Origin of the sequence: Pseudomonas tritici (assembly GCF_014268275.3) — a bacterium.
GTDB classification, from domain to species: Bacteria; Pseudomonadota; Gammaproteobacteria; order Pseudomonadales; family Pseudomonadaceae; genus Aquipseudomonas; species Aquipseudomonas tritici.
Genome location: NZ_CP077084.1, coordinates 287061 through 748433 on the forward strand (window position 1 = coordinate 287061; position 461373 = coordinate 748433).

The window sequence follows — 461373 nt, forward strand, 5'->3', positions numbered from 1 at the left end:
GGCGGTCCGATGCGGTGATGAGATCAAATGCCATGTTGTACTCCGGGGAGCCAAAGATGACTTCTGATGCGAATAACTTAACGACCGAGAGGCAAGAAATACGTGGCTTGCAGAGGTGGTTAGACGGCAATAGGCATGAAGTGGGTTAAGAGGGGAACGGTGTGTTCCCCTCCAAGCCTAGCGGAAGAAATGCAGCTGTCGCGTGGTCAGTTCAACACGCCATCCAGGATTTCATAAACGACGCCCGTGCCCACGGCGATCAGCACCACATCCGGCCCGGAGCGGCGCCATTCGTAACCCGGGTACACCGGCAGGCGTGCCAGGGCACGGCCGTCAAGGCGTTCGCCGTAGTAGCCACGCGGCAACGGCTGGCCACGCACCAGGCGCACATTCGGCGGTGGCGGTGCGCCACGGGAGAACTGGCCGTGATTGTCGTGGATGATCTGCCGCACCGGGCCGAAATCCTGGGGTGGGCCGCCGCGACGGTTGTCCTGCGGGCCGCGATGCTCGTCGCCACGTTGTTCGTGCTGGCCTGGTGGACCGCCACGGTCAGGGCCGCCTTGGTCGTACGGCGCGGCCTGCACCAGGGCGCTGGCGCCGAGCACCAGCACGCCAAGGCCTGCAATCACGGATTTGGGCATTTTCATCGGGTATTCCTCAGGGCACACACACAAAAAAGGGATCTCGAACGAGGTTCGAAATCCCTTGGTCTTGCTGTTTAGGCTGTGCCCGAGCGGGTTGATTCCTCTGTATCAGGAACTTTACCTACTGGTTACGGGGCCTTTACTTACGGGCGTTACGTACGCCTTCCGACAGCGCCGCGCAGAGGCTCAACACGCCGTCGATGGCTTGTTGGTCATTGCTGGCATTGGCGATGTGATCGATCAGCGCCGAACCCACCACCACACCGTCCGCCAAGCGCGCGATCGCTGCGGCTTGTTCCGGGGTGCGGATACCGAAACCAATGCTGATCGGCAGGTCGGTATGCCGACGCAGGCGAGTCACGGCTTCTTCGACGTGCTCCAGGGTAGCGGCGCCAGCACCGGTCACACCGGCTACCGACACGTAGTACACAAAGCCGGAGCTGCCGTTGAGGACGGTCGGCAGGCGCACGTCATCGGTGGTCGGCGTGGTCAGGCGGATAAAGTCGATACCGGCGGCCTGGGCCGGGTCGCAGAGTTCGCCGTTATGCTCAGGCGGCATGTCGACCACGATCAGGCCATCCACACCGGCTTCCTTGGCGTCGGCGATGAACTGCGGCACACCGTATTTGTGGATCGGGTTGAAGTAGCCCATCAACACCAGCGGCGTGTCATTGTTGTCCTTGCGGAACTCGCGGACCATTTGCAGGGTTTTCACCAGGTTCTGCTTGGCTTCCAGCGCACGGATGTTAGCCAACTGGATCGCCGGGCCGTCGGCCATCGGGTCGGTGAAGGGCATGCCCAGCTCGATCACGTCGGCGCCAGCGGCGGGCAAACCTTTGAGGATGGCCAGCGAGGTGTCATAGCCTGGGTCGCCGGCGGTAACGAAGGTCACCAGGGCGGCGCGGTTTTGTTCTTTGAGTTGGGCAAAGCGAGTTTGCAGGCGGCTCATCAGTGTTTCTCCTGCTTGGCTGGCTCTTGTAGAGAGTTTTCCATATGGTGCATGACGGTCTGCATGTCTTTGTCGCCACGGCCGGACAGGTTGACCACCATCAGGTGATCCTTCGGCAGGGTCGGTGCGCGTTTGAACACTTCGGCCAGGGCGTGGGCGCTTTCCAGTGCAGGAATGATCCCTTCCAGGCGGCAGCATTTGTGGAACGCATCGAGGGCTTCATCGTCGGTCACCGAGGTGTACTGGACGCGGCCGATATCGTGCAACCAGGCGTGTTCAGGGCCGATGCCAGGGTAGTCCAGGCCGGCTGAGATCGAGTGGGCGTCGATGATCTGGCCGTCGTCGTCCTGCAACAGGAAGGTGCGGTTGCCGTGCAGCACGCCCGGCACGCCGCCGTTGAGGCTGGCGGCATGCTTGCCGGTTTCGATGCCGTGGCCGGCGGCTTCCACGCCGATGATTTCGACGCTGGTGTCATTCAGGAACGGGTGGAACAGGCCCATGGCGTTGGAGCCACCGCCGATGCATGCGACCAGGCTGTCCGGCAGGCGGCCTTCCTGGGCTTGCAGCTGGGTACGGGTTTCCTTGCCGATCACGGCCTGGAAGTCGCGCACCATCGCCGGGTACGGGTGTGGGCCGGCCACGGTGCCGATCAGGTAGAAAGTGTCTTCAACGTTGGTCACCCAGTCACGCAGGGCTTCGTTCATTGCGTCTTTCAGGGTGCCGGTACCGGCCACCACCGGGATCACTTCAGCGCCCAGCAGCTTCATGCGGAACACGTTGGCCTGTTGGCGCTCAATGTCGGTGGTGCCCATGTAGATCACGCATTGCAGGCCAAAACGCGCGGCTACGGTGGCAGTGGCCACGCCGTGCATGCCGGCGCCGGTCTCGGCGATGATGCGTTTTTTACCCATGCGCCGCGCCAGGAGGATCTGGCCAATGCAGTTGTTGATCTTGTGCGCGCCGGTGTGGTTCAGCTCTTCGCGCTTGAGGTAGATCTTGGCGCCGCCGCAGAACTCGGTCAGGCGTTCGGCGAAATACAGTGGGCTCGGGCGCCCGACGTAGTCGCGCTGGAAGTAAGCCAATTCCTCATTGAATGCCGGATCAATCTTGGCCGCTTCGTATTCGCGGGCCAGGTCGAGGATCAACGGCATCAGGGTTTCAGCAACGTAACGGCCGCCGAACGCGCCAAACAGGCCGTTGGCGTCAGGGCCGTTGCGTAGATCGGTCTGGGACTGAGTCATGGGACGCTCCAGGAAAGAATCGGTATGAGAAACAATGAGGGCCACTCTACCCCTGACGGCCTATGCTGAAAACCGATAAGATCGCCGTAACCTGTCAGGAAAACTCACAGATGAGCCGAGACCTTCCACCCCTCAATGCCCTTCGCGCGTTTGAAGCCACCGCGCGGCTGAACAGCGTCAGCCAAGCAGCCGAACAATTACACGTGACCCACGGCGCCGTCAGTCGGCAGTTGAAGGTGTTGGAGGAACACCTGGGTGTCAGCTTGTTCGTCAAGGATGGGCGCGGCCTTAAACTCACAGATTCCGGCGTGCGGCTACGGGATGCCAGCGCCGAAGCCTTTGAGCGATTAAGGGATGCATGTGCAGAGCTGACCCAGGCCAGCGCTGACGCGCCCTTCGTGCTTGGCTGTTCAGGCAGCCTGCTGGCGCGTTGGTTGATCCCGCGCCTGGGTCGCTTGAATGCGGACTTGCCGGATCTGCGCCTGCACCTGTCGGCAGGTGACGGTGATCTTGATCCTCGCCGCCCCGGCCTGGATGCGCTGCTGGTGTTCGCCGAACCGCCTTGGCCGGCGGATATGCAGGTGTATGAACTGGCCAGCGAACGCATCGGCCCGGTGATGAGCCCGCGTTTTGCCGGTTACGAGCGGTTGCGCGAGGCACCCGCCGCTGCGTTGTGCGATGAAGCGTTGCTGCACACCACATCGCGCCCGCAAGCCTGGCCCAGCTGGGCGCAGCAACACGGCATCAAGCCGGGCGCGTTGAAGCACGGCCAGGGTTTTGAGCATTTATATTATTTGCTGGAGGCGGCGGTGGCAGGGCTGGGTGTGGCGATTGCGCCGGAACCGCTGGTAGCAGAGGATTTGCGGGCGGGTCGCCTGGTGGCGCCGTGGGGGTTCAGTGAAACCCCGGCGCACCTGGCGTTGTGGCTACCCAAGCGCGCCGCAGACGGGCGCGCCGGGCAACTGGCGCAGTGGCTCAAGGTTGAGCTGTTGCGACAGGCTGATTAGCGGGTAAAAAATCAGTCACCACGTTTGCACAGCAGATAGGCTGCCAGCAGACCCAGTGCGCCGACAGCAACGCCGGCTGTGGTCCATGGGTGCTCTTGCGCGTAGTCACGGGTAGCAACGCTGGTTTCGCGGATTTTGACTTTGCTTTCTTCGTAGGCATCGCTGATCAGATGACGGGAGTGCTTGAGGGCATTCTCGGCATTGCTTTTCAGGGCCTTCAACGTTTTGCGCGACTCGTCGGACGCATCGTCCTTGAGGCTCTCAAGGGACTTGAGCAGGCTCGAAATCTCGGCTTCCATGCTTTCCAGTGACGCTTTGCGTAAAGAAGTGTTGGCCATGTGGACATCTCCTGAAGTGATTGAGTGGCGTGTGTAGATACCGACTGCGGCCTATTCAAAAAGTGCAGTAAATCTGAACTTTCGAGGACGAATCGTCGCCAGAAGCAGTAGGAACATTGACTGCTACGCTCACTAGAGACCTCAGGAGAAACGCCATGTCTGATCATCACACGTACAAGAAAGTCGAATTGGTGGGTTCGTCCACCACCAGCATCGAAGACGCCATCAACAACGCGGTGGCTGAAGCCAACAAGAGCATCAAGCACCTGGAATGGTTTGAGGTGACTGAAACCCGCGGCCATATCGAGAATGGCAAGGTTGCGCACTATCAGGTCACGCTCAAGGTAGGGTTCCGAATTGCCAGCAGTTGATCCTGTGAGTTGAACTTGCTGACTGGCCGATTGCCATAACCTGCGCTACAACGTTGGGGTGCCGATGCGACAGCGTCGGCACGTTCTATTCGATCAGCGTAAGGAAGTAACGGATGAAGAAGTTTCTGTTAGCAGTCGGTTTGTTGAGCATTGCAGGTACAGCCCTGGCGGCGGGCAAGCCATGCGAAGAGCTGAAAAGCGAAATCGCAGCGAAAATCGACGCCAAGGGCGCTTCAGGTTATTCGCTCGAAGTGGTGGATAAAGGCGCTTCTACCGACGCTCAAGTGGTCGGCAGCTGCGAAGGTGGTACCAAGGAAATCGTCTACAAGCGCGGTTAATCTCGTGCTCCAGACATAAAAAACCGACGCGAGTGCGTCGGTTTTTTTTCGCTTCGGGTTTAGCCTTTCATGACTTGCGCGAGCAGCTCGTAGGAATGAATCCGGTCAGCATGTTCGTACAGGTCGCTGGTGAAAATCAGCTCATCGGCGCCGGTCTGCTCGATCAACACCTCCAGCTTGGCGCGAATCTTCGCCGGGCCGCCGACCATCGCCAGGCCCAGGAAGCTGCCGACCGCGTCTTTTTCATGGGGCAGCCACAGGCCGTCCATGCTGTCCACCGGTGGGCGCTGCACCAGGCTTTGGCCGCGCATCAGCGCGAGGATGCGTTGGTACACCGAAGTGGCCAGGTAGTCGGCCTGCTCATCAGTGTCTGCGGCGACCAGCGGAATGCCGAGCATCACGTAGGGTTTGTCCAGCACGGCTGAAGGCTTGAAGTGGTTGCGGTAGACGCGAATCGCTTCATGCATCAAACGCGGTGCGAAATGCGAGGCGAATGCGTAGGGCAAACCGCGTTCGCCCGCTAGTTGTGCGCTGAACAAGCTGGAACCGAGCAGCCAGACCGGCACATTGGTACCGCTGCCGGGCACCGCAATAACCCGTTGGTCAGGCGTGCGTGGGCCCAGGTAGGCCATCAGTTCGGCCACATCGTCCGGAAAATCATCCGCGCTGCCGGAACGCTCACGGCGCAGGGCGCGGGCGGTCATTTGGTCGGAGCCGGGTGCGCGGCCCAGGCCCAGGTCGATACGGCCGGGGTAGAGGCTTTCCAGGGTGCCGAACTGTTCAGCGATCACCAACGGCGCGTGGTTGGGCAGCATGACACCGCCGGAACCGACGCGGATGGTCGAGGTGCCGCCGGCCAGGTAACCCAGCAATACCGAGGTGGCAGAGCTGGCGATGCCGTCCATGTTGTGGTGTTCGGCCACCCAGAAACGGTTATAGCCAAACTTTTCCACATGCTGGGCCAGGTCCAGGGAATTACGCAGCGCCTGCGCCGGGCTGCCGTTGGCGCGCACGGGCACGAGGTCAAGGGTCGAGAATTTTACGTCGGACAGCGATTTCATAAGCCTGCTTCTCCAATGGGGGCGCAGGCTTCTTAGACGAACCAAAACCTGCCGCTTCATGTGCATGGTCTATGCAATGAGGGCATATACCCGAGATTCAATAGCGGAATGGAAATTTCCTACTAAATTGCTAGGTTTCTCCGACAAGATGAACTTTGCCACGCCAACTATCCTCAGAACCCTTACTGAAGCAAAACCACCGTTCGAGGAGACCGCTATGAGTATCGTTAAAAAAGCATCCGCGCATTGGGAAGGTGACCTGAAGACTGGCCTGGGTTCCATTTCTACGGAGACCGGCGTATTGCGTGAAGCACCTTACGGCTTCAAGGCCCGTTTCGAAGGCGGCAAAGGCACCAACCCTGAAGAATTGATTGGCGCGGCCCACGCTGGCTGTTTCTCCATGGCGTTTTCCATGATTCTCGGCGACGCCGGGCTCAAGGCTGACAGCATCGACACCCAGGCTGACGTCACGCTGGATCAGGTCGAGGGTGGTTTTGCGATCACCGCCGTGCACTTGACCCTCAAGGCCAAGATCCCAGGCGCGAGCCAGGCGCAGTTCGATGAGCTGAGCAAGAAGGCCAAGGAAGGATGCCCGGTGTCCAAGGTGTTGAATGCGACCATCACCCTGGATGGCACGCTGGTTAACTGACACAGCAGATCCAATGTGGGAGCTGGCGTGTGTGGGAGCCAGCTCCCACACTTAGTTATGCGTTAAATCAGAACTCGTGTTTCACAAATGTGGTCCTATAGCCATTGCAGCCTTAGCCGCACACTCGTGCGCAATGCATTCAGGGAGCTTCACACATGAAACGTTTTGCCTTGGCGATCATCTGCGGTGTATTGGCCACATCGGCTGTGGCCGCTCCGAAAGATTGTGAAGAGCTCAGGAAAGAGATCGAGGTAAAGATCCAGGCCAAGGCTATTCCCTCCTACACCCTGGAAATCATTACCGCCGAAGAAGCCAAGAATCACGACAGCGCCATGCTTGTCGGTTCGTGCGAAAACGGTACCAAGCGTATCGTCTACCAGAAGAACAACGACTGATCAGATGCAGTTGACGCTGCGTTCTTCCGCGAGCAACTGACGTGCCGAGTCATACAGCCGGATATTAGGTGTGAAGGCCAGCGAGCGCCCTTCCAGCACATAGCGCTGGCCAGCCTGGAAGTGGTCGTATTGCAGGGTCATGAAGCAGGTGCGATACATCATCGAGCTGAGTCCGCCCAGGCCACCGCCTGCGGGCACTTCAAAATCGAAGCGCACCATTAATTCGTGACTGCCGGGCGGCATTTGGAAGTAACGCCCATCATTCAGGTTCTTACCGTCCAAACGCTGTGCCATCACCAGCCTGGACCCCGGCGTCGGCGTCGTGAAATCGACCCAGGCCTGTTGCGGGTCTGCCGGTGGCACAGGGGTTGTGGTGCAGGCACTGAGGAACAGGGCGGCGACGGGAAGCAAGAGCTGACGCATGGCAGGCACTCAACGGGATGAGAGAATTAAGCCTGGCGCCGACGGCAACAGACTCCCTATGAGTATAAACACGTCATGCCATGAAAAAATTCCACGCAGGCGCGATAGTCTGGCGGGCAGATTTCCCAGGAGCGGTCGGGGCATGGTCAGGCGTTTTCTTCCAGGGCTGATGGTGGTGGTGCTCAGCGGCTGCTCGAGCGTGAGCTATTACAGCCAATTGGCGAGTGGCCAGTGGCAATTGCTGCGGGCCCGGGAGCCAGTGGCGCAGGTTATCGCCGACCCTTTCCGCCCACCGCTGCTGCGCGAGCACCTGGCGCAATCACAAAAAGCGCGAACGTTCGCCAGTGAACATCTGCGCCTGCCTGACAACCAGAGTTACCGGCTGTACGCCGATATCGGCCGGCCTTATGTGGTCTGGAATGTCTTCGCCACGCAAGAATTTTCCCTTTCACCTGAAACCCATTGCTTCCCCATTGCCGGTTGCGTGGCCTATCGCGGCTACTACAACCAGGGCGCGGCGCGGGGCGAGGCGGCGTTGTTGAAGCAGCGGGGCATGGATGTGTCGATTGGCGGCGTCGAGGCTTACTCCACGCTGGGTTGGTTCAACGACCCGATCATGAATTCGATGATGAATTGGGGCGATGAACGCCTGGCCACGCTGATTTTTCATGAGCTGGCGCACCAGCGCTTCTATGTGAAGGACGACACCGAGTTCAATGAGTCGTTTGCCACGTTCGTTGAGCAGGAAGGCACTCGCCAATGGCGAGCCGCGCGAGGTTTGGCACCGCTTAGCAACGCATCACTGCAGCAGCGCGACCAATTTATCCGCCTGATTCTCGACACCCGTAAACGCCTGGAAGCGCTCTACGCCAAGCCCTTGGCGGCCGACGTGATGCGCCAGGCCAAGGCCGCGCAGTTCGAGCGCTTGCGCAGTGATTACCGACAATTGCGCGATAGCCAGTGGGGCGGTGATAAGCGGTATGACGCCTGGATCAACCAGCCGATGAACAATGCGCGGCTGTTGCCGTTTGGGTTGTATGACAGGTGGGTACCGGCGTTTGCGGCGTTGTTTGCGCAGGAGGGTGGGGATTGGGTGAGGTTTTATGCGGCGGTGGAGAAGATGGGCGGGTTGCCGGTGGAGCAGCGTAGAGCAGCGTTGAAACAGTTGGAAGGTGTTGGGCTTTAGGGCCTCATCGCAGGCAAGCCAGCTCCCACAATAGACCGATTTCCAGCATGAGAATGCGGTCGAATGTGGGAGCGGGCTTGCTCGCGAAGGCTATTTCAGCTGCGCGGCATAAACGCCTGATGCATCTCGGCCAATGTCTCAAAATGCCAAGTCGGCGCCTCGGCATTCAACTCCTCGAAACTGCCAAACCCATACCCCACCGCCGCCGAATCCAGCCCGTTGCTGCGCGCGCCGACCAGGTCATGCTTGCGATCACCAATCATCAAGGTGGTGGCCGGGTCCAGGCCTTCCTCACTGATCAGGTGGGCGATTAACTCGACCTTATTGGTGCGCGTGCCGTCCAGCTCGCTGCCGTAAATCACTTTAAAATGCCTGGCAAAATCGAAGTGCCGGGCGATCTCGCGGGCAAACACCCAAGGCTTGGACGTCGCCACATACAGTTGGCGGCCCTGGCTATTCAAGTCCTCCAACAGTGGCATCACGCCGTCAAACACGCGGTTTTCGTATAAGCCGGTGACTTTGAAACGCTCGCGATAGAAATTCACTGCCTCCCAGGCCTTGGCTTCATCGAAGTCGTAGAACTGCATAAAGGCTTGCAGCAACGGCGGGCCGATAAAATGTTCCAGCTTTGTCAGGTCTGGCTCGTCGATACCCAGCTTGCCGAGGGCGTATTGGATCGAACGGGTGATGCCCTCGCGCGGGTCGGTGAGGGTGCCGTCCAGGTCAAACAGGACGGTTTGGTAGGGCAGGCTCATCGGTCGAATCCTTCAGCCAGGTGCAGGTCTTTGAGCTTCACGTAGTTCGCGGCGCTGTAGGTGAAAAAGGCGCGCTCCTTGTCAGTCAACGCGCGGACTTGTTTAACCGGGCTGCCAACATACAAAAAACCGCTTTCGAGCTTCTTGCCCGGTGGCACCAGGCTGCCGGCGCCGATGATCACGTCATCTTCCACCACCGCGCCGTCCATCACGATGCTGCCCATGCCGATCAGGATGCGGTTGCCCACGGTGCAACCGTGCAACATGACTTTGTGGGCGATGGTCACATCGTCGCCGATCAACAACGGGAAACCGTCCGGGTTGAACGGCCCGGCGTGAGTGATGTGCAATACGCAGCCATCCTGCACGCTGGTGCGTACACCGATCCGGATGCGGTGCATGTCGCCGCGAATCACCGTCAGTGGCCAAACCGAGCTGTCGGTGCCGATTTCGACATCGCCGATCACCACCGCCGAAATATCGACAAAAGCCCCGGCGCCCAGGGTTGGCGTGTGGTTCTGATAGGTGCGAAGGGTCACGATAGCCTCTCTCTCTTCTGCTGATAGCTGCGGTGGGTGTTGATTGTAATTAAGATGGCCCCATCTTTGTCTTATCAGTTTCTTCAGCCAAGGTGCCAACCGTGAGCGCGAACAACCCTCTTCTGCAGTCCTACGACCTGCCGCCGTTCTCGGCGATCCGTGCCGAGCACGTCCAGCCGGCCATCGAACAGATCCTTGCCGATAACCGTGTTGCCATCGAAGGCATCCTGCAAAGCCAGGGGAAAAATCCGACGTGGGCCGGCCTGGTCCTGGCGATGGATGAATTGAACGACCGCCTGGGCGCCGCCTGGAGCCCGGTCAGCCACCTCAACGCCGTGTGCAACAGCGCTGAACTGCGCGAAGCCTATGAGGGCTGCCTGCCCGCGTTGAGCGCCTATTCCACCGAGATGGGCCAGAACCGCGCGCTGTTCCAGGCTTTTGAAGCCCTCGCCAATAGCCCGGAAGCTGCCGGTTTCGACGTGGCGCAAAAAACCATCCTGGAACACGCCCTGCGTGATTTCCGCCTGTCGGGCATCGATTTGCCGCCGGAACAGCAAAAGCGCTACGCCGAAGTGCAAAGCAAGCTGTCCGAGCTGGGCAGCAAGTTCTCCAACCAGTTGCTCGATGCTACCCAGGCCTGGACCAAGCACGTTACCGAGGAAGCCACGCTCGCCGGCCTGACCGACTCGGCCAAGGCGCAAATGGCTGCCGCTGCCCAGGCCAAGGGCCTCGACGGTTGGTTGATCACCCTCGAATTCCCCAGCTACTACGCGGTAATGACCTACGCCCAGGATCGCGCGCTGCGTGAAGAAGTCTACGCGGCGTACTGCACCCGCGCGTCGGACCAAGGCCCGAATGCCTGTCAGAACGATAACGGCCCGGTGATGGAACAGATCCTCGACTTGCGTCAGGAGCTTGCCCAATTGCTGGGCTACGCGTCCTTCTCGGAGTTGAGCCTGGCCACCAAAATGGCCGAGTCCAGCGACCAGGTGCTCAGCTTCCTGCGTGACCTGGCCAAGCGCAGCAAACCGTTTGCCGCCCAAGACCTGCAACAGCTCAAGGCTTATGCCGCCGAACAAGGCTGCGCCGACCTGCAAAGCTGGGACAGCGGTTTCTACGGCGAGAAGCTGCGTGAGCAGCGTTACAGCGTGTCCCAGGAAGCCCTGCGCGCCTACTTCCCCATCGACAAAGTGCTCGGCGGCCTGTTCGCGATCGTCCAGCGTCTGTACGGCATCGAGATCGCCGAGCAAAAAGGCTTCGACACCTGGCACCCGGATGTCCGCCTGTTTGAAATCAAGGAAAACGGCCAGCACGTCGGCCGCTTCTTCTTCGACCTGTACGCCCGCGCCAACAAGCGTGGCGGTGCCTGGATGGACGGCGCGCGCGACCGTCGCCGCACCGTAGACGGTGTACTGCAAAGCCCGGTGGCCAACCTGGTGTGCAACTTCACCCCGGCCGACAGCGGCAAGCCTGCCCTGCTGACCCATGATGAAGTCACCACGCTGTTCCACGAATTCGGCCACGGCCTGCATCACTTGCTGACCCGCGTCGAGCATGCCGGTGTGTCCGGCATCAACGGCGTGGCCTGGGATGCGGTGGAGTTGCCGAGCCAGTTCATGGAGAACTGGTGCTGGGAGCCGGAAGGCCTGGCGCTGATCTCTGGCCATTACGAAACCGGCGAGCCGCTGCCCCAGGACCTGCTGGAAAAAATGCTCGCGGCGAAGAACTTCCAGTCCGGCCTGATGATGGTGCGCCAGCTGGAATTCTCGCTGTTCGACTTCGAACTGCATGCCACCCACGGGGATGGCCGCAGCGTGGCGCAAGTGCTGGAAGGCGTGCGCGATGAAGTCTCGGTGATGCGTCCGCCGGCCTACAACCGCTTCCCCAACAGCTTTGCGCACATCTTCGCCGGGGGTTATGCGGCGGGTTACTACAGCTACAAATGGGCTGAAGTGCTCTCGGCGGATGCCTTCTCCAAGTTTGAAGAAGACGGCGTACTCAATGCCGAAACCGGCCGTGCTTTTCGCGAGGCGATCCTGGCTCGTGGCGGTTCCCAGGCGCCGATGGTGCTGTTCGTCGACTTCCGCGGACGTGCGCCGTCGATTGACGCACTCTTGCGCCACAGCGGCCTGAGTGAGGACGCGGCAGCATGAGCGAAGGGCCTGTGATTACCAAAAAGCAATTCATCGCCGGGGCGGTCTGCCCGGCGTGCAGCGAGCCGGACAAGTTGAAAATGTGGACCGAGGACAACGTGCCGCATCGCGAGTGCGTGGCCTGCGGTTATACCGACACACTGAATGACCAGGGTCTGTCGGTGCCCAAGGAATTGGGTACGCGGGTCAACACCTCAGCGTTGAAAGCGCCGGCTGATCCTAAAATTCAAGCCGTACAGTTTTTCCCCAACCCGAAGCTGAAAAAAGAGTAGGCGTCATACGCTGATCTAATGTGGGAGCAGCTTGTGTGGGCGCTGGCTTGCCTGCGATAGCATCACCTCGGTCTGATAGGACGACTAAGGTGTTTGCATCGCAGGCAAATCAGCTCCCACACAAGCTGCTCCCACTTTTTTTGCCTGCATTTATTCGACTTAGGTCGCTGAATCGATTCCCCTTATCCTTAGCCTGCTATCATTTGTAACTATTGATTGCCAAAAAGCTCACTAGAAGCTGATAACCCGTGACCAAATGATGAGGTGCCACCATGTCTGATCAAGATCAAGACAACCCCCGGCGTGACTTTTTGCGCAAATCCTTGACCTTGATCCCGGTGGTCACGGTTGCCAGCACCGGCCTCGGCGGCTCGATGCTGATGGCTACGCCAGAGCCAGCGCAGGCCGCGCCCGCGAAGCCTGCGGCCAGCGACAACGCCTATGAGCCTACGTATTTCACCGCCGAGGAATGGGCGTTTATCAATGCCGCCGTCGAGCGCCTGATTCCCGCCGATGCCCAAGGCCCAGGTGCCCTGGAAGCGGGTGCACCGGAATACATCGACCGCCAGATGAATACGCCTTACGCCAGTGGTGCCCTGTGGTTCATGCAAGGCCCCTTCAACGCTGACGCACCGCCCGAGATGGGCTGGCAGAGCAAATTGGTACCCAAAGAGATCTATCGTCTGGGCATTGCCGCGACGGATGCATGGTCGAAGGCGTTCAACGGTAAAGCTTTTGCTGCGCAAGACAGCGCTACCCGAGACGATATGCTGCGCCGCCTCGAGGCTGGCGGTAGCGAAGTTGCTGCGCATTTCGAGACGGTGCCGCCGAAGATGTTCTTCAACTTGCTGCTGCAAAATACCAAGGAAGGCTTCTTCTGCGACCCGATCCACGGCGGTAACAAAGGCATGGTCGGCTGGACCATGATTGGTTTCCCCGGCGCTCGCGCCGACTTCATGGACTGGGTTGAACGCAACGAGCAATACCCCTTCCCGGCAGTTTCTATCCGCGGTGAGAGGGCATAAACGTGGCGACCATCATGAAGAAAGTAGATGCAGTGATCGTCGGCTTCGGCTGGACCGGCGCGATCATGGCCAAGGAGCTGACGGAAGCGGGCCTCAACGTGGTCGCGCTGGAACGCGGGCCTATGCAGGACACTTACCCGGACGGCAACTATCCGCAGGTCATCGACGAATTGACTTACAGCGTGCGTAAAAAACTCTTCCAGGACATTTCCAAAGAGACGGTGACCATTCGCCATAGCGTGAATGATGTGGCGCTGCCTAACCGTCAGTTGGGTGCGTTCTTGCCGGGCAACGGCGTCGGCGGTGCGGGCCTGCACTGGTCGGGCGTGCATTTTCGCGTCGACCCGATCGAGTTGCGCATCCGCACCCATTACGAGGAGCGCTATGGCAAAAACTTCATCCCCAAGGACATGACGATCCAGGACTTCGGCGTGAGCTATGAAGAGCTGGAGCCGTTTTTCGACTACGCGGAAAAAGTCTTCGGCACCTCCGGCCAGGCCTGGACGGTGAAAGGCCAACTCGTCGGTGAAGGCCGTGGCGGCAACCCCTATGCGCCTGACCGTTCCAATCCGTTCCCGTTGGAATCACAGAAAAACACCGTCTCCGCACAACTGTTTCAGAAAGCGGCTAGCGATGTGGGTTACAAACCCTACAACCTGCCGTCGGCCAATACCTCGGGGCCGTACACCAACCCCTATGGTGCGCAGATGGGCCCGTGCAACTTCTGTGGTTTCTGCAGTGGCTATGTTTGCTACATGTACTCCAAAGCCTCGCCGAACGTGAACATCCTGCCAGCTTTGCGCCAGGTACCGAATTTCGAACTGCGGCCTAATTCCCACGTGCTCAAGGTCAACCTCGACAGCACCAAGCGCAAGGCCACCGGTGTGACGTACATCGACGCCCAGGGCCGGGAATGCGAGCAGCCGGCAGACCTGGTGATCCTCGGCGCATTCCAGTTCCACAACGTGCGTTTGATGCTGCTGTCCGGAATCGGCAAGCCTTACGACCCGATCACCAATGAAGGTGTGGTGGGCAGGAATTTCGCCTACCAGAACATGGCGACCATCAAGGCGTTCTTCGACAAGGACACCCACACCAACAACTTCATCGGTGCGGGCGGCAATGGCGTGGCCATTGATGACTTCAACGCCGACAACTTCGATCACGGGCCTCACGGCTTTGTGGGCGGCTCGCCGATGTGGGTCAACCAGGCCGGTAGCCGACCGATTGCCGGTACGTCCAACCCGCCGGGAACCCCGGCCTGGGGCAGCGCGTGGAAGCGCGCGACCGCCGATTACTACACCCACCAAGTGTCGATGGATGCCCACGGCGCCCATCAATCCTACCGGGGCAACTACCTGGATCTGGACCCGGTTTATCGGGATGCCTACGGCTTGCCGCTGCTGCGGATGACGTTCGATTGGCAAGAAAACGACATCAAGATGAACCGCTTCATGGTCGAGAAAATGGGCAAAGTCGCCGAAGCGATGAACCCCAAGGCGATTGCCGTGCTGGGCAAAAAGGTCGGTGAGCACTTCAACACCGCGTCGTACCAGACCACCCACCTCAACGGCGGCGCAATCATGGGCACCGACCCGAAAACCAGTGCCTTGAACCGTTACCTGCAGTGCTGGGATGTACACAACGTGTTTGTGCCAGGCGCATCCGCTTTCCCACAAGGTTTGGGCTACAACCCTACCGGCCTGGTGGCGGCGCTGACCTATTGGTCGGCCCGGGCGATCCGCGAGCAGTACCTGAAAAACCCCGGCCCACTGGTTCAGGCATAAGGAGCGATGACCATGAAAGCACTTGTTATCGCGACGTTTGCCCTATTCAGCAGCTGCTCGGTAAGCGCGGCTGAGACCGATCTGGTCAAGCAGGGCGAATACCTGGCCCGCGCCGGTGACTGCGTGGCCTGCCACACCGCCAAGGGCGGTAAACCGTTCGCCGGCGGCCTGCCGATGGAAACCCCCATCGGCGTGATCTATTCCACCAACATCACGCCGGACAAGACCGGCCTGGGCGACTACAGCTTTGAAGACTTCGACAAGGCCGTGCGCCATGGCGTCGCCAAGAGCGGTAGTACGCTTTACCCGGCGATGCCCTACCCGTCTTACGCACGTGTCAGCCAAAGCGATATGCACGCGTTGTATGCGTATTTCATGAAGGGTGTTGAACCGGTCGCCCAGGAGAACAAGGACAGCGATATTCCCTGGCCACTGAGCATGCGCTGGCCGTTGGCGGCGTGGCGCTGGATGTTTGCGCCCGAGGTGGCGGACTACCAGGCGCCCGCCAATGCTGACCCGGTGATCAGCCGTGGTGCTTATTTGGTGGAAGGCCTTGGCCACTGTGGCGCGTGCCATACGCCACGGGCTTTGACCATGCAGGAAAAAGCCCTGAGTGCCACTGATGGCAACGCGTTCCTGTCTGGCAGTGCGCCGTTGGAGGGCTGGATCGCCAAGAGCCTGCGCGGCGACCACAAGGACGGCCTCGGCAGTTGGAGCGAGGAGCAGCTGGTGCAATTCCTCAAGACCGGCCGCAGTGATCGCAGTGCGGTGTTTGGTGGCATGAGCGATGTTGTGGTCCACAGCATGCAGCACATGTCGGAAAATGACCTGACGGCTATCGCCCGTTACCTCAAGAGCCTGCCGGCGGTAGACCCCAAGGACCAGCCGCACCAGTACGACAAGCAGGTGGCTGATGCCCTGTGGAAAGGTGATGACAGCAAGCGAGGTGCGTCGGTGTACATCGACAACTGTGCGGCCTGCCACCGTACTGACGGCCATGGCTACACGCGGGTGTTCCCGGCGCTGGCGGGCAACCCGGTATTACAGACGGCGGATGCCACGTCGTTGATCAACATCGTGTTGAACGGCGGCACGTTGCCGGCTACGCACGCGGCGCCGTCGACCTTCACCATGCCAGCATTTGCCTGGCGCCTGTCGGACCAGGAAGTGGCGGATGTGGTCAGTTTCATTCGTGGCAGCTGGGGCAACCAAGGCGCGCCGGTGAAAGCCAGCGAAGTGGCGGACCTGCGCAAGAACGATATGCGCACCACCCCGGGTGACGACCTGGGACAGGTCACTCAAAAGCACTGACCGCCAAACGGCACTGGTCAGAAACCTTGTGCCTCGATACTGTATATAAAAACAGTATCGAGGCGTTTTCATGTCTACTCCGCTGCCGCCCCGTGGTCGGGGCACGGCCACCAACCTGCACAACCGCTTTGCGCCCACCGTCAGCGTGGTCGAGGACGACGGCTGGTATCAGGAAGTGCCGCCGACCCAGGGCACCGAAGTGCGTATCGAAACGGCCAAGACCATCATCACCCGCAACAACTCGCCGGACTTGCCGTTTGATCGTTCGATCAACCCTTATCGTGGCTGCGAGCATGGGTGTATCTACTGCTATGCGCGGCCCAGCCATGCCTATTGGGACATGTCGCCGGGGCTGGATTTCGAAACCAGGCTCATCGCCAAGACCAACGCCGCGGATGTGCTGGAGCAGCAACTGTCGAAGCCCGGCTACGTGTGCGCGCCGATCAATCTCGGTTCCAATACCGACCCTTACCAACCTATCGAGCGCGAGTACCGAATCACGCGGCAAACCCTTGAAGTGCTGCTGCGCTATCGGCACCCGGTGACCATCATCACCAAGGGGTCACTGATTCTGCGCGATCTCGACCTGCTCACCGAGCTGGCCCGGCAGCGTTTGGTGGCCGTGATGATCAGCCTCACCAGCCTGGACGACGAGCTCAAGCGCATCCTGGAGCCACGCACGGCGGCGCCCAAGGCGCGGTTGCGGGCGATTCGGGTGATGCGCGAGGCCGGGATCCCGGTGGGGGTGCTGTGCTCGCCAATGATCCCGATGATCAACGACAGCGAATTGGAAAGCCTGCTCACCGAAGCCCACGCGGCGGGCGCACAGAGCGCGGCGTACATGATGCTGCGCCTGCCGCTTGAGGTGGCGCCGTTGTTTGAAGAGTGGCTGGCGGCGCATTACCCGCAACGTGCGGCCCATGTGATGAGCCTGGTGCGCCAGGTGCGCGGCGGCGAGGTGTATGACAGCCGCTTTGGTGTACGCATGCGCGGCGAAGGGCCATTTGCCGATCTGCTGGCCCAGCGGTTCAACAAGGCGATCAAGCGGCTGGGGCTCGACCGTCGGGAAGGGTTCAATCTTGATTGCACAGCCTTCTGCCCACCGGGCAGGCAGATGGCATTGTTGTAGACTGACGTGTAAGGCGGCATCCGCCTTGTAGGAATAATCGCCTTTTGACATCACTGAAAGCCGCGTTCTAGAGCGGTTCATTCAGTTTGAGTTAAGTTTCGACGGTTACCTTGTTCAGCGAGTGACTGATGAGTCGGCACTCTGACCGTTGGGCGGTTTACAACTTTTCCAGTGGCCTGGCGTCGAACTGACCTGAAAACTCCCCTGCATTAATCAAGAGGATGAATCATGAGTGACAAGGATAAACAGCCGTTGGCTGCGTCGGCTTCAGCCCCTCAGGTGGCGGAAACCGCCGATGCAGCGCTAAAGCATATCGTTGACGGCTTTTTGCATTTCCATCACGACGTCTTCCCCCAACAGGAAGAACTCTTCAAGAAACTCGCCACGGCCCAGAGCCCACGGGCGATGTTCATTACCTGCGCTGACTCGCGCATCGTGCCCGAGCTGATCACACAAAGCTCCCCTGGCGACCTGTTCGTGACGCGTAACGTCGGCAACGTAGTGCCGCCGTACGGGCAGATGAACGGTGGCGTTTCCACCGCTATTGAGTACGCCGTACTGGCCTTGGGCGTGCAGCACATCATTGTCTGCGGGCACTCGGATTGTGGCGCCATGCGTGCGGTGCTCAACCCCGCCAGCCTGGAGAAGATGCCGACCGTAAGGGCCTGGTTGCGACATGCCGAGGTCGCCAAATCCATGGTCGAGGACAACTGCGACTGCGCCAACGAAGGCGAGAGCATGAAGGTGCTGACTGAAGAAAACGTCATCGCCCAGCTGCAACATTTGCGCACCCACCCTTCCGTGGCTTCGCGCATGGCCAATGGTCAATTGTTCATCCATGGTTGGATCTACAACATCGAGACCAGCGAAATCCGCGCCTACGATGCGGATCAATCGACGTTCCTGCCGTTGGGCGGCGATGGGCCGATTCCTTCCGCGACGCCTAAAGCGCGCTTCTAAAACACTTCCCTGTCGGGTAAAGCGGTGGCTGCCATGGATGCAGCCAGGTTTTACCGCGCCCGGCCAATGCCTCGGGAGAGTCATCATGCGTGCTGCTCAATTGAAAGCTGTATTGCCACGAGAGCTGCTCGCCTCGGTGGTTGTTTTTCTGGTTGCCCTGCCCCTGTGCATGGGCATTGCTATTGCGTCCGGCATGCCGCCGGCCAAAGGGCTTATCACGGGGATCATCGGTGGTTTGGTCGTGGGTTGGCTGGCAGGGTCGCCGCTGCAAGTCAGTGGGCCCGCCGCAGGTTTGGCTGTGCTGGTCTTCGAGCTGGTGCGCCAGCACGGGATGATGATGCTCGGGCCGATCCTGTTGCTGGCGGGCTTTCTGCAACTGGTCGCCGGGCGTTTGCGTCTGGGCTGCTGGTTCCGTGTCACGGCGCCGGCGGTGGTGTATGGCATGCTGGCAGGGATTGGCGTGCTGATCGTGCTGTCGCAGATCCACGTGATGCTCGACGGCGCGCCCAAACCTTCGGGGCTGGATAACCTGGCAGGCTTCCCTGCGGCGTTGGCTGAAGCGATCCCGACCCTGGGCGGCGGCCTTGGCTGGCAGGCGGGATTGCTCGGTTTATCGACAATGCTGGTGATGTACACCTGGGACAAATTACGCCCGCAACGCCTGCGCTTTGTGCCGGGCGCCTTGTTGGGCGTTGGCCTGACCACCGTTGTCAGTTTGGTGCTGGCGTTGCAGGTCAAGCGTGTGGAGGTGCCGGAAAATCTCGCCGATGCCATCGACTGGCTGCGTCCCAGCGACTTGCTGAACCTCGCTGATCCGCAACTGTTGATCGCCGCGTTCGCCGTGGCGTTTATCGCGAGTGCCGAAACCCTGCTCTCCGCTGCGGCGGTCGACCGCATGCACAGCGGTCAGCGTTCTGATTTTGACAGGGAATTGTCTGCGCAAGGTGTAGGCAACATGCTGTGTGGCCTGGTCGGTGCCCTGCCGATGACCGGTGTGATCGTACGCAGTTCGGCCAACGTACAGGCCGGTGCCACGACGCGCTTGTCGGCGATGTTCCACGGTGTGTGGCTGTTGGGTTTCGTATTGCTGCTGTCGAGCGTGCTGCAAAGCATTCCAGTGGCGAGCCTGGCGGGTGTGCTGGTGTATACCGGGATCAAGCTGGTGGACATCAAGGCGTTCAAGGCGCTGGGGCGCTATGGGCGGATGCCGATGTTTACCTATGCGGCCACGGCGCTGGCGATCATCTTTACCGACCTGCTGACCGGCGTGCTGGTGGGCTTTGGGTTGACGTTGGTCAAACTGGCGTTCAAGGCCTCACGGCTTAAGGTCAGCCTGATCGACTTGCCCCAGGTCGATGAGATGGAGCTGCGCCTGACGGGGGCGGCGACCTTCCTGAAAGTGCCGGCGTTGACTCAAGTGCTGGCAACAGTGCCCGCTGGGACGACCTTGCACGTACCGCTGAACAACCTGAATTACATTGACCATTCTTGCCTGGAGTTACTGGAGGAATGGGGGCGTGCCAATGCGGCGAAGGGTTCGACACTGGTGATCGAGGCGCGTGGGTTGAAGCGCCGGTTGGAAGGGCGGGTGCGAATGACAACGGGGATAGGTTCGGCGCCATCTGTAAGCTGACGAAACCGGATCAAAATGTGTGCGGGCTTGCTCGCGAAGGCGGAGTGTCAGTCACCGGAAGTGTTGACTGAACCATAGCATTCGCGAGCAAGCCCGCTCCCACATGGGTTTTGCATTGGATCTAAGATCTAGGCCGGCTGATCCAACGCCAACTCAACCCCCAACTGCCGCGACAGGCACGGCCAGCGCTTCCACGCGGCCTCGGTGTTCGGGCTCTTGAGCGTTTCGCGGTAAGCCTCCACCGACTCCAGCGCAAAGCTCTCTTCGTTGAGCATTTCATCCACTGCGTGATGCACCGCCTCATCCAGTTGATTAGCGAATGTTTCGCCAATCAGTTGGTGGGCAATCACGTTAGCCACAGTGGTATCCGCCGGAATCAACGGCTGACCGAAATGCTTGATATACAGATCGTTGACTTCTTCCACCAGGCGATGGGCCAGGTAAGCCTCATCCAGCAGGCCGTCGAGCCCCTCGTGGCCCGCCAGGATCGCAGGCGGCTGCAGGAAGAAATGCTCGGCGATCTTCAGCACCGGTTTGATCTGGCTTTCGATACCGGCCTCGCGGGCCACGTCGTTGGCAGCGTCCAGCAAATCCGGGACGAGGTCGATGTAGGCGGTGACAAAGCGGCTCATGACAATGTTGCGATCACCGTCAGCCAGGGAAATGGCCGAATGCAGGTGCGGCAATTGTTTTTCCAGTTGCTGGGCAAGCTGGCCCGTGCTGGTTTCGTGTTGGTGGGCACGGGAAATCTGCTCGCGCAATGCGGCGGTGTTCATGAAGGCTCCAGTGATGCAGGCGTAGGAAAAGGGAGAGGATAAGGTAGCTCGTTTATACGAGCGCCTCAGACGCATTTGTCATAATTATTTCATGGTTATGCGCAGGCGTTATATCGAATCGCGATAGCGCAGCGCATAAACGATTCCGCAGCCTGTTTCATTAGGCCCAAATGCCTCATTTCAGCTCATTTACCCCTACACATTGCGGGGTTGCAGAGCCTGTCTATACTCGGATTTGTACGCGATTAGCTGATGACGCCAGACTGCATAAGCAGGCAAGGCTAAGCGGTTGTAAGCAGTATGGAAGCCGCTCCCTTCGACGCAGGTGCAAACCGGCGGGATAACAAGAACGATAAGGGGAACCCGCAATGATGCGACATCCACATGTTTGGATGGGCCTCCTGTTGTGGTCAGTATTCGGCCAGGCACATGCCGCCTGGACAACGAATATGGCGCCAGGGGCGACAGAAGTCAGTCACGCTGTGTTCGACCTGCACATGACCATTTTCTGGATTTGTGTGGTGATCGGCATCATCGTGTTTGGCGCGATGTTCTGGTCGATGATCGTTCATCGCCGGTCCACGGGCCAGGTCGCGGCGAAGTTCCACGAGAGCACGACCGTGGAGATCCTCTGGACCGTAGTGCCCTTGCTGATCCTGATCGCGATGGCCATTCCGGCGACCAAGACCCTGATCAATATCTACGACAGCAGTGAATCGGATATCGATATCCAGGTCACCGGCTACCAGTGGAAATGGCATTACAAATACCTGGGCCAGGACGTGGAGTTCTTCAGCAACCTGGCCACGCCCGCCGAACAGATTCACAACCAGGCGACCAAGGGCGAACACTACCTGCTGGAAGTCGACCAGCCGCTGGTGTTGCCAGTGGGGGCCAAAGTGCGCTTCCTGGTGACGGCCGCCGACGTGATCCACTCGTGGTGGGTGCCGGCTTTTGCGGTCAAGCGTGACGCCATCCCCGGCTTCGTCAACGAGGCCTGGACGCGTGTCGAGAAGCCCGGCATCTACCGTGGCCAGTGCGCCGAACTGTGCGGCAAGGACCACGGCTTCATGCCCATCGTGGTCGAGGTCAAGTCCAAGGCCGATTACGAAACCTGGCTCGGCGAGCGCAAGGCAGAGGCCGCCAAGCTCAAGGAGCTGACCTCCAAGGAGTGGACCCTGGAAGAGCTGGTGGCGCGTGGCGACAAGGTCTACCACACCACCTGCGTGGCGTGTCACCAGGCTGAAGGCCAGGGCCTGCCGCCGATGTTCCCTGCACTCAAGGGCTCGAAGATCGCCACCGGCCCGAAAGAAGGCCACCTGAGCATCGTCTATCACGGCAAGCCCGGCACCGCGATGGCCGCCTTCGGCAAGCAGCTCTCGGAAGTGGATATCGCCGCCGTGGTGACCTACGAGCGCAACGCGTGGGGCAACAACAAAGGCGACATGGTCACGCCTAAAGACGTGCTGGCCATCAAGCAGGCGGAAAGCAAATGACCTCTTTCATGGCGTTTACCTCGACCCGCCCTGCCCACTTGCTCTCAGGAGAACGGCCATGAGCGCTGTGATCGATGACCATGGTCACGCTGACCATGCCCACGGCCCCGCCAAGGGTTTGATGCGTTGGGTGCTGACCACCAACCATAAAGACATTGGCACCCTGTACCTGTGGTTCGCCTTCACCATGTTCCTGCTCGGCGGTTCGTTCGCCATGGTGATTCGTGCCGAATTGTTCCAGCCCGGCTTGCAGATCGTCGAGCCGGCGTTTTTCAACCAGATGACCACCATGCACGGGCTGATCATGGTGTTCGGCGCGGTCATGCCGGCGTTTGTCGGCCTGGCCAATTGGATGATTCCGCTGATGATCGGCGCACCCGACATGGCCCTGCCGCGCATGAACAACTTCAGCTTCTGGCTGCTGCCGGCGGCGTTCCTGCTGCTGGTATCGACCCTGTTCGCCCCCGGTGGTGGGCCGAATTTCGGCTGGACCTTCTACGCGCCGCTCTCCACCACCTATGCACCGGAAAGCGTGACGTTCTTTATCTTCGCCATTCACCTGATGGGCATCAGTTCGATCATGGGCGCCATCAACGTGGTCGCGACCATCCTCAATCTGCGTGCCCCCGGCATGACGTTGATGAAAATGCCGCTGTTCGTCTGGACCTGGCTGATCACCGCGTTCCTGTTGATCGCAGTCATGCCGGTGTTGGCCGGCTGCGTGACCATGATGCTGATGGATATCCACTTCGGCACCAGCTTCTTCAGTGCGGCCGGTGGCGGTGACCCCGTGCTGTTCCAGCATGTGTTCTGGTTCTTCGGCCATCCCGAGGTGTACATCATGATCCTGCCGGCCTTTGGCGCCGTCAGTTCGATCATCCCGACCTTCTCGCGCAAGCCGTTGTTCGGCTACACCTCAATGGTCTACGCCACGGCGAGCATTGCGTTCCTGTCGTTCATCGTCTGGGCGCACCACATGTTCGTGGTCGGTATTCCGTTGGTGGGCGAGCTGTTCTTCATGTACGCCACCCTGCTGATCGCCGTGCCCACCGGGGTGAAGGTGTTCAACTGGGTCAGCACCATGTGGCAAGGCTCGCTGACGTTTGAGACGCCGATGCTGTTTGCGGTGGCCTTCGTGATTCTGTTCACCATCGGCGGGTTCTCCGGCTTGATGCTCGCGATTGCCCCGGCGGACTTCCAGTACCACGACACCTACTTCGTGGTGGCGCACTTCCATTACGTGCTGGTGCCCGGCGCGATTTTCGGCATCTTCGCCTCGGCCTACTACTGGCTGCCGAAATGGACTGGCCACATGTACGACGAAACCCTGGGCAAGCTGCACTTCTGGCTGTCCTTCGTGGGCATGAACCTGGCGTTTTTCCCGATGCACTTCGTCGGGCTGGCCGGGATGCCGCGCCGGGTGCCGGACTACAACCTGCAGTTCGCTGACTTCAACATGGTTTCGTCGATTGGCGCATTCATGTTCGGGGCCACGCAGATTTTCTTCCTGTTTATCGTGATCAAGTGCATCCGTGGCGGTACACCGGCGCCGGCTAAACCGTGGGATGGCGCCGAGGGCCTGGAATGGAGCATTCCTTCGCCCGCGCCGTATCACACCTTCACTACGCCGCCGGAGGTCAAGTGAGCACATTGGTGGCTACTACTCCCAGCTCCCACAGAAAGTCAAAAGCGGGGGTGGTGTGATGGCTGAGTCCGTTCCGCTCAAACGCCTCGTCACCCGCCTGCTGATCCTGGTGGTGGCGATGTTCGCCTTCGGCTTTGCGCTGGTGCCGATCTATGACGTGATGTGCAAAGCGTTCGGCATCAACGGCAAGACCGCCGGGCAGTACGAGGGCTCGCAGGTGGTGGACCCCTCACGCCAGGTGCGCGTGCAGTTCTTGTCCACCAATGCCATCGATATGGTCTGGGATTTTTATGCCAAGGCTGACGAAGTGGTGGTCAATCCGGGCGCGGTGACCGAGATGCTGTTCGTGGCCTACAACCCCACTGACAAACCGATGACGGCCCAAGCCGTGCCGAGCATTTCCCCGGCCGAAGCGGCGATGTACTTCCACAAGACCGAGTGCTTTTGCTTCACCCAGCAAGTGCTGCAGCCAGGCCAGCGCATTGAGATGCCGGTGCGCTTCATTGTCGACCGCGACATGCCCAAGGATGTGAAAAATCTGACCCTGGCGTACACGCTGTTTGATATCACCGCGCGCCAACCGCCCGTGGCTGTCCATACCGGTGGCTAGCTACTGTTTGCCCGCTCAATCAGGAGAGCGAATACATGTCGACTCATGATACGTACTACGTACCGGCGCAAAGCAAATGGCCGATAATTGCCACGTTTGGCTTGTTGATCACCGTGTATGGCCTGGGTCTGTGGTTCAACGACTTGAAGGCGGCGCGCCCGGAATCCCACGGCCCGTGGATCTTTTTCGTGGGTGGCTTGCTGCTGGCCTACATGATGTTTGGCTGGTTCGGCGCGGTGATCAAGGAAAGCCGCGCCGGTTTGTACAGTTCGCAGATGGACCGCTCGTTCCGCTGGGGCATGACCTGGTTCATCTTTTCCGAAGTGATGTTCTTTATCGCGTTCTTTGGTGCGCTGTTTTATGTGCGGCACATGTCGGCGCCGTGGTTGGCTGGCGAAGGCTCAAAAGGCATTGCGCATATGCTGTGGCCAAACTTCGAGTTTGCCTGGCCGTTGCTTAACAACCCTGATCCGAAACTGTATCCCGCGCCGGAGGGGACCATCAGTCCGTGGGGCCTGCCGCTGGTCAATACCATCTTGCTGGTGAGTTCCAGCGTGACCATTACTATCGCCCACCATGCCCTGCGCAAAGGCCATCGCGGCGCGCTGAAGATTTGGCTGGCGATCACCGTGCTGCTGGGTCTGGCATTTCTTGGGTTCCAGGCCGAGGAATATATCCACGCTTATAAAGAGTTGGGGCTCACGCTCGGCTCGGGCGTGTACGGCGCGACCTTCTTCATGCTCACCGGCTTTCATGGGGCGCACGTCACCATCGGCACCATCATTCTGTTCGTGATGCTGATGCGCATCCTGAAGGGGCATTTCAATGCCGAGCACCAGTTCGGCTTCGAAGCAGCGAGTTGGTATTGGCACTTTGTGGACGTGGTGTGGATCGGGCTGTTTTTCTTCGTCTATGTGCTGTGAGGCGCCTTACCACGGCGCATGAGAAACCAGCTGGCCGCTGAAAAAGCCCCAGGCGATCAGCGCCACGGTGATCACGGCCAGTACCACGCGCACGGTCAAGGCGGTGACGAGGCGGTTGGAGTTGCCCTCGTCCTTGACCAGAAAGAACAAGCCACTGAACAGGCTCACAACAGTCGCGATCAGCATCAGGGCAATAGCGGCTTTGAGCATGGTCTGGCTCCAATTGGATGGGCGGGCAATGAAAACAAGTATAGCCAGCGCCATGAAAAGCTTTCGCCCCGGGATTGCGCCGACGCTGGTGGTGTTGGTGCTGCTGCCGTTGATGGTGGGCCTGGGGTTCTGGCAATTGTCCCGCGGCCATGAAAAACAGCTGATGGTGGACAATTATGCCGAGCGGCGCGCGGCTGATCCGATCAGCAGTGCACAGCTCAACGAGCTGGCTGACCCGGCTTTTCGTCGTGTGCGCCTGCGCGGGCAATTCGACGCTGAACACAGTGTGTTTCTCGATAACCGCCTGCGTGACGGCAAGGCCGGCGTAGAGCTGCTGCAACCCTTCCACGACCAGGCCAGCGGCCTGTGGCTCTTGCTCAATCGCGGCTGGCTGCCTTGGCCGGATCGGCGCACGCCGCCCGTCTTTGCCACCCCTGAGCAGCCCTTGAACCTGGATGCCTGGGTGTACGTCGCCCCCGGCGAAACCTTCCAACTGCATGCCGACCCGGCGAGCGCGCAATGGCCGCGCTTGCTGACCGCCCTGCATCCGGCCGCGCTGTGGGCTGAACTGGGGCGCAGCGGTTTCGCCTACGAGCTACGGGCCGAAGCAGGCCCCGGCACCTACGAAACCACCTGGCCCATCGTGGCCATGGGGCCGGAAAAACACCTGGCGTATGCCGTGCAGTGGTTCGCCATGTCGCTGGCCCTGCTGGCGCTTTACCTCTACCTCGGATGGCACAACAAAAAGGAGAAGCCCCATGGGAGCGGCCATGAATCCACTCAACATGTCTGACGTGCCTGATCGGCGCAAAGGCCGTTGGCAGCTGTTGCTGATCCTGATGATGGTGATCGGCCCGATGGCGCTGGCGACCTTCATGTACAAATTGCAGTTCTGGGTGCCGGAAAGCCGCAGCTACCATGGCGAGATGATCGGCAACGGCCAGACCCGCGCCGATATTGGCGTGCAAGCCGATGAACAGCGTTGGCAACTGCTGGTCACCGCGCCCGCTGCCTGTGCCGCGGATTGCCAGCAACTGGTGTACCTCGCGCGCCAATTGCAGATCGGTCTCGGCCGCGACGCCTCCCGTGCCAGCCACGCCTTGGCCAGTGCGCAGCCGGTCACCACCGACTACGAGGCCAAGCTCAAGGCTGAATACCCGCAACTGCAGCGTTACCCGCTGGACCTGGCGACCTTCACCAAGGACGCCGGCGCGCCGGGCGATGCACAGCTGTGGATCGTCGATCCCCACGGCAACCTGGTGCTGCGCTACGACGCTAAGGTCAAGGGCAAGGACTTGCTCAACGATCTGCGCCATCTGCTGAAACTGTCGAATATCGGATAAGGGCATCGTCATGGCCAAACCTGGATTTCGCCTCGCGTTGTTTGCCACCTTGCTGGCGCTGATCGTCGTGCTGCTGGGGGCTTATACCCGCCTGACCCATGCTGGACTGGGGTGCCCGGACTGGCCTGGCTGCTACGGTTTTATCAGCGTGCCGCAGAGCGAAACTCAGCTGGCCCATGCCGAACTGCATTTCCCCGATACACCGGTTGAGGCGGACAAGGGCTGGAGCGAAATGATTCACCGCTACTTCGCAGGTACGTTGGGCCTGCTGATCTTGCTGCTGGCGGCGCGCTCGTGGAGCCATCGGCGTGATCCCGGTCAGCCGGTGAAATTGCCGCTGTTTCTATTGGCGGTAGTGTTTGCACAGGCGGCGTTTGGCATGTGGACGGTCACGTTGAAGCTGTGGCCGCAGGTGGTGACGGGGCATTTGCTCGGCGGCTTTGCGACCCTGAGCCTGTTGTTTCTGTTGACCCTGCGCTTGTCGGGCGTGCTGCCTGCGTTGATCGTGCCCAAGCGCCTGCAGTATTGGGCGACGGCAGGCTTGGTGCTGGTGATCGGGCAGATTGCGCTGGGCGGCTGGGTCAGCTCCAACTACGCGGCGGTGGCCTGCGTTGATTTGCCAACGTGCCATGGCGAATGGTGGCCGGCGGCGGATTTTGCCAACGGCTTTCATCTTACCCAGCACATCGGCCCCAATTACCTGGGCGGGCAGCTGGACAGCGAAGCGCGCACGGCCATTCACCTGACCCACCGCATCGGTGCTGTCATCGTCAGCCTGGTACTGCTCGGCCTGGCCTGGCAACTGCGCGCCGTGGGCATGACGCGGTTGGCGGGCTTGCTGCTGATCGCCCTGGCTGCGCAAATCTGCCTGGGCCTGAGCAATGTGGCGTTCGGGCTGCCGCTGGCAGTGGCTGTAGGCCATAACGCTGGGGGCGTTGCGTTGTTGCTGAGTCTGGTGCTGGTCAATTACCACGCTCGCACCAGCCTGGTTCGGGTGCGTAATCAACGGCCGTTCGGCTGGCGTTTCAGCCCGCGCAAACACGTATCGGGCCTCATCACCCTTAAAGGAGAGATGCCATGGCGACCTTGATCGGCGCGCGTCACGGCCAGGCGATCTGGCGTGACTACCTGGAGCTGACCAAGCCGAAAGTGGTGGTGTTGATGCTCATCACCTCGCTGGTGGGGATGTTTCTCGCAACGCGCGCGGGTGTGCCGTGGACAGTGCTGGTGTTTGGCAACCTGGGCATTGCACTGTGTGCCGGTGGCGCGGCGGTGGTGAACCACGTGGTGGACCGGCGGATTGATGCGGTGATGGCGCGCACTCATAAGCGGCCGTTGGCGCAGGGGCGTGTGTCGCCGTTGGCTGCGTTGGCCTTTGCATTGTTTCTGGCTGTTGCGGGATTGGCGCTGTTGCTGGCGTTCACCAACCCATTGGCAGCATGGCTGACCCTGGCTTCGCTGCTGGGGTACGCAGTGATCTACACCGGTTTCCTGAAGCGTGCGACGCCGCAAAATATCGTCATCGGCGGCCTCGCCGGTGCCGCGCCGCCATTATTGGGCTGGGTCGCCGTCACCGGCCATGTCAGTGCCGAACCCCTGCTGCTGGTGCTGATCATCTTCGCCTGGACCCCGCCGCACTTCTGGGCCCTGGCCATCCACCGCAAGGAGGAATACGCCAAGGCCGATATCCCGATGCTGCCGGTCACCCATGGCGAGCACTACACCAAGGTGCATATCCTGCTCTACACCTTCGCCTTGCTGGCGGTGAGCCTGATGCCGTATGTGATCCATATGAGTGGCCTGTTGTACCTTGCGTGCGCGCTGGTATTGGGCGGGCGCTTTCTGCAATGGGCCTGGGTGTTGTACCGTGGCGCTCGGCCGCACGCGGCGATCAACACCTTCAAGTATTCTATCTGGTACTTGTTGCTGCTGTTTATCGCCCTGCTCGTAGACCACTACTTACTGTTGAACCTATGACTCGAACTCAAAAAACTGTCTTCATCCTGGTGGCCCTGGTGGCATTGATCATGGGCCTGACCGTCAACAAAGTGCTCTCGGGCAAAGGCCAGGGCAACCCTACTGCCTTGATCGACGCCGGCATCATCCTGCTGCCGCAAAGCCGTCAGCTACCGCCGGTGACCATGACTAATCAGGACGGCCAGCCAGTGCTGGTCAATGAGTTGAAAGGCAAGTGGAGTCTGCTGTTCTTCGGCTACACCTTTTGCCCGGACATCTGCCCGACGACCCTCGCCCAACTGCGCCAGATCAAGAGCGAGCTGCCCAAGGACGTTGTGGATAAGTTGCAGGTGATCCTGGTCAGCGTCGACCCGCACCGCGACACGCCGACTCAGCTCAAGCAGTACCTGGGCTACTTCGACCCGCAGTTCCAGGGCCTGACCGGCGCGAATGTGGAGGATGTGCAGAAGGTCTCGAATGCCGTGAGCATTCCGTTCATTCCGGCGGATACCAGCAAGCCGAACTACACCGTCGACCACAGCGGCAACCTGGCGCTGATCGGGCCGGATGGGACGCAGCGTGGGTTTATCCGGGCGCCGTTGAACAATCAGAAGCTGGTGGTGCAACTGCCGGTGTTGCTACAGCGTAAATAAGCCGGACGCCAATTCAGCCTACACCACAAAACAAATGTGGGAGCTGGCTTGCCTGCGATAGCGGTGGGCCAGTCAACATATTCGGTGACTGACGCTCCGCCATCGCGGGCAAGCCCGCTCCCACATTTTTTGATCTCCAGTGTCTGGGAGATCGAGTTGGATCAGAACGCCGGCTTGATCGCGCCTTTGTACTTCTCTTCGATGAATTTCTTCACTTCCGGCGTGTGCAGGGCTGCGACCAGCTTCTTCACAGCGTCCGAGTCTTTGTTGTCTTCGCGGGTGACCAGGATGTTCACGTAAGGCGAGTCGCTGCCTTCGATGACCAGGGCGTCCTTGGACGGGTCCAGCTTGGCTTCCAGCGCGTAGTTGGTGTTGATCAGCGCCAGGTCAACCTGGGTCAGCACGCGCGGCAGGGTGGCGGCTTCGAGTTCGCGGAACTTCAGGTTTTTCGGATTGGCGGTGATGTCCTTGATGGTCGATAGGATGTCTGTCGGATCCTTCAGGGTGATCAGGTTGTGCTTGGCCAGCAGCAACAGCGCGCGGCCGCCGTTGGTGGCGTCGTTCGGGATCACCACGTTGGCGCCATCAGGCAGCTCAGCGAGGGTTTTGTATTTGCTGGAGTAAGCGCCCAGGGGTTCCAGGTGCACACCGGCTACGCTCACCAGGTGAGTGCCCTTGGTTTTGTTGAACTCATCCAGGTACGGCTGATGCTGGAAGAAGTTGGCGTCCAGGCGCTTTTCAGCGACCTGTACGTTCGGCTGCACGTAGTCGGTGAAGACTTTGACCTGCAGGTCCACGCCTTCTTTGGCGAGGGCAGGTTTCACGAATTCCAGGATTTCCGCGTGCGGGACCGGCGAAGCGGCGACCGTAATGGTCTCGGCGTGGGCGGAAAACGCGGCAACGGCGGCGAAAGCAACCAGTAGTTTTTTCATCCAGCAAACTCCTTGTTCGGGCATGGCCGGCGGGGGCCGGCAATGGCCGTTATTTTCGAGAATAGTGCGTCACCAGCTTATCGCCGATGGTCTGCAGAATTTGTACCAGCACGATCAACATCACCACGGTGACGACCATGACGTCGTCCTGAAAACGCTGGTATCCATAACGAATGGCCAGGTCACCCAAGCCTCCGGCGCCCACTACACCCGCCATCGCGGTGTAGCCTACCAGTGCGATCGCAGTGACTGTGATTGCAGCAATGATACCGGGCTTAGCCTCCGGCAAAAGCGCCTTGATGATGATCTGCCGGGTGGTGGCGCCCATTGCTTGAGTCGCCTCGATGATGCCGCGATCCACTTCGCGTAGGGCGGTTTCCACCAGCCGTGCGAAGAACGTCGAAGCACCTACCACCAGCGGTGGAATCGCGCCGGCCACGCCAAGCGACGTGCCTGTGATAAAGATCGTCGTAGGGATCATCACAATCAGCAGAATGATAAATGGCAGAGAGCGTATGGCGTTGACCACGAATGCCAGTACTGCGTAGGTGGTCTTCTGCTCCAGCAACTGTCGGGGGCTGAAGAGAAACAGCAGAACACCCAGCGGCAGGCCCACCAGCACGGTGAACAGCAGCGAGGTACTGAGCATCAGCATGGTGTCGCCGGTGGCAACCCAGATGTCAGCCCAGTCAACTTTGTCGAAGTAATGCAGTAAAACGTCCATTAACGCAGGACCTCCATGTGCACATCGGCTGCGGTAAAGCGGGCGAAGGCCGCTTCCATGTCACCGCCGGTGATGGCCAGGGTCAATTGCCCGTAGGGGATGTCTTTGATGCGGTCGATACGACCGGCAAGGATGCTGTAGTCCACACCCGTTTCACGGGCGACGGTACCCAGCAAAGGCGCGTAGGTCGATTCACCCTGGAACGTCAGGCGCACGATGCGGCCTGGGACGTGGGCGAAATCATCGCGTTGCTCTCCTTCATCGACCTGCTCGGATTCTTGTACGAAGCGCTTGGTGGTCGGGTGCTTGGGGTGCAGGAACACATCGGCGACCGAGCCTTGCTCGACGATCACGCCGGCGTCCATCACCGCCACCTGGTCGCAGACGCGGCGGATCACGTCCATTTCATGGGTGATCAGCACGATGGTCAGCTTCAACTCGCGGTTGATCTCGGCCAGCAGTTGCAACACCGAAGCGGTGGTTTGCGGGTCGAGGGCGCTGGTGGCTTCGTCGCACAGCAGGATCTTTGGCTTGGTCGCCAAGGCACGCGCGATGCCGACGCGTTGCTTCTGGCCGCCGGACAACTGCGCCGGGTACTTCTTGGCGTGGTCCGACAGGCCGACACGGGCGAGTAACTCGGCGACGCGCAGGTCGATTTCCTTGCGCGACAATTCGCCGGCCAAGGTCAGTGGCAGTGCCACGTTGTCGGCAACGGTCTTGGACGCGAGCAGGTTGAAGTGCTGGAAGATCATCCCGACCTGCTGGCGGAAACGGCGCAGGCCGTTGGCGTCCAGGGCAGTGACTTCTTCGCCATCAACGGTGATTTGGCCGCCACTTGGTTCTTCGAGGCGGTTGATCAGGCGCAGCAGGGTGCTTTTGCCTGCACCGGAGTGGCCAATCAGGCCGAACACCTGGCCGTTTTCGACACTCAGGCTGGTGGCATGCAGCGCGGGAATATCCTTACCGGCGACGCGGTAAGTTTTATGGACGTTATGAAACTCGATCACGTAGCGAACCTTGTGGGGCGCATGGAAAAGGGATCAGCGGTTAGCCGGGCGCGCATTTTAGCCTGTCCGTATAGCGTTTCTTAGCATTTATTTCGCATTCAACCAGCGATTTGGCAATAACGCGATCAAAGGTCATAAAAAAGGAACGGCCCAAAACCTCATCAGTCACTACTTAAGCAACGCGATATCCCAGGTGCCGTGCCTGGGGTTTTTGCTCAAACGAGCCGGGGATCGCTCTGGCCACTTTGAATAAGGAGTTTTGTCTGATGAGTACCAAGAAGCCAGCCACCCCGTCGAAGAGTGAACTCGCGGGCACCGATACCCTGGACCGTGGCAACACCAACGCCAAGCTGCAGGCCCTGGAGGAATTCCGTTCCGATGCGACCGGCCAGGCCCTGCGTACCAACCAAGGCGTCAAGATTTCCGATAACCAGAACACGTTGAAAGTCGGCTCCCGTGGCCCGTCGCTGCTGGAAGACTTCATCATGCGTGAAAAAATCACGCACTTTGACCATGAGCGCATCCCGGAGCGCATCGTGCATGCCCGTGGTACGGGCGCTCATGGCTTTTTTGAAACCTATGCAGACCACTCGGCGCTGACCAAGGCCGGCTTTCTGCGCAATCCCGGGCAGAAAACCCCGGTATTTACGCGCTTTTCTACCGTGCAGGGCCCTCGCGGCTCAGGCGACACGGTGCGCGATGTACGCGGTTTCGCAGTGAAATTTTTCACCGACGAAGGCAACTTCGACCTGGTTGGCAACAACATGCCAGTGTTCTTCATTCAGGACGCGATCAAGTTTCCCGACTTTGTTCACGCCGTGAAACCTGAACCCCACAACGAAATTCCTACTGGCGGTTCGGCCCACGACACGTTCTGGGATTTTGTTTCGCTGGTGCCGGAGTCGGCGCACATGGTGGTGTGGGCAATGTCCGACCGCGCCATTCCCAAAAGCCTGCGTGCCATGCAGGGCTTTGGCGTACACACGTTTCGCCTGATTAATACCGAGGGCAAGTCCAGCTTCGTGAAATTCCACTGGCGTCCAAAAGTGGGCACCTGCTCGCTGGTGTGGGACGAAGCGCAGAAGCTGGCCGGTAAAGACACCGATTACCACCGCCGCGACCTGTGGGAGTCGATTGAAACCGGCGATTACCCTGAGTGGGAACTGGGTGTGCAGATCGTTGCAGAAGAGGACGAGCATAAGTTCGACTTCGACCTGCTCGACCCGACCAAGATCATTCCCGAAGAACTGGTGCCGATCACGCCGCTGGGCCGGATGGTGCTGAACCGCAACCCGGACAACTTCTTCGCTGAAGTCGAGCAGGTCGCCTTCTGCCCAGGCCATATCGTGCCGGGTATCGACTTTACCAATGACCCGTTGCTGCAAGGCCGTCTGTTTTCCTACACGGACACCCAGATCAGCCGCCTCGGTGGTCCGAACTTCCATGAGATCCCGATCAACCGCCCGGTCGCGCCGAACCATAACTGCCAGCGCGATGCCCTGCATCGCACTGTGATTGATAAGGGTCGTGCTGCTTACGAGCCGAACTCCATCGACGGCGGTTGGCCGAAAGAAACGCCTGCCGGCCCGACCGACGGCGGTTTCGAGACCCACTACGAGCGTGTCGATGCGAACAAGGTGCGTGAGCGCAGTGAATCGTTCGGCGACCATTTCTCCCAGGCCACGCTGTTTTTCAACAGCATGAGCCACCACGAGAAAGAGCACATCATCGCCGCCTACAGCTTTGAATTGGGCAAGGTCGAGCGCGAGCATATTCGTGCGCGTCAGGTGAATGAAATCCTCGCCAATATCGACCTGGAGCTGGCCAAGCGCGTTGCGCAGAACCTGGGTCTGCCGGCGCCGAGCAAAGGCACAGTAGCGCCACGTGAGACTTCGGTTAAAGAGTCCCCGGCGTTGAGCCAGGTGAACTTGCTGTCGGGCGATATCAAGACCCGCAAGGTGGCGATCCTGGCAGCAAACGGGGTTGATGGTGCTGCCATCGACGCAATGAAAAAAGCGCTCGCAGCAGAAGGCGCGCATGCCAAGTTGCTGGGGCCAACCTCGGCACCGGTCACCACGGCGGATGGCAAATCCCTGCCGGTGGATGCGTCCATGGAAGGCATGCCGTCGATTGCGTTTGATGCGGTATTCGTACCGGGCGGCGCGGACTCTGTGAAAGCGCTGAGTGGCGACGGTGTTGCACTGCATTACGTGCTGGAGGCCTACAAACACCTGAAGGCAATTACGTTGGCCGGTGAGGCCAAGCAGTTGCTGGACGTGCTCAAGCTTGAGGCGGATGCAGGCTTGATCGTGGGCGGGGATGCCAAGGCGTTCAAGGCGTTCTTCGCGGCGATCGCGCAGCATCGGGTTTGGGATCGTGAGCCTAAGGCCAAGGCGATTCCGGCTTAAGTCATTGGTTGTTTGTTAGATCGTCATCGCGGGCAAGTCCGCTCCCACAGTTCAAATGTGGGAGCGGGCTTGCCCGCGATGCTTTTAGTCCGCCTTGCGCGGAATCAGCACAACCTGCGCCGGAATGTGTTTCAAAATCTGCCGGTGAATCTTCAGGTCATACCCCGAATCAATCCGCTTCACCCGTTTGGTCAGTAACGTGGCCAGCCACGGGTAATCCTCGGTGCGCGGCGCCTGGATGCTCACGTCGCACTGGTAATTCACGACGTCGGTGGCGATTGCATCCAGCTGATGGCGCAGTGCTTCGATGTCGGTGAGGTTCAGTGCCACGGTGGTGCTTGGCGCTGCCGGGTCGATGACCTTGGCGGCGGGCTTGGTTTCAGCGGCTTTCAGGGCGGCTTCGGCTTTATCCAGCTCGGCTTTGCGGGCGTGGCTGATGGCGCTGTTAACGCCGCCAGTAAGTGCCGGTGCCTTTGGCATCAGCGCACGCGCACGGCTTAGCGCGGTGGCAGCTGCGTTAACGTCACCTTTTTGCAACACGATCTGGCTGCGCTGCAGGTAGGCCTCGGCCAATTGGCGTTGGTAGCCCTCAAGCGTCGGGTCGTTGGGCGACTGGGCTTGCAGGGTAGTCAACTGATCTTCGGCGGTAGCCAGCTCGCTGCTGGCCAGGTTTTGCTCCAGCTGCGCGATGGCCACAGCGCGTGCGTCCGGTGCCTGTTGGGCGGCGGGCGGTGTGCTTTGACAGGCGCCCAGCAGCAGGGAAAATGCGGCAAGGAGCAGATAACGTGCGGTGAACGGCTTCATTCCTGCGACTCTCTATTTGCGCAAAAAGCGAGCAAGTCTACACCCCTCGACGGGGCAGGACAAAACTCAGCAGAAACAGGGCGGCGGCCGTGACCACAATCGATGGCCCGGCAGGCGTGTCCTTGAACCAGGACAGCGCCAAGCCCCCGCACACTGCAAACATCCCCAACAGGCTGGCGCCGATCGCCATTTGCTCCGGTGAACGGGCATGGCGCTGAGCGGCGGCGGCGGGAATGATCAGCAGCGACGTGATCAACAATACGCCGACAATCTTCATCGCGACAGCAATCACCACGGCGATCAACAACATCAGGGCCATGCGCAGGGCCGGCACGGGCAAGCCCTCTACCGTGGCCAGCTCTTCATGCACGGTGATCGCCAGCAGTGGGCGCCACAGGGCTACCAGCAACACCAGCACGGTCGCGCTGCCGCCGAGGATCCAGGCCAAGTCAGTGGGGCTGATCGCCAGCAGATCGCCGAACAGGTAGGCCATCAGGTCGATACGCACTTCGTGCATAAAGCTCAGCACCACCAGGCCCAAAGACAGGGTGCTTGGCGCCAGGATGCCCAGCAGGGTATCGGAAGCCAGTGGCTGGCGCTGTTGCAGGGTTACCAGCAGCACCGCCAAGAGCAGGCAACCCACGGTCACGGCGATGGTCGGGCTTACATCGAGCAAAAAGCCCATGGCCACGCCTAACAACGCGGCATGCGACAAGGTGTCGCCGAAATACGCCATGCGCCGCCAGACCACGAACGAGCCCAACGGACCCGCAACCAGTGCCAAAGCCAAGCCTGCCAGCAGGGCGTAGAGCAGAAAATCAGCCATGCTTGCAGCTATCTCCATGAACGTGAGGGGTAGAAGGATCCTCCACGACCGCGCCATGCAGGTCATGCGCGTGGTCGTGGTGGTGGTGATAGATCGCCAGGCTCTGCGCGTTTTTGCCGAACAGCTCGACGAACGCGGGGTCGCCACTGACCTGTTCCGGGTGGCCGGAGCAGCACACGTGTCGATTGAGGCAGACCACTTGGTCGGTGGTGCTCATCACCAAGTGCAAGTCGTGGGACACCATCAGCACGCCGCAGCCATGCCGGTCGCGCAGGCGCGTGATCAGGCTGTACAGCTCGGCCTGTCCGGCGACGTCGACGCCCTGCACGGGTTCATCCAGTACCAGCAGTTCCGGCTCGCGCAACAAGGCGCGGGCCAGCAGCACGCGCTGCATTTCGCCGCCGGAGATGCTTTGCACCGGGCTGTCGATCACCTGTTCGGCGCCGACTTCCTTGAGCGCAGCCTGCGCGCGGGTGCGGTCCACGCCCGGCACCAGGCGCAGGAATCGCAACACCGAGAGTGGCAGCGTGGGGTCGACGTGCAGCTTCTGCGGCATGTAGCCGACGCGTAGCTTGGGCTTGCGCCAGACGCTGCCGGTGTCGGGCTTGAGCAGGCCGAGCACGGCGCGCACCAGTGTGGTCTTGCCGGCGCCGTTAGGGCCGATCAGGGTGACGATCTGCCCGGGTTCGACGCTCAGTGCGATGTTATCCAGCACGTTTTGCCCGGCGAACGTGACCCCGACTTGTTCCAGGCGGATTAACGCATTGCTCATCAAGCCCCCTGGCAGCCCGAGCACAGGCCGACTACTTCGACCGTTTGCCCTTCGACCGTAAAGCCGACATCGGCAGCGCTGCTGATAATGGCGTCGCTGATGCTTTTTTGTTCAAGTTCGATGGCGGCATGGCACGCGCGGCAGATCAGGAATTGACCTTGATGCGCGTGTTCCGGGTGGTTGCAGCCGACAAAAGCGTTGAGCGAGGCAATGCGGTGCACCAGGCCGTTTTCCAGCAGGAAATCCAGCGCACGGTAGACCGTGGGTGGCGCTGCGCGGCGGCCGTCCTGCTCGCTGAGCACCCCGAGAATGTCGTAGGCGCCCAGTGGCTTGTGGCTCTGCCACACCAGTTCCAGTACACGCCGACGCAAGGCGGTCAGGCGCAAACCCTTCTGTGCACAGAGGGTATCGGCCTCCGACAGCGCGGTATGCACGCAGTGGGAGTGGTCGTGGGGACGGCTGGCAAGCGGTGTAATAGGCATGAGCGGCGACAGACATTTGATAGAGACGTTATTATGTTACCCGTTCCTACGCCATCGAGTGGTCATCGTGTCCCGACTTTTTCCCGTTTTTGTCGTATTTGTCACCAGTTTGTTCATCAATGGCGCCGCTCAGGCCGAGGTCAAGGTGCTGACCAGCATCAAGCCTTTGCAGTTGATTGCTGCGGCTGTGCAGGACGGCGTGGCGGTTCCGGAGGTGTTGCTGCCGCCGGGTGCATCGCCGCATAACTACGCGCTGCGTCCATCCGACGTACGGCGCGTGCAGGCGGTGGACCTGCTGTACTGGATCGGTCCGGATATGGAGAGTTTCCTGCCGCGCGTGCTGAAAGGTCGTACGGCAACAACGGTAGCGGTGCAGGATCTTCCGGGTATGAAGCTGCGGCGGTTTGCCGAAGATAGCCACTCTCACGCCGACGATGCCGACGAACATGATCATGATCACCGCCCAGGCAGCCTGGATTCGCACTTGTGGCTGTCGACCGTGAATGCTCGCGTGATTGCGGCGCGTATGGCTGCTGATCTGGCGGCCGCTGACCCGGCCAATGCCGTGCGTTATCAGAGCAATGCGAAAGCCTTTGATGGGCGCCTGGATGTTCTGGATGCCCGTCTGAAAGCTCGTCTGGCGCCGATTGGCGGCAAGCCTTACTTCGTGTTTCATGAGGCCTTCGATTACTTCGAAGAGGCTTATGGGCTCAAGCACGCCGGTGTGTTCAGCGTTGCCGCTGAAGTACAGCCGGGCGCCCAGCACGTGGCGGCGATGCGTACGCGTTTGCAGGAAGTGGGCAAGACCTGCGTGTTCAGCGAGCCGCCGTTGCGTCCGCGTTTGGCTGAAACCCTGGTGGCGGGTTTGCCGGTGAAGCTGGCGGAGTTGGATGCGCTGGGCGGGTATACCCCGGCTACGGCTCAGGGTTATGAGCAGGTGTTGGAAAAGTTGGGGAATGACTTGGCTGGGTGCCTGGAATCGTTGTAACAGACGGCGCAGGTCAAATGTGGGAGCTGGCTTGCCTGCGATTGCGGTGGGCCTGCGACGAAATTGCTGGCTGACCTGACGCTATCGCAGGCAAGCCAGCTCCCACATTGACCGAGTTGGGGCTTTAGAGGGCGAACGGCAGTTGGATTGTGACCTGCTGGCGTTGTGCCAAGCGGTGCTCGAACTCTGCCGGGTCATGGATCAACACATCCTGCCCTGCAAACGACTCGGCGGCGATCAGGCGTGACAGCCAGAACCGCACACACGCCACCCGCAACATCGTCGGCCACAGTTCGGCTTCCTTGGCGGTGAACGGTCGCAGGCCGGCATAGGCGCCGAGCAGCGCACGGGCGCGTTGTCCGTCAATCACGCCATCGGCATCCGAACACCAGTCATTCAGGGCGATCGCCACGTCGTACAGCATCGGCCCGGAGCAGGCGTTGTAGAAGTCGATCAGGCCTGTGAGGTGCGTGCCTTCGAACATCGCATTGTCGCGGAACAGGTCGGCGTGGACGTTGGCGCGCGGCAGGGCGAGGATCTGGGCCTTGTGAGCGTCGATTTCCGTCAGTGCAGCTTGCAGCAGGCGCTGCTGTGCGTCGTTCAGGTGCGAAATCAGTTGCGTGCCTTCAGCCAGCATCCACTCCAGGCCGCGGTCGGTCTTGCGTTCCAGCACCTTTTCGCCTTGTGTCGCCAGGTGCAGGTGGCCAAGCAGGTCGCCGACCTGGGTACAGTGCTGGGCGTTGGCGTCCTTGATGTGCTTGCCGGCCAGGCGCGGTTGCAACAGTGCGGGTTTACCTTTTAGCTCGCGAAGAGCCACTCCATCGGTGGTGCGCAGGGCGTAAGGCACCGGCAGGTCGGCGTCGTGGAGCACGTCGAGCAGTTCGATGAAGAACGGCATTTCTGCGACCGGGCCGCGCTCAACCAGGGTCAGGACGAACTCGCCCTGCTCCAGGCTGATAAAGAAATTGGTGTTTTCGCTACCGGCGGCAATCCCCTGGAAGTCGAGCAGGCGGCCGAGCCCGTAAGGGGCGAGAAAGGTTTCCAGCTCGGGCCGAGCCAGGGGGGTGAACACAGACATGGTTAAAACTGCCAGTACGGGCGCCGCTGTGCGCGGCGCCAATTTAAGTTAAGAAATCATTTCCATTCGAAGATCTTCCATGACGGGATCAGCATATCCGGCTGGTCAGAGCGGATGAAGTTCGCATCGGTTCCGTCCGCGCGCACCAGGAAATACGGAGGCGCCCCTTTCGGAGTGACCTTGATTGCGTACAGGAACCCGTTCTGACGGTATTCCTGGATGGTCTTGTCGCCTTCCGTGCGAATGGTCACTTCCGGATCACCCCCAGGCGCATCGTCTGCCGCCATGGCAGCCAACGGAGCGAGTGCAATCAAGCCGGTCAACAGCAGGCGATTGAATGTGCGCATGATAACCTTGTCCCTTTGTCGTCATTGGTCCGGCTATTCTAGCGCCTGACCCGCCGAAAAGGTTGATTCTGCTCATGAGCCAAGCACCCCTCGTCCTGGTGGACGGTTCTTCTTATCTGTACCGCGCTTTTCATGCGCTGCCACCGCTGACCACCTCCAAAGGCCTGCCGACCGGTGCGGTCAAGGGCGTGTTGAACATGCTCAAAAGCCTGCGCAGGCAGTACCCGGACAGCCCGTTCGCGGTGGTGTTCGACGCCAAGGGTGGGACCTTTCGCGATGACATGTACGCCGAATACAAGGCCAATCGCCCAAGCATGCCCGATGACATGCGCCTGCAAATCGAGCCATTGCATCAAAGCGTAATCGCGCTGGGCTTCCCGCTGCTATGCGTCGAAGGCGTCGAGGCCGATGATGTGATCGGCACCCTGGCCCGCAGCAGCGCCGCCGCTGACCGCCCGGTGGTGATTTCGACCGGTGACAAGGACATGGCGCAACTGGTGGACGGCCACATTACCTTGGTCAATACCATGACCGGTAGTGCGATGGACATTGAGGGCGTAAAGGAGAAATTCGGCGTCGCTCCGGAGCAGATCATCGACTATCTGGCGTTGATGGGCGATTCGTCCGACAACATTCCGGGTGTTCCGGGTATTGGTCCTAAGACCGCGTCCGGCTTACTTGTAGGTGTGAACGGCGGCCTAAAAGAGCTTTATGAACAGCTGGATATCGTGCCGACCCTGCCTATCCGTGGCGCGAAGACGCTGTCGGCCAAGCTGGAAGAGCATCGGGAGATGGCGTTCCTTTCCTACCAGCTGGCGACGATCAAGATTGATGTGCCGCTGGATGTGGGCCTGGATGATCTGCACCTGATCGAACCGAACCGTGAAAAACTGCTGGAGCTGTATACGCTGCTGGAGTTCAAGAGCTGGATTGACGAGATCCAGCGTGACGCCAAGCGTGTCGAACTCAAGGCTGCTCCTGTCGTTGAAGCAGTCGTTGAAACCGTGGCGCCAGCGCAGACCACCTACACCACCATCCTCGACCAGGCGACGTTTGATGTCTGGTTGAAGAAGCTCAACGAGGCGAAGTTGTTCGCCTTCGACACAGAAACCACTGGCATCGACGCCCAACAGGCACAGTTGGTCGGTGTTTCCTTCGCCGTGCAGCCCCATGAAGCCGCCTACATCCCGCTGACCCACGCCTACATCGGCGTGCCGGAGCAGTTGGACCGTGACACCGTGCTGCTGGCCCTGAAGCCACTGTTGGAAGACCCGACCAAACTCAAGGTTGGCCAGCACGCCAAGTTCGACATGAACATCCTGGCCAACTGCGCCATCGGCGGCGACCCTGCACACGGCATTACCGTGCGGGGCATCGCGTTTGACACCATGCTCGAATCCTATGTGTTGAACGCCACCGCAACCCGGCATGACATGGACAGCCTGGCGAAGAAGTACCTGGATTACGACACCGTCAGTTTCCAGGATATCGCCGGCAGGGGCGCCAAGCAGCTCACCTTCGACCAGATCGCATTGGAGCAGGCCGGCCCTTATGCGGCTGAAGATGCCGATGTGACCTTGCGTCTGCATCAGGCGCTGTTCGCGCAACTTTCAGCCATCCCGAGCCTGGTGAGCGTGCTCACGGATATCGAGATTCCGTTGGTACCGGTGCTGGCCCGTATCGAGCGCCAGGGTGCGCTGGTGGACAAGGCGCTGCTGGGCATCCAGAGCATCGAGCTGGGCAACAAGATGGTCGAACTGGAGCGCCAGGCGTTCGAGATCGCCGGTGAGGAATTCAACTTGGGTTCGCCCAAGCAGCTCGGCGCGATTCTTTACGAAAAGCTCGGCCTGCCGGTGCTGAAAAAAACCGGCAAGGGCCAGGCGTCGACGGCCGAAGAAGTGCTGGCCAAGCTGGCTGAAGATGACTATACGCTGCCCAAGGTGCTGATGCAGTACCGCAGCATGAGCAAGCTGAAAAGCACTTACACCGATCGCTTGCCGGAACAGATCAACCCGCGCACCGGGCGGATCCACACGTCCTATCACCAGGCGGTGGCGGCTACCGGGCGCTTGTCCTCGAGTGACCCGAACCTGCAGAACATCCCGGTGCGCACCGCCGAAGGGCGGCGGATTCGCCAGGCGTTTGTTGCGCCGAAGGGCTACAAACTGCTGGCGGCGGACTATTCGCAGATCGAGCTGCGGATCATGGCGCACCTGTCGAAGGACGAAGGGTTGATGAACGCCTTCCGTCACAACCTCGACGTGCACACGGCGACGGCCGCCGAAGTGTTCAAGGTTGAGCTGGGTGAGGTTACGTCTGACCAGCGCCGCAGCGCGAAGGCGATCAACTTCGGTTTGATCTATGGCATGGGCGCGCAGAAGCTTGGCAAGGACATCGGCGTCGATACCAAGACGGCCAAGGCGTACATCGACGTGTACTTCGCCCGTTATCCCGGGGTTCGCGAGTACATGGAGCGCACCCGCGCCCAGGCTTCCGACCAGGGCTACGTCGAAACTTTCTTCGGGCGCCGGCTGTATTTGCCGGATATCCATTCCAACAAGCCCCAGGAGCGCGCAGCGGCAGAACGCACTGCGATCAACGCGCCAATGCAGGGCACGGCGGCGGACATCATCAAGAAAGCCATGGTGCTGGTGGACAATTGGCTGACCGATTCGGGCCTGGATGCCAAGGTCATCCTGCAGGTGCACGATGAATTGGTGCTGGAAGTGCGTGAGGACTTGGTGGCCGAAGTCAGCGAGAGGATCCGTGAGCACATGAGTGCGGCTGCTCAGCTGGATGTGCCGCTGCTGGTGGAGGTAGGTGTGGGTGATAACTGGGACGAAGCGCACTGATTACGGGGCTTTGCCACCACCTTGCGTGGTGGCAGAGTGCTTTAGTCCGGAAGTCACCGTCAGTTATTTCCAATAGTTTTTTGAGCCTGCCGGAACTTAACCCGTGAACTGCCACTCAGAGTTACTGAATGGGTGGTGAAGCCCTTCAATGCTCCTATGTTGTGTTAAGTGTTGGCAGATATCTGGACCCCGCCCTAGCGGTCCGGAACTTGAACCCCGAACTTCCCCTCCCCATACGAAGTCCGGGGTTTTTTTTGCCTGCAGAAAAGTTACTCCGCGATTTCCGCGCCCTTGTCGGCCAATTCCATCCAGCCGGCCAGCACGGTGTAGGCGTCTTCCAGGCCCAAGCGCTTCGGCGCCGAGAACAGCTGGATAGTGATCGCGTCACCCCAGCCTTTACGGATTTCGGCCTGCACTTTGAGCAGGGTGTTCTTGGCGGCGCCGTAGGTCAGTTTGTCGGCCTTGGTCAGTAGGATATGCATCGGCATACCGCTGGCAACAGCCCAATCGAGCATCAGCAGGTCGAAATCGGTCATCGGATGGCGGATGTCCATCATCAAAATCAAACCCTTCAAACTCTCGCGACCACCCAGATAAGCCTCGAGGTGACGCTGCCAGTGCAGCTTCAGCGGGATGGGTACTTTTGCGTAACCGTAGCCCGGAAGGTCGACCAGACGCCGATCATCGTCTAGCTTGAAGAAGTTGAGGAGTTGCGTGCGACCCGGGGTTTTCGAGGTGCGTGCCAGGCTGGCGTGAGTCAGGGTGTTCAGTGCGCTGGACTTACCGGCGTTGGAACGACCGGCAAAGGCGACTTCAAAGCCTTCGTCATCGGGGCATTGGTCAACTTTGGCGGCGCTGAGCATGAATGTGGACTGTTGGCACAGGCCGAGGATGGGATTCTTGAGTTGCATGAGATTTCCGATGTGGGCGATGCCGAGAAAGGGTGCGGCAAGCGGTGTCGTTTCCGTTTCAGTAGCGCCAGTATATAATGCCGCAGATTTTGTGTGTGCTTTGTCCCAGCGAAGGACGAGGTTCACGGGAGCGAAAGACCTTTATTGCGCATTAGAACGCAAAACGCTCTCAAACCCTGAAATGGTCGACGTATGACCAAGTGGTTGCGCGCTGTCGGTGTCCTGGTCCCGCTTTAATGGTGCTCAGGCTACACAGGATCCTGAAGCGGTGTACAACCGAGTTTGCGTGGTCACGCTGGTGCAACACGTGACCCAGGGTTTCAAGGCAATGCCGCCGCGTGGTTTGTGCATGGACTGCAGTACTGAGGATTACCAGGCCATCATTGAGTTGATGGTGAGTAAACCCGGTTGATAACTCTTAAACCCTTAGCCGTAGTTGGATTAGCTGATGAACAAACTGATCGTGAGTCTGCTGTTGACCTTGGGCATCACCGGTGTTGCCCATGCTGCAGGCGACGCTACAGCGGGCCAGGCGAAAGCCGCCGTATGTGGTGCTTGCCATGGACCGGATGGTAACAGCCCGGCGCCGAACTTCCCCAAACTGGCCGGCCAGGGAGAGCGCTACCTGACCAAACAGATGCAGGATATCAAGTCTGGCAAGCGCACGGTCCTGGAAATGACCGGCTTGCTGACCAACCTCAGCGATCAGGACCTGGCAGACATCGCCGCGTATTTTGCCAGCCAGAAAGGCAGTGTGGGAGCTGCCGATCCGAAACTGGTGGCCCGTGGTGAGAAACTGTTCCGCGGCGGTGACCTGGAAAAAGGTCTTCCTGCCTGCACCGGCTGCCACTCGCCAAATGGCGCTGGTATAGCAGCCGCTGGCTTCCCGCACTTGAGTGGCCAGCACGCAATCTACATCGCCAAACAGTTGACCGATTTCCGTAAGGAAGAGGCCGGGCGAAGCAACGACGGCGATGCGATGATCATGCGCACAATCGCTCGCAAGCTGAGTGATGAAGACATTGCGGCGGTCTCCAGCTACATCCAGGGCCTGCACTGAGGCGCGCACGACGTTAACGCTCGATTAATCCATCGATGCAAGCATAAAAAGGGTGGCTTAGGCTGCCCTTTTTTGTGGCCGCTACCGTTACACTAACGAACTCATGCCCGCGTAGACCTGTCACAACAAAGGTCGCGTGAGGCGACTTTATTTGTCCAGGAGTAAAGCATGCGTAATCTGATCCTCAGCGCCGCTCTCGTCACTGCCAGCCTCTTCGGCATGACCGCACAAGCTGCCGATGTGCCGCTTGAAGCCGGGAAAACCTATGTTGAATTGGCCAACCCGGTTCCGGTTTCGGTGCCAGGCAAGATCGAAGTGGTGGAGCTGTTCTGGTATGGCTGCCCGCATTGCTACGCTTTTGAGCCGACGATCAACCCATGGGTTGAGAAACTGCCTAAGGATGTGAACTTCAAACGTATTCCAGCCATGTTTGGCGGCCCATGGGATGCTCACGGCCAACTGTTCCTGACCCTGGAAGCCATGGGTGTGGAACACAAGGTCCATAACGCTGTATTCGAAGCTATCCAAAAACAAGGCAAGCGCCTGACCAAACCAGACGAAATGGCTGACTTCGTTGCCACCCAAGGTGTCGACAAAGACAAGTTCCTGGCTACCTTCAACTCCTTCGCGATCCAGGGCCAGATCAAACAGGCCAAGGAACTCGCGCAGAAGTATGGCGTGCAAGGTGTACCGACGCTGATCGTCAACGGCAAATACCGTTTTGACCTGGGTACTGCTGGCGGCCCGGAAGCTGTGCTTAATGTTGCCGACCAACTGATCGCCAAAGAGCGCGCAGCCAAGTAAGGGGCCCGTCATGCGCCGCTGGGGTACCGAACGTGTGGTTGGCCTGCATGATCCGCAGGTCAACGAACATCACCTGGAAACCACGGGTTTGCCGCCGGACAGTCGTCTGCGGCTGCTGAGCTTCAATATCCAGGTGGGCATCAGTACCGAGAAGTATCGGCATTACCTCACCCGTGGCTGGCAACACCTGTTGCCCCACAATGGGCGTGCCGGCAACCTGCAAAAGATCGGCAACCTGTTGAATGACTTTGACCTGGTTGCCCTGCAGGAAGCCGATGGCGGCAGCATGCGCTCCGGCTATATCAATCAGGTGGAGCACTTGGCCCAGCTGGGTGCCTTCCCTTATTGGTACCAGCAGCTCAATCGCAACCTCGGGCGTCTGGCGCAGCACAGCAATGGCGTGCTCAGCCGCTTGAAGCCTTCTGCCATCGAAGACCACCCGCTACCAGGCCCCAAGGGCCGGGGCGCTATCCTTGTGCGTTTTGGCGAGGGGCCAGAGGCTTTGGTCGTGGTGATGATGCACCTGGCGCTGGGTGCGCGCACCCGGACCATGCAATTGGCCTACATCCGAGAGCTGATTGGCAATTACAAACACCAGGTGCTGATGGGGGACATGAACACCCACGCCAGCGACCTGCTGCTGAATTCCCCGTTGCGCGACCTTGGGCTACTGGCACCGCAAGCCGAAGCCACGTTTCCCAGCTGGCGCCCGCAACGCTGTCTTGACCATATCCTACTAAGCCCGACCCTCACACTCGAGAGTGTGCAGGTGCTGGCGCAGCCCATCTCCGATCACCTGCCGGTCGCGGTAGAGATTCGCCTGCCGGGTTCGCTCACGGCCGATGCATTCCCCGCGCTGAGTCCCGGCCCTCGCGGACCCCTTGCATGAGCGACGACGCCCAGCGCTGGAAAGAGAAGTACCTTAAAAGCATCGAGCAACAGGAAAAGCTCGAACGTCGCTGGGCCGCCCGCCTTGACCTGCTGCGCCGTGGGCTCGTACGCAGTACGTTGGCGGCTGAGGGCACCGATCGCGCGGTTGATCAATGCATGAAGGAAATGCGCGACGTTGTCCGCACGGATGACATGGACGCGGCCCTCGCCGCGTTGCTGCCGCGCCTGGAAAAGGCCGTTCTGGATTCAGAGCAGCGCCGCGAAACCCGGGTCGACCAGATCAGCACCGCGCTGACCTCCCTGGTCACGCAACTGCAAAAGCTGCCATTACCGCGTGAGGTCGCCCGGCCGCTGAAAACATTCGCCAAGCAGTTGGACGGACGCGTCGGCCAGGCACGTGAGATCCCGTTGTTGCTGAGCGAGTTGAGTGGCCTGCAAAGCCAGGCGCTGAATAACCTGGAGCCGGACAGCGAAACTATGCGCTCAGGGCCTGGGCTCTTGCAGCGCCTGTTTGGTTCCAAGGATTTTGCGAACGAGACGGTAGCGGACGAGCCGGTCCCCAGCCCGGCGGCGCCCCTCCCTGTGGCCAAGCCTGTCGCCGAACCTCAGCAGCCCGAGCAGTCCGAGGAACTGACGCAAGCCTTGCGCGCCTTTTCGCCACAGCCTCGAGCACCGGTTGCCCCTGCAGTTGAACCAGATGCTCCGGCAAAAGTTGCCGAGGCCTCCAGTGAAACGTTCGTCTACGAGGCCCCTGCTCAAGCCGCTCCAGTTGACGAGCTCGTAGCGCCCTTGGCACGTGTGGAACCCGAGCCCGAGCCCGAACTTCAGGCAGAACAGCCGGCACCGGAAAGCGCCCTTGCCGCCTTCATTGAAACATCCGAACTTCAGGTCGAAACCCCGGATAAGACTGTCATCGGCAGCCTGTCGCTGCCGCCTGTGCTGGAGGTCGAAGAGTCCGACCCCGACGAGCTGCAATCGGATGGCGTGTATTCCTTGCCCGACTCGCCGGAGCCGTCCTACAGCTCCGTGGCCAAGCACATTGAAGACACCCTGCTCGGCCTGCTGGAGGAGCTGGCATTGCCCGAGCGCCATCAGCCCCAGGCCGAAGCCATGCGTGAGCGTCTGGCCCACGGCCTGAACTGGTACGAACTGCTGCCTATCCTCGACGACCTGGCAGTCTTGATGCTGGCGATCACCGACAGTGGCCAGCATGAGTTCGAGGCTTACCTCAAGCAGCTCAACGAGCGCCTCGAAGCGTTCCAGGGGCATTTGCAGGTCGCCAGCGACGGCCACGCCGATAGCCGTTCCGCCGCCCGGGAGCTGGACACGCAGATCCGCGAACAGGTCGACGGCCTGCAAAGCAGCGTGCAGGAAGCCGCCGACCTGGACAGCCTCAAGCACGTATTGGAAAGCCATCTCGAAGGCCTGCTAGGCACCATGGATGAGCACCAGCAGCAGCGCGATCAACGTGAGCAGGAAACGGCTGCACGTCTGAAGGGCCTGGCCGAGCGGGTTGCCAATATGGAGCAGGAAGCCCAAGGCTATCGCGAGCACCTGGAGGTTCAACGCCAGAAGGCCCTGATCGATCCACTCACCGGCTTGCCCAATCGCGCAGCGTGGAGTGAGCGCCTGGATCAGGAGGTCAACACTTGGCACCAGCGCGGCAACAACCTTTCGCTGGCGATGCTGGACCTGGATCACTTCAAGCGCATCAACGATGGCTACGGCCACCTGGCTGGCGACAAGGTGCTGAAGATCATCGCCAATGTGCTGCGCAACCGCCTGCGACCGACTGACTTTATCGCGCGCTTTGGCGGTGAAGAGTTTGTCTTGCTGATGCCTGACTCATCCTTGACGGATGCCCTGGCGGCGGGCGAGGTGTTGCGCGCAGCGATTGAAGCGTGCCCGTTTCATTTCAAGGGCGAGCCGGTGACGATCACGGTGTCCATGGGCGTGGCGCAGTTCCAGCCGGGAGAGCGCAGTGACCTGGCGCTCAAGCGCGCCGATGCGGCGCTATACCGGGCAAAGGCGGCGGGACGGAATCAGGTGCAGGCAGCCTAAAAAATGTTCCATTTTGTAATTTGACCGCCGGGCCACAATCGGTACGTTACACTGTTGCATTATCGTCTTCAGTGTAATGCCTTCCGCCATGAAATCCTTGTACTTTGCTTTTGTGCTCCTTCTGCTTGCGGGCTGCGCCAGCGGCCCTCGCCTGGACACCAACCACCCCTCGGTGAATCACGATAACCGCGTGCAATTCGTGGTCGTCCATTACACTTCCACCAACCTTGAACGCTCCCTGGCATTGCTCACCCACGGCCAGGTCAGCAGCCACTACCTGATCGGCGACGATGCCTCCGCCACCATTTACAAGCTGGTGGATGAGAGCCAGCGCGCCTGGCATGCAGGGGAAAGCGAGTGGATGGGGCGCACCTGGCTTAACTCCAGCTCCATCGGGATCGAGATCGTGAACCCTGGCTACAAGGACACGCCGACTGGCCGACTCTGGTACCCCTACTCTGAGGCGCAGGTGCAATCCCTGGTGGTCTTGCTCAAAGACATCAGTAAGCGCAACGGCATCGACCCCAAAAACATTATTGGTCACAGCGATATCGCACCGCTGCGCAAGTTGGACCCGGGCCCGCTATTTCCTTGGAAGCGCCTGGCTGCTGAAGGGCTGGGCGTATGGCCAGATGCCCAGGCTGTCGCGCGCTACCGGGTGCAATACGCCACCGAGCTGCCGAGCATTACGTGGTTTCAGGAAGAGTTGGCGCGTCTGGGCTACCAGACACCCCAGACCGGGGAGCTGGATGTAGCCACGCGTCACGTGATCGCCGCGTTCCAGATGCATTTCCGGCCATCGCTGTTTGATGGCGCGCCGGATGCGGAGAGTGCAGCGATCCTGCGAGCGTTGAACCACCGTTAAAGCGGCAACGCCATATAGAACTGAGTGCCTTGCCCCGGCCGCGAATACACGCCCATGCGGCCGCCGTGCAATTGTACGATCTCCTTGCACAGCGCCAGCCCCAGGCCAGCGCCGCCTTTCTTGCGACCCACCTGAACAAAGGGCTCGAAGATCCGCCCCTGTTGCCCGTAAGCGATGCCTTCGCCGTTATCTTCGACGCTGATAATCACCCGCTCGCCATGCCGGCGCGCCTGCAGGCGAATCTGTCCGCCCGTGGCGGTATGGCGCAGGGCGTTACCCAGCAGGTTGTCGAGCACCCGCTCCAGTTGTGCCTGGTCTGCATACAATCTGGGCAGGTCGGATTGAGTTTCTACCAGCAGTTCGACGTTTTGCGCGTTGGCCGGCTCGACGAAGCGCGCCCGGGCGTGTTCCAGCAGGTCAGTCACATCGCACGGCCCCAGCGTGAGTTTCTGCAGGCCGTTCTGGTAGCGCGAGAAATTGAGCAGGTCGTTGATCAACTGCATCAGGCGCTGCATCTCTTCATTGACCGTGTCCAGCAGGTCCGCTTCACGGGACTCTGCGGGAAACTTCGCGCGTTCGCGGAACAACCCGAATGCCATGTGCATGCCCGTCACCGGCGTACGCAGTTCATGGGAGGCGCGTAGGACGAACTCGCTGCGCACCCGCTCGAATGCCCGTTGTTCGGTGACGTCATGCAGCACCATCACCGCGCCGAGGATGTGCCCCTCGGTATGGCTCACAGGGGTCAAGCTGTAGGTCAGCAGGCGCAGTTCGCCTTCGACTTCCACTTCCAGATCATCCGGCGCCCGCTCCAGGTTGCCGCCTCGCAGTACCAGTTGCAGTTGCTCGTCCAGTTCCGGACGCACCAACGCCTCGCCCAGGCCTTGGCCGAGGCGTTCCTCGTCCCAACCTAATTGCCGCTGGGCGACAGGGTTGAGATGCTCCAGGCGGCCTTGGCGGTCGATCATCAGCAAGCCATCGTCAATGCTGTCGAGCACCGCTTGCAGGCGCTGCTGGCCCGCCAGCAGTTCATCGACGTTGGTCGCCTGATGCTGGCGCAACGCTTCGGCCATGATGCCGAAGCGCCGGGTCAACAGGTTCATTTCCGCGGCAGAGGAGATGGGCAGCGTCACTTCGAAATCGCCCTGCCCGATCTTGTCCGCCGCCTTGGCCAGGGCTTCGATCGGCCCGCCAAAACGCCGGGCAATGCCATGAGCCGTAATGAATCCGATGATCAGCACCGCGAGCCCCACCAATCCCAGAAGGCCGGCAATCAGCAAGGCGCGCGCGCGGGACTTGTGTTCGGTGGAGCTGATGTTTTCCAAGGCGTGCTTGTGTTCGGCGATCAGGCCGTTACGCAGCACGTTGAACGTTTCGTGGAGTTTTTCCTTGCTGCCCGGCGGCGGCGAAGCCTGCTGAGACTCATCGAAAGCCTTTAGGAAACTCAAGTAGTCCGTCTTGGCCTCGCTGAAGCCGCTTCCGGTGTGCGCTTGCCGCTCATGGGCAATCCCCTGATCGAGCAAATCAAAGTAGCGTCCTTTCGAGGCTTCCAGGGCGCCCGGATCAGGGCGCGCCTCCAGCATCATCATCAACTGGTCGCCCAGGCTCTGACGCAGCTTGAGCCCCAGGTCGAGGGTAACGAAGTTGCTGCGAATTGAAGACTCCTGGGTCTTGGCCATTTGCATGACGCTGACCAGGCCCAGGATCAAACCCAGCAGGGCAACGGTGATCAGCGCGGAGATGCTCAGGAATAACCGAGTGCGCAGTTTCATCGCTAACTTCATAGGGTACAGCTCACAGGTTGTACTGTTTACGTTTGCGGTACAGGGTCGACGCGTCGATACCCAGGGTGCGAGCCGCCTGGTCCAGTGTGTCGCTGGTAGCGAGAACGGCGCCGATGTGTGCCTTCTCCAGCTCGTCGAGGCTCAGCGCCGCACCGATACGCGGCGCATTGTTGGTCGGCTGCTCAGACATCCCAAGGTGACTGATTTCGACCTTCTCCTGGGGACAAATGATGCTGGCGCGCTCCACCACGTTGCGCAGCTCACGGATATTCCCCGGCCAGCGATAGTTGAGCAACGCTTCGCGTGCTTCATCGCTGAAGCCGCGTGCAGGTCGGGCGTATTCCTTGACGAAGCGCGCCAGGAAACGGTCGGCCAGGGTCAGGATGTCTTCACTTCGCTCGCGCAGCGGCGGCAGGTGCAAGGTGATCACGTTGAGGCGATACAGCAAGTCCTCGCGGAAACGGCCGTCGCGCACCATGTCTTCCAGATTCAGGTTGGTGGCCGCGAGGATACGTACGTCGGCACGACGGGTGACCGGATCGCCCACACGCTCGTATTCCTTGTCCTGGATGAATCGCAGCAATTTAGGTTGCAAGGTGAGTGGAAAGTCGCCGATCTCGTCGAGAAACAGCGTGCCGCCATCGGCTTGGTTGACACGGCCCAAGGTGCTTTCACTGGCACCGGTAAAGGCCCCACGGCTATGGCCGAACAACTCACTTTCCATCAGCTCTGCGGTCAGCGATGGGCAGTTAATGGTCACACAGGATTTCTTTGAGCGCTTGCTCCAGCCGTGAATGGCTCGTGCCAGCTCACCTTTACCGGTACCGGATTCACCCAGGATCAAAATGTTGGCGTCTGTCCCGGCCACCTGGCGTGCGGTTTCCAGCACCACCATCATCGACGGGCTGTGGGAGTCGAGGCCATCTTTCGGTTGGCGCACTTCGCCCTCGAGGGCCTCGAGGCGCGCAGAGAGTTGACGCACTTCCAGTTGCTTGGCGGTGGCGAGGCGCAGTTGGTCGGGGCTGCACGGCTTCACCAAGTAGTCGGCGGCGCCAGCCTGGATCGCGTCAACAGCGGTGTCGACCGCCGAATGGGCGGTCACAATCACCACGCGCATCCAAGGCGCCTGGATGCGCATCTGCGCCAGCACATCCAGACCGTTGTCTTCGCCCAGGCGCAAATCTAGGAAGCACAGGTCGAACACCTGGCGCTGCATCAAGGTATCGGCCTGGGCAGCGCTGTTCGCGGTAGCCACTGTGTAGCCTTCATCTTCCAGGCAATAACGGAAGGTGCGGAGGATCGCGGATTCGTCATCCACTAAAAGAATGCGGCCTTGAAGTTCCTTGGCTGATTCCATCTGTCCCGCGCTCCCTAAAAGTATGAATGATGGTGTTTAGTCCCGGAATAATCGGGCAAGTTGCATGGTTTATTCTGATCGATAAATGACGACCTCGTGCAGGTATCTGCAGTCCTGTCTACAAACCCCCGTCTGATGGCGTTTTCATGCCGTCTTGCCAGTTCGGCAACACACCTTCCGCTTTCTATCCCTTGATCCGACCGCTGGCCGTCGTGCATTTCGCACGGCGCCAAGTGGGGGATCGTGCAGGATGCTGGGCTCATGGTTATTCATGAATAGATAAGTTATTGATTTAATTAGGTTTTATTTTGTAAAAAAACTGGCATGCGCTCTGCAATATCCCTCTCAACAAATAATCAAAATGTGGGAGACCAGCAGCATGACTCGCCAAAGCCTTAGCCAATTGCGTGTATCGCCACTGCGCTTGCAGCAAGGGCTGTTTGCCAGCTTGGCGCTGATGGTCACGTTGATTGGTGGTCAGCAGTTGCAACATTGGCAGCAGAGTCAGCAGCAGGTTCCTCAGTTTGAGCGTCCGGCCATGACCCAGACCCATTTCCGTTCCGTTGGCAGCGTTGCTCCCAGCGCAACAGCCCCGCAATTGCGGATGGTTGACCAGGCGTCTTCCCTGAGTGAACTGCCATCCCAAGAGCGTTGGGTGTTCTAGGCAACAAAAAGGCCACTTGTGTTGAGTGGCTGTACGGCACCACAGCTGTTACCTCTTAAAGAACGATAAGGAGAATCACCATGTTGAGTTGGGCAATCACATTTCTGATCATCGCCATTGTGGCTGCAGTCTTGGGCTTCGGTGGTATCGCGGGCACCGCCACGGGTATCGCAAAAATCCTGTTTGTGGTCTTCCTGGTGATGTTCATCGCTTCTTTCTTCTTTGGTCGTCGCGGCCGAGGCTGAAAATGACCACTCTGTCCTTCAAAGCCATTACTGCCGCCCTGCTTCTGGGCGGTAGCGGCTTGGTGATGGCCGCCAATGACGGCCAATCCCGAGCCAACGAATTGCTCAGCGCGGACCCGCAATACCGTGAAACCTGGCAAGGCGTGGTGAAGAAAGAAGAGCGTCTGCCGGAATGGGTATTGAACCTGTCGGGCACGGCCGAGCAAATGAATGCCGTGGAAGAAGACGGTGATAAGTATTTGGTTGGGCCGCTCTGCGAAACCGCTGACACGTGCCTGAACAAGCGCTTGATCGTTGCCTTCAGCCTCGACAAGGAAGATGCCTACGCCATGTTGGTGGAAGTCCCGGCCGGCCTGCCGGCGGACAAGTCACCCACGCGGCACGCCGACTACCGTTTTATCGGCAAGCCGGACGAGGGCATGCAGAAGCTCCTGATGGAGCAACTCAAGAAAGATCCGAATTGGTACTAGGTTCCGTTTGACGCGATTGTCGTCTGCGGAACTAGCGTCCATGGAAAGAAGCCCCCTCGCTTCTTTCTATCTGCACAGCACGCCAAGTGCTGTGCATGACCAAGGGGCCGGGTTGTGCTGATCAATCGCGATCGGCGTGACCTACGGGTACAGGGAGTACCTGCGAAAGGGCCGGGTCAGGCGAAAGGCTGCGACGCAGGTTCACAAGCTTATGGCTTGCTGAACTTGCGGCGCGCTTATGACGTAAACCCTCTGCCTCGTTGTCCCTCTTCATATACCTGCCTGTACCTCCCTTAGTCGCAAATTTCCGTTCTGCTTGTTCCCAACCATTTCTTAGTGTGTCGGCTCGACCATCTATCGATAAAATTGGTCTGGGCCTATAGGGCATTTCTGACACTAAACAGCGGAGTTCCCAAGCATTTCTAGCAATGCTCGCGACACGCGCTGAATCTCTGCGCGAGCCGGGTTTGGCAGGTTCACGGCATGTTTGTCGGACAAAATGTCACATTTGAACTGACCGTTCGGACAGTTATTATGAAAAAAGACCATGCCGATTCGGCATAGGGTAGGCGTTTACGGCATTAGACGTCGCTCCCTTGCATGGGAATAGTTGCGCCTTTTTTCGCCTGCCAGTAAGCCATTTCGGCCACGCTGCGGTGACCTTCCATGGAGGCAGATGCACACACTTTTTCGCCCTCGGGCGTTGCAGCTGGCGCGTTTGCCTTAAGTTCACTTGAAGTAAGGGTAATGACATGAAGAAGGCAAAGCTAAGCCTCGCCTGGCAGATCCTCATCGGTTTGGTGCTGGGGATCGCAATCGGTGCTGTGCTCAACCATTTCAGCGCTGAAAAGGCCTGGTGGATCAGCAATGTGTTGCAGCCAGCGGGCGATATCTTTATCCGCCTGATCAAGATGATCGTGATCCCGATTGTGATCTCCTCGCTGATCGTCGGCATTGCCGGTGTCGGTGACGCGAAAAAACTCGGGCGTATCGGCGTCAAAACCATCCTTTACTTCGAAATCGTCACCACCATCGCCATCGTGGTCGGCCTGCTGCTGGCCAACCTGTTCCACCCGGGTGCTGGCATCGACATGAGTACCCTGGGTACCGTCGATATCTCCAAATACCAGGCGACTGCCGCCGAAGTGCAGCATGAGCATGCGTTCATCGAGACCATCCTCAACCTGATCCCATCGAACATCTTCGCCGCCGTGGCCCGTGGCGAAATGCTGCCGATCATCTTCTTCTCCGTGCTGTTCGGCCTGGGGTTGTCGAGCCTCAAGCCTGATCTGCGTGAGCCGCTGGTGACCATGTTCCAGGGCGTGTCCGAGAGCATGTTCAAAGTCACCCACATGATCATGAAGTACGCCCCGATCGGCGTATTCGCACTGATCGCCGTGACCGTCGCCAACTTCGGCTTCGCCTCCTTGCTGCCGCTGGCCAAGCTGGTGATTCTGGTTTACGTCGCCATCTTGTTCTTCGCTTTCGTGATTCTTGGCCTGATCGCCCGCCTGTTCGGCTTCTCGGTGATCAAGCTGATGCGCATCTTCAAGGATGAGCTGGTACTGGCCTACTCCACCGCCAGCTCCGAAACCGTGCTGCCGCGCGTGATCGAGAAGATGGAAGCCTACGGCGCGCCGAAGGCCATCTGCAGCTTTGTGGTACCGACGGGTTACTCGTTCAACCTCGACGGTTCGACCCTGTACCAGAGCATCGCGGCGATCTTCATTGCCCAGCTGTACGGCATCGACCTGTCGATTGGCCAGCAGCTGATGCTGGTGCTGACCTTGATAGTCACCTCCAAAGGTATCGCCGGTGTACCGGGCGTGTCCTTCGTGGTACTGCTGGCTACCCTGGGCAGCGTGGGCATTCCGCTGGAAGGCCTGGCGTTCATCGCCGGCGTCGACCGCATCATGGACATGGCGCGTACTGCGCTCAACGTGATCGGCAACGCCCTGGCCGTACTGGTCATCTCCCGTTGGGAAGGCATGTACGACGACGCCAAGGGCGAGCGCTACTGGAACTCCCTGCCGCACTGGCGCAGCAAGCAAGCGCGGCCGGTCGGCCAAGCCACGCGCAGCTGATAGCACGACGGCTCTGAAACAAACCCCGGAAAATTCCGGGGTTTGTCGTTTCTGCCAGCCCCGTTATCATTCGCCCCATTCTTTGGGGGATTCAACTGATGCTCAATGGCCTGTGGCTTGGCTTCTTTGTCGTGGCAATGGTGTCAGCACTGGCGCAATGGCTGATTGGCGGTAATGCCGGGATTTTTGCGGTAATGGTCGAAAGCATTTTCGCCATGGCCAAACTGTCGGTGGAAGTGATGGTGCTGCTGTTCGGCACCCTGACGCTGTGGCTGGGTTTTTTGCGCATCGCCGAAAAAGCCGGGATCGTCGATTGGCTGGCCAAGGCGCTGGGCCCATTGTTTCGCCGCCTGATGCCTGAAGTGCCCGCCGGCCACCCTGCCATTGGCTTGATCACCCTCAATTTTGCAGCCAACGGCCTGGGCCTGGATAACGCGGCAACGCCCATCGGCTTGAAAGCGATGAAGGCATTGCAGGAACTCAACCCCATCCCCAACACGGCGAGTAACGCGCAGATCCTGTTCCTGGTGCTCAACGCGTCTTCGTTGACGCTGTTGCCGGTGACCATCTTCATGTACCGCGCGCAGCAAGGTGCTGCGGACCCGACGCTGGTGTTTTTGCCGATCCTGCTGGCGACCAGTGCGTCTACCTTGGTGGGTCTGTTGTCGGTGGCGATCATGCAGCGCCTGCGGCTGTGGGATCCGGTGGTGCTGGCCTATCTGATTCCGGGTGCGTTGGTGCTGGGCGGCTTCATGGCGTTGCTGGCGACGCTGTCCGCCACCGCACTGGCTGGCTTGTCGTCGATCCTCGGCAACCTCACGCTGTTCGGCCTGATCATGCTGTTCCTGGTGATTGGCGCGCTGCGTAAGGTGAAGGTGTACGAGGCGTTCGTCGAAGGCGCCAAAGAAGGCTTCGATGTGGCCAAGAATCTGCTGCCGTACCTGGTGGCGATGCTGTGTGCCGTCGGCGTGCTGCGAGCATCCGGCGCGCTGGACTTTGGTCTGGAAGGTATTCGCCACGTCGTGGCCTGGACCGGCATGGACACGCGGTTTGTGGATGCCTTGCCCACTGCCATGGTCAAGCCGTTCTCCGGCAGTGCCGCGCGGGCGATGCTGATCGAGACCATGCAAACCCAAGGTGTGGACAGCTTCCCGGCGCTGGTGGCGGCGACGATCCAGGGCAGTACCGAGACCACCTTTTACGTGTTGGCGGTTTATTTTGGTTCGGTGGGGATCCAGCGGGCGCGGCATGCGGTGGGATGTGCGTTGCTGGCGGAGTTTGCCGGCGTCGTGGCGGCGATTGCGGTGTGCTACTGGTTCTTTGGCTGAGGCTTAAAACCCTATCATAGGTATCTACACATCTTGAGCGAGCCCTCTGCGTAGCAGCTGTCGAGCCCTGGCGAGGCTGCGTCAGCGGTGTGTCAGACAGACCGCAAACGCAGCCTCGCCAGGGCTCGACAGCTGCTACGCACTATCACATCTAAAATGTGTAGATACCTATGCCTATCGCAGGCAAGCCAGCTCCCACATTTGACTGTATTCACACATCAAAATGTGGGAGCTGGCTTGCCTGCGAAGAGGCCCTCAGCGTTTCGGTGCACTATTGCCCTGCGCAACCACCCAATCCACCACCTGCTTATTCAACTGATCCCCCGCCAGCCCGAACCCAGCCACCACGGCCGGCACTTTGGTGTCATTCACCGGCTGTCTCACCTCAAATCGCCGGCTGGCAATAATCCGCTGATCACTCCCCCGCACCAGCCGCGCATCCAGGCGAATCACCACCTCCACCGCACTGCCTCGGTACTCACTCTGGAATGCCTGCAATTGCCCGCCCAGCTCATAGTCGGCCTGCAGATTGGTCTCGTCGGTGCTCAATAACGTTACCCGCCCATCGCGCTGAAACCCGTCCAGCAGGCGATTACGCAACAGCACCGGGGTGGGATCGCTCCAGCGCGAGTTCGCATAACTGCTGATCAGGTCGCCATTGGGCACCACGGCAATGCGCGGGCTGTCTAGAAATTCGCTGGTCTGCGGCTTGGTCACGCGCAGCGACCAGGCGACCGGGGTGCCCTGTGTGGTGGTCTGGGCCGAGGCCAGGCGATACACATCCGAAGGGTCGGCCTTGGGCAGGATCGAGCACGCGCTGACGAGCGCCAGGGCCACAGGGGCGATCATTTGGTAAGCACGCTTCATGGCGTGAACTCCTTGTTCTGGTCGCTGCCCAGCAGGTAACCGCTGGGGTTGGCTTCCAGGCGGCGAGAGATAGCGCGCAGCGAGCCGAGGGTTTCGCGCAGTTCGCGCACGGCCGGTGCCAGTTCATTGAGGCCTTGCATGCCGCTGTTTACCGAACTCTTGTTGTCTGTCAGCAAGGTGTTGATGGTGGCGGTGCTCTGTTCAAGAGACTTCATGGCTTTTTCTGCGCTGCCAAAGGCTTGTTTGCCTTGATCGTTGAGCAAACCGTTGGCATTGCGCATCAGCACCGTGGTTTGCTCCAAGGCGGCAGTGGCCTGCTTACTCACTTGCATCAGTTGCTGCATCACCACCTTGATGTCGCCACGCTGGTCGGCGATGGACCCCGTGGTTTTTTCCAAGTGGTCCAATGTGTTGCTCAGGCGCTCGACATTCTGCGCGGAGAACATGTCGTTGGCGTTGTGCAGCAGCAGGTTGATGCTGGTCATCAAGTCGTTACTGTTATTGAGCAGGCGCGCGATGGGCGAAGGCGAAGCGATGATTTCCGGCAGGTTGCCGTCTTTGCCTTTGAGTTCGGGGCTTTGGGGCGTGCCGCCGCTGAGCTGGATGATCGAGGTGCCCGTGATACCGGTCAGTGCCAGTTTGGCCTGGGTGTCTTCCTTGATCGGCGTCTGGCCGGCCAGGCGGATGCGTGCGAGGACGCGGCGCGGGTCCTTGGGGTCCAGGCGCAGGCTGATAACGTCACCCACTTTGATGCCGCTGTACTGCACCGAACTGCCCTGGGAAAGCCCGCTGACGGCTTCGTTGAAGACCACTTCGTAATCCTGGAAAGCGCTGTCGATGCTGGACTTGGCCAGCCACAGGCCGAACAGCAGCGCGCCGACCACCACGATCACGCTGAACAGACCGATCATCACATGATGGGCTCGGGTTTCCATGTCATACCTCGTTAAGCGATTGAGCGGCATCCAATGCCGCGCGGCCCCGGGGGCCGTGGAAATATTCGTGAATCCACGCGTCGTCCGTTTCCGAGACGACGTCGATGGCACCGGCGACCAGCACTTTCTTCTGTGCCAGCACCGCCACGCGGTCGGTGATGGTGTACAGCGTATCCAGGTCGTGAGTGACCAGGAACACACTCAGGCCCAGCGCATCGCGCAGGGTCAGGATCAGTTGGTCGAACTGCGCCGCACCAATCGGGTCGAGGCCGGCGGTGGGTTCGTCGAGAAACAGGATGTCCGGGTCCAGCGCCAGCGCACGGGCCAGGGCCGCGCGCTTGATCATGCCGCCCGACAACGAAGCCGGGTATTTGTCGGCCGCCGACAGCGGCAGCCCGGCCAGGGCCAGCTTGACCGCAGCCAAGTGCTCGGCGTCGCGGCGGCTGAGGCCGGCGTGTTCAATCAGTGGCAGCGCGACGTTTTCGGTGACGGTCAGCGAGGAAAACAGTGCGCCCTTCTGGAACAGCACGCCGAAGCGTCGTTCCACCAGCGAGCGTTCGTGTTCCGAAAGATTGGGCAGGTTTTTACCGAACACCCGCACTTCACCTTCGCTGGGCCGGCGCAGGCCAACAATGCTGCGCAACAGCACCGACTTACCGCTGCCGGACCCGCCGACGACCGCGAGGATCTCGCCTTTGTACAAATCCAGGTCGAGGTTCTCGTGCACGCTCTGCCTGCCAAAACGATTGCACAGCCCGCGCACTTCAATCACCGCCTCACTGGGCGCTCGGTGTAGACGACTCACCAGCCCATCTCCATGAAGAACAGCGCAGCCACCGCATCCAGCACGATCACCACGAAAATCGACTGCACCACGCTGGAGGTGGTGTGAGCGCCGACCGACTCGGCACTGCCACTGACCTTGAAGCCTTCCAGGCAACCAATGGCAGCAATCAAAAAGGCGAAGATCGGCGCTTTCACCATGCCCACCAGGAAATGCTGCACACCAATGTCCGATTGCAGCAACGAGAGAAACATTGCCGGGGAAATATCCAACGCCACGGCGCAGACCACGCCGCCGCCGACAATCCCGGAGAGCATTGCCAGAAAGGTCAGCATTGGCAATGACACCAGCAACGCCAGCACGCGCGGCAATACCAACAGTTCCATCGGGTCGAGGCCCAGCGTGCGGATGGCGTCGATTTCTTCATTGGCCTTCATTGAGCCGATCTGCGCGGTAAAGGCACTGGCGGTGCGGCCGGCGATCAAGATGGCGGTAAGCAACACGCCGAACTCGCGTAGGAAAGAGAAGGCCACCAGGTCCACGGTAAAAATCGTCGCGCCAAAGCTCTTGAGCACCGTGGCGCCCAGGAACGCTACGACGGCGCCGACCAGAAAGGTCAGCAGGGCCACAATAGGCGCAGCGTCGAGGCCGGTTTGTTCGATGTGCGCGACCATCGGCGTGATGCGCCAGCGCTTGGGGCGGAAAATACCGCGAGCAAAGGTTTCGAGAATCAGGCCGATAAAGCCCAGCAGTTTTTTGCTGTCCTGCCAGACGGTGTCCACCGCCCTGCCGATGCGCGCCAGCACCTGAATGCCGGTGGCTTCTTCCGGTGCTTTCTCCGGCACGCAAAAATCATTCAGGGAGCGGTAGACGGTCTTCAGCAGCGCGCGGTCGGCGGCTGACAGGCTGCAATCGGTCTGTTCGGCGGATTGCTCGATACGGGTCGGCCCCAGCAACTCCACCAGCAGCGAGGCGCCGGCAGTATCCAGCGCGCCGAGGCCGTTGAGGTCGATGCGCGCGCCGGCGTCGTATTGGCCGTCAAGTTTGTCCGACAGCTTCTTCAGGCCGGCATAGTGGGCAAGCGTCCAGTCCCCCGTAATCCTCAGCTGTGGCGGGGTGGTGGACGTATCAAGGTGAGCTGCGCCGGCGGTCGTACGGGTGGTCATAAGCTCCGAGCTTGTTTGGCTATCCACAATTCCTACGTAATAGCACGATACGTCCTACTTTGGATTGTCCGTTTGTGCTGTGTCGGTGACTTTGAACCGCAGTACGCCGATCACCTGCCCGTCTTCTGTCAAAACCTGCACTTGCCAGCGGCCTACCGAGTCGCCTGGGAAATTCTGCTTGTGGGTCCAGGCGCGATAGCCCTCTTTGCGCCCGCCGTGGATATCCAGGGCGATGCGGTCGACCTCTTTGCCGTTGAATTTCCACACGTGGTAGATCCGTTCATCCAGCCCGCGCGGGGCGTTGATCGCGGTGTAGGCGTACAGCCCGCTGCTTCGCAGCTGCGCGGCGTTGACTTCCTTGAGGTCATCGCCGGGGGTGCGGTCTTGCAGTTGGGTACTGATGGCGACTTCAGTCATCCACAACGTGGCTGGCGGTACCCAGCTGCGTAGAAACCAACCGGCACAGCCTATGGCGGCAGTGACCCCGAGCAGCATCGCCCAGCCTTTGAGGCTGCGCAGCGGCAGGCTCACCGCCAGGCTCGGAATCGACAAGACCATGGCTACGCCGAGGGCGAGCTTGTAACTCTGGGCCGTGGTCAGGTGCATGATGATCGGCAGTGCGGTGAGCAATGCGGCGAACAGTGTCAGGGTATGCAGCGCCAGAAACAGCGAGCGCTTGGGCGCCAGCCACTTGTAGTACAGCGGGTCGATGATCGACACCAGCGCCGCCGCCCCAAGCAGCCCGGTGAAAATCGATTGGCCGCTGTTCCAGGCGGTGGTGACAAAAAAGAACGGCAGCACAAAAAACAGACTTTCCTGGTGGATCATCTGGGTCGCGTAGCGCAACAGGGGTTCGGGAATTTCGCGCTTGAAGACTTTGGTGAACAGCTGGGTAAAGCTGTTTTCCAGCATCAGCCATAGCCAGCTCACCAGCATGATCACGGCGATCCAGCTCGCCATGCCTTGCTGGCGATCCACCAGGATGAAACTGCACACACCCGAGATAAAACCGCCGAGTGCAATCACCCCTGGGTAGCGCTTCATCAGCTCGAGGATGCGGGTGATTATGCGGGTCAGGTTTGGCATTCGGCGGTTCGCAGTCTTTGTAGGGAAAAATCCGAGACAGAATAGCGTCTTAGCCCGTCGTCCGGTGCCTCATTACGCGATCCGTTTGCGATAAACCCGCACGCCGATCAGCATAATGGCGATCAGCCCGAGTACGCCGGCGCCGATCCAACTGAGGGCGTCATAGCTCAGCAGCGGTTTCTCGATGCGCCAGTAGCCGGGCTGCTTGAACACTTGGCGCATGGCTTGGTTGGTCTGGTCCAGGCTCACCGCCTTGATGCGCTTGGCCGGGTCGCTGAAGCGGCCTTTGTTGTAATCGCTGGATGCACTCCAATAGTAGTCGGCCAACGCGCTGTTACCTTGAACGGCCCAGGCCTGGCGCGCGATTGCAGCCTGTTGCAGGCGCGCGAATACCGCAGGGTCGAGGCCATCCTTGAGCAGTTGCGCCTTGAGGTCCTGGAGTACCTGTTCGGCTACGGGGAGGTTTTCCCGCTCAAGGTCGGCGTTCAGGCTGAGGAAGCCGACGCCGCCGAGTACTTCGCGTTCGCTCCAGGGGCCGTAGGACAAGCCGTGCTTGAGGCGTAGTTGGCGGTACAGCGCCCAGTCGAGGTAGTCCTTGAGCAAGTCGTAGGTTTCGTCGTGCTGTTCGTCCAGCACCGGCTCGGGAAACAGCCAGTGCAGCTTGGCGCTGTCGCCTACCCAGCCGTGAATCAGTTCACGATGACTGGCGGCGGCGTGCTGGATGTCAGGCAGCGCGGGGTGTTCAGTCGGCTCGACCGGGTCGAGTTGGCCATAGGTGCGTTCCAGATAAGCCGGCAGCAGTTTGTCGAGGTCGCCGACGATGATCAGCGTCATGTTGTTAGGCGCGTACCAGTTTTTGCGCAGCTTCTCCAATTGGTCGCGGGTCAGGTGATCGACCTCCGCACGTTCAGCACACTTGAGGCCAAGCTCGACGGCCAGTTGATTGCTGGCAGTGTGGCCCAGGTCCTGGCGGTCCAGTAGGCGTTGCAGGTGTGAATAGTGGCCGCCGTCTTCGCGCTCGACCACTTGTTTGGCGGCGTTGATGTTGGCGTCGGTCAGTTCGGTACGGGTGATGATCGCCAGCAGCAGGTCGAGCACCTTGCGCTGGTTTTGCGCGGGCGCTTCGATCACAAAGGTGGTGTCGGCATTGCTGGTGTACGCGTTCCACTCCCCGCCCAAGGCTTGCATGCGGTCTTCCAGTTCGCCTTCGCCGCCGCCGTCGATGCCGCTGAACAGCAAGTGTTCCAGCAAGTGCGGCAGCTCTTTGTCCTCGCAACTGAAGTCATCCAGCCCTACGCCCACCACCAGGCGAATCGCCACGTGCCCGCGCTCAGTGCCCGGTTTGAGCAGCAATTGCAGGCCGTTGGGCAAGGTGTAGCCCTCGACTTGCAGGCGGTCAAAGGCAAAGGCGTGGGCACAGCTCATGAGCAGGCAAGCGAATAACAGGCGACGCATAACAAGCTTCCTGGCGAGTGAGGTCAGCTTTAACTGACTTCACGGGCCATCATCCGTTCAGGGCGAGTGTGTGATGTCGGCAATATCTTCGGCGGAGAGCGCGCCGGTGTCGGACGTTTCCAACACTACATAAGCACTGCTGCAAAACAACGAGTTCAGGCGTTTCATGTCGGCAATCAGTTCCAGATGCAGGGAACTGGTCTCCAGGCTCTGTACGATTTTGCGCTGCAGGCGGCTGACATGGGCGTGGGCCAGACGGCGTTCCTGGGCGCGGAAACGGCGCTTCTCGCGCAGCAATTGGCGAGCGCTTTCCGGGTCCGCGCTGAGGAATACCGACAAGCCGAGGCGCAGGTTGGCGATCAGTTGGCCGTGCAGGCCGGTCAGTTCTTCCAGGCCCACTTCGGAGAACTGGCGGCGCTGGGAGGTTTTCTGCTGCTGGACTTTGCGCAGCATGCGCTCGATCAGGTCGCCGGCCAGTTTCAGGTTGATCGACAACTCAATGATCTCGGCCCAACGGCGGCTGTCCTGTTCGCTGAGGTCTTCGCGGGGCATTTGCGCCAGGTAGAGTTTGATCGCGCTGTAGAGCGCTTCGACATCGTCACTGAGGCTGCGCATTTCCTGGGTGATAGCGGTCTGTTTGCCGCGCAGTACCTCCTGCATGGCGGTGAGCATGTTGTCGATGAGGTCGCCCAGGCGCAGGGTTTCGCGGGCGGCGTTGGCCAGTGCCAGGCTCGGCGTGGTCAGCGCGGTAGGATCCAGATGGCGCGGTTTGGCCTTGCCGTTGACCTCTTCACGCTCAGGCAGCAGCCAGGCGCACAGCCGTGCCATCGGGCCGATGGTGGGCAACAGGATCAGGCAACGACTGACGTTGTAGAGCAGGTGGAAGGTGATGACCATGCCTTGGGCGCTGTAGTCCAGGCCGTCCATCCACAGCACCAGCGGGTCGAGTACCGGGATGATCAGCAGCAGGCCGATCAGTTTGTACAGCAAGCTGCCCAAGGCCACTTGGCGGCCGGCGGCGTTCTGCATGCTGGTGCTGAGGAAGGCCAGCACGCCGCTGCCGATGTTGGCGCCGATCACCAGGCCGATGGCCACGTGCAGGCCGATCACGCCGGCGCCGGCCAGGGTGGCGGTCAGCAGCACGGCAGCCAGGCTTGAGTAGGAAATCATCGCGAACAAGGCACCGACCAGGGCGTCGAGCAGGATGTCGCCGGTTAATGAAGCGAACAGCACTTTCACGCCCTGTGCGTGGGTGATCGGCCCGGCGGCTTCGACGATCAGTTGCAGCGCGAGGATGATCAGCCCGAGGCCAATGCCGACCCGGCCCAACTGCCCTGCCCGCGTCTGCTTGCGCGACAGGAAGAAAATCACCCCGAGAAAAATCAGCAGCGGCGACAGCCAGGACAAGTCAAAGGTCAACACGCGCGCCATCAGCGCGGTACCGACGTCGGCGCCCAGCATGGTCGCCAGGGCGGGCATCAGTCCCATCAGGCCCTGGCCAACAAAGGACGTCACCAGCATCGCCGTGGCGTTGCTGCTCTGCACCATGGCGGTCACCAGGATACCGGCGACAAACGCCAGCCAGCGCTTGGACATGTTCTGCCCGATGACTTGGCGCAAGTTGGAGCCGTAGACCCGCAGGATGCCGGTACGGACGATGTGCGTGCCCCAGATAAGCAGGGTCACGGCGGAAAGCAGATTGAGCAAGGTCAGCATGCTCGGCCCCCCGTGTGGGTGTGCGCCAATCGACGCAAGTGAGAATTGCCGCTGCCGTTCTACGTCTTGTGATTAAGCTGTAGTTGGCGAATGGGTTCTGCGCCAGCATCGCATAGCTAAAGTGGGGATTGAAACAAAACTGTCATGAAATCAGCTTTTTGCAGACGAGAAAAAAGGGCTCGAAAGCCCCTTTTTCAGCAGCGAGTCAGTTTTATTGACCCGGAATATCTTTGCGCAGTTTCACAGGATCCTGCTGTTTGCGCTTTTTCGCGATGGCGGTACGCATCTTGATGTTCACCGCTTCCACTGCCAGCGAGAACGCCATGGCGAAGTAGACGTAGCCTTTTGGCACGTGCACATCGAACGATTCGGCGATCAGCACGGTACCCACGACCAGCAGGAACGACAGCGCGAGCATCTTCAGCGACGGGTGCTTGTCGATGAATTCGCTGATGGTGCCGGCCGCCAGCATCATCACCAGCACTGCCACGACAATCGCCGCAACCATGACCGGCACATGGGAAACCATGCCGACAGCGGTGATCACCGAGTCCAGGGAGAACACGATGTCGATGATCGCGATCTGGATGATGGTGTAGATGAACTTGCCACCTTTGCCGCCCGGTTCTTCGTGGGTTTCGTCTTCACCTTCGAGCGCGTGGTACATCTCCTGGGAGCTTTTCCACAGCAGGAACAGGCCACCGAAGAACAGGATCAGGTCGCGACCGGAAATGCCTTGGCCGAAGACCACGAACAGGTCGTTGGTCAGTTGCATGACCCACGTGATCGACAGCAGCAACAGAATGCGCGTGACCATGGCCAGCGCCAGGCCGAAGATCCGGGTGCGCGCCTGCATATGCTTGGGCATGCGGCTGACCAGGATCGAAATCATGATGATGTTATCGATACCCAGAACGATCTCGAGGGCCGTCAGCGTGAAGAAGGCAATCCAGATTTCCGGATTGGTCAGCCATTCCATGTGTATTCCTTTGAGCAAGTGTTAGACCGCGCAAGCTGCAGCGCCGCGCGGTGAGTGAGTCGGTACGATTATAGAGTGCTGAACAGCGGAAAAATCCCCATCAGCAATGCGGCGAACATTATGCACAGGCATACCAGCACTGCCCACTTCAGCGTGAAGCGCTGGTGATCGCCAAATTCGATACCGGCCAGGGCTACCAGCAAGTAGGTCGAAGGTACCAGCGGGCTGAGCAAGTGCACAGGCTGGCCAACAATAGACGCGCGGGCCATCTCGACGGCGGTGATGCCGTAGTGGCTGGCGGCTTCGGCGAGTACGGGCAGTACGCCATAGTAGAACGCGTCGTTGGACATGAAGAAGGTGAAGGGCATGCTGACCAGCGCGGTGATTACCGCCAGGTACGGGCCCATCGCTTCCGGGATGACCGCCAGCAGGCTCTTGGACATGGCGTCGACCATGCCGGTACCGGACAGAATGCCGGTGAAGATACCCGCGGCGAAGATCAGTCCCACCACCGCCAAGACGCTGCCGGCGTGGGCGGCGACGCGGTCTTTCTGCTGTTGCAGGCACGGGTAGTTGACGATCATTGCGATACTGAACGCCACCATGAACAGCACCGGCAGTGGCAACAGACCGGCGATCAGGGTGCACATCAGCGCCAGGGTCAGCGCGCCGTTGAACCAGATCAGCTTCGGACGGCGGGCATCCGGGAATTGCGACACGCTGATTTCACTGTGGTCGATCTCGTCACCTTGCAGGTGCAGTTCACCCAAGCGCGCACGTTCGCGCTTGCCGTACATGTAGGCGATCACCAGGATCGCGACCACGCCGGCGGCCATGGCCGGGATCATCGGCACGAAAATATCCGAGGGGTCCACATGCAGCGCACTGGCGGCGCGGGCGGTCGGGCCGCCCCAAGGGGTCATGTTCATCACGCCACCGGCGAGAATGATCAAGCCGGCCATGATCCGCGGGCTCATGCCGATGCGCTGGTACAGCGGCAACATGGCGGCCACGCAGATCATGTAGGTGGTGGCCCCGTCACCGTCGAGGGACACGACCAGGGCCAGCACAGCGGTGCCGACGGAGACTTTGAGCGGATCACCCTTGACCATCTTGAGGATCTTGCGCACGGCCGGGTCGAATAGGCCGGAGTCGATCATCAGGGCAAAGTAGAGAATGGCGAACATCAGCATCACGCCGGTCGGCGCGAGCTTGGTGATGCCTTCGAGCATCATCGGGCCGATCTTCGGGGCGAAACCGCCGAACAGCGCAAACAGGATCGGCACGATGATCAGGGCGATCAGCGCGGACAGGCGCTTGGTCATGATCAAGAACATGAACGTGATGACCATGGCAAAGCCAAGGAAAGTCAGCATAGGAATACTCCAGGCGTAGCGCGGCTAGGGAATGGCGAACCGGTGGGGGTCAGCGCAGAACGAAAGGCACGAGGCGTACGGGTGGAGTTGGGGCGAACAGGCGGGTACGGGCGGACATCGGGAATCACCATTGTTGTTGTGTACAGCCGGTCTGTTGCCGGCAGTTGGAGGTGATCCTAGTCGCGAAAGCTTTCAGCCAGCTTTCGCTGGCAAAACAGGTGATGAGAGGTGCAATAAGTTGTCGTAGCAGCTGTCGAGCGCCAGCGAGGCTGCGTTGCGGTGCGTCAGGCAGTCCGCCGACGCAGACTCGCTGGCGCTCGACAGCTGCTACGGGAGTTGCGGGTGTCTATGGGAGCTCCAGACCGCCGGCGGCCTTATGCAATGCCCGCAAATGCTCGCCCACCTGCTTGAGGTTGGCTTCGCACGCAGCAATTTCGGCGGAGCGGGAAGGCTCCAGCAGCGCCCTCACCTCTTTATCCAGTTCGCCGGTCAGCGATTGCAGCTGCTTCTGGCGTTCGGCGCTTTCCGATTCCAGGCGTTTGGATTCCGACGGTTGCGGCAGCCCGTAGCCACCGCTGCCCAGCAGCTCCGCCGGGCGGCTGAGGAAGCCGCTGTTGGCGAGGATCTGTTGCAACGTGGCGTTGGCTTTCTCCATGCCACCGTTTTTCAGCTCGCGAGCGCCGAGGTAGCGTTGTTTGACCTCGTCCTGGGCCAGCATCAACTGTTTACGAAAGCTCGCCTGCTCCAGCAGCAGCAACGCGGCGCTGGTGCGCAGGTCGGCCTGGCCGAACCACTGGCGGCGTTCCTCTGCGCTGAGAGACAGCCAGTCTTCGACCTGGGTTTGTTTGATCGGCAGGTGTTTTCGCAGCACATCGAACATCGCTTGGTAACGCTCGCGGAAGGAGTCGAAGTGATAGCCCAGGCGCAAGGCCTTGCGCTTGTCGTCCAGCACACTTGTGTCGGCCAGGCCGCGGGCGCTCAGAACCTCCAGCAAACCATTGGGGGTGATGTTATCCAGGCCGGTCAGTTGTGGGTTGGCGCTGCCGCTGCGTAACAGCTTGAGGCTTTCCACTGCGCAGTTGTTGGAAATGAAGAAGTAGTTGCCGTCATAGCTCCAGTGCATTTCGGCGGCATGTTCGACGGTGTCGTTGATTTCCTGGCGGGTCAGTTTCAACGGTACAGAGGCCAAGCCGCGCAACTCGGTCTTGGTGTACTCGTCGATCACTTGCGCCAGCGGCAGTACAAACAGTCGCGATGGGTACTTGCCAACCAGGCCATCCCAGCTCGACAGCTGTACGTCACCGACAAACGCGCGGTAGGACAACACTAGATGCTGGTCCAGGTCCAGCCGACAATCCGGCCCTCGCGGGCGCCCCGGCGCACAGATCACCAGGCGCAACATGCTGTGGCCCCAGCGGCTGACCAGGTTCTGGTTGGCTTCGGCCAGCAGGTAGTCAATTTCGTAGACGCGCTCCGGGTCGACATGGCCCAGCGGTGTCTTGGCGAAATCGTTGCCGGCATTCAGGAATGCGTAGCTCTTGGCGCAAGTGTCTTGTTCGGGCGGGGCCCAGCCGAAGTGTTCCTTGTAATAGCGGAACAGTGAGGGACGGCGGCAGGCGTAGCTCGGGTCGAGGAGGAAGTACTCCATATTGACCGCGACAAATTCCAGCGGGCTGGTGGTTTCGTAGATGTCCGGGCTGCGGGCGACCTGGTGATTGTTCTGCTCACGCTCGCCGCGCCGACCAACGTATTGCGGCCAGCCGGCAAGGTCCAGCAGGCGAGGGTCATCGCTTAGGGTAAAGCGTCGGCCGTTCTGGCCACGGCATTGATCAGGCAGACCGATGAGGCCGGTGAGGCTGTTCTGGCGGCTGCAACGATTGATCAGCGCACGGTCTTCTTTGGACCACAGGCGCGCACGGTCATAGATATGGGTCAGTTCATGCAGCACCGTGGCAAGCATTTCCCGGCGCACAGTGCCGTGGGGGCGATTGGTTTTCTGAGTAGCGGCGCTGCCATCGGTGAGGCTGGCGAGCAGGTTGCGGTTGAGGTCCAGCTCGGACACCAGGGAGGCTTGACCGTAGGCGTTTTCGGGCATCTTGTCGGTCCAGCCGACATCGATGCGTCGGTCCAACTGCTCGATAAAGCGCGGCGGCAAAGAGCGCATCGCTTCGTCGAGCAACGCCTGGCTGGCCTGTTGTTCAGCCGGGCTCAAGCCCTCGGTCTTGAGCCGCAGTTGCAGGCTGGCCTGGGCCGCGCTGGCACACAGCAGCACGGCCCCGGCCAGGAGCCAGGCGGCAATTCGCCTCACAGTGCGAGGATAGCTTCAGCGAGCGTCTGGTCACTGGCGTCACGGGCTTCGGGCAAGCGTGTGCGCAGGGTGTCGAAGGCTGCTTCCAATCGCGCGCCACGGATCTCGCCGTTGGTAGCTACGAAGCTGGCGGCGTCATCGTGGGCTTCGCGCACCACTTTGGAATCGCGGATGGAAGTGGTGGTGTCCGAGGTGAAATCAATGGTGCGGCCAGAGGCGCGAACAATGATGTTACTGGTGGCAACCAAGGTATGCGCCTGGGCAACGTCGGCCAACAACAGCAGGCCAAGGGTGGCGGCGATCAGCGGGCTACGCATGGAATAACTCCAAATACAAAGATGGAAATACAAAGATGATTATTGGACGAGAATTGCTTGCGCCAGTTCAAGGTCGCTGGCGTTAAGTTTTGGTTGGTTACGGCGCAGGTAATCCAGCGCCGACTCCAGCTGTGCACCCCGCCATTGGCCGTCAGTGGCGATAAATGCAGCAGCGTCGTCCTGGGCGGCCATTATCACTTTTTTGTCGAAGGGTGCGGAGGTCACTTTACTGGTGGCGTACGCGCTGACGACGGTGCTCTGAGTGGTCAGGTCAAAGGCCGAAGACAGTGGCGACCAGCCGGCGGAAAATATCAAAGGGACTATTAAAAGGCGGTATGAAAAAGCCATAGGACTCGACTATTGAAAGCGAGCGCCAAGGCTAGCGCAATGCCCGGGCGAGAGCCAGCGCCCAGGCATCCGTCCTGTCGTCAGATCGCCAGGATGGCCTGGGCCAGTTGGGCGTCAGTCGCAGTGTTCAGTTGCGGAGCCTGTTGGCGAATCTGCGCCAGGGCGCTTTCCAGTTTTACTCCACGAATGGCGCCTTCGCTGGCGACAAAGCTGGCGGCGTCGTCACGAGCGGCGCGCACGACCTTATTGTCACGCAGGGACGAAGTGGCATCGGAGCTGGCGTCGGAAGTGGCCTTCAGCGCGCCGACGATGGAGTCGGTGGTCACGATGAAGCTGGTCGCATTGGCATTGGCAGCCAGGGCCAACAGGGCTGCAGCACTCAGCAGGCGAAGACGGGACATGGGGTGACTCCTGTAGATGAACGGATAAGGTGGCGCAGGGCAACCATTCGGATCAGACGCCCGTGCTACGCGGTTCGCCACGTGTTGAGTGGATATTAAGCCGACACTTATCCATTCGGGAAGCGCCTCGACTGCCTAGTCACGCCAGAACGGCTTGGACAGTTCAGCCATTTGGTCCCCATGGCTGATACCGAGATCCGACAGCTCCCGGCCATCAAGCCGCGACAGCTGGCGTCGTTCATAGGCGCGGCGCATCCATTTAGCGAGGATGGAGGTCGTCTGGTGCAAAAACCGCTTATAAGGAGGGGATGGCATATCCATGGCGGTTACCTTTCATGAGGTCTTGGAACACCATGTTGAGCGAGCCCGTGTGACCGGTACAGATACACCAATGCTAAATTGTACTGCTTAACTGTTGTATTTTTTAAACTGTACCTGTCGCTATGAAAGACTTCTGTTTTCCCGTTCAAAACCACCATCCCGGAAACAACAAAGCCCGCCTCCGGTTTCCCGGGGCGGGCTTTGTTTTGAAGAATCAGTGCTGGCAGTGGACCCGGTGGGTCAGGGCCAGCGAGCGCTAAGTTAGCGCCAGAACGGCTTGCTCAGCTCTTCGTAACGTTGAGCTTCGCTGATACCTGCGTCAGCCAGCAGACGCGAATCCAGGCGAGCCAGTTGGTGACGGCTGGAGATGCGGCGCTGCCACAACATCAGGTTGGCCAGAACGCGCAGAGGCATTGCGGCTTGGTTGTTTACAGCTTTTTCAGAGAACAGATCGGAACTGAGTGTACGTTCCATGATGACATCCTTCCGCTTGTGGCGGGATTAGGTAGTGGTTTAACTGATGCCAATGATCCTCTTCCGACGCAAGACTCTCTAGATACAGTTCACTTGTATTGTGAGAGGGCAGTTAACTGTTTAAGGGTGCTGTACTGTACGAAAACGGGGCAACTGTACCTGTCCGCACTAAATAAGTGCGAAATAGGCATTTTTGGCGAGGTATGTGGGATATTTAGGTAGGAAATGACCAGTACAGCAGTACAGTTTTTTCATTAAAAGGCCAGGAGGGTGCCGAGCTGATGAAACTGTATTTGCATCAGCTCGAATCTGTATCAATCACGCCTTGAGCATGTGCCCCGTTTCTTCCAGGTTAATGTGCCAGCTCAGTGCTTCACGCAGGATGTGTGGGGTATGCCCACCGAGGGCACAAGCAGCATTGAAGTAAGTGTTCAGCGCATCGCGGTAGGCCGGGTGCACACAATTGTCGATGATCACCCGTGCCCGCTCCCTCGGCGCCAGGCCGCGCAGGTCGGCCAATCCGACTTCTGTCACCAGGATGTCGACATCATGCTCGGTGTGGTCCACATGGCTGACCATTGGCACCACACTGGAAATTGCACCGCCTTTGGCAATCGACTTGGTGACGAAGATCGCCAAATGCGCGTTGCGCGCGAAATCGCCGGAGCCGCCAATGCCGTTCATCATCCGGGTGCCGCAGATATGAGTGGAGTTGACGTTGCCGTAGATGTCGAACTCCAACGCGGTATTGATGCCGATGATGCCCAGGCGACGCACCACTTCAGGATGGTTGGAGATCTCCTGCGGGCGCAATACCAGCTTGTCCTTATAGTGTTCGAGGTTGCCGAACACATCGGCATTGCGTCGTTCTGACAAGGTGATCGAGCTGCCCGAAGCGAAGCTCAGCTTGCCTGCGTCGATGAGGTCGAAGGTCGAATCCTGCAACACTTCAGAATACATGGTGAGGTCTTCGAACGGCGAATCGATCAACCCGCACATCACTGCGTTGGCAATGTTGCCGATCCCGGCCTGCAGCGGGCCGAGCTTGTTGGTCATGCGGCCAGCGTCGACTTCCTGCTTGAGGAAGTTGATCAGGTGATTGGCGATGCCCTGGGTGTCGTTGTCAGGCGGCGTCACGGTAGAGGCCGAGTCGGCCTGGTTGGTGATAACGATGGCGACGATCTTTTCCGGTGGAATCGGGATCGCGGTGCTGCCAATGCGATCGTCAACGTTGACCAGTGGGATTGGCGTACGTGTTGGCCGATAGGTGGGGATATAGATGTCGTGCAACCCTTCCAGATTTGGGTTGTGCGCCATGTTGATCTCGATGATCACCTGCTTGGCAAAAATGGCGAAGCTGGCCGAGTTGCCCACGGAGGTGGTGGGCACGATATGTCCTTGCTCGGTGATGGCGACGGCTTCGATCACGGCGATGTCCGGCAGCTTGAGCTGGTTGTTGCGCAGTTGCTCCACGGTCTCCGACAAGTGCTGATCGATAAACATCACTTCGCCGGCGTTGATCGCCTTGCGCAATGTGCTGTCGACTTGGAATGGCATGCGTCGTGACAGTACGCCGGCTTCGGTCAGTTGTTTATCCAGGTCATTGCCCAGGCTCGCGCCGGTCATCAGGGTGATCTTCAGTGGGGAAGTCTTGGCGCGTTCGGCCAGGGCGTGGGGGACGGCCTTGGCTTCACCGGCACGGGTGAAGCCGCTCATGCCGACGGTCATGCCGTCCTCGATCAGTGCGGCGGCATCTGCCGCGCTCATGACCTTGTTCAACAACGAAGGCAAGCGGATACGATCACGGTACATGGATTGTTATCTCGGGCTACGGAGGCAAGGTGCGCAGTTTAGTGATTTCAAAAAAATTCGGCCCGCTACCATGGTCGAATGCCGGGCAGCGATTTAGAGCCTTTGGTCGGGTTTCATGCAGTCATAAAAAACCCCAGCCTACAGCAGGCCGGGGTTTCGAGTATTGCGCTGAAGCATTGTTACTCGACGGCTTTGACCATGTCTTCGATGACCTTCTTGGCGTCACCGAAGACCATCATGGTCTTGTCCAGGTAGAACAGCTCGTTATCCAGGCCAGCATAACCGCTGGCCATCGAGCGCTTGTTGACGATGATGGTCTTGGCCTTGAACGCTTCGAGGATCGGCATGCCAGCAATCGGCGAGTTCGGGTCATTCTTGGCGGCCGGGTTGACCACGTCGTTTGCGCCCAACACCAGCACCACGTCGGCCTGGCCGAACTCGGAGTTGATGTCTTCCATTTCGAACACTTGGTCGTAAGGCACTTCTGCCTCAGCGAGTAGGACGTTCATGTGCCCAGGCATACGCCCCGCCACCGGGTGGATCGCGTACTTCACGGTAACGCCGCGGTGAGTCAGCTTTTCGGTCAGCTCTTTGAGCGCATGTTGCGCCCGAGCGACTGCCAGGCCGTAGCCCGGGACGATGATCACGGTGTCGGCGTTGGTCAGCAGGAAGGTGGCGTCGTCGGCCGAGCCGGATTTTACCGGGCGTGCTTCCTTCGAACCTGCCGCAGCACCGGCGTCCGGCGCATTGCCGAAACCGCCGAGCAGCACATTAAAGAAGGAGCGGTTCATCGCCTTGCACATGATGTACGACAGGATCGCGCCGCTCGAGCCCACCAGGGAGCCGGCGATGATCAGCATCGAGTTATTCAGCGAGAAGCCAATACCCGCCGCCGCCCAGCCGGAGTAACTGTTGAGCATCGACACCACCACTGGCATGTCGGCGCCGCCGATTGGGATGATAATCAGCACGCCAAGCACGAAGGCCAGGGCCAGCATCAGCGAGAACGCGGTGAGGTTGCCGGTGAACATGAACGCCAGGCCCAGGCCGAGCGTTGCGAGGCCGAGCACCAGATTAAGCTTGTGCTGACCGCCGAACTGAACGGGTGCGCCCTGGAACAGGCGGAACTTGTACTTGCCCGACAGTTTGCCGAAGGCGATCACCGAACCGGAGAACGTGATGGCGCCGATGGCTGCACCGAGGAACAGCTCCAGGCGGTTACCCGCAGGAATCGCGTCGCCCAGGTGTTTGACGATGCCCAGGGATTGCGGCTCCACCACCGCCGCGATGGCGATAAATACCGCGGCCAGGCCGATCATGCTGTGCATGAAGGCGACCAGCTCCGGCATCTTGGTCATTTCTACGCGCTTGGCCATGACCGAACCGGCAGTGCCGCCGACCAGCAGGCCGACAATCACGTAGCCGATGCCGGCAGTGGCGAGCTCAGCGCCGAGCTTATAGATGAGGCCCACGGTGGTGAGTACCGCCAGCGCCATGCCGAGCATGCCGAACAGGTTGCCGCGCCGCGAGGTGGTCGGGTGCGACAGGCCTTTGAGGGCCTGGATGAAACAGATCGACGCGATCAGATACAGCGTCGTGACCAGATTCATACTCATTATTTCTGCACCTCTTCTTTAACTTTGGGCGCTTTCTTCTTGAACATCTCAAGCATCCTGCGGGTGACCAGGAAGCCGCCAAACACGTTGACTGCCGCCAGTGCCACGGCAAGTGTGCCCATGGTTTTGCCCAGCGGTGTCACGGTGAGCGCCGCAGCCAACATGGCGCCGACGATTACGATCGCCGAAATGGCGTTGGTCACCGCCATCAACGGCGTGTGCAGCGCGGGGGTAACGTTCCAGACCACGTGGTAACCGACATAAATCGCCAGCACAAAGATGATCAGGTTGTAGATACCGGGGGAGATAAGCTCTTCCATCGTCTGAATCCCTGCTTAGGCGTTTTTGCGGATGACTTGGCCGTCGCGGCACATCAGGCACGCGGCGACGATGTCGTCTTCGAGGTTGAGTTCAAACTGCCCTTCCTTGTTGAAGACCAGCTTCAGGAAGTCCAGCAGGTTGCGTGCATATAAAGCCGACGCATCGGCGGCTACGGCACCGGCCAGATTAGTCGGGCCGCAAATGATCACGCCGTTCTCCACCACCACTTGATCGGCGATGGTCAGCGGGCAGTTGCCGCCCTGGGCTGCGGCGAGGTCGATGACCACCGAGCCAGGCTTCATTTGCGCAACGGTCTCGGCGCTCAGCAGCGTCGGTGCCTTGCGGCCAGGAATCAACGCAGTGGTGATGACGATGTCGGCCTGCTTGGCGCGCTCGTGCACGGCCAGGGCCTGACGCTGCATCCAGCTGGTTGGCATTGGACGGGCGTAACCACCGACACCGACGGCGCATTCGCGCTCTTCATCGGTTTCGTAGGGCACGTCGACGAACTTCGCGCCGAGGGACTCAATCTGCTCCTTCACGGCCGGGCGTACGTCAGACGCTTCGATCACCGCACCCAGGCGTTTCGCCGTGGCGATGGCCTGCAAGCCTGCCACGCCAGCACCGAGGATCAGCACGCGCGCCGCTTTCACGGTGCCTGCGGCGGTCATCAGCATCGGCATGAAGCGCGGATAGTGATGAGCGGCGAGCAGCACAGCTTTATAGCCGGCGATGTTGGCCTGGGAAGACAGCACGTCTAGGCTCTGGGCCCGCGAGGTGCGCGGCGCGGCTTCGAGTGCGAAGGCGGTGATGCCGCGCTCGGCAAGCTTGGCGATAGTTTCGTTGCTGAACGGATTGAGCATGCCCACCAACACGGTGCCGCTTTTGATCAGCGCAAGTTCGCTGTCGCTGGGCGCAACCACCTTGAGAATAAGCTCCGCGCCAAACGCATCGCTGGCACTGCCAATGGTTGCGCCTGCCGTTTCATAGGCACTGTCGGGGACGCTGGCGTTAATGCCTGCTCCGCTTTGAACAGTGACCTTATGGCCCTGGCCGATCAGCTTCTTGATGGTTTCCGGGGTGGCAGCCACCCGCGTTTCACCGGTCTGGGTTTCGAGAGGAACACCAATGTGCACGTCAAATCTCCTGCATGATCTTTTTGCTTTTGATCTTTTTGTAAAAAGGCCAGTGCACCGCGAGTGGCGCAGCTGGGGCGGCCGATCAGCACGATCCCGCTGAAATGACAGCGGGGCGCGGCATTTTGCAGGCGAACTTTACGGCCTTCAAGGGATTATGACGCGTGACGAAAAATTAACTACAAGTCACCCTGTGACTGATTGTCGCAACAAGCCGAAATAAACGCTTCTAATACATGGAGTTAAAGCGCTTCAGGCGTTTTTGCGGTGTTTTGCAATGGTTTGTGTGAATAGTCGCCTATTGGCTTGTAATAGTCGCTACAAGCCATGTAGGTCATGGCTTTTAGCCTGATTTTTGATTGACAGATACAGTCTGTTGAAATGCGACATATATGTACATCTGTAGGCTCGAAAATTAATTGACTACAGAGTCAGCAATTCAGCTTTAGCCTTTAGATACTAGGGCTGTAGCGCTGTGATTGGTCGATTAACCAGTCTCTGAATGCGTGCAGGGAGGCAGATTCTACTTTTCTCTCAGGAATCATCAGGTAGTAAGCCTTTGAGCTGGTCAGTGTCTCGGGGTTTGCAATCACCAGGTGGCCCTCCTCCAGCTCGCGCTGGATGAGGAACGGCGGGATCAGCGCGATTCCCATGTCATGCATGGCTGCCTGGGACAACATCGAGAATAGCTCGTAACGGGGGCCTGTCATGTCGCGGGGGATGTTCAGCTGTTGGGCACTGAACCACTGGCGCCACGCGTAGGGTCGAGTGGTCTGCTGCAGGAGCGGCAGCTCTGCAATCTCCTGAGCGCTGAGCTGCGTGCGGCTAGCCAAAAGTCGTGGGCTGCACACGGGGACAGGGTTCTCACCCATCAGTCGATGGGATTCAGTGCCGGACCAGTCGGCATCGCCGAAGTAGATGGCGGCGTCGAATTCGGTATCGGCAAACAGAAAGGGACGCGTGCGGTTGGTCAGGTTGACGGTGACTTCCGGGTGCTGGCGTTGAAAGTCCTTAAGGCGAGGTATTAACCATTGAGTGCCAAACGTCGGGACCACGGCCAGCTCGATGACGTTGGCGCCCTGCTGTCCCATTACCGAAAGCGTATCGCGCTCCACTGCGTCTAACTGTGTGGCAACGCGACGGCTGTAGGAAAGCCCTGCTTCCGTCAGCTTGACCCCGCGCCGTGAGCGCCGAAACAGCTCGACACTCAAAAACTCCTCAAGGCTGGCGATCTGTCGACAGATGGCGCCTTGAGTGATCGAAAGCTCGTGCGCGGCCTTGGTGAAGCTTTCGTGGCGGGCTGCTGCTTCAAAACTGACCAAGGCGGTGGTGCTGGGAATTTTTCTGCGCATATACCGTGTCCTCACTCATAAAGCGCTGATGGGCCGTTCTTAACCGTTACGAAGTGAGAAATTAGCACAACCCTATGCGGAAACCTCGTTTGCCCTGTGCGCCTGGCGGGCCTAGGCTCATTCCACGACTTCCGATTTTCTCCGCGAGGACTTATTCATGGCTGGTAAGGCAAGCTTCAACTGGATTGATCCACTGCTGCTGGATCAACAGCTCACCGAAGAAGAGCGCATGGTGCGCGACAGTGCTGAGCAATTCGCCCAGGACAAGTTGGCACCGCGTGTGCTCGAAGCCTTTCGCCATGAAAAGACCGATACGGCGATTTTTCGCGAGATGGGTGAGACCGGGCTGCTCGGCGCAATGATTCCGGAGCAGTACGGTGGCAGCGGTTTGAACTACGTCTGCTATGGGTTGATTGCGCGTGAGGTGGAGCGTGTCGACTCGGGCTACCGTTCGATGATGAGTGTGCAGTCGTCACTGGTGATGGTGCCTATCAACGAGTTTGGCACTGAGGCGCAGAAACAAAAGTACCTGCCGAAGTTGGCCTCTGGCGAATGGATTGGCTGTTTTGGCCTGACAGAGCCTGACCATGGTTCCGACCCGGGCGCGATGATTACCCGTGCGCGCAAGGTAGAGGGCGGCTACAGCCTGACCGGCGCGAAGATGTGGATCACCAATAGCCCGATCGCGGATGTATTTGTGGTCTGGGGCAAGGACGATGCCGGTGATATCCGTGGTTTTGTCTTGGAGAAAGGCTGGAAAGGTCTGAGCGCCCCGGCGATTCACGGCAAGGTCGGGCTGCGCGCCTCCATTACGGGTGAAATCGTCATGGATAACGTATTCGTGCCCGAAGAGAACATTTTCCCGGATGTGCGTGGCTTGAAGGGGCCTTTCACCTGCCTCAACTCTGCACGTTATGGCATCTCCTGGGGGGCTTTGGGCGCCGCAGAATTCTGCTGGCACACCGCTCGCCAATACACTCTGGATCGTCAGCAGTTCGGTCGTCCATTGGCGGCGACTCAATTGATCCAGAAGAAACTGGCCGATATGCAGACCGAGATCACTCTAGCCCTGCAAGGCTGCCTGCGTTTGGGTCGTATGAAGGATGAAGGCACTGCAGCGGTCGAGATTACTTCAATCATGAAGCGCAACTCGTGTGGCAAGTCCCTGGATATCGCGCGTATGGCGCGGGATATGTTAGGTGGCAACGGTATTTCCGATGAGTTCGGGGTGGCGCGCCATTTGGTCAACCTCGAGGTGGTGAACACCTACGAAGGCACCCATGACGTGCATGCCCTGATCTTGGGGCGTGCGCAAACCGGTCTTCAGGCGTTCTATTAACAGGAGCACGGCATGGGCGCGCTTTCGCATCTGCGGGTACTGGATTTATCGCGAGTACTGGCGGGTCCCTGGTCCGGGCAAATCCTGGCGGACCTTGGGGCAGAGGTAATTAAGGTCGAACGGCCTGGCAATGGCGACGACACGCGTGCGTGGGGACCGCCCTTCCTTAAAGATGCCTATGGCGAGAACACCAGTGAGGCGGCGTATTACCTGTCGGCCAATCGCAATAAGCAGTCCGTGACTATCGACTTCACGCGGCCGGAGGGCCAGGCACTGGTGCGCGACTTGGCGGCCAAGTCGGACATCCTCATCGAGAACTTCAAGGTGGGTGGTCTTGCGGCGTATGGGCTGGATTATGAGTCGCTCAAGGAGATCAATCCGGAGTTGATCTACTGCTCGATTACCGGCTTTGGTCAGACGGGGCCTTATGCGGCGCGTGCTGGCTATGACTTCATGATCCAGGGGTTGGGCGGGCTTATGAGTCTGACCGGCAGGCCGGAGGGTGATGACGGGGCTGGGCCGGTGAAGGTGGGCGTGGCACTGACTGACATTCTTACGGGGCTTTATTCGACCGTAGCGATACTGGCGGCGCTGGCGCATCGGGGGCATGACGGTGGCGGGCAACATATTGATATGGCGTTGCTGGATGTGCAGGTGGCTTGCCTGGCTAACCAGGCGATGAATTACCTGACAACTGGGGAGGCGCCTAAGCGCTTGGGCAATGCTCACCCGAATATTGTGCCTTATCAGGATTTTCCCACGGCCGATGGTGACTTTATCCTGACGGTGGGTAATGACGGACAGTTTCGTAAGTTTGCTGAGGTGGCTGGGCAGCCTCAGTGGGCGGATGATCCGCGTTTCTCTACTAATAAGGTGCGAGTGGCCAATCGCGCGGAGCTGATTCCGTTGATTCGCCAAGCTACGGTGTTTAAGACGACGGCTGAGTGGGTGTCACAGTTGGAGCAGGTGGGTGTGCCTTGCGGGCCTATCAATGACCTGGCCCAAGTGTTTGCCGATCCACAGGTCAAGGCGCGCGGGTTGGCGATAGCGTTGCCCCATGCGCTGGCGGGGATGGTGCCCCAGGTTGCCAGTCCGATACGGTTGTCCAAGACCCCTGTGGAGTACCGGAGTGCGCCTCCTCTATTAGGGGAGCATACGGCGAAAGTGCTGCAGGATGTGCTGGGATTGGGTGTGGCCAACGTAGCTGTCTTGAAAGGGTTGGGTGTTATCTGAGTCTTCTCTTCTATATAGAGGGCGTTATCGTAGCTTTTCTGGTGGTTTTTTAATCAATCCTAACTAATTGATATAAAAAGCAAAATTAAGGGTTGACGGCAGATCCTAGAAGTCTATAATTCGCCCCACTTCCGGCGCAGTCGAAACGGAAAACTCCTTGGTAAACAAAGAGTTATGCGAGATTCGACAGCGAGTTGCTTCAGTTGATCGAAGCCCAGAAGGAGTTGGTAGAGCAGCGTTGTTTGGCTCTATTAACGTTTCGATCCTCTCGGTCGAAAGCGGAGAAAAAGAGGTGTTGACAGCAGCGTTTAACGCTGTAGAATTCGCCTCCCGCTAACGAGAGATCGGAAGCGCAAGTGGTTGAAGTTGTTGAAGAATTCTTCGAAAACTTCTGAAAATAATCACTTGACAGCAAATGAGGCTGCTGTAGAATGCGCGCCTCGGTTGAGACGAAAGATCTTAACCAACCGCTCTTTAACAACTGAATCAAGCAATTCGTGTGGGTGCTTGTGGAGTCAGACTGATAGTCAACAAGATTATCAGCATCACAAGTTACTCCGCGAGAAATCAAAGATGTAACCAACGATTGCTGAGCCAAGTTTAGGGTTTCTTAAAAACCCAAAGATGTTTGAACTGAAGAGTTTGATCATGGCTCAGATTGAACGCTGGCGGCAGGCCTAACACATGCAAGTCGAGCGGTAGAGAGAAGCTTGCTTCTCTTGAGAGCGGCGGACGGGTGAGTAATGCCTAGGAATCTGCCTGGTAGTGGGGGATAACGTTCGGAAACGGACGCTAATACCGCATACGTCCTACGGGAGAAAGCAGGGGACCTTCGGGCCTTGCGCTATCAGATGAGCCTAGGTCGGATTAGCTAGTTGGTGAGGTAATGGCTCACCAAGGCGACGATCCGTAACTGGTCTGAGAGGATGATCAGTCACACTGGAACTGAGACACGGTCCAGACTCCTACGGGAGGCAGCAGTGGGGAATATTGGACAATGGGCGAAAGCCTGATCCAGCCATGCCGCGTGTGTGAAGAAGGTCTTCGGATTGTAAAGCACTTTAAGTTGGGAGGAAGGGCAGTTACCTAATACGTGATTGTTTTGACGTTACCGACAGAATAAGCACCGGCTAACTCTGTGCCAGCAGCCGCGGTAATACAGAGGGTGCAAGCGTTAATCGGAATTACTGGGCGTAAAGCGCGCGTAGGTGGTTTGTTAAGTTGGATGTGAAATCCCCGGGCTCAACCTGGGAACTGCATTCAAAACTGACTGACTAGAGTATGGTAGAGGGTGGTGGAATTTCCTGTGTAGCGGTGAAATGCGTAGATATAGGAAGGAACACCAGTGGCGAAGGCGACCACCTGGACTAATACTGACACTGAGGTGCGAAAGCGTGGGGAGCAAACAGGATTAGATACCCTGGTAGTCCACGCCGTAAACGATGTCAACTAGCCGTTGGAAGCCTTGAGCTTTTAGTGGCGCAGCTAACGCATTAAGTTGACCGCCTGGGGAGTACGGCCGCAAGGTTAAAACTCAAATGAATTGACGGGGGCCCGCACAAGCGGTGGAGCATGTGGTTTAATTCGAAGCAACGCGAAGAACCTTACCAGGCCTTGACATCCAATGAACTTTCTAGAGATAGATTGGTGCCTTCGGGAACATTGAGACAGGTGCTGCATGGCTGTCGTCAGCTCGTGTCGTGAGATGTTGGGTTAAGTCCCGTAACGAGCGCAACCCTTGTCCTTAGTTACCAGCACGTCATGGTGGGCACTCTAAGGAGACTGCCGGTGACAAACCGGAGGAAGGTGGGGATGACGTCAAGTCATCATGGCCCTTACGGCCTGGGCTACACACGTGCTACAATGGTCGGTACAGAGGGTTGCCAAGCCGCGAGGTGGAGCTAATCCCAGAAAACCGATCGTAGTCCGGATCGCAGTCTGCAACTCGACTGCGTGAAGTCGGAATCGCTAGTAATCGCGAATCAGAATGTCGCGGTGAATACGTTCCCGGGCCTTGTACACACCGCCCGTCACACCATGGGAGTGGGTTGCACCAGAAGTAGCTAGTCTAACCTTCGGGAGGACGGTTACCACGGTGTGATTCATGACTGGGGTGAAGTCGTAACAAGGTAGCCGTAGGGGAACCTGCGGCTGGATCACCTCCTTAATCGACGACATCAGCTGCTCCATAAGTTCCCACACGAATTGCTTGATTCATTGAAGAAGACGATAAGAAGCAGCCCGAAATTGGGTCTGTAGCTCAGTTGGTTAGAGCGCACCCCTGATAAGGGTGAGGTCGGCAGTTCGAATCTGCCCAGACCCACCAATTTTGTGTGGGAAACGCCTGTAGAAATACGGGGCCATAGCTCAGCTGGGAGAGCGCCTGCCTTGCACGCAGGAGGTCAACGGTTCGATCCCGTTTGGCTCCACCACTACTGCTTCTACGTTATGAAAGCTTAGAAATGAGCATTCCATCGTTATGATGGTGAATGTTGATTTCTAGTCTTTGATTAGATCGTTCTTTAAAAATTTGGGTATGTGATAGAAAGATAGACTGAACGTTACTTTCACTGGTAACGGATCAGGCTAAGGTAAAATTTGTGAGTTACTCAGTTTTGAGTATTATCGAATTTTCGGCGAATGTTGTCTTCACAGTATAACCAGATTGCTTGGGGTTATATGGTCAAGTGAAGAAGCGCATACGGTGGATGCCTTGGCAGTCAGAGGCGATGAAAGACGTGGTAGCCTGCGAAAAGCTTCGGGGAGTCGGCAAACAGACTTTGATCCGGAGATGTCTGAATGGGGGAACCCAGCCATCATAAGATGGTTACCTTACACTGAATACATAGGTGTATGGAGCGAACCAGGGGAACTGAAACATCTAAGTACCCTGAGGAAAAGAAATCAACCGAGATTCCCTTAGTAGTGGCGAGCGAACGGGGACTAGCCCTTAAGTGGCTTTGAGATTAGCGGAACGCTCTGGAAAGTGCGGCCATAGTGGGTGATAGCCCTGTACGCGAAAATCTCTTAGTCATGAAATCGAGTAGGACGGAGCACGAGAAACTTTGTCTGAATATGGGGGGACCATCCTCCAAGGCTAAATACTACTGACTGACCGATAGTGAACTAGTACCGTGAGGGAAAGGCGAAAAGAACCCCGGAGAGGGGAGTGAAATAGATCCTGAAACCGTATGCGTACAAGCAGTGGGAGCCCACTTTGTTGGGTGACTGCGTACCTTTTGTATAATGGGTCAGCGACTTATTTTCAGTGGCGAGCTTAACCGAATAGGGGAGGCGTAGCGAAAGCGAGTCTTAATAGGGCGTCTAGTCGCTGGGAATAGACCCGAAACCGGGCGATCTATCCATGGGCAGGTTGAAGGTTGGGTAACACTAACTGGAGGACCGAACCGACTACCGTTGAAAAGTTAGCGGATGACCTGTGGATCGGAGTGAAAGGCTAATCAAGCTCGGAGATAGCTGGTTCTCCTCGAAAGCTATTTAGGTAGCGCCTCATGTATCACTGTAGGGGGTAGAGCACTGTTTCGGCTAGGGGGTCATCCCGACTTACCAAACCGATGCAAACTCCGAATACCTACAAGTGCCGAGCATGGGAGACACACGGCGGGTGCTAACGTCCGTCGTGAAAAGGGAAACAACCCAGACCGTCAGCTAAGGTCCCAAAGTTATGGTTAAGTGGGAAACGATGTGGGAAGGCTTAGACAGCTAGGAGGTTGGCTTAGAAGCAGCCACCCTTTAAAGAAAGCGTAATAGCTCACTAGTCGAGTCGGCCTGCGCGGAAGATGTAACGGGGCTCAAACCATACACCGAAGCTACGGGTATCACGTAAGTGATGCGGTAGAGGAGCGTTCTGTAAGCCTGTGAAGGTGAGTTGAGAAGCTTGCTGGAGGTATCAGAAGTGCGAATGCTGACATGAGTAACGACAATGGGTGTGAAAAACACCCACGCCGAAAGACCAAGGTTTCCTGCGCAACGTTAATCGACGCAGGGTTAGTCGGTCCCTAAGGCGAGGCTGAAAAGCGTAGTCGATGGAAAACAGGTTAATATTCCTGTACTTCTGGTTATTGCGATGGAGGGACGGAGAAGGCTAGGCCAGCTTGGCGTTGGTTGTCCAAGTTTAAGGTGGTAGGCTGAGATCTTAGGTAAATCCGGGATCTTAAGGCCGAGAGCTGATGACGAGCTAACTTTTAGTTAGCGAAGTGGTTGATGCCATGCTTCCAAGAAAAGCTTCTAAGCTTCAGGTAACCAGGAACCGTACCCCAAACCGACACAGGTGGTTGGGTAGAGAATACCAAGGCGCTTGAGAGAACTCGGGTGAAGGAACTAGGCAAAATGGCACCGTAACTTCGGGAGAAGGTGCGCCGGTGAGGGTGAAGGACTTGCTCCGTAAGCTCATGCCGGTCGAAGATACCAGGCCGCTGCGACTGTTTATTAAAAACACAGCACTCTGCAAACACGAAAGTGGACGTATAGGGTGTGACGCCTGCCCGGTGCCGGAAGGTTAATTGATGGGGTTAGCTAACGCGAAGCTCTTGATCGAAGCCCCGGTAAACGGCGGCCGTAACTATAACGGTCCTAAGGTAGCGAAATTCCTTGTCGGGTAAGTTCCGACCTGCACGAATGGCGTAACGATGGCGGCGCTGTCTCCACCCGAGACTCAGTGAAATTGAAATCGCTGTGAAGATGCAGTGTATCCGCGGCTAGACGGAAAGACCCCGTGAACCTTTACTATAGCTTTGCACTGGACTTTGAATTTGCTTGTGTAGGATAGGTGGGAGGCTTTGAAGCGTGGACGCCAGTCTGCGTGGAGCCAACCTTGAAATACCACCCTGGCAACTTTGAGGTTCTAACTCAGGTCCGTTATCCGGATCGAGGACAGTGTATGGTGGGTAGTTTGACTGGGGCGGTCTCCTCCTAAAGAGTAACGGAGGAGTACGAAGGTGCGCTCAGACCGGTCGGAAATCGGTCGTAGAGTATAAAGGCAAAAGCGCGCTTGACTGCGAGACAGACACGTCGAGCAGGTACGAAAGTAGGTCTTAGTGATCCGGTGGTTCTGTATGGAAGGGCCATCGCTCAACGGATAAAAGGTACTCCGGGGATAACAGGCTGATACCGCCCAAGAGTTCATATCGACGGCGGTGTTTGGCACCTCGATGTCGGCTCATCACATCCTGGGGCTGAAGCCGGTCCCAAGGGTATGGCTGTTCGCCATTTAAAGTGGTACGCGAGCTGGGTTTAGAACGTCGTGAGACAGTTCGGTCCCTATCTGCCGTGGACGTTTGAGATTTGAGAGGGGCTGCTCCTAGTACGAGAGGACCGGAGTGGACGAACCTCTGGTGTTCCGGTTGTCACGCCAGTGGCATTGCCGGGTAGCTATGTTCGGAATAGATAACCGCTGAAAGCATCTAAGCGGGAAACTAGCCTCAAGATGAGATCTCACTGGGACCTTGAGTCCCCTGAAGGGCCGTCGAAGACTACGACGTTGATAGGTTGGGTGTGTAAGCGCTGTGAGGCGTTGAGCTAACCAATACTAATTGCCCGTGAGGCTTGACCATATAACACCCAAGCAATTTGACTACTCGAAAGAGCATCAGATTGCGGTGTGTGAAGACGATAGAACCGAAAGTTCGATCTCACGAAAACACCGAAAGCTGTCACATACCCAATTTGCTGAAGCGAGGCCATCTGGTCACGACTCAGTACCCGAATTTCTTGACGACCATAGAGCATTGGAACCACCTGATCCCATCCCGAACTCAGTAGTGAAACGATGCATCGCCGATGGTAGTGTGGGGTTTCCCCATGTGAGAGTAGGTCATCGTCAAGATTAAATTCCAAAACCCCTGTTTGCTAACGCGAACAGGGGTTTTGTTTATGTAGAAGTCCATGAATTTCACTGGTACGTTGCTAACACAACGGTCTGGTACACAGAATTTCTTGACGACCATAGAGCATTGGAACCACCTGATCCCATCCCGAACTCAGCAGTGAAACGATGCATCGCCGATGGTAGTGTGGGGTTTCCCCATGTGAGAGTAGGTCATCGTCAAGATTGAATTCCGAAACCCCTGTCTGTTAACGCAGACAGGGGTTTTGTCGTTTAGATCAGCAATTTTGTATTGCTGACAGACCTGATTGATCACCCGGGCATCCAGCCCGTAACTCGCTGCATTATTGGTTGGTTTCATTTTCTATCGCAGGACCTAGACCAAGGTGCCTAAGCGCTCAAAGCGTTCGTTATCCAATCCTCGTACGACAACCACCGGTCGGTTTCCTACGAAAAATGGCGATCCGTCTTACATTTTCCTAAGTTTTGCCTCGGCTTGGCCGAAAGCCTGACGAGCCATGCGTGCACCGAAATAGAGCGGCCCAAGAGTCCGCCTATAACGTTACATGGAATGTTCCACTCGGCACGCTAACCCCCCTTTGGCAAAAGAAGTCGATGAAATGAATCTCAAGTTCAGTCATAAAATTCTGTTGGCCGCGTCAGGCGTTGTGGTTCTGGCCTTCGCGTTATTTACCCTCTACAACGACTACCTGCAGCGCAGTACCATCAAGCAGAACCTAGAGTCGTCCATCGAGCAATCAGGTGAGCTCACCGCCAGCAGTGTGCAGAACTGGCTTAGCGGACGAATACTGGTGCTCGAAAGCCTCACGCAAAACGTCGCCCATCAAGGCGGTGCTGCCGACCTCCCTGGTCTGGTCGATCAACCGGCGTTCACCTCAAACTTCCAGTTCACCTATGTTGGCCAAACCAACGGCGTGTTTACGCAACGTCCGGACGCGAAAATGCCCGACGGCTACGACCCCCGTCAGCGCCCTTGGTACAAACAGGCAGTGGCTGCGGACAAGCCCATGCTTACACCACCGTATATGGCCGCAGTGGGTGGGCAGATCGTGACCATCGCGATGCCGGTGAAAAAGAACGGTGAATTGCTCGGCGTAGTCGGCGGTGACCTGAGCCTGCAGACCTTGGTGAAAATCATCAACTCGGTAGACTTCGGCGGCATCGGCCATGCGTTCCTAGTCAGCGGCGACGGCCAAGTCATCGTCAGTCCTGATCAAGGGCAGGTGATGAAAAACCTCAAAGACATCTACCCCGGCACTCAGTTACGCATCGAGAAGGTCAGTCAGGAGGTCGTTCTCAACGGCCAGGACCGCATCCTGTCATTTACCCCGATCAGCGGCTTGCCCGGCGCAGATTGGTATATCGGTCTGTCGATTGATAAAGACAAAGCCTACGCAGCATTGGGTAAGTTCCGTACTTCCGCGCTGATTGCCATGTTGATCGCCGTGGTTGCGATTGCCGTGCTCCTGAGTGTGCTCATCCAAGTGCTGCTGCGGCCTCTGACCACCATGGGGGTGGCGATGCAGGACATTGCGCAGGGCGAAGGTGACCTGACCCGTCGCCTGGCTGTCACCAGCAAGGACGAGTTCGGCGAAGTCGGCAGCGCGTTCAATCAATTCGTAGAACGCATCCACGCATCGATTTCGGAAGTGTCTTCGGCAACGCGCCAGGTGCACGACTTGTCCCAGCGTGTGATGGCCTCGTCCAATGCCTCTATCATCGGTTCCGACGAGCAAAGCGCGCGCACCAACAGCGTGGCCGCTGCGATCAACGAACTGGGCGCCGCCACCCAGGAAATCGCGCGTAACGCCGCCGATGCCTCGCAGCACGCCAGCGGAGCCAGTGAGCAGGCCGATGATGGGCGCAAAGTGGTGGAGCAAACCATCCTTGCAATGTCGGCACTGTCGCAGAAGATCAGCCTGTCCTGCACACAGATCGAAACCCTGAACGCCAGTACTGACAACATTGGTCACATCCTTGATGTGATCAAGGGGATTTCTCAGCAAACCAACCTGCTCGCACTCAACGCCGCCATTGAAGCGGCACGTGCCGGTGAGGCTGGTCGAGGTTTTGCGGTGGTCGCTGACGAGGTGCGCAACCTGGCTCACCGCACCCAGGAGTCCGCCGAAGAGATCCACAAAATGATCACCTCACTGCAAGTGGGCTCGCGTGAAGCGGTTACCACTATGAATGCCAGCCAGGCCTCCAGTGAAGAAAGCGTCGAGGTCGCCAACCAGGCGGGTGAGCGCCTGGTCAGCGTGACGCAGCGGATCGTCGAGATCGACGGCATGAACCAGTCCGTCGCCGCCGCTACCGAAGAGCAGACAGCCGTGGTGGAAACGCTCAACGTCGACATCAACCAGATCAACCTGCTGAATCAGCAGGGCGTGGCCAATCTCAATGAGACCCTGAAGGATTGCGATGCACTGTCGCAGCAGGCCAATCGATTGAAGCAACTGGTCGATAGTTTCAAGATCTGACCTGCTGATTGATCGGGCAGGGGCGAGTAGCCTCGCTCCTGCCGCTCAGCCAAGCAACCGACGGACATTGTCCAGGGCGCTGTTGGCGAAGTCCTGCACAAACTGTTCAAACCCTGCGTTTGCCTCATCCATGGGCTGCGCAATAATCGTCCATGTCACCCTGGAACACTCCACTCCTAGTGCTTCAACGCCGATCGCCGCCCATAACCTGGCCACGCCCAAGGTGTTATAGATTGTGGTCCAGGTCATATGCATGGTCTGCTCGTCCCGGCTATTGAGCTGCTCCACCACACAGTTGCCATCGCGGAAAAATTTTGTACGCAAGGCGCCTACACCTGTGCCTGTCATTTCGATATGCGTCAGGTCAGGAATGAACACATCGAAGCCTGAAAAATTCCCGACCATGTTCCACAGACGGGAGGCATGGCAGTCGACCACGACCGACGCGACTATCGGCAGGCCGTCCGGGTTGCGAATTAACGTATCGGGTTGCAGTGGTTTCATGAGGTTGTCCTGAGGCGTTCAAAGAAAGCCAATGGCCTTGAGGTAATTGCAGCCTTTGCTCAACAGCGCCGAATCTTTGTCGGGGTAGTGTGCCCCCATCTGCTGGACGCCCTGTCGCGCGTTGTCGTGGCGGATCATTGAGGTGTCGCCGATGTCTTCGTCGAGGCGCTCGAGATAAAAACCAAGCACGCCAAACAGTGCGTTGTCCTGGCTGACCGTTCGTATCTCCTGTTGCCAATGTGCAATGCTCACCCGCCTGAACCGGTGACCCGCTCGGCTGAAAGCATCCAGGTAATGCGCCCAGCTCAACGGTTGTGGGTTGTGCAGGTTGAACACACTGCGATTGGCTTGAAAGCCGGCGCAGTGGAATGCAATGAAACGAGCCAGGAAGTCCACCGGCATCAGGTCGAAATTCAACGCCAGCCGCGGTACCAGGCCAAGTTGAAGTGAGCCCTTGAGCATCAGCATCAGCCGATTTTTCTGCGGCTGGCAGGCCCCCGTGCGGCTGTGGAAACTGATATTGCCGGGGCGATGGATGTTCACCCAGGCTCCGCGCTCCACCGCACGTCCCAGTTGCCGCTCGGCGACCCATTTGGACAGGTTATAGCCATTCTTGATGTACAGCGGCAGCGTGGTCGCGGCGGGTGCCTCAAGGACATAGCCCTGGGTGTCCAAGCTGCTTGAGGCTGACAGCGTCGAGATAAAGTTAAAGACCTTCTTGCAGTGCGTCTCGCACAGGCGCAAGCATTCGAAGATGGGGTCAACGTTGTCCCTGGCCAGTGATGCGTAGTCCATCACGTGGTTGACCCGTGCCGCGTTGTGCACCAGCACACCGAAGTCCCGAGTGAGCGTGTCGTAAGCGTCGTTGGCCAACCCCAATCGAGGCAGGCTGATATCGGCGGCGAATACCTGCACCCGGCTCAGGTCCAGATGATCCAGGCGGTACTCGCGCAACGCTTGGGTAAACCGCATCATCGCCGAATGCCCCGGCTCCTCACGCACCAGGCATGCCACCTGGGTTGCATGACCGGCCAGCAACGCCTCGACGATATGCACACCAACAAAGCTGTTGGCCCCTGTCACGATCACTTTGTGCGGGTCGCCTGCGCGGTTCTCGGGAAGGATGTTGAGTGACCACTCCTGTTGTGCGTCGCGAACCGCCTGACTAGAGGGCGCATCGGGTCCTTCCCCGTCCTCCACCCATGTTGCGAGGGTACGAATAGTCGGCGCCTCAATGAAGTGGCTCAACGAGAAGCTGCGGCCGAATTGTTCGCGAAAACGCAATAAGAGTGTCGACAGCAAAATCGAATGGCCGCCGAGTTCAAAGAAACTCTCATCGATGGACAATTCATCCACGGGCAACGCCAGCAGCTCGATCCACAAGCGGGTCAATCGAATCTGAAGTGGGGTTTGCGCCGCGTTGCTGGGAGTCTGCAAAACGGATTGAGCCGGTAATGCGAGCAATGCTGCCCGGTCGACCTTGCCGTTGCTGGAACATGGCATGTGCGGCAACAGGCTCCAGAAACCGGGGTGCATGTAATCCGGCAGCCACTGTCGCGCGTGTTGCTGCAGGGCCGCCAAGGTGGCCCCCGGTTCGGGTTGAGCGACAAAGCTACGGATCCTGCGGTCATGGTCGATCACCACTGCGACCTGGCGATACAGCCGGCGGTTACGCAAGCACTGCTCTATCTCTTGGGGCTCGACCCGAAAGCCGCGGATTTTCACCTGATCATCACGGCGCCCCCCCAGCACAATCCCATCGGCGGTCCACTGTGCCAGATCACCGCTGCGGTAAGCCCTCAGCGACTGGCCCCCTGGCACCGCCAGTTCCACGAAAGGGCTGGCAAGCTGTTGCAGTGCGTTCACATACCCCAGGCTCACCCCAGGGCCGATGATATAGACCTCGCCTATGACCTGTTCATCTACCGGCTGCAGGTTCTCGTCAAGGATCAGCACCTGGCTGTTGGCGATGGGGCTTCCGACGTTGCGGTTGCTATCACCGGGGAGCAGCGTGCGATGGGTGACCAGCACCGTGGCCTCCGTGGGCCCATAGAGGTTGTGAAACTGGCAGTGCCCCGCGAGGCGTTCGATCACATGGGGCTCGCACACATCGCCGCCGGTAAGCAGGTGCGTCAGGCCCAGCGGTTGATCGAGCGGCAGAATGCTCAGCAGCGCAGGCGGCAGGAAGGCGTGGGTGACGCGCTGCCGTTGAAGCAGATCCAGCAGTTGCTGAGGGTCCTGTCGTTGCTCTGCGCTGGGGACAATCAACTCGGCCCCTGCTAACAAGCTGGGGAAAATATCGATCAGCGAAGCGTCAACGCTCAATGGCGAAAATTGCAGGACGCGGCTCAGCTCATCCAGGCTCATACAGGACCTGAACCAGGCCGTGAAATGCGCCAGGTTGGTCTGGCTGAGCAGCACACCCTTGGGTTGACCGGTGGTGCCTGATGTAAAGAGCGTCATGCAAGGACCGTCGGGGCGCGGGCGAGTCTGCACCAACGGACGCATGACGTCGGCGCTCCGCGGGTCGACCTTGCTGACATCCAGTGCAGTGAAGCGTCCCCGCAAGGGATGCTGACCCGCGTCAAGCAATACCCTGGCTTGCGCGCTCTCAAGCATGGCCTGATGGCGTTGAACCGGGTGGTCCGGACCCAGCGGCAGATACACGGCTGCGCAGCCCATCACCGCAAGAATGCTGGCGTACAACTCGATGGATTTTTCCAGGCACACGCCGACCACCGTTGGCGCCTGCCCAGTCGCCAGCAACGGCTGTAGTTGTTGCTGGATCGCCAAGGCGTGAAGCTGCAATTGACGATAGATCACTGTGTTGCCGGCGATGTTCAGCGCCGGCCGATCGGCGAAGGTGCGAAGGCTGGCCTGCAACTGTTCGATCACGGGCACCTGGGCTTCCCGCATGACAACAGGGTCTTCTGTGCGGTTGAATCGATGGACAAATGCCAGCGCGTCAAGCGCGTCCAAGCCTTGCTCGGGCCATTCATTGGCGGCCGCGTGCACAGAGAAATATCCAGTGTCCCGCGAGAATCCACTCACGTGCAGCGCGACCCACTCCACCAAGGCATGGGTTACCTGCTGGCGCAGCCGTTGGCCGTTGCCACTGGGTTCTTCGGTGATGCCAAGCACAGCCGATAATCGCCCGTTGGGCCCATAGGCGCGCAGTTGCAGCGCGGGTAGCCCGCATTCGGTTACCGGGCCAACACCCAGGCGCAGGCTGAACACCGGGAGTTGATCTGCTGGGTCCCGCAGCGACTGACTGCCGTCATCGATCAACAAGTCGATGCCTTCATCACTCAAGGCATGCCCATACTGTTCCAGCGCTTGCCTGATGGCGCCCAAGGCGCTGCTGGTGCCAGCAAACCCGATGGTCAGGCGCCTCATGTCAGCCTCCCGGACACCGGCAAGTAATTGCCCAACGCTTGCGCCACACTCGGCGTTTGCAGCAAGCCGCTGTGTTGCAGGAAACCCAGAATGTTGTCCATCAGCGGGTGCCGACGGGTGATCGGGAACGCCAGTGCCGTCACTTCATCGCGCAATGCGCTGCGCAGGCCTTCGCTGGCATCGAGGTGTTCGATCAAGTGCAGGTCGAAGTTTTTTTGCAGGTCGTTCGTCAGGTACTGAGCCAGGAATATCGGCAGCACCTGAGCGATGCTGTCGCGGTCTTCCGCGCTCGCCGTGTGCCAATACAGGCGTACGAGCCGTGTCCAGAATTGCGCATGGCGGCCCTCATCAAACAGGTGATCGGCCATCAAGCCACGGATCGACGCTTTAACACTGGTGTCCTTGGCGAACGCCGCCACATCGTGGGTCACGGTGTTTTCGGCAATGGCCACGCCAATCAGTGCTATTGCATCGCGCAGGTGGGCTGGCGCCTTGGCCTGGGCCGCAGGCAACGCACGGCTCAATTCAATTTCCCTTGGCGGTTGCAACGGTTGTATGCCGGTCATGGCTACGGTTTGCTGCAGGAAATCCAACGCAACCAGTGCGTGGTAGTCCTCGTCCACGACAACGGTCATCGCATCTACGCGGCAGGCAAGCGGGAAGGGCACCGAGAAGCGATTCTTGGCAATGCTGCGCGCAGTCTTGTCGACGATCTCAGTCTCGAAGATCACCACGTCGTTGATGAATTTGTAGAAGCTTTGCACCAGCACGAAATCGCGCCATTGCGGGCAGTGTTCGAGGAAGGTTGCACAGAGCACCAAGGGCTGGCGGCACATCGGGTAGATGAGCTTGTCATCGTCTTCCAGCAAACGGCGAGGGCGTGTGCGGATGGTTGCGCGGCGCTCCCAGTCGTCGGCAATGGCGTGGTAGTCGGCTGCGCTCATGGGTGCACCTCCAGCAGCGAGGCCTGAACCTCATCCCAGAATGCAATACGGCTTTGCACGGCCGCGAGGGCGGCATTGTTGGCCTGTTGCGGGTACGCCGGGTCTGCACTGACAAGGTGTTGGAGCAACTGCTCTGCTGCTGGGCCATGATCCTGGGCGTCCAATTCGATGTGACGCTTGAGGTAAGCGCACAGTGTCGGCGCGTGGCGATGGATAAGCTCATCAGATTGCAGGATGCGCTCGAATATCGTCGGGATGACATGCTCGCGACCGTGCAGGAATGTTGCCGCCACACAATGGGTAGGCGCGTTCAGCGCGAGATGCAATGTGTCGCTGACGAAGCGGGCCACGCCGGGAAGAATCTCTACCTCACGCAAGGCGGCAGTCGCTTCCATGCCTTGGCGTTGCAGCGCAACAAAGCGTTTGATCGGCGAGGTGCTGGCGCCCACTTCGGCCATGGCCTCCAGATAGAGTTCGAAGTGGCTGCAATAGCCTCCCTCGGGATGCTCGTCTGACTCCTCACTCAGCACGACCTCATTGATCAGGCGCGCGGCTTGCGTGTCGGCAGGTGGCAGCCAGGGCAGACGCGTGCAGGTCAGGTCCCGTTGCAGACGTTTGGCGAGGGTCATGAAGTCCCAGACGGCAAATATGTGGCTTTCCATAAAAAGTTGTAACTTGCGCAGGGAAGTTATTTCTGGAAATAACGAATGGCTGCATAACTGCAATTTTGCTGTTTCAAGTAACGGTTGATGCATGGTTGGTGCCTATAAGTTATTGCGTCTGCTGTGAAAAAACAGCGATGAGTTCTTGTAGTTGGCAAGAGGTGAATAGGTATGGACCAGCCGTACGCGTGCAAGGCGCTTCTAATGAGGCGACTGCAGCATCGAGTGAAGTGTCTGGTTTAGTAATAAAAGATGATAAGCGGGTTAAACAATTTGGCGAGCATACAAATGTGTTAGAAGTTTTTCTAAATAATATGGGCTGTAAGTTAGTGTCTTTATTGAAAGTGGGAAGTTTCGTGGGGCGGGGTACTAACCGTTAGTTAGGGAACCCCGCAACACTGCAAGATCGAGACAGGAAAGCTGGAAGGCTTATTACGTGCCTTTTTTGTCGCCGGCATCCAGGCCATTGAGGTATGCCGTGATTACCTCCATGCCTCGCATCAAGTGATTGCGCAGCGTCAGGATGCTTTCTTCGATTTTTTTCTGTGCCACCAGGCTCAGCAGTTCGCGGTGATCCTCCTGGGACGTCTGGCCCAACCCCATGGCCTCAAGGTTGTAACGCAGGAAACGTTCTTCCTCGTTCAAACCGTGCTCCACCAATTTGAGCAGCCGCTGGTTCGGGGCCTTGCCATACAAGGCCATGTGAAACAGCCGGTTGAGGCGACCAATCTCGGTGTAGTCTTTTTCCTGCTCCAAGGCGACGATGATGGCGTCCGCCTCGGCGATATCGGTTTCGGTGAGCAAAGGGATGGACGAGCGCAGCGCTTCAGACTCCAGCAGCATCCGCAGTTCATAGGTTTCGGCCGAATTATCCTCGATCAAGGGTGCGACGACAGCACCCTTGTGGGTCACCACATGCAGCAGTGACTGGGCTTCCAGCTGGCGCAAGGCTTCGCGCACCGGCATGCGGCTGACCCCGAACAGGCTGGCCAATTCCTGTTGGCGCATGGCGGTACCGCAGGGCAACCGACCGTCCAAGATGGCGTTGCGCAAGGTTTCTTCAATCACGGAGCGAGCGAGATGGGCGGGGATCGTTCCGCTGATCTTGATGCTGTTCAAAGGGGTCGGCTTCTGCGTCACGGTTACGTTATGCTCCTTATTAGAATGGGCATGGCTAATTGGATCCAATGCACACTAGAGACTGACCATAGGCTTGTCAAACGCGCACAGTTTCGGCTTGTAAGCGCTTCAACATAACGCTCTGAGCACCCACAGCCAGCCTCTATCGGGTCTTACGCATTCAGGTTCAACTCGCCTGCTATCGAGCGGGAAATTGCAGTACAGGCAGCTAAGCGCTCGTCACTTCGACACTGCAGTTTATTCCCTTGGCGCCAAGCGCGCGGGGTTTGGTCACCACATTCCCGTATATCGATATTCACTAACGGTATTTAAAATGCCGTTCTTATATCTATAAAGTCATTTCCCTGTCTGACCGGGAGTGACCTCATGTCCGCCACCTCTACTGTTCCAACAGCGACCGCAACCGCCCAAACGTTCGAGATTCGTCCATTTCCCGGTAGCGTTGGCGCCGAGATCATCGGCCTGGACCTGTCGCGCCCGGTCAACGATCAGGATTTCTCGCGTATTCACCGTGCGCACCTGGACCATCACGTCGTGGTGTTTCGCGATCAGCGCATCACCCCCCAACAACAGATCGCCTTCAGCCGTCGCTTTGGCGTGTTGCAAATCCATGTGCTCAAACAGTTCTTGCTGGCTGACCATCCGGAAATCCTGATCGTCTCCAACATTATCGAAAACGGCCAATCCATCGGCCTGGGGGATGCGGGCAAGTTCTGGCATTCAGACCTGTCCTACAAGGAGCTGCCCAGCCTGGGCTCGATGCTTCACGCCCAAGAGTTGCCTTCAGAAGGCGGCGACACCTTGTTTGCTGACATGCACAAAGCCTGGGACCAATTGCCGGAACACCTGCGCAAAGCCGTCGAAGGCCGCAGCGCCGCCCATTCCTACACGGCGCGTTACAGCGAAACCAAATTCGAAGGCAACTGGCGTCCCACGTTGACCCCTGAGCAGCTGGCCCAAGTTGCGGAAGTCGTACACCCCATCGTGCGCACCCACCCGGAAACCGGCCGCAAGGCGCTGTTCGTCAGTGAAGGTTTCACCACCCGTATCGTCGGCCTGCCGGAAGACGAAAGCCGCGACCTGCTGGCCCAGCTCTACGCCCACAGCGTGCTGCCCCACAACATCTACCGCCACCAATGGCAGCCCCACGACCTGGTGTTTTGGGACAACCGCTCGCTGATCCACCTGGCCGCCGGGTGCCCGAGCCACCTGCGCCGCAAGCTGTTTCGCACCACCATCCAGGGCGACGCGCCTTTCTGATACGGAGCATGACCATGTCCAGGAAACTTCCATTTGCACGGCTGGCCGCGACCGTCGGTCTGGGCGTCAGCCTGCTGGCTGGCGGCCTTGTTGCACCGGCTGCTGCGCAGGCTGAAGGCGAGATCCGCATCGCCGAGCAGTTCGGCATCGTTTACCTGTTGCTCAATGTGGTTCGTGATCAGAACCTGATCGAAAAATACGGTAAGCAGGAAGGTATCGACATCAAGGTCGACTGGACCCAATTGTCCGGTGGTGCAGCCGTCAATGATGCATTGCTCTCCGGCTCCATCGATATCGCGGGTGCCGGTGTCGGCCCGCTGTTGACCATCTGGGACCGCACCCACGGCAAGCAGAACGTCAAGGCGGTCGCTTCCCTGGGCAACTTTCCGTACTACCTGGTGAGCAACAATCCCCAGGTCAAGACCATTGCCGATTTCACCGAAAAAGATCGCATCGCTGTACCGGCAGTAGGCGTGTCGGTGCAATCGCGCTTCCTGCAATACGCCGCCGCCAAACAATGGGGCGATAAAGCATTCAATCGCCTCGACAAGTACACCGTCGCTGTCCCGCACCCGGATGCCACCGCGGCACTGATTGCTGGCGGTACCGAGCTGACTGGGCACTTCTCCAACCCGCCGTTCCAGGACCAGGCCCTGGCCAACCCGAACGTGCATGTGGTGCTCAACACCTACGACCTGCTCGGCCCGAACTCGCCGACGGTGCTGTTCGCCACCGAGAAATTCCGCAACGACAACCCGAAAACCTACAAGGCGTTCGTCGAGGCATTGACTGAAGCTGCGCAGTTCGCCCAGAACGATAAAGGCGCCGCAGCCGACACTTACATCCGCGTGACCAAGGCCAAGATCGACCGTGCCGCGTTGTTGAAAATCATCGATAACCCGCAGTTCGAATTCAGCGTCACGCCGAAAAATACCTATCCGCTGGCGGAATTCCTCTACCGCGTCGGCGCCATCAAGAACAAGCCTGAATCGTGGAAGGACTACTTCTTCCAGGACGCCAAGCCCCTGCAAGGAAGTTGAGATGAACGCACCCTTGCAAGGCCACACGGCCAGCAACCTGCATACCACCGCCCCGTTACTGGCGGTGGATAACGTCAGCCTGGAATACCGTACGCCTGAGCGCGTGGTGCGGGCTACTCACCAGGTGAGTTTCGAGATCGACCCGGCCGACCGCTACGTGCTGCTCGGGCCTTCGGGCTGCGGCAAATCCACCTTGCTCAAGTCCATCGCCGGGTTTATCAAGCCTTGCGAAGGCGAGATCCGCCTGTTGGGCCAAAAGGTCGAACAACCTGGTCCGGATCGCATCGTGGTGTTCCAGGAATTCGACCAACTGCCGCCGTGGAAAACCGTCAAACAGAACGTGATGTTTCCACTGCTTGCGTCGAAAACCTTGAAGCGGCCTGAAGCCGAAGAACGTGCGTTGCATTATCTCGACAAAGTCGGCCTCACGGCCTTTGCCGATGCCTACCCACACACCCTGTCCGGCGGCATGAAAGCCCGTGTCGCCATCGCCCGTGCCTTGGCCATGCAGCCGAAAATCCTGCTGATGGACGAGCCCTTCGCCGCCCTCGACGCGCTGACCCGGCGCAAGATGCAGGAGGAGTTGCTGCTGCTCTGGGAGGAGGTGCGCTTCACCCTGTTGTTTGTCACCCACTCCATCGAAGAAGCGCTGGTGGTGGGCAATCGCATCCTGCTGTTGTCGCCCCATCCCGGGCGTGTGCGCGCGGAAATCCACAGCCATCAATACGACCTGCACAGCCTCGGTGGCGTGGCGTTCCAGGCGTCGGCGCGGCGGATTCATCGCTTGTTGTTCGATGAAGCGCCCGAAGCCGAACGTGAGTTGGGTTTTGCCGATATTCGCATCGCTTACTGAAGGGTCAACCCAATGCGCCAGGAATACGAAATTACCCTAGAACCGCTGCTCAGCGTTCCCGTGGAACGCGAGCTGCCCCTGCGCCAACGCCTGTGGCAACAAGGCTGGCTGCGCAAGGGGTTGATCTTGATCGTGCTCGCGATCCTCTGGGAAGCCGTTGCGCGCTACCAGAACAACGACCTGCTGCTGCCGAGCTTCCTGCAGACCTTTCATGCGCTTTACGACGGCCTGCTCAGTGGGGAATTGCTCAGCAAAGTCAGCATCTCGCTGGTGGTGCTGATCAAGGGCTACCTGATCGGCATCGTGCTGGCGTTTGCCCTGACCACCTTGGCGGTGTCGACCCAACTGGGCCGCGACCTGCTAAGTACACTGACCTCGATGTTCAACCCGCTGCCGGCCATCGCGCTGTTGCCGCTGGCGCTGCTGTGGTTTGGCCTGGGGCAGAACAGCCTGATTTTCGTGCTGGTGCATTCGGTGCTGTGGGCGTTGGCGCTCAACACGTACTCGGGGTTCCTCGGCGTGTCCGAGACCCTGCGCATGGCCGGCCGCAACTATGGCCTCAAGGGCATGCGCTTTGTGCTGTTCATCCTGATCCCGGCGGCACTGCCGTCGATCCTCGCGGGCCTCAAGATCGGCTGGGCGTTTGCCTGGCGCACGCTGATCGCCGCCGAGCTGGTATTCGGTGCAACAAGCGGCAAGGGTGGTCTGGGCTGGTACATCTTCCAGAACCGCAACGAGCTGTACACCGACAAGGTGTTTGCTGGCTTGGCGGTGGTGATCCTGATCGGGTTGCTGGTGGAAAACCTGGTGTTTGACACGTTTGAGCGGCTGACGGTGAAACGCTGGGGCATGCAACGCTGAATACGCTACGATTGCGCCAAGTTCACTCCCCACTGATCACGAGTGCCTGGCATGCAGCTACCGGACATGAACCTGTTGGTCGCCCTCGACGCCTTGCTTGATGAGGGCAGTGTGGTCGGCGCCGCACGGCGGATGAACCTCAGCCCGGCCGCGATGAGCCGCACCCTCACGCGGATTCGCGAAGCGGTGGGCGACCCGATTCTGGTACGCGCCGGTCGCGGCCTGGTGCCGACGCCCAAGGCGCTTCAGTTGCAGGGCCAGGTGCGCAATGTGGTGGAGCAGGCGGCGCTGCTGTTCCGCTCGGCGGACCAGGTTGACCTGAGCACCTTGCGCCGCCGCTTCAGCGTGCGCGCCAATGACTTTTTTATCGGCGTGTATGGCGGTCGCCTGTTCGACACCATGGAGCGCATGGCACCGCTGTGCGAGCTGTGCTTTGTGCCCGAAGGCGACACCGACGACGAGGCCCTGCGCGAAGGGCGGCTGGATTTGCGCGTGAGCAACACCACGCCGACCAGCCCCGAAGTGAAGGTGCAAAACCTGTTTTCCACGACCTTCGTCGGCCTGGCGCGGGAAGACCACCCGTTGTTCGACGAGGAAATCACCGCCGCGCGCTTCGCCAGCTATTCCCATATCAGCATCTCGCGGCGCGGCATTGCCCGTGGGCCGATCGACACCGCGCTGAACGCCCAGGGCCTTGAGCGTCGGGTGGCGATGATCGCTCCAGGCTTTCACGGCGCGATGTTCATGCTGCCGGATTCCGACCTGATCCTGCCGGTGCCCAAGGAAGCGTTGTTGAGCGCCAATCGCCTGAAACTGCCACTGCGCGCGTTCGCCTTGCCGATCTCGCTGCCCACGCTGGTATTGGCGCAATCCTGGCACCCGCGATTCGACAAAGACCCCGCCCATAAATGGCTGCGCGAAACCATGCGCGAAAGCTGCCACGCCACTTGGCTCGAAGCCCAACCCACTTGAATCTAAAGCGAGCACGGTCCATGTGGGAGCTGGCTTGCCTGCGATAGCGGTGGGTCAATTAACCAGTGTGTATCAGACAGCCCGCCATCGCAGGCAAGCCAGCTCCCACAGGAGTTTGCGCAGATTTTTAGGATTGCGTCTGGCGCACTTATAACCTGCCAACAAGTAACTTTTTGTCATATGTGTGCCTGATTAAACTGCTCGGGTATTGACCATTCCGAGTTACCTGTTCATGACTTCCCTCGCTGCCCCCACCCTTGCGGCCGCAGCCAAGCCCACTGCCATCACCCCGCCCGTATTCGGCCCGCGCATCATCATCGGCCTGGTCGGCGTGTTGTTGGCGGTGCTGGTCTCCGGTCTCAACGAGATGGTCACCAAGGTGGCCCTCGCAGATATTCGCGGCGCTCTATACATCGGGTTTGACGAAGGCACCTGGCTGGTTGCGGCCTACACCGCCACCTCCGTGTCGGCCATGGCCTTTGCGCCCTGGTGTTCGGTGACTTTTTCGCTGCGGCGTTTCACCCTGTGCGCCATCGGCCTGTTCACCGTGCTCGGCATTTTGTGTCCGTTCGCGCCGAATTACGAAAGCCTGTTGGTGCTGCGCACCGTGCAAGGCCTGGCGGGCGGTGCATTACCGCCGATGTTGATGACCGTGGCGCTGCGCTTCCTGCCAGCCAACGTCAAGTTGTACGGGCTGGCCGGTTATGCGCTCACCGCTACCTTCGGTCCAAGCCTGGGCACACCGTTGGCGGCGCTGTGGACCGAATATGTCGGCTGGCAGTGGGCGTTCTGGCAGATCGTCGCGCCGTGCCTGTTGGCGATGGCCGCCGTGGCCTACGGCCTGCCGCAAGACCCGCTGCGTCTGGAGCGCTTCAAGCAATTCAACTGGCGCGGCTTGCTGCTGGGCTTCCCGGCGATCTGCATGCTGGTGATCGGCATCCTGCAAGGCAACCGTTTGGACTGGTTCGAGTCGGGGCTGATCACGTTCCTGCTGAGCGGCGGCGGCGTGTTGCTGGTGCTGTTCATGGTCAATGAATGGTCGCACCCGATGCCGTTTTTCAAGCTGCAGATGCTTGGCCTGCGCAACCTGGCGTTCGCCTTGATCGTGCTGGCAGGCGTGCTGATGGTGCTGACCTCGGTGATCATCATCCCGTCGAGTTTCCTCGCCCAGGTCCAGGGTTACCGGCCCCTGCAAACTGCGCCGGTGATGTTGCTGATGGCGCTGCCGCAGTTGATTGCACTGCCGTTGGTGGCGGCGCTGTGCAACCTGCGGTGGGTCGACTGCCGCTGGGTGCTGGGGATTGGCCTCGGTATGTTGGTGCTGTGCTGCATAGGCAGCGCGCACCTGACCTCGGAATGGATTCGCGACGATTTTTACGGCCTGTACCTGCTGCAAATCTTCGGGCAACCGATGGCCGTGTTGCCGCTGCTGATGCTTTCCACCGGCAGCATCCAGCCAATGGACGGGCCGTTCGCCTCCGCCTGGTTCAACACCGTCAAGGGCTTGGCCGCCGTGATTGCCACGGGCGTGCTCGATGCGCTGACCACCCAGCGCCTGCACTTTCACTCGACGATGTTGGTGGACCGCCTGGGCAACTCGCCCCTGGTCGATGGCGACGCGTCGGGCCTGGCGCACCGCCTGCACGAGCAGGCGGTGGTGCTGACCTCTTCGGATCTCTATTACGTCATGGCCGCGGTCGCGGCGGCGTTGATCCTGCTGATTTTCTGGATGCCCACGCGGATCTTCCCGCCCCGCGCACCGACTTGATTGAAAGGACTGCTCATGAAACGCAAAGACAAAATTGCCGTCTCCGTTATCGCCGTATTTGCTGTCGGCGTTCTGGTGTACCTGGCCGCGCCGGGCCTGCTCGGCAGCAAGCGCCAGACCACCAACGACGCCTTCGTCGCCGCTGACTTCACCCTGGTAGCACCGCGCGTGGCGGGCTTTATCAAGGAGGTGCTGGTGGAAGACAACCAGCGCGTCAAGGCCGGGCAACTGCTGGCGCTGATCGACGACCGCGATTTTCGCGCCGCCGCCCAGGCGGCTGACGCCGATACGCTCGTCGCCCAAGCCCAACTGAAAAACGCCACCGCCACTCTGGAGCGCCAAAGCTCGGTGATCGCCCAGGCCCAGGCCACCGTCGCGGCGGATCGCGCCGAAGTGTCTTTCGCCGAACACGAGCTGAACCGCTACAACCACCTCGCTGGTGTGGGCGCTGGCACCGTACAGAACGCCCAGCAGGCCAAGACCCGCATCGACCAGGCCACCGCGCGCCTGGCCAGTGCTACGGCGGTGCTGGCGGCTGAACGCAAGCAAGTGGAAATCCTCACGGCCCAGCGCGATGCCGCCGAAGGTGGGCTCAAACGCGCTCAGGCCGCGCTGGAATTGGCCAGTTACCAACTGTCGTACACGCGCATTGTCGCGCCAGTGGATGGCATGGTCGGCGAGCGTGCGGTGCGGGTCGGCGCCTATGTGACGCCGGGCAGCAAGATCCTCGCGGTCGTGCCGTTGGAGGAGGCCTACGTGGTGGCCAACTTCCAGGAAACCCAGCTTTCCCATATGCACGCCGGCCAAGCCGTGCAGGTGCGCGTCGACAGCCTCGACGGTGAACTGCTCAACGGCCATCTGGAAAGCCTGGCGCCCGCGACTGGAGTGACTTTCGCCTCGGTCAAACCTGATAACGCCACGGGCAACTTCACCAAGGTCGTACAGCGCATTCCGGTCAAAATCGTCCTCGAACCCAATCAGCTTCTGACCGAACGCCTGCGGGTCGGCATGTCGGTGGAAGCCAGCGTCGACACTCAGCCGGTCGCGCAGCAGCGTGAGGTGGCCCAGCAATGAAACAAATTGCCTGGCTCATGTTGAGTATCATCAGCCTGAGTGCCTGCACCGTCGGCCCGGACTTTCAGAAACCCCAGAGCCCGCAAGTGGCGCAATGGAGCGAACCCCAGGGCCGCAAGGCGGCCAGCCGCGCCGTCAGCGACCCGCTGCAGGAACGCTGGTGGGATGTGTTCCACGACGAGCAACTCTCGGCCCTCACGCGTCGCGCGCTCACCGATAACCTCGACTTGAAACTGGCCAGCAGCCGCCTGCAACAAAGCCGCGCCGTACGCAAAGTGACCACTGCCGAGCGCTATCCCAACGTCAATGCCACCGGTGACTACCAACGCCAACGCAACAGTGGCAAAGGCCTGAGCGACCCGTCCGGCAACAACGGCCGTTCGGCCTTCAATCAATGGGACATGGGCTTCTCCGCCTCCTGGGAGCTGGATTTCTGGGGCCGCGTCAAACGTGAAACCGAAGCCGCCGACGCCACCCTGCAAGTGGCTGAAAACGACCGTCGCGCTGTGCTGCTGTCAGTGTTGGCCGAGACCGCCCAGGACTACATCCAACTGCGCGGCGTACAGAACACCCGCGCCGTCACTGAGCAAAACCTCGACGTCGCCCGCCACAGCCTCAAGCTTTCGCAGTTGCGCTTGGCTGACGGCGTGGCGACAGATTTGGATGTGGCCGAAGCCGCTGCCCAAGTCGCCGCCATCGAAGCGCGCCTGCCAGATTTGCAACAGCGTCAGGACCAACTGATCAACGCCCTCAGCCTGCTGATGGGCGAGCCGCCGCAAGCCTTGCACGCGCAGTTGTCCAAGGACGCCGCCGTGCCGCAAACCCAGCGCCAGGTTGCAATTGGCTTGCCGTCGGAGTTGGCCGAGCGTCGCCCGGATATCCGCCAGGCCGAGGCCCGGCTGCACGCTGCCACCGCGAGCATCGGCGTAGCCAAGGGCGATTTTTACCCGCGCATCACCTTGTCCGGCAGCCTCGGTTCCCAGGCCATGCAACTCTCGGATTTCGGTTCCTGGGGCTCACGCGCGTTTGCCTTCGGTCCGCAGTTCAGCCTGCCGCTGTTCAATGGCGGGCGTTTGCAAGGCATGCTGAACCTGCGCGAAGCCCAGCAACAGGAAGCGGCGCTTGCCTACCAGCAAACCGTACTGCGCGCCTGGCATGAGATCGACGACCAGCTGACCCGCTACAACGCCAGCCAACTGCGGCGCGACAGCCTCGCTGAAGCCGTGCGCCAGAACCAGATCGCCCTGACCACCGCGCAGCATCAGTACGTTGAAGGGGTGGTGGATTTCGTCAACGTGCTGACCGTGCAAAGCGCGCTGCTGGCCACGCAAGAGCAGTGGGTGGAAAGCTCCACCGGTGTGTCCCTGGCGATGGTTGGCCTGTACAAAGCCTTGGGTGGCGGCTGGGAATCGGTGTACCCGCTGCAAGCCGCTGGGCGCTGAGTTACAAAGAGTTTTTGTCAGTCGCGAAATAAGGTGTAATGATAATTGCTCTCAATAGTGTATCTGAGCTTTTCATGGACACCGCGACTGACGGCCAGCAACAGCTTCATCTTTTGTACCGCGATCATCACGGCTGGCTCCAAGGCTGGCTGCGCAAGCGCCTGGGCGATCGCGAACACGCCGCCGATATCGCGCAAGACACCTTCCTGCGCCTGCTGGTGTCGGGACGCTTCCCCGGCGATAAGGAAAGCCGCAGCTACCTGGCGCAGATCGCACGCAACCTGGTGATCGACCAATGGCGGCGCCTGCGCATTGAGCGCGCCTATTTGGAAAGCATCGCGCACTTGCCCGAGCCGGAGTCGCCGTCCCTGGAAACCCGCGCGCTGATCCTCGAAACCCTGATGCGGATCGACGCCATGCTCGACCGCATGCCTGACAACGTGCGCCGCGCATTCCTGCTGTCGCAGTTCGAAGGTCTGAGCTATGCACAGATCGCCGAGCGTTTGGGCGTCACCGTCAGCTCGGTGCAGAAATACATGACCCGTGCGATTGTGGCTTGCTACCAAGTAGCTTACGAAGAATGAAACATGACGCGCCTATTGCCCAGGCCATTGTCGAGCAAGCCAGCGAGTGGCTGATGCTGCAATGGGGCGGCGACCTGCAAGGCGAACAACGCCAGGCCTTTGCCCGCTGGCAGGCCGCCGACCCGGAACACCGGCGTGCCTGGCAGCGTTTGCAGCACTTGCAACACACCCTTGGGACCGTACCCGCCGACAGCGCCCGCGCAGTGTTGCGCGACACACCGGACACCCAGCGCCGCGCGGCGCTAAAGCTGCTGGGCGTGTTGTTGATGGCCGGCGGCAGTGGTTACTTGGTGCAACGCAGCGAACCCTGGCAAGCCGCGTTCGCCGAATATCGCACCCACACCGGTGAGATTCGTCACGTCACCCTGAGCGACGGCACGCGCCTGGACCTCAACAGCGACAGTGCGGTGGACCTGCGTTTCAGCAGCACTGAGCGGCGTATCCGCCTGATCCGGGGTGAGATCTTGCTGACCAGCGGGCACGACCCGGTTCGACCTTTAATCGTCGAAACCCCAGCGGGTGATGTGCAGGCGCTGGGCACGCGCTTTGCCGTGCGCGAGCTGCCCGACGGCAGCCGTGTCGACCTGTTCGAAGGCCGCGTGCGCGTCACCCCGTTGCATGGCGCAGCCGTGCAGATGAATGCGGGCGACAGCCTATGGTTCAACCAGCGCCAAAGCTCGGCGCTGGCGGCGGTGAGCGCCAATGCCAGCAGTTGGACCGAACACCGCCTGATCGCCGAGCGCCAACCGCTGGGTGAGTTTGTCGCGCAACTGAGCCGTTATCGTCCGGGGTTATTACGGTGTGATCAGGCGGTGGCGGGCTTGTTGCTCACCGGCGTGTTTCCGCTGAACGATACCGACGCCATTCTCGCCGCGTTGGAGCGTTCGTTGCCGGTACAGGTGCAGGCGGTCACGCGCTATTGGGTGACGATCAAGGCGCGGGTCTGAACATTTTTTCAGGCGTGCTTGTCGGTTTTTGCGTCCCGCTCGGGATACCTCTTGAAAGCCAATCAAGAAGCGTTCTCATGGGGAGTCTTGCAATGCCGCACCACCCAATCCAACCCTTGGCCCGCGCCCTGCGCCGTGGCTTGTTTGTCAGCCTGTTGGCGACGGTGCCGATGGTACCGACTTTCGCTCATGCCGAAGAAAGCGCCGAGACGCTGCGCAGCTACAACATTCCAGCCGGCAGCCTCGACCAGGCGCTGAACCGCTTTGCCAGTGCCTCAGGCATCTTGCTGTCGGTGGACGCCACGCTCACCGAAGGCAAGCGCAGTGCCGGTTTGCAGGGGCGCTTCGGGGTCGGGTCCGGCCTGGAACGGCTGCTGGCGGGCAGCGGTTTGTTGGCGGTGCAATCCCAGGGTGGTTGGTCGTTGCAGGCGATTCCCAATGGCGGGCCTTTGCAGCTTGGCGCCACCCAGATCAGCGGCCAGCAAGCGCAGGAAAGTGCCTGGGGCCCGGTGGACGGCATCGTGGCAACGCGCAGTGCGTCCGGCAGCAAGACGGACTCATCGCTGGTGGAAATCCCCCAAACGATCAACGTGATCACCGCCGCCGAAATCAAGGCGCGTGGGGCCCAGAGCGTCACCCAGGCGTTGCTCTACACCCCTGGCATGAGCGCTGGCGGCTTCGCCGACCGGGTCAAGTTGTTCGATGAGCCGACTTCCCGGGGCTTCTCGCCCACGCCGCTTTACCTCGATGGTTTGCACCTGCCCTACGGCGGCGGCAGTACCGGGGGCGCGTTGCAGATCGAGCCGTATTCCCTGGAACGCATCGAAGTGCTCAAGGGCCCGGCCTCGGTGCTTTATGGGCAGAACCAGCCCGGCGGCATCGTCAATATGGTCAGCAAGCGACCCAGCGCAACCCCGATACACCAAGTGGTACTGGAAGCCGGCACCTACGAGCATAAAAGCGCGGCTATCGACCTGAGCGGCCCGCTGGATGAGCAGGGGCAATTTCTGTATCGCCTCACCGGCCTGGCCAACGATGGGCAGGACGAAGTCAATTACGTCGAAAACAAACGCCAGTTCATCGCGCCCAGCCTCACCTGGCGGCCCAACGATGACACCAACGTGACGCTGTTCGCGCAGTACCAGAAAGACAAAGGCGTGCCCGAAGCCCAAGGCTTGCCGGCGTCCGGCACCTTGTGGGACAACCCCAACGGCAAGATCAAGCGCGACCTGTTCATAGGCGAACCGGGCGTCAACCAGTACAACCGCGAGCAATACGTGCTGGGCTACGAGGTTTCCCACCGCCTCAACGACACCTGGACCCTCAAGCAGAACGCACGCTACGCCGAGGTCGACGACCGCTACACCGCACCGTTGCACGGCTACCGTTTTGTCGCCAACCCGGTCACCGGCGTGCAGGACCAACGCTACCTGCAACGCTTCGGTGTGGACTGGGCGCAGAACAACAAAGTGTTTGGCGTGGACAGCATCGCCCAGGCCGAATTCGACACGGGTGCGTTCTCCCACACCATGATCTTCGGCCTGGATTACTACCATTCCAACTCGCAGTTCCATGGTTTGTACGATCGCAACCCGCCGATCATCGACCTGTTCAAGCCGGTCTATGGCCAGCGCTTGAACTTTGGCCAGCCGTATCGCTGGGACCGCACCATCACTCAGACCGGCCTCTACGTGCAGGACCAGATCAAGTGGGACAAATGGGCGTTGGTCCTCGGCGGTCGCTACGACTGGGCCAACGTGGTCAATAAAGAACCCCTGACCGATACCCGCTTCGCCAGCAAAGACCAGGCGTTCACTGGGCGTGCGGGACTGGTGTACCTGTTCGATAACGGCCTGGCACCCTTCGTCAGTTATACGGAATCCTTCCTGCCGTTGGCGGGCACCGATGCGAACCAAAAGCCGTTCGAGCCGTCCACCGGCAACCAATACGAAGTCGGCGTGAAGTACCAGCCGCCCGGCCAGAAGAGTTTCGTGCAGGTTTCGGTCTACCAACTGGACCAGGAAAATGTGCTCACCACCAATCCCGTGGACACCACCTTCAGCACCCAAAGCGGCGCCATGCGTTCACGCGGAGTGGAGCTGGAAGCCAAGGCTGCGCTTAGCGACGCTTGGGACATCGTCGCATCGGCGTCGCGCAACGACATCAAATACACCAAGGACAACGACGGCCGCCAAGGCCGCCACCCTGCCGGCATCTCGCCGCTCACCGCATCGATGTGGGTCAATTACACCGTGCTCGGCGACACTCCACTGGCCGGCCTCGGCGCAGGCCTGGGCGTACGCTACGCGCGCCAAAGCCTGGGCGACTACTACGAAGGCGCCTTCAACGTGCCGTCCTACAGCGTCTACGACGCCAGCCTGAGCTACGACCTGAGCCGTTCGCCGCTCAAGCTCAAAGGCGTGAAACTGGCGATGAACGTGCAGAACCTCACTAACAAAACCTACGTGTCGCAGTGCACCAGTAATCTGGATTGCTACTACGGGGAAGGGCGCACGGTGGTGTCGAGCCTGACCTACGACTGGTAGGTAATCGGTTGTAGGAGGCCTCCTGATTGAGTGGGGTGTGAACTTTGAACGTCTCGCGAGCGTTAGCTTCGGCTGGCAACCCTCGCGAGATACTGCCCATGTCCATCGCCGAAAATCCCTATGCCACACCGCGCTCCAGCCTGAGCTGGATGCCGGTTCGTGAACCGATGTTTCTGGTCGTGGCCCCGCGCAAATTCCTCGTCATGATGCTGCTGACGCTGGGCGGCTACTTCGTCTACTGGCTCTACCGACAATGGACGTTTTATCAGCGGGCCACGGGCAAGAGGCTATGGCCCTGGGTTCGGGTGCTATTTCCGGCGTGCTATTTCTGTTCGCTGATCCTCAGCGTGATGCGTGAACTGGAGCAGGGCGAGTCCGCCTACCACTGGTGGCCACGTTGCCTGGCGGTGGCGATTTTTGTGTGCGGGTGTTTGCCCTTCACGGTGTTGTGGCTGCTTTCACCGTTCGCCGCACTCGCTGTAGCTGCCTGCATCGCAATGTTGCAGGTCGCGCTGGCGTTGCAGTTGCAAGATGCGATTAATCATTTGGAGCATGACCCCGACGGGGCGAGAAACACGCATCTCACGAGCGCCAATTGGGTTGCAATAGTGGTTGGGCTGCTGGGATGGGGGTGGGTTGTGACAGGCGTGGTGTGGGGCGCCGGTTGAGGGGGAGTGTTTCAAGGGTTCTGCAAAAATACCACATACCCCCGAAACCACTCACTCCGCTGCAAATACCCAGGTTCCTCCCACGTCCCGCCTTGAATCAGCCCGATCTTGAACGGCAACCCCAGCCTATTCATTCGTGGCAGGTACGCCGCGTAATCCGGAATGCTGTGCCGCCCTTGATAGGTCTGCACTACCACTTCATCCACCACGCCTTTGAGCTGCGCAATGGCGGCCGGGTCGGCGTTGCTGCTCCAATCCATCAGGCCAGTGATGCTCAAGCGCAGGTCGGCCGGCAGGCGTTGGCGCAGGTCGCGCAGGAAGTCGGCGTATTCGTGCAGGTATTGGGTGCGGGCGTCGAAGTCGATCTGGATCCCGACGACCGGGTTGCCCGCTTCACGCCAGCGTTGCACCTGGCCGAGCAGTTGACGGTAGACCTGTTCTGGCCAGCGCAGGGTGTGGGCGCGGTAGACGATCCAGATTTCACCCTGAGTGATGCGCGGCACGCTGATGCCCTGCGCGATCATCTGCACGCCGCGCCCTGGCGCGCGGCGGGTGGCGTTGATCTGGCCCTGAAGGATATACAGGGTTTTGGCCTGCTTGAGCACCGGTTGTGGGGTGACGCCGCTCCACAGCCAAAAGGCGTCATAGTTGCGGGCGTCGACGGCGCCGAAGGCCGGGCTTGCCAGTAACAGCAAGCCTAGCCACAGGTGTTTCACCAGTAGTACTGCAGCGACTTGCCCCACTGGGTGTCGGCAAAGCTGCTTTTCAACTGGCGGAACCAGGCTTTGCGCACGGCGGGCTCAACGTCTTGCCCGCCGCAGCTGTTGTAGCCGGACGGCCCATAGCAGTTGATGACGCGGAACAGCGCGTAGGCCCTGTCATTCTTCGGCGCCTTGGTATTGCCGATCACCTGTTTGTAGCCGTCCAGGCGCGAGAAGGTTTCGCCCTTGAAGTCCGATGCGGTGCTGCCCAGGCTGCCGGCGGCGCGCGCCTGCTCCAATGGCATGCCGTCCAGGCCGTTACGCAGGATGAATTCACCCAGGCAGTTCAGGCCCTGTGGATTCTTCGCGTCATTTTGCAGGACGGCGGCGGTTTGCGTGATGGCTGGGCAGGCGTAGCCGGATTCGGCTTTATCGCCATTCCACTGGAACAGCTTCAAGGTCTGGCTGGCGCTGTAGACGTAGCCCAAGCTGGTACCCAGCTTATCTTCAGGGGCAGCGACCGGCAGTTGCTTGAGGTCCTCGGCGAATGTCGCGTACTGGCCGCGCAGCAGGTCTTTGTAGAGCAGCACGAATTGCGCGGTCTGGCGTTCCAGCGGGTCGCTGGCCTGGGCGATCTGCTGGCGCAGCAGCTCAGGGCCTGCAACGTTGCGCAGCAGAATGTAGCGCACCTGCTTGGCGCTGATCGGCGAATCGGCGGCGAACACTTTGGCCAACTGGCCGCTGCGCTCGTAGTTCATCGCCAACGCCAGCTCAAGCTGGTCGCGTTGCAGCGGCATTTTCGCCAGGGGCAGCAGTTGCAGCCATAGTGCTTCGGCGCCTTTCCAGTCTTGCTTGGCTTCCAGGGCCAGTGCGCGCAGGGTCTGTTGGCTGAAGGCGAAGTAGTTCAGGCTCGACGGCACGCTCTGGGGCAACTGCTTCAAGGCGGCGTCCGGTTGATGCTCGATGTACAACGCACACACCGCCAGCAAGTAGTCGTACAGCTCCGGCGCGCTGGCGAATGCGGCTTTTTGCTTCTCCAAGTCGGCGCGGGACAGGGCAGGCTGGTTGCCACCGCGCATCACCATCAGGTCGCTGACAAGCTGGATCATCGGCGTGGTGACGGTCTCGCTATTAACCATCAACAGCTTGAGGTCGGCTTCCTCCACCAGTTCGTCCACCGACACATTGCGCTGCGTATCAGTCGCCTGAGTCATCGCCCAGGCGTAGGCCTCGGCGAGCTTGGTGTTGTCACCCGCCAGCCAATACACGCGGCGCAACAGGCCACGGGCGGAGGCCACGTAATCGCCCTGTGGATAAGTTTTCAGGTAGGTGAGGAATCCTTCTTCGGCATCGCTCAGGGCGGACTTATCCACATGCTCAAGACGCGGCATGCCGTATTCGTCGAAGGCTTCAGCCTGGGCCTGGTTCAAAGAAGTGCGCGCCGTCATGTACAGCGCGGTTTCCTGCAGCCAAGGCACATTGCTACTGCTGGCAGCGGCAAAACCGCGTTCGGCGTCACTGAAACGACCGCTGTAGAAGTCGGCGGCGGCCTGCAGGTAAGTGCGAAACAGCTGGCCGTCGGCGGACTGGATCTGCTGGGCGTCCGCCACTTGGCCGTCCCAGGAGCAGGCGGTCAGCAACTGCAAACGCGCCTTCACCAGCACCTCGCGCTCGGCCGCCGGCATGTCAGCCTTGATCACCTGGCTGATAAATGCGGTGGCGCTGTCATCGTCGTTGCTGCGGCAGCGGCTGCCCTCGCCATTGAGGAACGCTTCACCGGCGGTTTTGTACTCGTCGCGCTTGATGCCCAGAGCTTGGAGCAGCGTGTCGAGTTCGGCGGTGCGCGAGTCGTCCGGCTTGTTGTCGGGTTCTTCGTTTGTGCTGCGCATAGGCGCCAGTCGATAGACCGGGAAGGGCACCGGGCCAAAGCCCTGGGCCAGGTCGTCTTCGCTCAAGGCATTGGGCGCCAGGAGCGCAGCCTTTTTGTCCGCCAGCAGCAGGCGCAGGTTGACGCGGCTGTCGTTGCCCGGGTTGAGGAAGGGTTGGTTGCTGCACGCGTCGAGACTGTCACGCGAGACCCGCCAATCGGGGTAGCACGAGTCGTCGGAGCTGGCCTGGGCCTGTTGGGTCATACCCGCGAGCAGTGCCAGTGCCAGGGGTGACAGAAAACCGATGCGCATGACGTGTCCTTGATCCTGAGTCCTTGGAGGAGGGCAATAATAGCGTGTTCCTACGGTCGCTTCGGAGAAGCCCTGCACAAATTGCCGATTTATCGGGTTATAGAAGCGAATCAGGGGCTTTTGTCCTAGAGTGGCGGTGTTTGCACTCAGGCAATCAAGGGCAGGGGAATCGAGGTGCGTCGGTCTGTGGTAGAGCAAAACGAAAAGGTCGGGACGTTACCCGCACTCAACCGCCTCTCTTGGGAAGGTGCCGGTTGGATCAGCCGACTCTGGTGGGTGCCGATTCTGGCGCTGGCCATGGCCCTGCGTTTTTACAACCTGACGGCGGCGGCGATCTGGGGCGACGAAGGCTCCAGCCTGTTGCTCAGCGAATACGCCGTGGCCGACCTGTGGTTCCACGCGGCGCATGATGTGCACCCGCCGCTGTATTTTTTTCTGCTGCGCGGCTGGATTGAGCTGTTCGGCGACAGCATCTGGTCGATTCGCAGCATGAGCGCCGTCCCCGGTGTGGTCGCCGTGGGCCTGGGCGTCTGGCTGACGCAGCAATTGTCCAGCCGTCGTGCGGCGGTGCTGGCGGGCATTTTGCTGGCGCTATTACCCACGGCGGTGCGCTACAGCCAGGAAGTGCGCATGTACTCGCTACTGGGCGTGTGGTTGCTGGGCGCCACGCTGGCGCTGGTGTATTGGGTGCGTCAGCCCGAGCGCACGCGTTATCTGGCGGCCTATGTCGTGTTGATGAGTGCTGGTTTCTACACCCATTACTTCACGGCGCTGTGTGTGCTGGTGCATTGGGCCTATCTGGGTGTGCTTTGGGGTACGGCGCCGCGAGACCGGCGCCTGATCACCCGCCCGGCATGGTGGGTGGCTAACGCCGCGATTGTGCTGTTGTATCTGCCTTGGCTGCCTAACCTGTTGGACCTGGTGCAACACGTCGAACAGCTCAAGGTGGGCGGCGACATAGGCTGGGAAGAACCGGTCAGCCTGTTCTCCCTGCCTTCGATGATCTGGCAGTTCGTGCTCCAGGATGAAGGCGTTGGCTTCTGGCCGCCGTTGTTCTGGCTGTTTCCGCTGCTGCTGGTGACTGTTGTTGTGATCACCGCTTGGCGAGATCGCGAACGCTACCGACCGGCCAGCCTGCTGGCGCTGTTTTTCCTGTTGCCACTGCTGCTGGTCTACGGCGTGTCATTTGTTTCCCCGGTGTTTATCGAGCGCTACTTGACGGTATACGCCTTGGGCTTGCCGGTTCTTGTGGCGATGGCTATCGACCGCCTGCCGTCGCGGTTTTCACTGCTGGGGGTGGCGCTGTTTGTGCTGTTTGTCGGCGTCGAACTGGTGGGGTTGAAGAACAACTTTGCCGTGGATGAACACGACCAGTTCAACGTGCCGGTGGAGTTCGTCAACCGCAACTACCAGGAAGACGACCGCATCGTCCTCAGCGACATGATGTGGTACCTCAGCTACGTGTATTACGACCAGACCGACGCCCAATTGCAGCTCTACACCCCGCCCAAACCGGACGGCACGCCTACTCGGCCGAATGCGTATGGCTTCGGTACCTTGGTAGACCAGGACGGCGGGCGCATCTATCTCGACCGCCTGTCAGCACTGCCCGCCGAGACCCGGCGCGTGTGGTTGATCAGCAGCAACGAAGCGCCGGATGAATTCGCGCCGCTGCCCGTCGGCTGGCGCGAACTCAGTCGCCAGGATGGCGGCGGTGCCAGGGCGCGGTTGTTTGTGTTGTGCAACGTACCGTCGGCGCAACCCGAGGGCTGTCGCTAGACTGGGTTAATTCTTTTCTTTCAGGAGCCCGTCATGGAATCGCCCGTGCATAGTTTGCCGTCATTGTTCAAACAGCTGGGTCTGGAGAATGACCCGGTGAGTATTGAGCGGTTCGTGGCGGTTCATTCGCCGCTCAACCCGGAGTTGAAATTGGCGGATGCGTTCTTTTGGACGGACAGCCAAAGGGCGTTTTTGCGCGAGGAGATTCTGGAGGATGCGGATTGGGCGGTGGTGGTGGATGAGTTGAATCTGATGTTGCGGGGTGGACGAGGGGTTTAAGCCAGACAGTAAGCTTGAAGCCAGCCCGGTCTAAACGTGGGAGCTGGCTTGCCTGCGATAGCGGAGTGTCAGTCGACATCTACCTCGACTCGACCACCGCCATCGCAGGCAAGCCAGCTCCCACGTGTGTTTTGCAGCGACTCAAATGACTCGCCCGCGCTCAAGCCCGCTTTCTCCATCCCCAGCCCCCACCACCCATCCGCTAAATTGTTTCAAAACTTGACGATGGTGGCTTCATCTACCATATTGATAGTTAGCAAACTAACTGTATGCGAACTATCCAGTGCCTCAATCTCTCGAACAACTCCAGATGAACCTGAGCAGCAGCATGGTGGTGGGCGCCCGTCACTGGCGCAAAATCTGCCAGACCACGCTGGTGAGCTACGGCATCTCCGAAGCCTGCGCCGTGCCGCTCTTGATGATCGGCCGCTTGGGCGATGGCGTGCACCAGGTCAAAGTGGCCCAGGCCTCGGGCATGGAAAGCCCGTCGCTGGTGCGCCTGCTCGACCGGCTGTGCACAGACGGCTATGTGTGCCGCACAGAAGACGTCCACGACCGTCGCGCCAAGTCCTTGAGCCTCACCGAGCGCGGCCGTGAGCTGGTGCAAGCGGTGGAGGCGCAATTGGTGCGTCTGCGTAAGGACGTACTGGCGGATATCGCCCCCAACGATCTGGAAGCCGCGCTGCGGGTATTGCGCGCCTTCGAGGCGGCGACGCTTTGAACGGATTTTTTACCGGTTTCCCGCCCGCCCGTGACTGGTTCTATGGGGTGCGTACCTTCGCGGCGTCGATGATCGCGTTATACATCGCCATGCTTATGCAAATGCCGCGTCCGTATTGGGCGATGGCCACCGTGTATATCGTGTCCAGCCCGTTTGTCGGCCCTACCAGTTCCAAGGCGTTGTACCGCGCCATCGGCACCTTCATGGGCGCGGCGGCGGCGGTGATTTTCGTGCCGATGTTCGTGCAGTCGCCTTATATGTTGGTGGTGGTGATTGCCTTGTGGACGGGCACGTTGCTGTTTCTGTCCATGCACCTGCGCACCGCCAACAACTACGCGTTGATGCTGGCCGGCTACACCTTGCCGCTGATCGCCTTGCCGGTGGTGGATAACCCCCTGGCTGTGTGGGATGTGGCCGAAGCGCGTACCGAAGAAATCTTCCTCGGCATCGTCGTCGCGGCGGTAGTGGGCGCGATGTTCTGGCCGCGCCGTCTCATGCCGGTGTTCGATGGCTCGGTGACCAAGTGGTTTGCCGACGCCCAGGTTTATAGCCAGCGCTTTCTGGCCCGCAATGTTGAGCCTGAAGAAATCAGCACGCTGCGCGGCGGCATGGTCGCCACCTTCAACACCCTCGAACTGATGATCGGCCAGTTGCCCCACGAAGGCGCAAGGCCACAGACGGTGCGTAATACCAAAGAGCTGCGCGGGCGCATGATTCACCTGCTGCCAGTGGTGGATGCACTCGACGATGCGCTGTATGCCATCGAGCATCGCGCGCCGGAGTTCCTGGATAAAATCACGCCATTGCTGGAAGCGACCCGCCAATGGCTGGAAAACACCCAGGACAGCGCGCCGATGGACAGCTGGCGCGCCCTGCGTGACCAGGTCGACGCCCTGCAACCCCACGGCGAAGCGCTGGACGACCGCCACACGCTGCTGTTCTCCAACGCCCTTTACCGTTTGGGCGAATGGATCGACCTGTGGCAAGACTGCCGTAGCCTGCAAGCCGCTATCCAATGTGAAAGCCAGGACAGTTGGCGCGCCGTCTACCGCCACTGGCGCCTGGGACGCCTCACGCCCTTCCTCGACCGTGGCCTGATGTTCTACTCGGCGTTCTCCACCGTCAGCGCGATCATCGTTGCTTCGGTGCTGTGGATTTTGCTGGGTTGGACCGACGGCGGCAGCGCAGTGATCCTGGCTGCTGTCGCCTGCAGCTTCTTTGCAACGATGGATGACCCCGCACCGCAGATCTACCGGTTCTTTTTCTGGACCGCCATGTCGGTGTTGTTCGCCAGCCTCTATCTGTTTTTGGTGCTGCCCAACCTGCATGACTTCCCGATGCTGGTGCTGGCGTTTGCCGTGCCGTTTATCTGCATCGGCACGCTCACCGTGCAGCCGCGATTTTACCTGGGCATGCTGCTGACGCTGGTGAATACCTCGTCGTTTATCAGCATCCAGGGCGCCTATGACGCGGACTTCCTCAACTTCGCCAACGTCAACCTGGCTGGGCCGGTGGGCTTGCTGTTTGCCTTCGTGTGGACACTGATTGCACGGCCGTTCGGTGCTGAACTGGCGGCCAAGCGCCTGACGCGTTTCAGTTGGCGCGACATCGTCACGCTCACCGAGCCCGCGACCCTGGCCGAGCACCGGCACATGGCCGTGCAAATGCTCGACCGCCTGATGCAACACCTGCCGCGCCTGGCCCTGATCAACCAGGACACCGGCACCGCCTTGCGCGATTTGCGCGTGGCGCTGAACCTGCTCGACCTGCTGGCTTACTCACCGCGCATCCTCGGTGTGCCACGGGTGCTGCTCAATCAGGTGGTGGAAGGCGTGGGCGCTTACTTCAAGGCGTGCCTCAAGGCCGGTGAACGCTTGCCGGCGCCCAGCGGTCTGCTGATGACGCTGGACCGCACGCGTCGCGCCCTCAACGGCCAGGGTTTGCAAGACGAAGATGACACCCGCCTGCATCTGCTGCACGCGCTGGCTGGTTTGCGCCTGTCACTGCTGCCGGGCGTGGAATTCATTGGCGGCGCCGAGGTGCAAGCGCCGCTACCCGATGGAGCGCCTTTATGATCGGTGATCTGGATATCAGCGGGGTGTTCCTGCCCACGTTGCTGGTGCTGATGGGCATTACTTATGTGTTGTTTCTGGTGGTGCACGGGTTGTTGACCCGCGTCCACTTCTATCGCCTGGTCTGGCACCGGGCATTGTTCAACGTGGGACTCTACGCGCTGTTGCTGGGCGCGGTGGACTCACTCAGTCGATACCTGATGACATGAAAAAACCTTTTTTGACCATCGGCCGTGTCGTCCTGACGCTGTTGATCGTGACGTTTGCGGTCGTCGTTGTGTGGCGCATGGTTATGTACTACATGTTTGCCCCCTGGACCCGTGACGGCCACATCCGTGCCGACATTGTGCAGATCGCCCCGGACGTGTCCGGGCTGATCCAGCGCGTCGACGTGCGCGATAACCAGTTGGTAACCAAGGGCCAGGTGCTGTTCGCCGTCGATCAGGACCGTTTTAAGCTGGCCCTGCGCCAAGCCCAGGCCGCCGTGGCCGACCGCCAGGAAACCTTGGCCCAGGCCCAGCGCGAGTACAAGCGTAACCGTGGCCTCGGCAACCTGGTGCCCAGCGAGCAACTGGAAGAAAGCCAATCGCGCGTGGCCCGGGCCCAGTCTGCCCTGGCTGAAGCCCAGGTGACGGTGGACTCTGCCCAGCTCAACCTCGACCGCTCGGTGATCCGCAGCCCCGTGGACGGTTACGTCAACGACCGTGCGCCGCGTACCCAGGAGTTCGTCACCGCCGGGCGCCCGGTGCTGTCGGTGGTGGACAGCAATTCCTTCCATATCGATGGCTACTTCGAAGAAACCAAGCTCGACGGCATCCACGTCGGCATGAGCGTGGATATCCGCGTGATTGGCGACAACGCTCGTCTGCGTGGCCATGTGCAAAGCATCGTCGCCGGTATCGAAGACCGCGACCGCAGCAGCGGCTCCAACCTGTTGCCCAACGTCAACCCGGCGTTCAGTTGGGTGCGCCTGGCCCAGCGGATCCCGGTGCGCATTGCGTTTGACGATGTGCCAGCGGACTTCCGCATGATCGCCGGGCGTACGGCGACTGTCTCGATCATCGGCGATAAGGTTAAAGACGGAGACAAACCATGAAGCAGCTGTTGGCGACCGCCGCGCTGGGTTTGCTGCTGTCGGCCTGCCAAGTGGTGGGCCCGGATTACACACTGCCGGATAAAGCCGCCGTCAACCGTGGCGATCTGCAAGGGCAAATTGTTGGGGAGGGTAACAACGTGGTGTCGGTGCCGGTGCCGGCCGACTGGTGGAAACTGTACAAAGACCCGCGCCTGGATGAGCTGGTGCGCCAAGCGATGGCGTCGAACACCGACTTGCGCGTGGCGGCTGCGAACTTGCAGCGTGCGCGCTTTCAGACCCAGCAAGCGGAGTCCGCAGGCGGCTGGAGCTTCGGCGCGAAGGCTGAAGCCCAGCGTCTGCAAGAGTCTGGCGAAGCGTTTTTACTGACGGAAAAAGTCCCGGTGGGCAATATTGGCAGCGTGGGTATCACCACGTCCTACCAGTTCGATCTGTTCGGTACGCTGCAACGCGGCATCGAAAGCGCCCAGGCCAGTGCCGACGCGGCCCAGGCGGCTGCTGATATTGCGCGCATCACCCTGGTAGCCGATGTCGTGCGCTCCTATACCCAGGTCTGTGCCGCGAACGAAGAGCTGGCAATTGCCAATGAGTCCCTCGACCTGCAGGCCCAGAGCACTAAGCTCACCCAGCGTCTGCGTGACGCCGGGCGTGGCGATGAAACCCAGGTGACGCGCTCGCAAACCCAATACAAATCCTTGCGCGCCGACATGCCGCGCTACCAAGCATTGCGCCAGGCCGGGCTGTTCCGCCTGTCGATGCTGTTGGCCAAGCCGGTGGACCAACTGCCGGCGGGCACTGGCACCTGCGCCGAGCTGCCGCACATCGCCCAACTGCTGCCGGTGGGCGATGGCGCGGCGTTGCTCAAGCGCCGTCCCGATGTGCGTCAGGCCGAACGTCAACTGGCCGCCGCCACCGCGAGGATCGGCGTGGCGACTGGCGCGCTTTACCCGGATATCAGCATTGGCGCCACCGTGGGCACCGTTGGCCTGCTCGAAAACCTTGGCCAGCCTGCGACCAACCGTTGGGGCTTTGGCCCAATGATCAGTTGGACAGTGCCGACCAACGGCGCCCGCGCGCGCGTTCACGAAGCCGAAGCCGCCACCCAGGGCGCTCTGGCGCACTTTGACGGCGTGGTGCTCAATGCCATCCGCGAAACCCAGACCGGCCTGGCGCAGTACACTGCGCAACTGCAACGCCGCGATGCATTGGCCGAAGCCGGCGAATCGGCCAAGGAAGCAGCAGGGCAGACCCACCGCTTCTTCCAGGCCGGCCGCGCGTCGTTCCTGGCCGACCTGCAAGCCACCCGCACCTACACCGATGTGCGCGCGCAACTGGCGGCGGCCAACACCCAGGTTGCCATGAGCCAGATCGATCTGTTCCTGGCCCTGGGCGGCGGTTGGGAAAGCGGACGAACGCACGCGTCACAACCCGGCAAACCCTGAGCGAATAGCTATGCTTTGACAGGCGGACCGCCGTGACGATCCGCTTGTCACTGCTCGCGTTTGCTCATGGGGATTCCAATAATGAAAAACCCTTATGCTCCCGCTTTCTGGTGCGTGTGTTTCGCACTGGTGTTGTTATCGGCGACCTATTTCTACGGCGTGATGCTCGCCCATCAGCTCGACAAGGCGATGGTGTTTCTCGACAGTGCCTGCCTGGTGATCGGCACCCTGTCCATCGGCGTCGTGGCGTGGGCCTCTTACCAGAATCAACGGGTGAAGAAAAAACTCCTCGAACAAGGCAAGACCCGCGTGGCGATCTGGGACACCAAGGTCGCCCTGCGCCGGGTCGAGACCGTGTTCGACCGCTATTTCTGGGGCAGCTATTGGCAGCCGGGGCGGACCTTCCAGGAAGTCATGGGTGACCTCACCGGCACGCCCCTGGAGAAAAGCCTCGAAGTCCTGAAAAAACAGTGCGTGGCACTTGATCAGCAGGTCGCTGACGGTAGGCACTGGCTGAACAACGCGCGGGAACTGTCCGACGTCGCCACGCAAATGGCCCGCGAGCGCTACCAGCTGGACTTCTGCGACCCCAAGTCGGACACCCCCGGCAATGCGGTCATACACCGCGAGTTTGAGGTGCTGGTGTACACCTGGACGGCACGCCTGAAGAGTTTCGACCACCAGTTGGATGAAATAGAACTGGAGTATTCGTGAACTAGTGCTGAACTGATCCCTCTGAAAGGCTGGGCCGTTTGTGGCCGCCAGTGCTAATCTTCCCCCGTTTTCGGCGGGCTTGAGCCAATCCCCTTCGGGGTTCAAGGAAGACAGCCCACTTCTCACAGGATTTGATCAGGTCACTTCATGAATAAGCCAGCCGTTGTTCTTTTGGGTTTCGTTGTCGCCGTTGGCGTCGTCAGTGCAGGCGGTGCCTGGTACACCGGTAAGCAGCTGGAGCCCGTGCTGCAAACGGCGGTGCAGGACGCCAACAAGGAACTGCAACGTTCCATGGCCGGCGTCGACGGCACTGTTGCCCTGGAGCTGGTGTCCTTGGACCGTGGCCTGTTCAGCAGCACCGCGCACTATCGCCTCAAGGGCCAGGGCTCGTTCTTCGGCGAGCAGAACCCGAACCCCGAGCTGCTGATTGTCGACCATATCGAACACGGCCCGCTGCCGTTCTCGCGCCTGGTATCGCTGAAATGGCTGCCGGTCATGGCGACCAGTCACTACGCGCTGGAAAAGAACGCCACCACTGAGAAATGGTTCGCCGCCGCCAAAGACGTGTCACCGCTCAAAGGCGTGGCCAATATCGGCTACAGCCGTTCGGTGAGCGGTAATCTGGAACTGCTGCCGCTGGAGTTCAAGGACGAGACGGCTTCGGTGAATTTCTCTGGCCTCAACCTGGATTTCGACAGCACCGCCGAGGGCAAGAAGGTCAAGGTCGACGGCTACATGAACAGCCTCAAACTGGCTGTGGTCGATGCCAATGGCGCACCCTTCGACGCTGAATTCGCCGGCCTGACCGTGGCCAGCAACCTGGAGAAATCCACCTTCGGCTTCTACACCGGGCAGAACACGATAGAGCTGACCGACACCAAGCTCACCTTCGGCCCACAGAAAGCCGTGATGACCCTCAAGGGCTTCGAGCAGAAAGACACCAGCGAAGTCAAAGACAACAACATGTCTGGCCGCGTCGACTACAAGATCGACGAGATCGGCTATCAGGGCAAACCCGTGGGCTCTGCCGCCATGGCCCTGAGCGTGAAGAACATCGATGTGCCCTCTGGCCTGCTGCTGACCAAGCTGTATCAGGACAAGATGCAGCCGGTGCAAGCTGCTGCCGCCGCCGGCCAACCGGTGCCGGAGCTGCAACTGACTGAAGCCGAGCAGGCCCTGGCTGAAGCCAACGTCGGCCAGTTGCTGGCCGCCAAGCCACACGTGGCGCTGGAAAACCTGTCGCTGAAAACCACCCACGGTGAAAGCAAGTTCAACCTGGTGCTGGACCTGGCCAAGCCGACCTCCATGGAATTGCCGCCGGTTGAGTTGGGCAAGCAAATGGTCGCGCTGCTGGACGCCAACCTGACCCTGTCCAAGCCAATGATCGCCGACGTTGCCGCCCTGCAAGCGCAGGTTGGCGGTGTGACCGATCCTAAAGCCATCGAGCAGCAATCCCAGATGGCCAGCGAAATGGTCAGCGGCATGGCCGTTGGCACACAACTGGCGACCCTGGTGGGCAGCGACGTGGTTTCCAAGCTGCATTACGCTAACAATGAAGTGACCTTCAACGGCCAGAAAATGACGGTCGAGCAGTTCATTGGTTTCGTTATGTCAAAAGTCGGTGCGGTCGGCGGCGCACAGTAAAAACTGGGTCATCGCCCAGAAATAAATAATGGGGGAGTGGGGTTGCCCGCGATAAGGGTCAAACGGTCGGCACTCGTGCTGATGGGTTACCCGTTATCGCAGGCAAGTCTGCTCCCCCATTCATTTTCAGATTCACAGGGCAATTCTGAACAATTGTTATGCATTGTCCTTTTTCGTACCTGCGTCGGGGATAGTTCATACAGGAAAGCTAGGTCGGGTCACGAGACGCCGACACCCTGATGCAAATCGCTCAGGACCACCCATCGTTACAGCTTTCCGTGTGTAAGGAAGCTCACGATATGCTGCGAAATCTCCCACTCAGTGCCTCAGGCCGGTTACGGCTGCTCATCGGGGTAACCTTGTGCAGCCAGTTGCTGATGCCCACCTTTGCCATGGCCGACCCGGCCTACGACGCCCTGATCATCCAGGCGCGCAACGGCAACTTCACACCCGCCCTGATTCAACTGCGCCAATTGCCTGCCGAGCGCCAGACGCCAGGCCAGATCAGCGACCACGTGGTGATCGCTGGCTGGGCCGGCCAGGATGCCGAAGTGCTGAAGGTGTACGAGGCACAGGGTCAGAATCGCAACTTGACCGCCCAGGCGCTGGCCACGGTTGCGCGAACCTATCGCAACCAGAAGCAGTGGGCGCAGGCCGAGGCGGTCTATCGCAAAGCGCTGTTGCGTGAACCGAACAATGTCGACCTGCAACTGGGCCTGGCCCTTACCCAGGCTGACGGCGGCAAAACCAGCGAAGCCGTGCAACGCACCCGCGCGCTGGTAGCCGCCAAGCCCGATGACCCCAACCGGCGCATGGCCCTGGGCTACGCGCTGACCCGCGCCGATTTGAACTACGACGCGCTGTTTGAATTCGACCAGGCCTTTATCCGCGCCGGGGACAAACCTGAAGTCGCCCGCGAATACATCGTCGCCCTGCAAAAGGCTCGCCTGCCGGAAGCCGCCTTGCGTCTGTCGGCCAAGCGCCCGGGCCTGATCGATGCAGTCACGCAGCGCCGCCTCGAGGGCGACCTGGCCGCCGAGCGCGTGCGTATGGCCGAGTTCGCCACGCGTACCGAGAAAGAACGCTTTGTGATCGCCGACCGCGCACTTGAGGCCTACGACAAACTGCTCGCGCGCTGGACCCCCGACGCCAGCGCCAAGGGCGACGTGGTGGTCTGGCGCATCGACCGCCTCGGCGCGCTCAAGGCGCGGGCGCGCACCGCTGAGGTGATTCGTGAGTACGAAACGCTCAAGGCCGAAGGTGTGCAACTGCCGACCTATGCCGTGCGCTGGGTCGCTGCCGCCTACCTCGACCAGCGCTTGCCGGAAAAGGCCGCACCGCTGTATCGCCAGGCGTTGACAGCTGCGGATGCCGACCCCGGTGATCACGTTAAAGACAGTTCTGCCTTGTTCTACGCCTTGTTGGAAAACGACCAGGTGGCAGAGGCACGCGTTGTTGCCGATAAATTGGCCAGCACCGAGAAACCTCGGGTTGAACTCAAGGGCCTGCCCATCGGCAACCCTAACGACGAGTGGATGGACGCCCAACAATTGGCCGCCCAAGCCGGTACCTATGGCGATGACCTGAACGCCAGCGAAGCAAACCTGGAGGCTTTGGGAAATAAAGCCCCAGGCAGCATCGGTGTGCGTTTGGCGCAGGCGGAGATGTACCGTGCCCGTGAGTGGCCAAGACGCGCTGAAGATTCACTCAAGGAAACTGAAAACCAGAGCCCGCGTGACATCGGCGTGGAAATGTCCCAAGGCTTCACGGCGCTGGACCTGCAGGAGTGGCGCCAACTCGACCTGCTCACCGACGACGTCGTCGCCCGTGCCCCGGAAAACCGCCAGGTACAGCGCCTCAATCGCCTGCGCAATGTGCACGACATGGCCGAAGTCCGCGTCGAGGCCTACACCGGTAAAAGCTACGGTGGCAGCAATAACGAGGAGGCCGGCGCGATAACGGGTAGCCGTGACTGGGGCATTGAAAGCGTGGTCTACACGCCGCCCATCGACGAAGACTGGCGCCTGTTCGCCGGTGTGGGCTACGGCACCGCCGACTTTACCGAAGGTACCGGCCATCACCGTTGGCAGCGCGTGGGTGTGGAGCGGCGTACCCGTGACATGACCCTTGAAGCCGAGGTGTCCAACCACTCCTACGGCTTTGGCTCCAAACAAGGCGCGCGCGTATCGATTGCCCGCGACATCAACGACCACTGGCAATACGGCGGCAGCCTCGACTACCTCTCGGCGACCACTCCGTTGCGCGCCCTGAATACCGATGTCACGGCCAACGGCGGCAGCGGTTTTATCCGCTGGCGTGCCAACGAAAGCCGCGAGTGGAAACTGGCCGTGAGCCCGTCGCATTTCAGCGATGGCAACGACCGCATCGAAGCCTTGCTCACTGGCCGCGAGGGCATTTACAGCTCACCCAAGGTGCAAGTGGAGTTGGGCCTGGAAGTCAGTGCCAGCCGCAATAGCAAGGAAGACACGCTGTACTTCAACCCGAAGTCGGATTTCGGCGTGATGCCCACCGTCAACGTCAACCATGTGCTTTATCACCGCTACGAGACCCAGTGGAGTCAGCAGTTCCAGATCGGTGCGGGTACTTATCGCCAACAGGATTACTCCGCCGGCGGTGTCGGTTTGATCGGTTACGGCCAGCGTATTCGCTGGAACGACGTACTGGAAGCCGGCGCCAACCTGAGCCTGGTCAGCCGAACGTATGACGGCGATCGCGAACGCGATCTGCGCCTGCTCGTCGACCTCACTTACCGTTTCTAGAAGAGCCTGATCATGACCCTCCTCAGCCGTTGTTTGTTGGTCCTGGGCGTATTGCTGGCCAGCGCCTGCGCCCAGCAACCCGCGCCATTCACGCCACCCGCCGAGCGCCCGATACTGGCCAATGAAGCGCCGTGGCCGAAAAACCATTTCCTGGGCATCGCCTACCACGACGTCAATGATACCGACCCCGACCAGGCGGTGGTGGCGGTGCGCACCGAGCGTTTGATCGAGCAGTTGGCTTGGCTGCGGGAGAACGGCTACCAGGCGGTCAGCGTGGATCAGGTCCTTGCCGCTCGCCGGGGTGGGCCGCCACTGCCAACCAAAGCCGTGATGCTCAGTTTCGACGATGGCTATTCCAGCTTCTACACCCGCGTGATGCCGATTTTGCGTGCCTATAACTGGCCGGCATTGCTCGCGCCGGTAGGCAGCTGGATCGATACGCCGTTGAACCAGCCGGTGGACTTCGCCGGTACGCCACGGCCACGGGGCGACTTCCTGACCTGGCAGCAGATTCGGGAAGTGTCCCGCTCCGGCCTGGTGGAAATCGCTGCCCATACCGACGCCAATCACAAGGGCATCCTGGCCAACCCCCAGGGAAACCTGGAGCCTGCCGCCACGACGCGGCGCTTTGATCCGGCGACCAATCGCTATGAAACCGAAGCGCAGTTCCAGGCGCGGATGCGGGCTGACGTGGCCGCGATATCAGACAAGATTCGTGCAGTCACCGGCAAGGCGCCCCGGGTGTGGGTATGGCCGTATGGCGCAGCCGACGGCACCTCGCTCGCGGTCGTAGGTGAGCACGGTTATGAGATGGCGCTGACCCTGGACGACGGTCTCGACGACTCGAACAAGTTGATGAACAGCCCGCGCTTTCTGGTGGACTCCGATCCAGACGGCGAGCACTTTGCCAGCAGTATCGTCTCGGTGCAGGCCAAGGCCCCGCTGCGCGTCCTGCATGTGGACCTGGACCACGTCTACGACCCCGACCCTGTGCAACAGGCGCGCAACCTCGATGTGCTGGTACAGCGTGTGGTGGATATGGGCTCCGTGACCGTATTCCTGCAAGCCTACGCCGACCCCAAGGGTGACGGCCTGGTGCATTCGCTGTACTTCCCCAACCGCCACCTGCCGATGCGTGCCGATCTATTCAACCGTGTCGCCTGGCAGTTGCACACCCGTGCCCGCGCCAGCGTGTTTGCCTGGATGCCGGTACTGAGTTTCGCCCTCGACTCCAAATTGCCGCGCGTGACGCGTTGGGACCCGGAAACCGGCAAGGTGAGCATCGATCCGGATCAATACCAGCGCCTGTCACCGTTCGATCCGAAGGTGCGGCAGATGATCGGCGAGATCTACCAGGACCTGGCGAGCACCGGCAACAGTGCTGTCGACGGCGTGCTGTACCACGATGATGCGCTGCTCAGCGACTTTGAAGACGCCAGCCCCGCAGCGCTAAAGGTGTACGCCGCCAACGGCCTGCCAAACACCATCGCCGCCCTGCGCGCCGACCCGGCAGTGATGCAACGCTGGACCCGCTTCAAGAGCCGCTACCTGATCGACTTCACCAACGAATTGACCGCCAAGTTCCGCGCCATCCGTGGTCCGCAGGTGTTGACCGCGCGCAATATCTTCGCCGAGCCGATGCTCAACCCCGGCAGCGAAGCCTGGTTTGCGCAAAACCTCGATGATTTCCTCCAGACCTACGACTGGACGGCGCCTATGGCCATGCCGCTGATGGAAGGCCAGACCTTGAAGAACTCCAACGCCTGGTTGGAAAAACTGGTGGCCACGGTCAAGGCTCGCCCCGGTGCGCTCGACCGGACCGTATTCGAACTGCAAGCCAAAGACTGGCGCACCAAGGCCGCGCCGGATATCAGCGCCACGCAGTTGGCTGAATGGATGGGCGTACTCAAGCGCCAGGGTGTCACGAGTTTTGGTTATTACCCGGACAACTTCCTGGAAAACTCCCCGGACCTGAAGACTGTGCGTCCGGCCCTTTCCAACCAATGGAACCCTTGACCATGTTCGACAGAATCCTGGCTTTATTCGTGCTGGCATTGGTATTGGGTGTGCCCCTGGGCCTGATCTTCCTGGTCACCGGGCAGTTCCTGATGGACTTTGTGTTTTTCTACCCGCTGTTCATGTCAGGGTTGTGGATTGCAGGCGGTTTGTATTTCTGGCTGCACTGGGAGCGCCACTGGCCCTGGCAAGAGGACACGCCGGCCCCAACGTTGGCCGGCGACCCGCTGATCTCGATCATCATCCCTTGCTACAACGAAGGGGAGAACGTCGCCGACACCATGGAGGCCGCGCTGGCCCAGGTGTACCCGAACATTGAAGTGATCGCCGTCAACGACGGTTCCTCGGATAACACCGCAGCGGTACTGGATGCCCTGGCCTTGCAGCATCCACGCTTGCGCGTGCTGCACCTGGCGCAGAACCAGGGCAAGGCGGTGGCCTTGCGCATGGGCGCCGTTGCCGCGCGCAGCGAATACCTGGTGTGCATTGACGGTGATGCGCTGTTGGATAAAAACGCGGCCGCCTACCTGGTCGCGCCGATGCTCGACAACCCGCGCCTGGGCGCCGTGACCGGCAACCCACGCATCCGCACACGCTCGACCCTGATCGGCCGCGTGCAGGTCGGCGAGTTCTCTTCGATCATCGGCTTGATCAAGCGCACGCAGCGGGTAATCGGTCGGATCTTCACGGTGTCCGGTGTAGTGGTGGCGTTCCGTAAAAAGGCGCTGGACCGCATCGACTACTGGAGCACCGACATGATCACCGAAGACATCGATGTCAGTTGGAAGCTGCAACTCGATCACTGGAGCATCTTCTACGAGCCCCGTGCCCTGTGCTGGATCCTCATGCCCGAAACCGTCGGTGGCCTGTGGAAACAGCGTCTGCGCTGGGCCCAGGGCGGCGCCGAAGTGCTGTTCAAGAATATCCGCGGCATTTGGCAATGGCGTCACCGCTACCTGTGGCCACTGCTGTTCGAATACTGCCTGTCCACCGGCTGGGCCTTCACCTTTTTGCTGTCGGTGATCTTCTGGGGCGTGGGCAAATTCATCCCGCTGCCACAAGCGATTGCTGTCGAGTCGTTGATGCCGCCGGCGTTTACCGGGTTGGTGTTGGCGATGGTGTGCCTGCTGCAGTTTGCGGTGAGCATCCTGATTGACCGCCGCTACGAGAAAGACCTGTGGAAAACCCTGTTCTGGACAGTGTGGTACCCGATGGTGTTCTGGCTGGTCAGCCTGTTTACCACCCTGGTCAGTTTTCCAAAAGTGCTGTTCAACCAGCATCAGAAGCGTGCGCGCTGGGTCAGCCCGGACCGTGGTATCAAACCGCTCGAAAATGAGGAGGCGTGATCATGAAACTGGTCAGAACCCGCCAACGCTCCGTGATGTGGGTCATCGATGTACTGTTGACCCTGATGGCCTGGGCCGGCTTGATCTGGTTGTTGGCACGAGGGATTACCTCGATGCTGGAGACCCATGGCGGCCCTCGATTCGAGGCGCCGATTTTCGCCGCGCTCAATACCCTGCAGATCTACCTGTGGATCGCCCTGTTCAACGCCGTCATCCTGATCAGTTGGGCGCGCTACCAACAACGCCGAGGTCGCAAGTTCGCCCAGCGCCGGGCCGAGGCCAAGGCGCTTACTGACAAAAACCTGAGCGAGAGCTTCAGCCTCGGCGAAGGTGACCTTGAGCAACTGCGTCGGCCTGGGGTGTTGGTGATCCATAACGACGAGGAAGGCGGTGTTGCGGAGGTGAAATCCCATGTCTCCCGTGATGTAGAAAAACCGGGGTTGACCCTGGTGCCAGGCAAGGATCAGAACAAAGACGCCAGCTAAGAAGAACGCTGGAAAATCGTTCCCATGCAACGTGGGAACGATTTTGGTAAATACCGATAAGTGGGATCCAATTCACAAAACCTCCGCGAACTTTTCTGACTTTTTCGGTACTAACTTATCTCGGAAAGAACTTGATGGCCAACTAGTGGCAATTATTAAGTTCTCCGACGAAATCGTCATCAATACAGCTGCCGCTTGTCGGAATATAACTTCCAGTAATAAGCCGTATGTCTGTTTGATAGTTTTTAATTGTTAATAATCAATGAGTTGCGCGAACAGCTTGAATAATTATTCAACTTGCTCTGTTCTTTGAGTAAGCGGAAGTTCGATGTTAGTTTGCCGCCCTTGATTTTCGATGGATCGAACATGTCTTTGTTAACGCCACGGACTCGGTATCTGCTATGCACTTTCCTGCTCGCTTATTTGAGCTTGAACAGCGCCATGGCCGCCCCTACGCCAGGGGATCAAGACCTGATCCGCGACCGCCAGAATCGCCTTCTCGAAGAGCAGCGCCGACGCCTGGAAGAACTCCAGGACCTGCCCGGCAAAGACACCAAGCCCCAGGCCCCCGCACTGCCGGCGGATACCCGCTGCTTTCCCATCCAGGACATCGAACTCAAGGGCGCCGACAGCCTGTCCGGCGGCGACCGCACACTGCTGCTCAAACCCTATGTCGGCCAATGCCTGGGGGTGGCGCAGCTCAATGAACTGCTCAAAGTCATCACCGACTACTACATCGCCAAAGGCTGGGTCACCAGCCGTGCCTACTTGCCGCAACAAGACCTCTCCAGCGGTCATCTCCAGGTGCTGGTGGTGGAAGGCAAACTCGAAGGGCTGAAGGGCGCACAGGGCAGCAGCGTGACCGACCGCGAGCTGGCCATGGCGTTTCCCGGCAAGGTCGGCGAAGCACTCAACCTGCGCGAAGTCGAGCAGCTGGTGGACCAGCTCAGCCGCTTGCCGTCCAAGCAGGCGCAGATGGAATTGACCCCTGGCAGCCAAGTAGGCGGCAGTGAAGTGCTGGTCAAGAACGTGCCGCAAAAGCCCTGGCGCGCCAGCCTGTCGCGTAACAACGACGGCCAGAAAAGCACCGGCGAACAGCAGTGGGGCGCGGGACTTGAATGGGACAGCCCGTTGGGCCTGGCCGATCAACTGATCCTGCGCGGCGGCCACGACGCCATCAGCGACCATCAGAAAACCTCGAAAAGCAGCATGCTCTACTACAACCTGCCGTGGGGCTGGTGGAACTTCAGTTACACCTACAGCGAAAGCGAATACCGCACCTTCTTCATGCTGGATGACCTCAAACTCAAGCAGAACGGCGACAGCCAGAACCATCAGCTGCGTGCCGAACGCGTTATTCATCGCGACGATGTGAGCAAGACCTCGGTCAACGTCGGCCTGTCGCACCTGCGCACCAACAACTACCTGCTTGACTCGCGCCTGTCGACCAGCAGCAACCGCCTCAGCGAATTTCAAGTCGGCCTCACCCATGGCCGACGTATCGGCAATGCCTTCGTCAACCTGGACGTCGGCATGCAAAACGGCATTGGCGCCTTCGACGCGCAAAGCAATCAACAAGAGCGGGATGCCAACGGCAACCTCACGGCGACCCCGCGCTATCGCAAGTACACCGCCACGGTCAGCTACCTGCAGCCCTTCACGCTGTGGGGCGAGTCGCTGAGTTTTTCCAGCCTCGCCACCGGGCAGCGCAGTGAAGACGTGCTGTACCCGGCGCAACGCATGAGCCTGGGTGGTTCGTACTCGGTGCGCGGCTTCAAGGACCAGCAACTGAACGGCGACAGCGGCGGTTACTGGCGTAACGAAGTGCGCTGGGCGCGCCCGGTCACCCTCGACTGGATGCGCCCGGCCTTTGCCGAGTACGGCGCCAGCGTCGGTTATGACCAGGGCGTGATTCGCAACGATCGCTACAACGATGACGAGCATGGTCGCGTGTCGAGTAACTCCCTGGAGCTGTTCGCCCGCGGTAAAAACGTCAGCACCAGCGTGACCTTTGCCCATTCCCTTGAGCGACCTGGCGTGGTGACCGAGCGCGAAGCGCCGATCTATTTCCGCCTGGATTTTTTCCTGTAATCAACACCGCTGCCTTGAGATTTTGAATATGGACGCTCGCCCTGCTACCGCCCTGAAAAGCCTGACCCAACGCGGCCTGGCACTGATCCTGGCCAACGCGCTGTTCTGGCAGCCGCTGCTGGCCCAGGCCGACGGCATTGCGGTCAGCGGCCCGGGCACTACGGTTGGCCAGGCAGGGAATGGCGTGCCGGTGGTGAACATCGCCACACCCAATGGCAGCGGCCTGTCCCATAACCAGTTCAAGGACTATAACGTCGGCCCCAATGGCGTGATTCTCAACAATGCCACGGGCGCGGTGCAGAGCACCCAACTGGGCGGGATCATCGTCGGCAACCCCAACCTCAAGGGTGGCGCGGCGAACGTCATCCTCAACGAAGTCAACGGTGGCAGCCCCAGCCAGTTGCGTGGCTACACCGAAGTGGCGGGCCAGTCGGCCAAGGTCATCGTGGCCAACCCCTACGGTGTCAGCTGCAACGGCTGCGGGTTTATCAACACGCCCAACGTCACCCTGACCACCGGCAAACCCGTCATCGATAAAGTCGGCCGCCTGGATCACTACCAGGTCGATGGAGGTGCGGTGACCATCGACGGCCAGGGCTTGAACGCCAGCAACGTCGACCGTTTCGAGATCATCACCCGCACCGCCAAGATCAATGCAAAGATCAACGCACGCCAGCTCACCGTGATTGCCGGGCGCAACGATGTCGACGCGCAAAGCCTGAAAACCACCGTGCGCGCCGATGACGGCAGCGCGAAACCGGAACTGGCGATTGACTCCTCGGCCCTGGGCGGCATGTACGCCGGCGCCATCAAGCTGGTGGGCACTGAAGCCGGCGTTGGCGTGAAGCTCGACGGTACGTTGGCCGCCAGTGGCGGCGATATTCAGCTCGACGCCAACGGCCACTTGAGCATGGCCCAGGCGGCCGCCAGCGGCGCGGTGGATATCAAGGCCGCGAGCCTGGAGACCAAGGGCGCGGTCTATGCGGGCACCCGCCTCAAGGCGCAGACCAAGGGCACGCTGAAAAACAGCAAGACTCTCGCCGCTCGCGACAGCATCACCCTGGCCAGTAACGGCCAACTGACCAACACCGGCATCATTGAAGCCGGGGTCAACGCCGACAACACCCGCAATGCCGTTGGCGACGTCACGTTCGACAGCCAGAACATCAGCAACACTGGCACGGTGATCGCCAATCGCACCCTCACCGCCACTGCCGCGCAAAACCTGGATAACCAGGGCGGTACGATGAGCGCCAGGCAGGCGCTGGACGTCACCGCCGATAGCGTCGACAACCGCAACAAGGGCCAGTTGCTCAGCGACGGCACACAAACCCTCAACGTCAATGGCCTGCTGGACAACAGCCAGGGCGGCATCATCGACAGCACGGGCGCGTTTACCCTGCATGGCAACCGCCTCGACAACAGCGCCGGCAACCTCACCGGTGGCGGTGCGATCACCCTGGATCTGCTCGGCGACCTGATCAACCGCAACGGCAAGCTGGCGAGTGTCGGGCCGTTGCTGGTGCAACGCGCTGCCCACATCGACAACCAGGGCGGCAAGCTCGCCAGCCAGGGCCTGCTGACGCTGTTCGCCAACAGCATCGATAACCAGAACAAAGGCACCCTCGCCGCCAACGGCGGGGTGGCAATCACCACGACGGGCCTGCTGCAAAACGGCGCCGACGGCTTGATCCACAGCGAGCAGGGCGGCCTGAACATCACCGCCGGTACCCTCGATAACAACGGTGGGCGCATCGCCGCCAAAGCCGGTAACGCAGTGGTTGACGCGATCAACTTCAATAACGGCAACGGCACACTGTTCGCCGGCAGCGGTGTGAGTCTTACCGGGGTCAATGTCGACAACGGCGGCGAGATCGCCGGCAACCGGATCGACGTCAACCTGCGCGGTATCCTGACCAACCGCAGCTTGATCGAAAGCGCCACGACCCTCGATGTCGCGAGCGCCGGCCTGAACAACAGCGGCCAGATGCGCGCCCTGGGCAACACAGGTAAAACCCGCTACGCCATCGGCGGCCTGTTGAATAACAGCGGCAGCCTGGAAACCGCCAACGACCAGTTGAGCCTCGCTGCAAACACCTTCCAGAACACCGGCGGCAAGGTGTTGCACGTGGGCACCGGCGTGCTCGACCTGAGCGGCATCAGCCTGGATGACGTGGGCGGCAGCCTGGTCACCAACGGCGACCTGACCCTCGACAAAACCGATTGGACCAACAGCACGGCGATCCAGGCCGGGCGCCTGACCGTCAACGTCGACAACCTGAACCAGACCGCCACCGGCCAATTGCTCGGCACTCGCAGCCTGGCCGGCAAAGGCCTGGACTGGACCGTCGGCGGCACCGTCGCCAGCCAAGGCAACCTCGACCTGTCCGTAGACAACCTGCTCAATGACCACGGTTTGATCTTCAGCGGCGGCGACATGAACCTGCGCACCGACCGCCTGAAAAACCTCGGCGCCACGATTTACGCCATGGGCAACCTGCGCGTCGATCGCGACGGGCAAGGCGCGGCGGCCACCAGCATCATCAACAGTTCGGGGACGATCGAAAGCGAGCGCAACCTGATCCTGGCCGCCAGCACGATCGATAACATCCGTACCGTGCTGACCACCCAATCGGGCATCTACAGCGCTTCGATCACACCCACTGCCTGTATCTTTGGCGTGACCGGTGGCGACTGCGACGGCGGCAAGCAGAACCGACCGTTCCAGATCACCGTGCGTGATCACTTTATCGTCAGCGACGCGACCGCAAGTTCCAGCATCACCTCCGGCGGCGACATGCTGCTGAGCGGCGGCGACCTGCTCAACAGCAGCAGTAGCATTGCCGCCGGCGGCGCCATGACCGTGCGCGTCAATCAACTGAGCAACGTCGGCCTTGTGACTCACGACACCCAATACGACCGGGTCTTTACCTCCGAACGTGAGCGCAAGCCGGGTGGTTGGTACCGCGAAGCGGCCTCCTTCACCCAGCGCTATGCGGCGGGCCAGAACATGGACGGTGTCGAAGCCGGCCTGGCTTCGTTCATCGGCAAGATGCAAGACGAAAAGACCGCCCTGAGCAAAACCACCCAACTGATGGCGCCCGACCAAAGCTACGCCGCCGTGATCCAGGCCGGTGGCGCCGTGGACGTGAAGGCCCAGGACGGTATCGATAACCGTGTCGTGAACCGTGGCTACACCTACGTCGGCAGCGGTGCCAACACCCATGCACCCGGCTACTCGACCGAGGTCAAACTCAACTCGCAATTGCCGCCGGACCTCACCCAGCAACAGGTCAACCCACTGAGCCTGCCGGGCTTCGACCTGCCCACCGGGCAGAACAGCCTGTTCCACCTCAACGATGGCAAAGGCGCCAACGGCCTGCCCACCAGCCAGTTCGCGACCAGCCCGCACAAATACCTGATCGAAACCAACCCGCTGTTTACCGACATGCGTCAGTTCCTGGGCTCGGACTACATGCTGACCCGGCTCGGCTACGACCCCGAGACGGCACAACGTCGACTGGGCGATGGTTTCTACGAGCAGCGCCTGATCCAGCAAGCCGTTCTCGCCCGTACCGGCCAGCGTTTCATCGACGGCCAGACCAGCGACGCCGACCTGTTCAAGCACCTGATGGACAACGCCATCAGCAGCAAAACTGCGCTCAACCTGTCAGTGGGCGTCAGCCTCACCGCCGAACAAGTCGCGGCCCTGACCCACGACATCGTGTGGCTGGAAAACACCACCGTCGCCGGCCAACAAGTGCTGGTGCCGGTGCTGTACCTGGCCCAGGCAAACAACCGCCTGGCGCCCAATGGCGCGCTGATTTCCGGCAGTGACGTGAGCCTGATCACTGGCCGCAACCTCAATAACGCCGGCACCCTGCGCGCCACCGGCAGCCTGCTGGCGAACGTCGGCGGCGACCTCGCCAACAGCGGTTTGATGCAAGCGGGCGGCCGTCTCGATGTGCTGGCCGGCAACAACATAAGCAACCGTGCGGGCGGTGTGATCAGCGCGGGCAACGTCAACCTCGCCGCCGGCGCCGACCTGCTCAACGAACGCAGCGTCACCACCCACGAAAGCGCGAGCAGCTACCGCACCGAACGCAGCGACTTCGTCGACAGCGCCGCGCGCATCGAATCGGCCAACGATCTGGCCTTGAAAGCCGGTGGCAACATCAACAACGTCGGCGGCGTGCTCAAGAGCGGCGCTGACATGGCGGTCCAGGCCAAAGGCGACGTCAACATCACCGCCTCGAAGAGCCTCGACAGCGGCGCCATCGGCACCCGTTCCAACTTCACCACCATCGCCCAGCAAGGCTCCGTGGTCGAGGCTGGCCGCGACCTGCACGTGATCGCCGGGCGCGACATCAGCGCCGTGGCCAGCCAGGTCGAGGCCAAACGCGACGTCAACCTGATTGCCACCCGCGACCTCAACGCCATCGCGGCAGCCAACGAACAGCACTCGACCTACAACTCGAAAAAGATCAAAAGCATCGAAGACCACGTGCAGCAAGTCTCCAGCGTGATCAAGGCCGGCGGCGACGCCACCCTGAGCGCCGGGCAGAACCTGCAATTGGTCGCCAGCCAGGTCAATGCCGGCAACGAAGCGTACCTGGTCTCCGGCAAAAACCTCGAGCTCAAGGCTGCTGCAAACCAGGACTACAGCTTCTACAGCAAGACCAAGAAAACTTCCCAGGGCAAGAAATTCCGCCTCGATGAAACCGACGCCGTGAACAACGTCGGCAGCCTCGTCAGCGCTGGCAAAAACAGCACCGTCGTGGCCGGTGAAAACTTGCTGCTGGCGGGCAGCTCAGTCACTGCCGAAAAAGGTGCGACGCAATTGGTCGCGGGCCAGGATGTGAGCATTCTCGCCGTCAGCAACTCAGACAGCGCCCGCCACGAACGCAAGGAAAGCAAAAGCAGCTGGGGCGGCCTCAAGTCGAGCAAAGTCCAAGACAAAGTCGACGAAAAACGCACCACCGCCCTGGGCAGCATGGTCTCCGGCGAAACCGTCACCGTCGCCGCCAAGCGCGACGCCACGGTCACCGGTTCCAACCTGGTCAGCACCGGCGACCTCGCCGTGCAAGCCGGCCGCGACCTGACCATCGACGCGGCGCAAAACACCTTCGCCCGCACCGACATGCACAAGGAGAAGAACCGCGACCTCACCGGCGTGTTGACCGGCAACAAGCTCGGTCTGGACGACATGACCGGCAACCAGAAGCTGTACATCAACAGCTCCAAACACAACGGCACAGCCAATGAAATGACCTTGACCGGCAGCACGATTGGCTCTAGCGCGGGCAACGTGTCGCTGACGGCGGGGCGTGAGTTGAAGGTGGTGGCCAGTGATTTGGTGAGCACCAAGAACATGGAGTTGAGCGGGGCGAATGTCACCGTTACTTCGGGAATGGAGACGGTCAGTCAGACCAGTCAGGACAGTTCAAAAAGTTTGGCGGTTGGGCGTGTGATCGCGGGCTCGGTGGTGGACACCGCCACCAGCATGCGCGATGCCGTCAAAGCGGCGCGCAGTGCTGATGACCCACGCCTCAAGGCAGTCAAAATTGCTCAGGCAGCCCTCGCCGCCTACAACCTCAACGGCCAGGCGTCGGACGCCAATGCACAAAGCTCCGGCTTCAAAAACAAAACTGGCGGCACGCCCGGCAACGGTTCGCTGATCAAGATCGGCACTGAACTGGCCAATAACCGCAGCAAGAACAGCAGCGAATTCAACAGCGCCACCGCCAAGCAGAGCACGCTCAACGCTGGGCAAGACTTGTCGATCGTTGCCACAGGCGCGGCGGCGGGGACTCAGGGTGATATCCAGATCACCGGCAGCCGCTTGAAAGCCGCCAACACCCTGTTGCTGGCCAAAAACGATGTGCTGATGCAAAGCGCACAAAACACCACCGACCGCAAAAACGAAGGGTCGAAAACCAAAACCGCCATCGGCGCCAGCTTCAATATTGGCGAGCAAAACGGTTTCACCCTCGACCTCGGTGCGCAGGGTGCCAAGAACAATGGCAACGGTAACTCCGTTACTCAAGTCAACAGCACCCTCGATACCGGCAGCCTGTTGTTGCAAAGCGGTGGCGATACCACCCTCAAAGGCGCCCAGGTTCGCGCGGACAGGATCAAGGCCGATATTGGCGGCAACCTCAATATCATCTCTCTCCAGGACACCGAGTCATCGCGCAGCAAACAGAACAGCGCAGGCTTCGGCGCGAGCATCTGCGTGCCGCCGTTCTGCTACGGCTCCACCGTCGCCGCCTCGGCGAACCTTGCCGCCGCCAAGATGAACAGCGACTACAAGGGCGTGACCAACCAGAGCGGCTTGTATGCGGGCACAGGCGGCTACGACATCAATGTCGGCAAAACCACCACCCTGCAAGGCGCGGTGATTGCCAGCGAAGCCAGCGCTGACAACAACCGCCTCAGCACGGATCGTCTGATCGTCAGCGATATCAAGAACAAGAGTGAGATCGAGAGCCAGTCGGCGAGCATCTCGGTCTCCACCAGCAGCGGCGGCGGCACCTCGCCGGGCGGCGCCATCCCGATAGCACTCAAGGATAAAGACCACAGTTACACCCGCAGCGCGGTCAGCGAAGGCACGATTGTGGTTCGCAATGCCGAAGGCGCCAATGACCTAGTCGGGCTGAACCGCGACACTGCCAATGCCAATCAGAAGCTCGACCGGCCTGATGAAAAGGCCATGCAGGAACGTATCGACCTGATCCAAAGCTCGGCGCAGTTGGCCAGTGGAGTGATCAGTGCGGTGGGCAAGGCGAAGGCGGACGAGGCGAAAGCACTGGCCGATAAAGCCAAAACCCAGACCGAAGCCGGTTCGCCGGACGCCGCTGGAACGGTACTCGCAGCAAATGCCGCTTATGCGGAAGCCAAGCGCTGGCAGGTTGGTGGCGACAAGAAGTTAATGGCAGACATTGCGACCGGGTTGATTGCGGCAGGGCTGGGTGGTGCACCTGTGGGAACGACGGTGGGTATTGTCGCTAACACGGCCTCCAGCGATATCTTCAATAAAATTGGCGATTACGCCCACTCACGTGCGACTGATCCGAAGGCAGATGCGGCCACTCGGGCGGCTTGGGCTGAAGGAGGCGCGGCGCGTGTGATGTTGCATGCGCTGGCGGGCGCGGCTATGGGGTTGTCCAGTGGCAGTGTGCAGAGCGGTGCGTTGGGCGCGGGGGCTTCTGCGGCCTTGATGCCGAGCATTGCGGATGCGTTGGGTAAAAATGGTATCAAGGGTGTGGATCAAGATGCGATGGCCGCATTTATCGCAGCAGGCGTCGGGACTGTAGTCGGCTCTGGCAACGGTACCTCTGGCGCTGTTGTTGCGGCGGGGAATGCGATGTCGGTAGACGTCTATAACCGAGCTGCTCATGAGGCCGAGATAGCTGCGATTAAGGCTGAGGCGCAGAAAGGCGACTTCACGGAGGCCAATCTGGATAAGGCCACGTGCTACATCATCAAGTGCTGGGCTCATTTGGATAGGGGTACGAAGGAATATCACGATGCATATCTGAGCGAGACCGATATGGTCGGTTTGAGCAAGGAGCTTGAGTGGGTAAATGCGCAAAAAGACAAAGGGCTCTTCAATTACTCAATGACCGATACCGTATTTGACTTCAGCACACGCGATGCCCTTCCGGTGACAAAGGATGCTGCCGCGATAGGGGGGGGAGCGATTAGCGTGTCGGCGGGTTACGCATTATGTGTCTCGCTAGTCGGGTGCGGCTTCGGCATTCCGATGGGGACCTTCGGGCTCGGCAACGTGTCAGAAGGTATTACGGGAGTTTATAATCATTTCAACAATAGCCGGGGTGGCTATAACCCCGTAAAAGAAGTATTTAATGAGATTCCTGGCGGTTATGGACCTGTTATTTATAGTGGTGCAGATTTAGCATTGTCATTGGGCTCTGGCTTCGTTAAGGTTCCTCTTAAAATGGGCTTGGCGGACGGACTTAATAAGCCTAACTCGATGTTCGGAGTTACCGTGCATAGTTTTGATAATAATAAGTTTGTTTTTGGAAAAGCAGTACCCTATGGCTCAGCACTGACACTGTATCTGAAGTCTGTTGCTGATAAAGGGTATACTTTTTATGAGGGGGTTTCGCATGAGAAAAAATAAATGGATAGATGGGTTTTTTTTATCCATCTCCCTTTTTTTTATGATATTGGCTATTAGCTTGGTACTTGCAATGCTCATCGCGGCTGTGATTACTCTTGTCTTGGGTACGGACTCTCCGTGGGTTTACAACTGGATCGGATTTCCTCTTACATTTTTATTTTCCGCGTATTGGATCGTCACGAGATGGAAGTATGTCAAGTCTTATATATCTGGTAATGGGGGATGGTAGTACACGGTATTACTGAGATAAAGGAAACGGATTTGTTCAGTGGTAATCGGGGTCAGGCAACGTTTTTTGTGTGAGTGTGAGTGAGTGGAGCTTGCTTGGCAATATTGCGTTCTTTAAAAATTGAGTTTTTATTTTTATCTGTGTGAAATGCTTCAAATAAGGCGGTTATGAAAATAACCGCCCATTTTTATTTATGAATTTTGTGAATTCAACTTCCGCCCAATCACATCGAGCAAATCACACCCATCTCTCAGCGGAATTGCCAACAACAGTGCAAAGTCGTGCAGCACAATCGCATCACTGCTGATCTCCTCCCGAAACGCAAGGTTCTCCAAAAACTGAGTCACCGCACGAATGCGGTACGTGGCGGCGTCATAGAGAACATCAAGGGGCGCTTGCGTGTCGATCAGCAGCGCCGGGATAGCTGAATCGTGGCCTGTCAGGGGCATGTATCTATTCATTTTTGGACTCTCTACTTAAGTGATGAATGCCATCACTCAAACGTCGCCAAACGAATGGGTGACAGCTGTACGCAGGTTGGCGAACCGGCAGTAGAGAAAACCGGCAGACCCGAAGGTCTCCCGCGCACAGCCGTCATAAGACGACTTTGCAGGCGCGCAAGTGGCTGCAAAAAAGCTCCCAGCTTGCGCATTCTCTACCGTCAGGTCGCCAAACCTGAATCGCCATGTGGGCGACCGGCGGACTATAAGTCCTCAGCGTAAAAACGCGCAAGGCATCAAAAAGCCAACACGTCATTCTGCAAGCCGGCTGCGACCTGCACGTGATCGCCACCCTCAACGCCATCGCGGCAGCCAACGAACAGCACTCGACCTACAACTCGAAAAAGATCAAAAGCATCGAAGACCACGTGCAGCAAGTCTCCAGCGTGATCAAGGCCGGCGGCGACGCCACCCTGAGCGCCGGGCAGAACCTGCAATTGGTCGCCAGCCAGGTCAATGCCGGCAACGAAGCGTACCTGGTCTCCGGCAAAAACCTCGAGCTCAAGGCTGCTGCAAACCAGGACTACAGCTTCTACAGCAAGACCAAGAAAACTTCCCAGGGCAAGAAATTCCGCCTCGATGAAACCGACGCCGTGAACAACGTCGGCAGCCTCGTCAGCGCTGGCAAAAACAGCACCGTCGTGGCCGGTGAAAACTTGCTGCTGGCGGGCAGCTCAGTCACTGCCGAAAAAGGTGCGACGCAATTGGTCGCGGGCCAGGATGTGAGCATTCTCGCCGTCAGCAACTCAGACAGCGCCCGCCACGAACGCAAGGAAAGCAAAAGCAGCTGGGGCGGCCTCAAGTCGAGCAAAGTCCAAGACAAAGTCGACGAAAAACGCACCACCGCCCTGGGCAGCATGGTCTCCGGCGAAACCGTCACCGTCGCCGCCAAGCGCGACGCCACGGTCACCGGTTCCAACCTGGTCAGCACCGGCGACCTCGCCGTGCAAGCCGGCCGCGACCTGACCATCGACGCGGCGCAAAACACCTTCGCCCGCACCGACATGCACAAGGAGAAGAACCGCGACCTCACCGGCGTGTTGACCGGCAACAAGCTCGGTCTGGACGACATGACCGGCAACCAGAAGCTGTACATCAACAGCTCCAAACACAACGGCACAGCCAATGAAATGACCTTGACCGGCAGCACGATTGGCTCTAGCGCGGGCAACGTGTCGCTGACGGCGGGGCGTGAGTTGAAGGTGGTGGCCAGTGATTTGGTGAGCACCAAGAACATGGAGTTGAGCGGGGCGAATGTCACCGTTACTTCGGGAATGGAGACGGCCAGTCAGACGAGTAAGGACAGTTCCAGGAGTTTGGCGGTTGGGCGTGTAGTGGGTGGCATGATCGTCGACACCGCCACCAGCATGCGCGATGCAGCCAAGGCGTCGCGTAGTGCCGACGACCCACGGCTGAAGGCAGTGAAGATCGCCCAGGCTGCGCTGGCGGCCTACAACCTCAATAATCAGATGGGCGACCTTGCTAATAAAATCAACGGCAATGACGACACCGGCGGTGGTTCCTCCGGTTCTATGATCAAGATTGGCACCGAACTGGCCAACACCCGCACCAAAAGCAGCAACGAGTATGCCGCGCAGACCGCTCACCAGAGCAGCCTGAACGCCGGCGGGAAACTGTCGATCATCGCGGCGGGCGATGCGCCGGGTACCGCAGGGGATCTGTTGATCACCGGCAGTTCATTGAAAGCGGGCAACACCCTGCTGTCGGCGAAAAACAACATCCTGCTGCAAAGCGCGCAGAACACCACCGACCGCAAAAATGACGGCTCGCGCAATCGAACCGCCATCGGCGTCAGCTTCAACATCGGCGAGCAAACCGGTTTCACCCTCGACCTCGGCGCGCAAATCGCCAAAAACCTGGGTTCGGGGAGCTCCGTCACCCAGGTCAATACCACCCTGGACACCGGCTCGCTGGTACTGCGCAGCGGCCAGGACACCACGCTGGCCGGGGCCCAGGTGCGTGCTGATCGCATTGATGCCGACATCGGCGGCAACCTCAACATCCTGTCGCGCCAGGACTCCGAAACGTCCAAGAGCAAGCAGAACAGCGCCGGTTTTGGCGCGAGCATTTGCATTCCTCCGTTCTGCCTAGGCTCCACCGTTTCTGCGTCCGCGAACCTGGCGGCGTCGAAAATGAACAGCGACTACCAGGCGGTGACCGACCAGAGCGGCTTCTTTGCCGGTAAAGACGGCTACGACATCAATGTCGGCAAGACCACCACCTTGCAAGGCGCGGTGATTGCCAGTGAAGCCAGCGCTGACAAGAACCGCCTCAGCACGGATCGCTTGCTGGTCAGCGATATCAAGAACAAGAGCGATATCAAGAGCCAGTCGGCGGGCGTGAGCGTCTCCGGTTCTTACGGTGGAGGGGTGGGAACACTCAAGCCAGGTCCCTTGTATGGCATGGCACTAAACGACTCGGATCACAGCTACACGCGCAGTGCGGTAAGCGAAGGCACGATCATAGTGCGCAACCCTGCGGGCGCTAGCGATCTCGTCGGTTTGAACCGTGACACGGCCAACGCCAACCAACGCCTCGACAAGCCCGATGAAAAGGCGATGCAAGAGCGCATGGACCTGGTCAAAAGCTCGATGGAGCTGACCAAGGGCATTGGCGACGCGATTGCCGAGGCCAGAATCAAGGCAGCAAACGACCCCAACAGCGACGTCAGCAAAGCCACGCGGCAGAAGCTGATTGATGACGGTGTCGCTAACCCGACACCGGAGCAAATCAGCTTTCGTGCCCAACAGGATTACGGCGTCGGCAGCAGCTTCCAGAAAGCCAGCCAGGCGGTGACGGCTGTGGTGCAAGCGGCCATGGGCGGTAGCGTCGGGGGCGCGTTGGCGGGAGCGGCGGCGCCGTATCTGGCAGAAACAATCAGGGACAGGACCAAGGGCGACCCCACAGCCAATCTGATGGCCCATGCGGTACTGGGTGCTGTGCTCGCCAAGGCTGGCGGTAACTCAGCACTTGCTGGCGCAGCCGGTGCTGTTGCGGCGGAGGAAACCGCGCGTCTGATCAAGGAAAGCCTGTATGGCGATGTCAGTAATGAAAAACTGTCCGAAGGGCAAAAGCAGACAATCTCCAGCCTCGCAACCTTGGCAGGTGGTCTTTCCGGGTCGCTTACCGGCAAGGGCGCGCTGGATGCGGTCGCAGCGGCACAAGTCGGTAAGAACGCGGTTGAAAATAACCTTTTGAGTCCAGCCAACGAGTCTTTGCTTCAAAAGGCCCGCGACTCGTTCAAGCGCAACAAGTACACCCTCGAGGACGCAAAGACGCTTATCGCGCTCGATCAGCGAGATCAGATTTCAAATGCCCTGGTTGAGCGCCTGCGCCGCAACCCAGACTCGATGTCGGCTGCCGATAAAGTCGCAGCACAGGCCTACCTCGCGGATTACGAAAACGCACTCGTTGCGGCGTATGGTCAGGGTGAGGCTGATCGTCGCATCTACGCGCTGATGCGGCCCGGTCCTCTGCGGCAAAGCAACGATGTGGCATACGCGGCTGGCAGTTCCAATAAAGACGCTTCGCTGGAACGGCTCTATCCCGGCGACTTGTTGGCGCAGATGAACCGCTCTCCTAGCGAAAACGAACAGCTTTACCGCGAAGCGCAAAAGACATTGCGCATCGGACAGAACTACGAAGGAGAAGCTGCAATCGGTACGCCGGCTTTGTATGTGCTGGGCGGGGGCATGGGCTTGGCGATACGGTTGGTGACGGCTGAAAGTGGCATATTGCAGGCTACTTATGGTGGGGTGCAGACCTACAAGGGTGATTCGGGCGACGGCGCCCAAAACATTTTCCTTGGGCTTTTGAACGCTTCGGCTGCTGGGTTGCCGAGCGTGTTTAAGGGGCAGTCGGTTGCAGGCTCTGCTAAAGGTGCGGTTGCTAAAAACGAGGGAATGTTTTGGGGGCAGGCGGACTCGGAGATGGGTATTCCGATTGAAAGGAATGTTCTACCAGGCGGTCCAGATTTTGCCAAAGGAGTGAAAACGCCGGCAGGTTCGGTAGAAAGTCAAGCGACGCCTAATTTTCTAAATCAATTCCCAGATCATCCAACAGCTGTTCCAACACTTATCGCAGATACAAAGTTGACTAAAGGTATAGGAACATATAACTATGTTGTTCTTGAAGATGGTAACTTAGTAATCGGGCGAAAGTTTAATGAGGTAGGTGGAGGTCAAATTGACCTTGCGAATAGTAAACCCGTTATTGCAGCTGGCGAGGTGAAAATTGTGCGCGGGGAAGTTAAATATATAGATAACACTTCTGGGCATTATGAACCTTCCGGTCGCGCTGCACAGATCGCAGCAGAAAATGCGTTCTCTCAAAAAGGACTTGATGTGACTGGTAAATACATAGAGAAAGTCTGGGTGCCAGATCCTGGTAATCCAAGAAAAGGTGCTTGGGTGCCAAAATGAATGACATTATTGAACAGTTTGATATTCTTTGTGATGTAGCTATGGCCGCTTTTAGTGAAGAGCTGGAAATTTCCTATGAGATGTCATTGTTAAATATTTTAGAATTTGTAAAAAAACATCCGGACTATAGAGAGTGGTTTATAGATAGATTTAAACTGATTTTAACATCTAGGAACTCGCCATTTGAAGCTGTGGCATTTTGCATGCGTGAGTTGCAGTGGCCTGAAATAAAAGAATTTGTAATTTCAAAAATGAACCCTTCAGAAGATCCTCGTAGTGAGGCCCTTCGAAGTCTATTGACCGCATATGATGAGTTTTGGCCGGATTCGGATCTTTATAGTTATTATAGTATGAGTTAGTTTGTGTAAAGATAAAGGAGGATTGTTTAAGTTTTTCGTTTGGCGGTAAGCTATTAAATAAATCTTTCCCCTGTAATGTGGGGTGCATGTGGGAAGGTGGGTCAGGTGTATGGAATCATTACGCAGGGATAAAGGGGGCGGATTTATTTAAATGTGACGCTGATCGGTAGGCTATTAATAAATCTGTCCCCTTTAATTCTGATACCTTTGCAGGCAGTGTTGAAGGCCTACGACAATATGCCAAAAGTACCATGTCCGGATTTTGTTTCAGGAGAAAAATAGGGTGGGAATTAATGATGGAGTTTACAACCGCCTATACGCCAGTCACTGGAAAATAGGGGTCAGACCACGATTACTGCTAAAACGTATATTGGTGGTCTGACCCCTATTTTCCCAGCCAAAACGTTCACATTGGGTGGGAATCGGGGTCAGACCACGTTTTCAGCGAAATCCATACAAGGGTTTAACTTTTTTGTGATGTTTAATTAATGTATCTAACGGTTTTCGCTATTTATAAAAATTATGCTCTTTAAAAATTTGATTTATTTTTTGAAATCATTATCTTCCTTTATTTTTGTTGCAGACGACTAAGCTGATCTCTTTCAGAAATCAGGGGTTTGTTATGGCTCGTCGTCCTCGGTTGTTGGTACCAGGTCTTCCGCTGCACATCATACAGCGCGGAAATAATCGTTCGGTTTGCTTCTATTCAGAAGATGATTATATTTTTTATATCCACCTCTTAAAGCTCTTGTCGGAAACGCATGGCTGCAAAATTCACGCGTGGTGTCTCATGACGAATCACGTGCATTTGTTACTGACTCCAACTACCGCTCTAAGTGCTTGTTCGTTAATGAAAGGACTTGGTCAGCGTTATGTCCAAAATATAAATCGTACTTATCAACGAACGGGAACTCTGTGGGAAGGTCGTTATCGTTCTTGTTTGGTGCAACACGAAAGCTATTTGATGGCCTGTTATCGTTACATAGAAATGAATCCCGTCAGAGCGGGAATGGTGGATCATCCCGCTGAGTATCGTTGGACGAGCTACCGAGCAAATGCAGAGCTGGAAACTTCAGCACTTACAACGCCTCATGATTGTTATAAAGAATTGGGTAGTAATGTCGATCAGAGGGCTGAGGCGTATCGTCGTCTTTTCAAGGATGAGCTTCAGCAGGAAGTAATCGACCAAATCAGAGATGCTACAAATGGAAATTACGTATTCGGAACGGGAAAGTTTGCGTCGCAGATAGCACAAGCTTTGGGTAAGCGAACCGTTAGAGGATTCGCTGGCCGACCAAAGAGATGACTTTCAAATGTCAATTGTGTTCTGACCCCTATTTCCCCGTTCTTTGGTTTTTTAATGTTCGTTGATCTGCTAAGAGTTGGGGGCAGACCACGATTAGTGCACCAATGTATATTGGTGGTCTGGCCCCTATTTCTGGAGATCCCCGAGTGGTCGACGCCTCTGGCGCCAAAACGGTGAAGGCATGAACGTTAAAACGGCATTAGAAGCCCTGGGGTTACACGACGCGCTGGTGGCATGCGCCGATGGAAGCATCGGCACGCCCATCTGCACACTGCGAGCCCCTGCCGAGTGGTATGGGTTTCCACCTGCGTTGATCCCGATATGGAGTGACGGATCTTGGCCTACCTATATTGGGTACTGGAAGCACTGGTTTGTTGATCGTGAACCCACCTTCGTAAAAATGTATGTTGGCATCGACCGAATGACCGTAGAGATCGCCCGCACGCCTGCGCAACTGATGGGCGTGCTCGCAATGATGTCGATGAGTCTTGAGGAGGGTGTCACGCCCGAACTTGAGCAGTTCGCCAAGGCGGTGGGGCTTGATTGCCTGGAAGCATTGGATGCGCAGTCGTTGAAAACTGGCGACGACTCCAAAGGCTTCGCCAACGTTGAACCGTTCAAGACGTTGACGCCACTGGCCAGTATTTCTGACGGTGCAAAGCGTTATACCGGAAACTTTCCGAACCCGTTCGACCCAATCCCTAATTGGTGGGAAAGCAGTTGCTATTTTGAAGTTGTCGACCAGCACATCCCAGTGCCGAACGGCGTGGAACTGCCCACTTGGTTTGATCCTGAGCGCGAGAAAAAGCCGTTGTTCGAGGATTTTATGCAAGCGGGACGCCTTGACTGCGCATGGCTGACTCTGAACTCCACTGGCTGGTCCATCGGCGATGCACGGCAGGCACTGGTTGCGTTGCAGGAGCGCGCCGATGATAAGGCGTTTGACGCGGTTGTTGCTTACTGGTTGTCCATTGCGGATTTGGATGCTGGGGCATATTAAAAGTGAAGGGGAATCGGGGTTAAGGGATCGGATAAAGGTGACTGATTTATTTACAAGCTGTTTAATAAATCTGCCCCTTTAATGCTGCCATCAGATATACCAAAGGGAATACCTATTAATGGTCATGCCAGTCTTTTATAGCAAATCCTGGTTCCGTGCAAAAAAATGCGCGATAGAACCAATGAATGAGTCCACGGCACGGGCCGAGCATCAGGCAGGTAAGTCATATACCGCTCTAATTGGGTCGGAATCAACGCCTTCTTGTTTTGTTGAAATGTTGATAGATAAGGGTATGGTTGGCGTCGGTTTTCTTGACGATAGAGGCCATGAGTATCTGACCTATCAATTTCACTACTTAGACGAAAGCCAACTTTTTCTCTCGATGGCCACCCACCGTGAATTCGAGGGGGGCAAGGTCGCTTTTGGAACAACTTATATATTTGGACGGCAGGGTGGTCTTGTCGTTAGGCGTGAGAGGATGATTCCCTATACGGTTGAAGATGCTCAATCAACCTTTGAACCGGCAGGGAACTACGAAGTTGCACCGAAATTTGGTGATTATTCAGGTGTAATAAATATTAATCGGTGAGGGGGGTGATTTAGGAAGTAAACGTGACGGATTTATTTAATGTGGAGGGATCGGGGTCGGGCCACGTTTTTAGCGAAATCCATATAAATTTAACGTTAATGGTGGTCTGACCCCTATTTCCACTGGCAGTGGGAGCGGTGTGCTTTATGCATTCGATGCAGAGAACGATTGGGCAATCGTAGAAATTGATCCTGAACTGGATGGGGCAACGGTTTTGTTCGAAGATTTTTCCAGCTTCATTTTGAGCCAGTTAGCGGCGGTCAAGGGTTACGTGGATTGGCGCGCCGCACAGTAATATGCGCAACGCGCGTACTTGCATTATTAAGGATGATCAATGAAACCCGTAAAACTCTCCCTACAAGCTTTCCTGATGTCCTGCCTGGTGGCCGGCTGGGGGCTTGTCTACGTGGGCCGTATCAAGTGGGCCATTTCGGTTGCCGCGCTGTTGTACGGCGGTGTGGTGCTGCTCGGCGTGTTCGGCCTGAGTGCCTCGCCCATTGGGCTGTATGTGTTGTTCGGCTGGATTATCGCGGTCAAGCTCAGCTCGGCGATCGTATCGGCAGTGTTGGCCCGTCGCTACACCGGCCCGGCGGGCGTGCCGCGCAAACGGTTCCACGCGCTATACGTCGGCGTGTTGATCGTGATCACGTTCATTCTGTTGGAGGTCCTGCGGGGGCCGCTGATGGGGTTCAAGAACTACTACATTCCGACCGGTTCGATGGCGCCGACGGTGTCCGTGGGCGACTACATTGTGGCCGACCTCAAGGCCGGTGCGCCGAAGGTCGGCGATATCGTGGTGTATCGCTGGAACGGCACTGAGGCGATCAAGCGCGTGGCGGGTGTTGGGGGAGATACGTTGGCCATCGTCAACGGCGAACTGATCCGCAACGGTGAAAACCTCGGCCTGTTTCATGCGCCGGCAGACCGTGTGAATGGGCCGGCGTCGATGGAGTTGGCTCCGCTCAAGGTCGAGCCAGGGCACGTCTACCTGCTGGGTGACAACCGCAATAACAGCAATGACAGCCGCTTTATGGGACAGGTGGCCGTTGAAGAGGTGGTCGGTAAGGTCACAGGCATCTGGTTTTCCGAAGAGCGGGCACGCATCGGTATGACGTTCCCGTGAATGCTCAAATGCGCTCGGCGCGCTTTTTCAGCATCGGGTGTCGGGTTGCCCAGTGGCTGTGCCTGTTGGTGATGTGCGCCAGCGCCACGGTAGTCATGCTGGCCTGGGCCTACCTCGATCCTGGTTCGACGCCGTTGGGCGTGGCAGTCGCAGGCTTCGTGTGGTGCGGCATTGGGCTGTTGTTCGCGTTCGTGTTTGAGCGGTCGCGCACAACCGCAGCAACGCTTCGATTCATGCTGACTCGGATGGCTGCGATACTGGTGCTCGCGGCCGCGGCGGCCTACTTGCTCGGCCTGCTGTGGGTTGAGCCTGGGCGCGATTCCCTGGACGCTCTGTTGGAAAGGGCGTCCTGTGAAAAGTACGGCGGCACGATTGAAAAAGGCTGGGAGCGCAATTGCACCCGCCCGGAATAGACGCAATCACTTTGAAGTTGGAGTAATCCTGTATGGACGCAAATAACACCCCTAAACGCCCCACAATCCTGGCCAGCATCGGCCGTCGCCTGGCCGCACGCATCATCGACTGCGCCATCGCGGTGCTGATCTTTTTCATCGTCAAATTCGTCGCCGGGGCGTTGTCTGCCTATGTCCCAGGGGTGACGCCCAAGGCTGGTTTCCTTTGCGCGTTTTTTGCGGGCTTTGCCTACTTCCTGCTGGCCGATGCACTCCCCAACGGCCAGAGCCTGGGCAAGCGCCTGCTGAGCATTGCCACGGTGGACCGCAAGACCCTCAAGGGTTGCAGCGTTTCCCAGTCGTTCACGCGTAACTCCGGTGCACTGGTGGTCATCGATTGGGTGTGGATCCTCATGGAATCCAGGACACGCCTTGGCGACATGTTCGCCAAGACCATCGTGATCCAGACCGGTAACCTGACGAGCGTTCGCAGCCTGGCGGATATTTATGACAAAGGCAGGGGATAAGCGCGTTATGAACGATTCAGCATCGGCGGCAGAAACCTGGAACCTCGCCAGCCCGTTCAGGCGGCTGCTCGGCTATGTCATCGATATGGCCGTGGTGTTTTTCCTGCTGTTTTTGATCCGCAACCTGGACTACGCGTATCTGTCTTTGCACTCAGTGGTGGGCCCGCTGTTTTTCGATGGCATCCGCTATGTGCTGATGTTTTTAGCCTTCGGGTACTTTCTGTTTTGCGATGCCTTGCCCAAAGGCCAGAGCCTGGGTAAGCGGGTGTGCCGCACGGCGGTGGTGGGTTACCCGTATCCAACGAACTGCACGCTGTTTCAATCGTTTCTGCGTAATTTTCCGAAGCTGCTGTTCAGTATGCTGGACGGGCTTTTTGTGCTGTTCGGGTTGCGCCGTCGATTGGGCGATATGTTGGCCAAGACGATTGTGATCAACACTTGAGCAGGGCGGCATGGCTGTAACAATGTGGGAGCGGCGGTTCGCAGCTCCCACATTTTTATTGAGGTGCGTCAGCTGGATATCCGCCGACGTACAGGCCTTACAGTAACTTGCGCTGCACCGCCTCATCCAGCGTACTGCGCGTCAACGCCTCGACCACTTCCCGTGTGTCGGTCTGGAAAGGCAGGCCTACGATCAGCACCAGATGCACCCATGTGCGCACCGACTCACTCTTTTTGACCCGGCCCAACTCTTTGCCGTCCTTGTCCTTGAACACCGTTTCGAGGGTAAAGATGTTCTTCGCAGTGGTGGGGATGATGCAGAACGTGAAGCCGGTAATAAACGCTGACACCGGGCTGTATTCTTCATTGTTGTGCAGGGTGGCATCCACGTAGAGGTCCGAGTCAACCTTGTCGGTGCTCACTCGCGAAAAGCGGTTGGACTGCTGGAAGGTGTCGGCCACAGCCTTTTCCCACAGCACCACCGGGGCACCCACTGCCGCGTTGCCTGGGCCACCGTTGACGTGGTTTTGCGCCGTGGTGCGCACGTACGCCGTCGGCTTTTGTGCCGGTGCGTTAGCGGTTGGTGGCCAGGTTTGCACTGCCGGCAGCTCGTGCTGCGAGTAGGAAACGCAACCGGTCAGTAAGACCGCCGCGAGGACCAGGCAGTGTTTGATCAATCCTTTCATGTGTTGCTCCTTAAATTTACGGTTTCGCCAGTTTGGCGGTAGCGGTGTCGAGCAATTGCGCGACCAGCTTGGTCAGTTGCTGGCCGCCCATCGAAGGCGCCCAATACTGGCCGCTGTAAAGCCCGACGTTGTGTTCGAACTTGATCGACTCTTTCGCCGAAGCCAGTTCCTGGCCGTTGCGGTCGACGATGACCAGGTCGCCGGCTACGTCGAAGCTGTCCACGTAGATCGGGCCGTTGACCCAGATCCAGATCGTCAGCGTCAGCAGCGCGCCCGGCACATACGCAGGGTGCGGCGCGCGATGGCCTTTGAGGGAGGTCATGTTGAATTTGAGCGTGACGTCGTGCTCGCCCAGGCGTACCGGATACTCGGTGACCTGCTTGAAATAACCCGCCGTGCGCACGTACTGGTTGATCTGGGCCGTCAGCGAGCGGCTGATGGCCGTCTTGTTGGCCTCGTTGACGTCGGCAGCATTCACCGTCACATCGGCGACTTGCGCACTGCGCGAGCTACTGCTGGAGGCCGGATGGAGCGGGGCGCCGATGGGGCCAGTGACGGTGTACGACACACAGCCGGTCATGGATAACGCGGCGACGAGCGCCGCCGCCCGGAAGAGGATTTTCAACACGCAATATCCCTATAAATGAACGAACCAAGCCACTGTCTCGTCCTTCACGGGCATAACTTGAGCATGCATTTTTTATTTGATCGGTGCAGGCTAATAGCCATCATTGTTTTTGTTTTGCTGACAATGCCTTAGGGCATTTCGCCGCGGACTTGGGCGTAAGCGCCAGTAAAACGGCGCAGCTTGGGCGTCAAAACAACTTGAGAACGGCTTTCAACTCCGTAAAATGCCGCGATTGTTTAAAGCACGATACTTTTCAGGGACGAATTCAGACATGCGCCTGTTTGCCGTATTCCTCGCGGCCTGCCTTATGGCGGGCTGTGCCTCCAAGCCGGCGTATTACATCTCCCCGGCGCCGGTCACTATTCCCAAGACGGCTACCTACTGGGTCGACACCTTCGACGTTGAAGTGGGCGGCAAAAGCAAACATTTCATGCCCGACGACAAGGTTCGCCAGGAACTCGGCGTCGACCTGGTCAACCGCCTGCTCAACGCCAAGCGCTACGCCACCAGCAAGGAAACCGCCGATTATTTGCTGGACGTGGATATCGTCTACGTACGCCATATCATCGACACCAACGGCGGGCTGTCCAATTTAGTCATCGACGACGGCACCATCCTGCAAAGCATCGATTTCGGCTACAAGGTCAAGGTCAAGAAAGCCGGCGCCCAAGTGCTGCGCTTTGCCCACGACCGGCCAGGCCTGGTGCCCAACAACTGGGTGGGCCAGGTGCAGCAATGGAAGACCATCGGCGGCATCATCACCAATACCGGTAACGCCAGTGTCGAGCGACATTTCACTGGTGGGCTGAGCCAATACATTGTCGACGACCTGCAAGATATCCCTTCTCGATAGCGGCTAATCGCTTTGGATTTCCCCACTTAGGAGCACCCTGTGAACTCACTGTCCAAAATCCTGCTGTCCGGCCTCACCGCCGCAGCGCTGCTGACCGTGGCCGGTTGCGCCACCGAGAGCAACCGCGCGCTGCCGGTGGAACAAGTCGCCAGCGCCAACGTCGCCTATTCCGGCGTGCGTGTACCGATTGCCGTGGGCAAGTTCGACAACCGCTCCAGCTACATGCGCGGCATCTTCTCCGACGGTGTCGACCGCCTCGGTGGCCAGGCCAAGACCATCCTGATCACCCACCTGCAGCAGACTAACCGCTTCAGCGTGCTGGACCGCGACAACATGGGCGAAATCTCCCAGGAAGCCGCGATCAAAGGCACCGCGCAAAAGCTCAAGGGCGCTGACTACGTAGTGACCGGCGACGTAACCGAGTTCGGCCGCAAAGAAACCGGCGACCGCCAGCTGTTCGGCATTCTTGGCCGTGGCAAGACACAAGTGGCTTACGCCAAAGTCGCGTTGAATATCGTCAACATCAGCACCTCCGAAGTGGTGTATTCCACCCAGGGCGCCGGTGAATACGCGCTGTCCAACCGTGAAGTCATCGGCTTTGGCGGCACCGCCAGCTACGACTCCACCCTCAATGGCAAGGTCCTCGACCTGGCCATGCGCGAAGCCATCAACCGCCTCGTCGACGGCATCAACGCCGGCGCCTGGAACCCACGCAACTGATCAGCAGCACCTCAAGGAGCAGTACAAGGATGAGCAAGGCAGTTAAGTTGGCGCTGATGCTGACAGCAGTTGCAGCGGTTGCTGGGTGCCAGACGGCGCCCCAGCCCCTGTATCAATGGGAAAGCTACCAGCCGCAGGTTTACGAGTACTTCAAGGGCGAGCCCAAGGAAGCGCAGGTCGAGGCATTGGAGCGGGATCTGCAAAAGATCAACGCCAGCGGCCGCAAGGCCCCGCCGGGTTACCACGCCCACTTGGGTATGCTGTACCTGAGCATGGGCAAGGATGACCAGATGGTGCAGGAGTTTCGCACCGAGAAGGCGCTGTTCCCTGAGTCCGCTGCCTACATGGATTTCCTGCTGAAAAACGCCAAGACCGGAGTTGCCACTAAATGAGCCTGTTAAAACTCACTGGCGCCTTGCTGGCCCTGGCTTTGCTCGGCGGTTGCGCGGCACCCAAGACGATTGATTACACGGCGTACAAACAGGCGCGACCCAAGTCGATCCTGGTACTGCCGCCGATCAATGAATCGCCGGAAGTGCAGGCGTCCTACAGCCTGGTTTCGCAAGTGACCTACCCGCTGGCCGAAGCCGGTTACTACGTGTTGCCGATCGCTCTGGTGGACGAAACCTTCCGCCAGAACGGCCTGACCACCGCCAACGATATCCAGGGCGTGGCACCGGCCAAGCTGCACGACATCTTTGGTGCGGACGCGGCGCTGTACATCACCGTTACCAATTACGGCACCAAGTACATGCTGATCTCCAGCGACACCTCCGTGACGGCCTCGGCCAAACTGGTCGACCTGCGCACCGGCACCACCCTGTGGACCGGCTCGGCGCATGCTTCCAGCGAGGAAGGCAACAACAACGGCGGCGGCCTGGTCGGCATGCTGATCACGGCGGCGGTCAAGCAAGTGATCAACAGTTCCACCGATGCGGCGCACCCGATTGCCGGTATCACCAGCGCGCGCCTGCTGTCGCCGGGGCAGCGTGCGGGGATCCTGTACGGTCCGCGTAACCCGAAGTACGGTACGGACTGAGGTAATAGCCTGGTTCTGAAATCACCGAGGATCAACATGTGGGAGCGGGCTTGCTCGCGATAGCGGACTGTCAGGCAATACCAACGCTGAATGTATCGCCGCCATCGCAGCATAGGTATCTACACATCTTGAGCGATCCCCGGCGTAGCAGCTGTCGAGCCTTGGCGAGGCTGCGTTTGCGGTCTGTCTGACACACCGCTGACGCAGCCTCGCCAAGGCTCGACAGCTGCTACGCACTCTCACATTGAAGAGGTGTAGATTCCCATGGCCATCGCAGGCAAGCCCGCTCCCACAATGATTGAGCCGTTATTCGAGATTTAACCCGAACCCCCCACACCTTGCGTCTGACCTTGTGAACGGATCATTCATTCACGAGGTTCAGCCCATGTCCCGTCCTCTGCTCTACCTGCGTCCTGCTGCCCAGGGCTTTGCCGTTACCTTGCTGGTGGCGCTGGCCGGTTGTGGGCTGTCTACGTCCAGTGATGTGTCGACGCCTGTCGAGCCCGCACCCGTCGCTGAGCTGCAAAGCGCGCCGGCCCAAGGCGCGATGGTCAAGCGCATGGCGATGCCTGCACCCATGCGTATGCAGGAGTCGGCTGTGATGGAGTACCGCAGCGAGCCCCGCGAACAGTACGAAAACCTGCCGGACAACCCGGTGCATCGCGTGGCTGAAACGCCCGTGTCCACCTTCAGCGCTGACGTCGACACCGGCAGCTACGCCAACGTAAGGCGTTTCCTAAACCAAGGCAGCCTGCCGCCCGAAGGCGCTGTGCGACTGGAGGAAATGGTCAATTACTTCCCCTACAGTTATGCGCTGCCCACCGATGGATCACCCTTTGGCGTGACTACCGAAGTGGCCGCCACCCCCTGGAACCCGCGCACTCAACTGCTGCGTATCGGCATCAAGGCCTCTGACCGCGCGGTAGCGCAGCTGGCGCCGGCTAACCTGGTGTTCCTGGTGGACGTGTCTGGCTCCATGGACCGCCGCGAAGGCTTGCCGCTGGTAAAAAGCACCCTGAAATTGCTGGTGGATCAGTTGCGTGAACAGGACCGTGTTTCGCTGGTGGTCTATGCCGGTGAATCCCGCGTGGTGCTCAAGCCCACCTCGGGTCGCGACAAGGTGAAGATCCGCAATGCCATCGACCAGCTGACTGCGGGTGGCTCCACAGCCGGTGCATCCGGCATCGAACTGGCCTACCAGATGGCCCGCGAAGGCTTTATCGACAAGGGCATCAACCGCATCCTGCTGGCCACCGACGGTGACTTCAACGTGGGCATCAGTGACTTCGACAGCCTTAAGCAGATGGCCGCGTCGCAGCGCAAAAGCGGCGTATCCCTCACGACCCTGGGTTTTGGCGTGGATAACTACAATGAACACCTGATGGAGCAACTGGCCGACGCGGGCGACGGTAACTACGCCTACATCGACAACCTGCGCGAAGCCCGCAAAGTGTTGGTCGACCAACTCAGCTCGACCCTGGCCGTGGTCGCGCGGGATGTGAAATTGCAGGTGGAGTTCAACCCGGCGCGTGTCAGCGAATATCGCCTGCTTGGCTATGAAAACCGCGCCCTGAAGCGTGAGGATTTCAACAACGACAAAGTCGACGCCGGTGAAATCGGTGCAGGGCACACGGTAACTGCGTTGTACGAAATTGTGCCGAAGGGCGAGAAGGGGTGGTTGGAGCCTTTGCGTTATGCCGCTGCGCCTGCAGGCGAGGGTAAGTCCGGTGAGCTGGCGATGTTGCGTGTGCGCTACAAGCCCGCCGGGGGCGGTGAAAGCCAGTTGATCGAGCGGCCCATCAGCAACGAATCCACCAAGGCCAGCGACGACCTGCGCTTCGCGGCGGCCGTGGCAGCGTTCGCCCAACAGCTCAAGGGCGATGGCCGCTACACTGGCAGCATGAGCCTGCAAGACACCGCCGCGCTGGCCCGCTCGGCCCGAGGCGATGACCCGTTCGGGTTGCGCAGCGAGTTTGTGCAACTGGTAGAGCTGGCGCAGGGCCTCAAACACTGATCGCGCAGGCAACGACGATCCAATGTGGGAGCTGGCAAGCCAGCTCCCACAAGGGTTCTGTTTTACTGGCTAGAAGGAGTTCGCCACTTACATGGCCGTACCAGATGCTTCACCCAGCGACGAATCGCTGCTGGCCCGCTACCGAACCGGTGACGCTGCGGCGTTCGAAGCGCTGTATGCGCGGCATCGCCAGGGCCTGTACCGCTTCCTCGTGTCCCTGAGCAACAAGACCGAACTGGCCGAGGAAATCTACCAGGAGACCTGGCTCAGCCTGATCCGCAGCGCCACCCAGCCACAAGGCCGGGCGAGTTTTCGCACATGGCTGTTCCAGATAGCCCGCAACCGGCTCATCGACCATTGGCGCAAGCACGGCATCCACAACCCGCTGCACGACAGCTACGACGAGCAACTGCACGCCCAGCCCGACGACAGCGCCGGCCCCGAGCAGCAACTGAGCCTGAGCCGCGACCAGGCGCGGCTCGACGCCGCGCTGCAAGCGCTGCCCGAAGACCAGCGCGAAGTCTTCCTGCTGCGCCTGCACGGCGAACTCGAAGTGCCGCAAATCGCCGCCCTCACCGGCGCCCCGCTGGAAACCGTAAAAAGCCGCCTGCGTTACGCCCAGCAGAAACTGCGCCGCCTGCTGGCCGAGGAGATACCCGCATGACCGACTCCCGACACACCCCGGATCCTGACGACGTGCTGCTCCAGCACATGCGTCAACACAGCACCGGCGAACCGCCCGCGTCCCTCGACGCCTTCATCCTCACCGCCGCCCACCACGAAGCCCCGGCTCCGCAGCCGAGCCTGTGGCAGCGTTGGCTGCAAGCCTGCCAACGTCCGCGCTGGCAGATGGCGTTCGCCACTGTGGCCGGTTTAGCGCTCATGATCGGCGTAGTGACGCGCTCCCCCGTGCCGCAACCTGAAATGTCCACGGCAACCTTCTCCGCCCTTCATGAGGAAGCTCCACGCCCCGCCCCGCCCGCGATGTCCGCGCCCGCACCGGTGGCCCGAATGGCCGTCGCGCCCCAGGCCGAGCGTGCGCAAGTCATGGGCTCGATGGCGGATGAAACCACAACCAAGCTCAGCAAACGCGCGCCGGTGGCGTTACTTTCGTTGGAGGAGGGGTTGCAGGAGATTGTGAGGTTGCGTGAGGCCGGGGAGACCAAGGCGGCGGATGAAAAGCTGCTGGCTTTGCATGAGCGCTTTCCCGAGGAAGACTTGCCGATGCGGTTGGAAGCGTTACAGAAGCGTTAAACAGGCGCTCATAAAAAAGCCCCAGGCCTTTTGGCCTGGGGCTTTTCGTCATATCTGGTGCCCCGGCGTCGTTTGAACTGGACAGTAAGATGCCCGTATTCATTGGGTATGTTTGATGGCGCTTCGGTTAGGCATACACGTGGGCATACACGGCGCTTCCTCCTGGCCACTTTTTTCGTGGTATCCCCGTAGGGTGAAGCAACACCAAATGGTTACTTATGTGGTGCCTTCCAGCTGAGTCGTTACTTCTTCGTTCGACCTTCCGCCGCCAGTGAGGCGAGCGCAAGGGTGATGAATCCTGCATTTTCATCCAGGGTATCCAGTGCCCCTCGAATGTTCTGTGCCACTTCCGTCGATCCTCTTTGCTCAACCCAGTTTGACAGCTCCTCGATAGCTGCCCCCAGCGCCAGTTGGTTTTCATTCATGCGCTTGAGTAATGACGCAAGCAAAGGGGTGTCTTCCATGATGGTCTCTCGCCGTTTTGTCAGGTAGTCAATCTACCTCGAGCCAGTGGCATTGCATATCAGCTGTCCTCACCACCTGGTGATTAGAAATCATGCCGACCATCTTGATTCACTAAAGGCCAACAATGTGATGTAGGGCCAATTTGGAAAGACAGCATGAGAGCACACACCTAGCCCCCTCCAAAACCGGTGTAACTGGTGTTACGAGTGTAACGCCCTTCACCAAACGCCCGGTTTCATTGGCTTTCACGGCTGTTACACAGTTGAGCGGCATCGCGTACATCGGATGTAACGCTGCCCGTGCGTGTAACGCTAACGTCAGCATCCAGGTGTCGTGGGCAGGTGCTTTGCGCTCCAGCCTACCAAGCGAGTTTCGCTTGCTCCGCCTCTCGATGACAGGAAATCACGCTGGGGACCCTGAGAGGTTTCGCGTTACACGGGGCATGAAACCCGCGGAATCGAGTTAGTGGGAGGCGTTGGAAGTTACTGAAATTTCAATGGTTGAAATTGAAAGGATCTTGAAGAAAAAGGGCCATCGTTACAGCTTCGGTAAAGGTGGCTGTATCGGTTGCTGATAGTGAACACCTGCATAGCGTCAACCAGGGTAATGGGTGTCAACCACTTCAACCTGTCAACTAACTTGAAAAATCCAGCCGCTAACACGAACGCGCAGGTTTCCGACACCTCGATCAAATTAACTTCCGGGGGACCCCACCGCGTTTTTAAGTCGCTGATGCGGCCCAGGTTTTTCGCTGGTGGAACCTCCATCCAGGGGCTAGGGGTCTATCGACTAAAAACCTTGTTACGTGTGTTACCTATAAATGCAAGATATTGAATTTATGGGAAAATATTGAATTGCACACCTTTGCGATGTCAACGTAAGGGCTTGTTGCGGGGCTAAAAGGTGTTACGTAAATAATTGGCTTGTGCGTAACGATTAATGCCCACTGTGGTGAGTGTCAAAGCACCAGAGACTGATCCTGTCGCTCTAAATTAGCTTGACAATAATTTCTAGATCTCTAAAATTTTGCTAAAGCCGGACTGGTCTCGTTCGGCGCTGCTGGCCTTGCGCGAATTCTTTGGATACGAGACCAATCTGCTTAAGCCGCCACACCCACTATTTTGATACGAAACTTGACCCTAGTCAGGTGCACCACGGCCCGCCAGCTACTGTGTGAACTCTGTGCCCCTGAACGAGGAGTTTATATGGTTCGTATTCCCGTTACATCGGCCGACCTTGATACCGGCCGCATCAAAAGCTCTATTTCCAAGCTGAGTAAGCACCATCCCGATCAGTCCGTGAAGCCTAAGCGGTCCACTGTGCAGCATACCTTTGCTCAGATATTGGGTTATGGAGGGTATGAAGAGTTGCGCTCGCAGGCCAAAAAAAATGGGGCTATCTATTCCGGCCAATCGTTAGAGTTGGATGATGTCGTTACGCATATTTCACTGCGCATATCGCGTTACTGGAATGTGTCGATCGAAAAGGCGGAGTCCATTGCAGTCGCGTTAGGCCTAGTACATCTTGACGTATTCCGCCCCATTCCCCGCTCTATTCAAATGCCGCACTTACGAGAAGTTCGTGTGAGCCCATCCGAGCGGTTGGTGAGAGTTCCCTTATTACAAAAGTCACTTTTTGATGCTGTGCGCCAAGCTACAGTGATGCCAATGGCGCAGATGGAGTTATTTCGTGCTGGATTGGAGGCAATGGCGCATATTGCAGCGATTCAAGAAGCGATGAAGCCATCGGCCCAAATGGCCGCGATTCATGAAGCGATGAAGCCATCGGCCCAAATGGCCGCGATTCATGAAGCGATGAAGCCATCGGCCCAAATGGCCGCGATTCATGAAGCGATGAAGCCATCGGCCCAAATGGCCGCGATTCATGAAGCGATGAAGCCATCAGCCCAAATGGCCGCGATTCATGAAGCGATGAAGCCATCGGCTCAAATGGCCGCGATTCATGAAGCGATGAAGCCATCGGCCCAAATGGCCGCGATTCATGAAGCGATGAAGCCATCGGCCCAAATGGCCGCGATTCATGAAGCGCTGAAGCCATCGGCCCAAATGGCCGCGATTCATAAAGCGATGAAGCCATCGGCTCAAATGGCCGCGATTTATGAATCGATGAAGCCATTGGCTCAAATCGCAGCGATTCAGAATGCAATAAATCCAATGGCGCATATTTCAGCGATTCTTGCTTCTCTGAAGTCAAAGCCGAACTAAGAAGTTCTATAGTGAGAATAAGTCTTTAGAAATGAGGGCAATGGTGAGGGTACGTTGCAGTGCCTTCACTATTTGCAAAATCCCATTCTGTCGGTTGGTAGGTTTTGCTTGAATCCTCATAACTTCGATTTTTTCAATTGCCCCCGCCGATTTATGGATGGAGGCTTTTACTGGTAAGACATGGCGGTCGTTTGTCTCAGTCTTAGTCTTGGTATGGGTAATCCTCAACTACCCGCCTCAATTCAGGTAGGATACCTACTCGGGGTATCCAGACGAAGTGTCTTAAATTTCTCGAAAGGTGGCACCAACAGCCGCTAATGCGTCTATAGGCTGTAATACCAAGGTTCGTAATACTGTAAAGTAATGGGCGAGTGCCGCTTAGCTGGTTCGAACCATACCTAAAATGGACAGCCGCCTTGCTTCGAAAGTCGCTATGCATAACAGGCTACCTCCGGGTAAGAGCAGATATTAGGTAGTGGAGAAACGCCGATGTTGTAAATCCGCGATTCGTACCTCATGATTAGCGAACTTAAGATTATTCACAGCTTGCACTGAGCACGATTTCTTGAGTTGGGTAAAACTCAATTTTTCAATATGGAGTTATAGTTTTGATTAAGGATCATCTGTCTGTTGTTGCTCTTGTAGTGGGTTTGGCCCTTTCGACTATTAGCCTGAAACAGTGGTTCTCGGCGCCGGCGATCGAGTTGAGCGCTAGCGTAGAATCGAGCGCTTATCGAACACACCCAAGTATTCAAGAGTATATTGGTAAGGAGCTAACCAGTGTTTCAGATATTGAAGCTAATTTAGAAAAAATAGATAATGTCAAGATTCAAGGGTTTACTAGTTCACAGCTTTCTTTAGTTGCTAACCTGCTCAGGGATCAAGCGTATAGTACAAAATACAGTTTTGATAACGATGCGCGTACTTTTCTTGTCTATACGATAGATAATTCTGGAGATAAAGCTGCAACCAATGTAGGTCTCGTAAATTATCTTGAAGGTGTCGCCCTAATTGAAGGGGCTAGCAAATCTATTCGAGTTAGTGATAAAGAACCCATTGAGCTTGGTGAAATACCACCTAGATCCTCTAAGGTCGTATATTTCTGGACGTCGGATTATTTTTTTCTTCGCGGCAACAAAACTTATGTTAAGTACTCAGACGGTACTATTGATGTCGATGCAACGGTGCCTCTCGGCGGACTATATAGGCATTTTCATGAATTTAGCATAATTTATCAGTTTGTCATTATTGTAATTGCGTTATTCTTAGTTATTTTTCTATTCGACAAGTATTATGGCAAAACCTCAGCGGCTCCCACTGTGCCTGAACAAGCTAAGCCGAAGCGAAGAAGACGACGAACTCGATCTAAGGCTCGCCCTGTTACTCCGTCGGAAGATTAAATCAGCCGTAGTCTTTAGGTAAATAAGGGAAATAGAATGACCAACGAAGATCGGTCTTATCAGTTGCCTGAAAAAACCCTGCCCGCAATAAGTTTTCAAGATCATGCTGCTGACTTAATAAAATTTAAAGAGTTTGTAGATGATCTCGGAATCAAAACTCACAATACTCGGATTGCTCGATACACGCAGTATTTTCTTCAATTGGCTGAAGGCGAGCTCATTGATGAAAGAAAGATATTCAAAAATGTTAATGATGCGAGGTTCCAAAGTGCTCTCGATTGGCAATTGTATTTGTTGAGAGAAGCTCATGAGTTAATGTGGATATTACGCGGATTAAAAAAATATGTGCCAAAGGGGATTGAAGAGAAAATAGAAAAAATAGTGAGTGGCAGCGATTTCGCGGCTCTAGACAAAAATACAGAATCTAGAGACACGCAGTTTGAACTGCGGATTGCGAGTTACTTTTGTCAAACTGGTTGTTCAGTCGACATCAGCACTGATACTGACATCATCGCCGTCACGGATAAGCATGCCTTCTTTGTAGAGTGCAAAAGGATAGCTGGTTCGCGGAATCTTAAAGACAACCTGGTAAAGGCAAGAGATCAGATAGTTTTACGCATGCCCAAGAGATATGAAGAAAAGCATGCTTTCGGAGTAATAGCGGCAGATGTTACAAAGTTAGGGTTTTCACACAACGGCCTGACTATGGCGCTTACATCTGATCATGCGAGAGATGTTATCCAGAATAAACTAAAGGATATTAAAAGAAGGGCATATGCGTTGCCAATATTTACAGGGCGACCTGATATTATCGAGTGCTTGCTTCAAATTCATATGCCGTCAGTTGTCGCGTATCCGCCGGCAACTACTACTCGCTTTTCTTCATGTTCGTTAAATAATTTAAAGGTCGACAGAAAAAGTAGGTCGGCAATTGCAGAGCTTAACTCGATCTTCAATGCAGGTGGAATAATTGATGATAGAGAAATACCTGCGAAGCAGTTGAAATATAGAACGACATTAGATATTCCTAGCGGCACCGATTTTTTCTTAGAGCAGGAATTGATAACGGCTGTTCTCTCAAATCCTAGTGATGAAGTCAATGCGCCAGAGCTAGTCGTCGCCTCAATGAAGATGAATGATGTTACTCATGAGTTTTCTGTCATGGAACTACGTATGGTTATGGGTAAGTTTAAGTCAGATCAGCTTCGTCATTTTGTAATGAATGTTTCTTCAGAGAGAATTGAATTAGTTATAAGAATGTTCATGCAGCGCTATCCTTATGAAAATAGTCAGTATTAGTCCAGCGATGGTTTTCTGGCTGGTTTTGTCGCGAGGTAAGTTATGCATCTGCCGAAGCGTAACTTACTCGCAATAGAAGCCTGATCCAAGGTCATGATCATGTCTTAACATCAATGCTATTTTACTACCCCGTATATTTTTGCTCTACGCAAGAATGCTTCACGAGCTCCTTCCAAAATTTTACACGCAGCCACTCTGGACTCTTCATCGTCAATCGACCCACGAGCTACAATTACACTTCTCTCGCTAGTGCTTTTTAAAATAATCAACTGTTCTGCATCTCCAAGTACAGCTATGTTAGCGTTATGGGTCACGATTATGACTTGACGGCGTTCTTTGGCTCTGCGTAGAACGGGAACGAAAGTATGTACAATAAACTCACTATCCAGATTGTCTTCCGGCTGGTCGATAATTAGTGGTTTCTTGCTATCTGATGAAAGAATGAGTGCCAGTAGTACTGATTGTTGTTGTCCTAAGGACAACTGAGAGAAATCTTTCTGTATGTATCTCAAGACGTTCGGGTCGTCTGCTTTTTTTGTTACTGTTAACTTCGGTAGGTCATCAACTTGACATTTCTCAAGAGAGAATTTCACAGACGACTCGCTGAGTACCTCGATTAATTCTCTGGCATCTGCCATAGAGAACATTTTAATATCTTCTGATGCCACTACACCGAACAGTGCATCCGAATTACTTTTTTCAATAGCGCTGAGTAATCCCGGAACCTTCAGTTGCTCGACTATTGCCTTGGCCTTGTTCTGGCTACTGGTTTTCCATTTCATCGCGCTCACGATTATAGATACTGCTTCAGAGGAGTAAGCGCTTTCAGAGTATGCAAGTTTTACCTGAAGATCATCGAGGACTTCTGCCAGTGACTTAGAGGCTTTTACTGCATATCTTTGACGATCATTGGCTACTTGTCTTCGGGCGGCCCATCGTGCCTTTAAGGCAGAGGCATATTGAATTTTCAAAAGCTGAAAATGTGGAATCCACGTTTTCAAACTTTCCAAGCTAATTTTAAGTTGGCCCTCCTGTTGGGTTAGCTTCGTGATATGCCCCATGTCTAGCTTCACACCTTTGGCTTCTAAGGCGCTACGCTTTGTTTCAATGTCGGCTCGAATAGGTCGCTCTTTCGCCTCCCATTGTTTAGAGAGTTCCTTGGTGCTAGATTGAAGCTCGATGAAGGCACTCTTTAGAGTGCTGTAGAAGTTCTCAGCTTTATTGGTGAATGCTTCTATAGCGCTTTCAATTAACTTCGCTTCCTCCGATCCAACTGAAATACCTTTACCACTTATTAATCCATTCATTTCTCCCAGTAGTTCTTTTAATTCTGACGGATTAATAAGGTTGTCAATTTCGCAGATTGATTTGTCTAGGCCTGTTCGGATTTCTTTCTCGATCGCCATGCCGCGTTGTAACTTTACTAGTTCAGATCCTTGGGCCGCCTCGAATGCTGTTAGTTGCTGCTGTACTACGCTTAGTGTCCGTTGGACATCCTGTATCTGCGCAACATTTCGCTCAGCCTCTACAACCTTTTCACGGATCGCGGAAAGTGTAGTTATAGCCTCGCATTCGATTTTAATGGCGTCCCCAACCCCTGTGAATGTATCTAGATATTTTAAAAGGGCTAGGGGGTCTCTTTTGCTTTGCTCACGTACTTTGGAAGCCTCACCCTGTCCAAAACAATCGATATCAAAACTTACTGGACCACTTTGAATATCATCAAGGTTTTCAAGTGATCCGTTAATGCACCTTGAAAGAGAATGCCTCTGTCCTGCTTCATCCTGCCAGAATAAATTCAGCTGTTGTGGCCATACTTCAGAGTCGACAACTTCGGCGCCTGAATCACTACCAGTCAAACACCGGATTGCCTCAAATGTTGTCGATTTTCCTGATCCCCTTCCTCCAATTATACAATTTAAGTTCTTGCTAAAATGTACCGCCTGCTTAGATAGGTAACCTCCCTCCAAGGATACGCCTAAGATATAAGGTGTAGTAGTAGGGATTTCATTTTCAAGCCTTACCCGTGAATCGTTTTCGCGTAAAGCTAGTACTAGCCCGGAAAATGTCGGTGTTGCCATTTTGTATCTAGTCAGTTTTCTATCTTGTGATGCGTTTCTACCAAGTGCGTTTAAGGTATGTGAGTCGGAGTTTAAAAGGCGTGCGAGATATTGTTTTGCGCCAAGTCCTAGGCGCTCGACTCTAGATTTTCCTATCTGCGCTCTAACGTCGTCTATGTCCTCCGCTGAATAGGAAACTAGTGATTCAGGGCTTTTCAGCTCAATTCCCAGTAGTCCCTCGTGGCATAAAATATCAAGCTTATGAGGGGATCCTCCTGGATAGTTAGTCTCAAGACCATTTCCACCGTCAACGTGGGCCAGAACGCAAAAACCACCCAAATCAACGGCGATATCCAAACACGAGTGCATTGCATTTTTACATCTGCTTGTCGAAAGGCCCCGATCAACAATATCTAATCGCCCATGAAATCGTTGTAATGATGAAAGATTCGGGAAATAGCACAGTAAATGCCCTTCAGGTGTAGAAAGCTCCACAGCTGGTATTACCAACACCCCGGCCGCTACTCCCGCCTCTACGGCGCGCTGAACGTTACCAATTTCGTTATGGTCTGCAATGGCGATTATCTGCAAGTCCTCTGAAACCGCCGTAGCCACAATTGCCTCTGCAGTCATTCCGTCATCTTTGACATCATGAGATGCTATATAGGAGTGGATATGTAAGTCCCCGCGATAAAATCGTGATCCGTTTGGGAGAGCTACACACGCGCTAAGCTTGTCGTTCATGCTTAAAACTCCATTTTTCGCTGCCGACTTCGATACTAGTGGCTTGACTAGCGCTAGCCTCCTACCAGCTAGCAGAGGGCGCACGTATAGATAGCACAACGCCATATTAGAGTGTTATTGAAATATAGCGTGTACTTTCAAGGCGGGGATCAAGGCTTGTCGCCAATGAATGAATCCAGGAAGTCCGAGGGGCGTCAAGTTCTCAGCTGCTGCCCGCGAGCGCCGAAGTTGTTCGGATTTGTGGGCTGAATCGCTCGCGAATTTCTAGACAAGGGTTGAGGGCTTTCTTCTGATAAATGGCCGGGTGCGTGCTGCTTGTGCGGTTCAGCATAGCGGAAGCCTTTAAGACTGCCGCTTGTGTATCACACTCCCTTTTTATTGAGCTTAAGGTCAATGAAATCAAGCTCTGCCTCTATTGCAGCAATCGTGAGCGTCTCAACCTTTGTGTCTTTGTTTGCTCTTGCGTTGAGCTTATTCACTCCATCCATCCCGACAATTATCCCGTTCAAATGCAGCCTTCGGGCCTTTAGGTCATCAGGCATCTGTGCTCTGTTCTGTGGTGGTTTGTTCATGGTTAGACCGATGGTAGGCCCGAAGCAACCCGCCTTCGCCGATTGCTTCGGGGAGGTTGAGGTTAGGCCGCCAACAGGTCAAGCAGGCTGTGTTGGTGTGATCGTTCTGCAAGCTCTCGGAAGGTCCAGCTTCCGAAGTTTTCACCTTGCTCAGGGATTTCCAGCTTCAGCAGCGCAACCGGATCTTGACTAATCAGTCTTCGCGCAGCCCACAGCTTGCCGCCGGTCTCCAACAGTGCTTTCGCAGCCTCGTTCCACTGTTCTTCCAGCACAGTGTTCGCCAGGTGAGCCGCTTTGTTCTCGATCTTGGCGCGTTCTTTTTGTGCCTCCGTGATGTGCAGATCAATCGTCACCAGCTCTTGCTCCAGTGCGTTGATGATCAGTTGTTGGCGACGGTGATGCTCAGCCGCAGCCGTTAGGTTTTTTGCTGCCTTTTGAGCTTCCACGTTAGCGGCTTTCTCGCCCTCTACATCGCCCCAGGCGACAGCCTGCGCATAAGCGGTGGCTGCGTCCGTTTCAGCTTGTCGAGCCTTTGCCATGTCTTCCTGATCGCTCTGGCGGACTTGCTGCAACCTGGTCACAATGCTGCTGCGCTTTTCGTTGAGCTCCATCTCGTCGGCTTTCCAGTTCGCAATGCTGCTGAGGTAACCCGCAGCTAAGCTCTCACGGTTCGCCAAAGCCTCAAGGCGATCGATTTTTTGATTCAGGCGATAGATCTCGTGATCTCGTGAGTCGATGCGTCTTTTGTGATCGTTGATTTGATCTTGCACTGCCCGTTGACGACCTTGCTGGACAACCTCCGGGCTTTCCAGCGCTTCTTCGAAGGGCGCCAGGTCGCGCTGAATGCTCTCTACTTCGAGGGTCAGTGTGTCGCGGCGGTCTTTCAGTTCTTGGATAGTGTTCATCTGTATTGTCTCTGGGTACTGCGGTTGATAGGGGTGGTTGTCGAACGGCTGGCGAGGCCGGTAATCAGCCGGCGCTACCTCGATCAGCAGGCATGCCGTCAGGCAGCCCTGGCCTCGCTCTCTTCCGAGCCCGGAATCGTCTTCACGATGTAGCAGCGTTGCTGACCCAGACCGGGTAACCGAACCAGGCTCGACGCCTTTCCGTCGCTGGACGGTTCCAGCACGCCTCGTTGCAGCAGCTCCTTGTTCACTGCACTGATGTTCATGCCCTTGAAGATTTCGGCCCTCCAGGCTTCTGGCAGTACGTAGTAGGTGTTGGTGGTGTGCAGTGCATCGCCCATGCCGTGTTCCATCGTCTTGCGAAAGCCGAGTCGATCAATCGTGCGTGGGCCGTGCTCATCGATCTTGGCGGCGGCAGATTCCCAGCGGGTAAAGCGGCTTTCTCCGAACCGTTCGATGACCTGGTGTAACCGCGCCAAGATCGCATCACCCTCGAAGTTACCGGCGCCACCACGCTCAGCCAGCCACGCATGCAGGCAAACCCGTGCAGCAGTCGTGGCCGTACCATCCGGCCAACCGGTGACGCCGAAGGCAGTGGCCAACTCTCCGGCCGCTGCTGCGAGGCCAAAGCGAAGGGCGGCACGCTGGGCCTGACCACTGGCCGATGCGGGTAGGTTTTGGGTGATGAACTGCTCCACCGTGCGGCGAATGATCACCGTCCACCTGAGCATTTCCCCGGGCGCGCACAGAGCGCGTAGGAAGGCGGTGAGGGGCGTGCCGTAGTATTTGGCTACACGGGCCTTGAGCGCATCGGAAAGGGCAGCGGCGTCTTCAAAACCGTTCAGCACGTCGAACATGCCGAGGCCTTTGCTCGCGTCCGCAGGCACGGCAAGCATGCGCACTTCCATACCTGCTTTCAGCTCCTTGTTGGCATCCGCCATGTGCTGCGCCAACGTCTTCTCGCCGGTCGAGAGAAACAGTAAGCGCCACTCCTGTACCTGTCGGCCCGCTTGTCCTCGATCATTCGCCCGGGCCTTGCCGGTGCCGTTGCCGAGCATGTACACCGTCTCGCCGATAATGCGTGGGTCACACATGCCGATTTCGTCCAGCACCAGGAGACCGTCTGAATGGGCGGCTGCGATGGACTCCAGGGCGTTATCTGTCGAGCGCCATGAACGCACCAGGCGCGGCCCGCCATAAACCGAGGCGGCGACTTGTAGGTGAGTGGTCTTGCCCCCGGAGCTGTCGCCGTAGAGGTGGAAGCCGCCCGACTCATGCCCCAGCAGGTTCAACAGAGGGCCAGCAAAGGCCACAGAGACGACAAACGCCAAGCGATGGTTGCCAACGCACAGTGCGCCGATTTGCTGCTGCCACTGCTCCAGAGAGCCCGCCTCGCTGATCGGTGGCAGCTGGGCACCTGCCTCATAAAAATGCAGGTGTTCGGCATGCGAGCCAATCTGTTGTTCGGGCAATAGAAACGCCTTGTCGTGCCAACCCAAGCGCGTTACCAAGCGTGCGCGCTGGGCGCTATCGAAGCTGCCGAGATAACTCTGCAGATCATTGCGTGCGTTACGCCCAGATCGACTTCCTGCAAGGCGCAAACCCATATCTACCAGTGGCCCGAGTACGTCCTTGCCGAAGTCGCCGGTCATGGTCCGGGCTGGAATGTTCCAACGTTTTTTAGCGCCGTCCGGGTCATCGAACTCAACCAACAAGCCCCAGTTGTGGCCCTTGTCGTCGCGAGTGCGGGCGATGATTTCCAGAGGCGAACACACGGGGCGTGCCTCACCATCGTCGCCGGAATAAAAAACACCTTCAGCGGTCAGACGAAAGCCGCCCGGCAACAGATCATTTTTCGATTTCGCGGGGCGTTTGGCGGGCGCCTTGGCCTTCGGTTGTTGAGGTTCGGTTGGCTCAGCGGCACCGCCGAAAAACTCACCGCTGCGCACCATCTCGGCTACGTGACCAGCGGTCCAGCCTTTGGCTAATGCGTCTGCTGCATCGTCTCCGTCAGCCCATTTTCCACCTTTGACGAGTGTTGGCTTGCCGCCTTTGCTGCTGGGCTTGAGATTGAACACGTCGAGCGCAATTCGTTGCACTGAAGCGGCGCCCAGCTCAATCAACTTGAGTTCGATGGCGTCCATGCAGGTCTTGCCGCTGGCATCGTTATCCGGCCAGAGCACCACAGCTCGTCCTTTGAGTGGCGACAGGTCGGCCTTGTGCCAAGAGTTGGAGCCGTTCGGCCAACAGGTGGCGATGTGGTCGGGCATCAGTTCAGCTGCGGCGTCAGCGGCCTTTTCGCCTTCACACAAAACCACAGGCGCGTCGGCGCGCTGTGTCAGCTCATCCAACCGCAGCAGTGGCCGAGGTTCCGCCAACCCTTGCCAGCGCCATTGTGTGGTTTGCCCATCGGCGCGTTTGCACCAGGTCAACGGCGCAAAGACCTTTCGTGGTTTGCCGTCTTCATCTGGGTCCAGGTCGAAGCGATACAGCGCCATGACCGGCTGGCCCTTTGCATCGCGATAGATCCACACCTTGGAAGGGGCGCCGTGTTGTCGGTGTTTGGCCGGGCACTTGTTCATGGCCTCGACCGGGATCGGCTGAAGCGCGATCCATTCCGGCGCTGCGGGCTTGGTCGGTGTGCTTTTGGTGGTTGCAGATCCTGCGGAAACGCTGAGCAGATCTGCCAGCTTTTTGCAGGCCTCAACGTCCGTGCCGCCGTCGATGTAACGCACCAGGTCGATCAGATCGCCGCCTTTATCGCCGGTGGCAAAATCCGCCCAAGTGCCTTTGCTCAAATTGACCTTGAGTGAGCCAGCGCGTTTGTCTGTGCGCGTGGGGTTCGGTGCGGTGTATTCCTTGCCGCCGTCGACACGTTTGCCGTTTGGCAGCCAGTGAGCAAGTACACGGTCGATGTTCGTAAGAGCGGCGCTTTTTACGTTGGCAAAGCTGGGGCGTTTTGAGGTGTTGCCGGTGCGCTGAGTCATGGCGCTGTACTCGCTGCATACAGCGCATCGTTCACGTCATCGATCAGCGCTTTAGCCATCTCGCCTAGGTAGAACGCCGGCCAACTGAAACGCTCGCCTTCGTCACTCATGGCGGCATCGAGAGTCAGTTGATTGGCGTAGTGCTGAAACAGTGAAATTGCTTCAAGCGCATCCTCAAGCGGCACGCCTGCATTCACCCGAAATAATTTCTGGTGGGTGTCGTTAGCACATGAGAATTCGGCACGCCCGAGAGTAGTGGCAGTGTTCACAAGGCACCGCCTTTCTGGCCCATTGGCACAGAGGAGGCATCACCGTACAAGGCGAGTGTTTTGATCAAGCCCAAGGTGCCGCGCACGTCCCAAATGACGGATGACAGCACGCGGTTGGAGAGTACGGGTTTATCGCCGTCTAAATGATCTTCCAGCAGCATCAGAACTGAATCGGCACGGTCGAGGGCGCAGGTGATGGCATCAATGGGAATACCGGCTTCGGCGTCCTGGCTGACGCGGAGCAGATCCTCGGGAAGTGAAAAGCCTGGGAGCATGCTCATTGGGCACCCCCTGCGGCTTCCAGGGCGCGAGCCTTTGACATGTGGGCGTTGTAACGGGAAAGACGTGTAGCGAGGCTGGAGTTGGCGTGTAAAGCGGCGAGGGCCATAGCTCGATGAGCGGCGGCGCGAATTTTGGACGGATTGAGGGCGTGCATGGGGCGAAACTCCTATTGTTGAGGAGCTGCCACACTTCGTCGCCAAACGAATTAGGGTGGCAGCTGTGCGCAGGTTGGCGAACCGGGACAATAGGAACCCGGCAGACCCGAAGGTCTCCCACGCACAGCCGCCATAACACGTGAATGCGGGCACAAAAAAAGCGCCTGCAATCGTAATGGGGGCGCCTGTGCGCCTATTGTAGATCGGGTCGCCAAACCCGGTCGCTGAATTTGCAGCAACAGCCAGAGAGTAACGCCCGTTTTTTGAAAGTGCAACTGTGCAGATCACTTGCGGATTTTTTCGATGCGGCATAAATTGATCAAGCATGTAGATTTACCTCAACGCCTCCGGTTGCCGCCGGGGGCGTTTTCGTTTCAGGCATGGATGTCCCAGCGAAGGGAGACAAAGGGCAACAGGTCACCTTCGAGGCAGGCGCGCGCATCCTCGTAGGCGTCGATTTGTTGGCCTTCGTCGACGATGATTGCTTGAGGGGCTTGGCAGGGAACTGACAATGCGCACCAGATGCCATCTCTCCATCGCATCACCATGACGTCCCGGTTAAGGCGTTTTTGCTCCGTGCGGTAACGTTCAAAACGCTGCATACCGCGTGATGAGAAACCCACTTTTCTGAGTACAGAAAAGGGCTGCAAGATGGCCCTGTTAGCAACATGATTTTTCATGCGGCCACCTGGTCGCGAGCCTCTATGCGGCTTCGTGCCCATGTTTGGATTTCAGATAGAACCCAAGCTACGGGCGCACCGCGGGCGTTGCTGTTGCTCAATTTGACGGGCAGGGGAAACCCGCTATCTGTGCGCTGCATGAGTTTGTAGATGGTGGAACGCTTCATGCCCACGATCCGCTCGACCTCAGGCATACGGATCAATGTCGACGATGCGTCAAAGATGGGGTCTGGAGTGGTTGGGTTAAAGCGGGGAAGTTTGGTGATAGACGCTTTCATAGGTCTTGCTCTCGACTGGTTAGGACTGAGAGCAATGATCTAGGTGCAGGTCGGAGGTGAGCAGTTCACTTCCAATTGAAATCCGATTGAAAATTCTGGCTTACAGCACGAAATAGCGTTTGAGAATGGTCTCAATTCTTTTGCGGGTGAGGGCTTTTTCGGTCTCAAGCGCAATCCACTCAGGCCGTTGTTTTGGAGGTTTTTCTACCTCACCTTGTAGCCAGGCATGCACCTTCGTTGCAATGTTGCGTTTGGACATCCCCGCTGCGCGGTAGTGAAGCCCCTGTTTCACTATCGCGGCGTCTCGAACGCTAATTTCCTCGTTACGCTCCATACCGCTGATGAGGCCGCCTTTTTTGCGAATGGCATTTTTGATCGCTCGGTCGGCGATGGGTCTTAGTTCATCGTCGGCCAGGCAGGGTAGGGATGTGATCGGTTTCAGATAGAGGGCGTAATCATCAAGTGTCTGAATGCGCTCATCCAGATCGACCTGCATCTCGACGAACTGGCAGTAGAGATCCCTGGGCCAGTCGGCAGGAGGTTCAGAGACATGAGACCAAGCCTCTTGATCAGCTGTCTGCATCCAGTTGGCTAACGTTTCCAGCGCTTTTACGGCACAAGCCATGATGTAGGCAGAATGAAAATCACGCTCTGATGCCGAGTAGCAATTGCTGTACATGCGGACCCAATGCGCGAGGCGTGCGCTGGTGTCGGTGGAGGCATATTGAAAAATTGTCTCCTCCTTGATCGTCGTCTGAATGCACATGCTGGCAAGATCTTTGTTGATACCATCACCATGAATGCGCAGACAGCATTGGTCGATCAAGCGGCAGGCGTCAGCAACCTGCTCACAGCAGAGGTCATAGAGCGGTTGCGCTGAGAGATAACTGAACAAGCCCCGGCTTAGCGCCAAATGCAAAATGGGTTGGTGATCAGTCATCGCGAAGTGTCATCGGTACCGTGTAACGGAGAGTCCCACGCCCTGGATTCAAAGCGGGTAACCAGCGAAAGCCGCTTTGTAGGCATAGGTGCAGAACGCTTGCCCGCAGCAGTCGTGCGCTGGCTTTGGCGTTACACGCATGGGCAGCGTTACATCGGATGTACGCTAAGCTGCTGAACTGTGTAACGCACCTGAAAGCCAATGAAACCGGGCGTTTGGCGATGGGCGTTACACGAGTAACACCCGTTACACCGGTTTTAGAGGGGGGTTGGGTATGTGCTCTCATACAACCTTCCCAAATTGCCCCTGCACGACATTTCCATTCACTACAGCATCAAGGTGATCGGCGTACCACTGCATCATCACTCTACGCTGAGGCAGGTACACCGCTTTGTTATAGACCCCGGCAATACCCTCCTTTGCATGAGAGAGTTGGGCCTCAATGTGATTTTCATCGAAACCCTGCTCATTGAGTATTGTGCTAGCGATGTGACGAAAGCCGTGGCCTGTTTGCCGACCGGCATATCCCAGTCTACGAAGCGCCATTAGAAAGACTGTATTGCTACGGGGGACTGTCCTATCTTTCCTGCCTGGAAATAGGAGAGGGTACGCACCTGTCAGTGTTCGTAACTCAGTGAGCGCTTCAATTGCCTGTCGAGAGAGAGGCACCACATGTTCGCGACGACGTTTCATTCGCTCGGCCGGGATCGTCCATAGCTTTTTGGAGAGATCGATTTCTGACCAGCGTGCTTCTCGGATCTCGCTCGGACGCGATGCTAATAAGGACAGCAAGCGAAGCCCTATACGAACGTCCTTTGCGTGAGGGTAGGAGTTGATCGCTCGAAGTAGCGCAGGCAGTTCTTCAATCGAAACGTGTGCATAGTTTTCAGCGCTACGTGATTGCAGGAATTTGCTGAGACCTTCAAGGGGGTTGTGGACGGCTCGTCCTGTTACGCGGGCCAGGTCATAGATCTCTTTGCAAAAGGCACGAACTCGGCCCATTTGTTCAATGATCCCCTTCTGCTCCATGCCGCGTAGAAACTCCATCCATTCCAGGGGCAGTATTTCCGTGTATACGCGTTTGCCGAACACGGGGAACACGTGAAGCTCCAGTGCGCCAAGCACTCGTCGAGACGTACCTGACTCCCAGCTTGTGCGTCTGGCCTCAAACCACTCGCGGCCTAATGCTTCAAAGGTGTTGTTGGCAGCCACCTGGTCTGCAACCTTGCGAGCTTGCTTGCTCACCAATGGGTTTTTGCCGGTCGATGCGTCTTCCCGCAGTTGAGCTGCTTTCTGTCTCGCCAAAGAGCCACTGATTTCCGGGTAGCCGCCGAGACCCAGCCAAGACCATTTCCCGTCTGGCTTTTTGTAGCGCAGCTCCCACGATTTTTGACCGTTAGGTTTGACCCGGAAGTACAGGCCATTCCCGTCCTGCTCCCGATATGTAGCGTGCTCAGGCTCCAGGCCTGCAAGCGTGGTATCTGCTAAGGGGCGGCGTTTGATTTCAGAGCGCTTCACTTCCTGTATGCCTCCAGTTATAGGAATCTCAAAGCATACACGTGGGCATACACGGCGGGAAGTTATAGGGGTGGACAGGGATGGATAGCCAGAAACAAGAAAGCCCGCACGGGGCGGGCTTCTTGGGGTGTTTCGTAGACTGTCTGAGACAGCCCGAGACTGCTATATGGTGCACCCGGCGGGATTCGAACCCACGACCCCTGCCTTCGGAGGGCAGTACTCTATCCAGCTGAGCTACGGATGCTTGTGCGGGCGACATCATACCCATGTCGACCTTGGGCGTCCATGCTGGTCTTTGGGCGTTCACGTGTAGGAATTTGCCGTACCAGAGGCCCTAAGCCGGGCACCACTGATCAGGGCGGGGAACTACGCTGATCAGATAAACCCGGCAAATGCGTCGTTTTCGTTCTTTTTTTCGAACATCCTATTGCCCTGTACCCCCATTGATCCTAGGATTCGTTTGAGATTTCAAACGCTCTGTCTCCCGTGCGCTCTTTCATTTCATCCGCGCGCTGGGGCTGATTTCCCTGACGGCAGCCCACAAGGCGCCTTTCAACAACTCTAATTCGCTCCGCGTGCGCGCGGTGCTGTTAAGGAAAGCCGACATGCAGCTTAAAGATACCCAGTTGTTCCGCCAGCAAGCCTTTATCGATGGCGCTTGGGTCGATGCGGACAACGGTCAAACCATCAAGGTCAACAACCCTGCCACGGGCGAGATTCTCGGTACCGTGCCAAAGATGGGCGCCGCTGAAACCCGCCGCGCCATCGAGGCCGCCGACAAGGCGCTGCCGGCCTGGCGTGCTCTCACCGCCAAGGACCGCGCGAACAAGCTGCGTCGCTGGTTCGAACTGATCATCGAGAACCAGGACGACCTGGCCCGCTTGATGACCCTGGAGCAAGGCAAGCCACTGGCCGAAGCCAAGGGCGAAATCGTCTACGCCGCCTCGTTTATCGAGTGGTTCGCCGAAGAAGCCAAGCGCGTCTACGGTGACGTGATTCCGGGCCACCAGCCCGATAAGCGCCTGATCGTTATCAAGCAGCCGATCGGCGTGACCGCCGCCATCACTCCGTGGAACTTCCCGGCCGCGATGATCACCCGCAAAGCCGGCCCGGCGCTGGCCGCCGGTTGCACAATGGTCCTCAAGCCTGCGTCGCAAACCCCATTTTCTGCATTCGCCCTGGCTGAGCTGGCGCAGCGTGCCGGTATTCCAAACGGTGTTTTCAGCGTGGTGTCCGGCAGTGCGGGTGACATCGGCAGCGAGCTGACCAGCAACCCGATCGTGCGTAAATTGTCCTTCACCGGCTCGACCGAAATCGGTCGCCAGCTGATGGCTGAATGCGCCAAGGACATCAAGAAAGTCTCCCTGGAATTGGGCGGCAACGCACCGTTCATCGTGTTCGACGATGCGGACCTGGATAAGGCTGTCGAAGGCGCGATCATCTCCAAGTACCGCAACAACGGCCAGACCTGCGTTTGTGCCAACCGCCTGTACATTCAGGATTCGGTGTACGACGCGTTCGCGGAAAAACTGAAAGTGGCCGTGGCCAAGTTGAAGATCGGCAACGGTCTGGAAGAAGGCACCACCACTGGCCCGTTGATCGACGAAAAAGCCGTGGCCAAGGTTCAGGAACACATTGCGGACGCCTTGAGCAAAGGCGCTACATTGCTGGCTGGCGGCAAGGTGATGGAAGGCAACTTCTTCGAGCCGACTATCCTTACCAATGTGCCGAAAAACGCTGCGGTCGCGAAGGAAGAAACCTTCGGCCCACTGGCGCCGCTGTTCCGTTTCAAAGACGAAGCCGAAGTGATCGCGATGTCCAACGACACCGAGTTCGGCCTGGCTTCCTACTTCTATGCCCGTGACCTGGGCCGTGTGTTCCGTGTGGCTGAAGCCCTGGAATATGGCATGGTCGGCGTCAACACTGGGTTGATCTCCAACGAAGTGGCGCCGTTCGGCGGCATCAAGGCTTCGGGCCTGGGCCGTGAAGGTTCCAAGTACGGGATCGAGGATTACCTGGAAATCAAATACCTCTGCCTGGGCATCTAACCGGCAAGAGATTGCAGTAAACGCAAAGGGCACGAGAGCGCTGACCCTTTGCGTGTTTCACACCGTACTTCGTAGTGGTCGGGAAAGCTGTGGCAGTCGATCATCGCATGCTGCCGTAGTTGCCTCCCCGCCACGTATTCCTTGGACCACGCCACCCGATGAGTGGCGAATGAGGACTTTATGAGCAAGACCAACGCATCCCTGATGAAACGCCGCGAAGCCGCTGTACCCCGCGGTGTTGGCCAGATTCACCCGATCTTCGCCGAATCCGCGAAGAACGCCACCGTGACCGACGTTGAAGGTCGCGAGTTCATCGACTTCGCCGGCGGCATCGCCGTACTGAACACCGGCCACGTGCACCCGAAAATCATCGCCGCCGTGACCGCGCAACTGAACAAGCTGACGCACACTTGCTTCCAGGTGCTGGCCTACGAGCCTTACGTGGAACTGTGCGAAAAAATCAACGCCAAGGTCCCAGGTGATTTCGCCAAGAAAACCCTGCTGGTCACCACCGGTTCGGAAGCTGTCGAAAACGCCGTGAAAATCGCCCGCGCCGCCACTGGCCGTGCTGGCGTGATTGCTTTCACCGGCGCTTACCACGGTCGCACCATGATGACCCTGGGCCTCACCGGTAAAGTCGTGCCTTACTCGGCCGGCATGGGCCTGATGCCTGGCGGCGTGTTCCGTGCGCTGTTCCCGAATGAACTGCACGGTGTGAGCGACGACGATTCGATCGCCAGTATCGAACGCATTTTCAAGAACGATGCCGAGCCGCGTGATATCGCTGCCATCATCATCGAGCCGGTGCAGGGCGAAGGCGGTTTCTACGTCGCGCCAAAATCCTTCATGAAGCGCCTGCGCGAACTGTGCGACAAGCACGGCATCCTGTTGATCGCCGACGAAGTGCAGACCGGCGCCGGTCGTACCGGTACGTTCTTCGCCATGGAACAGATGGGCGTTGCTGCCGACCTGACCACCTTCGCCAAATCCATCGCCGGCGGCTTCCCGCTGGCGGGTGTGTGCGGCAAGGCCGAGTACATGGACGCCATCGCGCCAGGCGGCCTGGGCGGCACCTACGCCGGTAGCCCGATCGCGTGCGCGGCTGCGCTGGCGGTGATGGAAGTGTTTGAAGAAGAGCACCTGCTGGACCGCTGCAAAGCGGTTGGCGAGCGTTTGGTCACGGGCCTCAAGGCCATCCAGGCCAAGTACCCGGTGATCGGTGAAGTGCGGGCCTTGGGCGCGATGATCGCGGTCGAGCTGTTTGAAGGTGGCGATAGCCACAAACCAAACGCCGCTGCCGTTGCTTCCGTGGTAGCCAAGGCGCGTGACAAGGGCCTGATCCTGCTGTCTTGCGGCACCTATGGCAACGTGTTGCGCGTACTGGTCCCGCTGACCTCGCCGGACGAGCAGTTGGACAAAGGCCTGGCGATCATTGAAGAGTGCTTCAGCGAGCTGTAATCGGACGCTGGCCTGATCGATACAAGAAGCCCGCCTCGGCGGGTTTTTTGTGCTCTTGGGGGGGCTCAGCCCGCGATTACGCGGTTCTTGCCCAGGCGCTTGGCCTCGTACATGGCGGCATCGGCGCGGGCAAACAGGCTGTCCAGGGTGGAATCCTGTTCGGTGAGGCTTGCCAGGCCCTGGCTGATGGTCACCTTGAACGCCTGGCCTTCATAGCTGAAACTCAGCGCTTGAATCTCCTTGCCCAGGCGTTCGGCCACTTGCAGCGCCATCTCCGGCGCGCAGCCCGGCAGCACGGCGGCGAACTCTTCACCACCGATGCGTCCGAACAGATCGCCACGGCGCAATACCCCTCGGCCGCTCTCAGCGATGCGCCGCAGTACCTGGTCGCCTTCCAGATGCCCGTAGGTGTCGTTAACGTCCTTGAAGTCATCGATGTCCAGCAGCAGGAACGCCAGCGGCGCGCCTTGCGCACAGGCACTGTCGAAGGCTTGATTGGCGCATTCGAAGAAGTGCCGGCGGTTGCTGCTTTGAGTCAGCACGTCGGTGGTGGCGAGACGGTGCAGCTCCAGCGCCATCTGTTTCTTTTCGGTGATGTCTTCGGCTATGCCTACCACGATCAAGGGTTCACCAGGTTCGATCTGCTGGTTGATGTAACACTTGTCGCTCAACCAGCGGATTTGCCCGTCGGCGGTGATGATGCGGTACTCGCGTTCTTCCACGGCGCCTTGTTCCAGCACGCGGGCCAGGCTGTGTTCGGCGTAGTCGAGGTCTTCGGGGTGAATGCTGTTGCGCCACTCCCGATGGTCGGCCAGCAGCAGGCCGGCGGAGCGCCCGAACACCCGCTCATAGGCCGGGCTCACATACAGTACGCGGCGCGTTTCCCAGTCGATGGCCCACAGCACGGCGTTCACGCTCACCAGCATTGAGCTGAGCAACTGCTCGCGCTCACTCAGCCGCTCGACTTCACCCTGGGCGTGCACCAGTGCCAACAGGGTCGCCGCCGCCGCCGGACGCGGATGTTCAGCGGTGGGCGGATCGGACAAGTAGGGTTTTTCGTGAACCATCGGCACAACTCTCTCTGGGCGCGCCGCACATTGAAACAGCGGTCACTACAAGGGGCCACCATGATGGCGAAGTGTTAATTGAGAGAGGCGAATTGCAGTGAAGTTCCGTCAACAGGACCGATTGCCGGTGACCGAGAAATGACGCCAAAAAGCCGATGGGTGGGAGGGCAAGCCCTCCCACCGTGCGGTCAGACCGCCGCAGGACGCAGCGAATAGGTCTTCAATTGGTGGGCGAAATCCCGCAGGGACTGGATGCCGCTGGCCTCGGCTTCATGCACCCATTCCTTGATGGCTGCCAGCATATCGTGGCCATTTGAACTGGTCTTCAGCCAGATCTGCTGCAGTGCCAGGCGCTTTTCGTAGATCACTTTAAGTGCCTGGCTGTGTTCCAGCATGCTCTGGATACGCAGGTGGTGGCGATCATCCAGCAAGCTGGTTTCTCGCGACAGCAGGCGCTTGGCGCGGTGGAATTGGTGGCGAACCGAGTGATCGACTTTTTCCAGCTCCTGCTTGACGAGCGGGGCGATCACCAACTTGCGGTACTGGGCCATGATCTGGAAACGGTTGTTGAGGATCGCCATGGCGGTGTCCATGTCCAGGTGGCCCTTGCCTTCGACGCGGTGGGCGATGGGCGCAACGCGTTGCACCTTCGCCAGGCGCAGGAAACTGAACACTTTGATCCAGGCCCAGCCCATGTCGAATTCCCACTTCTTCACCGACAACTTGGCGGAATTGGGGTAGGTGTGGTGGTTGTTATGCAGCTCTTCACCACCGACGATGATGCCCCACGGCACCAGGTTGGTCGCCGCGTCACGGCATTCGAAGTTGCGATAGCCCACGGCATGGCCCAGGCCGTTGATCACGCCGGCGGCCCAGAACGGGATCCACATCATCTGGATCGCCCAGATGGTGATACCGATCGTGCCAAACAACAGCAGGTCGATCACGCCCATGATCGCCACGCCCAACAATGGGTAGGGGGTGTAGACCTTGCGTTCGATCCAGTCGTCCGGGCAGTTCTTGCCGTAGATGCGCAGGGTCTCAGGGTTTTCGGCCTCGGCGCGGTACAGCTCGGCGCCTTTGCGCATAACGGTGGACAAACCCTTGATGACCGGGCTGTGCGGGTCATCGACGGTTTCGCACTTGGCGTGGTGCTTGCGGTGGATGGCTGTCCACTCGCGGGTGTTCTGCGCCGTGGTGAGCCACAGCCAGAAGCGGAAGAAGTGTTTCAGGCCGGCATTGAGCTCCAGGGAGCGATGGGCTGAATAGCGATGCAGATAGACCGTGACCCCAACGATGGTCACGTGGGTCATCAACAGGGTGACTGCAACCAGTTGCCAGGCTGACAAGTCAAGAAAACCGTTGTACCACATAGGCTGTATGGCCCTCAGATAAAGAAAAGAACAGCTCACGCATTATCACTAAGCCTACACAGAAAACCAGCCGCTCTTTCAGATAGGAGTGACTGGATGTTTCTTATTCTATAATCCCCAGCCTTTGTAGGACGATTCTGTTTTTTTGGGTAAGGATTACTGAGCATATGCTGTTTTCATGCCGAGTTGCCCTGCGTGCGGGGCTGGTATACCTGCTGGTTTCCATTCTGTGGATAGGCCTTACTCGGCAGGTATTGATCGAGTTTCTCGATGACCCCAGCGAGCTGAACCACTGGTTGCAAGTGCGTGGCTATGTGTGGGTGGCCCTCAGCGCCTTGGTGATTTACCTGATGTACGCCCGGTTTGCCCGTGCCCACCAGTTGCAACAACCCCTGAAGGAAAACCGCGAGCGCCTGCGCCAGGCGGCCGCCGTGTTCGATTGCACCCGTGAAGGCGTGCTGGTCACCGACGCCCATGGGCTGATCGTCCACGTCAATCGCGCCTTTATGGCGATTACCGGTTATCAAGGTGAAGACGTCATGGGCCAGCGTCCCAGCCTGTTCAAGTCCGGTCGCCACTCGTCGAATTTCTACCGGCAGATGTTCCAGAGCCTGCAGAGCACCGGCGAATGGAGCGGAGAAATCTGGAACCGGCGCAAGAGCGGTGAAATTTATCCACAGTGGCAAACCATTCGTGTGATTCACGATGACCAGGGCCACGTCAGCCATTACGTCGCAGTGTTCTCCGATATCAGTGCCATCAAGGACTCCGAGCACGAACTGGCCCACCTCGCGCACCACGACCCCCTGACCGACCTGCCCAACCGCTTGCTGTTCACCGACCGCGCCGAGCAGGCGCTGGCCTCGGCGCAAGTCCACAAGCGCGGTTGCGCCCTGCTGTTGCTGGACCTGGATCACTTCAAAATCATCAACGACAGCCTGGGCCATAATGTGGGAGACCAGTTGCTCAAGCTGGTGGGCGAACGGCTGCAGGGGTTGTTCGGCCCCGGCGTGACCCTGGCGCGCCTGGGTGGAGATGAGTTCGCCGTGCTCGCGGAAAGTTGTCCACAGGTGGTTCAGGCTGCCGCCTTGGCGCAACGCATCCTCGATGCGATGAAGCAGCCGTTCAGCTTCGACAGCCACCAGCTGTTTATCAGCGCCAGTATCGGTATCAGCCTCTTTCCCAGCGACGCCCTGAGTGCTGAACAGTTGCTGCGCAATGCGGACTCCGCACTGTTCAAGGCCAAGAGCGCCGGCCGTGAAGGCTACGCGTTGTACACCGAAGAACTCACCGCCCATGCGCAGAACCGCGTGGAAATTGCCAACGAGCTGCGCCGTGCCCTTGAGCTGCAAGAGCTGCGCGTTTATTACCAACCGGTGCATGAGCTGCACGGCAGTCGCCTGATTGGCGTCGAAGCGCTGGTGCGCTGGCAGCACCCGGAGCGTGGCCTGGTGCCGCCGGGAGAATTTATCCCGATTGCCGAGCGCACGGGGTTGATTGCCGATATCGACGCTTGGGTCATGGATCAGGCTTGCCGGCAGATGTGCCAATGGCTGGCCGATGGGGTGCCGTTGAGCTTTATGGCCGTCAACGTGTCCAGCCGTTTGTTTGCGCGGCGCGAATTGTACGAGCAGGTCGCCCAAGTGCTGCACGACACGGGCCTCGACCCCGGCTTCCTTGAACTTGAAGTGACCGAGAGCGCGGTGATGGACGACCCCGAAGTCGCCCTGGAGCAACTGCACCGCCTGCGCGAACTGGGCTTGCGCCTGGCCATCGATGATTTTGGGACCGGTTACTCGTCGCTTCTACGGCTCAAGCGCCTGCCTGTGCAGAAACTCAAGATCGACCAAGGGTTTGTTGCTGGGTTGCCGTGGGATGAGGACGATGCAGCGATTGTGCGGGTGGTGATTGCGCTGGCGAAAAGCATGGGCATGCAGGTGCAGGCCGAAGGGATCGAGCAGGTGGAGCAGGCGCGGTTTTTGTTGGAACAGGAATGCGATCTGGGGCAGGGGTATTGGTTTGGGCGGCCGATGCCGGCGCAGGAGATTGATTGGTCGAGAGCACCCGCCATCCGAAATTGAAATGCGTTAAAAATGTGGGAGCCAGCTCCCACATTTGAATCTGCTCAAGGCTTTATTTTGGCGCTCGGGCACATAAACCGCGCGCAACCCCACGCCCCACCAGAAAATTCTTTCTGGTTATATAAACATTCTTAAATAGTATTTTTAAGAATATCCGCGCTTATCTACTATCGCCCTCACGCCGCAAGCAGTGCCGCCACTGCGAGGCACTATTCATTTCAGGAGCGAGACCATGAGCGCATCTCTACGTAGCGTCGACGGCCAGGACGAAGCAGCCATTTTGCGTGAGATCCAGAGCGCCCTGCGCGATCTGCGGTTTGGCGCGGTGGAAATCACGGTGCACAACGCGCAAGTGGTACAGATCGAACGCAAAGAAAAATTCCGTCTGCAGAACCCGGGTAACAAACCGAGCTAAGCAAGAACGGCGATAGACCCGCAATTATAAGAAAAAGCCAACACCCCAGAATTTCAGGAGCTTCTATGTCGTCGATTCGCCGTTACGCCCTGGCCGCCCTGGCCAGCGCCGTGTTTGCAGGTTCCGCGGTTGCCAAGGACTACGAGTTGCTCAACGTCTCGTACGACCCTACCCGTGAGCTGTACCAGGACTACAACGCTGAGTTCACCAGTTTCTGGAAACAGTCCCACCCCGGCGACAACGTCAAGATCCAGCAATCCCACGGTGGTTCGGGCAAACAAGGCCGCGCCGTGATCGACGGCCTGCGCGCCGACGTAGTGACCCTGGCCCTGGCCGGTGACATCGACGAAATCGCAAAACTGGGCAAGACCCTCCCGGAAAACTGGCAGACCCGCCTGCCGGACGCCAGCACCCCGTACACCTCGACCATCGTGTTCCTGGTGCGCAAGGGCAACCCTAAAGGCATCAAGGATTGGGGCGACCTGATCAACAAAGATGTGTCCGTGATCACCCCGAACCCGAAAACCTCCGGCGGCGCACGCTGGAACTTCCTCGCCGCCTGGGCCTACGGCCTCAAAACCGGCGGCAGCGAAGCCAAGGCCCAGGAGTACGTGAAAGAGCTGTTCAAACACGTGCCTGTGCTGGACACCGGCGCGCGTGGTTCGACCATCACCTTCGTCAACAACGGTCAGGGTGACGTGTTGCTGGCCTGGGAAAACGAGGCGTTCCTGGCCCTGAAAGAAGACGGCGGCGCTGACAAGTTCGATATCGTCGTGCCTTCGCTGTCGATTCTCGCGGAGCCGCCAGTGGCCGTGGTCGACAAGAACGCCGAGAAAAAAGGCAACACCGAAATCGCCACTGAATACCTGAAACACCTGTACAGCCCGGCTGGCCAGGAGATTGCGGCCAAGAACTTCTACCGCCCACGCGATGCAAAAGTGGCCGCCAAATACGCCCAGCAGTTCCCGAAACTGGACTTGGTGACTATCGACAAAGACTTCGGCGGCTGGAAAACTGCCCAACCGAAATTCTTTAACGACGGTGGCGTGTTCGACCAGATCTACACGGCGCAGTAAACCAAAATACCTGTAGGAGCCTCGCTTTTCTGTGGGAGCTGGCTTGTGTGGGAGCCGGGCTTGCCCGCGATAGCCTCACCGCGGTGTGTCAGTCACATCGCGGTGGGGCTATCGCAGGCAAGCCAGCTCCCACAGAAAGCGCGCTCCTACAGTGGCATTTACCCCTTTAACCAAGGACTCTTATGTCGCGTCGTATCTCCCCCGTCATACCCGGCTTCGGGCTGACGCTGGGCTACACCGTGGTGTACCTCAGCCTGATCGTACTCATCCCCCTCGCGGCGATGTTTGTACACGCCGCACAACTCACCTGGGATCAGTTCTGGGCCATCATCTCCGCACCGCGCGTGCTGGCGGCGTTGCAGCTGAGCTTCAGTACCGCGCTCTACGCGGCGCTGATCAATGGCGTGATCGGCACGCTGCTGGCCTGGGTGCTGGTGCGCTACACCTTCCCGGGCCGCAAGATCATCGATGCGATGATCGACCTGCCGTTCGCCTTGCCCACCGCTGTAGCCGGTATCGCGCTGACCGCGTTGTACACGCCGAACGGCTTCGTCGGCCAGTTCGCGGCTGACTTGGGCTTCAAGATCGCCTACACCCCCTTGGGCATCACCCTGGCGCTGACCTTCGTCACGTTGCCGTTCGTGGTGCGCACGGTGCAGCCGGTACTGGCCGATATCCCCCGGGAAGTCGAAGAGGCCGCCGCCTGCCTGGGCGCCAAGCCGTTGCAGGTGTTCCGCCACATCCTGGTGCCGGCGTTGCTGCCGGCCTGGTTGACCGGTTTCGCCCTGGCGTTCGCGCGGGGCGTTGGCGAGTACGGTTCGGTGATTTTCATTGCCGGCAACATGCCGATGAAAACCGAGATCCTGCCGCTGCTGATCATGGTCAAGCTCGACCAATACGACTACCGCGGCGCCACGTCCATCGGCGTGCTGATGCTGGTGGTTTCCTTTGTACTGCTGCTGCTGATCAACTTGTTGCAGCGGCGCATCGAACGTCCATAAGGAGGCGCGGAACATGTCCCAATCGTCTATTTCCGCCGCGTCCTCGGCCAATGCGGCCCGCCGTGGCAGTGCAACGTCGCGACGTATCCTGATCGGCCTTGGCTGGCTGGTGTTCGTGTTGTTCCTGCTGTTGCCGCTGTTGATCGTGGTGACCCAGGGCTTGAAGAACGGCCTCGGTGCGTTTTTCACCGCGATCCTTGAGCCCGACGCACTGTCGGCACTGAAGCTCACGGTGATCGCCGTGGCGATTTCGGTGCCGCTTAACCTGGTGTTCGGCGTCAGCGCCGCGTGGTGCGTGAGCAAATACTCGTTCCGTGGCAAGAGCATCCTGGTCACGCTGATCGACCTGCCGTTCTCGGTGTCACCGGTGATCGCGGGTCTGGTCTATGTGCTGATGTTCGGCGCGCAGGGCTTCTTTGGTCCGTGGCTGCAAGAGCATGACATCCAGATCGTGTTCGCCTTGCCCGGCATCGTGCTGGCGACCATCTTTGTCACCGTTCCCTTCGTGGCCCGAGAACTGATCCCGCTGATGCAGGAGCAGGGCACCCAGGAAGAAGAAGCCGCGCGCCTGCTGGGTGCCAATGGCTGGCAGATGTTCTGGCATGTGACCGTGCCGAACATCAAATGGGGCCTGATCTACGGCGTGGTGCTGTGTACTGCGCGGGCCATGGGTGAGTTCGGCGCGGTGTCGGTGGTGTCCGGCCACATTCGCGGCGTGACCAACACCCTGCCGCTGCACGTCGAGATCCTCTACAACGAATACAACCATGTCGCCGCGTTTGCCGTCGCGAGCCTGTTGCTGATCCTGGCGCTCTTCATCCTGCTGCTCAAGCAGTGGAGCGAGAACCGTATCAACCGCCTGCGCAACAGCGCCGGTGAGGAATAAGTCATGTCGATCGAAGTCCGTAATGTCAGCAAGAATTTCAACGCCTTCAAGGCCCTGAACAGCATCAATCTGGACATCCAGAGTGGCGAGCTGGTGGCGTTGCTTGGCCCGTCCGGCTGCGGCAAGACCACCTTGCTGCGCATCATCGCCGGCCTGGAAACCCCGGATGACGGCAGCATCGTGTTCCACGGTGAAGACGTGTCCGGCCACGACGTACGCGATCGCAACGTCGGCTTTGTGTTCCAGCACTACGCGCTGTTCCGCCACATGACGGTGTTCGACAACGTGGCGTTCGGCCTGCGCATGAAACCGAAAAACCAGCGCCCGAATGAAAGCCAGATCGCGGTCAAGGTGCATGAACTGCTGAACATGGTGCAGTTGGATTGGCTATCGGATCGCTACCCGGAACAGCTCTCCGGCGGCCAACGCCAGCGTATCGCCCTGGCCCGCGCCCTGGCGGTAGAACCCAAAGTGCTGTTGCTCGACGAACCCTTCGGCGCCCTCGACGCCAAAGTGCGTAAAGAGCTGCGCCGCTGGCTGGCGCGCCTGCACGAAGACATCAACTTGACCTCGGTGTTTGTGACCCACGACCAGGAAGAGGCCATGGAAGTCGCCGACCGCATCGTGGTGATGAACAAGGGCGTGATCGAGCAGATCGGTTCACCGGGCGAAGTCTACGAAAACCCGGCCAGCGATTTCGTCTATCACTTCCTAGGGGATTCGAACCGCCTGCACCTGGGTGAAGACCAGCACGTGCTGTTCCGTCCACACGAAGTGTCGCTGTCGCGGCATGAGCTGGAAGATCACCATGCGGCTGAAGTGCGCGACATTCGTCCATTGGGCGCCACCACGCGGGTAACCCTGAAGGTCGAAGGCCAGAGCGAACTGATCGAGGCTGAAGTGGTGAAAGACCACGACAGCCTGACCGGGCTGGCGCGGGGTGAGACGCTGTTCTTCAAACCCAAGGTCTGGCAAAAAGCCTAAAGCCGGTGCAAAACCCAATGTGGGAGCGGGCTTGCTCGCGAATGCGGAGTGTCAGTCAATGCATTCATCAGCTGACAGACCGCATTCGCGAGCAAGCCCGCTCCCACATTTAGACCTCTCTCGGCTTCAGACCGTGGCGCGTTTTTCTCTGACGGCCACCGGCCCCGAGCGCTGCTCTATCTGTTGCTTGAGGTCATTCCGCAACCCCAGCAAAAACGCCAACTCCGCCACCACAAACAACGGCCCCACGATCAGCCCCGACACATCATCCACAAACGCCGGCTTCTTGCCTTCGTAGTAATGCCCGACGAACTGAATCACCCAGCCCACCACAAACATCCCAATGCCGCCGCTGAGCCACACCATCGTGCTCTGTGCCGCCAGCACATGCCCGGCCCACACCGACAAGCCCATCAGCAGCGTCATCAACACACCCAGCGCCAGTTCCAAGCGCAGGTAAAACCCCGCCGACAGCAGTGCGACGATCACCGCCGGTGAAATCCACACCCCGCCTATCGCCCATTCCGGGCGTGACAGCAGCACGGCCACCGCGACGACAATCAGTGGAATGCCGACAAAGTGGCTGGCGATATTGCGCGGGTCGCGGTGGTAGGCAGCGTATTGACTGAGGTGGTCGACGAGGCTTTTCATTGTTATTCCTCCTGTAGGATGTTTGATCATCTCCCGTCAGCCAGTGACTGACTGTCAACTGGGCGACAATCTCTGGAGTTCTCATGATTGCGGCAACATGGCATGCCCGATTGGCCACCGGTCAGTGGTTCAGCCACCTGCCTGTACAGCTACAGGATAGTTTGCTGGCGGCGGCTCGGCTGCGTCAGCTGACGGCGGGGCAATACCTGTTCAGGCGCGGTGATCCGCCCTGTGGGGTGTATGCGGTATTGGAGGGGGCCATGCGTGTCAGTGCGGTCAATGCGCAGGGCAAGGAAGCGGTGTTGAGCCTGGTTGAAACACCGTTCTGGTTCGGCGAGATCTGCCTGTTCGACGGTTTGCCGCGTACCCACGACGCCTTGTCGGTTGGGCCGTGCACGCTGTTGCAGGTGCCGCAATCGGCGATGCTCGAGATTCTTGACCAAAACCCGGCGTATTGGCGTGACGTGGCGTTGTTGATGAGCCAGAAGTTGCGCCTGTCGCTGATCAATATCGAACAGATGAGCCTGATGCCGGCGTCGACGCGTATCGCCCACCGACTGCTGATGATTGCCGGCGGGTACGGCGAGATAGAGCACTCCCGTCGCGTCTTGCACCTGCCCCAGGAAGATTTGGCCGCGATGCTGAGCCTGTCGCGCCAGACCACCAACAGTTTGCTCAAGGCGTTAGAGCAGCAGGCGATCATCAAGCTGAGTTACGGCGCGATTGAAGTGCTCGACTTGCCGCGCTTGCGGCAGGCCGCGGGGGCCGGCTAGGAACCGCGATACGTCGAAAAGCCGTAAGGGCTCAGCAGCAGCGGGATGTGGTAGTGCTGGTCGGCCTGCTTGACCTCGAATATCACCGGGACTTCCGGGAAGAACGTCTCGCGATGGGCTTTCTTGTAGTAGTCGCCGGTCTTGAATACCACGCGATACTCGCCCGGTTTCATGGCTTGGTTGGCCGGGAACAGTTCGGCGATGCGTCCCTGCTGGTTGGTGACACCTTCGGACAGCGATTGCCAGTGATCGCCTACGTGCTGCTCCAGGGTGACGCTGACACCGGCAGACGGCAGGCCGTTTTCCAGGTTCAGGACGTGCACGCTCAGGGGGTTGCCGGCCGCCAGGGCCAGGCCGCTCAGGCCGCTAAGGCTGAGGGCGGCGAGGGTCTTGGTCAGGGTTTTCATCGAGGTTTCCTCAAGGGGTGATTGTCAGGCCAAGTTGATTGGCTGCCTTTACCGCGCACGCTTCGTCCTGCTCGGCACCGCCGGCACCGGCAATGCCCAGCGCGCCCACCAGTTCAGCGTCGGCAAACAGCGGGATGCCGCCCCCGAGCAACAGCAATTCGGGCAAGCTGTTAAGGTTGGCGGCCTCGGGGTTGTTGCGCGCACGCTCGGCAAACAGCCGGGTGGGGGTTTTAGTCGACAACGCCGTGTACGCTTTGCGTTGGCTGGCGATGCTGTTGTGCGGGCCTACGCCGTCGGCCCGCAGGCTCAGCAATGGATTGCCGCCCCGGTCGAGTACGGTAAGTGCGGCCGTGCACTGCGCCAGGCTGGCGTCTGCCAGTTGGCGTGCGGTGTGCAAATCCAGGTCGGCGTGGCGCGGCAGCGGTGGTGCAGCCAGGACGCTGGCGCTGATGGCGAAGCTCAAGAACAAGGCATTGCGGTACATGGGAACGGCTCCAAAAAGCAGGCCGCTACCTTAGCCAGCGATCTCGGTCAAAAGCCGAACAATTCGATTACAGGTTTGTAATGAACCAAGAGGTAGGCATGCAGGTGTTGTTAGTGGAAGACCAGCCGAAATTAGCGCAACTCATGGCCCAGGGCTTGAGTGAGGCCGGCTTCGCAGTGGAAGTCGCAGCCAATGGCATGGCGGCTCAGCGGTTTGTGGAAAGCACTGAATATGACTTGGTGATCCTGGATGTGATGTTGCCGGGTTTGAATGCCTGGAAGTTGCAGCAGGCGATACGCAAGAAGGGTGAGACGCCGGTGTTGTTCTTGACGACCCCGGAAGGGATCGAAGACCGCCTGCGTGGGTTGGAACTGCATGAGGATGATTACTTGCTCAAGCCGTTTGAGGCCAAGGCGTTGGTGGCGCGGGTGAAGAAGCTGTTGCGGCGGGATCGTGGGCGCTGACTGATCCGGCATCTTCAGTGCCTGGGCCACCGCCATCGCAGGCAAGCCAGCTCCCACATTTGGAATGCATTCCCCCTGTGGGAGCCGGGCTTGCCCGCGATGGGGCCCTCATGACCACCCTACATTTCCCTACCGCAACCCATCCCGAAACTGCCCCGGCGTCATCCCCGTCCAGCGCTTGAACGCCCGGTTAAAGCTGCTGGTATCCGCAAACCCCAACAAATGGCTGATCTCCGCCAATGAGCACTGCGGATCACGCAAATGCAGCAACGCCAAATTCTCCCGGCATTCATTGAGCAACGCATCAAACCGACACCCTTCATCCGCCAGGTGCCGCTGCAAACTGCGCAAGCTCAGGTGCAGGGCCTGGGCAATGCGCTCAGCACTTGGCTCGCCGTCCGGCAATTGCGCTTCAATAGCCGCACGCACCTTACGCTCCCAGGTCAGTGGCTGCAGCTGGGCGAGGGTGCGCTTGAGCACGGTTTCGTTGTGCTCGGCCAGTTCGGGGTTGGCGTCGTCCAGGTGGCTGTCGAAATCGTGGGCGGCAAACTCCAGGCAGTCTTCTTCGGCGCCGAAGAACACGGGCGCACGAAACACGGTGTGCCACGGATTGGGATCGGCAGGCTCTGGTCGTCGCAGGTGCACCGCCAGCGGTGCGTACTCACGGCCCAGGCGATTGCGGCAGGTGCGCACATAGATCGCCGCAAACGCATCAATGGCTTCGAATGCCGGTGCCGGGCTGCCCGGTGGTTGCAGCAGGCGAAAGCGGTAGCGCTCGCCATCCCCGCTGAGCTCCAGCGTCAGCGCATCACTGACCACCTGGTGATAACGCACGATGCGCTCGAACACCTCCCGCAGGCTGCCGCTGGCCACCAGCGCATACCCCAGCGCATGAAAGGTGGTGGGGCTGACAAACCGCGACACCCGCAAGCCAATCGCCGGATCACCGCTGGCGTGCACTGCCAATTCCCATAACCGCGTCGTGGCCGACAGCGGATAACGCGCATTGGGATCGTCCATCTGCTGCGGGTCGAGCCCGGCCTGCGTGCACAGCGCGGCGCTGTCCAGGCCCAAGGCGTCGAGCTGCTTGCGCAGGGCGCGGGTCCAGCTGGCGAGGGAGGTGGGTTCGGTCATGACGATTGGCGCTTGCGGTCAACAGGTTGGCGTCCAGGGCTAGCGTCCTGCCAGATCGCGTGGGGCAGGATGAACGCATCGATAACCAGAGGATGTGATCATGGACGGTACTTCTGCAAGCCCCCAGCAGATGAACGCACAACAGCGCTCGGCGCATATCCGTGACGTGGTGCTGGCCGAAGGCGTGCGCTTGCGCCGGCAGCACCCCTGGTTGCTGCATCAAGACGCATTGGGCGCGGGCATTCTGGCGTTTGCGCTGGTCGGCATGATTGGTTCGGCAGCGCTCTACATCACCGGGTATATGGCCTGGTGGGTGTGCCTGCTGCTCAACGCCTTCCTCGCTTCATTGACCCATGAGCTGGAACACGACCTGATCCACAGCATGTATTTTCGCAAGCAGCGCCTGCCCCACAACCTGATGATGGGCCTGGTGTGGCTGGCGCGCCCGAGCACGATCAACCCGTGGATACGCCGCCACTTGCACCTCAACCATCACAAGGTCTCCGGCACTGAGACCGATATGGAAGAACGCGCCATCACCAACGGCGAGCCTTGGGGTTTTGCGCGGTTGCTGATGGTCGGCGATAACGTCATGTCGGCGTTTATTCGCATGCTGCGGGCCAAGACCTGGAAGCACAAACTGTCGATCCTCAAGCGCTCGCTGCTGGTATACGCACCGCTGGCGCTGCTGCATTGGGGCGCGTGGTATGTGTTCCTGGGTTTCCATGCCGCCAATGGCATTGCCAGCCTGTTGGGTGCGCCCATCGAGTGGTCTGCCGGCACGTTGCAGACGATGCAGGTGATCGACATCGCCGCCGTGGTGATCATTGGCCCCAACGTACTGCGTACCTTTTGCCTGCACTTTGTCAGCTCCAACATGCACTATTACGGTGATGTGGAACTGGGCAATGTGATCCAGCAAACCCAGGTATTGAACCCTTGGTGGATGTGGCCGTTGCAGGCGTTCTGCTTCAACTTCGGCAGCACCCACGGCATCCACCATTTTGTGGTGAAAGAGCCGTTTTACATCCGTCAGATGACCGCGAAGGTGGCGCACAAGGTCATGGCGCAAATGGGTGTGCGCTTCAATGATTTCGGGACGTTTGCGCGGGCCAATCGGCTTGGATTTCCACCGCCTGCAGGGTTTCGATCAGCGCCTTCGCCGCAGGCGACAAGCGAGCCCCAGCGCGGCTGATCACCCGCTATGGTTGTTCAGGCTGTCCAGGGCACGGGGCAGGTTGCGCCAGTGCAGCCTCTGCAATTGGCCACTGGCGAAAGCGTCGACGAACGCTTCTTCGGCGCCCGCGGGCAGTTGGCGAAGGTCCATGGTGGGTCCGGCATCCTGTAGGAGAACCGGAATTTTAAGGGGACGCCTTATTCCGTCAATGAAGCGTTTTTGTTTTGTCTGGATCTTAAAGGCATATCTATAGAGCGGGTGCCGTTCGATAGGTGGCGGGGCTGAACACGCGGGTCACCACCAGCATCGCCACTGCCGTCACTGTCAGCACGACCCAGGCGCTGGCAAAGCTGCCGGTGAGTTCGCGCAACCAGCCGGTCAACCATGGCGAAATCGCATTGATCAAAAAGCCCACGCCTTGCACGAACGCCGCCAGTTGCCCGGCTTGGCGCGGGTCGCGGTGATGGTCGAGCGTCAGTAGCAGACTTAGGGCGAAACACGCGCCCAGGCCGAAACCACACAGCGCCACCCACAGATGGGGAAACTGCAACGGCGCCATTAACAGGCCGAGATAACCAATGGTCTGGGCCAGCAGGCTGATCCACAGCAGCGGCCGACGATCAATCCCGCGTTGTGCCAGCACCGGCATCAACAGCGCGGCGATTACCTGGAAGATGGTCATGAACGCCAGCAGCGAACCACTCGGCAGCACGCCCCAGCCCAGTTGCTGATAATAGGCCGGCAGCCACGCGACCAGGCTCATGTAGCCGCAGTTCACCAAGCCGAAATACAACGCCAGCAGCCAGGCGCGGCGATTGCGCAGGCCCTTGAAGGCGGGGATGACTTTCGCGCTTTTTGCCGCTCCCAGTGGCAGCCGGATCCACAGCAACAAGGCCGCGAATGCGGGCAACAGCCATATACCGAGCCCCGCCTGCCATTGCTGGAAATGCGTGGCGGCCACCGGGCTGAGCAGCGCCGCCAGCCCACCGCCGGCCATCAACGATGCGGAATAAACGCCCATCGCCACTGGCACACGGTGATGAAACTCGCGCTTGATCATCGCCGGCACCAACGCCTGGATCAGCGCGACACCGGCACCGCCCAGCAACGCGGTCACCAGCAGCGTAGAACCTTGGCCCATCAGCCAGCGGGCCAGGCACGCCAGCAGGATCATCACCAGGCCGAGGGCGATGCCACGCCGTTCACCGAGCTGCGCTTCAACGCGTACACCCACCAGCGCCACCAGGCCCATGCACACCACGGGCAGGCTGGTGAGCAGGGCACTGCTCTGGAAACTCAAGCCGGTGGCCAGGCGAATCTCACCGAGCAGCGGACTGATGGAGCTGAGGATGGGCCGCAGATTGAGACCCAGGACGACCAACAGGCCCCAGCCGGCGAATTTGCCGGCAGATGAAGGGTTGAACGTCATGCAGCAGGCTTCCGAAGGGTTAAAAATGAGGGGTGAGTATGGGCAGCGCCACGGGTATTCTGAAATTAAATATAACCATGCCAACCAGTGGCAAATGGAATGGTGAGCGCCATGCTTGATCCCGTGTTATTGCGCAGCTTTGTCGCCGTGGTGGATTGCGGCAATTTCACCCGTGCCGCTGAGCGCCTGCACCTGACCCAATCGACTGTGAGCCAGCAGGTCCGCCGTCTAGAAGAAGGGGTGGCGTGCCAGCTGCTGGATCGCGACCAACGCCGTGTGGTGGCGACGGCGGAGGGTGAGCGACTGCTGGCCTATGCGCGGCGCATCCTCGCGTTGCATGAAGAAGCCGCCGACGTGTTGATCAGCCAGCAGAGCGACGGTGTGCTACGCCTCGGTGTACCGGAAGACTTTGCCGCCGAACGCCTGATGCCATTGCTCTCGGCCTTTGTGCTGGCCTATCCGCGGGTGCGCCTGGAAGTCACCAGCGGCCTCGGCCCCGAGTTGCAGCGCCAGTACCGCAGCGGTGAGTTCGATGTGTTGCTGGTCAAGCAGATCGGTGACAGTGACGAATGCCTGGCCTCATGGCCGGAGCCATTGTGCTGGGTGGATAGCCTCAGCACGCCGTCTCTGGGCCGCGATCCCTTGCCGTTGGTGGCATTTCCGGTGGGCGGCTTGTACCGCAATGAAATGCTGCAACACCTGGAAGTGGGCGGCTGGCGTTGGCGTATCGGCTACTCCAGCGCCAGCCTGGCCAGTGTGTGTTCAGCGGTAGCGGCGGGGTTGGGAATCAGCCTGTTGCCCCTGCGCGTGGTGCAGCCCGGCCATAGGGTGTTAGGTGCTGACAGCGGTTTGCCCGCGGTACAAGGCGTACGTTTGGCGCTTTACGCCCGTACAGGCCTGGGAGCAGCAGGGCATGCATTGCAGCAGCAAATCTTGAAGTTGTGCGCCGGGCAAATGGCATAGGTCGGTGGGTTCTATTCACTGTGGCACTCGCGCTTAATAGCGAGAGCTGCTCTGTGAGTTGAGCAGCTCGCACACAAGCGCCGTTGCTGCACCTTGTCCGCAGAGGTGGGCGATGTCTTGTCGTGAGCCCACCGCGGATTGCCCATCCTGGCCCGTATAGGCCAGCGTTCCCCCCAGCACTTCAACGGCACTGTGGTACCCGTTGCTGATCAAAAACGCGGCGGTGCCAGCCGCGCGTGCGTAGCGAGCGTCCCGTTCTCTGGGTGGTAAGTAAGCCATGGGATCGTTCGTGTTGCTTGATTGTTCTCTGAACGTGTCCATCACTTGAGTGAAGGGCTTTTGCTCACCGCGAAGCATGTCCCAGACGGCCAGGGTTTCCGCCTGTGTGCCAGACATGTGTGCCACCAACGGTTCGTCGGTGGTGTTCACCCGTTCGGTTTTCAGCTGCGCCACGTCCCATCGGCTAGGAAGCAACCGCTGTGATTGCGCAATACCCAGCAGGTCATCCGCTTGTCTCCCCAGGTTGTGAATGCCTGTGCGTGGAGGTTGCTCATTTGGCGGTTTGATTCGTTCCTGTTTTTTAGTCGGGCCGATGGTGCCCGAGCCCCCCAGTTCGGTAGTGGCGGCCATGGATTCCGCCGCCGGATGCGCAAGTCCCAGTAGGCGAGGAATCCATTTGCGCAGTTGCTGATTCTGCTCTTTCGTACGCTCGATGCCGGTCGTTGTATCGCTCAGAATCGCTCCGATATCACCCATGAGTGCTATCAGTACCGACCGATCTTTAGCCGTCGCGCTGTGACTGCCCGCCGGTATGTCGTTGACCAACCGTTGCAGGGTATTGAGCAAGGCCTGCGGCTTTTCGCCAGGCATGAGCCCTTCAGCTCCCAAAAGATGCCCCCCCAATGGGCCTTGCAGAATACCCAAGTAACTGATCATTTCGTGCGCTCGGCCCGCCGCTAACCCTATCTAGGTGCGTAACGTTTGACCGGGATGATAGAGCAGGTCCCTGGCCGCCACGGTTTGTTGCAATGCCAGTTCGCGTGTACGGCTTCCCTCCACGGACCGACTGGCGGGGTCAACAAACGCATTTGTCTGCGACGGTGCAGCAAGTTGGGTGACCGCGGCAGTGCCGTTGAATTGAGGTATTGAAGAGGAGGAGATCTGATGGATGAACATGTCAATACACCTTTTGGTTAGCTTGGTGTCGTTCAGTGACAGGGGCCACGCGTCGAGTTCCATGCCCCGCAACGGATCAACTGCGCTCGCAACGCCTGCTAAATGATGCCTTTCATGAATATTTTGTATGCCTGAAAAGCATTGGAACAGTCACGTGTCAAAGCCAGCCCTCGCAGGCCGTGGCTTTCAGGTTTTTCGATGTTTCGTTTATTCGGTTTTGATCTAGGTATAAATTTAAAGGTTACTTTAAGAGATAAGCGTCTAGGCCCGATGATTCAGCCTAGGACGGCCTTCCACGCAGGCCTGTCGGTTTTTTGTTTCAAACCGTAGGAAGGCGCCATGGCGCCAGGCCCCGGTTGGTGAGTTGGTCGACCTTGGCCGGCCGCACCGCGCGCCGTTGGGGCAACTGCGAACACAGAAAACTGTTTATCAACAAGGATGAAATCCAGCCGAACCTGCTGGAATTCAACTTGCAGGCGGCCAAGGCCAAGGACCCCGATGTGCGGGTGCAATTGCAGGCTGACGATGGCGTGAATTACGGCGAAGTGGCACGCGCCATGGCGTCTATCGAGCGCGCGGGGATTACCACGCTGTCGGTGATTACAGCGCGCTAATTTCAAACATCTCGACAGTTTTTGGGCCGTCTCCTTGGCAGGGTGCGGCCTTTTTTTTGCGCGCGATTCCTGCCACGACACTGAACCACTGTGTGCGGGCTTGCTCGCGAATGCGGTGGATCAGCCGGTACATGTATCGACTGACCCACCGCATTCGCGAGCAAGCCCGCTCCCACATTTTGATCTTCTGTGGGGTTGAGTTTTTGGTTATTAATAAATAGCTTCTTATTCCTTAACGAATATAATCCCCGTCCCTATACTGTTCAGCAACGTTAAACGCTGCAGGAGGGCACACCCATGCACAGCGAGTCGATTCGTTATCTGATCGTGCCGGGCTGGCAAGGATCGCCAGAAGATCATTGGCAAAGTCATTGGCAGAACAACCTGCCCAACAGTGCGCGCGTGGAGCAAGCCGATTGGCTCACCCCCCGCCGCGAAGACTGGGTAGCCGCGCTGGCCGAGGCCGTCGCCGCTGACAGCACGCCGGTGATCCTGATCGCCCATAGCCTGGGCTGCATCACCGTAGCGCATTGGGCGGCCACGGCCCCCGTGCAGTTTCTGCGGCAAGTGCGCGGCGCCTTGCTGGTGGCCCCGGCCGATGTCGAACGTCCTGCCTGCTCGCCGGCCTTGCGTAATTTCGCGCCGATTCCGACCGACCTGCTGCCGTTTCCCAGCCAAGTGGTCAGTTCCGACAACGACAGTGCCGTCAGCGCCCCTCGTGCCCTGGAGTTCGCGCGTAACTGGGGCGCCGAGGCCGGCTTTTTGTCCGGTGCCGGGCATATCAATGTGAAGTCCGGCCACCAGCGCTGGGAGCAGGGTTTCGCTTACCTCTATCGCCTGCAAAGCCGCCTAGAGCACCACGCCCGGCGTACTGCCTGAACATTTTTCAACGCCCCGTCCCTGAGTGGATTGGGGGCGGGAGCCTGCCATGAGTCTGCATGAAACCTACGGCCAGCCCTTGCTGACCTTTCCCGACGCCGAGAAAAGCCCACTGAGTATCCGCGCCAAGGCGTTGGTGTTTGTCGATCCCCGTTCGCGGCAACTGCGCGAAGAGCTGGAAAGCCTCGCACCCCGCGCCTTGCCCGTGTTGATCCGTGGCGAGACCGGTAGCGGTAAAGAGCTGCTCGCGCGGCATATCCACCGTGGCAGCGACCGCACCGGGTTGTTTGTCTCGGTCAACTGCGGCGCCATCAGCCCGACTTACGCCGATGCCGAATTGTTCGGCTATGCCGCTGGCGCCCACAGTGGCGCGGCCAGCAGCCGGGCCGGTTGGTTCGGATCGGCGAATGGCGGCACGTTGTATTTGGATGAAATCGGCGACCTGCCGCTGCCGATCCAGGTGAAACTGCTGGCCGCCCTGGAAAACCACGAAGTCACCCGCGTCGGTGCCCATCAGCCTAGCCCGGTGGATGTGCGCCTGGTCGCCGCCACCAGCATCGACCTGGCCCAGGCCGTGGCTGCCGGCAAGTTCCATGAGCGCTTGTTCCATTACTTGAGCGAAGGCCGGTTGGACTTGCCGGCGCTGCGCGAGCGCGTCGGCGATATCCTGTCCCTGGCCGAGTACTTCCTCGGGATCTACAGTCAGCGCCTGGACCTGCCGGTGCCGCTGATCAGTGATGACGCGCAGCGTGTGCTGGAACACCACAGCTGGCCGGGAAACACCCGTGAGCTGGAAAACGTTATTCACTTTGCGTTGCTGGTCAGCAGCGGCGACGAGATTTTGCCCGAGCATTTGAACCTGCCAGTGGCGGGCTCGCCGCTGGAGCAAGTACAGCGAATTTTCAACAGTGCCAGCCCTGCCGAGCAGGAAACCCTGCGTAAATTCCTGTATGAGCAAAATGGAATATCAACGTGAATAAAAGATATTGTTCGGGAATAAAAAATCTAGGTATTGTCCCTCCCATGCCGCGATAGCACTTCGCTGGCACACCACACAAGAACGGTCGTCAGAGACGCCCCGGAATTTCGATAAGGACACTGCATGAAAAAGGTTCTGTTGTTTACCGCACTGGCGGCTGCCCTGACTGCGAGCTTGGCCCAGGCCAACGAGAAACTGGTGGTTGCTGCCACTCCGATCCCGCACGCTGAGATCCTCGAGCTGATCAAGCCGACCCTGGCCAAAGAAGGCGTGGACCTGGAAATCAAAGTCTTCACCGACTACGTGCAACCCAACACGCAGGTTGCCGAGAAACGCCTGGATGCCAACTACTTCCAGACCCTGCCGTACCTGGAAAACTTCAACAAGGGCAAGGGCACCAACCTGGTCACTGTAATTGGCGTACACGTTGAGCCAATCGGCGGTTACTCGAAAAAAATCAAGAATATTTCTGAGCTCAAAGATGGCGCCACCGTTGCCATCCCGAACGAAGGCTCCAACAGCGGCCGTGCCCTGTTGCTGCTGCAAAAGAACGGTTTGATCACGCTGAAAGACCCGACTAATGCCCTGTCCACGCCGAAAGACATTAAGGACAACCCCAAGCACCTGAAATTCAAGGAGCTGGAATCGGCCCTGCTGCCACGCGTACTGGATCAGGTTGACCTCGACGTCATCAACACCAACTACGCCCTGGAAGCTGGCCTCAACCCGGCGAAAGACGCACTGATCATTGAAGACGCCAAGTCGCCCTACGTGAACTTCCTGGTGGCACGCCCGGACAACAAGGACAGCGACGCTATCCAGAAACTGTCCAAGGCCCTGACCAGCCCGGAAGTCAAAGCCTTCATCGAGAAGAAGTACAACGGCGCGGTAGTGCCGGCGTTCTGATGTAAGCCAAAACCCCCTTCAAGGTTTCAACGCCGACGGCTACTACAGCGTCGGCGTTTTTTTATGCGGTCTTTTTGAAAAAAAACAGGGTTGGAAAATATAGGCGCGTTAACTGCTTTATTGGCCTTGGCAAATGGTTTGGTTCATTTATCAGTTTGAATAATTATTTCTGAGTGTATTTATAAATTATCTTACAGTTTTAGTTTTGCCCGATTGAATGTGTGAGAGCAAGCTTGCACAGGTTGTAGGAGTCATCGCATGGAGGCGCCAGTGAGTTATATAAGCTTTTGGAGCCGTTATTATGTTGAAATCCATTTTCCCCGATCATGTGCCGACCTTTATGGCAGCTCCTGCCATTGGAGCTCACCCGCCGGAAAGTGCTGCAAGCTTCGAAACCCAATACCCCAAAGACCAGTTCAAGCCGGTGGCCAATAATATCCACATGGTCTGGGTCGGCTCCAAGCCCGGCTCAAACCAGGACATCTACTTACGCCAGTGGGCCAAGATGAACCCCAACCATAAAATTATGTTGTGGGTGGACTCTACTCAATTTGATACTTATGCAACTAATAAAACTGCACAGGCCAAAGCTGAAAGTATCTATCCAAACTATCAGTCGGAAAGGCCTGTTCGTGGTTTGTTCAGTCAACTTAAAACGGTGATGAGCAGCCCGGGGAACGAGCCGCGTAATAAGATTGAGCAAAAACAAGTGATCTCAGAGCTTAATAAAGAACTGTCGTCCCCAGGTAACAAAGCATTGAGGGCTTCTCTGCTGCCTGAGGGTGGGAAAGTGACTGCGGAAAATGCTTCGCAAGTGCTAAGTGCATTTGCGCGTCATGCTTCGCGTACCGATGATAAGTTTAATCAAGCAGAAGCCACCATTCTCGACCAGACCACTAAGTCCTGGGACCGCTATGTCAGCAACCCGCCCCGTGATACGACGGCGCTAACTGCTTTGCAAGAGCGATTCGCAGACCTGAAAAACGTACAGATACGTGATTTGAGCAATCCGGCCGATATACGTTTGAAAAACCAGGACGTTTATCAACATGAAATCATCGGACGCAATGGCGGTTATGCCGCAGCCTCTGACGTCGCCCGGTATGAAATCGTCAATCGACATGGCGGCACCTACACAGACATCGATCTGGAAAGCGTACGCCCGCTCGATGGCGCGTTGAATGCCCATCCGGACCTGATGCTGGTCGGCATGGCGGCAGGCAAGAGTGAAGCGAGTGGCAACGCCACACCTTATTTTGCCAACGCGTTGTTCGCCAGCCATCCCCAGAGCGCGATGCTGACGACCATGATTGATGACATCGGGGATAAATATCGCTCGATGAAAGGTAATGAGTACGCCGGCGACCGTTATTTCAGCCGCCCGAACAAAAGCACGATCGAAACCACCGGGCCCAACGCATTACGCGGGCATGTCGACCGGGTGATACAAGAAGCCAAAGGGCAACCGGACCAAATACGTAACGACGCCGCATCCTCCGCCGAACGTATATGGGACATGGCGAAGCCAGAGAACAAAGAGTACTGGAGCCTGGTGGATTCGCACTTCAAGTTCCCGGACAACTACGTCAATTTTGAAACGGAAGAGCAGCAGAAAAGTGCCACCAAAGCCATGGCGGGGGGCGCTGATCGGCGGCCATCGGCGCAAGGTTGAAAGCGTGAAAACAGCCTCACCGTGGTGAGGCTGTTTTTTTGTCACAGTGCCTGGCTATTGATTGCCCTGCGCAACGCCATCAACCATTTCACCAACTCCTGCGGATCAATCGGTTTCCCTTCGTTCATTGTTCAATCCCTCGAATCTCAGACCCCACAACCATAGCCGTCACCCGGCAAACCCGCGAATCCGCCGGTTATCTTTTTGGGTGATATCAATATGCTATTTTGGTATTTAAATTTTGCTTTTTATGCCTTTAAAGTTCGCGCTACCCGGCGTTACCCATGTCGGATCGGATTGCGCTCGCTGCATTACCCTTGCGGCGTCATGGACTGGAAATGACCTTCGATTTCGCTTTTATCCTCAGCACCCTGCCGGCGTTTTTGAAAGCCGTGGGGGTGACCCTGCAAGTAGGCTTGATCGCCATTGCCACCTCGCTGCTGGTGGCGCTGATCAACGCGGCGCTGCTGGTGTTTCGCACGCCGTACCTGTCGCGCCTGGTGGCGCTGTACGTGGAGCTGGCCCGCAACACGCCGCTGCTGATCCAACTGTTTTTCGTGTACTTCGCGCTGCCGGCCCTGGGCTTCAATATTTCCGGGTTCTGGGCGGCGATCATCACCATGACGTTCCTTGGCGGCGCGTACCTCACTGAAGTGCTGCGCGCCGGTGTGGAAGCCGTGCCGCTGGCGCAGATCGAGTCGGGCAAGTCCATCGGCCTGTCCGATTGGCAACTGCTGCGGCATGTGATCCTGCCGCAGGCCGGCATTCTCAGCCTGCCGGCGCTGTTCGCCAATTTCATCTTCCTGCTCAAGGAAACCACCGTGGTCTCGGCCGTGGCGGTGCCGGAGATTCTCTACACCACCAAGAGCTACATCGCGCTGTACTACAAGACTTACGAGATGCTCGCCGTGCTGACGCTGATTTGCGTACTGCTGTTCTTGCCGCTGTCGCTGCTGCTCAGCCGCTTGGAAAGGAGGCTCCAACATGGCCAGTTCGGGTCTTGAGTTGTTGTGGGTGTCGTTGCCGCAACTGGGCAAGGGCGCTGCGCAAACCCTGTCGATTTCATTCTTGAGCATCGCCTTCAGCACCGTCGGTGGCGTGTTGTATGGCGTGCTGCGCACCTTGAATAACACGCTGATCAACGCGGCGCTGCGGGTTTATCTGGAGCTGTTTCGCGCAATCCCGGTGCTGGTGTGGTTGTACCTGCTGTTTTTCGGTCTGCCGATTTTCTTTGGCCTGAGCATCCCGAGTTTCTGGTGCGCGGTGCTGGTGCTGTCGTTGTGGGGCGCCAGTGAAGTCGGCGAAGTGGTGCGTGGCGCCTTGCATTCGTTGCCTCGCGGCCAGCGCGAGGCGGGGTTGTCGATAGGCCTGTCTGATCCGCAGCTCTACGGCTACGTGCTGCTGCCACAGGCGCTAAAGCGCATGACGCCACCGACCATCAACGTCTACACGCGCATCATCAAGACCAGCTCCCTGGCGGTGCTGATCGGCGTGGTGGATGTGATCAAGGTCGGCCAGCAAATCATCGAACGCACCTATGAGTCGGTTCTGATCTATGGCGTGCTGTTCCTGTTTTTCTTCTTTATCTGCTACCCGTTGTCGGCCGCCTCCAAGGTGCTGGAACGGCGCTGGGCCCAAGCATGAGCGCATTGATCGAGTTTCAGGGTTTCAACAAGTTCTTTGGCGAGGCGCAGGTGCTCAAGGGCATCGACCTGAGTGTGCAAAGCGGTGAAGTGGTGGTGATCCTCGGCCCCAGTGGCTGCGGCAAAAGCACCTTGCTGCGTTGCCTTAATGGTCTGGAAGTCGCGCATAGCGGTAGCCTGCGCTTTGCCGGCAATGAGCTACTGGACAAGAAAACCGACTGGCGCCAGGTGCGCCAGGACATTGGCATGGTGTTCCAGAGTTACCACCTGTTCCCGCACATGAGCGTGCTCGACAACATCCTGCTCGGCCCGTTGAAGGTGCAAAAACGCGACCCTCGTGAAGCCCGTGAGCAGGCCGAAAAGCTGCTGGACCGCGTGGGCCTGGCCGACAAGCGCGACGCCTTCCCACGCCAGCTCTCTGGCGGCCAGCAGCAACGCATCGCCATCGTCCGCTCGTTGTGCATGAACCCCAAAGTGATGCTGTTTGACGAAGTCACCGCCGCCCTCGACCCGGAAATGGTCAAGGAAGTGCTGGAAGTGATCCAGGGCCTGGCCCGCGATGGCATGACCCTGCTGATCGTCACCCACGAAATGGCCTTCGCCCGCGCCGTCGCCGACCGCGTGGTGTTTATGGAGGCCGGTCGCATCCTTGAACACAACACCCCCGAAGAATTCTTTACGAACCCGCAAACCGCACGCGCGCAGCAGTTCCTGGAGAAGTTCTCCTTTGTGTCAACACTGCCCAAAAAACCTAAGGAACTTGCGCTGATATGAAAAAGTTACTGCTGCCACTGTTTGCCGTCGCCTTACTGGCCGGGTGCGATAAAAAGGCCGAAGAGCCTGTAAAGCCGGCTGCCACCGTAAGCTCCATCGACAAGATCAAGGCGCGCGACAAACTGATCGTCGGCGTCTTCACCGACAAGCCGCCGTTCGGTTTTGTCAACGAAACCGGTCGCTATGTGGGGTTCGATACCGACATTGGCCGTCAATTCGCCAAGGACCTGCTGGGCGACGAAAACAAAGTCGAATTCGTGGCGGTCGAGCCGGCCAGCCGTATTCCGTTTCTGCAAAGCGACAAGGTCGATCTGATCCTTGCCAACATGACTGTGACCCCGGAGCGCAAGGAAGCGGTGGACTTCACCAACCCCAACCTGAAAGTCGCGGTACAGGCCCTGGTGCCAAACAATAGCGCCGTGAAAAGCCTGGATGACCTGGCCACCCGTACGACCATCGTCACCACCGGTACCACGGCTGATATCTGGCTGACCAAGAACCACCCGGACTGGAAACTGCTCAAGTTCGAGAAAAACTCCGAGTCGCTGCAAGCGCTGTCCGCTGGCCGGGGTGATGCCTACGCCCAAGACAACCTGGTGCTGTTCAGTTGGGCCAAGCAGAACCCGGGTTACCGCGTGCTGGAAGAAAAACTCGGTGATGAAGCGCCGATTGCGCCAGCGGTGAAGAAGGGCAACATCGAACTGCGTGACTGGGTGAATGCCGAGTTGGCGAAGTTGGGTGAGGAGAAATTCCTGCTCAAGCTCTACGACCAATACGTGCGTAAAGAACTGAGCGATGACACCAAGCCTGAGAGTGTGATTGTTGAGGGTGGGAAGTGGCAGGGTTGATCCGTTCATTATTGAGTGACTGACCTACCGCTATCGCAGGCGAGCCCGCTCCCACATTTGAAAGTATTCACACATCAAAATGTGGGAGCGGGCTTGCCCGCGATGAGGCCAGTACAGGCGACGCCTATTCTGGCCAATGCCAAGCTGGCGCATCCAGAATCCCCTGCCCGACGATCCGTGTCTCCCCCAACACCTTCTCCAGCACAATCGAATTACACCCCTCATCCTGCTGCAACGCCGCAATCAAGCGGCTGGCATGGGACACCACCCACACTTGGCAATGCTGCGAAGCCTGGATAATCAAGCGCGCCAACGCCGGTAACAAATCCGGGTGCAGGCTGGTCTCCGGCTCGTTCAGCACCATCATGGTCGGTGGCCTCGGCGTCAGCAGCGCCGCGATCAGTAGCAAGTATCGCAAGGTGCCGTCGGATAACTCTGCCGCCGACAGTGGCCGCAGCAAACCTTCCTGATAAAACTCAATCGCAAAACGCCCGCCCTGCAGCGGCTCGATATTCAGGCGCGTGCCGGGGAACGCATCGCTTACCGCCCGCTGCAAAGCCTCGGGGTCACCGATCTCGCGGATCGTCTGCAACGCTGCCGCCAGATCGCGCCCATCGTGGTGCAAAACCGGTGTGCGCGTACCCAATTGCGGCTGGCGTACCGGTGCATCCACATCGCTGCGAAAGTGATCATAAAAGCGCCAGCCACGGATGCTTTCCCGCAGCAGCAACACCTCCGGCGAGCCGCGCAGGCTGCCGACCTGGTCAAATAGGCTGTGATAGTTGGGCGTGTGCTGGGCGAGGACATCCCAGTTTCGACCGTCGCGTGCGCGCACCATGGGCCCGGACCGTTGCACCAGCAGGCTCGCCGGACGGTAGAGGTGGCCGGCCCAGATGCATTCCTTCTTTACTTCCGGGTCCAGGGAGAAGTACGACAGAGTCTTTTCCGGCAGCCCAAGGGAAATCGCGTAGCTGAAGTCGTCCCCGGCAAAGCCCAGGCGTAAGCGTTTGACGCCCTGGCGCACGGTGGCCTCAACCGGCACCTCACCGCTGCGCATGCGCCGGCTGATGGTTTCCGGCCCGGCCCAGAAGGTGGAGTCCAATCCGCCTTCACGGGCCAGCGCATTGATCACCCCGCCCTGGGCGGTTTCCGCCAGCAGGCGCAGCGCGCGGTACAAGTTGGACTTGCCGCTGCCATTGGGCCCGGTGACCAGGTTCAGCCGGTCCAGGGGCACCACTAATGTGTTGATCGAGCGGTAATTGGCCACCGCGAGGGTCTTGAGCATCGGTCACATACCTGTAGTGAGCGGGCTTGCCCCGCGCTGGGGTGCGTAGCAGCCCCAAAAGGAATCACCGCATTCTATCGGAAAGAACTTCTGCACCTGGCGGGGGACCGCTTCGCAGTCCAGCGCGGGGCAAGCCCGCTCACTACAGAAAGCGCCCACCTGTGGAACCCTGAACTAAGCTCACAGTCGCATAAACACTGGCAAGTCGGCATCACGCAAAAGGAGCCTGCATGGGCGCTCGCATTTCCACCTGTATTTTTGGTCTTGGCTTACTGACGCTACTGAGCGGCTGTGGCGAGGAAAAGGCCGAACCCAAGGCGCATTCACGGGTGTTTGTGCAGACCGTGCAGTCGGCGGATTTTGCGGCGGCGGTCACGCTCACCGGCGATATCCAGGCCAGGGTGCAAACCGATCTGTCGTTTCGCGTCGGCGGTAAGATTATCCAGCGCATGGTGGATGTGGGTGACCGCGTAACCGCCAAGCAAGTGCTGGCCAAGCTCGACCCGAAGGATTTGCAAACCAACGTTGATTCCGCCCAGGCCCAGGTCGTGGCCGAGCAGGCGCGCGTCAAGCAAACCGCCGCCGCCTTTGTCCGCCAGGAAAAGCTCCTGCCCAAGGGCTACACCAGTCGCAGCGAATACGATTCCGCCCAGGCCGCGCTGCGCAGCAGCCAAAGCGCACTGGCGGCCGCCCAAGCCCAGTTGGCCAATGCCCGCGAACAACTCGGTTATACCGCGCTGATCGCCGAAGCGCCGGGTGTGATTACGGCGCGTCAGGCCGAGGTCGGCCAGGTGGTACAGGCCACTGTGCCGATTTTCAGCCTGGCCCGCGATGGCGAGCGTGATGCCGTATTCAACGTGTACGAGTCGCTGCTGGTAGAGCCGCCGCCGGATGCGCCGATCACCGTCAGCCTGTTGGATAACCCGAGCATCAAGGCCGTTGGCAAGGTCCGTGAGGTCACGCCAGCCGTGGCCGCGAATACCGGCACCGTGCAGGTGAAAATCGCCCTGCAAGCCCTGCCCAAGGGCATGGAGCTGGGCTCGGTGGTGAGCGCTACCGCCAATGGTCCGGCCAAGGCCAGTATCGAATTACCCTGGGCCGCGCTGACCAAAGATCTCAGCGAGCCCGCCGTTTGGTTGATCGACGGCGACGGCAAGGCGCAATTGCATAAAGTTACCGTGGCGCGTTACCTCACCGGCAAGGTCATCATTGGCGATGGCCTCAAAGGCGGCGAAAAAGTGGTGGTGGCCGGTGGGCAATTGCTGCACCCCGGCATGCTGGTCGAGATCGCCCAGCAAGGAGCGCAGCCATGAAGCGCCTGACGGGGGTACTCGCCGCCAGCCTGTTGCTGGTTGCCTGTTCGAAGGAAGAGCCGCCGCCGGAGCCCCTGCGCCCGGTGCTGTCCATGGAAGTAACATCGGAAGATCAGGAAAACCTCGGTCGTTTTGCCGGCACCATCCAGGCCCGCTACGAAAGTAACCTGGGCTTTCGCGTGCCTGGGCGTATTGCGCGGCGCGCCGTGGATGTGGGGGCCGAAGTGGAGAAGGGTGCCTTGCTCGCCGTACTCGATCCCACTGACCAACAGAACCAATTGCGTTCCGCCCAGGGCGATCTGGCGCGCGTACAGGCGCAATTCATCAATGCCCAGGCCAACGCCCGCCGTCAGCAGGAGCTGTTCAACCGTGGCGTCGGCGCCCAGGCCCAGTTGGATATTGCCCAGACTGACCTGAAAACCACCCAGGCCACCCTCGAGCAGGCACAAGCCTCAGTCAATCAAGCCAAAGACCAACTCAACTACGCCGAACTGCGCACCGACCATGCCGGCATCGTCACCGCCTGGAATGCCGAGGCCGGCCAGGTGGTCAGCGCTGGACATCAAGTGGTGACCCTGGCCCGTCCGGATATCAAGGAAGCGGTGATTGATTTGCCTGCCGGCCTTGCCGAGCGCCTGCCGCATGACGTGGTGTTCCTGGTCGCCGGGCAACTCGACCCGAGCGTCAACACCACAGCCATCGTGCGCGAGATTGAGCCCCAGGCGCAAAGCGCCACACGCACCCGTCGCGCGCGGCTAACGCTGGCCGAAACACCACCGGCATTCCGCCTCGGCACGGCGATCAGCGTCACTCTGAGCACCGCCATCGCCCCGCGCATCGAAGTGCCCCTGAGCGCCCTGCAGGACGTCGACGGCAAGACCCGCATCTGGCTGCTCGACACCCAAAGCCAGACCGTGCAACCGCGCGACATCAGCGTGATCAGCCGTGATGCCAACAGCGCCTTGCTCAATGGCGGCGTCAAACCCGGCGAGCGCATTGTCACCGCTGGCGTGAACAGCCTGAAGCCTGGGCAGAAGGTCAAAATCGACGAGGACAGCCCGCGATGAAAGGGAGTTTCAACTTATCCGACTGGGCCCTCAAGCATCAGTCTTTCGTCTGGTACTTGATGTTCGTCGCGCTGCTGATGGGCGTGTTCTCCTACATGAACCTGGGCCGCGAGGAAGACCCCTCGTTCACCATCAAGACCATGGTGATCCAAACCCGCTGGCCGGGCGCGACCCAGGAAGAAACCCTCAAGCAGGTCACTGACCGCATCGAGAAAAAACTCGAAGAGCTTGACTCCCTCGACTACGTAAAAAGCTACACGCGGCCGGGCGAGTCCACGGTGTTCGTGTTCCTCAAGGACACCACCAGCGCCAAGGACATCCCGGGCATCTGGTACCAGGTCCGTAAGAAGATCGACGATATTCGCGGCAACTTCCCTCAAGGTTTGCAGGGGCCGTCATTCAACGATGAGTTCGGTGATGTGTTCGGCTCGGTGTATGCCTTTACCGGCGATGGCCTTTCGATGCGCCAGTTGCGCGACTACGTGGAACAGGTGCGCGCTGAGATTCGTTCGGTGCCGGGGTTGGGCAAGGTCGAGATGATCGGCCAGCAGGACGAAGTGATTTACCTGAATTTTTCCACGCGCAAGCTGGCGGCCCTGGGGATTGATCAGCGCCAGGTCGTGCAGAGCCTGCAGTCGCAAAATGCGGTGACCCCGGCCGGGGTGATCGAGGCCGGGCCGGAGCGGATTTCCGTGCGCACGTCGGGGCAATTTGCCTCGGAGAAAGACCTGGCCAACGTCAACCTGCGGCTCAATGACCGCTTCTATCGCCTGGCAGATATCGCAGAGATCACGCGTGGCTACGTCGACCCGGCGCGGCCGATGTTCCGTTTCAACGGTAAGCCGGCGTTAGGCTTGGCCATCGCGATGCAGAAGGGCGGCAATATCCAGTCGTTCGGCAAGGCCCTGCATGAACGCATGGACGAGTTGACCGCCGACCTGCCGGTGGGCGTCGGCGTGCACAAGGTCTCCGACCAGGCGGAAGTGGTGGAAGAAGCCGTCGGCGGCTTTACCAGTGCGCTGTTCGAAGCGGTGATTATCGTGCTGGTGGTGAGTTTTATCAGCCTGGGCATGCGCGCCGGGCTGGTGGTGGCGTGCTCGATTCCGTTGGTGCTGGCGCTGGTGTTCGTGTTCATGGAGTACAGCGGCATCACCATGCAGCGGGTATCGCTGGGCGCCTTGATTATCGCCCTCGGCCTGTTGGTGGATGACGCGATGATCACCGTCGAGATGATGATCACGCGCCTGGAAAAAGGCGAAACCAAGGAGCAGGCGGCGACCTACGCCTACACCTCGACGGCGTTTCCGATGCTCACCGGTACTTTGGTGACGGTCGCCGGCTTCGTGCCGATTGGCCTTAACGCCAGCTCGGCGGGCGAGTACACCTTCACCCTGTTCGCGGTCATTGCCGTGGCGATGCTGGTGTCGTGGGTGGTGGCGGTGCTGTTTGCGCCGGTGATCGGCGTGCATATTCTCAGCGCCAACGTGAAGCCGCACGATGGCGAGCCGGGGCGAATTGGCCGCGCTTTCAATGGCGGCATGCTGTGGGCCATGCGTAACCGCTGGTGGGCGATCGGCATCACCGTGGCGCTGTTTGTGGCGTCGGTGTTCTCCATGCAGTTTGTGCAGAACCAGTTCTTCCCCTCGTCGGACCGCCCGGAAATCCTCGTCGACCTCAACCTGCCGCAGAACGCCTCGATCAACGAGACCCGTAAAGCCGTCGACCGTCTGGAAGCGATCATCAAGGATGATCCGGACATTTCGCGCTGGAGCACCTACATCGGCCAGGGCGCGATCCGGTTCTACCTGCCGCTCGACCAGCAACTGGAAAACCCCTACTACGCGCAGTTGGTCATCGTGAGTAAGGGCCTGGAGGAGCGCGGCGAGTTGATCCAGCGTCTGCAAAAGCGCCTGCGTGATGACTTTGTCGGCATCGGCAGCTTTGTGCAGCCGCTGGAAATGGGCCCGCCGGTGGGGCGCCCGATTCAGTATCGCGTGTCGGGCAAAGACACCGACCAGGTGCGCAAACACGCCATCGAACTGGCGACGTTGTTGGATAAGAACACCCACCTGGGCGAGATCATCTACGACTGGAACGAGCCGGGCAAAGTGCTGCGCATCGACATTGCCCAGGACAAGGCGCGGCAACTGGGGCTGTCGTCGGAAGACGTGGCGCAGTTGATGAACGGCGTGGTCAGCGGCGCTTCGGTGACCCAAGTACACGATGATATCTACCTGATCAACGTGGTCGGCCGCGCCGAAGACGCCGAGCGCGGCACGCCGGAAACCTTGCAGAACCTGCAGATCGTCACGCCCAACGGCACCTCGATTCCGCTGCTGGCCTTCGCCACCGTACGCTATGAGTTGGAGCAGCCGCTGGTGTGGCGCCGCGATCGCAAGCCGACTATCACCATCAAGGCCTCGGTGCGCGATGAGATGCAGCCGACGGATCTGGTGAAGCAGCTCAAGCCGGAAATCGACAAGTTCAGCGCCGGTTTGCCGGTGGGCTACAAGGTCGCCACCGGCGGTACCGTGGAGGAAAGCGGCAAGGCCCAGGGCCCGATTGCCAGCGTGGTGCCATTGATGCTGTTCCTCATGGCAACCTTCCTGATGATCCAGCTGCACAGTGTGCAGAAGATGTTTCTGGTGGCGAGTGTTGCGCCGCTGGGGCTGATCGGCGTGGTGCTGGCGCTGATTCCCACCGGCACGCCCATGGGCTTTGTGGCAATCCTGGGTATTTTGGCGCTGATCGGCATCATCATCCGCAACTCGGTGATCCTCGTGACGCAAATCCATGAATACGAGGTGGCCGGTTATACGCCGTGGGATGCGGTGGTGGAAGCTACCGAGCACCGGCGTCGGCCGATCCTGCTCACGGCGGCGGCGGCGAGCCTGGGCATGATCCCGATTGCGCGGGAAGTGTTCTGGGGGCCGATGGCGTACGCGATGATTGGCGGGATTATCATCGCCACGTTGCTGACGCTGTTATTCCTGCCGGCGCTGTATGTGGCTTGGTACAAAATCCGCGAACCCAAACAGGAAACCCAGGAAAAACGCAGTTAAAAATGTGGAAGCGGTGGTGCGACGATTCGACTTGCTCGCGAATGCGGTAGCTCAGTTACAGATGTACTGACTGACACCCCGCATTCGCGAGCAAGCCCGCTCCCACAGTCGGAATGCATTGCCAGGCTGCTTTCAGCGTTTGCGCCAGACACTCGCCAGCCACGGTTGCTGCTCCCGAGGCAACCCAGCGGGACGGTAGTAATGCTCCAACTCATCAAACCCAGCCGCTGTCAGCAGTGACTGCCACGCCTCCAGGTCGTGATAAGACCCATACCGTGGCCCGTTCCAGCCTTCCCGGTTTTCGCCGCGTGGATTGGAGCTGAACAAGACTCCGCCTGATTTCAACGACCCGTGAAGCTGCTCCAGCACACGCGGTAATTCCTGCTTGGGAATGTGAAACAGCACCGCATTGGCAAAGATTCCATCGAAGCGCCGGGCCGGCAGATCTAGTTTGAGGAAATCCTGCTGCAACACTTCACAGCCACTGTCTTCGCGCGCCATCTGCGCAAACCGCTCCGAACCATCAAGCCCCACGGCGATATGCCCCATGCGCGTAAACGTCTGCAAATCGCGCCCCGGCCCGCAGCCGAAATCCAGCACGGTAAACGGCGCTGAGCCCTGGATATGCCGCAACAGCGCGTCGATGTTCTGGCTCACATCGTGATCGCGGGTGCCTTCGCGGAAATCCTCAGCCACTGTGTTGTAGTGGCCAAGGGTGGTGGCGGTGATCTGGTCGAGGTCGTCGGGCTTGAGAGTCATGGAGAGCAATACCGGGCGCTGAGATGGTCCGACTATACCTCACCGCTTGTTCAACACCCGCGCCAACCGATCCCCACCCAACTGAATCACCGCCACCAGAATCACCAGCAGCACGATCACCGTCAGCATGATCTGCGTATCGAAGCGCTGATAACCGTAGCGGTAGGCGATGTCACCCAAACCGCCCGCGCCAATCGCCCCGGCCATGGCGGACGAGTTGATCATGGTCACCAGGGTGATGGTGAACCCGCCGACAATTCCCGGCAACGCTTCCGGCAGCAGCACGTGCCAGATGATGTGCCAGCGTCGGCAGCCCATGGCTTGCGCGGCTTCGATCAGGCCGTGGTCAACCTCACGCAGGCTCACCTCGGCAATCCGTGCAAAAAATGGCGTGGCGGCGATGGTCAATGGCACGACCGCCGCCCACACGCCGTAGGTGGTGCCGACGATCAATCGGGTGAACGGGATCAATGCCACCATCAGGATCAAGAACGGAATCGAGCGGAACAGATTGACGAACGCCCCCAGCACGCGGTTCAGCGCCGGGGCTTGGTAAATGCCGCCCTTGTCGCTGGTGACCAGGAACACCGCCAGTGGAATTCCCACCAGCAACGCGATCAGCGACGACACACCGACCATCAACAAGGTGTCGATGGCGCCCTGCACTAAACGATCAAACCACATAGCCCAGCACCTCCACCTGTTGTGCCCAATTCCCGGCACGTTTACGCAGCTCGCAGGCGTCGTGGGGCGAGCCACTCACCGCCAGCAGCAGTTGCCCCAGGGCGTGCCCCTGGATACGTTCCACGCCGCCTTGCAGTAGGCGTACACGCCCGCCGAGCGCGCTGAACAACGCGGCCAGGTCCGGCTCGTCGGTATCGCTGCCGGTAAACTGCAAACGCAGCACCACAGCGGCATCGGTGGATTGCGGTGTGGCCTGCAAACGGCTTTGCAACTCGTCCGGCAGCCCATGTTGCAGCGGTGCCAGCAGGGTTTTGCTGACGTCATGTTGCGGGTTTCCAAACACTTGCCATACCGGGCCCTGCTCAACGATGCGCCCGTGTTCCAACACCACCACGCGGTCGCAGATTTCGCGGATCACTGCCATCTCATGGGTGATCAATACGATGGTCAGGCCCAGGCGCCGATTGATCTCACGCAGCAGGCCGAGGATCGACTGGGTGGTCTCTGGATCAAGGGCCGAGGTGGCTTCGTCGCAGAGCAAAATCTCTGGGTCGTGTACCAACGAACGAGCGATGCCCACGCGCTGTTTTTGCCCTCCGGAAAGCTGCGCCGGGTAGGACGTGTGCTTGTCCTGCAAACCCACCAATTCCAGCAGTTCGCGCACCTTTTGCTCACGTTGGGGCTTGGGCACTCCGGCCACTTTCAGTGGTAATTCGACGTTTTGCCACACGGTCTTGGCCGACATCAAATTGAAGTGCTGGAAGATCATGCCAATACGCCGACGCAGCGCCACCAGGCGGTCTTCGTAAAACTCGCCAATGTCCACCTGATCGATCAGCACCCGTCCGCTGCTGGGCTGCTCCAGGCGGTTGATGGTGCGGATCAGCGACGACTTGCCGGCGCCGCTGCGGCCGATAATGCCGAACACTTCACCGCGCTGTATCGCCAGGTCTATGCCTTGCAAGGCGTGCACGGTGCCGTCATAGGTCTTGCCCAGGTTGATAAAACGCACATGGGCGCGGTTCAGGTCCGGATGCAGTTCTGTCTGCTCGGCGTCCCTGGGCGCTGAGCCCAGGTCGCGCAATTGGGCATTGGCGGCGGTCATTTTTTATCTTCCCAGCCGACTTGGTAGAGCTTGCCGAGGGACTTATCCAACGCAGCGCGTACCACGGGCGAGTGCTGGTAGATATCGACGAACTTGATCACCCGCGGGTCGGTTTTGCTTTTCGGCTGGATCACGAACTGGATCACGTACTCCGGGTGGTCGAGGCCGTCGAACAGCAGCGCCGATTCAGCATCGAAGGTTTTGGACAGGCGGATATAGGCCGGGTAGCCCTGCACCAGGTCTGCATCGTCATAAGCGCGCACCAGTTGTACGGCCTCGACTTGCAGGATCTTGATCTTTTTCGGGTTGGTCACAATGTCTTCTTCGGTGGCCTTGTAGCCCACGCCCGGCTTGAGGGTGATCAGGCCAGCCTTGGCCAGCAATTGCAGGCCGCGACCGCTGTTGATCGGGTCGTTGGCAATCGCCACGCTGGCGCCCTGGGGCAAGTCGTTGATGCTTTTGTATTTTTTCGAATACAGCCCGACGTTGTTGATGATGCCCGGCGCGTACGGCACCAGGTCAAAACCGGCGGCGGCCTTGGCGTTTTCCAGGAACGGGATGTGCTGGAAGTAGTTCACGTCGATATCACCGGCGGCCAGGCTGACGTTGGGCGCGATCCAGTCGGTGAACTCCACCAGCTCGACCTTCAGGCCTTGTTTGTCGGCTTCGGCTACCGCGGCTTCCAGGGGAATGGCGAAGGCGGCGGTGGTGCCGATTTTCAACGGCGCATCGGCGGCGAACGCCGCAGAGCTGAACAAACCGAAGGCCAGGGCCAGTGCTTTGACTGGGTGAGAGAGCAGTGTTTTTTTCATGGTCGATTTCCAGTCATAAGGTGTATTCATTAACAACTCGGTCAACTGTGGGAGCTGGCTTGCCTGCGATGGCGGTCTTTCAGCCACATGTGTATTCGCTGACCTACCGCTATCGCAGGCAAGCCAGCTCCCACAGTTTTGGTTCAGTGTCGGTAGGTCGAGCCGGTGTGTTGTTCGGGTAAGCGGGCGCTGCCACCGAAGACCTTTTCGCGCAGCGTTCCGGTGTCATAAGCAGTCTTGTACGAGCCGCGGCGCTGCAACTCCGGCACCACCAGATCAATGAAATCCACGTAACTTTCCGGCGTGACAATGCGCGTCAGGTTGAAGCCATCCAGGCCGGTCTCACTGATCCACGACTCCAACTCATCAGCAACCTGCTCAGGCGATCCCACCAACGTGATATAGCGCCCGCCTAGGGCGTGTTGCTCGAGCAATTTGCGCCGGGTCCAGTCGTTGTTCTGCAGGTTCTTGGTGGCCGATTGGATCGCATTGCTCTTCACGTATTGGATCGGCTCGTCCAGTTCGTACTGAGCGAAGTCGATCGCGGTGGACGCCGAGAAATGCGCCACGCCGGCCTCTGCGCTGGCGTAGCTCAGGTATTCGGCGTGCTTGGCCCAGGCCAGCGCTTCAGTGGCGCCAACGATCACGTTGAGGCCCATGAACACCTTGATGTCATCCGGGTTGCGCCCGGCTTCCACGGCGCTGGCGCGCACCTTGTCCACCTGGAGCTTGGTCGCGGTCTTGTTCTGTCCGCTGATGAACACGCATTCGGCATGACGCCCGGCGAACAGCAAGCCCCGGTCCGAACTGCCCGCCTGAAACAGCACCGGCGTACGTTGCGGCGAGGGTTCGCACAGGTGATAACCCTCCACCTGATAGAACTCACCGTGATGCTCGACCTTGTGCACCTTGCCCGGCTGCGCATACACCCGCGCTTGTGGATCGTTGATCACTGCGTCGTCTTCCCAACTGCCTTCCCAGAGTTTGTAGAGCACCTCCAGGTATTCATCGGCCTGGTCATAACGGCGGTCGTGCTCGACTTGCTCGGTAAGCCCCATGGCCTTGGCGGCGCTGTCGAGGTAGCCGGTGACGATGTTCCAACCGACCCTGCCACGGCTCAGGTGGTCGAGCGTGGACATGCGCCGGGCAAACAGATACGGCGGCTCATAGGTGAGATTGGCGGTGAGGCCGAAGCCGAGGTTTTTTGTGACGGCGGCCATGGCCGAGACCAGCAGCAACGGGTCATTCACCGGCAGTTGGATCGACTCCTTGAGCGGCACATCAATCGAGTGCTGGTACACGTCGTACACACCGACGATATCGGCGATGAACAGGCCGTCGAACAGCCCACGCTCCAGGGTTTGCGCCAGGTCGGTCCAGTACTCGATGGTCTTGTACTGGGTGGACGTGTCCCGTGGGTGGGTCCACAGGCCGTGGTTGATGTGCCCGATGCAGTTCATGTTGAAGGCATTGAGCAGGATTTTTTTCTTCGCCATCAAATGGTCCCCCGCAGTGGCGGGTTTTCATTGTTGAGGTAGTAATTGCCCACCGCGTGGTACTTCCAGCGCACCGGGTCGTGCAGGGTGTGCACGCGAGCGTTGCGCCAGTGACGATCAAGGCCGTGCTCGACCAGGGTGGCCTGGCTGCCGGCGAGTTCAAACAGCGCGCTGCCGGCGGCCAGGGAGATTTCGGTGCTCAAGGCGCGCACTTCAGCGACGGCAATCGAGGCGGCCGCAACCGTCTCGGCATTGCTGTCGGCCTGGGCACGGTCGAGAAATTCCCCTGCGCGTTCCAGCAGTGCCTCGGTGGCATGCAGGCGGATGCTCAGGTGGCCGAAGCTTTTCAGGGTCAGCGGGTCTTCAGTGGCCTTGTCGCTGCCGGAATCGATCCACGGGCGGGTCTTGGTGCGCACGAAGTGCAGCGCATCTTCAAAGGCTGCGCGGGCAATGCCGGTGTCGATGGCCGCATGGAGGATCTGCGCCAGCGGGCCGACGGTGGTCGGGCGTTCGAAGGCGCTCTGGAACGGGATTACGTCATGCGCGGCGACCCACACGTTGTCGAACACCACCGAACCGCTGCCAGTAGTGCGCTGGCCGAAGCCGCTCCAGTCGTCGATGACCGTCAGGCCGTCGCTGTCGCGCGGGACAAAGGCGAGTTGCTGCACGCCCTGTTCATCCACCACTGACGTGGGGATGCGCTGGGCGTAGATCGCGCCGGTGGAATAGAACTTGCGGCCGCTGATGCGGAACCCGTCGCCGTCGCGGGTGATTGAAGTGACGCGGTCATGGGCGGTCTTGGTGCCCAGTTCCGCCAGCGCATTGCCGAAGCGCTGACCGGCGAGCACTTCGGCGTACAGACGCTTTTGCTGCGCAGGGCTGCCGTTTACGCGCAGCACTTCCAGTGCGTAGAAATGGTTCTGCGGGATCTGGCCCAGCGAGGCGTCAGCCTGGGCGATCAGCGCAATGACCTTGGCCAGGGTGACGTTGGACACGCCTGCGCCGCCGTACTCCTTGGGCACGCTGATGCCCCACAGGCCGGAGCGCGAAAACACGTCCAGCTCGGGCAAGGGCAGGCGGCGCTCGCGGTCGCGCTGGGCGCTGTCGCGGCGGAAGTCTTCGGCCAGGTCGCTGGCGACAATAAGGGCGTGTTCGTCGCTGGTAATGACCGCGACGGGGTTAGAGAAAGTCATGATGTTCTCCAGATGTCTGGTCAGTCAGATCCAGGAATGTCGAGCCGGCAACGTGCCGTTCAGTCGATAAGCGCCCACCGCGTGATACTTCCAGCGCACCGGGTCGTGCAGGGTGTGCACCCGCGCGTTGCGCCAGTGACGGTCGAGGTTGAACTCGGCGAGGGTGGCGCGGCTGCCGGCCAGTTCGAAGAGCTTTTCGCTGACCAGCAGCGACACTTCGGTGGTCAGCACTTTCGCCTCGGCCACGGCAATCGACGCACGCGCGGCTGACTGAGCGGTGATCGGCGCGGCGCTGACCTGGTCCAGCACCTGACCGGCCTTGCGCAGCAGGGCTTCGGCGGCGTGCAGTTCGATCTTGAGCTTGCCGATATCGGCGATCACATACAGGTCATCACTGGCGCGTTCGACCTTGGCATCGATCCAGGGACGCGAGCGTTCACGAACGAAGGCGATGGTGTCCTCAAGCGCGCCGCGCGCAATGCCGGCGTCGATGGCGGCCTGAATCAGTTGGGAAACGGCGCCCTGGATGTTCGGGGTTTCGCCGATGCGCCAGTTTTCCACGACCCGTTCGGCGTCCACCGGCACCTGGTCCAGCAGCACCGTGCCACTGGCGGTAGTGCGTTGGCCGAAGCCCGACCAGTCATCAACAATGCGCAGCCCTTCGGTGCCACGGCGCACGAACGCCATGACCTGCTTGCCGTCATCGTTCAGGGCTTTTACCGCAACCCAATGCGCAAACAGCGCGCCGGTGGAATAGAACTTCTGGCCGCTGATTACGTAACCGTCACCCTTGGCGGTGATGCGCGCCTTGAGCTCCAGGGTGTTCTTGGTCCCGCGTTCAGGGCCGCCATTGCCGATGCGCCAACCGTCGAGGACGCTCTGGAACAGCTGCTTTTTCTGGCGCTCGGTGGCCGCACCCTGTAACAGGTGCAGGATGCCGAAATGGTTCTGCGGGATCTGCCCGAGGGCCGGGTCTGCCGCGCTGATGATCGCGAACACGTCGGCCAGGGTTACAAAAGACACCTGCGGGCCGCCGTATTCACGGGGAATGGAAATACTGCCCAGCCCACTGCGGGTGAACTGTTCAATCTGCGCCCACGGCAACTGGCGTTGCCTGTCGCGCTTGGCGGCTTGCAGGCGCGCAGCCTGAGCCAGCTCACGGGCAGCGTTCAACGCCTCTGCATCGTTGCGCAGCACAGCGGCCGGCAACAGCAGGGGGGCTACATCCAGATCACGCTGGGGAGTTGTTAGAGCCAAGTTAGACATCAGCGCCGCTCCTTGGCTGCACGTAATGCCCTGGCGTTGCGCACCGGGGTAATTCTGACCATACCGACCTCGCATTCAATGAAATAAAAACAGAAAAATCAGAGATGTCCGGTGGTCCGGTGCATATACCCTAAGCGTGTTAAATATTTAAATAAACTAACTTTTGGGAATATGCATAGAAGGTCTGTCACCCAGGTTCGCAGGGCGACCCGAGAGGGCGGGGACGATAGATCAGCGCAGTCCCGGCCGGGTGGGTTGGCACCTCGGCGGCAATGCGTAAAGTGCGGGCGGGTGCCCAGCGTGAGTTGTTGCCGACGCGATCCAGAATGCAATAGGTCACCTCCAGCCGGCAGTCGTCGCCGGCTTCGACAATCACCGTCGAAGGCACCCACACCTGCACCGCCTGGCCGATTTCCCTGGCCTGGATCTTCGGCAGATCCAGGCGCACATCGCCCCAGCGCAGGGTGATGGCATCGCCGGTGGTCATGTTCAGGTACGGCTCGATGGTCAGGGGAATACCACGCCGTACCTGGCTGGCGTTGACGCCGCAGCGGCGGATGGTCTCGGGCAGGCCCACGGGGGCGAGGTTGTGGTTTTCGTCGCGGTACAGGGGCGAGGGTTGGCCGCCAGGGTAGTGGGTCTTTACGCGCACCCGCGTTTCGGCGGAGCGCGCAGGGCCATGGCCGATCTGCATGATCTGGTAATGGACCTGAGCCGGTCCATCCAGCACGAAACTTTCCGGCACCCGCAGGTGGGTGAATGCGCCGACCTTGCACGCGGTCACCCGCCGTGAAGCGGCAAAGCAGTTGTTCCAGAACAGCTCGATCAGGTCGCCTTCATCCATGCCGGGATACGGCGCGATGTCGACCTGCAGGTGTGTGGCGGCCAGGGCATTGATGCCATTGCCGATGGCCTGGGGCAGTGTCGGGGCAGTGAGCAGGGGGGGCGTCATAAATAATCTCCTTGATACAGCCAGCAGCAATCGTCCCGGACCTTTGGCGCGGGTGCGCGGGGTGACCGAAATGAACGATTCAGAAAACAGCTGGGATAGGATCCAATCCTCTGAACGCTAGATAAGAGGGTTGGCCAAGGGGCGTCAATGGCGGCAAAAGGCTAAACGGCGGGTTTGGCGATATTCAGAAGGGTCTGACTGGGGCGGGGATATTCAGGCGGATACGGGGGGATGTTTTACAGGTTGGAATGAGGACTTCCTGTAGGAACACCCTTGTGTGGGAGCTGGCTTGCCTGCGATAGCATCACCCAGGTGTGACTGCTCTACCGAGGTGTCTGCATCGCAGGCAAGCCAGCTCCCACACAGGGGTTCAGTGCGCCAGAAACTTGCTCAAAAACTGCCGGGTGCGTTCTTCCTTGGGGTTGGCAAACAGCGTCTTGGCTTCGCCTTGTTCAACGATCACGCCCTTGTCGAAGAAGATCACGCGGTTGGCCACGTCACGGGCAAAGCTCATCTCGTGGGTGACGATGACCATGGTGCGGTTTTCTTCGGCAAGGCTGCGAATGGTCGCCAGCACTTCGCCCACCAGCTCCGGGTCCAGCGCCGAGGTGGGTTCGTCAAACAGAATCACCTCCGGCTCCATGGCCAGTGCACGCGCAATCGCCACGCGCTGTTGCTGGCCACCGGACAAGCGCCGTGGGTAGACATCTTCCTTACCTGCCAGGCCCACCTTGGCCAGCAGTTTGCGCCCCAGGGTGTCAGCGGCTTCGCGTGGCATCTTCTTGACCACGGTGGGGCCTTCGATGACGTTTTCCAGCGCAGTGCGGTGCGGGAACAGGTTGAAGCTCTGGAATACAAACCCCACGTGCTGGCGCAGGCGCCGCACCAGGCTTTGTTGCTGGTTGATCGGCCTGCTGGTGTCGATTTCGATGTCGCCTACCTTGATGCGGCCACTGGTGGGCTGTTCGAGGAAGTTCAGGCAGCGCAGGAAGGTGGTCTTGCCGGAACCGCTGGGGCCGATAATGGCGATGACTTCGCCTTCCTTGACCTCAAGGTCGATGCCGTTGAGCACCACCTGACCGTTGAATTGTTTGGTCAGTTTTTCAACCACGATCATGCTTCAGGACTCCAGGTCATGCCGGTTGACCCGGGCTTCCAGACGATTTTGGAAATACGCCAGGATGCTGACCAGCACCCAGTAGATCAGGGCGGCCGACAGGTACATCGCGAAAATCTCGAACGTGCGCGCGGACACCAACTGCGCCTGGCGCAGCAGCTCGGGCACTTGGATGGTCGCTGCCAGCGAGGTGTCCTTCACCAGCGATGTAAAGCTGTTACCCAGCGGTGGCAATGCAGTACGCATCGCCTGCGGCAGGATCGCCCGACGCAGGGTCTGCACACGGGTCATGCCGATACTGGCAGCGGCTTCCCACTGGCCACGCTCGATAGAGCTGATGGCGGCGCGCAAGGTTTCACAGATATACGCTGCCATGTTCAATGAGAGGCCGATCAACGCGGCGGGAATCGGGTCGAGTTCGATACCCACTTGCGGCAAGCCGTAATACATCATGAACAGCTGCACCAGCAACGGCGTACCGCGAAAGAACGACACGTAGACGCGGGCGATCCAACTCAGCGTCTTGAAGCGCGACAAACGCATCAAGGCCAGGCCGAAGCCCAGCACAAAGCCGAAAAACAAACCGCCCAGGCTCAAGATCACGGTGAAGTACACGCCCTGCATCAAGAAGGGCGTGGAATTCAGGATCAATTGAAACTTTTCTTCCATTATTGGGTGACGTCAGCGTTGAAGTACTTCTCGGAGAGTTTTTTCAACGTGCCGTCTGCGCGCAGTTTTTCGATGGCCTTGTTGACCGCAGCCAGCAACTCAGGCTCGCCTTTACGCAGGGCTACGCCTGCTTCTTGACGAGAAAACGCGTCACCGGCAGCGGCGGTGTCCGGGGCTTTTTTGGCGTATTCCAGTGCCGCCAGGCGGTCGATCAGGATGGCGTCGATACGGCCGATGCGCAGGTCCTGGAACTTGGTTGGGTCATCTTCGTAGGTGCGGATATCAGCGTTCTTGACGTTGGCTTTCACCCACTCCTCGTAATTGGTGCCCAGGCCCACCCCGACCTTTTTACCGGCCAGGTCGGCAGCAGATTTGATATTGAGTTTGTCTTCGTTCTTCTTCAGTACCAACGCCTGAATCCCGGAAACGGTGTAGGGCTCAGAAAAGTCGTACTTCTTTTTGCGCTCTTCGGAAATGGTGACTTGGTTGATCACCGCGTCCAGTCGCTTGGATTCCAGTGCGGCCAGGATGCCGTCCCACTTGGTGGCCTGCAGTTTGACCTTCACGCCCAGCTCCTTGGCCAGCGCTTCGGAAAACTCCACTTCAAAACCCGCGAGCTTGCCGTCTTCCCCTACAAAGCTGAAGGGTGGGTAAGTGCCTTCCAGACCGACGTTGATGACGCCGGCTTTCTTGATGTTGTTCAGCTGCTCGCCGGCAATTGCCTGGCCCATCAGGCCAGCCCCGAGTGCCAGGCCCAAAGTGCCGACCAGCAACGTGCGACGGAATACAGAAATAGTCATGAAGAGCCCCTGTGTTTTTATGTTGAGCGAAGCAGGTGACGCGGTAGTCGTATCCTGCCTTAAAGCGCGTAGCGCGTCTTCGCCTACGGCGCGACTATAAAGCTGGTTTTTAAGACTTGAAAATAATATAAATATAAATTGATATTCTTTTTTGGAATATATAAAAGATCTAATGTGGGAGCGTTTATTCAGCTGAACACTGAGTCATAGGCAAACAACGCCGGCGCCCCGCCGGTATGCAGGAAAATAATCGGCCCGTCTTCAAACCGGTTACGGCCGATACCGTCCAGCAAGCCGGCCATGGCCTTGCCAGTGTAGACCGGGTCCAGCAGCAGGCCTTCCTGACTCGCCAATAGCTTGACCGCAGAAAGGGTGCCGGCGTTCGGTTCGCCATAGCGCGGCCCGAAGTATTCGTCCCACAGGATCACCTTGAACGCTTGCGGGATATCCACACCCAGCAACTGCGCGGTACGTTCGGCCAAGTCCTGCACTTTCGGGCGCTGGGCTTCGTCGGTACGCGACACGGTGACGCCAATTACGGGCAGGTCTGGCAGCACTTCACTCAAGGCCAGGGCGAGGCCGCTGTGGGTCCCCGCACTGCCGGAGGCCAACACCACGGCGGCAAATTCGATGCCGCTGTCTTCGATCTGCGCGGCCAGCTCAAGCCCGGCGCGTACATAACCCAGGGCGCCCAGGGCATTGGAGCCGCCGATAGGCACCAGGTACGGCTTCTTGCCGCTGCTGCGCAGGCGGTCGGCGAGGGCATTGAGCTGGTCGTCGACGTTGTCGAGGTTTTCCACCAACTCTACTTTGGCGTCGAACAGGTCAAGCAGCAGGCGGTTGCCATTGCCCAGGTAGTTGGGGTCGTCGGTACCGGTAGGGTTTTCCAGCAAGGCAACGCAGCCCAGGCCCAGCTTGGCGGCCAGCGCAGCGGTCTGGCGTACGTGATTGGACTGGATAGCGCCGGCGGTCACCAGGGTGTCGGCGCCTTGGGCGATGGCATCGGCGGCCAGGTATTCAAGTTTGCGCAGCTTATTGCCGCCCATGGCCAGCGGCGTGGTGTCGTCGCGCTTGACGTACACATCCCTGCCCAGCCAGGCCGACAGCCGCTCGAGTTTTTCCAGGGCAGTGGCGCCGCCCAGCAATTCCAGGCGGTTAAAACGGTCGAGCTGTTGTTTGATCATGGCTACGCACGGTTGATGAGTATGGGGCGACTATAGGCAGGCACTTTTCATCGGGCAACCGACAATCGCTTATTCCGGACAGTTCTTAGTATCACACCATTGGTTCTTAAGAGTGGCCCGGGCGCATACCGTAAAGTGATGGCCATTTCGTCAGGAGTGAATACCGTGAGTGAGCGTTCCAGTCATTGGCAACTACAGACCATCGTCAGCCAACTGCGCGGCGCCCGGGACCAGTGGCGAACGCGCAATGGGCGCTTGAGTGGCGAGCATGGCGGCCGTGAGTTGCCGTCACGCGAGGCGGTGGCGCAGATTCTCGAAGCACTGTGTGGCGCGCTTTTCCCCATGCGCCTGGGTCCGGTGGACCTGCGTGAAGAGAGTGAAGATTTTTACGTCGGCCATACCCTCGATGTGGCACTCAATGCTCTGCTTGGTCAAGCGCGCCTGGAGTTGCGCTACGCTGCGCGCCAGGGCGCCCAGGACGACAGCACTGTCGATGCTCACGCCATCCGGCTGATCCAGGATTTCGCCCTGGCCCTGCCGTCCCTGCGCAGCCTGTTGGACACCGACGTTCTCGCCGCCTATCACGGCGACCCGGCCGCGCGCAGTGTTGATGAAGTGCTGCTGTGCTATCCGGGGATCCTGGCGGTGATTCACCATCGCCTGGCCCACCACCTGTACCGCGCCGGCCTACCGCTGTTGGCGCGGATCAGCGCGGAAATTGCCCACTCGGCCACCGGTATTGATATCCACCCCGGCGCGCAGATCGGCCCGAGTTTCTTTATTGACCACGGCACCGGTGTGGTGATCGGCGAAACCGCGATCATCGGCGAGCGCGTGCGCATCTACCAGGCCGTGACCCTGGGCGCCAAGCGCTTCCCGGCCGATGAAGATGGGCAGTTGCAGAAGGGCCACCCACGCCATCCGATTGTCGAGGACGACGTGGTGATTTACGCCGGGGCGACCATCCTGGGACGCATCACCATTGGCAAAGGCTCAACCATCGGCGGCAACGTGTGGTTGACTCGCAGTGTGCCGGCGGGGGCGAACCTGACGCAGGCGAACCTGCAGCACGATGACGGCACGCAAAAGTAAACGCGTCAGCCGTCAAGCCGACTCAGTGACAGGCGGGTTTGCTCGCGCAACCATTCGTTGCGCCGCGCGGCCAGGTCGTTATAGACCCGGTCGTAGAGCGGCACATATTGCTTGGCGTTTTCTGATCTTTCCTCGGGTTATGTGCTGAACGTTTTGTCATCTCCGCCCGTCATACCTTTCCCTGAGCTAGTGTAGGAATTGTCTACCGCTCGGCCCTGCGATTAGTCCCAGACCGCCTATCCATGTTTAACTTGAATGCTCGTTCAAGTTAAACCCGGTGGTTCGCTGCCCGCTCACAACAGGAGGCTTACCTTTGCTGAGTCCGTTATTTACAGCCACATCCCTCATCGTCGGGGTGCATCGTTCATGAGTGCATCGTCCACCCCCGCAAGCGGCCTGGTGCGCATGAATGCGCCGGTCTTCTACTTTGCCGCCAGCTTCATCCTGCTGTTCGGCATCACGGTCATCGCTATTCCGCAACAGGCCGGCGCCTGGCTGCTGGCGGCGCAAAACTGGGCGGCCAATACGGTCGGCTGGTACTACATGCTGGCGATGACCCTGTATCTGGTCTTCGTGGTGGTCACCGCGCTATCGGGCTACGGCAAGATAAAACTCGGTGCCGACCACGACGAGCCCGAATTCAGTTACCTGTCCTGGGCCGGCATGCTCTTCGCCGCCGGGATCAGCATCACGCTGTTCTTCTTCTGCGTGTCCGAGCCGCTGACGCACTTGGTGCAACCGCCTCAGGGCGCGCCGATGAACGCCGATGCCGCGCGCCAGGCCATGCAGGTGCTGTTTCTGCACTGGGGCCTGCACGGCTGGGGCGTGTTCGCCTTTGTCGGTATGGCCTTGGCGTATTTCGCCTACCGGCATAACCTGCCGCTGGCGTTGCGTTCGGCGCTGTACCCGCTGATCGGCAAGCGCATCAATGGCCCCATCGGTTACGCGGTGGATGGCTTCGGCATTATCGCCACGGTGTTCGGCCTCGGCGCCGACATGGGCTTTGGGGTGTTGCACCTCAACTCCGGTCTCGATTACCTGTTCGGCATTGCTCATACCCAATGGATTCAGGTCGGCCTGATCACACTGATGATGGGCGCCGCGATCCTGGTCGCCGTCTCCGGCGTCGACAAGGGCGTGCGGGTGATGTCCGACATCAACATGCTGCTGGCCTGTGCGCTGCTGCTGTTCGTACTGTTCGCCGGGCCCACCCAGCATTTGCTCAACACCCTGATCCAGAACATCGGTGACTACTTGGGCGCCTTGCCGACCAAGAGTTTCGACGTGTATGCCTACGACAAACCCAGCGACTGGCTGGGCGGTTGGACGGTGTTCTACTGGGCCTGGTGGATTGCATGGTCGCCGTTCGTGGGCCTGTTCATCGCACGCATTTCCCGTGGCCGGACCATCCGCGAATTCGTGTTCGGCGTGCTGCTGATCCCGCTGGGCTTCACCCTGGCGTGGATGTCGATCTTCGGCAACAGCGCCATCGACCAGGTGCTCAACCACGGGCTGACCGCACTCGGTCAGTCGGCCATCAATGACCCGTCGATGAGCCTCTACCTGCTGCTGGAAACCTACCCGTGGAGCAAAACCGTCATCGCGGTCACGGTGTTTATCAGCTTCGTGTTCTTCGTCACGTCGGCCGACTCCGGCACCGTGGTGCTCTCAACCCTGTCGTCCAAGGGCGGCAACGCCGACGAAGATGGGCCGAAATGGCTGCGGGTGTTCTGGGGCGCGATGACCGGGCTGGTCACCAGTGCCTTGCTGTTTGCCGGCAGCATCGACTCGCTTAAATCTGCGGTGGTGCTGACCTCGTTGCCGTTCTCGATGATCCTGCTGCTGATGATGTGGGGGCTGCACAAGGCGTTCTACCTCGAATCGCAGAAGCAGATCGCTCAACTGCATTCGCTGGCGCCGGTGTCGGGTTCACGCAAGGGCACAGGCGGCTGGCGCCAGCGCTTGAGTCAGGCCGTGCATTTCCCGTCACGGGATGAGGTGTACCGGTTCCTTGAGACCACGGTGCGCCCGGCGATTGAAGAGGTGACGGCGGTGTTCGTCGAAAAAGGCCTCAGGGTTGTCACCCAGCCCGATCCGTCCAACGACAGCGTCAGCCTGGAAATCGGCCACGGCGAGGAACATCCGTTCGTTTATCAGGTGCAGATGCGTGGCTATTTCACGCCGTCATTTGCACGCGGTGGAATGGGTTCCAAGCAGCTCAACAACCGTCGCTACTACCGGGCGGAAGTGCACTTGAGCGAGGGCAGCCAGGACTACGATCTGGTCGGCTACACCAAGGAGCAGATCATCAACGACATTCTCGACCAGTACGAGCGGCACCTGCAGTTCCTGCATTTGGTGCGCTGAGGCGAAGGACCGCGCATTTACGTCATTGGACCGTACCACTCTGACAAGACTTTGCTGTAAAAAGAAAGGGCAGAGTTAAGCGATTCAGCTGGTTAAAAGGCCTGGGAATATCGTTATTCCCAGGCCTTATTTGCCTACGTCCAAGAGAGGATTCGATGACTTACATTGCTGCCGAAAACCGCTATGAATCTATTCCGTACCGCCGCGTAGGCCGCAGTGGATTGGTGCTGCCTGCACTGTCCCTGGGGCTGTGGCACAACTTTGGCGACAGCACTCCGATCGACACCCAGCGCGCCCTGCTGCGCACCGCGTTCGACCTGGGGATCAACCACTTCGACCTGGCCAACAACTACGGCCCGCCCTACGGCAGCGCCGAGATCAACTTCGGCCGTTTGCTGCGCGAAGACTTCAAGCACTACCGTGATGAACTGATCATTTCCAGCAAAGCCGGCTGGGACATGTGGCCTGGCCCCTACGGCCAGGGCGGCGGTTCGCGCAAATACGTGCTGGCCAGCCTCGACCAGAGCCTGCAACGCCTGGGCGTCGACTACGTGGATATCTTCTACTCCCACCGTTTTGACGCCGACACCCCATTGGAAGAAACCGCCAGCGCCCTCGCCACCGCCGTGCAACAAGGCAAGGCGTTGTACATCGGTATTTCCTCCTACTCCGGGGTAAAAACCCGCGAAATGGCGGCCTTGCTCAAAGAGTGGAAAGTGCCGCTGCTCATCCACCAGCCGGCCTACAACTTGCTCAACCGTTGGGTCGAAAAAGACCTGCTGGACACCACCGAGGCGCTCGGTGCCGGGGTGATTGCCTTCACACCACTGGCCCAGGGTTTGCTGACTGACAAGTACCTCAACGGTGTACCGGCGGATGCGCGGGTCAATCGCCCGGGCGGTGGTTCGTTGCAGGCCAAGCACCTGTCCGAAGAAAACATCGCTCATGTGCGGGCGCTTAATGAAATCGCCCAGCGTCGTGGTCAGAGCCTTGCGCAATTGGCGTTGGCTTGGACGTTGCGTGATCCACGGGTGACCAGCGCGTTGATCGGTGCGAGCCGGCCGGAGCAGATTATCGAGAACGTCGGGGCGTTGAAGAATTTGAGCTTCAGTGCAGAGGAATTGGCGGAGATTGATCGGTTTGCGCAGGAAGGCGGGATCAACTTGTGGGAAAAGCCATCCACCGCTGAATAACCGGACACACCTGGGTAAATTTGTGGGAGCGGGCTTGCTCGCGAAGGCGGAGTGTCAGTCGATGAATCTGTTGGCAGGTCCACCAAGCTCCCACATTTGAGCTTAGCCAGGCTCTAGAACGGTACGTCGCCCAAGATTGTGGCTCGATGCATCACCCGCCGCTGCGGCCGGTAGTCATCCACTGCGTAGTGCTGGGTCACACGGTTATCCCAGAACGCCACGTCGTGCTCCTGCCAGCGCCAACGGATGGTGAACTCCGGGCGGGTGGCATGGGCGAACAACAGCTTCAGAATCGCCTCGCTTTCCGCCGGTTCCAGCTCGTTGATCCTGGTGGTGAAGCCCTCACTCACAAACAACGATTTACGCCCACTCACCGGATGCGTGCGCACCACCGGGTGTGACAGCGGTGGGTTCTTCTTGCGTGCTTCTTCCCACCGAGCCAGGTCTTCGGCGGTGTTGCCAAAGCGCTCCAGCGGGAAGGATTTAGTGAAGTCGTGGGTGGCGGTGAGTCCATCGAGCAATCGTTTCAATGGCTCGGACAGTGCTTCATACGCCGCAATCCCACTGGCCCACAGCGTATCGCCGCCAAATGCCGGCAGCAGCTTGGCACTCAGCACCGCACCCAACGCCGGAGTGGGCAGGAAGGTCACGTCGGTGTGCCAAACGGCATTGTCGCGCACGTCGGTGACGGCGGTGTCCAGGATCAATACTTCGGGCTGTTCCGGCACGTTGGGGTAGATCGGGTGAATATGCAGATCACCGAAATTCGCCGCGAACCGTGCTTGCTGCTGTGGGGTGATCGGCTGGTCGCGAAAGAACAGCACCGAATGCGTGAGCAACGCCTGTTCGATGGCGTCACGCTGTTCGAGGGTCAGCGGCTGGGTGATATCGACGCCATTGATCTGGGCGCCCAAGGCGGTGCTTAGTGGGGTAACGGTCAGGCTGCTCATGCTGTTCTCACTCAATGTGCCTGGCCATGCCACGGCACCAGTTTTCGCTGCAGGGCACGCAGGCCCATTTCCATGGCGAAGGCGATCAGGGCGATCACCAGGATGCCCAGCACCACCACGTCAGTGACCAGGAACTGCGCCGCCGACTGCACCATGAAGCCCAGGCCGCTGGTGGCCGCGATCAGCTCGGCGGCGACCAAAGTGGACCAGCCCACACCCAGGCCGATGCGCACGCCGGTAAGGATGTCGGGCAGGGCACTCGGCAGGATTACGTGCCGAATCAGCTGGGCACGGGTAGCGCCCAGCGACTGCGCCGCCCGCAATTTGGCGGGGTCAACAGTGCGCACGCCGGTGGCGGTGGCGATGGCAATCGGTGCAAAGATCGCCAGATAAATCAGCAGCACTTTGGACAGCTCGCCAATGCCGCACCAGATCACGATCAGCGGCAGATAAGCCAGGGGCGGGATCGGCCGGTAGAACTCGATCAGCGGGTCCAGAATGCCCCGCGCAATTCGGTTGGAGCCGATGGCAATCCCTACCGGCACGGCGGTCAGTATGGCAAAGCCCAGGCCCAGGCCGATGCGGCTGAGGCTCGCACCCAGGTGCTGCCACAACGTGGAGTCCATGTAGCCCGTGGTTGCCAACAGCCAGCCTTTTTGCAGCACGGCGGAGGGTGGTGGCAGGAACAGTGGTTCGATCAAGCCGGTGGCGGTCACGGCCCACCAGATGGCCAGCAACGCGACCAGGGTCAGCAGGCTGATCCAGCGCGTGCTCAAGCTGCGACGTGCCGGAATAACCGCGTGCGCCACCGGTTGTGCGGCGGTGGCGGGGAGTTCGTAGCTGCTCATGCGGACACCTGCCGTTGGGAGAACACTTTGCCCAGCACGTGCTCGCGGGTTTCGATAAAGCGCGGGTCAGACTTGATTGCCCGTGCCGATTCACCCGCTGCATAGCGTTGGCCGAAATCCAAATGCAGACGCTCGACGATCTGGCCCGGGTTGGGCGCCAGCAGAATCAGGTCGGTGGCAAGAAACACGGCTTCTTCGATGTCGTGGGTAATCAGGAACACCGGCTTGGCTGTACGCCGCCAGACTTGCAGCAAAAGCTCCTGCATCTGTTCGCGGGTAAACGCATCGAGGGCGCCGAAGGGTTCGTCCATCAGCAACACGCGAGGGTCGGCAGCCAGGGCGCGAGCCAGGCCAACGCGTTGCTTCTGGCCGCCGGAAAGCTGCCAGATGCGACGGCTGTCGAAACCCGCCAAGTCCACCAACGCGAGCATTTCCCGGGCGCGCACTTCACGTTGCGCCTTAGGTACACCGGCCAGTTCAAGGCCGAAGCCCACATTAGCCAGCACGTCCTGCCAGGGCAGCAGGGCGTCGTCCTGGAACACCACGCCACGCTCGGCGCTGGGGCCTTTGACCGGCACGCCGTCCAGGGTGATGCGCCCGGCAGACGGTTCGACAAAGCCGGCGATCAGGTTCAACAGCGAAGTCTTGCCACTGCCGGACGGGCCGAGCGCCACCAGCAATTGCTGGGGCCCAAGGTCGAGTGAAATGTCGGACAGTACCGGTTCTGTGGCGCCTGGGTACTGTGCGCTGATGCGCTCCAGCTGAAGCAAGGCCATCGCAATGAACTCCTGATCAGTGGGTAATGAATTTGGCGCTGACGAAAGGTGCGTAGTCCGGCAGCACCGCTTCGACCTTGCCTTGTTCCTTGAGGAACGCAGCGGTGTCGGTCACAGCCTTGGTGGTCGGTGCACCCAACAGGGTCACCTGATCAGCGGCCAGCGGGTAGACGTTGCCTTGCAGCAGCAATGGGATGTCGCTGGCCTTGGCGCCGGAGAGCTTCACCAGTTTGTCGACGTTGGTTTTGTCGGCGAGCCAGGCTTGTGGGTCTTTGCGGTAGGCGGCGTAGGCATCCAGGGTGACTTTGGCGAACGCCGTGACGATTTCCGGGTGCTTCTCGGCGAAGTCCTTACGCACGATCCATGCGTCGAAGGTCGGCGCGCCGAACTTGGCCAGCTCGCCGGAGGTGATCAGCACCTTGCCGTTTTCCTTGGCCACGCCCAGGGCGGGGTCCCACACGTAAGTAGCGTCGATGTCACCGCGCTTCCAGGCGGCGATGATCGCCGGTGGGGCGAGGTTGAGGATGGTCACTTTGGACGGGTCGATGTTCCAGTGTTTCAACGCGGCGAGCAGGCTGTAGTGCCCCGTGGACACGAAGGGCACGGCGATCTTTTTACCGATCAGGTCCTGCGGGCTGTTGATCCCGGAACCGTTGCGCGCCACCAGGGCTTCGGCGCCGCCGATCTGGGTCGCGACAAGGAAGGTTTCCACCGGTACTTTGCGGGTGATCGCAGCGGTCAGCGGGCTTGAGCCGAGGTAGCCAATCTGTACGTCGCCGGAAGCGATGGCCGCGATGATGTCGGCGCCATTGTCGAATTTGCGCCAGTCGATCTTGGCGTTGGTGGCTTTTTCGTACGCGCCGTCGGCCTGGGCGACTTTGGCCGGGTCCACGGTGGTCTGGTAAGCGATGGTCACATCCGCCGCCTGGGCAAACAGGCTGGCACCGGCCAGGGACAATGCGGCCAGGAAGCGCAGAGGGGTTAACAGTTTCAAGGGGAAGCTCCTCAATCAGGCGGCCGAGGGTCGGCGTGTGAGGAGACTAAATGATCTAAGAATCCGAAAATAAATAACGTTTTCGAATTAGCTTATGAGCAGAAAAGTGCGACTCGGTCTTCAGGCTGAGGCGCAAATGTGGGAGCTGGCTTGCCTGCGATGCAGACAACTCGGTATTCCAGATAGACCGAGTTGATGCTATCGCAGGAAAGCCAGCTCCCACAGGGGACCGCGTAAGGATTTAGTTGCTGATGGCCAGAATGCTCGCCTGGTACGACCCGACAAACACATCAAAGTCGCCCACTTCGTTCTGCTCCAGCTCTGCCTGTTGCGCCAGCGATGTACGTGCCAGCTGTTCAAAGCGCGCCTGCTCGTCCGCCGGCAACGGCTCCTTGCGAAAGTGCTCAGCGTGCACCTGGCTCTGGTGCAGGGAGAACTGCGCAAAACTCTCTTTACGCTCGGCCATCGCCGCCAGCACCTGGGCCGACGGCGTCAGGGACGGGTCCTTGACCTTGGCCAACTGAGCGTCCAGCGCCTGGCTGTGCTCGGTGATGCCGTGGCTCTCATCCAACAACGCGGCCAACGGTGCAATCTGCTCCAGCAGCTCGGCAGCCCATTCCTTCATGTCCACCGGTTGCCCCTGACGTTGCAATTGCAGGCCCGGACGGCGACCTTCCTTGACCACGCTGAGGAAGTTGGAGGTTGCGTTGCCACATTCGTTGTTGGCGAACAGCGGGCTGTCGTTCAGCGCGCAATACAGCAGGAAAGCGTCGAGGAAACGCGATTCCGGCAGATCGATGCCCATCGGCAGGAATGGGTTGATGTCCAGGCAGCGCACTTCGATGTACTGGATGCCACGCGCCATCAGCGCCTGGATCGGCCGCTCGCCGGTGTAGGTCACACGCTTGGGGCGGATGTTGGAGTAGTACTCGTTTTCGATTTGCAGGATGTTGGTGTTGAGCTGTACCCATTCACCGTCCTTGTGCGTGCCGACTTCTACGTACGGCGCGTAGGGCGTTGCCACCGCTTCACGCAGGCTGTCGGTGTAGCTGGCCAGGTCGTTGTAGCACGGCGTGAGGCCGGCCTGGGCGTTGCTCTGGTAACCCAGGTCGCTCATGCGCAGGCTGGTGGCGTAGGGCAGGTACAGGGTGTCAGCGTCGAGCACTTCCAACTGGTGCGAGCGACCGCGCAGGAAGCCCGCGTCCAGCGCTGGCGAGGCCCCGAACAGGTACATCAGCAGCCAGCTGTAGCGACGGAAATTGCGGATCAGCGCGATATAGGCGTTGGACTGATAGTCGCGGTCAGTACCGACAAATCCTTCAGTTTCCTTGAGCAACGGCCACAGCTGTTCCGGCAGGGAAAAGTTGTAGTGGATGCCCGCGATGCATTGCATGGTCTTGCCGTAACGCAGGGCCAGGCCCTTGCGGTACACGTACTTGAGCTGTCCGATATTGGACGTGCCGTAGTAGGCAATCGGAATGTCTTCCTCGGCCGGCAACGGGCACGGCATCGAGGGGCTCCACAGGTATTCGCTGCCGAGCTTGGTGTAGGCAAAGCGGTGGATCTTGTCCAGGCTGCTCAGGGTATCGGCCGGGTTGGGCAGGGCGGGAGTGATGAACTCCAGCAGCGATTCCGAGTAGTCAGTGGTGATCAATTCGTTGGTCAACGCGGCGCCCAGGGCTTCGGGGTGCGGCGTTTGTGCCAGGCGGCCCTCACCCGTAACGCGCAGGCATTCGCGCTCGATGCCGTGCAAGCACTGCTCTAGCAGGGAGAGGTGTTCGCGCTTGCCGAGCAAAGCCAGGCGGCGGTTGAGAAGTTCGCTCAAGTTGGATTCCTTCACGCGTCAGTCGCCCCAATATGGGGGTGGGCAGGACGGTCTACAAGGGTGAAGTTAAAACTGGCGTGATCGCCTGGTTTAGAGTCGATTTGACCCGCTGTGAAAAAGCCTACTTCACTCCATGAATTTGGCTACAGCGCGGCAAGAAAATTCCGACGCTGTGATTGCAGCGCCGAAATTAACTCAAATCGGGGGTAGGGAGCTATAGGACAGCGAAGGTGCCCTGCGCTTTTGCGACAAGTCTTTCGTCTTGGTACACATCCGCCTCGACCACCAGCGTGCGGCGCCCGGCATGAATCACCCGGCTGGTGCACAGCACGTCACCGCCTTCCACCGCTCGGATATAGTTGATTTTGCACTCGATGGTCGCGCTCTGCTGGTCGAAACCATGTGAGCTGGAACAGGCCAGCCCCATCGTAATGTCCACCAGGCTGAAAATCGCCCCGCCATGGAGCTTGCCCGCGCGGTTGCGCAGGTGCGGCTCGAGGGTCAGGGCCACCTCGGCAACGCCTTCCTCCAGGCGTTGCAGACGGCAGCCGATCAGTTCGCTGAACGCGCTCTGGGTCAAGCCGGCCGGAATTTCCATCAACGCTTCTTCAGCTGTTTAGCGTTGGCGAACAGCGAGGCCATGGCGTTGTTGCTCGGCGCTGCGGTGGCGGTTTCCTTGCGTGGCGCGCTGTTTTGCGACTGGCGCGGTGCGGAGCCTGGGCGTGCGCCACGGGCACCGTCGATTTTCTCGCCGGGGGTGTCGCTCATGCGCATCGACAGGCCGACGCGTTTGCGCGGGATGTCGATTTCCATGACCTTGACCTTGACCACGTCACCGGCTTTCACCGCTTCGCGCGGGTCCTTGATGAATTTCTCCGAAAGCGCGGAGATATGTACCAAACCGTCCTGATGCACGCCGATATCCACAAAGGCGCCGAAGTTGGTCACGTTGGTGACGACGCCTTCGAGGATCATGCCCAGTTGCAGGTCCTTGAGGTCTTCGACACCGTCCTGGAACTCGGCGGTCTTGAACTCGGGGCGGGGGTCGCGGCCCGGCTTTTCCAGCTCTTGCAGGATGTCGGTGATGGTCGGTACACCGAAGGTTTCATCGGTGTACTTCTTTGGATCCAGACGCTTGAGGAATGCAGCGTCACCGATCAGCGAACGGATGTCGCGGTCGGTTTCGGCGGCGATGCGTTGCACCAGCGGGTAGGCTTCCGGGTGAACCGCGGAAGAATCCAACGGGTTATCGCCGTTCATCACGCGTAGGAAACCGGCGGCCTGTTCGAAGGTTTTTTCACCCAGGCGTGCGACTTTTTTCAGCGCTGCACGGGTTTTGAACGCGCCGTTTTCGTCACGGTGAGTCACGATGTTTTGCGCCAGCGTGGCGTTGAGGCCGGAAATACGTGCCAGCAACGCGACGGAAGCGGTGTTCACGTCTACGCCCACGGCGTTTACGCAGTCTTCCACCACTGCATCCAGGCCGCGCGCCAGTTTCAGCTGCGACACGTCATGCTGGTACTGGCCCACGCCGATGGATTTAGGGTCGATTTTCACCAGTTCGGCCAGTGGATCCTGCAGGCGACGAGCAATCGACACCGCGCCACGGATCGACACGTCGAGGTCCGGGAATTCCTTGGATGCCAACTCCGACGCCGAATACACCGAAGCACCAGCCTCGGAGACCATGACTTTGGTCATCTTCATGGCTGGGTATTTCTTGATCAGTTCGGCGGCCAGCTTGTCGGTCTCACGGCTGGCGGTGCCGTTGCCGATAGCGATCAGGTCGACCGAGTGTTTGGCGCACAAGGCGGCCAGGATCGCGAGGGTCTGGTCCCATTTGTTGTGCGGCACATGCGGGTAGACAGTCGCGTGGTCCAGCAGCTTGCCGGTGGAATCGACCACGGCCACTTTGCAACCAGTGCGCAGGCCTGGGTCGAGGCCCAGAGTGGCACGTGGCCCGGCCGGGGCAGCCAGCAGCAGGTCGTGCAGGTTGTGGGCGAACACGTTGATCGCCTCGGTTTCGGCGCCGTCGCGCAGTTCGCCCAGCAGGTCGGTTTCCAAGTGGGTGTAGAGCTTGACCTTCCAGGTCCAGCGCACCACTTCACCGAGCCACTTGTCCGCAGGACGGTTCTGATTCTGGATGCCGAATTGTTGACCGATCATGCCTTCGCAAGGGTGCATGGTGCCCGGCAACTCGTCGCCGACCTTCAGCGCGGAGCTGAGAATGCCTTCGTTGCGGCCACGGAAAATAGCGAGTGCGCGGTGGGACGGCATGCTCTTGAGCGGTTCGTCGTGTTCGAAGTAATCGCGGAACTTGGCGCCTTCTTCCTCCTTGCCGGCGATGACGCGGGCACTGAGGATGGCTTCCTGCTTGAGGTAGGTACGCAGTTTTTCCAGCAGGCTGGCGTCTTCGGCGAAGCGCTCCATGAGGATGTACTTGGCGCCTTCGAGGGCGGCCTTGACATCGGCGACGCCTTTTTCGGCGTCGATGAAGCGTGCGGCTTCGGTTTCCGGGGTCAGCGACGGGTCGTTGAACAACCCGTCGGCCAGCTCGCCCAGGCCAGCTTCCAAGGCGATCTGGCCCTTGGTGCGGCGTTTTTGCTTGTAGGGCAGGTACAGGTCTTCGAGACGGGTCTTGGTGTCGGCGAGCTTGATGTCGCGCTCGAGTTGTGGGGTCAACTTGCCTTGTTCCTCGATGCTGGCGAGGATGCTGATGCGCCGTTCGTCGAGTTCTCGCAGGTAGCGCAGGCGCTCTTCCAGGTGACGCAGTTGGATGTCGTCGAGGCTGCCGGTCACTTCTTTACGGTAACGGGCGATGAAGGGCACCGTGGAGCCTTCATCCAGTAGAGCGACGGCCGCTTCGACCTGTTGTGGGCGTACACCGAGTTCCTCGGCGATGCGGCTGTTGATGCTGTCCATAAAACCACCTGAAATTCTTAAAAGCAGCTCGCAAGCCCGGAAAACAAGGCGTTGGGAGGCTGGTTGAGCGGCCCGACTGGCGCCGCTGCCTGGGTCAAGAGGCAGCCTATTGACCCTCGAAATCGAAAAAATCACGACAAGCGGTGAAAAAAGCCTCGGCATCAAACGGTAACGATCTGACGTTGCCCTGCACGACGGCGCCGCATTATAACCAGCGTTCTGCCCTTGGGGGGGATTGCGCCAACGGTTGTAGGGCGCGGGTTCGCTGGCAGTAGAGGAAAAATCTGCTAACAATGCACACGGTGCGTATAACGGCAGCTAGGCCATAATGCGCGCCGAGATAAGAGGAGCATCTAATGAGCAGCACTGCACAAACTGCTGAAGGCGAAAAAATTCTCATCGTTGACGACGATCCGGGGCTGAGCAGCCTGCTGGAGCGTTTCTTCAACTCCAAGGGCTACCGCGCCCGCGCGGTGCCGAACACTGAGCAGATGGACCGCCTGTTGGGGCGTGAAGTGTTCAACCTGGTCGTACTCGACCTGATGCTGCCCGGCGAAGATGGCCTCACCGCCTGCAAACGCCTGCGCGGCGCGAACAACCAGATTCCAATCATCATGCTCACCGCCAAGGGCGATGAGCTTAGCCGCATCAAGGGCCTGGAGCTGGGCGCTGATGACTATTTGGCCAAGCCGTTCAACCCCGATGAGCTGATGGCGCGGGTAAAGGCCGTGTTGCGTCGCCAGGCGGCCCCGGTACCGGGCGCACCCGGCAGCGAAGACGAAAGCGTGACCTTTGGCGACTACGAACTGTCGCTGGCGACCCGTGAGCTCAAGCGTGGCGATGAAGTGCACATGCTGACCACTGGCGAATTCGCCGTGCTCAAGGCCCTGGTGATGAACGCTCGCCAGCCGCTGACCCGTGACAAACTGATGAACCTGGCCCGTGGCCGGGAATGGGACGCCCTGGAGCGCTCCATTGACGTGCAGATTTCCCGTCTGCGCCGGATGATCGAGCCGGACCCATCCAAGCCTCGGTATATCCAGACCGTGTGGGGTGTGGGTTATGTGTTTGTGCCGGATGGCAATAAAACCAGTTGACCGATGATTTGCAGGGCGGGCCTCCCGGCGTTTGATTCCATGAGAATCGACGGGAGGCCCGGCGTCTGCAATTCTGCGAGCGCTGCTCGTTTCTGCAAGGTATCTAGCTGTCTTCTATGAAAACCCCGCTGTGGTTCCCCCAAAGCTTTTTCTCTCGCACCCTTTGGCTGGTGCTGATCGTCGTTCTGTTTTCTAAAGCACTCACGCTGGTTTATCTGTTGATGAACGAGGACGTGCTGGTGGATCGACAATACAGCCACGGTGTTGCCTTGACGCTGCGCGCCTATTGGGCGGCTGACCCCGAGAACCGCGAGAAAATCGCCAAGGCCGCCACGCTGGTCCGTGTGGCGGGCGCGGGGGTGCCCGAGGGTGAGCAACACTGGCCCTACAGTGAAATCTACCAGCGCCAGATGCAGTCTGAACTCGGTGAAGACACTGAGGTGCGGCTGCGTATGCATGTATCGCCAGCGTTGTGGGTGCGCGCGCCAAGCCTGGGTGAGGATTGGCTGAAAGTGCCGCTGTACCCGCATCCGCTGCGTGGGCAGAAGATCTGGAACGTGCTGGGCTGGTTCCTGGCGATCGGGCTGCTTTCAACGGCGTCGGCGTGGATCTTTGTCCGGCAGCTCAACCAACCACTCAAACGCCTGGTGTTTGCCGCCCGCCAATTGGGCCAAGGGCGCAGCGTGCGCTTGCCGGTCAGCGATACGCCCAGCGAGATGACCGAGGTGTACGGCGCGTTCAACCAGATGGCGGAAGACGTCGAGCAGGCCGGGCGCGAACGCGAGTTGATGCTGGCGGGAGTTTCCCACGACTTGCGCACACCCTTGACGCGGCTGCGCTTGTCTCTGGAGTTGATGGGCAACCATAGCGATCTCACCGATGACATGGTCCGCGACATTGAGGACATGGACGCTATTCTCGACCAGTTCCTCGCGTTCATCCGTGATGGCCGGGATGAGGTGGTGGAAGAGGTCGACCTGACTGACTTGGTGCGTGAGGTGGTCGCGCCCTACAACCAGAACGGTGAGCAGGTGCGCATGCGCCTTGAGCCGATCCAGCCTTTTGCGTTGCGGCGGGTCTCGATGAAGCGCCTGTTGAACAACCTGATCGGCAACGCTTTGCATCACGCCGGTTCCGATGTTGAAGTGGCGGCGTATGTATCCGGCGACAGTGCTGCGCCCTATGTGGTGCTGAGCGTCATGGACCGGGGCGCGGGCATCGACCCGGACGAGCTGGAGGGGATCTTCAACCCTTTCACCCGCGGCGACCGTGCCCGAGGTGGTAAGGGTACTGGTCTGGGGTTGGCAATTGTGCGGCGGATTGCCTCGATGCATGGCGGCAATGTTGAGTTGCGTAACCGCGAGGAGGGAGGGTTAGAGGCGCGAGTGCGTTTGCCGCTCGGGCTGATGTTGCCGAGAGACGCGGTCTAACAAACAGCAGCGATCCAAATGTGGGAGCTGGCTTGCCTGCGATGAGGGCGGCGCATTCAACGTCATTGTTGACTGAGCCTCCGCTATCGCGGGCAAGCCAGCTCCCACAGTCGTTGTGAGAGTCTGGAGGTGGAGGGTTGGGGTTTGTCAGCCCTTGCCCTTGGTCCGAGTCATATTCGCCCCGCCACTCTTTTCCAAATGCTGAATGATGATCCCCGCCACATCCTTGCCTGTGGTGGTCTCGATCCCTTCCAGCCCCGGCGATGAATTCACCTCCATCACCAGTGGCCCATGGTTGGAGCGCAAGATGTCCACACCCGCCACGCTCAAACCCATCACCTTCGCCGCCCGCAGCGCGGTCATGCGTTCCTCGGGGGTGATCTTGATCAGGCTGGCACTACCACCGCGGTGCAAGTTGGAGCGGAACTCCCCCGGCTTGGCCTGACGCTTCATCGCCGCAATCACCTTGTCACCCACCACGAAGCAGCGGATATCGGCGCCGCCGGCTTCCTTGATGTATTCCTGCACCATGATGTTCTGCTTGAGACCCATGAATGCCTCGATCACGGATTCCGCCGCCGTCGCGGTTTCACACAGCACCACACCTATGCCCTGGGTGCCTTCCAGTACCTTGATCACCAGCGGCGCGCCATTGACCATCTCGATCAGGTCGGGAATATCGTCGGGGGAGTGGGCAAAACCGGTCACTGGCAGGCCGATGCCCCGGCGTGAAAGCAGCTGCAGCGAGCGCAACTTGTCCCGAGAGCGGGCAATGGCGACTGATTCGTTGAGGGGCGATACGCCCATCATTTCAAACTGGCGCAATACCGCGCAGCCATAAAACGTCACCGAAGCTCCGATGCGAGGGATCACTGCATCAAACCCCTCCAGCGGTTTACCCCGGTAATGGATCTGCGGTTTATGGCTGGCAATGTTCATGTAGGCACGCAACGTGTCGATCACCACCATTTCGTGGCCACGTTCAGTGCCGGCCTCAACCAGGCGACGGGTGGAATACAGACGCGGGTTTCGCGACAGCACAGCAATCTTCATGCAGCACCTGGGGCAGAAATAGTAGAGACCGGGAACACCGGCTTGTCTTGAACGTACTTGACGCCTGGACTGACCACCAATTGGCCGTCAATCAGCGCCTTGGAACCCAGTAACAGGCGATAACGCATGGCCTTGCGGCACGCGAGGGTGAATTCCACCCGCCATACCCGATCACCCAGCGCCAGGGTGGTGCTGATCACGTAGCGCACCTGCGCGTGGCCGTTGGAGCTTTTGATGGTTTTCATCGTCACCAGCGGCGCCTCGCAGCGGCGGTGGCGCAGTTGCACAATGCTGCCCAGGTGCGCGGTAAAGCGCACCCATTTCTCGCCGTCGCGCTCAAAAGGCTCGATATCGGTAGCGTGCAGGCTGGAGGTACTGGCACCGGTGTCGATCTTCGCGCGCAGGCCTGCCACTCCCAGGTCGGGAAGTGCCACCCACTCACGCAGACCCACAACGGTCAAATGGTCAAATGTCTTCAATATGGGTAACCGATCGATTCGCCCAGGCCTGGGGTGAAACCTCAGCCAGGGCTTTGAATGCAGGCTTGGCGAACCAATAACCTTGCATCAGAAATATTCCGCAGTCGGAAAGGAAGTCACGCTCACCAGCACTTTCGATGCCTTCGGCGATGACAGTAACCCCTAACTGCTCACAGATTGTGACAATCCCCCGGACGATGATCTGTCGGACACGATCCTGATCGACATCGCGAATCAGTGCCATGTCGAGTTTGATCAAGTCAGGTTGAAAATCGGCCAGCAAACCCAGCCCTGAATAACCCGCACCGAAATCGTCGATGGCGGTCTTGAAGCCGAATTCGCGGTATTCACGCAGAATATTCGTCAAATGGCGATTGTTATCTACGTGCTCGCTTTCGAGTGTCTCGAAAATCAGTTGGTTCAGCGGGAAATTGTTCGCGCGAGCCGCCTCCAGGGTGCTGCGGATGCACAGCTCCGGACGGTACACGGCGTTGGGCATGAAATTGATGGAAAGATGGGTTTGCATACCCAGGGCCGCCGCCCCGGCGATCGCTTGGGTTCGGCAGCGTTGGTCGAAACGGTAGCGGTTGCTTTCGTCGACCTGGTCCAGCACAAACTGCGCCCCTTCGCCTTGCGTACCGCGCACCAGGGCTTCGTGGGCGAAGATCGAATGGTCCCGAAGGTCTACGATAGGCTGGTAGGCAAACGCAAAATCGAAGCCCAAGGGCTCGCTTTGCTGGCAGCCCACGCAGCGCTGGTCAGGCGAGGTGAGTGAAGTGGGAAAGTCGGTCACAGCGTATCCTCGCGAAAACAGGGTGCTACCTGGCGTATCTTAGGTGAGCCTTGAGGTTTATGCGTCGAAGGGTTTCAACGTTAAAGTTGCGACATTTTTCAGAGCGAGGAATTCAAGTGGCTCAAAAGCAGGAAGAGGAAGAAAAAGTCCGTCTGGACAAGTGGCTGTGGGCTGCGCGCTTCTATAAAACCCGTGCCCTGGCGAAGGCTGCCATCGAGAGCGGCAAGGTGCATCATCGTGGCGAGCGCTGCAAGCCGGGCAAGGAACCTCGCGTCGGGGATGAATTTCAGATTCGTACCGGGTTTGATGAAAAAACGGTCGTGGTCCAGGCGCTTTCAATCGTGCGCCGTGGGGCGCCTGAAGCGCAGGCGCTGTATACCGAGACCGAAGCCAGTATTGCCAAGCGTGAAAATGCGGCGGCGATGCGTAAGGCCGGCGGTATCGGCATGACCACCGATGGCAAGCCGAGCAAGAAGCAGCGCCGCGACTTGTTCAAGTTTCGCGGCAGTGGCAATGACGACTGACCGAGCGCGTTTCTGTAGTGAGCGGGCTTGCCCCGCGCTGGGCTGCGAAGCGGCCCCAATCGAATACAGCCACCGTGGATTCACCATCAGAACGCATTGACAGGTTTTAGGGCCGCTTCGCGACCCAGCGCGGGGCAAGCCCGCTCACTACAAGCGTATGACGCTTAGCCGACTAATCAGTGGCACGCGTTGAAACAGCCGGAAGACGGGCGCTGTCACCCGCAACAACCCACCCGACACCTTCGCCGCAAACGGTGTGTAATACCCCCACCCCAGCGCCAACAGTGCCAGCAACACACCACCGATGTAGTCGTCCTGCCCCCAATGTGCCCCCGCCACCAGGCGCGGCATCATGAACAACATTGCCAGGCCCCAAATCACCAGCACCTGGCCGATGCGCTTGGCGAACACCGTCATGAACATCCCCCAGATCAACAGCACCGACGCGTGATCCCCCGGGAAACTCTGGCTCGAACGGTCCTTCAGTTCCCACGTCTTTTCCAGCCCCGGGAAGTAGTCGCTCATCTGGATCGCCCCGCTGATTACCATCGACGGGCTACTGTGTTGCCAGCCCATGTGTGCCGCGATTTTGGAAAACAGCATGCGGATAAACAGCAACAGCAGCAGAATTCCGACAAAACCTAACAATGCCTGGCGCACCTGCACGGCCTTGAATACCCAATCACCGCGAATCAACAGCAGCAGCAGAATTACGCCGACCACTGCATCAAACGGTCGCAAACTGGCCACGGCCCACACGTGCAGCCATGTGGAGTTGCTCGCCAGCGGATCATTGAGCAGATGAAACAGCCACTCGTCGAAAACCACACACAGCATCTGGCCCGTGGGCCACAGCCAAAAACACAGCAGCCCGATCGCGAGTAGATTGCACCAGGCCCATCCCCCGAGGTTCCACTTGGCTTGGAACAAACCCGGATTGTTCATAAACTGTCCCCCACGGCTCTAGAAAACCGCACCAAAACGGTGCTAAAGCGTTTAATTCTATAAACCTTGTAATCAATTTGTCATCAATTCAGATACCCAGACCTATGACTGATCTACCGGATACCGACTTCACCCAACGCTTCATCTTCGACGAGAACGACGCCCGCGGCGAACTGGTCTCGCTGGAGCGCAGCTATGCCGAAGTCCTTGCCAAGCACCCCTATCCGGAGCCGGTTGCGCAACTGCTCGGCGAGCTGATGGCGGCCGCCTCGTTGCTGGTGGGCACGATGAAATTCGACGGTCTGCTTATTTTGCAGGCGCGGTCTGAAGGTCCGGTCCCGATGCTGATGATCGAGTGTTCCAGCGAACGCGAAATCCGTGGCCTGGCCCGTTACGACGCCGACCAGATTGCCCCGGACGCCACCTTGTCCGACCTGATGGCCAACGGCGTGCTGGCGATCACCGTCGACCCGACCGAAGGCCAACGCTACCAAGGCATCGTCGACCTCGACGGCGAAACGCTGTCGGACTGCTTCACCAACTACTTCGTGATGTCCCAACAAGTCGGCACCAAGTTCTGGCTCAACGCCGACGGCAAGCGTGCCCGCGGCCTGTTGTTGCAACAATTGCCGGCTGACCGCATCAAGGACGACGATGAGCGCACCGATAGCTGGCGCAAGCTGACCGCCCTTGCCGGTACGCTGACGGCGGAAGAGCTGCTGGGTCTGGACAACGAAACCATCCTGCATCGCCTGTACCACGAAGAAGCCGTGCGCTTGTTTGACGCACAAGGCCTGCGCTTCCGTTGCAGCTGCTCACGTGAGCGCTCAGCCAATGCCTTGGTCAGCCTGGGCCTGGAAGATGCCCAGGATCTGGTGGTCGAGCACGGCGGCAATATCGAGATCGACTGCCAGTTCTGCAACCAGCGCTACCTGTTCGATGCGGCCGATGTCGCCCAATTGTTCGCCGGCGCAGGCATCGATACCCCTTCCGACACCCGCCACTAAAACGTTTAAGCACAGGTGAATCACCTGACAATTGCCGGTTTAGCGCTGTTCTGACGGGAGGGCCCTACTTTTTTTGGGCTTTTCTGGCATAATCCGGCCCACTTTTTTCGCGGTAGTAGTGCGCAACTTTCTACTACAAAACGTTTGGAGCACTCGGCCATAGGCCGACGGGGAACCTCATGACGCAAGCCAACAACGCCGTATACACCGATCTGAGTGTTGATGATCTGGTTAAAGAAGCCCTGCAGCGCGGTGAAGGCGTGCTTGCCGATACTGGCGCACTGGTCGTAGAAACGGGTCACCGTACCGGTCGTTCGCCGGTCGACCGTTTCATCGTTGAAGAGCCTTCCACCCAGGACGCCATTGCCTGGGGCCCAATCAACCGCAAGTTCCCGGCCGACAAGTTCGATGCCCTGTGGGCTCGCGTCGAGGCGTTCAACAACGCGCAAGAGCATTTCGTTTCCCACGTCCATGTAGGTGCTTCCGAAGACCACTACCTGGCCGTGAAGATGACCACCCAGACTGCCTGGCAGAACCTGTTCGGTCGCTGCCTGTTCATCAACCCGGCCCAGTACAACCCGGCCGGTCGTGAAGAGTGGCAAGTGCTCAACGTGGCCAACTTTGAATGCGTGCCTGAGCGTGACGGCACGAACTCCGACGGTTGCGTGATCCTCAACTTCGCCCAGAAGAAAGTGCTGATCGCCGGCATGCGTTACGCCGGTGAAATGAAGAAAGCCATGTTCTCGGTACAGAACTTCCTGCTGCCGGCTTCCGACGTCCTGCCGATGCACTGCGCCGCCAACATTGGCGAAGCAGGCGACGTGACCCTGTTCTTCGGCCTGTCGGGCACCGGCAAAACCACCTTGTCGGCCGACGAAAGCCGTTACCTGATCGGTGACGACGAACACGGTTGGGGCGAAGGTGTGGTCTTCAACATCGAAGGCGGTTGCTATGCCAAGTGCATCGACCTGTCCGAGAAGAACGAGCCGGTCATCTGGAAAGCCATCAAGCACGGCGCCGTGCTGGAAAACGTGGTTATCGACGATGCCAGGCACGCCGACTACACCAACGTCAGCCTGACCCAGAACAGCCGCGCCGCTTACCCGCTGGAGCACGTTGCCAAGCGTTCCGAAAAGAACCTGGGCGGCGAGCCAAACGCGGTGATCTTCCTGACCTGCGACCTGACCGGCGTGCTGCCGCCCGTGTCGATTCTCAGCGAAGAACAAGCGGCTTACCACTTCCTGTCCGGCTACACCGCACTGGTGGGCTCGACCGAAATGGGTTCCGGCAGCGGCATCAAGTCGACCTTCTCCACCTGCTTCGGCGCGCCGTTCTTCCCGCGTCCGGCCGGCGAATATGCTGAGCTGCTGATCAAACGCATCCGTGGCTTCGGCTCCAAGGTCTACCTGGTCAACACCGGCTGGACCGGCGGCGGCTACGGCGTCGGCAACCGCTTCAACATCCCGACTACTCGCGGCGTCATCGCAGCGATCCAGAGCGGCGCGTTGATCGGTGCTGAAACCGAACACCTGGACACCATCAACCTCGACGTGCCATTGGCCGTACCGGGCGTTGAGACTGGCCTGTTGAACCCACGTAACACCTGGGCTGACAAGGCTGCTTATGACGACGCGGCGAAGGCGCTGGCTGCGTTGTTCATCGAGAACTTCAAGAAGTTTGAAGTGAGCGATGCGATCAAGGCTGCGGGTCCTAAGTTGTAAGATTCGATCGGTGTGAAAAAGCCGCCTCTCGTAGGCGGCTTTTTTGTGTGCGAGAGTTTAATCGGCGATGTGCAGAACCACAGCGCCGACCAGTACCAGCACAACCCCCAGCACCTGCACCGCCGACAACCGCTCCTTGAAAAACACAAACCCAAGCATCGCCGCAATCCCGCCCGACAACGTACTGATCACCGTCACCACCGAAACCGACCCCGCCATCGCCCCCCACGAAAACGCCGAGAACCCACCGAGGTTCATCAGGCTAGCCCCGGTCAAGGTCACGCAGTTTTTCAGCGGCGGGATTTTCAGGCCGTCCTTGATCTTCAGCACCATCACCACCAGCACGCACAGGCCTACCAGGTAACCCAGCCACAACATCGAGACCGGCCCCAGCGCCGGTAAGGTGTACCGGCCTTGCAGCCAGAAACTGGTGCCGTACAGCAACGCGGCAAGCATGGCGTAGGCAATGGACAGGCGTGGGTTGTTGTGGGGTACACCGTTGTCCTTGTGGATGCTGGAGAGGATCACGCCGATCACGCACAGGGCGATGCAGCCCAGCTGGATCAGGCTGATGTGCTCACCGCTGGCCCAGGACAGCAATGTGGTGACCACGCCGTAGGACGTCACCAGTGGCGCGACGATGGCCGCTTTACCCAGGGCAAAAGCCTTGGACAGCGCAAGGGCGCCGGAGACGGTAAGCAATGCAGCAGCGATGCCCAGCAGCCAGACGCTCAGCGGCGCATCGAGAGATTTGAACAGGAAGGTGGGGAAGATGACCAGCAGCAGCGTCATGATCAGGAAACCGAGCGCTTGGCCAAAATAGACCGCGCGTTTAACGCCCACGGCTCTGGCGTTGAGGCCCACGAGAAAGTCCGTGCCACCCCAGAGCACGGCGGCCAGCAGGCCCATTATTACGTCCATGTAAAGTCCTTGTTGTTCAGTGCGCGGTTGAGCAGATTAGTGCAGATCCAGTGTGGGAGCGGGCTTGCTCGCGAAAGCGATGTATCAGTCAACATATTCGGCGACTGACCCTCCGCTTTCGCGAGCAAGCCCGCTCCCACATTTGACTTTCAGTGTGTTCGAAATCTGTATTCTCTCAGCTCAGATTCTCCAGCGTCTGCGTATCCCAGCTATGGGTCTTGATAGCCAGGTAGAGCATGCCGATGGTCAACGGCACCTTCTCGCCTCGCCCTTTGGCCCGGCGCTTGAGAAACACATCAAACACCGGTGGGTTGAAGTAACGATAAGTGTCGTAGTCGCCGAGGTCGAGCGCGAATTCCTGCTCCAGTGCTTCCATGAGTTGCTTGGCCTCACTGCCGTCACAGCCCAGGTCGAAGTTGAGTGAGGTTTGCAGGCGGATCGTCTTGTGTTTCGGCAGGCCGATTTCTTCGTGCAGCAGTTGCAGGAGTTGCTGCATCACGGGGTCTTCGGGGAGGTCAGGGGCCAGGTTCATGGTGGGGGCACGCAGGAGTGGGTGAGGGGGATGGTTGTGTGGGTGTCGGTATTTAGTTTGGCGGATCAGCAAAGCAACGCCCGTAACAAAAGCAATGACAAGCAGGCTCTCGATCTGTGACGCCCTTATCCAAGAGGTCGCGCAGAATAGAAGTGTAGGACCGATTACCACAAGGATCAGCCCACACCATTTTCTAAGGGCAGGGCGCTTGAGTGTTTTTTCAACTAAGGCGGCAACGGCAAAGAGTAGGGTCAGGCTGATCCAGTCGAGGTAGTCGGTCATTGTATTAGCCACCCTGGCGATTGGCAGCCAAGAGGACAAGGCGAATCACCGTCAAGATGACGCCGCAGTGAACTATGGGTTGAGTCCTTTCCATATTCACGGGTCTTAGCCGAAACGGTTGAGAGGACGCTATTTTCCGTCAGCGGTGGGTAACATCTACAGAGGGGCGAGCGACTGTTTGAAGCAGTTTGGGAAAAGTACGGCGCGAGGGTTAGAGGTTTCTTACAGCGGTTTCCGGCATTTGTAGCTTGAAAGTGATTTAACAGAAAACGCTCCCACATTTGGTTTGAGGTGTTCCTACAATCGCTATCGAATCTGTCTGATTTGGCCCAAGGCCATCGCCGCACCCTGTGTATCATCCTGTCTCTTTTTTCCTTGCGACCTTTCTCGATTCGCTGAGATTCCCAGGCTATGTTTTTAAGCCAACTCAGCGGTCAATGGAGTGACAGCCTATGCACGACACCCTCCAGCAGGTCTTTGGTTATCCACAGTTTCGTTTGGGCCAGGAGCAAACGGTCAACGCCGTACTGGCCGGTCGTTCTGCAGCGGCAATTTTTCCTACCGGGTCGGGCAAGTCCTTGTGTTACCAGCTGTCGGCGGTGTTGCTGCCGCACCTGACGCTGGTGGTGTCGCCGCTGTTGGCGTTGATGCAGGACCAGCTTGGTTTTTTGCAGCGTCACGGTATTTCGGCAGGCAGTATCGATTCGGCCCAGAGCCGCGATGAGGCCAATGACGTGATGGCCCGTGCGCGCTCGGGTGAGTTGAAAATCCTGATGGTTTCGGTGGAGCGCTTGAAGAACGAGCGCTTCCGTAACTTCCTGCAAAGCGTGCAAATCTCGCTGCTGGTGGTGGACGAGGCGCACTGTATTTCCGAGTGGGGCCACAACTTCCGCCCGGACTATCTGAAGCTGCCGGACTACCAGCGCCAGTTCAATATCCCACAAGCGCTGTTGCTGACAGCTACAGCGACGCCCAAGGTGATTGCCGACATGCAGGCGAAGTTCGCCATTGCACCGGACGATGTGGTCACCACGGGCTTCTACCGGCCCAACCTCAATCTGTTGGTGGAACCCGTCAGCGGTGCGGACAAGCGTCGTCGTTTGGTCCAGTGGATGAGTGAGCGCGCCAATCAACCCAGCATCGTCTACGTCACACTGCAGAAAACCGCCGAGCAGATTGCCGAGCACCTGAACCGCAACGGTATCCAGGCCGAGGCCTATCACGCCGGTCTGCCCCACGATAAGCGCGAGGGCATCCAGCAGCGCTTCATGGACGGGCGCTCCAATTGCATCGTCGCCACCATCGCGTTTGGCATGGGCATCGACAAGAGTGACATCCGCAACGTGGTGCACTTTGACCTGCCCAAGTCCATCGAGAACTACAGCCAGGAAATCGGTCGCGCGGGGCGTGATGGGCAGCCGTCTGACTGCCTGGTGTTGGCCAACCGCGACAGTCTCAATGTGCTGGAAAACTTCGTCTACGGCGATACGCCGGAGCAGGACGGTATCCATCGGGTGCTGGAAGAATTGCAGGCCGCGCGCGGCGATGGGCAGTGGGAGTTTTTGCTCCGGTCTTTGTCGGACCACAGCAATATCCGCGAACTGCCGTTGAAGACCCTGCTGGTGCAGCTGGAGCTAAAGGGCGTGGTTGCGCCGCGCTACGCGTTTTATGCCGAGTACCGCTTCAAGTACCTGATCGAGCCAGAGGCTTTGCTGGCGCGATTCTCCGGCGAGCGGCAGCAGTTCGTGGCGGCGATCATCCAGGTATGTAAACGAGCGAAAACCTGGGCGACGGTGGATTTCGACGCACTTTATCAACAGCACAATGCCGAACGCAGCCGGGTGGTGAAGGCGCTGGATTACTTCCAGGAGCAGGGCCTGATCGAGCTGGAAAGCAAGCAGATGACGGAGGTCTACAGCCTGCTGGATACCGATTTTGATCCACAGGTCTTGAGCACTGAGTTGTACACAGGCTTCAAGCAGCATGAGGTGGGCGAGGTCGCACGAATTCATGCGATGCTCGATCTGTTCGCCACCGAGCGCTGCCTGGGGCAGCGCCTGGCGCAGTATTTCGGCGATGAAAATGCACCGCAGCGTTGTGGGCATTGCTCGGTGTGCCACGGTCACGTCGCGCACCTGCCGCCACCGCCAGGCTTGCCGCCGCTTGTGGATAAAAACTTCATGGGGCTGTGCGGTGATTTTATCCACAGGCATCATGAGCACACCGGAGAACTGCCGGGCGCGGAACGACTGACACGTTTCCTCGGCGGGATCAGTGTGCCGTTGTTTACCAAGTTGAAGGCGCGGGGTATTCCCGGTTTCGCTGCGTTGGAAGATTACCCTTACGCTGAAGTACGCGAGTGGGCGCAGGCCCATTTGAATGACCTGTAAACCCACCTCCGCGAGACTTACCGATGCCTGACTCAGTGCCACGACGTGCCGATTATCCTCACTTCCAGCCGATCATCACGCGCTGGCACGACAACGATGTGTATGGCCATGTGAACAACGTGACTTACTACAGCTTCTTCGACACAGCGGTGAATACCTACCTGATCGAACAAGGTGGCCTGGATATTCATGACGGTGAAGTAGTGGGGTTTGTGGTGAGTTCGGCGTGTGATTATTTTGCGTCGATCGCTTTTCCCGAGCGCATCGAAATCGGCCTGCGGGTGGGCAAGTTGGGTAACAGCTCAGTCCAGTACGAATTGGCGGTGTTCAAGGCAGGCGAGGAAGAAGCCTGTGCGGCGGGGCGCTTTGTGCATGTGTTTGTGGATCGCGGGTCGAACCAGCCGGTGACGATTCCGGGTTCGCTGCGCGAGGCGTTGCAGCGGTTGGTGGCCTGACCCACGATCATGCAAACAATGAAGGCCAACTGTGGGAGCTGGCTTGCCTGCGACAGCGGTAGTTCAGGTTAAAAAGTGTCGCCTGACACTACGCTATCGCGGGCAAGCCCGCTCCCACATGGTTTTTGCAGTGGTGTTCAGACCGCTGACTTACCGGTGACGGTAGTGATGCTTGTTCTTGCGATGCCCATAGGCATGCCCGCGTCCACGGTGATCGTCGCGGTCATACCGACGGTTATCACGGCTACGCGAACGACGGTCGTCGTCATCGCTCTTGTTACCCATGTAGTTACCCAGTGCGCCACCCGCACCGCCGCCGGCGGCTGCGCCGATCAGGCTACCGGTGTTGCCGCCCATGCTGCGGCCAACCACGTTGCCGCCCGCTGCGCCCAAGGCGCCACCGATGGCTGCTTCGCCACGGCTGCGTTTGTCGGCACCCACCGCACTGCCGCCCGCGCCGCCCAGGGCTGCGCCGATGGCCGAGCCCGTGTTGCCGCCGATCGACTGGCCAACAACCGAACCGAGTACCCCGCCCAATGCGCCGCCCACACCGGCTTCGGTGGTGCCACCAGCCATGGCTGCGCCACTGACCAGGCCAAGGGACAACAAGAGAATCGAGGAGAACTTCATAGAGAGACCTCAAGAGGATGACGGCGCGATCCTGAGGCTGTGTCGACATTGTGACAATAGAAATCCGACCAGTAACACGAGTTGTACACAATTCGCTAAGTTACTGTTTTAGCTGGGGAACTTAAGTCGAATTAGTGAGTCTTTAGCTACTTGGGAATGGCCGCTTTTATGCAAAAGCGGCCTTTTTTGTGCCCGGAATTCATGGTTGTAATGAGCGGGCATTACGCCGAGCGGGCCATGATCAAGCCATTGTCACTTGCCGATTCCAAGCGGATCGCCACGAACTTCGACGTCGGCGTATGGCTGCCATCCCCGGTGCTTTCCAGCGGCACCAGTGGATTAACTTCCGGGTAGTAAGCCGCAGCCTGGCCCGCCGGAATATCAAACGCCAGCAAGGTAAAGCCTTTCACGCGGCGTTCACGCCCATCTTCCCACAGCGATACGATGTCAGCCTTCTGCCCCGGCTTAAAGCCCAGGCGGATGATGTCGGCTTCGTTGACGAACAGCACGTCGCGCTGGCCTTTGACCCCACGGTAGCGATCGTCCAGGCCATAAATAGTGGTGTTGTACTGATCGTGGGAGCGCATCGACTGCATGATCAGGTCCGGTATCCGGCCGGTGGCGTGGGTGCGCTCGTGGATCAGGTCTTTGGGCAGGATGTTCGGGCGGAAGTTGGCGCGGCCCGACGGCGTGTTCCAGCGGCGCGCACCTGCGGAATTACCCAAGTAGAAACCGCCCGGATTTTTGATCTTCTCGTTGAAGTCCTTGAAGCCAGGAATGGTGTCGGCGATCAGGTCGCGGATACGCCCGTAGTCCGCCACAAGCCAATTCCAATCAACGGGTTTGCTACCCAGGGTGGCGGCCGCAATGCCCGCGAGGATTGCCGGCTCCGATTTCATCAGCTTCGACAGCGGCTGCAGTTGGCCGTTGGAGCCGTGCACCATGCTGAACGAGTCCTCTACCGTTACCGCTTGCGGGCCATCGGCCTGCATATCAATGTCGGTACGGCCCAAGCACGGCAGGATCAGTGCGTCTTTGCCGTGCATCAGATGGCTGCGGTTGAGCTTGGTGCTGATCTGTACGGTCAGGTCGCAATTGCGCAAGGCTTCGAAGGTGCGTGGGCTGTCCGGCGTAGCTTGGGCGAAGTTGCCGCCCAGGCCGATAAACACCTTGGAGCGGCCTTCGAGCATGGCGTGAATCGCCTCGACCACGTTGTGGCCGTTGTCACGCGGCACCTGGAACTGGAAACGTCGCTCCAGGGAATCGAGAAACGCCACCGGTGGGCGCTCGTTGATGCCCATGGTGCGGTCGCCTTGCACGTTACTGTGACCGCGCACCGGGCACAGGCCGGCGCCAGGGCGGCCAATGTTGCCGCGCAGCAGCATCAGGTTGGCGATTTCCTGGATGGTCGGCACCGAGTGGCGGTGCTGGGTGATGCCCATCGCCCAGCACATGATCACGTTCTTGCCTTTGGCGTACATGCGCGCCGCTTGCTCGATCTCGACCAGGGTCAGGCCGGACTGCTCGACGATTTCATCCCAAGAGGTGTCGTCGATCTTGCCCAGGTAATCCAGCACATTAGCGGTGTGTTCGTTGAGGAAGTCGTGGTCGAACACCGCTTCCTTGCCTTCGGCCTGGGCCTGGCGTTCCCGCAGCAGCAGGAACTTGGCCATGCCGCGCAGAATTGCCATGTCGCCACCCAGCGCCGGGCGGAAGTACGCGGTATTAGTCGGTTTGTCGCCGTTGGTGAGCATTTCCAGCGGGTGTTGCGGGTGTTGGAAGCGTTCCAGGCCGCGCTCTTTCAGCGGGTTGATGCACACCACTTGGGCGCCGCGTTTAACCGCTTCGCGCAGCGGCTCGAGCATGCGCGGGTGGTTGGTGCCGGGGTTCTGGCCCCAGACAAAAATCGCGTCGGCATGTTCGAAGTCATCAAAGGTCACGGTGCCTTTGCCCACGCCCACGCTCTGCGCCAGGGCCACGCCGCTGGCCTCGTGGCACATGTTCGAGCAATCCGGGAAATTGTTGGTGCCGTAGGCGCGTACAAACAACTGGTACAGGTACGCGGCTTCATTGCTGGCGCGGCCCGAGGTGTAAAACTCGGCCATGTCCGGGCTAGGCAGGGCGTTGAGGTGTTTGCCGACCAAGTCGAAGGCCGCTTCCCAACTGATGGGCAGGTAGCGGTCGGTTTCGGCGTCATAGCGCATCGGCTCGGTCAGGCGGCCCTGGTATTCCAGCCAATAGTCGCTCTGTTCAATCAAGGCACTGACGCTGTGCTTAGCGAAGAACGCTGCATCCACGCGACGTTTGGTGGCTTCCCAGTTCACCGCCTTGGCGCCGTTTTCGCAGAACTTGACCATGCCGCTTTCCGGCGAGTCGCCCCAGGCGCAGCCCGGGCAGTCGAAACCGCCGTTCTGGTTGGTCTTGAGCATCATGCGCAGGTTTTTCAGCGCGTTGTCGCTGGTCAGCCACGCCTGGGCCACGCTGATCAGTGCGCCCCAGCCGCCCGCCGGGCCTTTATAGGGCTTGTAGCGTGGGGTCGGGGTTTGGTCGGCTTGGTGATGATTGCTCATGGCTGGTACTCCATCGCAGGGCTGTAGACCCGCGGCGCGCTTTTCTGCGGCAGGTGGATGAGATTGAGGTTGTGTCGGCGCGCCCATTGCAGGGCCAGGCCGGTGGGTGAAGACAGGCTTACCAGGGTCTGGATGCCCGCGCGCAGGACTTTCTGTATCAATTCGAGGCTGCAACGGCTGGTGACAATCGCCAGGCCGCCGTCAGTCGGGATCTTTTGACGGATGAGTGCGCCAATCAACTTGTCCAGGGCGTTATGCCGGCCGATGTCTTCACGGCCCAGCAGCAATTCGCCCTGGCCGTTCATAAACACCGCCGCATGCACCGCGCCACTGTATTGGCCCAAGGGCTGGAACGCGCTGATGCGCTGGCGCAGGCCGTCGAGCCATTCGGCAGGCGGCAAGGGTGCGCCGGGCAGCACTTGCAGGTCTGGCAAGGCTTGCTCCACCGCTTCCACGCCGCACAGGCCACAGCCGCTGGTGCCGGCCAACTGGCGGCGCTGCTGCTTGAGGTTCCAGAAGGCACGGCTGGAGATCTGCACCTGAGCGTATTGGGCCGAGCCCGGACCGCTGAGTTTAAGATCATATATGTCGCTAACGTCGGCGATAATGCCGCTTCCGAGGCTGAAGCCGACGATGAAGTCTTCCAGGTCGGTGGGCGTTACCAGCATGACCGCCTGGCTGATGTCGTTATAGGCAATCGCCAACGCCACTTCTTCCGCCAATGCAGTACTGGCGACTTCTGTGTGTTCGAGGTTGCAAAACTGGTAGCTCTGGCTGGCGGAGGGCGCAGGCGCTTCAACAGCGGGCGCCGCGCAGACTGGACGCTTGGCGTTCATGGGGCAGTACCACCGACGGATTGATCAGTGCTCAGACTAGGCGCGACAAAGCGTCACGTCTAATTGCCAGTACTGATCCGCCGATAGATGACGTCGATCAAGATTCGATTTGCGATTTCTGATACAGCGCGAAACACGCCTCCGCCAACGCTGAACGCGGCGCGCTGCGGCGCATGATCAACCCCAGGCGGGCCAGTGTATGGGCGTCTTCGATCGGCTGCAGGCGCAGATGTTCGGTGAGCGCGTCCAAGCCCCCATCCAGCGGCATCACCGCACAGCAGAGGCCGCCATGCACAGCTTGTAACAACTGATGGACGGCATCGGTCTGCAGCAACGGCTGCGGGTTGAGCCCACGGCTGTGGAAGTTGTGGTCGATGGACTGGCGAAAGTGCATGCCACTGGTCAGCATGCCCAGGGGCAGTTCGATCAGCGCTTCCCAGCTCAACGGCGTATCTCCAAAGCTGAAGAAGCGCTGGTCGTAAAGCAGGCCCATACGGGTTTCGCCCAACGCCAGCGAGTCGAAGCGTTCGTTGTCCAGGCGTTCGAGGTAAGACACACCCAGGTCCAGCCGATTGCTCGCCAATTGTTCAAGGATCTGTTCAGAGCTGAGCGCCGACAGCTCGAAGCGCAGGCTCGGGTGTTCTTTATGCAGTTGCTGCATCAACGCCAAGGGATCGAAGCTCGACAACGGCACCACGCCCAGGCGCAACGTACCCACCAGGTTGCCGCGACAGGCTGCCGCTTCGGCCTGCAAGCCGTCATATGCCGCTAGCACCGTGCGAGCCCATGCCAACACCCGCTCACCGGGGGCGGTAAAACCTTCGAAGCGCTGGCCACGGTTGACCAGCGATAGATCAAGCTCTTCTTCCAGGTTGCGCAATCGCATCGACAGAGTCGGTTGGGTGATGTGGCAGCGCGCCGCCGCCTGGCCGAAGTGACGGGTTTCGTCGAGGGCGATGAGGAATTTCAGCTGTTTGATGTCCATCTTCGCTCCAGGGCTTATTCCAATGGCGGGGGGATTCTAGCGCGTTTGGGTCTTGGGTCGGGCTGGAACCCAAGTCCACAGGACTGGTCTAGTCTTGGGCATCTGGAAATCAAAAACCAAGGAGAGCGCACTATGAGCATTTTTAGCTTTATCAAGGAAGCTGGCGAAAAGATTGTCGACCTGTTGACGCCGGGCAATGCAAACGCCAGTGAGCAGTTGAAGGACCACGTGTCCAAAGTGGGTCTGGGTAATCCGAACGTGCAGACCACGGTAGATGGCGACAAGGTGACGGTGACCGGTGAAGTCGCCACCCAGGAAGAGAAAGAGAAGATTCTGCTGGCGCTGGGCAATATTGCCGGTGTGGCCAGTGTGGATGACCAGATCACTGTAACGGGGCCGGCTGTCGAGGCTGCCACTTTTGTAGTCGTGAAAAAGGGCGACACGCTGAGTGCTATTTCTCTCTCGGTGTACGGTAACGCCAATCTGTATAACAAGATTTTCGAGGCGAACAAGCCGCTGTTGTCCCATCCGGACAAGATCTATCCAGGCCAGACACTGCGTATTCCCAAGTAATACGAAGGCCTAAATGTGGGAGCGGGCTTGTGTGGGAGCCGGGCTTGCCCGCGATAGCATCGCCTCGGTTTGAGCTAAACACCGCGGTGCCTGCATCGCGGGCAAGCCCGGCTCCCACATGGATCTTCTCCCACTTGGGGGTCAGAGTCCGACAATGAGATCTCGGTAATCACCCACCGCTGCGAATTCAGCTGTGTCCTTGGGCCCCTTCTTACTGTCCGGCTCTTTCACTGCCAGCAAATGCCCCACGCCAAACGCCTGGGCGCTGCGCAGGATCGGCAACGTGTCGTCGATAAACAGGCTGCGGGCGGGGTCGAAGTTGATGTCGGCTTGCAGGGCATCCCAGAATTGCGGGTTTTCCTTGGCGAAACCGTAATCGTGGGAGCTGATCAACCGTTCGAAATACGGCGCCAGTTCAATGCGTTCCAGCTTCAATGACAGTGAATCACGATGCGCGTTGGTGATCAGGATCACACGCTTGCCGGCCCTTTTGATGGCCGCCAGGAACGTGTCGGCATCCGGGCGCAGGGCGATCAGGTGGGCGGTCTCCAGCTTGAGTTCGCGCACCGGGATCTTCAGCTCCGCGCTCCAGAAATCCAGGCAATACCATTGCAACTGTCCAGCGTTACGCTCGAACAGGGGCTGCAACTCCATCTCGGCCATGGCGCGGCTCACCCCGTGCAGCTCGGCGTACCGCTGGGGCAGGTGGTCCATCCAGAAATGGTTGTCGTAATGCAGGTCGAGCAGGGTGCCGTCCATGTCCAGCAGGACGGTGTCGATGGCGTGCCAGGGCAAAGCGGGCATGGGGCGTTCTCATGTAAGTAAAGATATCCGACACAGACAATCGGAAAAGCCACGGTATAGTAACCCGATCACGCCAAGGAGCCGTTTATGCGCCAGAAACCCACCGTCCTCGCCCGCGAAATAGTCGCCAGTAGCCGTTTGTTCCGCGTGGAGGAAATGCAATTGCGCTTTTCCAATGGCGTTGAACGGACCTACGAACGCCTTGTGGGCCGCGGTGCCGGCTACGGCGCGGTGATGATCGTGGCGATGATCGATGAGGATCATGCATTGCTGATTGAAGAATACTGCGGTGGCACCGACGAGTATGAGCTGTCCTTGCCCAAGGGCTTGATCGAACCCGGTGAAGATGTGCTGGCGGCAGCCGATCGCGAACTCAAGGAGGAAGCCGGCTACGGCGCGCGGCAGTTGGAACACATTACCGAGTTGTCATTGTCGCCCGGTTACATGAGTCAGAAAATCCAGGTGGTGCTGGCCACCGACCTCTACGAAGAACGCCTTGAAGGCGATGAACCTGAGCCGATGCGTGTGGACCGGGTGAACCTGCGCGAGCTGTCGATGCTTGCGCAAAACGAGCAATTCAGCGAAGGCCGCGCCCTGGCCGCGCTTTACCTGGTACGAGACCTGTTGACCCAGCGTGGAGCATTTACGGCATGAGCGAACTGTTTTTAGGCCACGCGTTTATTGCCCCAGTGATCGAACTGGCACGCCAGGCGGGTGAAGTGATAATGCCGTACTGGCGCGCCGATGTGGCGGTGACTTCCAAGGCCGACGATTCGCCGGTGACGGCGGCGGACCTGGCTGCGCATCATCTGATCCTGGCAGGCCTGACCGCGCTGGACCCGAGCATTCCGGTGCTGTCCGAGGAAGACGCCGACATCGACCAGAGCGTGCGTGCCGGCTGGGAGCGCTGGTGGTTGGTTGACCCGTTGGACGGCACCAAGGAGTTTATCGCCGGCACCGAAGAGTTCACCGTCAATATCGCCCTGATTGAACGAGGCCGCGTGGTGTTTGGCGTGGTGTCGATGCCCACCAACGGGCGTTGTTATTTCGGTGGCGCGGGCCTGGGCGCTTGGCGTTCGGACGTCAATGAAGCGCCCAAACAGATTCAGGTGCGCGCCGCGCCGGCGGCGGGTGAGTCATTTACTGTGGTCGCCAGCCGTCGCCATACAAGCCCTGAGCAGGAACGTTTGCTGGACGGTTTAAGCGAAGGCTTGGGTGAGCTGAAACTGGCGAATATCGGCAGTTCGTTGAAGTTTTGCCTGTTGGCCGAAGGCAGCGCCGACTGTTATCCGCGTTTGGCACCCACTTCACAGTGGGACACTGCGGCGGCTCAGGGCGTGCTGGAAGGGGCTGGGGGCGAGGTGTTGGAGTTGAACGGCGCGCCGTTCAGTTATCCGGCGCGGGCATCGTTGCTGAACCCGTTCTTTTTGGCGTTGCCGGCAAAGGCGGCCTGGCGTGAGCGGTTGCTGACCCTGGCCCGGTCCTAAGGCCACCATACATTCAATGTGGGGGCTGGCTTGCCTGCGATGGCGGTGGTTCAGTCACTGAAACGGTGACTGTCAGACCGCTATCGCAGGCAAGCCAGCTCCCACAGTTGGTTTTGCATGATTGCTTTTAGCGGTGCAGGACGTATTGACCGGTGAAAGCCACCGCTCTTTCCTCACTGCCTTCATTCACAATCCACGTCTCCAACGCCAACCGCGCACGGCCATGACGCTTATACGTCGCCACAAAGCGTTTCCACACCTTCTCCTCCGGCGCCGCGCAAACAGCCGTCGCATCCCGCGTGACCGGCAGCGGATAGCTGATCTGCCCCTCCTGAATCACGATATGCCCGTCTTCAATCCCTTCTTCACGCAGCTGCAAGTGCAGCCAACCCCAGCCCGCCAGGACTGCGCCGCAATACAGGCTGCCGCCGAACATGGTGCTCTTATGGTTGATATTGGCTTGCAAGGGCAGGTGCAATTCCAGCTGTCCGTGCTGCCAATCGAGCACCTTGAGACCCATTTCCCGGGTGAGGGGGATGTCGTGGTGAAGGATGGATTCCAGGTAACGGCTGTCGCGGCTCATGGGGGCCTCTTGGCGGGTGGGAGCGGTCATTCGTCGTCGCCACTTTGGTTGGCGAAGTTCAGGCCGTGCTTGCGCAGTTTGTCGTGCAAGGTTTTGCGCGGTACGCCCAAGGCTTCGGCCAGACTACGCATAGAGCTGTGCGGGCGGGTCAGTTCGGCGGCGATCAGGCTTTTTTCGAACTGCTCGACTTGCTCGCTGAGGCCGCCTGGCGTGGAGGTCAGGACACCGGCCGATGGATTGTCCGGTGTGTTATCCAGCGCCAGTTCCAGGCCCAGGGCGAAGCGTTCGGCAGCGTTTTGTAGCTCGCGCACGTTGCCCGGCCAGCTATGACGCAGCAGCAGCGCGCGCTGGCCCGGTTGCAGCTCGTGCAGCGGCAGGCCGTGGCGGCTGCTGGCTTCATCGGCAAAATGCTGGAACAGCATCAGCGCATCTTCACCGCGCTCACGCAGCGGTGGAATACGCAGCGGCGCGACGTTGAGGCGGTAATACAAGTCGGCACGGAAACGGCCCTGGTCGGCGGACTGGCGCAGGTCTTCCTTGGTCGCAGCGATGATGCGGATATCCAGCGGTATCAGCTGATTGCCGCCCAAGCGCTCGACGACGCGCTCCTGCAACAGGCGCAAGAGTTTGACCTGTACATCCAGGCTCATGCTCTCGATTTCATCAAGGAACAACGTGCCGCCATTGGCGAATTCGAACTTGCCGATGCGGCGTTTCTGCGCGCCGGTAAAGGCGCCGGGCTCATGGCCGAACAGTTCGCTTTCCACCACGGATTCGGCCAAAGCGCCTGCGTTGATCGCCACAAACGGACCGCTGCGGCGGCTCGACAGGTCATGCAGCGCGCGCGCCACCACTTCTTTGCCGGCGCCGGTTTCGCCGAGGATCAGCACATCGGCTCTGGTCCCCGCCAGTGCACCGATCTGTTCGCGCAGGCGCAGCATTTGTGGTGAGTGCCCCACCAGGCGTGTGCTCAATTGCTGGCGGTCGCTGAGGGCCAGGCGCAGGCTGCGGTTGTCCAGTACTAGGCGGCGCAAGGCCAGGGCACGGCGCACGCTGTCGAGCAGGGCATCGCTGGCGAAGGGTTTTTCCAAGAAGTCGTAAGCGCCGGCGCGCATGGCTTGCACCGCCAGCGGCACATCGCCGTGGCCGGTGATCAGCAGCACTGGCAGGTCCGGGTCCTGGCCGTGCAGTTCGGCGAGCAGCTCCAGGCCGTCCATGCCGGGCATGCGGATGTCGCTGACCACCACGCCCGGCCAATCCCGCGACAGGCGCGCGGTAAGGCCTGTGGCTTCGCCCAGGGTCAGGACTTTCAGCCCGGCCAGGTCCAGGGTCTGGCACAGGGCCTGACGCAGGTGTGGATCGTCGTCGATCAACACCACCTGAATCTGGTTATCGATACTCATACACTGCGGTCCTCGGACGGTTGCAGACTGACGCCCGGCGAGCCGGCACGCAATTTCAAGGTTAACAGCGCGCCGCCTTCCTTGTGGTTGGCAAACAGCAGTTCACCGCCAAAGGCGCGCATCAGGGTTTCACAGATCGCCAGCCCCAACCCCAGGCCCTGGGTGCGGGTCTTGGTGGTATAGAACGGCTCGCTGGCGCGGCCCAGGGCCTCCATGCAAAAGCCCGGTCCGTTGTCGCGAATGTAAAGGTTGACGCCCTGCACGGTGGTTTCGGCACTCAGCCAGAGTTTGCGCGGCGGACCTTTTTCGGTGAGGGCGTCGAGGGCGTTGGCCAGCAGGTTGCCGAGCACCTGGCGTAACCGGGTTTCGCCGGCCTGTACCCACAATGTTGCCTCCGGCAAATCGCGGATCAGCTCCACCTCCATCGACCGACGCCGCTTGGCCAGCAAGGCCAGCGCATCGTCCAGTGCCGGTTGCAGGGCTACGCTTTCGGGCGCATGCCGGTCGCGACGGGCAAAGGCGCGCAAGTGGGCAATGATCGAGGCCATGCGCCCGGTCAGTTCGCTGATCAGCTTGAGGTTGCCCCGCGCGTCGCTGGTGCGCTCGTGGTCGAGCAGGATTTCGGCGTTTTCCGCATAGCTGCGAATCGCTGCCAAAGGCTGGTTGAGTTCGTGGCTGATGCTCGCCGACATGGTGCCCAGCGCCGACAGTTTGCCGGCCTGTACCAGGTCGTCCTGGGCACGCACCAGCTCCTGCTGAGCGTGCTCGCGTTCCAGCACTTCCTGTTTCAGGCGCCGGTTGAGGCCTTCAAGGTCACTGGTCCGTTCGACCACTCGCGCTTCCAGCTCGCGCCGGGCCTTGGCTTCAAAGGCGATGCGTTCCAGGTAATGGCGGCGGCGTTGCATCATCAAGCCCAGTAACAGCATCAACACCAACAGCGTGGCGCCACCCACGGCAACGACCGTGCGTACCGGGCGGTTGATCAACGAACGTGGCGCGAGGATTTCCACGTTCCAGCCGGTCTCGGCGATGGCCGTAGATTGGCGAAGCCAGGCGGTGCTGCTCAGGCTCAGCGGCTGGGGATCGCGGGTGGGGTAGGGCTGGATGGCGATGATGGCCTGGCGCTCTTCAGCCGTCAGCGGCCGGGTGGCACGGAATCGCCACTGTGGCCGCGACGTGAGAATCACCACGCCGTTATGGTCGGTGACCAGCAGTTGTTCCGGGGTGTTGCCCCACAGGCTTTCGGTGTGGTCCAGGTCGACCTTGACCACCAGCACGCCGATGATTTTATCGCCATCGCGCACGGCGGCGGCGAAGAAATAGCCGCGCTTGGCCGACGTGGTGCCCAACCCGAAAAACCGCCCCAGGCGCCCGGCCATGGCTTCGCTGAAGTAGGGACGGAACGAGAAATTGCGCCCGACAAAGCTGTCTTGTTTATCCCAATTGGAGGCGGCGAGGGTCTTGCCGGAGGTGTCCATCAGGTACATCACCTCCACCCCGGCCTGGGCGGCGACGTCCTTGAGCAGCAGGTTGGCGTTGACCAGGTTGGTGCTGACCTGGGGCGCGCCAAGTGCCGTGCGCAAGGCCGGCAGGTCGCCAAGAATTTGTGGCAGTACTTCGTAGCGGTGCAGGGTGCCCAGCAGGTTGGCCACGTACAGGTCAAGGGTCTGGCGATTCTGGCCGGCCAGCTCACTGCGGTAATAACGCTCGGCCAGGTGCTCCAGCGGCCACAGCAGCGGTGCCAGGCACAACGCCAACAGGGCGAGGCTACGCCAGCGGGGTCTACGCGGGAGGGGTGGAGTCATGGGATTCGTGCGCCTGTGGGTACAGGCGCATTATGCCTAGTGCTGCCCTGCAAGACACTCGCGCAATGCGTCTTGCCACGGCGGTTGGCTGATGTGCCATTGCTGCTGCAGGCGACTGCAATCGAGACGCGAGTTCAATGGGCGCCTGGCTAGCGTCGGGTAGGCGCTGGCAGGGATCGGCTCCAGTTCAGCGCAGGCGTTGCCTTGCGTGCGCAGATGCTCGCCAATCGCCTCGGCAAACCCGAACCACGACGTTTCGCCTCTGGCGGTCAAGTGATAGACACCCCATTCCCCCGGCTCGCCCGCCTGCCAGCGCTCGATCAACCCACGCGTGCTGTGGGCGATGCTGCCGGCCCAGGTTGGCGCGCCGATTTGGTCGGCGACGATGCGCATCTGCGGCTTTTCCTTTAACAGGCGCTGCATGGTCAGCAGGAAGTTCTTGCCGTGGCTGGAGTAGACCCAGCTGGTGCGCAGGATCAAGTATTTGCCGCCAACGGCCGTAATCGCCTGCTCGCCCGCCAGTTTGCTCTGGCCATAGACGCCCAGCGGGTTCGGCGTGTCGGCTTCGGTGTAGGGGTCGGATTTGCTGCCGTCGAACACGTAGTCGGTGGAGTAGTGGATCAACGGGATGCCCAGGGCTTTGGCTTCCTCCGCGAGAACGCCGGGGGCGATGGCGTTGATCGCGAACGCTACGTCCGGCTCGCTTTCAGCTTGATCGACAGCCGTATGGGCCGCGGCGTTGATGATCAAGTCAGGGCGATGGGCGCGGACTTGCTGGCGGATCTGGTCGGGGTTGGCCAGGTCGAGTTGGTCGCGGCCGAGAACGATGAGATCGCCGAGGTCCTGGAGCCGAAGTTGCAGTTCGCGGGAGACTTGGCCGTGTTGGCCGGTGATCAGGATCTTTAGAGCGGAGGTCATGCGAACAGGTCCGCATCTCTCAGGCTTTTGCCGTTTTGATCCTTGACGGACAAGATCGGCGGGCCGTTGAGTTGCCAATCAATGTTGAGATCAGCATCGTCCCAGCGAATGCATCGCTCTGAAGAGGGGGTATAGTAATCAGTCGTCTTGTAGAGGAATTCAGCGTAATCGCTGAGCACTACAAAACCATGAGCAAATCCCGGTGGAATCCATAGCTGGCGGCTATTATTGGCCGACAACCGCACGCCTGCCCATTTGCCAAAAGCTGGTGAGCTTTGACGTATGTCCACCGCCACGTCCAACACTTCACCTGCGGTCACGCGCACCAATTTGCCTTGGGGATGCTCCACTTGGTAATGGAGTCCGCGCAGGACTCCTTGCTGCGAGCGTGAGTGGTTGTCCTGCACGAACTGCTGTTGTAACCCGGTAGCTTTCGCGAAGTCCCGGGCATTGAAACTTTCATAGAAAAAACCGCGTTCATCGCCAAATACCTTCGGCTCGATGATTAATACACCGGGCAACTCAGTGGCGGATACATTCATATGGATTATCCCCTGCAAGGGTGAGCAAGTATTTACCATAGCCGGTCTTGCCAAAATATTTGGCCCGCTCCAGCAAATACTCACGATTAATCCAGCGATTCTGATAAGCGATTTCTTCCAGGCATGCCACTTTCAGGCCCTGACGATGTTCAATCGTCTGTACATAAAGTGAGGCCTCTAGAAGGCTGTCGTGAGTTCCTGTATCGAGCCAGGCGAAGCCTCGGCCGAATCGTTCCACATGAAGGTCGCCGCGCTTGAGGTAGGCGTTATTAACATCCGTAATCTCAAGCTCACCCCGGTGTGAGGGTTTGACCGCTTTGGCGATTTCGATCACGTCGTTGTCGTAGAAGTAAAGACCGGTCACGGCATAGGGTGACTTTGGCTTGAGAGGCTTTTCTTCGATGGAGAGGGCCCGGCCTTCCTTGTCGAAATCAATCACGCCAAAACGCTCCGGGTCCTTGACCCAGTAACCGAATACCGTGGCACCGGAGGGCCTTTTAGCTGCTGCACGTAGTTGGTCGCCGAAATACGAACCATGGAAAATGTTGTCGCCCAAGATCAGGCAAACCGGATCATCCCCGATGAACTCTTCGCCAATAATAAAGGCCTGCGCCAGGCCATCGGGAGATGGCTGTTCTGCATAGCTGAACCGTACGCCAAACTGACTGCCATCCCCGAGCAGATTGCGGTACTGCGGCAAATCCGCCGGGGTGGAAATCACCAGGATGTCCTTGATTCCCGCCAGCATCAGCACCGAGATCGGGTAATAGATCATCGGTTTGTCATACACCGGCAGCAGTTGTTTGGACACGCCCAAGGTAATGGGGTGCAAACGGGTACCTGAGCCCCCCGCCAATACGATTCCCTTCATCATGCAATCAGATCCTTCATGTCGGTATTGCCCAATCGTTCACCCTGATAACTGCCGTCTTGGACCCTGCGGCACCACTCCAGATTTTCGAGGTACCACTGCACAGTCTTACGCAAGCCGCTCTCAAAGGTTTCCTCAGGAACCCAGCCTAGCTCACGTTCGATCTTGCTGGCGTCAATTGCGTAACGCTGATCGTGACCCGGTCGATCCTTCACGAAGGTGATCAGGTCGGTAAATTTCCCTACACCTGTCGGGCGTTGCCGTGCCAGCTCTTCCAGCAGGTCGCAGATACCACGCACCACATCAATGTTCTTCTGCTCGTTATGGCCGCCGATATTGTAGGTCTCGCCTACCATGCCCTCTGTCACCACTTTGAGCAGGGCGCGGGCGTGGTCTTCGACGAACAGCCAGTCGCGTACCTGTAAACCATTACCATAGACCGGTAGCGGCTTGCCCGCGAGTGCATTCAGTATCACCAGTGGAATCAGCTTCTCGGGGAAGTGGAATGGCCCGTAGTTGTTTGAACAGTTGGTCAGCAATACTGGCAGGCCGTAGGTGCGCTGCCATGCGCGCACCAAGTGGTCGGACGCAGCTTTGCTGGCCGAATAGGGTGAGCTGGGCGCGTACGGCGTAGTCTCGGTGAACAGATCGTCTACGCCATGCAAGTCGCCATACACTTCGTCAGTAGATATGTGATGGAAGCGGAAGGCGCCCTTGGCGGGTTCTGCCAACGTGTGCCAATAAGCACGAGCAGCTTCCAACAGGCTGTAGGTGCCGACGATATTGGTCTGGATAAAGTCCGAGGGCCCGTCAATCGAACGGTCAACATGGGATTCGGCCGCCAGGTGCATGATAGCTTGGGGCTCGAAACGCGTCAGTACGGCGCTGACGGTGGCCTGGTCGATAATGTCGGCCTGAACAAACTCATAACGGCTATTGCCCGCGATGCTGCTCAGCGATTCCAGGTTGCCTGCATAAGTGAGCTTGTCCAGATTGAGCACTTCGTGCTCGGTGTGTTGAATCAGGTGGCGAATCAGGGCGGAGCCGATAAAACCAGCACCACCGGTGATGAGAATGCGCATGTCGGAGGGCCTTTTCCTTAGACAGACAGTAAACGAATGGAGCATAGCTTGAGTTGTGCGGTGGGGTGGTGCAAGCGCGGCATGCTTCGGGGGTTGCCTAACCCCCCTGAAAAATGGCGATATACACCCCTAAAAAACCGAGGCTACCCTCCATGTTGCTCGCCACCCTGATCCATCGCGCCAGTCTACCCTGTCCGCAAGTTGGCCCCGATCAGGCTGCTCGGCTGCTCGAGGAGCATTACGGCCTGATGGGCACGCTGCACTCGTTGGGGAGCCAGCAGGACCTCAACTACAGAGTCGACAGCCCCCGCGGCCGGTTTGTTCTGAAAATCTGCCGCGGTGACTACGCTGCCGTTGAGCTGCAGGCCCAGCACGCGGCGCTCAATGCCCTGCAGGCCCAAGCCGATGTGCACGTGCCCAAGGTCATCAAGGCCGTGAGCGGTGAAGAGTTGCTGACCCTGACCCTCGACAGCCAAACCCTGCACGTGCGGGTGCTGGACTATATCGATGGCCAGCTGTTGACCCATCAGCCTCATCTGGGCCGCGAGGTAATTGCAGGTTTTGGTGATCTGTGTGGGCGGATGAGCCAAGCGCTGGCGCCGTTCGAACACCCGGGCCTGGAGCGCACGCTGCAATGGGACCCGCGCCATGCCCGGGAGCTGATCACCCATCTGCTGGCAACCCTGGAAAACCTGCCCCACCGCGAAGCACTGGAGCACGTGATCGGGCAGGTCGAAGACCACCTCCGTCCCTTGGCTGATCATCTACCGTGGCAAGCAGTGCACATGGACATCACCGATGACAACGTGGTGTGGCAGCGTGATGCGCAACGTCACTGGCAACTTCAGGGCGTGATCGATTTCGGCGATCTGGTGCACACCTGGCGCATCGCCGATCTGTCAGTGACCTGCGCCGCGTTGCTGCACCATGCCGAAGGTGATCCCTTTGCCATCTTGCCGGCGATACAGGCCTGTCATGCGGTGACACCGTTGCAACACGAAGAATTGCAGGCGCTGTGGTCGCTGATCGTTGCACGGGCGGCGGTGCTGGTGTTGAGCAGCGAGCAGCAGCAACGCCTGGATCCGGATAACAGCTACCTTCTGAAAAACGCCGCACATGAGTGGGAAATTTTCCACGTGGCGACGTCAGTGCCGTTTGAGTTGATGGAGGCGGCGATCCTGGGCTGTGTCGGGCAGGCGTTGGCACCGATTGCCGGCCAAGGCTTCGCGCCCTTGCTACCGGGCCTGGTGGGACGTGAGTTTGCGTTGATCGACCTGGGCGTGCTCAGCCCGCATTTCGAGGCAGGCAACTGGGAGCAGGCGGGTATCGATCAGCGCTTGTTGCAGGATGCAGCTGCCGTGCACGGCCTGGCGGCCAGTCGCTACGGGCAGTACCGCTTGTCGCGTACGCAGCCCGACAGTGCTTATGAACCTGAGACGTTCGCGCTGCACGTCGAGCTGCACGTGCCCCGGGGCACCTCCATCGAGGCTCCGTTTGCGGGCATCGTCCGCCCCGGCGTGAATGGCGAACTGCGTGTGCACAGCAGCGAAGCCAATGTGCGGTTGTGGGGTGCCAAAGCGCTGTTGCAGCCTGGCGCCGCTGTACTCAAGGGGCAGGTGATCGGTGAGGTCGAAGGCCCGCTGACCGTGCAACTGTGCCGTACTGGCTTGCCGGCGCCGCTGTTCTGCACGCCGTCCCGGGCGCAGGCGTGGCAGGCGCTGTGTCCCTCGCCGGCGGCGCTGCTGGGCCTGGCTTGCGACGCAGAGCCCGAGTTGGACTCCGAGGCCTTGCTCGCTCGCCGCGACGCCAGTTTCGCCCGTTCGCAAAAGCACTATTACGTCGACCCGCCGCGCATCGAACGCGGCTGGCGCAACCACCTGATCGACATGCAGGGCCGTTCGTACCTCGACATGCTCAACAACGTGGCAGTGCTGGGCCATGGCCACCCGCGCATGGCGGCGGTGGCGGCGCGCCAGTGGTCGCTGCTCAATACCAACTCACGTTTTCACTATGCGGCGATTGCAGAGTTCTCCGAGCGCTTGCTGGCGCTGGCGCCGGAAGGCATGGACCGCGTGTTCCTGGTCAACAGCGGCACCGAGGCCAATGACCTGGCGATCCGCCTCGCCTGGGCCTACAGTGGTGGCCGCGACATGCTCAGCGTGCTCGAGGCGTACCACGGCTGGTCGGTGGCGGCAGATGCGGTGTCCACCTCGATTGCCGACAACCCCCAGGCGCTGAGCAGTCGCCCGGACTGGGTGCACCCGGTGACCGCGCCCAATACTTATCGAGGTGAGTTCCGCGGGCAGGACAGTGCGCCTGATTACGTACGAAGCGTGGAACACAACCTGGCGAAAATCGCCGCGAGCAAACGCCAACTGGCAGGGTTCATCTGCGAGCCGGTGTACGGCAATGCCGGCGGCATCTCCCTGCCGCCGGGCTATTTGCAGCAGGTGTATGCACTTATCCGCGCCAGGGGCGGCGTGTGCATCGCCGATGAAGTGCAAGTGGGTTACGGCCGTATGGGGCATTTCTTCTGGGGGTTTGAAGAGCAGGGCGTAGTGCCCGATATCATCACCATGGCCAAGGGAATGGGCAACGGCCAGCCGTTGGGGGCGGTGATCACCCGTCGCGAAATCGCCGAGGCGCTGGAGGCTGAGGGGTACTTCTTCTCATCGTCGGGGGGTAGCCCGGTCAGTTGCCGGATCGGCATGGCCGTCTTGGATGTGATGGAGGAAGAAAAGCTGTGGGAAAACGCCCAAGTGGTTGGTGGGCATTTCAAGGCGCGGCTGGAAGAATTGATCGATCGTCATCCATTAGTGGGGGCTGTCCACGGCTCCGGGTTTTATCTCGGCCTGGAATTGGTGCGCGACCGGCACACCCTGGAGCCGGCCACTGAGGAGACCGCCTTGCTATGCGACCGCCTGCGGGAGCTGGGGATCTTTATGCAACCCACGGGGGATTATTTGAACATCCTCAAGATCAAGCCGCCGATGGTCACGTCCAAACGCAGCGTGGATTTCTTTGTCGACATGCTGTCGAAGGTGCTGGACGAACACGCGTAATAATCGATTGTTATCGGTTATTTTCTGTCATCTTCATCTGCTATGAACTTATGTTGCTTTTAAAGCCGATTTATATCCGTTATAAAGTCGGCCTTTACCCCCATTCGGAGTCCTGATCGCCATGACCACCCTGCACAGCACCCCTCGCGCCGATGGCTTCCACATGCCTGCCGAATGGGCGCCACAGACTCAAACCTGGATGATCTGGCCAGAGCGCCCGGACAACTGGCGCCTGGGCGGCAAGCCAGCGCAGGCCGCTCACGTGGCGGTGGCCAAGGCCATCGCACGTTTTGAGCCGGTGACCGTAGCGGTTTCCGCCGGCCAGTACGAAAATGCTCGCGCGCGCCTGGATGTGCCGAATATCCGGGTGCTGGAGATGTCCAGCGATGACGCCTGGGTGCGCGACACCGGGCCGACCTTCGTGATCAACAACAGCGGCGAAGTGCGCGGTGTGAACTGGGACTTCAACGCCTGGGGCGGTTTTGATGGCGGCCTGTATTCGCCGTGGAACCGCGATTCGCAGGTCGGCGGCAAGATCCTCGAGATCGAACGGGCCCCGCGCTATCGCACCGAAGGCTTTGTGCTGGAGGGCGGTTCGATCCATGTTGACGGCGAAGGCACCCTGATCACTACCGAAGAATGCCTGCTCAACCGCAATCGCAACCCGCACTTGGGCCGTGCCGAGATTGAAGCGGTGCTGAGTGCCAACCTGGCTGTGGATAAAATTATCTGGTTGCCAGACGGCCTGTTCAACGACGAAACCGACGGCCATGTGGATAACTTCTGCTGCTACGTGCGCCCGGGCGAAGTGCTGCTGGCCTGGACCGATGACCCGCAAGACCCGAACTACGCACGCTGCCATGCCGCCATGGACGTGCTGCAAAGCAGCACCGATGCCCAGGGTCGCTCGTTCACAGTGCATAAAATGCCGATCCCTGGACCGCTTTACGCGACCGAGGAAGAATGCGCCGGTGTTGATCCGGTTGACGGGACCCAGGAGCGTAATCCGACCGTGCGGTTGGCCGGTTCCTACGTCAACTTCCTGATCGTCAATGGCGGCATCATTGCGCCGAGCTTCGATGACCCGCTGGACAGCGTGGCCAAGACAATCCTGCAGGACCTGTTCCCGCAGCACGAAGTGGTGATGGTGCCGGGCCGCGAACTGTTACTGGGTGGCGGTAATATCCATTGCCTGACCCAACAACAGCCAGCCCCGCACAAAAATTGAGTGCACTTGTAACAGTGTCTTGGCGCTAGCCGGGTGCTTCCCGGTTTCAGCGCTAACAGCAAGCCCGCGGCCCCGCAAGGTCGCGGGCTTTTTTGTATCGGCATACCTATAAACACGAAACATTGGCATAGGTCTTGTATCGCTGTTGTCACAGTGGCCCAAGGTGATGACTGCGCAGTTCTGTCATAAACCTTGAGTAAGTTAGCCGCTCACGCAGTAGGAGAGAGCGCTGAAATGAACGCCGATATCAACTCGATGTACACGCGCACGTTCCACCCCTTGAGGGTCAATGGTGACGCGATCCATGCGCTGGGGCTCTGGTTGAAGGAAAACGGTTCGCGACAGATCAGGCAACAGCCTGACTTGCACAGTGTGATGCGTGAACGCTACCCGGCGGGGTTGTTCAGTGAGGACGAAGTGCATGCGTTGTGTGACGTGTTGAATAGCTGAAGCACCACCGAAATCAAATGTGGGAGCTGGCTTGCCTGCGATAGCGGTGTATCAGCCAACTATTCGCTGGCTGGCCCACCGCTTTCGCAGGCAAGCCAGCTCCCACACTGACCGCGTTTTCCTCAGAAACTGTAGGTGCCTGTAACCACCACGCTACGCGGCTCCCCTGGCTGGATCTGCGCCACACTAGTCGCCGACGCATAGTAGGTTTTATCCGCGATGTTGTTCAGCGCCGCCCTTACATCCCACTCCTTCTGACGGAACCCCGCCAACGCATCCCAGCGGCCATAACCCGGTAGCACCACGGTGTTGAGGCTGTCGGCATAACGGTCGCCGACCAGCGTCAGGCCGGTTTCCGCGTACCAGCCCATCTCCGGTTTCCAGGTAATGAACAGGCTGCCGTTACGCTTGGCCACATCGCTGACGCGCTTGCCTTCGAAGCCGTTGTTGTCCTTCTCGACCGTGGCATTCTGCAAGCCCACACCACCGCGTACATACCAGTTTCCGATGATCTTGCCGGTGGCGGTCAACTCCACGCCGCGAGAGCGCTGCAAGCCGCTGAGCAGGGTGATGGTGCGGTCCAGCGGGTCGCTGGTGCGGCGGTTGTAGAGTTCCAGCTCGTACACGGCGAGGGTGGTGCTCAGGCGGTCGTCGAGCCAGTCGCTCTTGACCCCGATTTCCTTCTGCTTGGTCAGCTCAGGGCTCAGGTCGTTGACGCTGCCGGCGGCGTTCGGGGTGATGCCGATCAAGCCGCCGCCCGCTGGGGAGAACGTCTTGCTCCATGAGGCATAGAACGAGTGATGTTCCAACGGCGTCCACACCAGGCCAAAACGCGGGCTGGTGCTGTGGCTTTTGACGGCCTGCTGGGTGTTGAGCAGCTTGTTCTTGGTGTCTACCTCGAAGCGGTCATAACGCAGGCCGGCCAGGATTTGCCACTGGTCATTCAGGCGCAGTTGATCCTGTGCATAAATGGCGCGACTGTCGACTTCGGTGTGGTTGTTGCTTTGCAGGCTCATCCGTCCGGTGTGGCTGAGGTTGCGGTTGGGCTGGTTGAGATCCAGGGGCGGCACGACGCGGCCGCCTTGTGCGACGGCCGTGGCGGTATACAGCTTCGGGTCGCGGCGCTGGCTGCCCAGTTCAAGGCCGGTGAGCAAGCGGTGCTCCAGGCCGAAGGTGCTGAAGCCGCCTTCCAGCTCGACGTTGTTGAAGATGTTGAGGGTGGTCAGGTCCTGCTGCCAGCGCTGGCGCGTGACACGGTTGGTCGACGGGGTATAGGCGGTGAGGTAGGTGTTGTCGAAATCGCTGTCGAGCTTGAACACACCCAGGGTCTGGCGCAGTTGCCAGTTGTCGTTGAGCTCATAGGCGAGCTTGGAGCGCAGCGACTGGGTTTTGTCGTCGATGTAGTCGCGGCTGTCGCCGTAGGTGGTGCTGCGGCTCACGTCAGCCGGGCGCCCGTTGACTCCGGGAATGCCACGGTCGGGCGTGCGGTTGTAGCGACTGTATTCGTATTGCACCAGCCAGTTCAGGTCTGGCGTCAGTTGCCAGCTCATGGACGGCGCGAAGAGCTGGCGGTTGCCGCTCACACCGTCGCGAAAGCTGTTGTTGTCCTGGTTACCCATGTTCAGGCGCAGGCTGATGTTATCGGTGGGGTCGGTGCTGAGGTCGGCGTACAAGCTGCGCAAATCATTGCTGCCGCCTTGGGCCTCAATGCTCGACTTGTGTCCGGCGACCGGCAGCTTGCTCACGCGGTTGACGATCCCTCCCTGGCCGCCTCGCCCGTAAAGTACTGCCGCCGGCCCCTTGAGCACTTCGATGCGCTCGATGTTATGCAGGTCGCGAATGTATTGGCTGTCGTCACGAATGCCATCCAGGTAGAAGTCATTGCTCGCGTCGAAACCGCGGATGCGCAAACTGTCGAAACGCGTGTCGGCGCCGCTGCTGACGTTCGGGATGCCGCTCAACGCCTGGCCCAGGTCGTTGGTGCCGTAGGCGCGCAAGCTTTCGGTCTTCACTGAATCGATCGCCTGAGGCACGTAACGCACGGGTGTGGCGGTGCGGGTGGCCGTGCTGGTTTCCTTGACCCGGGGGTCGTCTTCGTCAGCTTCGGCACTGATCGAGGTTTCAGGCAAGGTGGTGGCCGCACAGGCAAAACCGGCAGACAGCAGAACGGAAAGCCCAAGGGTGATGGGCGTCAGGCGAAGGGCAGGCATGAAGGCATGTATCCGAATTGTTTGGGAGGAAAACTGCACGTTAATGGTAATGCTTTGCATTTGCGCGCGTTATCTATTACCAAACGTATCGACTTCTAAATATGTTACGAGATGTGTTTCAAGGGCATTTGAAGGTGTTTTTTTGTCGTTTTCAGAACAGCAATAGGCCTTTGCTTAGAATTATTTCGCCTAAATACAGACGATTCACGAAATTGACACATAGTTCAACGCGCGACTAGGATTGCGCCCAACGCCTGTGGCTCACCGCCATGACTCATCCAATAAAAAAAGGCTCGCGGCCTGTTAAGGCGTCCGCGGGCCTTCTTTTTTCAGGACGCAGTCGATACCAGAAAGCGACATGGGGCCTGGTGTCATAGCGCGTACTCAACCAGAAATAAGGAATACAAAAAAATGTTGAAGCAACGGATGAGTCTGATCGCTCTGGGGATTTTGAGCGCATCGACAGCAATGGCCAACGACCAGGACCAATCCAAGGGTTTTGTTGAAGACAGCCACCTGAATATCGCCGCACGTAATGCCTACATCAGCCGTGACTACAAAAACGGCAAGCAAGACAAAGCCGAATGGGGCCAAGGCTTCATCGGTAAGTTCGAGTCCGGTTTCACCCAAGGCACCGTGGGTGTGGGTGTGGACGTGATCGGCCAATACGCTATCCGTCTGGACGGTGGTCAAGGTCGCGCTGGCGCGGGCGGCATCGACTTCTTCAAACAGGGCAACGGCACTACCAACCCTGATGGCTCGAACAACCCTGGCTCGGCACCCCACGACCTGGCCAAGGGCGGCGCTGCCGTGAAGTTCCGCGTTTCCAACACGGTGCTCAAGTACGGTGATCAGTTCCCGGCTGTGCCTGTGCTTCAGTACGACAACTCCCGTCTGTTGTCGGAAACCTACACCGGTACTTCGATCGTCTCCAAAGAGATCGCCGGTCTGCAACTGGACGCGGGTCACTTCACCAAAGAAGCGCGCAAGAGCATGGAAGGCACCGACAGCGGTCGCCTGAAAAGCATCGACTATATCGGTGGTAGCTACAAATTCACCGAAAGCCTGTCGGCCGCGCTGTATGCCTCCGACATGCAGGACGTGCTGAAGAAGCAATACGTCAACGTCAACTACGTGCTGGCCCTGCCAGAGAAGCAGTCGCTGACATTTGACTTCAACGGCTACAAAACCAAGCTGGACCGCAGCTTCGCCCTGGAAAACCAGAAAGATGCTGACGCCCGCGACAACAAAATCTGGAGCCTGGGCGCCACGTGGGCTGTTGGCCCGCACAGCTTCACCGTCGCTCACCAGCGCAGCACCGGCGACACCGGCTACCTGTATGGCGGCTACCGCAACGCTGGCGGCATCGGCGACGGTGGCAACACCATCCTGCTGGCCAACTCCTACTGGTCTGACTTCAATGGCAAGGATGAGCGTTCGTGGCAACTTGGCTACGGCATCGACTTCGCCACCTTCGGCGTACCGGGCCTGACCTACAACGTGGCCTACGTGCGCGGTACCAATATCGACGACGGCACCAACCGTGGCGATGGCACTGAGCGCGAAATCTGGAACCAGTTCAAGTACGTGGTCCAGAGCGGTCCAGCCAAAGACCTGAGCCTGCGTGCTCGCGCCTCGTGGCTGCGCGTTTCCAACAACGTTGACCAGTACAACGTAGGCGGTAACGAAATCCGTCTGTTCGCCGACTACCCGATCAACGTTTTCTAATTGATCCGGCGTCGCGCCTGATGCCAGGCGATAAAAAGCCCCGACCTGTTCGGGGTTTTTTTATGTGCGCCCGGCAGTCCTTTTGCGCCTCAGGCACAAGCTTTATGCCCACAAACGTTGCGCAGATCCCTTTTCAGGAGCGCTGTACACCATTTTTTAAAAGCACTGACAAGGCGGGACGTCTGAAAAAACGGATAGCAGGTAAGTGGCAAAAATTTCGCCTAACCCAATCGACGTTAACCGCGTTTAAACACCCGAATATGAGTCAATTAAATGACGGTGATTTAAAGTCGCCTACCGTCTGGCGGCATAAAAGACGATATGTTGACAGTTTCTCCCGGATCTAACATGATCGGCGGCGTTTTGATGGCTTCAAGCCATTAAACTGACATCATTGCACCAAGCGGGCTGAGGGATTTGTCAGTCTGTGCTGGGCCTTAATCGTGCCACCGTTAGCGGACTGCCTATATGAAATCTCCGCTTGAGTCGTCAGGAAGAACCTCCATGGATGTTAAGCGAGTTTTGATTACCGGTGGTGCAGGCTTTATTGGCTCGCATTTGGTAGAGGCCTTGCTGGGCAAGGGTTACAGCATTCGTGTGCTGGATAACCTGTCGACCGGCAAGACGAGCAATTTGCCTATCGGGAATCCGCATTTGGATGTCGTCGTGGGTGACGTTGCAGACACGGCGGTGGTCGAGCAAGCCATGCAGGGATGCCATGCTGTGGTTCACCTGGCAGCAGTGGCATCGGTGCAGGCGTCGGTGGACGATCCTGTCGCTACCCACCAGAGCAATTTCGTCGGCACGCTCAATGTGTGCCAAGCCATGCTGAAGGCGGGTGTGAAGCGTGTGGTATTCGCTTCCAGCGCTGCAGTCTATGGCAACAACGGCGAAGGCACGGCCATTGAAGAAGACACCCCCAAGTCTCCCCTGACGCCTTACGCGTGCGACAAGCTGGCCAGTGAGTATTACCTGGACTTCTATCGTCGTGAACATGGCCTGGAGCCGGTGATCTTTCGCTTCTTCAATATCTTTGGCCCACGCCAGGACCCGTCCTCTCCGTACTCGGGTGTGATCAGTATCTTCAGCCAGCGGGCAATCGCCAAGCAGCCGATTACCGTATTCGGTGACGGTGGGCAAACGCGCGATTTTGTCTACGTGCAAGATCTGGTGAGCATTCTCGTGCAGGCCGTGGAGGCCCGCGAGGCAGCCTCTGGTGCGGTCAATGTCGGGTTCAGCCGCGCGACCAGTTTGAACGACCTGATCAGCGAGCTGGGTGGTGCGACCGGTACGGCGCTGACGGTGACGCATCAGGCGCAACGCCAAGGCGATATTCGTCATTCCCGCGCGGATAACACGCGCTTGCTGCAACGCTACGTGCTCTCGGAACCGACGTCCGTGGGCCAGGGGTTGGCACAGCTGCTTCGCAGTTTGTAACCCTCCGGTCACCTGTTTGACCTTAGCGCCGTCCCAGTTTCAATCATTTCAAGAGTGCATTATGGAAATCGTTTTTCGCAGGACGCGTGTCCGCGCAATAGCCGAGCGGCTGCTGGCCGCGTTTGCGTTGTTCGTTGGCGGGGCCCCTGTGCAGGCCGCTACTGTGCCGCAGCCGGCCAGCGTGGCCTTTTGGTATGCCGATCAGCCGCCCCTGGCGGAGTTGGCGCAGTTCGACTGGGCTGTGGTCGAGCCCGGCCACATGACGCCCGCCGACGTCAAAACCTTGCGCACGCTGGGCAGCGAACCCTTTGCTTATTTGTCCGTGGGCGAATTCGACGGTAATAAGGCAGAGCTCGACAAAGCCGGCTTGAGCAAAGCGGTTTCCCCGGTGCGTAACGATGCCTGGGACAGCCAGGTCATGGACCTCACTTCGCAAGCCTGGCGTGAGCATTTATTTGCTCGCGCCAAAGCCTTGCAAGCCCAAGGTTATGGCGGTGTATTTCTGGACACCCTCGACAGTTTCCAGTTGCTGCCTCAAGCCCAGCGTGAAGCTCAGCGCGTGGGCCTGGCCAACCTGCTGCGTGAAATGCACAAGCGTCAGCCAACATTGAAGTTGTTCTTCAATCGCGGTTTCGAAGTATTGCCCGAGCTGGATGGCGTCGCCGCCGCCGTGGCAGTCGAGTCGATTCACGCGGGCTGGGACGCCTCCGCCAAGCGTTATCGCCCGGTCTCGGAGTCCGACCGCGAATGGCTTGAAACGCATTTGAAACCGCTGCGTGCCAAAGGCATCCCGCTGGTAGCGATCGATTACTTGCCGCCTGAGCGCCGTGAAGAAGCGCGCAAGCTCGCAAAGCGCCTGCGCGAAGAAGGCTACATCCCGTATATCAGCACGCCTGACCTCAACACCCTGGGCATCAGCAGCATCGAGGTTCAGCCACGCCGTATCGCGCTGATCTTCGACCCGCGCGAAGGTGCGCTGGAAGATGCTGCCGGTCATAGCGACCTCGGCGGCTTGCTGGAGTACCTGGGCTATCGCGTCGATTATTTTCCGGCCGACAGCAAGCTTCCGCTGTACAGCTTCAGTGGCCTGTACGCCGGCGTTGTCACATGGATGACCAGCGGCCCGCCCCAGGACCCGGCTGCGTTTAATCGCTTCATCAATGCGCGCCTGGACGAACAGGTGCCTGTGGCGTTTTTCAGTGGTTTGCCGATTGAGGACAAGCTGTTGCTCAAGCGCCTTGGCCTCAAGCGTGATGCGCCGCCCGCCACGCAGGTGCTGACCGTTACTCACCAGGACAAAGCCCTGGTGGGCGCATTTGAAGCGCCGGTGGTGCCGCGCTCGCGTGACCTCGCCGCCGTTTCCGTGATGCCCAATGGCCCGACAGCGGCGCTGTCGTTGAAGGGGCCCGGCGGTGACGTGTTCACGCCGGTGGTGGTCGGCAAATGGGGTGGCTTGGCACTTGCGCCCTATCTGCTTGAAACCAACAACGAGCGCAGCCGCTGGATCCTCGATCCCTTTGCGTTTCTCCAGGCCAGCCTGCACCTGCCAAGCCAGCCGCGCCCGGACAGCACTACCGAAAATGGCCGGCGCATTGCGACCGTGCACATCGATGGCGATGGCTTCCCTTCCCGCGCCGAAGTGCGTGGCACGCCTTACGCGGGTCGCCACACGCTGGACGACTACATCAAGCCCAACCCGTTCCTGACGTCGGTGTCGATCATCGAAGCCGAGATTTCGCCGCGCGGCGCGTTCCCCTTCCTGGCCCGTGAGCTGGAGCCGATTGCACGCGAGATCTTTGCCAACCCTAAAGTTGAAGTGGCCACGCATACCTACAGCCACCCATTTTTCATGCAGCCGGATAAAGCCAAGAAACGCGAGAACTTCAATCCGGAATACGGCATGAACATGAAGGTGCCTGGCTACGACAAAATTGATTTTCGCCGCGAAATCTTTGGCTCGCGCGACTACATCAACCAGAACCTGACCACCCCGCAGAAGCCGGTGAAATTGGTGTTCTGGCCAGGTGATGCACTGCCATCGGCGAGCACCATCCAATTGGCGTATGACGCTGGCCTGAAAAACGTCAACGGTGCCGAAACCATCATGACCAAGGCCAATCCGTCGCTGACCGGCCTTAACCCGCTGCTGCGCCCGACCGCAGGCGGCTTGCAGTACTACGCGCCGATCATCAACGAGAACCTCTACACCAACTTGTGGAAGGGCCCGTATTACGGTTTCCGCGAGTTGATCGAGACCTTCCAGCTCACCGACAGCCCACGCCGTCTGCGTGGCCTGCACCTCTATTACCACTTCTATTCCAGCACCAAGCAGGCGTCGATCAAAGCCATGCACGAGATCTATGGCTACATGCGCGAGCAGCAGCCGATGTCGTTGTGGATGAGCGACTACCTCGACCGTCTGCACGGTTTGTATCAGGCGAGCCTGGCACGCACCGCGGATGGCGCCTGGCAGATTCGCGGGATGGACGCACTGCGTACCGTGCGCCTGGACGCGCAAATGGGCTGGCCGGACCTGTTGCAATCGCAGGGTATCGCCGGCGTGCGCGATTTGCCGCAAGGGCGCTACGTGGCCCTGAGCAGCGACAAGGCGTTGCTGGTGCTGCGCCCGGATCGAGACCCGAGACCGGCGCTGGAAGAAGCTAATTTGCCTCTGCTGGACTGGCGTTACCTGGATGAGCGCCGCGTGAGCTTTGCGTTCGCCGGCCAATTCGACCTGACCTTCTCCGTACGTTCGGCTACTGCCTGCCGCGTGGAAGTGGATGGTCAACGATTTGCGGGCAAGGCTTCCGCCGGCCTGTGGACTTTTCAATTACCTATGAAGCAGGTGAGTAATGGTCAGCTCCTCTGCAACTAAAAACAGCCGCCTGCTCAATCCTTGGGCATTGGCGGTGGTGGCGGTTGCCGTAGGTGGCCTGTTGTGGGCGACCTTCCAGCGTGAAGAAGTGTTCCAGCCTGACGGTCGCCAGCCGGATGCGGTCTCGGCCAACTATGCCGAGCTGCTGCTGACGGCGCACCCGGACGACGATCACCTGCGTCTGCAACTGGTCGATTTGTTGATTCGCCTCGGTGACTACACCAAAGCGCGCCAGCACCTGGAAGCGTGGCCCAAGCCACAGCCGGAAACCCAGGCTTATTACCGCCTGGAACTGGATGCCCTGGTCGCCGACAGCAGCAACGACCTGATCGCGCAACGGGCCCTGGCCGAGCGCCTGGGTAGCTTCGACTACCGCAAGTTGCCGATGCCGCAGTTGCAAAACCTGGCCAAGCGCGCGTTGACGTTGCAGGCGCCTGAGTTCGCGGCCAACGTGTATGAAGAAATCGCCGCGCGCGATCCGGCGCAACGTGCCGACTCGCTCAAAGCCGCCGCGCAGTGGTACATGGCCGCCGGCCAACCGCAGCATGCCGCGGACATCTACTTGCAACTGCGTCGCGACGCCCAGCTACCGGCCGAGCGCCGTGATTATGCGCAGTTGGCGTTCAACAGCTTGCTGTCGGCGGGCCACGACGAACAGGCCGCGCAGGTGCTGTCCGACGAATTGCCCCAGCTCACCCAGTCCTCGGCCGATGTGGCGTGGTTGGAGCAGGGCGTCGATGTGGCCGTGGCGACCAAGCGCTTTGACCTGGCGCAGCGCGTGCTCAAGCAGTGGCGCGAGGTGCAGCCGGACAACCCGAAAATTGCCCTGAAAGAATTCCACGTGCGCCTGGCCATCAACGACCTGGCCGGTGCGTGGGAAACCGGCCAGCAATTGACGGTCGACTACCCTGATGACCCCGTATTGCTCGAGCAAATGGCGCTCCTGGGCGAATGGCGCGGCGATAACGCAGCGGCCGTGGGTTATTGGATTCGCTTGCTCAAACTCAAGGAAGACCCGAAAACCCGCGAGCACGCTTGGCGCCTGGCGAGCCAGCTGTTCGATTTCGACCGTTCGATCCCATTGCTCGCCGAAATCATGCAGCAGCGCGCGCTCACCGATATCGAGCTGGACGCCTTGGTCTACGGCCACGAATCGCGCGGCACGCCCGCCGAGGCCGAAGCCTGGTTGCGCACCTATCTGCGCAAATACCCAGGGCACCGCCTGGCGTGGACACGCTTGCTGCAAAACCTGGACAACACAGGGCAGTTCGCCGCGCGCAGCAAGGTCTACAACGACTACGCCAAACGTTTCACGCTGACCCCGGCCGAGCGAGTGGACTGGGTTGGCACCGAGATGAAGCTGTTTGACGAGCAGGCTGCATGGGACGTCGTGAAGTTGGATGACCCTTCGATCGAGGATCCTGAGTATTGGCACGCCCGCGCTAGCCTGGCGTGGGACCTGGAGCGTGATGAAGACCTGCGCGTTTCGTTGGAACGCCTGCTGGCGATCAACGGCAAGCTGGTCAGCGGCGACGAGAGCCAGCTCATCACTCTTTATCGCACCCGAGACCCACAGCGCGCCCTGGCCCTGATGGTCGCCAGTTGGAAACGCGCCCAAGACCCGCAACGCTTGGTCGAGGCCTTGCAGCTCGCCCAGGAATTGCAGGAGTGGGACCAAGTGGTCGCGTTGCTCGAAGACGCTAAACAGTACCCGGAGGCCTACGAGCAAGCCCAGGTCCTGGCCGTGCGGGGGGCATTGGCGATTGAGCAGGGCGACAGCGCCGAAGCCGAGCGTTTGTACCTGCTGGGCCTGTCACGTTATCCCAACGACAACCTGTTCCGCGAACGCATGATCTGGATGTATGTCGACCAGGGCAACACCGAGAAACTCAAGCCATTGCTGGCCAAATGGCGTGCCTATGCGCGTGAAGACCGTCTGCTCTGGCTGCCATTTGCCAGCGCCAGTCAGTTGTTGAATCGTGATACCGACGCCTTGGCCTGGTACCGCATGTACCTCAAGCTCACCCCGAACGACTGGCTGGTGCAGGCGGCATACGCCGACGCACTGGACACCGCCGGCTATCAGGATGCGGCGCAGCGGCTGCGTTTGAAACTGCTGCGCAACCCCGAGGCTGAAGGGCTGCAACCTTCGTCCCAGCGCTACGCAATCTGGTTGCGACTGATGTCCAGCAGCTACTCGCCACGCAAGGCGCAGCAGGAACTGTTGAAGTGGAAAGACGGTTCGCCGTCGATGAAGCAGATGTGGTTCGAGCGCTTGCTGGCACGGCTGGATGCGACCAATCAGGAGTCGCAGAAAGACCAATGGCTGGAATGGGCACGTAGCCAAGGCCTCAAGGTCGACCGTTACGAGCAGATTCAGGAAGCGCTGCGCAGTCGCAACAAGGCCCAGGTTGAAACCCTGTTGGCCAGCAGCGACCTGAACCCGGCGCAACGTGCGCAGGCACTCAGCCGCCTGGGTCGCACCAACGAAGCGCTGGACGTCAGCTTGACCGCACTGGGTGACGACCAGCCGGAGTCGGTGCGCGAGCAACTGCGCCGTCAAGCCGTGGAGATCCACGAAAGCACCCCGCAAGGCGCGCTACTGTCCTACCAGAAGCAAGACTTCGGTGGCCTCTCGTTTGATGCGCCGCGCCTGGAAATCGCCCACAACCTGGGTGACAACTGGTACGCCGACCTCGAGATGGAGCATGGCAACTACAAGGGCGACGACATCATCTCATCGAGGATCGGTGACGAAAGCAACGCAGCCCTGACCTTGATTCGTTCGGTGGAAAACGGCAGCTGGAAGGTGTTCGCCGACACCAGCCAGCGCAAGGACGACGACCGCAATGGCCTGGGCCTGTCGCGCATGTGGCAGCTGGGTTCCAGCCACCAACTCGAGACCGGCCTGGACTGGCATCGCAAGAGTGACGACAGCGGCTTGATGCGCGCCTTCGGCCAGCAGGACCGAGCCTGGGTCGGTGGGCGTCATGGCCTGACCGCCCGGGACCAGTTGAGCTGGGAAGTGGCGCAGCGTTCGTTCTCTACCCGTGCCGGCGACTCGCTGGGTACCGGGCATGCGCTGAAGGTTGAGCTTAACCACACGCTGGAATTTGCCGGGCCTAACTGGACGGTGCGCGGCGGTGCGGATTATCAGAAGAACAGCGTGAAGGACCGGGAGCTTGACTACCTGTCGAGCCGCAACGGCGGCGCCGTCAAGGTGACGCCTCAGTCGATAGATACCGACACGGGTCTGCCTGATCCTCTCGATGTAGACCCGGTCACCGCCGACAACCTGCTGCAAAGCCGCTACGGCCAACTCTACGTCGGTACCACCTGGCGTCGCGGCATCCCTGGCGCGCTGGTGCGCACCAAGCCGCAATACACCTGGTTGGTGGACGTGACGGCAGGCTGGCAGTGGACAGACCAAACCTTTAACTACGGCATGAACACCGGCATCGGCTTTGAAGTGCTGGGTGACGACGAACTGGCCCTGACCGTCGGTTACCAATCTGCGCCACAAGGCGGGGATGGTAAATCCGGCGGAACACTGGGCATGAGCTACGGCGTGCGTTTCGGGCGCTGATTACAGAATCTCTACGGGAGAAAACCTATGCAAGTAATTCGTAAACTGAGCCTGGCGCTGACAGTCCTGTTCGTTGCCGGCTGCTCAAGCTTCACCAGTGAGACCAGCCCGAACCTGCCGCGCAATGCGCAGTGGGGCATCGTGCCGATGGTCAACTATTCGCAGACCCCGCAAGCCGGTGAGCGCAGCGAGCAGATCCTGCTCAGTGTGCTCAGCAGCCATGGTCTGCAACCACGGGTTTACCCTGTCACCACCCAGGGCGAACAAGCCTTGATGGACGACAATGAGCGTCTGGCCGGTGCCCTCGATTGGGCCCGTGAGCAGAAACTCGATTACGTGGTCGCGGGCAGCGTGGAAGAGTGGCAGTACAAGAACGGCCTGGACGGTGAACCGGCGGTGGGCATCAGCCTGCGCGTGCTGGAAGCCAGCAGCGGCCGTGTGCTGTGGAGCAAAAGTGGCGCCCGCGCCGGCTGGTCCCGTGAAAGCCTGGCGGGCAATGCTCAAACAGTCATCGACAAACTTGTTGGCGCCCTTCGGTTCGAGTGAACGTAATGAATTCTCCACACATGGATTACAGCCTGGCGCCTCGCGCCAGCGGGCCGGTGTCTTGGCTGGAAACGATACTGGTGACGGGCCTGGCGATCGGCCTCGGCTTCTGGCTCACGCCTGAAGACCCGTTGCAGATGCATGCCGGTTTCCCTTGGCCGATCCTGGCACCGCTGCTGTTAGGTGTACGTTATGGCTTCGTGCGCGGCTTGTTCAGCGCGGTTCTGGTGGTGGCGGCGCTGTTTGCGCTGCGCAGCAGCGGGCACGAAGGTTACACCCAGCTTGATCCGTCGTTTATCGTCGGCGTGCTGGTGTGCGGGATGCTCGTCGGTGAAGTGCGGGACCTGTGGGTGCGTCGCCTTGAGCGTCTGCAGATGGCCAACGAATACCGTCAGTACCGTCTCGACGAATTCACCCGCGCCCACCAGATTCTGCGGGTCTCCCATGACCTGCTCGAGCAGCGTGTGGCGGGCAGCGACCAGAGCCTGCGCAGTTCCTTGCTGGGCTTGCGGGAAAAGCTGCGCGGCATGCCGGTCGAAGGCGATGCCCTGATCGCGCTGGCTGAGCCCATCGTAGCGATGCTCGGCCAGTACGGCGCCTTGCGCGTGGCTGGGTTGTACCGCGTCGACGACAGCGAAAAAAACATACTGCCGCAAGCCCTGGCGATGATCGGTGTGATGGGCCCGTTGGACGCGGGTGATGACCTGATCAAGCTGTGCCTTGAGCGCGGTGAACTGGTCAGCGTGCGCCAGGAATTGATTGATTCCGGCAACTCCTCGCAGTTTTCGTCGCTGCAAGCGTGCATCCCGCTGATCGATGCCGAAGGCAACCTGATGGCCATCCTGGCGGTTCGGCAAATGCCGTTCTTTGCGTTCCAGGACCGCACCTTGAGCCTGTTGTCGCTGCTGGCCGGCCACATCGCCGACCTGCTGCGTCGCGACCCGCAAGTGCTGCAACTGCCGGACGCCGACGCCCAGCAGTTCACGTTGCAACTCAAGCGCTCGCTGGTGGACATCGAGCAGCACACCTTGCCGGCCGGGTTGTTCGCGTTTGAGATGACGCGCCCCAACGACGAGCTGACGCGCCTGATGGAGCGCAGCCAGCGCGGCCTGGACCTTCACTTGCCGGTGCGCAACAACCGCGACCACGCGCTGCTGTTGGTGTTGTTGCCGTTGACCAGCCCGCAAGGCACCGAGGGCTACCTGGCCCGTATCAGTCTGCTGTTGCATGAGCACTTTGGTATCGACAGCGACTTCGAAAGCCTGGGCGTACGGGTGATGCCTTTCAACCTGGAGCCTGGCTGTGATCGCAACGGGCTGCGTAACTTCCTTTACAACGAGTGTGGCTTGAATGATCAGCAAGTGGCTGTTTAGCGGAGCCTTGTTGTTAGAGGCGGGCAGTTGGGCCAGTTTGTGGCTCGATTCGCCTCAATTGCACCAATTGCTGGTCTTCTCCTTCAGCCACGGGCTCGCCTGCCTGATGCTATGCGCGGCCGTGTGGCTGTTGCTGCCGGCGCGCTACCGCAAGCCGTTGCCGTGGAGCCCGCTGTTCATCTTCAGCCTGGCGTTCTTTGTGCCGGTCATCGGCACCTTGGGTGTGGTGGCTGCGATCTTCCCGGCGCTGTACTTGCCGCGCAAACGCGACAAACAAGCCTGGCAGGCCGTTGGTATTCCAAGCTTGCCGTACCGCGCGCAGGCGCAATTGCACAAGCCGGTTTTCGCCGATGGCGGCTTACAAGATGTGCTGCGTCACGCGCCCGATCCGGACCAGCGTTTGTCGGCCTTGTTGGCCACGCGACGGATGCCCGGCAAGGAAGCGGTGCCCATTCTCAAGTTGGCGCTGGCAGACCCCAGCGACGACGTGCGCCTGCTCGCCTACTCGATGCTCGACAAGCAGGAAAGCGATATCAACCTGCATATCCAGATGGCCCTCGAGCAACTGGTGGATGTCAGTACGCGCACCGCAGGCCCGGTCCACAGCATGCTGGCGCGCTGGTACTGGGAACTGGCCTACCTCGGCCTGGCGCAAGGCAGCGTGCTGGAGCACGTACTCAACCAGGCCAGCGAGCATGCCGAGCAGGGCTTGGCGGCGGGCGAGGGCGGTGAGCTGTTCCTGCTGGCCGGCCGTATCGCCCTTGAGCGCGGCGAGAACGAGCGCGCCGAAGTCCTGCTGCGCCTGGCGGAAGAAAACGGCATGGGTTCGGCCCAGGTCTTGCCGTTTCGCGCAGAGCTGGCGTTCGAGGCCGGTCGTTATCACGAAATTCCCGGGTTGCTCGCCAGCCTTCCCGAGAAAACCCGCCAGCGGCCACCGTTCGCTGAGTTGGTGAGGAGCTGGAATGAGTAACAAGCAAGAGGCACCGATTGCAGACATCTGCCTGCTGCTCGAAGGCACCTGGCCTTACGTGCGCGGCGGCGTGTCGAGCTGGATTCACCAGATGATCCTCGGCCTGCCGGAGTTGACCTTTTCGGTGATGTTCATCGGCGGCCAGCGCTCAGCGTATGAGAAACGCCGTTACGAAGTGCCGGCCAACGTGCTGCACATCGAAGAGATGTTTCTCGAAGACGCGACCCATCCCACCCATTTGCGCGGCACACCGCGCGAAGCCGACCCACAGCACCTGGCCGACCTGTATCGCTTTTTGCATCACCCGGATCAGCCTGAACGTGAGCTGGGTGAGAAGCTGCTCGATTGCATCGCCAACGGCGACATGACCCTCGACGACGTCCTGCGCAGCCGCGCCAGTTGGGAGACGCTCAGCGAAGGTTATCGCCTGCATTGCGCCGACCCGTCCTTCGTCAATTATTTCTGGACCCTGCGCTCGCTGCAGTCGCCTTTGCTGATGCTGGCCGAAGCCTCACGCAAAATGCCGCGGGCGCGCATGCTGCATTCGATTTCCACCGGTTACGCCGGGCTTTTGGGCTGCATTCTCAAGCAACGCTGGAACTGCGCCTACTTGCTCAGCGAGCACGGCATTTACACCAAAGAACGCAAGATCGACCTGGCCCAGGCCTCGTGGATCGCCGAGACCTCCGGCCAGGCGCTGAACCGCAGCCTCGACGGCGGCTCGGGTTACATCCGTACACTGTGGGTGCGCTACTTCGAGCGGATCGGCCAATTGGCCTACAACAGCGCCGACAACATCATCGCCTTGTATGACGGTAACCGTCAGCGCCAGATCAAGGACGGCGCCGAGCCTGCGCGCACGCAATTGATTGCCAACGGCATCGACCTGTCGCAGTGGAATCGTGTGCTTGAAACACGCGCGCCGGGCATTGCCCCGCGGGTGGGCCTGATCGGGCGTGTGGTGCCGATCAAGGACGTGAAAACCTTCCTGCGGGCCATGCGCGGTGTGATCAGTGCCATGCCTGAGGTTGAAGGCTGGATCGTCGGGCCGGAAGAGGAAGACCCGGAGTACGTCAGCGAATGCCGCAGCCTGATGGCCAGCTTGGGCCTGGAGGGCAAGGTGCACTTCCTCGGCTTCCAGCGCATCCAGGACATCCTGCCGCAGCTCGGCCTGATGGTGTTGACCTCGATCAGTGAGGCGCAACCCCTGGTGATCCTCGAAGCCTGGGCCGCCGGCACGCCGGTGGTCAGCAGCGACGTGGGCTCGTGCCGCGAACTGATCGAAGGCGGCAGCGCCGAAGACCGTGACCTTGGTATTGCGGGCAAGGTTGTCGCGATCGCCGACCCACAGGCCACCTCCGTCGCCATCCTGGAACTGCTGCGCAGCCCGGAACGCTGGCAAGCCGCACAGGCCAGCGGCCTGGCGCGGGTCAACCGTTATTACACCGAAGCCTTGATGTTGCAGCGCTACCGCGACCTGTACCAGGCAGCCATGGAGAACAGCTAAATGGCCGGTATTGGCTTTGAACTGCGCAAGATCCTCTCGCGCGACTCTTACACCGCCACCCTGCATGCCTACGTCTATGCCGGGCTGATCAGCTCCGGGCCGTGGGTGTTGTCGATCATCAGCGTGATGCTGGTGGGCATCATCAGCCTGGGCTTGATGTTGCCCAACTCGCTGGTCGGGCAGTTTCTGGTGACGGTGACGTACCTGATGGCCAGCTCGTTGATCCTGACGGGCGGCCTGCAACTGTTCTTTACCCGGTTTGTGTCCGACCAACTGTTCCAGCGCAACTACGAGCAAATCCTGCCCAACCTGCTGGGCATATTGCTGATGGTTACCGTGGGCGCTGGCGTACTCGGCATCATCCTGCTGGCGGTGCTGTTCGATCAGCCGCTGATCTACCGCGTGCTGGTGCTCTCGAACTTCGTGGTGCTGTGCAACCTGTGGCTGGTGATCATTTTCCTGTCGGGGATGAAAAAATATAACCGCATCCTGCTGGTGATGCTGGTGGGCTACTCGCTGATGGTTGCGAGCGCCTACCTGCTGAGCTTCCTGCAGATGCCAGGCTTGCTGCTGGCGCTGTTGATCGGGCACAGCACGTTGCTGTTCCTGTACCTCTACGACATCCTGCGCGAATACCGGGCTGAGAAGCTCATCGCCTTCGACTTCCTCGATCGCCGCAACGTGTTCCTCAGCCTGCTGGTGACCGGGTTCTTCTACAACTTCGGCATCTGGGTGGACAAGATCATGTTCTGGTTCAACCCGGCCACCTCCAACACCGTCATCGGCCCGCTGCGCGCCTCGATCCTCTACGACATGCCGATCTTCATCGCCTACCTCGCGATCATCCCCGGCATGGCCGTGTTCCTAGTGCGCATCGAAACCGACTTTGCCGAATGGTACGACCGCCTGTTCCGGGCCATCCGCGACGGCGAAACCCTGCAGCATATCGGCTCCCTGAAGACCGAAATGACCCTGTCCATCCGCCAGGGTCTGCTCGAAATCTGCAAAGTCCAAGGCCTCACCGTGGTGCTGCTGTTCCTCTTCGCACCACGCCTGCTGGACTGGCTGGGCATCTCCAGTTACTACCTGCCACTGTTCTACATCGACCTGATCGGCGTGAGCATCCAGGTCGTCTTCATGGCGCTGCTCAACGTGTTCTTCTACCTCGACAAACGCCGCGTGGTGTTGGAATTGTGCGTCCTGTTCGCCGTCCTAAACGCCGGCTTGACGCTGCTGAGCATGCACCTGGGGCCGAGCTTCTTCGGGTATGGGTTTACGCTGTCGCTGCTGGCGTGCGTACTGCTGGGGCTGGCGCGGTTGTCGACGGCGTTGGAGGATCTGGAGTACGAGACGTTTATGTTGTCGCGCTGATCGCGGTGGCTGGCGAATAAAAAAGGCACTTGTCGGTTAGCGGCAAGTGCCTTTTTTGTTGCTGACGGCGGGTTATTGCCCGGTGTTTCAAGGAGACTCCAGCACCTTCAGGACTGTTTTTACGTACGCTCTTAACATGATCCCTATCCCTGAATGACGGCAAAAGGATACTGCCGCGCTGAGTGTAGGTCAGTCGTAGTTTTTTGCTCGAGCGGGAGAATCAAGTCGCTGTTTGTTTGTAGAGCAGAAGCTTTTTATGCGTCTAACTTACGCCGCGAGGGGGAGGGAGGCTCATTTCGCGAGGACTTTGAGAAGCCGCGGCGCAAGCTCAAACGGGGCGAGGCAACTCGCAATAACACCAAAGTGTAGAAACAACAAAGGCCCGCATTTCTGCGAGCCTTCGTTTTGTTTGGTGCCGGCACCAGGAGTCGAACCCGGGACCTACTGATTACAAGTCAGTTGCTCTACCAACTGAGCTATACCGGCGTGTTAGGGCGACGATTATAGCGATTGCCAAGCTTCTGTAAACCCCTGAATTCTGACTATTTTTGCAGAAGCCAAGGTTTTCTCGCAATGATCCCTTTTTCCTCGCAACGAGGTAGGATTCATCCCTCGTCATCTAGCGGTCTACTCGGCCTTGATCGAGGCAGCCTCCGCACCATTTCTACCAAAGGAAGCCCTACATGAAACGGACTCTTTCACTGTCCCTCATCCTTCTCGTCACGGCCCTCAGCGCGTGTTCCACCCATAAGCCTGGCAACGATCCAGCTTTGGTCGGCACCTGGAAGGGTTTGCGCACGGAGACCAGCAAGTGCCAGTTCCTGTCGTGGACCAATAACCTCAAGCCGGACGGCCGTTTCACTATTACCTTCTTCCGTGATGCGCAGCAGACTCAGGTGATTCAGACCGAGCAGGGCACGTGGGCAGCGGCCAATGGCAAGAATGAATTGCGCACGGATGGCGTGCCTTCGCCGGATATCTACACGTATAAACTGGTGGACCCGGATACCGTGCATTACGTAAGTGTGGCGGCGGATCCTTCCAGTGATTGCCAGGGTGATTACGAGTTCACCGAGCGCCGCATTCGCCCTTAAGTCGATTGGTGTGCCAGAACCGGGCAGTCGGGTGCCCGGTTCGTTCATGTGTACAAATACTTTGGGGCCAATGCTGGCGTGGTCATTAATTTGACTACTTGCCGCCGGTCTAAAAATTCAGCGTTAACTTCATCAAAATAATGACACTTTGTTGTCGGTGTCAGAGAATGCGGTAGCAGAGCCGCCTATATAAAAAGACCTGCGGTAAGCCTTCTTCTTGCCGACCCTTCACGTCTTTAGGCAGCGTCGTGTGGGAGTTTGGTCATGAGCCTTACTGACGAGATTTTTGTGTTGCTCGGCAAACATGTCACTCGAGATGTGCGCGGGCTGAGCGCGCGGTTGCATTTCTTCGGCAGTGTTCCGGTCGACGATGGCGCCCCCTTTCCTTCTTCAGGCCCGAGCGCCAATGAACCACCTCAACAGGAAGATGTTGCCGTGGCACGGCCAACTGTAGTCGCGTTGGTATCGGCCAATGGAGGCGTGGGCCGCAGCACGCTGGTCACTGCCTTGAGCAGCGGCATGCAGCGGTTGGGTGAGTCGGTGGTGGCCTTGGACTTGGACCCGCAGAACGCATTGCGTCATCACTTCGGCGTCAGCGCGAGCTTGCCTGGCATCGGTCGCACCAGCTTGTTGAATACGCCCTGGGCTCAGATCCAGCAACCGGGCTTCGCCGGGTGCCGGGTCATCCCCTTTGGCGATATCGATGCCCAGCAGCAGGAAAACCTTCACGGTTGGCTCAAGCGCGAACCGGGTTGGCTGGCGCAGCAGTTGTCGGGGTTGCACCTGAGCGCGCGGCAAACGGTGATCATCGATACCCCCGCCGGTAATAATGTCTACTTTCATCAAGCCTTGAGCGTGGCCGATGTGGTGTTGGTGATTGCCAAGGCTGACGCCGCGTCCTTGGGCACCCTGGACCAACTCGATAGGCTGCTGGCGCCACATCTTGCGCGCGAGGGCCCGCCGCAGGTTCGCTATGTGCTTAACCAACTGGATGAGGACGATGCCTTCACCCTGGACATGCTTGAGGCGTTCAAGCAGCGCCTGGGTGGACAGCCGCCGTTGGAGGTGCACCGCGACAAGGCAATCAGTGAAGCGCTGGCGTTTGGTATCGACCCCTTGGACAGCCAGGCATTGACCTTGGCCGGAGACGATATCGACGAGCTTTGCCGGTTATTGATTGCGCGCAAAAAATCGCTATAAGTCGCGGTTTATACGCTTAACGCCAGATGCTTATGCACAATCGGTTGGTTGAGGGGGTCACGTAACAGCCATTTTGTGGAGCGGTTCTCATCCCGCCGCAACTGCCTGTTTTGCGGGTGTTTTATTTTGTGAACAAAAAATGATCAGCTTGGTTTTTGACCTGTAGCGTAGATGGCTACAGGCTCTGTAAAGAATCCATCAACAGAGTTATCCACAGGCTGTGGTGCGACAATTCTGCCCCTTAATCGCGCTCGGCAAGCACCATCAAGTTGCGCGGCGTCAATGCGGGTTCGCAGAAGCTGCCCACTTCGACCTTGTAGCCGGTTTCGCTTAGAAACAATGCCCGATCCAGTACCAGCCATAACTCCAGCGGGCGCCGAAATAGGCCACGCACCAATTCCAGGTTTCTGACCTCGGCCAAGCGGCTCCAGCCGTACGCCTCTAATGTCGCCCACTTCTGTTCACCTGTGGATAACCCTTTAAGGCGTGCCAGTTCCCGGCAGTAGTCGGCGAAAGGCTTGTCCAGCCAACTCGTGGGCAGCGAAGGCGCGGGCAGGTATTCGTCGCAGCCACGCAGCTCGCGTTGCAGTTGATCGAAACCCAGGCGCCGCGCCATGGATGTGTCGCGCTGCAAGCGCACCCGCTTGCCGGCGGTGACGGTTTCGCTCAGGGGCAGGCCAAGGTCATCGATCGACAGTTGCAAGGTTGAGGCGCGGCCTGCGTTGGACAGTGCCTGGTAGGTGTCGGCGGTGATGCGGTTATAGCAGCAGGGCGCCAGCGCGAGCTGTTGGCAACCGACCGCGTTGGCCAGTTTTAGCAGGCGCACGTGCAGGTCGCCACAGGCGTGCAGGGCGACGGGCGTGTGTTCACGGCTGAGCGCCACATCGGCCATCACATCTTGCAGGCGATGGATAACGGGCAGGCCATGGTGATCGCTCAACGCCTGGCCTGCGGCGATCAACGCCGGATCATATTCCAGGCAGGTCAGCGCTTGATCGGCTTGCAACAGGCGACGGCCAAGGTAGCCCTTGCCCGCACACCAGTCGAGCCAGTGCGTGGGTGTTTGCGCAAACTGCAGGGCAGCGCCGAACGCTTCGATTTGCTGCCATTTGCGGCCGGGGACGTCGACGTTCAGGCGATGGCGAGCGGGTGCCAGCGGCTGCGTTGGTAATTGATCCACAGCGCTGAGGTGTCGGGCTTGCGCGGCAAGTTGTGGAAACGGAGCAGGTGCCGCCAGATCATGCGGCTGGTTGTGACTGGTTTCCGCATCGGCCAACGAACGTTGACGCAGCCAGGCGGCGAGGTCGGGATGTTCGGTTTCCCAGGGTAGATGCCGATGCGTAAAGGGCCGTGGTTTCCACAGCCCTTGGTGCTCGATCAGAAACGCATCCAGCGCCTGGAAGCGTGCCTCAACGTCCCTGGCATTCATCGACGCGCAGCCAGCGTTCCAGCAGTTTGAAACCGCGTACCAGCAGGTACGACATCAGCAGGTAGAACACGCCGGCGGTGAAGAACATATCCACCGTCAGATAGTTGCGCGCGATGATCGTCCTGGCCATGCCGGTCAGCTCCAGCAGTGTCACCGTGCTCGCCAGCGAACTGGCCTTGAGCATCAGGATCACTTCGTTGCTGTAGGCGGGCAGGCCGATGCGCGCGGCACGGGGCAGGATGATGTAGAACAACGTCTTGGGCCTGGACATGCCCAGTGCCCGGGCCGCTTCGATTTCACCCGGTGGAATCGCCTGGATCGCGCCGCGCAGGATCTCGGCGATGTAGGCGGCGGTGTGCAGGGTCATGGTGGCCGTGGCGCACCAGAACGGATCACGCAAATACGGCCACATGAAGCTGGTTTTCACCGCATCGAATTGAGCCAGGCCGTAGTACACCAGGAACAATTGCACCAGCAGCGGTGTGCCACGGAAAAAGAAGATGTAGGCGTAGGGCAGCGAGCGCACATACCAACGCTTGGACGCCCGGGCGACGCCTAGGGGAATCGCGAGTAGCAACCCGAGAATCACGGCAATGCCCACCAGCTCCAGGGTCAGGATGGCGCCCTGGATAAATTTCGGCAGCCACTTGAGGATGACTTCCCATTCCATTACGTCGTCCTCACGAAGCCGCGCGCGGCGCGTTGTTCCAGCAAGTGCATGCCGATCATCGACAGCGAAGTAAGGCCCAGATAGATGAAGGCCGCCACCAGATAAAAGGTGAAGGGCTGCCGGGTGACGGTGACCGCGATCTGCGCGTGACGCATGATTTCTTCAAGGCCGATGACGGTGACCAGCGCGGTATCCTTCATCAGGATCATGAACAGGTTGCCCAGGCCCGGTAGGGCGATGCGCCACATCTGCGGCATGATCAGGCGCGTGAAGATGCGGGTTTTCGACAGCCCCAGCGCCAAACCGGCTTCGCGGTGGCCCTTGGGGATGGCGATGATTGCGCCGCGCAGGACTTCCGTGGCGTAGGCGCCATAGCACAAGCCCAAGGCGATGACCCCGGCGGCGAAGGCACTGAGTGACAGGTCGGGAATGCCGAACACCTCGCCCAGTTCACGCATCAGATTGATCGTGCCGAAGTAAATGAGCAGCACCCACAACAGTTCCGGCACGCCGCGCACGATGGTCGAATACGCGCCACCCACCCATTGCAGCGGCTTGTACGGTGAAGTCTTGGCCAAGGCCCCGGCAAGGCCGAGCACCAGCCCCAGGCACAAAGCCGTGAGCGCCAGTTTGACGGTCATCAGCGCGCCAGCGGCAAGCGCCGGGCCGAATCCGTAGAGATCGAAATTCATGGTGTTTTCATATCGCGGCAGGCATTGCAAAAAGCCGACGCGCTCACATGAGCGCGTCGGGCATACCGTTCAGATCATTCGATGCTGAAAGGGAAGTACTTGTCGTTGATCTTCTTGTAGGTGCCGTCTGCCTTGATCTCCGCCAGGGCTTTGTTCAGGCGTTCGCGCAGCGGGTCGCCTTTACGTACGGCGATACCGATCTTGTCGCTTTCTACCACCGGGTCGCCTTTGAACTCGTAGGCGGAACCGTCTTTGCTCTTGAGCCATTCGTACTGCACGTACTTGTCGGCCAGGATGCCGTCCAGGCGACCGGACGTCAGGTCGAGGTAGGCGTTTTCCTGGGTGTCGTAGAGCTTGGCTTCGGTATCAGGCAGCTTGTCTTCCAGGTAAGTACCGGCCAACGTCGCGCGTTGTGCACCGATGACTTTTCCTTTCAGGTAAGCGGCGTCGGTCTTGAAGTCGGCGGTGGCTTTAGGTGCGATGAACTGCAGTTTGTTGGAGTAGTACGGGTCGGTGAAGTCGACGGCCTGCTTGCGTTCATCGGTGATGGACAGCGAGGACACCAGGAAGTCGAACTTCTTGGCGTTCAGGGCCGGGATGATGCCGTCCCAGTCGGACACATACACTTCGCACTTCTCGACTTTCATCTTGGCGCACAGGGCGTCACCGATGTCTTTGTCGAAGCCGACGACGTTGCCGCTGGCGTCCTTGTTGTTGAACGGCGGATAGGCCGCTTCGATCCCCATTTTCAAGGTTTCTGCCATGGCCGTGGCGCTGAACGCCATCGAGACGGCCGCGGCCAGAAGGAATTTTTTATAGTTCTGCATGCATGTTGCTCCGTTAGCGGTTGCTGGACATGAATTGTTTGCAGCGCGCCGAAAGCGGGTTTTCAAACACCTGCTGTGGCGATCCTTGCTCTTCGACCAGGCCCTGGTGGAGGAACACCACTTCACTGGACACTTGGCGGGCGAAGCCCATTTCATGGGTGACCAGCAGCATGGTGCGGCCTTCTTCGGCCAGCGCGCGGATCACATTAAGTACTTCCTGAACCATTTCCGGGTCAAGCGCCGAAGTGGGCTCGTCGAACAGGATGACCTTGGGTTGCATCGCCAGGGTGCGCGCGATGGCCGCCCGTTGTTGCTGGCCGCCGGACAATTGCGCGGGGTAGGCGTGGCGCTTGTCGGCAATCCCGACCTTGGCCAGCAGGGCTTCAGCCACTTCAATGGCTTCGGCTTTACTTTGGCCGAGCACACGGCGGGGGGCCTCGATGATGTTGTCGAGGATGCTCATGTGCGGCCACAGGTTAAAGTTTTGAAACACAAAACCGATTTCGCTGCGCAGGCGGTTGATCTGCTTGCCGTCGGCGGCCATCAGCTCGCCGTTTTTCGCGGCCTTGAGCTTGAGTTCTTCGCCGGCCACCAGGATCTGGCCCTCGTGCGGGTTTTCCAGCAGGTTGATGCAGCGCAGGAAGGTGGACTTGCCGGAACCGGAGGAACCCAGGATCGAGATCACATCGCCGTCGCGAGCGGTCAGCGAAATACCTTTAAGTACCTCCAGCTCACCATAGCGTTTATGCAAGTTGCGGATTTCAAGCGCGGGCGTGGCCTCGGCCATGTGCGGTCCTCGTTGTGTTCGTTGCGATCTTCGCTGTTGGTCCGCCTTCCTGGCGAGGCGCCAAGCTAGCATAGCGTCTTGATGGCAGCCAACAGCGCGGCCGGCGGTAAACAGGTGGTGTGCGGCAGGGTGTCGCATCGGCACAGCAGCGTGTCGCGCCATCAACAACCGAACAACCGTTTGAACCCGAAAAGCCGCAGGCTTCGCGTAAAAAAGGGCGCGATGGTGCCAGCTTTGGCCGGGGGTTGGAAGGGTTAACCGGGCAAACGGTGCTTATCAGCCCTTTTGTAGGGCGTCACGTACTTTTTGTGTGTGTTTATGGTGCGTTTATTCGTCTTGAAAGTGAGTCGCACGGTAACGGTATAGCGGAATGCCATTGTTCTCAATGACTTGCGATGACTGCTCAATCTTCCTACAACCCGCGTCAATCGCGACGCCGTAACATTTTGGCGCAAATCTTGCGTAAAAAATAAAGAACGCCCTGTTGGTTTCTTTTCACGAGAAAGATCGCAGGCCGGGCGGACCGTTTTCGCAATTCCTCGTAAAGGTGTGTCAATGAGTAGTACGCAAAGCTCCAATGACCTCGAACAGGGGCTCAAACCGCGTCACGTCACCATGCTGTCGATTGCCGGCGTCATCGGTGCCGGTTTGTTTGTTGGCTCCGGCCACGCGATTGCTGCCGCTGGCCCGGCCGTACTGTTGGCTTACGCCGCTGCGGGTACGCTGGTGGTGTTGGTGATGCGCATGCTGGCCGAAATGGCCGTCGCGTCGCCGGACACCGGTTCGTTCTCCACCTATGCCGACCGGGCGATCGGCCACTGGGCCGGTTTTACCATCGGCTGGCTCTATTGGTGGTTCTGGGTGCTAGTGATTCCGTTGGAGGCCAACGCCGCCGCGACCATCCTGCATGCCTGGTTCCCGGATGTGGCCATCTGGGCCTTTACGCTGATCATCACCTTGCTGCTGACCGCGACCAACCTGTTCAGCGTGAAGAACTACGGCGAGTTCGAGTTCTGGTTTGCGCTGATCAAGGTCGTGGCGATTGTGGGCTTCGTGATCCTCGGCCTGGCGGCGATTTTCGGTTTCCTGCCAACCAGCCAGGTCAGCGGCGTTTCGCACTTGTTCGACACCCAAGGCTTCATGCCGAATGGCATGGGCGCGGTATTGGCGGCGATCCTGACCACCATGTTCTCCTTCATGGGCACCGAGATCGTCACCATCGCGGCGGCTGAATCGAAGAACCCAGGCCAGCAAATCACCAAGGCCACCAACTCGGTGATCTGGCGGATTGGTCTGTTCTACCTGCTGTCGATCTTCATCGTGGTGTCCCTGGTGCCATGGAACGATCCGACCCTGGCAGCGGTGGGTTCGTATCAGACCGTACTGGAACGCATGGGCATCCCGAATGCCAAGCTGATTGTCGACCTGGTGGTACTGGTCGCCGTGACCAGCTGCCTGAACTCGGCGCTTTACACCGCCTCACGCATGCTGTTCTCCCTGGGCCGTCGCGGTGATGCACCGGCCGTGGCCAAGCGCACCAACAAGAGTGGCACGCCTTACTGGGCTGTTCTGCTGTCTACTGGCGCAGCGTTCCTGGCAGTGTTCGCCAACTACGTGGCCCCGGCGGCAGTGTTCGAATTCCTGCTCGCCAGCTCGGGCGCCATTGCATTGCTGGTCTATCTGGTGATCGCGGTGTCGCAACTGCGCATGCGCCAGAAACGCGCCGCGGCGGGTGAGAAGATCGTCTTCAAGATGTGGCTGTTCCCGGGCCTGACCTACGCGGTGATGGTGTTCATCGTGGGCACGCTGACCATCATGCTGTTCCAGGAAGCGCATCGGGTCGAGATTATCGCGACTGGGGTGCTGAGCTTGCTGGTGGTGCTGGCGGGATTGTTTGTATCCAGCCGGCGCAAGGCGCAGAGAGCGGGTGCTGCGGTGCTGAACTAAACATTGTGGGAGCCGGGCTTGCCCGCGATGACGGACTGATAGTCGATATCTTCGTCGGCTGACACACCGCCATCGCGGGCAAGCCCGGCTCCCACATTTTGTCCGGTGTCAGTCTTGCGAGCTGGTCAGCACCTGGGATGCCGCCACGTAATCCGCCTGGAACTCTGGCGACTCAATCCACGCCAGTGCTGCTGCTTCATCATCAGTGTCCGTGGCCCACTGCCGATACTCGATCAGCGCCGCCAGGATAAAGTCGGTGGCTTCTTCTTCGCCTTCCTGCTCAAGCACCAGCGCCAGCAACGGGTGGGCCAGGAACACGGCGCAGAGGGCTTGCTGGCTGGTTTCTCCTGCAGCGCGCATTTCTACGAACAGCTCGGTCAAATCCACTGACTCAAGGTCAATGCGGCTGTCATCACCGGCAAACGCATCCGGCTTGGTCGCGACAGCGCGCTGGGTACGGTTTTGCTTGGCCTTGGCCTTTGCCCGTTGGGCACGTTTTTGCTGCTTGTCTGGCGAGGCCATGGGCTTAGCGTCCTAGGGTTCTGAAACTGGGGGGGTATTGAAGCGCAGGTTGGGGGAAATCCCAAGGGGATCCGCAGCTAATTGGCCGTTTTGCAGCCACACCAATGCAATCGGCCACAGCCTCTCCTGATGCTCGCTGCGAAAAAATGCGAAATGTCCGACTGCCTTTTCGCCAATATCTGCAGGCGCGATCCGCAGATGAGTGCGCTCACTGCCGTCGAAGTAACCCAGTAGTCGCTCGATGGCTGCGACGGTCCCGAATGGATCATCGGTGATGCTGATGGCCAGTATCTGCGCCTTCACGCGACTGAATGGCAACTCACCCAAGGTTCGCCCGCTGGGTCGCGTTTCAAACCTGGGCGTTAGCGTGCTCCAGTCCCGCACCACGCCCGCTGGCGTGTCCTCCAGCCAGCCCAAGCGTTTGCCGGGGAAGTACCCGCATAGTGCCGTCGCCAGCGGCATCACTACATGCCATTTGGCAAACATCCGCCAACGCTCATTTGCTGCGTAATCGCGCCAGTACGCAAACTGCGCCCCTACGGTCACGACCCGCCGGATGATCGCGCCCGACGCCCCGAGCCCGGCTGCACAGCCACCGAAGCTGTGGCCGACGACATCAATCGGCTGCCCTGGAAATTCCCGTTGCGCTCGCTGCAGCATCGCCTCGAAATCCAGCACGCCCCAATCCGACCATGAGGCTTTGAAGCCACGCAGTGAGCCGCTGCGGGATTCGCCGATGCCACGGTAGTCGTAGGTGATGACGTCAAGGCCGTTGGTGAACAGGTAGTCGGCGAAGCGGGCGTAGTGGCGGCAGCGTACGGAGGTGGCGGCGTTGATGACGACGACGGGGCGTTCGAGGGCGGTGCGCAGGTGGCGCCAGGTGAAGCCGCCGATGGGGTAGCCGTCAGCGGCGGGCTCACGGAACGCTTCGGGGGCGGGACGGGTTGGCAGGTGCATAGGGCGACTCTTTCCTTGCGCTTTTCTATGAGGGCTTGGTAGCTCACGCGCTTTTTATAAAGAATTGAAACTAACAAATTTCGCTCCCCTGGGCGCGGAGACTGTCACGATGCTCGACGTGATCCGTTTGGGTGCATAGGCTGACGAACTTTCGATCGATCTGAGTCAGGCCATGACCCGCGACACCCTCGAACACAACCAGATCCCGGTCTACTTCGTAGCTGTGCTGCTGGCCGCCGCTTTTGGCCTGCTCGCACCCTCACTTGCCCACGGCCTCAGCGCGCTGGTCACGCCCGCCATTGCGGTGCTGATGTACGCAATGTTCCTCCAAATTCCTTTTTTGGATCTGCGCCAGAGCTTGAGTAACAAGCGTTTCCTGTCGGCACTACTGCTCGCCAACTTCATCCTGGTGCCCCTGCTGGTGTGGGCATTGACCCAGAGTCTGGTCGGGCGTCCGGCATTGCTGGTAGGGGCGTTGCTGGTGTTGCTGACCCCGTGCATCGACTACGTGGTGGTGTTTACCCATATTGGCAAGGGCGATTCGCGGTTGATGCTGGCGGCCACGCCGGTGCTGTTGCTGCTGCAATTGGCGCTGTTACCGATCTATCTGAGTGTGATGCTCGGCGCCCAATCCGAGGTGGTGGTGGAGGCAAGGCCGTTTTTCGAGGCGTTTCTCTTGTTGATCGTGGTGCCGATGATTCTGGCGGTGGTGACGACTTCCCTGGCACGGCGATCGTCGGTCGTCAGTGTTTGGAACAGTGGCTGGGCGTGGTTGCCGGTGCCTGCGATGGCGGTGGTGTTGTTTGTGGTGATCGGCTCGCAAATCACATCGGTGGTACGGGATATCAACCTGTTGCTGCCGGTGATCCCGGTGTATGTCGGTTTTCTGGTGCTGGCGCCGCTGATGGGCGTGTTGGCCTCGCGGTTGTTTGCACTCCCGGCGGCGACGGCCAGGGCGGTGACATTCAGCGCGTCGACACGCAACTCGCTGGTGGTATTGCCTCTGGCGCTGGCCTTGCCCGAGGATGTGCGCGGGTTGGCGGCGACGGCGGTGATCCTGCAAACCCTGATCGAGCTGGTGGGCGAGTTGATTTACGTTCGGTTGATCCCTAAGTGGGTGTGGCCCGCAGGTCGGTAAGCGCGGGAATGTTCAGGTCTGTTCAGGCGTTATTCAGCAGGGCAGTCGGCACCATAAGTCGGCGCCCCTTACCTGACAGGTCAACCGATGGATCACCGCAACCGTTTTCGCCTGGAATCCCTGGGCATTTTCCTGTTTGCCCTGTTGCTGTTCACCTTGGGTATATGGGATCAGCAACCCCAAGGGTTTGACGGACGCTGGGCGCTGTTCCTACAAGAAATGTTTCGCCATGGTGCGAGCCTTTTCCCGACTACCTATGGCCAGCCCTACGCGGATTACCCCGGCACCGCGACCTTTTTCAGCTTCGTGTTCGCACGGCTGTTTGGTGCGCCCAACCATCTGGCGAATGTGCTGCCCACCGCCCTGGCGTCCGCTGGGGTGGTTGCCTTGATCTATCGCTTGCTCGTCCCGGCGAATCGCCAGTGGGCGCTGCTCACCGTGCTGCTGACGTTGCTCACCACCCAACTGCTCGAAAAATCCCGCTCGGTCTGCCTGGACCAGATGGTAGCGTTGCTCTGTGTAGGCAGTTTTTACCTGCTGCACAGTGGTGGGCGCTGGAGGCGGCTGGCGGTGTTTGCGTTGTTCATTCTGGGCTTTGCCATACGCGGGCCACTGGGGTTGATCGAAGTCTGTGGCGTGGTGTGCGTGTATTGGGCGCTGGGCAAGCCTGGCGAGCGCGTGAAGCAAGTGCTCATTCATGGCCTCGTCGGCCTGGTGTTGTTGGCAGCCTGTTGGTGGCTGTTGGTGAAACTGGCGCGCCTCAGCGGTGGAGACGCATTTGCCGATGAAGTGTTCAAGATGCAGGTGGGCGGACGCCTCGATGAAACCGGTGAGCCGTTCTATTTTTACTTCCAGCTGAGCTTGTATCGCTACTTCCCGGTGGTGCCGTTGGCGCTGGCCACCATGATTGCGCTGCGTCATCGCTGGGCCGAGCGGTTCGAGGGCGATATGCAATTGGTGGTGCGGCTCGGTGCCTGCGGCATGATGATCTTGCTCGGGCTGTCGGTGCCGCACTTCAAGCGCGCTTACTACATCCTGCCCATGGTGCCGATGTTTGCGGCTGTCGCGGCCTATGGGCTGCTTCAGTCGCAAGGTTGGCTCGCTGGCGTGCGCCGATGTTACGAAGGGCTTGTCGCGGCGCTACCGGCGTTGTGCGTGGTGGCAGTGTTTGTCTGTCGGCATGGCTGGCAGAAGCATGGTGACTGGCCAGATGTTTCGCTGCCGCTGCTGATCAGCGCGTTGGCGCTGCTACAGGTGGCGACGTTGATCGCCTGGCGGCGGGTGGGGCGGTTGGTGTGGCTCAGCCTGATCGCTTTGTTGGCGCAATGGTTGTTGTTGGTGATGGTGGTAGAACCGGCCAAGGACCTGCAGTTCGATACGCGGCAGTTTGTCGGCCAGGTGGAAGCACTGCGCGTTACGCAGCCGGGGCCTTTGGTGTTTATCAACCTTGGCCGGGATACCTGGGCAGTGCGCTACATGATGAACCTGGATCACGATGAGCGGCCGGTGTTTGTGGGGGCTCATGAGCTTGACCGATTAGGTACTTTGCCACGGCCGGCGTGGGTGATTGTGGCGCGCAAGGAAGTGGCGTTGCTGCAAGGGACATCCCTGGAGGACGTCGCTCCAAGTTTTGAAGGGCGGTTGAACGATAATCCGCTGATGGTGTTTTTGCTGAAGTGAGCGAAGCACCCAATCAAAATCGCCACTGGGTTAAGTCAAATTCCAGGCAACAAAAAACCCGCACTAGGCGGGTTTCTTGTGTGTTTCAGATGACGTTAGCACCACCTGAAACTAATTAGTGGTGCCCAGAGACGGAATCGAACCGCCGACACGGGGATTTTCAATCCCCTGCTCTACCGACTGAGCTATCTGGGCAACGGGGCGCATTAAACGGGTTTTTCAGGGGGTCGTCAAGCAAGTTTTCAAAAAATATTTAATTATTACCGTCGCTTACGTGCCGACCCCGGTTTTTGATCAATTATTGAGCAGGCGGCACGTAGCCGTCGGCCTTGGCGTATTCCTCGCCGGAAAAGAACTTGTCCATCTCGCCCGCCAGGTATTTACGGTCTTCGGCGTTCATCATGTTCAGGCGTTTTTCGTTGATCAGTAGAGTCTGGTGTTTCAGCCAGTCGGCCCAGGCTTTGGCGGAGACGTGCTCGAAAATGTCCTGGCCCTTGGCACCTGGGTACGGAGGGCGTTCGAGGCCTGGCAATTCTTCTTTGTACTTGCGGCACATGATGGTGCGGGTCATGACGAAACTCCTGCATTCAATACGTCGGCCGCGCGCTTCAGCAGTTTTTTCACCGGGGCGGCAAGGCCCAGGCGCGGCGGGGTGGCGAGGTTATACCAGAGCCAGTCGGCCTCGGCCACGTGATGGGCGGATTCCTCGACCTGGACCAGCCAGGGTTCGATAGCCAACTGAAAGTGGCTGAAGGTGTGAATCAGGCTCGGCAGTTCCTGTTGCTTGCCCAGTGCCAGCGCGTGCTGGTTGGCCAGGTGCTCCAGGTCTTGCAGGTCATCCAGCTCCGGCAAGCTCCACAGGCCGCCCCACAGACCCGTCGAGGGGCGACGGTAAAGCAGGATCGCGCCTTCGGCATTTGCCAGCAGCGGCATCAGCGTGCGCTTCTGCGGGATGGTCTTGCGCGGCTTGGGGATCGGGTAGCGCGTCTCCAGGCCGAGCATGTGCGCTTCGCAGCCTTTTTCCAGCGGGCACAACAGGCAGCTGGGTTTGCTGCGGGTGCAGAGGGTGGCGCCCATATCCATCATCGCCTGGGTGTAGGCGTTGACGCGATCATGCGGCGTGAAGCGTTCTGCGGTGGCCCACAGTTGCTTGGCCACCTTGGGTTCGCCCGGGTAGCCCTCCTGCGCGGTGAAACGTGCCAGCACGCGTTTGACGTTGCCGTCGAGGATCGGCGCACGCAGGCCCATGCTCAGGCTGGCGATCGCTCCGGCGGTGGACAAGCCTATGCCGGGCAACTCGGTGAGCTTCTCGACATCCTTGGGAAATTCGCCGCCGTATTCGGCCACGATAATCTTCGCCGTCTTTTGCAGGTTGCGCGCCCGGGTGTAGTACCCCAGCCCGGTCCACAAGTGCAGCACTTCATCTTCCGGCGCAGCCGCCAGGGCCTCGACCGTTGGCAGCGACGCCATGAAGCGGTCGAAATAATTGAGCACGGTGCTCACCTGGGTCTGCTGCAGCATGATCTCCGAGACCCACACCCGATAAGGCGTTATGCCCTGTTGCCAGGGCAGGTCGTGGCGACCGTGGCGGTCGTACCAGTTCAGCACCGCCTCTGAAAATTGCTCGTTTCTCATCGATTGAACAGGCCTTTCAGTGCGTCTTTGAGCTTCGGGTTAACCTTGTCGAGCTTCTCTTCAAGCTTCTCGTTGAGGCGGTTGCCCGCCGCCTTGATCGCGACTTGGCCAAGGCCGTCCTTGTCCAGGCGGCACGCCTTGGCGCCCAGCTCCAGCGGGCCACGGCAGCGCAGCGGCACTTCGATGCCCTGGAAGTTGGAGCCCACCTGGCAGGCCGGGTCCGGCGTTTCGCGCTGGTCACCTTCGACAATGATGCCGACGCGGTAGTCCATGCCCAGGACGCGCAGATCGACATCGCCATTACCGTTGACCGTCAGGCCCGGGATGCGCACTTTCAGGTCCGGGTTGCTGGCGACACCGTTACGGAAGGTCAGGTTGCCCTTCAGTTCCTGGAACGGCGTGTCCTTGCCTTGCGGTGTGCTGCTCAAGGTTTTGCGGTTGAGCAAGGCGATGCCGGTGCACAGTTGCTGTTCAAGGTTGGCGTTGAGCAGCACGCCGTTGTTGATCACGAAACTGGCGGTGCCGTTGAGGCTGTCGATCAGCGCTTTCTGGCTATTGCCGCGGCCAGTGAGGTTGCTGTCGAGGGTGATCTGGCCCTTCACCGGCGGGGTTTGCCCCTGGGCTTGCAGGATGCGTTCGACCGGTACCTGCTTGATCCGGCTTTGCAGCGCGAGCACCGGGATATCCTGGCGCACATCGAGGTTGCCGTTGGCCTGGAAGGTGCCGTTGTAGAGACCGCCGCTCAGGGTGTCGAGCTTGAGTTGGCCATCGATGCCGGACGCTTTGAGCACGGCATTCTGGATCGGCAACTTGCTCAGGGTCAGTTGGCCAAACGCGAGGTCGGCGTCCACATCCAGCGTGCGCAGGCGGGTCAATGGCAACAGTTTGTCGGTGCTCCAGGCGCCTTTGGTCGGCGCTTCGGGCAGCGGTGTGGTGCCGCCGGCAGCCATGGCACCGGCTTCGCTGTTCTGCACTTCGGCCTGGCGGGCAGTGGCTGCGCCCTTGGCGGATTCGGACTTGGCCGGCAGATAGTTGTCGGCATTGAACGTGTCGGCCTTGAGCTGAACGCGCAGGGATTGCTTGGCGAAATCCTCCACGGCGACGCGACCGGTGAAGGTGCTGCCGTCGAGTTTCAGGTTCAGGTCTTCCAGGGCGATGCTGCTTGGCGTGCCCTTGAGGCGGCTGACCAGTTCGACCTTGCTCAGGCTGCCCTCGGCCATTGGCGGCAGCGGGTGGCCGACGCTGTCGAGGAACTTGGCCAGGTCGAATTGGGCGATGGACAGGGCGCCGCTGAGCTGCGGGGTCTTGTCGAGGTCGTTGACCTTCAGCTCGCCCAACGCGCGCAGTTGGTTGGCCGAGAGCTTCATGTTGGTCCATTCGGCGATATTCGCCGCCTGGTCCACCAACAGTTGGCCCTGGGTCGAGAAGGTCACGGTCTTGCCTTGCAGTGGCTCGCCCGTGGCTTCGCCGGTGATCTTCATGTCTTCAAGCTGGTAGCGCTTGAGCGCACGCTGGATGCGCAGGTTGCCGTTGAGTTCGGTCTTGACGCGCATCACCGGCTGATTGCTGCCGAAGAAGGCGGTGAGTTTCACCGGGATGCTGGCGCCTTCATGCACGGCGCCAGCGCTCAATTGGATGCTTTCGGCGCTGAACTGCTTGCCGGTCTGCTCATCGTTGTATTCGATGCGGGCGTTGTTGACCGTCAGGCTGTCGATATCCAGGCGGATGGGTTTTGCCGGCTTGTCCGATTCGGGTTCGGCCGGTTGTTCAACCGAGCCAGGGCTGCCGACGCTCGTCTCTGTCACGTTCTTGCCGATGTCTTCCCAGTTGCCGTGCCCTTCCTTGTTGCGGTTGAGGCGCAGGTTGAGACCTTCGACACGCACGTCACTCATCTGCACTTCGCGGCGCAGCAGCGGCAGCACGCGTACCGACAGGCCGAGCATCTGCAGGTCGGCGAAGGGCTGGGTCGGTGCGGTCAGGGTTGCCACGCTGGCTTCGTGCAGTTCCAGGCCAAGCCAGGGGAACAGGCTCCAGCCGATGTCGCCATTGAGCGTCAGCTCGATGTGGGCCTTGTCGCGGGCAATCTGGCGAATCTCGTCTTTATAGTCGTTGGGATCGAAGAGATGGGTCAGGGCAAAGCCTAGAGCCACAATGATCAGCAACAGCCCGAGAAGTACCAGACCCAGGATTTTGCCGAACGCTTTCATGGGCGAGTCCTTGTATGTCGATTTCAAAATTTAGCCGCAGAGTATAACGCCCGACGGCCTGCGTCAGTGCTCCGATCGTTACATTGTATCCAGCGGTGGGGGAACGGGTTTTTGGCGTCAAATAAACAAATTTCCTGAAAAAGGTGATGTCACTTTGGTTTTTCTGTCATCGACAGGTGCTAATCTCTGCACGTTCGTCCGCCTTCTGCGACCTAAGGTCGCGCCTAAAATGGAGCTTCACTCAACAAAACGGCCACGCTTTGCGTGCAAGGCCGAGGGAGAGAGCGCCTGACGGACACATACTAACAACTGGGGGAAACACCAATGAGCACTAGCACTGCGGCAGGTTCATCTGCTGCAAAGCCAGCGTTCCTGTCCAAGGAACGCATCATCGCCAAGCCCGGCTTCAACCGCTGGCTGGTTCCACCGGCCGCCCTGGCTATTCACCTTTGCATCGGCATGGCCTACGGGTTCTCGGTGTTCTGGCTGCCATTGTCCAAGGCGCTGGGTATCACCAAGCCGGTTGGTTGTGCGCCGGACATGAGCTTCATCGCCCAAGTCTTCTCGTCCCAATGCGACTGGCCCATCTCCATGCTGGGCTGGATCTACACCCTGTTCTTCATCTTCCTGGGCTGCTCGGCAGCCATCTGGGGCGGCTGGCTGGAACATGCCGGGCCACGTAAGGCCGGTGTTGTATCGGCGTTGTGCTGGTGTGGCGGCCTGTTGATCTCGGCGCTGGGTATCTATACCCACCAGATCTGGCTGATGTGGATCGGCTCCGGGGTCATCGGCGGTATCGGCCTGGGCCTGGGCTATATCTCGCCTGTATCGACCCTGATCAAGTGGTTCCCGGACAAGCGTGGCATGGCCACCGGTATGGCGATCATGGGCTTCGGCGGTGGTGCGATGGTTGGCGCCCCGTTGGCAGCCGCATTGATGGGGCACTTCGCAACGCCAGACAGCGTGGGTGTATGGCAGAGCTTCCTGGTGATGGCCGCGATCTATTTCGTGTTCATGATCGGCGGCGCCTTGTCCTACCGCGTTCCGCCAACCGGCTGGAAACCTGAGGGCTGGACCGCACCGGCGAAAAAAGCCAGCAACGCGATGATCACCCACCGCCACGTGCACGTGAACGTGGCGTGGAAAACCCCGCAGTTCCGTCTGGTTTGGCTGGTGCTGTGCCTGAACGTATCCGCCGGTATCGGCATCCTCGGCATGGCGTCGCCACTGCTGCAGGAAGTGTTCGGCGGCAAGCTGCTGGGTGTGGATGTACCGTTTGGTCAGCTGGATGCCGGTCAACTGGCTTCCATCGCAGCCATCGCCGCAGGTTTTACGGGGCTGTTGAGCCTGTTCAACATCGGTGGCCGGTTCTTCTGGGCGTCGTTCTCCGACTACCTGGGGCGTAAAAATACCTACTTCGTGTTCTTCGCCCTGGGCTTTGCCCTGTACGCGTTGATCCCGAACCTGGGGCATTTGGGCAACGTGGCGCTGTTTGTGGCGGCGTTCTGCATCATCCTGTCGATGTACGGCGGTGGTTTTGCGACCGTTCCGGCCTACCTGGCTGACCTGTTCGGCACGCAAATGGTCGGCGCGATCCACGGTCGCCTGCTGACTGCCTGGGCCGCTGCGGGCGTATTGGGCCCGGTGTTGGTGAACTACCTGCGTGAGTATCAGCTGAGCATTGGCGTTGAACGCGCGGCGGCCTACGACATCACCTTGTACATTCTCGCCGGCCTGCTGGTGCTGGGTTTCATCTGCAACCTGCTGGTGCGTCCGGTGGCCGACAAGTACTTCATGACCGACGCCGAATTGGCCGCCGAACAGGCGCTGGGCCATGACAAAGGCGCGGATGCGACCACTTCCCTGGAGTGGAAAGCGGCTTCCGGCACTGTGCCATTGGCGATTGCCGCCTGGCTGGTGGTGGGTATTCCGTTGGCGTGGGGTGTGTGGGTGACCCTGCAGAAGACGGCGGTACTGTTCCGCTAGCACCAAACCTGTAGTGAGCGGGCTTGCCCCGCGCTGGGTGGCGCAGCCGCCCCCAAAACCGGACACCGCGTTTTAACTGGAGAATTCGGTGTCTGGGTTGGGGCGGCTGCGCCACCCAGCGCGGGGCAAGCCCGCTCACTACACGACTGGCTCTCACATGTATGCACATGTCTATCCCCGACATCTCTCGCTTCAACTCGTCAGTCTTATCCCCTTCGATGTTTCTGTTTAGCGCCCGCGCCCCTATAATGGCTGCCTTTTTCGCCCAATGATTTTGCGGAGCTGGTGATGGCCGAACGTAAGGCGTCCGTCGAGCGCGACACTCTGGAAACCCAGATCAAAGCCTCGATCAACCTGGATGGCACCGGAAAGGCCCGATTTGATATCGGTGTCCCTTTTCTTGAGCACATGCTGGACCAGATCGCCCGTCACGGGCTGATCGACCTGGATATCGTCAGCAAGGGCGACCTGCATATCGACGACCACCACACGGTGGAAGACGTTGGCATCACCCTCGGCCAGGCGTTCGCCAAGGCTATCGGCGACAAAAAAGGCATCCGTCGCTACGGTCACGCCTATGTCCCGCTGGACGAAGCGCTGTCGCGCGTAGTCATCGACTTCTCCGGCCGCCCAGGCCTGCAGATGCACGTGCCCTACACCCGCGCCACCGTGGGCGGCTTTGACGTCGACCTGTTCCAGGAATTTTTCCAGGGTTTCGTCAACCACGCACTTGTCAGCCTGCACATCGACAACCTGCGCGGCACCAACACCCACCACCAGATCGAAACCGTGTTCAAGGCTTTCGGCCGCGCGCTGCGCATGGCCGTCGAGCTGGATGACCGCATGGCCGGGCAAATGCCGTCGACCAAGGGCGTCCTGTAATGCAGACGGTCGCGGTTATCGATTACGGCATGGGTAACCTGCACTCGGTGGCCAAGGCCCTCGAGCACGTCGGTGCCGGCAAGGTGCTGATCACCAGCGATGCCAACGTGATTCGCGAGGCCGACCGCGTGGTGTTCCCTGGTGTTGGCGCGATTCGCGATTGCATGGCCGAGATCCGCCGCCTGGGCTTTGACAGCCTGGTGCGCGAAGTCAGCCAGGACCGTCCGTTCCTCGGCATCTGCGTGGGCATGCAAGCCTTGCTCGACAGCAGTGAAGAGAACGACGGCGTCGACTGCATCGGTTTGTTCCCGGGCCAGGTGAAGTTCTTTGGCAAAGACCTGCATGAAGACGGCGAACACCTGAAAGTCCCGCACATGGGCTGGAACGAGGTCCGCCAGACCGTGGATCACCCGCTGTGGCACGAAGTGCCGGACATGGCGCGCTTCTACTTCGTGCACAGCTACTACATCGCCGCCGGTCAACCGGCCCAGGTGGTGGGTGGCGGACACTACGGCGTCGACTTCGCCGCAGCGCTGGCCGAAGGTTCGCGCTTTGCCGTGCAGTTCCACCCGGAGAAGAGCCATACCCACGGCCTGCAATTGCTGCAGAACTTCGCCGCCTGGGATGGTCGCTGGTAATGGCCAGGAAGCCGAAGCAGCCGATCTTGAACCTCACCCCCGAGCAGGAGAGTGAGGCTACCCTCAAGATCAAGCGCTTCATGGAAGACCGCTTCGAGCTCAAGCTGGGCTCGTTCGAGGTCGCCGAGATTCTTGAGCTGTTCACCACCGAAGTGGCTCCGCATTATTACAACAGAGCGATTTTCGATACGCAGACGCTCCTTAAAGAAAGGTTCGAAAGCATCGAAAGCGACCTGTGGTCGCTTGAGAAACCCTGATTTCCCAAGCATTGCTGAATATCGAATAAGGTTTGCCAGATGCTGATTATCCCCGCTATCGATCTCAAGGACGGCGCCTGCGTCCGTCTGCGCCAAGGCCGCATGGAAGACTCCACCGTGTTCTCCGATGACCCGGTGAGCATGGCTGCCAAATGGGTGGAAGGGGGCTGCCGTCGTCTGCATCTGGTGGACCTGAACGGCGCCTTCGAAGGCCAACCGGTCAACGGCGAGGTGGTCACTGCGATCGCCAAACGCTACCCGAACCTGCCGATTCAGATCGGCGGCGGTATCCGCTCCCTGGAAACCATCGAGCACTACGTCAAGGCTGGCGTGAGCTACGTGATCATTGGCACCAAGGCCGTGAAAGACCCAGCCTTCGTCGCCGAAGCCTGCCGCGCATTCCCAGGCAAAGTCATCGTGGGCCTGGACGCCAAGGATGGTTTCGTCGCCACCGACGGCTGGGCTGAAATCAGCACCATCCAAGTGATTGACCTGGCCAAGCAGTTCGAAGCCGACGGCGTGTCCGCCATCGTTTATACCGACATCGCCAAAGACGGCATGATGCAGGGCTGCAACGTGCCGTTCACCGCTGCGCTGGCCGCTGCGACAAAGATTCCGGTGATCGCCTCCGGCGGCATTCACAACCTGGGCGACATCAAGTCGCTGCTGGACGCCAAGGCCCCCGGCATCATCGGCGCCATCACCGGCCGCGCGATCTACGAAGGTACCCTGGACGTCGCCGAAGCCCAGGCTTACTGCGACGCCTACAACGGCTGAGGACTGACCATGGCGCTGGCCAAACGCATCATCCCTTGCCTGGACGTCGACAACGGTCGCGTGGTCAAGGGCGTCAAGTTCGAGAACATCCGTGATGCCGGCGACCCGGTGGAAATCGCGCGTCGCTACGATGAGCAAGGTGCCGACGAGATTACCTTTCTCGACATCACTGCCAGCGTCGACGGCCGCGACACCACATTGCATACCGTCGAACGCATGGCCAGCCAGGTATTCATCCCGCTGACCGTGGGCGGTGGTGTGCGCACCGTGCAGGACATCCGCAACTTGCTCAATGCCGGCGCGGACAAGGTGTCGATCAACACGGCAGCGGTGTTCAACCCGGAGTTCGTCGGCGAAGCAGCGCAGCACTTCGGCTCGCAATGCATCGTCGTTGCCATCGACGCCAAAAAAGTCTCCGGCCCGGGCGAAACCCCGCGCTGGGAGATCTTCACCCACGGCGGTCGCAAGCCGACCGGCCTGGACGCGGTGGAGTGGGCAATGAAGATGGAAGCCCTCGGCGCCGGTGAAATCCTGCTGACCAGCATGGACCAGGACGGCATGAAAAACGGCTTCGACCTGGGCGTGACCCGCGCCATCAGCGATGCGCTGGGCATTCCAGTGATCGCTTCCGGCGGCGTCGGCAACCTGCAGCATTTAGCCGATGGTGTGATCGAAGGCCACGCCAGCGCGGTGCTGGCGGCGAGTATTTTCCACTTTGGCGAGTACACCGTTCCCGAGGCCAAGGCCTACATGGCGGCGCGCGGTATCGTCGTTCGCTAAACGCTGCTGGACACCATGGCAAGTGCGCGGCACTCTCTGCGCTTGCCATGGATTCCGGTAGCCTTCATGTTCAAGACCCTGCTGCTCGCCCTCGCCAGTACTTCCCTCCTGCTGGCAGGTTCGGCCAACGCCGAAGAACCGTCTGACGCCTCCCTGGTGTTGCTGACGGAAAACTTCCCGCCCTACAACATGGCGAAAAACGGCAAGAACTTCGCCAAGGACGAGAACATCGAAGGCATCGCCGTGGACATCGTGCGCGAGACCTTCAAGCGTGCCGGCATTTCCTACAACCTCACCCTGCGTTTTCCTTGGGAGCGCATCTACAAGCTCGCCCTGGAAAAACCTGGCTATGGCGTATTCGTGATGGCCCGTTTGCCGGATCGCGAGGCGTTATTCAAATGGGTCGGCCCTATCGGTCCGGACGATTGGGTGCTACTGGCCAAGGCCGACAGCAAGATCCAACTGACCGACCTTGAGCACGCGCGCCGCTACAAGATCGGCGCCTACAAGGGCGACGCCATTGCTGAAACGCTGGAAAAGCAGGGCCTTAACCCGGTCGTTGCACTGCGTGACCAAGACAATGCGCAAAAGCTGGTGGAAGGCCAGATTGATCTGTGGGCGACCGGTGACCCGGCGGGTCGTTACCTAGCCCGCCAGGTCGGGGTGACCCAGCTTAAAACCGTCTTGCGCTTCAACAGTGCCCAGCTTTACCTGGCGTTGAATAAAGACGTGCCGGATGAAGTGGTGAGCAAGCTGCAGGCGGCGCTTGATCAGTTACGGGATGAGGGCGTTATCGATCAAATCATGGCCCGTTACCTCTAGGTTCGGCTCTGCTTGAGGGGCTTCTGATGCTGGAGGCGCTTCATCCGGCAATGGCGCGGCCTCGGAAGACTCGCTCATATAAATGTGATCACCATTGGTGTAGCTGACGGTACCTGAAACCTGGCTGCCGTCCTGACGCAGCAGGCAATACTCACTGCGCACAAGGTAAGCCGCGACGGCTTTGTTTGGCGGGACGTAAGTGATGATTTCCAGCGGCGAGGCGTGGCTCCAGCCTTTCGCCGAGCGTTGGGTGTGCGTGAAGTCTCGGTCCAGATGCGCCGAAAAATTCAACTCAAAGGCATGTGGGTACACGGGCCACTCGTTGCTCAGGTCGATGCTGGTGTTGGCTGCCAGGGCCTTGGCATTTCCTCCCAGTTCGCCCTTGGTGGCCGTCCACATGAACGGCTGACTGGTCGCCTCGGTGTTGTGCCCGAAGCCGGCGATAAGGTGGCGGTCCGTGCGCTCCAGGCGATAGGTGGGCGACGACTGAGACTGTTCGACTGCAGTCAGCTCCGGGTCTTTTACACAGAACCACGGCAGCTCGCACACCTGAAGCGTTGAGGTGGTGTCATCCGCAGCAGGGCTTTCATGCCCGATGAGGGCGGGAGGTGCCGGCAGGTCGCTGAGTTGCGCGGTCAGCGCCAGCCGCAGCGCGTAGGTCTCTACGCTTGGCCTGGCATAACTGTCACTGCCAAGGAAGGTGCCAGGTGCCAGGTAGGCTTCGCCGGGAGATGCACCGGGAGGGATGACCGACCAGGCGCTGAAATCGTTGGCGGAGCCGCTGCCTTTATCATTCCAGATCAGTTCGCCCGCTTGAGCTGTTACGACCAGGTCTGCTCGTACGCAGCGTACGGCATGGCGCGAAGGTTTGTCGTAGCCGACACCGCACACCAGTCCCATCGTGACGTAACCCTCCGGGGGCAGCGGGCGCCAGATTGAAAAATTGGCGTGAGCGCCAGTCCCTTCATCGTGCCACACCAATTGATAGTCAACGGGCGCACGCAGGGCCGTGCCGTCGACCTTATTCGCGTCGCTCACGACGGCGACGATCTTGCTGTGGTTGATATTGCGATAGTGACCCACCGCAATATCACCCAGGGCGTAAAACGGGTTCAGCGCGTCGGATGTCATGCTGGGCCGCCAGAGGCCGACGGCTTCGTGCGCGCTGGACCCCTTGTCGTTCCACAGGGGCAGGAATTCGCTGGTAAAGCTGATGAGCAGGTCGTTGAATTGCAGAGGCTTCATGATGGGCTCTCCAGTTGATGGGAGCATCAACTATCGAGCAGTCAGCGCATTGCCGGGCTGTATCTATCTACGCGCTGGAAGGTAGGTGCCGTTTTTGCCGTGACCCGCCATCGCTTGGTTACTGCGCACGCTGATCATCAACTTGATATCGATCCAATCGACGCCCTGAGCCTTAAGTTTGGGCAGCTCGCGCTCCAGCACCGCCAGGGTTTGCGGGTAAGGGTGACCGATCATCACGACCGAACCCTGCTTGTGGGCCAGCTTGATTGCGGTCTGCAATTGCGTGGTGATCGCTGCTTCAGTGCGCTCGTCATCGAGGAATACATCCCGCGAGACATGGGCCAATCCAATCTTCTGCGCCTCGGCTGCCGCGACGGTCTGCGCGCTGGTGCGGCTGTCGACGAAGAACTTGTTGCGCCGTTGCAGCTCGGCCATCAACCAGGCCATGGCGACCGGTTGCGCGGTCATGCGGCTGCCCATGTGGTTGTTGATGCCTGCGGTGTAGGGCACCGCCTTGAACGCAGCGTCCAGGCGCTTGGCGAGTTCTTCGATGGGCAGCTCAGGGTGCCAGGCGAAGGGGCCGGTCGCCGGGTCCATGGGCATATGCAGGATCACGATCTTGCCGGCTTTGTGTGCCTCGCGGGCAAATTCGGCGGCGTGGGGTGTGTCGGGCATGACCGCCGTGGTGACCGGCCCAGGCAGGGCCAGCACGCGACGATCCCGGGGCAGGTTCTGCCCGAGGTCGTCGATGATGAGGGTCAGGTAGGCTTTGTGCGGCTCGCCGGCAGGCGTCGCATGGGCGACGCCTGCCAGGCTGCACAGCACCGCGATGATCAGGGCAAAACGCATATCAACGGCTGCGCGTGATGCTCAGGCCTTTGAGCAGGCTGAGTGCCTGAGCCAGCTGGTAGTCGTCGTCCTGCGGCATCGGCTTGGCTTTCTTGCCGCTGCCGGTCGGTTGGTCGGCGCCGCCGTTGCCATTGCCCAAATGACCTTGCAGGTCCGCTTCTTTGTAGTACTCGCTGTCGATCTCGTTGGTGATCTTGGCCTTGCGCACCTCAATGTCCGGCACGATGCCCTGGGCCTGGATCGAGCGGCCGTTCGGCGTGTAGTACAAAGCAGTGGTGATCTTCAGCGCACGCTCGTTGTTCAGCGGCAACACGGTTTGTACCGAGCCTTTGCCGAAGCTGGTGGTGCCCATCAGCACGCCGCGTTTCTGGTCTTGCAGGGCGCCGGCGACGATTTCCGACGCCGAGGCGCTGCCGCCGTTGATCAGCACGGCCAGCGGCACGTTTTCGCTGAGGTCGTTGCCGGTGGCCGAGAAGCGCAGTTCGGAGTTGGCAATACGGCCCTTGGTGTAGACGATCAGGCCCTTGGTGATGAAGTGATCAACCACTTCCACCGCCGATTGCAGCACGCCGCCTGGGTTGTTGCGCAGGTCGAGCACGATGCCGCTGAGTTTCTTGCCGTTGTCCTTGCGCAGCTTGGCCAGGGCCTTGGCCACTTCGTCACCGGTCTTGACCTGGAACTGGGTGATACGGATGTAACCGTAGCCCGACTCCAGCAGCTGGCTCTTCACGCTCTTGACCACAATGGTCGCGCGGGTCAGCGTTACATCGAACGGGTTGCCGCCGTCGCGTACCAGGGTCAGGGTGATTTTCTGGCCGATCTTGCCGCGCATCTTGTCGACGGCTTCGGTCATGGTCTGGCCACGGGTCGGCTGGCCGTTGATCTTGACGATGAAGTCGCCGGCCTGGATGCCGGCCTTCGACGCGGGGGTGTCATCGATCGGCGAGACCACCTTGATGTTGCCGTCTTCGGCGCCAACTTCAATGCCCAGGCCGCCGAACTCACCGCTGGTGCTTTCCTGCAGCTCGGCAAAATCTTCCGGGCCCAGGTAGGCGGAGTGCGGGTCGAGGTTGCTGAGCATGCCCTTGATGGCATTCTCCAGCAGGGTCTTGTCATCTACGGGTTCGACATAGGCTGCCTTGATCCGGTCCATGACCTCGGCAAAGGTGCGCAGCTCGTCCAGCGGCAACGGCGCCTTGGTGGTCGCGGCGGTGGCAGCAGGTGCAGCCGGGGCGGCCTGGTCGGCGAAAGCCAGGGGCGCGCCGATCACCAGGGCGATCGTCAGGGCCAGCGAAGTGAGGCGGGACAAATGCAGCATGTCGAACGAACTCCTAATGTAGATGCGACCCTTATCCTTGGGTTCTGCACCATTGTGCAGGATCGCTCGGGCGACCCTGCTGACGAATAGCGAAGTACAGCGCCGGAGTGTCCTGGCCACCACTGTTACCCACAGTGGAGATGGATTCACCGGCTTTTACAACATCACCTGCCGACTTGAGTAAAGTCTGATTGTGGCCGTAAAGGCTCAAATAGCCATTACCGTGGTCGAGAATCACCAACAAACCGGCGCCGCGCAGCCAATCGGCAAATACCACGCGCCCACCGTGAACAGCGTGGACCTGGCTGCCGGCAGAGGCGCTGATCATCACCCCGTCCCACTTGGCGCGGGTGTCATCGCCACGGGTTTCACCGAAGCGTGCCAGTAATCGACCATCAACCGGCCATGGAAGTTTGCCGCGAGCTGAAGCAAAAGGGCCGCCGAACGACTCGCCGGCGCTGGAAACCAGCGGGCCAGGGGCTGCATGCGCCGGTTTGCGCGGTGCCGGGGCGTCCGAGGTGGCAGCCAGTTCGGCCTCACGCTGGCGCTTTTTTTCGGCTTCCTGCTGGGCGATCAGCGCTTTCTGCCGCGCTTCTTCGGCCTCACGTGCCTGGCGAGCCAGGGTTTCTTCGATGGTCTTGAGCACTTTGGCCAAGTCGGCCTGGTCCTGCTCGCGGGCTTGCAGCTTGGCGTCGCGCGCCTTTACGTCGTCATTGAGCTTGGCCAGGGCCAGCTGGCGCTCCTTGCGGACCTTGTCCAGCTCGTTGCGCTGGGTGTCGAGGGCGCTTTTCTGGTCCTGCAATTGCGATTGCTGGTTGGCGATTTCCTGTTCCACATTGACCAACTGGCGCAGAGTCTCGTTGAAGCTTTTCAATTGCTCCATGCGGGCTTTGCTCAGGTAGTCGTAGTAGGTGAGGGTGCGCGCAAATTTCTCAGGGTTCTGCTGGTTGAGCAGCAGCTTGAGGTACTCCTGGCGGCCGTTCTGGTAGGCGGCGCGGGCCTGGATTGCGATCAGGCGTTGCTGTTCAACGCGTGCGCTCTGGAGTTTTTTTTTCTCAGCGTCGAGTCGCTCCAGTTCCGACTCGCTCTTCTTTAATTCTTTTTGTAGCTCCTGGACCTGCTTCTCCAGCTTGCCCATCTCGGTTTCCGTGCCGCGTAGGTCTTTCTGCACCCCGGACTTTTCTTCCTGGAGCTTGCCGAGCAGCTTTTTCAGCTCGGTAATGTCCTGACGCGTAGCGTCCAACTGTTGTTGGGTTTGTGCGCGCTCATCGGCAAACGCCGGTTGGAGCAGGCAGACAAGAGCAAGGGTAATCAAGGCGCGAAGCATAGAGGCGGGCGACACCAGGGAAATGGACGGCCTAGTATGCCCGCCAAGCGCGGCAAAAAAAACGCCCAATTGGGGCTGGAAGGCAAGATAGGTGCCGAGTGGCACAGGTATGGCGAAAAGATATCTTCCAAACAGCGCAAAACCAATGTGGGAGCGGGCTTGCTCGCGAATGCGGTGCGTCAGTCGTTGAAAATGTCGACTGAACGGCCGCATTCGCGAGCAAGCCCGCTCCCACACGGGTTTTTGGGTGAGGCTGAGAATCAGACCAGGATCGAGGTCCCGGTCATTTCTTGCGGCTTCTCCAGCCCCATCAACATCAACATAGTCGGCGCCACATCCGCCAGCACGCCGCCTTCACGCACTTTGAAGTCGCGCTTGCCGACGTAGATGAACGGTACCGGCTCGGTAGTGTGGGCGGTGTGGGCCTGGCCGGTGGATTCGTCGGACATTTGCTCGCAGTTGCCGTGGTCGGCAGTGATCAGCGCTTCGCCGCCGACTTTTTCCAGGGCATCGACGATGCGGCCGACGCACAGGTCCAGGCATTCCACGGCTTTGGTGGCGGCTTCCAGGTTGCCGCTGTGGCCGACCATGTCGCCGTTGGCGTAGTTGACCACGATCACGTCGTAACGCTGGTGTTCGATGGCGTCGACGATCTTGTCGGTGACTTCCGGCGCGCTCATTTCCGGCTGCAGGTCGTAAGTGGCGACTTTTGGCGACGGGATCAGGATGCGCTCTTCGCCCGGGAACGGCTCTTCACGGCCACCGGAGAAGAAAAACGTCACGTGGGCGTATTTTTCGGTTTCGGCGATGCGCAGCTGGGTCTTGCCGTTTTTCGCCAGGTAGTCGCCCAGCACGTTATCCAAGGTGCCTGCTGCAAAAGCGGCGGGAGCCGGGATGCTCGCGGCGTATTGGGTCAGGCCCACGTACTGCACCTTCGGCTGGCGCGCGCGCTCGAACTCCTTGAAGCCGTCTTCGACAAACACGCGGCTCAGCTCGCGGGCGCGGTCGGCGCGGAAGTTCATGAACACCACGGCGTCGCCGTCTTCGACTTTCACCGGCTCACCGATGGTGGTGGCTTTGACAAATTCATCGCTCTCGCCACGGGCGTAGGCGGCTTCGAGGCCTTCCTGGGCGGTGGCGGCGTGGAATTCGGCCTGGCCGTCGACGATCAGGTTGTAGGCCTGGGCTACGCGGTCCCAGCGGTTGTCGCGGTCCATGGCGAAGTAACGGCCGACCAGGCTGGCGATACGGCCTTTGCCCAAGGCGGCGAAGGTGGTGTCGAGCAGTTCGATGGACGATTGCGCGCTTTTCGGCGGGGTGTCACGGCCGTCGAGGAAGGCGTGCAGGTAGATCTTGTCAGCGCCGCGCTTGAACGCCAGTTCGGCCATGGCGACCAAGTGGTCCTGGTGGCTGTGGACGCCACCATCCGACAACAAGCCCATGAAATGCACAGCTTTACCGGCAGCCACTGCTTTATCGACCGCCGCGCAGATGGTCGGGTTCTCGAAGAACTCGCCATCGCGGATCGCTTTGGTCACACGTGTGAAGTCTTGATAGACCACTCGTCCGGCGCCGAGATTCATATGGCCGACTTCCGAGTTGCCCATCTGGCCGTCCGGCAGGCCCACGTCCATGCCCGAGCCGGAGATCAGGCCGTTTGGCACGGTGGCGGTCAAACGATCGAGTACCGGCTTCTTGGCCGCGTACACCGCGTTGTCGTGGTGGCTTTCACTGTGTCCGAAGCCATCGAGAATTATCAGGACCAAAGGTTTAGGCGTGGTAGTCATAGATCCTCTCGCGGCGGTAATAAAGGAAGACAATTGAAAAGGGAGTGGCAGTTTAAAGCGAAGTTCCGACCACGTCACCGCTTTACGGGGGTTGGCCCCCCCTGACGGCTGTGTATACTTACCGCCATTTTAACGCCCTGGAACCTCCTTGATGGTTGATCACCTGATTGCATTTGCCACTGCCCACTACCTGCTTGTGGGTGCCTTCGTCATCCTGCTGGCGCTGCTGATCGCTCACGAATTGAGCCGCGGTGGCCGCAGCCTGAGCACGGCGGAGCTGACCGCGCTGGTCAACAAGGATGAGGCCGTTGTCGTGGATATCCGCCCGGCCAAGGATTTCGCCGCTGGCCATATCGTCGGCGCCCTGAACATTCCTCAGGACAAGCTGATCGCGCGCCTGGCCGAGCTGGAAAAGCACAAGGCCAAGACCATCATCCTGGTCGACGCCCAAGGCCAGCACTCCGGCACCCACGCCCGTGAGATGCTCAAGTCCGGTTTCACCGCCGCCAAACTGTCCGGCGGTATTGGCAGCTGGAAGGCCGATAACCTGCCACTGGTGAAGTGATATGAGCCAGGTTGTCGTGTATTCCAGCGATTGGTGCCCTTACTGCATGCGGGCCAAGGCCTTGCTGGAGAAAAAGGGCGTTGCCTTCGAAGAGATCAAGGTCGACGGCAAACCCCAGGTGCGTGCCGAAATGGCCCAGAAGGCGGGGCGCACGTCCGTGCCGCAAATCTGGATCGGCGCCAGGCACATCGGTGGCTGCGATGACCTGTTCGCCCTGGAGCGCGCCGGTAAACTCGATGCGCTGCTGCTCGTCTGACTTCTAAACCCTAAAAGACCCCAAGATAGAGAAGGATCTGCGATGACTGATCAACAGAACACCGAAGCAGCAGAAGCCCAAGGCCCACAGTTCTCGCTGCAGCGGATCTATGTGCGTGACCTGTCGTTCGAAGCGCCGAAAAGCCCGGCGATCTTCCGCCAGGAATGGACCCCAAGCGTTGCGCTGGACCTGAACACCCGTCAAAAAGCACTGGAAGGCGACTTCCATGAAGTGGTGCTGACCCTGTCGGTCACCGTCAAGAACGGCGAAGAAGTAGCCTTCATCGCTGAAGTGCAACAGGCCGGTATCTTCCTGATCCAGGGCCTGGACGAAGCGTCCATGAGCCACACCCTGGGTGCGTTCTGCCCGAACATCCTGTTCCCGTATGCCCGCGAGACCCTGGACAGCCTGGTCACCCGTGGCTCGTTCCCGGCGCTGATGCTGGCACCGGTGAACTTCGATGCCCTGTATGCGCAAGAGCTGCAGCGCATGCAAAGTGAAGGTTCGTCGACCGTTCAATAAGCTGCGGATGTAAAAAATGTGGGAGCGGGCTTGCTCGCGAAGGCGGTACTTCAGTCGATACCTTCATTGACTGGCACACTGCTTTCGCGAGCAAGCCCGCTCCCACATTCGTTAGGGGTGTTATTTAAAGCCGAGTTGGCGCCAGCCTTCGTAGACAGCGACGGCCACGGTGTTGGACAGGTTCAAGCTGCGGCACCCCTCGCGCATCGGCAAACGCAGACGATGACCGTCTGGCAGTGCGTCCAGCACCTCCGGCGGCAGGCCCCGGCTCTCCGGACCGAACAGGAACGCGTCGCCCTCGGCAAAGCTGGCATCGTGGAACGGTCGCGAACCCTTGGTGGTGAACGCGAACAGTCGCGGGTGCCCCAGGCTTTCCAGGCAACTCGCCAGGTCGGCATGGCGCTTGAGGGTGGCGTACTCGTGGTAGTCCAGCCCGGCGCGGCGCAGGCGCTTGTCGTCCATGTCAAAGCCCAGGGGCTCGATCAAATGCAGGTGGCAGCCACTGTTGGCGCACAGCCTGATAACGTTGCCGGTATTCGGCGGAATTTCTGGTTGAAAAAGGATGACGTGAAACATGCACGGCTCCGAAGGCAAAGATGCGCTGCATTCTACCCCCGAAGACGACCCAAGGCCGAAGCTATTGCCCAGGGTCATGGGCTCGTTGGCGATTGTCGGCTTGATGGTGGGCTTGATGATTGGCCGCCTGACCACCCCGGACCCGGTCGAACTGCAGCAGGTTGAGACCGCGGCGGATGGCGTGGTGGTGTGGTTCAACAGCGAACCCAAGCTGCACGGCGAGCATATCGACGGCACCGTGGCGCTGTTGTTTGACGCCCAAGGCAAGGGCACCAGTGGGCAACTCAAGATCAATGAAAAGGACGTGAACTGGCGCGTGCGCAAGACCGACGGCGGCTTGCTGCTGAATCTGGTGGCGGCTCGGCCGTTGCGCGGGGATTGGAGGGGGGAAGAAGTTGATGGCCGCTGGCGGCTGGAGATCCATCTCCAAGAGCAATAAAAGAGGGAGTTCCCGGCCTGCCTGTACCAGGGCTCCCAAAACGGGGTGAAGCCAGAGGCTTCGGTGTTAAAGAGGGAATCCCCGGCCTGCCTGTACCAAGGTTCCCCAAAGCGGTGTGGAGCGCGATGCGGTTCGCATCAAGCACCCCGGGTGTAAAGAGGGGAGTCTCGGCCTGCCTGTACCAAGGTCCCCGAAACTGGGTAGTACAGGGGTTATTGCAGGGCGCGTGCCAGAGTGGCCAAGGTGTGCCAAAAAAAACTTCTAGAAAGCGCAAGGCCCCGGAATACGGGGCTTCGTTGTTTTCGGGATTCTCTATGTTCTTACTACGATGCTTGCTTGAGGCTTGGAAGGCGTGCGCGATGCTGGTACAGGGTGCATTGAAGCGGTGCACGCGCCTGGACCCTTATGGAGATCCAAATGTGGGAGCGGGCTTGCTCGCGAAGGCGGTGTTTCAGTCACTGATGTGCTGAATGACACCGCCTTCGCGAGCAAGCCCGCTTGTGTCTTGAACCAGGCTTAAACTGAAGGTGAGAGCGGTGAGTGACAAGCTGAATGCCCGAAGTGCTTAAAGCACGTGTGGGAGCCCATGCTGTCACTCACCTCTCCACTCTGGTCATTGAGCCCGAACAGTTGAACGAGCCCACCTCGAACAGTTACAAGCGTGGGCCAAGCCAGAGCGCTCTCACCTTGAGTGTAAGAGGATTTGGCTATGTTTTCCTATCCAGCAGGTATTGATGTCTCCAGCGGTAGCCTCGAGATTCGGGTTGATCAACTGGATGTAGCGATGAGTTGTTCCAATTCGCAGAGTGATTTTCCTGGGTTAATTGGATGGCTAACCCTGCATCGCGTGGGTCGAGTGTTGCTGGAGGCCACTGGCGGTTACGAGCGCAAAGTCATGAAAGCGCTTCAAGCTGCGGGCTTTGAAGTCATACGGATCAACCCTTGCCGAGCCAAAAGCTTTGCCCGGGCTATGGGGCAACAAGCCAAAACCGATCCGATAGATGCACGCCTTCTTGCGCAGTTCGCAGCGGTCATCAAATCGCCCGATAGCCGGGTTACCAGCGCCGAGCAGGATGATTTGCGCGCCCTAGTCCAACAGCGAGAGCACTTTGTTCAGCAAAGAGATGACGACAAACGGCGGCTTAAAACGGCCTCCTCTGACGTGGTCAAGCCTGCGCTGCAGAGTCATATCGACTATTTGCAAAAAGTGCTGAAGGAGCTGGAAAGCCTGATCCGCCAAAGTACAGAACGTCTGGATCGTAAAAAAGTAGCCCTTCTGTGCTCAGTCAAAGGCATAGGACTTGTTACAGCGGCCAGCTTGATGTCCTATCTTCCGGAGCTAGGCGAGGTGGGTAGACATCAGATTGCAGCATTGAGCGGCACTGCGCCCTACAACGACGATAGCGGCAAGCACAAAGGCAAGCGTCATATCAGCGGCGGCAGGTTCGCCGCGAGGCGCTCACTGTATATGGCCTGTTGGTCAGTGATCCGGTTTCAGCCTGAGTTTGCCGCGCGATATAAGGCGCTGCGCGAGAAAGGAAAATGCGCCAAAGTGGCACTCATCGCGTGTATGCGTGTTTTGCTGGTACGCCTAAACGCAATGATCCGTGATGGATCTGAATGGAAAGAGCAAGCCGCCTAAAATCCTGCGGTAGCTATTTCCTAAAGCAGTTACACGGAGTACAGCCGTGGGAGCGTTGCCGCCTCTGGAAAAAATGGCTTGATGAAAACCATCAAGACAGTTGCTCCCACATTAGATCTTCAGTGAGCCTGTAAGTCAGGCGTCGTCGCCCTCATCGTCGTCACCACCATCGACCTTCATCCCCAGCTCCTTGATCTTGCGCGTCAGGGTGTTGCGGCCCCAGCCCAGCAGCACGGCGGCATCGCGACGGCGACCTGCGGTGTGCTTCAGGGCGGTTTCGATCATGATCCGCTCAAACGCTGGTACGGCGCTGTCCAGCAGGCTCGACTGGCCGCGAGCCAGGGCCTGATCCGCCCATTGGCGCAGCGCCTGCTCCCAGTTGGTCACCGGCGCAGAGTCCTGCGGCAGGCTGAGCAGTTCCGGTGGCAGGTCGCTGATATGCACTTCGCGCCCGGACGCCATCACCGTGATCCAGCGGCAAGTGTTCTCCAGCTGGCGCACGTTACCTGGCCACGGCAGGTTCTTCAGGTATTCCTCGGTCTCGCTTTTGAGCAGCTTCGGCTCAACCGCCAGCTCTTGCGCGGCGCGGGCAAGGAAGTGGCGGGCGAGCGTCGGGATGTCTTCGCGACGGTCCGACATCCGCGGAATGTGGATACGGATCACATTGAGGCGGTGGAACAAGTCCTCACGGAATTTGCCCGCATGCACCAGGGTTTCCAGGTTCTGGTGGGTCGCGGCGATGATACGCACGTCGACCTTGACCGGCGTGTGCCCGCCAACCCGGTAGAACTCGCCGTCCGCCAGCACGCGCAGCAGGCGGGTCTGGGTATCGGCCGGCATATCACCGATTTCATCGAGGAACAGCGTGCCGCCGTCCGCCTGTTCAAAACGCCCGCGACGCAGGTTGGCGGCGCCGGTAAACGCGCCTTTTTCATGGCCGAACAACTCGGACTCCATCAAGTCCTTCGGGATAGCCGCCATGTTCAACGCAATAAATGGCGAAGCCGCCCGTGGGCTGTGACGGTGCAGGGCGTGGGCCACCAGTTCTTTACCGGTCCCCGATTCGCCATTGATCAGTACGGTGATGTTGGAGTGGCTCAAACGCCCGATGGCGCGAAACACTTCCTGCATCGCCGGCGCTTCGCCGATGATTTCCGGGGTGCGGGTCAGGGCGGGTGGGGCTTCTTGGTTCTGCTGTTCCTGGGCGTGCTGGTTGGCGCGTTTGACCAGCGCCACCGCCTCGTCCACGTCGAATGGCTTGGGCAGGTATTCAAAGGCGCCGCCCTGGTAGGACGCGACAGCGCTGTCCAGGTCCGAGTGCGCGGTCATGATGATCACCGGCAAACGCGGGTGCTGCTCGCGAATCCGTGCCAACAGGTCCAGGCCACTGGCGCCGGGCATGCGGATGTCGGAAATGATCACGTCGGGCTGCTGGCGAGCCAGGCGGCTCATCACCCCGTCGGCGCTGTCGAAGCTCTGGGTGGTCATGCCTTCCTGTTGCAAGGCTTTCTCGAGGACCCAGCGGATAGAACGGTCGTCATCGACGATCCAGACAGTTTCACTACGGCTCATGTCGATGGGGCTCCTTGTTCCAGTGGCAGAAAGATCGAGAACGTGGTGTGGCCAGGATGGCTCTCACATTCGATCAGACCCTGGTGCTGGCTGATGATGTTCTGGGTAATGGCCAGGCCCAGCCCGGTACCGTCCGGGCGGCCGCTGACCATGGGAAAGAAAATGGTTTCCTGCAGTTCCGCAGGAATGCCCGGGCCGTTGTCGATGATCTCGACCTTGGTCACCAGGCGATGGCGCACATGGCCGATGGTGAACTGGCGCAGGGCACGGGTGCGCAGGCTGATGCGGCCCAGGCGCAGTTCGTTCTGGCTGCTGATGGCTTGCATGGCGTTGCGCACGATATTGAGCACTGCCTGGATCATCTGTTCGCGGTCGATCAATACGTCCGGAATGCTCGGATCATAGTCGCGCACCAAGGTAATGCAGCCCTGGCTTTCGGCCTCGACCAGGTGGCAGACGCGCTCCAGCACTTCGTGCACGTTGGTCATCGCCAGCGACGGCAGCTTGTTGGAGCCGAGCATGCGGTCCACCAGGTTACGCAGGCGGTCGGCTTCTTCGATGATGACGTTGGTGTAGTCCTTGAGGTGTTCCTCCGGCAGCTCGCGGGCCAGCAGTTGCGCCGCGCCGCGAATCCCGCCGAGGGGGTTCTTGATCTCATGGGCCAGGCCGCGCACCAGCATCTTGCTGGTTTCCTGCTTGGACAGCTGCGCTTCTTCCTTGGTAATGCGCAGCAGGCGGTCGCGAGGGTGCACTTCGAGCAGCAGCAGGGTCGCGCCATTGCTCAGGATCGGGGTGACGGCGTAGTCGACCGTCAGCGTCTGGCCGGTGAGGGCGGTGAGCATCGCTTCGCGTTTGGTAAACGGGTGTGCCTGCTCCACCGCCTGGCGCAATGAGCTCAAGGCTTCGGCTGACTCGGTGAACAGCTCGCTGATGAACTGCCCATGGCTGCGCTGGCCGCTGATGGCCAGGAGCATCTCTGCTGCCGGATTCATGTACTCAAGACGCAGATCGGCGTTGAGCAGGATGGTCGCGGTGGTCAGGTTGTCGAGTAACAAACGGTGCAGTGCATCACTGATGGTCATCGGGACCTCTTTTGGAGCAAGGCGCGTGCTTGAGGCACACGCTGATACAAGGAAAATGCAAAAACCAAACCAAGGCTCCGAAAAGAAGCGTTAATCGCCTGAAATAGGCGTTTAAGGCTCGAATCTGTGGCGTTCTGCCAGCTTCATCGGGAAGATTCGAACCAAAATGGGCTGGACAGGTGGGAAGGGTGCAGTGGGTCGCACCAATATAGTGCGGTTTTGTGAAGGTTGTTCAGGAACTAGGAAATTACGGTGAATCGCCTGGAAGGTTGCGGTGGGTGTGGGCGCTGGCTTGCCTGCGATAGCGGTTTTGGATGTACCGCGCTTATCGCAGGCAAGCCAGCTCCCACATTGTGATCGGGGTTACAGCCTCAGTTCTTCTGGATGCACAGCTCGGCCGTGGCGCGAATCATTGCCAGTTGCCGCAAAGGATCGTTCAGCGGCTCATGCACGGCCGTGGCGAGCCATTGCGGGCACTGCGGGTCGGTGCGCTGCGGGCTGAAGTCGGCCAGTTGCTGCAGCAGGCGCTTTTGCAGTTCATCCAGCTGCGGGCGAATCTGCTTGACCAGGTCCGGGCGCGGATCATCGGGCGCCTTGCCCTGGAACTGCCAGTCGGACAGGTGCGTGTACTGCACCAGTTTGTTCGCTTCGATCTGCGCCGAGAAAAACTGCTCGGCGGCGGCAGGGTCCAGCTTGTAGCTTGGCGCCTGGGCGACAACGCTGGCGATCACCTCTTGTTCGCGTTTCTTATCTTCTACGGGTTTTTTGCTGTCCCATTTGCTCAGGGCTACCTGGTCGGCAATTTCCAGGCGCTCGGCGATGCTGTTGAGCAGCGGCTCAAGGGTAGGTGGCGCGGCGCTCGCACCGGTACTGACAAATAACAGAGCGAACACAAATCGGTATTTCAAAGGTGATCTCCTGTGGGAGCGGGCTTGCCCGCGATGGCGGTGGGTCAGTCATACATCAGGTGGCGGGCAGTACGCTATCGCGGGCCAGCCTGCTCCCGCATTCTTCACAAATCGCGGGCAAAAAAAGACCTCCTGAAGGAGGTCTTTTTTCAGCACGCCACGTTAAGCGGCGCTACCGGATCAGCAGCTGTAGTACAGCTCGTATTCCAGCGGGTGTACGAAGGTGCGAACCTTGATTTCTTCCGCGCTTTTCAGCTCGATGTAAGCGTCGATGAAGTCGTCGCTGAACACGCCGCCTTTGGTCAGGAACGCACGGCCCTTGTCCAGCTCTTCCAGGGCTTCTTTCAGGCTGCCACACACTTGTGGGATCTCTTTGGCCTCTTCAGGCGGCAGGTCGTACAAGTTTTTGTCGGCGGCGTCGCCAGGGTGGATCTTGTTCTGGATACCGTCCAGGCCGGCCATGACCAGGGCAGCGAAGGCCAGGTATGGGTTGGCTGCTGGATCCGGGAAGCGCGCTTCGATACGGCGAGCACGAGGGCTGGACACGTAAGGAATACGGATCGACGCGGAACGGTTACGTGCCGAGTAAGCCAGCATTACCGGTGCTTCGAAACCTGGGACCAGACGCTTGTAGGAGTTGGTCGACGGGTTGGTGAAGCCGTTCAGGGCCTTACCGTGCTTGATGATACCGCCGATGAAGTACAGGGCGGTGTCGGACAGGCCGGCATAACCTTCGCCAGCGAAGGTGTTCTTGCCATCTTTGGCGATGGACAAGTGAACGTGCATACCCGAGCCGTTATCGCCGTACAGCGGCTTAGGCATGAAGGTAGCGGTACGGCCGTAGGCAACGGCAGTGTTGTGTACGCAATACTTCAGGGTTTGAACTTCGTCAGCCTTGGCCACCAGGGTGTTGAACTTCACACCGATTTCGTTCTGGCCGGCAGTCGCCACTTCGTGGTGGTGCACTTCGATGACCAGGCCCATGTCTTCCATGGCGTTGCACATGGAGGTACGGATTTCGTGGTCATGGTCGAACGGCGGAACCGGGAAGTAGCCACCTTTGATACCTGGACGGTGGCCATGGTTGCCGCCTTCCACGTCCTGGTCGGACATCCACGAACCTTGTTCGGAGTAGATCTTGAACATCGAACCGGAGATGTCGGACTTGAACTTGACCTGGTCGAAGATGAAGAACTCTGGCTCCGGGCCTACGAATACGGTGTCGCCGATACCGGTGGACTTCAGGTATTCCTCGGCACGCTTGGCGATCGCACGTGGGTCGCGGTCGTAGCCTTGCATGGTCGAAGGCTCGATCACGTCGCAAACCAGGATCAGGGTTGGCTCTTCGGTGAACGGGTCCAGCACGGCAGTGCTGTCGTCCGGCATCAGGATCATGTCGGAGGCTTCGATGCCTTTCCAGCCAGCGATGGAGGAACCGTCGAACATTTTGCCTTCTTCAAAGAAAGCATCATCCAGCGCATCGCGAGCCGGCATGGTCACGTGGTGCTGAGTGCCTTTGGTGTCCGTGAAGCGCAGATCAATCCATTTAACGTCATGATCTTTGATGAGTTGAACCGACTTCGACATAGTGTCCTCCGGGTGGCTTCGGGCTGGGTAGTGGAGTAGCCCTTAGAATTTGGGTGATGCCGGCGCGGATACTCCGCCATGGCAACCTGCCTCACAAGAGAGCAAATTGCATGCCAGTGCGCCAACATGGGTTTTTTGATCCAAAAACGCCCCTATAAAGGTGCATTGCGACAAAAGCGTAAAATCTTCGCACCGCAATGTGGCGCAATGGAACGAAAGCGCACCCATTTAGTGCGTTGCGTGTGCTATGCATATTAACTGGTTAAACCGTGAGCGATTTCCGCTATAATCCGCGCCCCCCTTTTTCAGCAGGCCCGGCGCGCGCTGTTTCCATGAAATTAATCGTTAAAGTCTTCCCCGAAATCACCATCAAGAGCCGACCGGTACGGATGCGTTTCATCCGTCAATTGGCCAAGAACATCCGTGCCGTGCTCCGCGATCTGGACCCGGCTGTGGTGGTGAATGGCGTGTGGGACAACCTCGAGCTGGAAACCCGTGTCACCGAGCCCAAAGCCTTGAAGGACATGACCGAGCGCCTGAGCTGCATGCCGGGCATCGCGCATTTCCTGCAGGTGGATGAGTACCCGCTTGGCGACTTCGACGACATCACCGAGAAGTGCAAACAGCACTTCGGTAATGAGCTGGAAGGAAAGATCTTTTCGGTGCGTTGCAAGCGTGCCGGCAAGCACACCTTTAGCTCCATGGATGTCGAAAAATACGTCGGCAGCAAGCTGCGTCGCGAGTGCGGCGCCGCCGGAATTTCCCTGAAAGCGCCGCAAATTGAAGTGCGCATGGAAATTCGCGACCAACGGTTGTTTGTGATCCACAGCCAGCACAACAGTATCGGCGGCTACCCGCTGGGCGCCCTGGAACAGACCCTGGTATTGATGTCCGGCGGTTTCGATTCCACGGTGGCGGCTTACCAGATCATGCGCCGCGGCCTGATGAGCCACTTCTGCTTCTTTAACCTGGGCGGGCGTGCACACGAATTGGGCGTGATGGAAGTTGCGCACTTTATCTGGAAGAAATACGGCAGCTCCCAACGCGTGCTATTTGTAAGCGTACCGTTCGAGGAAGTGTTGGGCGAAATTCTCGGCAAAGTCGATAACAGTCATATGGGCGTAGTTTTGAAGCGTATGATGTTGCGCGCTGCGTCGCGGATCGCCGACCAGTTGCAGATCGACGCGCTGGTGACCGGTGAGGCGATCTCCCAGGTGTCCAGTCAGACGCTGCCGAACCTGTCGCTGATCGACTGCGTGACCGAAAAGCTGGTGCTACGCCCGCTGATCGCCAGTCACAAGCAGGACATCATCGACCTGGCCGAAGAAATCGGTACCGCTGATTTCGCCAAGCATATGCCTGAATATTGCGGGGTCATCTCGGTGAACCCCAAGACCCACGCCAAGCGAAACCGCGTGGAGTACGAAGAACAACAGTTCGACATGGCGATTCTTGAGCGTGCGCTTGAGAACGCCAAAATGGTCCCGATCGATCGCGTAATCGACGAACTGGGCCAGGACGTAAAGATCGAAGAAGTCAGCGAAGCCCTGGCCGGCCAGATCGTCGTCGACATCCGTCACCCGGATGCCGCCGAAGATGAGCCGCTGGAAATCGCCGGCATCGACGTACAAACGCTGCCGTTTTATGCATTGAACGCGCGTTTCAAGGAACTGGATAACAGCCGTCAGTACCTGCTGTATTGCGACAAAGGCGTGATGAGTCGCCTGCATGCCCACCATTTGCTCAGTGAGGGGTATGCCAATGTGCGCGTTTATCGACCGAGCTAAGAGCCCGGGGCTGTTTGCCTGTGGCCTGCGTCACCGGCCCCCCGACTCTGCCGTCAAGCTGTAACGGCAAGGCCTGACTCTACTGTAAATCGCTGCCACGACCTGTCAGCACACCGAATCCTCTGATCGAGATACACAAGTGATCGAAAATCTACGTAACATCGCCATCATTGCTCACGTTGACCACGGTAAAACCACCCTGGTAGACAAACTCTTGCGTCAATCCGGCACCCTGGAGCGCAACGAGCTCAACGACGAGCGCGTGATGGACTCCAACGACCAGGAAAAAGAGCGCGGTATTACCATCCTGGCGAAAAACACCGCTATCAACTGGAACGGCTACCACATCAACATCGTGGATACCCCGGGCCACGCCGACTTCGGCGGCGAAGTAGAACGCGTAATGTCGATGGTTGACTCCGTTCTGCTGCTGGTTGACGCTCAAGACGGCCCTATGCCGCAAACCCGTTTCGTGACCAAGAAGGCTTTCGAAGCCGGCCTGCGTCCGATCGTGTGCATCAACAAGGTTGACCGTCCAGGCGCGCGTCCGGACTGGGTTCTGGACCAGATCTTCGACCTGTTCGACAACCTGGGTGCTACCGAAGAGCAACTGGACTTCCAAGTTATCTACGCCTCGGCCCTGAACGGTATTGCCGGTCTGGAACACACCGCCATGGCGGAAGACATGACCCCGCTGTACCAGGCGATCGTTGACCACGTTCCACCACCGAAGGTTGACCGTGAAGGCCCGTTCCAGATGCAAATCTCGGCACTGGACTACAACAGCTTCCTGGGTGTTATCGGCGTTGGCCGTATCGCGCGTGGTAGCGTCAAGCCGAACACCCCGGTTGTCGCTATCGGCGCCGACGGCAAGAAGCGTAACGGTCGTATCCTGAAGCTGATGGGGCACCACGGTCTGCACCGTATCGACGTTGAAGAAGCTTTCGCAGGCGACATCGTGTGCGTGAGCGGTATGGACTCGCTGTTCATCTCCGACACCCTGTGCCAGCCGGACACTGTCGAGGCGATGAAGCCTCTGACCGTTGACGAGCCAACCGTTTCCATGACCTTCCAGGTAAACGACTCGCCTTTCTGCGGTAAAGAAGGCAAGTTCGTGACGTCCCGTAACATCAAGGAACGTCTGGACAAAGAGCTGCTGTACAACGTTGCTCTGCGCGTTGAAGAAGGCGACTCGGCTGACAAGTTCAAGGTTTCCGGCCGTGGTGAGCTGCACCTCTCGGTACTGATCGAAACCATGCGTCGCGAAGGCTTCGAAATGGGCGTTGGTCGTCCGGAAGTGATCATCCGTACCGTTGACGGCGTGAAGCAGGAACCGTTCGAAAACGTCACCATCGACACCCCTGAAGAATCCCAGGGCAAGGTCATGGAAGAGATGGGCCTGCGTAAGGGCGACCTGACCAACATGGTGCCGGATGGCAAAGGCCGTGTACGTCTGGAATACAACATCCCTGCTCGTGGTCTGATCGGTTTCCGTAACCAGTTCCTGACCCTGACCAACGGTGCTGGCATCCTGACCTCGATCTTCGATCGCTATGACACCATGAAGTCCGGCGACATGTCCGGCCGTCAGAACGGTGTTCTGGTATCGGTTGAAACCGGCAAGGCACTGACCTACTCCCTGGAAACCCTCCAGGCGCGTGGCAAGCTGTTCGTTGAACACGGTCAAGAGATCTACAACGGTCAGATCGTTGGTCTGAACAGCCGTGACAACGACATGGGCGTCAACCCAACCAAAGGCAAGAAGCTCGACAACATGCGTGCTTCGGGTAAAGACGAAACCATCGCCCTGGTTCCACCTGTTCGCTTCACCCTGGAACAGGCCCTGGAATTCATCCAGGACGACGAGCTGTGCGAAGTGACGCCTAAGTCGATCCGCCTGCGTAAGAAGATCCTGGACGAAGGCGAGCGTACCCGCGCTGCCAAGAAAGCCAAGAACTGAGTTAACTCAGGCTGAATGAAAAACGCCCCCGGTCGAAAGGCCGGGGGCGTTTTTTTATGCCTGCAGTTTGTGTGGTGTTTGTGCCGACCCTTTCGCGAGCAAGCCCGCTCCCACATTCGACCGCGTTGTTTCAGGATGAGCGCGGTCAAGTGTGGGAGCGGGCTTGCTCGCGAAGAGGCCAGTCAGAACACCCCAAAATCCAGATCAGAACTTATCGAGGGTCTTGAACTTGGTCTCGCGCACCACTTCCTTCGGCTTGTACGCGCAATACCCAGGCCGTGGCCCGATCTTCGGGTGATTGCGGCAAGTATCCGGGCGCTTGTCATAAATAGTGCAGAAGCGCGTCTTACGATCCAGGTACAGGCAATCGTTGTTGCTCATGCGCTGTAGAGTAAAAATTTCTGACTTGGAATTGAAACGCTCGACGATGCCTTCCTTCTGCAAGCGCTTGGCGATGTTCTTTGGCGGGTCGCCGCGCTCGAACTCATCGACGATGCCGATGCGGATCAGGTCCTTGATCTTCACTTCGACCGGCAGCGTGCAGCAGCTGGACACGCAACCACCGCACATGTGCGCGGAATATTTCTGCCACGTTTCAAGACGGTCGAGTTCCGCGGCGGCGATCAGTTGAGGCTTCATCAGGGTTCCAAAAGGTGGGGCTGTATCCGGGCGCGCGATGATACCGGGATTGGTGATTTTTTGAACAATATTTTCCGGGTTTCTGCTGGAAGGCTTTTGGAACGTCAAAGCAGGCACGGCCCCTGCATCTAAATCCTGTATAGGTGAATGCGTTAAAAAACTGCCGAACCAGAGCGGCCGCCGTCTGTCAGACCGTCTAGGCTCTAGCAACTCCTTCTATCTCGCCCGAGGTCGCAATTGATGTCTCAGGAACCACTTGCACGAGAAGCAGAGGTAGCCGCGTTTCGCGATGCCGTCTTGACCAAACTCACCTACGCGGTGGGCAAGGACCCGGATCACGCCTTCGACCACGACTGGTTCGAAGCCATTGCCCTGGCCGCACGCGACCAGATGGTCGACCACTGGATGGACCATACGCGGCGTATTTACCGCAAAGGTCAAAAGCGCGTTTATTACCTTTCCCTGGAATTCCTCATCGGTCGTTTGCTGTACGACAGCCTGAGCAACCTTGGCGTGCTGGAGATCGCGCGCGAGGCACTCTCGGAGCTGGGCGTCGACCTTGAGCGCATCCGCCTGCTGGAGCCCGATGCGGCGCTCGGCAACGGTGGCCTGGGCCGCCTGGCCGCGTGCTTTATGGAAAGCATGTCGACGTTGGGCATTGCGGGTCACGGTTATGGCATTCGTTATGAGCACGGCCTGTTCCGCCAGGCGATTGTCGATGGCTGGCAACAGGAGCAAACCGAACGCTGGCTGGATTTCGGCAACCCATGGGAATTCGAACGGGCCGAAGTGATTTACCCGATCGGGTTTGGCGGCAGCGTCGAAACCCTGCCGGATGCTTCCGGCAAGCTGATCCAAGTGTGGACGCCGAGCGAAACCGTACGCGCGGTTGCCTACGACACCCCGGTGGTCGGCTGGCGCGGCGCGAGTGTCAATACCTTGCGCCTGTGGCGTGCTCGCGCAGTGGAAGACCTGCACCTGGAACGTTTCAACGCCGGCGACCACCTGGGCGCCGTCGCCGAAGTGGCCCGCGCCGAAAGCATCTCCCGGGTGCTTTACCCCGCGGACAGCACCGAAGCGGGGCAGGAACTGCGCCTGCGCCAGGAATACTTCTTCGTCTCGGCCTCGCTGCAGGATTTGCTGCGTCGCCACAAGAACATGCATGGCTCGGTGCTGAGCCTGGGCGAACACGCTGCGATCCAGCTCAACGACACTCACCCGTCCATCGCCGTGGCCGAGTTGATGCGCCAATTGGTCGACTTGCACGACATTCCGTGGGAAGCGGCGTGGGACGTCACCGTCGAAACCCTTTCCTACACCAACCACACCCTGTTGCCCGAAGCGCTGGAAACCTGGCCGGTTGGCTTGATGGAGCGCATGCTGCCGCGGCACATGCAGATCATCTACCTGATCAACGCCCAGCACATCGACTCGCTGCGCGCCAAGGGCGTCCACGATTTCGACGTATTGCGCGCCGTATCGCTGATTGAAGAAGACAACGGCCGCCGTGTGCGCATGGGCAACCTGGCATTCCTCGGCTCCCACAGCGTCAACGGTGTGTCGGGTTTGCACACCCAGTTGATGCGCAACACGGTGTTCTCTGAGCTGCACAAGCTGTACCCGGAGCGCATCAACAACAAAACCAACGGCATCACCTTCCGCCGCTGGCTGTATCAGGCCAACCCGAAACTCACGTCGATGCTCGTGGACGCACTGGGCCCGGACATTCTCGACAACATGGAAACGCGCCTGGGCGAGCTGGAAACCTTCGCCGAGAAGCAGACCTTCCGCAAAGCCTTCGCCGATCAGCGCCTGCACAGTAAGCGCGCATTGGCGGACATCATTCACGAACGGCTGGGGATCGCGATCAACCCGGCGGCGATGTTCGATGTGCAGGTCAAGCGAATTCACGAATACAAGCGCCAATTGCTGAACCTGCTGCACACGGTGGCGTTGTACCAGGCCATCCGTGCCGAACCGGGCACCGACTGGGTGCCGCGTGTGAAGATCTTCGCGGGTAAAGCGGCGGCGAGTTATCACCAGGCCAAGTTGATCATCAAGTTGACCAACGACATCGCGCGCACCGTTAACAACGACCCGACCGTGCGCGGTCTGCTCAAGGTGGTGTTCCTGCCCAACTACAACGTCAGCCTGGCGGAAAGCATCATCCCGGCGGCGGACTTGTCGGAGCAGATCTCCACGGCCGGCTTTGAAGCCTCGGGCACCAGCAACATGAAGTTCGGTCTCAACGGTGCGTTGACCATCGGCACCATGGACGGCGCGAACGTGGAGATGCACGAGCGCGTCGGCGCCGATCACATGTTTATCTTCGGCCTCAGCGCGCAGCAGGTGGAGGCGCGCAAACACGCCGGTGAATTCAACGCCGGGCAGGACATTGCAGCGTCCCATCGCCTCAGCGATGTGCTGCAAGCGATTCGCGGCGGGGTGTTCTCGCCGGATGATCCGGGCCGGTATGTGGGGTTGATCGACGGGCTGATCGACTACGACCGCTTCCTGGTGTGTGCCGACTTCGATTCGTACTGGGAGGCCCAGGCGCGGGTCGAGGCGCATTGGCATGATTCCAAGGCGTGGTGGCGTTCGGCGGTGCTCAATACCGCGCGGATGGGGTGGTTCTCTTCGGACCGGACGATCCGCGAATACGCCACTGAGATCTGGAAAGCGCTCGACTAAACACGGCTGATCCCAAGGTGTGGGAGGGGGCTTGCCCCCGATAGCAGAGTGTCAGTTTGCAGATATGTCGACTGGTGCACCGCTATCGGGGGCAAGCCCCCTCCCACATTGGGCCCGCGTCGATATACTGAGCGCCGGTTTGCCTAGGGAATATCGACAATGCAATGGATTTTCATGCTGATTGGCCTTGCGCTCGGCTGGACGCTTGACGAGTCGTTCAGTGACGCGGGCATCGGTGCGCTGTTGGGGCTCGGCATTGGCCAGGCGATTCGCCTGGCGAAGCTGTCGGCCCAAGCGGACCAGCAGGCGCGTCAGTTGGAAACCACGCAAAAGTCGCTGATAGCGCTGGGTGAGCGCCTGCGGCAGTTGGAAGTGCCCGCGCCGACGAGCAGTGTCATCGTCGAAACACCCGTCCCTGAGCCGATAACTGTCACTAAAGCGCCCGAGCTTGTTTGGGAGCTGCCTGCCGACATCGCACCTGTTGCCATGGTCACCGAACCGAGCCAGCCGCTGCCGGCCGACGTTTGGACGCCTGCCCCAACTCCGCGCCCTCAAGCACCTGCGATTCCTCGTGGCCCCAACTTGATCGAACGCGCCATCAGCGGCGCACGCAATTGGCTGTTTGGCGGCAATACCGTGCTGCGGGTTGGCGTGGTGTTGCTGTTTCTCGGCCTGGCCTTCCTGCTGCGTTACGCCACCGAAGGCATGGTGGTGCCGATCGAGGTGCGTTACGCCGGGGTTGCCGCTGCGGCGTTAGGCTTACTGGGCCTGGGCTGGTGGCTGCGGCTGCGTAACAGCAACTACGGCTTGATGTTGCAAGGCACCGGGATCGCAGTGTTGTACCTGACGGTGTTTGCTGCGATGCGTTTGCATCCGTTGATAGACCCGAGTGCGGCGCTGGGCTTGCTGGTGGCCGTCACGGTGTTTTCGGCGATCCTGGCAATCACCCAGGATGCCTTGGGGCTGGCCTGTGCGGCGGCGCTCGGCGGCTTTGCGGCGCCTATCCTCACGTCTACCGGTGCCGGCAACCATGTGGCGCTGTTCAGCTATTTTGCCCTGCTGAATGCAGGCATCCTCGCCATCGCCTGGTTCAAGGCCTGGCGTTTGCTCAACCTGATCGGCTTTGTCGGCACCTTTGGTATCGGCTTCGCCTGGGGTCTGCGCTCCTACACGCCGGAATTGCTGTGGAGCACCGAGCCGTTCCTGATTCTGTTTTTCCTGATGTACCTGACCATCGGCCTATTGTTCGCCCGGCGCAAACTGCTGGAGATGAGCGACGCGCCCGAGGATGACAGCCGTGGCGCGCTGCTGCGCTGGTCGGCGGCCAAGGGTGATTATGTCGACGGCAGCATGTTGTTCGGTCCGCCGCTGGTAGGTTTTGGCTTGCAGTTCGCGCTGGTGCAGCACGTGGAATTCGCCGCCGCGTTCAGCGCGTTGGGCTTGGGCGTCATCTACATGGGGTTGGCCCGGCTGCTGAGCGGCGGGCGCGCCTTGCTGTTGGCGGAGACCTGCCTGGCCCTGGGTGTGATCTTCGCCAGCCTGGCGATTCCCCTCGGGCTGGATGCACGCTGGACGGCTGCGGCCTGGGCGGTGGAAGGCGCCGGAATCTTCTGGCTGGGCTTGCGTCAACAGCGACCACTGGCGCGAGCGTTCGGCTTGCTGCTGCAACTGGGCTCAGCGGTGGCATTCGTCAGTGAGTTGAGCGTTGGCGAGCACACCTTGCTGGACGGAGCGCCATTGGGTGCGCTGCTGCTGGGCGCGGCGTTGCTGTTCAGCTTTGATCAGTTGCGCAAGGCCTCTACCGAACAAGCGACGGATTGGGAGCGCAAAGGCCTGCCCGTGCTGGCGAGCCTTGGCTTGAGCTTTTTGTACCTGCTCGCACCCTTGCTGCTGAATACTCAAGGCACGGCTGTCAGTTGGGCAATCGCCGGTCTGGCGACGCTGTTTGTCGGCCTGCGCATTGGTTCGCGGACCTTCCTGTTCACTGCATTCGCCGTGCAGTTGCTGGGCGGCGCGTTGTTCCTGCTGCGCTTGCAGGGCGGTGACGGGGCGGCGGTATTCAATGCGGGCTGGAGTGGCTTGCTCACGGCTTCGCTGATCGGCCTGGCGTTGATTGGCGGCATGCTCCTGGCGGCGCGCGATGAGATGGTGCGCGGCGATGTACGGCTGTTACGTGGCTTGTCGGTGGTTCTGCTGGCGGGTCTTATCCTGATTAATCTCGCGGTGCTGTTCGTCTTGCCTTGGGAGAGCGCGAGCGGCGTATGGGCGGCCAGCGGTTTGTTGGTCATCTGGCTGAGCCTGTACCTGCAACAGCGCGTCAGCTTTGTGTTCGGCTTGTTGCTGCAACTGATCGGCGGCGGCTCGTTCCTGTTGGCAGTGCCGGAGTTGCTCGGCCCGTTGACCCGTGAGGGGCTGCGTCCGTTGGCCCATAGCGGTTTCTGGACGCCGATGGTGCTGGGCCTGGCGGCACTGGTCGGCGCCTGGCGCTTGCAGCGCGAACCCCACGCGCCGGTGTTTGCCGTGTTGAAATTGCAACGCCTGTCCGACTTGCTGCTGGTGTGGGGCACGGCTTGGTGGACGCTGGCATTGGTCGGCGAAGTGTTGCGGTTTATCCCGCAAGAGCTGCAGGGCCCGTTCCTGCTCGGCACCGCAGCAGTCAGCGTGGCGATCTGGGCGTTTCTGTCCGAGCGGCTGCGCTGGGCGTCGCTGGGCATGCTCTGCACCCTGTTGATGCCGGCGGCCGGTGTGGTGTTGCTGGTGTCTGCGCATAACTATTACCACCCGGCGGCGCAGTACGGTTGGCTGGCTTGGTTGGCGGTGTTTGTGGTGCATTTCATCTCGCTGCGGCGTTTGGCGGCGGTGGTTCCGGCCAAGGTGCTGAGCGCGGCGCACGTAGTGGGCTGCTGGATGCTGATCGGCGTGCTGGCGCTGGAGGTGCGTTACGGCTTGCTGGTGCTGTCGAGCGAGTACAACGCCTGGCGCTGGCTGGGCTGGGCGATTCTGCCAAGCCTGTACCTGGTGCTGGCCGCCGCGCCGCGCCGTTGGCCATGGCCGGTATCGGCGTACCCAAGGGAATACCGCGTGCTGGCCGCGCTACCGCTGGCGGTGCTGATGTTGGGGTGGTTCTGGCTGGCGAACATCTTCAGCGACGGCACGGCCGAGCCGTTGCCTTATGTTCCGCTGCTCAACCCATTGGATCTGGGCTTGTTGTTCGCGCTGCTGGGCATTTACCTGTGGTCGCGCAGTGCGGCGCCTGAGCGTGGGCCGCGTATTGAATTGATCGCCCAGGGCGTGGCGGGTGTCTCGCTGTTCGCCTTCTTTACGGCGTTGGTGATGCGTACCGCTCATCATTGGGGCGGCGTGCCGTTTCAATTGGATGCGTTGCTGGAGTCGATGCTGGTGCAGGCCGGCCTATCGATCGTCTGGACCTTGATTGCCCTTGGCCTGATGATCGGCGGTCACCTGCGCCATCGTCGCGAAGTGTGGCTGATCGGCGCGGCGCTGATTGCGGTGGTGGTGGCCAAACTGTTCTTTGTCGAACTGAGCAACCGTGGCGGCCTGGCGCGGATTGTGTCGTTTATCGGTGTGGGCGGGTTGTTGCTGGTGGTGGGCTACTTTGCGCCGCTGCCGCCAAAACGCGTTGAACCTGTGACTGAAACCGAGGGGGCGTCTTCTTGATGGGCAAGCTGAAACTGAGTGGTTTGGCGGTATGGCTGGCGTGTTCGGCAGCCTTTGCACAGGAAGGTCCGTCCGACTTCACCACCCAGGTACCGCTGGCCGTGAGCGGTAGCGGGCCCTGGTATCGCCTGGAACTGCCACTGGCGGTGCAATTGAGCGCGCGCCAGGCTGATCTCAGCGATGTGCGTGTGTTCAACGCCGCCGGCGAGCCGCAGGCTTATGCGTTGTCGCGTCAATCTTCGCAACGCACCGAAAGCCGCAACGTCACCGACGTGAAGTGGTTCCCGCTGTACGCCGCCGACACCCAGCAAGCCCTGCCCGACGTGGTGATGAAAGCCACCAGCACAGGCACCCTGGTGGAAATAAAACCGTCTACCGCGCCAAAGCCCGGCAAGCAAGTGCTGCGCGGCTGGGTATTGGACGCCAGCGCGATCAAGGCGCCGTTGCAGCAATTGAGCCTGGATTGGAGCCGCGAGCAAGAGGGCTTCCAGCGTTTCAGCATTGAGGCCAGTGATGACTTGCAGCACTGGCAAGCCTGGGGCGATGGGCAGGTGGCGCGCTTGTCATTCGCCGACGAGCGGGTCGAGCAGCATGACGTGAACTTGCCTGGGCAATCGGCACGTTACCTGCGCCTTGTCTGGCAAGGCCAGGCGGCGCCGCTGCTGACCTCGGCAAAGCTGGTGAGCGCGACGAGCAGTAGCCTGCCGATGCCGTTGGTGTGGTCGCAACCCTTGGCGGGCACGCGGCTCAACGCCGGGGAATACAGTTGGCAGTTGCCCACGGGGCTGAGCATCGAGCGACTGCGCATCGAATTGAAGCAACCCAACACGCTGGCGCCCGTTACGCTGGCGGGGCGCAGGGACAGCAAACAGGCGTGGCAGCCACTGAGCAATGGCGTGCTGTATCGCCTCACCCAGAATGGCCAGGACGTGGTGCAGGATGAATTGCAGCTGCCGGGCCAAACGGTCGCCGAACTCAAGTTGGCAGTGGATGAACGCGGCGGCGGCCTGGGCATTGAGGCGCCAGCGCTGCGTTTTGCGGTGCGCGCCACGCAGTTGGTGTTCCTGGCCCGGGGCGAGCCGCCATTTACACTGGCGCTGGGGAATGCATCGGTCAAGGCGGCGAACCTTCCGCTTTCGACCTTGATCCCTGACTACAGCGCCGAGCGTCTCAAGGCATTGGGACAAGCGAAAGTCGCCGGGGAAGTCGCGGTGACGTCGCCGCCGATCGTAGCAGCTGCCGATGCCGGCACGAACTGGAAAAAACTCGGGCTCTGGGCCGTGTTACTGCTCGGCGTGGCGGCACTGGGCGCCATGGCCTACAGTTTGCTGCGCAAGCCGCCGGTGGCACGTTAAATAAAGTCCATGAACTCTATTGGGTTTAAATCCTCTGATAGGAGGAAATACGCCCCGACTCGCGCTAAACTGCGCGGGTTTTCAAGCCACCCATTCTCCGGAGCCATACATGTCCCGCGTTACCTTGAGTCGCTATTTGATCGAGCAGACCCGCAGCAACAACACGCCTGCCGATCTGCGCTTCCTTATCGAAGTGGTGGCGCGTGCTTGCAAGGAAATCAGCCACGCCGTGTCCAAAGGCGCACTGGGTGGTGTCCTGGGCAGCATGGGCACTGAAAACGTGCAGGGCGAAGTGCAGAAGAAGCTCGACGTCATCTCCAACGAGATCCTGCTCGAAGCCAACGAATGGGGTGGTCACCTGGCCGGCATGGCGTCCGAAGAAATGGACAATGCCTACCAGATCCCGGGCAAGTACCCGAAAGGCGCGTACCTGCTGGTGTTCGACCCACTGGACGGCTCGTCCAACATCGACATCAACGCTCCCGTCGGCACCATCTTCTCGGTACTGCGTTGCCCTAACGAGTACTTGAGCCAGAACGAAGCCCTGAACGAAAAGGCCTTCCTGCAGCCAGGCACCGAACAGGTCGCGGCTGGTTACGCGATCTACGGCCCGCAGACCATGCTGGTACTGACCCTGGGCGACGGCGTCAAAGGCTTCACCCTGGACCGCGAAATGGGCAGTTTCGTACTGACCCACGAAGACATCACCATTCCTGCGTCCACCCAGGAATTCGCGATCAACATGTCCAACCAGCGCCACTGGGAAGAACCTGTGACCCGCTACGTAGGCGAGTTGATGGCTGGCGAAGAAGGCCCGTTGAAGAAAAACTTCAACATGCGCTGGGTCGCCGCCATGGTGGCCGACGTGCACCGCATCCTGACCCGTGGTGGCTTGTTCATGTACCCTCGCGACAGCCGCGAGCCGTCCAAGCCGGGCAAATTGCGCCTGATGTATGAAGCCAATCCGATGTCGTTCCTGGTTGAGCAGGCAGGCGGCGCGTCCACCGACGGTCACCAGCGTATCCTCGACATCCAGCCTGAAGGCCTGCACCAGCGTGTGGCGGTATTCCTGGGTTCGAAAGAAGAAGTTGAGCGTGTGACGGCCTATCACAAGAAGTAAGTTGCGGCGATAAGTGATCGGCGTTATTGGGAGCCGGTTCACCCTTAAAGAAGCCCCGAAACGTTTCAGCGTTTTCGGGGCTTTTTTGTTTTCGTTCGTCGGGAACCAGAAACCTCTTTTCCCTTCTAAGCTTCTGGCAGACCCCCATGCTGCTTAGTCCCTCCAGGAGCTTTTCCATGTCGTTACGTCGTCTCGCCTTGCTGACCTTTTGCGTGCTGTTGGCCGCTTGCAGCAAGGTCAACCAAGAAAATTACGCGAAGCTTTCCGCTGGCATGCCTAAGGCTGAAGTGGAATCACTGCTGGGTCAGCCGACTGACTGTTCCGGCGCACTGGGCATGTCCAGCTGCACCTGGGGCGATAAAAACAGCTTTATCAGCGTGCAATATGCCGGTGACAAGGTTCTGATGTTTTCCGGGCAAGGCCTGAAGTAAACCGGGGCGAAAGCCTGCGGGAGAAGAAGAATGATCCGTTTTGTTTTGTTTCTTTGTGCCAGCCTGTTTTTGGCGGGCTGCGCCAGCCATTCTGGCGATGATCTGCAACCCAAGACTGCGAGCAACGTCAACCTCAAGCGTTACCAGGGCACTTGGTATGAGTTGGCCCGATTGCCGATGTACTTCCAGCGCAACTGCGCGCAGTCCGAAGCCCGCTACACATTGCTGCCTGATGGCGACATGTCGGTGTTCAACCGCTGCCTGACGACCGAGTGGAAGTGGGAAGAAGCCAAGGGCACGGCTACGCCGCAAGTGCCGGGCAAGACTGACAAGCTTTGGGTGGAATTCAATAACTGGTTTACCGCACTATTGCCGGGCGTTGCCAAGGGCGATTACTGGGTGTTGTATGTCAGCGATGACTACAAGACCGCGATTGTTGGCAGCCCGAGCCGGCGGTACATGTGGATTTTGTCGCGCACGCCTACGGTGAGCGCCGACACTCGCGAAGACCTGCTGAGCAGGGCGCGGCAGCAGGGTTATGACACCACGCGGTTGATCTGGCGCACGTCGGACAAGCAGATGGCGAAGACTTCGCAGTAAACGGAAACACTGCCGATCAAATGTGGGAGCTGGCTTGCCTGCGATAGCATCACCTCGATATGCCTGACATACCGAGGTGCTTGCATCGCAGGCAAGCCACCTCCCACATGTGTTTTAGGGTGTTATTAACTCAGCAAATCTCTCAAGACTTGTGTGAACGCCCGGCTGCTTTCCTCTTCGCCGGCATGCCGCCCATCCCGCACCACCCACTTCCCGTTAACCAGCACATCACGCACCTGCCGATCCCCACCGGCAAACAACCAGCGATTCAAAATCCCGTCTTCGCTTGCCGTCGCCAGGTACGGATCATTGCCATCCAGTACCAGCCAATCCGCACGTTTACCCACTTCCAACCGGCCAATCGGCTGCCCCAATGCCTGGGCGCCGCCGTCCAGCGCCGCGTCAAACAGCGTGCGCCCCACCATCGGCTGATCATCGCGATACAAGCGGTTACGCCGTTGATCGCGCAGGCGCTGGCCGTATTCGAGCCAGCGCAATTCCTCCACCACGCTCAGTGACACATGGCTGTCGGAACCGATGCCCATGCGTCCGCCTTGGGCGAGAAAATCCACGGCCGGGAAAATCCCGTCACCCAGGTTAGCCTCGGTGGTCAGGCACAAACCGGCAATTGCGCGGCTCTTGGCCATGCGCGTGACCTCTTCAGGATCTGCATGCGTGGCATGCACCAGGCACCAGCGTTCATCCACCTCGACATTGTCATACAGCCATTGCAGCGGGCGCTTTCCGCTCCAGGCCAGGCAGTCGTCGACTTCTTTCTGCTGTTCGGCAATGTGGATATGCACCGGGCACGCCTTGTCGCTGGCGGCCAGCACTGCATGGATTTGCTCGGGCGTGACGGCGCGCAGCGAGTGGAAACACAACCCCAACTGCTGCGCCGGCTGTGCTGCCAGGATCGGTTTCAGCCGCGCCTGCAGGTCCAGATAGTGTTCAGTGCTGTTGATAAACCGCCGCTGGCCTTCATTCGGTGCCTGGCCGCCAAACCCGGAGTGGGTGTAAAGCACAGGCACCAACGTCAGGCCAATGCCACTGCTGGTCGCTGCCTGGCTGATCTGCCGCGACAACTCCGTGCGGTCGGCATACGGCTGGCCGCTGACATCGTGGTGCACATAGTGAAATTCGGCCACCGAGGTATAACCGGCCTTGAGCATCTCGATATACAGCTGACGCGCGATGACGTGCAATTGCTCCGGACTGATCTTGCCGACCATGCGGTACATCAGGTCGCGCCAGGTCCAGAAACTGTCATTCGGGTTGCCGGCCACTTCTGCCAAACCTGCCATTGCACGCTGGAAAGCGTGGGAGTGCAGGTTCGGCATACCCGCCAACACCGGGCCTCTCAGCCGTTCGGCAGCGTCTGCGCTGGCATTGGCCTCAACCTTTGTCAGCACCCCATCTGCGCTGACTTCAAGACGTACATCGTTGGCCCATCCATTAGGCAGCAGCGCGCGTTCGGCAAAGAAAGCGGACATGATCAAGGCACCCCGGTCGTGTGTTTATTTGTATATACATATACAGACGTTTGCCTGCTCGGTAAACTCCGGCAATCTATGCATCTTTTCCCCTGCAAGGATTCCCTGTGCCGACTCCGCCTGCCAAGTCTTCGCTGGCTGCCCACATGGACGAAAGTCCGGCGCCCTTGTATGCCCGCGTCAAACAAATGATCAGCCAGCAGATCCTCAACGGCAACTGGCCGCCTCATTACCGTGTGCCGTCGGAGAGCGAACTGGTCAGCCAGTTGGGTTTCAGCCGCATGACCATCAACCGCGCCCTGCGCGAGCTCACCGCCGAAGGCTTGTTGGTGCGCATGCAGGGCGTCGGCACCTTCGTCGCTGAGCCCAAGAGCCAGTCCGCGCTGTTTGAAGTGCACAACATTGCCGATGAGATCGCTTCTCGCGGTCATCGACACACCTGCCAAGTCATCACCTTGGGCGAAGAAGCTGCCGGTTCCGAGCGCGCCGTCGCCCTGGAAATGCGCGAAGGCGGGCGGGTCTTCCACTCGTTGATCGTGCACTTCGAAAACGATATTCCCGTGCAAATCGAAGACCGTTTCGTCAATGCACTGGTCGCCCCGGAATACCTGCAACAGGATTTCACCCAACAAACGCCCTACGCCTACTTGAACCAGGTTGCACCGTTGACCGAAGGCGAGCACGTGGTCGAAGCCATCCTCGCTGACGCCGCCGAGTGCAAGCTGCTGCAGATCGAGCCCAGCGAACCGTGCCTGTTGATCCGTCGACGCACCTGGTCGGGCCGCCAGCCGGTGACGGCTGCGCGTTTGATTCACCCCGGTTCCCGTCACAGCCTGGAAGGACGTTTCAGTAAATGAGTTCCGTAAAAGTCTGGCGCGCTGCCGATTACGTGCGCATGCCCTGGAAAAACGGCGGCGGCAGTACCGAAGAAATCACCCGTGATGCCGGCGCAGGCCTGGATGGCTTTGGCTGGCGCCTGTCGATTGCGGATATTGCGGAATCGGGCGGTTTTTCCATCTTCGCCGGCTACCAACGGGTGATCACCGTGATCAAAGGCGCCGGCATGGTGCTGACCGTGGATGGCGAAGAACAGCGTGGGTTGTTACCGCTGCAACCTTTTGCGTTCAAGGGGGACAGCCAGGTGGAGTGCCGATTGATCACTGGGCCCATCCGCGATTTCAACCTGATCTATTCTCCGCAGCGTTACCACGCGCGGCTGCAATGGGTCGACGGTGTGCAGCGTTTCTTCAGTACGGCGCAGACGGTGTTGGTGTTCAGCGTTGTCGATGAGGTGAAGGTGCTGGACGAGAAATTGGGGCATCACGATTGCCTGCAAATCGACGGTAACACTGGCCTGTTGGACATTTCCGTCGCCGGCCGTAGCTGCATCATCGAACTGACCGCACGCGGTTAAAAATGTGGGAGCTGACTTGCCTGCGACAACGGCGTTTCAGTGCTAAATGTGCTGACTGACACGCCGCCATCGCAGGCAAGCCAGCTCCCACAATTGTTTTGTGGGGAACATTAAATCTGTTTCCAGTCTCTGCACCAGTTTGTTACCGAATGCCCCAGCGTGGCGCAAAACGACGTTGTCGTGACAAACCTCCCTCGCAGCAAAAGCCTCCCGTAAGAAATTTCATCAAGCCTCGAAGCCTTAATTTCCAAGGCTCGCGCAGGCATCCCCAAAAATTCTCGGCAGCTCTTTTAGAAAGTTGGCCGCTTGATTGCATATGCTTGTATGTACAAGTAAAGATGTGTGCGTAAGAGTCCACTTCGCACCAACACAGTATGCGCATCAATCGCCGAGGAGTTTTTTGTGACTAAGCCAACCAAGTACCGTGACGTAGAAATCCGCGCCGCCCACGGTAACAAGCTCACCGCCAAAAGCTGGCTGACTGAAGCGCCGCTGCGCATGCTGATGAACAACCTCGACCCACAAGTGGCCGAGAACCCGAAAGAACTGGTGGTATACGGCGGTATCGGCCGTGCGGCGCGTAACTGGGAGTGCTACGACCAGATCGTCGAGAGCCTCACCCACCTCAATGATGACGAAACCCTGCTGGTGCAATCCGGCAAGCCGGTTGGCGTGTTCAAGACCCACAGCAACGCTCCGCGCGTACTGATCGCCAACTCCAACCTGGTGCCGCACTGGGCCAGTTGGGAACACTTCAACGAGCTGGATGCCAAGGGCCTGGCCATGTACGGCCAGATGACCGCCGGCAGCTGGATCTACATCGGCAGCCAGGGCATCGTCCAAGGCACCTACGAAACCTTCGTCGAAGCCGGTCGCCAGCATTACAACAGCGACCTGACCGGCCGTTGGGTCCTCACCGCCGGCCTCGGCGGCATGGGCGGCGCCCAACCACTGGCTGCAACCCTGGCCGGCGCGTGCTCGCTGAACATCGAGTGCCAGCAGGTCAGCATCGATTTCCGCCTCAGCAGCCGCTATGTCGACGAGCAAGCCACGGACCTCGACGACGCCCTGGCGCGCATCGCCAAATACACACAGGAAGGCAAGGCCATCTCCATCGCCCTGTTGGGTAACGCGGCGGAAATCCTGCCGGAACTGGTCAAGCGCGGCGTGCGCCCGGACATGGTCACCGACCAGACCAGCGCCCACGACCCACTCAACGGCTACCTGCCGGCCGGCTGGACCTGGGACGAATACCGCGCCCGCGCCAAGACCGAACCGGCTGCCGTAATCAAGGCCGCCAAGCAGTCGATGGCCGTGCACGTCAAAGCCATGCTGGAATTCCAGAAACAAGGCATCCCGACCTTCGACTACGGCAACAACATCCGCCAGATGGCCCAGGAAGAAGGCGTGGAAAATGCCTTCGATTTCCCAGGCTTTGTACCGGCGTACATCCGCCCACTGTTCTGCCGTGGCATCGGCCCGTTCCGTTGGGCTGCACTGTCCGGCGACCCGCAAGACATCTACAAGACCGACGCCAAAGTCAAAGAGCTGATCCCCGACGACGCGCACCTGCACAACTGGCTGGACATGGCCCGCGAGCGCATCAGCTTCCAGGGCCTGCCGGCGCGTATCTGCTGGGTTGGCCTGGGCCAGCGCGCCAAGCTCGGCCTGGCGTTCAACGAAATGGTACGCAGCGGCGAGCTGTCGGCTCCGGTGGTGATCGGTCGCGACCACCTCGATTCCGGCTCGGTCGCCAGCCCGAACCGCGAAACCGAAGCCATGCAGGACGGTTCCGACGCCGTGTCCGACTGGCCGCTGCTCAACGCCTTGCTCAACACCGCCAGCGGCGCGACCTGGGTCTCGCTGCACCACGGCGGCGGCGTGGGCATGGGCTTCTCCCAGCACTCCGGCATGGTCATCGTCTGCGACGGTACCGACGAAGCGGCTGAGCGGATCGCCCGCGTGCTGCACAACGACCCGGCTACCGGGGTGATGCGTCATGCGGATGCGGGTTACCAGATCGCGATCGACTGCGCCAAGGAGCAGGGCCTCAATCTCCCGATGATCAAATAACAAAATGTGGGAGCGGGCTTGCTCGCGAATGCGGTGTATCAGTCACCGGAATCGTTAGCTGACCCACCGCTTTCGCGAGCAAGCCCGCTCCCACATTTGATCTGCAGTGAACCAGAAAACAATCCATCAGAGGTTGAACACACATGGCTGCAAATGACACCACCCCGTTGATCGAAAGGCGTTCGATCGACTACATCCCGGAAGCGGAAAGACACGGTCGTCTATTGAGCCAGTTCACCCTGTGGATGGGCGCCAATCTGCAGATCACTGCGATTGTCACCGGGGCTTTGGCCGTGGTGCTGGGCGGTGATGTGTTCTGGTCGTTGATCGGTTTGCTGATTGGCCAACTGATTGGCGGCGGCGTGATGGCGCTGCATGCGGCGCAAGGGCCCAAGCTGGGCCTGCCGCAGATGATCTCCAGCCGGGTGCAGTTCGGTGTGTATGGCGCGGCTATTCCGATCGTGCTGGTCTGTTTGATGTACCTCGGTTTTACCGCCACCGGCACCGTGCTGTCCGGTCAGGCGCTGGGCCAGTTGTTCGGTGTCAGCGACAGCGTCGGGATCCTGATCTTTGCCAGTGTCATTGTGCTGGTCACGGTGCTGGGTTACCGGGTGATCCATTTCATTGGGCGTGTCGCCAGCGTCATTGGGGTGATTGCCTTTGTCTACCTGTTCAGCCGTCTGATCGGCCAGACCGACGTTGGCGCGCTCCTGCAAATCCGCCACTTCAGCTGGAGCAGCTTCCTGCTGGCGGTGTCGCTCGCGGCCTCCTGGCAGATAGCCTTCGGCCCTTATGTGGCTGACTATTCACGCTATCTGCCGAGCAAGACGTCTTCGGTGAAGACCTTTTTCGCGGCTGGCGCGGGTTCGGTGATTGGGGCGCAGGTGGCGATGACCCTTGGCGTGTTTGCCGCGGCCATGTCCAACGGGCAATTTGCCGGTCACGAAGTGGCCTATATCGTGGGTTTGAGCGGTACCGGTGCCACCGCTGCCCTGCTGTATTTCAGCATCGCGTTCGGCAAGGTCACCATCTCCACGCTCAACTCCTACGGCAGCTTCATGTGCATCGCGACCATCATCAGCGGCTTCCGTGGTCGCCTGGAGGTTACGCGCCTGCAGCGCCTGGTGTTTGTGCTGGTGATTGTCGGCACTGCGACCCTGATCGCGTTGCTCGGTCAGCACTCATTCCTCGGCGCGTTCAAGTCTTTCATCCTGTTCCTGCTGGCGTTCTTTACGCCATGGAGCGCAATCAACCTGGTCGACTACTACTGCATTACCCGCGAGCGCTATGACGTGCCGGCGCTGGCCGACCCTAACGGTCGCTACGGCCGTTGGAACCTGCTCGGTATCAGCGTGTATGTCTTCGGCGTGCTGGTGCAGTTGCCATTTATCTCCACCAAGTTCTACACCGGTCCCTTGGTGGCTGCGCTGGGTGATGTGGATATCTCCTGGATCATCGGGCTGGTGCTTCCCGCAGCCTTGTACTACGTGTGTGCGAAAAAATGGCACGGCACAGTGCCCGATCAATTGATCCTGCCAGTAGAGCAGGGCGCTACACCAACAACAAACGGGCTGGCTGCACAAGCCTGATGGGACGTGGACAGGGCAGGACGCCTACTGACTGCCGTAATCCATTTCAAGATTGGGAGCGTCACAACAATGAAAATGCATAAGACCCTGTTGGCCACACTGTTCTCTGCGGGCGTGCTGGCGAGCGTTGGCGCCCAGGCGGCGGGCTGGTGCGAATCCGGCAAACCGGTGAAGTTCGCCGGCCTGAACTGGGAAAGCGGCATGTTGCTTACCGACATCCTGCAAACCGTGCTGGAAAAAGGCTACGACTGCAAAACCGACAGCCTGCCAGGTAACTCCATCACCATGGAAAACGCCCTGAGCAGCAACGATATCCAAGTGTTTGCCGAAGAATGGGTCGGCCGCAGCGAGGTCTGGAACAAGGCCGAGAAGGCCGGCAAAGTCGTCGGTGTCGGCGCTCCGATCGTCGGCGCGATTGAAGGCTGGTACGTGCCGCGCTACGTGATCGAAGGCGACGCCAAGCGCAAGCTGGAAGCCAAGGCCCCGGACCTGAAAAACATCGCCGACCTGGCCAAGTACGCCTCGGTGTTCAAGGACCAGGAAGAACCGTCCAAGGGTCGCTTCTACAACTGCCCGGCCGGCTGGACCTGCGAGCTGGACAACAGCGAAATGCTCAAGAGCTATGGCCTGGAAAGCACCTACACCAACTTCCGCCCAGGCACCGGCCCGGCGCTGGATGCGGCGGTGCTGTCGAGCTACAAGCGTGGCGAACCGATCCTGTTTTACTACTGGTCGCCGACCCCGCTGATGGGCCAGGTCGACCTGGTCAAGCTGGAAGAAAAACCCGGCGTGGATAAGAGCGTGAGCATCAAGGTCGGCCTGTCCAAGACCTTCCACGAGCAGGCCCCGGAACTGGTGGCTGTGCTGGAAAAGGTCAACCTGCCGATCGACCTGCTGAACCAGAACCTGGGTCGTATGGCCAAGGAGCGAATTGAGTCGCCGAAACTGGCGAAAATATTCCTCAAGGAACATCCTGAAGTCTGGCACGCCTGGGTGAGCGAAGACGCAGCCAAGAAAATCGACGCGGCCTTGTAGGTCAAGACTGTCCGGCTACCCTTAGGGGCTGGTCGGACAGCCGGCCACAACCCATTGGATCGAGAGCACGTTATGTTTCCTGAGAGTTTTACGTTTTCCATCGCCGACTGGGTCAACGGTTGGGTGGATTCCTTGGTTACCAACTACGGTGATGTGTTCCGGCACATTTCCGACACCCTGCTGTGGGCCATCGTCAACCTGGAAGGGATGCTGCGTGCGGCGCCCTGGTGGTTGATGCTGGCGATCGTCGGTGCGGTGGCCTGGCACGCCACGCGCAAGGTCGTAACCACGGCGGTGATCGTCGGGTTGCTGTTCCTGGTGGGCGCAGTTGGCCTGTGGGACAAGCTGATGCAAACCCTCGCGTTGATGATGGTCGCCACCGTGATCTCGGTGTTGATCGGCATTCCGCTGGGCATTCTGTCGGCACGCAGCAATCGCCTGCGTTCGGTGCTGATGCCGCTCCTCGACATCATGCAAACCATGCCGAGCTTTGTGTACTTGATCCCGGTGCTGATGCTGTTCGGCCTGGGCAAGGTCCCGGCGATTTTCGCCACGGTGATCTACGCCGCGCCGCCGTTGATTCGCCTGACCGACTTAGGCATTCGCCAGGTCGACGGCGAAGTCATGGAAGCCATCAACGCCTTTGGTGCCAACCGCTGGCAGCAACTGTTCGGCGTGCAACTGCCGCTGGCATTGCCCAGCATCATGGCCGGGATCAACCAGACCACGATGATGGCGTTGTCGATGGTGGTCATCGCCTCGATGATCGGCGCCCGTGGCTTGGGTGAGGACGTGCTCGTCGGCATCCAGACCCTCAACGTTGGCCGTGGCCTTGAGGCCGGGCTGGCGATCGTGATTCTCGCAGTGGTCATTGACCGCATTACCCAGGCCTATGGTCGTCCACGGCATGAGGCGAGCAAATGACTACTGTCAGCAAAATCGAAGTTAAAAACGTCTTCAAGATCTTCGGCAACCGATCCAAGGAGGCCTTGGCGATGGTTGGCCAGGGCAAGACCAAGGATCAGGTCCTGGCTGAGACCGGCTGCGTGGTCGGCGTGAATGACCTGTCGCTGAGCATCGGCACCGGCGAGATCTTCGTGATCATGGGCCTGTCGGGTTCCGGAAAATCCACGTTGGTGCGCCACTTCAACCGCCTGATCGACCCTACCAGCGGCGCGATCCTGGTGGACGGCGAAGACATTCTGCAACTGGACATGGAAGCCCTGCGCCAATTCCGTCGGCACAAGATCAGCATGGTGTTCCAGAGCTTCGGCCTGCTGCCGCACAAGAGCGTGCTCGACAACGTCGCCTACGGCCTGAAAGTGCGTGGCGAAACCAAGCAGGTGTGCGCCGAGCGCGCCTTGCACTGGATCGAAACCGTGGGCCTCAAAGGCTACGAAAATAAATACCCGCACCAGCTTTCCGGCGGCATGCGCCAGCGTGTCGGCCTGGCCCGTGCATTGGCGGCTGACACCGACATCATCTTGATGGATGAAGCCTTCAGCGCCCTCGACCCGCTTATCCGCGCCGAGATGCAAGACCAGTTGCTGGAACTGCAAAAGACCTTGCACAAGACCATCGTGTTCATCACCCACGACCTCGACGAAGCCGTACGCATAGGCAACCGCATTGCGATCCTCAAGGACGGCAAGCTGATCCAGGTCGGCACCCCGCGCGAGATTTTGCATTCGCCGGCGGATGAGTATGTGGATCGGTTTGTCCAGCGGCGGGCGGCGGTGGTGTGAGCCAGGTTTTGTGGTGAACCGGCTGGCGCTATCGCAGCGGTGCGACGATTCGACAAGCCAGCTCCCACATTTGACTGGGTTCACGCAGTTCAAATGTGGGAGCGGGCTTGCTCGCGAAGAGGCCGGCAAAGCTGCACAAGAATTAAAGAAGGTATGAAGATGTCCCAGGCAGCAAAAATCATCATCGCCGACGCCCCCCTGCGCTGGCAGGACGTGGTCGCCGTGGCCCGCCACGGCGCCGTGCTCGAACTCTCGGGCCAAGCCTGGGCGCGCATCGACAATGCCCAGGCCATCGTGCAGCGCATCGTTACCAGCGGCGAGCGCGCCTATGGGGTGAACACCGGCCTGGGCGCGCTGTGCAATGTGTCGCTCAAAGGCGAGCAACTCAGCCAGCTGTCGCGCAATACCCTGCTCAGCCATGCCTGTGGCGTCGGCCCGGTGCTCAGCGATGAACAAACGCGCGCGATCATCTGCGCCGCCGTCATCAACTACAGCCACGGCAAGTCCGGCCTGCATCCGCAGGTGGTGCATTCGCTGCTGGCGTTGCTCAACCACGGCATCACACCGCAAGTGCCGTCCCAGGGTTCGGTGGGTTACCTGACCCATATGGCCCACGTCGGCGTGGCCTTGCTGGGTGTTGGCACGGTGAGCTATTGCGGCCAGATAGTGTCGGCGCAAGAAGCCCTGGCTGCTGAAGGTTTGCAGTCGGTGGTGCTTGGCGCCAAAGACGGCCTGTGCCTGGTCAACGGCACGCCATGCATGACCGGGCTGAGCTGCCTGGCCCTGGCCGACGCGCATCACTTGCTGCAATGGGCCGACGTGATCGGCGCCATGAGTTTTGAGGCCCAACGTGGTCAGATCGATGCGTTTGATGAAGAAATCATCGCGCTCAAGCCGCACCCCGGCATGCAACACGTGGGCAGCAACCTGCGCGCCTTGCTTGATGGCAGCGAAGTGATCGCCAGCAGCCGTGGTATTCGCACCCAGGACGCACTGAGCATCCGCTCAATCCCGCAAATCCACGGCGCGGCGCGTGACCAGGTGGAGCACGCCACGCGGCAGATTGAGACTGAACTCAACAGCGCCACCGACAACCCACTGCTGCTCGGCACGCCGGACCACTACCGCGTGGTGTCCCAGGCCAATCCCCACGGCCAATCCGTCGCATTGGCGGCAGACATGCTCGCCATTGCCATGGCCGAAATCGGCTCGGTGGCCGAACGCCGCCTGGACCGCCTGATCAACCCGCATGTCAGTGGCTTGCCGGCGTTCCTGGTCAGCAACCCCGGGGTCAACTCCGGGATGATGATCGTGCAGTACGTCGCCGCCTCGCTGTGCGGGCAAAACCGCCAACTGGCGCAACCGGCGGTGCTCGACAACTTCGTCACCTCGGGCCTGCAGGAAGACCACCTGAGCATGGGCACCAACGCCGCGCTCAAGCTGCACCAAGTGTTGGCCAACGTGACGCAGATCCTTGCCATCGAGTACTTGCTGGCGGCCCAGGCGTATGAGTTCCTCAAAGACCAGCGTTTCGGTGCAGGCACTGACCGCGCCTGGCGCCTGCTGCGTGAAGTTGTACCTGCTTATGAGCAGGACCGTTGGCTGGCGCCGGACATTGCGAGCGCTGCCCAACTGATCAACGACACCGCTTTCCCTAATTTGCACTGAACACTTTATTCAAAAGAACAATTCACAAGGAGTATGAATGTGACTGCGCTAAACCTGATTCCAGGCCAACTGAGCCTTGCCCAACTGCGGGCCATCTACCAGCAGCCGGTAACCCTCAGCCTGGATGAAAGCGCCACGGCGCAGATCGAAGCCAGCGTTGCCTGCGTGGAGCAGATTCTTGCCGAGAACCGCACCGCCTATGGCATCAACACCGGCTTCGGCCTGCTCGCCTCGACCCGCATCGCCAGCGAAGACTTGGAAAACCTCCAGCGCTCCCTCGTGCTGTCCCACGCCGCCGGTGTGGGTGAGCCGATCAGCGATGCGCTGGTGCGGCTGGTCATGGTGCTCAAGGTCAACAGCCTGAGCCGTGGGTTCTCCGGGATCCGCCGCCAAGTGATCGACGCGCTGATCGCGCTGATCAACGCCGAGGTGTATCCGCATATTCCGTTGAAAGGTTCGGTCGGTGCGTCCGGCGACCTGGCGCCGTTGGCGCACATGTCCCTGGTGCTACTGGGCGAAGGCAAGGCGCGCTACAAGGGCGAATGGCTGGAAGCCACCGACGCGCTGAAAGTCGCCGGCCTCACGCCGTTGACCCTCGCCGCCAAGGAAGGCCTGGCTTTGCTCAACGGCACTCAGGTGTCCACCGCCTATGCCTTGCGTGGGTTGTTTGAAGGCGAAGACCTGTTCGCCGGCGCCCTGGCGTGCGGCGCCCTCACCGTGGAAGCGGTACTCGGTTCGCGCTCGCCGTTCGACGCACGTATTCATGCCGCACGTGGCCAGCGTGGGCAGATCGATTCAGCAGCGGCCTACCGTGACCTGCTGGGCGAAAGCAGCCAGGTTTCGCAGTCGCACCAGAACTGCGACAAGGTGCAGGACCCGTACTCCCTGCGCTGCCAGCCCCAAGTCATGGGCGCTTGCCTGACCCAGTTCCGCCAGGCAGCTGAAGTGCTGGTGGTGGAAGCCAACGCCGTGTCGGATAACCCGCTGGTGTTTGCAGCCGAAGGCGACGTGATCTCGGGCGGCAACTTCCACGCCGAACCTGTTGCTATGGCTGCCGATAATATGGCGCTGGCCATCGCTGAAATCGGTTCGCTGAGCGAGCGCCGTATCTCGTTGATGATGGACAAGCACATGTCGCAATTGCCGCCGTTCCTGGTGGGCAATGGTGGGGTCAACTCCGGCTTCATGATCGCCCAGGTGACTGCCGCCGCACTCGCCAGCGAGAACAAGGCGCTGGCTCACCCGCACAGTGTCGACAGCCTGCCGACTTCTGCCAACCAGGAAGACCATGTGTCCATGGCACCGGCTGCCGGCAAGCGTCTGTGGGAGATGGCTGAGAATACGCGTGGCGTTCTCGCCGTGGAATGGCTGGCAGCCTGCCAGGGCCTGGACCTGCGCGAAGGCCTGAAAACCTCGCCGAAGTTGGAAAAGGCGCGCGGAATTCTGCGCGACAAAGTGGCGTTCTATGACAAGGACCGATTCTTCGCCCCGGACATCAACGCCGCCAGCGAATTGCTCGCCACTCGCTGCCTGAATGAGCTGGTGCCGGCCAATCTCCTGCCGAGCCTGTAACCGCAACACCTTGTAGTGAGCGGGCTTGCCCCGCGCTGGGCTGCGCAGCAGCCCTGAAGTGGCCACCGCATGTCTTCAGACAGAACGCGAGGCAGGTTTTGGGGCTGCTTCGCAGCCCAGCGCGGGGCAAGCCCGCTCACTACAGTTGTCAGGCGCCAGGTTCGGATTTTTCTCAGGATAAAAATAATTAAGGACGAGAAATGCACCAGCAAGAAAAGGGTTTGAAACGCGGGCTCAGCGCCCGACATATTCGCTTCATGGCACTCGGTTCCGCGATTGGTACCGGGCTGTTCTATGGCTCTGCCTCTGCGATCCAGATGGCGGGCCCCGCCGTGCTGCTGGCCTACTTGATCGGCGGCGCCGCCGTGTTCATGGTGATGCGCGCCCTCGGCGAGATGGCCGTGCACAACCCAGTGTCTGGCTCCTTCGGCCAGTACGCCAGCACCTACCTGGGCCCCATGGCCGGGTTTATCCTGGGCTGGACCTATGCCTTTGAAATGATCATCGTGTGCCTGGCCGATGTGACCGCGTTCGGCATCTACATGGGCTTCTGGTTTCCCGAGGTTGCGCGCTGGGTCTGGGTGCTCGGCATCGTGTTTCTGATCGGCGGCCTGAACCTGTGCAACGTCAAAGTGTTTGGCGAAATGGAGTTCTGGCTGTCGCTGCTCAAGGTCGGCGCGATTGTCGCGATGATCCTCGGCGGCTTCGGCATCATGCTGTTCGGCATCCATTCTTCCGGTGAAACCCAGGCCAGCGGCCTCAGCAACCTGTGGGCCCACGGCGGCTTCATGCCTAATGGCATCGGCGGCCTGATCGCCTCGTTCGCAGTGGTGATGTTCGCCTTTGGCGGCATCGAAATCATCGGCATCACCGCCGGCGAAGCCAAGGATCCGCAACGTGTGATCCCCAAGGCGATCAACGCGGTACCGCTGCGCATCCTGTTGTTCTACGTGCTCACCCTGTTTGTGCTGATGGCCATCTACCCGTGGCCGCAGATTGGCAGTCAGGGCAGCCCGTTCGTGCAGATCTTCAGCAACCTGGGGATCGGCTCGGCGGCGACCATCCTCAATATTGTGGTGATTTCGGCGGCAGTCTCGGCCATCAACAGTGACATTTTTGGCGCCGGCCGCATGATGTACGGCCTGGCCCAGCAAGGGCAGGCGCCCAAGGGTTTTGCACAATTGTCCAAGCACGGCGTGCCGTGGATGACCGTGCTGGTGATGGGCGCGGCACTGCTGGGCGGCGTGGTGCTCAACTACCTGATCCCGGAAAACGTGTTTCTGGTGATTGCCTCGATTGCTACCTTCGCCACTGTTTGGGTGTGGCTGATGATCCTGTTCACCCAAGTCGCCATGCGCCGCTCGATGACGAAAGAACAGGTCGCCGAGCTGAAATTCCCGGTGCCGTTCTGGCCCTACGCGCCAGCGGCCGCCATCGTCTTCATGCTGTTCGTGTTTGGCGTGCTGGGTTACTTCCCGGACACCCAGGCCGCCTTGCTGGTCGGTGCCGTGTGGATCGTGTTGCTGGTCGTCGCGTACCTGCTGTGGGTCAAACCTTCGGCAGGGCAAGCGGCCAAGGTCCACTACGACGCGGCTTTGTCTCATCGATAACTTAGGGAGGCGTTGATGAAAACGCTTTGGCAACACTGCCACGTCGCAACCATGGCCCAGGGCAAGTACTCGATCATCGAGGATGCCGCCATGGTGACTGCCGGCTCGCTCATCCAGTGGATCGGCCCCCGCAGCCAAGTACCCACGGCGGATTACGCCCAGGTGCATGACCTGCAAGGCGCGTGGGTCACCCCCGGCCTGATCGACTGCCATACCCACACGGTGTTTGGCGGTAACCGCAGCGGCGAATTCGAGCAGCGCCTCGAAGGCGTGAGCTACGCCGAGATCGCGGCCAAGGGCGGTGGCATTGCCAGCACCGTGCGTGCCACTCGTGCCGCGACCGAGGATGAACTGTTCGCCAGCGCCCACAAGCGCTTGCGCAGTTTGCTGCGCGACGGCGTCACTACGGTAGAGATCAAGTCCGGCTATGGCCTGGACTTGGTCAACGAACGCAAAATGCTGCGGGTCGCCCGTCGCCTCGGCGAAGCGCTGCCGGTCAGCGTGCGTGCCACGTGCCTGGCGGCTCATGCGTTGCCGCCGGAGTACAAGGACCGCGCCGACGACTACATCGACCACATCTGCGCCGAGATGCTGCCGGCCTTGGCGGCAGAAGGGCTGGTAGATGCGGTGGATGCGTTCTGCGAATACCTGGCGTTTTCCACCGAGCAGGTGGAGCGCGTGTTCAAAGTCGCCCAGCAACTTGGCCTGCCGGTGAAGCTGCACGCCGAGCAACTCTCGTCGCTGCACGGCTCCAGCCTGGCTGCGCGTTACCACGCGTTGTCGGCGGACCACCTGGAGTTCATGACCGAAGACGACGCCATCGCCATGGCCGCCTCCGGCACCGTCGCGGTATTGCTGCCAGGCGCGTTCTACTTCCTGCGTGAAACCCAATTGCCGCCCATGGAGGCCCTGCGCAAGCACGGCGTGAAAATTGCCATCGCCAGCGACCTCAACCCCGGCACTTCGCCGGCGCTGTCGGTGCGCTTGATGCTGAATATGGCCTGCACGCTGTTTCGCATGACTCCTGAAGAAGCATTGGCCGGCGCCACGCAACACGCGGCCACCGCATTGGGCATGGGCGACACCCATGGTTCCCTGGAAGCGGGCAAGGTCGCGGATTTTGTTGCCTGGCAGATTGATCGTCCCGCCGACCTGGCTTACTGGCTGGGCGGCGAGCTGGATAAACGCGTCGTGCGCCACGGCGTCGATGTCACCGTATAAGGAGTACTGCTACTGTGGATAAGGTTCTGAACTTCAAACAAGGCCGCGTGCCGCTGCTGATCAGCATGCCCCACGCCGGCCTGCGCCTGACGCCCGCCGTCGAGGCCGGGTTGATCCCCGAGGCGCAAAGCCTGCCGGATACCGATTGGCACATCCCCACGCTTTATGACTTTGCCGAAGAGCTGGGCGCCAGCACCCTGGCGGCGGAGTACTCGCGGTTTGTCATCGATTTGAACCGGCCGTCCGACGACAAACCGTTGTACGCAGGCGCCACCACCGGCCTGTACCCGGCGACGTTGTTTGATGGCGTGCCATTGTTCCGCGAAGGATTGGAACCGAGCGAGGCGGAGCGCGCCAGTTACCTGCAAAAGGTCTGGGGCCCGTATCACCGCACGCTGCAAGAGGAGCTGGCGCGACTCAAGGCCGAGTTCGGCTACGCCTTGCTGTTTGATGCGCACTCGATTCGCTCGGTCATCCCGCACCTGTTCGAAGGCAAGCTGCCGGACTTCAACCTCGGCACGTTCAACGGTGCGGCCTGTGATCCCGATCTGGCCAGCCAGTTGGAAGCCATCTGCGCCCAACATCCGCAATACACCCATGTACTCAATGGCCGTTTCAAGGGCGGGCATATCACTCGGCATTACGGTGATCCGGCGCAGGATATTCACGCCGTGCAGTTGGAGTTGTGCCAAAGCACCTATATGGAGGAGTTCGAACCGTTCCGCTATCGCCCGGATTTGGCCGAGCCGACGCGGGTGGTGTTGAAGCAACTGCTGGAAGGGCTCCTGGCTTGGGGGCAAGCGCATTACCGGTAAATTTTCGGTGTTGCAGCAATAGCCTTACAGTCGCCGCAGTGCAATTGCCGGTCGCCACAGGTCGCGTCAACCAAGGCTTCACTGGGTAGGGTTGTGCATCAAAAACAGCCGAGTGAGCCCTTATCCATGAAAAGACTGTTGTTGACCGTCACCAGCGCCCTATTGATCAGTGCCAACGCCATGGCCGCCGAACCGGCGTCCTGCAAAAACATCCGCATGGGCGTGGTCAGTTGGACTGACGTGGTCGCCACTTCCGGCATGGCGGACGTGCTGCTCAGCGGCCTGGGCTACGACAGCAAACAAACCAGCGCCGTGCAGCAGATCATCTTTGCCGGCATCCGCGACAAGCGCCTGGATATCTTCCTCGGCTACTGGAAACCGGCGATGGACAACAACATCGCGCCGTTCCTGGCGGCCAAGCAGGTCAAAGTCTTCGACAAACCCAGCCTCACCGACGCCCAGGCCACCCTGGCCGTGCCGCAATACGTAGCGGATGCCGGCCTGAAGACCTTTGCCGACATTGCTCGCTTCAAGGACAAACTGGGCGGCAAGCTCTATGGCATCGAGCCCGGCAGTGGTGCGAATACCGATATCCAGAAAATGATCGACACCAACCGCTTTGGCCTGGGCGGCTTCAAGCTGATTGCCTCTGGCGAAGCGGGGATGCTGGCGGCGGTACAGCGGGCGGTGAATCGCAAGGAGTTCGTGGTCTTTGTCGGTTGGACGCCGCACCCGATGAACATCAACATGAAAATGGCTTACCTCACTGGCAGTGAAGATGTGTTCGGCCCCGACGAAGGCCGCGCCACCGTCTCTACCGTCACTGCGCCAGACTTTGCCGAACGTTGCCCCAACGCCAACCGTTTGTTGGCAAACCTCACCTTCACGGCCGCTCAGGAAAGCCAGTTGATGGTGCCGATCATGGAGCGCGAATCGCCCCAGGACGTGGCCCGGCAATGGTTGCGCGATCATCCCGAGGACCTGCAGCGTTGGCTGGTCGGGGTCACGGCGTTTGATGGTTCGGACGCAGTGGCAGCTGTACAAGCCAGCCTGGAGCTTTGAGAACCTGCACCGCTCCCACCGTTTAGGGATATTTGCGCATGTATCCGATTTCTCCACCGCTTGCTGCGTTCGTCGCCAAGACCGAGTCCTTCACCAGCAACGACTCATCGCTGGCGGGCTTGCGCCAGAGTTACCATCGCATGTGCCAAGCCTTCACCCCGCCAAAGCCTGAAGGGCTGCAAGTCTCGGCCTATGCATTGGCCGGTGTAGGCGTTCGCAGTTATCTCCCCGCGTCACCTGCACCGGCTGAGGGCTGGCCGTGCCTTCTATATATACACGGTGGCGGCTGGGTCGTCGGCGGCCTGGATTCCCACGATTTCATCTGCTTCGAACTCGCCAGCGCTCTGCAGGTGTTGGTGATCGCCATCGATTACCGGTTGGCGCCTGAGCACCCTTTTCCGGCAGCTTACGAAGATTGCCGTGCGGTGTGGCAGGCGATCCAGGCGGGGCAGGGCCCGCACGTTATCAATCTGCAACAGCTGGTGGTGATCGGTGACAGCGCAGGCGGCAATCTGGCAGCGGCGTTATGCCTGGGGCTGCGCGATGATCGGCAACCGTTGCCTCTCGCCCAAGTGTTGATCTATCCGGGCCTGGGTGGCCCATCCGACCTGCCGTCGCGCCGCGACTGCATGGACGCCCCGCTGCTCAGCAGCGCCGACGCCGAGGGCTATCTGGCGCTGTACCTGCGGGGCAGTGGCAAGCCGTCGGCCTACGCCATGCCGCTGTTGGCCGAAGATCTCAGCGGTTTGCCCAAGGCATTCATTGCCGTGGCCCAGTTCGACCCACTGCGTGACGACGGCCTGCTCTACGCCGAACGCCTGCAAGCGGCGGGCGTGGCCAGCGTACTTTATCCAGGAAAAGGCCTGGTCCACGGCTGCCTGCGGGCGCGGCGGCAGGCGCCGGAGGTGGATCAGCTCTACGATTGTCTGTTGCAGTACCTGGAGAGAGAAGGGCTGACACAGGTCTAAGCGCGCAAGGACATGCTCATTGCACAATTCGGGTTTATAGTGCCAGACGGCAGAATAAAAGACGTCCCCCCAGGGATGAACCCGACCCCTTACGGAGCGCGCAATGCAGACTTGGTACCCGCAGATCAAACCCTACGCCCGGCACGATCTGGCAGTCGATGACACCCACACGCTGTACGTCGATGAAAGTGGCTCCCCCGAAGGCTTGCCCGTCGTCTTCATCCATGGTGGCCCAGGTGCCGGCTGTGATGCCCAGAGCCGCTGCTATTTCGACCCGAACCTGTACCGCATTGTCACCTTCGACCAGCGTGGCTGCGGGCGCTCCACCCCGCGCGCCAGCCTGGAAAACAACACGACCTGGGACCTGGTCGCCGACCTAGAGCGCATCCGTGAGCATTTGGGCATCGACAAATGGGTGCTGTTCGGTGGTTCCTGGGGCTCGACCCTGGCCCTGGCCTACGCGCAAACCCACCCGGAGCGCGTGCTTGGCCTGATCGTGCGTGGCATATTCCTGGCCCGCCCGCAGGATATCGAATGGTTCTACCAGGCCGGTGCGAGCCGGCTGTTCCCGGATTACTGGCAGGATTACATCGCGCCGATCCCACCGGAAGAGCGCCACGACATGATCGCGGCCTACCATAAGCGCCTCACCGGCAACGACCAGATCGCCCAGATGCACGCGGCCAAAGCCTGGTCCGGCTGGGAAGGGCGCATGCTCGGCCTGTGCCCGAGCCCGCAGCACGTCGAGCGGTTTTCCGAGCCGCAGCGCGCCCTGTCCATTGCGCGGATCGAGTGCCACTACTTCACCAACAACTCCTTCCTGGAGCCTAATCAGCTGATCCGTGATATGCACAAGATCGCTCATCTGCCTGGCGTCATCATTCATGGGCGCTACGATATGATTTGCCCATTGGATAATGCCTGGGAGCTGCACCAGGCCTGGCCCAACAGTGAACTGCAGGTGATTCGCGAGGCCGGTCATGCGGCGTCCGAACCCGGGATCACCGATGCGTTGGTGCGTGCGACCAGCGAAATGGCACGGCGCTTGCTCGACCTGCCGCCAGAAGAAGCATGAAGGGCCTGTTGCAACGGGTGCGTAGCGCCCGCGTAGAGGTGGCGGGCGAAGTCGTCGGCGCAATCGATCAGGGTTTGCTGGTGCTGGTGGCCGTCGAACCTTCAGATACCCCCGAGAGCGCCGATAAATTGCTGCATAAGCTGCTGAACTACCGGGTGTTCAGCGACCATGAAGGCAAGATGAACCTGTCATTGAAGGACATCGGCGGTGGGTTGCTGCTGGTGTCGCAGTTCACCCTGGCGGCGGATACCAAGAGCGGGCTGCGGCCGAGCTTCTCCACAGCGGCCCCGCCGGCCCTGGGAGCGGCGCTTTTTGATCACTTGCTGTTACAAGCGCAACAATTGCATGGCAAGGTGGCGTCTGGGCGTTTTGGCGCCGATATGCAGGTGCATTTGGTCAATGACGGGCCTGTCACCTTCCTCTTGCAGACGTGAATGTATTAAAAACGACTTTTAATGCCTAAAAACGCAGTGTTTCGCTACAAATACTTCGTTATCCCTGATGCGTTGTTTCGCGGCCTACTAGATAATCGCGCGCTACGGGGATCAGCGTTGTTTGGTCCATTTTGACTTAGGTAGAGACTTGTCCGACAACCCATGGGGAATCATTTTGCCCTGAGGGAGTCGGAACAATGCTCGCCAACCTGGCATATAGATAGCTGGCCGTTGGTTTTTTGATCTGTTTTCGGCGAGGGTTGCTCGTGATTGTTAGTCCCTGTAATGCACCAAAATTGTCTGCCAAACGGTTACGAAACGCACTGGTAACGGGCTCTGCCCTGTTTTGCCTGTTCGGCGCGGGTCAACTGTGGGCATTCAGTCTGGATGATGTGTCGGCCAAGGCGAAAGAGCTGGCCGGGCAGAAATACGAAGCTCCGCGCAGCAATCTGCCGAACGAATTCCGCGAAATGAAATTCGCGGACTACCAGAAAATTCGTTTCCGCAACGAAAAAGCCGAGTGGGCCGATCAGAACACCCCGTTCAAGCTGTCCTTCTATCACCAGGGTATGCACTTCGATACACCGGTGAAAATCAATGAAGTCACCGCCGACAGCGTCCAGGAAATCAAATACGACCCGACGCGTTTCGATTTCGGCGACGTGAAGTTTGATCCTAAAGCCACTGAACAGCTGGGTTATGCCGGCTTCCGTGTGCTGTACCCGATCAACAAGGGCGACAAGCAAGACGAAATCATGACCATGCTGGGCGCCAGCTACTTCCGCGTGGTCGGCAAAGGTCAGGCCTATGGCCTGTCTGCCCGCGGCATGGCGATCGACACTGCATTGCCTTCCGGCGAAGAATTCCCGCGTTTCACCGAGTTCTGGATCGAGCGTCCAAAGCCGGGTGAAAAACAGCTGGTGATCTTTGCCCTGCTGGACTCGCCACGGGCAACCGGCGCTTATCGCCTGATCCTGCGTCCGGGCACCGACACCATTGTCGATGTGAAATCCCAGATGTTCCTGCGCGACAAGGTCAGCAAGCTGGGCGTTGCCCCGTTGACCAGCATGTACCTGTTCGGCGCGAACCAGCCGTCCAAAGTGCTCAACTACCGTCGTGAGCTCCACGATTCCAGCGGCCTGTCGATCCATGCCGGTAACGGCGAGTGGATCTGGCGCCCACTGAACAACCCTAAACACCTGTCGGTCAGCAACTTCACCGTCGAGAACCCGAAAGGTTTCGGCCTGCTGCAACGTGGTCGCGACTTCAGCCACTACGAAGACCTTGACGATAACTACGACAAGCGCCCAAGCGCCTGGATCGAGCCTGAGGGCGACTGGGGCAAAGGCACCGTCAACTTGGTAGAGATTCCGACTGCCGATGAAACCAACGACAACATCGTTGCGTTCTGGAGCCCTGCGGAACTGCCGGAAGTCGGCAAGCCGCTGGACGTTTCCTACCGCCTGCACTGGACCATGGACGAAAAAGCCTTGCACCCGGCCGACAGCGCCTGGGTCAAGCAGACCCTGCGTTCCACCGGTGACGTGAAGCAATCCAACCTGATCCGCCAGCCGGATGGCAGCGTGGCGTACCTGGTGGACTTCGAGGGCCCGTCCCTCAAGGCTTTGCCGTCGGATGCCGCGGTTCGCAGCCAAGTCAGTGTCAGCGACAACGCCGAACTGGTTGAAAACAGCGTGCGCTACAACGAGCACACCAAAGGCTGGCGTCTGACCCTGCGCATGAAGATCAAGGACGCAGGCAAGCCGACCGAAATGCGTGCAGCGCTGGTGCAGGATGTTGCCCCGCCTGCCCCTGAGCAGGACTCGAGCCACGTGCTCAAGGCCGACAAGGTCCTGGCCAAGCAACACGAGAAACAGGCCAAGAAAGACGCGAAAGACAAGGAAGCCAAGCAGCCAGAAGCTGCCCCAGCCACACCGGAGCCGATCAAGACAGAACAAGTCCTGACCGAAACCTGGAGCTATCAGTTGCCTGCCGATGAGTAATTCTCAAGCCACGCCCGAGACTCTGTCCGAGTACCTGGCGCATCTACCGATGACCGCTGAGCAGCGCGCCGAACTGGCGGGCTGCACATCCTTCACCGAGTTGCACGAGCGCTTGTCATCGTCGACGTTCGACGCGCCCATCGACGCCGCCCAGGCGTCGGTTGGCCGCCGGTTGACCCTCAACACTGCCGAAGAGCTGCAAGACGCCGAAATGCTGGCGCTCGACGCCAGCGGTCGCGTGTGCCTCAAGGCCACGCCGCCGATCCGTCGTACCCGTGTGGTTCCGGAGCCGTGGCGCACCAATATCCTGGTGCGCGGCTGGCGCCGTATCACCGGCCGCAGCAATCCGCCGACACCGCCGAAGGATGAACGCGTACTTCCGGCCGCCCGCTGGCGTACCGTCGGTTCGATCCGCCGTTACATCCTGCTGGTGCTGATGCTCGGCCAAACCATCGTGGCCGGCTGGTACATGAAAGGCATCATGCCTTACCAGGGCTGGTCGCTCGTTGACTTCGACGAGATCCGCAACCAGACCCTGCTGCAAACCGCTACCCAGGTGCTGCCTTACGCCCTGCAAACCAGCATCCTGATCATGTTCGGGATCTTGTTCTGCTGGGTGTCGGCCGGTTTCTGGACCGCGTTGATGGGCTTCCTGGAACTGCTCACTGGCCACGATAAATACCGCATCTCCGGTAAAAGTGCCGGTGATGAGCCGATTCCGAAAGACGCCCGCACCGCGCTGGTGATGCCGATCTGCAACGAAGACGTGCCCCGGGTATTTGCCGGTCTGCGCGCTACGTTCGAGTCGGTCGCCGCCACCGGTGACCTGGATCGCTTCGACTTCTTCGTGCTCAGCGACAGTAATGACGCCGACATCTGCATCGCCGAACAGCAAGCCTGGCTCGACGTGTGCCGCGAAGCCGGTGGTTTCGGCAAGATCTTCTATCGCCGTCGCCGCCGTCGCGTAAAGCGCAAGAGCGGCAACCTCGACGACTTCTGCCGTCGTTGGGGCGGTGACTACAAATACATGGTCGTGCTTGACGCTGATAGCGTGATGAGCGGCGAATGCCTGACCAGCCTGGTGCGCTTGATGGAAGCCACGCCGGATGCCGGGATTATCCAGACCGCGCCACGTGCGTCGGGCATGGACACCCTGTATGCGCGCATGCAGCAGTTCGCTACCCGTGTTTATGGCCCGCTGTTCACCGCCGGCCTGCACTTCTGGCAGCTGGGTGAATCCCACTACTGGGGTCACAACGCGATCATCCGCATGAAGCCGTTTATCGAGCACTGCGCCTTGGCGCCATTGCCAGGTAAGGGCGCGTTCGCCGGTTCGATTCTGTCCCATGACTTCGTTGAAGCAGCGCTGATGCGCCGTGCCGGCTGGGGCGTGTGGATTGCCTACGACCTTCCGGGCAGCTACGAAGAACTGCCGCCGAACCTGCTGGACGAACTCAAACGTGACCGTCGCTGGTGCCACGGTAACCTGATGAACTTCCGCCTGTTCCTGGTTAAAGGCATGCACCCGGTGCACCGCGCGGTGTTCCTGACCGGCGTGATGTCCTACCTGTCGGCGCCGTTGTGGTTCCTGTTCCTGGTGTTGTCCACGGCGCTGCTGGCGGTGAACACGCTGATGGAGCCGCAGTACTTCATGGCGCCACGCCAGTTGTACCCGCTGTGGCCGCAATGGCATCCGGACAAGGCGGTGGCGTTGTTCTCCACCACCATCGTGCTGCTGTTCCTGCCCAAGCTGCTGAGCATCATTTTGATCTGGGCCAAGGGCGCGAAAGAGTTCGGTGGCAAGTTCAAGGTGACGATGTCGATGCTGCTGGAGATGCTGTTCTCCATGCTGCTGGCGCCGGTGCGGATGATTTTTCACACCCGTTTCGTGCTTGCCGCGTTCCTCGGCTGGGCCGCGACATGGAACTCGCCCAAGCGTGATGACGACTCGACCACCTGGGGTGAAGCATTCAAACGCCACGGTACGCAGACCTTGCTCGGCTTCCTCTGGGCCCTGCTGGTGGTGTGGTTGAATCCAAGCTTCCTGTGGTGGCTGGTGCCGATCGTCGGCTCGTTGATGCTGTCGATTCCGGTGTCGGTGATTTCCAGTCGGGTCAACCTGGGCCTCAAGTCCCGCGACGAGAGCCTGTTCCTGATCCCTGAGGAATACAATCCGCCGCAGGCGTTGCTGTCGACCGAGCAGTACACCCACGAAAACCGTTGGCACGCGCTGAACGACGGCTTTGTGCGCTCGGTGGTTGATCCACAGCAAAACGCCCTGGCGTGTGCCCTGGCGACCTCGCGTCACCGTGAGGCCGAGCCGATTGAGTACCTGCGTATCGAGCGTGTGCGTCATGCGTTGAAAGTCGGCCCAGCCGGCCTTAACAACGGCGAACGCGTGGCATTGCTCAGCGACCCGGTAGCCCTGGCTCGCCTGCACGAGCAGGTGTGGAGCGAAGGCCATGCCGAGTGGCTCGCCGCCTGGCGGGACTCGATCAAGGCCGATCCGCACGCGCCGTTGCTACCCCTGCAACCGCTGTCGTCCCAGGCCCAACCGGCCTGATTCAGACCCCCCCGAGGGCTCACCTCGGGGGCGTTCGAAGCGCTGCTCCTACAGCGTTTCCAAGCTTTTCCCTCTCTCGTTAACCTCCTGTTATTTCGAAACAAAAGACCCTCGTCCGAGGCGTATTGCCGTGCCCGTGGCTGAGTTAGCATCGCCCCCCGGATTTGACTCGGCCACTGGGGTATTCATGAGCAAAGGCTATTGTTCGGCGCTGCTGATAGGCGCTGTCGCATTGATTCACATAGGCCTGGCACAGGCAGGCGCGATTGACGACGCGGTTCGACGCGGTGTGCTGAAAGTCGGCACCACGCCCACTTACATGCCCTTTGAAATGACCGACAAACAAGGGCGCATCGTCGGTTTTGAAATCGACCTGCTCAAGGTCATGAGCCAAGCCTTGGGGGTTGATCTTGAATTGGTTGCAGTGCCTTACAACGAGTTGGTGGAGGGGTTGCAGGCGAAAAAATTCGACCTGATCGGCAGCGGTATGACCGTCACCCAGGAACGCAACATTAAGCTGAACTTCAGCGATTCGTTCATCGTGGTCGGGCAGTCAGTGTTGTTGCATCCACGTCTCATGGGCAAGGTCGCCAGTGTCGAAGACCTGGACGACGCCAGCTACCGAATCGCTACCGCCGAAGGCACCACCGGCGAGTCAGCGGCGCGACGGTTTCTGGGGGCGGCCCGGCTCAGCAGTTTTGTAACGCCGGAAGAGGGCGTGCGCCAAGTGGTGCAAGGCAAGGCCGATGCCTTTATTCATGACGCACCCTACAACCTCCTCGCCTTGAGTCGCCCGGAAAACAGCGCGCTGCTGGCGCTTGAGCAACCCTTCACCTTTGAGCCCCTGGCATTCGGCTTGAAGAAAGGCGATTTCGATAGCCTCAACTGGATCAACCACTTCCTCAACCAGGTTGCCCAGGATGGGACCTACGATCGCTTGCACGACAAGTGGTTTAAGGAAACGGCCTGGATGGCGGAAATCGACTGAAAGTCATAACTCTTTACACATCAATCCGTTACTGCTGCGCTCTGCCCAAGTGTCTATGCGTGCACTTTGCCGTAGCGTTGCGGGGTTTTTCCGACATACGCCGATAACAAATAGCCGTGAAACCTTTGTGGCGGGAGGCGAGTGGGTTAGGATCGCACCCCGAAATGGTGCAGCCCTTTTGCGCGCCGACCTTACAAGATTCGTTCAGGGGACTTGATGATGAAGAAGTATCTTTCGATGCTGCTGCTTGGCGTCACCGCGCTGGTCGCGGCCAACGCGGCCCAGGCCGGCGCAATCGATGATGCGGTCAAGCGCGGTACGCTGAAAGTCGGCATGGACCCGACCTACATGCCGTTCGAAATGACCGACAAGCGCGGTGAAATCATCGGCTTCGAAGTCGACATCCTCAAGGCCATGGCCAAGTCCATGGGCGTCAAGCTGGAGCTGGTATCCACTGGCTATGACGGCATCATCCCGGCCTTCCTGACCGGCAAGTTCGACATGATCGGCAGCGGCATGACCCTGACCCAGGAACGCAACCTGCGCCTGAACTTCAGCGAACCCTTCATCGTGGTCGGCCAGACCCTGCTGATTCGCAAGGAGCTGGAAGGCACCATCAAGTCCTACAAAGACCTGAACGACGAGAAATACCGCCTGACCTCCAAGCTGGGTACCACGGGCGAGATGGTCGCCAAGAAGCTGATCTCCAAGGCCAAGTACCACGGCTACGACAACGAGCAGGAAGGCGTGCTGGACGTGGTCAACGGCAAGGCCGATGCCTTTGTGTATGACGCACCGTACAACGTGGTTGCCGAGAAGAAAGTCGGTAACGGCAAGCTGGTGTTCCTCGAAGAACCGTTCACTTTCGAACCCCTGGCGTTTGGCCTGAAAAAAGGCGACTACGACAGCATCAACTTCATCAACAACTTCCTGCACCAGATCCGCAACGACGGCACCTACGATCGTATCCATGACAAGTGGTTCAAGAGCTCCGAGTGGCTCAAGGATATGGAATAAGGTCTCAAGACCGAGTTGCCTGCATCGCAGGCAAGCCAGCTCCCACATTTAACGGTGTTCACAAATCAAAATGTGGGAGCGGGCTTGCCCGCGATGGCGGCCTGCCAGGCGATACACACCCCCGGAAAGTGAAATGAAACAGAAAAAAGCCCAATGGCCCTGGCACCTGCTGACCGTGGTCGTGCTGGTCGGCCTGGCTGGCGCCTTGTACTACGCCACCTCGCTGATGTCCTACGAGTGGCGTTGGAACCGCGTGCCGCAATACTTCGTCTACCAGGCTGAGACGTCCCAGCGTGCCGCCGACATCTCCACGGTTGTCGAGTTGGTGCGCAAAGGCGATGTGGCTGAAGTGACCCTGCGCAGCGACGCGGGTGCCGAGCAAAAGCTGACCGTTGCCGACAACAGCCTGCAAGTGGCGCGTGGCGACGATGTGGCCGAAGGCGACGTGGTGGGCGTGACTCGGCATTGGGCGTTGGGCCCGTTGATGTGGGGGTTGTGGACCACGCTGTGGCTGTCGGTGGTATCCGGCATCCTCGGGCTGGCGATCGGGCTGGCGACCGGCTTGTGCCGGCTGTCCAATAACCCGACCCTGCGCGATCTGTCGACGATCTACGTCGAACTGGTGCGCGGCACGCCGCTGTTGGTGCAAATCTTCATTTTCTATTTCTTTATCGGCACGGTACTCAACCTGTCCCGGGAATTCGCCGGGATCGCCGCGCTGTCGCTGTTCACTGGCGCGTATGTGGCGGAAATCGTGCGCGCTGGCGTGCAGTCCATCACCCGTGGCCAAAACGAAGCCGCTCGCTCCCTGGGTCTGAGCGCCAGCCAGTCGATGCGCCATGTGGTATTGCCGCAGGCGTTCAAGCGCGTGCTGCCGCCGTTGGCCGGGCAATTTATCAGCCTGGTAAAGGACACTTCCCTGGTGTCGGTGATCGCGATTACCGAACTGCTCAAGAGCGGCCGCGAGGTGATCACCACTTCGTTCTCGCCGTTTGAAATCCTGTTCTGCGTCGCAGGCCTGTACCTGCTGATCAACCTGCCGCTGTCGAAAATCGCCAGTCGGCTTGAGCGGAGGCTCGCGCAAAGTGATTGAAGTCCGCGATCTGGTAAAAGTCTTCGACACCCGCGGCCAAGTGGTGCGCGCGGTGGACCACGTCACCACCCAGGTGGCCAAGGGCGAAGTGCTGGTGGTGATCGGCCCGTCGGGCTCCGGCAAGTCGACCTTCCTGCGTTGCCTTAATGGCCTTGAGGAGTTCGACTCCGGCTCGGTCAGCATCGACGGCCTGCAACTGGCTGATCCGAAAACCGACGTCAACGCCTACCGCCGTGAAGTTGGCATGGTGTTCCAGCACTTCAACCTGTTCCCTCACATGACTGTGCTGGAAAACCTGTGCCTGGCGCAGAAAGTCGTGCGCAAGCGCGGCAAGCAGGAGCGTGAGGCCAAGGCCCTGGCGCTGCTGGAGAAGGTCGGTATCGCGCAAAAGGCCAATGAATTTCCATCCCGCTTGTCCGGGGGCCAGCAACAGCGGGTCGCGATTGCCCGAGCCCTGGCGATGGAGCCCAAGGTGATGCTCTTTGATGAGCCCACTTCCGCGCTCGACCCGGAAATGGTCGGCGAGGTGCTGGACGTGATGAAGACCCTGGCCCTGGAAGGCATGACCATGGTCTGCGTCACCCACGAAATGGGCTTTGCCCGTGAAGTGGCCGACCGCGTGCTGTTTTTCGACCATGGCAAGTTGTTGGAAGACGCGGCCCCGGCCGAGTTCTTCGCTGCGCCCAAAGACCCTAGGGCCCAGGCGTTCCTGCGCCAAGTCCTCTGATGTCGCACGCCACAGGTCAGAGCCGGAACCTGTCGACCAGTGTCTGCAGGTCCAGGCTCAACCGCTTCAACTGAACACTGGCCACCGCCGTTTCCTCGCTGGCGGCCGCGGTTTGCTCCGACACGTCCCGCACTTTCATCACGCTGCGATTTATTTCCTCGGCCACGGCACTTTGTTGCTCGGCGGCAGCGGCGATCTGCGGGTTCATTTCCTGGATGATCGAGACCGTACGGATAATGGCTGCCAATGCACCGCCTGCATCGCGGCTCAGGTCGACACTGTTGTCGGTCAACGCGCGGCTGCCGTCCATAATGTCTGCCACCTGTTGGGTGCCGGTGTGCAGGCCGCAGATCAGGCCCTCGATTTCTTCAGCGGACGCCTGCGTGCGCAAGGCGAGGCTGCGGACTTCATCGGCGACTACGGCAAACCCTTCGCCAGCCGTACCCGCACGTGCTGCTTCAATGGCCGCGTTCAGGGCCAGCAGATTGGTCTGCTGAGACACCGACTTGATGACGTCCAGCACACCTCCGATTTTTTGGCTCTCGCGTTGCAATGCAATCATCGCCTGGCTGGAGCGCGCCATTTCATGGGCCAGATGGCCTATCTGCTCCACCGCCTGCCCGACCACCTTGTCCCCGGCGGTGGCTTGTTGATCGGCCTCATTGGCCGCCGCCGACGCGTGTTCGGCATGTCGTGCGACTTCTTGGGCGGTGGCGAGCATTTCATTCATCGCTGTGGCCATCTGGTCTGTTTCGTCTTTCTGATCATTGATCCCGGCGCGGGTCTGCTCGGTGACGGCTGAGAGCTGCGTGGCGGCGCTGGCGATCTGCCGGGCGCTGTCGCTAATACTGCTGATCAGGCTGCGCAGGTTGCGGGTCATTTGCCCGATGCTTTGCTGCAATTGGCCCAGTTCGTCGCGCCGTTCCACCGGGATGTCGTGGCTCAAGTCGCCGTCGGCGACACGGTGGGCGGCGGTGAGGATTTCTCGCAGCGGAACAGCGATCTGCCGGGCGATCCACCAAGCGGCGAAGGCACCCAGTAACAACGCGGCCGCCGTGACCCCCGCGAGCAATCTGCGGGTTTGCCCAGCCTCACTGTCGCGCTTGGCGGTTTGGCTTTGGCTCAGCCACTCATTGTGTTCCAGCAACTGGTTGAGTTGTTGTTCAAATCGGTTCTGTACGGTCTCCGTGGTGAGCTGGGCTTCCTTGAGTGTGAGGAGGCGCGTGCGATAGTTCGCCAGGTCGGTTTTGAGCAGGGCCGAATCCACGGGCAGGCGGGTCACGGCGGCCTGAGCAACGTCCAGGGCGTCGAGGGTGTTGTTGACGGCGTCGGCGTAGGCTTGCAACGTTTCGGCCGCCCAGGCGGGACTCTGGGCGCGATCCTCGGCCTGCTCCATGACTTGGCGCAGGTTTTCAATCGCATCCAGTGCTTGCTGGTCTTGCTGGTCAGGCAGTTCGCTGGCCAGCTGCGCGAGGGTGTCGCTGGCCTGCAGCGCGATCGCGTGGAGCGGGGGGCGGGTGTTGTTGCGCCGTTCGATCAAGGGCGGCAGTTCGACGAGCGCGGCTTTGAAACTGGCCACCAGGCGTTCCGCTTCCTGGACGCGCCGCAGTTCGGCCGGGTCCTCCAGGTGGTTTGCCAGATCGCGCAGATGCTGGTCGATGGTTTCAATCTGTTGCGCCATCTTGCTCAGGCTGGCGGTGTCCGTGAGGGTGCGGTACACGATACGGTCGGCGCGCATGGCCTCCGCGACAGCCGCCAGTTGGCCCAGTGTCGACAAGTTGCTTGAGCGCAGAAGTACGTCATTCAGGGCCTGCCAGCCGGTCATGGCGATGACGAGGCTGAGGACCAGCACCTGGCCAAAGCCCAGGGCGAGTTTGAGACGGACGCTGGCGTTGACCAGCAAGCGAGTCAGCCGAGGAAACATGGTGAACCTCCAAATCTGAAAAAGCGCGTAGACCAACGCTAAATCGATTCGGGGTGATGGCGGGCTGATAACTGCGTAGGAAGTTTCACAAGTTGCGGCGGCCTCGACTGGCCGCCGCGTAGGACCGATCAGATACGGAAACGTCCGACCAGCGTCTGCAAGTAGATGCCCAGGCGTGCCAGTTCAGCACTGGACGCGGCGGTTTCTTCACTGGCCGAAGAGGTTTGTTCCGACACATCGCGCACGTTCAGTACGCTGCGATTGATCTCTTCAGCCACGGCGCTTTGTTGCTCGGCGGCGGTGGCGATCTGCGAGTTCATTGCCTGGATGGTCGAGACCGTGCGGGTGATGTTCGCCAAGGCGCTGCCGGCACGGCGGGTCAGTTCAACGCTGCTGTCGGTCAGGCCACGGCTGTTATCCATGATGGTCGCCACCTGTTGGGTACCGTTTTGCAGGCCGACAATCAGCTCTTCGATCTCTTCGGTGGACTTCTGCGTACGTTGGGCCAGGCTGCGCACTTCATCGGCCACCACCGCAAAGCCACGCCCGGCTTCACCGGCGCGCGCGGCTTCAATCGCGGCGTTGAGGGCCAGCAGGTTGGTTTGCTGGGCCACCGACTTGATCACGTCGAGCACGCTGCCGATCTTGTCGCTTTCGCGCTTCAGGTCGCCCATGGCGACGGTGGAGTTGCCGACTTCCGTGGCCAGGCGTTCGATCTGAGCGATGGCTTCGCCGACCACTTTGTCGCCTTCACGGGCTTGCTGGTCTGCGGCCACGGCGGCTTCGGAGGCTTCCTCGGCGTTGCGCGCCACTTCCTGCACGGTGGCGGCCATTTCGTTCATGGCAGTGGCGACCTGGTCGGTCTCGACCTTCTGGCTGTTGACCCCGGCGCTGGTTTGCTCAGTCACGGCGGACAGCTGTTCGGCGGCGCTGGCAATTTGGGTGACGCCGTCGCTGATACCACCAATCAGTTCACGCAGGCCGACCGTCATGCTTTGCATGGCCCGTTGCAGTTGGCCCAGTTCGTCCTGGCGCAGGGAGATCAGGTTGTGGCTCAGGTCGCCCGAGGCCACGCGCTCGGCCACCTGGAGAGTCTGGTTCAGCGGGATGATGATCTGGCGGGTGATGGCCCACGCGGCGACCAGGCCGAAGATCAGCGCGAGTGTGGTGGCCAATAGCAACAGTTGTTTGGCGTGTGCGGCATCGGTATCGCGCACGACCGTTTGCGAGGCAGTCAGTTTGTTACTGCGGTCCAGCAGTATATCGCCTTGGCTGGCCATGATTTTCAAGGCGCCGGCGCTGGCGACCTGAGAGTCACGGTATTGGCTCACCGCGGCGCGGTAGGCTTGCAGCGATACGCTGGCCTGTTGCAGGTTGTTTGTATATTGCTCGGGTAGCTGGCCATTGAGGGTGGTGATTTTCTTCAAGGCGTTGTCGATGGCGTCCAGCGCTGGCTGCTCGGCCTCGACCTTGCCGCTGTAGGTGTAGCCACGCACCTGGAAGCGGGCTTGCTGGATCAACTTGCTCAAATCGACAAGGCTGTTGAACAGGCTGACGCTGTCACCTTGCAGCAGGGCTTTTTCAACCTCACCCACCTTGGCCACTGCGTTGTCGGCCGTATCGCCCAATTTGCTACGGGCGTTTTCCCGGTTGGCACCGGCCTGCACCATGGCGTCGAATGCGCGCTTGTACTGGTCGACCGCCGCGAGTTGATCATCGATCAAGGCAATGTCAGCGGGCTGCTCAATGAGTGCCCGTGCGGTTTTCAGACCGCTTTCCAGTTGGCCGAGAAAACCATTGACCGCCGTCGGACCCTGCTCGCCACGGCGCATTTCAAAATCCAGGCGGGCTATGCGCAAGTCCTTGCTCAGGTCGTTGAGGCTGGCGATGTACCCCAGTTTGTCACCGCGACTGATCACGCCGGAGAGCCCGGTCCAGCCGGTGAGCGTGATCATCAGCGTCAGCAGCAATACCAGCCCGAAGCCCACGCCCAGCTTGGTTTTGACACTGACATTCCCCAGCTTTTCGGCTAACCATCGATACATGCTGCAAACTCCCCTGGAACAAGGCTTGGACTTATTCGAAGGCTATCGGCTGTCGGGGAGATATCTGTAGGAAATGAGGATTTTGTAGTGAGCGGGCTTGGTGTTAGAAGAGGCGAGCGAGCAAGGCTGTGACGGCGGTTTCGACGCGCAGGATGCGCGCGCCGAGTTGCACGGGCTGCATGCCGGCCTTGGCCAGCAAGTCCACTTCGTAGGGGATCCAACCGCCTTCCGGGCCAATCGCCAGGGTCACCGGCTCAGCCAGCCCACGCGGGCAGGCCGGGTAATCGCCGGGGTGGCCGATCAGGCCCAGGGTGCCTTCGGTCATGGCCGGCAGGCGGTCTTCGACGAACGGTTTGAAGCGCTTTTCGATCACGATCTCGGGCAGCACCGTGTCCCGCGCCTGTTCCAGGCCCAGGATCAGTTGCTCGCGAATCGCCTCGGGCTCCAGGAATGGGGTTTGCCAGAAGCTCTTTTCGACCCGGTAGCTGTTGACCAACACCACCTTGGGCACGCCCATGGCGGCCACGGTCTGCAGCACCCGGCGCAGCATTTTCGGGCGCGGCAGGGCCAGCAACAGGGTCAGCGGCAGTTTGGCCGGTGGCGGCTGGTCGACGCTCACTTGCAGCTCGGCTTCACCGGCGTCCAGGCGCAGCAACTGCGCATTGCCCATCAGTCCGCCGATACGGCCGACGCGCAGGCTGTCGCCGACGGCGGCGCGGTGGACTTCCTGCATATGCACCAGGCGTCGATCGCGCAGCACCACGCGGTCAGCCGTAATAAAATCGGCCTCTTCCAGCAGCAGCAGGTTCACGGCTGGGTCGCTGGCGGCTGGTCGTCGTCGGCGGGTTGATCATCCGGGTGTTCGCCGCGCTTGCTGATCAAGCCGCTGAACAGGATGCCAATTTCGAACAGCATCCACATCGGCACGGCCAGCAGGGTCTGGGAGAAGATATCCGGCGGCGTGAGGATCATGCCGACCACGAAGCAGCCGATGATCACGTAGGGGCGGATCTTCTTCAGGTACGCCACGTTGACCACGCCGATCCACACCAGCAGCACCACGGCCACCGGGATTTCGAAGGCCACGCCAAAGGCGAAGAACAACGTCATCACGAAGTCGAGGTAGCTGGTGATGTCGGTCATCATCTCCACGCCGGCCGGGGTGGCAGCGGCGAAGAACTTGAAGATCAGCGGGAACACCAGGAAGTAGGCGAACGCCATGCCGGTGTAGAACAGCAGGATGCTCGACACCAGCAACGGCACCGCGATGCGCTTCTCATGCTTGTAAAGGCCCGGCGCTATAAAGCCCCAGATCTGGTGCAGGATCACCGGGATCGCCAGGAACAGCGACACCATCATGGTCAGCTTCAACGGCGTGAGGAATGGCGACGACACATCGGTGGCGATCATCGTCGCGCCGGCCGGCAGGTACTGGCGCAGTGGCGTCGAGACAAAGGTGTAGATCTGCTGGGTAAAGGCGAACAACCCGGCAAATATGATGAAGATGGCCGCTACGCAACGCAGCAGGCGGGTACGCAGCTCAGTGAGGTGCGAGACCAGCGGCATATGCTGGTCGTTTTCCGGTTTATCAGCGCTCATGGGGCTCGCGGCGGCAATGTAGGGTCATGGGGCGCGGGCGACGCAACGGGCGTCGGCGCAGGCTCGGTTGGCGCGGTCGTTGCCACGGGGGCGGTTTCAGCGGCGGGCGCGATGCTGTGTTCGGCCACAGGCTGCGCCGGTTTGGCGGGCTCCTGCACGGGCGACAGAATCTTCCGCGCCTCCTGTTCCAACGACAGAATGTGCTCGTTGTGCAGTTGCCGACGAATCTCGTCCGCGCCGATTTCCCGTTCAACTTCCTGTTTGATGGCGTTGAAACTGCGTTTCAGGCGCCCGATCCACAGGCCGGCCGTGCGCGCTGCTCCGGGCAGGCGTTCCGGCCCCAATACCAGCAAGGCCACGAGGCCGACGAGCAGCAGTTCAGAGAAGCTGATACCAAACATTAGTCAGTGCTCACGAGTCTTTGCGGGTCGGCTCTTCGACTTTCTCAGCCTGCACGTCGAAGGTACGACGCTCGGTGATCGGCTGGGTGGCCTGCGGGTGCACAGGCTGGGCCGGTGGTACCGGGTTGGCGACCGGGTCTGCCGGTTTTTCATCATCGTTCATGGCTTTGCGAAAGCCCTTGATCGACTCGCCCACGTCGGTGCCGAGGTTTTTGAGTTTCTTGGTGCCGAACACCAGTACCACGACCACCAGAATGACGATCCAGTGTTTCCAGTCAAAAATGCCCATGCTGCAAATCCTCAGTCAACGTTATTCAAGTGGACGGACGCGAAGCCTTTTCGGCATGCCCGGACAAGCCAAAGCGACGGTCCAGTTCATCCAGTACAGCCTGCGGATGCTGGCCCAGTTGGGCGAGCATGACCAGGCTGTGGAACCAAAGGTCGGCGGTTTCGTAGATCACATCGCTGCAGTCGCCGCTGATTTGCGCGTCTTTGGCCGCGATAATGGTCTCGACGGATTCTTCGCCGAGTTTTTCCAGAATCTTGTTCAGGCCCTTGTGATACAGGCTGGCGACGTAGGAGCTGTCGGCGTCCGCACCTTTGCGGTCCTCCAGCACCTGGGCCACACGGTTCAGGGTATCGCTCATGTCTAGTGTCCTGCCGGGTAGATGGCGTGCGGGTCTTTGAGTACCGGCTCGACGATCTTCCATTCGCCATTCTCGAACACGCGATAGAAGCAGCTGTGACGGCCGGTATGGCAAGCGATGCCGCCGATCTGCTCGACCTTGAGGATCACCACGTCGGCGTCGCAGTCCAGGCGTAGCTCGTGCAAGGTTTGCACGTGCCCGGACTCTTCGCCCTTGCGCCACAGTTTGCCACGCGAGCGTGACCAGTAGATGGCGCGCTGCTCAGCGGCAGTGAGGCTCAGGGCCTCGCGGTTCATCCAGGCCATCATCAGCACGCGCCCGGTCTTGTAGTCCTGGGCAATGGCCGGCACCAGGCCGTCACTGTCCCACTTGATCTCGTCCAGCCAGTCTTTCATGTTCGGCTCCGGCAATTTGCGACAGTGTATAACCGGATTGGCTATCGACGCACGATCAGATAAACACCCACGGCGACCATGATGCCAGCCGGCCAGTGCCCCAGTTGGTTCAGTGGCCCCCCAATCGCCAGCATTACGCCGCCGACCAGATGGGCTGCACCCAGCAGGCGCAGGAACCAGTCGTCCTTGCGTTTCTGCCATGGCGGCGCCGGGTCCTTGGCGTGGGGCTGGGACATGCGCTCCAACAAGTCGCGGGTCATGTTGGCCAGGTGCGGCAGTTGTTCCATCTGGCTGTGCAGGTTGCCCAGCACGGTTTTCGGGCTCATCCGCTCGCGCATCCAGCGCTCCAGGAACGGTTGGGCGGTGTTCCATAGGTCGAGGTCCGGGTACAGCTGGCGGCCCAGGCCTTCGATGTTCAGCAGGGTTTTTTGCAACAGCACCAGCTGCGGCTGCACTTCCATATTGAAGCGCCGCGCGGTCTGGAACAGGCGCATCAGCACCTGGCCGAATGAAATATCTTTTAACGGTTTTTCAAAGATCGGCTCGCACACGGTGCGGATCGCCGCCTCGAATTCGTTGAGTTTGGTTTCTGCCGGTACCCAGCCTGAGTCGATGTGCAACTGCGCCACGCGGCGATAGTCACGCTTGAAGAAGGCAAACAGGTTACGCGCCAGGTAGTCCTGGTCCTCCGGGGTCAGGCTGCCGACGATACCGCAGTCGATCGCAATGTACTGCGGGCTCCACGGGTTGACGGTGCTGACGAAGATGTTGCCCGGGTGCATGTCGGCGTGGAAGAAACTGTCACGGAACACCTGGGTGAAGAAAATTTCCACGCCGCGCTCGGCGAGCATCTTCATATCGGTGCGCTGGTCGGCCAGGGTCGCAAGGTCGGTGACCTGTACGCCATAGATGCGCTCCATCACCAGGACTTTGGGCCGGCACCAGTCCCAATACACTTGCGGCACGTACAGCAACGGCGAGCCTTCGAAGTTGCGCTTGAGCTGGCTGGCGTTGGCCGCTTCGCGCAGCAGGTCGAGTTCGTCGTAGATGGTTTTTTCGTAGTCTGCGACCACGTCCACCGGGTGCAGCAGTCGCGCATCGGCGCTGAAACGCTCGGCGGCGCGGGCGAGGATGAACAACCACGCCAAGTCTTGCCCGATGATGGGCTTGAGGCCTGGGCGGATCACCTTCACCACCACTTCCTCGCCGGTCTTGAGCTGCGCTGCGTGCACTTGCGCGACCGAGGCCGAGGCCAGTGGCTCGACGTCGAAGCGGCTGAAGACTTCGCTGATCTTCTTGCCAAGCTGCTCTTCGATCAGCTTCATTGATTGCTGGGAGTCGAAGGGTGGCACGCGGTCCTGCAGCAGCATCAGCTCGTCGGCGATGTCTTCCGGCAACAAGTCGCGACGGGTCGAGAGGATCTGCCCGAACTTGATAAAGATCGGCCCCAGGTCCTGCAAGGCCAGGCGCAGGCGTGCGCCCCGGCTGAGCTCCAGCTGTTTACGCGGGAACCAACGCCATGGCAGCACATAGCGCACGGCAAGCAGGAACCAAGGCAGGGGCAGGGCGAACAGCAGGTCATCAAGGCGGTAGCGGATTACAACGCGCTGGATACGAAACAAACGGCGGACGGCAAGCAGCTTCATGCGTTATCGCTTGGATCAAGGGAACGGCTCAGGCGCTCGAAGCGTGCCTCAAGGCGTTCCAGGTCGATTTTGGCCTTGTCGAGTTCACGAAAGCGCGCTTGCGCTTCCCGTTCTCCGACCAGGGTGCGCGATTCTTCGCTCAGGTATTCGGCGAGGTTCTGGTTCAGGCTGGCGAACCCTTGCTGGTACCAACGCGACCTGCTGCGCAGGTGTCCGCTGATCAACTGGGTGGCCACGGGGCCGATCCAGCGGGAGAGCTCGTATTCCCAGTCCAGTTCCAGGTCTTGCAACACGGCGGCCAGGTCCATCAGCGCCGCGCTGTCGCCTTCCAGCTCCACTTCGGCACTGTGCAGGATGGCGGTCTTGTTGCGACTCAGGGCCAGGTGCAACAGGCTCGATGCCGGCGCACGCAAGGTGCAATCGGCCTCGGCGGCCCATTGGCTCGCAAGCATCAGGCCTTCATCGCTGGGCAGGATAAACAGCTGCAAGGCGGGGCTGCGGCAATCGACGGCAATGACTTTGCCGTTGAGGTGCGCAAGCCGCGCCAGCGCGGTGCTGTCCAGGCGCAGTACACGGTTGAGGCCGTGTTCGACGCTGGCGAGCAGACCGGCGAACAACATCAGGGCTTGATGCCGCGGTGCAGGGCGACGATGCCCGAGGTCATGTTGTGGTAGGTCACGCGGTCGAAACCGGCCTCTACCATCATCGACTTGAGGGTTTCCTGGTCGGGGTGCATGCGGATCGATTCAGCCAGGTAGCGGTAGCTCTCGGCGTCATTGGTGATCAGCTTGCCCATCAACGGCATGAAGGCGAACGAGTAGGTGTCGTAGACCTTGGACATCAGCGCGTTGGTCGGCTTGGAGAATTCCAGCACCAACAGGCGGCCGCCCGGCTTGAGCACGCGCAGCATCGAGCGGATCGCGTCTTCCTTGTGGGTCACGTTGCGCAGGCCGAACGCGATGGTCACGCAGTCGAAATGGTTGTCGGGGAACGGCAGCTTTTCAGCGTCGGCCTGGACGAACTCGATATTGCCGGCCACGCCTTTGTCGAGCAGGCGGTCGCGACCGACCTTGAGCATCGAACCGTTGATGTCCGCCAACACCACTTGGCCGGTCGGGCCAACGAGCTTGGAGAACTTCGCTGCCAGGTCGCCCGTGCCGCCGGCGATATCCAACACGCGATTGCCGGTGCGTACACCCGACAACTCGATGGTGAAGCGCTTCCACAGGCGGTGCATACCGCCCGACAGCACGTCGTTCATCAGGTCGTACTTGGCGGCTACAGAGTGGAACACCTCAGCGACTTTTTCCGCTTTTTGGCTTTCCGGGACGTTCTTGAAGCCGAAGTGAGTGGTGGGTTCGGCATCGCTGCCTTTGCGCTGATCAGTCATATCGCTGTCACCAAAAGAGAATGCGGGACATGATAATCCCCAAGGCCTGCTTTGTCTTGGCAAGGCTGCAGGTAAGATAGGTCATCACAGAGACCTTTTGCCGCATGGAAGGTTTACAACGTCGCTATAAAGAGGAGTCATTGCAATGGCCCGTATAACCGTTGAGCGTGCACATTCCCTGGGTAAAGAAGGCGCACGGGCAAAGGCCGACAAGTTGGCGCAAAAACTCAAGGAGCAATATGGCCTCGAGCCGTCATGGTCCGGGGACACCTTGAACCTCAAGCGTTCTGGGGTGAAAGGCACGGTAGTAGTGGCCGATGATTCTTTACGCATTGATGTGGAGCTGGGCCTGTTGATGTCGGCCATGAGCGGCACCATCAAGTCTGAAATTGAAAAGGCGCTGGATAAGGCGCTGGCGTGATCCGCTCGTTCTTAGGGTGCCGATTCTAATTTTTCACCCTACTTTGTGCCCAAGCCCTCAACTCCTGTGGGCCGTTCCTCCACCCTATTCTGCGTGAGGTGCACCATGGCCAAAGTTATCCTGAAGAAAAAAATCGACGTCGAGACCACTACGCTGAGCGACGTTAAATCCTACGCCCGCAAGATCTGGCTGGCAGGACTTGGTGCCTATGCCAAGGTTGGAAGTGAGGGCGGGGAGTATTTCAAAGAGCTGGTTAAAACTGGTCAACATGTTGAAAGTAAAGGCAAAAAAGTTGCAGTTGAACAACTTGAGGCCGCCAACAGTCAGATTGATCAAGTAAAGAGTAACGTCTCCTCCGTCAAAGGCCTGGTAGAAGTTCAGCTGGATAAAGTTGAAAAAGCTTTTGATACTCGTGTTGCAAGTGCCTTGAATCGAATCGGCATTGCGTCTAAACATGACGTTGAGACACTCTCTGCTAAGCTCGAAGAGCTGACGACATTGCTAGAACGTGTCGCGCGTAAACACTAAGGAGACATCGGGATGGCTGTTAAAAAGACTACTCAGAAAGAAGGCAGCTCGTGGGTCGGGGAAGTTGAAAAATATTCCCGTAAGATCTGGCTTGCTGGTTTAGGCGTGTACTCGAAGGTTAGCAGTGACGGTGGCAAGTACTTCGAGACTTTGGTCAAGGACGGCGAGAAGGCCGAGAAGTTGACCAAAACCACGGTTGGTAAAAAAGTTGAAGCGGCCAAGGCAACTGCCGGTTCCGCCAAGTCGAGCATTTCTGACACGTGGGGCAAGTTGGAAGAAACTTTCGACAAGCGCCTTAACAGTGCCATTTCGCGACTGGGCGTGCCTAGCAAAGCAGAACTGAAGACGCTGCACAGCAAGGTCGATACCCTGACCAAGCAAATTGAAAAGCTCACGGGTGCCAAAGTAGCTCCGGCGAAAACTGCCGCCGCTAAACCCGCTGCCAAGCCGGCTGCTAAAACTGCTGCGGCCAAACCTGCCGTGAAAGCGGCCGCCAAGCCCCTGGTAAAAGCTGCCGCCAAACCGGCTGCCAAAGCTGCGGCCAAGGCGCCAGCCAAAGCTGTTGCTAAACCAGCCGCCAAGCCTGCGGCAAAAACGGCAGCTGCCAAGCCTGCCGCCAAGCCTGCCGCTAAACCGGTAGCCGCTAAAGCTGCTGCTAAGCCCGCCGCCAAGGCAGCAGCAAAACCAGCCGCCAAACCTGCGGCTAAAACCGCGGCGGCAAAGCCTGCTGCCAAACCAGCCGCAGCGAAACCAGCAACCAAGTCCGCCGCCGCGAAACCTGCTGCAGCCAAGCCTGCGGCCAAACCAGCCGCCGCGAAGAAACCAGCAGTAGCGAAAAAACCAGCAGCATCCAAGCCTGCTGTTGCGGCCAAGCCTGCTGCTACGGCACCCACCGCTTCCACAGCCAACTCAGTGTCCGCACCGACCCCTGCTGCTGTGACCCCGACTGCAACGCCGGCAACCCCGACGCCATCCAGTCAGTCCTGATTTTCCCCAGGACACAAAAATGCCCGGCCTGCAAAGGTCGGGCATTTTTTATGGGTGGTAGCTGGCTTGCCTGCAATTGAGGGGTGTCAGGCCCCACATGAGCTGACTGATCCAGCGCTACCGCAGGCAAGCCAGCTCCTACATTTTCAGACGGGGTCATCCAGGTATTTCAGCGCGAATTTCTCGGTTGCCAGCCGCGCCGGCAACAACAGATGCGGCGCCACCAACATCATGATCTGGTACACCACCACCTGCACCTCGCCTTCACGGTCGAGAATCCGTTGGTAATCCAGGGAAAACAACAAGGTCATGGTGATCTGCTCCACCAGTTGCCCCAAGGCTTGAGTGCCACTCACCAACTGCCCCGCCGCCTTCAGCCGCGCCAGCAACGAAGCCAGGGTGCGCTTGAGCGCCGTGAGCAGGTTGCGAATACCTTTGGCCAGCTTCGGCAGGCGCCCGGCCAGGTTCGACAGGTCTTGGAACAGGAACCGGTAATGGGCCATGCGCTCGACGATCAGGTGCAGGAACAGCCAGTAATCCTCGGCTTCCAGCTGTGCGTCGGCGGGTGGGTCGAGCAGCGGCGCCAGCTCATTCTGAAAGCGCTCGAACAGCCCGAGGACCAGCGGCTCCTTGCCATGGAAGTGGTAGTAAAGGTTGCCGGGGCTGATCCCCATTTCATTGGCCACCTCCATGGTCGACACGTTCGGTTCGCCCTTCTGGTTGAACAACTGCAGGGCACATTCAAGGATACGGTCGCGCGTCTTCATCCAGTCTTCTTAATGTGATTGTTGAGCTCAACGCACCCGAACATAGGTGCCAGGCGCTGCTTCCATCGGTGGGTAATTCTGGTTGCCCAGGGCGGTGAGGGTTTCGCGTTGCACGCCTGAGCGTTGCTGGACCCACTCCAGCCATTGCGGCCACCAGCTACCCTCGACGTGGTTGGCGTCGTAGTACCAGGCGCGCGGGTCGCTGCTCATCTTAGGGTTTTCGACGTAATTGGCCTTTGGGTTGCCCGGCGGGTTGAGGATGCTCTGGATGTGCCCGCTGTTGGACAGCACGAAGCGCCGGTCGCCGCCCAGCAGTTGGGTCGAGCGGTACACCGCGTCCCACGGCGTGATGTGGTCGTTGATCCCGGCCACACTGAAACTGTCCACCGTGACCTTTTGCAGATCGATAGGCGTGCCGCATACCTCCAAGCCGCCGGGATGGCTGAGTGGGTTGTGCTTGAAGAAGTCCAGCAGGTCGCCGTGCAGCGCGGCGGGCAGGCGCGTGTTGTCGTTGTTCCAGTACAGGATGTCGAAGGCGGGCGGTTCCTTGCCCAGCAGGTAGTTATTGATCCAATAGTTCCAGATCAGATCATTGGGGCGCATCCAGGCAAAGACCTTGGCCATGTCGCGGCCATTCAGCACGCCTTGCTGGTAAGAGCGGCGCTTGGCGGCTTCCAGGGTTTGTTCGTCGGCGAACAGCGTGGCGGGGCTTTCGATCTGGCTGTCCAGCAGGCTGACCAGGTAGCTGGCGCTGGAGATGCGCCGCAGCTGGCGCTTGGCCTGCAGGTGGCCTTGCAGCGCGGCGATGGTCAGGCCGCCGGCGCAGGCGCCCATCAGGTTGACCTCGCGCGCGCCGGTGATCGCCCGGCACACGTTGAGCGCTTCTTCCGCAGCGGCGACGTAGGTCGAAAGGCCCCATTCGCGGTGCCGCACGTCGGGGTTTCGCCAACTGATCATGAAGGTCTGCAGGCCGTTTTTCAGGGCGTATTGCACAAAGCTGTTGGCCGGGCTCAGGTCGAAAATGTAGTACTTGTTGATTTGCGGCGGCACCACCAGCAGGGGCTTGGCATATTGTTTTTCGCTCATGGGCTTGTACTGGATCAGCTCCAGTAGCTCATTGCGAAACACCACTGAGCCGGGTGTGGTCGCCACTGTCTTGCCGACCTCGAACGCGTGCTTGCTCACCTGGCGTGGCAGGCCATTGTTGTGCAGCAGGTCCTCGAACAGGTTGCTCACGCCGCGCACCACACTGTTGCCACCGGAGTTGAGCAGCTCCTTGATGGCCAGCGGGTTGAGCAGGGTGTTGGAAGGCGAGACGGCATCGTTGAACAGGGCGAACGCAAAATGCGCCCGTGCCCGGTCATCGGCGCTCAGGGTGCTGTCGTCAATCCAATGGCGGGATTGCTTCTGCCAGCTCAAATAGGCTTGCAGGCTGCGCCGGTACAGGGGGTTGAGTTTCCAGGTGGGGTCGGTGAAGCGGCTGTCATTGGGATTGGGCGCATGCACGGTTTCGCCCAGCAATACACGGCCCAATTGCCCGCCCAGCGCCACGGCGTGGCGCGCGGTATGCACCGGGTTGCGCAAGCCATGGGCGGCGACGCTGCGCAGGGTTGACAGTAAATCCCGGCCACGCAGGCCGGTGATCGCAGTTTGCGCATTGATGAACGCGGCAGGGGTGGGCGCCGGGTTCGTCACGGGTCTTTCTCGCATGAGCCAACACTCCTTCGTCAAGCCATCAACAGGCACGCCAATTCAGAACCATAGTCGGTTCCTGGCAAGTTGCGCGGCGATGGGGTCCTTACACCGCCGGTCGCGGATGAATCACCGCGCGCATGCGCTCCTCTTCGAGAAACTTCATGATGATCGGTGCCACGGCTTCGGCCCGGGTGATCAGGAATAGGTGGCCATCATCAATGATGTGCAACTGCGCATTGGGAATGCGCCAGGCGAGCATGCGCATGTTGATCAGTGGGATCAGCGGGTCGTCGTCCCCGGCCAGCACCAGGGTGGGCTGGCGGATTTTGTGCAGCCAATGGATGCTGGTCCAACCCAGCCCGGCAAACAACTGCCAGTAGTAACCCAGCTTGCCGGCCGAGCGCACTTTGCTCGCGTGTTCGGCGGCCAGTTTCGAATCGCGGCGGAACGAGCCGCCGTAAATCATCGGCGCAATGCGCACCACGTGGGACGGTTGGATGTAACGGCGTGGGCTGGCCATCAGCCACAGCACTTTGGGCTTGCCCGGCACCATCACCGCACCCGCTGCCGTGGCCGCGAGGATCAGCTTTTTACAACGCTCCGGGTAGTCGTAGGCGAATTGCTGCGCTAGCGCGCCACCCCACGACACACCCACTGCGCTGACCTGGCCGTAGTCCAGGTAATCGAGCATGCGCGCGGTAAGTTTGGCCAGGCCGGGAAAACGGTAGGGCCGGTTGGGCGTCGACGAGCCGCCCACGCCGGGCACATCGAAGGCGATCACTTCCAGGTCCGGGTCCAGCGCCTGGACGAACGGAAACACCAGCTCGAGGTTGGCGCCGATGCCATTGAAGATCAGCAAAGGCGTCAAGTGAGGCTTGCCCGGACGCACCGCCGTGCGGATGGCCTGGCCATCCAAGTCGATGGTACGGAAGATGAACGGTTGCGGCATGCTCAAGCCCTGTGAGGTGGTGCATAGTTCTAATGGGTGATGCGGACCTTGTGGGAGCTGGCTTGCCTGCGATGGCGGTGGTGAATCCCATACCGCTTTCGCAGGCAAGCCAGCTCCCACATCGATCTCATTTCAACCACAAGGTTGGGTTAGCGTTCATGCACGTATGTTCCGGGCGCCGCTTCGGCTGCGGCGTACGTTTTATTACCTAATGCCGTCGGTGCTTTCTTCAACTTCCCCGCCCGCTCCGCCTGCCATACCTGCCAATGCAGCCACCAGGAATCGGTGTGCTTGGTTGCATTCTCCTGCCATTCCAGCGGTTTCGCCGTGAGGCTGTCACTGGTCTGGTAACGCGCCTTGGGATTGCCCGGTGGATTAAGAATGCTCTGGATGTGACCGCTGCTGGACAACACGAATTCAACCTTTCCACCAAACAGCTGCGCCGACTTGTAGCAAGACTGCCACGGCGTGATGTGGTCGTTGGTGCCGGCCAGTGAATAGATATCGGCGGTGACCTGCTTGAGGTCAATCGGCGTACCGCACACTTCCAGGGCGTTGGCGCGGACCAGTGGATTATTTTTGAACAGTTCGATCAGGTCGCCGTGGAAGGCGGCAGGCAAGCGCGTGGTGTCGTTGTTCCAGAACAGGATGTCGAACACCGGCGGCTCGTTGCCGAGCAGGTAATTGTTGACCCAGTAGTTCCAGATCAGGTCGTTGGGGCGCATCCAGGCGAACACCTTGGCCATGTCGCGACCTTCCAGCACGCCGGCCTGATAGGAATGGCGCTTGGCCGCTTCCAGGGTCTGTTCGTCGACAAACAGCGCCACCTGGGTGTCCAGCGTGGTGTCCAGCACGCTCACCAGCAGGGTCAGGGCGTTGACCTTCTTCTCGCCCAGCGCCGCGTAGTGGCCCAGCAGCGCGGTGCAGGTAATGCCACCGGAGCAGGCGCCGAGCATGTTGATGTCTTTGCTGCCGGTGATCGCGGTGACCACATCGACCGCTTCCTTGAGCGCTTCGATATAGGTCGACAGGCCCCATTCACGCTGGGCCTTGGTCGGGTTGCGCCAGCTGACGATAAACGTCTGCTGGCCATTGCGCAGGCAAAAGCGCGCCAGGCTCTTATCCGGGCTCAAGTCGAACACATAGAATTTGTTGATCTGCGGCGGCACCACCAACAGCGGGCGCTCGTGCACCTGTTCGGTGATCGGCTTGTACTGGATCAACTCCAGCACGTCGTTGCGAAACACTACGGCACCTTCGGTGGTGCCCAGGCTCTTGCCCACTTCAAAGGCGCCCATGTTGACCTGGCTCGGCATGCCGCCGTTGTGCACCATGTCCTTGGCCAAGTGTGACAGGCCGTCGAGCAGGCTTTTGCCGCCGGTTTCAAAAAAGCGTTTGACCGCCGCCGGGTTGGCCGCGCTGTTAGTCGGGGCCATGGCTTCGGTCATCAGGTTGATCACGAAGTGGCCGCGACTGATGTCCTGTTCCGACAGGTTGCTGTCGCCGATCCAGTCGTGCAGCTCCTTGCGCCACGCCAGGTAGGTCTGCAAATAACGTTTGTAGAGCGGGTTCTGGCTCCAGGCAGGGTCATGGAAACGACGGTCGTCGCTTTCGGGTACCAGCTGCGATTTGCCGAACATCACATTCTTCAATTCCACGCCAAAATGCGCGACGTGTTTGACGCTGTGCAACGGTTGCTTGATGGCTTGGGTCAGCACCATCTTCGCCGAGGCGAGTAAATCCTTTTTACGTAACGCGATGATCGGGTTCAGCCCCAGGGTGTTTTCCGAGGCCTGGCGTTTCAAGTCATCGTTATTCTTGTTACTCATCTACGACGCTCCATTGTCCGAAAGACGAGTACCCGTTACTGCCGCTGTGCACCCAGTTTCGATACACAACACAAGCCAGGTACTGCGACTCGGGTGACCGTTGATACCGCATCGTCAAATGCAGGGAACTTGCCAGCTCCATTGGTTACCCGAGTTTAATTTTTTTCGCAAGCGGACCAATCGTTGGTCACGCGACAGGGCATTCAAGCAGATGAAATTAGAAAATGCCCTCTAAAGAGCAAGACGCCTGGGCTAGAGCATCAGCCGCACGACCGACTGATTCGGATCGCGGGTTTTGCCGGCCGCTTTAAGTTCGGCAAGGTAGTCGGCCCACAGCGCATCCTGACGCACGGCCAGCTGGTAGAGGTAGTCCCAGGTGAACAGTCCGCTGTCATGCCCGTCGTCAAAGGTCAATTTCAGTGCGTACTGACCGGCGGGTTCTATTTTGACTAACCGAACGTTGAGCTTGCCGAATTGCAGGATGGGTTTGCCGTGGCCCTGGACCTCGGCGGAAGGCGAGTGGGTGCGCAGCAGTTCGGCGGGGAGTTGGTAAACCTCGTCGGGGCCGTAGGTGAGGCCGAGGGTATTGGAGGTTTTGTGCAGGTTTACAGCTGTAGGAAATTTGGACATGGAAGATGATCCTGAAGGAACCGGCTCAAAAATGTGGGAGCGGGCTTGCTCGCGAATGCGCAGTGTCAGTCAGTACATATGTGACTGATTCACCGCATTCGCGAGCAAGCCCGCTCCCACATTAAAGCAAAGCGGTTCTGCGTGAGGCTTACAGGATATAACGAGACAGATCTTCGTTCTGCGCCAATTCGCCCAGATGGCTGTTGACGTAATCCGCATCAATCTTGATCACTTCGCCATTTTGCGCACCGGCCAAGTCGCCTGCGCTGAAGGACACTTCCTCCAGCAAACGCTCAAGCAGGGTATGCAGGCGACGCGCACCGATGTTCTCGGTCTTCTCGTTGACCTGCCAGGCGATCTCCGCCAGGCGCTTGATGCCATCGGTTTGGAACTCGATGCCCAAGCCTTCGGTTTTCAGCAGCTCACGGTATTGCTCGGTGAGAGAGGCATGCGGTTCGCTGAGGATGCGCTCGAAGTCGCCCGGGGTCAGCGCCTTGAGCTCGACGCGAATCGGCAGGCGGCCTTGCAGCTCCGGCACCAGATCGCTTGGTTTGCTCAGGTGGAAGGCGCCGGAGGCGATAAACAGGATATGGTCGGTCTTGACCATGCCCAGCTTGGTGTTCACGGTGCAGCCTTCGATCAGCGGCAACAGGTCGCGCTGCACGCCTTCACGGGACACATCCACGCCGCCCGAGTTACCGCGCTTGGCGACCTTGTCGATCTCGTCGATAAACACGATGCCGTGCTGCTCGACTGCCTCCAGGGCCTTGGCCTTGAGTTCTTCCTCATTCACCAGGCGCCCGGCTTCTTCGTCGCGCACCAGTTTCAGCGCTTCCTTCACCTTGAGCTTGCGGCTTTTCTTCTTGCCCTTGCCCATGTTGGCGAACAGGTTCTGCAACTGGCTGGTCATTTCTTCCATGCCAGGCGGGGCGGAGATGTCGACACCGGAGACTTCGGCGACTTCGATCTCGATTTCCTTGTCGTCCAACTGGCCTTCACGCAGGCGCTTGCGGAACAGCTGGCGGGTGTTGGAATCCGAGGCCGGTGCGGCGTCTTCGTTGAAACCCATGCGTGCCGGTGGCAGCAGGGCATCAAGGATGCGTTCTTCTGCGGCGTCTTCGGCGCGGTGGCTGACCTTGGTCATTTCCTGTTCGCGCAGCAGCTTCAGCGCGGCATCGGCCAAGTCACGAATGATCGACTCGACGTCGCGGCCCACGTAGCCCACTTCGGTGAACTTGGTGGCTTCGACCTTGATGAACGGTGCATTGGCCAGTTTGGCCAAGCGACGGGCGATTTCGGTTTTACCGACGCCGGTAGGGCCGATCATCAGGATGTTTTTCGGCGTTACTTCAACACGCAGCTCTTCGGGCAGTTGCATACGGCGCCAGCGGTTACGCAGCGCGATGGCAACGGCGCGCTTGGCATCGTCCTGGCCGATGATATGGCGGTTGAGTTCATGGACGATTTCGCGGGGAGTCATGGACATAGTGTTTGGCGGCCTCAAGCGAGAATAAGCCTAAGGCTTATTCGGCGAGGTCCTGCTCCTCAATGGTCTGATTGTGGTTGGTGAACACGCAGATATCGCCGGCAATGCCCAAGGCCGTCTCGACGATTTCGCGGGCCGACAGGTCGGTTTTCTTCAACAGTGCGCTGGCTGCCGCTTGGGCGTAGCCACCGCCGGAACCCATGGCGATCAGGCCATGTTCAGGCTCAACCACATCGCCGTTACCGGTGATGATCAGGGAGGCATCTTTGTTGGCGACGGCCAACATGGCTTCCAGGCGGCTGAGCGTGCGGTCGGTGCGCCATTCTTTGGCGAGCTCGACGGCGGCGCGTACGAGGTGGCCCTGGTGTTTTTCCAGCTGGCCTTCGAAGCGCTCGAAGAGGGTGAAGGCGTCGGCGGTAGCGCCGGCAAAGCCCGCGAGAACCTGGCCGTGGTACAGGCGACGCACTTTCTTGGCGTTGCCTTTCATCACGGTATTGCCAAGGGAAACCTGGCCGTCGCCGCCCATGACGACTTTGCCGTGGCGACGTACTGAAACGATGGTGGTCAAGGGGAGAGTCTCCACGCAGCGGGGCGAAAATGCCCTGATGGAAACTGATATGGGGGTGGCGAGGGGGATTTCAACTGTAGGACGGGAGGGCGGACGAGTGGTGTTTATGTGTCGGACTCGGTCCTGCGACCGCTGAAAATCAAATGTGGGAGCTGGCTTGCCTGCGATGGCGGTGTGTCAGTCACTGAAAATATTGACTGTTACACCGCCATCGCAGGCAAGCCAGCTCCCACATTTTTACTGTGTTGGCTGCGAGCTAGCGGCTTTGGCGTTGTTGTAACAACAGGTTGCTAAAGCCCGCGCCGGCCAATTGTTTCTGCGCGACGGTCAGCTGTTCACGGTTGCTGAATGGCCCCACCAGCACGCGGTACCAGGTCGCATCCTTCACCGTACCCGACTCTACCGTCACCGCCTGGCCCAGCAGAATGATCTGCGCACGCACGCGATCCGCATCCGCCTGTTTCGGGAACGAGCCCGCTTGCAGGAAGAACTTGGTCACCGGCGCTGCCTTGGTCTCGGCGACCGGTGGTGCTGGCGGCGGGGTGATCCCGGCCAATGCGGCCTGGGCGCGCGCGGTGTCGATTTTCGCCGCTTCTGCCGGGGTGACCGGCGTGGTCGGCACTTGCGGCGTCGGCAGGGTTTTCTCCGGTACGGCGTCAGGCGGCACGATCACTTCCGATTCCGGCAGCAGTGTGTAGAAGTCGTACTTTGGCTTCACCGGTGCTGTCGGGCTTGGTGCGGTCTTATTGGCTTCGGCCATTTTGGTGGCTTTCTGCTGCTCCTGTTTGACCCGTTTGACGTCGTCGCCCTGGCCTGGGTCCAGTTTCATCAGGAACACGATAAACGCGCCAACGGTGAGGCCGATGGCCATCCACAGCCAGCCTGGAATAGGCTTCTTTGCCGGGGCCTGGTAACGGCTGGCGCCGCGCTTGGGTGCAGGTTTTTTCTTGGCAGCCAACTTACATACGCTCCAGAGTTTCCAGGCCTAACAGTTCCAGGCCTTGCTTGAGGGTCCGTCCAGCCAGTGCGGCGAGGCGCAGGCGGCTTTGCTTCTGGGCTTCGTCGTCGGCGGTCAGGATCGGGCAGTTCTCGTAGAAGCTGGAGAACAGGCCCGCGACTTCGTACAGGTAGGTGCACAGAATGTGCGGGGTGCCTTTCTCGCCGACGCTGTTCAGCACTTCGCCGAATTGCGCGAGCTTGGCGGCCAGTTCTTGCTCGTGCGGAGCGTCCAGCACGATCTGGCCGTCAACTTCGCTGAAGTCCTTGCCCAACTTGCGGAACACACCGGCCACACGGGTGTAGGCGTACAGCAGGTAAGGCGCGGTGTTGCCTTCGAAATTGAGCATCAGGTCGAAGTTGAAGCTGTAGTCGCTGGTACGGTGCTTGGACAGGTCGGCGTATTTGACCGCGCCAATGCCCACCACGCGGGCGATGTTGCGCAGGTCGGCTTCGGCGAGCTCCGGGTTCTTTTCCTTCACCAGGGTGTAGGCGCGCTCCTGGGCTTCGGTCAGCAGGTCGATCAGCTTTACCGTGCCGCCATCGCGGGTCTTGAACGGGCGGCCATCGGCGCCGTTCATGGTGCCAAAGCCCATGTGTTCCATGTGCATCGGGTGGGTGACGAAACCGGCTTTGCGCGCTACGGCGAACACTTGCTGGAAGTGCAGGGCCTGGCGCTGGTCGACGAAGTACAGCGCGCGGTCAGCCTTGAGCGTGCCGCTGCGGTAGCGTACAGCCGCCAGGTCAGTAGTGGCGTAGAGGTAGCCGCCATCGGCCTTGACGATGATCACCGGCAGCGGCTCGCCGTCGGCGTTCTTGAATTCGTCGAGGAACACGCACTGGGCGCCGTTGCTCTCGACCAGCATGCCAGCAGCCTTCAAGTCGTTGACCACATTGATCAAGTCGTCGTTGTAGGCGCTTTCGCCCATCACATCGGCCATGGTCAACTTGACGTTGAGCAGTTCGTAGATCTTCTGGCAGTGGGACAGTGAGATGTCCTTGAACTTGGTCCACAACGCCAGGCATTCGGCATCGCCGGCCTGCAGCTTTACTACCAAGCCCCGGGCGCGGTCGGCGAACTCTTCTGATTCATCAAAGCGCTTCTTGGCCGCGCGATAGAAATTTTCCAGGTCTGACAATTCGTCGCTGGTGATCGGGTTTTCCTGCAGGTAGGCCATCAGCATGCCGAACTGGGTGCCCCAGTCGCCGACGTGGTTCTGACGGATGACTTCGTCACCGAGGAACTCCAGGACCCGTGCTACGCCGTCGCCGATGATGGTCGAGCGCAAGTGGCCGACGTGCATCTCTTTGGCCAGGTTGGGGGCCGACAGGTCGACCACGGTGCGCTGGGCCGGGCCGGCTTTGCGCGCGCCCACATGGGCATCGACCAAGGCCGCGTCGAGGCGATTGGCCAAGGCCTGGGTGTTCTGGAAGAAGTTGATGAAGCCAGGGCCGGCGATTTCGGCCTTGGTGACGCTTTCATCGGCAGGCAGCGCGGCAATGATTTTTTCAGCCAGGTCGCGTGGTTTCATGCCGGCAGGCTTGGACAGCATCATCGCAATGTTGCTGGCGAAGTCGCCGTGGGTCTTGTCGCGGGTGTTTTCCACCTGGATCGCCGGCGTCAGGCCTTCAGGCAACACACCTTCGTTGACGAGTTGGGTGAGGGCTTGTTGGATCAGCTGGCGAATGGTGTCTTTCATGGTGTTCTCTTTCGACCGCAAGCGGCGGCGCGCGATGCGCAGGTGGAAAAACTGGGCATTATCCGTGGCGAGGGCGGGCTTGCCAACCATTCAGACGGGTTGGCGGACCTGCGGGCCTCATCGCGGGCAAGCCCGCTCCCACATTTAAGGCTGTTCACATTTCAAATTATGGGAGCTGGCTTGCCTGCGATGGCAATTTAACGGTCAGTACAAATCCACCGGGTCCACATCCAACGACCATCGCACTTGTCGGCCGCTGGGCATTTGCTCCAAGGCAAGCAACCAGCTACTTAATAGCCGATGCAGGGGCGCACGGGAGGTTGCTTGCAAGAGTAGCTGAGCACGATAACGCCCGGCGCGGCGTTCCATGGGCGCAGGCACTGGGCCGAGCAGTTCGATGCCGCTCAGACCCAGCTCGCCGAGCAAACGTTCGGCGGCGCTGCACGCTTCATCCAGAAAGCTCTCGGCCTGCCCTGGTTTGTGGGCTTCGGCGCGTAACAACGCTAAATGGGAAAAAGGCGGCAGGCCGGCGGCGCGGCGTTCGCTCAGCGCCTGTTCGGCGAATGCAAAGTAACCTTGTTCAGTCAGTTGGATCAGCAGCGGATGTTCGGCCAGGTGCGTCTGGATAATCACTCGGCCTGGCTCTTCGGCGCGCCCCGCGCGGCCAGCGACCTGCACGATCAATTGCGCCATGCGTTCGCTGGCGCGGAAATCCCCGGAGAACAGCCCGCCGTCGGCGTCCAGGATCGACACCAGGGTCACCCGTGGAAAATGGTGCCCTTTGGCAAGCATCTGCGTGCCGATCAAGATGCACGGTTGGCCCTTCTGGATGGTCGCGAACAGTTGGCTCATTGCGTCTTTGCGCGAGGTGCTGTCACGGTCGACGCGCAGCACCGGGTAATCGGGGAACAGAATGCCCAGGCGCTCTTCCGCACGTTCGGTGCCCGCGCCTACCGGTCGCAGGTCGACTTTGCCGCATTGCGGGCAGTGGCGTGGCACCCGCTCCACATGGCCGCAGTGATGGCAGCGTAATTCGCCGTGGCGCTGGTGCACGGTCATGCGCGCATCGCAGCGCTCGCACTCGGACATCCAGCCGCAGTCGTGGCACAGCAGGGTCGGCGCAAAGCCCCGGCGATTGAGAAACACCAATACCTGCTGGCCGGCGGCGAGGGTCTGGCCGATGGCTTGTTGCATGGGCCCGGAAATACCGCTGTCCAATGGGCGACTTTTAACGTCGAGGCGCAGGAAACGTGGCTGCTTGGCGCCGCCCGCGCGCTCGTTCAGGCGTAGCAGGCCGTAACGGCCGGTGTAGGCGTTGTGCAGGCTTTCCAGGGACGGCGTGGCCGAGCCCAGCACAATCGGGATGTCTTCCTGGCGTGCGCGCACCAGCGCCAGGTCGCGGGCATGGTAGCGCAGGCCTTCCTGCTGTTTATAGGAGCCGTCGTGCTCCTCGTCGATGATGATCAGCCCGGGGTTTTTCATCGGGGTGAACAGCGCCGAACGGGTACCGATAATAATGTCGGCTTCGCCATCTCGCGCGGCCAGCCACGACTCCAGTCGCTCACGGTCGTTAACCGCCGAGTGCACCAGGGCGATACGTGCGTTGAAACGCTGTTCGAAGCGCGCCAGGGTTTGCGGGCCCAGGTTGATCTCGGGAATCAACACCAGTGCCTGTTTACCGGCTTGCAGGGTTTCGCGGATCAACTGCAAATAGACTTCGGTCTTGCCGCTGCCGGTGACCCCGGCCAACAGGAAGGCGTGGAAACTGTCGAAGCCTGCACGAATGGCTTCATACGCAGCGCGTTGCTCTGGGTTCAGCGGCAATTCCGGCTGGGCCAGCCAGTGTTCGTGGCGGGCGTTGGGGGTGTGCTTGCGGATCTCCACCTGCACCAAGCCTTTAGCCAGCAGCAGGTCGAGGCTGTCCTTGCTCAGCATCAGCTTGCTTAACAGTTGATGAGCCACGCCGTGGGGATGCTGTGCCAGTGTCGCCAAGGCTTCACGCTGGCGCGGGGCGCGGGCGATACGCGGGTCGTCGAGGCGCGCGCCGGGCACCGTCGACCAGAAGCGTTCCTGGCGTGCTTCGGCCAGTTCGCCTTGGCGCAACAGTACCGGCAATGCCCAGCTTAAAGTGTCGCCCAGGCTGTGCTGGTAATACTGGGCCGTCCACAGGCACAGCTTGAACAGCGCAGGTGGCAGCGGTGGGGTGGCGTCCAGCATAGCCAGCGCGGGCTTGAGCTTTTCCGCAGGCACTTCGCTATGGTCGGCGACTTCCACCAGGATGCCGATCATTTCCCGCCGGCCAAAGGGTACACGTACGCGCATGCCCGGCTGCAACTGCGCTCGCAGCACGCCAGACGGAGCCCGGTAATCGAACAGGCGGCGCAGGGGCGAGGGCAGGGCTAGGCGCAAAATGGCGTCGGGCACGCGGGTGTCTCATATAAAGGCAGGCGGTGGCGCAGGGGCGGGAGCCTAGCAGACAGGCGCAGGCTTGGGTATGCCGCACTTTCTGATGAAAGGCGGGGATTCAGCCAGATGCGCCGCTTGCGCGATTAAAAAGGTCTGGTAGAATCCGCGGCCTAATTACGTGCGGTATTCGACAATAGTGTCGAGTGGCGGCACGCTAGCCCGAGGAAGTGCCATGAAAGCCGATATCCATCCAGCGTACGAAACCATCGAAGTAACCTGCAGCTGCGGCAACAAGTTCGAAACGCGTTCGAACCTGTGCAAGCCACTGGGTACTGACGTATGCAACGAGTGCCACCCGTTCTACACCGGTAAGCAGAAAACTCTGGACACCGGCGGCCGTGTACAGCGCTTCGCTGATCGCTTTGGTGCTTTCGGCAAGAAGCCTGCTACTCCAGCAGAGTAAGGCTCAAAGGCCTTATGGGCTTTTGCCAGCTGTTGAAAAAGGCGTCCCTTGTGGGCGCCTTTTTTGTGCCTGGGTTTTGGCAATCAGCCGCCCAGGCGAACGTGTTCTGCCCCGCGCCGCCAGGCCTTGCCCAGGTGGAGGTGCAGCGCGTGGTGGATGGCGACACGGTGCGCCTCAAGGATGGTCGCAGCGTACGGATGATTGGCCTCAATGCGCCGGAGACCGGCAAGCGAGGCCGTTCCGACGAGCCCTTCGCCGTCGCTGCCCGTCAGCGCTTGCAGGCATTGGTTGACGCCAGCGACAGTCGCCTCGGCCTGGTGCCTGGGCGCGAGGGCAAAGACCACTACGGCCGTACGCTGGCTCATTTCTACGGTGCCGATGGCGAGAATCTGGAAGCGCAGTTGCTGGCCGAGGGCCTGGCGTTTCAAGTGGGTGTCGCGCCCAATGTCGATCTTGTCACTTGCCAGCAGGCGGCCGAAAACACTGCCCGCAAGGCGCGACTGGGTCTTTGGCGCCAGTCGCCAGTGCAACAGGTGGCGCAGCTCAAGCAATCCGGCTTCGTGCTTGTCAGCGGTAACGTGCGCAAGATCGAACGCAATCGTGGTGGAATCTGGATCGAATTGCAGGGTTCACTGGTATTACGCATTGCACCCGACCTCATCCGACAATTCGACACCGCATGGCTAAGTGGTCTGCAAGGCAAGACAATCGAGGCGCGCGGCTGGGTGCAGGACCGCGCCAAGCGGGGCGCCCTGAAAAACGGCCAGGCACGTTGGCTGCTGCCAGTGACCGATCCCGGTATGCTCAAATCGATTTATTAATAAAAAATTGTAGACATTTTTTTAAGCGATTGTGAACACTTGAGCCCTTGTATCCCGTGGCCTTAGACCAAAGTACGGCACTTTGGGGCCTTGACACCTGTGACTGCCCAGTCTTGTAGGGACTTTGCGACACGCGTATCCTCGGCGGTCCGTCGACCAACAGTAAAAGCGGAATGCCGATATGTCTGATTTGAAAACTGCCGCTCTCGAATACCATGCCCATCCTCGTCCAGGAAAGCTGAGTGTAGAGCTCACCAAAGCCACTGCCACCGCCCGCGACCTGTCGTTGGCCTACAGCCCTGGTGTTGCCGAGCCCGTACGTGAAATCGCCCGCGACCCTGAACTGGCGTACAAGTACACCGGCAAAGGCAACCTGGTTGCAGTGATTTCCGATGGCACCGCGATTCTCGGCCTGGGCAACCTTGGCCCATTGGCGTCCAAGCCAGTCATGGAAGGTAAGGGCGTGCTGTTCAAGCGCTTCGCCGGCATCGACGTTTTCGACATCGAAGTCGACTCCGAAAGCCCGCAGGCGTTCATCGACACGGTCAAGCGCATTTCCATCACCTTTGGTGGCATCAACCTGGAAGACATCAAGGCACCTGAGTGCTTCGAGATTGAAAAGGCCCTGATCGAACAGTGCGACATTCCGGTATTCCACGATGACCAGCACGGCACCGCGATCGTTACCGCAGCCGGCATGATCAACGCCCTGGAAATCGCTGGCAAAACCCTGGCTGATGCCAAGATCGTCTGCCTGGGTGCCGGCGCTGCGGCCATCTCGTGCATGAAGTTGATCGTGAGCATGGGTGCCAAGCTGGAAAACATCTACATGGTTGACAGCAAGGGCGTGATCCAGTCCGAGCGTACCGACCTGAACCAGTACAAGGCGATGTTTGCCCATCCTTCGTCCAAGCGCACCCTGGCTGACGCGCTCGACGGTGCAGACGTGTTCGTCGGCCTGTCCGGCCCGAACCTGCTGAGCGCCGAAGGCTTGAAGTCCATGGCGGCCAACCCGATCGTGTTCGCCTGCTCCAACCCGGACCCGGAGATCTCGCCGGAACTGGCGCATGCCACTCGCAACGACGTGATCATGGCCACTGGCCGTTCGGACTACCCGAACCAGGTCAACAACGTTCTGGGCTTCCCGTTCATCTTCCGTGGCGCCCTCGACGTTCGCGCCAAGCGCATCAACGAAGAGATGAAAGTGGCTGCTGCCAACGCCCTGCGTGAACTGGCCAAACTGCCGGTGCCTCAGGACGTGTGCGATGCCTACGGTGGCGCCAAGCTGGAATTCGGTCGCGAGTACATCATCCCGAAACCAATGGATAAGCGCCTGATCACCCTGATCTCCGATGCCGTGGCCAAAGCCGCCATCGAGACCGGTGTGGCTACCCTGCCGTATCCGAAGAACTACCCGCTGCAAAGCGTGGATGATGTGTTCAACGGCTAAGCCGTTGTAGCGCACCAACAAAAAGCCCCGGCTCTCGCGAGTCGGGGCTTTTTTGTGGCGATTCACTTGAGCCCTGTGGAGATACAAGTGTGGGAGCGGGCTTGCCCGCGATAGCGATGGGTCAATCAGCTCATGTGGCGCCTGACACACTGCAATCGCGGGCAAGCCCGCTCCCACATTGGATCTGTTTCAGGCCATAAATCTCACTAGAACAGGTCGATCGGCGCTGCCTCATCCGCCGGCAGCGGGCTGCCCGGTGCAACGCCATTGCCCAGCTCATTGACCGACGGCGGCGTGTCTTCGCTCTTGAACAGTTCGAAGTACGCATTCGGTGTGCTTGGCGAGGCCGCGCGGCCGCTGACCGGATCGATGCGCAGGCTGAGGATGCCTTCCGGCTCAGGCTGCGTGTGCGGCGGCTTGTCCTTCAAGGCCGCGCCCATGTAGCTCATCCAGATCGGCAGTGCGACGGTGCCCCCGAACTCGCGGCGGCCCAGGCTTTCCGGCTGGTCATAACCGGTCCATACGGTGGTCACGTAGTCGGCGTTGTAGCCGGAGAACCAGGCGTCCTTGGACTCGTTGGTGGTACCGGTCTTGCCGGCGATGTCCGGACGGTTCAGCGCCAGTGCGCGGCGGCCGGTACCTTTCTTGATGACGTCTTCCAGGATGCTGTTGAGGATATAAGTGGTACGGCCGTCGACGATGCGCTCGGCGACTGCAGGCGTCTGGGGCTCAGCCGGCGTGCCGTTGGCCGCAGGCGTTGTGCCTGGGGTCGGCTCGATGGTGATGCCTCCGTTGCTCGGGGCTGCCAGGCCATCAGTCGCCGCCACGCCGTTGACCACATCCCCCGGCACGCGCGGCGGGTTGGCCGTGAACAGGGTGTCGCCATTGCGGCTTTCGATCTTGTCGATCAGGTACGGCGCGATCTTGTAGCCGCCGTTGGCAAACGTGCTCCAGCCGGTGGCGATTTCCATCGGTGTAAGGGTCGCCGTACCCAAGGCCAGGGACAGGTTCGGCGGCAGGTCCGACTTGGCAAAGCCAAAGCGCGTCATGTAATCGATGGTCTTGCCCACGCCCATCGCCTGCAGCAGGCGGATCGACACCAGGTTACGCGACTTGTACAGCGCCTCGCGGATGCGGATCGGACCGAGGAACGTGTTGGTGTCGTTCTTCGGGCGCCAGACCTTGTCCAGGTACTCGTCGACAAACACGATAGGCGCATCGTTGACCAGGCTGGCGGCGGTGTAGCCGTTGTCCAGTGCGGCGCTGTAGATGAACGGCTTGAAGCTCGAACCGGGCTGGCGCTTAGCCTGGGTCGCACGGTTGTAGTTGCTCTGCTCGAACGCGAAGCCGCCGACCAGGGCGCGGATTGCACCGTTCTGTGGGTCCAGCGAAACCAGCGCGCCTTGGGCCAGTGGCACCTGGCTGAATTTGAGGCTGTCGTCCTTCTGGCGTTGCACGCGGATCAGATCGCCCACTTGCGCCACGTCCGAAGGCTGCTTAGGCATCGCGCCCATGCTGTTGGTATTCAGGAAAGGGCGCGCCCATTTCATGCTGTCCCACGCCACATGGGCTTCGCCGGTACGGGTCAGCACCTGCACGCCATCTTTCTTCACCTGGGTGACGATGGCCGGCTCCAGGCCGCTGATCGGGCGTTGTTTGCCAAGCTCTGTGGTCCAGGCGCTCAGCGTTTTGCCCGGCAGGCGCGATTCAGGGCCGCGGTAGCCATGGCGCTGGTCGTAGGTGATCAGGCCGGAATGCACCGCCTCATTGGCGATGTCCTGCAGGTTGCTCGGCACGGTGGTGGTCACGCGGAAACCTTCGGTGTAAGCCTCGCTGCCGTAACGGCCGACCATCTCGGCGCGCGCCATTTCGGCGATATAGGGTGCGTTCACTTCCGGCGTCGGCACGTGGTAGCTGGCGTTCAGTGGTTCGGCGATGGCGCTTTCGTAAGCGGCCTGGTCGATCTTGCCCAGCTTGTACATGCGCCCCAGGATCCAGTCGCGGCGTTCTTTGCTGCGCGCCGGGTTGGCCAGGGGGTTGAAGCGTGATGGGGCCTTTGGCAGGCCGGCAATCATGGCCATCTGCGCCAGGCTGGCATCACGAATTGACTTGCCGTAGTAGACCTGCGAAGCCGCCTCGATTCCGTAGGCGCGGTTGCCCAGGTAAATCTTGTTCACGTACAGCTCGAGGATCTCGTCCTTGGTCAACTGGCGCTCAATCTGCAGTGCCAAGAGGATCTCCGTGGCCTTGCGCGAAAAGCTGCGCTCGCTGGTGAGGAAGAAGTTCTTCGCCACCTGCATGGTGATGGTGCTGCCGCCGGATTGAATGTGTCCGCTTTTTACCAATTGTGTCGCCGCACGCACCAAGCTGCTGGGGTCGACGCCATAGTGGTTGGCAAAATTATCATCTTCGGCCGACAGCAAGGCGCTGATGAAATTGGGTGGAATATCGGCAAAACGAATCGGTGTGCGGCGCATTTCGCCGAACTCCGCGATTAATTTTTCATCGCTGCTGTAGACCCGCAAAGGAATCTGCAACTGGATACTTCTAAGAGCCTCTACGGAGGGTAAACCCGGACTAAGGTAGAGGTAGGCCCCGCTGAGCACGAGCAGCAGCCCGCAAACGATGGCGACAATGGAGTACCCGAAAAACTTCAGCAGACGAATCAAGGCTTTTGGATTTCCAGAGAAAAGAATGAGTTAGGCGTCGGGGCATGCATGGCAAACGATGGATCGACCCGAGCTGCAGATAAAAGCGGGAAAAAACGCTGGGCATTAAAGCATTTTTCGACTTGGGGCGTCATTCGCGCCGGTTCAACAAGTCGACCGAATGCATGGTGCACAACGGCAATCAGGCGGTATGACAGACAAAGTTTTAGGGAGTTTTATGAGAAAGGGATTTTTCACGCGAAAAGCCGACACCTTGCTAGGTGTCGACATCAATGACACGACCATCCGGCTGATCGAGCTGGGTCGCTCAGTTTCGGGGTTCAACGTTCAAGGCTATGTTACACAGGCGTTGCCTGCGCACACGGTGGTCGACGGCACATTCCTCGATCTCGAGGGTGTAGGGCGCACCTTGCGCAGTGCGTTGTCGCGGTTATCGACGTCGGCCCGTGGTGCCGCCGCCTCTGTGGCCGGGCCTTCGGTGATCACACGGATGATCGAAATGGAAGCGGGGCTCACAGACGATGAGATGACCTGGATGATCCAGATGGAGGCAGACCAGTACATTCCTTATCCATTGGATGACGTGGCCATCGACTTTCAGGTGCGCGGGCCGACGGCACTTGACCCAGGCCGTGTCGAGGTACTGCTCGCTGCATGCCTCAAGGATCAGGTGGAAGCCCGCGAGGCAGTTTTGGCCCTGGCGGGGCTGGTGCCGAAGGTGGTCGATGTCGAAGCGTTTGCATTGGCGCGCGCTTGCAGTCACGATTTCGCCAGCTTCACGCCGAGCCATCGAGTGGATAGTGCACAATGGGCCGTGGATGCCCAAGGGATGGGAATTGCTTGCGGGTTGGCCCTGAGGAGTTTCGCTTGAAGACACGAATCAACCTACTGCCTTGGCGCCAGGCGCTGGCAGAGCGGCGTCGCAAGAATTTGCTGGCGTGTTTGCTGGTGTTCGCTTGTGCGGCGCTGGCGACGGTGTGGCTGGCGGATCAGGTGATCGACCAAGCCATTGATCGTCAGGTGACTCGCAATGACCACCTGGGCAAGGAAATCACCGGCCTGGATTCACGCATCAAGACCATCGATGACCTGCAGGAGCAAAGCCAGCAACTGGCGCAGCGCATGAAAGTCGTGCAAGACCTGCACGATGCCCGCTCGAATGGTGCTCAGCTGTTGGATCAGTTGGCGCGTGCGGTCCCTGACGGTGTGCACCTGCATGAAGTGGTGGCGAAGGGCGATACGGTGAGTATCAGCGGCAGCGCTGAATCCAGCCAGGACATCGCCCAGTTGATGCGCCGCCTGGAGGCCGCGGAAGGCGCCCATTCGACGCGGCTGCAACATGTGCGGACGGATGGCGCGCGCGGCAACAATGAGTTCCAGCTGATGGTCCGTCAGGGAGAGTCCACCGAGGCTCAACCTTGAGCCTGCTGAGGCTCAATCTTTCTGCACTCACTCACAACGCTGCAAAATGGCCCTTACCCGGCAAGGCCCTGTTGGGCTGTGCGCTGGCGGGTCTGGTGTTTGTGGTGGGCGACCTTGCGTACCTGAGTCCTTCGCGGGCGCGGTTACATCAGGTCGAGGCGCGGGAAGTGGCCCTGCAGCAGCAAGTCGCACAAAAAACTGTCCTGGCTGCCAGCCTTGAGGCGCGCACGCAACAGCTTCAGTTGATGCAGGCGAAGGTCGATGAGCTTTTGCAGGCGTTGCCGAGCGAGTCAGAAATGCCCGGCTTGCTGGAAGACGTTGCGCGTCTGGCACTGGCCAATGGTTTGTTGGTTGAGAGCGTCACCCCGTTGGATGCGTTGTCTCGGCCGTTCTATCACGAACAACCTGTGCAGATCGGCGTCGCGGGCGCTTATCACGACCTGGCGATGTTCCTGAGTGGCCTGGGTAACCTGTCGCGCATCGCCACGGTGCACGATGTGGCCTTTAGGCGTGATGGCAAGCTTTTACGCCTTGACCTGCTGGCCAAGACTTACTGGCATGCCCAGGGCGGTGGGCGAGGCGGGCAAGGGCTGCCGTTTGTCTACGACTCATTGGGGCTGCGCGATCCTTTTCAATTGCTTGCCGTTCAGGTTGACCACGTGTCTGGTCGGCCAGCCCGCGCGCCAGACCTCGGCCGGCCACGTGGTGTACTGGAAAGCCTCCCGATGGAGCAGTTTGAAATGGTCGGCACGCTGTCCCGTGGGGTGCGAGCTTTCGCCCTGCTGCGTGCGGCATCCAAGGTGCACCGCCTGGCGGTCGGTGACTACCTGGGGCCGGACCATGGGCGGATCACTGCCATCCATGAACGTTACATAGAACTGGTCGAGCTGTTTCCTGATGGTCAGGGCGCCTGGCTCGAGCGCCCACGAACGCTGGTGTTAAACCTCAATTCATAATGGAATCAAGCAATGAAAAGGACTTTTTCGTCCGTCGGTGTGGCGCTATGGATAGCGTTCACGGCACCGATGGCTACTGCTGTGCCCAATCGTGTGGATCTGATCCAGTTGCCGCCTCCCGGCAGCGCCACGTCAAGCGCCTACACAGGCGACAAGCTGAACCTTAACTTCCAGAGCATCGAGTTGCGTACCGCGTTGCAGCAAATTGCCGATGTGGCAGGCCTCAACCTGGTAGCGAGCGACGACGTGCAGGGCTCGATCACGCTGCGCCTCAAGGATGTGCCCTGGGACCAGGCGCTGGACCTGGTATTGCAAGCCAAGGGATTGGATAAGCGGGTAAAGGCCGGCGTATTGCTGGTGGCGCCTGCCGAGGAGTTGGCCGCGCGTGAGCTGCTGACCCTTGAGTCGCGCAAGCAAATGGCCGAACTGGCGCCGTTGCGCCGTGAGCTGTTGCAAGTCAATTACGCCAAGGCGGCGGACCTGGCCAAGCTGTTCCAATCGGTCACGGGCCTCGAGGGCGTCACCGATGAGCGAGGCTCGGTGGCGGTCGATGATCGCACCAACAACATCATTGCCTACCAGACCGGGGAGCGGCTCGAGGAGCTGCGGCGGATCGTGGCTCAGCTGGATATTCCGGTGCGCCAGGTCATGATCGAGGCGCGGATTGTCGAGGCCAATGTCGATTACGACAAAAGCCTGGGCGCGCGCTGGGGTGGCCGGCTGAATCGCGGAAACTGGGGCGCGGGGGGTATCCCCAAGCCTCAGTCTGAGGGCGCGGAACCACCAGAGAACCCACCCAGCTCACCCTTTGTGGATTTGGGTTCGCTGACCGGCACCTCGGGCCTGGGCATCGCCTTTATCACCGATAACTTGCTGCTGGACCTGGAACTCACCGCCATGGAGAAAACCGGCAACGGCGAAATCGTCTCGCAACCCAAAGTGGTCACCTCCGACAAGGAAACCGCGCGCATCCTCAAGGGCACCGAGATTCCTTATCAGGAATCCAGTTCCAGTGGCGCCACTTCGGTGTCGTTCAAGGAAGCGTCGCTGTCGCTGGAGGTCACCCCGCAAATCACCCCCGACGACCGCGTGATCATGGAGGTCAAGGTCACCAAGGATGAGCCCGATTACCTGAACAAACTCAACGACGTGCCGCCGATCAAGAAAAACGAGGTCAATGCCAAGGTGTTGGTGAAGGATGGCGAGACCATTGTTATCGGCGGGGTTTTCTCCAATACCCAAAGCAAAGTGGTAGATAAAGTGCCATTTTTGGGCGATGTGCCGTATCTTGGCCGCCTTTTCCGGCGCGATGTGCTGGCGGAGAAAAAATCCGAGCTGCTGGTATTCCTGACTCCGCGTATTATGAATAACCAGGCGATTGCTGTGAGTCGTTGATTCTGTGCGAAATTTGATTCTTGTAGGACCGATGGGGGCTGGAAAAAGCACCATCGGCCGTTTGCTGGCCAAAGAGCTGCGCCTGCCGTTCAAAGATTCCGACAAGGAAATTGAATTGCGCACGGGTGCCAATATCCCATGGATCTTCGATAAGGAAGGCGAGCTGGGCTTTCGTGACCGCGAGCAGGCGATGATCGCCGAGCTGTGTGGCTGCGATGGCGTGGTATTGGCGACTGGCGGTGGCGCGGTGATGCGCGACGAAAACCGCCGCGCGCTGCATGCCGGTGGTCGGGTGGTCTATCTGCATGCGTCAGTCGAGCAGCAGGTGGGCCGCACCGCCCGCGATCGCAATCGCCCATTGCTGCGTACGGCCAACCCGGAGAAAACCCTGCGGGACCTGCTCACGCTGCGCGATCCGCTGTACCGGGAGATCGCCGATCTGGTGGTGGAAACCGATGAGCGGCCCCCACGGATGGTGGTCCTCGACATTCTCGAGCGTCTGCAACGGCTGCCACCCCGTTAAAGCCGGGCCCGAAATGCGCTATTCTCGGCGGCGCGCTATCACCCTGCGGGGTGTGGCGTAGAGCCATCAGGTGATGTCAGATCTTGGCGTTGCCGGTCGTCAATACATCTCTAACGCGGGGACACATGCAGACACTTAAGGTCGATCTAGGCGAGCGCAGCTACCCGATCCATATTGGCGAAGGTCTGCTGGACCAGCCCGAGTTGCTCGCACCGCACATTGCCGGGCGGCAAGTGGCGATCATCTCCAACGAAACGGTCGCGCCGCTGTATCTTGAGCGTTTGAGCCGAAGCCTGTCGGCGTACTCGGTTATCTCTGTGATCTTGCCCGACGGCGAAGCCCACAAGAACTGGGAAACCCTGCAACTGATCTTTGATGGCTTGCTGACCGCACGCCATGACCGCCGCACCACTGTGATTGCTTTGGGCGGCGGCGTGATCGGTGATATGGCCGGCTTCGCAGCCGCCTGTTACCAGCGTGGCGTGGACTTTATCCAGGTGCCGACCACTCTGTTGTCCCAAGTCGATTCGTCGGTGGGCGGCAAGACCGGGATCAACCACCCGCTGGGCAAGAACATGGTGGGCGCGTTCTATCAGCCTCAAGCCGTGCTGATCGACACCGCGACCCTCAACACCCTGCCACCGCGCGAGTTGTCGGCGGGCCTGGCGGAAGTCATCAAGTATGGGTTGATCTGCGACGAGCCGTTCCTGACCTGGCTGGAAGAACATGTAGACGCATTGCGCAACCTCGACCAGGTGGCACTGACCGAAGCGATTTCCCGTTCCTGCGCCGCCAAGGCGCTGGTGGTGAATGCCGACGAACGGGAGTCCGGTGTGCGGGCCACGTTAAATCTGGGCCACACCTTCGGCCATGCGATCGAAACGCACATGGGCTATGGTGTGTGGCTACATGGCGAGGCCGTGGCTGCTGGCACGGTGATGGCGTTGGAGATGTCGCAACGCTTGGGCTGGATCAGCGCCCAGGAGCGTGATCGCGGTATCCACCTGTTCCAGCGCGCCGGTTTGCCGGTCATTCCGCCTGAGGAGATGACTGAGGCGGACTTCCTCGAACATATGGCGATAGACAAGAAAGTGATCGACGGTCGACTGCGACTGGTGCTGCTGCGCCACATGGGCGAAGCGGTAGTGACCGACGATTATCCAAAAGAGATTTTACAAGCCACGCTGGGAGCGGATTACCGTGCCCTGGCTCAGCTGAAAGGTTAATCAGATCCCGATGACTAGTTTGCATGCCGACGAGGCGTTCCTCGGCCACTACCAGTTAAGCCACGACCCCTTTGCTCCACGGGTGCCTGGTTTCAAATTTTTCCCGGCCCAGCGCAAGCCGGTGCTTGGTCAGTTGCATCACCTCGCGCGCTACAGCCAACTGCTGCTGGTCGTGACCGGCCCGTTGGGCAGCGGCAAGACGCTGCTGCGCCAGGCCCTGGTGGCCAGCACCAACAAGCAATCGGTACAGAGCGTGGTGGTGTCAGCCCGTGGTGCCGGTGATGCGGCGGGCGTGTTGCGCCAGGTTGCCCAGGCGCTGGACGTGGCCACAGCCGAGCCGAACGCGATCCTCAAGCAGGTTGTGCAACTCGGTCTGACCGGCCAGGAAGTCTACCTGCTGGTGGATGACGCCGAGCAGCTTGACGAATCGGCGCTGGAAGCGCTGTTGGCGCTGGCGGCGGGCACGCCGGAAGGTCGCCCGCACGTGTTCCTGTTTGGTGAGTCGTCGTTGATCGCCGACCTCGAGCAGATCAGCGGTGATCAGGAGCTGTTCCACGTCATCGAGCTGCAGCCGTACGAAGAGGAAGAAACCCGCGAATACCTGGCTCAACGCCTGGAAGGCGCCGGGGCGGGTATCGAACTTTTCTCCGCTGCGCAGATCTCTGATATTCACGAAAGCTCCGACGGCTGGCCTGGCAACATCAATCAGGTTGCCCGCGATGCCATGATCGAAGCCATGATTGCCAGCCGCACCGCGGTCAAGCGTCCAAAGATGGGGTTCACTATGCCTAAGAAGCACGTATTGGCGATTTCCGCCGTTGTCGTGGTCGCTGTAGCGGCTGCCTGGTTGATCCCAGGTCGCAGCAAAGCACCGACCACTGCCGGCGCGCCAACCGAACAGGCGCAGTTGCCACTGGGCAAGCCCACGCCAAACGTTGAATTTGCCAACTCCGGCCAACCGACCAATTTGCCGATGGTCGGCCAACCGGTAATGCGCGGCCCGCTCGCTGAAGAAGCGGGTGGCATTTCCGAAGGTGACGACGGTGTACCGGTGGAAGGTTCCAGTGCTACGCCGCCGACCGTGACCACCACCGCACCCCCTGCGGGCGTGCCAGCGGGCCAGCCGGCTGCCAAGCCAACACCTGCGCCTACGGCGGTCGCCACTGCCAAGCCTGCGCCAGTGACCAAGCCGGTCGTGCCTGCGCCTGCCGCCAAGCCAGCTCCGGCTGCCAAGCCTGCTGAAAAACCAGCCGCCACTGTTGCCAAAGCCGGCGCCGCTGGCAGCAGCTGGTACGCCAGCCAGCCAACCGGCAACTTCGTGGTGCAGATCCTTGGCACCAGCTCCGAAGCCAATGCCCAGGCGTTCGTGAAAGAGCAGGGCGGCGAGTACCGTTACTTCAAGAAAGTGCTCAACGGCAAGCCTCTCTACGTGATCACCTACGGCAACTTCTCCAGCCGTGCAGCCGCAGATTCCGCGATCAAATCCTTGCCAGCGAAGGTTCAGGCTGGTAAACCTTGGCCTCGCACTGTTGCCAGCGTTCAACAAGAACTCGCAACAACTCGCTGAAGGTCCGGCGGCCTTACCCAGGCCGCCCTCCCAGCACCTCAAAAAAACGACAACAGCGTGCAGCCCTGAAGGCCGCGCGCTTTGTGGTGTCTGCGTCACGTAGCTTTTGAGTCGTAGCGGTCAGAATTAAAAAAGTTTTGACTAGCACAGCATATCGCTTTAAACCTTTCATAAATGCGACATAGATTTGCGACATTTCGTCGCTAAATTTGTGAGCGTCTGTGTCGGTGTGTACAATGACCTCCCTTTTGCCCCCGCTAAGCCGGCGTACGTTCGGCGTGGAAGGTAACCGGTTGAATTGAAAAGAAATTTGCCTCGGTATAAGAGGCAGCCTGGTGAGAAAGTGTCTATGAAAGCAGGTCTGTATCAACCCGATGAATTCAAGGATAACTGTGGTTTCGGCCTGATAGCCCATATGCAGGGCGAGCCCAGTCATACCCTTCTGCAAACGGCCATCGAGGCCCTGACCTGCATGACCCACCGCGGTGGGATCAACGCCGACGGCAAGACCGGTGACGGTTGTGGCTTGCTCATTCAAAAGCCCGACCAGTTCCTGCGCGCCATCGCCCAACAGCATTTCGCGGTCGACCTGCCCAAGCAGTACGCCGTGGGCATGGTGTTTTTCAACCAGGACCCGGTCAAAGCCGAGGCCGCTCGCGAGAACATGAACCGCGAGATCCTCGCTGCCGGCCTGCAACTCGTTGGCTGGCGCAAAGTGCCGATCGACACCAGCGTGCTCGGCCGCCTGGCCCTTGAGCGCCTACCGCAGATCGAACAAGTGTTCATCGCCGGCGACGGCCTGAGCGACCAGGACATGGCGATCAAGCTGTTCACCTCTCGTCGTCGTTCGTCCGTGTCCAACGCCGCCGATACCGAGCACTACATCTGCAGCTTTTCGCACAAGACCATCATTTATAAAGGCCTGATGATGCCGGCGGACCTCACCGCCTTTTATCCAGACCTGAGCGATGAACGCCTGCAAACCGCAATCTGCGTGTTTCACCAGCGTTTCTCCACCAACACCCTGCCGAAATGGCCGCTGGCCCAGCCATTCCGCTTCCTCGCCCACAACGGCGAGATCAACACCATCACCGGCAACCGCAACTGGGCCGTGGCCCGTCGCACCAAGTTCGCCAACGACCTGATGGACCTGGAAGAGCTCGGCCCGCTGGTCAACCGCGTAGGTTCCGACTCTTCCAGCATGGACAACATGCTCGAGCTGATGGTCACCGGCGGCATCGACCTGTTCCGTGGCGTGCGCATGATCATTCCGCCAGCGTGGCAGAACGTCGAGACCATGGACCCCGATCTGCGGGCGTTCTATGAGTACAACTCGATGCACATGGAACCGTGGGACGGCCCGGCTGGTGTGGTAATGACCGACGGCCGCTACGCGGTGTGCCTGCTCGACCGTAACGGTCTGCGCCCGGCGCGTTGGGTCACTACCACCAACGGTTTCATTACCCTGGCGTCGGAAATCGGCGTGTGGAACTACAAACCGGAAGACGTCATTGCCAAAGGCCGCGTAGGCCCTGGCCAGATCCTCGCCGTGGACACCGAAACCGGGCAGATCCTCGACACCGACGCCATCGACAACCGTTTGAAGTCCCGTCACCCCTACAAGCAATGGCTGCGCAAGAACGCCCTGCGCATCCAGGCGACCATGGAAGACAACGACCACGGTTCGGCTTTCTACGACGTCGACCAGCTCAAGCAGTACATGAAGATGTACCAGGTCACGTTTGAAGAGCGCGACCAGGTGCTGCGTCCGCTCGGTGAACAAGGCTACGAGGCGGTCGGCTCCATGGGCGATGACACGCCAATGGCCGTGCTGTCCCAGCGCGTGCGTACGCCGTACGACTATTTCCGCCAGCAGTTCGCCCAGGTGACCAACCCACCGATCGACCCGCTGCGCGAAGCCATCGTGATGTCCCTGGAAGTGTGCCTCGGTGCCGAGCGCAATATCTTCCAGGAATCGCCTGAGCACGCCTCCCGCGTCATCCTCAGCTCGCCTGTGATTTCCCCGGCCAAGTGGCGCTCGTTGATGACGCTGGATCGCCCAGGCTTCGACCGCCAGATCATCGACCTGAACTACGACGAAAGCCTCGGCCTTGAAGCTGCTGTGCGCAACGTCGCCGACCAGGCCGAAGAAGCCGTGCGCGCCGGTCGTACCCAGATCGTGCTGACCGACCGTCACATCGCGCCGGGCAAGCTGCCGATCCACGCCTCCCTGGCGACCGGTGCGGTACACCACCGCCTGACCGAAAAAGGCCTGCGTTGCGACTCCAACATCCTCGTGGAAACTGCCACCGCCCGCGACCCGCACCACTTCGCGGTGCTGATCGGTTTCGGCGCCTCGGCGGTGTACCCGTTCCTCGCGTACGAAGTGCTGGGTGACCTGATCCGCACCGGTGAAGTGCTGGGCGACCTCTATGAGGTGTTCAAGAACTACCGTAAGGGCATCACCAAGGGCCTGTTGAAGATCCTGTCGAAGATGGGCATTTCCACCGTCACCTCGTACCGTGGCGCTCAATTGTTCGAAGCCATCGGCCTGTCCGAAGAAGTGTGCGATTTGAGCTTCCGTGGCGTGCCAAGCCGCATCAAGGGCGCGCGTTTCGTCGACATCGAAGCCGAGCAAAAAGCCTTGGCAGCCGAAGCCTGGAGCGCGCGCAAGCCGATCCAGCAAGGCGGCCTGCTCAAATTCGTACACGGTGGCGAATACCACGCCTACAACCCGGACGTGGTCAGCACCCTGCAAGCCGCCGTGCAGCAGGGCGACTACGCCAAGTTCAAGGAATACACCGCGTTGGTGGATAACCGCCCGGTGTCGATGATCCGCGACCTGTTCAAGGTGAAAACCCTGGACACGCCGCTGGCCATCAGTGAAATCGAGCCGCTGGAGTCGATCCTCAAACGCTTCGACTCTGCTGGTATTTCCCTGGGCGCCTTGTCGCCTGAGGCTCACGAAGCCCTGGCCGAAGCCATGAACCGCCTGGGCGCGCGTTCCAACTCCGGCGAAGGCGGCGAAGACCCGGCGCGCTACGGCACCCTCAAGAGCTCGAAAATCAAACAGGTGGCGACCGGCCGTTTCGGTGTAACCCCGGAATACCTGGTCAACGCCGAAGTGCTGCAGATCAAGGTTGCCCAGGGCGCCAAGCCCGGTGAGGGCGGCCAACTGCCCGGTGGCAAGGTCAACGGTTTGATCGCCAAGCTGCGTTACGCAGTGCCGGGCGTGACGCTGATCTCGCCTCCGCCGCACCACGACATCTACTCGATTGAAGATTTGTCGCAGCTGATTTTCGACCTGAAACAAGTCAACCCACAGGCCCTGGTCTCGGTGAAGCTGGTAGCAGAAGCCGGCGTGGGCACCATCGCCGCTGGTGTGGCGAAGGCCTATGCCGACCTGATCACCATCTCCGGCTACGACGGCGGCACCGGCGCATCGCCGCTGACCTCGATCAAGTACGCCGGCGCACCGTGGGAACTCGGCCTGGCTGAAACCCACCAGACCCTGCGCGGCAACGACCTGCGCGGTAAAGTCCGTGTGCAGACTGACGGCGGCCTGAAAACCGGCCTCGACGTGATCAAGGCTGCAATCCTCGGCGCTGAAAGCTTCGGCTTCGGCACCGCGCCAATGATCGCGCTGGGCTGCAAATACCTGCGCATCTGCCACCTGAACAACTGCGCCACCGGTGTGGCGACGCAGAACGAGAAGCTGCGCAAGGATCACTACATCGGCACCGTCGACATGGTGGTGAATTTCTTCACCTACGTCGCCGAAGAAACCCGTGAGTGGCTGGCCAAGCTGGGCGTGCGCTCCCTCGAAGAGCTGATCGGCCGCACCGATCTGCTGGACATTCTCGAAGGCCAGACCGCCAAGCAAAACCACCTGGACCTGACGCCGTTGTTGGGCAGCGACCACATCCCGGCAGACAAGCCACAGTTCTGCCAAGTGGACCGCAACCCGCCGTTCGACAAAGGCCTGCTGGCTGAAAAGATGGTCGAAATGGCCGGCGGCTCGATCAACGACGCCAGCGGTGGCGAATTTGCCCTGGATATCTGCAACTGCGACCGCTCCATCGGCGCACGCGTCTCCGGCGAAATCGCGCGCAAGCACGGCAACCAAGGCATGGCGAAGTCGCCAATCACCTTCCGCTTCAAGGGCACTGCGGGCCAGAGCTTTGGCGTGTGGAACGCCGGCGGCTTGCACATGTACCTGGAAGGCGACGCCAACGACTACGTGGGCAAGGGCATGACCGGCGGCAAGCTGGTGATCGTTCCGCCTAAAGGTAGCGTTTACAAGACCCAGGACAGTGCCATCATCGGCAACACCTGCTTGTATGGCGCCACCGGTGGCAAGCTGTTCGCCGCCGGTACCGCCGGTGAGCGTTTCGCCGTGCGTAACTCCGGTGCTCACACCGTGGTGGAAGGCACTGGCGATCACTGCTGCGAGTACATGACCGGGGGCTTTGTCGCCGTATTGGGCAAGACCGGTTACAACTTCGGTTCAGGCATGACCGGCGGTTTTGCCTACGTGCTCGACCAGGACAACACCTTCGTCGACAAGGTCAACCACGAATTGGTCGAGATCCAGCGGATCAGCGGCGAAGCCATGGAATCCTATCGGAACCACTTGCAGCACGTGCTGGACGAGTACGTTGAGGAGACCGGCAGCGAATGGGGTCGTAACCTCGCCGAAAACCTCGATGATTACCTGCGTCGTTTCTGGCTGGTCAAGCCCAAGGCTGCCAACCTGAAATCGTTGCTTTCCAGCATCCGTGCCAACCCGCAGTGATATGCGCCTGAAGAGTTTGATGAGGTTTTAACATGGCTGAACGTCTGAATAACGACTTCCAGTTCATCGATGTCGGGCGCAAAGATCCGAAGAAGAAACTGTTGCGTCAACGCAAGAAAGAGTTCGTGGAAATTTACGAACCCTTCAAACCCCAGCACTCGGCCGACCAGGCCCACCGCTGCCTGGGTTGCGGTAACCCGTATTGCGAATGGAAGTGCCCGGTGCACAACTTCATTCCCAACTGGCTCAAGTTGGTGGCCGAGGGCAACATCCTCGCCGCCGCCGAGCTGTCGCACCAGACCAACACCCTGCCGGAAGTCTGCGGCCGGGTGTGCCCGCAGGACCGTCTGTGCGAGGGTGCCTGCACCCTCAACGACGGCTTCGGCGCGGTGACTATCGGTTCGGTGGAGAAGTACATCACCGACACCGCGTTCGCCATGGGCTGGCGCCCGGATATGTCCAAGGTCAAGCCGACCGGCAAGCGCGTCGCGATCATCGGTGCCGGGCCTGCCGGCCTGGGCTGCGCCGACGTGCTGGTACGGGGTGGCGTGACCCCGGTGGTGTTCGACAAGAACCCGGAAATCGGCGGCCTGCTGACCTTCGGCATCCCCGAGTTCAAGCTGGAAAAAACCGTACTGAGCAACCGTCGCGAAGTGTTCACCGGCATGGGCATCGAGTTCCGCCTGAACACCGAGATCGGCAAAGACGTGACCATGGAGCAACTGCTCGAAGAATACGATGCCGTATTCATGGGCATGGGCACCTACACCTACATGAAGGGCGGCTTCGCCGGTGAGGACCTGCCAGGCGTGTATGACGCGTTGGACTTCCTGATCGCCAACGTCAACCGCAACCTGGGCTTTGAAAAGTCGCCGGAAGATTTCGTCGACATGAAAGGCAAGAAGGTCGTGGTACTCGGCGGTGGTGACACCGCGATGGACTGCAACCGCACGTCGATCCGCCAGGGCGCCAAGTCGGTGACCTGTGCGTACCGTCGTGACGAAGCCAACATGCCCGGCTCGCGCAAAGAGGTGAAGAACGCCAAGGAAGAAGGCGTGAAATTCCTCTATAACCGCCAGCCGATTGCCATCGTCGGTGAAGACCGCGTTGAAGGCGTGAAGGTGGTCGAGACCCGTCTCGGCGAACCGGACGCCCGTGGCCGTCGCAGCCCTGAGCCGATCCCGGGCTCCGAAGAGATCATCCCGGCTGACGCCGTGGTCATCGCCTTCGGCTTCCGCCCAAGCCCGGCGCCGTGGTTCGAGCAGTTCGAGATTCAGACCGACAGCCAGGGCCGCGTTGTAGCCCCGGAACAAGGCCAGTACAAGCACCAGACCAGCAACCCGAAGATTTTTGCCGGTGGCGATATGGTGCGCGGTTCTGACTTGGTGGTGACCGCGATCTTCGAAGGCCGCAACGCCGCCGAAGGGATCCTGGATTACCTGCAGGTCTGATCTGAAATACGCTCAAATGTGGGAGCTGGCTTGCCTGCGATAGCGGTGTAACAGTCACAGGATGTATCGACTGATCCACCGCAATCGCAGGCAAGCCAGCTCCCACATTGGTTTCCAGCGTGTTCAAGAGATTGCGACAAATTGACCCGATAGACAAAAGGCACGGCTCACTCCGTGCCTTTTGCGTCCGGCTCTGAGAAAATGCCCGCACTTTTTTTGCGGATGCCGACATGACTGCCCTCAAGAACGACCGTTTCCTTCGTGCCCTGCTCAAGCAACCCGTGGACGTCACCCCCGTGTGGATGATGCGCCAGGCCGGTCGCTACCTGCCGGAATACCGCGCCAGTCGCGCCCACGCCGGCGACTTCATGAGCCTGTGCATGAACCCGGAGTTCGCCTGCGAAGTCACGATGCAGCCGCTGGACCGCTATCCGCAACTGGATGCGGCCATCCTTTTCTCCGACATCCTCACCATCCCTGACGCCATGGGGCAAGGCCTGTACTTCGAAACCGGCGAAGGCCCGCGTTTCAAGAAAGTCGTCAGCACGTTGGCCGACATCGAAGCCCTGCCGATCCCGGACCCGCACAAGGACCTGGGCTACGTGATGGACGCCGTCAGCACCATCCGCCGTGAACTCAACGGCCGCGTGCCGCTGATCGGCTTCTCCGGCAGCCCATGGACCCTGGCCACCTACATGGTCGAAGGCGGTTCGTCGAAAGACTTCCGCAAGACCAAGGCCATGCTCTACGACAACCCGCACGCCATGCACCTGCTGCTGGACAAGCTCGCTCAGTCGGTCACTTCCTACCTTAACGGCCAGATCATGGCCGGCGCGCAAGCGGTGCAGATCTTCGACACCTGGGGCGGCAACCTGTCGGCGGCGGCCTACCAGGAGTTCTCCCTGGCCTACATGCGCAAAATCGTCAGCGGCCTGATCCGCGAACACGAAGGCCGCAAGGTTCCGGTCATTCTGTTCACCAAGGGCGGCGGCCTGTGGCTGGAAAGCATCGCTGACGCAGGTGCCGATGCCCTGGGCCTGGACTGGACCTGCGACATTGGCGAAGCACGCCGTCGTGTCGGCAACCAAGTCGCGCTGCAAGGCAACATGGACCCGACCGTGCTGTACGCCAAGCCGGAAGCGATCCGCACCGAAGTCGGCCGAATCCTGGCCAGCTACGGCAAGGGCACCGGGCACGTGTTCAACCTGGGCCATGGCATCACCCCGGAAGTGAACCCGGAACATGCCGGTGCGTTCCTGCGTGCGGTGCACGAGCTGTCGGCGCAGTATCACGAATAAACGCAAAACCAATGTGGGAGGGGGCTTGCTCCCGATAGCGGTGTGTCAGTCACCAGATTCATTGGCTGACACACTGCAATCGGGGGCAAGCCCCCTCCCACATTAAAAGCAAGATCGCGTCAGGCCCGCACATTCCCCAACGGCGGCAACTTCGCCAACTTCAACGCCACCAGCAACGCGCCGATCAGCAGCGCGATGATGAACGCTCCAATCCCATTCCACCCGGCAAAATGCCAGAAGAACCCGCCTGCCGTCCCGGCAATACTCGACCCCACGTAGTAGCAGAACAGGTACAGCGACGACGCCTGCCCCTTGGCCTTCACCGCGCGTCGGCCGATCCAGCTGCTGGCCACTGAGTGGGCGCCGAAGAAGCCGAAGGTGAAGATCAGCATGCCCGGCACGATCAGCCATAGCGGTGTGAGCAAGGTCAGCGTCATGCCCGCGAGCATCAGCACGATAGTCGCCCAGAGCACGCGACGGCGCCCGAGGCGGTCGGCCAGGGAACCGATCTTCGCCGAGCTGTAGATCCCCGAGAGGTATACCAGCGACAGCAGGCCGACCACGGCTTGGCTGAGGTCGTAGGGATCGGCCAGCAGGCGGTAGCCGATGTAGTTGAACATCGTCACGAACGCACCCATCAGCAGGAACGCTTCAAGGAACAGCCACGGCAGGCCCGCGTCCTTGAAGTGCATGACAAAACCGTCCACCAGGCTGCGCGGCTTGAGGCTGCTGGCGCGGAAGTTGCGCGATTCGGGGAGGATTTTCCAGAACACCGTGGCGGCGATCAGCGCCAGGGCGCCAATGATCAGCATTGCGGTGTGCCAACTGACGAAGTCGATCAACACGCCGATGATCAGGCGCCCGCTCATGCCGCCAATCGCGTTGCCACCAATGTACAGGCCCATGGCCAGGCCGATGTGCTGCGGGTGGATCTCTTCGCTCAGGTAGGTCATGGCCACGGCGGCCAGGCCGCTCAGCGACAGGCCCACCAGTGCACGCATGAATAAAATCCCTTCCCAGGACGGCATCAAACCACTGGCAATCGTCGCGAGCGCTGCGCAGAACAACGCGGCGACCATCACCGGTTTACGTCCCAGGGTGTCGGAAATCGGCCCGGTAATCAGCAGGCCCAGCGCGAGCATCGCGGTGGACACGGACAGGATCAGGCTGCTTTGCGCTGCATTGATGGAAAACTCGTGGGACAGCGCCGGCATCATCGGTTGCACGCAATACAGCAGGGCAAAGGTGGCGAAACCACCGGAGAACAGCGCCAGTACCGTGCGCATGAACATCGGCGTGCCCTTTTCGATGTACGCGTCATTGAGCTGGGCCACCACCTCATCCAGGGCAGTGGGCGGGACCTCTTGAGCGAGTGGAGCGACAGCAGAATTCACGGGGACCTCGTGGAGGAAGAACGTGCCAGGACCGGCCATGCAAAAAAGAATATAGCTGGCTAATGATTCTTTCCAATATATTGTTCGACCTGTTTGATAGCTTTTGCGACCTAATGAGGCTTGTATGGAATTGCGTCACTTGCGGTACTTCATTGCCGTGGCCGAAGAACTGCACTTTGGCCGGGCTGCGCAGGTGCTGGGCATCTCGCAGCCGCCGCTGAGCCAGCAGATACAGGCGCTGGAACAGGAAGTAGGGGCACGCTTGTTTGAGCGTACCAATCGTCGGGTCGAGCTGAGCGAGGCGGGGCGGTTGTTCCTGAATGAGGCGCGATTGGTGCTGGCTCAGGTCGACAAAGCGGCGGACGTGGCGCGCCGGGCGCAGTTGGGTGAGCTGGGCGAATTGAAGATCGGCTTCACGTCATCGGCACCGTTTAACTCCAGCATTCCCCAAGCGATCTTTGCGTTTCGCCAGGCATTCCCGGCGGTGCACCTGAGTCTGCAGGAGATGAGCAGCACCGAAGTGGCTGACTCGCTGGTGGATGAGTCGATTCAGGTCGGACTGATGCGGCCATTACCGTTGCCGGATTCACTGAGTGTGGTCGAGCTGATGCGCGAGCCATTGGTGGCCGTAATGAACGCTGGCCACCCGTTGGTAGCAGGCAGTGAGCGTGGCCTGCACCTGGCGCAGCTGGCGGAAGAGCCATTCGTGTTTTTCCCGCGCAGCTACGGCAGTGGGCTCTACGCGCAGTTGCTCAGCCTGTGCCGTGACGCCGGGTTTAGCCCGCACTTTGCCCAGGAAGCGGGGGAGGCGATGACCATCATTGGCCTGGTTGCGGCGGGGCTGGGCGTGTCGGTGTTGCCGGCCTCTTATCAGCGCATACGGATAGACGGGGTGGTGTATCGCACGCTGCTGGATCAGGAGGCGGTGACGGCGGTGTGGCTGGTGCAGCGAAAAGGCGCGCAGACGCCGATGGCTGCGGCGTTTGTGGAGTTGTTGACGCGCAAGGCGGTAGTGTAGGCACCGTCACATATCAGGTAACGCAACCGGCTTAGTTATTCGCCGGAAAGTTACGCAGAATCGCTTTTTCTCAAGCGAGTGATATGGATGGCACTTCTCTATCAGCCCAAGGAGGGCAGCGTGTTGATCTGTGATTTCCGAGGTTACGAAGTACCGGAAATCATCAAGATCCGCCCGGTCATTGTGATACGCAAGCACCGAACCAATAAGTTGCTGGTGACGGTTGTACCCTTGAGTACCACTGCCCCGCAGACGATTCTGGATCACCATTTGCAACTCGATAGTCATCTTCAAGGAGCGAGCCCTATCTGCTGGGCAAAATGTGACATTGTGGCGACCGTCAGCCTGGGCAGGCTCGACCGAATCAAAAGCAAAGACCGTCATGGCAAACGAACTTACAAAATCGCTGAACTCACCTCTGATCAGTTTCTAGCGATAAAAGCGGCGGTGCGCAGTGCGCTGGGGTTGCGCTGAGGGATGAGCGGCACTCTGCCACGGGTTGCTGGGAAACTGTTTTCAGGCATACTGCACAAGTTCCCGAAAGGGGCTTGTGAGACTCTGAGGATCCTGGGCAACCAGCCATCGCAGAGCCGGGCAGGAAGCGGCGATGACAAGCCAACCTGTTTGTGAAGAGGGCGCCGAAAGGCGCCCTTTGTCGTTTCTGGAGCGCAGCGAGCTCCAGTTTTATTTCGAAGTGCCCGTCTGCTCAAACAACTGCGCCGCAGTCCCAGACTCATTCACGCCAGTGTTGCGCAACGCCGCCATGATGTCGCGGTCCAGCATGCTCACCCAGCGGTTGTAGTTGCGATGGATCTTGCCATCCTTGTAGCCCAGTTCGCGGCTGTCGCGGTAGGTGATGGCGTAGCTGTTGCGGGTGTAGCGGATGTCGATGGCGGCGTAGTACTGGTTGCGCACGGTGATCTCGGCCTGCACCAGTTGTGGGCTCAGGCGTTGTACCGTCCATTCGCGCTTTTGCAGGGCGTTGACGATCACCGTTTTCATTTTCTCTTCGCTGACCTGGGCAGTGGCCGGCAGGTCGTGCTGGGTGTTGAGCACCGGTTTGCTGGTGCAGCCAGCGGTGGTCAGCAAGGCCAGGGTGATCAGGGTCGCGCGTAGCAAGGAAGACATTCCGTATTCTCCAATCGATTAAAAAGTCAGGACCAGCGGCGGAAGATCAGCGAGGTGTTGACGCCGCCAAAGGCAAAGTTGTTGTTCATCACGTAATCGTTGTGCATCTCGCGGAATTCACCTTGCAGGTAATCCAGCTCGCCGCATTGTGGGTCGACTGAATCCAGGTTGAAGGTGTGTACGTACTGGTTGCGGTTCATCATCTCGATGCTGAACCACGACTCCAGTGCGCCGCACGCACCCAAGGTGTGACCGAGAAAGCTCTTCTGCGAACTGATGGGCATGCGGGCGCCGAACAGGCTGCTGGTGGCCTGCGTCTCGGCAATGTCGCCCTGGTCGGTGGCAGTACCATGACCGTTCACGTAGCCGATAGCGGAAGGCTCAAGCCCGGCATCTTCAAGAGCCAGCTCCATCGCGCGGCGCATGGTTTTCTGCTCCGGACGGGTGGTGTGCTGGCCGTCGGCGTTACTGCCAAAGCCGACAATCTCGGCGTGGATATGCGCACCCCGCGCCAAGGCGTGTTCCAGTTCTTCGAGCACCAGCATGCCGCCACCTTCGCCGATCACCAGGCCATCGCGGCCGCTGTCATAGGGGCGTGGGCTGGTTTGCGGCGCGTCGTTTTTCAGGCTGGTGGCGTAGAGCGCGTCGAACACCATGGCTTCGGTGGGGCACAGTTCCTCGGCGCCGCCCGCGAGCATCAATGGCAGGCGGCCGAACTTGATCGCTTCATAGGCATAGCCGATGCCCTGGCTGCCGCTGGTGCAAGCGCTCGACGTAGGGATCAGCCGCCCGGTGAGGCCAAAGAAGATGCTGATATTCGCCGCCGTGGTGTGCGGCATCATGCGCACGTAGGAGTTGGCATTCAGCCCCTCGGCGACCGAGTTCAGCAGCATGTTGCCGAACGCCTTGATCTCGTCGGTGCTGCCGGTGGACGAGCCGCAGGCCACGCCCATGCGCCCGTCCTTGATCGACTCATCGCCGAGCAAACCGGCGTCCTGCAACGCCTGCTCCGCGGCCCACACCGCCAGGCGCGACACCCGGCCCATGCTGCGCAGTTGCTTGCGCGTCCAGTGCGCGGGCACGACAAAATCGTCGATCGGTCCGGCCAGGCGCGTGTTCAATTCAGTAAAGCGGTCCCACTCGTCCATGCGCCGGATGCCGCTGCGGTTGGCGCGGAAGTTGGCGGAAATGGTCGCCCAATCCCCGCCCAGGGAGGTCATGCCGGCCATGCCGGTGACGACGACGCGTTTCATCAGCACAGGCCTCCATTCACCGCCAGGACCTGGCGCGTGATATAGCCGGCTTCGGCCGACATCAGGAAGTTCACTGCGCCGGCCACCTCTTCAGGCGTGCCCATGCGCTGCGCCGGGATCATCTTCATCAGCTCTTCCACCGGTACGTTTTCATCCAGCATCGCGGTGTCGATCAAGCCGGGTGCGACGCAGTTGACGGTGATCTTGCGCTTGCCCAGCTCGATGGCCAGGGCCTTTGCCGCGCCGATCAACCCGGCTTTGGAGGCACTGTAGTTAACCTGGCCACGGTTGCCGATCAATCCGGAAACCGAGGTGATGCACACAATGCGCCCGGCGGCGCGACGACGAATCATCGGCATCATCACCGGGTGCAGGACGTTGTAGAAACCGTCGAGGTTGGTGCGCATCACCACGTCCCAATCGTCTTCCGACAACGCCGGAAACGCACCGTCACGGGTCAGACCTGCGTTGAGCACCACGCCGTAATAGGCGCCGTGTTGCTCTACGTCGGCCTCAAGGATTTCCTTGCACGTCGCGCGATCCGCCACATCGAATTGCAGCACCCGCGCCTGGCGGCCCAGGGCTTCAATCTCGGCCTGTACCGCCTCGGCGTCGCTACGGCCACTGCGGCAATGCAGCACGATGTCATGCCCGGCCTGTGCCAGGCGCAGCGCGATGGCGCGGCCGATGCCACGGCTGGAGCCGGTGACCAGTACGGATTCAGTCATGGCGATACGTCCTTCGATTCATCTAAATAGGTGGCCGCCTGGGGCGGTCGAAATACATTCAAGCGGGCGCTGGCCTGGATACCGCTGCCGGTAAGGTGGCATTCGAACACACCCATGCCGTTGTCGTCTTCCAGGGAGCGCAGGCCGTGGATCGTCAGCTCGGCGTCTGCCGGGAAGTGCTCCACGTTACACTCGAACTTACGTGTGCCGAGCAGGAAGCCCAGTTCCACCGCTTCGCCTTTCTGGCGGGCGCGGCAACCGGCATAGGCGGCGACGCTTTGTGCCATCAACTCGATGCCGACCCAGGCCGGGAGGCTGCCGTCCGGGCGGTTGAACAGGCCGCCGGGCTTGATAGTGGCACGGGTACGAATCTGCTCTTCATCGAACGACAGCACCTGGTCGATCAGGATCATGTCGCCGGCATGAGGCAGCAGTTCGGCGAGTGGCCAATCAATCATGGGGCCTCTCCGATAATCAGGCTGACATTGTTGCCGCCGAAGGCAAATGAATTGCTCATCAGGCAGCGTTTTTCCAGGGCTTGCGCGGCCTGCGCCCACTGCAGGGCGGGCAGTGCCGGGTCGGCCTGGCCGTCCCATACATGCGGTGGCACCCGCTTATGGACCAGGCTCAACCAACAGAACGCCGCTTCCAGGGCGCCGGCTGCGCCCAGGGTATGCCCGCTCATGGGTTTGGTCGACGAGCAGGCCACGCCTTCCGGGAACAGGCCGGCGACTGCCAGGCTTTCCATGGCGTCGTTATGCTGGGTGGCGGTGCCGTGCAGGTTCAGATAACCGATCTGTTCGGGCTGCAACTTTGCGCTGGCGAGCGCCTTGCGCATCGACTGCAACGCACCTTTGCCGGAGGGCTCGGGCGCGGAAATATGGTGCGCATCGCAACTCGCGCCGCTGCCTAACAGGGCGATCGGCGCCGGTTTCTTGCTCATCAGGAACAACACCGCTGCTTCGCCGATATTGATGCCGTTGCGGTTCGCCGAAAACGGGTTGCAGCGCTGGTTCGACACGGCATCCAGCGCGGTAAAGCCATTGAGGGTCAACTTGCACAAACTGTCGACGCCGCCGCAGATCACCGCATCGCACACGCCCAGGTCCAGCAGGCGCTGGGCACTCATCAGCGCGCGGGCGCTGGAGGTGCAGGCGGTGGAGATCACGTAGGCCGGGCCACTCAGTTGCAGCCAGTCGGCGAGGAAGTTTGCCGGGGCACTGAGTTCCTGTTGCTGGTAGTCGTAGTCGCCGGGGAACTGGTTTTCCCGAAGGTAAAGGGCAATCCCGCGACTGGCTTCGTCGATGCCCGAGGTGCTGGTGCCGAGCACAATACCAACCCGTGATGCGCCGTGGGTATTGATCGCCTGGCGGAGCTCGTCTTCGATCTGCAACGCTGCTTCCAGCAGCAACTGGTTATTGCGGCTGCTCTGCTGGCCCAGTTCTACCGGGATGGTTGCGAGTTCGCCGCGCACACCGGCCACCGGCAGCACGCGCTCCGGCACCCAGCCGCTTTCGGCGCGCATGCCCGAGCAGTCACCGGCAAACAGGCTGCGGCTGACTTCGGCCTGGCCACGGCCGAGGGCGCAGATGATGCCCAGGGCGTTGAGGTAGGCGGTCATCGGGCAGCCCCGAGCGGCGTAATGCGGTAGCTCAAGGGCTGCCCGGTCATGTTCACGCTGAAGACCTCGGACGATTGATACACGATCTGCCAATGCCCCGGCAGGGTGCGCGTCAGGTCCATCGCCTGCGCGCTGGGGTAGAGCGCGCGCACGTCATTTGCCGATGTCAGCGCAAACAGCAATGCGGCAAACAGCTCTCTGGCCTGCGGATTGGGCGGCAGCAAGCCATCGGCCTGCCACTCGCCATTGATCAGCTTTTGGCGGGCCTGTGGGATGCCCAGCGGGTCCATCATCGACCACCGAATCGCCGCGCCTTCGTGCTGGATCACCAGCAGCCAGTCCTGGCTCTGGCCGTCGGCCAGGCGCTGCACATGCAGTTGCAGCGGCAGGGCCAGGGCCGGCGTTTTCTCGGGCAGCGGTGGCTGGCTGGCGCAGGCGCTCAGCAGCAACAGACAGCCGATCAAGAGCATGCGCATCATGGGGCAGTACTCGCCAGGGGTTTGCGGGCCACGCAGTTGACCAGGGTTTCTTCGCGCTGGCCCACTGGCGGCGCCTTGCGCAGGCCCCAGCGCTCGAGCAGGCCGAAGTCGCTGGAGCGGCTCCACCACAAATACGGGTACGAGACGTTCTGCGGGCCAAACTCGAAGCCCTGCTCGCGGAGCATCTGCAGGTACGCTTCGGCGCTTTTCTGCACGTGCATGGGGTGGCGAAACAGCCAACGGATGACCCAGGTATCGATATAGGCTTCGGTGGACTCGGCAAACAGCAGATAGCCGCCGGGCTTGAGTACACGGTAGAACTCTTTGAGGGCGCGGTGCTGTTCAACCAAATGGTGGAAGGTCTGGTGGCAGAACAGGATGTCGACGCTGGCGTCCGGCACGTCGAGGGTGGCGCAGTCGCTGCCGATCAGTTCGACGCTCAAGCCTTGGCGCGTGGCCTCAACCTGGCTCAACTCCAGGCTGTGGGGGTCAGCGTCCAGGCCGATCAACCGTGAAGGCGCAAATACCTGCTGCAACAGCGTGAAGGATTTGCCCTGCCCGCAACCGGCATCCAGCAATACCGGCGCCTCAGGCAATGGCTCCGTGAACAGGCTGCGCAAGTCGTTGATCGCCACGCGTAACACGCGATGCTGCCAGGTGTGACTGCGCAGGAACCAGAGGCCGAATTTGGTTTCTTCGACGTAGTGCTTACTTAAATACTGGCTGCTCATACCGGTTCACTCGCACAAATCTCCGACAACATCCGCAGCCGCCGTTTGGGCTCACTCACAAACGGGTTGCGCTCATCCCACGCGTAACCGGCGAGGATCGCACTGATCATCCGACGAATCTCCGGCGAGCTGCTCGGATGGAAAATCACATCCTGGAAGGTCCCGGCGTACCAGCCTTCGACGTAGCAGCGAAACGTGTCGACACCCCGTTTCAACGGGGCGGCGAACTCGGTTTGCCAGTCGACGGTTTCGCCTTTGAGCTGACGGTGCAGCACACCGGCGGCCATGCTCGCCGAACGCATGGCGATGGTCACACCCGAGGAGAACACCGGGTCGAGGAACTCCGCCGCGTTGCCCAGCAGCGCAAAGCCCGGGCCGTGCAGGGTTTTGACGTTGGCCGAATAGCCGCCGATGGTGCGCGCCGGCGTATCCCACACAGCGTTTTGCAGCACGCCGGACAGGCTTGGGGTTTCATCGATAAAGCCGCGCAGACAGGCATCGAGGTCGCCGTCGCGGCCGTCGAAATGCTCCTTGGCCGCAACCACGCCCACCGAGCAGCGGCCGTTGCTGAACGGGATGGTCCAGAACCAGATATCGCGCTGGGTCGGGTGGGTGGTCACGAGGATCTTGGTGCGGTCGAAGCCTGGGTGTTCGATGTGGTCTGCAACATGCGTGAATACGGCCTGGCGCACCGGAAAAGTCGACGGTACGTCCAGGTCCAGCAGGCGCGGCAACACACGGCCATAGCCGCTGGCGTCGAGCACGAACTTGGCCTTGAGGTGGTACTCGCTGCCGTTTTCGCGACGTACGTGCAGGTAGCGGCACTCGCCGCTGAAATCCACACCGACGATGGTTTCGCCGTAGCGGATCTCTACGCCCTGCACGGCTGCCTGATCCGCCAGCAACTTGTCGAACTCGCCGCGCTGCACCTGAAAGGTGGTGGGCTTGCCGTTGCTGAACGTATCGCTGAAATCAAACGCGCTGTAGCGCTCGCCCCAGGCGAATGCGGCACCTGTTTTCACCTGGAAACCCGCCGCCTGTACGGCGTCGAGCATGCCGGCTTCTTCGATAAAGTCGATGCAGTGGGACAGCAGGCTTTCGCCAATCGAGAAGCGTGGAAAATGCTGGCGCTCGATGATCAATACATCATGCCCTTTGCGCTTTAACAGCGCGGCGGCGATGGCCCCGGACGGACCGGCACCGATCACCACCACCTGGCGACGTTCCATTTCAACTGTGGGCACGAGGGCTCCTTGCCACATTGGCATTAATCACATTCATAAGGCGTGCTTCTGTTGCCCGGCCCAGGGTGCCAGCATAAAGCTGAATGCCAGGCCCAGGCTGACCGATAAGCCGAAATTACTCACTGCCGGTGTACTGGACACGGCCAGCAGGCCAAACGACAACCAGGTCGTCAGCGCCGCCAGCAGTGTGCCTAGCAGGCTGACCGCCGGCCCGCCGATCTGCTCGCGCATCAGGATCGCGTAGTCGACGCTGATCGCCGTGACCAGCAGCAAGCCGAACAGGCTGAACAGCGTCAGCGGCTGGCCCAGCCAACCGAGGCTGGCCAGGCTGCACAGCGCCGCCAGCAGCGGCAGGGCGACAATGCGCAAGGCACCGCCAAAACCGAACGGCAGGATCAGCAAGAGCACGATCAGCACGCAGGACATCAATTTCAATTCGGCGGCGCTGATTTGCGTGTCGGCGAACACCCGGTTCAAGTCGCCCAGGCGGTCCACCAGTTGCACGCCGGGTAAATCCACTGCTTGCACCCGCAGCAGCGCCGGGTTGTTCAAACCTTGCAGGCTAACCATTGCCGCCACGCCGCCGTCCACCGGGCCCAGCCACAGGGTGCGCCAAGGCTCGGCCAATGGGCCTGCCAGTGCGGCGTCGATATCCTGCGTAGGCAACGCTTGCAGTTGCGTCACCTCGGCTTGCAGGGCGCTGGCCGGTACGCCAAGGTCCAGCAATGGCTGCCAGTGCTGCGGCAGTTTATTCAATGCGTCGCGCACTTGTTGCTGCTCGGCGGGCAGGCTGACCAGTTGATTGAGCGCCAGATAGCCCTTGAGCTTATCCATGTTCACCAATTGATCCAGGCGCTGCGCCAGTGCGCGCTGGCGCTCCAGCAACTGCTGCTGATCCTGCGCCCGCACCAGGAAAAACTGGCTGGTGGGTTGGAACCCGGTAATCCGCGCGACGGCCTGTGCTTCTTCCAGCAATTGCGGCGGCGCGCCGATCCACTGGCGGATATCGTTTTTGCTGTTCAACTGCCACAAGCCACCGGCGCAAAACAGCACCAGCAGTGCCAGCAAGACCGGGCTCGGCACACGCTTGAGCAGCGAGGCGCGCAGCCGCCACAGGCCTTCGGCGATCCGCAGCGGCCATTGCGCCGGGCGCAGCTCGACGCCCTTGAGCAGTGCCGGCAACAAGCATACGGCGGACAAATAAGCGCCCACCAGGCCGGCGGCGGAGAACACCGCGATCTGTGTCAACGCCGGGAACGGCGTCCACGCCAGCGCCAGGTAACCGATGCAACTGGTCGCCAGGCTCAGGCTCAGGCCGGGCAAGGTCAGGCGCAACGCCGGCCAGCTGCGCCATGGGCGCATGCTCCAGCTTTTCGACAGGTAGTGCAGCGGGTAATCCACCGCCACGCCGATCAGGCTGGAGCCGAGCACCAAGGTCATCACATGCATGTGCCCGAACAGCGCCACACAGGCCACCGCGCCAAACAACATGCCCACCAGCACCGGTACAAAAGACAGCAACACGCGCCAGCGTCGGAACGCCAGCAACAGCAGTAACAGGATGCCGACGGTAGCGCCGCCGCCGACCCAGGTGATTTCCCGCGTGGCTTGCTGCTGACCATTGGCCGCATACAGCAAGCCACTGGCGGCGAGCAGTTGCGCGCCTTGCTGACTGGCCTGCTCGCGGCTGGCCTGGAGCAAGTCCGCCACTTGCAGCGGCAGGTTCATGTCAAAGGCGTTGCCGGTGGTGCTCGCACGCAGCAGAACCCAACGCTTGCCGTCGGCGTCGGCGACCAACGCGCCGCTGCCGATATCCAATTGCACGGCGCCTTGTTGCGGCTGGCTGTTTTGGATACGCCCGGTCAGCCCCAGCCAGTCATCCTGGCTCGGCACCAGGCTGAACCCGGTAAAGGGGTCGAACAGGGCTTGCACGCGTTGCTGGATAAACGCGTCGGGCTGGTTGATCAGTTGCTCGCGGTCCTTGGCCGAGAGCATCGCCAGGCGACCGCGCAGCAATTGCTCGCGTAGCGCCGGCAAGTCGGCTTGCAGGTTCCACTGCACCTTTTCAAACAACCCGCTGGCCTGCCAGCGCTCGCCCAATTGTTGCGCCACGGCGACCGCTTGTTGGCGGTCGGCATGGCCCACCAGCACGAGTATTTGGCGGTTAAGCGGTTCCTGCATGCGCTGTTCGGCTTGTTGCTCCAGGGCGTCCGGCGTGTTGCCCGGCACCAGCTCCATCAGGTTGGCGGACAACGGCGCGCCGTGGCGCCACTGCCAGCCGGCCAGCGCAAGCACCGCCACCAGCAGGATCAGGAAAAGGCGCGGCAGCAGGCGCTCACTGGGCAAAGTCGTGTTGCTCCGCGTCGCTCAACGGCTGGTTGGCAGTGCTGTCCTGCATGCGCAGCACGGTGCTGTCGCCTTGGGTTTCCAGCAGTTCGATGGTGTGTACCAGCTCACTACCGTCGATATTGATCTGGGTGAATACCTGTTTGAGCAGCAGTGAACGCGGGATCAGCGTGAGCTTCCATTGCTTGGCTTCACCTTGCAGTTGCAGCTCAAAGTCACGCTGCAAGCCGCTGCTGTCGCCCTGGAGCACGGCGAGGAACAAGCGGTTCTGCTCGGCGCCGGCACTCTTGTTTGGCAGCAGTTGCCAGCCATTGGCGTCGCGGCGGGCAATGCCTTGGGCGCTGATGCGGTAGTCCTGTTGCAGCGGGGTTTTCAGCAGCCACAGCAGGCCGTGGTCCTTGGCGAGGACGAAGGTGCCTTTGCTGACCAGCGGTTGGGGCAGCGCACGCAGGTGTTTTTCCTGGGTGAAGCTGCCGTGGATCACTGAGGGTTTTGCAAGCTGGTCGCTGAGTTGTTGCAGGTCGAAGGCGTGTGCCGCCCCCGAAAAACCAAACAACACAAACACTGTAGGAGCGAGCTTGCTCGCGAAAAACCCGAGAGCGCCGCGTGGTATCAGGAAACCCGCGTTATCGTTGACGATCTTCGCGAGCAAGCTCGCTCCTACAAAGAACGGGGTCAGCATTTCAGGGCCCTTTCTACGGCGTCGGTGAATATTTTGGGCGAGGCCAATTGCATCTCACGGCTGGTAACTTCCACCGCCACTTGCACAGTACTGGCACGGGTCAAACGCTCGCCGCTGGCGAGGTCGGTGATCAGGTAATTGACCTTCAAGCGGTTCTCCCACTCCACCAGGCTGGCGCGCACGTTAATGGTCTGGCCGAACACAGCACCGCGCACGTAACGCAGTTGCATGTCGATCACCGGCCAGGCGTAGCCGGACTCGAGCATCGCCGTGTAGTTATGGCCGATCTGGTCCAGCAGCGCGCAGCGCGCCACTTCCAGGTACTTCACGTAATGCCCGTGCCACACGACATTCATGGTGTCGACGTCAAAAAACGGCACGAGGATTTCAGTGTCGCAATGCAGCACACCGGGGCTACGCATGCAGCCTCCAGTGTTGCTCGGCGATGCGTTGCAGGCACAGGCGCAGTTCACCTTCCAGGGCACGGTCTTCGATGACCGGCGGGAAGTCTTTGGCGAGTGCTTCGTGCATCGCCGCCAATGCCGGTGGCAGCGCGCGCGCATCCTCAGCCTGGGCACGCAGCCAAACGCCTTGGTTGGCAGCGAGCAAGGTAGCGGCGGCGACCTGTTCGGTCAGCTCCAGCACGCGGATCGCATCGCGTGCGGCGATGGTGCCCATGCTCACCTTGTCCTGGTTATGGCACTCGGTGGAGCGCGAGAACACGCTGGCCGGCATGGTGTTTTTCAGCGCTTCGGCGGTCCAGGCGCTGGTGCCGATCTGCACGGCCTTGAAGCCATGGTTGATCATCGCGCGGTCCGCCGGGGCGCCGGACAGGTTGCTCGGCAGGCCGTGGTTGTAGCGCACGTCCACCAGCAGCGCGAGTTGGCGGTCGAGCAGGTCGGCAACGTTGGCCACCAGGGTCTTGAGGCTGTCCATGGCGAAGGCGATATGCCCGCCGTAGAAGTGCCCGCCGTGCAACACGCGTTCTTCTTCAGCGTCGATGATCGGGTTGTCGTTGGCGCTGTTCAGCTCGATCTCGATGAACGAACGCAGCCAGTTCAGGCTGTCGGCCAGCACGCCAAGCACGTGGGGCGCGCAGCGCAGCGAATAACGGTCTTGCAGGCGATGCAGGGGGGCGGTAGGCGCATCAATCGCCAGGTCTTTGCGCAGCCAGGCGGCGACTTGCATCTGGCCTGGATGCGGCTTGGCGGCGAACAGGCGCTCGTCGAAGTGTTCCGGGTTGCCTTGCAGCGCCACCACGTTCAGCGCCGTGATGCGCGTGGCCAGTTGCAGCAGGTAGTCGGCGCGGGCGAAGGCCAGGCAAGCCAGGCCGGTCATCACAGCGGTGCCGTTCATCAGCGCCAGCGCTTCCTTGGGCCGCAGTACCAGCGGTTCCCAGCCCAGCTCACGGTGCACGTCGGCAGCCTGGCGGCGTTCGCCACGGAACATCACTTCGCGCTCGCCGGACAGGGTCGCGGCCACGTAGGACAGCGGTGTCAGGTCACCGCTGGCGCCCACCGAGCCCTCTTCCGGGATCAGCGGCAGCACGTCGTGTTCAAGGAAGGCATGCAGGCGCTCGAGCAGTTCCACGCGCACACCGGACACGCCGTGGCACAGCGACTGCAAACGCGCGGCCAGCACGGCGCGGGTCGCTTGGGCGTCGAGCAACTTGCCCAGGCCACAACCGTGAAAGGTGTACAGGTGACGCGGCAGCGCCTCGACGTGCTGCAACGGCACCGCTACCACGCAGGAATCGCCGTAGCCGGTGGTCACGCCGTAGATCACGCCTTCCTTGTCCAGCAGCGAGTCGAGGAACTGCGCGCCCTTGGCAATGCGCTGGCGATACGCGGCATCGTCTTGCAATTGGGTGGGCGCCTGACGATTGGCCAGGGCCAGCACGTCTTCGATGCGCAAAGCGCGTTCGCCAAAGGTTACTGGCTCAAGATGCGTCGTCATCAGTCTTCCAGAAAGGGTAAAAGTTGAACCATTGTTGGGGCGCTTCCAGGCAAAACTGGCCCAGGCGTGCAGCGTAGCGTGCAGTCCACAGGGCTATGACCTGCTCGCGGGTGTTGCGTTTCCATTCGACCCGTTCGGTGAAAGGTTCAATGCTCAGGCGATAGCGGTTGTTGTGCTTGAGGCACATCAGCAGGTTCACCGGGCACTTGAGCAGGCCGGCCAGCAGCCAGGGGCCTTGGGGGAAGGCGGCGTCATGGCCGAGGAAATCCACGCGCACCGTGCGCCCACCGTGCAGCGGCACGCGGTCGCCGGCAATCGCCAGCCACTCGCCGTCGTCCAGGCGCTGGCTGAGCAGCAGCATGGTGGCCGGGTCCAGCTCGCTGACCTGGATCAGGCGCAAGTGGCTCGCGCCGGCTTCGCCCAGCAGGCGGTTGAATTGTTCGGCGTGCTTGGTGTGCACCAGCACGTTCATGGTGACTTTTTCACCGATCTCCGCGAGGGCGCGGCACACTTCGAGGTTGCCCAGGTGCGCGCCCACCAGCATCTGCCCACGTTCACCGCGCAGTTGCCCGCGCAATTGCGCCGGGTCGTTGATGTCGATCTGCTCCAGGCGCAATTTGCCGTTCCACACGTCGAGCTTATCGAGCATTGAGTCCGCAAACGCCATGAACTGACCGAAGACTTTCCTGTGGGTGGGGCGCAGGTCATCACGCCCGCTCCAGTCGGCCAGGCGTTGCTGGTATTGCCAGGCACTCTGGCGCGCCGTGCGGCCGAACAGGAAGAAGTACAGGACGATCCCGTACAGCAGCGGGCTCAACACCCGACGGCCGAGTACTTTGGCGGCGAAGGCCGTGAGCTTCATCAGCCAATAGCTGCCGCGTTCCTCACGGTCAGCCCAGTGTTTATTGCTGTCGCTCATGCCTGCCACCGTCGCCACAGGATCATCGGTGCACGGATCAGCATGCCGAAGAACAGCCGGGTGTGCATGGCCGAGATACGGACGTTGTCGCGGAACAAACGAAAGTGCGACAAGCCGTCGGCGGGGTAGTGCACCTGGGTGGGCAGCCAGCGCATTGGCTGGTTGCGCCAGGCCAGGCGCACCAGGATGTCGGAGTCGAAGTCCATGCGTGTGCCGATGTAGGCCGAGTCCATCAGCGTCAGCACCGGCGCCAGTGGGTACACGCGAAAGCCGCACATCGAGTCGCGAATCTGCAGCGACAAGGTGTTGATCCACACCCACACGTGGGTCAGGTAGCGCGCGTACAAACGGCCCTTGGGCACGCTGTCGTCGTATTCGGGGTAGCCGCAGATAATCGCATCGGGGTGCCTGCGCGAGGTGTCGATAAACGTCTCGACTTCGCGCAGGTCGTGCTGCCCGTCGGCGTCCACTTGCAGCGCGTGGCTGAAGCCCAGGCGTGCGGCTTCGCGAAAGCCGGCCATCACCGCGCCGCCTTTGCCCTGGTTGTGGGGCAGGGTGAGCAGGGTGACGTTATCCAGGGTGGCAAGCTGCGCCAGCACGGCCGCGCAGGCCGCGCTGCTGCCGTCGTCGACCAGCAGGCAAGGCAGGCCGCTGTTCAACAGGCTGTGGACCACGGCGGGTACGGCGGCTTCGTGGTTGTAGACCGGGATCAGGGCGCAGGGGTTATGCATGACTTTGCTCCCTCGCCACAGAAGCCTACTCACTTGGCATCTCCAGCATTATTCGGCCGCTGGAGCAGGCGGCGACGCCGTTGCGGTAGGCGAAGTACAACTTGCCGCGCTCCCGGTCGAAGCGCAGGTGCAGCTCGATTGCGTCGCCGGGGCGTACCAGTTGCTGGAACTTGAGCACTTCCATTCCGGCAAAGGTCGGCGGCAAATCGAGCAGTTGCTGGCCCAGGTTGAACGCCCATTCCACCTGCACCACGCCCGGCAACACCGGCGTGACCGGGAAGTGCCCGCTGAAATAGGCCAGGTCCGGCGGGACGCTCAGTTGTGCGGTCCATTCGCCGTTGGCTTCGACTGTCTCCAGTACTTCTGGCGCCTTTGGGCGCGGCGCCAACAGCAGCGCCTCGACGTCGGCCTGGGGCAGTTTGCCTTGGCTGTTCAGCGGTAACTGCCTCAGCAAACGCCAGCGACGCGGCAGAGCCAGCGCTTCGCAATGTTGGCTCAAGTGTTGGCGCAGGGTTTGGGTGAGCGTACGCCGCCCCTGATTGCGCAGGGCATGCAGGCCCTCGTCGCTCAGCACCACCAGGGCGCCGAGGGAGGCGCGGTTTTCCTGCACCACGCCCAGGCGGGTTTCGGCGACCCACGGATGGGCCATCAGTGCGTGTTCCAGCATGGGCAGGGAAATACGTTTTTCTTCCAGTTTGACGATGCGATCCAAGCGGCCCAGCAGTTCGAAACGGCCATCGGCGTGAATGCGCGCGGCGTCGGCGGTCTGTTCGATATGCCCGTCAGGCAGGTACTTCGAGGCGATGCGCAGCGCGCCGTCTGCATCCTGGCTCAGTTGCACGTCGGCAAACGGCTGCCAAGGCTGCGCACCCTGGCGCCAGGCGATGCCGCCGGTTTCCGAGCTGCCGAGGATTTCCGTGGGCCACTGCTGCAAGCGGTCGTAAAGGCTGCCGGCAGCGTCCACGGGCAGCGCGCCGCCGGAGGAAAACACCCGCGACACCTGGCTCAGTGCCGGCCAGTCGAGGTTATCGCCCATGCGCTTGAGCAGCGCCGGGCTGGCGACCCAGGCAAATTGTCCGTGCTCGCGGCTGGCGCGCTGCATGTCTTCAGGGAAAGCCAACTGCTTGCGCACAAAGGTGCGCCCGGCGCACAGCGGCCAGAGCACGCGGAACAGCAAACCGTAGATATGTTGAGTGGCCACGCTGCCGATGATGCAGGCGTCTTTAAGGTCCGGGCCCCATAGGGTTTCCAGCGCCTCAACTTCGTTAGCCAGCTGGCGCAGCGTCTTGTCGATGCGCTTGGGTTCGCCGCTGGAGCCGGAGGTGCACAGGCTCAGTTGGCAGGTGTCCAGATCGAGGGCGGCTGGGTTCAGCGGTGTTTGAAACAGCGCGTCCAGGTCAGCCGCGTCGGTCAGCCAGGCATCAACGGCCTTGTCCCAGCGTTGGCGGGTCTGAGGTTGCAGGTCGGCGGGCAGCAGCACGCTGACCCCGGCCCGCCAGGCGCCCAGCAGGGCAATTGCCAGCAGGCCGGCATCTTCCAGGTACACGGCCAGGCGCTGGGTACCCCGCGCTTGCAGGCCCGCCGCCAGGCTCAGGGACTGCTCCCACAGCTGTGCATGATTCATCTCAGGTTCGGTGGTGACCAAACGCTGTTGCAGCGGCTCAAGCAGCAAGTGCTCAAGTTTCAACCCATTCATACGCGGCCTCGAACCCTTTGTCGTACCAGCCATTCCACGGCAAACAACAGCCCCATCAGCCCGTAGGCGATCAAGCCGTTGTACAACGTCCACCAGCTCAGCGGCGCCCACAGGGTGAGGGCGGCGGCGAGCAGGCCATTACACAGAAAAAACACGCTCCATACCACGGTAACCTGGCGGGTATACACAATGGCGTGGGGCGGCAACACCGGATCGGTCATGCGCGCCAGGCGCTCGACCATCGGTGGGCCGTATTTCAGGCTCAAACCGAACAGCGACAACATGAACGCGCTGACCAGGCTCGGGTACCAGCGCAACAGTTGCGGGTTATCGAACCAGGCCAACGCTAAACAAAACACGATGATCGCCAACGCCATCCAGCGGCTGCCGGGGCGTCGGGCACCGGTCAGCCCACGCAACAGCCACAGGCTGCCGAGCAGCAGGCCGAATTGCCACGGTGCAAAGTGCTCGGTGCCGTAATACACCGCAAATGGGTACAGCAGCCCCGCCAGCAACAGGCCAAGGCCGATCAGCCGGCTCATGCGGCCGGCTGGACCAGACGGTACACCGCCTCAACCACGTCGTTCACAGTCCGCACCGCCTTGAATTCTTCGGCGGCGATCTTCTTGCCGGTCTGGCGCTTGATATGGTCGATCAAGTCGACGGCGTCGATGCTGTCGATTTCCAGGTCCTGGTACAGGTTGGCGTCCAGGGTGACGCGTTCCGGCGGCAGTTCAAACAGTTCCACCAAGGCATCGCGCAAGGTGTTGAAGATATCGTCACGAGTCTGCATGGTCCGGTCTCAAGCTGCCTGTCTGTCCGTGACGTACGCCGCAAGGCTGGCCACGTTGGTGAAGTGATTACGGGTGTCCTTGGCGTCGGCATCGATCTTGATGCCGTACTTTTTCTGGATCGCCAGGCCCAATTCCAGGGCGTCTACCGAATCCAGGCCAAGGCCTTCGCCGAACAGGGTTTGCTCGCTACCGATGTCGTCGACGCTGATGTCTTCCAGGCCCAGTGCCTCGATGATCAGCATCTTTATGTCGTGCTCAAGGCGGTGTCTGTCGCTCATCTTCGGCGAGCTCCTTAAAAAAATAGTGGTGCAGGTAATCGTTGAGCTTGCGTGAGGCTTGGGGCGCGGGGCCCAGTGATGCGAACGCCTGTGGTTCTATATCGGCACCCACCCGCAAACTGAAGTGCACGCGGCATTTTGGGATGCGATACCAGGGTTCGGCCTTGGTCAGCGTCGTGGGGCTGACCTTGATCACCACGGGGGTGATGATTGTCGCACCCCGCAGCGCAATGGCGGCGCCGCCGCGATGAAAGGCAGGCGCCGCGCCGGGTGTGGTGCGGGTGCCCTCGGGGAAAATGATCAGGGTCTGGCCTGCGCGCAGGGCATCGGCGGCGGCATCGAGCATTTCAGCGCTGCCGTCGTTGCTGATGTAGCCCGCGTCGCGCACCGGCCCGCGGGTAAAGGGGTTCTGCCACAGGCTCTGCTTGACCACGCAATTGGCCTGGCGCACCAGGCCGATCAGAAACACCACATCGATCAGCGACGGGTGGTTGGCGATGATCATCTGGCCCGGGCGCCCAAGTTTTTCCGCGCCGTCGACGCTATAGGTGAGCACGCCGGCGCGTTGCATCAAGCGAATAAAGAACCAGAACAGCCAGCTGATGGTGTGGCGGGCGCGGCGTCGGTGGCTTGCCGCGCTGCCCGGCAGGCAACTGAGCAGGGGAAACACCAGCAACCGCAGGCACAGCCCACCGAAGCCAAACAGCGCGAAGCTGGCGGCGGTGGCGAACAGGCGCCAATAGTAGGCGTCCCGCGGTTTATCGTTCAGGGTTTGCGTTGCCAGTTCCATACGCGGTTCTTCCAGGCATGTTGGCAGGCGACCTGTTCGTTGAGCAGGGTGCGCAGCAGGTTCAGGGCGTGGGGCCACTGGGTTTGAGTGAGTTGGACAGTGCTGGTGCTGAGTTCCAACTGCCACTCGTCGCCCGGTGTCAGCAACAGGCCGAGGGCGTAAGGAAAGGGTACGTCAACGATCCAGCTGGCGTAGGCCTCGGGCGGCTGTTCTTCGGTAATCACCAGCAAAACGGCCGGCGCGCCTTCGTTGAGCAGCGCGGCGGCCTCGAGCATGCCGTGTTCCAGGCCATCGCCCGCGGCCGCGAGGGCGGTCATTTCGCTGGTTTCATTGCGCAGGATCGACCACAGGCCAATCACCGCGTTATGCACCGACAGGCTGAACTGGGTTGGCGACAGTGGCTGGTCGTTGGCCAGGTCGCTGAGAATATCGAGGGTGCGCGGCGTCTCGCCATGCCGGGAAACAAACACCAGTGGCAAGTCCTGCAGGCCCTCGGCCAGCGGCCAGCCTACGCTGAACGCCATGCGCGCCAGGCGGCTCAGGCGGCGACGTTGCATGGCTGGCAGGAACGAGACGTCGGGGCAGGCTTCGCTGGCAGGCAGAGACACCGGTGCCTGGCACCAGGCACGCCATTCATCCGCGCTTTCCAGGCCAGGGGCCCAAGCGCGCCATTGGGCGATGTTGAAAGTGATCACTGAGAAGGTATCCCGCCCCTGCGGGCTTCCATGTGCGACTTTTGGCCCCGAATACCGGGACAGGGAGCAATAGCCGAATGGCGCGCATTATCCGGGTGCCGTGGGGTTCTAGCAAATATTGGTAAAAAATTGTTCACGGCTGATTACAGTTGGGCGGGAAAGATTTACAGATTGTCCTTCACCGGGCGCTGGGTTGGGTTGTCGGACCGGTCCTGTTCGTTTGTCGGGGATGGATGAACGAGGTAGCGAACATTCGCTTAAGCCCTCTACACTCGGGCATTCATTGATACACGGAGGTTTTTCCATGCGGCGCGTGGTGTTCAATCAAAAAGGCGGCGTTGGCAAGTCCAGCATTGCCTGCAACCTGGCGGCGGTCAGCGCCAGTGAAGGCTATCGAACCCTGTTGGTGGACCTCGATGCACAAGCCAACTCAACCCAATACCTCACCGGGCTGACCGGCGACGACATCCCCATGGGTATCGCGGATTTTTTCAAGCAAACCCTGTCTTCCGGGCCGTTTTCCAAGAAAAACAAAGTCGATATCTACGAAACCCCCTTCGACAACCTGCATGTGATCACCGCCACTGCGGAACTGGCAGACCTGCAGCCCAAGCTTGAAGCCAAGCACAAGATCAACAAGCTGCGAAAGCTGTTGGACGAACTGAGCGAAGACTACGACCGGATTTACCTGGATACGCCGCCGGCGCTGAATTTTTATGCGGTTTCGGCGCTGATTGCTGCCGATCGCGTGCTGATCCCGTTTGATTGCGACAGCTTCTCCCGTCAGGCACTGTACGGCCTGCTGGCTGAAATCGAAGAATTGAAGGAAGACCACAACGAAGGCCTGGAAGTGGAAGGTATCGTGGTCAACCAGTTCCAGGCGCGAGCGAGCTTGCCGCAGCAGATGCTCGATGAGTTGATTGCAGAAGGGTTGCCGGTGCTGCCGGTGTACCTGACCAGCTCCGTGCGCATGCGTGAGTCGCATCAGGAGAACAAGCCGCTGATCCATCTGGACCCACGGCATAAGCTGACGCAGCAGTTTGTGGAATTGCATAACCTGCTGGAAAACGCGTGACCTGAAAGACAACACAAAACCCCTGTGGGAGCGGGCTTGCTCGCGAAAGCGGTGGTTCAGTCAGCTAATGCAGCGACTGACACACCGCTTTCGCGAGCAAGCCCGCTCCCACATTTGCATTGCATTCCTGCAGGGGGATTTGGATTTGTCCCACAGAGGCTGTAGGAAGGGTCTGGCAATAGGGGGGGTGCCTTGTAACGTTGCCTACAGGTAAGCCAGAATCGCCCGGCTTGTGCGTCTGGATGGGCGTCTCTAAGGTTCTCGGGCCGCTGAATTCTCAGTGGCCGGGTTTAGTAGCCCAAACAGACGAAAGTATGTGCACTGCTCCTAAAGCATGGCGTTTTCTCGCCTATCTGATGGTGGCTGTGCGCAGGGCACCTTCGGGTGCGCCGGTTTTTGCTTTCGTTCCCGGTCTACTAACCTGCGTACAGCTGCCGCCCTCGTTTAGTAGCGAATAGGTGGTGGCCCTATCAGAGAACGAAAAGCATGTTATTCACCGTCACCCCCAACCTCCCCACCGAAACCCTCGTCCTCAACAGCTACGAAACCTTCTCCTCCGTCCGCACCCTATTACTCAACCTGTCCAACGACCTCAGCGGCGAACACCGTGACGTAGCCCTGGCCATCCACCAATTGAGCGAACTCGGCGTAATGCTCGTCGGCCAGATGATCGACCGAGAAGCACCCGTGGCCTCAAGGTAAAACGCGATCCAAATGTGGGAGCGGGCTTGCTCGCGAAGGCGGTGGTTCAGTCAGCTAATGCAGCGACTGACACACCGCCTTCGCGAGCAAGCCCGCTCCCACATTGGCCGGTGATGTTTTGACGATTTGGTTATACCCCCTGGCTACGCAACCAACTCATCAACTGCGGCAACGGAAACGCCCCGCTCTGACGCGCCACTTCGCGGCCATTCTTGAACAGAATCAGGCTGGGAATCGAACGAATCCCCAACTGCGCCGACAACTGCTGATTGGCCTCGCTGTCGAGCTTGGCCAACCGGCACTTGCCCTCCAACTGCCCAGCCGCTTGCTCAAACACCGGCGCGAACGACTTGCACGGCCCGCACCAGTCGGCCCACACATCCACCAGTAACGGCAGGTCGCCCTTGATCTGGCTGGCGTAGTCGCCCTGCTTCAGCTCGAAAGGCTTGCTCAACAACACCGGCTGCTTGCAACGCCCGCATTTGGGCGCGTCACTCAGGCGTTCGCCGGGGATGCGGTTGAGGCCGTTGCAATGTGGGCAGGGGATTACAAGCGATTCGGACATCAGGGGCTCCTAGGGTGTGGCCAATGGGTTCAATCTGGAGCCGGCGCTGACGTTTATCAAGGTAAGCGCAGGCCTGTAGTGAGCGGGCTTGCCCCGCGCTGGGCTGCGAAGCAGCCCTAAACCCAAGCACCGCGATCTTCATGAAACACCGTGGCAGCTCTATTGGGGCGGCTTCGCCACCCAGCGCGGGACAAGCCCGCTCACTACAGTGCTTATGAGGAACAGCTGATTTCCAGGTGTTTGCCCCAATCCGGCGGCCGCTGCGCGTATTGCTCCATCCCCGCTTGCTCCTCGAACGGCTTGGACAGCACCTCATGCAGCCGCCGGACTTCGCTGTAATCGCCTGACTCGGCGGCGGTGATGGCGTTCTGCGCGAGGTAGTTGCGCAGGATGTACAGCGGGTTCACCGCGTGCATCCGCTCACGGCGCTGTTCCTCGCTGTAATCCCCGTCCCGTTCAACACGAGCCTTGTACAACTCAGCCCAGGCATCAAACCCGGCGAGGTCGACGAAGTCGTCGCGCAGTCGTGCCACGGCCAGCGCCGCGGACTCGTCCCCCAGGCGGCGGAAGAACAGTGTGTAATCAACGCCACTGTTCTGCATCAGTTGCAACAACCGCTCCACCAGCTTCTGGTCATCGTCTTCAGCGGTGGTCAGCCCCAAGCGGCGACGCATCAAATCCAGGTAATTCGCCTGATACAACGGCAGATACAGCCCAAGCGCTTCTTTCAAGGCGTCGACGCGGATAAACGGCGTCAACGCCTGTGCCAATGCACTGAGGTTCCACTGCCCAATCGGCACTTGGTTGCTGAAGGAGTAACGTCCTTCATGGTCGGAGTGGTTGCAGATGAAGTGCGCGTCAAAGTCATCCAGAAACGAAAACGGCCCGAAGTCGAAGGTGATGCCCAAGATCGACATGTTGTCGGTGTTCATCACGCCGTGGCAGAAGCCATACGCCTGCCACTTGGCGATCAATTCGGCGTTGCGCTCGACGATTTCGCGGAACATGGCCAAGTAAGGCTCTGGTTGTTCGCGGCACTCGGGGTAATGCAGGTTCAATACGTGTTCAGCCAAAAGTGCCTGCTGTTCGGGCTTTTTGGTGTAATAGAAATACTCGAAATGCCCGAAGCGGATATGGCTCGGCGCCATGCGCAGCAGCATCGCGCCTCGTTCCTGCTTCTCACGCCACACCGGGGTGTCGGAACCGATCACGCACAGCGCGCGGCTGCTGGGGATACCCAGCGCGTGCAGCGCTTCGGAGGCTAAAAACTCGCGGATCGAAGAGCGCAACACGGCGCGCCCATCGCCCATGCGCGAGTAAGGCGTCATACCGGCGCCCTTGAGGTGCAGGTCCCAGTGCTCGCTGGCCTCGTTATACACCTCACCCAGCAACAGCCCACGGCCATCGCCCAGTTGCGGGGTGTAGCCGCCGAACTGATGCCCGGAATAGACCATCGCCCTCGGCTCTGCCTCGGCCCACAGCTTGTGCCCGCCAAACAGCTCGGCAAACACCGGCGTTTCGGCCACGGCCGGGTCGAGGTCGAGCAACGCCATGGCAGCGTTACTCGCCACTACCAGGCGCGGTGCGTCGAGGGGTTCGGGCAGTACGTGGGTTGAGAACGCGTCGCCCAGGCGTGCGAAGCGGTTGTCGAAGGTCAGTTCGTCGAGGGCTTTCACCGGCCATCTCCAGCAGAATGTCCGAGCATTCTGCTGGGGATAGCGGCGTTAGTCGAGTTTGCTCGGCGGAGGCTCCGGCGCATCTTCGACTTTGGCGGCTGGCGGCTCGGGGGTGTCCTGCTCAGGGGCCGGCCCGACGATGGTCTTGCGCTCGTCTTCGACCGGCACCAGCTTGTACTCCTGGCCGTGCATGTTCTTGAGGTACACCTCCATCTGCCGGAACGAGATGTTGATGTGCTGCTTCTTGAACTCACGGTTGATGTAGCGGTTGACCTCATCCAGCACGGGGTTGCGGTCGCCCAGGTCGCGCACGTGCATGCGCAGCTCGTGGTCGAGGGTGCTTTCGCCGAAGTTGAGGAAGTACACCAGCGGTTCCGGTTCCTTCAACACGCGTGGGTTTTCCCTGGCAGCCTTGAGCAACAATTCCTTCACCAGGTCCAGATCGGAGCCGTAGTCCACGCCCAGCTTCAGGGTGACCCGGGTGATGGTATCGGTCAGCGACCAGTTGATCAGTTGCCCGGTAATGAAGGTTTTGTTCGGGACAATGATGTCCTTGCGGTCAAAGTCGGTGATCGTCGTGGCGCGGATGCGGATCTTGCTCACCGTGCCCGACAGGTTGCCGATGGTGATGGTGTCACCGATGCGCACCGGGCGTTCGAACAGGATCATGATGCCGGAGATAAAGTTGGCGAAGATCTCCTGCATACCAAAGCCCAACCCCACCGACAGCGCCGCCACCAGCCATTGCAACTTGTCCCAGCTCACGCCGAGGGTGGAGAGGGTGGAGACAAAACCGATGCCGGCAATCACATACGACAACAGCGTGGTCGTCGCGTAGGCGCTGCCCTGGGCCAGCTCCAATTTGGACAGCACCAGCACCTCGAGCAAACCGGGCAGGTTGCGCGCCAGTGCGAAGGTAATGCCGATGATGATCAACGCGCCGAGGAAATCGCCGATGCTGATCGGCACCATGCTGATATTCGCTCCGGTGCCGCTGGTGTATTCGTACAGGGTGACGTTGTCCAGGTAGGAAAATACCGAGATCAGGTCCGACCACACCCAGTACAGCGCCGCGATGAAGCCGCCGAGCAAGGCCAGGCGGATCAGGCGCATCGACTGCTCGTTAACCTGCTCGATGTCCAGGGTCGGCTCTTCGATCACCGCTTCGCCATCACCGGCTTCCTTGGCGGCCTGGCGTTTAGCCAGTGCCCGCGCATAGGCCAGTCGCCGTGCCGCAACACCCAGGCCGCGTACAAAGGTGGCTTCGATCACCAGCCAGAACATCAGCAGGTACAGGGTGTTGATCAGGCGGTCGCTGAGCTTGAGCGCGGTGTAGTAATAGCCAAAGCACACGGCGATAAACAGGGCGACGGGCAGGGCGGTAAACAGCAGGCCGATCGCCTTGCGAAACAGTGAGGCTTTTTCATGGGTTGGGCTGTTGAGCAGCAGGCGACCCAGCAACCAGGCCATCAGCGCGTAGCACGTGAGCACCACGCCAATGCCCAGCACATCGTCCGCCAGCGCCGCCGGCTGGTGCTCGGCGATCGCCACAACGGCCACCAGCGCCAGCACCACCAGCCCGAGCTTGCGTATCCAGCCTTGCAGGAATTCGACCTGGGGTTTTTCCCAGCGGAAGTGCAATTCCGCCACGCCACCCGGCGCCAGGATGCGATAAGCGGTGTAGAACACCAGCCAGGCCTGGGCGATTTGCAGCAACGCAGCGCCGAGGTTGGCGTTCTGCCCACGGGCGTCGATTTGCAGTGCATAGCCGCACAGCGCCAGGCCCAGTGCTACCGGCATCGCCAGCAGGATGTTGATCAGGATGGCCTGCGGCGTGTGCCACTGGCTGTCGCGTTTGAAGTGGCCGATATCCAGGTGGACCTTGCTCAGGCGCTGATACAGGGCTTTACGTCGCCACAGCAGGGCACCGATCACCAGCAGCAGCGGCAGGAACAGCAGCGGGCGCTGGGTCAGGCCGTCATAAAGTTCGCTGACGCTGGAGGCCCACGGCAGTGTGGCAACTTGCTTGCTCAGGTGCGCCGGGACCGTTTCCAGCCACTCGGTGTCCAGCGGCTTGTTGCTGGGGATCCAGAACATCTGCTCATCCAACGTCGCCCGCAGGGTGGTGGCGGTGCTGAGCAGTTGTTTCTGGTTCAGTTGCAACGTGATGGATTCATTCAGCAGCGAGCTCAGCTCTCGGCTCAGGCGCTCCAGCAGGTCGCTGCGGGTGATGGCCAGTTCCAGCAACGTGCGGCGCAGTTGCGGGGTGACATCCTCCGGCGCCTGGTTGGCCAGCAAGTTATCCACATAGGCGCTGGGCGAACTGATCAGCTCGCGCTGCTGGTTGACCTCAAATTGGTACAGGCGAATGTTGGCGATGTCGTCTGCCAGGTCGCGGTCTACCGTCAGGCGCGGCAGCGCCTGTTTCTGTTTGTAGAGGATCTTGGACAGCAGCAGGCTGCCCTTGAGCACGTTGATCTGCTCGTCCAGGGCCGAGTCGCTCTGGCTCACGGTGTCCAGCTGCTGCTTGGTTTGCAGGTTTTTCTGGGTCAGGTCGTTGAGGCGGTCAGTGCTTTTAAGCAGGTAGTCGGAGAGCTTGAGGTTGGCCGCGCTTTCCGTGGCCAGCAGGCTGCTGCCGCCAGCTTTTTGCGCTTCGATGGACTGCTGGGTGACGGTCTGCTGGGATTGGGCCAGGCGCTTCTGGTTGATCAGGGTTTGCAGGTCCTGGATTTCTTGCTCCAGGCGCGCGGTTTTTTCCTGAATCAGGTCGTGCTGGCTGTTGCCCAGGTCTTGCAGTTGGCTGTTGCCCGCCAGTTCCTGGCGGCGCAAGGGGATCAGGGCGTTCAGGGCGGCCAGTTCGGCGTTGAGCTGGTTGCGCTGGTCGGCATTGAGGGTTTTGCCGTTGTCTTTGCCAGCCTTGAGGATCGAATTGATCTGCAGGATGCGCGTCTGGCTGCTGCTGATTTCGGTCTGGGCGCGCTCGGGCCGGGTCTGTGCGGCGATGGACAGGCTGTTGGCGTCGGCCAGTTCTTTTTGCAGGTCGCCCTGCTGGGTGCTGCGCTGCACTAATAGTTGCTCAAGCTGCGGCACAGGCAGGGTGGCGTAGCGTTGGGCCACCGGGATGACTTTGGTGGCCTTGAGCCGGGTCAGCTCGCGCTGGTTCTCGGTGGTCTGGCGCGGGGCGTCTTCCAGTTGGCGCTTCAGGTCGACGAGGCGCTGCTCATAGTCCTGCTTGTTGCCCAGGTACGTCAGGGTCTGTTGCAGGATCGCCTGCAACGCCTTCATGTCGGCGTCGGGCAGCTTACGGTCGGGCAGCTTGTCCAGGGTTTGCTGGATGGCGTCGGCGTTGGGCGGGTCGGCCGCGTGGACGGTGCCGACACAGAGGGTCAAGCCCAGCAGGGCAGTGGCGAGAAATGTGCGCAGAGTTGGCATAGAGACCGGTCGAGCAAAATGAAAAAAAGGGGGCGAACTGTCGCCCCGCAGTTTAGAGGAAGAGTCCGGGGCCCGGGCGACTTCCTTCGGGGAATCTGACGCCCACTTTGCCAATCTTGTTCCCGTCCATGACCGCGACGGTCCAGATGGTGTTGTTCCACTCCACCTGGTCGCCTACGACTGGCGCACCGCCGACTTTCTGGGTGATGAAGCGGCTCAGCGGCATGTCCGGGTCAATGCCCTCCAGCTTCAAGCCGTACAGGGCGGAAACCGCGCCCAGCTGGGCGTCGCCTTCCAGTACGAAGTCGCCGAAGAAGCGCAAATCCAAACCGCGTTGCGGTGCCTGGCTGAACAGTTTGCCCAGGGCTGGCAGGTTGTGTTCGTGACCGATCACGCAGAGCAAATCATCCACCTCCAGCACCGTACTACCCGACGGATGGAGCAGTTGCTGGCCACGGAACAACGCCGCGATCCGCGTACCTTCGGGCATTTTCAGCTCACGCAGGGCGGCGCCGATGCACCATTTTTCTGCGCCCAGGCGGTAGACGAACAGCTCCCACTCGCTGGTGACATGCACTTCCAGGGCCGCACGGGAGATCGGCGCCGGGTCCGGCGGTACGGTGACTTTGAGCAGCTTGGCCACCCACGGCAGGCTCGTGCCCTGCACCAGCAGCGAGACCAGCACGATAAAGAACGCCAGGTTGAAGTACAGCTGTGCATGGGGCAGGCCGGCCATCAGCGGGAACACCGCCAGAATGATCGGGACCGCGCCGCGCAGGCCGACCCAGGCGATAAAGGCTTTTTCGCGGCCATGAAACGCCTTGAACGGCAGCAAGCCGACCATCACCGACAGCGGCCGAGCAAACAGGATCATCCACAGTGCCAGGCCCAACGCCGGCAGGGCAATGGGCAGCAAATCATGGGGCGTGACCAACAGGCCCAGCACCAAGAACATGCCGATCTGCGCCAGCCACGCCATGCCGTCGAGCATATGCAAAATGCCATGACGGCTACGCACCGGGCGGTTGCCGATCACCAGGCCGCACAGGTACACGGCGAGGAAGCCGCTGCCATGCAGGGCGTTGGTCAGGGCGAAGACGAACAGGCCGCCGGCAATCACCAAAATCGGGTACAGGCCGTTGGCCAGGTTGATCCGGTTGACCATCTGCAGCATCAGCCAGCCGCCGCCCAGGCCGACGATACCGCCGATGCCGAACTCGCGGAGCAGGTGAGTGAGCAGGCTCCAGTGCAGGCCGGTCTGGCCACTGGCAATCATGTCGATCAACGTGACCGTGAGGAACACGGCCATCGGGTCGTTGCTGCCGGATTCAATTTCCAGGCTGGCGGTCACCCGTTCGTTCAGGCCCTTGCCGCCGAGCAGCGAAAACACCGCGGCGGCGTCCGTCGAACCGACGATGGCGCCAATCAACAGGCCCTGGATGATATTGAGGTCAAACAGCCAGGCCGCAGCCATACCGGTGAGGCCGGTGGTAATCAACACCCCCACCGTGGCCAGCGACAAGGCCGGCCAGAGTGCCACGCGGAAACTCGCGACCCGGGTGCGCAAACCGCCGTCGAGCAGGATTACGGCCAGGGCGAGGTTGCCCACCAGGTAGGCGGTCGGGTAGTTATCGAAGATGATGCCGCCGCCATCCACGCCGGCGACCATGCCCACGGCCAGGATGATCACCAGGATCGGAATACCCAGGCGGGACGAAAGAGAACTCACCAGAATGCTCGCACTCACCAGCAACGCGCCGATCAAGAACAGGCTGTTGATGGTCGTCGCATTCAAAGGCAGTACTCCATGAGCAAACAAGACAGGGCGCAAACTGACCATGCAGTCTGCGTGCCAGCGATTCTAACCTGTTGAATTGCTGCGCTGTCAAAAAGGTTTTTCTGATTTGCGCAAAGCCAAATGTGGGAGCTGGCTTGCCTGCGATGGCGGCGTGTCAGGCGCTAGAGGCGCTGGCTGACACATTGCTATCGCAGGCAGGCCAGCTCCCACAGGGATAGGCGTCGTCAGGCGAATCTTATTTCAGAGACGGAACCGCCCCACCATCCCGTTCAAATCCACCGCCAACCGTGACAGCTCACTGCTCGCCGCACTGGTCTGGCTGGCGCCGGTCGCTGATTGCACCGACAGGTCGCGGATGTTCACCAGGTTGCGGTCCACTTCACGCGCCACTTGCGCCTGTTCTTCCGCCGCGCTGGCGATCACCAGGTTGCGTTCGTTGATCTCGATGATCGCGGTATTGATGGTATCCAGCGACATCCCCGCGCCTTTGGCGATGTTCAGCGTCGACTCAGCGCGTTCGGTGCTGTTGCGCATCGAATCCACCGCATGCTCTGTACCCGCCTGGATACTTCCGATCATCCGCTCGATTTCGCTGGTCGACTGCTGGGTACGATGGGCGAGTGCGCGTACTTCGTCGGCAACCACCGCAAAGCCTCGTCCGGCTTCACCGGCGCGCGCCGCTTCAATCGCGGCGTTAAGGGCCAGCAGGTTGGTCTGGTCGGCCAGGCCGCGAATCACGTCGAGCACCTTGCCGATATCGCGCGACTCATTGGCCAGGTCGCCGATCAGCGTGGCGGTGGCCTGTACGTCGCCGCTCATGCGTTCGATGGCGCTGACGGTTTCCTGCACCAAGTCACGGCCATCACCGGCGGAGGTGGTGGCGTTGCGCGAAGCTTCGGAGGTGCTCACCGCATTGCGTGCGACTTCTTCGACAGCGCTGGTCATCTCATTCACCGCAGTGGCGGCTTGTTCGATTTCGTTGTTTTGCTGGGTCAGGCCACGGGCGCTTTCGTCGGTGACCGCGTTCAGCTCTTCGGCAGCTGACGCGAGCTGGGTAGCGGAACCGGCGATGCGTTGCAGGGTGTCGCGCAGCTTGTCCTGCATCTTGGCCATGGCGGCCAGCAGGCGCCCGGCTTCGTCGTTGCCGTCGACTTTGATCGGGCGAGTCAGGTTGCCTTCGGCCACTTCTTCCGCCGCTTCCAGTGCCTGGGAAATGGGCAGGGTGATGCTGCGGGTCAGCAGCCAGGCGAACAGGAGGGTCAGCAGCGTGGCGATCACCAAGAGGCTCACCACCATGTTGAAGGCCATTGTGTATTGGTCTTCCGCCTCCTTGTTAGTCGCCAGGGCCATCTTGTTATTGATGTCCAGCAGGCGCGTGAGCACGGCGTTGACCTGTTCGGAGTTGCTCAGCAATTCGTTATTGAGCAGGCTGCGCAGCTCTTCCACCTGATTGGCCCGCGACAGGCTCTTCATGCGTTCTTCAATCTGATGGTACTGGCCAAGCAAGCGCACGTAGTCGTCGTAGGCCGTACGCTCTTCGCTGCTCTCGATCAGTTTTTCGTAGATGCCCTGGGCCGTGCGAATCTGCTGATTACGCACTTCAAAGGCTTCCAGCGTCTTTTGCTGAACCTCCGGCTCACGGTTAGTCAGCAAGCGGTACGACAGCACCCGTAGGCGCAACGTCAGTTGGGTGAACTCATCGAGGGCGCGAATGCTCGGCACGCTGGCCAGGGTGATGTCTTCGGTAGCGGCTCGTATCTTGCTCATCTGGTTCAGGGCGAACACGCCAAGAAACAACATCAACGCGCCGATAAACGCGAAGCCGAGGAAGGCCCTCGGAGCGATATTCATATTACGAAGCGACATGGGGGAATCCTGGGGGAGAGCGCGATCCGTGCGGCCATGAGACGGTGTGTCCCTCTCTATCGGTCGTACGACTAAAGTCTAAAGGGGCGTGTGCGTTTTTGTCGCACCTGACGAGGGGCTTGGTCGATTCAGGAACCAGATCGGGTAAATGCAGTCACTAAGGCTCGAAAGTGCGGCCCGGCCCTTAAAAATCGGGCTGCGCGCCAGGGATAACCCTGGCATCCGAGGTGAATTTTCTTTATCGTCACCGCCCTTTGAAAAGCCAGAGAAATCAAAATGTTAGAAGCATCCCTCAGCCAATTGGAACAACTCGTCAGCGACTTGGTACAACAAAATCAGGATCTGCTGGGCACCAACGAATCCCTCAAGGCGGAATTGGCCCGCGCCAAGGATGAGAACGACAGCCTACAACTGAACCTGATGGAGCAGGAAGAAAAGCACGGCGCTACCGCCGCCCGTATCCAGGCGCTGGTTGAGCGTGTGAGCGCAGGGCCTGTCAGCGCATGAGTGAAGGGATAAAGGTCGTTTCGATTCTCGGAGAGGATTACTCGATCAAGGCACCGGCCGGGGAAGACAAAACCCTGATGCACGCCGTGACCCTGCTCAAGGCGTCCCTTGCCACCACCAAGAAAAAGTACCCGACCCTGATCGGTGACAAATTACTGGTGCTGGCGGCGCTGAACCTGTGCGCCGAGCAGATCGAAATGCAGCAGGCTCACCAGCAGGAACTCGACCGTTACCAAGAGCAAGTCAGCGCCACGGTCGATGTGATTGCCAAGGCGATCGGAACGCCTTAGAACCACTCATCCTGCATGCCGAGGCACGTGTCATCGCGTGCCTCCAGAATTGCCAGTTCATGATGGCAGCTCGGTACTTCCCAGGTCAGGAAGTACCGGGCGGCCTGGAGCTTGCCTTTATAAAAGGCCACATCCGCCGCATTGCCCCTGGCCAATCCTTCTTCGGCGCGAATCGCCTGCTCCAGCCAGCGCCAGCCAATCACCGTATGCCCGAACACCTTCAAGTACAGCGCCGAATTTGCCAGGCTGCTGTTGACCTTGCCTTGGGCGAGATCCGTCAGCAGGCCGATGGTGACGCTTTGCAGGCGGTTGACCAACTGTTCCAGCGGTTCCCTTAGTGCGGTCAGGCTTGGGTATTCCTGCGCCCGTGCACCGGTTTCGGCAATCAGTCGTATGAGTTGCTTCAACCCCGCGCCGCCGTTCTGCGCGAGCTTGCGCCCCAGCAAATCCAGGGACTGGATGCCGTGGGTGCCTTCGTGGATCGGGTTCAGGCGGTTGTCGCGGTAGTACTGTTCCACCGGGTACTCGCGGGTGTAGCCATGGCCGCCGAGAATCTGGATTGCCAGTTCGTTGGCCTTGAGGCAGAACTCCGAAGGCCAGGATTTGACGATGGGCGTGAGCAGGTCCAGCAGTTCGTGGGCGTGCTTGCGCTCGGCTTCGGTTTCCAGGGTGGTGGTGTCGTCGAACAGTCGTGCAGCGTAGAGGCCAAGGTCGAAGGCGCCTTCCACGTAGGATTTTTGGGTCAGCAGCATGCGCTTTATATCCGCGTGCTGAATGATCGAGACCGGCGCCGTTGTGGGGTCTTTGCTGTCGGGCAGGCGACCTTGTGGGCGTTCGCGGGCGTATTCCAGCGAGTAGAGGTAGCCGGCATAACCGAGCATCACCGCACCCATGCCGACGCCGATGCGTGCCTCGTTCATCATCTGGAACATGCAGCTCAGGCCCTGGTGCGGTTTACCTACCAGATAGCCGACGCAACTACCGTTATCGCCGAAGTTGAGCGCGGTGGACGTCGTCCCGCGCCAGCCCATCTTGTGGAACAGCCCCGCCAGCAGCACGTCGTTGCGCTCGCCCAGGCTGCCATCGTCGTTGACCAGGAACTTGGGCACGATAAACAGCGAAATGCCCTTCACCCCGGCGGGCGCATTCGGCAGCTTGGCCAGCACCATGTGCACGATGTTTTCCGACAGCGGGTGATCGCCACCGGAGATGAAAATCTTGTTGCCCTTGAGCCGGTAAGTGCCGTCCGCCGCAGGTTCTGCGCGCGTACGAATATCCGACAGCGAAGAGCCCGCATGGGGTTCGGTCAGGGCCATGGTGCCGAAGAAGCGGCCGTCGATCATCGGTTGCAGGAAGCGTTGTTTCTGATCATCGGTGCCGAAACTTTCGATCAGGTTGGCGGCGCCCATGGTCAGGAACGGATAGGAAGTGGACGCCGCGTTCGCTGACTGGAAATGCGCAAAACACGCTTGAGAGAGCAGGGTGGGCAGTTGCATGCCGCCCGCTTCGAAGCTTCGGGCTGCGTTGAGAAACCCGGCTTCAAGGAAGGCATCCACCGCCGGTTTGACTTCCGGAATCAGGATGGCTGCACCGTTCTCGTAGCGCGGTTCGTTCTCGTCGTTCTTGCGGTTGTGAGGGGCGAAATACTTTTCGGCGATGTTGCGCGCGGTACTGATGGCCGCATCGAAGGTTTCGCGGTTGTGCTCGGCAAACCGCTCGCGCTGGGTCAGGCCCTCGGCATCGAGGACTTCGTACAGCTCGAAAGCCAGATTGCGGGAACTGAGCAGCGTCTCGGACATGGCGGCTTACCTTTGGAGGAATTGGCCTGAGTCTAAGTGCGCGAATGGAGGCTGGATAGCAAGATTGATCTGGGTGATGGAGGGGCAAAACAACAGCGCAAGGCGTGCACAGTCCATGTGGGAGCTGGCTTGCCTGCGATGGCATCGCTACGGTCTGTCAGTAGCACCGCGTCGCTTGCATCGCAGGCAAGCCAGCTCCCACAGGGGGAAGGGTTTAGCCGATGGTCATCAAACTGGCGTTACCGCCCGCTGCAGCAGTGTTGACACTCAGCGCACGCTCAATCACCAAACGCTCCAGCGCAATCGCCGTTTCGCCTTGCGACAAACCATGCACCCCAACAATCGCGCCACCACGCTGGGCCACTTGCTGGCACACCGCACGCAGCTGGTCGGAATCACCGTGATGCAGAACCGCGTCAAACACCACTTCATCCTTGGTCCAGTCGGCCACGCGCTTGATCTTCGCCTGAATTTCTTTAGGCAGGCGTGAGAACAACGCCTTGGTCAGCTCGGTTTCCGGCCATACCGCCGAACCGCCCACCGCCAATACCGCCGCCAGTTGAGTCAACAAATCGCCTTCCACGTCCGCCAGGCACAGTACGTGCTCGCGGGGCAGGATGGCGTAGCTGTTGCGCTCGCCGGTCGGCCCGGCCAGTTGGCGGGTGATACCGCTTTGCGATTGCGCGGCGAACTGGCTGCACAAGGCACTCAGTTCGCTGAACTTATTGCTGTCGGCCCAGGTTTTCAGGGCGGTCAGCGGCTGGCTCATGGCGTCGCGCAGGCGCACGTCCGGTGCAGCCAATGCGTCGCCACGTACGAAGGATTGCTCGATGGCATCCGTAGGACGCATTGACAGCAGGCGGTACAGGTACAGTGGGCCGCCGGCTTTCGGGCCAGTGCCCGACAGGCCTTCGCCGCCGAAGGGTTGCACGCCGACCACAGCGCCAACGATGTTGCGGTTCACATAGACGTTACCGGCATTGACGTTGTCGATCACCTTGGCGATGGTCTCGTCGATACGCGTGTGCACGCCCAGGGTCAGGCCATAGCCGGAAGCGTTGATCTGGCCGATGAGCTGGTCGATCTCTTTGCGCTTGTAACGCACCACGTGCAGTACCGGGCCGAAGATCTCGCGTTGCAGCTCGTCGAAGCTTTCCAGCTCGATCAGGGTTGGCATCACGAAGGTGCCGCGCTTGATTTCTTCGCCGTCGGCAATCGCCACTTGGTAAACGTTGCGGCCTTTGTCGCGCATGGCCTGGATGTGTTTCTCGATGCCGGCCTTGGCTTCGGCGTCGATCACCGGGCCGATGTCGACGGACAGACGTTCCGGGTTACCCAAGCGGCATTCCGCCATGGCGCCCTTGAGCATTTCGATCACACGGTCTGCCGAATCTTCCTGCAGGCACAGCACGCGCAGGGCCGAGCAACGTTGGCCGGCGCTGTCGAAGGCCGAAGACACCACGTCGATGACCACTTGTTCGGTCAGCGCCGAGGAGTCGACGATCATCGCGTTCTGGCCGCCAGTTTCGGCGATCAGCGGGATCGGACGGCCCTGGGCATCCAGGCGACCGGCGACATTGCGTTGCAGCAGGCGCGCCACTTCAGTGGAGCCAGTGAACATCACGCCTTTGACGCGATCATCACCGACCAGGCGCGCACCCACGCTCTCCCCCTGACCCGGCAGCAATTGCAGCACGCCTTCCGGAATACCGGCTTCGAGCAGGATGCGCACGGCTTGGGCGGCCACCAGCGGCGTTTGCTCGGCAGGCTTGGCCAGTACCGGGTTACCGGCGGCCAAGGCCGCGGCGACTTGGCCGCTGAAAATCGCCAGCGGGAAGTTCCACGGGCTGATGCACACCACCGGGCCCAGTGGGCGGTGGGCGTCATTGGTGAAATCGTTGCGCGCCTGCACGGCGTAGTAACGCAGGAAGTCCACGGCCTCGCGTACTTCGGCGATGGCGTTGGCGAAGGTCTTGCCGGCTTCGCGAGCCAGCAGGCCCATCAGCGGTTGGATCTCGCCTTCCATCAGGTCGGCGGCGCGTTCCAGGATCGCGGCGCGTTCGGCGGGCGGGGTGGCCTGCCAGATCGGACCCGCGTTGATGGCGCACTGGATAGCGTTGTCGACGTCTTCGACAGTGGCTTCCTGCACATGGCCGACCACATCACGCAGGTCGGACGGGTTCAGTACCGGTGCCGCTGCTTCATTGCTGGAAGCGCAACCGAGCATCGGCACCGCTTTCCAGTTGTTGTGAGCGGTGGCCAGCAGGGCGCAGGACAAGGAGGCCAGGCGATGTTCGTTGGCCAGGTCGATACCGGCCGAGTTGGCGCGGTCGCTGCCATACAGGTCACGCGGCAAAGGGATGCGCGGGTGCGGCAGGCCGAAGCCGCCTTCCAGCGTAGCCATTTGCTCGATGCTGGCCACTGGATCGGCCACCAGCTCCTGAATCGAGATGGACTGGTCGGCGATACGGTTGACGAACGAGGTGTTCGCGCCGTTTTCCAGCAGGCGACGTACCAGGTAAGCCAGCAATGTTTCGTGGGTGCCGACTGGTGCGTACACGCGGCACGGACGGTTCAGCTTGCCTTCGGATACTTTGCCTACAACCTGCTCGTACAGCGGTTCGCCCATGCCGTGCAGGCATTGGAACTCGTACTGGCCGGGGTAATAGTTCTGACCGGCGATATGGTAGATGGCCGACAGCGTGTGGGCGTTGTGCGTGGCGAACTGCGGGTAGATGACTTCCGGCACCGACAGCAGCTTGCGTGCGCAGGCAATGTAGGAAACGTCGGTGTAAACCTTGCGGGTGTACACCGGGTAGCCTTCCAGGCCTTCAACCTGGGCGCGCTTGATCTCGCTGTCCCAGTACGCGCCTTTTACCAGTCGGATCATCAGGCGATGGCGGCTGCGGCGTGCCAGGTCGATGACGTAGTCGATCACATACGGGCAACGCTTCTGGTAGGCCTGGATCACGAAACCGATGCCGTTCCAGCCGGTCAGTTGCGGCTCGAAGCACAGGCGCTCCAGCAGATCCAGCGACAGCTCCAGGCGGTCGGCCTCTTCGGCGTCGATGTTCAAACCGATGTCGTATTGCTTGGCCAGCAGCGTCAGGGACAGCAGGCGCGGGTACAGCTCATCCATCACGCGTTCGTACTGCGCACGGCTGTAACGCGGGTGCAGTGCCGACAGCTTGATGGAGATGCCCGGGCCTTCATAAATCCCACGGCCGTGGGAGGCTTTGCCGATTGAGTGAATGGCTTGTTCGTACGAGGCCAGGTACTTCTGCGCATCGTGCTCAGTCAGCGCGGCTTCACCGAGCATGTCGTAGGAGTAGCGGAAACCCTTGGCTTCGAACTTGCTCGCGTTAGCCAGGGCTTCGGCGATGGTTTCGCCGGTGACGAACTGCTCGCCCATCAGGCGCATGGCCATGTCGACGCCCTTACGGATCATCGGCTCGCCGCTTTTGCCGATGATGCGGCTCAAGGACGAGGTCAACCCTGCTTCGTTATGCGTGGCGACCAGTTTGCCGGTCAGCAACAGGCCCCAGGTGGCGGCGTTGACGAACAGCGATGGGCTGTTGCCCAAGTGCGGGTGCCAGTTGCCGGTGCTGATCTTGTCGCGGATCAATGCGTCACGGGTGCCTTTGTCCGGGATACGCAGCAGCGCTTCGGCCAGGCACATCAGCGCCACGCCTTCTTGGGAAGACAGGGAAAATTCCTGCAGCAGGCCCTGAACAATCCCGGCACGGCCGCCGGCACTTTTCTGGTTACGCAGTTTTTCGGCGATCGAGGCGGCGAGCTTGTTGGTGGCTTCGGCCATCGAGGCCGGCAGGCGAGCCTGCTCGATCAGCATCGGCACCACTTCCGGCTCAGGGCGGCGGTAAGCGGCGGTGATCGAGGCGCGCAGTACGGACTGCGGCAGGATGCTCTCGGCGAACTCAAGGAAGCACTGGTGGGCGTGGTCGTTCTGGACCTCGCCTGCGTCGTCTGCCTCCTTGCTGCTCAAGCCATTGAGTTCAGTCAGGGTTGCACCACCCTCCAGTTTCTCCAGGTAATTGAAAATCGCCTGCTTGATCAGCCAGTGCGGCGTGCGATCAATGGAGGTCGCGGCAGCCTTGAGGCGCTCGCGGGTTGGGTCGTCAAGTTTGACCCCAAGGGTGGTCGTAGCCATTTTCTTATCCTCATGGGTGCCACTACCGAGTGGCATCAGCTGGCGGCAAGATTAGCTTTGCGCATGCATAGGTGCAACCGGGTGCAACCCTTTTTATGCATGAAATTTTCGCACGGGTACCTGAAATAAAATGGACCTCAATGGAATCGGCTCTGCCTTGGTGCGTTTGCTTCTGAGTTTGGCTGTTCTTGCTCCGAAAAGTAGCAAAAACGGGGTGTTTTGCACTTTTCACATCAAGGTGCAACTTATTCTCACGAAACTGGTTGCACCTTATTTGCTTTGTTGAATAGCATTCGCGGCCAAGGTGCAACCACTCCCGCGAGTCGGTTCATCGGCTGACGGCTTTCCTGGGGAAACGTCAGTCATAAATGCGCGGCACGCAGCTACGTCTAACCTACTTGCAGTGGGTGGCCGTCTGACAGACCGTCGCTACATAAAAACAAAGCCAGGGCGTCACTCCTATGAGCGTTAGTAATCCAACCCTGATCACGTTCGTGATCTATATCGCAGCAATGGTGCTGATCGGCTTCATGGCCTATCGATCCACCAATAACCTTTCCGATTACATCCTGGGCGGCCGTAGCCTTGGTAGCGTAGTGACTGCCTTGTCGGCCGGCGCCTCAGATATGAGCGGCTGGTTGTTGATGGGCCTGCCGGGCGCGATCTACATGTCCGGCCTGTCGGAAAGCTGGATCGCTATCGGCCTGATCGTCGGTGCCTACCTCAACTGGCTGTTCGTCGCCGGTCGCCTGCGGGTCCAGACCGAGCACAACGGTGACGCCCTGACCCTGCCGGATTACTTCTCCAGCCGTTTCGAAGATAAAAGCGGCCTGCTGCGGATCATCTCCGCCGTGGTGATCCTGGTGTTCTTCACCATTTACTGCGCCTCCGGCATCGTGGCCGGTGCTCGCCTGTTCGAAAGCACCTTCGGCATGTCCTACGAGACCGCGCTGTGGGCCGGTGCTGCAGCGACCATTGCCTACACCTTCGTCGGTGGTTTCCTGGCAGTGAGCTGGACCGATACCGTACAAGCCACGCTGATGATCTTCGCGCTGATCCTGACGCCGATTATCGTGCTGCTGGCTACCGGTGGTGTTGACACCACCTTCCTGGCCATCGAAGCCAAGGACCCGACCAACTTCGATATGCTGAAAAACACCACCTTTATCGGCGTCATCTCGCTGATGGGTTGGGGCCTGGGTTACTTCGGCCAGCCGCACATCCTCGCGCGTTTCATGGCGGCGGACTCGGTGAAGTCGATTGCCAAGGCGCGTCGCATCTCCATGGCCTGGATGATCCTGTGCCTGGGTGGCACTGTGGCCGTGGGCTTCTTTGGTATCGCCTACTTCTCGGCGCACCCGGAAGTGGCCGGCGCAGTGACTGAAAACCCTGAGCGCGTGTTTATCGAGCTGGCAAAAATCCTGTTCAACCCATGGGTTGCCGGTGTTTTGCTATCGGCCATTCTCGCTGCCGTCATGAGCACGCTGAGCTGCCAGTTGCTGGTGTGCTCCAGCGCCCTGACCGAAGACTTCTACAAAACCTTCCTACGCAAAAACGCCTCCCAGCTCGAGCTGGTGTGGGTCGGTCGCCTGATGGTGCTGCTGGTTGCCCTGATTGCCATCGCCATGGCCGCCAACCCGGAAAACCGCGTACTGGGCCTGGTGAGCTATGCATGGGCCGGTTTCGGCGCCGCGTTCGGTCCTGTGGTGCTGATTTCGGTCATCTGGAAAGGCATGACCCGCGACGGCGCACTGGCTGGCATCCTGGTCGGCGCGATCACCGTGATCGTGTGGAAACACTTTGAGTTGCTGGGCCTGTACGAAATCATCCCAGGCTTCATCTTCGCCAGCCTCGCGATCTACTTCGTAAGCAAGATGGGCGCACCGACTGCTGGTATGGTCGAGCGCTTTGACGCGGCGGAAAAAGACTACAACCTCAATAAGTAATTCGCTGGGCGTGAAGCGCCCTACGAACTGAAAAAAAGGCCCGCGTCCTACCGATGGCGGGCCTTTTTTTGTGTGTGGTTTACGTGGGACTGAAGAAAGTTCTGGCGCGTGCGTGTAGGGTTTTACTGATTTGTTTGGGGTGTGCTCAGCAGGGTGAAACGTTGGTGCAGAATCTGCCACCTATCCCTCGCAGAGAAACACCGGATGTTCGCTCCTGCCAATCAAAGTGCCTTCACCCTGACCCTCGATGGGGAGCCCAGTGAACTCAAGGTGTTCGAGTTCAGGGGTGTTGAGTCCATCAGCCAACCCTACTGTTTTGAACTCGAACTGGTCGCCGAGCAACCCGATCTCGACCTGGAAAGCCTGCTGCATCACCCGGTGTATCTTGGGTTTGATGATCGGGGCCATGGTGTTCATGGTCTGGTTCACCGAGTGGCGCAAGGTGATTCAGGACGCCGACTGACGCGTTATCAAATGACGCTTGTACCGCAGCTGGCCTATCTGGCGCACAGCAGTCACCAGCGTATTTTCCAGCACAAGACCGTACCGCAGATTGTTGCGCAGGTGCTGGAGGGGCAGGGGATCCAGAGCGACCGCTTCGAGTTCCGGCTCAGCGGCACCTACCCCGAGCGCGAGTATTGCGTGCAGTTTGGCGAAACTGATCTGGCCTTCATTCAGCGGCTTTGTGCCGAGTTGGGCATTCACTATCACTTCCAGCATTCCGCCGAGGGGCATTTGCTGGTATTCGGCGATGACCAGACGGTGTTTGCCCAAGCGGATCAGCCCACTCCTTACACTCCCGGTTCAGGGATGGTCGCGGACACCCCGGCGATCAAGCGGTTTACGGTGCAGGTGCAGACCCGCGCCACGGCAATCAACCTGCGCGACTATGACTTTCGCAAACCCAGCCTGGCGCTGGAAAGCGCGGTGTCTGGCGAGCAGTTACCCAAGCTCGAAGCGCAGGATTATCCCGGCCACTTCAGCGACCGTGCCCATGGCAAATACCTCGCACAGCGTGGCCTGGAGCGTCATCGCAGCGACTATCGTGTCGCCTGTGGCAGTGGTGATGAACCTGCTCTGGTCAGCGGGCGGTTCCTCAGGCTGGCCGGTCACCCGCGCGAAGACTGGAACGCCTTGTGGTTGGTGACGAAAGTAACCCATGAGGGCAAGCAGCCCCAGGTACTGGAAGAGCTTGTAACCGAGGTGTCGGGCGGGGATTTTCGCCAGGGCTATCGCAACGAATTCGCCGCCGCCCCGTGGGATGTGGTTTTCCGGCCGCCAATGCCAGAGCAGCCTCGCCCGAGCATTGCTGGCTATCAAAACGCAACGGTGACCGGCCCCGTCGACAGTGAAATTCATTGTGATGAATACGGCCGGGTCAAGGTGCAGTTGGCGTGGGATCGCGCCGGAGAACATAACGACCATTCCAGTTGCTGGCTGCGGGTTGCCAGCGCTTGGGCGCATGACCGTTATGGTTCGGTCGTGATCCCGCGAGTCGGGATGGAAGTGCTGGTGGGCTTCGTCAATTGTGATATGGATATGCCGCTGGTGGTGGGCTGCTTGGCTAACGCGGCAACCCAGGTGCCCCTCGACTTGCCGGCGGACAAGACCCGCAGCATTTTCCGCAGCCAAAGCAGCCCAGGCGGGGGTGGCTACAACGAGCTACGCATTGAGGATCGCAAGGGGGCCGAGGAAATCTACCTGCGTGCCCAGCGTGATTGGACGCAGCATGTGCTGCATGACCATCGGGTGAAGGTGGGCGGTGAGTCGCACCATGAACTGCAGGGCGAAGAGCAGTGCATAACCCATGGCAACCGCTTGACCGACCTCAAGCAAGACGACCATCTGGTGGTTGGCGGCTCGCAGCAGGTGCGCGCCGGGCAGACCATCCAGATCGGTGCAGGGCAAAGCGTTGTCATCGATGCAGGCGCGACCGTCACGATTCAGGCCGGTGGGCAGTCGATCACGCTGTCTGCGGGCGGCATTTTCAGCAGCGTACCGATTCAGCTCGGCGGCTCGGCTGTTCCGACGTCCGCGCCGTTGATTCCTGGCGTGAAAGAGAAGTTGCTGGCCGTGATTCCTGCACCGCTGAGCCGCGTACAGATCGCGAGTCTGAAGCGCAGCGCGCCGTTTTGCGAAGAGTGTGAGCGTTGTAAAAACGGCCAGTGTGATCTCACCTGACCTCCACCTTAAAAGGACTTTACGTCGATGCATCAACCCTTGCTTGCTGGTGAACAACTCTTCGCGGTATTGGGCGCTGCCAGCGACGCCAAGCCTTTGGAGGCTTGGCGGGCGCTTGCCGTCGGCGCCCCACTGCAACCCGTTTGGGCCGGCACCGCCTATGCGACATGGGAAGAGGTAATGCCCTACTTGGGTATCGTCGAACCGGGCAGCCCTTTCCTCGATTGGGCCGCCTCCACTGACGCAACGGATTGGGGGTGGCTGGCCATATCGTCGAGCCCGTTGGAAAGGGTGGTGGCACATCTGCAAGGCTTGACCAAGGTGTACCTGCCCGATGGCCAGGAGGTGTTTTTGCGTTTATGGGATGGCGATCAGATGCTACCGATCCTCCAGCAAGTAGGGGGGGAGGTGTTGCCGGTATTCCAGCGTTACCTGATCAATGGCCAGTCGCTGACCGTTGCGACTGGCCCGGTCACGGCGGCTAAAGCCAGCCCGTGGTGGCGGGTGCCTGCACCGTTATTGGAGCACCTGGCCGGGCAATCGCCGCAAACCCTTATCGGCAACTTGCTGCAGTGGCTGGAAGAGCAGCGCCCCGACCTCTACACCGCTTTCCCGCCGACGACCTTGCAGCACAAGGTCGCCTACTTCTCGCGCGGTCCGGATGTCAGCCATCAGGCGCTGGCCGACTATCTGGCCTCAGAGCTGAGTTGACCCCAGTGCCTGCTGCAGATCTTCGATCAGGTCTTCAATCGCCTCGATACCGACTGACAGGCGAATCATCTCCGGCTTCACGCCGGCCTTGGCTTGTTCCTGCTCGTTCATCTGCCGATGGGTGGTAGAGGCGGGGTGACAGGCCAAGGATTTGGCATCGCCGATGTTTACCAATCGCTTGAAGATCTGCAGCGCGTCGTAGAAGCGCACACCGGCCTCGTAACCACCCTTTAGGCCAAACGACAGGATCGCCGACGGTTTACCCTGCATGTATTTCTGCGCCAATACGTGATGTGGATGGTCTGGCAGGCCGGCGTAGCTGACCCACTCGACATCCGCGTGGTCTTGCAGGAATTGCGCAACTTTCAGGGCGTTTTCGGTATGGCGCTCCATGCGCAGGGCCAGGGTTTCCAGGCCCTGTAACAGCAGGAAAGCATTCATCGGTGCCAGCGCCGCGCCGGTGTTGCGCAGCGGCACGGTGCGAGCGCGGGCGATAAAGGCGGCGGGGCCGAATTTTTCCGTGTATACCACGCCGTGATAGGCCGGCTCGGGGGTGTTGAGGCCGGGGAATTTTTCTGGGTAGTCGGTCCAGGGGAAGGTGCCACTGTCGACGATCACACCGCCCAGGGAATTGCCGTGGCCACCGATGTACTTGGTCACCGAGTGCACCACGATATCGGCGCCGAACTGGATCGGCTTGCACAGGATCGGCGTGGCGACGGTGTTATCCACCATCAGCGGCACGCCACGGGCGCGGGCCACCTTGGCCAAGGCTTCCAGGTCGACGATATTGCCGGCTGGGTTGCCGATGCTTTCGCAGTACACCAGCTTGGTGTTGTCGTCGATCAGCGCGGCGATGGCTTCTGCAGAGTCATCCCGGGCGAAACGTACATCGACGCCGAAGCTCGGCAGCAAGTGCGCGAACAAGGTGTAGGTGCCGCCGTAGAGTTGCGGGGTGGTGACGATATTGTCGCCGGCACGGGTGAGGGTCTGGATCGCATAATGGATCGCCGCGCTGCCGGCCGACACCGCCAGGGCGGCAATACCCCCTTCAAGGGCGGCAATGCGCTGCTCCAGCACATCGTTGGTGGGGTTCATGATCCGTGTGTAGATATTGCCGGGTACGTCCAGGTTGAACAGGTCGGCGCCGTGCTGGGCGTTATCGAATTCGAAAGCGACATTCTGATAGATCGGCACGGCGACGGCCTTGGTAGTCGGATCGGACTTGAAGCCGTGATGCAGCGCGATGGTGGCGTCTTTCATGATTGTTATTGACCTCCCTGGATAGTGGATGGCCACAATAAATCTGCTCCAGTGCTGACATTTAGATTTTTTTCAACCAGCTTCCTGTCTTTACGATATAAGCACCGCCCGGCACGCCACCCTGCACCTGAGCCTGCGTAAAAGGTAAACTTCGCCCCCTGCGCAGGAGCAACCATGAATTATCGTCACGCCTTTCACGCCGGCAACCACGCCGATGTCTTCAAACACCTGACCTTGACCCGCCTCATCGCCCTGATGTCGCGCAAGGAGCAGCCGTTCGCCTACCTCGACACCCACGCCGGCATCGGTCTGTACGACCTGCAAGGCGACCAGGCCAACCGCACCGGTGAATACCTGGAAGGCATCGCGCGCCTGTGGGGCGAAAGCGACCTGCCGCCGCTGACCGCCGATTACATGCGTGTATTGCACGAAATGAACCCGGATGGCGAGTTGCGCTACTACCCGGGCTCGCCGGAGCTGGCGCGGCGCCTCACGCGTCCACAGGACCGCGTACTGCTCAATGAAATGCATCCGGAAGACGGTCTACTGCTCAAGGACAACATGAAAGGTGATCGCCGGGTCAAGGTGCACTTGGGCGAAGGCTGGCATGTGCCACGTGCCTTGCTGCCGGTGCCGGAAAAGCGCGCGCTGATGCTGATTGATCCGCCGTTCGAGAAACTCGACGAGATGCAACGTTGCGCGGCGTCCCTCAAAGAAGCCGTGAGCCGCATGCGCCAGACCGTCGCGGCCATCTGGTACCCGGTGAAGGACCAGCGCCTGTTGCGCCGTTTCTACCAAGACCTGGCCGGCACCGGTGCGCCGAAGTTGCTGCGTGTGGAGTTGCTGGTGCATCCGCTGGACACGCCCAACACCCTGACCGGCTCGGGCCTGGCAATCGCCAACCCGCCGTGGGGGCTGGAGGAGGAGTTGCGTGAGCTGCTGCCGTGGTTGTCCAAAAAACTTGGGCAGACCCAGGGTGGGTGGCAGATGGATTGGCTGATCGCTGAATAACTGCAGTGAAGGGCGTTGGTGTAGTGAGCGGGCTTGCCCCGCGCTGGGTTGCGTAGCGGCCCCAATAAATCCACTGAGATGTTTCAGGTAAACCGCAGTGTGAGGTTGTGGGGCTGCTACGCAGCCCAGCGCGGGGCAAGCCCGCTCACTACAATAACCCTAGATATAGCGTCAGATCGGGCAGCTCACGCCCGTACCGCCGATCCCGCAATAGCCCTGCGGGTTCTTCGCCAGATACTGCTGGTGATACGTCTCGGCGAAGTACACCGTCGGCGCTTCTTCGATTTCCGTCGTGATCTCACCCAGGCCGGCCTTGGTCAATTCAGCCTGATAGGCATCAGCACTGGCCTGCGCCGCCGCCAACTGCTCCGGCGTGGTCGCATAGATCACCGAGCGGTACTGGCTGCCAATGTCATTCCCCTGGCGCATGCCCTGGGTTGGGTTGTGCAGTTCCCAGAACATCTTCAGCAGGTCTTCGTATTTCACTTTGGCTTGGTCATACACCACCAGCACCACTTCACTGTGGCCGGTCAGGCCCGAGCAGACTTCTTCATAGGTCGGGTTCGGCGTGTAACCGCCGGCGTAACCCACCACGGTACTGACCACGCCATCGCGCTCCCAGAACTTGCGCTCGGCGCCCCAGAAACAACCCAGGCCGAAGATCGCAAAGCCGACGTCATCGAGGAACGGCCCCAGCAGCGGGTTGCCGTTGACGAAATGAGTCTCTGGCAGCGTCATTGGGGTTTCACGACCAGGCAACGCTTGTTCTTGAGTTGGCAGCACGTTTTTGTTCACCAGAATTTCCGAGCGCAAGACCATGATCAGTCCTCTCAGTCAGGTTGAGTTAGATGCGAATTCAGACCGCCAGTGTGCCCGAGTGTTACAACGCTGTCAGGCGATTGGCCCGCGCGGATAGCGTTTGAGCTTATCAAGCAGCTCTGCGCCGGGGATTGGGCGGTCAAACAGGTAACCCTGGCCGACATCGCAACGGTGCCGGCGCAGGAACGCCAGTTGCTCGACCGTCTCGATGCCCTCGGCCACGACCTTGAGCTTAAGGTTGTGGGCCATGGCGATCACCGCTGAGGTGATTTCCATGTCGTCCTGGTTGTCCGGGATTTCGTGAATGAAGCTGCGATCAATCTTGATGATGTCGATGGGGAATTTTTTCAAGTAGCTCAACGACGAGTAACCGGTGCCGAAGTCATCCATGGCCAATGTCAGGCCAAAGCTTTTCAGCTGATCGAGTTGCAAGCGCGTGTCTTCGGTGGCTTCGAGCAGCAATCCTTCGGTCAACTCCAGTTCCAGCAGATTGGCCGGCAGTTGTTCTTCCTTGAGGATCGTGGCAATCGACGCGACCAGGTCCGGGTCAGAGAACTGCTTGGGCGACAGGTTGATCGCCACCTGCAGATTGCCCATGCCGGCGGCACTCAGTTGCTTGCTCATGCGGCAGGCCTGGCGCGCAATCCATTTGCCGATGGGGATGATCAGCCCGGTCTCTTCAGCCACGCTGATGAACTGGTCCGGGCGGATCATGCCCTTTTCCGGGTGGTTCCAGCGCAGCAGCGCCTCCATGCCCAGCAAGCGGCCGCTGCGCAGGCACAGCTTGGGCTGGTAGAACACGTCCAACTCGTTCTGGGTGAGGGCGCGGCGCAGGTTGTTTTCCACGAACAGTTTGTAGCTGGCTTCGGCATTCAGGGCTTCGGTAAACACTTGCACCTGGTGTTTACCGTTGGCCTTGGCCTTGTGCAGGGCCAGGCCGGCGTTGCGCATCAGGGTTTGCGGATCGCGGCCATGCAGCGGCGCGCAGGCGAGGCCCACGGAGCCGGTGACGCTGATCAACTGATTATCGACGAACATCGGTTTGTCGAGGGTCGCGAGCAGTTGGCTGGCGACCTGCTGGCCGGTCTCCAGATCGGTGTCGTCGAGCAGTACCGCAAACTCGTTGCTGGCAAAGCGGGCCAGGCTGCCGCTGGCGCTCAGGCTGTTGCGCAGGCGGCGCGCCAGGCTGATCAACAGTTTGTCACCGGTCTGGTGGCCAAGGCTGTCGTTGATTCGCTTGAAGTTATCGATGTCCACCAGCAACAGGCTGATCGGGCTGTCGCTGTCACGTGCAAAACGTTCATCCAGGTTGCGGATAAACGAGGGGCGGTTGCCCAGGTTGGTCAAGTTGTCGGTGTAGGCCAGGCGCTCGATGCGCTGCTGGGCCAGCTTGGTCTGGGTGATGTCTTCGTAGATGCCGATGTAGTGCGTCAGCTCACGGTTATCGCCATAGACCTTGGAAATCGACAGTTGGCCCCAGTAGGGTTCGAGGTTTTTACGCCGGCTTTTGAATTCGCCCTGCCAGCTGTTGCTCTTGGCCAGGCTCGACGGTGCGTCGAACAGTAATTCGCTGAGGTTTTCCAGCGCCGGCAATTGGGCCAGGCGGTGGCCGTGGACTTCTTCGGCGCTGTACTGGGTGATCGCGGTAAAGCTTGGGTTGACGTACTCCACCACGCCGTCGCAGTTGACCAGCAAAAACGCGTTGGCGCTTTGTTCCACGGCACGCTGGAACAAGTGCAAGGCACTGGTGGCGGTGCGGCGGTTGTGGTTGTTGATAACTTGCGCGAACTGATCGGCCAGTTCGCCGGCAAAGGCAATTTCGTCGGCCTGCCAGGCGCGCGTGCAGCTGCTTTGTTCCAGGCACAACACGCCGACGACCTGGCCATCGACGCGGATGCTCGCGTCGAGCATGGCGTGAATGTCTTTGTTCTCGGCCATTTCCCGGGTACGCGGGTCGCGCAAGGCGTTGGTGGCGTCAATGGCGCGGCTGGTGTGCAGGGCTTCGAGGTAATCCGGGAAGCAGCTTGCGTCAATGGGGTCGGGCAGGTGGTGCTGCTGGTCGTCGCGGTGGTAGGCCGAGATGGGCACCAGGCGCTGGCCTTCGAGGTTCCAGATGCTGGCGCAGTCGATCTGGTAGATATCACAGGCACTGCGGGTGATCAGCTCAGCGGCTTCTTGCAACGAATTGTTGGTGGTGTAGCGCTGCCGGGCCAGCAGCAGGATCAACTCCTGTTGGGCACGCACCCGCTCCAAGTGTTGCAACTGTTCCTGCTGGGCGCGCTGGTTGAGCTCCAGTGCGATCTGCAGGCGGCTGTTCTGGTTTTCCAGGTCTGCCGTGGGCACGGCAGCGGGGAGTTCGCTGAACAGGCCGTCGACCACCATCAGGTAGCCGCGCAGCAGGTGGCGATTATGTTGTTTATAGGCTTCGCCCATTTCCAGCAGGCTCAGCGGGCCATCATTGGTGTGCAGGGTATAGCGCACCAAGTAGTGAGGGCTCAGGGCCAGTTGCTGCTGGATGGTGTCGTGCAGTTCATAACGCGCCTGGGGTTCCATCAGGCTGGCGTAGGGCGTGCCGAGCAGGGCACACAACTCTACAGCCGACAGACCGAATTGGCG

The 461373-nt window shown here is 59.9% G+C and carries 393 protein-coding genes, 5 tRNA genes, 4 rRNA genes and 8 pseudogenes (2 of these 410 running past the window's edge); 217 read left to right on the plus strand and 193 right to left on the minus strand.

Annotated features, from left to right (window positions below; all coding sequences use genetic code 11):
- From HU722_RS01180 to trpB, 4 genes are all read right to left on the minus strand, one after another.
- Nucleotides 1-34: the 5' end (the start) of a BBE domain-containing protein gene (locus HU722_RS01180; RefSeq protein WP_065875604.1), read on the minus strand. 1625 nt of this gene lie to the left of the window's left edge; 34 of the gene's 1659 nt are visible here — the first part of the coding sequence; it begins with the start codon at nucleotides 32-34; the stop codon falls past the left edge of the window.
- 172 nt (nucleotides 35-206) lie between these two features.
- Nucleotides 207-647 (minus strand): anti-virulence regulator CigR family protein, encoded by a 441-nt coding sequence (locus tag HU722_RS01185; RefSeq protein ID WP_065875605.1) that lies wholly within the window; start codon nucleotides 645-647, stop codon nucleotides 207-209.
- Nucleotides 648-783: 136 nt separating this feature from the next.
- Nucleotides 784-1593, minus strand: coding sequence for a tryptophan synthase subunit alpha (trpA, locus tag HU722_RS01190; protein WP_065875606.1), 810 nt, complete (start codon nucleotides 1591-1593; stop codon nucleotides 784-786).
- Nucleotides 1593-2834, minus strand: a complete 1242-nt coding sequence (trpB, locus tag HU722_RS01195) for a tryptophan synthase subunit beta (RefSeq protein WP_065891274.1) — start codon at nucleotides 2832-2834, stop codon at nucleotides 1593-1595. The genes trpA and trpB overlap by 1 nt, the downstream gene beginning before the upstream one ends.
- 110 nt (nucleotides 2835-2944) lie before the next feature.
- On the opposite strand from trpB, the gene HU722_RS01200 reads away from it, so the two are divergent.
- Entirely contained in the window at nucleotides 2945-3841 is an 897-nt protein-coding gene (locus tag HU722_RS01200) for a LysR family transcriptional regulator (protein ID WP_065875672.1), read from the plus strand.
- Between the two features lie 11 nt (nucleotides 3842-3852).
- On the opposite strand, the gene HU722_RS01205 is transcribed toward HU722_RS01200, so the two are convergent.
- The gene (locus tag HU722_RS01205; RefSeq protein ID WP_032885107.1) at nucleotides 3853-4179 is read right to left on the minus strand and encodes an ElaB/YgaM/YqjD family protein; all 327 of its coding nucleotides are present in this window, start codon (nucleotides 4177-4179) and stop codon (nucleotides 3853-3855) included.
- A gap of 155 nt (nucleotides 4180-4334) precedes the next feature.
- On the opposite strand from HU722_RS01205, the gene HU722_RS01210 reads away from it, so the two are divergent.
- Both HU722_RS01210 and HU722_RS01215 read left to right on the plus strand, forming a co-directional pair.
- Nucleotides 4335-4550, plus strand: coding sequence for a dodecin (locus HU722_RS01210; protein ID WP_049710778.1), 216 nt, complete (start codon nucleotides 4335-4337; stop codon nucleotides 4548-4550).
- Nucleotides 4551-4663: 113 nt separating this feature from the next.
- The gene (locus HU722_RS01215; RefSeq protein WP_049710777.1) at nucleotides 4664-4888 is read left to right on the plus strand and encodes a DUF1161 domain-containing protein; all 225 of its coding nucleotides are present in this window, start codon (nucleotides 4664-4666) and stop codon (nucleotides 4886-4888) included.
- Between the two features lie 59 nt (nucleotides 4889-4947).
- Here HU722_RS01215 and HU722_RS01220 read toward each other — a convergent pair whose 3' ends face one another.
- The gene (locus HU722_RS01220) at nucleotides 4948-5949 is read right to left on the minus strand and encodes an LLM class flavin-dependent oxidoreductase (RefSeq protein WP_065891272.1); all 1002 of its coding nucleotides are present in this window, start codon (nucleotides 5947-5949) and stop codon (nucleotides 4948-4950) included.
- A gap of 217 nt (nucleotides 5950-6166) precedes the next feature.
- On the opposite strand from HU722_RS01220, the gene HU722_RS01225 reads away from it, so the two are divergent.
- Both HU722_RS01225 and HU722_RS01230 read left to right on the plus strand, forming a co-directional pair.
- Nucleotides 6167-6598 (plus strand): OsmC family protein, encoded by a 432-nt coding sequence (locus HU722_RS01225; protein ID WP_065875609.1) that lies wholly within the window; start codon nucleotides 6167-6169, stop codon nucleotides 6596-6598.
- Between the two features lie 155 nt (nucleotides 6599-6753).
- A complete protein-coding gene (locus tag HU722_RS01230; protein WP_049710774.1) occupies nucleotides 6754-6993 on the plus strand; it encodes a DUF1161 domain-containing protein in 240 nt (79 codons plus the stop codon).
- On the opposite strand, the gene HU722_RS01235 is transcribed toward HU722_RS01230, so the two are convergent.
- Nucleotides 6994-7416 (minus strand): PA0061/PA0062 family lipoprotein, encoded by a 423-nt coding sequence (locus HU722_RS01235; protein ID WP_065875610.1) that lies wholly within the window; start codon nucleotides 7414-7416, stop codon nucleotides 6994-6996.
- A gap of 142 nt (nucleotides 7417-7558) precedes the next feature.
- Here HU722_RS01235 and HU722_RS01240 point away from each other — a divergent pair, with 142 nt between their 5' ends.
- Nucleotides 7559-8602: an aminopeptidase gene (locus HU722_RS01240; RefSeq protein ID WP_065891271.1), complete on the plus strand. Its 1044-nt coding sequence runs from the start codon at nucleotides 7559-7561 to the stop codon at nucleotides 8600-8602.
- Nucleotides 8603-8697: 95 nt separating this feature from the next.
- On the opposite strand, the gene HU722_RS01245 is transcribed toward HU722_RS01240, so the two are convergent.
- Together HU722_RS01245 and HU722_RS01250 are read right to left on the minus strand one after the other, a co-directional pair.
- A complete protein-coding gene (locus tag HU722_RS01245) occupies nucleotides 8698-9357 on the minus strand; it encodes an HAD family hydrolase (protein WP_065875612.1) in 660 nt (219 codons plus the stop codon).
- Nucleotides 9354-9896, minus strand: coding sequence for a gamma carbonic anhydrase family protein (locus HU722_RS01250; protein ID WP_065891270.1), 543 nt, complete (start codon nucleotides 9894-9896; stop codon nucleotides 9354-9356). Before HU722_RS01250 ends, HU722_RS01245 begins: the two co-directional genes overlap by 4 nt.
- Nucleotides 9897-9997: 101 nt before the next feature.
- Between HU722_RS01250 and prlC the strand changes: the two genes are divergently transcribed.
- From prlC to HU722_RS01290, 8 genes are all read left to right on the plus strand, one after another.
- The gene (gene prlC / locus HU722_RS01255; RefSeq protein ID WP_065891269.1) at nucleotides 9998-12049 is read left to right on the plus strand and encodes an oligopeptidase A; all 2052 of its coding nucleotides are present in this window, start codon (nucleotides 9998-10000) and stop codon (nucleotides 12047-12049) included.
- Entirely contained in the window at nucleotides 12046-12321 is a 276-nt protein-coding gene (locus HU722_RS01260; RefSeq protein ID WP_049710768.1) for a YheV family putative zinc ribbon protein, read from the plus strand. Before prlC ends, HU722_RS01260 begins: the two co-directional genes overlap by 4 nt.
- A gap of 272 nt (nucleotides 12322-12593) precedes the next feature.
- Nucleotides 12594-13346, plus strand: coding sequence for a gluconate 2-dehydrogenase subunit 3 family protein (locus HU722_RS01265; RefSeq protein ID WP_065875615.1), 753 nt, complete (start codon nucleotides 12594-12596; stop codon nucleotides 13344-13346).
- Nucleotides 13347-13348: 2 nt separating this feature from the next.
- Nucleotides 13349-15133, plus strand: coding sequence for a GMC family oxidoreductase (locus HU722_RS01270; protein ID WP_065875616.1), 1785 nt, complete (start codon nucleotides 13349-13351; stop codon nucleotides 15131-15133).
- Between the two features lie 12 nt (nucleotides 15134-15145).
- Nucleotides 15146-16444 (plus strand): c-type cytochrome, encoded by a 1299-nt coding sequence (locus HU722_RS01275; protein ID WP_186753126.1) that lies wholly within the window; start codon nucleotides 15146-15148, stop codon nucleotides 16442-16444.
- 70 nt (nucleotides 16445-16514) lie between these two features.
- Nucleotides 16515-17573, plus strand: coding sequence for a PA0069 family radical SAM protein (locus HU722_RS01280; protein WP_065875618.1), 1059 nt, complete (start codon nucleotides 16515-16517; stop codon nucleotides 17571-17573).
- 228 nt (nucleotides 17574-17801) lie between these two features.
- Entirely contained in the window at nucleotides 17802-18533 is a 732-nt protein-coding gene (locus tag HU722_RS01285) for a carbonic anhydrase (RefSeq protein WP_065875619.1), read from the plus strand.
- Between the two features lie 85 nt (nucleotides 18534-18618).
- Nucleotides 18619-20166 carry a SulP family inorganic anion transporter gene (locus tag HU722_RS01290; protein ID WP_065891267.1) on the plus strand — a complete coding sequence of 516 codons (1548 nt, stop codon included), beginning with the start codon at nucleotides 18619-18621 and terminating at the stop codon, nucleotides 20164-20166.
- A 128-nt stretch (nucleotides 20167-20294) separates the two neighbouring features.
- Here the strand turns inward: HU722_RS01290 and HU722_RS01295 are convergent, their stop codons facing one another.
- A complete protein-coding gene (locus tag HU722_RS01295) occupies nucleotides 20295-20942 on the minus strand; it encodes a hypothetical protein (protein WP_065875621.1) in 648 nt (215 codons plus the stop codon).
- A gap of 368 nt (nucleotides 20943-21310) precedes the next feature.
- Here HU722_RS01295 and coxB point away from each other — a divergent pair, with 368 nt between their 5' ends.
- The 4 genes from coxB to HU722_RS01315 are packed head-to-tail and all read left to right on the plus strand — an operon-like array spanning nucleotide 21311 to nucleotide 25616.
- Nucleotides 21311-22438: a cytochrome c oxidase subunit II gene (gene coxB / locus HU722_RS01300; protein ID WP_065880363.1), complete on the plus strand. Its 1128-nt coding sequence runs from the start codon at nucleotides 21311-21313 to the stop codon at nucleotides 22436-22438.
- Between the two features lie 58 nt (nucleotides 22439-22496).
- Nucleotides 22497-24083 (plus strand): cytochrome c oxidase subunit I, encoded by a 1587-nt coding sequence (ctaD, locus tag HU722_RS01305; protein ID WP_065875623.1) that lies wholly within the window; start codon nucleotides 22497-22499, stop codon nucleotides 24081-24083.
- 58 nt (nucleotides 24084-24141) lie between these two features.
- On the plus strand, nucleotides 24142-24693 hold the full coding sequence (locus tag HU722_RS01310; RefSeq protein WP_065891266.1) for a cytochrome c oxidase assembly protein: 552 nt from the start codon (nucleotides 24142-24144) through the stop codon (nucleotides 24691-24693).
- Nucleotides 24694-24728: 35 nt separating this feature from the next.
- The gene (locus HU722_RS01315; RefSeq protein WP_065875625.1) at nucleotides 24729-25616 is read left to right on the plus strand and encodes a cytochrome c oxidase subunit 3; all 888 of its coding nucleotides are present in this window, start codon (nucleotides 24729-24731) and stop codon (nucleotides 25614-25616) included.
- 6 nt (nucleotides 25617-25622) lie between these two features.
- Here the strand turns inward: HU722_RS01315 and HU722_RS01320 are convergent, their stop codons facing one another.
- Entirely contained in the window at nucleotides 25623-25826 is a 204-nt protein-coding gene (locus HU722_RS01320) for a twin transmembrane helix small protein (protein ID WP_016978774.1), read from the minus strand.
- A 28-nt stretch (nucleotides 25827-25854) separates the two neighbouring features.
- Between HU722_RS01320 and HU722_RS01325 the strand changes: the two genes are divergently transcribed.
- Genes HU722_RS01325 through HU722_RS01345 form a run of 5 tightly spaced genes read left to right on the plus strand, consistent with a single transcriptional unit; the run spans nucleotide 25855 to nucleotide 29778 of the window.
- Nucleotides 25855-26619, plus strand: coding sequence for an SURF1 family protein (locus HU722_RS01325; RefSeq protein WP_065880365.1), 765 nt, complete (start codon nucleotides 25855-25857; stop codon nucleotides 26617-26619).
- A complete protein-coding gene (locus HU722_RS01330; RefSeq protein ID WP_065875673.1) occupies nucleotides 26585-27169 on the plus strand; it encodes a PA_0111/PP_0108 family redox-active disulfide protein in 585 nt (194 codons plus the stop codon). Before HU722_RS01325 ends, HU722_RS01330 begins: the two co-directional genes overlap by 35 nt.
- A gap of 10 nt (nucleotides 27170-27179) precedes the next feature.
- Complete coding sequence (locus HU722_RS01335; RefSeq protein WP_065891263.1) at nucleotides 27180-28259, plus strand: COX15/CtaA family protein; 1080 nt, start codon at nucleotides 27180-27182, stop codon at nucleotides 28257-28259.
- Nucleotides 28247-29146, plus strand: coding sequence for a heme o synthase (gene cyoE, locus HU722_RS01340; protein ID WP_065875628.1), 900 nt, complete (start codon nucleotides 28247-28249; stop codon nucleotides 29144-29146). The genes HU722_RS01335 and cyoE overlap by 13 nt, the downstream gene beginning before the upstream one ends.
- Nucleotides 29143-29778: an SCO family protein gene (locus HU722_RS01345; RefSeq protein ID WP_065875629.1), complete on the plus strand. Its 636-nt coding sequence runs from the start codon at nucleotides 29143-29145 to the stop codon at nucleotides 29776-29778. Before cyoE ends, HU722_RS01345 begins: the two co-directional genes overlap by 4 nt.
- 161 nt (nucleotides 29779-29939) lie before the next feature.
- Here HU722_RS01345 and HU722_RS01350 read toward each other — a convergent pair whose 3' ends face one another.
- The 3 genes from HU722_RS01350 to HU722_RS01360 are packed head-to-tail and all read right to left on the minus strand — an operon-like array spanning nucleotide 29940 to nucleotide 32441.
- A complete protein-coding gene (locus tag HU722_RS01350) occupies nucleotides 29940-30710 on the minus strand; it encodes a MetQ/NlpA family ABC transporter substrate-binding protein (RefSeq protein WP_065875630.1) in 771 nt (256 codons plus the stop codon).
- Between the two features lie 49 nt (nucleotides 30711-30759).
- Nucleotides 30760-31434: a methionine ABC transporter permease gene (locus tag HU722_RS01355; protein ID WP_065875631.1), complete on the minus strand. Its 675-nt coding sequence runs from the start codon at nucleotides 31432-31434 to the stop codon at nucleotides 30760-30762.
- Complete coding sequence (locus tag HU722_RS01360) at nucleotides 31434-32441, minus strand: methionine ABC transporter ATP-binding protein (protein WP_065875632.1); 1008 nt, start codon at nucleotides 32439-32441, stop codon at nucleotides 31434-31436. The genes HU722_RS01355 and HU722_RS01360 overlap by 1 nt, the downstream gene beginning before the upstream one ends.
- Nucleotides 32442-32686: 245 nt before the next feature.
- Between HU722_RS01360 and katE the strand changes: the two genes are divergently transcribed.
- Nucleotides 32687-34849 (plus strand): catalase HPII, encoded by a 2163-nt coding sequence (gene katE, locus HU722_RS01365; RefSeq protein WP_225930668.1) that lies wholly within the window; start codon nucleotides 32687-32689, stop codon nucleotides 34847-34849.
- 84 nt (nucleotides 34850-34933) lie between these two features.
- Here katE and HU722_RS01370 read toward each other — a convergent pair whose 3' ends face one another.
- Genes HU722_RS01370 through zur form a run of 4 tightly spaced genes read right to left on the minus strand, consistent with a single transcriptional unit; the run spans nucleotide 34934 to nucleotide 37733 of the window.
- Nucleotides 34934-35653, minus strand: a complete 720-nt coding sequence (locus tag HU722_RS01370; RefSeq protein ID WP_065875634.1) for a PA5502 family lipoprotein — start codon at nucleotides 35651-35653, stop codon at nucleotides 34934-34936.
- 37 nt (nucleotides 35654-35690) lie between these two features.
- Nucleotides 35691-36479, minus strand: coding sequence for a zinc ABC transporter permease subunit ZnuB (znuB, locus tag HU722_RS01375; RefSeq protein ID WP_049710746.1), 789 nt, complete (start codon nucleotides 36477-36479; stop codon nucleotides 35691-35693).
- Entirely contained in the window at nucleotides 36472-37251 is a 780-nt protein-coding gene (gene znuC / locus HU722_RS01380) for a zinc ABC transporter ATP-binding protein ZnuC (protein WP_065875636.1), read from the minus strand. Before znuC ends, znuB begins: the two co-directional genes overlap by 8 nt.
- Entirely contained in the window at nucleotides 37251-37733 is a 483-nt protein-coding gene (zur, locus tag HU722_RS01385) for a zinc uptake transcriptional repressor Zur (protein ID WP_065875637.1), read from the minus strand. Before zur ends, znuC begins: the two co-directional genes overlap by 1 nt.
- A 58-nt stretch (nucleotides 37734-37791) precedes the next feature.
- Here zur and HU722_RS01390 point away from each other — a divergent pair, with 58 nt between their 5' ends.
- A complete protein-coding gene (locus HU722_RS01390; protein WP_065875638.1) occupies nucleotides 37792-38721 on the plus strand; it encodes a zinc ABC transporter substrate-binding protein in 930 nt (309 codons plus the stop codon).
- Between the two features lie 124 nt (nucleotides 38722-38845).
- Here HU722_RS01390 and HU722_RS01395 read toward each other — a convergent pair whose 3' ends face one another.
- On the minus strand, nucleotides 38846-39799 hold the full coding sequence (locus HU722_RS01395) for a homoserine kinase (RefSeq protein ID WP_065891261.1): 954 nt from the start codon (nucleotides 39797-39799) through the stop codon (nucleotides 38846-38848).
- A 56-nt stretch (nucleotides 39800-39855) separates the two neighbouring features.
- Nucleotides 39856-40146 (minus strand): DUF2782 domain-containing protein, encoded by a 291-nt coding sequence (locus HU722_RS01400; RefSeq protein ID WP_065875640.1) that lies wholly within the window; start codon nucleotides 40144-40146, stop codon nucleotides 39856-39858.
- 74 nt (nucleotides 40147-40220) lie between these two features.
- Here HU722_RS01400 and polA point away from each other — a divergent pair, with 74 nt between their 5' ends.
- Nucleotides 40221-42998, plus strand: a complete 2778-nt coding sequence (polA, locus tag HU722_RS01405) for a DNA polymerase I (RefSeq protein WP_065891260.1) — start codon at nucleotides 40221-40223, stop codon at nucleotides 42996-42998.
- A 269-nt stretch (nucleotides 42999-43267) separates the two neighbouring features.
- On the opposite strand, the gene yihA is transcribed toward polA, so the two are convergent.
- Nucleotides 43268-43909: a ribosome biogenesis GTP-binding protein YihA/YsxC gene (gene yihA, locus HU722_RS01410; RefSeq protein ID WP_065891259.1), complete on the minus strand. Its 642-nt coding sequence runs from the start codon at nucleotides 43907-43909 to the stop codon at nucleotides 43268-43270.
- A gap of 192 nt (nucleotides 43910-44101) precedes the next feature.
- Here yihA and HU722_RS29115 point away from each other — a divergent pair.
- From HU722_RS29115 to HU722_RS01440, 7 genes and pseudogenes are all read left to right on the plus strand, one after another.
- Nucleotides 44102-44198 (plus strand): annotated as a pseudogene (locus HU722_RS29115) (cytochrome); the annotation flags it as partial.
- Nucleotides 44199-44201: 3 nt separating this feature from the next.
- Nucleotides 44202-44321 (plus strand): annotated as a pseudogene (locus tag HU722_RS29120) (c-type cytochrome); the annotation flags it as partial.
- 36 nt (nucleotides 44322-44357) lie between these two features.
- Nucleotides 44358-44969, plus strand: a complete 612-nt coding sequence (locus HU722_RS01420) for a c-type cytochrome (protein WP_065891258.1) — start codon at nucleotides 44358-44360, stop codon at nucleotides 44967-44969.
- Between the two features lie 168 nt (nucleotides 44970-45137).
- Nucleotides 45138-45773 carry a thiol:disulfide interchange protein DsbA gene (dsbA, locus tag HU722_RS01425; protein WP_049710737.1) on the plus strand — a complete coding sequence of 212 codons (636 nt, stop codon included), beginning with the start codon at nucleotides 45138-45140 and terminating at the stop codon, nucleotides 45771-45773.
- A 10-nt stretch (nucleotides 45774-45783) separates the two neighbouring features.
- Nucleotides 45784-46662 carry an endonuclease/exonuclease/phosphatase family protein gene (locus HU722_RS01430; RefSeq protein ID WP_049710736.1) on the plus strand — a complete coding sequence of 293 codons (879 nt, stop codon included), beginning with the start codon at nucleotides 45784-45786 and terminating at the stop codon, nucleotides 46660-46662.
- A complete protein-coding gene (locus HU722_RS01435) occupies nucleotides 46659-48725 on the plus strand; it encodes a GGDEF domain-containing protein (protein ID WP_065891257.1) in 2067 nt (688 codons plus the stop codon). Before HU722_RS01430 ends, HU722_RS01435 begins: the two co-directional genes overlap by 4 nt.
- Before the next feature lie 88 nt (nucleotides 48726-48813).
- Nucleotides 48814-49590 carry an N-acetylmuramoyl-L-alanine amidase gene (locus HU722_RS01440; RefSeq protein ID WP_065875645.1) on the plus strand — a complete coding sequence of 259 codons (777 nt, stop codon included), beginning with the start codon at nucleotides 48814-48816 and terminating at the stop codon, nucleotides 49588-49590.
- Here the strand turns inward: HU722_RS01440 and HU722_RS01445 are convergent.
- Nucleotides 49587-51374 (minus strand): ATP-binding protein, encoded by a 1788-nt coding sequence (locus HU722_RS01445; RefSeq protein WP_065875646.1) that lies wholly within the window; start codon nucleotides 51372-51374, stop codon nucleotides 49587-49589. The two genes, HU722_RS01440 and HU722_RS01445, sit on opposite strands and share 4 nt — an antisense overlap.
- Nucleotides 51375-51384: 10 nt before the next feature.
- Nucleotides 51385-52731, minus strand: a complete 1347-nt coding sequence (algB, locus tag HU722_RS01450) for a sigma-54-dependent response regulator transcription factor AlgB (RefSeq protein WP_065875647.1) — start codon at nucleotides 52729-52731, stop codon at nucleotides 51385-51387.
- 379 nt (nucleotides 52732-53110) lie between these two features.
- On the opposite strand from algB, the gene HU722_RS01455 reads away from it, so the two are divergent.
- The 5 genes from HU722_RS01455 to HU722_RS01475 all read left to right on the plus strand — a co-directional run bounded on the left by HU722_RS01455 (nucleotide 53111) and on the right by HU722_RS01475 (nucleotide 57522).
- Nucleotides 53111-53395 carry a hypothetical protein gene (locus HU722_RS01455; protein ID WP_065875648.1) on the plus strand — a complete coding sequence of 95 codons (285 nt, stop codon included), beginning with the start codon at nucleotides 53111-53113 and terminating at the stop codon, nucleotides 53393-53395.
- An 80-nt stretch (nucleotides 53396-53475) separates the two neighbouring features.
- Nucleotides 53476-53640 (plus strand): DUF1328 domain-containing protein, encoded by a 165-nt coding sequence (locus HU722_RS01460; protein ID WP_003170804.1) that lies wholly within the window; start codon nucleotides 53476-53478, stop codon nucleotides 53638-53640.
- 2 nt (nucleotides 53641-53642) lie between these two features.
- Nucleotides 53643-54110 (plus strand): inhibitor of vertebrate lysozyme family protein, encoded by a 468-nt coding sequence (locus tag HU722_RS01465; protein ID WP_065875649.1) that lies wholly within the window; start codon nucleotides 53643-53645, stop codon nucleotides 54108-54110.
- A gap of 752 nt (nucleotides 54111-54862) precedes the next feature.
- Nucleotides 54863-56194, plus strand: coding sequence for a glutamate/aspartate:proton symporter GltP (gene gltP, locus HU722_RS01470; protein WP_186753124.1), 1332 nt, complete (start codon nucleotides 54863-54865; stop codon nucleotides 56192-56194).
- A gap of 98 nt (nucleotides 56195-56292) precedes the next feature.
- On the plus strand, nucleotides 56293-57522 hold the full coding sequence (locus HU722_RS01475) for a nucleoside recognition domain-containing protein (protein WP_065875650.1): 1230 nt from the start codon (nucleotides 56293-56295) through the stop codon (nucleotides 57520-57522).
- A gap of 255 nt (nucleotides 57523-57777) precedes the next feature.
- On the opposite strand, the gene HU722_RS01480 is transcribed toward HU722_RS01475, so the two are convergent.
- From HU722_RS01480 to HU722_RS01575, 20 genes are all read right to left on the minus strand, one after another.
- Nucleotides 57778-58389, minus strand: a complete 612-nt coding sequence (locus HU722_RS01480) for an ABC-type transport auxiliary lipoprotein family protein (RefSeq protein ID WP_065910204.1) — start codon at nucleotides 58387-58389, stop codon at nucleotides 57778-57780.
- A complete protein-coding gene (locus HU722_RS01485; protein ID WP_186753123.1) occupies nucleotides 58386-59324 on the minus strand; it encodes an MlaD family protein in 939 nt (312 codons plus the stop codon). Before HU722_RS01485 ends, HU722_RS01480 begins: the two co-directional genes overlap by 4 nt.
- A gap of 1 nt (nucleotide 59325) precedes the next feature.
- Entirely contained in the window at nucleotides 59326-60129 is an 804-nt protein-coding gene (locus HU722_RS01490; protein WP_065875653.1) for an ABC transporter ATP-binding protein, read from the minus strand.
- Complete coding sequence (locus tag HU722_RS01495) at nucleotides 60126-61274, minus strand: ABC transporter permease (RefSeq protein ID WP_065875654.1); 1149 nt, start codon at nucleotides 61272-61274, stop codon at nucleotides 60126-60128. The genes HU722_RS01490 and HU722_RS01495 overlap by 4 nt, the downstream gene beginning before the upstream one ends.
- Before the next feature lie 54 nt (nucleotides 61275-61328).
- Nucleotides 61329-62360 carry a DUF5924 family protein gene (locus HU722_RS01500; protein WP_065875655.1) on the minus strand — a complete coding sequence of 344 codons (1032 nt, stop codon included), beginning with the start codon at nucleotides 62358-62360 and terminating at the stop codon, nucleotides 61329-61331.
- Between the two features lie 72 nt (nucleotides 62361-62432).
- Nucleotides 62433-63815 (minus strand): M16 family metallopeptidase, encoded by a 1383-nt coding sequence (locus HU722_RS01505; protein ID WP_065875656.1) that lies wholly within the window; start codon nucleotides 63813-63815, stop codon nucleotides 62433-62435.
- A 57-nt stretch (nucleotides 63816-63872) separates the two neighbouring features.
- The gene (locus tag HU722_RS01510) at nucleotides 63873-65531 is read right to left on the minus strand and encodes a Na/Pi cotransporter family protein (RefSeq protein WP_049710721.1); all 1659 of its coding nucleotides are present in this window, start codon (nucleotides 65529-65531) and stop codon (nucleotides 63873-63875) included.
- A 211-nt stretch (nucleotides 65532-65742) separates the two neighbouring features.
- Nucleotides 65743-66510 (minus strand): TerC family protein, encoded by a 768-nt coding sequence (locus tag HU722_RS01515; protein ID WP_049710720.1) that lies wholly within the window; start codon nucleotides 66508-66510, stop codon nucleotides 65743-65745.
- A 68-nt stretch (nucleotides 66511-66578) separates the two neighbouring features.
- The gene (locus tag HU722_RS01520; RefSeq protein WP_003187405.1) at nucleotides 66579-67886 is read right to left on the minus strand and encodes a CitMHS family transporter; all 1308 of its coding nucleotides are present in this window, start codon (nucleotides 67884-67886) and stop codon (nucleotides 66579-66581) included.
- A gap of 346 nt (nucleotides 67887-68232) precedes the next feature.
- Entirely contained in the window at nucleotides 68233-70194 is a 1962-nt protein-coding gene (locus tag HU722_RS01525; protein ID WP_065875657.1) for a DUF7844 domain-containing protein, read from the minus strand.
- Nucleotides 70191-70511 (minus strand): DUF2388 domain-containing protein, encoded by a 321-nt coding sequence (locus tag HU722_RS01530; RefSeq protein WP_049710717.1) that lies wholly within the window; start codon nucleotides 70509-70511, stop codon nucleotides 70191-70193. The genes HU722_RS01525 and HU722_RS01530 overlap by 4 nt, the downstream gene beginning before the upstream one ends.
- 39 nt (nucleotides 70512-70550) lie before the next feature.
- On the minus strand, nucleotides 70551-70859 hold the full coding sequence (locus HU722_RS01535; protein WP_065875658.1) for a DUF2388 domain-containing protein: 309 nt from the start codon (nucleotides 70857-70859) through the stop codon (nucleotides 70551-70553).
- A gap of 80 nt (nucleotides 70860-70939) precedes the next feature.
- On the minus strand, nucleotides 70940-71260 hold the full coding sequence (locus HU722_RS01540) for a DUF2388 domain-containing protein (RefSeq protein ID WP_025854295.1): 321 nt from the start codon (nucleotides 71258-71260) through the stop codon (nucleotides 70940-70942).
- A gap of 135 nt (nucleotides 71261-71395) precedes the next feature.
- Nucleotides 71396-71581, minus strand: a complete 186-nt coding sequence (locus tag HU722_RS01545) for a DUF1127 domain-containing protein (RefSeq protein WP_065875659.1) — start codon at nucleotides 71579-71581, stop codon at nucleotides 71396-71398.
- Between the two features lie 261 nt (nucleotides 71582-71842).
- Nucleotides 71843-72055 carry a DUF1127 domain-containing protein gene (locus HU722_RS01550; RefSeq protein WP_049710714.1) on the minus strand — a complete coding sequence of 71 codons (213 nt, stop codon included), beginning with the start codon at nucleotides 72053-72055 and terminating at the stop codon, nucleotides 71843-71845.
- A gap of 318 nt (nucleotides 72056-72373) precedes the next feature.
- Entirely contained in the window at nucleotides 72374-73867 is a 1494-nt protein-coding gene (scpC, locus tag HU722_RS01555) for a succinyl-CoA:acetate CoA-transferase ScpC (protein ID WP_065880376.1), read from the minus strand.
- Between the two features lie 179 nt (nucleotides 73868-74046).
- Nucleotides 74047-75483 carry an NAD(P)(+) transhydrogenase (Re/Si-specific) subunit beta gene (locus tag HU722_RS01560; protein WP_065875661.1) on the minus strand — a complete coding sequence of 479 codons (1437 nt, stop codon included), beginning with the start codon at nucleotides 75481-75483 and terminating at the stop codon, nucleotides 74047-74049.
- Nucleotides 75483-75803, minus strand: a complete 321-nt coding sequence (locus HU722_RS01565) for an NAD(P) transhydrogenase subunit alpha part 2 (protein ID WP_025854291.1) — start codon at nucleotides 75801-75803, stop codon at nucleotides 75483-75485. The genes HU722_RS01560 and HU722_RS01565 overlap by 1 nt, the downstream gene beginning before the upstream one ends.
- 15 nt (nucleotides 75804-75818) lie before the next feature.
- Entirely contained in the window at nucleotides 75819-76940 is a 1122-nt protein-coding gene (locus HU722_RS01570) for a Re/Si-specific NAD(P)(+) transhydrogenase subunit alpha (RefSeq protein WP_065891253.1), read from the minus strand.
- A 452-nt stretch (nucleotides 76941-77392) separates the two neighbouring features.
- Nucleotides 77393-78292, minus strand: coding sequence for a LysR family transcriptional regulator (locus HU722_RS01575; protein WP_065891252.1), 900 nt, complete (start codon nucleotides 78290-78292; stop codon nucleotides 77393-77395).
- A 157-nt stretch (nucleotides 78293-78449) separates the two neighbouring features.
- On the opposite strand from HU722_RS01575, the gene HU722_RS01580 reads away from it, so the two are divergent.
- The 9 genes from HU722_RS01580 to HU722_RS01620 all read left to right on the plus strand — a co-directional run bounded on the left by HU722_RS01580 (nucleotide 78450) and on the right by HU722_RS01620 (nucleotide 89210).
- A complete protein-coding gene (locus HU722_RS01580) occupies nucleotides 78450-79631 on the plus strand; it encodes an acyl-CoA dehydrogenase (protein WP_065891251.1) in 1182 nt (393 codons plus the stop codon).
- 12 nt (nucleotides 79632-79643) lie between these two features.
- Nucleotides 79644-80864: a CaiB/BaiF CoA transferase family protein gene (locus HU722_RS01585; protein WP_065875665.1), complete on the plus strand. Its 1221-nt coding sequence runs from the start codon at nucleotides 79644-79646 to the stop codon at nucleotides 80862-80864.
- 630 nt (nucleotides 80865-81494) lie between these two features.
- Nucleotides 81495-83031: ribosomal RNA gene (locus tag HU722_RS01590) — 16S ribosomal RNA — on the plus strand.
- An 82-nt stretch (nucleotides 83032-83113) separates the two neighbouring features.
- Nucleotides 83114-83190, plus strand: a tRNA-Ile gene (locus HU722_RS01595).
- 30 nt (nucleotides 83191-83220) lie between these two features.
- Nucleotides 83221-83296 (plus strand) — tRNA-Ala (locus HU722_RS01600).
- A gap of 249 nt (nucleotides 83297-83545) precedes the next feature.
- Nucleotides 83546-86437, plus strand: a 23S ribosomal RNA gene (locus tag HU722_RS01605).
- Nucleotides 86438-86593: 156 nt separating this feature from the next.
- A 5S ribosomal RNA gene (gene rrf, locus HU722_RS01610) occupies nucleotides 86594-86709 on the plus strand.
- A 109-nt stretch (nucleotides 86710-86818) separates the two neighbouring features.
- Nucleotides 86819-86934 (plus strand): 5S ribosomal RNA (rrf, locus tag HU722_RS01615).
- Together the 16S, 23S and 5S rRNA genes with 2 tRNA genes alongside form the textbook arrangement of a ribosomal RNA operon.
- A 395-nt stretch (nucleotides 86935-87329) precedes the next feature.
- Entirely contained in the window at nucleotides 87330-89210 is a 1881-nt protein-coding gene (locus HU722_RS01620; protein WP_065872836.1) for a methyl-accepting chemotaxis protein, read from the plus strand.
- A 45-nt stretch (nucleotides 89211-89255) separates the two neighbouring features.
- On the opposite strand, the gene HU722_RS01625 is transcribed toward HU722_RS01620, so the two are convergent.
- From HU722_RS01625 to HU722_RS01645, 5 genes are all read right to left on the minus strand, one after another.
- Complete coding sequence (locus HU722_RS01625) at nucleotides 89256-89714, minus strand: SRPBCC family protein (protein ID WP_065872835.1); 459 nt, start codon at nucleotides 89712-89714, stop codon at nucleotides 89256-89258.
- A gap of 18 nt (nucleotides 89715-89732) precedes the next feature.
- Nucleotides 89733-93110 carry an amino acid adenylation domain-containing protein gene (locus tag HU722_RS01630; RefSeq protein WP_065879685.1) on the minus strand — a complete coding sequence of 1126 codons (3378 nt, stop codon included), beginning with the start codon at nucleotides 93108-93110 and terminating at the stop codon, nucleotides 89733-89735.
- Nucleotides 93107-94054 carry a diiron oxygenase gene (locus HU722_RS01635; RefSeq protein ID WP_065872833.1) on the minus strand — a complete coding sequence of 316 codons (948 nt, stop codon included), beginning with the start codon at nucleotides 94052-94054 and terminating at the stop codon, nucleotides 93107-93109. The genes HU722_RS01630 and HU722_RS01635 overlap by 4 nt, the downstream gene beginning before the upstream one ends.
- A complete protein-coding gene (locus HU722_RS01640; protein ID WP_065872832.1) occupies nucleotides 94051-94809 on the minus strand; it encodes a DUF3050 domain-containing protein in 759 nt (252 codons plus the stop codon). Before HU722_RS01640 ends, HU722_RS01635 begins: the two co-directional genes overlap by 4 nt.
- 339 nt (nucleotides 94810-95148) lie before the next feature.
- A complete protein-coding gene (locus HU722_RS01645) occupies nucleotides 95149-95856 on the minus strand; it encodes a GntR family transcriptional regulator (RefSeq protein WP_065872831.1) in 708 nt (235 codons plus the stop codon).
- Nucleotides 95857-96222: 366 nt separating this feature from the next.
- Between HU722_RS01645 and HU722_RS01650 the strand changes: the two genes are divergently transcribed.
- The 12 genes from HU722_RS01650 to HU722_RS01705 all read left to right on the plus strand — a co-directional run bounded on the left by HU722_RS01650 (nucleotide 96223) and on the right by HU722_RS01705 (nucleotide 109871).
- Complete coding sequence (locus HU722_RS01650) at nucleotides 96223-97116, plus strand: TauD/TfdA dioxygenase family protein (RefSeq protein WP_065879686.1); 894 nt, start codon at nucleotides 96223-96225, stop codon at nucleotides 97114-97116.
- 14 nt (nucleotides 97117-97130) lie between these two features.
- Complete coding sequence (locus tag HU722_RS01655) at nucleotides 97131-98156, plus strand: ABC transporter substrate-binding protein (RefSeq protein ID WP_065879687.1); 1026 nt, start codon at nucleotides 97131-97133, stop codon at nucleotides 98154-98156.
- A 1-nt stretch (nucleotide 98157) separates the two neighbouring features.
- Nucleotides 98158-99009, plus strand: coding sequence for an ABC transporter ATP-binding protein (locus tag HU722_RS01660; protein WP_065872828.1), 852 nt, complete (start codon nucleotides 98158-98160; stop codon nucleotides 99007-99009).
- Nucleotides 99010-99021: 12 nt separating this feature from the next.
- Nucleotides 99022-99870, plus strand: a complete 849-nt coding sequence (locus HU722_RS01665) for an ABC transporter permease (protein WP_012721565.1) — start codon at nucleotides 99022-99024, stop codon at nucleotides 99868-99870.
- A gap of 51 nt (nucleotides 99871-99921) precedes the next feature.
- Nucleotides 99922-100842 carry a LysR family transcriptional regulator gene (locus HU722_RS01670; protein ID WP_065872826.1) on the plus strand — a complete coding sequence of 307 codons (921 nt, stop codon included), beginning with the start codon at nucleotides 99922-99924 and terminating at the stop codon, nucleotides 100840-100842.
- A 232-nt stretch (nucleotides 100843-101074) separates the two neighbouring features.
- A complete protein-coding gene (locus HU722_RS01675) occupies nucleotides 101075-102610 on the plus strand; it encodes an MFS transporter (RefSeq protein ID WP_065879688.1) in 1536 nt (511 codons plus the stop codon).
- 15 nt (nucleotides 102611-102625) lie between these two features.
- Complete coding sequence (locus HU722_RS01680; protein WP_065879689.1) at nucleotides 102626-103684, plus strand: HlyD family secretion protein; 1059 nt, start codon at nucleotides 102626-102628, stop codon at nucleotides 103682-103684.
- Nucleotides 103681-105126 (plus strand): efflux transporter outer membrane subunit, encoded by a 1446-nt coding sequence (locus HU722_RS01685; RefSeq protein ID WP_186755050.1) that lies wholly within the window; start codon nucleotides 103681-103683, stop codon nucleotides 105124-105126. The genes HU722_RS01680 and HU722_RS01685 overlap by 4 nt, the downstream gene beginning before the upstream one ends.
- Nucleotides 105127-105200: 74 nt before the next feature.
- On the plus strand, nucleotides 105201-105710 hold the full coding sequence (locus HU722_RS01690; protein ID WP_065872822.1) for a sigma-70 family RNA polymerase sigma factor: 510 nt from the start codon (nucleotides 105201-105203) through the stop codon (nucleotides 105708-105710).
- On the plus strand, nucleotides 105707-106657 hold the full coding sequence (locus HU722_RS01695; RefSeq protein ID WP_065872821.1) for a FecR domain-containing protein: 951 nt from the start codon (nucleotides 105707-105709) through the stop codon (nucleotides 106655-106657). The genes HU722_RS01690 and HU722_RS01695 overlap by 4 nt, the downstream gene beginning before the upstream one ends.
- 92 nt (nucleotides 106658-106749) lie before the next feature.
- Complete coding sequence (locus HU722_RS01700; protein WP_065889319.1) at nucleotides 106750-109203, plus strand: TonB-dependent siderophore receptor; 2454 nt, start codon at nucleotides 106750-106752, stop codon at nucleotides 109201-109203.
- Nucleotides 109204-109301: 98 nt separating this feature from the next.
- Nucleotides 109302-109871, plus strand: a complete 570-nt coding sequence (locus HU722_RS01705) for a hypothetical protein (protein WP_065872819.1) — start codon at nucleotides 109302-109304, stop codon at nucleotides 109869-109871.
- 11 nt (nucleotides 109872-109882) lie between these two features.
- On the opposite strand, the gene HU722_RS01710 is transcribed toward HU722_RS01705, so the two are convergent.
- Nucleotides 109883-110587, minus strand: coding sequence for a DUF3142 domain-containing protein (locus HU722_RS01710; RefSeq protein WP_065872818.1), 705 nt, complete (start codon nucleotides 110585-110587; stop codon nucleotides 109883-109885).
- On the minus strand, nucleotides 110584-112752 hold the full coding sequence (locus HU722_RS01715; protein ID WP_065889321.1) for a PA5441 family protein: 2169 nt from the start codon (nucleotides 112750-112752) through the stop codon (nucleotides 110584-110586). The genes HU722_RS01710 and HU722_RS01715 overlap by 4 nt, the downstream gene beginning before the upstream one ends.
- Before the next feature lie 174 nt (nucleotides 112753-112926).
- On the opposite strand from HU722_RS01715, the gene HU722_RS01720 reads away from it, so the two are divergent.
- From HU722_RS01720 to HU722_RS01790, 15 genes are all read left to right on the plus strand, one after another.
- A complete protein-coding gene (locus HU722_RS01720; protein ID WP_065889323.1) occupies nucleotides 112927-114531 on the plus strand; it encodes a glycosyltransferase family 39 protein in 1605 nt (534 codons plus the stop codon).
- A 33-nt stretch (nucleotides 114532-114564) separates the two neighbouring features.
- On the plus strand, nucleotides 114565-114810 hold the full coding sequence (locus HU722_RS01725; protein ID WP_065889325.1) for a DUF2789 domain-containing protein: 246 nt from the start codon (nucleotides 114565-114567) through the stop codon (nucleotides 114808-114810).
- A 310-nt stretch (nucleotides 114811-115120) separates the two neighbouring features.
- Complete coding sequence (locus HU722_RS01730; protein WP_065872815.1) at nucleotides 115121-115531, plus strand: MarR family winged helix-turn-helix transcriptional regulator; 411 nt, start codon at nucleotides 115121-115123, stop codon at nucleotides 115529-115531.
- A complete protein-coding gene (locus tag HU722_RS01735) occupies nucleotides 115528-117606 on the plus strand; it encodes an FUSC family protein (protein ID WP_065889327.1) in 2079 nt (692 codons plus the stop codon). Before HU722_RS01730 ends, HU722_RS01735 begins: the two co-directional genes overlap by 4 nt.
- Nucleotides 117603-117812 (plus strand): DUF1656 domain-containing protein, encoded by a 210-nt coding sequence (locus tag HU722_RS01740; RefSeq protein ID WP_012721577.1) that lies wholly within the window; start codon nucleotides 117603-117605, stop codon nucleotides 117810-117812. The genes HU722_RS01735 and HU722_RS01740 overlap by 4 nt, the downstream gene beginning before the upstream one ends.
- The gene (locus HU722_RS01745; RefSeq protein ID WP_049710689.1) at nucleotides 117809-118699 is read left to right on the plus strand and encodes an efflux RND transporter periplasmic adaptor subunit; all 891 of its coding nucleotides are present in this window, start codon (nucleotides 117809-117811) and stop codon (nucleotides 118697-118699) included. The genes HU722_RS01740 and HU722_RS01745 overlap by 4 nt, the downstream gene beginning before the upstream one ends.
- The gene (locus HU722_RS01750; RefSeq protein WP_065889329.1) at nucleotides 118696-120138 is read left to right on the plus strand and encodes an efflux transporter outer membrane subunit; all 1443 of its coding nucleotides are present in this window, start codon (nucleotides 118696-118698) and stop codon (nucleotides 120136-120138) included. Before HU722_RS01745 ends, HU722_RS01750 begins: the two co-directional genes overlap by 4 nt.
- A gap of 81 nt (nucleotides 120139-120219) precedes the next feature.
- Nucleotides 120220-120852 (plus strand): NADH:ubiquinone oxidoreductase subunit N, encoded by a 633-nt coding sequence (locus tag HU722_RS01755; protein WP_065889331.1) that lies wholly within the window; start codon nucleotides 120220-120222, stop codon nucleotides 120850-120852.
- Nucleotides 120853-120999: 147 nt separating this feature from the next.
- Nucleotides 121000-122496 carry a YdgA family protein gene (locus HU722_RS01760; protein ID WP_065872811.1) on the plus strand — a complete coding sequence of 499 codons (1497 nt, stop codon included), beginning with the start codon at nucleotides 121000-121002 and terminating at the stop codon, nucleotides 122494-122496.
- Between the two features lie 299 nt (nucleotides 122497-122795).
- The gene (gene pgaA, locus HU722_RS01765) at nucleotides 122796-125276 is read left to right on the plus strand and encodes a poly-beta-1,6 N-acetyl-D-glucosamine export porin PgaA (RefSeq protein WP_065889333.1); all 2481 of its coding nucleotides are present in this window, start codon (nucleotides 122796-122798) and stop codon (nucleotides 125274-125276) included.
- 12 nt (nucleotides 125277-125288) lie between these two features.
- Nucleotides 125289-127292, plus strand: coding sequence for a poly-beta-1,6-N-acetyl-D-glucosamine N-deacetylase PgaB (gene pgaB / locus HU722_RS01770; RefSeq protein WP_065872809.1), 2004 nt, complete (start codon nucleotides 125289-125291; stop codon nucleotides 127290-127292).
- 2 nt (nucleotides 127293-127294) lie between these two features.
- Entirely contained in the window at nucleotides 127295-128638 is a 1344-nt protein-coding gene (pgaC, locus tag HU722_RS01775) for a poly-beta-1,6-N-acetyl-D-glucosamine synthase (protein WP_065872808.1), read from the plus strand.
- Nucleotides 128639-128640: 2 nt separating this feature from the next.
- The gene (pgaD, locus tag HU722_RS01780; protein WP_065872807.1) at nucleotides 128641-129123 is read left to right on the plus strand and encodes a poly-beta-1,6-N-acetyl-D-glucosamine biosynthesis protein PgaD; all 483 of its coding nucleotides are present in this window, start codon (nucleotides 128641-128643) and stop codon (nucleotides 129121-129123) included.
- Between the two features lie 366 nt (nucleotides 129124-129489).
- Nucleotides 129490-131214, plus strand: coding sequence for a ShlB/FhaC/HecB family hemolysin secretion/activation protein (locus tag HU722_RS01785; RefSeq protein ID WP_065945765.1), 1725 nt, complete (start codon nucleotides 129490-129492; stop codon nucleotides 131212-131214).
- A 28-nt stretch (nucleotides 131215-131242) separates the two neighbouring features.
- On the plus strand, nucleotides 131243-139360 hold the full coding sequence (locus HU722_RS01790) for a two-partner secretion domain-containing protein (RefSeq protein WP_225930669.1): 8118 nt from the start codon (nucleotides 131243-131245) through the stop codon (nucleotides 139358-139360).
- Between the two features lie 420 nt (nucleotides 139361-139780).
- Here HU722_RS01790 and HU722_RS01795 read toward each other — a convergent pair whose 3' ends face one another.
- A complete protein-coding gene (locus tag HU722_RS01795) occupies nucleotides 139781-140038 on the minus strand; it encodes a hypothetical protein (RefSeq protein WP_065872837.1) in 258 nt (85 codons plus the stop codon).
- Between the two features lie 332 nt (nucleotides 140039-140370).
- Here HU722_RS01795 and HU722_RS01800 point away from each other — a divergent pair.
- The 10 genes and pseudogenes from HU722_RS01800 to HU722_RS01845 all read left to right on the plus strand — a co-directional run.
- A pseudogene (locus HU722_RS01800) lies at nucleotides 140371-144531 on the plus strand (hemagglutinin repeat-containing protein); the annotation flags it as partial.
- A complete protein-coding gene (locus tag HU722_RS01805) occupies nucleotides 144528-144890 on the plus strand; it encodes a hypothetical protein (RefSeq protein WP_083207087.1) in 363 nt (120 codons plus the stop codon). The pseudogene HU722_RS01800 and the gene HU722_RS01805, both read left to right, overlap by 4 nt.
- Nucleotides 144891-145512: 622 nt before the next feature.
- Entirely contained in the window at nucleotides 145513-146196 is a 684-nt protein-coding gene (locus HU722_RS01810) for a transposase (protein WP_083213948.1), read from the plus strand.
- Nucleotides 146197-146377: 181 nt separating this feature from the next.
- On the plus strand, nucleotides 146378-147196 hold the full coding sequence (locus HU722_RS01815) for a hypothetical protein (protein WP_139113188.1): 819 nt from the start codon (nucleotides 146378-146380) through the stop codon (nucleotides 147194-147196).
- Nucleotides 147197-147314: 118 nt separating this feature from the next.
- Nucleotides 147315-147785, plus strand: coding sequence for a lytic transglycosylase (locus HU722_RS01820; RefSeq protein WP_065879702.1), 471 nt, complete (start codon nucleotides 147315-147317; stop codon nucleotides 147783-147785).
- 139 nt (nucleotides 147786-147924) lie between these two features.
- Complete coding sequence (locus tag HU722_RS01825; protein WP_175405783.1) at nucleotides 147925-148080, plus strand: hypothetical protein; 156 nt, start codon at nucleotides 147925-147927, stop codon at nucleotides 148078-148080.
- Nucleotides 148081-148119: 39 nt separating this feature from the next.
- Nucleotides 148120-148908 carry a signal peptidase I gene (lepB, locus tag HU722_RS01830; protein WP_064054205.1) on the plus strand — a complete coding sequence of 263 codons (789 nt, stop codon included), beginning with the start codon at nucleotides 148120-148122 and terminating at the stop codon, nucleotides 148906-148908.
- Complete coding sequence (locus HU722_RS01835; protein WP_083213949.1) at nucleotides 148905-149321, plus strand: hypothetical protein; 417 nt, start codon at nucleotides 148905-148907, stop codon at nucleotides 149319-149321. Before lepB ends, HU722_RS01835 begins: the two co-directional genes overlap by 4 nt.
- A 32-nt stretch (nucleotides 149322-149353) precedes the next feature.
- Complete coding sequence (locus HU722_RS01840; RefSeq protein ID WP_049710670.1) at nucleotides 149354-149827, plus strand: RDD family protein; 474 nt, start codon at nucleotides 149354-149356, stop codon at nucleotides 149825-149827.
- A 7-nt stretch (nucleotides 149828-149834) separates the two neighbouring features.
- A complete protein-coding gene (locus tag HU722_RS01845; protein WP_065879704.1) occupies nucleotides 149835-150269 on the plus strand; it encodes an RDD family protein in 435 nt (144 codons plus the stop codon).
- A gap of 97 nt (nucleotides 150270-150366) precedes the next feature.
- Here HU722_RS01845 and HU722_RS01850 read toward each other — a convergent pair whose 3' ends face one another.
- Nucleotides 150367-150954, minus strand: coding sequence for a hypothetical protein (locus HU722_RS01850; protein ID WP_012721599.1), 588 nt, complete (start codon nucleotides 150952-150954; stop codon nucleotides 150367-150369).
- A 16-nt stretch (nucleotides 150955-150970) separates the two neighbouring features.
- Nucleotides 150971-151582 carry a hypothetical protein gene (locus HU722_RS01855; protein WP_065872769.1) on the minus strand — a complete coding sequence of 204 codons (612 nt, stop codon included), beginning with the start codon at nucleotides 151580-151582 and terminating at the stop codon, nucleotides 150971-150973.
- A 271-nt stretch (nucleotides 151583-151853) separates the two neighbouring features.
- On the opposite strand from HU722_RS01855, the gene HU722_RS01860 reads away from it, so the two are divergent.
- The 7 genes from HU722_RS01860 to HU722_RS01890 all read left to right on the plus strand — a co-directional run bounded on the left by HU722_RS01860 (nucleotide 151854) and on the right by HU722_RS01890 (nucleotide 157462).
- Nucleotides 151854-152435 (plus strand): hypothetical protein, encoded by a 582-nt coding sequence (locus tag HU722_RS01860; protein ID WP_065879706.1) that lies wholly within the window; start codon nucleotides 151854-151856, stop codon nucleotides 152433-152435.
- A 39-nt stretch (nucleotides 152436-152474) separates the two neighbouring features.
- Nucleotides 152475-153155 carry a CsgG/HfaB family protein gene (locus tag HU722_RS01865; protein WP_065879707.1) on the plus strand — a complete coding sequence of 227 codons (681 nt, stop codon included), beginning with the start codon at nucleotides 152475-152477 and terminating at the stop codon, nucleotides 153153-153155.
- A gap of 29 nt (nucleotides 153156-153184) precedes the next feature.
- The gene (locus HU722_RS01870; protein WP_065872772.1) at nucleotides 153185-153547 is read left to right on the plus strand and encodes a DUF4810 domain-containing protein; all 363 of its coding nucleotides are present in this window, start codon (nucleotides 153185-153187) and stop codon (nucleotides 153545-153547) included.
- Complete coding sequence (locus tag HU722_RS01875) at nucleotides 153544-154194, plus strand: DUF799 domain-containing protein (protein WP_049710663.1); 651 nt, start codon at nucleotides 153544-153546, stop codon at nucleotides 154192-154194. Before HU722_RS01870 ends, HU722_RS01875 begins: the two co-directional genes overlap by 4 nt.
- A 385-nt stretch (nucleotides 154195-154579) precedes the next feature.
- Nucleotides 154580-156208 (plus strand): vWA domain-containing protein, encoded by a 1629-nt coding sequence (locus HU722_RS01880; protein WP_065890185.1) that lies wholly within the window; start codon nucleotides 154580-154582, stop codon nucleotides 156206-156208.
- Nucleotides 156209-156299: 91 nt separating this feature from the next.
- Entirely contained in the window at nucleotides 156300-156872 is a 573-nt protein-coding gene (locus tag HU722_RS01885) for an RNA polymerase sigma factor (protein WP_065890187.1), read from the plus strand.
- The gene (locus tag HU722_RS01890; protein ID WP_065890189.1) at nucleotides 156869-157462 is read left to right on the plus strand and encodes a hypothetical protein; all 594 of its coding nucleotides are present in this window, start codon (nucleotides 156869-156871) and stop codon (nucleotides 157460-157462) included. Before HU722_RS01885 ends, HU722_RS01890 begins: the two co-directional genes overlap by 4 nt.
- Before the next feature lie 242 nt (nucleotides 157463-157704).
- Here the strand turns inward: HU722_RS01890 and HU722_RS01895 are convergent, their stop codons facing one another.
- Nucleotides 157705-157926 (minus strand): hypothetical protein, encoded by a 222-nt coding sequence (locus tag HU722_RS01895; RefSeq protein ID WP_003187522.1) that lies wholly within the window; start codon nucleotides 157924-157926, stop codon nucleotides 157705-157707.
- A gap of 1206 nt (nucleotides 157927-159132) precedes the next feature.
- On the opposite strand from HU722_RS01895, the gene HU722_RS01900 reads away from it, so the two are divergent.
- From HU722_RS01900 to HU722_RS01910, 3 genes are all read left to right on the plus strand, one after another.
- Nucleotides 159133-160152 carry a hypothetical protein gene (locus HU722_RS01900; protein ID WP_218490457.1) on the plus strand — a complete coding sequence of 340 codons (1020 nt, stop codon included), beginning with the start codon at nucleotides 159133-159135 and terminating at the stop codon, nucleotides 160150-160152.
- Between the two features lie 608 nt (nucleotides 160153-160760).
- Nucleotides 160761-161552: a hypothetical protein gene (locus HU722_RS01905; RefSeq protein WP_186754417.1), complete on the plus strand. Its 792-nt coding sequence runs from the start codon at nucleotides 160761-160763 to the stop codon at nucleotides 161550-161552.
- 36 nt (nucleotides 161553-161588) lie between these two features.
- A complete protein-coding gene (locus HU722_RS01910; protein ID WP_186754415.1) occupies nucleotides 161589-162851 on the plus strand; it encodes a hypothetical protein in 1263 nt (420 codons plus the stop codon).
- Between the two features lie 116 nt (nucleotides 162852-162967).
- Here HU722_RS01910 and HU722_RS01915 read toward each other — a convergent pair whose 3' ends face one another.
- The 11 genes from HU722_RS01915 to HU722_RS01965 all read right to left on the minus strand — a co-directional run bounded on the left by HU722_RS01915 (nucleotide 162968) and on the right by HU722_RS01965 (nucleotide 174485).
- A complete protein-coding gene (locus HU722_RS01915; RefSeq protein WP_186754413.1) occupies nucleotides 162968-165655 on the minus strand; it encodes a TrlF family AAA-like ATPase in 2688 nt (895 codons plus the stop codon).
- A 362-nt stretch (nucleotides 165656-166017) separates the two neighbouring features.
- Nucleotides 166018-166197 (minus strand): hypothetical protein, encoded by a 180-nt coding sequence (locus tag HU722_RS01920; protein WP_154990319.1) that lies wholly within the window; start codon nucleotides 166195-166197, stop codon nucleotides 166018-166020.
- A gap of 92 nt (nucleotides 166198-166289) precedes the next feature.
- A complete protein-coding gene (locus HU722_RS01925) occupies nucleotides 166290-167132 on the minus strand; it encodes a coiled-coil domain-containing protein (protein ID WP_186754411.1) in 843 nt (280 codons plus the stop codon).
- Nucleotides 167133-167230: 98 nt separating this feature from the next.
- Complete coding sequence (locus HU722_RS01930) at nucleotides 167231-170119, minus strand: DUF927 domain-containing protein (protein WP_186754409.1); 2889 nt, start codon at nucleotides 170117-170119, stop codon at nucleotides 167231-167233.
- Nucleotides 170116-170388, minus strand: a complete 273-nt coding sequence (locus HU722_RS01935; protein WP_186754407.1) for a DUF3077 domain-containing protein — start codon at nucleotides 170386-170388, stop codon at nucleotides 170116-170118. Before HU722_RS01935 ends, HU722_RS01930 begins: the two co-directional genes overlap by 4 nt.
- The gene (locus tag HU722_RS01940) at nucleotides 170385-170669 is read right to left on the minus strand and encodes a hypothetical protein (RefSeq protein WP_186754405.1); all 285 of its coding nucleotides are present in this window, start codon (nucleotides 170667-170669) and stop codon (nucleotides 170385-170387) included. The genes HU722_RS01935 and HU722_RS01940 overlap by 4 nt, the downstream gene beginning before the upstream one ends.
- Before the next feature lie 530 nt (nucleotides 170670-171199).
- Nucleotides 171200-171505, minus strand: a complete 306-nt coding sequence (locus tag HU722_RS01945) for a hypothetical protein (RefSeq protein ID WP_186754403.1) — start codon at nucleotides 171503-171505, stop codon at nucleotides 171200-171202.
- Nucleotides 171502-171783: a helix-turn-helix transcriptional regulator gene (locus tag HU722_RS01950; protein WP_186754401.1), complete on the minus strand. Its 282-nt coding sequence runs from the start codon at nucleotides 171781-171783 to the stop codon at nucleotides 171502-171504. The genes HU722_RS01945 and HU722_RS01950 overlap by 4 nt, the downstream gene beginning before the upstream one ends.
- Nucleotides 171784-171883: 100 nt before the next feature.
- On the minus strand, nucleotides 171884-172723 hold the full coding sequence (locus HU722_RS28775) for a hypothetical protein (protein WP_225930671.1): 840 nt from the start codon (nucleotides 172721-172723) through the stop codon (nucleotides 171884-171886).
- A gap of 282 nt (nucleotides 172724-173005) precedes the next feature.
- A complete protein-coding gene (locus tag HU722_RS01960; RefSeq protein ID WP_186754399.1) occupies nucleotides 173006-174241 on the minus strand; it encodes a tyrosine-type recombinase/integrase in 1236 nt (411 codons plus the stop codon).
- 167 nt (nucleotides 174242-174408) lie between these two features.
- A tRNA-Arg gene (locus tag HU722_RS01965) sits at nucleotides 174409-174485 on the minus strand.
- Nucleotides 174486-174846: 361 nt separating this feature from the next.
- Between HU722_RS01965 and gabD the strand changes: the two genes are divergently transcribed.
- The gene (gene gabD / locus HU722_RS01970) at nucleotides 174847-176289 is read left to right on the plus strand and encodes an NADP-dependent succinate-semialdehyde dehydrogenase (protein WP_065890199.1); all 1443 of its coding nucleotides are present in this window, start codon (nucleotides 174847-174849) and stop codon (nucleotides 176287-176289) included.
- Nucleotides 176290-176469: 180 nt separating this feature from the next.
- Entirely contained in the window at nucleotides 176470-177747 is a 1278-nt protein-coding gene (gabT, locus tag HU722_RS01975; RefSeq protein WP_049710644.1) for a 4-aminobutyrate--2-oxoglutarate transaminase, read from the plus strand.
- Between the two features lie 65 nt (nucleotides 177748-177812).
- On the opposite strand, the gene HU722_RS01980 is transcribed toward gabT, so the two are convergent.
- Both HU722_RS01980 and desA read right to left on the minus strand, forming a co-directional pair.
- The gene (locus HU722_RS01980; protein ID WP_065872790.1) at nucleotides 177813-178814 is read right to left on the minus strand and encodes a sensor domain-containing diguanylate cyclase; all 1002 of its coding nucleotides are present in this window, start codon (nucleotides 178812-178814) and stop codon (nucleotides 177813-177815) included.
- A 188-nt stretch (nucleotides 178815-179002) separates the two neighbouring features.
- Entirely contained in the window at nucleotides 179003-180187 is a 1185-nt protein-coding gene (desA, locus tag HU722_RS01985; protein ID WP_065872791.1) for a delta-9 fatty acid desaturase DesA, read from the minus strand.
- A 167-nt stretch (nucleotides 180188-180354) separates the two neighbouring features.
- On the opposite strand from desA, the gene dibA reads away from it, so the two are divergent.
- The 6 genes from dibA (at nucleotide 180355) to HU722_RS02015 (ending at nucleotide 186630) form a co-directional block, all read left to right on the plus strand.
- Nucleotides 180355-182268, plus strand: a complete 1914-nt coding sequence (gene dibA, locus HU722_RS01990; RefSeq protein ID WP_065890201.1) for a phosphodiesterase DibA — start codon at nucleotides 180355-180357, stop codon at nucleotides 182266-182268.
- A gap of 232 nt (nucleotides 182269-182500) precedes the next feature.
- Nucleotides 182501-182683 carry a sulfur starvation response protein OscA gene (oscA, locus tag HU722_RS01995; RefSeq protein WP_003170956.1) on the plus strand — a complete coding sequence of 61 codons (183 nt, stop codon included), beginning with the start codon at nucleotides 182501-182503 and terminating at the stop codon, nucleotides 182681-182683.
- Nucleotides 182684-182748: 65 nt separating this feature from the next.
- Nucleotides 182749-183759 carry a sulfate ABC transporter substrate-binding protein gene (locus HU722_RS02000; protein ID WP_065890204.1) on the plus strand — a complete coding sequence of 337 codons (1011 nt, stop codon included), beginning with the start codon at nucleotides 182749-182751 and terminating at the stop codon, nucleotides 183757-183759.
- A gap of 182 nt (nucleotides 183760-183941) precedes the next feature.
- Complete coding sequence (gene cysT, locus HU722_RS02005; RefSeq protein WP_065879716.1) at nucleotides 183942-184760, plus strand: sulfate ABC transporter permease subunit CysT; 819 nt, start codon at nucleotides 183942-183944, stop codon at nucleotides 184758-184760.
- A 13-nt stretch (nucleotides 184761-184773) separates the two neighbouring features.
- Nucleotides 184774-185646 (plus strand): sulfate ABC transporter permease subunit CysW, encoded by an 873-nt coding sequence (cysW, locus tag HU722_RS02010; protein ID WP_049710637.1) that lies wholly within the window; start codon nucleotides 184774-184776, stop codon nucleotides 185644-185646.
- 3 nt (nucleotides 185647-185649) lie between these two features.
- Nucleotides 185650-186630 (plus strand): sulfate/molybdate ABC transporter ATP-binding protein, encoded by a 981-nt coding sequence (locus HU722_RS02015; protein WP_065872795.1) that lies wholly within the window; start codon nucleotides 185650-185652, stop codon nucleotides 186628-186630.
- A 126-nt stretch (nucleotides 186631-186756) separates the two neighbouring features.
- Here the strand turns inward: HU722_RS02015 and HU722_RS02020 are convergent, their stop codons facing one another.
- The gene (locus HU722_RS02020; RefSeq protein WP_065890205.1) at nucleotides 186757-187281 is read right to left on the minus strand and encodes an Mpo1 family 2-hydroxy fatty acid dioxygenase; all 525 of its coding nucleotides are present in this window, start codon (nucleotides 187279-187281) and stop codon (nucleotides 186757-186759) included.
- 83 nt (nucleotides 187282-187364) lie between these two features.
- On the opposite strand from HU722_RS02020, the gene HU722_RS02025 reads away from it, so the two are divergent.
- Entirely contained in the window at nucleotides 187365-188054 is a 690-nt protein-coding gene (locus HU722_RS02025) for a Crp/Fnr family transcriptional regulator (RefSeq protein WP_065890207.1), read from the plus strand.
- Here the strand turns inward: HU722_RS02025 and uraH are convergent.
- Both uraH and HU722_RS02035 read right to left on the minus strand, forming a co-directional pair.
- The gene (gene uraH / locus HU722_RS02030) at nucleotides 188051-188461 is read right to left on the minus strand and encodes a hydroxyisourate hydrolase (RefSeq protein ID WP_065890209.1); all 411 of its coding nucleotides are present in this window, start codon (nucleotides 188459-188461) and stop codon (nucleotides 188051-188053) included. The genes HU722_RS02025 and uraH overlap by 4 nt on opposite strands.
- Before the next feature lie 10 nt (nucleotides 188462-188471).
- Nucleotides 188472-188945, minus strand: a complete 474-nt coding sequence (locus tag HU722_RS02035) for a GlcG/HbpS family heme-binding protein (RefSeq protein ID WP_065872799.1) — start codon at nucleotides 188943-188945, stop codon at nucleotides 188472-188474.
- 98 nt (nucleotides 188946-189043) lie between these two features.
- Between HU722_RS02035 and HU722_RS02040 the strand changes: the two genes are divergently transcribed.
- Nucleotides 189044-189409, plus strand: coding sequence for a response regulator (locus HU722_RS02040; RefSeq protein WP_049710631.1), 366 nt, complete (start codon nucleotides 189044-189046; stop codon nucleotides 189407-189409).
- 129 nt (nucleotides 189410-189538) lie between these two features.
- Here HU722_RS02040 and HU722_RS02045 read toward each other — a convergent pair whose 3' ends face one another.
- Nucleotides 189539-190543: an AraC family transcriptional regulator gene (locus HU722_RS02045; protein WP_065890211.1), complete on the minus strand. Its 1005-nt coding sequence runs from the start codon at nucleotides 190541-190543 to the stop codon at nucleotides 189539-189541.
- Nucleotides 190544-190643: 100 nt separating this feature from the next.
- Here HU722_RS02045 and HU722_RS02050 point away from each other — a divergent pair, with 100 nt between their 5' ends.
- Nucleotides 190644-191738 carry a fatty acid desaturase gene (locus tag HU722_RS02050; protein ID WP_065879725.1) on the plus strand — a complete coding sequence of 365 codons (1095 nt, stop codon included), beginning with the start codon at nucleotides 190644-190646 and terminating at the stop codon, nucleotides 191736-191738.
- Here HU722_RS02050 and HU722_RS29125 read toward each other — a convergent pair whose 3' ends face one another.
- Together HU722_RS29125 and HU722_RS02055 are read right to left on the minus strand one after the other, a co-directional pair.
- A complete protein-coding gene (locus HU722_RS29125) occupies nucleotides 191739-191870 on the minus strand; it encodes a hypothetical protein (RefSeq protein ID WP_256530440.1) in 132 nt (43 codons plus the stop codon).
- Between the two features lie 97 nt (nucleotides 191871-191967).
- Nucleotides 191968-193149, minus strand: coding sequence for a CynX/NimT family MFS transporter (locus HU722_RS02055; RefSeq protein WP_065879730.1), 1182 nt, complete (start codon nucleotides 193147-193149; stop codon nucleotides 191968-191970).
- Between the two features lie 111 nt (nucleotides 193150-193260).
- Between HU722_RS02055 and HU722_RS02060 the strand changes: the two genes are divergently transcribed.
- Entirely contained in the window at nucleotides 193261-194112 is an 852-nt protein-coding gene (locus HU722_RS02060; protein WP_065890215.1) for a LysR substrate-binding domain-containing protein, read from the plus strand.
- A 33-nt stretch (nucleotides 194113-194145) separates the two neighbouring features.
- Here HU722_RS02060 and HU722_RS02065 read toward each other — a convergent pair whose 3' ends face one another.
- Nucleotides 194146-195048, minus strand: coding sequence for a hypothetical protein (locus HU722_RS02065; protein ID WP_083213953.1), 903 nt, complete (start codon nucleotides 195046-195048; stop codon nucleotides 194146-194148).
- A 30-nt stretch (nucleotides 195049-195078) separates the two neighbouring features.
- Nucleotides 195079-195288: a hypothetical protein gene (locus tag HU722_RS02070; RefSeq protein ID WP_139113190.1), complete on the minus strand. Its 210-nt coding sequence runs from the start codon at nucleotides 195286-195288 to the stop codon at nucleotides 195079-195081.
- A gap of 331 nt (nucleotides 195289-195619) precedes the next feature.
- On the opposite strand from HU722_RS02070, the pseudogene HU722_RS28780 reads away from it, so the two are divergent.
- From HU722_RS28780 to HU722_RS02115, 10 genes and pseudogenes are all read left to right on the plus strand, one after another.
- Nucleotides 195620-195712: pseudogene (locus tag HU722_RS28780) on the plus strand (energy transducer TonB); the annotation flags it as partial.
- Nucleotides 195708-195902, plus strand: a pseudogene (locus tag HU722_RS02075) (ExbD/TolR family protein); the annotation flags it as partial. The pseudogenes HU722_RS28780 and HU722_RS02075, both read left to right, overlap by 5 nt.
- Before the next feature lie 297 nt (nucleotides 195903-196199).
- Complete coding sequence (locus HU722_RS02080; RefSeq protein WP_065879735.1) at nucleotides 196200-196781, plus strand: alpha/beta hydrolase; 582 nt, start codon at nucleotides 196200-196202, stop codon at nucleotides 196779-196781.
- A gap of 49 nt (nucleotides 196782-196830) precedes the next feature.
- Nucleotides 196831-197757, plus strand: a complete 927-nt coding sequence (locus tag HU722_RS02085) for a sigma 54-interacting transcriptional regulator (RefSeq protein WP_065890217.1) — start codon at nucleotides 196831-196833, stop codon at nucleotides 197755-197757.
- Between the two features lie 126 nt (nucleotides 197758-197883).
- Nucleotides 197884-198666: a MetQ/NlpA family ABC transporter substrate-binding protein gene (locus tag HU722_RS02090; protein WP_049710620.1), complete on the plus strand. Its 783-nt coding sequence runs from the start codon at nucleotides 197884-197886 to the stop codon at nucleotides 198664-198666.
- Nucleotides 198667-198967: 301 nt separating this feature from the next.
- Complete coding sequence (locus tag HU722_RS02095; RefSeq protein WP_065890219.1) at nucleotides 198968-200338, plus strand: TcdA/TcdB catalytic glycosyltransferase domain-containing protein; 1371 nt, start codon at nucleotides 198968-198970, stop codon at nucleotides 200336-200338.
- Nucleotides 200339-200676: 338 nt separating this feature from the next.
- A complete protein-coding gene (locus tag HU722_RS02100; protein WP_003187615.1) occupies nucleotides 200677-201342 on the plus strand; it encodes an amino acid ABC transporter permease in 666 nt (221 codons plus the stop codon).
- On the plus strand, nucleotides 201323-201982 hold the full coding sequence (locus tag HU722_RS02105) for an amino acid ABC transporter permease (protein ID WP_065875899.1): 660 nt from the start codon (nucleotides 201323-201325) through the stop codon (nucleotides 201980-201982). The genes HU722_RS02100 and HU722_RS02105 overlap by 20 nt, the downstream gene beginning before the upstream one ends.
- A complete protein-coding gene (locus tag HU722_RS02110; RefSeq protein WP_065890221.1) occupies nucleotides 201979-202755 on the plus strand; it encodes an amino acid ABC transporter ATP-binding protein in 777 nt (258 codons plus the stop codon). The genes HU722_RS02105 and HU722_RS02110 overlap by 4 nt, the downstream gene beginning before the upstream one ends.
- Nucleotides 202752-203603, plus strand: a complete 852-nt coding sequence (locus HU722_RS02115; RefSeq protein ID WP_065890223.1) for a transporter substrate-binding domain-containing protein — start codon at nucleotides 202752-202754, stop codon at nucleotides 203601-203603. Before HU722_RS02110 ends, HU722_RS02115 begins: the two co-directional genes overlap by 4 nt.
- Before the next feature lie 124 nt (nucleotides 203604-203727).
- On the opposite strand, the gene HU722_RS02120 is transcribed toward HU722_RS02115, so the two are convergent.
- Complete coding sequence (locus tag HU722_RS02120) at nucleotides 203728-204888, minus strand: AAA family ATPase (protein WP_065890225.1); 1161 nt, start codon at nucleotides 204886-204888, stop codon at nucleotides 203728-203730.
- A 230-nt stretch (nucleotides 204889-205118) separates the two neighbouring features.
- Here HU722_RS02120 and HU722_RS02125 point away from each other — a divergent pair, with 230 nt between their 5' ends.
- From HU722_RS02125 to HU722_RS02135, 3 genes are read left to right on the plus strand one after another with little or no spacing between them, the layout of a single operon-like run.
- A complete protein-coding gene (locus tag HU722_RS02125; protein ID WP_065879744.1) occupies nucleotides 205119-206201 on the plus strand; it encodes an efflux RND transporter periplasmic adaptor subunit in 1083 nt (360 codons plus the stop codon).
- Nucleotides 206198-207268, plus strand: coding sequence for an efflux RND transporter periplasmic adaptor subunit (locus HU722_RS02130; protein ID WP_065890227.1), 1071 nt, complete (start codon nucleotides 206198-206200; stop codon nucleotides 207266-207268). Before HU722_RS02125 ends, HU722_RS02130 begins: the two co-directional genes overlap by 4 nt.
- Complete coding sequence (locus HU722_RS02135; protein ID WP_065890229.1) at nucleotides 207265-210330, plus strand: efflux RND transporter permease subunit; 3066 nt, start codon at nucleotides 207265-207267, stop codon at nucleotides 210328-210330. The genes HU722_RS02130 and HU722_RS02135 overlap by 4 nt, the downstream gene beginning before the upstream one ends.
- A 132-nt stretch (nucleotides 210331-210462) precedes the next feature.
- Here HU722_RS02135 and HU722_RS02140 read toward each other — a convergent pair whose 3' ends face one another.
- From HU722_RS02140 to HU722_RS02195, 12 genes are all read right to left on the minus strand, one after another.
- Complete coding sequence (locus HU722_RS02140) at nucleotides 210463-211089, minus strand: class I SAM-dependent methyltransferase (protein WP_065875886.1); 627 nt, start codon at nucleotides 211087-211089, stop codon at nucleotides 210463-210465.
- A gap of 39 nt (nucleotides 211090-211128) precedes the next feature.
- On the minus strand, nucleotides 211129-211773 hold the full coding sequence (locus tag HU722_RS02145) for a methionine ABC transporter permease (RefSeq protein WP_016974994.1): 645 nt from the start codon (nucleotides 211771-211773) through the stop codon (nucleotides 211129-211131).
- Nucleotides 211763-212878, minus strand: coding sequence for a methionine ABC transporter ATP-binding protein (locus tag HU722_RS02150; protein ID WP_065890231.1), 1116 nt, complete (start codon nucleotides 212876-212878; stop codon nucleotides 211763-211765). The genes HU722_RS02145 and HU722_RS02150 overlap by 11 nt, the downstream gene beginning before the upstream one ends.
- The gene (locus HU722_RS02155; protein WP_065879750.1) at nucleotides 212875-213690 is read right to left on the minus strand and encodes a MetQ/NlpA family ABC transporter substrate-binding protein; all 816 of its coding nucleotides are present in this window, start codon (nucleotides 213688-213690) and stop codon (nucleotides 212875-212877) included. The genes HU722_RS02150 and HU722_RS02155 overlap by 4 nt, the downstream gene beginning before the upstream one ends.
- A gap of 143 nt (nucleotides 213691-213833) precedes the next feature.
- Nucleotides 213834-215186 carry an LLM class flavin-dependent oxidoreductase gene (locus tag HU722_RS02160; protein WP_065875880.1) on the minus strand — a complete coding sequence of 451 codons (1353 nt, stop codon included), beginning with the start codon at nucleotides 215184-215186 and terminating at the stop codon, nucleotides 213834-213836.
- Entirely contained in the window at nucleotides 215186-216379 is a 1194-nt protein-coding gene (locus tag HU722_RS02165) for an SfnB family sulfur acquisition oxidoreductase (RefSeq protein ID WP_065879751.1), read from the minus strand. The genes HU722_RS02160 and HU722_RS02165 overlap by 1 nt, the downstream gene beginning before the upstream one ends.
- Nucleotides 216380-216403: 24 nt before the next feature.
- Nucleotides 216404-217645: an SfnB family sulfur acquisition oxidoreductase gene (locus HU722_RS02170; RefSeq protein WP_065875875.1), complete on the minus strand. Its 1242-nt coding sequence runs from the start codon at nucleotides 217643-217645 to the stop codon at nucleotides 216404-216406.
- Nucleotides 217646-217832: 187 nt separating this feature from the next.
- A complete protein-coding gene (locus tag HU722_RS02175; protein WP_065890233.1) occupies nucleotides 217833-218597 on the minus strand; it encodes a hypothetical protein in 765 nt (254 codons plus the stop codon).
- A 370-nt stretch (nucleotides 218598-218967) separates the two neighbouring features.
- Complete coding sequence (tcyN, locus tag HU722_RS02180) at nucleotides 218968-219714, minus strand: L-cystine ABC transporter ATP-binding protein TcyN (protein WP_065875871.1); 747 nt, start codon at nucleotides 219712-219714, stop codon at nucleotides 218968-218970.
- Nucleotides 219715-219717: 3 nt separating this feature from the next.
- Entirely contained in the window at nucleotides 219718-220383 is a 666-nt protein-coding gene (gene tcyL, locus HU722_RS02185) for a cystine ABC transporter permease (RefSeq protein ID WP_049710605.1), read from the minus strand.
- Nucleotides 220383-221183: a cystine ABC transporter substrate-binding protein gene (gene tcyJ, locus HU722_RS02190; protein ID WP_065875870.1), complete on the minus strand. Its 801-nt coding sequence runs from the start codon at nucleotides 221181-221183 to the stop codon at nucleotides 220383-220385. The genes tcyL and tcyJ overlap by 1 nt, the downstream gene beginning before the upstream one ends.
- A gap of 188 nt (nucleotides 221184-221371) precedes the next feature.
- A complete protein-coding gene (locus tag HU722_RS02195; RefSeq protein WP_065879753.1) occupies nucleotides 221372-222367 on the minus strand; it encodes a D-cysteine desulfhydrase in 996 nt (331 codons plus the stop codon).
- A gap of 165 nt (nucleotides 222368-222532) precedes the next feature.
- Here HU722_RS02195 and epsC point away from each other — a divergent pair, with 165 nt between their 5' ends.
- From epsC to mgrA, 3 genes are all read left to right on the plus strand, one after another.
- On the plus strand, nucleotides 222533-223459 hold the full coding sequence (gene epsC, locus HU722_RS02200; protein WP_065875866.1) for a serine O-acetyltransferase EpsC: 927 nt from the start codon (nucleotides 222533-222535) through the stop codon (nucleotides 223457-223459).
- Between the two features lie 405 nt (nucleotides 223460-223864).
- The gene (betT, locus tag HU722_RS02205) at nucleotides 223865-225826 is read left to right on the plus strand and encodes a choline transporter BetT (protein ID WP_175403005.1); all 1962 of its coding nucleotides are present in this window, start codon (nucleotides 223865-223867) and stop codon (nucleotides 225824-225826) included.
- 155 nt (nucleotides 225827-225981) lie between these two features.
- Nucleotides 225982-227019 carry an L-glyceraldehyde 3-phosphate reductase gene (gene mgrA / locus HU722_RS02210; RefSeq protein ID WP_065875862.1) on the plus strand — a complete coding sequence of 346 codons (1038 nt, stop codon included), beginning with the start codon at nucleotides 225982-225984 and terminating at the stop codon, nucleotides 227017-227019.
- Between the two features lie 113 nt (nucleotides 227020-227132).
- Here the strand turns inward: mgrA and tauD are convergent, their stop codons facing one another.
- The 7 genes from tauD to HU722_RS02245 form a co-directional block, all read right to left on the minus strand.
- Nucleotides 227133-227969 carry a taurine dioxygenase gene (gene tauD, locus HU722_RS02215; protein WP_065879757.1) on the minus strand — a complete coding sequence of 279 codons (837 nt, stop codon included), beginning with the start codon at nucleotides 227967-227969 and terminating at the stop codon, nucleotides 227133-227135.
- A gap of 11 nt (nucleotides 227970-227980) precedes the next feature.
- Nucleotides 227981-228817 carry a taurine ABC transporter permease TauC gene (gene tauC / locus HU722_RS02220; protein ID WP_065875857.1) on the minus strand — a complete coding sequence of 279 codons (837 nt, stop codon included), beginning with the start codon at nucleotides 228815-228817 and terminating at the stop codon, nucleotides 227981-227983.
- Nucleotides 228814-229593, minus strand: a complete 780-nt coding sequence (gene tauB, locus HU722_RS02225; RefSeq protein WP_064450187.1) for a taurine ABC transporter ATP-binding subunit — start codon at nucleotides 229591-229593, stop codon at nucleotides 228814-228816. The genes tauC and tauB overlap by 4 nt, the downstream gene beginning before the upstream one ends.
- Before the next feature lie 16 nt (nucleotides 229594-229609).
- The gene (gene tauA, locus HU722_RS02230; RefSeq protein ID WP_065879758.1) at nucleotides 229610-230587 is read right to left on the minus strand and encodes a taurine ABC transporter substrate-binding protein; all 978 of its coding nucleotides are present in this window, start codon (nucleotides 230585-230587) and stop codon (nucleotides 229610-229612) included.
- A gap of 241 nt (nucleotides 230588-230828) precedes the next feature.
- Nucleotides 230829-232412 (minus strand): glutamate--cysteine ligase, encoded by a 1584-nt coding sequence (gene gshA, locus HU722_RS02235; RefSeq protein ID WP_065879762.1) that lies wholly within the window; start codon nucleotides 232410-232412, stop codon nucleotides 230829-230831.
- A gap of 214 nt (nucleotides 232413-232626) precedes the next feature.
- A complete protein-coding gene (locus HU722_RS02240; protein WP_049710588.1) occupies nucleotides 232627-233010 on the minus strand; it encodes a PaaI family thioesterase in 384 nt (127 codons plus the stop codon).
- Entirely contained in the window at nucleotides 233010-235334 is a 2325-nt protein-coding gene (locus tag HU722_RS02245; protein WP_065875847.1) for a Tex family protein, read from the minus strand. Before HU722_RS02245 ends, HU722_RS02240 begins: the two co-directional genes overlap by 1 nt.
- Nucleotides 235335-235690: 356 nt before the next feature.
- On the opposite strand from HU722_RS02245, the gene ompR reads away from it, so the two are divergent.
- Both ompR and HU722_RS02255 read left to right on the plus strand, forming a co-directional pair.
- Entirely contained in the window at nucleotides 235691-236431 is a 741-nt protein-coding gene (gene ompR, locus HU722_RS02250) for an osmolarity response regulator transcription factor OmpR (RefSeq protein ID WP_010214095.1), read from the plus strand.
- 116 nt (nucleotides 236432-236547) lie between these two features.
- On the plus strand, nucleotides 236548-237861 hold the full coding sequence (locus HU722_RS02255; RefSeq protein ID WP_065875846.1) for an ATP-binding protein: 1314 nt from the start codon (nucleotides 236548-236550) through the stop codon (nucleotides 237859-237861).
- 147 nt (nucleotides 237862-238008) lie between these two features.
- Here HU722_RS02255 and rimK read toward each other — a convergent pair whose 3' ends face one another.
- The 3 genes from rimK to rimA are packed head-to-tail and all read right to left on the minus strand — an operon-like array spanning nucleotide 238009 to nucleotide 240186.
- Nucleotides 238009-238914: a 30S ribosomal protein S6--L-glutamate ligase gene (gene rimK, locus HU722_RS02260; protein ID WP_049710586.1), complete on the minus strand. Its 906-nt coding sequence runs from the start codon at nucleotides 238912-238914 to the stop codon at nucleotides 238009-238011.
- On the minus strand, nucleotides 238911-239393 hold the full coding sequence (rimB, locus tag HU722_RS02265) for a retropepsin-like aspartic endopeptidase RimB (protein ID WP_065875844.1): 483 nt from the start codon (nucleotides 239391-239393) through the stop codon (nucleotides 238911-238913). The genes rimK and rimB overlap by 4 nt, the downstream gene beginning before the upstream one ends.
- Nucleotides 239380-240186, minus strand: a complete 807-nt coding sequence (rimA, locus tag HU722_RS02270; protein WP_065875841.1) for a S6 modification regulatory phosphodiesterase RimA — start codon at nucleotides 240184-240186, stop codon at nucleotides 239380-239382. Before rimA ends, rimB begins: the two co-directional genes overlap by 14 nt.
- Before the next feature lie 116 nt (nucleotides 240187-240302).
- On the opposite strand from rimA, the gene HU722_RS02275 reads away from it, so the two are divergent.
- A complete protein-coding gene (locus tag HU722_RS02275) occupies nucleotides 240303-240710 on the plus strand; it encodes an RNA-binding S4 domain-containing protein (RefSeq protein WP_065875839.1) in 408 nt (135 codons plus the stop codon).
- A 147-nt stretch (nucleotides 240711-240857) separates the two neighbouring features.
- On the opposite strand, the gene HU722_RS02280 is transcribed toward HU722_RS02275, so the two are convergent.
- Nucleotides 240858-241655: a phosphatase PAP2 family protein gene (locus tag HU722_RS02280; RefSeq protein WP_065875837.1), complete on the minus strand. Its 798-nt coding sequence runs from the start codon at nucleotides 241653-241655 to the stop codon at nucleotides 240858-240860.
- Between the two features lie 104 nt (nucleotides 241656-241759).
- On the opposite strand from HU722_RS02280, the gene hslO reads away from it, so the two are divergent.
- Complete coding sequence (gene hslO, locus HU722_RS02285; RefSeq protein ID WP_065875835.1) at nucleotides 241760-242662, plus strand: Hsp33 family molecular chaperone HslO; 903 nt, start codon at nucleotides 241760-241762, stop codon at nucleotides 242660-242662.
- 179 nt (nucleotides 242663-242841) lie between these two features.
- Nucleotides 242842-244383: a phosphoenolpyruvate carboxykinase gene (locus HU722_RS02290; protein ID WP_065875833.1), complete on the plus strand. Its 1542-nt coding sequence runs from the start codon at nucleotides 242842-242844 to the stop codon at nucleotides 244381-244383.
- A gap of 57 nt (nucleotides 244384-244440) precedes the next feature.
- Here the strand turns inward: HU722_RS02290 and HU722_RS02295 are convergent, their stop codons facing one another.
- Nucleotides 244441-245304 (minus strand): DMT family transporter, encoded by an 864-nt coding sequence (locus HU722_RS02295; protein WP_225930672.1) that lies wholly within the window; start codon nucleotides 245302-245304, stop codon nucleotides 244441-244443.
- Between the two features lie 175 nt (nucleotides 245305-245479).
- Complete coding sequence (locus HU722_RS02300; RefSeq protein WP_065875831.1) at nucleotides 245480-245836, minus strand: DUF1493 family protein; 357 nt, start codon at nucleotides 245834-245836, stop codon at nucleotides 245480-245482.
- A 734-nt stretch (nucleotides 245837-246570) separates the two neighbouring features.
- On the opposite strand from HU722_RS02300, the gene HU722_RS02305 reads away from it, so the two are divergent.
- Together HU722_RS02305 and HU722_RS02310 are read left to right on the plus strand one after the other, a co-directional pair.
- Entirely contained in the window at nucleotides 246571-248508 is a 1938-nt protein-coding gene (locus HU722_RS02305) for a RecQ family ATP-dependent DNA helicase (RefSeq protein ID WP_065890237.1), read from the plus strand.
- Between the two features lie 23 nt (nucleotides 248509-248531).
- Entirely contained in the window at nucleotides 248532-248963 is a 432-nt protein-coding gene (locus HU722_RS02310) for an acyl-CoA thioesterase (RefSeq protein ID WP_065875827.1), read from the plus strand.
- A gap of 150 nt (nucleotides 248964-249113) precedes the next feature.
- On the opposite strand, the gene HU722_RS02315 is transcribed toward HU722_RS02310, so the two are convergent.
- The 4 genes from HU722_RS02315 to HU722_RS02330 form a co-directional block, all read right to left on the minus strand.
- The gene (locus tag HU722_RS02315) at nucleotides 249114-249593 is read right to left on the minus strand and encodes a glycine zipper domain-containing protein (protein ID WP_049710575.1); all 480 of its coding nucleotides are present in this window, start codon (nucleotides 249591-249593) and stop codon (nucleotides 249114-249116) included.
- 221 nt (nucleotides 249594-249814) lie between these two features.
- The gene (locus HU722_RS02320) at nucleotides 249815-252163 is read right to left on the minus strand and encodes an FdhF/YdeP family oxidoreductase (RefSeq protein ID WP_065890239.1); all 2349 of its coding nucleotides are present in this window, start codon (nucleotides 252161-252163) and stop codon (nucleotides 249815-249817) included.
- The gene (fdhD, locus tag HU722_RS02325) at nucleotides 252160-252999 is read right to left on the minus strand and encodes a formate dehydrogenase accessory sulfurtransferase FdhD (protein WP_065890241.1); all 840 of its coding nucleotides are present in this window, start codon (nucleotides 252997-252999) and stop codon (nucleotides 252160-252162) included. Before fdhD ends, HU722_RS02320 begins: the two co-directional genes overlap by 4 nt.
- Before the next feature lie 97 nt (nucleotides 253000-253096).
- Nucleotides 253097-253984 (minus strand): LysR family transcriptional regulator, encoded by an 888-nt coding sequence (locus HU722_RS02330; protein WP_049710572.1) that lies wholly within the window; start codon nucleotides 253982-253984, stop codon nucleotides 253097-253099.
- Nucleotides 253985-254116: 132 nt separating this feature from the next.
- Here HU722_RS02330 and lysM point away from each other — a divergent pair, with 132 nt between their 5' ends.
- Nucleotides 254117-254557 carry a peptidoglycan-binding protein LysM gene (gene lysM / locus HU722_RS02335; protein WP_010214059.1) on the plus strand — a complete coding sequence of 147 codons (441 nt, stop codon included), beginning with the start codon at nucleotides 254117-254119 and terminating at the stop codon, nucleotides 254555-254557.
- Between the two features lie 141 nt (nucleotides 254558-254698).
- On the opposite strand, the gene yrfG is transcribed toward lysM, so the two are convergent.
- Nucleotides 254699-255361, minus strand: a complete 663-nt coding sequence (gene yrfG / locus HU722_RS02340) for a GMP/IMP nucleotidase (RefSeq protein WP_065879768.1) — start codon at nucleotides 255359-255361, stop codon at nucleotides 254699-254701.
- Nucleotides 255362-255448: 87 nt separating this feature from the next.
- On the opposite strand from yrfG, the gene nudE reads away from it, so the two are divergent.
- Both nudE and cysQ read left to right on the plus strand, forming a co-directional pair.
- A complete protein-coding gene (gene nudE, locus HU722_RS02345; RefSeq protein ID WP_065890243.1) occupies nucleotides 255449-256015 on the plus strand; it encodes an ADP compounds hydrolase NudE in 567 nt (188 codons plus the stop codon).
- Nucleotides 256012-256848: a 3'(2'),5'-bisphosphate nucleotidase CysQ gene (cysQ, locus tag HU722_RS02350; RefSeq protein ID WP_065890245.1), complete on the plus strand. Its 837-nt coding sequence runs from the start codon at nucleotides 256012-256014 to the stop codon at nucleotides 256846-256848. Before nudE ends, cysQ begins: the two co-directional genes overlap by 4 nt.
- 127 nt (nucleotides 256849-256975) lie before the next feature.
- Here the strand turns inward: cysQ and HU722_RS02355 are convergent, their stop codons facing one another.
- From HU722_RS02355 to rfbB, 7 genes are read right to left on the minus strand one after another with little or no spacing between them, the layout of a single operon-like run.
- Nucleotides 256976-257431 carry a thioesterase domain-containing protein gene (locus HU722_RS02355; RefSeq protein WP_065875819.1) on the minus strand — a complete coding sequence of 152 codons (456 nt, stop codon included), beginning with the start codon at nucleotides 257429-257431 and terminating at the stop codon, nucleotides 256976-256978.
- Nucleotides 257432-257457: 26 nt separating this feature from the next.
- Nucleotides 257458-258834 carry a sigma-54-dependent transcriptional regulator gene (locus HU722_RS02360; protein ID WP_065875817.1) on the minus strand — a complete coding sequence of 459 codons (1377 nt, stop codon included), beginning with the start codon at nucleotides 258832-258834 and terminating at the stop codon, nucleotides 257458-257460.
- Nucleotides 258831-260639, minus strand: a complete 1809-nt coding sequence (locus HU722_RS02365; protein WP_065875815.1) for a sensor histidine kinase — start codon at nucleotides 260637-260639, stop codon at nucleotides 258831-258833. Before HU722_RS02365 ends, HU722_RS02360 begins: the two co-directional genes overlap by 4 nt.
- A 36-nt stretch (nucleotides 260640-260675) precedes the next feature.
- Nucleotides 260676-261557: a dTDP-4-dehydrorhamnose reductase gene (gene rfbD / locus HU722_RS02370; RefSeq protein WP_065890249.1), complete on the minus strand. Its 882-nt coding sequence runs from the start codon at nucleotides 261555-261557 to the stop codon at nucleotides 260676-260678.
- Complete coding sequence (gene rfbC / locus HU722_RS02375) at nucleotides 261554-262099, minus strand: dTDP-4-dehydrorhamnose 3,5-epimerase (protein WP_065875813.1); 546 nt, start codon at nucleotides 262097-262099, stop codon at nucleotides 261554-261556. Before rfbC ends, rfbD begins: the two co-directional genes overlap by 4 nt.
- A complete protein-coding gene (gene rfbA, locus HU722_RS02380) occupies nucleotides 262080-262973 on the minus strand; it encodes a glucose-1-phosphate thymidylyltransferase RfbA (RefSeq protein WP_065875811.1) in 894 nt (297 codons plus the stop codon). Before rfbA ends, rfbC begins: the two co-directional genes overlap by 20 nt.
- Entirely contained in the window at nucleotides 262970-264052 is a 1083-nt protein-coding gene (rfbB, locus tag HU722_RS02385) for a dTDP-glucose 4,6-dehydratase (RefSeq protein WP_065890253.1), read from the minus strand. Before rfbB ends, rfbA begins: the two co-directional genes overlap by 4 nt.
- Nucleotides 264053-264204: 152 nt before the next feature.
- Here rfbB and HU722_RS02390 point away from each other — a divergent pair, with 152 nt between their 5' ends.
- The 3 genes from HU722_RS02390 to HU722_RS02400 all read left to right on the plus strand — a co-directional run bounded on the left by HU722_RS02390 (nucleotide 264205) and on the right by HU722_RS02400 (nucleotide 268792).
- Nucleotides 264205-267114, plus strand: coding sequence for an aminotransferase (locus HU722_RS02390; protein ID WP_065875809.1), 2910 nt, complete (start codon nucleotides 264205-264207; stop codon nucleotides 267112-267114).
- A 121-nt stretch (nucleotides 267115-267235) separates the two neighbouring features.
- Nucleotides 267236-268342: an agmatine deiminase gene (aguA, locus tag HU722_RS02395; RefSeq protein WP_065875807.1), complete on the plus strand. Its 1107-nt coding sequence runs from the start codon at nucleotides 267236-267238 to the stop codon at nucleotides 268340-268342.
- A 234-nt stretch (nucleotides 268343-268576) separates the two neighbouring features.
- A complete protein-coding gene (locus HU722_RS02400) occupies nucleotides 268577-268792 on the plus strand; it encodes a hypothetical protein (protein ID WP_065875806.1) in 216 nt (71 codons plus the stop codon).
- A gap of 122 nt (nucleotides 268793-268914) precedes the next feature.
- Here HU722_RS02400 and HU722_RS02405 read toward each other — a convergent pair whose 3' ends face one another.
- The gene (locus tag HU722_RS02405) at nucleotides 268915-271002 is read right to left on the minus strand and encodes a TonB-dependent receptor (protein WP_065890272.1); all 2088 of its coding nucleotides are present in this window, start codon (nucleotides 271000-271002) and stop codon (nucleotides 268915-268917) included.
- 411 nt (nucleotides 271003-271413) lie between these two features.
- Here HU722_RS02405 and HU722_RS02410 point away from each other — a divergent pair, with 411 nt between their 5' ends.
- The 9 genes from HU722_RS02410 to pelG all read left to right on the plus strand — a co-directional run bounded on the left by HU722_RS02410 (nucleotide 271414) and on the right by pelG (nucleotide 286395).
- Entirely contained in the window at nucleotides 271414-272730 is a 1317-nt protein-coding gene (locus HU722_RS02410; RefSeq protein WP_065875805.1) for an OprD family porin, read from the plus strand.
- A gap of 504 nt (nucleotides 272731-273234) precedes the next feature.
- Nucleotides 273235-274167: an NAD-dependent epimerase/dehydratase family protein gene (locus HU722_RS02415; RefSeq protein ID WP_065875803.1), complete on the plus strand. Its 933-nt coding sequence runs from the start codon at nucleotides 273235-273237 to the stop codon at nucleotides 274165-274167.
- Between the two features lie 61 nt (nucleotides 274168-274228).
- Complete coding sequence (locus HU722_RS02420) at nucleotides 274229-277042, plus strand: bifunctional glycoside hydrolase/polysaccharide deacetylase family protein (RefSeq protein ID WP_065875802.1); 2814 nt, start codon at nucleotides 274229-274231, stop codon at nucleotides 277040-277042.
- Nucleotides 277020-280628, plus strand: coding sequence for a tetratricopeptide repeat protein (locus HU722_RS02425; protein WP_065875800.1), 3609 nt, complete (start codon nucleotides 277020-277022; stop codon nucleotides 280626-280628). Before HU722_RS02420 ends, HU722_RS02425 begins: the two co-directional genes overlap by 23 nt.
- 27 nt (nucleotides 280629-280655) lie before the next feature.
- A complete protein-coding gene (locus HU722_RS02430) occupies nucleotides 280656-281174 on the plus strand; it encodes a penicillin-binding protein activator LpoB (protein WP_065875799.1) in 519 nt (172 codons plus the stop codon).
- Between the two features lie 5 nt (nucleotides 281175-281179).
- Nucleotides 281180-282547 (plus strand): PelD GGDEF domain-containing protein, encoded by a 1368-nt coding sequence (locus HU722_RS02435; protein WP_065879782.1) that lies wholly within the window; start codon nucleotides 281180-281182, stop codon nucleotides 282545-282547.
- Complete coding sequence (locus tag HU722_RS02440) at nucleotides 282525-283517, plus strand: HEAT repeat domain-containing protein (protein ID WP_186754397.1); 993 nt, start codon at nucleotides 282525-282527, stop codon at nucleotides 283515-283517. Before HU722_RS02435 ends, HU722_RS02440 begins: the two co-directional genes overlap by 23 nt.
- Nucleotides 283510-285024, plus strand: coding sequence for a GT4 family glycosyltransferase PelF (pelF, locus tag HU722_RS02445; protein ID WP_065875796.1), 1515 nt, complete (start codon nucleotides 283510-283512; stop codon nucleotides 285022-285024). Before HU722_RS02440 ends, pelF begins: the two co-directional genes overlap by 8 nt.
- A complete protein-coding gene (pelG, locus tag HU722_RS02450; RefSeq protein ID WP_065875795.1) occupies nucleotides 285025-286395 on the plus strand; it encodes an exopolysaccharide Pel transporter PelG in 1371 nt (456 codons plus the stop codon).
- Nucleotides 286396-286805: 410 nt separating this feature from the next.
- On the opposite strand, the gene HU722_RS02455 is transcribed toward pelG, so the two are convergent.
- A tRNA-Thr gene (locus tag HU722_RS02455) sits at nucleotides 286806-286881 on the minus strand.
- Between the two features lie 197 nt (nucleotides 286882-287078).
- Here HU722_RS02455 and HU722_RS02460 point away from each other — a divergent pair.
- Together HU722_RS02460 and bcsQ are read left to right on the plus strand one after the other, a co-directional pair.
- Nucleotides 287079-287489, plus strand: a complete 411-nt coding sequence (locus HU722_RS02460) for a hypothetical protein (RefSeq protein ID WP_065875794.1) — start codon at nucleotides 287079-287081, stop codon at nucleotides 287487-287489.
- 264 nt (nucleotides 287490-287753) lie between these two features.
- Entirely contained in the window at nucleotides 287754-288689 is a 936-nt protein-coding gene (bcsQ, locus tag HU722_RS02465) for a cellulose biosynthesis protein BcsQ (protein ID WP_065890255.1), read from the plus strand.
- Between the two features lie 241 nt (nucleotides 288690-288930).
- Here the strand turns inward: bcsQ and HU722_RS02470 are convergent, their stop codons facing one another.
- From HU722_RS02470 to HU722_RS02490, 5 genes are all read right to left on the minus strand, one after another.
- A complete protein-coding gene (locus HU722_RS02470) occupies nucleotides 288931-290118 on the minus strand; it encodes a methyltransferase (protein WP_186754395.1) in 1188 nt (395 codons plus the stop codon).
- Nucleotides 290099-290788 carry an ABC transporter permease gene (locus HU722_RS02475; RefSeq protein ID WP_065875791.1) on the minus strand — a complete coding sequence of 230 codons (690 nt, stop codon included), beginning with the start codon at nucleotides 290786-290788 and terminating at the stop codon, nucleotides 290099-290101. The genes HU722_RS02470 and HU722_RS02475 overlap by 20 nt, the downstream gene beginning before the upstream one ends.
- The gene (locus HU722_RS02480) at nucleotides 290788-291480 is read right to left on the minus strand and encodes an ABC transporter permease (RefSeq protein WP_065875790.1); all 693 of its coding nucleotides are present in this window, start codon (nucleotides 291478-291480) and stop codon (nucleotides 290788-290790) included. The genes HU722_RS02475 and HU722_RS02480 overlap by 1 nt, the downstream gene beginning before the upstream one ends.
- Before the next feature lie 74 nt (nucleotides 291481-291554).
- Complete coding sequence (locus HU722_RS02485) at nucleotides 291555-292307, minus strand: ABC transporter substrate-binding protein (protein ID WP_003187758.1); 753 nt, start codon at nucleotides 292305-292307, stop codon at nucleotides 291555-291557.
- Between the two features lie 13 nt (nucleotides 292308-292320).
- Nucleotides 292321-293094, minus strand: a complete 774-nt coding sequence (locus tag HU722_RS02490; RefSeq protein ID WP_065890257.1) for an ABC transporter ATP-binding protein — start codon at nucleotides 293092-293094, stop codon at nucleotides 292321-292323.
- 555 nt (nucleotides 293095-293649) lie between these two features.
- Here HU722_RS02490 and gabP point away from each other — a divergent pair.
- A complete protein-coding gene (gabP, locus tag HU722_RS02495; RefSeq protein WP_065875789.1) occupies nucleotides 293650-295041 on the plus strand; it encodes a GABA permease in 1392 nt (463 codons plus the stop codon).
- A gap of 108 nt (nucleotides 295042-295149) precedes the next feature.
- Here gabP and HU722_RS02500 read toward each other — a convergent pair whose 3' ends face one another.
- Together HU722_RS02500 and HU722_RS02505 are read right to left on the minus strand one after the other, a co-directional pair.
- On the minus strand, nucleotides 295150-295563 hold the full coding sequence (locus HU722_RS02500; protein WP_065875788.1) for a hypothetical protein: 414 nt from the start codon (nucleotides 295561-295563) through the stop codon (nucleotides 295150-295152).
- Nucleotides 295564-295575: 12 nt separating this feature from the next.
- Complete coding sequence (locus HU722_RS02505; protein ID WP_065890259.1) at nucleotides 295576-296520, minus strand: alpha/beta hydrolase family protein; 945 nt, start codon at nucleotides 296518-296520, stop codon at nucleotides 295576-295578.
- 172 nt (nucleotides 296521-296692) lie between these two features.
- On the opposite strand from HU722_RS02505, the gene HU722_RS02510 reads away from it, so the two are divergent.
- Both HU722_RS02510 and HU722_RS02515 read left to right on the plus strand, forming a co-directional pair.
- Nucleotides 296693-297658, plus strand: a complete 966-nt coding sequence (locus HU722_RS02510) for an arsenic resistance protein (RefSeq protein WP_065890261.1) — start codon at nucleotides 296693-296695, stop codon at nucleotides 297656-297658.
- Between the two features lie 87 nt (nucleotides 297659-297745).
- Entirely contained in the window at nucleotides 297746-299338 is a 1593-nt protein-coding gene (locus tag HU722_RS02515; RefSeq protein ID WP_186754393.1) for an ArnT family glycosyltransferase, read from the plus strand.
- A 119-nt stretch (nucleotides 299339-299457) separates the two neighbouring features.
- Here the strand turns inward: HU722_RS02515 and HU722_RS02520 are convergent.
- The 4 genes from HU722_RS02520 to HU722_RS02535 all read right to left on the minus strand — a co-directional run bounded on the left by HU722_RS02520 (nucleotide 299458) and on the right by HU722_RS02535 (nucleotide 303180).
- Nucleotides 299458-299533 (minus strand) — tRNA-Phe (locus HU722_RS02520).
- A gap of 103 nt (nucleotides 299534-299636) precedes the next feature.
- The gene (locus tag HU722_RS02525) at nucleotides 299637-299909 is read right to left on the minus strand and encodes an oxidative damage protection protein (RefSeq protein ID WP_065875784.1); all 273 of its coding nucleotides are present in this window, start codon (nucleotides 299907-299909) and stop codon (nucleotides 299637-299639) included.
- Nucleotides 299906-300973 (minus strand): A/G-specific adenine glycosylase, encoded by a 1068-nt coding sequence (gene mutY / locus HU722_RS02530; RefSeq protein ID WP_065890265.1) that lies wholly within the window; start codon nucleotides 300971-300973, stop codon nucleotides 299906-299908. Before mutY ends, HU722_RS02525 begins: the two co-directional genes overlap by 4 nt.
- Nucleotides 300970-303180, minus strand: coding sequence for an AsmA family protein (locus tag HU722_RS02535; RefSeq protein ID WP_186754392.1), 2211 nt, complete (start codon nucleotides 303178-303180; stop codon nucleotides 300970-300972). Before HU722_RS02535 ends, mutY begins: the two co-directional genes overlap by 4 nt.
- 324 nt (nucleotides 303181-303504) lie before the next feature.
- Between HU722_RS02535 and HU722_RS02540 the strand changes: the two genes are divergently transcribed.
- The 7 genes from HU722_RS02540 (at nucleotide 303505) to HU722_RS02570 (ending at nucleotide 309322) form a co-directional block, all read left to right on the plus strand.
- On the plus strand, nucleotides 303505-305166 hold the full coding sequence (locus HU722_RS02540) for an OFA family MFS transporter (protein ID WP_065890270.1): 1662 nt from the start codon (nucleotides 303505-303507) through the stop codon (nucleotides 305164-305166).
- 288 nt (nucleotides 305167-305454) lie between these two features.
- On the plus strand, nucleotides 305455-306048 hold the full coding sequence (hisB, locus tag HU722_RS02545) for an imidazoleglycerol-phosphate dehydratase HisB (protein WP_003218037.1): 594 nt from the start codon (nucleotides 305455-305457) through the stop codon (nucleotides 306046-306048).
- Nucleotides 306048-306686, plus strand: coding sequence for an imidazole glycerol phosphate synthase subunit HisH (hisH, locus tag HU722_RS02550; protein WP_065879795.1), 639 nt, complete (start codon nucleotides 306048-306050; stop codon nucleotides 306684-306686). The genes hisB and hisH overlap by 1 nt, the downstream gene beginning before the upstream one ends.
- Nucleotides 306686-306943, plus strand: coding sequence for a DUF2164 domain-containing protein (locus HU722_RS02555; protein WP_010213888.1), 258 nt, complete (start codon nucleotides 306686-306688; stop codon nucleotides 306941-306943). Before hisH ends, HU722_RS02555 begins: the two co-directional genes overlap by 1 nt.
- Nucleotides 306944-306982: 39 nt before the next feature.
- Nucleotides 306983-307720 (plus strand): 1-(5-phosphoribosyl)-5-[(5-phosphoribosylamino)methylideneamino]imidazole-4-carboxamide isomerase, encoded by a 738-nt coding sequence (gene hisA, locus HU722_RS02560; protein WP_029295899.1) that lies wholly within the window; start codon nucleotides 306983-306985, stop codon nucleotides 307718-307720.
- A 9-nt stretch (nucleotides 307721-307729) separates the two neighbouring features.
- The gene (gene hisF / locus HU722_RS02565) at nucleotides 307730-308500 is read left to right on the plus strand and encodes an imidazole glycerol phosphate synthase subunit HisF (protein WP_017138643.1); all 771 of its coding nucleotides are present in this window, start codon (nucleotides 307730-307732) and stop codon (nucleotides 308498-308500) included.
- 66 nt (nucleotides 308501-308566) lie between these two features.
- Nucleotides 308567-309322: a substrate-binding periplasmic protein gene (locus HU722_RS02570; protein WP_065875779.1), complete on the plus strand. Its 756-nt coding sequence runs from the start codon at nucleotides 308567-308569 to the stop codon at nucleotides 309320-309322.
- On the opposite strand, the gene HU722_RS02575 is transcribed toward HU722_RS02570, so the two are convergent.
- The 5 genes from HU722_RS02575 to gpmI form a co-directional block, all read right to left on the minus strand.
- Nucleotides 309275-310567 (minus strand): Vps62-related protein, encoded by a 1293-nt coding sequence (locus HU722_RS02575; RefSeq protein WP_065875778.1) that lies wholly within the window; start codon nucleotides 310565-310567, stop codon nucleotides 309275-309277. The two genes, HU722_RS02570 and HU722_RS02575, sit on opposite strands and share 48 nt — an antisense overlap.
- Nucleotides 310568-310630: 63 nt before the next feature.
- Nucleotides 310631-311416, minus strand: coding sequence for a divergent polysaccharide deacetylase family protein (locus tag HU722_RS02580; RefSeq protein WP_065875777.1), 786 nt, complete (start codon nucleotides 311414-311416; stop codon nucleotides 310631-310633).
- Between the two features lies 1 nt (nucleotide 311417).
- Nucleotides 311418-312734, minus strand: a complete 1317-nt coding sequence (locus HU722_RS02585) for a S41 family peptidase (RefSeq protein ID WP_012721751.1) — start codon at nucleotides 312732-312734, stop codon at nucleotides 311418-311420.
- A gap of 31 nt (nucleotides 312735-312765) precedes the next feature.
- Nucleotides 312766-314061, minus strand: coding sequence for a murein hydrolase activator EnvC family protein (locus HU722_RS02590; RefSeq protein ID WP_065875776.1), 1296 nt, complete (start codon nucleotides 314059-314061; stop codon nucleotides 312766-312768).
- Nucleotides 314062-314321: 260 nt separating this feature from the next.
- A complete protein-coding gene (gene gpmI, locus HU722_RS02595; protein ID WP_065875775.1) occupies nucleotides 314322-315848 on the minus strand; it encodes a 2,3-bisphosphoglycerate-independent phosphoglycerate mutase in 1527 nt (508 codons plus the stop codon).
- Nucleotides 315849-315999: 151 nt separating this feature from the next.
- On the opposite strand from gpmI, the gene HU722_RS02600 reads away from it, so the two are divergent.
- The 3 genes from HU722_RS02600 to secB are packed head-to-tail and all read left to right on the plus strand — an operon-like array spanning nucleotide 316000 to nucleotide 317191.
- Nucleotides 316000-316413: a rhodanese-like domain-containing protein gene (locus HU722_RS02600; protein ID WP_049710466.1), complete on the plus strand. Its 414-nt coding sequence runs from the start codon at nucleotides 316000-316002 to the stop codon at nucleotides 316411-316413.
- 1 nt (nucleotide 316414) lies between these two features.
- Complete coding sequence (gene grxC / locus HU722_RS02605) at nucleotides 316415-316669, plus strand: glutaredoxin 3 (protein WP_033896917.1); 255 nt, start codon at nucleotides 316415-316417, stop codon at nucleotides 316667-316669.
- A 42-nt stretch (nucleotides 316670-316711) separates the two neighbouring features.
- Entirely contained in the window at nucleotides 316712-317191 is a 480-nt protein-coding gene (gene secB, locus HU722_RS02610; protein ID WP_003237490.1) for a protein-export chaperone SecB, read from the plus strand.
- 120 nt (nucleotides 317192-317311) lie between these two features.
- Here secB and HU722_RS02615 read toward each other — a convergent pair whose 3' ends face one another.
- Nucleotides 317312-317767, minus strand: coding sequence for a tRNA (cytidine(34)-2'-O)-methyltransferase (locus tag HU722_RS02615; protein WP_065875774.1), 456 nt, complete (start codon nucleotides 317765-317767; stop codon nucleotides 317312-317314).
- Here HU722_RS02615 and HU722_RS02620 point away from each other — a divergent pair.
- Together HU722_RS02620 and HU722_RS02625 are read left to right on the plus strand one after the other, a co-directional pair.
- Nucleotides 317766-318206, plus strand: coding sequence for a hypothetical protein (locus tag HU722_RS02620; RefSeq protein WP_065875773.1), 441 nt, complete (start codon nucleotides 317766-317768; stop codon nucleotides 318204-318206). The genes HU722_RS02615 and HU722_RS02620 overlap by 2 nt on opposite strands.
- 709 nt (nucleotides 318207-318915) lie before the next feature.
- Complete coding sequence (locus HU722_RS02625; protein ID WP_065889165.1) at nucleotides 318916-319848, plus strand: IS110 family transposase; 933 nt, start codon at nucleotides 318916-318918, stop codon at nucleotides 319846-319848.
- 135 nt (nucleotides 319849-319983) lie between these two features.
- On the opposite strand, the gene ntrC is transcribed toward HU722_RS02625, so the two are convergent.
- The 4 genes from ntrC to glnA all read right to left on the minus strand — a co-directional run bounded on the left by ntrC (nucleotide 319984) and on the right by glnA (nucleotide 324997).
- On the minus strand, nucleotides 319984-321420 hold the full coding sequence (gene ntrC / locus HU722_RS02630) for a nitrogen regulation protein NR(I) (RefSeq protein WP_065875772.1): 1437 nt from the start codon (nucleotides 321418-321420) through the stop codon (nucleotides 319984-319986).
- Entirely contained in the window at nucleotides 321417-322502 is a 1086-nt protein-coding gene (glnL, locus tag HU722_RS02635) for a nitrogen regulation protein NR(II) (RefSeq protein WP_065875771.1), read from the minus strand. The genes ntrC and glnL overlap by 4 nt, the downstream gene beginning before the upstream one ends.
- Before the next feature lie 371 nt (nucleotides 322503-322873).
- The gene (locus HU722_RS02640) at nucleotides 322874-323410 is read right to left on the minus strand and encodes a chorismate mutase (RefSeq protein ID WP_065889163.1); all 537 of its coding nucleotides are present in this window, start codon (nucleotides 323408-323410) and stop codon (nucleotides 322874-322876) included.
- Nucleotides 323411-323590: 180 nt separating this feature from the next.
- On the minus strand, nucleotides 323591-324997 hold the full coding sequence (gene glnA / locus HU722_RS02645) for a type I glutamate--ammonia ligase (protein WP_012721762.1): 1407 nt from the start codon (nucleotides 324995-324997) through the stop codon (nucleotides 323591-323593).
- Between the two features lie 332 nt (nucleotides 324998-325329).
- On the opposite strand from glnA, the gene thiI reads away from it, so the two are divergent.
- Nucleotides 325330-326784: a tRNA uracil 4-sulfurtransferase ThiI gene (gene thiI, locus HU722_RS02650; RefSeq protein ID WP_065875769.1), complete on the plus strand. Its 1455-nt coding sequence runs from the start codon at nucleotides 325330-325332 to the stop codon at nucleotides 326782-326784.
- Nucleotides 326785-326923: 139 nt separating this feature from the next.
- The gene (gene typA, locus HU722_RS02655) at nucleotides 326924-328744 is read left to right on the plus strand and encodes a translational GTPase TypA (protein WP_053140412.1); all 1821 of its coding nucleotides are present in this window, start codon (nucleotides 326924-326926) and stop codon (nucleotides 328742-328744) included.
- A gap of 204 nt (nucleotides 328745-328948) precedes the next feature.
- Here typA and HU722_RS02660 read toward each other — a convergent pair whose 3' ends face one another.
- Entirely contained in the window at nucleotides 328949-329383 is a 435-nt protein-coding gene (locus HU722_RS02660; RefSeq protein ID WP_017529542.1) for a YkgJ family cysteine cluster protein, read from the minus strand.
- A gap of 240 nt (nucleotides 329384-329623) precedes the next feature.
- Here HU722_RS02660 and HU722_RS02665 point away from each other — a divergent pair, with 240 nt between their 5' ends.
- The 6 genes from HU722_RS02665 (at nucleotide 329624) to HU722_RS02690 (ending at nucleotide 339258) form a co-directional block, all read left to right on the plus strand.
- Complete coding sequence (locus tag HU722_RS02665) at nucleotides 329624-332074, plus strand: glycogen/starch/alpha-glucan phosphorylase (protein WP_065875768.1); 2451 nt, start codon at nucleotides 329624-329626, stop codon at nucleotides 332072-332074.
- A gap of 159 nt (nucleotides 332075-332233) precedes the next feature.
- On the plus strand, nucleotides 332234-335752 hold the full coding sequence (locus HU722_RS02670) for a DUF2339 domain-containing protein (protein WP_065889159.1): 3519 nt from the start codon (nucleotides 332234-332236) through the stop codon (nucleotides 335750-335752).
- Complete coding sequence (locus HU722_RS02675; protein ID WP_065889157.1) at nucleotides 335752-337107, plus strand: DUF3999 domain-containing protein; 1356 nt, start codon at nucleotides 335752-335754, stop codon at nucleotides 337105-337107. Before HU722_RS02670 ends, HU722_RS02675 begins: the two co-directional genes overlap by 1 nt.
- 109 nt (nucleotides 337108-337216) lie before the next feature.
- Nucleotides 337217-338227: a class 1 fructose-bisphosphatase gene (locus HU722_RS02680; RefSeq protein WP_003237460.1), complete on the plus strand. Its 1011-nt coding sequence runs from the start codon at nucleotides 337217-337219 to the stop codon at nucleotides 338225-338227.
- A gap of 176 nt (nucleotides 338228-338403) precedes the next feature.
- Nucleotides 338404-338658 carry a lipoprotein gene (locus HU722_RS02685; RefSeq protein WP_049710452.1) on the plus strand — a complete coding sequence of 85 codons (255 nt, stop codon included), beginning with the start codon at nucleotides 338404-338406 and terminating at the stop codon, nucleotides 338656-338658.
- A 30-nt stretch (nucleotides 338659-338688) separates the two neighbouring features.
- A complete protein-coding gene (locus HU722_RS02690) occupies nucleotides 338689-339258 on the plus strand; it encodes a lipocalin family protein (protein WP_038841684.1) in 570 nt (189 codons plus the stop codon).
- 125 nt (nucleotides 339259-339383) lie between these two features.
- Here HU722_RS02690 and HU722_RS02695 read toward each other — a convergent pair whose 3' ends face one another.
- The gene (locus HU722_RS02695) at nucleotides 339384-340748 is read right to left on the minus strand and encodes a formimidoylglutamate deiminase (RefSeq protein ID WP_065875765.1); all 1365 of its coding nucleotides are present in this window, start codon (nucleotides 340746-340748) and stop codon (nucleotides 339384-339386) included.
- Nucleotides 340749-340894: 146 nt separating this feature from the next.
- Between HU722_RS02695 and hutC the strand changes: the two genes are divergently transcribed.
- From hutC to HU722_RS02805, 22 genes are all read left to right on the plus strand, one after another.
- Complete coding sequence (gene hutC, locus HU722_RS02700; RefSeq protein WP_173668614.1) at nucleotides 340895-341605, plus strand: histidine utilization transcriptional repressor HutC; 711 nt, start codon at nucleotides 340895-340897, stop codon at nucleotides 341603-341605.
- Nucleotides 341602-342162 carry a HutD/Ves family protein gene (locus HU722_RS02705; RefSeq protein ID WP_065875763.1) on the plus strand — a complete coding sequence of 187 codons (561 nt, stop codon included), beginning with the start codon at nucleotides 341602-341604 and terminating at the stop codon, nucleotides 342160-342162. Before hutC ends, HU722_RS02705 begins: the two co-directional genes overlap by 4 nt.
- Before the next feature lie 402 nt (nucleotides 342163-342564).
- Nucleotides 342565-344235 carry a urocanate hydratase gene (gene hutU, locus HU722_RS02710; protein WP_065875762.1) on the plus strand — a complete coding sequence of 557 codons (1671 nt, stop codon included), beginning with the start codon at nucleotides 342565-342567 and terminating at the stop codon, nucleotides 344233-344235.
- A 143-nt stretch (nucleotides 344236-344378) separates the two neighbouring features.
- The gene (locus HU722_RS02715) at nucleotides 344379-345824 is read left to right on the plus strand and encodes a purine-cytosine permease family protein (RefSeq protein WP_065875761.1); all 1446 of its coding nucleotides are present in this window, start codon (nucleotides 344379-344381) and stop codon (nucleotides 345822-345824) included.
- Nucleotides 345825-345893: 69 nt separating this feature from the next.
- Nucleotides 345894-346859 (plus strand): ABC transporter substrate-binding protein, encoded by a 966-nt coding sequence (locus HU722_RS02720; protein WP_065875760.1) that lies wholly within the window; start codon nucleotides 345894-345896, stop codon nucleotides 346857-346859.
- Between the two features lie 72 nt (nucleotides 346860-346931).
- Nucleotides 346932-347783, plus strand: a complete 852-nt coding sequence (locus tag HU722_RS02725; RefSeq protein WP_049710445.1) for an ABC transporter permease — start codon at nucleotides 346932-346934, stop codon at nucleotides 347781-347783.
- Nucleotides 347780-348604 carry a quaternary amine ABC transporter ATP-binding protein gene (locus HU722_RS02730; protein ID WP_017138612.1) on the plus strand — a complete coding sequence of 275 codons (825 nt, stop codon included), beginning with the start codon at nucleotides 347780-347782 and terminating at the stop codon, nucleotides 348602-348604. Before HU722_RS02725 ends, HU722_RS02730 begins: the two co-directional genes overlap by 4 nt.
- A gap of 159 nt (nucleotides 348605-348763) precedes the next feature.
- On the plus strand, nucleotides 348764-350272 hold the full coding sequence (locus HU722_RS02735; protein WP_065889169.1) for an HAL/PAL/TAL family ammonia-lyase: 1509 nt from the start codon (nucleotides 348764-348766) through the stop codon (nucleotides 350270-350272).
- A gap of 33 nt (nucleotides 350273-350305) precedes the next feature.
- Nucleotides 350306-351844 (plus strand): histidine ammonia-lyase, encoded by a 1539-nt coding sequence (gene hutH, locus HU722_RS02740; RefSeq protein WP_139113254.1) that lies wholly within the window; start codon nucleotides 350306-350308, stop codon nucleotides 351842-351844.
- 200 nt (nucleotides 351845-352044) lie between these two features.
- Nucleotides 352045-353454 (plus strand): amino acid permease, encoded by a 1410-nt coding sequence (locus HU722_RS02745; protein ID WP_065910800.1) that lies wholly within the window; start codon nucleotides 352045-352047, stop codon nucleotides 353452-353454.
- A 15-nt stretch (nucleotides 353455-353469) separates the two neighbouring features.
- On the plus strand, nucleotides 353470-354675 hold the full coding sequence (gene hutI / locus HU722_RS02750; RefSeq protein ID WP_065875758.1) for an imidazolonepropionase: 1206 nt from the start codon (nucleotides 353470-353472) through the stop codon (nucleotides 354673-354675).
- 14 nt (nucleotides 354676-354689) lie between these two features.
- Complete coding sequence (gene hutG / locus HU722_RS02755; RefSeq protein ID WP_065875757.1) at nucleotides 354690-355490, plus strand: N-formylglutamate deformylase; 801 nt, start codon at nucleotides 354690-354692, stop codon at nucleotides 355488-355490.
- Nucleotides 355491-355616: 126 nt separating this feature from the next.
- A complete protein-coding gene (locus tag HU722_RS02760; RefSeq protein ID WP_065875756.1) occupies nucleotides 355617-356552 on the plus strand; it encodes a choline ABC transporter substrate-binding protein in 936 nt (311 codons plus the stop codon).
- A gap of 38 nt (nucleotides 356553-356590) precedes the next feature.
- Nucleotides 356591-357520 (plus strand): alpha/beta hydrolase, encoded by a 930-nt coding sequence (locus HU722_RS02765; protein ID WP_065875755.1) that lies wholly within the window; start codon nucleotides 356591-356593, stop codon nucleotides 357518-357520.
- Nucleotides 357521-357623: 103 nt separating this feature from the next.
- Entirely contained in the window at nucleotides 357624-358595 is a 972-nt protein-coding gene (gene pip / locus HU722_RS02770; protein ID WP_049710438.1) for a prolyl aminopeptidase, read from the plus strand.
- Entirely contained in the window at nucleotides 358592-359029 is a 438-nt protein-coding gene (gene dtd / locus HU722_RS02775) for a D-aminoacyl-tRNA deacylase (protein ID WP_065875754.1), read from the plus strand. Before pip ends, dtd begins: the two co-directional genes overlap by 4 nt.
- A 266-nt stretch (nucleotides 359030-359295) precedes the next feature.
- The gene (locus tag HU722_RS02780) at nucleotides 359296-361032 is read left to right on the plus strand and encodes a glucan biosynthesis protein G (protein ID WP_065875909.1); all 1737 of its coding nucleotides are present in this window, start codon (nucleotides 359296-359298) and stop codon (nucleotides 361030-361032) included.
- Nucleotides 361025-363595: a glucans biosynthesis glucosyltransferase MdoH gene (mdoH, locus tag HU722_RS02785; RefSeq protein WP_065875753.1), complete on the plus strand. Its 2571-nt coding sequence runs from the start codon at nucleotides 361025-361027 to the stop codon at nucleotides 363593-363595. The genes HU722_RS02780 and mdoH overlap by 8 nt, the downstream gene beginning before the upstream one ends.
- A 187-nt stretch (nucleotides 363596-363782) precedes the next feature.
- Nucleotides 363783-364583 carry a transporter substrate-binding domain-containing protein gene (locus HU722_RS02790; protein WP_065889154.1) on the plus strand — a complete coding sequence of 267 codons (801 nt, stop codon included), beginning with the start codon at nucleotides 363783-363785 and terminating at the stop codon, nucleotides 364581-364583.
- A gap of 219 nt (nucleotides 364584-364802) precedes the next feature.
- Nucleotides 364803-365600 (plus strand): transporter substrate-binding domain-containing protein, encoded by a 798-nt coding sequence (locus HU722_RS02795; protein ID WP_058423699.1) that lies wholly within the window; start codon nucleotides 364803-364805, stop codon nucleotides 365598-365600.
- Between the two features lie 133 nt (nucleotides 365601-365733).
- Entirely contained in the window at nucleotides 365734-366693 is a 960-nt protein-coding gene (locus HU722_RS02800; protein ID WP_065879817.1) for an amino acid ABC transporter permease, read from the plus strand.
- Nucleotides 366686-367420 carry an amino acid ABC transporter ATP-binding protein gene (locus HU722_RS02805; RefSeq protein WP_049710432.1) on the plus strand — a complete coding sequence of 245 codons (735 nt, stop codon included), beginning with the start codon at nucleotides 366686-366688 and terminating at the stop codon, nucleotides 367418-367420. Before HU722_RS02800 ends, HU722_RS02805 begins: the two co-directional genes overlap by 8 nt.
- 16 nt (nucleotides 367421-367436) lie before the next feature.
- Here HU722_RS02805 and HU722_RS02810 read toward each other — a convergent pair whose 3' ends face one another.
- From HU722_RS02810 to ubiE, 12 genes and pseudogenes are all read right to left on the minus strand, one after another.
- Nucleotides 367437-369344 carry a methyl-accepting chemotaxis protein gene (locus HU722_RS02810; RefSeq protein WP_065875748.1) on the minus strand — a complete coding sequence of 636 codons (1908 nt, stop codon included), beginning with the start codon at nucleotides 369342-369344 and terminating at the stop codon, nucleotides 367437-367439.
- 128 nt (nucleotides 369345-369472) lie between these two features.
- Nucleotides 369473-370345, minus strand: a complete 873-nt coding sequence (locus HU722_RS29130; RefSeq protein ID WP_371905321.1) for a methyl-accepting chemotaxis protein — start codon at nucleotides 370343-370345, stop codon at nucleotides 369473-369475.
- Nucleotides 370331-371389: pseudogene (locus tag HU722_RS29135) on the minus strand (methyl-accepting chemotaxis protein); the annotation flags it as partial. The pseudogene HU722_RS29135 and the gene HU722_RS29130, both read right to left, overlap by 15 nt.
- Before the next feature lie 103 nt (nucleotides 371390-371492).
- A complete protein-coding gene (locus tag HU722_RS02820; RefSeq protein ID WP_065879819.1) occupies nucleotides 371493-372200 on the minus strand; it encodes a 16S rRNA (uracil(1498)-N(3))-methyltransferase in 708 nt (235 codons plus the stop codon).
- Entirely contained in the window at nucleotides 372197-372988 is a 792-nt protein-coding gene (tatC, locus tag HU722_RS02825; protein WP_049710428.1) for a twin-arginine translocase subunit TatC, read from the minus strand. Before tatC ends, HU722_RS02820 begins: the two co-directional genes overlap by 4 nt.
- Nucleotides 372985-373389 (minus strand): Sec-independent protein translocase protein TatB, encoded by a 405-nt coding sequence (gene tatB, locus HU722_RS02830; protein WP_065875745.1) that lies wholly within the window; start codon nucleotides 373387-373389, stop codon nucleotides 372985-372987. Before tatB ends, tatC begins: the two co-directional genes overlap by 4 nt.
- 10 nt (nucleotides 373390-373399) lie before the next feature.
- The gene (locus tag HU722_RS02835) at nucleotides 373400-373678 is read right to left on the minus strand and encodes a twin-arginine translocase TatA/TatE family subunit (RefSeq protein ID WP_065875744.1); all 279 of its coding nucleotides are present in this window, start codon (nucleotides 373676-373678) and stop codon (nucleotides 373400-373402) included.
- 25 nt (nucleotides 373679-373703) lie between these two features.
- Complete coding sequence (locus HU722_RS02840) at nucleotides 373704-374036, minus strand: phosphoribosyl-ATP diphosphatase (protein ID WP_049710425.1); 333 nt, start codon at nucleotides 374034-374036, stop codon at nucleotides 373704-373706.
- A 2-nt stretch (nucleotides 374037-374038) separates the two neighbouring features.
- The gene (hisI, locus tag HU722_RS02845; protein WP_032893977.1) at nucleotides 374039-374431 is read right to left on the minus strand and encodes a phosphoribosyl-AMP cyclohydrolase; all 393 of its coding nucleotides are present in this window, start codon (nucleotides 374429-374431) and stop codon (nucleotides 374039-374041) included.
- Nucleotides 374432-374472: 41 nt separating this feature from the next.
- The gene (ubiB, locus tag HU722_RS02850; protein ID WP_049710424.1) at nucleotides 374473-376077 is read right to left on the minus strand and encodes a ubiquinone biosynthesis regulatory protein kinase UbiB; all 1605 of its coding nucleotides are present in this window, start codon (nucleotides 376075-376077) and stop codon (nucleotides 374473-374475) included.
- Complete coding sequence (locus tag HU722_RS02855) at nucleotides 376074-376697, minus strand: ubiquinone biosynthesis accessory factor UbiJ (RefSeq protein ID WP_065875742.1); 624 nt, start codon at nucleotides 376695-376697, stop codon at nucleotides 376074-376076. Before HU722_RS02855 ends, ubiB begins: the two co-directional genes overlap by 4 nt.
- Entirely contained in the window at nucleotides 376697-377467 is a 771-nt protein-coding gene (gene ubiE / locus HU722_RS02860) for a bifunctional demethylmenaquinone methyltransferase/2-methoxy-6-polyprenyl-1,4-benzoquinol methylase UbiE (RefSeq protein ID WP_003171186.1), read from the minus strand. The genes HU722_RS02855 and ubiE overlap by 1 nt, the downstream gene beginning before the upstream one ends.
- 145 nt (nucleotides 377468-377612) lie before the next feature.
- Between ubiE and HU722_RS02865 the strand changes: the two genes are divergently transcribed.
- From HU722_RS02865 to HU722_RS02875, 3 genes are all read left to right on the plus strand, one after another.
- Nucleotides 377613-377888, plus strand: a complete 276-nt coding sequence (locus HU722_RS02865) for a polyhydroxyalkanoic acid system family protein (RefSeq protein WP_049710422.1) — start codon at nucleotides 377613-377615, stop codon at nucleotides 377886-377888.
- Between the two features lie 105 nt (nucleotides 377889-377993).
- Complete coding sequence (locus HU722_RS02870; RefSeq protein WP_065875741.1) at nucleotides 377994-378416, plus strand: phasin family protein; 423 nt, start codon at nucleotides 377994-377996, stop codon at nucleotides 378414-378416.
- 12 nt (nucleotides 378417-378428) lie between these two features.
- Complete coding sequence (locus HU722_RS02875; RefSeq protein ID WP_065875740.1) at nucleotides 378429-379403, plus strand: phasin family protein; 975 nt, start codon at nucleotides 378429-378431, stop codon at nucleotides 379401-379403.
- Between the two features lie 146 nt (nucleotides 379404-379549).
- Here the strand turns inward: HU722_RS02875 and HU722_RS02880 are convergent, their stop codons facing one another.
- The 10 genes from HU722_RS02880 to HU722_RS02925 form a co-directional block, all read right to left on the minus strand.
- The gene (locus tag HU722_RS02880) at nucleotides 379550-380170 is read right to left on the minus strand and encodes a TetR/AcrR family transcriptional regulator (protein ID WP_065875739.1); all 621 of its coding nucleotides are present in this window, start codon (nucleotides 380168-380170) and stop codon (nucleotides 379550-379552) included.
- A gap of 27 nt (nucleotides 380171-380197) precedes the next feature.
- Nucleotides 380198-381880 carry a class II poly(R)-hydroxyalkanoic acid synthase gene (gene phaC, locus HU722_RS02885; protein WP_186753335.1) on the minus strand — a complete coding sequence of 561 codons (1683 nt, stop codon included), beginning with the start codon at nucleotides 381878-381880 and terminating at the stop codon, nucleotides 380198-380200.
- An 88-nt stretch (nucleotides 381881-381968) separates the two neighbouring features.
- On the minus strand, nucleotides 381969-382814 hold the full coding sequence (phaZ, locus tag HU722_RS02890; RefSeq protein ID WP_065875737.1) for a poly(3-hydroxyalkanoate) depolymerase: 846 nt from the start codon (nucleotides 382812-382814) through the stop codon (nucleotides 381969-381971).
- Nucleotides 382815-382963: 149 nt separating this feature from the next.
- Entirely contained in the window at nucleotides 382964-384643 is a 1680-nt protein-coding gene (gene phaC / locus HU722_RS02895) for a class II poly(R)-hydroxyalkanoic acid synthase (protein ID WP_065875736.1), read from the minus strand.
- A gap of 252 nt (nucleotides 384644-384895) precedes the next feature.
- Entirely contained in the window at nucleotides 384896-385273 is a 378-nt protein-coding gene (locus tag HU722_RS02900; protein WP_065875735.1) for a gamma-butyrobetaine hydroxylase family protein, read from the minus strand.
- Between the two features lie 148 nt (nucleotides 385274-385421).
- On the minus strand, nucleotides 385422-386759 hold the full coding sequence (hslU, locus tag HU722_RS02905) for an ATP-dependent protease ATPase subunit HslU (protein WP_065875734.1): 1338 nt from the start codon (nucleotides 386757-386759) through the stop codon (nucleotides 385422-385424).
- Nucleotides 386760-386796: 37 nt separating this feature from the next.
- Nucleotides 386797-387327, minus strand: a complete 531-nt coding sequence (gene hslV / locus HU722_RS02910; protein WP_049710414.1) for an ATP-dependent protease subunit HslV — start codon at nucleotides 387325-387327, stop codon at nucleotides 386797-386799.
- A gap of 256 nt (nucleotides 387328-387583) precedes the next feature.
- Nucleotides 387584-388285 (minus strand): SPOR domain-containing protein, encoded by a 702-nt coding sequence (locus HU722_RS02915; RefSeq protein ID WP_049710413.1) that lies wholly within the window; start codon nucleotides 388283-388285, stop codon nucleotides 387584-387586.
- Between the two features lies 1 nt (nucleotide 388286).
- Nucleotides 388287-390023 (minus strand): arginine--tRNA ligase, encoded by a 1737-nt coding sequence (gene argS, locus HU722_RS02920; protein ID WP_065875908.1) that lies wholly within the window; start codon nucleotides 390021-390023, stop codon nucleotides 388287-388289.
- A gap of 204 nt (nucleotides 390024-390227) precedes the next feature.
- Nucleotides 390228-392447, minus strand: coding sequence for a primosomal protein N' (locus tag HU722_RS02925; RefSeq protein ID WP_065875733.1), 2220 nt, complete (start codon nucleotides 392445-392447; stop codon nucleotides 390228-390230).
- Nucleotides 392448-392661: 214 nt separating this feature from the next.
- Between HU722_RS02925 and rpmE the strand changes: the two genes are divergently transcribed.
- From rpmE to HU722_RS02940, 3 genes are all read left to right on the plus strand, one after another.
- A complete protein-coding gene (rpmE, locus tag HU722_RS02930; protein ID WP_049710411.1) occupies nucleotides 392662-392892 on the plus strand; it encodes a 50S ribosomal protein L31 in 231 nt (76 codons plus the stop codon).
- Nucleotides 392893-392906: 14 nt separating this feature from the next.
- Nucleotides 392907-393713 carry a thermonuclease family protein gene (locus HU722_RS02935; protein ID WP_065875732.1) on the plus strand — a complete coding sequence of 269 codons (807 nt, stop codon included), beginning with the start codon at nucleotides 392907-392909 and terminating at the stop codon, nucleotides 393711-393713.
- A gap of 181 nt (nucleotides 393714-393894) precedes the next feature.
- Nucleotides 393895-395163: a malic enzyme-like NAD(P)-binding protein gene (locus HU722_RS02940; RefSeq protein ID WP_049710409.1), complete on the plus strand. Its 1269-nt coding sequence runs from the start codon at nucleotides 393895-393897 to the stop codon at nucleotides 395161-395163.
- Nucleotides 395164-395369: 206 nt separating this feature from the next.
- On the opposite strand, the gene HU722_RS02945 is transcribed toward HU722_RS02940, so the two are convergent.
- Nucleotides 395370-397829 carry a penicillin-binding protein 1A gene (locus HU722_RS02945; protein ID WP_371913928.1) on the minus strand — a complete coding sequence of 820 codons (2460 nt, stop codon included), beginning with the start codon at nucleotides 397827-397829 and terminating at the stop codon, nucleotides 395370-395372.
- Between the two features lie 220 nt (nucleotides 397830-398049).
- Between HU722_RS02945 and pilM the strand changes: the two genes are divergently transcribed.
- The 10 genes and pseudogenes from pilM to hemE all read left to right on the plus strand — a co-directional run bounded on the left by pilM (nucleotide 398050) and on the right by hemE (nucleotide 412465).
- Nucleotides 398050-398703: a type IV pilus biogenesis protein PilM gene (gene pilM / locus HU722_RS02950; RefSeq protein WP_065875730.1), complete on the plus strand. Its 654-nt coding sequence runs from the start codon at nucleotides 398050-398052 to the stop codon at nucleotides 398701-398703.
- Nucleotides 398700-399254, plus strand: coding sequence for a PilN domain-containing protein (locus tag HU722_RS02955; RefSeq protein ID WP_065875729.1), 555 nt, complete (start codon nucleotides 398700-398702; stop codon nucleotides 399252-399254). The genes pilM and HU722_RS02955 overlap by 4 nt, the downstream gene beginning before the upstream one ends.
- The gene (locus HU722_RS02960) at nucleotides 399251-400210 is read left to right on the plus strand and encodes a pilus assembly protein PilP (RefSeq protein ID WP_065875728.1); all 960 of its coding nucleotides are present in this window, start codon (nucleotides 399251-399253) and stop codon (nucleotides 400208-400210) included. The genes HU722_RS02955 and HU722_RS02960 overlap by 4 nt, the downstream gene beginning before the upstream one ends.
- A gap of 138 nt (nucleotides 400211-400348) precedes the next feature.
- Nucleotides 400349-401605: pseudogene (locus tag HU722_RS02965) on the plus strand (type IV pilus secretin PilQ); the annotation flags it as partial.
- Between the two features lie 4 nt (nucleotides 401606-401609).
- Nucleotides 401610-402128, plus strand: a complete 519-nt coding sequence (gene aroK / locus HU722_RS02970) for a shikimate kinase AroK (protein ID WP_010213757.1) — start codon at nucleotides 401610-401612, stop codon at nucleotides 402126-402128.
- 125 nt (nucleotides 402129-402253) lie between these two features.
- On the plus strand, nucleotides 402254-403354 hold the full coding sequence (gene aroB, locus HU722_RS02975) for a 3-dehydroquinate synthase (protein ID WP_065875726.1): 1101 nt from the start codon (nucleotides 402254-402256) through the stop codon (nucleotides 403352-403354).
- 10 nt (nucleotides 403355-403364) lie between these two features.
- Entirely contained in the window at nucleotides 403365-404921 is a 1557-nt protein-coding gene (locus HU722_RS02980; protein WP_049710402.1) for an SPOR domain-containing protein, read from the plus strand.
- A 349-nt stretch (nucleotides 404922-405270) separates the two neighbouring features.
- Nucleotides 405271-409716, plus strand: coding sequence for a glutamate synthase large subunit (gene gltB, locus HU722_RS02985; protein WP_065875724.1), 4446 nt, complete (start codon nucleotides 405271-405273; stop codon nucleotides 409714-409716).
- 32 nt (nucleotides 409717-409748) lie between these two features.
- Nucleotides 409749-411167, plus strand: coding sequence for an FAD-dependent oxidoreductase (locus HU722_RS02990; protein WP_053140574.1), 1419 nt, complete (start codon nucleotides 409749-409751; stop codon nucleotides 411165-411167).
- Nucleotides 411168-411397: 230 nt separating this feature from the next.
- The gene (gene hemE / locus HU722_RS02995; protein ID WP_065875723.1) at nucleotides 411398-412465 is read left to right on the plus strand and encodes a uroporphyrinogen decarboxylase; all 1068 of its coding nucleotides are present in this window, start codon (nucleotides 411398-411400) and stop codon (nucleotides 412463-412465) included.
- A gap of 119 nt (nucleotides 412466-412584) precedes the next feature.
- Here the strand turns inward: hemE and HU722_RS03000 are convergent, their stop codons facing one another.
- Nucleotides 412585-413859, minus strand: a complete 1275-nt coding sequence (locus tag HU722_RS03000; protein WP_065875907.1) for an MFS transporter — start codon at nucleotides 413857-413859, stop codon at nucleotides 412585-412587.
- 124 nt (nucleotides 413860-413983) lie between these two features.
- On the opposite strand from HU722_RS03000, the gene HU722_RS03005 reads away from it, so the two are divergent.
- Both HU722_RS03005 and HU722_RS03010 read left to right on the plus strand, forming a co-directional pair.
- On the plus strand, nucleotides 413984-414877 hold the full coding sequence (locus HU722_RS03005) for a LysR family transcriptional regulator (RefSeq protein WP_065889142.1): 894 nt from the start codon (nucleotides 413984-413986) through the stop codon (nucleotides 414875-414877).
- Between the two features lie 87 nt (nucleotides 414878-414964).
- On the plus strand, nucleotides 414965-415351 hold the full coding sequence (locus tag HU722_RS03010) for a type II toxin-antitoxin system PemK/MazF family toxin (protein ID WP_065889141.1): 387 nt from the start codon (nucleotides 414965-414967) through the stop codon (nucleotides 415349-415351).
- Nucleotides 415352-415561: 210 nt separating this feature from the next.
- On the opposite strand, the gene HU722_RS03015 is transcribed toward HU722_RS03010, so the two are convergent.
- From HU722_RS03015 to HU722_RS03110, 20 genes are read right to left on the minus strand one after another with little or no spacing between them, the layout of a single operon-like run.
- The gene (locus HU722_RS03015) at nucleotides 415562-416005 is read right to left on the minus strand and encodes a hypothetical protein (protein ID WP_065875720.1); all 444 of its coding nucleotides are present in this window, start codon (nucleotides 416003-416005) and stop codon (nucleotides 415562-415564) included.
- A 26-nt stretch (nucleotides 416006-416031) separates the two neighbouring features.
- Nucleotides 416032-417258, minus strand: a complete 1227-nt coding sequence (locus HU722_RS03020; RefSeq protein WP_065875719.1) for a beta-ketoacyl-ACP synthase — start codon at nucleotides 417256-417258, stop codon at nucleotides 416032-416034.
- Nucleotides 417258-417986: a 3-oxoacyl-ACP reductase FabG gene (fabG, locus tag HU722_RS03025; RefSeq protein WP_065879831.1), complete on the minus strand. Its 729-nt coding sequence runs from the start codon at nucleotides 417984-417986 to the stop codon at nucleotides 417258-417260. Before fabG ends, HU722_RS03020 begins: the two co-directional genes overlap by 1 nt.
- Nucleotides 417983-418444 carry a hotdog family protein gene (locus tag HU722_RS03030; RefSeq protein ID WP_065875717.1) on the minus strand — a complete coding sequence of 154 codons (462 nt, stop codon included), beginning with the start codon at nucleotides 418442-418444 and terminating at the stop codon, nucleotides 417983-417985. Before HU722_RS03030 ends, fabG begins: the two co-directional genes overlap by 4 nt.
- Nucleotides 418441-419607: a beta-ketoacyl-[acyl-carrier-protein] synthase family protein gene (locus HU722_RS03035; RefSeq protein ID WP_065875716.1), complete on the minus strand. Its 1167-nt coding sequence runs from the start codon at nucleotides 419605-419607 to the stop codon at nucleotides 418441-418443. Before HU722_RS03035 ends, HU722_RS03030 begins: the two co-directional genes overlap by 4 nt.
- Nucleotides 419604-420086 carry a hypothetical protein gene (locus HU722_RS03040; RefSeq protein WP_065875715.1) on the minus strand — a complete coding sequence of 161 codons (483 nt, stop codon included), beginning with the start codon at nucleotides 420084-420086 and terminating at the stop codon, nucleotides 419604-419606. Before HU722_RS03040 ends, HU722_RS03035 begins: the two co-directional genes overlap by 4 nt.
- Complete coding sequence (locus HU722_RS03045; RefSeq protein ID WP_065875714.1) at nucleotides 420083-420817, minus strand: class I SAM-dependent methyltransferase; 735 nt, start codon at nucleotides 420815-420817, stop codon at nucleotides 420083-420085. Before HU722_RS03045 ends, HU722_RS03040 begins: the two co-directional genes overlap by 4 nt.
- Nucleotides 420814-422061: an NAD(P)/FAD-dependent oxidoreductase gene (locus tag HU722_RS03050; RefSeq protein WP_225930673.1), complete on the minus strand. Its 1248-nt coding sequence runs from the start codon at nucleotides 422059-422061 to the stop codon at nucleotides 420814-420816. Before HU722_RS03050 ends, HU722_RS03045 begins: the two co-directional genes overlap by 4 nt.
- Nucleotides 422062-422094: 33 nt before the next feature.
- Nucleotides 422095-424407 carry an MMPL family transporter gene (locus HU722_RS03055; RefSeq protein WP_065889138.1) on the minus strand — a complete coding sequence of 771 codons (2313 nt, stop codon included), beginning with the start codon at nucleotides 424405-424407 and terminating at the stop codon, nucleotides 422095-422097.
- The gene (locus HU722_RS03060) at nucleotides 424397-425089 is read right to left on the minus strand and encodes an outer membrane lipoprotein carrier protein LolA (RefSeq protein WP_065875711.1); all 693 of its coding nucleotides are present in this window, start codon (nucleotides 425087-425089) and stop codon (nucleotides 424397-424399) included. Before HU722_RS03060 ends, HU722_RS03055 begins: the two co-directional genes overlap by 11 nt.
- Complete coding sequence (locus HU722_RS03065) at nucleotides 425083-425511, minus strand: acyl-CoA thioesterase (RefSeq protein ID WP_065875710.1); 429 nt, start codon at nucleotides 425509-425511, stop codon at nucleotides 425083-425085. Before HU722_RS03065 ends, HU722_RS03060 begins: the two co-directional genes overlap by 7 nt.
- Nucleotides 425504-427045: an HAL/PAL/TAL family ammonia-lyase gene (locus HU722_RS03070; protein WP_175402999.1), complete on the minus strand. Its 1542-nt coding sequence runs from the start codon at nucleotides 427043-427045 to the stop codon at nucleotides 425504-425506. Before HU722_RS03070 ends, HU722_RS03065 begins: the two co-directional genes overlap by 8 nt.
- Nucleotides 427029-427964, minus strand: a complete 936-nt coding sequence (locus tag HU722_RS03075; protein ID WP_065875708.1) for a lysophospholipid acyltransferase family protein — start codon at nucleotides 427962-427964, stop codon at nucleotides 427029-427031. The genes HU722_RS03070 and HU722_RS03075 overlap by 17 nt, the downstream gene beginning before the upstream one ends.
- Nucleotides 427961-428695 (minus strand): glycosyltransferase family 2 protein, encoded by a 735-nt coding sequence (locus HU722_RS03080; protein WP_065875707.1) that lies wholly within the window; start codon nucleotides 428693-428695, stop codon nucleotides 427961-427963. Before HU722_RS03080 ends, HU722_RS03075 begins: the two co-directional genes overlap by 4 nt.
- 25 nt (nucleotides 428696-428720) lie before the next feature.
- Complete coding sequence (locus tag HU722_RS03085; RefSeq protein WP_065875706.1) at nucleotides 428721-430391, minus strand: acyl-CoA synthetase family protein; 1671 nt, start codon at nucleotides 430389-430391, stop codon at nucleotides 428721-428723.
- Nucleotides 430388-430933 carry a COG4648 family protein gene (locus HU722_RS03090; protein ID WP_065875705.1) on the minus strand — a complete coding sequence of 182 codons (546 nt, stop codon included), beginning with the start codon at nucleotides 430931-430933 and terminating at the stop codon, nucleotides 430388-430390. Before HU722_RS03090 ends, HU722_RS03085 begins: the two co-directional genes overlap by 4 nt.
- Nucleotides 430930-431184 (minus strand): acyl carrier protein, encoded by a 255-nt coding sequence (locus tag HU722_RS03095; RefSeq protein WP_003187949.1) that lies wholly within the window; start codon nucleotides 431182-431184, stop codon nucleotides 430930-430932. Before HU722_RS03095 ends, HU722_RS03090 begins: the two co-directional genes overlap by 4 nt.
- Nucleotides 431185-431193: 9 nt before the next feature.
- Nucleotides 431194-431463 carry a phosphopantetheine-binding protein gene (locus HU722_RS03100; protein WP_065875704.1) on the minus strand — a complete coding sequence of 90 codons (270 nt, stop codon included), beginning with the start codon at nucleotides 431461-431463 and terminating at the stop codon, nucleotides 431194-431196.
- The gene (locus tag HU722_RS03105; RefSeq protein ID WP_065875703.1) at nucleotides 431441-432253 is read right to left on the minus strand and encodes a lysophospholipid acyltransferase family protein; all 813 of its coding nucleotides are present in this window, start codon (nucleotides 432251-432253) and stop codon (nucleotides 431441-431443) included. The genes HU722_RS03100 and HU722_RS03105 overlap by 23 nt, the downstream gene beginning before the upstream one ends.
- Entirely contained in the window at nucleotides 432229-432948 is a 720-nt protein-coding gene (locus HU722_RS03110; protein ID WP_065879844.1) for a beta-ketoacyl synthase chain length factor, read from the minus strand. The genes HU722_RS03105 and HU722_RS03110 overlap by 25 nt, the downstream gene beginning before the upstream one ends.
- Before the next feature lie 304 nt (nucleotides 432949-433252).
- Here HU722_RS03110 and HU722_RS03115 point away from each other — a divergent pair, with 304 nt between their 5' ends.
- Both HU722_RS03115 and HU722_RS03120 read left to right on the plus strand, forming a co-directional pair.
- Nucleotides 433253-434023 (plus strand): ParA family protein, encoded by a 771-nt coding sequence (locus tag HU722_RS03115; protein ID WP_049710378.1) that lies wholly within the window; start codon nucleotides 433253-433255, stop codon nucleotides 434021-434023.
- A gap of 486 nt (nucleotides 434024-434509) precedes the next feature.
- Nucleotides 434510-434725, plus strand: a complete 216-nt coding sequence (locus HU722_RS03120) for a DUF6124 family protein (protein WP_065879846.1) — start codon at nucleotides 434510-434512, stop codon at nucleotides 434723-434725.
- 130 nt (nucleotides 434726-434855) lie between these two features.
- On the opposite strand, the gene trxC is transcribed toward HU722_RS03120, so the two are convergent.
- The 6 genes and pseudogenes from trxC to HU722_RS29145 all read right to left on the minus strand — a co-directional run.
- Nucleotides 434856-435290 carry a thioredoxin TrxC gene (gene trxC, locus HU722_RS03125; RefSeq protein WP_065875286.1) on the minus strand — a complete coding sequence of 145 codons (435 nt, stop codon included), beginning with the start codon at nucleotides 435288-435290 and terminating at the stop codon, nucleotides 434856-434858.
- Nucleotides 435291-435502: 212 nt separating this feature from the next.
- Nucleotides 435503-436966: a protein adenylyltransferase SelO gene (gene selO / locus HU722_RS03130; RefSeq protein WP_065875285.1), complete on the minus strand. Its 1464-nt coding sequence runs from the start codon at nucleotides 436964-436966 to the stop codon at nucleotides 435503-435505.
- Nucleotides 436967-437014: 48 nt separating this feature from the next.
- A complete protein-coding gene (gene mscK, locus HU722_RS03135; protein WP_065875284.1) occupies nucleotides 437015-440398 on the minus strand; it encodes a mechanosensitive channel MscK in 3384 nt (1127 codons plus the stop codon).
- A gap of 52 nt (nucleotides 440399-440450) precedes the next feature.
- Nucleotides 440451-442193 (minus strand): potassium/proton antiporter, encoded by a 1743-nt coding sequence (locus HU722_RS03140; RefSeq protein WP_065875283.1) that lies wholly within the window; start codon nucleotides 442191-442193, stop codon nucleotides 440451-440453.
- Between the two features lie 243 nt (nucleotides 442194-442436).
- Nucleotides 442437-443309, minus strand: coding sequence for a methyl-accepting chemotaxis protein (locus HU722_RS29140; RefSeq protein ID WP_406958487.1), 873 nt, complete (start codon nucleotides 443307-443309; stop codon nucleotides 442437-442439).
- A gap of 30 nt (nucleotides 443310-443339) precedes the next feature.
- Nucleotides 443340-444062: pseudogene (locus HU722_RS29145) on the minus strand (MCP four helix bundle domain-containing protein); the annotation flags it as partial.
- 276 nt (nucleotides 444063-444338) lie between these two features.
- Here HU722_RS29145 and HU722_RS03150 point away from each other — a divergent pair.
- Both HU722_RS03150 and HU722_RS03155 read left to right on the plus strand, forming a co-directional pair.
- The gene (locus HU722_RS03150) at nucleotides 444339-444569 is read left to right on the plus strand and encodes a hypothetical protein (protein ID WP_049710369.1); all 231 of its coding nucleotides are present in this window, start codon (nucleotides 444339-444341) and stop codon (nucleotides 444567-444569) included.
- Nucleotides 444566-444859, plus strand: coding sequence for a cell division protein ZapA (locus HU722_RS03155; protein ID WP_065875281.1), 294 nt, complete (start codon nucleotides 444566-444568; stop codon nucleotides 444857-444859). Before HU722_RS03150 ends, HU722_RS03155 begins: the two co-directional genes overlap by 4 nt.
- Here HU722_RS03155 and HU722_RS03160 read toward each other — a convergent pair.
- Together HU722_RS03160 and putA are read right to left on the minus strand one after the other, a co-directional pair.
- Nucleotides 444856-446658, minus strand: coding sequence for an acyl-CoA dehydrogenase (locus HU722_RS03160; RefSeq protein ID WP_065889136.1), 1803 nt, complete (start codon nucleotides 446656-446658; stop codon nucleotides 444856-444858). The two genes, HU722_RS03155 and HU722_RS03160, sit on opposite strands and share 4 nt — an antisense overlap.
- 214 nt (nucleotides 446659-446872) lie before the next feature.
- The gene (gene putA, locus HU722_RS03165; RefSeq protein ID WP_065875279.1) at nucleotides 446873-450826 is read right to left on the minus strand and encodes a trifunctional transcriptional regulator/proline dehydrogenase/L-glutamate gamma-semialdehyde dehydrogenase; all 3954 of its coding nucleotides are present in this window, start codon (nucleotides 450824-450826) and stop codon (nucleotides 446873-446875) included.
- Nucleotides 450827-451287: 461 nt separating this feature from the next.
- On the opposite strand from putA, the gene putP reads away from it, so the two are divergent.
- The 3 genes from putP (at nucleotide 451288) to HU722_RS03180 (ending at nucleotide 455664) form a co-directional block, all read left to right on the plus strand.
- Nucleotides 451288-452772, plus strand: coding sequence for a sodium/proline symporter PutP (gene putP / locus HU722_RS03170; RefSeq protein ID WP_065875278.1), 1485 nt, complete (start codon nucleotides 451288-451290; stop codon nucleotides 452770-452772).
- A 204-nt stretch (nucleotides 452773-452976) separates the two neighbouring features.
- Complete coding sequence (locus HU722_RS03175) at nucleotides 452977-454953, plus strand: type VI secretion system Vgr family protein (protein WP_186753336.1); 1977 nt, start codon at nucleotides 452977-452979, stop codon at nucleotides 454951-454953.
- Nucleotides 454954-454980: 27 nt separating this feature from the next.
- Complete coding sequence (locus HU722_RS03180; protein ID WP_065889133.1) at nucleotides 454981-455664, plus strand: DUF4123 domain-containing protein; 684 nt, start codon at nucleotides 454981-454983, stop codon at nucleotides 455662-455664.
- Here HU722_RS03180 and HU722_RS03185 read toward each other — a convergent pair.
- Nucleotides 455650-456927 (minus strand): O-acetylhomoserine aminocarboxypropyltransferase/cysteine synthase family protein, encoded by a 1278-nt coding sequence (locus HU722_RS03185; protein ID WP_065875275.1) that lies wholly within the window; start codon nucleotides 456925-456927, stop codon nucleotides 455650-455652. The two genes, HU722_RS03180 and HU722_RS03185, sit on opposite strands and share 15 nt — an antisense overlap.
- A 174-nt stretch (nucleotides 456928-457101) precedes the next feature.
- Between HU722_RS03185 and HU722_RS03190 the strand changes: the two genes are divergently transcribed.
- Nucleotides 457102-457938 (plus strand): 23S rRNA (adenine(2030)-N(6))-methyltransferase RlmJ, encoded by an 837-nt coding sequence (locus HU722_RS03190; RefSeq protein WP_065889131.1) that lies wholly within the window; start codon nucleotides 457102-457104, stop codon nucleotides 457936-457938.
- Nucleotides 457939-458109: 171 nt separating this feature from the next.
- Here HU722_RS03190 and msrA read toward each other — a convergent pair whose 3' ends face one another.
- Nucleotides 458110-458757: a peptide-methionine (S)-S-oxide reductase MsrA gene (msrA, locus tag HU722_RS03195; protein ID WP_065875274.1), complete on the minus strand. Its 648-nt coding sequence runs from the start codon at nucleotides 458755-458757 to the stop codon at nucleotides 458110-458112.
- A 72-nt stretch (nucleotides 458758-458829) separates the two neighbouring features.
- Nucleotides 458830-461373 carry the 3' portion of a putative bifunctional diguanylate cyclase/phosphodiesterase gene (locus tag HU722_RS03200; protein ID WP_065875273.1) on the minus strand. The gene runs 141 nt beyond the window's last position, so 2544 of the gene's 2685 nt are visible here — the last part of the coding sequence; its start codon lies beyond the right edge, outside the window — the gene reads right to left on this strand; its stop codon occupies nucleotides 458830-458832.

Bases quoted from the DNA above. Each gene is read 5' to 3' on its own strand.
- uraH (WP_065890209.1), bottom strand. From the start codon at position 188,461: ATGAAAACCCTGACCAAGACCCTCGCCGCCCTCAGCCTTAGCGGCCTG.
- HU722_RS02865 (WP_049710422.1), top strand. From the start codon at position 377,613: ATGGCCCGTATAACCGTTGAGCGTGCACATTCCCTGGGTAAAGAAGGC.
- hslO (WP_065875835.1), top strand. From the start codon at position 241,760: ATGACTGATCTACCGGATACCGACTTCACCCAACGCTTCATCTTCGAC.
- HU722_RS02935 (WP_065875732.1), top strand. From the start codon at position 392,907: ATGGGCTTTTGCCAGCTGTTGAAAAAGGCGTCCCTTGTGGGCGCCTTT.
- HU722_RS02535 (WP_186754392.1), bottom strand. From the start codon at position 303,180: ATGAAAGCGTTCGGCAAAATCCTGGGTCTGGTACTTCTCGGGCTGTTG.
- HU722_RS02280 (WP_065875837.1), bottom strand. From the start codon at position 241,655: ATGAACAATCCGGGTTTGTTCCAAGCCAAGTGGAACCTCGGGGGATGG.
- HU722_RS01325 (WP_065880365.1), top strand. From the start codon at position 25,855: ATGAAAACAAGTATAGCCAGCGCCATGAAAAGCTTTCGCCCCGGGATT.
- HU722_RS02555 (WP_010213888.1), top strand. From the start codon at position 306,686: ATGGCCAGGAAGCCGAAGCAGCCGATCTTGAACCTCACCCCCGAGCAG.
- HU722_RS02240 (WP_049710588.1), bottom strand. From the start codon at position 233,010: ATGGAAATTCCGGCCGGCTTGACCCAGAGCGCGTTCAGCGAACTGATC.
- HU722_RS02125 (WP_065879744.1), top strand. From the start codon at position 205,119: ATGGGCGCTCGCATTTCCACCTGTATTTTTGGTCTTGGCTTACTGACG.
- cysT (WP_065879716.1), top strand. From the start codon at position 183,942: ATGTCGCGTCGTATCTCCCCCGTCATACCCGGCTTCGGGCTGACGCTG.
- tauB (WP_064450187.1), bottom strand. From the start codon at position 229,593: ATGGCCTTGCTTCAGCTGGAGCGCATCAGCGCACAGTACCCAGGCGCC.
- tcyN (WP_065875871.1), bottom strand. From the start codon at position 219,714: ATGATCGTGGTTGAAAAACTGACCAAACAATTCAACGGTCAGGTGGTG.
- dsbA (WP_049710737.1), top strand. From the start codon at position 45,138: ATGCGTAATCTGATCCTCAGCGCCGCTCTCGTCACTGCCAGCCTCTTC.
- HU722_RS02980 (WP_049710402.1), top strand. From the start codon at position 403,365: ATGACTAGTTTGCATGCCGACGAGGCGTTCCTCGGCCACTACCAGTTA.
- HU722_RS03045 (WP_065875714.1), bottom strand. From the start codon at position 420,817: ATGAGCAGCCAGTATTTAAGTAAGCACTACGTCGAAGAAACCAAATTC.
- HU722_RS01335 (WP_065891263.1), top strand. From the start codon at position 27,180: ATGGCCAAACCTGGATTTCGCCTCGCGTTGTTTGCCACCTTGCTGGCG.
- HU722_RS02420 (WP_065875802.1), top strand. From the start codon at position 274,229: ATGGAAATCGTTTTTCGCAGGACGCGTGTCCGCGCAATAGCCGAGCGG.
- HU722_RS01900 (WP_218490457.1), top strand. From the start codon at position 159,133: ATGGTTCGTATTCCCGTTACATCGGCCGACCTTGATACCGGCCGCATC.
- pgaA (WP_065889333.1), top strand. From the start codon at position 122,796: ATGCTGCGAAATCTCCCACTCAGTGCCTCAGGCCGGTTACGGCTGCTC.
- HU722_RS01225 (WP_065875609.1), top strand. From the start codon at position 6,167: ATGAGTATCGTTAAAAAAGCATCCGCGCATTGGGAAGGTGACCTGAAG.
- HU722_RS02875 (WP_065875740.1), top strand. From the start codon at position 378,429: ATGGCTGTTAAAAAGACTACTCAGAAAGAAGGCAGCTCGTGGGTCGGG.
- HU722_RS02355 (WP_065875819.1), bottom strand. From the start codon at position 257,431: ATGAGCCGCGACAGCCGTTACCTGGAATCCATCCTTCACCACGACATC.
- HU722_RS02165 (WP_065879751.1), bottom strand. From the start codon at position 216,379: ATGACTTTCTCTAACCCCGTCGCGGTCATTACCAGCGACGAACACGCC.
- HU722_RS01650 (WP_065879686.1), top strand. From the start codon at position 96,223: ATGTCCGCCACCTCTACTGTTCCAACAGCGACCGCAACCGCCCAAACG.
- HU722_RS02735 (WP_065889169.1), top strand. From the start codon at position 348,764: ATGTCCCAGGCAGCAAAAATCATCATCGCCGACGCCCCCCTGCGCTGG.
- HU722_RS01740 (WP_012721577.1), top strand. From the start codon at position 117,603: ATGATCGGTGATCTGGATATCAGCGGGGTGTTCCTGCCCACGTTGCTG.
- HU722_RS02090 (WP_049710620.1), top strand. From the start codon at position 197,884: ATGAAAAAGGTTCTGTTGTTTACCGCACTGGCGGCTGCCCTGACTGCG.
- HU722_RS01495 (WP_065875654.1), bottom strand. From the start codon at position 61,274: ATGACCACCCGTACGACCGCCGGCGCAGCTCACCTTGATACGTCCACC.
- HU722_RS01890 (WP_065890189.1), top strand. From the start codon at position 156,869: ATGACCGACTCCCGACACACCCCGGATCCTGACGACGTGCTGCTCCAG.
- HU722_RS01850 (WP_012721599.1), bottom strand. From the start codon at position 150,954: ATGAAAGGATTGATCAAACACTGCCTGGTCCTCGCGGCGGTCTTACTG.
- HU722_RS02485 (WP_003187758.1), bottom strand. From the start codon at position 292,307: ATGCAGAACTATAAAAAATTCCTTCTGGCCGCGGCCGTCTCGATGGCG.
- HU722_RS02390 (WP_065875809.1), top strand. From the start codon at position 264,205: ATGTTGCTCGCCACCCTGATCCATCGCGCCAGTCTACCCTGTCCGCAA.
- nudE (WP_065890243.1), top strand. From the start codon at position 255,449: ATGCGCCAGAAACCCACCGTCCTCGCCCGCGAAATAGTCGCCAGTAGC.
- HU722_RS01630 (WP_065879685.1), bottom strand. From the start codon at position 93,110: ATGAGGCGCCTGACCATCGGGTTTGCTGGCACCAGCAGCGCCTTGGGC.
- HU722_RS02425 (WP_065875800.1), top strand. From the start codon at position 277,020: ATGGTCAGCTCCTCTGCAACTAAAAACAGCCGCCTGCTCAATCCTTGG.
- HU722_RS02300 (WP_065875831.1), bottom strand. From the start codon at position 245,836: ATGAACCTGGCCCCTGACCTCCCCGAAGACCCCGTGATGCAGCAACTC.
- HU722_RS29125 (WP_256530440.1), bottom strand. From the start codon at position 191,870: ATGGACCTTCGCCAACTGCCCGCGGGCGCCGAAGAAGCGTTCGTCGAC.
- HU722_RS01210 (WP_049710778.1), top strand. From the start codon at position 4,335: ATGTCTGATCATCACACGTACAAGAAAGTCGAATTGGTGGGTTCGTCC.
- desA (WP_065872791.1), bottom strand. From the start codon at position 180,187: ATGTGGTACAACGGTTTTCTTGACTTGTCAGCCTGGCAACTGGTTGCA.
- HU722_RS01440 (WP_065875645.1), top strand. From the start codon at position 48,814: ATGAAATCCTTGTACTTTGCTTTTGTGCTCCTTCTGCTTGCGGGCTGC.
- gltB (WP_065875724.1), top strand. From the start codon at position 405,271: ATGAAAGCAGGTCTGTATCAACCCGATGAATTCAAGGATAACTGTGGT.
- HU722_RS02500 (WP_065875788.1), bottom strand. From the start codon at position 295,563: ATGGCCTCGCCAGACAAGCAGCAAAAACGTGCCCAACGGGCAAAGGCC.
- HU722_RS01925 (WP_186754411.1), bottom strand. From the start codon at position 167,132: ATGAACACTATCCAAGAACTGAAAGACCGCCGCGACACACTGACCCTC.
- HU722_RS01620 (WP_065872836.1), top strand. From the start codon at position 87,330: ATGAATCTCAAGTTCAGTCATAAAATTCTGTTGGCCGCGTCAGGCGTT.
- HU722_RS02140 (WP_065875886.1), bottom strand. From the start codon at position 211,089: ATGACTCTCAAGCCCGACGACCTCGACCAGATCACCGCCACCACCCTT.
- HU722_RS01880 (WP_065890185.1), top strand. From the start codon at position 154,580: ATGTCCCGTCCTCTGCTCTACCTGCGTCCTGCTGCCCAGGGCTTTGCC.
- HU722_RS01290 (WP_065891267.1), top strand. From the start codon at position 18,619: ATGCGTGCTGCTCAATTGAAAGCTGTATTGCCACGAGAGCTGCTCGCC.
- HU722_RS01815 (WP_139113188.1), top strand. From the start codon at position 146,378: ATGAACGTTAAAACGGCATTAGAAGCCCTGGGGTTACACGACGCGCTG.
- HU722_RS01500 (WP_065875655.1), bottom strand. From the start codon at position 62,360: ATGCCAAACCTGACCCGCATAATCACCCGCATCCTCGAGCTGATGAAG.
- znuC (WP_065875636.1), bottom strand. From the start codon at position 37,251: ATGAGCAATGCGTTAATCCGCCTGGAACAAGTCGGGGTCACGTTCGCC.
- HU722_RS01545 (WP_065875659.1), bottom strand. From the start codon at position 71,581: ATGGATATGCCATCCCCTCCTTATAAGCGGTTTTTGCACCAGACGACC.
- HU722_RS01530 (WP_049710717.1), bottom strand. From the start codon at position 70,511: ATGCGTAGCCCGCTGATCGCCGCCACCCTTGGCCTGCTGTTGTTGGCC.
- rfbD (WP_065890249.1), bottom strand. From the start codon at position 261,557: ATGACCTCCGCTCTAAAGATCCTGATCACCGGCCAACACGGCCAAGTC.
- HU722_RS02490 (WP_065890257.1), bottom strand. From the start codon at position 293,094: ATGGCCGAGGCCACGCCCGCGCTTGAAATCCGCAACTTGCATAAACGC.
- HU722_RS01235 (WP_065875610.1), bottom strand. From the start codon at position 7,416: ATGCGTCAGCTCTTGCTTCCCGTCGCCGCCCTGTTCCTCAGTGCCTGC.
- lepB (WP_064054205.1), top strand. From the start codon at position 148,120: ATGAAACCCGTAAAACTCTCCCTACAAGCTTTCCTGATGTCCTGCCTG.
- HU722_RS02795 (WP_058423699.1), top strand. From the start codon at position 364,803: ATGAAGAAGTATCTTTCGATGCTGCTGCTTGGCGTCACCGCGCTGGTC.
- bcsQ (WP_065890255.1), top strand. From the start codon at position 287,754: ATGAGCCTTACTGACGAGATTTTTGTGTTGCTCGGCAAACATGTCACT.
- HU722_RS01185 (WP_065875605.1), bottom strand. From the start codon at position 647: ATGAAAATGCCCAAATCCGTGATTGCAGGCCTTGGCGTGCTGGTGCTC.
- HU722_RS01310 (WP_065891266.1), top strand. From the start codon at position 24,142: ATGGCTGAGTCCGTTCCGCTCAAACGCCTCGTCACCCGCCTGCTGATC.
- HU722_RS02160 (WP_065875880.1), bottom strand. From the start codon at position 215,186: ATGGCGAAGAAAAAAATCCTGCTCAATGCCTTCAACATGAACTGCATC.
- HU722_RS03150 (WP_049710369.1), top strand. From the start codon at position 444,339: ATGTTAGAAGCATCCCTCAGCCAATTGGAACAACTCGTCAGCGACTTG.
- mscK (WP_065875284.1), bottom strand. From the start codon at position 440,398: ATGCCAACTCTGCGCACATTTCTCGCCACTGCCCTGCTGGGCTTGACC.
- HU722_RS03075 (WP_065875708.1), bottom strand. From the start codon at position 427,964: ATGAGCGACAGCAATAAACACTGGGCTGACCGTGAGGAACGCGGCAGC.
- pip (WP_049710438.1), top strand. From the start codon at position 357,624: ATGCAGACTTGGTACCCGCAGATCAAACCCTACGCCCGGCACGATCTG.
- HU722_RS01400 (WP_065875640.1), bottom strand. From the start codon at position 40,146: ATGCGCACATTCAATCGCCTGCTGTTGACCGGCTTGATTGCACTCGCT.
- HU722_RS02515 (WP_186754393.1), top strand. From the start codon at position 297,746: ATGGATCACCGCAACCGTTTTCGCCTGGAATCCCTGGGCATTTTCCTG.
- HU722_RS02095 (WP_065890219.1), top strand. From the start codon at position 198,968: ATGTTGAAATCCATTTTCCCCGATCATGTGCCGACCTTTATGGCAGCT.
- dtd (WP_065875754.1), top strand. From the start codon at position 358,592: ATGAAGGGCCTGTTGCAACGGGTGCGTAGCGCCCGCGTAGAGGTGGCG.
- HU722_RS02000 (WP_065890204.1), top strand. From the start codon at position 182,749: ATGTCGTCGATTCGCCGTTACGCCCTGGCCGCCCTGGCCAGCGCCGTG.
- HU722_RS02540 (WP_065890270.1), top strand. From the start codon at position 303,505: ATGAGCACTAGCACTGCGGCAGGTTCATCTGCTGCAAAGCCAGCGTTC.
- HU722_RS01240 (WP_065891271.1), top strand. From the start codon at position 7,559: ATGGTCAGGCGTTTTCTTCCAGGGCTGATGGTGGTGGTGCTCAGCGGC.
- HU722_RS03155 (WP_065875281.1), top strand. From the start codon at position 444,566: ATGAGTGAAGGGATAAAGGTCGTTTCGATTCTCGGAGAGGATTACTCG.
- HU722_RS01700 (WP_065889319.1), top strand. From the start codon at position 106,750: ATGCCGCACCACCCAATCCAACCCTTGGCCCGCGCCCTGCGCCGTGGC.
- HU722_RS02315 (WP_049710575.1), bottom strand. From the start codon at position 249,593: ATGAAGTTCTCCTCGATTCTCTTGTTGTCCCTTGGCCTGGTCAGTGGC.
- HU722_RS01395 (WP_065891261.1), bottom strand. From the start codon at position 39,799: ATGTCTGTGTTCACCCCCCTGGCTCGGCCCGAGCTGGAAACCTTTCTC.
- trpA (WP_065875606.1), bottom strand. From the start codon at position 1,593: ATGAGCCGCCTGCAAACTCGCTTTGCCCAACTCAAAGAACAAAACCGC.
- HU722_RS01715 (WP_065889321.1), bottom strand. From the start codon at position 112,752: ATGCGCATCGGTTTTCTGTCACCCCTGGCACTGGCACTGCTCGCGGGT.
- HU722_RS01315 (WP_065875625.1), top strand. From the start codon at position 24,729: ATGTCGACTCATGATACGTACTACGTACCGGCGCAAAGCAAATGGCCG.
- HU722_RS02305 (WP_065890237.1), top strand. From the start codon at position 246,571: ATGCACGACACCCTCCAGCAGGTCTTTGGTTATCCACAGTTTCGTTTG.
- cysQ (WP_065890245.1), top strand. From the start codon at position 256,012: ATGAGCGAACTGTTTTTAGGCCACGCGTTTATTGCCCCAGTGATCGAA.
- HU722_RS02405 (WP_065890272.1), bottom strand. From the start codon at position 271,002: ATGCCTGCCCTTCGCCTGACGCCCATCACCCTTGGGCTTTCCGTTCTG.
- HU722_RS02050 (WP_065879725.1), top strand. From the start codon at position 190,644: ATGGACGGTACTTCTGCAAGCCCCCAGCAGATGAACGCACAACAGCGC.
- glnA (WP_012721762.1), bottom strand. From the start codon at position 324,997: ATGTCGAAGTCGGTTCAACTCATCAAAGATCATGACGTTAAATGGATT.
- HU722_RS01330 (WP_065875673.1), top strand. From the start codon at position 26,585: ATGGGAGCGGCCATGAATCCACTCAACATGTCTGACGTGCCTGATCGG.
- hisF (WP_017138643.1), top strand. From the start codon at position 307,730: ATGGCGCTGGCCAAACGCATCATCCCTTGCCTGGACGTCGACAACGGT.
- putP (WP_065875278.1), top strand. From the start codon at position 451,288: ATGAGCGTTAGTAATCCAACCCTGATCACGTTCGTGATCTATATCGCA.
- ompR (WP_010214095.1), top strand. From the start codon at position 235,691: ATGAGCAGCACTGCACAAACTGCTGAAGGCGAAAAAATTCTCATCGTT.
- HU722_RS03030 (WP_065875717.1), bottom strand. From the start codon at position 418,444: ATGATTGATTGGCCACTCGCCGAACTGCTGCCTCATGCCGGCGACATG.
- HU722_RS01370 (WP_065875634.1), bottom strand. From the start codon at position 35,653: ATGAAGCCGTTCACCGCACGTTATCTGCTCCTTGCCGCATTTTCCCTG.
- HU722_RS03095 (WP_003187949.1), bottom strand. From the start codon at position 431,184: ATGCAGACTCGTGACGATATCTTCAACACCTTGCGCGATGCCTTGGTG.
- HU722_RS02870 (WP_065875741.1), top strand. From the start codon at position 377,994: ATGGCCAAAGTTATCCTGAAGAAAAAAATCGACGTCGAGACCACTACG.
- HU722_RS01510 (WP_049710721.1), bottom strand. From the start codon at position 65,531: ATGCTGACCTTGCTCAATCTGCTTTCCGCCGTGACCCTGCTTATCTGG.
- HU722_RS01685 (WP_186755050.1), top strand. From the start codon at position 103,681: ATGAAACAAATTGCCTGGCTCATGTTGAGTATCATCAGCCTGAGTGCC.
- HU722_RS01465 (WP_065875649.1), top strand. From the start codon at position 53,643: ATGACCACTCTGTCCTTCAAAGCCATTACTGCCGCCCTGCTTCTGGGC.
- HU722_RS01480 (WP_065910204.1), bottom strand. From the start codon at position 58,389: ATGAAGCGTGCTTACCAAATGATCGCCCCTGTGGCCCTGGCGCTCGTC.
- HU722_RS01690 (WP_065872822.1), top strand. From the start codon at position 105,201: ATGGACACCGCGACTGACGGCCAGCAACAGCTTCATCTTTTGTACCGC.
- HU722_RS02590 (WP_065875776.1), bottom strand. From the start codon at position 314,061: ATGCTTCGCGCCTTGATTACCCTTGCTCTTGTCTGCCTGCTCCAACCG.
- HU722_RS01885 (WP_065890187.1), top strand. From the start codon at position 156,300: ATGGCCGTACCAGATGCTTCACCCAGCGACGAATCGCTGCTGGCCCGC.
- HU722_RS03020 (WP_065875719.1), bottom strand. From the start codon at position 417,258: ATGAAACGCGTCGTCGTCACCGGCATGGCCGGCATGACCTCCCTGGGC.
- HU722_RS29130 (WP_371905321.1), bottom strand. From the start codon at position 370,345: ATGCAAAGCATGACGGTCGGCCTGCGTGAACTGATTGGTGGTATCAGC.
- gabD (WP_065890199.1), top strand. From the start codon at position 174,847: ATGCAGCTTAAAGATACCCAGTTGTTCCGCCAGCAAGCCTTTATCGAT.
- HU722_RS03070 (WP_175402999.1), bottom strand. From the start codon at position 427,045: ATGACGACGCATCTTGAGCCAGTAACCTTTGGCGAACGCGCTTTGCGC.
- HU722_RS02290 (WP_065875833.1), top strand. From the start codon at position 242,842: ATGACGCAAGCCAACAACGCCGTATACACCGATCTGAGTGTTGATGAT.
- HU722_RS03010 (WP_065889141.1), top strand. From the start codon at position 414,965: ATGGCACTTCTCTATCAGCCCAAGGAGGGCAGCGTGTTGATCTGTGAT.
- HU722_RS01915 (WP_186754413.1), bottom strand. From the start codon at position 165,655: ATGAACGACAAGCTTAGCGCGTGTGTAGCTCTCCCAAACGGATCACGA.
- fdhD (WP_065890241.1), bottom strand. From the start codon at position 252,999: ATGAACGCCAAGCGTCCAGTCTGCGCGGCGCCCGCTGTTGAAGCGCCT.
- HU722_RS01245 (WP_065875612.1), bottom strand. From the start codon at position 9,357: ATGAGCCTGCCCTACCAAACCGTCCTGTTTGACCTGGACGGCACCCTC.
- HU722_RS01445 (WP_065875646.1), bottom strand. From the start codon at position 51,374: ATGAAGTTAGCGATGAAACTGCGCACTCGGTTATTCCTGAGCATCTCC.
- HU722_RS02460 (WP_065875794.1), top strand. From the start codon at position 287,079: ATGAAACGGACTCTTTCACTGTCCCTCATCCTTCTCGTCACGGCCCTC.
- lysM (WP_010214059.1), top strand. From the start codon at position 254,117: ATGAGCATTTTTAGCTTTATCAAGGAAGCTGGCGAAAAGATTGTCGAC.
- HU722_RS02100 (WP_003187615.1), top strand. From the start codon at position 200,677: ATGACCTTCGATTTCGCTTTTATCCTCAGCACCCTGCCGGCGTTTTTG.
- scpC (WP_065880376.1), bottom strand. From the start codon at position 73,867: ATGTACCGTGATCGTATCCGCTTGCCTTCGTTGTTGAACAAGGTCATG.
- algB (WP_065875647.1), bottom strand. From the start codon at position 52,731: ATGGAATCAGCCAAGGAACTTCAAGGCCGCATTCTTTTAGTGGATGAC.
- HU722_RS02690 (WP_038841684.1), top strand. From the start codon at position 338,689: ATGATCCGTTTTGTTTTGTTTCTTTGTGCCAGCCTGTTTTTGGCGGGC.
- HU722_RS02525 (WP_065875784.1), bottom strand. From the start codon at position 299,909: ATGACCCGCACCATCATGTGCCGCAAGTACAAAGAAGAATTGCCAGGC.
- HU722_RS01655 (WP_065879687.1), top strand. From the start codon at position 97,131: ATGTCCAGGAAACTTCCATTTGCACGGCTGGCCGCGACCGTCGGTCTG.
- hisI (WP_032893977.1), bottom strand. From the start codon at position 374,431: ATGAAAGACTGGCTGGACGAGATCAAGTGGGACAGTGACGGCCTGGTG.
- HU722_RS01560 (WP_065875661.1), bottom strand. From the start codon at position 75,483: ATGAGTATGAATCTGGTCACGACGCTGTATCTGATCGCGTCGATCTGT.
- znuB (WP_049710746.1), bottom strand. From the start codon at position 36,479: ATGGCTGATTTTCTGCTCTACGCCCTGCTGGCAGGCTTGGCTTTGGCA.
- HU722_RS02060 (WP_065890215.1), top strand. From the start codon at position 193,261: ATGCTTGATCCCGTGTTATTGCGCAGCTTTGTCGCCGTGGTGGATTGC.
- HU722_RS01295 (WP_065875621.1), bottom strand. From the start codon at position 20,942: ATGAACACCGCCGCATTGCGCGAGCAGATTTCCCGTGCCCACCAACAC.
- HU722_RS03065 (WP_065875710.1), bottom strand. From the start codon at position 425,511: ATGCGTAGCCCCGGTGTGCTGCATTGCGACACTGAAATCCTCGTGCCG.
- HU722_RS01785 (WP_065945765.1), top strand. From the start codon at position 129,490: ATGTCTTTGTTAACGCCACGGACTCGGTATCTGCTATGCACTTTCCTG.
- HU722_RS01625 (WP_065872835.1), bottom strand. From the start codon at position 89,714: ATGAAACCACTGCAACCCGATACGTTAATTCGCAACCCGGACGGCCTG.
- gabT (WP_049710644.1), top strand. From the start codon at position 176,470: ATGAGCAAGACCAACGCATCCCTGATGAAACGCCGCGAAGCCGCTGTA.
- tauD (WP_065879757.1), bottom strand. From the start codon at position 227,969: ATGAGCAGCCTGACCGTTACCCCACTAAGCACCGCCTTGGGCGCCCAG.
- HU722_RS02025 (WP_065890207.1), top strand. From the start codon at position 187,365: ATGATTGCGGCAACATGGCATGCCCGATTGGCCACCGGTCAGTGGTTC.
- hutH (WP_139113254.1), top strand. From the start codon at position 350,306: ATGAATGTGACTGCGCTAAACCTGATTCCAGGCCAACTGAGCCTTGCC.
- hisH (WP_065879795.1), top strand. From the start codon at position 306,048: ATGCAGACGGTCGCGGTTATCGATTACGGCATGGGTAACCTGCACTCG.
- HU722_RS02725 (WP_049710445.1), top strand. From the start codon at position 346,932: ATGTTTCCTGAGAGTTTTACGTTTTCCATCGCCGACTGGGTCAACGGT.
- HU722_RS01220 (WP_065891272.1), bottom strand. From the start codon at position 5,949: ATGAAATCGCTGTCCGACGTAAAATTCTCGACCCTTGACCTCGTGCCC.
- rfbA (WP_065875811.1), bottom strand. From the start codon at position 262,973: ATGATGAAGGGAATCGTATTGGCGGGGGGCTCAGGTACCCGTTTGCAC.
- coxB (WP_065880363.1), top strand. From the start codon at position 21,311: ATGATGCGACATCCACATGTTTGGATGGGCCTCCTGTTGTGGTCAGTA.
- HU722_RS01475 (WP_065875650.1), top strand. From the start codon at position 56,293: ATGCTCAATGGCCTGTGGCTTGGCTTCTTTGTCGTGGCAATGGTGTCA.
- grxC (WP_033896917.1), top strand. From the start codon at position 316,415: ATGAGCCAGGTTGTCGTGTATTCCAGCGATTGGTGCCCTTACTGCATG.
- hutI (WP_065875758.1), top strand. From the start codon at position 353,470: ATGAAAACGCTTTGGCAACACTGCCACGTCGCAACCATGGCCCAGGGC.
- HU722_RS01675 (WP_065879688.1), top strand. From the start codon at position 101,075: ATGACTTCCCTCGCTGCCCCCACCCTTGCGGCCGCAGCCAAGCCCACT.
- HU722_RS01660 (WP_065872828.1), top strand. From the start codon at position 98,158: ATGAACGCACCCTTGCAAGGCCACACGGCCAGCAACCTGCATACCACC.
- HU722_RS02855 (WP_065875742.1), bottom strand. From the start codon at position 376,697: ATGTTGTTCGCCGGTCTGCTCGCCAGCGTCGAACACGGCCTCAACCGT.
- HU722_RS03175 (WP_186753336.1), top strand. From the start codon at position 452,977: ATGTTCGCTCCTGCCAATCAAAGTGCCTTCACCCTGACCCTCGATGGG.
- HU722_RS02245 (WP_065875847.1), bottom strand. From the start codon at position 235,334: ATGGACAGCATCAACAGCCGCATCGCCGAGGAACTCGGTGTACGCCCA.
- HU722_RS01640 (WP_065872832.1), bottom strand. From the start codon at position 94,809: ATGCATCAACCGTTACTTGAAACAGCAAAATTGCAGTTATGCAGCCAT.
- HU722_RS02135 (WP_065890229.1), top strand. From the start codon at position 207,265: ATGAAAGGGAGTTTCAACTTATCCGACTGGGCCCTCAAGCATCAGTCT.
- HU722_RS01485 (WP_186753123.1), bottom strand. From the start codon at position 59,324: ATGGAAACCCGAGCCCATCATGTGATGATCGGTCTGTTCAGCGTGATC.
- tatB (WP_065875745.1), bottom strand. From the start codon at position 373,389: ATGTTTGGTATCAGCTTCTCTGAACTGCTGCTCGTCGGCCTCGTGGCC.
- HU722_RS02505 (WP_065890259.1), bottom strand. From the start codon at position 296,520: ATGCACCTGCCAACCCGTCCCGCCCCCGAAGCGTTCCGTGAGCCCGCC.
- HU722_RS02085 (WP_065890217.1), top strand. From the start codon at position 196,831: ATGAGTCTGCATGAAACCTACGGCCAGCCCTTGCTGACCTTTCCCGAC.
- HU722_RS01320 (WP_016978774.1), bottom strand. From the start codon at position 25,826: ATGCTCAAAGCCGCTATTGCCCTGATGCTGATCGCGACTGTTGTGAGC.
- HU722_RS02170 (WP_065875875.1), bottom strand. From the start codon at position 217,645: ATGTCTAACTTGGCTCTAACAACTCCCCAGCGTGATCTGGATGTAGCC.
- HU722_RS02365 (WP_065875815.1), bottom strand. From the start codon at position 260,639: ATGACTCCACCCCTCCCGCGTAGACCCCGCTGGCGTAGCCTCGCCCTG.
- HU722_RS02120 (WP_065890225.1), bottom strand. From the start codon at position 204,888: ATGCTCAAGACCCTCGCGGTGGCCAATTACCGCTCGATCAACACATTA.
- tcyL (WP_049710605.1), bottom strand. From the start codon at position 220,383: ATGGAAGAAAAGTTTCAATTGATCCTGAATTCCACGCCCTTCTTGATG.
- HU722_RS02840 (WP_049710425.1), bottom strand. From the start codon at position 374,036: ATGAGCGATACCCTGAACCGTGTGGCCCAGGTGCTGGAGGACCGCAAA.
- HU722_RS01930 (WP_186754409.1), bottom strand. From the start codon at position 170,119: ATGACTCAGCGCACCGGCAACACCTCAAAACGCCCCAGCTTTGCCAAC.
- argS (WP_065875908.1), bottom strand. From the start codon at position 390,023: ATGAAAGACACCATTCGCCAGCTGATCCAACAAGCCCTCACCCAACTC.
- fabG (WP_065879831.1), bottom strand. From the start codon at position 417,986: ATGACTGAATCCGTACTGGTCACCGGCTCCAGCCGTGGCATCGGCCGC.
- HU722_RS01350 (WP_065875630.1), bottom strand. From the start codon at position 30,710: ATGAAAAAACTACTGGTTGCTTTCGCCGCCGTTGCCGCGTTTTCCGCC.
- HU722_RS02625 (WP_065889165.1), top strand. From the start codon at position 318,916: ATGTTTTCCTATCCAGCAGGTATTGATGTCTCCAGCGGTAGCCTCGAG.
- HU722_RS02675 (WP_065889157.1), top strand. From the start codon at position 335,752: ATGGGCAAGCTGAAACTGAGTGGTTTGGCGGTATGGCTGGCGTGTTCG.
- HU722_RS03040 (WP_065875715.1), bottom strand. From the start codon at position 420,086: ATGATGCGCATGCTCTTGATCGGCTGTCTGTTGCTGCTGAGCGCCTGC.
- hisB (WP_003218037.1), top strand. From the start codon at position 305,455: ATGGCCGAACGTAAGGCGTCCGTCGAGCGCGACACTCTGGAAACCCAG.
- HU722_RS01845 (WP_065879704.1), top strand. From the start codon at position 149,835: ATGAACGATTCAGCATCGGCGGCAGAAACCTGGAACCTCGCCAGCCCG.
- HU722_RS02715 (WP_065875761.1), top strand. From the start codon at position 344,379: ATGGCTGCAAATGACACCACCCCGTTGATCGAAAGGCGTTCGATCGAC.
- HU722_RS02585 (WP_012721751.1), bottom strand. From the start codon at position 312,734: ATGCTGCATTTGTCCCGCCTCACTTCGCTGGCCCTGACGATCGCCCTG.
- HU722_RS01550 (WP_049710714.1), bottom strand. From the start codon at position 72,055: ATGGAACGTACACTCAGTTCCGATCTGTTCTCTGAAAAAGCTGTAAAC.
- rfbB (WP_065890253.1), bottom strand. From the start codon at position 264,052: ATGCGCATTCTCATCACCGGTGGTGCTGGTTTTATCGGCTCCGCCCTG.
- thiI (WP_065875769.1), top strand. From the start codon at position 325,330: ATGAAATTAATCGTTAAAGTCTTCCCCGAAATCACCATCAAGAGCCGA.
- HU722_RS03105 (WP_065875703.1), bottom strand. From the start codon at position 432,253: ATGGAACTGGCAACGCAAACCCTGAACGATAAACCGCGGGACGCCTAC.
- HU722_RS02065 (WP_083213953.1), bottom strand. From the start codon at position 195,048: ATGATCAGTTACTTGGGTATTCTGCAAGGCCCATTGGGGGGGCATCTT.
- HU722_RS01750 (WP_065889329.1), top strand. From the start codon at position 118,696: ATGAAGCAGCTGTTGGCGACCGCCGCGCTGGGTTTGCTGCTGTCGGCC.
- glnL (WP_065875771.1), bottom strand. From the start codon at position 322,502: ATGACCATCAGTGATGCACTGCACCGTTTGTTACTCGACAACCTGACC.
- oscA (WP_003170956.1), top strand. From the start codon at position 182,501: ATGAGCGCATCTCTACGTAGCGTCGACGGCCAGGACGAAGCAGCCATT.
- HU722_RS02570 (WP_065875779.1), top strand. From the start codon at position 308,567: ATGTTCAAGACCCTGCTGCTCGCCCTCGCCAGTACTTCCCTCCTGCTG.
- HU722_RS02680 (WP_003237460.1), top strand. From the start codon at position 337,217: ATGTCCCGCGTTACCTTGAGTCGCTATTTGATCGAGCAGACCCGCAGC.
- HU722_RS01515 (WP_049710720.1), bottom strand. From the start codon at position 66,510: ATGGAATGGCTGACCAATCCGGAAATCTGGATTGCCTTCTTCACGCTG.
- HU722_RS03090 (WP_065875705.1), bottom strand. From the start codon at position 430,933: ATGAGCCGGCTGATCGGCCTTGGCCTGTTGCTGGCGGGGCTGCTGTAC.
- HU722_RS02790 (WP_065889154.1), top strand. From the start codon at position 363,783: ATGAGCAAAGGCTATTGTTCGGCGCTGCTGATAGGCGCTGTCGCATTG.
- HU722_RS02665 (WP_065875768.1), top strand. From the start codon at position 329,624: ATGTCTCAGGAACCACTTGCACGAGAAGCAGAGGTAGCCGCGTTTCGC.
- gabP (WP_065875789.1), top strand. From the start codon at position 293,650: ATGAGTAGTACGCAAAGCTCCAATGACCTCGAACAGGGGCTCAAACCG.
- HU722_RS02045 (WP_065890211.1), bottom strand. From the start codon at position 190,543: ATGACCGAACCCACCTCCCTCGCCAGCTGGACCCGCGCCCTGCGCAAG.
- HU722_RS03120 (WP_065879846.1), top strand. From the start codon at position 434,510: ATGTTATTCACCGTCACCCCCAACCTCCCCACCGAAACCCTCGTCCTC.
- HU722_RS02705 (WP_065875763.1), top strand. From the start codon at position 341,602: ATGAGTTCCGTAAAAGTCTGGCGCGCTGCCGATTACGTGCGCATGCCC.
- rfbC (WP_065875813.1), bottom strand. From the start codon at position 262,099: ATGAATGTATCCGCCACTGAGTTGCCCGGTGTATTAATCATCGAGCCG.
- HU722_RS01940 (WP_186754405.1), bottom strand. From the start codon at position 170,669: ATGAGCATGCTCCCAGGCTTTTCACTTCCCGAGGATCTGCTCCGCGTC.
- HU722_RS03180 (WP_065889133.1), top strand. From the start codon at position 454,981: ATGCATCAACCCTTGCTTGCTGGTGAACAACTCTTCGCGGTATTGGGC.
- HU722_RS01820 (WP_065879702.1), top strand. From the start codon at position 147,315: ATGGTCATGCCAGTCTTTTATAGCAAATCCTGGTTCCGTGCAAAAAAA.
- HU722_RS01575 (WP_065891252.1), bottom strand. From the start codon at position 78,292: ATGCGCAGAAAAATTCCCAGCACCACCGCCTTGGTCAGTTTTGAAGCA.
- HU722_RS01280 (WP_065875618.1), top strand. From the start codon at position 16,515: ATGTCTACTCCGCTGCCGCCCCGTGGTCGGGGCACGGCCACCAACCTG.
- HU722_RS01950 (WP_186754401.1), bottom strand. From the start codon at position 171,783: ATGAAAGCGTCTATCACCAAACTTCCCCGCTTTAACCCAACCACTCCA.
- HU722_RS01665 (WP_012721565.1), top strand. From the start codon at position 99,022: ATGCGCCAGGAATACGAAATTACCCTAGAACCGCTGCTCAGCGTTCCC.
- pgaC (WP_065872808.1), top strand. From the start codon at position 127,295: ATGTTCGACAGAATCCTGGCTTTATTCGTGCTGGCATTGGTATTGGGT.
- HU722_RS03190 (WP_065889131.1), top strand. From the start codon at position 457,102: ATGAATTATCGTCACGCCTTTCACGCCGGCAACCACGCCGATGTCTTC.
- HU722_RS01230 (WP_049710774.1), top strand. From the start codon at position 6,754: ATGAAACGTTTTGCCTTGGCGATCATCTGCGGTGTATTGGCCACATCG.
- cyoE (WP_065875628.1), top strand. From the start codon at position 28,247: ATGGCGACCTTGATCGGCGCGCGTCACGGCCAGGCGATCTGGCGTGAC.
- zur (WP_065875637.1), bottom strand. From the start codon at position 37,733: ATGCCTATTACACCGCTTGCCAGCCGTCCCCACGACCACTCCCACTGC.
- rimK (WP_049710586.1), bottom strand. From the start codon at position 238,914: ATGAAGATTGCTGTGCTGTCGCGAAACCCGCGTCTGTATTCCACCCGT.
- HU722_RS02130 (WP_065890227.1), top strand. From the start codon at position 206,198: ATGAAGCGCCTGACGGGGGTACTCGCCGCCAGCCTGTTGCTGGTTGCC.
- HU722_RS02155 (WP_065879750.1), bottom strand. From the start codon at position 213,690: ATGAAAAAAACACTGCTCTCTCACCCAGTCAAAGCACTGGCCCTGGCC.
- HU722_RS01540 (WP_025854295.1), bottom strand. From the start codon at position 71,260: ATGTCCCGTCTTCGCCTGCTGAGTGCTGCAGCCCTGTTGGCCCTGGCT.
- HU722_RS02255 (WP_065875846.1), top strand. From the start codon at position 236,548: ATGAAAACCCCGCTGTGGTTCCCCCAAAGCTTTTTCTCTCGCACCCTT.
- HU722_RS03060 (WP_065875711.1), bottom strand. From the start codon at position 425,089: ATGCTGACCCCGTTCTTTGTAGGAGCGAGCTTGCTCGCGAAGATCGTC.
- dibA (WP_065890201.1), top strand. From the start codon at position 180,355: ATGCTGTTTTCATGCCGAGTTGCCCTGCGTGCGGGGCTGGTATACCTG.
- cysW (WP_049710637.1), top strand. From the start codon at position 184,774: ATGTCCCAATCGTCTATTTCCGCCGCGTCCTCGGCCAATGCGGCCCGC.
- yihA (WP_065891259.1), bottom strand. From the start codon at position 43,909: ATGCAACTCAAGAATCCCATCCTCGGCCTGTGCCAACAGTCCACATTC.
- HU722_RS01730 (WP_065872815.1), top strand. From the start codon at position 115,121: ATGAACCTGAGCAGCAGCATGGTGGTGGGCGCCCGTCACTGGCGCAAA.
- HU722_RS02400 (WP_065875806.1), top strand. From the start codon at position 268,577: ATGAACGCCGATATCAACTCGATGTACACGCGCACGTTCCACCCCTTG.
- HU722_RS03100 (WP_065875704.1), bottom strand. From the start codon at position 431,463: ATGAGCGACAGACACCGCCTTGAGCACGACATAAAGATGCTGATCATC.
- HU722_RS02080 (WP_065879735.1), top strand. From the start codon at position 196,200: ATGCACAGCGAGTCGATTCGTTATCTGATCGTGCCGGGCTGGCAAGGA.
- HU722_RS02800 (WP_065879817.1), top strand. From the start codon at position 365,734: ATGAAACAGAAAAAAGCCCAATGGCCCTGGCACCTGCTGACCGTGGTC.
- HU722_RS02760 (WP_065875756.1), top strand. From the start codon at position 355,617: ATGAAAAGACTGTTGTTGACCGTCACCAGCGCCCTATTGATCAGTGCC.
- HU722_RS02195 (WP_065879753.1), bottom strand. From the start codon at position 222,367: ATGATCAAACAACAGCTCGACCGTTTTAACCGCCTGGAATTGCTGGGC.
- HU722_RS01945 (WP_186754403.1), bottom strand. From the start codon at position 171,505: ATGAAAAATCATGTTGCTAACAGGGCCATCTTGCAGCCCTTTTCTGTA.
- HU722_RS01805 (WP_083207087.1), top strand. From the start codon at position 144,528: ATGAATGACATTATTGAACAGTTTGATATTCTTTGTGATGTAGCTATG.
- pgaB (WP_065872809.1), top strand. From the start codon at position 125,289: ATGACCCTCCTCAGCCGTTGTTTGTTGGTCCTGGGCGTATTGCTGGCC.
- mdoH (WP_065875753.1), top strand. From the start codon at position 361,025: ATGAGTAATTCTCAAGCCACGCCCGAGACTCTGTCCGAGTACCTGGCG.
- HU722_RS01420 (WP_065891258.1), top strand. From the start codon at position 44,358: ATGAACAAACTGATCGTGAGTCTGCTGTTGACCTTGGGCATCACCGGT.
- HU722_RS01520 (WP_003187405.1), bottom strand. From the start codon at position 67,886: ATGCTGACTTTCCTTGGCTTTGCCATGGTCATCACGTTCATGTTCTTG.
- pilM (WP_065875730.1), top strand. From the start codon at position 398,050: ATGAGAAAGGGATTTTTCACGCGAAAAGCCGACACCTTGCTAGGTGTC.
- yrfG (WP_065879768.1), bottom strand. From the start codon at position 255,361: ATGCCCGCTTTGCCCTGGCACGCCATCGACACCGTCCTGCTGGACATG.
- HU722_RS02440 (WP_186754397.1), top strand. From the start codon at position 282,525: ATGATCAGCAAGTGGCTGTTTAGCGGAGCCTTGTTGTTAGAGGCGGGC.
- HU722_RS01795 (WP_065872837.1), bottom strand. From the start codon at position 140,038: ATGCCCCTGACAGGCCACGATTCAGCTATCCCGGCGCTGCTGATCGAC.
- tatC (WP_049710428.1), bottom strand. From the start codon at position 372,988: ATGAGCGCTGATAAACCGGAAAACGACCAGCATATGCCGCTGGTCTCG.
- putA (WP_065875279.1), bottom strand. From the start codon at position 450,826: ATGGCTACGACCACCCTTGGGGTCAAACTTGACGACCCAACCCGCGAG.
- HU722_RS02810 (WP_065875748.1), bottom strand. From the start codon at position 369,344: ATGTTTCCTCGGCTGACTCGCTTGCTGGTCAACGCCAGCGTCCGTCTC.
- mgrA (WP_065875862.1), top strand. From the start codon at position 225,982: ATGACTTACATTGCTGCCGAAAACCGCTATGAATCTATTCCGTACCGC.
- HU722_RS01895 (WP_003187522.1), bottom strand. From the start codon at position 157,926: ATGGAAGACACCCCTTTGCTTGCGTCATTACTCAAGCGCATGAATGAA.
- HU722_RS02360 (WP_065875817.1), bottom strand. From the start codon at position 258,834: ATGAGTATCGATAACCAGATTCAGGTGGTGTTGATCGACGACGATCCA.
- HU722_RS01810 (WP_083213948.1), top strand. From the start codon at position 145,513: ATGGCTCGTCGTCCTCGGTTGTTGGTACCAGGTCTTCCGCTGCACATC.
- trxC (WP_065875286.1), bottom strand. From the start codon at position 435,290: ATGTCCGAATCGCTTGTAATCCCCTGCCCACATTGCAACGGCCTCAAC.
- HU722_RS02070 (WP_139113190.1), bottom strand. From the start codon at position 195,288: ATGTTCATCCATCAGATCTCCTCCTCTTCAATACCTCAATTCAACGGC.
- HU722_RS01870 (WP_065872772.1), top strand. From the start codon at position 153,185: ATGAGCAAGGCAGTTAAGTTGGCGCTGATGCTGACAGCAGTTGCAGCG.
- gpmI (WP_065875775.1), bottom strand. From the start codon at position 315,848: ATGACTACCACGCCTAAACCTTTGGTCCTGATAATTCTCGATGGCTTC.
- HU722_RS02615 (WP_065875774.1), bottom strand. From the start codon at position 317,767: ATGTTTCACGTCATCCTTTTTCAACCAGAAATTCCGCCGAATACCGGC.
- HU722_RS02415 (WP_065875803.1), top strand. From the start codon at position 273,235: ATGGATGTTAAGCGAGTTTTGATTACCGGTGGTGCAGGCTTTATTGGC.
- HU722_RS01285 (WP_065875619.1), top strand. From the start codon at position 17,802: ATGAGTGACAAGGATAAACAGCCGTTGGCTGCGTCGGCTTCAGCCCCT.
- aguA (WP_065875807.1), top strand. From the start codon at position 267,236: ATGACCACCCTGCACAGCACCCCTCGCGCCGATGGCTTCCACATGCCT.
- hslU (WP_065875734.1), bottom strand. From the start codon at position 386,759: ATGTCCATGACTCCCCGCGAAATCGTCCATGAACTCAACCGCCATATC.
- HU722_RS01695 (WP_065872821.1), top strand. From the start codon at position 105,707: ATGAAACATGACGCGCCTATTGCCCAGGCCATTGTCGAGCAAGCCAGC.
- HU722_RS02105 (WP_065875899.1), top strand. From the start codon at position 201,323: ATGGCCAGTTCGGGTCTTGAGTTGTTGTGGGTGTCGTTGCCGCAACTG.
- HU722_RS02435 (WP_065879782.1), top strand. From the start codon at position 281,180: ATGAATTCTCCACACATGGATTACAGCCTGGCGCCTCGCGCCAGCGGG.
- tcyJ (WP_065875870.1), bottom strand. From the start codon at position 221,183: ATGACTATTTCTGTATTCCGTCGCACGTTGCTGGTCGGCACTTTGGGC.
- HU722_RS01980 (WP_065872790.1), bottom strand. From the start codon at position 178,814: ATGGTTCACGAAAAACCCTACTTGTCCGATCCGCCCACCGCTGAACAT.
- pgaD (WP_065872807.1), top strand. From the start codon at position 128,641: ATGAAACTGGTCAGAACCCGCCAACGCTCCGTGATGTGGGTCATCGAT.
- HU722_RS01680 (WP_065879689.1), top strand. From the start codon at position 102,626: ATGAAACGCAAAGACAAAATTGCCGTCTCCGTTATCGCCGTATTTGCT.
- msrA (WP_065875274.1), bottom strand. From the start codon at position 458,757: ATGGTCTTGCGCTCGGAAATTCTGGTGAACAAAAACGTGCTGCCAACT.
- HU722_RS01260 (WP_049710768.1), top strand. From the start codon at position 12,046: ATGAGCGAAGGGCCTGTGATTACCAAAAAGCAATTCATCGCCGGGGCG.
- hutC (WP_173668614.1), top strand. From the start codon at position 340,895: ATGGACGAAAGTCCGGCGCCCTTGTATGCCCGCGTCAAACAAATGATC.
- HU722_RS02430 (WP_065875799.1), top strand. From the start codon at position 280,656: ATGCAAGTAATTCGTAAACTGAGCCTGGCGCTGACAGTCCTGTTCGTT.
- HU722_RS02990 (WP_053140574.1), top strand. From the start codon at position 409,749: ATGGCTGAACGTCTGAATAACGACTTCCAGTTCATCGATGTCGGGCGC.
- HU722_RS01745 (WP_049710689.1), top strand. From the start codon at position 117,809: ATGAAAAAACCTTTTTTGACCATCGGCCGTGTCGTCCTGACGCTGTTG.
- HU722_RS02660 (WP_017529542.1), bottom strand. From the start codon at position 329,383: ATGAAGCCTCAACTGATCGCCGCCGCGGAACTCGACCGTCTTGAAACG.
- HU722_RS01910 (WP_186754415.1), top strand. From the start codon at position 161,589: ATGACCAACGAAGATCGGTCTTATCAGTTGCCTGAAAAAACCCTGCCC.
- HU722_RS02295 (WP_225930672.1), bottom strand. From the start codon at position 245,304: ATGGACGTAATAATGGGCCTGCTGGCCGCCGTGCTCTGGGGTGGCACG.
- ctaD (WP_065875623.1), top strand. From the start codon at position 22,497: ATGAGCGCTGTGATCGATGACCATGGTCACGCTGACCATGCCCACGGC.
- pelG (WP_065875795.1), top strand. From the start codon at position 285,025: ATGGCCGGTATTGGCTTTGAACTGCGCAAGATCCTCTCGCGCGACTCT.
- HU722_RS02150 (WP_065890231.1), bottom strand. From the start codon at position 212,878: ATGACCGCCGCCAATGCCCAATTGCGCGACCTGGGCTCAGCGCCCAGG.
- HU722_RS02940 (WP_049710409.1), top strand. From the start codon at position 393,895: ATGTCTGATTTGAAAACTGCCGCTCTCGAATACCATGCCCATCCTCGT.
- HU722_RS03035 (WP_065875716.1), bottom strand. From the start codon at position 419,607: ATGACCGCCTACCTCAACGCCCTGGGCATCATCTGCGCCCTCGGCCGT.
- HU722_RS01455 (WP_065875648.1), top strand. From the start codon at position 53,111: ATGACTCGCCAAAGCCTTAGCCAATTGCGTGTATCGCCACTGCGCTTG.
- aroB (WP_065875726.1), top strand. From the start codon at position 402,254: ATGCAGACACTTAAGGTCGATCTAGGCGAGCGCAGCTACCCGATCCAT.
- HU722_RS02745 (WP_065910800.1), top strand. From the start codon at position 352,045: ATGCACCAGCAAGAAAAGGGTTTGAAACGCGGGCTCAGCGCCCGACAT.
- pelF (WP_065875796.1), top strand. From the start codon at position 283,510: ATGAGTAACAAGCAAGAGGCACCGATTGCAGACATCTGCCTGCTGCTC.
- HU722_RS02330 (WP_049710572.1), bottom strand. From the start codon at position 253,984: ATGGACATCAAACAGCTGAAATTCCTCATCGCCCTCGACGAAACCCGT.
- ntrC (WP_065875772.1), bottom strand. From the start codon at position 321,420: ATGAGCCGTAGTGAAACTGTCTGGATCGTCGATGACGACCGTTCTATC.
- HU722_RS02765 (WP_065875755.1), top strand. From the start codon at position 356,591: ATGTATCCGATTTCTCCACCGCTTGCTGCGTTCGTCGCCAAGACCGAG.
- HU722_RS02575 (WP_065875778.1), bottom strand. From the start codon at position 310,567: ATGAAGCCTCTGCAATTCAACGACCTGCTCATCAGCTTTACCAGCGAA.
- HU722_RS01535 (WP_065875658.1), bottom strand. From the start codon at position 70,859: ATGGCTTTTTCATACCGCCTTTTAATAGTCCCTTTGATATTTTCCGCC.
- secB (WP_003237490.1), top strand. From the start codon at position 316,712: ATGACTGATCAACAGAACACCGAAGCAGCAGAAGCCCAAGGCCCACAG.
- HU722_RS03080 (WP_065875707.1), bottom strand. From the start codon at position 428,695: ATGCATAACCCCTGCGCCCTGATCCCGGTCTACAACCACGAAGCCGCC.
- HU722_RS02730 (WP_017138612.1), top strand. From the start codon at position 347,780: ATGACTACTGTCAGCAAAATCGAAGTTAAAAACGTCTTCAAGATCTTC.
- tauC (WP_065875857.1), bottom strand. From the start codon at position 228,817: ATGAGCAGCTACGAACTCCCCGCCACCGCCGCACAACCGGTGGCGCAC.
- HU722_RS02175 (WP_065890233.1), bottom strand. From the start codon at position 218,597: ATGACGCCCCCCCTGCTCACTGCCCCGACACTGCCCCAGGCCATCGGC.
- HU722_RS01345 (WP_065875629.1), top strand. From the start codon at position 29,143: ATGACTCGAACTCAAAAAACTGTCTTCATCCTGGTGGCCCTGGTGGCA.
- HU722_RS01705 (WP_065872819.1), top strand. From the start codon at position 109,302: ATGTCCATCGCCGAAAATCCCTATGCCACACCGCGCTCCAGCCTGAGC.
- HU722_RS02600 (WP_049710466.1), top strand. From the start codon at position 316,000: ATGGTTGATCACCTGATTGCATTTGCCACTGCCCACTACCTGCTTGTG.
- HU722_RS02470 (WP_186754395.1), bottom strand. From the start codon at position 290,118: ATGAATGCCAGGGACGTTGAGGCACGCTTCCAGGCGCTGGATGCGTTT.
- HU722_RS01435 (WP_065891257.1), top strand. From the start codon at position 46,659: ATGAGCGACGACGCCCAGCGCTGGAAAGAGAAGTACCTTAAAAGCATC.
- HU722_RS02020 (WP_065890205.1), bottom strand. From the start codon at position 187,281: ATGAAAAGCCTCGTCGACCACCTCAGTCAATACGCTGCCTACCACCGC.
- HU722_RS01790 (WP_225930669.1), top strand. From the start codon at position 131,243: ATGGACGCTCGCCCTGCTACCGCCCTGAAAAGCCTGACCCAACGCGGC.
- HU722_RS03160 (WP_065889136.1), bottom strand. From the start codon at position 446,658: ATGTCCGAGACGCTGCTCAGTTCCCGCAATCTGGCTTTCGAGCTGTAC.
- HU722_RS02580 (WP_065875777.1), bottom strand. From the start codon at position 311,416: ATGCGTTTTGCCCTGATCATCGCGGTGCTGTGCAGCCTGGCAGGCGTC.
- HU722_RS02835 (WP_065875744.1), bottom strand. From the start codon at position 373,678: ATGGGCATTTTTGACTGGAAACACTGGATCGTCATTCTGGTGGTCGTG.
- HU722_RS01635 (WP_065872833.1), bottom strand. From the start codon at position 94,054: ATGAGCGCAGCCGACTACCACGCCATTGCCGACGACTGGGAGCGCCGC.
- HU722_RS01215 (WP_049710777.1), top strand. From the start codon at position 4,664: ATGAAGAAGTTTCTGTTAGCAGTCGGTTTGTTGAGCATTGCAGGTACA.
- HU722_RS02040 (WP_049710631.1), top strand. From the start codon at position 189,044: ATGCAGGTGTTGTTAGTGGAAGACCAGCCGAAATTAGCGCAACTCATG.
- HU722_RS01840 (WP_049710670.1), top strand. From the start codon at position 149,354: ATGGACGCAAATAACACCCCTAAACGCCCCACAATCCTGGCCAGCATC.
- hisA (WP_029295899.1), top strand. From the start codon at position 306,983: ATGCTGATTATCCCCGCTATCGATCTCAAGGACGGCGCCTGCGTCCGT.
- HU722_RS02035 (WP_065872799.1), bottom strand. From the start codon at position 188,945: ATGTACCGCAATGCCTTGTTCTTGAGCTTCGCCATCAGCGCCAGCGTC.
- HU722_RS01670 (WP_065872826.1), top strand. From the start codon at position 99,922: ATGCAGCTACCGGACATGAACCTGTTGGTCGCCCTCGACGCCTTGCTT.
- HU722_RS01760 (WP_065872811.1), top strand. From the start codon at position 121,000: ATGAATAAGCCAGCCGTTGTTCTTTTGGGTTTCGTTGTCGCCGTTGGC.
- HU722_RS01565 (WP_025854291.1), bottom strand. From the start codon at position 75,803: ATGGAAGAGCTTATCTCCCCCGGTATCTACAACCTGATCATCTTTGTG.
- HU722_RS02510 (WP_065890261.1), top strand. From the start codon at position 296,693: ATGACCCGCGACACCCTCGAACACAACCAGATCCCGGTCTACTTCGTA.
- phaC (WP_186753335.1), bottom strand. From the start codon at position 381,880: ATGCGAGAAAGACCCGTGACGAACCCGGCGCCCACCCCTGCCGCGTTC.
- HU722_RS02475 (WP_065875791.1), bottom strand. From the start codon at position 290,788: ATGGAATGGGAAGTCATCCTCAAGTGGCTGCCGAAATTTATCCAGGGC.
- HU722_RS02480 (WP_065875790.1), bottom strand. From the start codon at position 291,480: ATGAATTTCGATCTCTACGGATTCGGCCCGGCGCTTGCCGCTGGCGCG.
- HU722_RS02410 (WP_065875805.1), top strand. From the start codon at position 271,414: ATGTTGAAGCAACGGATGAGTCTGATCGCTCTGGGGATTTTGAGCGCA.
- HU722_RS01265 (WP_065875615.1), top strand. From the start codon at position 12,594: ATGTCTGATCAAGATCAAGACAACCCCCGGCGTGACTTTTTGCGCAAA.
- HU722_RS02015 (WP_065872795.1), top strand. From the start codon at position 185,650: ATGTCGATCGAAGTCCGTAATGTCAGCAAGAATTTCAACGCCTTCAAG.
- HU722_RS03085 (WP_065875706.1), bottom strand. From the start codon at position 430,391: ATGAATGGGTTGAAACTTGAGCACTTGCTGCTTGAGCCGCTGCAACAG.
- HU722_RS03015 (WP_065875720.1), bottom strand. From the start codon at position 416,005: ATGTCTTCCTTGCTACGCGCGACCCTGATCACCCTGGCCTTGCTGACC.
- HU722_RS02720 (WP_065875760.1), top strand. From the start codon at position 345,894: ATGAAAATGCATAAGACCCTGTTGGCCACACTGTTCTCTGCGGGCGTG.
- HU722_RS02145 (WP_016974994.1), bottom strand. From the start codon at position 211,773: ATGTGGTTTGATCGTTTAGTGCAGGGCGCCATCGACACCTTGTTGATG.
- HU722_RS02900 (WP_065875735.1), bottom strand. From the start codon at position 385,273: ATGTCCAAATTTCCTACAGCTGTAAACCTGCACAAAACCTCCAATACC.
- HU722_RS03005 (WP_065889142.1), top strand. From the start codon at position 413,984: ATGGAATTGCGTCACTTGCGGTACTTCATTGCCGTGGCCGAAGAACTG.
- HU722_RS02880 (WP_065875739.1), bottom strand. From the start codon at position 380,170: ATGAAGACGCGCGACCGTATCCTTGAATGTGCCCTGCAGTTGTTCAAC.
- gltP (WP_186753124.1), top strand. From the start codon at position 54,863: ATGAAGAAGGCAAAGCTAAGCCTCGCCTGGCAGATCCTCATCGGTTTG.
- HU722_RS02670 (WP_065889159.1), top strand. From the start codon at position 332,234: ATGCAATGGATTTTCATGCTGATTGGCCTTGCGCTCGGCTGGACGCTT.
- HU722_RS01205 (WP_032885107.1), bottom strand. From the start codon at position 4,179: ATGGCCAACACTTCTTTACGCAAAGCGTCACTGGAAAGCATGGAAGCC.
- HU722_RS29140 (WP_406958487.1), bottom strand. From the start codon at position 443,309: ATGGCCAAGATGCAGGACAAGCTGCGCGACACCCTGCAACGCATCGCC.
- trpB (WP_065891274.1), bottom strand. From the start codon at position 2,834: ATGACTCAGTCCCAGACCGATCTACGCAACGGCCCTGACGCCAACGGC.
- rpmE (WP_049710411.1), top strand. From the start codon at position 392,662: ATGAAAGCCGATATCCATCCAGCGTACGAAACCATCGAAGTAACCTGC.
- mutY (WP_065890265.1), bottom strand. From the start codon at position 300,973: ATGAGAAACGAGCAATTTTCAGAGGCGGTGCTGAACTGGTACGACCGC.
- ubiB (WP_049710424.1), bottom strand. From the start codon at position 376,077: ATGAAGCTGCTTGCCGTCCGCCGTTTGTTTCGTATCCAGCGCGTTGTA.
- phaZ (WP_065875737.1), bottom strand. From the start codon at position 382,814: ATGCCGCAACCGTTCATCTTCCGTACCATCGACTTGGATGGCCAGGCC.
- polA (WP_065891260.1), top strand. From the start codon at position 40,221: ATGAGCCAAGCACCCCTCGTCCTGGTGGACGGTTCTTCTTATCTGTAC.
- HU722_RS02110 (WP_065890221.1), top strand. From the start codon at position 201,979: ATGAGCGCATTGATCGAGTTTCAGGGTTTCAACAAGTTCTTTGGCGAG.
- HU722_RS03115 (WP_049710378.1), top strand. From the start codon at position 433,253: ATGCGGCGCGTGGTGTTCAATCAAAAAGGCGGCGTTGGCAAGTCCAGC.
- HU722_RS01200 (WP_065875672.1), top strand. From the start codon at position 2,945: ATGAGCCGAGACCTTCCACCCCTCAATGCCCTTCGCGCGTTTGAAGCC.
- betT (WP_175403005.1), top strand. From the start codon at position 223,865: ATGAATGCGCCGGTCTTCTACTTTGCCGCCAGCTTCATCCTGCTGTTC.
- HU722_RS01580 (WP_065891251.1), top strand. From the start codon at position 78,450: ATGGCTGGTAAGGCAAGCTTCAACTGGATTGATCCACTGCTGCTGGAT.
- HU722_RS02685 (WP_049710452.1), top strand. From the start codon at position 338,404: ATGTCGTTACGTCGTCTCGCCTTGCTGACCTTTTGCGTGCTGTTGGCC.
- HU722_RS01860 (WP_065879706.1), top strand. From the start codon at position 151,854: ATGCGCCTGTTTGCCGTATTCCTCGCGGCCTGCCTTATGGCGGGCTGT.
- HU722_RS01460 (WP_003170804.1), top strand. From the start codon at position 53,476: ATGTTGAGTTGGGCAATCACATTTCTGATCATCGCCATTGTGGCTGCA.
- HU722_RS01355 (WP_065875631.1), bottom strand. From the start codon at position 31,434: ATGGACGTTTTACTGCATTACTTCGACAAAGTTGACTGGGCTGACATC.
- HU722_RS02320 (WP_065890239.1), bottom strand. From the start codon at position 252,163: ATGAGCAATCATCACCAAGCCGACCAAACCCCGACCCCACGCTACAAG.
- HU722_RS02695 (WP_065875765.1), bottom strand. From the start codon at position 340,748: ATGTCCGCTTTCTTTGCCGAACGCGCGCTGCTGCCTAATGGATGGGCC.
- HU722_RS02055 (WP_065879730.1), bottom strand. From the start codon at position 193,149: ATGACGTTCAACCCTTCATCTGCCGGCAAATTCGCCGGCTGGGGCCTG.
- HU722_RS02310 (WP_065875827.1), top strand. From the start codon at position 248,532: ATGCCTGACTCAGTGCCACGACGTGCCGATTATCCTCACTTCCAGCCG.
- HU722_RS01430 (WP_049710736.1), top strand. From the start codon at position 45,784: ATGCGCCGCTGGGGTACCGAACGTGTGGTTGGCCTGCATGATCCGCAG.
- HU722_RS02115 (WP_065890223.1), top strand. From the start codon at position 202,752: ATGAAAAAGTTACTGCTGCCACTGTTTGCCGTCGCCTTACTGGCCGGG.
- phaC (WP_065875736.1), bottom strand. From the start codon at position 384,643: ATGAGTAACAAGAATAACGATGACTTGAAACGCCAGGCCTCGGAAAAC.
- HU722_RS02620 (WP_065875773.1), top strand. From the start codon at position 317,766: ATGCACGGCTCCGAAGGCAAAGATGCGCTGCATTCTACCCCCGAAGAC.
- HU722_RS01755 (WP_065889331.1), top strand. From the start codon at position 120,220: ATGAAAAACCCTTATGCTCCCGCTTTCTGGTGCGTGTGTTTCGCACTG.
- HU722_RS03185 (WP_065875275.1), bottom strand. From the start codon at position 456,927: ATGAAAGACGCCACCATCGCGCTGCATCACGGCTTCAAGTCCGATCCG.
- HU722_RS01920 (WP_154990319.1), bottom strand. From the start codon at position 166,197: ATGCCTGATGACCTAAAGGCCCGAAGGCTGCATTTGAACGGGATAATT.
- HU722_RS01585 (WP_065875665.1), top strand. From the start codon at position 79,644: ATGGGCGCGCTTTCGCATCTGCGGGTACTGGATTTATCGCGAGTACTG.
- HU722_RS01725 (WP_065889325.1), top strand. From the start codon at position 114,565: ATGGAATCGCCCGTGCATAGTTTGCCGTCATTGTTCAAACAGCTGGGT.
- HU722_RS01275 (WP_186753126.1), top strand. From the start codon at position 15,146: ATGAAAGCACTTGTTATCGCGACGTTTGCCCTATTCAGCAGCTGCTCG.
- HU722_RS01875 (WP_049710663.1), top strand. From the start codon at position 153,544: ATGAGCCTGTTAAAACTCACTGGCGCCTTGCTGGCCCTGGCTTTGCTC.
- HU722_RS28775 (WP_225930671.1), bottom strand. From the start codon at position 172,723: ATGACTGATCACCAACCCATTTTGCATTTGGCGCTAAGCCGGGGCTTG.
- hemE (WP_065875723.1), top strand. From the start codon at position 411,398: ATGACTGCCCTCAAGAACGACCGTTTCCTTCGTGCCCTGCTCAAGCAA.
- HU722_RS01505 (WP_065875656.1), bottom strand. From the start codon at position 63,815: ATGCGTCGCCTGTTATTCGCTTGCCTGCTCATGAGCTGTGCCCACGCC.
- ubiE (WP_003171186.1), bottom strand. From the start codon at position 377,467: ATGACTGATCAGCGCAAAGGCAGCGATGCCGAACCCACCACTCACTTC.